Below are 450,653 nucleotides of genomic sequence, written 5' to 3'. Positions count from 1 at the left end.
GACCAGCAGGACCCGATCGCCGACGCGGCGCGTGCCATCCTGGACGGCCACATCGTGCTCTCGCGCGCGCTGGCCGAATCGGGCCACTACCCCGCCATCGACGTCGAGGCCTCGGCCTCGCGCGTGATGCACAACGTCGCCACGCCGCAGCACCTGGAGCTGGCGCGCAAGTTCCGCAACTACTACTCGCGCTACATGAAGAGCCGCGACCTGATCCAGCTGGGCGCCTACGCCGCCGGCAGCGACCCGGAGACCGACCGCGCCATCGTGCTCTACCCCGGCCTGCAGCGTTTCCTGATGCAGGACATGCGCGAGGCCGCGACCATGGAGCACAGCCTGCAGCAGCTGGCCGTGGCGCTGCAGGAAGACAAGCCCGCACGCGACGGCCGCGGTGCGCGCGGGCACGCCAACCACAACCTGTATGAAGGAACCCACGCATGAGCAACCTGCAGACCCTGCACAAGGTGGTGGACCTGGCCACCCGGCGCCGCGACGACGCGCTCACCGCGCTCGGCCAGGCCCAGCGTGAACTGCAGGCGGCGCAGGCCCAGATGAACCAGCTGCGCAACTACGCCGACGAGGCGCTGCAGCGCTGGGCGCAGCGCAGCACCACGGGCGGCGTGGACGCCAACCTGCTGCACCACCACCGCCTGTTCATGGAGAAGATCACCCACGCCATCGAGTTCCAGCAGGCGGTGCAGCGCGGCCGGGAAGAGGTGGTCGAACGCGCCCAGGCCCAGGTCTACGCCGCCGAGCGCGACGTCGCCGGCCTGCGCAAGTACGCCGAGCGCAAGCAGCAGGCGATCGAACACCGCGCCATGCGCCAGGAACAGAAAGCCACCGACGAGATGGCGCTGACCATCCACCTGCGACAGACCCTGTCGGCCGCCCACGGAGCCCGTTCATGAGCAGCACCGCCCCCTCTGCCTCGCACCACTCGTCCAACGGCCCGACCCAGGCGGCACAGGCCGCCGGTCGCCACGGCGCCCAGGGCACCCGCAAACCCGGCGGCCAGGAAACCGGCGCCGACCCGTTCGCCAACCTGCTGTTGCTGCTGAGCGCCAGCGACCCGCTGCCCGCAGACGGAGGCGTGGCCGCCGAGCTGGTGCAGGACACGGCCGAGACCCCTGCGGAGGAGTCCGGCGAAGCCCAGCTGGAAGCCATGATGGCCTGGGCCACCCTGCCCTCCGCTGGCGCACCCGCCGCCCCCGGCGCCCGCGGTCTGGCAGGCACCACCCCGGACGCCGGAGCCCCCGCGCAGGCAGCGACAGCCGACGGCGCGCCCGCAGACACGCTGCAGGGCATGCAGGTGCTGGACCAGCCCGAGGCACTGGACGAACAGACCCAGGCCCAGCTCTCGGCGGCCAACGCCGGCCCACCGGCCGCGGGCAACAGCGCCCTGGCGTCGAACGCCCGGCCCGGCGCCTGGCGCAGCACTGCGCAGATGGCGGGCACCAGCGCGCTCCAGCAATGGCACCACACGCAGGCCCAGTCGGCCCCCGCCGCCGAGCGCACCATGGTGCGGATCGACGCCGGGCCGGCGCTGCCGCTGCACAGCACGGTCGCGCTCGACCAGCGCTTTGCGCAGGCCGTCAGCGACGAAGCCTCGCTCGACACCCCGCTGGCGGCCACACCGCTGCACAGCGCGGTGCCCATGGCCGGCGGCGCCGACCACACCGGCCAGTCCGGCACCGGCGGCGAGGCGGGCGCCGAGGGCGGCGACCGCTCCGACACCCGCGACGAGCTGCGCAGCGACGCACGGGACGAGACCTACGACGAGGCGCTGGCGCAAGCCGATGCCGAGGCCGAAGAGCGGCTCGACAGCTTCGCCTCGCCGCACCTGCGCCAGGCCAGCCTGCGCATCGGCGAAGACGGCGAGAACGCCATCGACGTGCGGCTCTCGCTCACCGGCCAGGAACTGGACCTGAGCTTCCGGACCGACAGCGCCGAGGCGCGCGCCGAGCTGCGCCAGAGCGCCGAGGGCACGCTGGCCGACCTGCTGCAGCGCGGTGGCATCCAGCTGGGCGACGTGAGCGTCAGCGACCAGCGCGGCCAGCAAGGGCAGGACGGCCCGACCGCGCCACCCGTCCGCCCAGGCACGCCATCGGCCCGCGCCGACGCTGCGGCGGCCCCGGCCGGCAACGCCGTGCCGGCCACGCCACGGCCCCACAGCGACGGCAGCCGCCCGCTGGACCTGTTCGTCTGAGAACGCCAAGCCGGCCGTGCGGAGCCGGCGAATAGCGGGGTTTTCCGGCGCTATTCAGGGCTACGCCCGGGGGGGGTGGCTCCAATAATTCCTCCACAGCCCGCCGGTCTTTTCGGCGGGCACCGCCCCCCACGGGGCGCTCTTCCGGAGGATGTCCATGTCTGCTGTCGCCGCTGCTGCCGCCCCCGCCAATGGCGAGGCCCCAGCCAAACCCAAGAGCAGGAAGCTGCTGTTCATCATCATCGGCGTGGTGATGCTGGCGCTGATCGGCGCGGGCACGGCGCTCTTCCTGCTGAAGAAGGCGCAGAGCGAAGACGAGGAAGACGGCACCGAACTCACGGCCGAGGAGGAGCACGCCGCACCGCTGCGCGACCCCAAGACCCCGCCGACCTTCCTGCCGCTGGACAGCATGGTGGTCAACCTGGCCGACCCGGGCGGCAACCGCTTCGCCCAGCTGGGCATCACGCTGCAGCTGGCCGACGCCAAGACCGGCGAGGAGATGAAGACCTACATGCCCAGCATCCGCAACGGCATCCTGATCCTGGTCTCGCAGCGCACCGCCGAACAGATGCTGCGGACCGACGGCAAGCAGGCCCTGATCCAGGACATCATGGCCGAGATCTCCAACGTCATGGGCTACGACTACGAGCGCCCGGGCGCCGAACCCGCCGCCCAGGGCAAGAAGAAGAAAAAAGCCGCTCCCAACCCGCTTGAGGGCGTGCTCTTCTCCAGTTTCATCGTGCAGTGACCGGGGGGACCTGACGCCATGGCCGATTCGTTTCTTTCCCAGGAAGAAGTCGACGCCCTTCTGGAAGGGGTCACCGGCGAGAGCCAGAAGCTCGAGAAAGAGGACACGCCCACCGACGGCGTCCGCACCTACAACCTCTCCAGCCAGGAACGCATCGTCCGTGGGCGCATGCCCACGATGGAGATCGTCAACGAACGCTTCTCGCGCAACCTGCGCCTGGGGCTCTTCAACTTCATCCGGCGCAGCCCGGAGATCTCGGTCGGCGGTGTGCAGGTGCAGAAGTACAGCGCCTTCCTGCGCGAGCTGGCGGTGCCCACCAACTTCAACATCATGGCCGTGCGCCCGCTGCGCGGCAACGGCCTGGTGGTGTGCGAACCCAACCTGCTGTTCGGCGTGATCGACAGCCTCTACGGCGGCAACGGCAAGTTCCACACCCGCATCGAAGGGCGCGACTTCTCGCCCACCGAGCAGCGCGTCATCGACCGCCTGGTCGAGGTGGTGGCCGAGGAATACAAGAAGGCCTGGCGCGGCGTGTACCCGATCGAGCTGGCCTACCAGCGCTCGGAAATGCAGCCCCAGTTCGCCACCATCGCCACCCCCAGCGAGATCGTGGTGTCCACCAGCTTCACGCTGGAGATCGGCGACATCACCGGCTCGCTGCACATCTGCATTCCCTACGCCACGCTCGAACCCATCCGCGACGTGCTGTATTCCAGCGTGCAGGGCGACGCCATCGAGGTCGACCGCCGCTGGGTCAAGCTGCTGGGTCAGGAGATCCAGGCGGCCGAGGTCACGATGGTGGCCGAGCTGGCCCAGACCGACGCCACCGTCGAGCAGCTGCTGGCGATGCAGGTCGGCGACTTCATCGAGCTGGACCGCAACCCGGCCATCAAGGCCCACGTCGACGGTGTGCCGCTGTTCGAGTGCCAGTACGGCACGCACAAAGGCAAGTACGCGCTGCGCATCGACCGCAAGCTGAGCAGCAGCACCGACAAGACCTGGCAAGGAGATCCCTATGTCCACTGAGAGCCCCGACACCATGAACGATTCCGTCGCCGACGACTGGGCCCAGGCCCTCGAAGAACAGGCCGTGGCCAGCGCCGGCAGCGGCGCCCACGACAGCGCACCCGCGTTCGACGACCACCCCTCGACGCCTGCCACCAACGCGGGCAACGTCATGCAGGACATCCAGATGGTGCTGGACATCCCGGTGCAGCTGACGGTGGAACTGGGCCGGGTGAAGGTGCCGATCAAGTACATCCTGCAGCTGGCCCAGGGCTCCATCGTCGAGCTCGACGCGCTGGCCGGCGAACCCATGGACGTGCTGGTCAACGGCTACCTCATCGCCCAGGGCGAGGTGGTGGTGGTGAACGACAAGTTCGGCATCCGCCTGACCGACATCGTCACGCCGTCCGAGCGCATGCGCCGTCTCTCCAAGGGTTGAAGCTCGCCATGCTCCAGAACGCCGCCCCGGCCATCGTGCTGCTCATCGTCATGGTGGGCATCGCCTGGCTGCTGCAACGCTACCGCCGCCACCTGCCGGGCGCGGCGCACCGCGCCGGCCCGCATCTGCAGGTGCTGGGCGGCGTCGCGCTCGGCCCGCAGCAGCGCGTGGTCACGCTGCAGGTCGGCCAGGGCGAACAGGCGGTCTGCCTGGTGCTCGGCGTCTCGCCGGGCAGCGTCACCGCGCTGCACCAGATGCCGCTGCCGCCCGAGGCCAGCGAAGCGCCCGCCGCCCCGGGCCACACCCCCGCCCCCGCCGGTTTCGCCGCGCGGCTGGCCCTGTTCCGCAAGGACGGTGATGCGAACCGCTGAACACCCGCGCCGCGCCCGCCTGCTCGGCCTGGCGCTCCTGCTGCTGGCCGCCGCGCCCGCCTGGGCGCAGCAGACCGGCAACGCATCCCTGCCCATCGTGGTGGGCCAGGGCGCGGGCGGCACCAGCTACTCGGTGCCGATCCAGACCCTGCTGTTCTTCACCGCGCTGAGCTTCCTGCCCGCGGTGCTGCTGCTGATGACGGGCTTCACCCGCATCGTCATCGTGCTCTCGCTGCTGCGCCAGGCCCTGGGCACGCAGTCCGCCCCGCCCAACCAGGTGATCATCGGCCTCTCGCTGTTCCTCACCCTGTTCGTCATGGGGCCGACGCTGGACAAGGTCTACAACGAGGCCTACCAGCCCTACACCAGCAACCAGATCCCGTTCGACCAGGCGCTGGACCGCGCGCAGGGCCCGATGCGCGAGTTCATGCTCAAGCAGACCCGCCAGAGCGACTTCGAACTCTTCGCCCGCCTGGCCAAGCTGCCCGAAGACGTGAAGGCCGAAACCGCGCCATTCCGCGTCATCGTGCCGGCCTTCGTCACCAGCGAACTCAAGACCGCGTTCCAGATCGGCTTCATGATCTTCATCCCCTTCCTGGTGATCGACATGGTGGTCGCCAGCGTGCTGATGTCGCTGGGGATGATGATGCTCTCGCCGGTGCTGGTCGCCCTGCCCTTCAAGCTGATGCTGTTCGTGCTGGCCGACGGCTGGAACCTGCTTCTGGGCTCGCTCGCAGCCTCTTTCGCGACCTAGTCAAGGAAACCCCATGGACCCCCAAGCCGCCCTCACGATGGGCCAGAACGCCCTCTTCATGGTGCTCATGGTGGCCGCGCCCGTGCTGGCCGTGGTGCTCGGCGTGGGCCTGCTGGTGAGCCTGTTCCAGGCCATCACCCAGATCCACGAAGCCACCCTCTCCTTCGTGCCCAAGCTGATCGCGGCCATCGCCGTGTTCGCGATTGCCGGCCCGTGGATGATGACCACCCTGGTCGAGTTCATCCGCAACACCATCCTCGCGATCCCCAACCACGCGATCTGAACGCTCGCGCGACCGGCGCCATGTTCTCGTTCACTGAAGCCGACATCATGGCGCTGGTGGCGCCGGTGTTCTGGCCCTTCCTGCGCATCCTGGCGGTGTTCTCCAGCGCGCCCATCTTCTCGGCGCGCTCGGTGCCCATGCGCGCCCGCGTCGCACTGGCCATGCTGGTGGCCATCTGCGCCCAGGCGGCGCTGGCCGACCAGCCGGTGATCGGCCTGACCGACCCGCAGGCCATGGGCGTGGTGCTGCAGCAGGTGGTGATCGGCCTGGCCATCGGCCTGGCGGTGCGCATCGTGTTCGCGGCGGTGGAACTGGCGGGCGAAATCATCGGCCTGCAGATGGGCCTGAACTTCGCCGGCTTCTTCGACCCAACCACCAACCAGCAGACCAGCGCCGTCGGCCGCTTCTACGGCAACAGCACCATGCTGCTGTTCGTGGTGCTCAACGGCCACCTCATGGTGCTGCAGGCCGTGGTGGCCAGCTTCGAGACCTTTCCGATCGGCACCGGCGCGTTCGAGGCCATCGAGCGCATGCGCCTGCACGAACTCGGCTCGGTGGTGTTCCGCTACGGCCTGTGGATTGCGCTGCCCATGATCGGCATGCTGCTGTTCGTCAACATCGTGCTGGGTTTCATCTCGCGCGTGGCGCCGCAGATGAACGCCTTCGCCATCGGCTTCCCGCTCACCCTCACCACCGGCCTGCTGGGCATCGCCGTCACCCTGCCCATGCTCGAAGGCCCGGTGGTGGCGCTGATGAAGCTCGCCACCGGCATGTTCACCGGAAGCTGAGCCCGCGGCTCACTCCCAGCGCAGGTCGCGCAGCTTCCAGTCCGAACCATCCAGCGCCCACTGCAGCTGCACCGAGTAGGGCGAGGCGCGTTCGGGAATCAGTCCCTGCGCGCCGGTCACCAGCACCTGCGCCTCGGTGATGCCGATGCCCGACCCTGGCGGGTCGATGCGGCTGCTGCGCGTGACCGCGATCACCTTCACATTGGCATAGCGCAGGAACATCAGCGCCATGGTCTTGCGCGCCCACTCGGCGTCGTACTCGTCCTGCGCTCTGAACCGCGCATCCAGCATCGCCAGCACGGCTTTGCTGTCCTTGGCTTCGAGATGGTCCTGCAACTGCTGCACCGCGGCTTCCAGCGCGGTCTGCGGGTCGGGTTTGCTGCAGGCGGTGAACAGGCTGGCGGCGGTGGCGAGCAGTGTGAGGGAGGCGGTTCGGCGGTGCATGCACAGATTGTCAACGTGTCTGCACGACCCACACCGGAGAACGAGTTGTCGCGTGTGATTGAACGGGCCGGCGATGCGGATACCGTTAGTCGCCCAACCGGAGCTGGGTCAGATTTATCGTTGACTTAACGCTTCATCTACTTACACTGAATAAATAACCCGTTCGTATCAGTCCAGCTTTCCTGAGGGCACAGATGAACACGTCGAAAGTGGTGATTTTCTGCCCACCCAAATGGGCAACCCACTTCGGACTTTTGTTGCTCTCGTGACATGCGAGTAAGGCAATGAAGCGGAATATAACCTGGAGCTAGAAATATCCGGAAACTGTGAAAATTCACAAAATCCAGATTGCCAAAAACATTTGAATGAGCGTCAAAAAATGAAAAGTGCTGTCTTTCTCCTGTTTATGGTAGGCCTCCTATTTCCATCAGCTTCCTGGGCAGAAGACGAGGTGGACAAGGTACGAAACAGATGCCAGGGAGACAAATACCGAAGCATCGCATATGATTGCGATTGCATAACCTCCGCATTCAAAGATGCATTCAGTGACAACCCCTCCCACCCCCCATTGCAAGTGTATAGCCGTGTCATGATGAATGAGGCCGCCAGATGCTTGCAGCCGGAGAAAATCCATGCAAACTCGCTAGGCAATTGCGGAGGAGTCTATTCACAGCATCAGAAGTTTGACAACGGCAATTTGGGAAAGACAAAATTCTGTCACTGTGTGGCGGATGAAACTGTCAAATCACTGAAAGGGATGAATCATTTTAATGTCGCCAATCTGGTCAGACCCAATCTGTATGCATTTGACATCTGTGGCTTGAAAAAAGAATACGCAACCCCTACCGAAAGCTCATTACCCAAGAAACAACAAGCTGCAATAGAAACACTTCCTGCAGGGAGGAAAATCAGCACCACGGACGACACCATCTACCTCATCATTCTGAACAAGAATTTCGACCTTGATCAGCTCGACCCGGTACGCTTTGCCATGAGTGCAACTTATAAGCCACACCGCAACAATAGATACGTCACCCCAAAAGACTACGCGACGACAACCCTTCCCAAGGCACTCATAAAACGCGGCGCGGTGCCTCCAGGAAAAATCACCCTCCGCGCCATTGAAGAAGTACCGACCGTGGCGAATATCTACAATCAAGCGATCTTGGTAAAGGGCCCCGGGTTAAAGGCGGTGATGCATGAGATCAAACGGGTACGGACAGTGACTTCAGTCGATTATTACGTGTTTGCCGGAGAAGAAATCTATCTAGTGCCCGATATCGCCTCTCACCTACAGAAATAGGCATCAGTATTTGATGGGCAACTTTTTGGACCGAAGAGCAGCTGCTTGGGATTGCCTTCCCATTTGAAGGAGCAAGCGGTGTTTCTATTTCAAGACCACCCACGCAGACTTGATACGCCTGCTCACAACTCAGTGATCCGGAATTTTGGCCAATAACTCGGCCAGCAACGCTCTTACCTGCAGGGCATGTGCGTCAATTGCGCTCCGCGCCATAGGGCAACTCAGGAAGCGCAGTCTCTTTGTCGTCGGAACTCACCACCTCACACCAGACTGTTCCGAATCGCATACACCGTCAGCTCCGCGTTGTTCGACAGGTGCAGCTTCTCCAGCACCCGCGCGCGGTAGACGCTCACGGTCTTGGGGCTGAGCATCAGCTCTTCGGCGATCTCCGAGAGCTTCTTGCCCGAGGCGATCTTCTGCAGGGTCTGCAGCTCGCGCTCGGACAGGCTGGCGTGCAGCTCTTCGGTCTCGGGGGCGTTCAGGTTGTCCACCAGCATCTGCGCCACCTCGGGCGTGACGTACTTGCGGCCCTGGTTCACCGTGCGGATGGCGGCGATCATCTCGGCCGGCTCGCCCGCCTTGTTCAGGTAGCCGCGCGCGCCGGCCCGCAGGCAGCGGATGGCGTACTGGTCTTCCGGGTACATCGAGACCACCAGGGTCTTGACGGGTGAACCTTCCTCGCGCAGCGCAGCCAGCACCTCCAGCCCGCCGCGGCCGGGCATGTTGAGGTCGAGCACCAGCACGTCGCACTCGGTCTTGCGCATCTGCTCGCGCAGCTCGGGGTAGCTGCCGGCTTCGCCGACGACCTGGATGTCGACCGCTTCCGAGATGGTGTCGCGGATGCCGCGCCGGACGACCGCATGGTCGTCGCACAAGATGACCTTGATCATTGTTCTTCGTCCCTGTGGTGGTGGTTCCCGTCATCGTCATCGAGCGGCACCGAGAGGATCACGGAGGTGCCCCGCGATGAGCTGCTGATGTCCAGCCAGCCGCCGACCTTGGCGGCGCGTTCCTTGAGCCCGAGCAGGCCGAAGGACTTGGCCTTGCGCAGCGCCTCGGCGCTCAGGCCCTGCCCGTTGTCGCTGACTTCGAGGGTGAGCACGCCCTCGCGGTCGCTCAGGTCGATGTCCACCGCGCTGGCCCGGGCGTGTTTGGCCACGTTGGTCAGCGCCTCCTGCGCGGTGCGGTAGGCCACGAGCTGCACCGCGTGCGGCACATCGATGTGATCGGACGAACGGCGCACGGTGACACGCGTGCCGTTGCGTTTCTCGAAGCCGGTGGCCATCCACTGCACCGCCGCCACCAGCCCCTGGTCGAGGATGGGCGGGCGCAGGTTCATCATGATGCGCTGGCTGGCGCCCAGGGCATGCTGCAGCATCTCCAGCGCGGTGTCCATGTGCTGGCGCACCTCGGGGTCGAGCGCCGGGCGGCGGGCGATCCAGGCCAAGTCGAGCTTGACGGCGGCCAGCGAACCGCCGATGTCGTCGTGGATTTCGCGCGCGATGTCGGCGCGTTCCTGCTCGATGCTGGTCTGCAGGTGTTCGGCCAGTTCGGCCAGGCGGCGCTGGGAGTCGGCCAGTTCGGCGTCGGCCCGTGCCTTGGCACGGCGGGTTTCGGACACCTCGATGGCGCGCTGGATGACGTGGGCCACCCGGTTCATGCTGTCCTTGAGCAGGTAGTCGCTCACGCCGCGGTGCATGGCCTCGACCGCCGCGGCCTCGCCGATGGCGCCCGAGAGGATGACGAACGGCAGGTCCAGTCCGATCTCCCGCAGCCGGTCCCACGCGTCCAGCCCGGAGAACCCGGGCAGGTGGTAGTCGGCCAGCACGATGTCGTAGCGGTTCTCGCGCAGCTCGCGCTCGAAGTCGTCGAGGGTGTCGACCAGCAGGATGTCGTGGTTCAGCCCGCTTTTCTGCAGCGCGAACTTGACCAGGGCGTGGTCGACGCGGGAATCCTCCAGGTGGAGGATGCGGACCGGACGGGATGCGGTGGTATCGGGCATGCGGCTCGCAGTGGTCGAAATGGCGCTGAATTCGGGCCGTTTTCTGCCGATACAGCCTGTCACAGTTCCCGAAAATTGTACTGCCCCAACTCCCTGGAGCGGCCTCGAGAACAACCCTCAAGCCCGACCACAAGGACCCGCCGATGACGCCCCAGACCTTGCCATCCGTCAATCTGCCAGTGAACCTGGTCGCCGATCTCCAGGACTCCCTGCTCATGGCGATGACCGACCTCAAGCGTCTGGAGGGTCTGCTGGACCACGCCACCGACAACCTGATGGAGCGGTTTTCCACCGCCAACCACGCCCTGGCCCACCTGGACGGCAACGAGAACGACGACCTGCTGAGCATCCGCCGCAGCCTGCACCAGGCCGTGACCGAACTCCAGTTCCACGACATGGCCACGCAGCTGATCGTGCACACCGGCAAGGTGCTGCAGGGCTGCGCCTGGAAGCTGGCCGAGGAGGCCATGGAGCCGGAAGAGGACGAACTGCCGATCTGCGTGGACCCGACCCCCGATCGCCCCAGTCCGGTCACCCAGAACGAGATGGACGCCGGTTCCATCGACCTGTTCTAAAGACACGCACCTGTTTGCCGATATCCGAACGAACCACGGAGAACCCCCATGCAATCCATTCTTGCCGTCGACGACTCGGCCTCCATGCGAAAGATGGTGTCTTTCACCCTCACTGGCGCAGGCTTTCATGTCGTGGAGGCAGTCGATGGACAGGATGCGCTTGAAAAGGCGCAGTCCCACCACATCGATCTGGTGCTGACCGACCAGAACATGCCCCGTCTGGACGGTCTGGGCCTGACCAAGAAGCTGCGCGAGAGCGCCAAGTTCAAGGCCACACCGATCCTGATCCTGACCACCGAGTCCAGCGACCAGATGAAGCAGGCCGGCCGCGCCGCGGGCGCGACGGGCTGGCTGGTCAAACCCTTCGATCCGGGCCGCCTGATCGAGGTCATCCAGAAAGTGATCCGCTGAGGAGCGCCCCATGGCAGAAGCAACCCACGAAAACTCCTCCGCCGGTGGCAACATCGACCTGAGCCAGTTCTATCAGATCTTCTTCGAGGAAGCCGGCGAAAACCTGGACCAGATGGAGCAGATGCTGCTCGCGCTGGACCTGGAACACGCTGACGACGAGGAACTCAACGCCATCTTCCGCTGCGCGCACTCGATCAAGGGCGGCGCCGCCACCTTCGGTTTTGCCGACGTGGCCGAGCTGACCCACCAGATGGAGTCGCTGCTGGACAAGCTGCGCCGCCACGAGCTGCAGCCCACGCCGCCCATGGTGGACGTGCTGCTGGAATCGTCCGACGCGCTCAAGCTGCTGCTGGCCCGCCACCAGGGCCAGGGCGTGGAGCCGCCGCCCACGGGCGAGCTGGTGGCGCGCATCAGTGCGCTGGCCCATGGCACCGCGGTGGCCGCCCCGGCGCCGGTCGCCGCCGCTGCAGCCCCGGTGCAGGCACCGGCCCCTGCGCCCGCCGCGGCACTGGCCGAAGGCGAGCGCAAGCTGACCATCCGCATCGGCCCGCTGGACCAGCTGGCCCAGGCCGACGGCATCGGTGAGCTGTTCCGCGACATCGCCGGTCTGGGACGCATCGAATCGACGCGCGACGACGGCCAGTTCCGTTCGCTCGAGGTGTTCACCCGCTCCAGCGACAGCGACCTGCTGGACCTGTTCACCTTCCACGTGAGCAAGGAGCAGATCCAGATTTCCGAAGCCGGCGCGCCAACGGCCGGCGAAGGCAGGGACTTCGGCTTCTTCGACGACGCGCCGGGCACGCCTGCGGCCCCCGCAGCGGTCGCGCCGGCCGTGCCGGTGGCACAAGCCGCTCCGGCGGCCAAGCCTGCGCCGCGCGCCGAGGCCCGTCCGGCCGCCGCCGGTGGTCTGGAGTCGAGCACGCTGCGCGTGTCCGTGAGCAAGGTCGACCAGCTGATCAATCTGGTGGGCGAGCTCGTCATCACCCAGGCCATGCTGGCGCAGAAGAGCCGCGAGCTCGACAGCACCGCCAACCAGCAGTTGCTGGCCGGCCTGGTCGACCTGGACCGCAACACCCGCGACCTGCAGGAAGCGGTGATGTCGATCCGCATGATCCCGATGTCGGTGGTGTTCAACCGCTTCCCGCGCATGCTGCGCGACCTGGCCAGCAAGCTGGGCAAGAAGGTCGAGCTGATCACCCACGGTGAAGCCACCGAGCTGGACAAGGGCCTGATCGAGAAGATCACCGACCCGCTGACCCACCTGATCCGCAACAGCTGCGACCACGGCATCGAGATGCCGGAGGAGCGCCTGGCCCGGGGCAAGCCCGATCACGGCACCATCACGCTCTCGGCCTCGCACCAGGGCGGCAGCATCCTGATCGAGGTGCGCGACGACGGCAAGGGCCTCTCGCGCGAGAAGCTGCTCAGGAAGGCCCGCGAAAAGGGCATGGATGCGCCCGATACGATGACCGACACCGAGGTGTGGAACCTGATCATGGCGCCGGGCTTCTCCACCGCCGAGGTGGTGACCGACGTGTCCGGCCGCGGGGTCGGCATGGACGTGGTCAAGAAGAACATCCTCTCGCTGGGTGGCACGGTGGAGATCGACTCCGCCGAGGGCTACGGCATGAGCGTCAAGGTGCGCCTGCCGCTGACGCTGGCCATCATGGACGGCATGAGCGTGCGCGTCAGCGACGAGGTCTACATCCTGCCGCTGTCCTCGGTGATCGAGTCCTTCCAGATCAACCCCGGCGACATCAACACCGTGGCGCAGGGTGCGCAGCTGGTGAAGGTGCGCGAGGAGTACATGCCGGTGATTGAGCTGGAGAAGATCTTCAGCGTGCCGCGCTTCGAGTTCCACGGCGGCAGCCCGATCATGGTCGTGGTGGAGGCCGAGGGATCGCGCGTGGCCCTGATGGTGGACGAGCTGCTGGGGCAGCAGCAGGTGGTGATCAAGAACCTGGAGTCGAACTACCGCAAGGTTCCCAACGTCTCGGGCGCCACCATCCTGGGCGACGGCAAGGTCGCCCTGATCCTGGACACCTCGGGCCTGGTGCGCCGCTCGAGGCACTGATGAGCACCCCCGCCGCGCTCCGCACGCCCCCCTCCAGGGGGCAGCACCTGCAGCCCGGCAGAGCCGGTTCTGCGGTGCTTCCCGTCACGGCCCCACCCTTTGCATTGGACGAAGACGGTCCGCTGGCCCAGGGGCGCGAGTTCGTCTGGTCCGACGCCGACTTCTCGCGCATCAAGGCGCTGATCTACAAGAAGGCCGGCATCAGCCTGCACGACGGCAAGCACGCGATGGTGTACAGCCGCGTCTCGCGACGCCTGCGCGAGACCGGCCACACCAGCTTCAAGACCTACCTGGACGCGCTGGAACAGCACGACGGGCCGGAGTGGCAGGAGTTCATCAACGCCCTGACCACCAACCTGACCGCCTTTTTCCGTGAGCAGCACCACTTCGGCGTGCTGCAGGAATTGCTGGCGGCCAATCGCTCCCACAACTGGAAGATCTGGTGCTCGGCCGCGTCCACCGGCGAGGAGCCCTATTCGATCGCAATGACCGCGGCGGAGACGCTGGGCGCCTCGGGCAGCTTCCACATCGTCAACAGCGACATCGACACCAAGGTGCTGGCGACCGCGGCGCGCGGCGTCTACAAGACCGATGGTGTCAAGGGTCTGAGCCCCGAGCGCCTGCAGCGCCACTTCATGCGCGGCAAGGGTGCGAACGCCGGACTGATGCGCGTCAAGCCCGAACTCCAGAAGCACATGGAGTTCATGACCGTCAACCTGATCCACGATCTGCCGTTCCGCGAGCCCTTCGACATCGTGTTCTGCCGCAACGTGATGATCTATTTCGATGCGGCCACCCAGCGTCAGGTGCTCGAACGCATCCACCGGGTGATGAAGCCCGGCGGCATGCTGTTCGTCGGTCACGCCGAAAACTTCAGCGACGCGCGCAGCCTCTTCACGCTGCGGGGAAAGACCGTCTATGAAAGGCTTTGAAAGCCCCACTGCGGCGCTTCGCGCCTTCCCCCCGGGGGGATTTCAGGCCGCAGGCAGTTCGGGCCAGCGGCCAGTCCTTCCGCCAGCCGCCACACCGCCCAGGTCCACACTGGATGCGCTGAAGACCCGGGCGCCCAGGCCGGGCGAGGCCTCCTTCTTCTACCGCGACCACCACTTCAACATCGACACCGTCAAGGTGCTGCCGGGTGAGTACTACGTGACCACCGACGACATGATGGTCATGACGGTGCTGGGCTCGTGCATCGCCGCCTGCATCTGGGACCCCAAGGTCCGCGTGGGGGGCATGAACCACTTCATGCTGCCCGAAGGCGCGGGCGACACCTCGGGCCGCTACGGCTCGTTTGCGATGGAACTGCTGATCAACGAGATGATCAAGCTCGGCGCCCGGCGCGAGAGCATGCAGGCCAAGGTGTTCGGCGGCGGCCAGGTGATGCACAGCTTCACCACCATGAACGTGGGCGAGCGCAACACCGCCTTCGTGCTCGATTACCTGCAGACCGAACGCATCGCCGTGATCTCCAAGGACGTCCTGGACATCCATCCGCGCAAGGTCTGCTACTTCCCGGCGACGGGCAAGGCCATGGTCAAGCGCCTGGCCCACTCGCATCCGGAGACGCTGGAAACGCAGGAACGCAAGGGCAATGCTGCGGTGGTCGCCAAGACCAACGCCGGCGGCTCGGTGGACCTGTTCTGAACCGCAGAAAGAACAGCCATGGCCAAGATCAGAGTGGTGGTGGTCGACGACTCGGCGCTGGTGCGCAGCCTGCTCACCGAAATCATCAACCGGCAGCCCGACATGCAGTGCGTGGGTGCCGCGAGCGACCCGCTGGTGGCGCGCGAGATGATCCGCGAGCTCAACCCGGACGTCATCACGCTGGACGTCGAGATGCCGCGCATGGACGGTCTGGAATTCCTCTCGCGCCTGATGCGGCTGCGTCCGATGCCGGTGGTGATGGTGTCCACGCTGACCGAACAGGGTGCCGACATCACGCTGCGTGCGCTGGAGATGGGCGCGGTCGACTATGTGGCCAAGCCCCGCATCGGCATCACCAGCGGGCTCAACGAGCTGGCCGGTGACATCGTCGACAAGATTCGCATCGCCTCGGCCGCGCATGTCCGGCGCCTGGCCCCGGCGCCTTCCGCGACCGGCACCATCACCCAGGCCACCCCTGCCACGGCCGAGGCGCCGCGGGCGCCGCTGCCGCGCCTGTCGACCACCGAAAAGATCATCTGCATCGGCGCCTCCACCGGCGGCACCGAAGCCATCCGCGAGGTGCTGACGCCACTGCCGGCCGACTCGCCCGCGATCGTGATCACCCAGCACATGCCCCCTGGCTTCACCACCAGCTTCGCTGCCCGGCTGGACTCGCTGTGCAAGATCCGTGTCGCCGAAGCCCGCGACGGCCAGCGCATCCTGCCCGGCCACGCCTACATCGCACCCGGCGGGCGTCACCTGCGCATCGACCGCAGCGGCTCGAACTACGTGGCCGTGGTCGAGGACACCGAACCGGTCAACCGCCACCGCCCCTCGGTAGAGGTGCTGTTCAAGTCGGCCGCGCGCGTGCTCGGCCCCAACGCGCTGGGCATCATGCTCACCGGCATGGGGGCCGACGGCGCCCTGGCCATGCGCGAGATGAAGGACGCCGGCAGCTACAACTACGTGCAGGACGAAGCCAGCTGCGTGGTCTTCGGCATGCCCCGCATGGCCATCCAGGCCGGCGCCGCCCACGAGGTCCTGCCCCTCAAGCAGATCGCCCCGGCCCTGCTCAACCGCCTGGCCAGCAACCCCGCCCTGGTGCGGCACCGCATCTGAGCCCCTACCCACACACCCGCGCCGATCCGCGGAGTCCTTCCATGAAAAACCGCCGCCTCTTCACGGTCAGCGCCCTGCTCGGCGCGCTGACCCTCTCCAGCGCCGCCCTGGCACTGGACGCCCCCAAGGAACGCCCCATCCTCGTCATCAGCGGCAAGATCGCCGCGAAGAACGCCGGCGAGGTGGCGCGCTTCGACATGAAGATGATCGAGGCCCTGCCCCAGCACAGCTTCACCACCAGCACCCCCTGGTTCGACAGGCCGGTGAAGTTCACCGGCCCGCTGCTGGCCGACGTGCTGGCCGCCGTCAAGGCCAGCGGCAGCAACGTGAGCGCGGTGGCCATCAACGACTACAGGATCACCATTCCCGCGGCCGACGCCGCGAAGTTCCAGGTGATCGTCGCCCGCCTGATCGACGACAAGCCGATCCCGGTGCGCGAGAAGGGCCCGCTGTTTGTGGTGTATCCGTTCGACAGCAGCGCCGAGCTGCGCACCTCGACGTACTACGAGCGGTCCATCTGGCAACTCAAGGCCCTGGACATCCAATGACACTCGCGCTGCCAAATCTGGCCCGCTGGCAACGTCGGCAGTGGGCCCTGGCCATCTCGCTGCTGCTGGCCATCACCCTGACGCCACTGGGCTGGATCCAGTGGCGCCAGTACCGCATGCTCGACGATGTGTCGACCAACCAGGTCGACTCGATCATGTGGCAGGCCTACCAGCTCGAACGCGAGCTGGGCCGGCTCGAACACTCGATCATGGACGCCCTCCAGGCGCCCGGCACGGTCGATGGCAACCAGCTCCTTGAGCGTTACGAGGTCTACCTCAGCCGCATCGACCTGCTGACCAGGATACCGCGCCGCGACCTGCTCGAAGCCTCCTTCGAATACACCGCGACCATGGCCAGGGTCAAGGACTTCAACAAGATCGCCGACCCGCTGTTCGCCGATCCGCAGGCGCTGGCGGCCAGCCCCAGGAAGCTGGCCCTGCTGGACCGCGCCATTGAGGACCTCAAGCCGCTGATGGGCGAACTCACGCGCGAGGCCAACCGCGCCGTGGCCCGTTTCGTCGACGAACGCAACGCCCAGCTGCAACACCAAGGCATCCTGGTGATCGGCCTGGCCGCCGCTCAGATCGCGGTGATGCTGATCTTCGTCGGCCTGCTGGTGCAGCACATCCGCAGGCAGCAGCGCCAGTACGCCAGGCTGCAGAAGCTCAGTGACGAACTGGCCGAGGCCCGCGACCTGGCCGAGGCCGCCAACCACGGCAAGAGCATCTTCCTGGCCAACATGAGCCACGAGATCCGCACCCCATTCCAGGGCCTGCTGGGCATGCTCAACCTGCTGGACGACGCCTCGCTGACCAGCCAGCAGCGCGACTACCTGAGCACCGCGCGCGATTCTGCGATGCACCTGCTGGGTGTGCTCAACGACATCCTGGACGTCTCGACCATGGAGTCGGGCACGCTCAAGCTCTCGGTGGTGCCGATCCACCTGCCCAGCGTGGTGAACGAGGTCGATGGCCTGATGCAGGTGGCCGCCCGCGACAAGGGGCTGGAACTGAACATCTACGCTGCGGCCGACCTGCCCGGCTGGGTGGAGGCCGACGCCACGCGCCTGCGCCAGATCATGTTCAACCTGATCAACAACGCCATCAAGTTCACCAGCGAAGGCAGCGTGATCGCCGAGCTGACCCGTGCGCCCGCGGGCAAGACCGGTGTGGTGTTCACCGTGCGCGACACCGGCATGGGCATGGACGAGGAAACGGTCTCCCGGCTGTTCACCCGGTTCTACCAGGCCGACAACTCGCTGCGCCGCCGCATCGGCGGCACCGGGCTGGGACTGGAGATCTCGCGCAACCTGGCCCGCATGATGGGTGGCGACATCGAGGTCAGCAGCCAGCTGGACGTGGGCTCGGTATTCACCGTCCACCTGGACCTGCCGGAGACCAAGGCCCCGGTGGAGGAAGAGCCGATCTCGGTGATCGGCAGCATCCAGCGCAAGCTCAAGGTGCTGGTGGCCGAAGACCACCCGATCAACCTCAAGTACATGAGCATCCTGCTGGAGAAGATGGGCCACGAGGCCACCTTCTGCGAGAACGGGCAGGAGGCGCTGCAACTGCTTGCGCACGACCTCTTCGACGTGGTGCTGCTGGACTACCACATGCCGGTGCTGGACGGCCTGGCCACCACCGAGGCGATCCGCCGGCTCGACGGCCCGGTGTCGGAGATCAAGGTGATCCTGGTGACCGCCGATGTCGTCAACGACACGCGCAAACGGGCGCTGGAAGTCGGCGTGAACGAGTTCACCAGCAAGCCGCTGCAGGCCGAAGACCTCAAGCGGGCGCTGCGCCGCTGCGGCCTGCTGGACGACCCCGGCATGACGGTGGAAGAACTGGGCCCGACCGAGCTGCTAGCCTCCAGCCCCTTCCCGCTGTCTTCCTACGAAATGCCTGTGCGCCTGCCCGACCGGAGCCACGCAGCGGTGCGTCTGGTCGACACCGACTCCTACCGGGAGATCCAGGACATGATGCCGCAGGAGTCGCTGGAGGAACTGCTCAAGACCCTGTTCGAATCACCCGAGGGCACGGTGCATGTGCTGGGGCAGGCCCTGCGCGCCGGCGACCGCCAGGCCATCGGCTACAACGCCCACAAGCTCAAAGGTTCGGCCATGCTGATGGGCTTCCGCGCCCTGGTGAGGACATCGGCCCAGATCGAGCACATCACCACCCAGACCGACGACCCGGTACCGGCCGAACTGGGTCGGCAGCTGTTGCGCGAAGCCAACCTCACCCGTCAGGCCCTGCGCGACTTCGAGCCGGTGCAGGCGGCCTGAGCCCTGTTGCTGGGCTCAGACCCGGCGGCTGAGCAGGCTGCCGGTTTCCAGGGACTGCCAGGTGCTGGCGCCCTGCTCGGTGTAGGCCACCGGCGCCTGTTCCCGGCGCAGCGCGGCAGGAACGGCCTCGATGCCCGGCAGATCCACCTGGGCATCGTTGGCGACGGGTCGCTGGTTCGCGGCCCCGCTGTCCCGCGCCCCGCTGGCTGCGGCGGCATCGACCGCGTCCGCCGCCTGCTCTCGGCCCAGCACCACCTCGACCACGGCGGCGCTGGCCTTCCACACGGAGGCCAGCACCTCTTGCAACTGGGGCTTCTGCTCCGCCTGCTCACGGGCCTTTTGTTCTTCCTGGCGCTGCTCGGCACGCAGCCTGGCATCGGCCAGGTTGTCGGCGGGCGAGGTTCGTTCGCTGCCCTTGGGACCGTTGGGCAGGATGGGCGCCGGCTGGGCCGTGGACACACCAGCACCCGGCTCCTGGTCGCCGCGGACCGGTGACGGAACACCGCCGCGCGCACCTTGGCCACCGCGGCCCGAATCGGCCTGCGGATCGCGGGCGGACGGCTGCGCAGCCCCGACCGAGGCCACGGCAGGCACCGGCGCCACGGTCACGGGCGCCGCGGTCGGCCAGCTCACGGGCTGGCTGGTACTGATGTTCAGCATGGAAAACCCCCTTTTCAACGGGTCAGCGGCCATGACAATTCCGCTGGTCTTCCGGGTTTTCGACCACCTAAACCGGAACTTGAGGGGTTTTCACCCCCCAATTTCAGCTGGCGGCCAGTTCTTTTTCGTGCATCCAGGCGGCGTGCTTGGGCGCGCGCTTGGTCTGGGACCATTCATTGAGCATGTCCCACTTCACGTCGTCGAGCTTCTTCATCATCTCGGGCGTGGCGGTGTTGGCGGCCAGCTCCAGGCGGTGGCCGTTGGGGTCGAAGAAGTAGATCGACTTGAAGATGGTGTGGTCGGTCAGGCCCACCACCGGGATGCCGGCCGCTTCCAGCTTCGCCTTGGTGGCTTCGAGTTCGGCCACGGTGTCGACCTCCAGCGCGATGTGCTGGACCCAGTCGGGCGTGTTGGGGTCCTTGCCCATCTCGGGCGAGTTCGGCAGTTCGAAGAAGGCCAGGATGTTGCCGCCACCCGCGTCCATGAACAGGTGCATGTAGGGGTCTGGCGCGTGGGTGGACGGCACCTGGTCTTCGGCGATGGCCAGCACGAAGTTCATGCCCAGGTGCTTCTGGTACCACTCGACGGTTTCCTTGGCGTCCTTGCAGCGGTAGGCGACGTGGTGGATCTTGCGGATGTTCATGGGGTTCTCCTGTGGGTGTTCCGTTGTCGGGTGCGGGTTCAGACGCCTTCACGGGCGATGGCCAGGGCTTGTTTCAGGGCCGAGATGTCGCCGACCTGGTTCGCCAGCAACAGGATCAGCTTGGCATTCAGCATCTGGCTCTGTTCGTCGCTGAGGTCGCGGTGGGTCTCGATCAGGGCTTCGTAGAAGTCGTCGCCGGGCGTGAAGTCGCGGAAGTAGCGCTGGCCGGGTTCGGCGAGGTTGGGTTGCAGTTGCAGGCTCATGAATGTCTCCTCGGGGTTCAGGCGGCGACGGCTTCGGGCTGGGCGGCCGCGGCGGTCAGGCCCTGTCCGGTGGCGCGGGCCAGGGCGGCGCGCACGGCGGCCAGGTCGGAGCGGCGCCAGCGGGCGGTCACGTGCTGGTCGGGGCGGACCAGGTAGGTCGTGCCCGGGCGGGCGTCGTAGCGCTGGGCGAACAGGCCGTCGCGGTCCTGCAGCACGGTGAAACCGACGGCATTACCGCCATGCGGCGTCACCAGCACCGTCTCCACCGGCACCGGGCCGGCGGCCAGCGCCGTGGCCTGGGCGCGCAGCGACAGCTCCAGCTGGCCCGGGTCGTCCACGAAGGCCAGCAGCACGAAGCGGTTGCCCAGCTGGTCGAGCAGCCAGGCGTCGTAGCCGGCCACGCGCACCGGCGCGTCGTCCATCGGCGCGCCAGGGACCATGTTGCCCTCGAAGGTGTCGGCGTCGGGCGTGTTCAGCGCCGACTGCACCAGGAAGGCAGGCACCGACAGGCGGCCCGAGTTGACCAGCTTGCGGGCGAAGGGCTGCGTGCGCGCCAGTTCCAGTGCGGCGTTGCGGAACAGCTTGCTGACCGCGCTCTTGGGCGTGATGAAGTCGGTGGAGCGGGTGGAGTTGCGGATGTTCTCGTCGGCCGCGTAGGTGCGGTCGGCGTCGTAGCTGTCCAGCAGTGCCTCGGGCGCCTGCCCCTTCATCACCAGCGCCAGCTTCCACAACAGGTCGTCGGTGTCCTGGAAACCGGAGTTGGCGCCGCGCGCCCCGAAGGGCGAGACCTGGTGCGCCGCGTCGCCCACAAACAGCAGGCGGCCGTGGCGGAAGTTCTTCATGCGCCGGCACTGGAAGGTGTAGATGCTGGCCCACTCCAGTTCGAACTCGCGGTCGTCGCCCAGCATGGCCTTGACGCGCGGGATGATCTTCTCGGGCTTCTTCTCTTCCTCGGGGTCGGCGTCCCAGCCGAGCTGGAAGTCGATGCGCCAGACGTTGTCGCTCTGCTTGTGCAGCAGCACGCTCTGGTTGGGATGGAAGGGCGGGTCGAACCAGAACCAGCGCTCGGCCGGGAAGTCGGCCTTCATCACCACGTCGGCGATCAGGAAGCGGTCCTTGAAGACATGGCCCTCGATGTCCAGGCCCAGCTGGCGCCGCACGTTGGAGCGCGCGCCGTCGGCCACGATCAGCCAGTCGGCATCGATCTCGAAGTGGCCGTCGGGCGTCTCGACGCTGACGCGGGCGCCCTCGCTTCCGTTGTCACCCAGGGGCTGCACGCCCACCACCTTGTATTTCCAGCGCAGGTCGGCGCCAAGTTCGGTGGCGCGGTGCACCAGCGCTTCTTCGAGGTGGTACTGCTGCAGGTTGATCATGCCGGGGCGCTTGTGGCCGGCGTCGGGCACGAGGTTGAAGCGGTAGACCTCTTCCTCGCGCAGGAAGGTGCGACCGACGTTCCAGCTCACGCCCTTGTCGACGATAGCGTCACCCACGCCCAGGCGGTCGAGGATTTCGAGCGCGCGCTTGGCGTAGCAGACGGCGCGCGAGCCGAAGGAGACGCTGTCTTCTTCGTCGAACAGCAGCACGTCCAGGCCGTGCAGCCGGGCGTCGATGGCCGCGGCCAGGCCGACCGGGCCGGCGCCGATGACGATCAGGGGTTTGCGCTGCGGCGCGCCGGCCATGAGGTCGGCGGGGGCGCGGTACGGAAAGGTGGGGTAGGTGTAGGTGCCCATCGAGGTCTGTCTCCTGCGGGGTGTGCACCGGCGTGTTCTGGTCTGCCGGCCGGGTGGTTTGGTCCGGGGCGTACTGTAGCTCAGAATTTCATATTGGTAAATACGTTTCTCTAAACGTAATTTCAAAATTGCCTGCAGAAGCGGTTCTCAGGGCGTTTTTCGGCTGCACCTTCGCGGACCTGAAAGCGGTTGGGCACCCTGCGCCGCTCATGTCCCCCGACGGCCTTCGGCCGTCTCCTCCTTTACTTCGCTCTGCAGGGCACCCAACCGCTTTCAGGTGAAGCATTGCAGGCCCGCCAAAAGCGGCACACCCACAGTCGTGCGGGCGCCAACGGCGCGGGGTGACTGGCGCAGCGAAGTAAAGGAGGAGGGTTTTGCGCAGCAAAACCCGGGGGACATGAGCGGAGCCGGTCACCCCGCGCCGTTGGCGCAGAGAGGGGGAGTCAACAAAGCAACAACCCCACCAGCCGCCGGAGAAAAACAGGTCACGAGTCTTCTTCGGAAGGCGCGACCGGCTCCCGCACCACCGTCACCGGCACCGGCGAGTGGTCCACCAGGTGCTGCGTCACCGAACCCAGCAGGGCTGCCCGCAAGCCCCCGCCGGTGCCAGCGGTCATGATCACCGCCTGACAGCCATACCGCTCGATGATGTCGATCAAGGTGTTCGCCGGATCACCGCTGGCCACTTCCTTCTCGACCTTCTGCCCCGCCGCCTCCAGCAGCGCCACCGCCGGCCGCATCAGGTCCATCCCCGCGCCCTCGCTCACCTTTTCCAGCACCTCGGGATCGTGCGCCACCACCATCTCGTACAGCGTCGCGCTCTCCTGCACGTTCGCCACCACGAAGCGCGCCCGCAGCCCCGAATGCACCAGCCGCACCGCGTGGTGCACCGCCAGCAGCGCGTGGGAGGAACCGTCGACCGGGATCAGGATGTTCAGCATGGCGCTCGCCTCCAGCGAATGGCCCCGCCCCTTGCAGGACCTCCGGACCATGATGCCACGCGCGTGCCGCGATGACCATGCCGAGTCCCGTGGCAGCCACAGGGTTGCACCGTGTGCGGAAAGTCTCGCGCTTCCGCCGGCATCCGCAACAACCTGTCAGTGCTGACAGTGATTCATGCTGGCACACCGGGCAAGATGGCGACAGCAACCGCTCCCGAACCGTCAGACCACCGTCCACCACGCCATGCGCCCCCAGACCCGAGAGCTGTTCACCGAGTCCGCCTACGGCGCCCTGCCCCAGCCGGACCCGAGGCTGGCCGCCGCACAGGCCGCCCAGCCCGCCGTCGAACCGCCGACCTTCGTCGAAACCCTGGGCTTTCCCAAGGGCACGCCTGCGCTGCCCCTGGCCCTGGTGCTCGAAGACATCCGCGCCACCGCCCCCGGCACCCGCGTCAACCGCCTGCTGGCGCCCGGCACCCTCAGCCGCCTGTTCAGCCAGGAGGCCGCCGCGGCCTCCTACGCGCTCGCCATCCTGTCCATTGTCGAATCTCCCGACTTCGAGTCGATCCTGGCGCGCCTGCGCGCGTGCTGAGTTTCTGCACCTTGCCGCAGGTGCGGCTTAAGATCCCGGCATCCAACAGCCGCCGAGCCTCACGTGAACACGGACCCGCCGACCAACCTGACGCTGCAGGCCGAACCCGGCCACCTGATCCGCCGCGCGCACCAGCTCGCGGTGTCGACCTTTCACGACACCCACGGCCGGCAGGTCACGCCGGTGCAGTACGCCGTGCTGCGCGCGCTAAAGGCCGAGCCCGGCATCGACCAGGTGACCCTGGCCGACCGGGTGGCGCTGGACACATCCACCACCGCCGACATCGCCACCCGGCTCGATGCCAAGGGCTGGATCGTGCGCGAACTGCTGCCAAGGCGCCAGCGCGCGCTGCGCCTGACCGCCGACGGCGAGTCGGTGCTGGCCGACATGCTGCCGCGCGTGCACCCGATGTACTCGCGCCTGCTGGAGCCGCTGGAGCCCCACGAACGGGACGAGTTCCTGCGCCTGCTGCGCAAGTTCGTGCACCTCAACGAACAGTCGGCCTCCCCTTCCGATCAGGGTTAACCCGGATTTGCGGGGTCTTTTTTTCCTCGCGCCCTGTTCGTACAATGCACTTCATTCAGCATACTGAATGAAGAAACCACCCACGAAGGAGACCTGCATGTTCCCCGTCAACACCTGGTACGTGGCCTGCTCGGCCGACGAGATCGACGAAAAACCCCTGGGCCGCACCATCTGCAACCAGGCCATCGTGTTCTACCGGGCCCACGAGGGCAAGGTGGCCGCGGTGGAGGACTTCTGCCCGCACCGCGGCGCACCGCTGTCGCTGGGTTATGTGTGCGAAGGAAAACTGGTCTGCGGCTACCACGGGCTGGAGATGGGCTGCGACGGCAAGACGATCGCCATGCCGGGCCAGCGCGTCGGCGGCTTTCCGGCCATCCGCAGCTTCCCGGTGGAAGAGCGCTACGGCTTCGTCTGGGTCTGGCCGGGCGAGAAGGACAAGGCCGACCCGGCGCTGATCCCGCACATGGAATGGCACGACAACCCCGAGTGGGCCTACGGCGGCGGGCTCTACCACGTCAAGGCCGACTACCGGCTGATGATCGACAACCTGATGGACCTGACGCACGAGACCTACGTGCACGCCACCAGCATCGGCCAGCCGGAGATCGACGAGACGCCCTGCAAGACCACCGTCAACGGCGACGAGGTGGTGACCAGCCGCTTCATGAGCGACATCCCCGCGCCGCCGTTCTGGAAGGCCGCACTGCGCGCCAAGGGACTGGCCGACGACGTGCCGGTGGACCGCTGGCAGATCTGCCGCTTCACGCCGCCCAGCCACGTGATCATCGAGGTGGGTGTGGCCCACGCCGGCCACGGCGGCTACGACGCGCCGGCCGAACACAAGGTCTACAGCCAGGTGATCGACTTCATCACACCCGAGACCAACACCTCGATGCACTACTTCTGGGGCATGGCGCGCAAGTTCAACCCGGGCGACAAGGCGCTGACGGCTCAGATCCGCGAGGGCCAGAGCAAGATTTTCTCTGAGGACCTGGAGATGCTGGAGCGCCAGCAGCGCAACCTCAGCGCCTTCCCGGACCGTGCCCTGCTCAAGCTCAACATCGACACCGGCGGCGTGCAGTCGCGCAAGGTGATCGAGCGCGTGATCGCCGCAGAACGGGGTGCGGCATGACCGCCCTGCTGCGCGTGCGCGTGGCGGTCCGCCGGGACGAGGCGCTGGACATCTGCAGCCTCGACCTGGTGCCGGTGGACGGCAGCGCCCTGCCCGGCTTCAGCGCCGGTGCCCACATCGACGTGCACCTGCCCGGCGGCCTGGTGCGCCAGTACTCCCTGTGCAATCCGCCCGGCGAAACGCAACGCTACCGCATCGCCGTGCTGCGCGACGCCGCCTCGCGCGGCGGCTCGGCCACGGTGCACGACCAGCTGCAGGTGGGCACGGTGCTGGACATCGGCACGCCGCGCAACCTGTTCGAACTGGACCCCGCGGCGCCGCACCACCTGCTGCTGGCCGGTGGCATCGGCATCACGCCGCTGCTGGCCATGGCCGAGCAGCTGGCAGCACAAGGCGGCGGCTTCACGCTGCACCACGCCACGCGCTCGCGCGAGCGCACACCCTTCGTGGCGCAGCTGGCGAGCGCCCCCTACGCGGACCGAGTGCACCACCACTTCGACGACGGTCCGGCGATGCAGAAGCTGGACCTCGCCGCCACGCTGCGCAGCGCGCCGGCCGGCAGCCATCTCTACGTCTGCGGCCCCACCGGCTTCATGGAGGCGGTGCTGGCCGAAGGCCGCGCCCAGGGCTGGGACGAGGCCCGCCTGCACCGCGAGTACTTCGCGGCCGCGCCCACCGGCACGGCGGGCGACGGCGGCTTCGAGCTGGAGCTGGCGAGCAGCGGCCGCGTGATCCCGGTGGCGGCCGACCAGACCGCGCTGGCCGCGCTGCTGGCGGCCGGTCTGGACATTCCGATGTCCTGCGAGCAGGGCGTCTGCGGCACCTGCCTGACGGGGGTGAAAAGCGGCGTGCCGGACCACCGCGACCAGTACCTCACGCCCGAGGAGCGCGCGGCGAACAACCAGTTCCTGCCGTGCTGCTCGCGCGCCAGCAGCGCGCGTCTGGTGCTGGACCTCTGATCAGACCCGGCCGGGCCGCTCGTTGAGCACGCACCAGTAGAGCTCGATCTGCTCGGCCACTTCCATGAACTTGCTGAAGCTCACCGGCTTCTCGATGTACGAGTTCACGCCCAGGTCGTAGGCGGCGGTGAGGTCGCGGTCTTCGCGCGAGGAGGTGAGGATCACCACCGGGATGCGGCGGAAACGCTCGTGCGCCTTGAGCTGGCGCAGCACTTCCAGCCCGTTGACCTTGGGCAGGTTGATGTCCAGCAGGATCACCGCCGGCAGCTGTTCTCCCGCGTCCCAGCGCGCCATGAAAGCCAGCGCCTCCTCGCCGTCGCGCGCCACCTGCACATGGTTGGTGAGCCGCTTCTTCGTGAATGCCCGGAGCGTCAGGTCCAGGTCCATCGGGTTGTCCTCGACCAGCAGGATCGGGGGCGGCTGCAGGGCAGTGTTCATAGCGGGAACTCCAGATAGAAGGTGGCGCCGGCGCCCGGGGCACTCTCGGCCCACACACGTCCGCCCATGCGCTGCACGGCCTTGGCCACCAGCGCCAGACCGACGCCTGTGCCCGGAAACTCTTCCGCCCGGTGCAGGCGCTGGAAGATGCCGAACATGCGATCGTGGTATTTCATGTCAAAACCCACCCCGTTGTCGCGCACCCAGAGGACACGGCACCCGTTTTTCAGGCAGCTGCCGATCTCGACCACGGGCGGGCTGCTGTCCCGGCTGAACTTCAGCGCGTTGCCGATCAGGTTGCGCAGCACCACCGAAATGCCCTCGCGGTCCAGTGCCAGCGTGAAGTCCTCCAGCCCGGTCCGCACCTGTGCGCCCTGGCGCTCGATGTCGGCATGGAAACTCTCCAGGATCGATTCGACCAGCGGCCGGATCGCCACCGGCCCGGCGGCCATGTCGCGCCGCTCCATGCGCGAGTACTCCAGCAGGTCGGAAATCAATGCGCCCATCTGCTGCACTCCGTGGCGGATGCGGCGCACGAAGTGCCGGCCCTCTTCGTCGAGCCTGTCGCCGTACTCTTCCACCAGCAGCTGGCTGTAGCCGTCGATGCCGCGCAGCGGCGCCTTGAGGTCGTGCGACACGGTGTAGGAAAACGCCTCCAGCTCCTGGTTCGCCTGGCTCAGCTGCGCGGTGCGCTCGGCCACCCGCTGCTCCAGCGCCTGGTTGATGTGCCGCAGCTGCTCCTCGGCATGCACCGACTCGGTGATGTCCAGCAAGGTGCCGATGTACCGCGGTTGCAGCTTCTCGGCGCTCCGGTCGATGCGGCGCGCGGTCCGGCGCATCCAGCGCACAGGGCCGTGGGCGGGGTTGGTGCGGAACACGAAGTCCTTGGGCGGGCCACCGGCGCGGATGGTCCGCATGTCGTCCATCACCATGGGACGGTCGTCGGGGTGGATGCGGTCCAGGTACTGCGCATCCGTCGGCGGCCGAGCCGCCGGCTCCAGCCCCAGGTTGCGAAACAACTGGGCCGAGACATTGAGCCGCTGCGTTTCGGCGTCGCCGGCCCAGCTGCCCAGCAGCGACACCGTCTCTGCCTGCTCCAGCATGTCCTTGAGGTCGGTCACCACTTGCGAAGCCAGCACCCGCTCGGTGACGTCCATGGTGGTGCCGAACAGGCGCATCGGCTTCCCCTGACCGTCGCAGGACAGGCGCGCCCGTGTCTCCAGGTACCGGACCCCTGCCGGCGTCACCACGCGGTGGTCGACCACACGGGTGTCGCCGTCCTTGCCAGCGAGGTGCTCCCGCATGGTCTGCTGCATTCGCGGACGGTCGTCCGGGTGCATGCTGGCCATGAAGTTCTCCATCGAGGCCTGGTCGGCGTCCGGGTCAAAGCCAAGCAGCGGAAACAGGCCTCTCGACCAGGACACCTGACGCGACGGCAGGTCGATGCGCCAGTTGCCCATGCGCGAGAGTTCCTGCGCCTCGGCCAGCACCCGGCCCTGCTCGCGCAGCGCGGCCTCGGCCACCTTGCGCTCGGAGATGTCGCGCAGGATGGTCGACAGGTACATCAGCTGCCCGTCGGCTCCGTGGTGCGAGAGAATCATCTGCGACATCGGGATCTCGCGGCCATCCGCGCCGTACACCGCCGTCTCTCCCAGCCAGCGGCCCTGTGCGATCGCCACCGGTATGCCCTGCTCCTTCACGATCCGCACCGCCCATTCGGGGTGCACGCGACCGATCGCGTCTGCCAGCGGTGCGTCCTCAGGCAACCCGAGCACCTCGTAACCGGCGCGGTTGTAATAGAACACCTCCCCCCGAGGATTGGCCATGCTCACGATGTCCGGGGTCGCCTCCAGCACCGAGACCAGGCGGTCCCGGTCGCGCTGCGCCTCGACCAGGTCGGTCTCGTCGACCACCATGCCGACGCAGCGCACGAACTGCCCGTCCTCGGGTTCGAACTCGGCCCGCACATGCAGGTGGCGCACACCGCGCACCGGGTTCAGGACGCGGCAGCGCAGGTCGCTGGGCTCACCGGTGCTGGCACCGCGCCGGACGGCCTCCCGCACCAGCGCCCGGTCTTCCGGCACCACCAGGGCATCGGCTTCCTCCAGCGTCATTTCCGGATGTGCCGGATCGGTGCCATAGATCACCAGCGCCTGCGGCGACGCCACGAAGGTGCGCCTGCGCAGGTCCATGGTCCAGCTTCCCATGTTGCCGATGCGCTGTGCCTTGAGCATCTGGTCCTGCATCTGCTGCAGCGTCTGTTCGTACCGATGGCGTTCGGTCACGTCCTGGATGGTGGCGAACAGCTGCCGGACCTGTCCGCGCTCGTCACGGACCGCGCGCACGTCAATTTCGGCGTGCACCATGCGCCCGTCCTTGCGCACGAAGCGCTTGGACATGCGGTAGCCGCTGCGCTGCCCGGCGATCAGCTCGTCGAACAGCGCCACGTTGCGCTCCAGGTCGCCCGGCGGTGTCATCTCGGCCCAGTTCTTGCGCAGGAGCTCCTCGCGCGGGTAGCCGAGGATCTCGCACAGCTGGTCGTTGACCTGCAGCCAGCGCTTGTCGGTCGGCGACGAGATCGCCATGCCCAGGAAGGGCAGTTCGTAGAACATGCGCAGCAACTCGGCCTGCTCCCGCTGGGCCTGCTGGGCCTCCTTCTGTGCGCTGATGTCCAGCAGGATGCCGCTGATCCGCACCACCTGGCCGAGTTCGTTGCGCTCATAGCGGGTGTGGTCGTGCACCCAGGCGGTGGAACCATCGGCCCGGAGGATCCGGTATTCCTGGTGGTACTCGTCCGGCCCGTGCTCCAGGAAACGGTCCACCTCGGCCCCGACCCACCCGGCGTCGTCCGGGTGCAGCAGCGACACGAACGGCACGCGCCCCACCACCAGCGCGTGCGGGTCGTAGCCCCACTGGCGGATGTTGTCGTTGACATAGTGCACCGGCCAGCCAGGCGCCAGACGCCACTCGATCACCACCAGCGGCGAACGGTTGACCAGCTCGCTCAGGTGCAAGGCCACGGCCCGGTCGGTCTCCAGCTGGCCGGCCATGTGGTCGGTGGCGCGTCCGATCAGCGCAAGTTCATCCTCCCCGGTCAGCCCCGCGCGCGCCGAGAGGTCGCCTGCGCCCATGTGTTCCAGGGCCGTGACCAGCTTCTGGGCCCGCCGGAACCAGATCAGGTGCAGCAGCAGCGCCAGCAGGGTCGCCACACCCAGCGCGGCCAGCGCCTCGACGGCCAGTTCCCGCTGCGCCTGCTGCCGGCGCTGCGCCAGAGGGACGGAGATGTCCACCAGCACTCCCAGACGGTGTCCGTCCAGCAAAGTCACCCAGCCGGTCAGCAACGAGGTCTCCCGAACCACCGAGATGTCGATCCCGGTGCGCACCGGCCCGTTGAAAAGCGCCCGCAGACGCTCGCGCTCGTCGACCCGCGAGAGCACCTCGTCCAGCGTCCGCCCGATGTCGGCCCGCGACAGCGAGGCCAGCACCACGTTCTGCGGACTGACGAGATAGGCGTGCTCCATGCCATCGTGCAGGCCCAGCGCGCCCACGATCCGGCGCAGCATCAGCGGGTCGGACATGCCCATGCGCACGTCGAGACGGTTCTGGTCAATGCCCAGGCGGTCTCGCAGCCGCTGGGCTTCGATCACCTCCACTTCGGCTGTCATGCGCCCCATCTGGTGCTGGTACCGGATGCCGATCGCCAGCAGGGCCACCAGAAAGATCAGCAGGGGCACCAGCCGGCGGCCGGACATGCCCAGCAGACCATGGCGCAGCGCCGACATCACGGCTGTGCGCTTTCCAGGGCCTGCAGGCGGTCGGCCCAGCCCTCGTCCAGCAGCCGCGCCCAGTCTGGCGGTGTCCTGATCAGGCCCATCAGGCCCAGGGTGGTGGCCAGACTTTCCGACTGCCGCCCCAGTGCGCGCGGCCGGCCCGACATGAGCGCCTGGCCCTCCTGATCGGTATAGAACTTCAGCCCCTTCAGCGTGGTGAGGTAGTCGGCGGGCGTGAGGTCGACACCCACCGCCAGCAGCTCGGCACTCGCCTGCGGATCGCTCTCCAGGGCACTGAGCCCGCGGCGCCAGCCGAGCACGGCCGCCTCGACCTGCGGCTGGCGCCGCGACAGCGTCTCTGCCCGGACCACCAGCACGTCCACGATGTCGCCCGGCATCTGGCGGCTGTCGAACACCGGCCGCAGTCCTTCGGCCTGCAAGGTCCCGGCCAGGGGCTCGTACGTCACAGCCGCATCGACCAGCCCGTTGCGCAGCGCGGCCAGGTGCTGCGAGGCCTCCAGGTTGCGAACCTGCACCTCGTGCGGCTGCAGGCCACCGACCTGCAGCAGGCGCTGCAGCATCAGGGCGCCCACCGTGGTCCGCTCGACGGCAATCGAGCGGCCACGCAGCCCGGCCGGGCTGCGGATGTCCGGACGCGCCATCACCACATCGGCACCGGCCGAGGTCGACAGCAGGAGCACGATGCGCAGGTCGACGCCCTCGTCGGCCAGACGCAGGGTCTCGTCCAGGGTCAGTGCGGCGCCGTCGAGCAAGCCGTTGCGCAGGTAGCGCATGGTTTCAGAGCTGGAAGCGAGCTCCACCACCTTGACCTGCGTCGCGTCCATCAGGCCCCTGTCGCGCGCCAGCACCATCGGGTCGTAGCCGACCCAGGGGTTCAAGCCCAGTTTCAGTGGCGCCTGGGGCGGCGGCTGGCAGGCGGTCAGCGCCGCCGCACCCAAAGCCAGACAGGTCAGCAGGGCCCTGCGGCTCAGGGTCCTCCCGGTTTCGCTGTCTGCGCCTGTCTGTGGTTCCTGTGGCATGCAATGGGCCGCTGGCTTCTGGTGTGGAACATTCTGTCACCGAAGCTGACAGGCCGGAACCAAGCGTGGTCAACGAAACCCGCCGGTTCCCCAAGAAAGCCTCACTCCACCGTCACGCTCTTGGCGAGGTTGCGTGGCTTGTCGACGTCGGTGCCCCGGGCCAGCGCCGTGTGGTAGGCCAGCAGTTGCAGCGGCACCACATGCAGGATGGGTGAGAGCGCGCCGTAGTGTTCGGGCATGCGGATGACGTGGATGCCTTCCCCGCTGCCGATGCGGGTGTCGGCATCGGCCAGCACGTAGAGCACGCCGCCGCGGGCCCGCACCTCCTGCATGTTGCTCTTGAGTTTCTCCAGCAGCGCGTCGTTCGGCGCCACGGTGACCACCGGCATGGCGCTGGTCACCAGGGCCAGCGGGCCGTGCTTGAGCTCGCCGGCCGGGTAGGCCTCGGCGTGGATGTAGCTGATTTCCTTGAGCTTGAGCGCGCCTTCGAGCGCGATCGGGTAGTGCAGGCCCCGGCCCAGGAACAGCGCGTTGTCCATGCGCGCGAAGTCCTCGGCCCAGCTGATGACCTGGGGCTCGAGCGCCAGCACCGCCTGCAGGGCCACCGGCAGGTGGCGCATGGCCTTGAGGTGCGCCGCCTCCTGCTCGTCCGACAGGCGCCCGCGCACCTGGGCCAGCGCCAGCGTCAGCAGGAACAGGCCGGCCAGCTGGGTGGTGAAGGCTTTGGTCGAGGCCACGCCGATCTCCACCCCGGCGCGGGTGATGTAGGCCAGGCGGCACTCGCGCACCATGGCGCTGGTGGCGACGTTGCAGATGGTCAGCGTGTGCGCCATGCCTAGGCCCTGCGCATGGCGCAGCGCGGCCAGGGTGTCGGCGGTCTCGCCGCTCTGGCTGATGGTGACCACCAGCGTCTTCGGGTCGGGCACGCTGGTGCGGTAGCGGTACTCGCTGGCCACCTCCACCTGGGTGGGGATCTGCGCGATCTCCTCCAGCCAGTACTTGGCCGCGCAGCCGCTGTAGTAGCTGGTGCCGCAGGCCAGGATCAGCACGCGGTCGATCTGCTTGAAGATGCCGTAGGCGCCGTCGCCGAACAGTTCGGGCGTGATGCCGCTCACGCCTTCGAGCGTGTCGCCAATCGCGCGCGGCTGCTCGAAGATCTCCTTCTGCATGTAGTGGCGGTAGGGGCCAAGTTCGGCGGCGCCGCTGTGCGCCTGCACCGTCTTCACCGGGCGCTGAGCGGCGTCGAAGCTGCGCCCCTGGCCGTCGGTCACCCAGTAGCGGCCCAGCTGCAGGTCCACCAGGTCGCCCTCTTCCAGGTAGACGATCTGGTCGGTCACGCCGGCCAGGGCCATGGCGTCGCTGGCCAGGAAGTGCTCCTTGCCCCCGTCGCCCACCCCCAGGATCAGCGGCGACCCGGCGCGCGCGCCCACCACGCGGTGCGGCTCGTCCTTGTGGAACACCGCCAGCGCGTAGGCGCCGTGCAGTTGCGCCACCGCCGCCTGCAGCGCCGCGAACACGTCGCCTTCGTAGAGCGAATCGATCAGGTGCGCGATGACCTCGGTGTCGGTCTGGCTCTCGAACACATAGCCCTTGGCCTGCAGGGCGGCGCGCAACTCGTCGTGGTTTTCGATGATGCCGTTGTGCACCAGGGCGACGCGGCCGGCCGCACCGCTGACACTGGTGTGCGCCGGGCCGTGACTGAAATGGGGGTGGGCGTTGTGCACCGCCGGCGCGCCGTGCGTGGCCCAGCGCGTGTGCGCAATGCCGGTGCCGCTGGCGATGTGCTCGGCCTTCACCTGCTCGACCAGCTCGGCCACCCGGGCCGTGCTGCGCGCCCGGCGCAGCCCCTCGCTGTGCACCGCCACGCCACAGGAGTCGTAGCCGCGGTACTCCAGCCGCTGCAAGCCCTGGACCAGAACGGGCACCACATCACGCCCCGAAACCCCTGCCACGATGCCGCACATATTGGTTCACTCCATTGGTTGGTATGGGGGCATGGTAGGCACGGCAAAAAGAAATAGGCATTCACATATATGCCATCCAGTGTTTGATAATTTCTTTATTTGCTGTGCTTTTGTTTTTATTTCACAAACTACACATTTATGGAATCTGAATTCCTTGATGCCACCGATCTGAGGCTGCTGGAGCTGCTGCAGACCGACGCCAGCCGACACAACCAGGCCCTGGCCGCCCTGGCCCACGTGTCTCCGCCCACCAGCCTGCGGCGCATCAAGCGCCTGCGGGAAGCCGGCGTGATCGAACGCGAGGTGGCGCTGCTGCACCCCGACCGCCTGGCACCGCTGATCGGCCATGGACTGACCACGCTGGTGGAGGTGACACTGGAACGCCAGGGCGCAGAACACCTGGACGCCTTCGAGGCCCATGTGCTGCCCGACCCCGCCGTGCAGCAGTGCTACCGCGTCAGCCCGGGCCCCGATTTCATGCTGGTGGTGCACACCCGTGACATGCCCGCCTACCTCGCGCTGGCACAGCGGCTGTTCACCTCCAGCGCCAACGTGCGCAACGTCAAGGCCTTTTTCAGTGTGAAGCGCGCCAAGTTCGATCCCAGGATCCCGCTGTCCGGTGGCCTCCAGCCCGGCCCAGCCGATTAGTAACAAGGGGTTATTTGCGCCCAGACCGCGTAACACCCCACCTAGAATCCCTGCACCAAAAAGTTGCCATTTGCCAACAGTCAGGAGGTTGCATGTTTCCGTTGTGGACCGCGTTCTTGGTCGCCATCGCCCTGGTGGCGGGGGGTGTCTGGGTCTATCGCCGCTACTTCCGCAAGGTCTCCGGGCGCGAGGACCGCTACACCCCCGAGCGCATCCTGACGCCCGAACAGGTGGCCATGCTGGACTATCTGCGCGACACCTTCCCCGACCAGGTGGTGCTGCCCAATGTCCCGCTCCAGAACATGCTGTCTGTGCGGCGCTCGGCCGACATCCAGCGCGCCAAGGAACGGCTGAAGACCCAGAAGGTTGACTTTGTGGTCTGTGACGCCGACGGGCGTGCGGTGTTCGCCTTCGATGTCGAGCAATACCATCTCAGCGACGCCAAGGCCAAGGCCCACCAGGTCAAGATCAAGAACCGCATCCTCAAGACCGCCGGCGTGCGCTTCCTGTTCCTCAAGAACAGCATCCACCGCATGCCCACGCCCAACGACTTCCGCCGCCAGCTCGATCTGGCCGCCCTGCCCCGGCCCAAGGCCCAGGACGGCGAAAGCAACAACGGCGAAAGCGTCCGCCAGCAATTGGAGTCGAAATTCTCGGAGTTCGACACCCTGGTCTATCCCAGCACCGGCTTCAAGGAGTCCGAGGTGATGGGCCTGAGCGGCCTGATGGAGCTCGGGGAGGCCCGGACAGACCGCAAGTCTCAGCACGAGCGGCAGATCGAAGCGGTGCGCCGCCGCGCCTGATCCGGGCCGCCCGACCCGATCAACCCTTTTTCTTCGCGGGCCGCTGCCAGTTCGGAATCACCGCCTGGCGCCCGCGCGCCACGCTCAGCGCGCCCGGCGGCGTGTCGCGGGTGATGGTCGAGCCGCCCCCCACCGTCCCTCCAGCGCCGATCGTGACCGGTGCCACCAGCACGCAGTTGCTGCCCACATGCACGTCGGCTTCGATCACCGTGCGGTGCTTGTTGGCGCCGTCGTAGTTGGCAGTGATGCTGCCGGCGCCGTAGTTCACCCGTTCGCCCACGCTCGCATCGCCCAGGTAGGCCAGGTGATTGGCCTTGGCGCCGTCGGCCAGTGTGGAATTCTTGACCTCGACAAAGTTGCCGATGTGCACCTCGCGCCCGAGCTTGGCACCGGGCCGCAGGCGGGCAAACGGGCCGATCAGCGCACCCTCGCCGACCGACACACCGGCTTTCTCGCCCTCGATGTGGGTGAACGGGTGGATCACCGCGCCCGCACCGATCACCGCGTTGGCGATCACGCAGTTGGCACCGATGCGCACGCCCGCCGCCAGTTCCACCCGACCTTCAAACACGCAGTTGACGTCGATCTCCACGTCCTGTCCGCACACCAGCGTGCCGCGCACGTCCAGTCGCGCCGGGTCGGCCAGGCGCACGCCCTGCTCCATCAGCGCCTCGGCCACGCGCCGCTGGTGCGCGCGCTCCAGCTCGGCCAGCTGCGCCGGGCTGTTGACGCCCGCCACCTGCAGTGCGTCGGTGATGCGGTGCGCCTGCACGGCCACACCGTCGGCCACCGCGAACTTCACCACGTCGGTCAGGTAGTACTCGCCCTGGGCGTTCCGGTTGTCCAGGCGCGCCAGCCAGCCGCGCAGCAGCTGCGTGGGCACGGCCATGATGCCGCTGTAGATCTCGGTGATCGCGCGCTGCGCCTCGCTGGCGTCCTTGTGCTCGACGATCGCGGTCACCGAACCGTCGGTTGCGCGCTCGATGCGTCCGTAACCCGTGGGGTCGGGCATGTCGAGCGTCAGCAGCGCCAGCCGCTGCCCGCCGCTGAGGTTCAGCAGCGCCTGCAGGGTTTCGGGCCGGGTCAGCGGCACGTCGCCCGAGAGCACCAGGGTCACACCGTCGTCGGGCAGCACCGGCACCGCCTGCTGCACCGCATGACCGGTGCCCAGCTGCGGCTCCTGCCGCACAAACTGCAACTTCAGCGCTTCACCCGACTCCAATGCCGGAGCGACCAGGCCGGCTTCCACCTGTTCGGCGCCGTAACCGGTGATCACCACCACCGAACGCGCCGATACCCGGGCGGCCGTGTCGATCACATGCTGGGCCAGTGCACGACCGCCCAGACGATGCAACACTTTGGGCCTGCTGCTCTTCATGCGCGTGCCTTTGCCGGCCGCCATCACCACCACATCCACAGGGAACGACATGAACACCTTTCCTGAGGCCGACAAGGGCACCTCTTCGATGGCGCGGATTATCGCGCGCGCCCTGGTGCTGGGCCTGCTCTCGCTCGTGCTCGTGGGCTGCAGCGCGCTGCGCCTGGCCTACAACCAGGCGCCCAGCCTGGGCTACTGGTGGATCGACGGCTATGCCGACCTGAACGAGGCACAGACGGGCCAGCTGCGGCGCGACATCGATGCCTTCTTTGCCTGGCACCGCACCACGGAACTGCCGGGCTACATCCAGCGCCTGCAGCAGTGGCAGCAGATGGCCCAGACCGACAGCAGCGCCGACCTCGCCTGCGCTCAGTTTGATGCCCTGCGCGGCGCCTACCTGCGCATGGTCGACCGCAGCCTGGAGCCCATGGCCCGGCTGGCCCTCACCCTGACCCCTGCCCAGCTGCAGCATCTGCAGAAGAAGTACGACAAGAACAACCGGGAGTTCGAGCAGAAGTACATCCGCGTCAGCGACGAGGAGCGGCTGGACAACCTGATGGACCGTGCCCTGGACCGCTACGAACCCCTGTACGGCGACCTGAGCAATGCCCAGCTGGCCCTGCTGCGCGAGCGCATCCGCAGTTCGCCATTCGACGCCCAGCGGGTGAACACCGAGCGCCTGCGCCGCCAGACCGATTTGATCCGCACCCTGCGCGAACTGCAAACCGAGCGCGGCGCCACCGTGGCCACCGCCACCACTGCGCTGCGCCGCTGGCACGACCGCGTGATGCAGTCGCCCCTGCCCGGCTTCGCCGCCTACAGCGACCACCTGGTGCGCAATGCCTGCGAGCAGTTCGCCGCCGTGCACAACACCACCACGGCGGAACAGCGGCAGCACGCCGTGCGCGTGCTCAAGGACTACGAGCTCGACCTGCGTTCGCTCACCGCGCAGCACTGAAACTCAGGCCAGCAGCCAGACCACCGCCAGCGACATCAGGGTCACGGGCAGGCCGGTGACCACGTGCCGCTTCCAGTCCAGCACGATGCCCTCCCGGGCCGCGAGGTCGGCCACGATCAGATTGGCGATCGAACCCACCAGCAGCAGGTTGCCCGCAAAGGTGCTCACCAGCGCCAGCTGGGCGCCGGCATGCTGGGGGTCGGCCCCCAGGTGCGGCAGCAGCAGCATCACCGCCGGCACGTTGGACACCAGGTTGGACAGCACCGTGCCCAGCACCAGCAGGGTGCCCGGGTCGGTCAGGTGCACACCCTGGGTGGCCAGCCAGGCGACCGCCTCGGCCGCCAGTCCGGTCTGCTCGAACGCGTGGTTGACGATGAACAGTCCGATGAAGAGCAGCAGCAGCTGCCAGTCGACCGAGCCCATCACATCCGCGGAATGGAAACGGCGGCTGAGCAGCAGCACGGCCGCCCCCACCAGCGCGGCCACGTCGCGGTGCCAGCCGGTGGCCAGGAACACCACCATCAGCACCAGCGCCACGGTCAGCCCCTTGGCCGTCTGCCAGCGGTCGAACGGCGGTTCGTCTTCGGCCCGCCCCGTGCCGCTGGCCGGCCGAACCGCCGCCGCAGCCCCCACACGCGCCCCGGGACCGTAGGCCAGCCAGAGCCAGAGCAGCGCCAGGCTGATGCCCACGGGCAGCAGGGCCTGCCGCATGTAGCCGTCGAACGGCAGGCGCAGCACGGAACCGATCAGCATGTTCTGCGGGTTGCCGATCAGCGTGGCGGCCGACCCGATGTTGGCGGCGCAGGCCAGGCCGATCAGGAACGGCAGCGGGTTGAGGCCGCGCTGCAGGCACAGGCGCGCGACCACCGGCGTCATGGCCAGGCAGACGATGTCGTTGGAAAACACCGCCGACAGCCCGCCAGCGACCACGATCAGCGCGGCCAGCAGCCCGGCCCGCGACAGCGGCAGCCCGCCCACCCGACGCGTGACCTCGGTGTAGAAGCCGCCCAGCCGCATCTGGGCCGACACCACCATGAAGGCGAACAGCAGCACGATGGTCGGCAGGTCCACCGACCGGGCCGCGTCCTCCACCGCCATGCCGGAAATCGCGATCACGGCGATGGCGCCCAGCAGCGCCACGCCGGACCGGTCCAGTTTCAGGCGCGGCAGACCGCCGAGAAACATGCCCAGATAGACGGTGGCGAAGACCAGAACCACCCCCCATTCCGAGGGCGACGAGACAAAGGAAGACAGCGCAGGCGACATGAGGAGGCTACAGATCGATACACGATTGTCGGCCCTTGTGCGGTAGCTCCCGGACCCCGAATGGGATTACCATCGTTGGCCACCGATCCGGGAGCCACACATGACAACGTTCAGAAACCTGACCTTCTCGAAATTCCTGCTGGCGAGCTTCACGGCGCTGGCACTCACCGGCTGTCTGCCGGTGCCGATTTACGACGTCACCCCCAGCACCGCGCGGGCCGGTACCGAGCTGACCTTCGACGCGTCCGGATCGGTGGTGTCCAACATGCCCGAGGGCAATGTGGCCGTGGGCTGGTCGTGGAGCTTTGGCGACGGCAGCACCGCCAAGGGCGAAACCGTGACCCACACCTACGACAAGGCCGGCATCTACACCATCAAGCTCACCGTGACCGACAGCGCGGGCCGCGAGGCCTCCGTCGAGGACCAGCTGGAGGTGAAGGAGGCGCTGGTGATCGTGGATACGACCAGCGACGACGAGGACACCAGCTCGCCCCCCCCCATCACCAGCACAACGACGCAGTAGCCCTCTTGCGCCAGCCAACAAAAAAGCCGCTGTATTCACAGCGGCTTTTTTGTTGCCGGAGCGACCTCAGGCCTGCAGCGACTTCCACATCTCCATGTCGCGCTCGGCCGTCCAGATGCGCGGGTTCTTGATGCCGCTGGCCTCGTCGTAGGCGCGGCTGACGTCGAACGGCAGGCAGTGCTCGTAGATGAACACGTGGCCGAACACCGGGTCCATGCTCTTGCGGGTGTGGGCCATGGCGGCCTTGAGGTCCATCCTGGCGGCCACGGCTTCCTTGCCGGCCTGGAATAGGGTCGTGACCCAGCGCTTGGTGTAGTCCAGCGCCTTGTTCACGTTGGCGTTGCCCTTCATGGCCTCGCCGCGGCCGGGCACGATGAACTCGGCGTTCAGCGCGCGCAGCGCTTCGAGTGTGGCGGGCCACTCTTCCAGCTGGGCGTCGCCGGTGTAGACGCCGGCTTCGTACTCGACCAGGTCGCCGCTGAACAGCACCTTCTCTTCTTCCACCCAGGCGATGGTGTCGCCGCGCGTGTGGCCGTGGCCCGGGCTCCAGATCTGCACCACCACGCCACCCAGGTTGATCGACAGCTTGCCGGGCTTTTCGCCCTTGGTCGGGTCGCCGCCGCCGATCACCATGGTCGGCCAGGTCAGGCCCGGCACCGAGTCGGCACCGCGGAACAGGCGCGGGAAGCGCTCCATCTCGCTCTTCATGTCCTGTTCGCCACGCTCCTGGATCAGCTCCAGCGTGCCCTGACTGGCGATGATCTCGGTCGCACCTTCGGCGAAGTAGGCGCTGGCACCCAGCACGCGCACCGCGTGGTAGTGGGTCAGCAGCACGTACTTGATCGGCTTGTCGGAGACGGTGCGGATCTGCCGGATCAGGTCCTTGGCCATGGCCGGGGTGGCGGTGGCGTCGCTGACCATGATGAATTCGTCGCCGATGATGACGCCCGAGTTCGGATCGCCCTCGGCGGTGTAGGCCCAGCAGTGCGGGCTCAGCTGTTCGAACGTGGTCTTTTTGTCCTGCAGATCGGCCTGGGAGGCGAAGGCTTTGCTCATGGGGAGGTCTCCTGTGGGAATGGTCGACATCGGGCGCCGGAGCGCGAACCGAAGAATTTTACCTAATCGAAATTAATTACGGATGGGTAAATCATTAACCCCATGCATCCACAGGGTCAGCCACCCAGGCCCTGCTCCAGCACCGCCACCACCTCGTCGGCAAAGGCGGCGTAGCTCATGGGCCCGCCGGGACGCAGCCAGGTGAAGGTCCAGTTGATCATGCCGAACAGCATCATGGTCAGCGCGGTCTGGTTGGCCGGCGTCACGCGACCGGGGTAGGCGCGCTTGATGAAGCGGGTGAAGGCCGCCACCACGTCGCGCTGGCGGTTGAGGATCAGCTCGCGCTGGGTGTCGCCCAGGAACTTGGTGTCGGACACCAGGGCCACATGGCGCGTGGCCGAGCTTTCGTACTCCGCCAGAAAGGCCCGCACCAGCGCGTGCAGGGCCTCGCGCTCGCTGAGGTTCTGGCGCTGGGCATGGGCCTCGGCCTCGCCGATCAGCGCCAGCAGGCGCTGGGTGTAGCGGTCCAGCAGGTCGAACAGAATCGCTTCCTTGCTCTCGTAGTAGTGGTAGAGCCGCGCCTTGCTGGTGCCGCAGGCGGTGGCGATGTCGTTCATGCTCGCGGCCGGGAAGCTCTGGCGCGCGAAACACTGGGCAGCGACATCGAGGATTTCCTCGCGTTTGAGGTCGTGGGAGGCGGATTTCGGGCGGGCCATGTGGAGATTGTCCACCCCCGCGAGCTTGTCTACGATGCGCGCATGGCGACCAAACCCATCACCGACCCGTTTGCCCTGCACGCCTGCGAGCTGCTGTCCTGCCTCGGCCCAGTGAAGGCGACGCGCATGTTCGGGGGTTACGGCCTGGCGGTGGACGGCATGAACGTGGCCATCATTGCCTGGGACACCCTGTTCCTCAAGACCAACGCCGAGACCGCGCCGCGGTTTCTGGCCGAGGGCGCCCGGGCGTTCGAGTACGAGGCCCGGGGCAAGACCATGAGCCTGCACTACCACACGCCGCCCGAGGAAGCCCTCGAATCGCCGGCGCTGATGGCGCCCTGGGCGCGACTGGCGCTGCAGGCGGCGGTGGCGGCGCGCCAGCCGGCGCCCCGCCGGGCCAGGCGCCCGTGAGCGCCGTCCGAACGGTGTGCCGTCAGCGCATGCACTCCAGCGGCGACAGCACCCGCCCGCGACCGGCCACCAGGAACTCGCTGTAGCCGAGCAGGCCCCGGGCCACCCGAACCAGCGCCCAGGCCGCCTGGCCGAAGGCCGCAACCGCTTCATGCAGCGGCGCCCGCACCTCGCGACCAAAGCGGCTGTCCTGTGCCTGTGCGGCGCCCGACCAGTCGAAACAGACCGGCCCGTCCGACTCGCGCCGCGACAGCGGCTCCATCACCAGCCGGGCGCCGGCGGGCACCACCATCGACTCGCCGGCCATCAGGAAGCGGTCGCCCGAGTCCTGCGGCGACGGGGCGCCCGGCTCGCCCAGGGTCACCCACACCGGGCCGCGGTGGATGCGCAGCACGGAGATTTCCTGCGGGCGCAGGCTCATGGCATGGCCCGGGTGCAGGCGCCAGGCGCCGGCCGGACGGAACGAGGACACAGTGGAAGCAGCGGATGAGGACATGACGGACTCCAGTGACGACAGCATGGGCGTCATCTTCTGTGCTGCAGCGCCGCACGTCCAATGAAATGGGGCTAAGCTATTGATTCCCTCATCGCATCAATCCAGTCCACCCTGTCCGCCCATGTCTCAGGCCCTCACACCCAGCCATCCGCGCACCCGGCCGATCTCGGCCGGCCACCTGCGCGCCTTTGAGGCGGTGGCCCGCCACCTCAACTTCCGTGCCGCGGCCGAGGAGCTTTCCCTCACGCAGAGCGCGGTCAGCCGGCAGATCCAGTCGCTGGAGGACGAGGTCGGCTCGGCCCTGTTCCTGCGCCACACACGCTCGGTCGAACTCACCGGCGCCGGCACCATCCTGCTGCGCGCGGCGGGTTCGGCGCTGGAGCGGATTGATGCGGCGGTGAGGCAGATCCGGCAGAGCGCCGGGCGCCGCAGCGTGGCCATCACCACCTGGGCCTCGTTCGCCTCGATGTGGCTGATTCCGCGCCTGGAGGCCTTCCAGCGCGAGCACCCGGACATCGACATCCGCATCGACGCCACCGACGCCGCGGTCGACCTGGCCACCGCCGACGTCGACATGGCGCTGCGCTACGCCGTGCCCGAAACCATCCCTGCTGGCGCGATCCGGCTGTTCGGCGAACAGCTCACGCCCGTCGCCAGCCCCTGGCTGCTGCGCGAGCACCGCATCGCCACGCTGGACGACCTGGCCAAGGTCACGCTGATCGAGGCCGGCGACGCGCACCGCACGCGCCACCTCGAATACCTGACCTGGCAGCGCTGGCTGGACCACTACGCGCCGACGCCCACCGGCAACGCGCGGGCGCGCAGCAAGGCGCGCCTGAGCCCACAGCGCTGGCTGTACTTCAACTACGCCAGCCAGATCGTGCAGGCCGCCCTCACCGGCCAGGGCGTGGCCCTGGCGCGCATGCCCCTGGTGGCCGAGAGCCTGGCCAGCGGCGACCTGGTCGAGCCGCTGCCCAGCATGCGGCTGGACTCGCCCCTGGTGTATTGGCTGGTGCTGGCGCCGCGCAGCAAGACGCGCCCCGAGGTCAAGGCCTTCTGCGACTGGCTGCTGCGCGAGGCCGAGCGAACGCGCCAGGCGATTGGCGACCTGCCCGACCCCGACACGGTGGACCATATCGACTGACCCCCAGTGGCGCCCGCCGCAGCCCGCGGCTGGTGCACACTGCGCCGCTTTGCCTCTTCGCCCATGACCTCCGCCGCCCAGCACGCCCAAGGCAATCTCCGCAGCATCGTCAACATGATGCTGGCGGTGATGTTCTTTTCGCTCATGGACGCGGTGCTCAAGACCCTGTCGGCCCACTACCCGCCGCTGCAGATGGCCTGCCTGCGCGGCGCCACGTCCTTGCCGTTGGTGCTGGCCTGGATCCAGTGGCGCGGGGGCTGGCACCGTTTGCGCCGGCTGCGCTGGTCGCTGCACCTGCTGCGTGGCGGCCTGGGCATCGTCATGCTGTCCCTGTTCACTCTGGGCGTGAGAGAACTGCCGCTGTCGGCCACCTACACGCTGTTCTTCATCGCTCCGATGCTGATCACGGCCTTGTCGGTTCTGGTGCTCAAGGAGCGTGTGCCCAAGGCCCACTGGTGGGCCATTGCGGCGGGCTTCGGCGGCGTGCTGGTGGCGCTGCAGCCCAGTGGAGAGGACCTGCAAGCCGGGTTCATCACCATCGGTGGCGCCGCCATCCTGGGGGCGGCGCTGTGCTACGCGGTGGCGGCCGTCGCGGGCCGTCTGCTCAGCCGCACCGACAGCAGCGAGTCCATGATCCTGAGCGGGATGGCATTCGTGAGCCTGGGCGGCGGCCTGCTGGCCGCACCGGGCTGGGTACCTCTGTCCATGGAGCATGCGGGGCTGTTGCTGGCGCTGGCCATCACCGGCTTTCTGGGCCAGCTGACCATCAACGAAGCGTTCCGCCATGGCCAGGCCAGCGCGGTGGCGCCCTTCGAATACACCGCCCTGGCCTGGGGCGTGGCGCTGGACTGGCTGATCTGGCAGACCCTGCCCGAGGCCCACACCTGGTTCGGTGCCGCCATCATCATCGGCAGCGGGCTCTACCTCGTGCGGCGCGAGAAGCGCATCAGCGAGGTGCACGCCAACGCCGAGCACCCCTGAGCCGGGAGCTTCCGCGGGAACTCAGCCGAAACGTTCGCGGGTCCAGCCGCTGACCAGCGCCACGCCCTGCTGCATCTGCTCCGGCTGGCCCTGGAAGTAGTGGTTGGCACCGGCGATCACGTGCATCTGCTTGTCGGCGCCGCCGGCGGCCGCGAACATGAGCCCGATGTCGGGCTGCGGCACGGCGTCGTCGGCGCCGTGTTCGATCGCCAGCAGCGGCACCGTGACCCGCCGCGCACAGGCTTCGCCATCGGCGCGCGAGTCGTCGACGGACCACTGCGACAGCCAGGCGCGCAGCGTCGAGAAGCGCGCCATGCCCACCGGTCCGGTGTTCACCGTCTCGGGCACCCCGAGGTAACAACGCCCGACCGGACGCCCGTTGGGGTCGATGCTGCCATCGAGAAAGCGCGGGTCGGCCAGCGTGCGGTGGGTGACGAAGCCGCGTTCCAGCTCGGCGCCGCCGCGGCGCTTCAATTCCGCCAGCGTCTCTTTTACGCGCTGGGTGATGCGCCGGATGCGCGCCAGCTGGGCCGCGCGGTAGGCCACCAGCCAGTCGGCCGGGTATGGCGGCTTCACCGGCAGGTCGGGCGAATAGAGGTCCAGCGCCGGGTCGCGCCGGTCCGGGTCGGACTCATCCAGCACGGACGGGTCGATCCAGTCGCGCAGGCACTGCGCGCGCGAGCGGTGCGCCGCCTCCAGCACCACCGCGTCGGCAGGAATCAACCCGGCGCCCACCAGGTCGACCGGGTCGCCCGCGGGCGTGTGCGTGATGGTGGGCTGCTCGGCCTGCGACTGGTAGAACAGGGCCAGCGAGCCGCCGCCCGACCAGCCCATCAGCACCACGCGACGGAAGCCCAGCACCTCTTTCGCATGGCGCACGCAGGCGCCCATGTCCAGCAGCACCTTCTCCATGATCAGCGCGGTGTCGTTCTTCGCGTAGCGGCTGCCCATGCAGAGCACCGGATACCCGGCGGCCGCCAGTGCGGGCGGCAGCGGCAGCAGCTGCAGCGTCGAGCTGGGGTGCATCATCAGGAACACCACCTCGCGCGAGGCGCCGGGCGCGCTGATCAGCAGCCCTTCGAGGTTGACCGCGCCCTGGCTGCCCGAAAAGCCGTAGGTTTCGGTGAAGGCGCTGGTTTCGCGGTAGGCGATGTGCACCCACTGGTGCTGCAGGCCGCCCACGGCCGTCAGCCCTTGAGCGGCCACATCACGCCGGTGTCCGCCAGGATGGCGTCCAGCGGCACGTCGTGGGTCTCGGGCTCGAGGTCCTGCAGGTAGGCAAAGTCGTAGCCCAGGCCGACCGTGAAGGGCTTGGGCCGCAGCGAGGCCAGGGTGCGGTCGTAGAAGCCGCCGCCGTAGCCCAGCCGGTAGCCGCCCGGCCCGAACCCCACGCAGGGCACGAAGATCAGCGTCGGCTCGATGATCTCGGTGTCCTTGGGCTTGGGAATGCCGAAGGCGTCCTCTTCCATCGGGCAGCCGGGATACCAGCTGTAGAAGGTGAGCGTCTTGTCGACCTTGTTGACCACCGGCAGGCCGATGCGGCGGTGGCGCGCGGCGCTCTGCGCGTCTTCCTCCAGACCCGCCTCCTGCCAGCGGAACAGCGCCGGCAGCGGATCGAACTCGCCTTTGATCGGCCAGTAGGCCCCGATCACGGTGTCGGGCCGGTGGATCAGCCAGACCCGCATCACACGCTGCAGCAGGTCGTTGCGCCAGGCGCGGTCGGCCAGGTTCTGCCGCTTGTCGATCAGCTGCTTGCGCCAGACGGCTTTGGGGCCTTGCGAGGCCGGGTCTTTCGCGGGGCTGGAGGGGTTGTTGTCCATAATCGACGCATGAAACTGATGCGCGTGAAACAGGGGCTGCTGCCCATTATGGCCGCGCTGCTGATGCAGGGACCGGTCCTGGCACAGACCAGCGCGGACGCTGCCCTGCTGGAGATGCGCGACGCCTTCCGGCGCAATGCCACCCCCACCCTGACCGCCCTGCTGTGGCGGGTGCAAGGCCATGTGCTCGAACCGGTGGCGGTGTACTGGGAGGCCAGGGCGCGCCTGGAATCGGCGCCGGCCGCGGACATCCGGGCCGCCATGGACCGCATGGCCGGCAGCTACTGGGAAGACCGGCTGCGCAACGACTGGCTGCTGCAGCTGGGCAAACAACGCGACTGGGCCACCTTCGAGGCCGAGCTGCCGCGCTACCGCATGAACGATGACCGCCAGGTGCAGTGCTATGCGCTGATGCTGGACGCTGCGGCCCGCCGCAAGCCGTCGGAAGAGGCGGCACAGGAGGTTGCCCGCCTCTGGCATGCGCAGCGCGAGGCCGACGACGCCTGCGCCACCGCGGCCAAGGCCTTCCTGGACAGCGGCCACCTGCGCCCCGAGGCCGCCTGGCAGCGGGCGCGCCTGGCCATGGAGGCCGGCCGCACAGCCGCGGCGGTACAGGCGGTGAACCTGCTCAACCCGGACTGGGTGCCGACGGTGCACGCGATCGCCGCCGACCCCGCGCGATACCTCGACGAAAAATTCACCGCCATCCGGCCGCGCACCAAGGAGCTGGTGACGCTGGCCCTCATCCGGCTGGCCAGCCAGGATGTGACCGCCGCCGCGCGCGAGATGGACCTCACCCGCTGGAAGGCGCAGCTCACCACCGAGGAGCGCAGCTGGGTCTGGGGCGTGATCGGCAAGCGCATGGCGCAGTCGCTGCAGGGCGACGCGCTGGCGGCGTTTGCCAACGGCAGTGACCGTCACATGGCGCCCGACCACCTGGCCTGGAAGGCCCGCGCCGGGCTGCGCGCGGGCACCTGGGGCCATGTGCGGGACGCCATTGCCGCCATGGACGAGGCGCAGCGCCAGGAGCCGGTCTGGGTCTACTGGCGCGCCCGGGCGATGCAGGCCCTGCGCGAGCCCGATGCGCTGACGGCCCAGATCGTCGCCACCGGCCTCTACCGCTCGATCGCCTCGCACCAGGGCTTCTACGAGCTGCTCGCGCTGGAGGAGCTGGGCCACAGCGTGACCACGCCGCCACCGCCTGCACCGCCCACCTCGCAGGAAATGGCGGCCGCCCAGACCCACCCGGGGCTGCAGCGCGCGCTGGCGGCCGTCCGGCTGGGCCTGCGCAGCGAAGGCGTGCGCGAGTGGAACTACACCACCAACCTGCACACGCGCGGCGGCATGGGCGACCGCGAGCTGCTGGCCGCCGCCGCACTGGCCTGCCAGCACGAGCTCTGGGACCGCTGCATCAACACCAGCGAGCGCACGCGCGGCCTGCAGGACCAGGCCCAGCGCTTCCCGATGCCGTTCCGCGCGCAGGTGCTGCGGCGCACGGCCGAGATCGGGCTGGACCCGGCCTATGTCTACGGCCTGATCCGCCAGGAGAGCCGCTTCGTCACGGACGCGCGCTCGGGTGTCGGCGCCTCGGGCCTGATGCAGGTGATGCCGGCCACGGCCCGCTGGACCGCCCGCAAGATCGGCCTGACCGACTTCCAGTCGCACCAGATCACCGAACGCGACACCAACATCCTGATCGGCACCGCCTACCTCAAACTGGCGCTGGACGACCTGGACGGCTCGATGCCGCTGGCCGCGGCCGCCTACAACGCAGGGCCGGCCCGCGCCCGCACCTGGCGCCAGGGTCCCGTACTGGCCGGAGAGGTCTGGGCCGAGAACATCCCGTTTGAAGAAACCCGCGACTACGTGAAGAAGGTGATGGCCAACACCACGCACTACGCGAGCCTGATCACGGGGCAGCCGCAGTCGCTGCGCGCCCGGCTCGGGGTCGTCGGCCCCCCCGCCCGCCCGGACGGCTACAACCGGGAGCTGCCATGAAGCGGGTGCTGGTTCTGGGCGGCACCGGGTTCGTGGGGCGGCACCTGTGCGAGAAGCTGCAGCGCGCGGACTGGCAGATCACCGTGCCGACCCGCCGGGCGACCAACGCCGCGGCCGTGCAGCACCTGCCGCGGCTGACGGTGGTCGAGGCCTCGGTGCACGACGAGGCCACGCTGACCCGGCTGCTGGCGGGCCACGATGCGGTGGTCAATCTCGTGGCCATCCTGCACGGCAACGAGGCCGCCTTCGAGCGGGCGCATGTGCAGCTGCCCGCCACCATCGCCCGCGCCTGCCTGGCCAGCGGCGTGCGCCGGCTGGTGCATGTGAGCGCACTGGGTTCCCAGCTGGACGGGCCCTCGATGTACCAGCGCAGCAAGGCCCGCGGCGAAGAAGTGCTGCGGTCCGCCGGACTGGCGCTGACCATCCTGCGGCCCAGCGTGATCTTTGGTGATGGCGACCGTTTTCTGAACCTGTTCGCGCGCCTGCAGTCGGTGTTCCCCGTGATGCCGCTGGCCGGCGCCGGCACGCGCTTCCAGCCGATCTGGGTGGAGGACGTGGCCGACGCCGTGCTCGCCTGCCTGCGCGACACCGGCCTGCCCCGCAGCAGCATCGGCCAGACCTTCGAATGCGCCGGACCCGACGTGCTCACGCTCGGCGAACTGGTGCGGCTGGCGGGGCGGCTGGGCAGCCGCGAGCGCCCGGTGCTGCCGCTGCCCACCGCCATCGGGCGCCTGCAGGCCCTGGCGATGGAGTGTCTGCCGGGCGAGCCGCTGATGAGCCGCGACAACCTCGATTCGATGGCGGTCGACAACGTCGCCACCAGCCAGTGGCCCGGCCTGTCCTCGCTGGGCATCGTGCCGCGGTCGGTGCACACGGTGGCGCCGCTGTACCTCGGCCCGCAGGCTGGTCGCGGCCACCTGACCAGCTACCGGAAGCCCCGGTAGCCGTCGCGGCGCCTCAGTACCGTCGGCTGTACTGCAGGCCGAAGCCGTTCTGGCTCATGCCGATAGAGGTCGGGGCCGGCGCTGAACCGCTCACGGTGTTCTTGCGGCCGTGCCAGGCGGCGAAGGTCAGCTCGTCCTTGTCCGACAGGCTGTAGGTCGCCCCCAGAGTGATGTGCGACTTGATGACGCCCGGCGCCAGCGTGTTGAGGAACACATCGGGCGAAGTCACGGGGTTGGTGCCCTGGTTGTAGCCGGCGCGCAGCGTCCACTGCGGGTTCAGCTGCCACTGCACACCCAGCTTCACCACCTCCACATCCCTCCAGCCGAAGCCCGGGCCATTGCTGGCGCCGAAGCCGTTGCCGAAGTTCGCCAGACTGGCGTTGCCGATGGCCTTCACGCCGCTGTAGTTGATGCGCGAGTAGTCCAGCGCCACCTGCACCGCGGGACTGACCTGGAACGCCACACCCAGCGCGTAGTTCTCGGGAATGTCGAAGTCGCCGCGCTCGGCGAACAGGCGCTCGTACTTCTTGAACCGGCCCATGGCGATCTTGGGTGAGTAGGACGCGCCGATGGTGACCGCGTCGCCGAGTTTGCCCATGTAGCCCAGGCGCAGGCCGACGCCGGTGCTGTCGTCGGTGCCGGGGTTGTTGATGCCGAAGGCCTGCAGGCCCTGGGCCTTGAAGCGCTGGTACACCAGCAGCGGCGACACACCCAGTGCGTGACCGGGGGCCACTTCGTACGACACCGTGGGCGCCACGATCAGCTGCATCAGGTCCACGCCCAGCTTGCCGGTGCCGCAGGTGGTCGGGCTGCTGCACATGAAGTTGCTGTTGCCCGGGAACACCGCCGGGTATTCGGTGTTCATGCCGCCGTTGCCATAGACCGTCAGACCCGCCGACAACTTGCCCGAGAGCCGGGTGGTGAACCCCAGTTCCGGGATCAGGAAGCTGTCCTTGCCACTCTTGACCTCCATCGCCCCCATCGGGGTGCTCACGGTGGCGCTGCGCCTGGGCATGAACACCTCGGCCCCGAGGTCCCAGCGGTTGCCCGCATAGGACACCGAGGCCGGGTTGTTCACGCCGCCGAAGGCGTCGTGCGACTGGGCCACGGCGGTGCCGCCCATGCCCTTGGCCTTGAGGCCGAAACCATGGGGGAAGTAGCCGTTGGTGGCCTGGGCGGGTGGCAGGGCGGTGCCCAGCGCGAGCAGGGTGGCGCCTCGCAAGACGTGCATGCGAACGTTCATGGGTTGTCTCCGTTGTGGTCGTGGGGGGATGGGAACGCGGCGGGGCAGGCGCTCAGAACTCGCCCTTGGAGGCGCGTTCCATCATCTGCCAGATGGTCTCGCGCACCGCCCAGGCTTCTTCCTTGAGCGGCGAGGGCAGCTTGCGGCCCATCTTGACCATCATGTCCATGTTGAGCGTGTACAGCCACAGGCTGCCGTCCTCGTGCTCCACCACGCTGATGCGGCAGGGCAGGTAGGCCGCCATGTGCGGGCTGAAGTCCACCATCTTGCGGGCGGTGGCCGGGCTGCAGTAGGAGTACACGGTCAGCAGCTTCTCTTTCTTGCCCGAGCGGGCTTCGAGTTCCTTGGACAGCGGCAGCACGCCGACGTCGCGCATGTTGCGCTCCACCGCCACCAGCTTGAGGATTTCTTCGACGTCCTTGGCCGTCACCCCCGGTTTGACTTTGCGCTCCCAGGTGGTGGCGACGGCGATGTCCCCGTTGCCCTCGACCCAGCGGTCCCACATGCGGGAGGCCTCGCCACCGGCGCCGTCCTCGAGCTTGCCGATGGTCGAGACCGTGCCGCAGCCGGTGGTCAGAAGCGCGGTGGCCAGCAAGGCCGATGCAACAGAGATTCGTGTCCAGATGCGCATGGAAATGTCCTCGAAGGGCGAATGGATGAGAGGTGTGGACGGGGCGCCGACCTGACATTTGTCAAAGCCACCGACGAACCACACCGTATCCGTGCATTCGAATATCGCCATCGGCGATTACCCTAGGGGGTAGGGTAATCATGACGCCCTCCTCATGGCATCGCGCCGGTCAGCACCCGTGCCCGGGGTTTTTTGGCACACTCCCCCGGTCCCATCCAACAGAGACACACCATGGCCAGCACCCCCGTCAAAACCAAGCCGATGCCGTCCACCGACGCCGCAGCCGCCGCCTTCCGTTCGGAACACCAGCGCGACGTGGTCAACCGTCTCAAGCGCATTGAAGGCCAGGTGCGCGGGCTGATCGACATGGTCGAAAGCGGCCGCTCCTGCGAAGACGTGGCCCAGCAGATGTCGGCCGCACGCAAGGCCATGGACAAGGCCTTCTACCGCATGATGGCCTGCTCGGTGATGGAGGCCGTCGCGGTGTCGGACTCGGAAGAGCAGACGATCCGCGAGGTCGAGCGCTCAACCCGCATCCTCGAAAAATACGCCTGAACCGCACACCTGCAGGCGGCGAATCAATCGGCCGCCTCTTTGTCATCAATGGCCCGCGGCCAGAGCCCTACCATGCGGGCTCTCAACCGGAGGAACCCATGGCATTGCAGCTCTACATCGGCAACAAGAACTACTCGTCCTGGTCCATGCGCCCCTGGGTGCTGCTGACCGGAGCCGGCATTCCCTTTGAGGAAAAGATGGTGCGCTTCGACTCGTTCGATGCGCAATCGGCGTTCAAGTCGGTGGTCGCGGCCATCAACCCGGTGGGCAAGGTGCCGGTGCTGGTGGACGATGGTTTCGCGGTCTGGGACACGCTGGCCATCGCCGAGTACCTGGCCGAGCGTTTCCCCGACAAGCAGCTCTGGCCAGCCGATGCCAGGGCGCGCGCCCGGGCCCGCAGTGTCTGCGCCGAGATGCACAGCGGCTTCACCGCCCTGCGCAGCCACTGCTCGATGAACATCGAGGCCTCGCTGCCCGAGGTGGGGCGCATCCTCTGGCGCGACCAGGCCGGCGTGCGCGCCGACATCGCGCGGCTCGAAGCCATGTGGACCGGCCTGCTGGCCGAACACGGCGGGCCGATGCTGTTCGGCGAATTCGGCATCGCCGACGCCTACTTCGCCCCGGTCTGCTCGCGCATCCGCACCTACGCCCTGCCCGTCAGTCCGACGGTGGCGGCGTATGTGGACCGCGTGCACCAGCTGCCGGCGGTGCAGGCCTGGGTCCAGCAGGCCCTGGCCGAACACGACTTCATCGACTTCGACGAGCCCTACCGCAGCCGGCCCTGATGCCGGCCGCCGCGACCACAGGACGGACCCCATGCAGGTCGCCGTTCACATCGTCAACGCCTTCCCCGACGCCCTCGGCGGCGGCAACCCCGCCGGCGTGGTGCTGGATGCCGACGCGCTGACCCCGGCCCAGAAGCTGTCGATTGCCCGGCAGGTGGGCCTGTCCGAGACCGCGTTCGTCTCGGCGTCGCAGAAGGCCACCCTCCGGCTGGAGTTCTTCACGCCGGCGCGCCAGATCGCCCACTGCGGGCACGCGACCATCGCCACCTTCTCCCTCCTGAGGCAACAGGGTGTGCTCGGGAACGGCCGCTTCTCGAAGGAGACGGTGGACGGCCCCCGCGACATCCTGCTGGACGGCGACATGGCCTTCATGGAGCAGACCGCACCAGCCTACAGACGCATCGACCCCGCATCGGACCTGGGCGCCCGGATTGCGTCGTCCATTGGCCTTCCGCCAGGACGTCTGGCAGCCGAGGTGGACCCGCATGTGGTCAGCACGGGCAACGCCTTTCTGCTGATCGCCCTGCCGGACGCGCAGGCCCTGGCCGAGCTCCGCCCCCGACAGGACCTGGTGCACGCGATCAGCGAGGAGCTGGACCTGATCGGGGTCTACGCGTTCACCACGAAGACGCAGCGCCCCGGCCGCCATGCCGGCGCCCGCATGTTTGCGCCCCGGTTCGGCATTCCCGAGGAGCCGGGCACGGGCATGGCGGCGGGTCCGCTGGCCTGCCTGCTGCACGACGTGCTGGGTGTGCAGGACCGGGAGCTGCTCATTGAGCAGGGCTGGCTGATGCAGTCCCCGTCGCCGAGCCTGATCCGGGTGGTCCTGGAACGGGAAGACGGGCGCATCACCCGCCTGATGGCCGGTGGCACCGGCCACATCAGCCGGTCGATGGTGCTGGAGGCCTGACCGCACACGTGGCAGGGTGCAGGCCCCGGCCTACACTCGCCGGATGGACATCTACCTGGTGGGCGGCGCGGTGCGCGACGCCCTGCTCGCCCGTGACACCACCGCCGCCGCCCACGTGGACCGCGACTGGGTGGTCGTCGGGGCCACACCCGAGGCCATGGCCGACAGCGGCTTCCTGCCGGTGGGCAAGGACTTCCCGGTCTTCCTGCACCCGCAGACGCGCGAGGAGTACGCGCTGGCCCGCACCGAGCGCAAGACTGCGCCGGGCTACCACGGCTTCGCCTTCCACACCGACCCCGGCGTGACGCTGGAAGAGGACCTGGCGCGGCGCGACCTGACCATCAATGCCATGGCGGTGGCCCAGGCCGAGGCCCACGACCCGGCCCGCGCCACGCTGATCGACCCCTACGGCGGCCGGGACGACCTGCGTCACCGCGTGCTGCGCCACGTCACCGGGGCCTTCGCCGAAGACCCGGTGCGCATCCTGCGGCTGGCGCGCTTCGCCGCACGCTTCCCCGATTTCACGGTCGCTCCCGACACCCGGGCGCTGATGGTGCGCATGGTCGAACACGGCGAGGTCGACCACCTGGTGCCCGAGCGCGTGTGGCAGGAGCTCTCGCGCGGCCTGATGGAGCAGCGGCCCAGCCGCATGTTCGAGGTGCTGCGCAGCTGCGGTGCGCTGGCCCGGCTGCTGCCCGAGGTGGACCGGCTCTGGGGCGTGCCGCAGCGCGCGGAATACCACCCCGAGGTGGACACCGGTGTGCACCTGATGATGGTGCTGGACATGAGCGCGCGCCTGGGCGCCAGCCTGCCGGTGCGCTTCGCCTGCCTGTGCCACGACCTGGGCAAGGGCACCACGCCGGCCGACGTGCTGCCGCGGCACATCGGCCACGAAGAGCGCAGCGCACGCCTGCTCAAGGGGGTGTGCGAGCGCTGGCGCGTGCCGCGCGAATGCCGCGAGCTGGCCGACGTGGTGGCCCGGGAGCACGGCAACATCCACCGCAGCGAGGGCCTGGGCGCGGCGGCGCTGCTGCGGCTGCTGGAGCGCTGCGACGCGATCCGCCGCCCGGAGCGCTTCGACGAGGTGCTGCTGGCCTGCGAGTGCGACGCCCGGGGGCGCCTGGGCTTCGGGGAACAGGCCTATCCCCAGCGCGAACGGCTGCTTGGCGCGCTGCGCGCGGCGCAGACAGTCGACAGCGGGGTCATTGCGCGCCAGGTGATGCAGCAGATCGGGCGATCGCGCGAGAATGCCTCCGAACCGCCCGCGGCCGATGCCGGCCCGCGCATCGCCCAGGCCCTGCATGCCGCCCGCGCGGCCGCCGTGGCCCTGGCGCTGAAAGCGGAGAGCCCGACCTAGGAGACGGCCATGGCCCAGCACAACCCGTTCAACCCCACCCTGGCCGACGGCATCCGCCGCCACGGGTTCCGCAAGTGGTATGAACGGGAGCTGCTCTCCAGCCACGCCCACATGGCGCTGGCGCTGCTGGCCTCGGTGGCCCTGATCGCCAGTTTCGAGGCCTTCCAGGGCGGCAGCTGGAACGAGAAGCTGCTCAACACGGGCTTCGTGCTGGCCTGTGCGGTGATCGCGCTGTGGGCGCTGCGCCGCTACCTCTACCTGCTGATGCACGCCGAAGAAATGGCCAACCAGGCCAACTGCGGCCAGTGCAAGGCCTACGGCCTGCTGCTGGTGCCCGACGACGCCCGCAACGATGCGCGGCGGCTGGTGCCGGTGTGCTGCAAACGCTGCGGCTTCCGCTGGGACATGCAGGACGGCTGAGCCGCTCGCCGGATAATCGGATGCATGGCCCATTTGCTGATTGTTGAAGACGACGAACTGCTGCGCGACGGCCTGAGCGCCCAGCTCATGCAGGCCGGCCACCGCATCGACACCGCGGTCGATGGCGAACAGGCGCTCAGCCGCCTGGACACCGAGGCCTACGAAGGCGTGGTGCTCGACCTGGGCCTGCCCAGGGTCGACGGCCTGACCGTGCTGCGCCGCCTGCGCCAGCGCCTGCCCGCGCTGCCGGTGCTGATCCTGACGGCGCGCGACGGCATCGAGGACCGGGTCGAGGGCCTGAACGCCGGCGCCGACGACTACCTCACCAAGCCCTTCAACCGCGACGAGCTGCTGGCGCGCCTGCAGTCCATGCTGCGCCGCGCCAGCCTGCCGGCCTTCGGCCCCAGCCCGCAGGTGCCGGCCCCGCCGCCCGCGCCGGGCACACTGCGGCTGGACCCGGTGCTGCCGCGCGCCTGGCTGGGCAACGAGGTGATCGACCTGACCCAGCGCGAGTGGTCGCTGCTGGACCTGCTGGTGCGCCACAGTGGCCAGGTGGTGAGCCGCGAGGACGTGCTGGCCGCCTGGCAGTCCGACCCGGGCGAAGGCGGCGTCGCCTCCAACGCGCTGGAGGTCTACGTGCACCGCCTGCGCCGCAAGCTCGCCGGCTCGACGCTGAACATCCGCAACATCCGCGGCCTCGGGTACCTGCTGGAAAACACCGGCGCGCCATGACGGGCGCGACCACCACCCGGCTCTCGCTGCGGCGCCAGCTGCTGCTGTGGCTGCTGTTGCCGCAGCTGGTGCTCTGGGCCGGCGGTGGTCTGCTGGCCTACCGCATCGCACTGTCCTACGCCGAAAAGGCCATCGACCAGTCGCTGACCCAGTCGGTGCGGGCACTGGCGCGCCAGGTCAAGCCCATCGGCTCGGGCCTGCTGATCGACTTTCCGCGCGCGGCGCAGGACGTGCTGGAACAGGACCCCAAGGACCGCATCAGCTACATGGTGTCCTCGCCACCGGGCCAGTTCCTGCTGGGCAACCAGACCCTGCCGCAGCCGGAAGAGGGCATGGTGGGCACCGAAGGTCCCCTGCTCTACGCCGCCGAAATCGACGGCAAGCCGCTGCGCATCGTGGCGCTGGACGTGAACTACGGCGAGGTCAATGCGCCGCAGACCCTGCGCGTGCAGGTGGGCAAAAGCCTGGCGGTGCAGCAGCGCATCGCGCGCGAGCTGATCGCCGACATGCTGGCGCCCCTGCTGGCGGCTGGCGTGCTGCTGAGCCTGGCGGTGTACGGCGGCATCCAGCGCGGCCTGGCGCCGCTGACGCGGCTGACGGCCCAGCTGGAGAACCGCTCGGTCAACGCGCTCTCGCCCATCGGCATGACGCAGGCGCCCAACGAGGTGCATGCGCTGGTGCAAGCCATCAACGGCCTGCTGGACGAGGTGGCGCGCAACGTGAACCAGGAGAAGCGCTTCATCAACGACGCCGCGCACCAGCTGCGCACACCGCTGGCCGGGCTGATCAGCCAGGTCGAACTGGCGCAGCGCGAGAACAGCGACCCGGTGCTGGGCGCGCGACTGACCAAGGTGCTCACCGGCGCCGAGCGCAGCGCCCACCTGGTGCACCAGCTGCTCACCCTGGCCCGCACCGAAACCACGGCGCGGCGCGAGCCGCTGGACCTGGCGGCCCTGGCGCGCGATGTGGCGCGCGAATGGACGCCGCGCGCGGTGGCCGCCGGCGTCGACCTGGGCTTCGAAGGCGAGGAGCACCGCATGGTGCAGGGCGACGCGCTGCAGCTGCGCGAGGCCATGGCCAACCTGATCGACAACGCCCTGCGCTACACGCCGCGCGGCAGCGCGGTGACGCTCAAGGTCGAGGCCGATGGCGAGCGCACACGCCTGCTGGTGGAAGACAACGGGCCCGGCCTGTCCGAGGCCGACATGGCCCATGTGTTCCAGCGCTTCTGGCGCGCCAGCGAGCTGCCGGGCGGCTGCGGCCTGGGCCTGGCCATCGTCAGCGAGATCGCGCGCCGCCATGGTGGCGAGGCGACGGCGGAAAACATGCAGCCCCATGGGCTGCGGATCACGTTGAACTTGACGGCCTGAGGATCCGGCGCCGGGCCGTCCCAAGCCGGATCAGCCCCACGACCCGGTAATGACCTGATCCCTTCCCGGTCATGGGGCAGCGACCCGCGCAGCGGCGAAGCGTGGGGGTCTGTGCGTTCAGCCGACGAACAGCGAGGTCGAATCCATCGCCGTGATGCGCGCGCAGCTGGCCTTGTCGAACCAGTTGTTGTGGCGGCCGCTCACCGTCATGCCCACGTTGTCGCCCACCGCCACCCTGGTGTTGGCGGCTTCGCGCACCGTGATCAGCCCCACGGCCGTCTTCACCACGATGTAGGTGTCGGCGCCGGTCGGCTCCACCAGCACCACCTCGCCGCGCCAGCCGGCGTCGGCATTCAGGTGGATGTGCTCGGGCCGCTGGCCCAGCGTCGCCTCCGGGCCGTCCGGGCAGGGAATGTCCAGCGCGCCGCCGTCGAACACGAAGCGGCCACCTTCACCGGCGCGTTCGACGCGGCCGTTGATGAAGTTCATGGTGGGCGAGCCAATGAAGCCGCCGACGTAGGTGTTGGCCGGGCGGCGGTAGATCTCGTCGGGCGTGCCGATCTGCTGCAGGATGCCGTCCTTCATCACCGCGATGCGGCTGCCCAGGGTCATGGCCTCGATCTGGTCGTGCGTCACGTACACCGTGGTGATGCCGCTGTGCTGGTGCAGGCGCTTGATCTCGGCGCGCATTTCCACGCGCAGCTTGGCGTCCAGGTTGGACAGCGGCTCGTCGAACAGGAACAGCTGCGGGTCGCGCGCCAGGGCGCGGCCCATGGCCACGCGCTGGCGCTGGCCACCCGAGAGCTGGGCCGGCCGGCGGTCCAGCAGGTGCTGGATCTGCAGGATGCCCGCCACTTCCTGGATGCGCTTTTCGCGCTCGGCCTTGGGCACCTTGCGCATTTCCAGCGCGAAGCCGATGTTGTCGGCCACGCTCATGGTCGGGTAGAGCGCGTAGCTCTGGAACACCATGGCGATGTCGCGCTGCGCCGGCGGCATGCCGATCACGTTCTTGCCGCCGATGTGCAGCTCGCCTTCGGTGGGCTCTTCGAGGCCGGCAATGATGTTGAGCAGCGTGGACTTGCCGCAGCCCGAGGGGCCGACCAGGATGAGGAACTCGCCCGGTGCGACGTCGATGTCGATGCGCTTGAGCACCTCGACCGCCTTGTCGCCCTTGCCGAAAGCCTTGCGGATGCCCTTGATGTGGAGTGGAGAAGCCATGTGTTTCAACCTTTGACGGCGCCGGCCGTCAGACCCTTGACGAAGTACTGGCCCGCGAGGACGTAGACCAGCATGGTGGGCAGGCCGGCGATGATCGCCGCGGCCATGTCCACGTTGTAGTTCTTGACGCTGCTGGTGGTGTTGGCCATGTTGTTCAGGCCCACGGTCACCGGCTTGCTGTCGGCGCCGCTGAAGGCCACGCCGAACAGGAAGTCGTTCCAGATGTTGGTGAACTGCCAGATCAGCGTCACCATCATGATGGGCGTGGACATCGGCAGCACGATGCGCCAGAAGATGCGCCAGAAGCCCGCGCCGTCGATGCGCGCGGCGTTCACCAGTTCGCGCGGCACCGCCGTGTAGTAGTTGCGGAAGAACAGCGTGGTGCCGGCCATGCCGGCCAGGCAGTGCACCAGCACCAGCCCGCCGATCGAGCTGGACAGGCCCAGCCAGCCCAGCACCTGGCTCATGGGCAGCAGCACCACCTGGAAGGGCATGAACACGCCGAACAGCAGGAAGCCGAACAGCACCTCCGAGCCGCGGAACTTCCACATGGAGAGCACGTAGCCGTTGAGTGCGCCCCAGGCGGTGGAAATCAGCACCGCGGGCACCGCCATGAACACGGAGTTCATGAAGTAGGGCTTGAGGCCGCGGCAGTCCACGCCGGTGCAGGCGGTGTTCCAGGCCAGGTGCCAGGCGTCCAGGTTGAGCGAGGTCGGCAGGCTCAGCAGGTTGCCGGCGCGCAGCTGGTCGGCGTCCTTGAACGAGGTGACGATCATCACGTACAGCGGCGCCAGAAAGAACAGCGCCGCCGCCAGCAGCAGGCCGTAGGTGAACACCCGGCCGAAGGTCAGGGATTTAGCGGTCATGGGGCTTGCTCCGCAGTTCGCTGTAGAGGTAGGGCACCACGATGGCCGCCACAGTGGCCAGCATCATGGTGGCGCTGGCCGCGCCCAGGCCGATCTGGCCGCGCGTGAAGCTCATGGTGTACATGAAGGTGGCGGGCACGTCGGTCGCGTAACCGGGGCCGCCGGCCGTCAGGGCCATCACCAGGTCGAAGCTCTTGATCGACAGGTGCGACAGCACCAGGATGGTGGAGAACACCACCGGGCGCAGGATGGGCAGGATGATGCGCCAGTAGATCAGCGGCAGCGAGGCGCCGTCGATCTGCGCGGCCTTGATGATGCTGTCGTCGATGCCGCGCAGGCCGGCGAGGAACAGCGCCATCGCAAAGCCCGCCGACTGCCAGATGCCCGCGATCACCACGCAGTAGATGGCGTAGTCGGACTGCACCAGCCAGTCGAAGTTGAAGCTGGTCCAGCCCAGGTCGTGCATCAGCTTCTGCAGGCCGTCGCTGGGGTTGAGAATCCACTTCCAGGCCGTGCCGGTCACGATGAACGACAGCGCCATGGGGTAGAGGTAGATGGTGCGCAGCCAGCCTTCGGCGCGGATCTTCTGGTCCAGGAAGATCGCCAGCACCATGCCGACCAGCATCGAGCCGCCGACGTAGAGCACGCTGAAGATGCCCAGGTTCTTGAGCGCGACGTACCAGCGGTCCATGGTCCACAGCTGCGCGTACTGCTCCAGGCCCACGAAGTTCTCGTAGTTGGGCAGCATGCGCGAGCCGGTCATGGACAGCACGCCGTTCCAGATCATCAGCCCGTAGATGAAGGCAAAGCCGAGCACGAAGCCCGGTGCGATCACCAGCTTGGGCAGCAGGTTTTCAAATGATTTCATGGGAGGGGCTTCTGAGGGCCGGCCGCCAGGGCCAGCAGTTGTTTCTGTGCGTCATTCACCGACATCTGCGGGTTGTTCCAGAAATCCGAGACCAGCTTGCGCATCAGCGCCTGTTGTCCCGGGGCGAGTGCCATGCCGTGGGCCACCGAGGGCACCAGGGTGCCGGCCTTGGCGGTCTTGCCAAAGTCCTGGGCAGAGACTTTGGCGCATTCGTCGAATTTGTCCATGGCCACGTTCTGCCGCACCGGGATCGAGCCCTTGCGCAGGTTGAAGCGTTCCTGGAAGTCCTTGCCCATCAGCAGATAGGCCAGGTAACCCTGCGCCTTCTGCGCCTCCCAGGCCTTGAGCTGGAACATGGCGAAGGAATCGACGTTGTAGGTGAAGGCCTCGGCCGTGCCCGGCGCGGGGAAGCAGCGGAAGTCCTTGCCCGGCTGCTGGCCTGCGGCGAGGAACTCGCCCTTGGCCCAGTCGCCCATGAACTGGAAGCCGGCCCTGCCCTTGATGACCAGGTCGGTGGTGGCGTTCCAGTCGCGCCCTGGCGAGGCGGCATCGACATAGCCGCGCAGGCGCCGGAAGGTCTCCAGCGAGCGGCGCAGGGTGTCGCTGCCCAGGGCTTGCGCATCCAGCTTCACCAGGGCCGCGTCGTAGAACTTCGCACCGCCCACGCCCAGCACCACCGACTCGAAGGTGGTGAAGTCCTGCCAGTCCTGGCCACCGTGGGCCAGGGCGATCAGGCCGGCCGCGCGCACCTTGTCGGCGGCCTTGAAGAATTCGTCGAAATTGCGCGGCGCCTCGTTCACGCCCGCCTGGCGCAGCACCTCGGCGTTGGCCCAGAGCCAGTTCACCCGGTGCACATTGACCGGCACGGCCACGTAGCGGCCCTTGTGCTTCATCTGGTCGGCCACCACCTTCGGCAGCGCCTCGTCCCAGCGGTCGAAGGAGGCCATGGCGTCGAGGTTGGTCAGCGCGCCCAGCGCCGCCCATTCCTGGATCGCCGGCCCCTTGATGTTGGCCGCGGCCGGCGGGTTGCCCGCCAGCACACGCGCCTTGAGCACGTCCATCGCGTTCTGCCCGCCGCCGCCCACCACCGCGAAGTCTTTCCAGCTGTGGCCGCGCTGGGCCATCAGGCCCTTGAGCTCGGCGAGCGATTTGGCCTCGCCACCCGAGGTCCAGTAGTGCAGCACCTCGACCTCACCCGCCCGGACACCGGCGCCGGCGGCCAGCAGCAGCGATGCCAGCAGCGATGCACACGCGCGACGAAAGCCTGTGTAGTGACGCATGGTGAAGCTGAAAAAGGGGTGGCGGGCGCCCGGCGGGCAGCACCCGTCCCACCCACCCCGATGGCGGGGCGGGTGAAGGCCGGGCGTGGCTCCGGACGGGGCTTACTTGGTGGTCGCGGCCTTGGCGATGTTCTTCACACCGTCGGCGACCGAGATCTTGTCGTCGTTCCAGAACTGGCTGACGGCGTCCTTGATGGCGCCTTCGGCAGCCGGGCTGACCGCCATGCCGTGGGCGATCGAGGGCACCAGGCCACCGCTCTTGGCGGTGTCGACGAAGTCCTTGCTGGAGAGCTTGGCGCAGTCGTCGAACTTGTCCATCTTCATGCCCAGGCGGACCGGGATGGAGCCCTTGTTCAGGTTGAAGACTTCCTGGAACTCGGGGCCCATGATGGCAGCGGCCAGGTCGCCCTGGGCCTTCTGGGCCGCGGCGTCCTTGAGCTTGAACATCGCGAACGAGTCGACGTTGAAGGTGTAGGCGTTGCCCGTGCCCGGGGCGGCGGCGCAGATGTAGTCCTTGCCCGGCACCTTGCCGGCGGCGGTGAACTCGCCCTTGGCCCAGTCACCCATGAACTGGAAGGCGGCCTTCTCCTGGATCACCATGGCGGTGGCCAGGTTCCAGTCGCGGCCCGGGGCGGCGGGGTCGGTGTAGGACTTGATCTTGCGGAAGGTTTCCAGCGACTTGGTCATGGTCGGGCTGGTCAGGGCCTTCTGGTCCAGCTTGACCAGGGCGTCCTGGTAGAACTTGGCGCCACCGACGCCCAGCACCACCGATTCGAAGGTGGTGAAGTCCTGCCAGTTCTGGCCACCGTGGGCCACGGCGATCAGACCGGCCTTCTTGACCTTGTCGGCGGCGGCGAAGAACTCGTCCCAGGTCTTGGGCGCGCTGGCCACACCGGCCTTCTTCAGCACATTGGCGTTGGCCCACATCCAGTTGACGCGGTGCACGTTCACCGGTGCGGCGACGTAATTGCCCTTGTACTTCATCACGTCGGCGACCACGCCGGGCAGCAGGCTGTCCCACTTCTCGGCCTTGGCGACGGCGTCCAGGTTGGCCAGCACGCCTTCGTTCGCCCATTCCTGGATGCCCGGGCCCTTGATCTGGGCGGCGGCGGGCGGGTTGCCGGCCACGACGCGGCTCTTCAGGACGGTCATGGCGGCATCGCCACCGCCGCCGGCCACGGCGAAGTCCTTCCAGGTGTGGCCCTTGCCCTGCATGATCTTCTTGAGCTCGCCGACCGACTTGGCCTCGCCGCCCGAGGTCCACCAGTGCAGGACTTCCACCTCGCCGGCAATGGCGGCGGAGCCGGCCATCACGAAAGCGGCGGCGGCGGCGAGTTTCGACAGTTTCATCATCATGTCTCCAGTAAAGAAGGGACGCCGCACGCGACAGCGTGCACGGCGCGGAACCATCCAGAGCGACACCATGCCGCCGGATGTCTGTAATTTATCTTTAATTAAAGAAATATTACATCCGCAGAAACCCGAATCCCTGCCCCACCCCTGCGCTGGTGACAAAGTTTCAGCGGTGGCCGTCCAGCGCGCGGGCCGCGCCCAGTAGCGCGGGCGACTGGGCCGAGGTGATGACCCAGACCGGCATGCCCTGCAGCAGGCCGGTGAAGCGGCCTTTGTTGTCGAAACGCTCGCGGAACGGCGATGCATCGAACCAGGCGCCCAGGCGCGGCACGATGCCCCCGCCCACGTACACGCCGCCGCGCGCGCCCAGCGTCAGCGCCAGGTTGCCGGCCACCGAGCCGAGCATGGCGCAGAAGATGTTCAGAGTCTCCAGCGCCTGCGGGTGGCCGGCCTTGAGCGCGGCCTCGCTGACCGCGCTGGCGGAATCGAGCCCCTGCACCGTCACGCCGTCGGCCTCGCAGAGGATGGCGCAGGTGTCGACCAGCCCCTGGCCGCAGCACACGCGCTCGGCCGAGGCGTGGCCGTAGCGGCGGATCAGGCCGTCCATCACGGTGCGCTCGCGCGCGGTGGTCGCCGGCAGCGTGACGTGGCCGCCCTCGCCTTCGAGGGGCACCCAGCCGCCGTGGCCGTCGGGCAGCAGGCCGGAGACGCCCAGCCCGGTGCCGGCGCCGACCAGGCCCATGGCCACGCCGGGCACCGCTTCGCCGCCACCGACCTGGCGCAGCTCGGCCGCCGGCAGGTCCGGCAGGGCCAGGGCCAGGGCGGTGAAGTCGTTGAGCATGCGCAGCGTGCGCAGGCCGAACTCGGCCTTGACCGCGGACTGGGAGAAAGCCCAGTCGTGGTTGGTCATGCGGACCATGTCGCCGGTGATCGGGTTGGCAATCGCGATGGCCACCGCCGCGGGCGCGCCGCGGCCCAGCCCGTCGAGGTAGGCGTGCATGGCGGCCTGCAGCGTGGGGTAGTGCGCGCCGGGCAGCACCTGCACGTCGGTGATGGGCGCGCCGGGCGCGGCCTGCCAGGCGAAACGGGCGTTGGTGCCGCCGATGTCGGCCAGCAGCCGGGCGGTGTCGGATGGGGTCTGGGGCATGGCGTCGGTTCCGGAAAAGGTCCCGGAATTATGCCGGAGCTGTAACCAAATTACAGCCGCCCTGCCCCCTGCGGGGGCTTCAGCCCAGGTGCGAGCGGGTCCAGCGCACGATGTCGGCCGCGCCCATGGCGCCCGGCTGGCGCGCCACCTCGCGGCCGTTCACGAACAGCGCCAGCGTCGGAATGCTGCGGATGTTGAGCCGCGCGCCCAGCGCCTGCGCCTCTTCGGTGTTGACCTTGGCCAGGCGCACATGGGGCTCCAGCTGCTTCGCCGCGGCCTCGAACTGCGGCGCCATCATGCGGCAGGGGCCGCACCAGGGCGCCCAGAAATCCACCAGCACCGGCAGTCGCGAGCGCGCGATGTGCTTCTCGAACGCCGCCTCGTCCAGCGCGACCGGGTGGCCATCGAACAGTGGGCGGTGGCACTTGCCGCAATCGGGCGTGGCCGACAGATCGGCCGGCGCCACGCGGTTGGTGGTGTGGCAGTGCGGGCAGACGACGTGCAGGGATTCGGTGGCAACGGTCATGGGCGGGCTCCAAGGGTTTCGGGGCAGATGGGGACCGCCGGCACCACTTCAAGAGACACCCCACCGGGTATGCGACGGGCGCTCAGATCAGCTGGCCGATCAGGCTGGCGACGAAGCTCAGCAGGATGGTGGTGGTCAGCGGGACGAACCACTCGCGGCCGAAGGCCTTGAAGCGCAGGTCGCCCGGCAGCTTGCCGAAGCCCAGCTTGTGCAGCAGCGGCGTGAACCAGCTGATCAGCAGCAGGGCCAGGAAGATGACGATCATCCAGCGGATCACGGCGGCTCCTACAGGCGGTGGGTGCGGTCGCCGGTGGCAAAGCCCATCGGGTTCCAGCCTTCGGCGCTGGGCAACGGCGCCAGACCGATCACCTTGAACAGCTCGCCCATCTCGTGCTCGTTGACCAGCTTGGAGAGCATGGCGTTCTCGCGCGGACCGGCGTCCTTCGCCACCTCCAGCAGGCCGCAGTTGATCAGGAAGCGCCCCTGCGAGGTGTAGCCCAGCACCACCATGCCGGCGTCCTGCGCGGCCAGCGCGATGCCGGTGAAGTTCACGTGCGCGGTGATGTCCTTGAGGCCGAGGTCGCTCAGCGGGTCGTCGTCGCTGCGGTGGGCGCGGTGGCAGATCAGCGTGCCCATGTGGCGCTGCGGGTGGTAGTACTCGGCTTCGGGAAAGCCGTAGTCGATGAAGAAGGCCGCGCCGCGCACCAGGCGCTCGGCCAGCGTGCGGATGAAGGCCTCGGCCTGCGGGTGGATCTCGGTCAGGTAGTCGTGCGGGCCTTCGATGTCCAGCGGCGGCCGCAGCGCCGTCGGCCGGTCGGCCCAGGCCAGGCGGCCATCATGGGCCAGCGCCACACCGCGCTCGTGCCAGGTGCCCTCATCCTGCCCGCCCACGCGGCGCAGCAGCTGCACCGGCATCGCGTCCAGCACCTCGTTGCCGATCACCACGCCGTCGAACACCTCGGGCAGGCGGTCGGCCCAGACCACGCGGTCCGCATGCCGCGCCAGCGTGGCCTGCTGGCGCTCGCGCAGGCTGCCCGAGAGGTCGACGATGGTGTAGCGGCGCGGCGCCTGGCCCAGCGCCGTGAGCGCGTCCAGCACCTGCAGCGCGAGCGCGCCGGTGCCGGCGCCGAACTCCCAGACCTCGTCGGTTTGGGTGGACGCCAGCGCCTGCGCCACCTGGCGCGCCAGGGTGTGACCGAACAGCGGGGAGAGCTCGGGTGCGGTCACGAAGTCGCTGCCCTGGCCGGCCACGCCCTCGGGCATCTGGCCGAACTTCGGCGTGGCGTTGGCGTAGTAGCCCAGCCCCGGCTCGTACAGGGCGATGGCCATGAAGCGGTCGAAGGGCAGCCAGCCGCCGGCCTCGCGGATGGCCTCGGCCACGCGCTCAAGCAGGGCGCTCGTTACACTGCCGGGCTGGTTCACTGTGTCGGTGTTCACACGCCGATTGTCCAGGATCGACTGCCCACCATGTCCGGAACTGCCCCCCCGCCCCCGAACCCCGTCCGCACCGCGCTGGTCACAGGCGCCGGCAAGCGCCTGGGCCGCGAGATCGCCCTCACGCTGGCCCGCGCCGGCTGGAACATCGCGGTGCACTTCCGGCAATCCGCCGCCGACGCCGGGCATACCGCGCGCGACTGCGATGCGCTGACCGGCCGCCCAGGCAGCGCCGCCACCTTCGGCGCCGATCTCGCCGACGAGGCCGCGGTTCGCGCCCTGCTGCCGGCCGTGGTGGCGTACTTCGGCACGGTCGACGCCGTCGTCAACAGCGCCTCGCTGTTCGAGCACGACGACGCGGCCAGCTTCGGTTTTGCCACTATGGAAGCCCACCTGCGCAGCAACACCGGCGCGCCCATCCTGCTGGCCCAGGCGCTGCACGCGCACCTGGCCACGCGCGATGCGGAGGGCGCGGTGGTCAACCTGCTGGACCAGAAGCTCTGGAACCTCAACCCCGACTTCCTGAGCTACACCCTCTCCAAGGCGGCGCTCGAAGCGGCCACCGGCATGCTGGCGCTGGCGCTGGCGCCACGCGTGCGCGTGGTGGGCGTGGCGCCGGGCCTGACGCTCACCAGCCACCTGCTGAGCGATGAGAAATTCCAGACCCTGCACCGCCAGTCGCCGCTGGGCCGCTCGTCCACCCCGGAGGACGTGGCCGCCACCGTGGCCTTTGCGTTGGGCAACCGCTCGGTCACCGGCACCACGCTGCTGGTTGACGGCGGCCAGCACCTGATGCGCTTCGAGCGCGACTTTTCGATGATGTGAGGCGGATGCCCATGAACTCCACGAACCACGCCGGCACCCAGATCCTCACCCTCACCGGGCTGCGCTTCGACGCCAACCTGGGCATCCTGGAGCACGAGAAGACCAGCCCGCAGCCGATCCAGGTGGATGCCGAGCTCAACCAGGGCACCCAGCCTCTGCTGCCGCACGACGACGACATCAGCCACGTGCTGGACTACCGCAAGGTGCGCCAGATCATCATCGACGAGTGCACCGCCGAACACGTGAACCTGCTGGAGAGCCTGATCGGCAAGCTCACGCGGCGCCTGATGCAGCTGCCTGGCGTGATCGGCGTGCGGGTCAAGATCGCCAAGCTGGAGATCTTCGACGACTGCGAGGTCGCGATCCGCATGGAAAGCGGGCAGTGGTGAGGCGCACGCCGTCCCGGTTCTGAAAAAAGAAAGGGCCCCTCGCGGGGCCCTTTTGATGTACAGGCTGGTGCTTCAGGCCACCAGCGACGGCATCACTTGAAGTTGTACTGGACGCCGACGCCCAGGTACATCAGCTCTTTCCACGAACGCGCTTCGTCCGAGCTCTTCTTCAGGAACACATCGAAGTCGCTGCGCAGGGACAGGTTCTTGGTGAAGGCGTGGGTCAGGCCCAGGCCCAGGGTCGGGCGGGTCTGCGTGCCTTCGACGGCGTCGGTGTGCTTCACACGGGCCACGCCGGCCTTGCCGAACAGGCGGGTGGCTTCACCCAGGTCGGTGCCGACGGTGCCACGCAGGCCCAGGGCGCTGACCTTGGACTCCAGGCCGTTCTCGAAGTTGTGGCTGCTGCCGAACTGTGCAAAGGCTTCCGCACCCCAGAGCTTGTTGAACTGGTAGCCGGCGCCCAGTTGCAGGGCGGGCTTGGTGTCGTGGTCGTTGTGCTGGGCGATGCCGTCGATCGGGCCGTTGCCGATCAGGTCGCGCTGGGCGCCCAGGGTGCCGAAGACGTACGGGAAGGCCACGACTTCAGCGGCCTTGGGCACCGGCGCGGGCGCGACCGGAGCGGGCGCAGGCGCTGCCGCCACCGGGGCGGGTGTGGGGGCTGCGGCGGGCACCGGAGCGGGCGCGGCGGCCACCGGGGTGGGGCGCGGCAGCAGGTCGGAGAAGTGGTTGTCGCACTGGCGCATGGTCACGCGCACGATCTTGCCGCTGGCGTCCTTGTACGCGTTGACTTCCATGGTCGGGCTGAACGGGATCCACTTGCCCTGCAGCGCCTTGCTCACGCCGCCGCGGCCGCGGGCCGTGGCCACACCCTTGTCGCAGGCGCCTTTGGCGTATGTGGGGCTCAGGTCCTTGAGCAGCATCGGCGACACCGAGGCCTCACCGGCGCGCAGCTTGGGCTTCTGCTTGGTCTGGGGCTTGTAGAACTTGGCCGTGCCGCCCTGGATGGCGGCGTCGCAGGCCTCGGGCGTGGCGTAGCCGGTGTTGCCGTCGCGGTCGGTGGTCATGCCGGCGGTCTGGGCCATGGCGACGGAGGCGATGGAAACCAGCATGGACGCCAGGGCGACCCGATGAATAGCAAAGGACATAAAGGACTCCAAATAAAATTGATGTTTTTCCCAGGTTGTGCCGCAGCAGGGACACAACAGGATGGCGCGGCGCAACAAGGCCGCTCACACGGGGAGAAAGTGTAGCTTTCGACCTAAATCCGCCTGTAACAAGCCGCAATCTTGCGGGTTTTGACCACCGACTTGTGCATTGCAGCATACCGCAATGCGAACCTGTTGCGTTTGACGCACACCGCCCCGGCCCGAGGCCCGACCGATGACCCCAGAAAAACTCGCCTTCGAAAACAAGAAACTCGAAAAACGCCTGTGCCGCGAGGTCGGCCGCGCCATCGTGGACTACAACATGATCGAGGAAGGCGACCGCGTGATGGTCTGCCTTTCCGGCGGCAAGGACAGCTACGGCCTGCTCGACATCCTGATGAAGCTGCAGAAGCGCGCGCCGGTGAACTTCGAGCTGATCGCGGTCAACCTCGACCAGAAGCAGCCCGGTTTCCCCGACCACATCCTGCCCGAGTACCTGTCCAAGCTGGGCATCCAGTACCACATTGAAACCCAGGACACCTACTCCATCGTCAAGGAAAAGATCGAGCCGGGCAAAACCATGTGCAGCCTGTGCAGCCGGCTGCGCCGCGGCATCCTCTACCGCGTGGCGCGCGAGCTGGGCGCGACCAAGATCGCGCTGGGCCACCACCGCGACGACATGCTGCAGACCCTGTTCCTGAACATGTTCTTCGGCGGCAAGCTCAAGGGCATGCCGGCCAAGCTGGTCAGCGACAACGGCGAGTTCATGGTGATCCGCCCGTTGGCCTACGTGCCCGAGAAGGACCTGATCCGCTGGGCCGAACACCGGCAGTTCCCCATCATCCCCTGCACCCTCTGCGGCAGCCAGGAGAACCTGCAGCGCAAGCAGGTGGGCAACCTGCTGCGCGACTGGGACAAGCAGTTCCCCGGCCGGCTGGAGAACATGCTGCACGCGCTGCAGAACGTGGTGCCCAGCCACCTGATGGACCGCTCGCTCTACCCCTTCCAGACCCTGCAGACCACCGGTGCGCCGGTGGAGGACGGCGACCTGGCCTTCGACGAGGAGCCGCTGGTGGCACCCGCACCCGCCGCCGACGCGGACGCTGTGGAAGTGAACGTCCGGCCCCGTGCGACGGTCATACCGATTGCCGCCACCACCTGATATGGGTGCCTAGCCAGGCGTCCAACCCGCCGGAGGAACCATGACCCGCCTTGCCCTCGCCCTGCTGACCACCCTCGCCCTGGCCGGCTGCGCCGGCACCTACCGCGTGGACAACGCGGTGCAGAGCTACGCGCACTGGTCGGCCGACATCCCCACCGGCGCCCAGGCCCCGGCCGCCGTGCCCCAGGCGCCACAGACCTACCGCTTCGAGCGCCTGCCCTCGCAGCGGGAGGGAGGGTCCGCCGAAGACCAGAACCGGCTGGAAGCCTGGACCCGGACCGTGCTGGAAACACACGGCTGGACCGTCGCCGAGGCTCCCGCGGCCGCCCCCTGGCGGGTGCAGGTCACGGCCACCACCGTGCGAACGCCCGCAGCCCCTGGGACGACCCATGGCCCAGCTGGCGCTTCCGGGGGCAGGTCGTGGCCGGCAATGGCTATTTCTACTGGTCGCCAATGTTCGTCGTGCCGATGGACATGCCCTGGTACGAGCGCAAGGTGACCGTGGTGATCCGCGATGCAGCATCGGGCCGTGTGGTCTACGAAACCCAGGCCGGCCACGACGGCCGCTGGAACAGCACGCCCGCGCTCTGGCAGGCCATGCTGCAAGCGGCGCTGAACGGCTTCCCGGTACCGCCTTCCGGACCCCGGCAGGTCGACATCGACCTGCCGCGCTGAGCCCCGGCCGGCGCCTTCAGCGCGGCGGCGCCTCGATCAGCGCGCGCACGGCATCGGCCAGCGCATCCATGCTGTCCTGCTTGCCCAGCACGTCGGACACCCCCGCCGCGGCCGCGGCGCCGAGCAGCGCCTCGTTCACATGCCCCGAGACGATGGCGATGCGCAGCCCAGGTCGCAGCGCATGCACCGCCTGCGCCAGCTCCACGCCGCTCATGCCCGGCATGTTGTGGTCGGACACGCACAGGTCCACCGGCTCCCGGCTGCTGCGGAACCAGGCCAGGGCCTCCTCACCCGACAGGAAGGTGCTGACCCGGTAACCCTGCTTGCGCAGCAGCCGGCCGGCCAGGAACACCAGTGCCTCGTAGTCGTCCACGTAGACGATGTGCCGCCCCGGTGGCGCGGGAACGGCCGGTGGCGGTGCGGCGGGTGCAGGCGCCTCGGCGTCCGCGGCGCCGGAGGCCAGCGGCAGGAAGACGTCGAACCGGGTGCCTTCGCCCGGCGTGCTGTGCAGCGCGATCGCGCCCTGGTGCGCCTTGACGATGCCGTGCACCACCGACAGCCCCAGACCGGTGCCGCTGCCAGGCGCCTTGGTGGTGAAGAAAGGCTCGAACACGCGCTGCTGCGTCGCCTCGTCCATGCCCGGGCCGTTGTCGGCCACGCTCAGCAAGGCATAGGCACCGGGCGGCAGATGCCCCAGCCGCAGCGCCTGCGCCGCATCCAGCTCCACCTCGTCCAGCCCCACGGTGATGTCGCCCGGCCGCGACTCCAGCGCCTGCCAGGCGTTGGTGCACAGGTTCATCAGCACCTGCTGCACCTGCGTCGCGTCGGCCAGCACCGGCAGCGGCGACGAGGCCAGGCGGGTGCTCAGCCGCACGCCCGCGGGCAGCAGCGAGCGCATCAGCCGCAGCGCCTCGTCCACCAGCGGCTTCAGTGGCTGGCGCTGCAGCTCCTGCGTCTGGCGCCGGCTGAAGGCCAGGATCTGCTGCACCAGCTGGCGCGCGCGGATCGCCGCGCGGTGGATCTCGGCCAGGCTCTCCTGGGCGGCGTGGTCCGGCCCCACGTCTTCGCGCGCCAGGGCCAGGTTGCCCAGGATGGCGGCCAGCAAGTTGTTGAAGTCGTGCGCCACGCCGCCGGCCAGGGTGCCGATGGCCTCCATCTTTTGCGACTCGCGCAGCTGCGTCTCCAGCGCCCGCTGCTGCGCCTCGGCCTGCTTGAGTTCGGTGATGTCCGTGTGCGTGCCCACCATGCGCAGCGGCCGGCCGTCGGCGTCGCGTGCGATCACCATGCCGCGCGAGAGCACCCACTTCCAAGACCCATCCTTGCAGCGGATGCGGTGTTCGTTGCGGTAGAGGGCGGTGCGGCCGTCGAAGTGCGCCTGGCGGTCGGCCTGCATCTGGGCCACGTCGTCCGGGTGGGTCCGCCCGTCCAGCTCCTGCGCACGCGGCGCCAGCTCGTCGGCGGTGTAGCCGTACATGGCCTTGATGCGCGGCGACACGTATTCCTCGCCGGTCACCAGGTTCCAGTCCCACACGCCGTCCCCGGCGCTGTCCAGCGCCAGCTTCCAGAGCGCCTCGCTCTGCCGCAGCGCCAGCTCGGCCTGCATGCGCTCGCTGATGTCCTCGACCGTGCCTTCGTAATAGAGCAGCCGCCCCTGCGGGTCGTACACCCCGTGGGCGTTCTCGTTCACCCAGCGGCGTTGCCGGTCGCAGTGGCGCACCACCTCGGACACAAAGCCTCGCACGAAGCCGTCGCGCACCAGCTGCGCCTGGAACTCGGCCCGGCGGCCGGGCCGCACATACCAGTCGCTGCTCGCCCGGTTCACGTCGTCCAGCATGGTCTGCTCGTCGCTGTAGCCGTTGAGCTGCACCAGCGCCGGGTTGGCGCGCAGCATCACACCGTCCCTGGAGCTCCGGTAAGCACCGATCGGCAGGAACTGGAACAGCGACGAGAAGTCCGCCACGCGGGCGTCGTGGTGTTCGGGCATCGCCGTATTGTGTCGCGCCGTCCTGCCGGCCGGCCCATCGGCCATCCGGTGGCCAGACCGTCCGTCCGGCGCTACAGTGACCGTTTTTCCCCCGAGGGCCTTTCCTTGCACGTCACCCGCATCATCGCCGTGCGCCACGGCGAAACCGCCTGGAACCGCGACACCCGCATCCAGGGCCACACCGACATCGCCCTGTCGGACAAGGGCCGCTGGCAGGCCGAGCGCCTGGCCCTGGCCCTGCGCGACGAACCCATCGCCGCGTTCTACGCCAGCGACCTCTCGCGCGCCTTCGACACCGCCAGCACCACGGCCCGCGCCCACGGCAAGCCGGTGCAGGCCCACCGGGGCCTGCGCGAACGGGCCTTCGGCCGCTTCGAGGGCCTGACCTGGGCCGAGATCGAGGCCCACCACCCGGAGGACGCACTGTCCTGGCGCAAGCGCGTGCCCGACTTCGCGCCACCGGGCGGCGAGTCGCTGCTGCAACTGCGCGAACGCGTGGTCGCCGCCGTCGACGAGATCGCGGCGCGCCACCCCGGCGAGCAGCTGATGCTGGTGGTCCACGGTGGTGTGCTGGACATCCTCTACCGAGCGGCCACCCGGCTGGAACTGCAGGCGCCGCGCACCTGGGACCTGAGCAACACCGCGGTCAACCGCCTGCTCTGGACACCCGAAGGCCTGGGCCTGGTGGGCTGGGCCGACACCGGCCACCTGCAGGACGACGGGGCGCTGGACGAGACCACCGCCTGAGCCACCGACGCCTGCCATGACACCGAACCAGGTCATCGTGCTCGCCACGCCGGTGTTCCTGCTGCTGATCGCCATCGAGTTCTGGGTCGGGCGACGGCGCAGGCGCAACACCTACGCGCTGGCCGACACATTCAGCAGCATCGGCCTGGGCATGCTCAGCCGCATCGCCGACGTGTTCACGCTCGCGCTGCGCCTGGGCATCTACGTCTGGGTGCAGGACCACGCGGCCCTGTGGCGCAACGACGGTTTCTGGACCTCGCCCGCCGGCTGGCTGCTGGCCCTGGTGTTCTACGACTTCCTCTACTACTGGAACCACCGCCTGGGCCACGAGGTGGGCTTGCTCTGGGCCGCGCACGTGGTGCACCACCAGAGCCAGCACTACAACCTCTCGACGGCGCTGCGCCAGCCCGCCAGCTACGCGCTGCTGGGCTGGGTGTTCTACCTGCCGATGGCGCTGGCCGGCGTGCCGCCACTGGTGTTCGCCGTGGTCGGGCTGGTGGACCTGCTCTACCAGTTCTGGATTCACACCGAGCAGGTCGGATCGCTCGGCCGCTTTGACCGCTGGTTCGCCTCACCCTCGAACCACCGCGTGCACCACGCGGTCAACGACCGCTACCTGGACAAGAACTACGGCGGCATCCTGATGCTGTGGGACCACCTGTTCGGCAGCTTCGAACCCGAGGACCCGGAAGAACCCTGCGTCTACGGCACGCGCAAGCCGCTGCAGAGCTGGGACCCGGTCTGGGCCAACGCCGAGGTCTATGCGGGGCTGGCCCGCGACAGCGCGCGCACCGGCCGCTGGGGCGACCGGCTGCGCACCTGGATCAAGCCCCCCGGCTGGCGCGCGCCCGATGTGGCGGCGCGCTGGCCGACCCCGGCCTTCGACCTCGGCGCCGTGCAGCGCTTCGACCCGCCCGCCTCGCGCGGCGCGCAGGCGCTGGCGGCACTGGTGTTCGTGCTGCTGCTCGGCGGCGTCGCCTTCTTCCTCTGGACCGCCGACGCGCGCGCCCTGCCGGGCAACCTGGCCTGGACCGCCGCCCTGCTGGCCGGGCTCTGGGCGCAGGGCGCGCTGCTGCAGGGCCGCATAGGCCCGGGAATGGTGCTGATGGTGCTAAGCGCCGCGTTGGCCACGCTCGCCGCCGCGGAAGGCTGGACCGAACTGCACCGGGTGTTCAAGCCGCTGACCATGCTGGTCGTCATCGGTCTGGTGCTGCGCGCGGACGTCCGCCACAAGGGCTGGCTGCTGGCCGCGCTCGCAGGCTCGCTGGCCGGCGACGCCTTCCTGATGTTCGAGGGCTTCTTCATCGCCGGCCTGGCGTCGTTCCTGCTCGCGCACCTGGCCTACATCGCCCGCCTGCGGTCCGACGCGCCCTGGTTCGCTGACCGGCAGGCGCTGGGAGCGGTGGGCGCCGTGGGTCTGGTGATGTACGCGCTGCTCTGGAGCGGAGGGCCGTGGAGCGGTGGTCTGCCGCCGGGTCTGCGGGCGCCAGTGGCGGCCTATGTGCTGGTCATCGCACTGATGGTGTCGCAGGCGCTGGGGCGGGCCCGCGTGCACGCCGATCCGGCGGCCTGGCGCGTGGCCGCGGGCGCCCTGTGCTTCATGCTCAGCGACACCCTGCTGGCGACCGACCGCTTCCTTGTGCCGCTGCCGGCGCGCGACCTGCTGGTGCTCTCGACCTACTACGCGGCGCAGGGCCTGATGGTGGCCGGCCTGCTGCCAGCGGCGCCGCGTCAGGGCGCGTAGACGCGGGCTTCCAGCCCCAGGGCCCGCACCTTCGTCGCGGCCTGCTCGGCCTCCTCGCGCCGCTCGAAGGGCCCCACCCGCACGCGGGTGAGCGGCCCCCGCGCCGACTCGATCGGGTCGTGCAGCACCGGCAGGCCGGCTTCGACCAGCCGCGCCTTGGCGCGCTCGGCGTTGGCCTCTCTGGCGAACATCCCCACGTTGACGCCGAAACCGCGCGGCCGGGGCCGAAGCACCGGCTCGGGCGCCGCCGGGGTGGGTGCAGCCGCCACGGGTTCGACAGGGGCTTGAACCGGCAGCACGGCGGGCGTTGCCGGCGGTGCCTCGGTGGGCGATGCCACGGGGGGCGACGGCAGGAGCCGTGGCGCTAGCTGCGGCGGTGCGGGCGACTGAACCTGCGCCGCACCCACAGCCGCCGGGCGCCACTGCTGCCCGACCACCCCGGCCAGCAAGGCCACCACCACCAGGACCGCAGCCGCGGCCACCAGACCCGCCACGCGCCAGCCGTACTCGGAACGCTCCAGCCGCTCCACCGCCTCCTGGAAACTGTCGGCCTGCTCGACAGCGGCGGCCACGCGCTCGCGCAGCCCCCGGTGCAAACAGGCCATGCCCCAGAGCCCGGGCAGCGCGCACCACAGCACCAGGGCCGACGCCGTCAGCCCGATCCGGATGCCCGTGGGCACGCCCCCGGCGCGCGTCCACATCCAGCCCAGGGCCGCGGCGGCGACGAGCGTCAGCCCGACCTGCGCGAGCGCGGCGCCCCACAGCCGCCAGTACACCAGCCAGGCCAGCTGGCCCAGCGCCGCGCGCGTGCTCCAGTCCATGGCCGAGCGCCCACGCTCCTCGAAGCGCGCGATGACCGGGAGATAGGCGCTGGCGCCGGCCGGACCCAGCGCCGCGCGGTACAGCGACGCCGCGCTGGCGGGCAGCCCGGTCGGGTCGTCCTGCCCGGCGTCCACGTCAGCCGGCGTCCTGGAACAGCTGATCGCCCGAGGCCGGCGGCGCCACGCCCAGGTGCCGGTAAGCCGCCAGCGTGGCGGTGCGCCCGCGCGGCGTGCGCTGCAGGTAGCCCTGCTGGATCAGGTAGGGCTCGATCACGTCCTCGATGGTGTCGCGCTCTTCGCCGATGGACGCCGCGATGTTGTCCAGCCCCACCGGGCCGCCGTCGAAGCGGTGGATCACGGCTTCAAGCAGCTTGCGGTCCATCAGGTCGAAGCCCTGGGGATCGACGTCGAGCATGGTCAGCGCGCGGCCGGCGATGTCGGCCGTGATCCGACCGTCGCCCTTCACATCCGCGAAGTCGCGCACGCGGCGCAGCAGGCGGTTGGCGATGCGGGGCGTGCCGCGCGAGCGGCGCGCAATTTCAAACGAGCCGGCGGCGTCGATGGGTGCGTTCAGCAGGCCGGCGCTGCGCGTGACGATGCGCGAGAGCTCCTCGGCGGTGTAGAACTCCAGCCGCGCCACGATGCCGAAACGGTCGCGCAACGGGTTGGTCAGCATGCCCGCACGCGTGGTGGCGCCGACCAGGGTGAAGGGCTGCAGGTCCAGCTTGATGCTGCGCGCCGCCGGGCCCTCGCCGATCATGATGTCGATCTGGTAGTCCTCCAGCGCGGGGTAGAGGATCTCTTCAACGACGGGCGAGAGCCGGTGGATCTCGTCGATGAACAGCACGTCGTTGGGTTCGAGGTTGGTCAGCAGCGCCGCCAGGTCCTTGGGTTTTTCCAGCACCGGGCCGCTGGTCTGGCGCAGGTTCACGCCCAGCTCCTGCGCAATGATGTGGCTCAGCGTGGTCTTGCCGAGGCCGGGCGGGCCGAACAGCAGCACATGGTCCAGCGCCTCAGCGCGCTTCCTGGCGGCGCCGATGAAGATCTCCAGTTGCTCGCGCACCTTCATCTGGCCCACGTATTCGTCCAGCAGCTTGGGGCGCAGGGCGCGCTCGATCGCTTCTTCCTTGGGCGAAAAAGTGGTGGCGGAAACGACCCGCGGAGCGGGGGCGAAATCGTCGGTCTGGATGCTCACGGAGCCGACTATACAGGCCCGTTTCCGGGGCGTTGCTCAAGTCGGGAGCGCCGCCTGCCGATACCCGAAAGACCCCCGTTTTTCGCCGCCACCCGACCATGAACCGCACCGCCGCCCACCGCCCAGCGACCCCGACGCTGATCCGGACCGCCCTCGCTTCGGCACTGGTCATGGCAGCGGCCTGGTGCCTGACGGCACCGGGCACGGCCCGGGCCTCCGATGCTCCCAGCCACTCCGCGCCGCCGCCGGCTCCCATCGCGATGCCGGTGGGCACGGCCAAACCCGGCGCCCAGCCCCGGAACGCCGCGGCGACCCCGGCCGGCGCAACGGCCGCCGAGTCCCGCTCCGACCCGCAGGCGGTCGCCGCCAAGATCAAGGCGGTGCTGGACAAGCACCGCGGCACCGAGGTCGCACCGCCCGCCAACCACCAGACCGCCGACCGGGTGGCCAAGGCCATCCGCAACGGCCACGCCGCGCCCGAGGCCCACGGCAGCCCCGCGTCCAAGGGGCACGACCCGCACTGGTCCTACGAGGGCGCCTACGGCCCCGAGCACTGGGCCCGCGTGAAACCCGAGTTCAACGTCTGCGCCATCGGCAAGCGACAGTCGCCCGTGCATATCCAGGAGACCACGACGCTGCAGGGCCCGGCCGAGCCGCTGCAGTTCGACTACCGACCCACTGGCGGCAGCGTGGTGAACAACGGCCACACCATCCAGGTCGACCTGGAGCCGGGCAACACCCTGAGCGTGCGCGGCGCCACCTACGAGCTGCTGCAGTTCCACTTCCACCACCCGTCGGAAGAGCGGGTCAACCACCGCAGCTTCGCCATGGTCGCGCACCTGGTGCACAAGAACCACGAAGGCCAGCTGGCGGTGGTGGCGGTGCTGATCGACCCGGGCGCGGCCAACGGGCTGATCAACAAGGTGTGGACCCACATGCCGCTGGACAGCGGCGACCGGGTGCGCCTGCCCGCCGGGCTGATCGACCTGCGCGAACTGCTGCCCGCCGACCAGCGCTACTACCAGTTCATGGGCTCGCTCACCACGCCGCCCTGCACCGAGGGCGTGCTGTGGAATGTGCTCAAGACCCCGGTGACCGTGAGCCGGGAACAGCTCAAGCTGTTTTCACAGATCTTCCCGAACAACGCCCGCCCGGTGCAGGCGCTCAACGGGCGGATCGTGCGCGAGGGGATGTAGCCCCCACGCTCCGCCGCTGACGCGGGTCGCTGCCCCCCGAGGGGGCGCGAATTCAGCTTGGGGCGGCCCGGCGCTGAATCCCGTCGCCTCACGCTCCGCCGCTGTACGGGCCTTATTTCGCCAGCGACTTCAGCGCCAGCTTGATGCCCTCGCTCACGCCTACGCCGGCCGGCAGCGCCTTGAGCGCCGCTGCGGCGTCCTTCTCGTTGTAGCCCAGGGCCATCAGCGCCTGCTGGATGTCGCTGGCCGCATCGCCCACGGCGGCGGCTGCGCCCGGCAGCGGCAGGTCGGCGCCCAGCTTCCCCTTGAGTTCGAGCAGCAGGCGCTCGGCGGTCTTCTTGCCGATGCCCGGCACCTTGACGATGCGACCTGCCTCCTGCGCCGTCACCGCCTGTGCCAGCTCGGCGACGGACAGGCCCGAGAGCACCGAGAGTGCGGTGCGCGGACCGATACCGCTGATCTTGATGAGCTGGCGGAAGGCCTCGCGCTCGGCCGCGCTGCCGAAGCCGTAGAGGATCTGCGCGTCCTCGCGCACCACGAAGTGCGTCAGCAGCGACACCTTCTCGCCCGCCGCCGGCAGGTTGTAGAAGGTGCTCATGGGCACGTCGACCTCGTAACCGACCCCGTGGCAGTCGATCAGGATCTGGGGCGGATTCTTTTCCAGCAACGTGCCGGTCAGCTTGCCTATCATTGAGGGCCTTTCACCAATCAGCCCGGGATTATCTGTTTTGATCCTCCGCCACACCTTCTCGCCGCCCGACAACACCCGCATGGCCCACCTGTGCGGCCCGATGGACAGCCACATCCGCAGCATCGAGGCGGCGCTGCAGGTCAAGGTCGCGCACCGCTTCGAGCAGTTCCGCATCGAAGGCCCCAAGGCCAAGGCCAACCAGGCGCTGGAGGTGCTGCAGGCGCTGTACGAGATGGCGAAAAAGCCCATCCCCGAAGAAAAGGTGCAACTCATGCTGGCCGGCGACACGGCGCTGCCGCCCGGCGGCGACGAGGCCACCGCAATGCAGACGCGCCGCGGCGAGGTGCGCGGGCGCACGCCCAACCAGGCGCGCTACCTGGACAACATGGCCACGCACGACATCACCTTCGGCATCGGCCCGGCCGGCACCGGCAAGACCTACCTGGCGGTGGCCTGCGCGGTGGACGCGCTGGAGCGCAGCGCGGTACAGAAGATCGTGCTGACGCGCCCGGCCGTCGAGGCCGGCGAGAAGCTGGGCTTCCTGCCCGGCGACCTGGGCCAGAAGGTCGACCCCTACCTGCGCCCGCTGTACGACGCGCTGTACGACCTGATGGGCTTCGACAAGGTGCAGAAGGCCTTCGAGCGCCAGCAGATCGAGATCGCGCCGCTGGCCTTCATGCGCGGGCGCACGCTCAACCACGCGTTCGTGATCCTCGACGAAGCGCAGAACACGACCGTGGAACAGATGAAGATGTTCCTCACCCGCATCGGCTTCGGCAGCAAGGCCGTGGTCACCGGCGACGTGAGCCAGATCGACCTGCCGGTGACGCAGTTGTCCGGTCTGATCGATGCCGAGCGCGTGCTCAAGCGCGTGACCGGCATCGCCTTCAACCGCCTGACCAGCGCCGACGTGGTGCGGCACCCGCTGGTCGCCCGCATCGTCGACGCCTACGAGGCGCGCAGCCCCGGCGTGGCCGAGGCCCCGCGCGGCGGCCGCCGCAAATCCGCCTGACCCACCCGCCCGACGCCCCGACCATGGCCCTGCCTTCGCTTTCGCTTTCCCTGCAGTTCGGTGACCTGAAAGACGCCGCCCGCCACCGCGCCGCGCTGCCGCGCCACACCGTGATCCGCTGCATCCGCCACGCGCTGGAGGTCGACGCCGAGATCACCGTGCGCATCGTCGACGCCGACGAGGGCCAGGCGCTCAACCGCGAGTACCGCGGCAAGGACTACGCGACCAACGTGCTGACCTTCGACTACGCCACCGAGCCGGTGGTGATGGCCGACCTGGTGCTGTGCGCGCCGGTGGTGGCGCGCGAGGCGAAGGAACAGAAGAAGACCCTGGCCGCGCACTACGCGCACCTGCTGGTGCATGGCACCCTGCACGCGCAGGGCTGGGACCACGAGACCGGCGAGGAAGACGCCGAGGCGATGGAAGCGCGCGAGATTCAGATCCTCGCCGGGCTGGGCATCAAGAACCCGTACTGATCAGCGGACACACTGCCCCTCGATCTCCACCAGCAGATCGGCGCGGCACACATCGGCCAGCACATAGGTCACCGGCGCGGCGCCCAGGCGCTGCGCGACCACCTCGCGCACGGTGGCCAGGTCGGCCGTGTGGCGCACATAGGCCCGGTAGCCCAGGTCGCCCAGCGCGAACGGCCCGCTGCGGGACTTCAATGACGCCTGCGCCAGCACCGCTGCGATGTTGTCCAGGCTCTCCACGGTCTGCGCACGCACGTCGCCCGGGTGCACGGTCTCGTGCCCGACGATGCTGGCCGTGCCCGAGACGAACAGGATTTCCTGCCCCGGCGGGTGCACCAGCGCGGCGCGGGAGAAGGTCGGGCTGCGCGGGCCGTAGCGGTCCGGGTAGTGGAAGGCGCTGACCTGGCGCGGGTTTTCGACCGGCACGATGGGCGTCGGCCCGGCCAGGAAGGCCACCGTCAGCGGACCGGACGCCACGCCCAGCGCGCAGGCCGCCGGCACGCGCCCCACCACGCTGCGCGCCCCGGCTTCGAAGGCATCGCCGCGGCCGATGTTGAACTGGCGGTAGCGCTCCAGCCCGTCGGCTTCGCCGTTGATGTCGGCCATGTAGTTCCACAGCCGCCAGAGGTGGGGCAGGCCCTGGGCATCGAGCAGCTGGAAGATGCGTGCGTAGATGTCGAAGGCCGCCTGCTGCAGGGCGCTGCGGCCGGCCTCGGGGACCACGCCAGCCTCCTGCACATCAATCACCCCGAACAGCAGGTCGCCGCCGCGGCGCCACACCAACCCCTCATGCTCGCCGGTCAACACCGGCGCACCGTCCGGCAGCAGCCAGCACTCCCGCAGCGCCTCGCCACCGTCCAGCACCGGGGTCGGCAGGTGCTGCAGCGGCCAGGCCACCGCGGGCGGCGACGCGGCGCCGACGTGAAAGCCACCCAGCACCTGCCCGGTCGGCAACGAAGAAAAGGAACGGAGGCTCAGGAGCGACAGGCTCATGCGGTCAACAGCGAAAGAAACAGGAAGAACGCGCTCAGTGCATGCGCATCGGGATGGTGACCGGGCCGTCGTTGACCAGGTGCACCTGCATGTCGGCGCCGAAGCGCCCGGTGGCGACCTGCGGGTGCTGCGCCCGCGCCAGCCCGACGAAACGGTCGTACAGCGCCTCGCCCAGGGCCGGTGGCGCTGCGCCGGTGAAGCCCGGCCGGTTGCCGCCGCTGGTGTCGGCCGCCAGGGTGAACTGGCTGACGATCAGCAGGCCGCCGCCCTCGTCCTGCACGCTGCGGTTCATCTTGCCGGCCTCGTCGGCAAAGATGCGCAGCTTCAGGATCTTGGCCAGCAGTTTCTGCACCACGGCCTCGGTGTCCGCAGGCTCGGCACAGACCAGCACCAGCAGGCCGGCGCCGATCTGCCCGACCGTCTCGCCAGCGATGTCGACGCGGGCCTGGCTCACCCGTTGCAGCAGCGCGATCATTTCAGGTCCACCTCATCGTAGAAATGCGCCTCCACGTCCGAGGGCAGCAGCTGAATGCTGGCGCGCAGCCCCGGCACCGCGCTCATCAGCGCCTGTTCCACGCTGGTGCGCACCGCAGCCGCACGGCCCAGGGTCCAGGCCGCGGGCATGTGCATGTGCAGGTCCACGAAGCGCCGCTGGCCCGCCTTGCGGGTGCTGACGTGGTCGAAGCGGATGATCTGCGTGTCGCCGCGCGTGTGGGCAAAGCCGGCCAGGGTCTGTTCGATGGTGGCCAGCACCTCGGGCTCGACCGCCTCGTCCATCAGGCCCTGGGTCGAGCGCCAGATCAGGTGGAAGCCTTCCTTGAGGATGTTCAGCGCCACGCCGATGGCCACCACCGGGTCCAGCCACATCCAGCCCGTGAGCTGCACCAGCGCGATGCCCGCCACCACGCCGGCCGAGGTCCAGACGTCGGTCACCAGGTGTTTGCCGTCGGCCTCCAGCGCAATCGAGCGGTGCTCCTTCGCCGCGCGGAACATCACCCAGGCCAGCAGGCCGTTGAGCGCCGAACTGGCCACCGACAGCGCCAGCCCCCAGCCTACCTGCTCCAGCGGCTGCGGGTCGAGCAGGCGCTGACCGGCGGTCCAGACAATGCCCAGCGCCGCGACGATGATCAGGATGCCCTCGAAGCCCGAGGAGAAGTACTCGGCCTTGTGGTGGCCGTAGGGGTGGTCGTCGTCGGCCGGACGCGCGGCGATGGTGACCATGACCAGGCCGAACACCGCGCTGGCCAGGTTCACCAGCGACTCCATGGCGTCCGACAGCAGGCCGACCGAGTCGGTGACCCACCAGGCCAGGGTTTTGAGGGTGATGGTGATGATGGCCACCACCACCGACGCCATGAGCAGGCGGCGGGGTGTGAGCCAGGATGAAAGAGAGGCGCTCATGGTGCGATTGTCGCCCGGCGATCTGGTGAAACTCTGGCGCCTGAAGCGTGTAATTTTGTAACCACCCGGTATCCATTCGGTGCCAGAATGGCCCGGGAGCGACACAAGCATGAACCACCCCACCCCCGCTGACGACACGTTCTGGATCGGTCCCACCGACGCCTGGCTGCTGGCCGAGGGCAGGCACCTGCGACCCTGGCAGAAGCTGGGTGCCCACCCCACCATCCTGGGGGGGGGGAGCGGTGTGGCCTTCGCCGTCTGGGCACCGGCCGCTCGCTGGGTCGGGCTCAGCGGCGACTTCAACGGCTGGCAGCCGCAAGGCATGCGCCACCGGCCCGAGTGCGGTGTGTGGGAGCTGTTCGTGCCCGGCGCAGGTGTGGGGGCCTGGTACAAGTTCCAGGTCGAAGGGGCCGACGGCCGCACCGTGATGAAGACCGACCCCTATGCGCGCGAGACCGAGCTGCCGCCCGGCAACGCGGCCCGGGTCTGCGAGCCGCTGCGCAGCGCCCCCGCCCCCTCCGGCCCGCACCAGAGGCCGCCCGTGCCGATGGCGATCTACGAGGTGCACGCCGGCTCCTGGAAGCGCCCCGGCGGCCGGGACGTGATGCCCACCTGGGACGACCTGGCCCGACACCTCGTGCCCTACGCCACCAGCCTGGGCTTCACCCACCTGGAGCTGCTGCCGGTCAGCGAACACCCGTTCTACGCCTCCTGGGGCTACCAGCCCACCGGCCTGTACGCACCCACCGCGCGCTATGGCCGGCCCGACGGCTTCCGGCGCTTCGTCGACGCGGCCCACGCCGCCGGCCTGAAGATCATCCTGGACTGGGTGCCGGCGCACTTCCCGGCCGACGAACACGCGCTGGCCCGCTTCGACGGCACCGCGCTCTACGAACACGCCGACCCGCGCGAGGGCTTCCACCGCGACTGGAACACCCTGATCTACAACTTCGGCCGCCACGAGGTGAAGAACTTCCTGGTCGGCAATGCGCTGTACTGGATCGAGCAGTACGGCATCGACGGGCTGCGCGTGGACGCGGTCGCCTCCATGCTCTACCGCGACTACAGCCGTCCTGCGGGCGAGTGGGTACCCAACAAGGACGGCGGGCGCGAGAACTACGAGGCCATCGCCTTCCTGCGCGAGGTGCACGAGGTGCTGCAGCGCGAGGCACCGCAGGCCATGACCGTGGCCGAGGAGTCGACCGCCTTCCCGCAGGTCACCGGCGCGGTGCAGCACGGCGGCCTGGGCTTCGACCACAAGTGGAACATGGGCTGGATGCACGACACCCTGGCCTACATGTCGCAGGATCCGGTGCACCGGCGCTGGCACCACCACAAGATGAGCTTCGCGATGATGTACGCCTACAGCGAAGACTACGTGCTGCCGCTCTCTCACGACGAGGTGGTGCATGGCAAGGGCTCGCTGCTGGGCAAGATGAGCGGCGACCCCTGGCAGAAGCTGGCCAACCTGCGCGCGCTCTACGCCTGGATGTACGCGCACCCGGGCAAGAAGCTGCTGTTCATGGGCGCCGAGCTGGCCCAGCCCACCGAGTGGAACCACGACGCCGAGCTGCCCTGGCACCTGCTGGAGCAGCCGGCCCACGCCGGCGTGCAGAACCTGGTGCACGACCTCAACATGCTCTACCGCCAGGAGCCGGCGCTGCACGCGCGCGACACCGAACCCGACAGCTTCCGCTGGCTGGTGGTGGACGACGCCGACCAGTCGGTGCTGGCCTTCGTGCGCTTCGGGCGCGCGCTGGAGGACACCCTGGTCGCGGTGGCCAACTTCACACCCGTGGTGCGGCACGACTACCGCGTCGGCCTGCCGCACGACGGCGCCTGGACCGAGCGCCTGAACACGGATTCGAGCCACTACGGCGGCGGCAACGTCGGCAACCACGGGCGGGTGCAGGCGCAGCACCAGCCGCTGCATGGTCAGGGCTGGTCGGCGCCGCTGACCCTGCCTCCTTTGGGCGTCCTTTTTCTGCAACCCGAGAAGACATGACACATCCGGCCGCACCGGCGCTCGGCGCACACCTGGCCTGCGAACACGGCCAGGACGGTGTGCGCTTTGACGTCTGGGCGCCCGAGGCCACGGCGGTGGAAGTGCAGCTGTTTGGACCGGACCGCACGCCCACCGGTGTGCTGCCGCTGGACGCAGCGGGCGACGGCCTCTGGTCGCGCTTCGTGCCCTGCCTCGGCGCCGGCCAGGCCTACGGCCTGCGCGCGCACGGCCCCTGGAACCCCGAGACAGGACACCGCTTCAACCCGGCCCGCTTGCTGATGGACCCCTGGGCGCCCGGCTTCGTCGGCGACACCGCCCGGCTGGCCCTGCAGACCGGCCACGCGGTGGCCAACCCGCTGCAGCCGGTGGAGTCCTGGGCGCAGCACCGGCCCGAACCCGCGGACAACGCCACGGCCATGCCGCGCTGCCTGGTGGTCGACACCACGGCCGAGCTGGCGGCGGGTGCCGCGATCGCCCCCGGCCCTGGCACCGCGCCCGACCGCGTCGTGCTCTACGAGGCCCATGTGAAGGCGCTGACCCGGCTTCACCCCGAGATCCCGCCCGCGCAGCGCGGCACCTACGCCGGTCTCGCCCACCCCGCCATGCGGGACCACCTGCGCCGCCTGGGCGTGACCACGGTCTGCCTGCTGCCGGTGCACGCCTTCACCAGCGAGCGCCACCTGCTCGCGCGTGGCCTCACCAACCACTGGGGCTACAACACGCTCAACGCCTTCACACCGCACGCCGGCTACGCGGCCTGCACGGCGGGGCGCGACCCGGTGGACGCCGCCGAGGCGCAGGCGGTGCGCGACGAGTTCCGTGCCATGGTCGACGCCCTGCACCGCGACGGCATCGAGGTGGTGCTGGACGTGGTGTTCAACCACACGGCCGAAAGCGACCTCGACGGCCCGACGCTCTCGTGGCGCGGCCTGGGCCAGAACCACTGGTACGCCATGGGCGAGCGCGGCGTGCCGCACAACTTCAGCGGCACCGGCAACAGCCTTAACGTGAGCGAGCCGCGCGTGCTGCAGTGGGTGATGGACAGCCTGCGCTGGTGGGTCGTGGCCTACGGCGTCGACGGATTCCGCTTCGACCTGGCGGTCTCGCTCGGCCGCGACGCCTCGCAGGGTCATCGCTTCCAGCGGCATCACGCGCTGCTGGCCGCGATGCGGCAGGACCCGCTGCTGCGCGGCGTGCGCCTGATCGCCGAACCCTGGGACATCGGCCCCGACGGTCATCACACGGGCGGTTTCGCGGCCGGCTGGCTGGAGTGGAACGACGCCTTCCGCGACGGCGTGCGCGCCTTCTGGCTCGGCCACCCGGCCACGCGCGGCGAACTCGCCACCCGCGTCTGCGGCAGCAGCGACAAGTTCCGCCACAGCGCCCGCACGCCGCTGGCCAGCGTGAACCTGCTGACCGCCCACGACGGCTTCAACCTCGCCGACCTGACCGCCTACGCGCGCAAGCACAACCGGGCCAACGGCGAAGACAACCGCGACGGCCATGGCCACAACCTCTCGGCCAACGGCGGCACCGAAGGCCCCACCGACCAACCGGCCGTGCTGCGGCGGCGCGGTCGCTGGCGCCGCGCGCTGCTGGCCACGCTGTTCTGCGCCCAGGGCACACCGCAGCTGCTGGCCGGCGACGAGATCGGCCACAGCCAGCGCGGCAACAACAACGCCTACTGCCAGGACAACGCCCTGACCTGGCTGGATTGGCCGCACGCCGACCCGGCGCTCGCAGGCTTCGTGGCCGGCCTCACCGCCCTGCGCCGCGCCCACCCGGGCCTGCGGCAGGCGCGCTGGTTCGACGGCCGGCCGCCCTCGGATGGCGCCACACCCGACATCGCCTGGTTCGACACCGACGGCGCGCCGCTGAGCGCCCCCGCCTGGCGCAGCCAGGAGCACCGCACGCTGGCCGCCATCATCACGGTCGGCGAGGGCGGCCAACCCGCGCAGGAATCCCTGCTGGTGGTCTGGCACGCGGGCGAAGCCGCCGAGTTGCAGTTGCCACCAGGGCTCTGGGCGCTGCGGCTGGACAGCGCCCGGGCGCTGGTGGTCGCGGGTCCCGACGCCCCAGATGGCCCCAGTATCGAAGGCCGGCTGCTGCTGAGCGAGCCGACGGTGTGCGTGCTGGTCCGGGCCTTGCATGGCCCGTCGAACCCCACCGACCCCGTTTCATGAACGCCACCATCCACCCCCTGCTCGCGCGCCGCACCAGTGGCGTGCTGCTGCACATCACCAGCCTGCCCGGGCCCCACGGCTGCGGCGACCTTGGCCCCGCCGCGCGCCACTTCGTCGACTGGCTGTCCGCCGCCGGCCAGTCGCTGTGGCAGGTGCTGCCGCTCTCGCCCGCCGGCCCCGGCAACTCGCCCTACCAGAGCGTTTCGGCCTTCGCCGGCAACCCGCTGATGGTCGACCTCGACGACCTGGTGCGCCAGGGCTGGCTGCCCTGGACACCGCGCCAGGGCTTCGACCACCACCGCTGCGACTTCGAGCGCGTCGCCCCCTGGCGCATGGCTTGCCTGCGCAAGGCCTGGAACGGCTTCGCCGAGCGCGCCAGCGACGAGTGCCGCGCCGCCCTGGCCGACTTCTGCGCCGAACACGCGCACTGGCTGGACGACTACGCACTGTTCATGGTGCTGAACGAGCGCTACGGCGGCCCCTGGTCGCGCTGGCCCGCGCCGCTGGCCCGGCGTGAGGCCGCCGCGCTGGACGAGGTGCGCGCGCAGTCGGCCCACGCCCTGGGCTTCTGGCGCTTCGTGCAGTGGCGCTTCTGGGTCCAGTGGCAGGGCCTGCGCGACTATGCGCGCTCGCAAGGTGTGCACATGGTCGGCGACGCCCCGATCTTCGTCGCCCACCACAGCGCCGACGTCTGGGGCCACGCCGAGCAGTTCCTGCTGGACGAGCGGCTGGAGCCGCACGTGGTGGCCGGCGTGCCGCCCGATTACTTCAGCCCCACCGGCCAGCGCTGGGGCAACCCGCTCTACAACTGGGACACCATGGCGCACCACGGCTACCGCTGGTGGAAGGACCGGCTGGCGCACCAGTTCCGGCAGGTCGACATCGTGCGCCTGGACCATTTTCGCGGCTTCGAGTCGCACTGGGAAATTCCCGCCAGCGAACCGACCGCGGTGGCCGGCCAGTGGCAGCCGGGGCCGGGCCTGCGCTTCTTCGACGCCATCACCGACGAGCTCGGTCCGCTGCCCATCATCGCGGAGGACCTGGGCCTGATCACCCCCGAGGTCACTGCGCTGCGCGAGGCCTGCGGCTTCCCGGGCATGCGCATCCTGCAGTTCGCCTTCGGCAGCGGGCCGAAGAACCCCTACCTGCCGCACAACCTGGAGCGCCACGCCGTGGCCTACACCGGCACCCACGACAACGAGACCACCGTCGGCTGGTGGGCCAGCGCGCCGGCCGGCGAGCGCCACGCGGCGCTGGACTACCTGGGCCCCTGCATCGCCACCGAACCGCACTGGACCCTGGTGCGCGCGGCCTCGCAGTCGGTGGTCAACACCGTGGTGGTGCCGTTCCAGGACGTGCTCGGCCTGGACACCCGCCACCGCATGAACACCCCCGGCATGGCCACCGGCTGCTGGGAGTGGCGCTTCGAATGGAATCAGGTCAACCACGAGCCGGCCGAACGCCTGGCCGCGATGACCCGTGCCCATGGGCGATGGCAAGCACCCTGAACACCCCCTTCACCACAACAACCACCGGAGACACCCATGGACAAAACCTCTCCCCAGCAACTGGCGCGTCGCACCATCGGTCTGGTGCTCGCCGGCGGCCGCGGTTCGCGGCTGAAGGCGCTGACCGACCGGCGCACCAAGCCGGCCGTGTACTTCGGTGGCAAGTTCCGCATCATCGATTTCGCGCTCTCCAACTGCCTGAACTCCGGCGTGCGCCGCATCGGCGTGCTCACCCAGTACAAGTCGCACTCGCTGCTGCGCCACCTGCAGCGCGGCTGGAGCTTCCTGCGCAACGAGTTCAACGAGTTCATCGACCTGCTGCCCGCCCAGCAGCGCATCGACGAGGACAGCTGGTACCTGGGCACGGCCGACGCGGTCTACCAGAACCTGGACATCCTGCGCGCCCACAACCCCGAGTACATCCTGATCCTGGCCGGCGACCACATCTACAAGATGGACTACGCCGAACTCATCGCCGACCACGTGGCGCAGGGGAAGAAGTGCACCGTGGCCTGCATCGAGGTGCCGATCGCCGAGGCCAGCGCCTTCGGCGTGATGGCCATCGACGACCAGCGCCGCATCGTCGAGTTCGTCGAGAAGCCGGCGAACCCGCCCGCCATGCCCGGCAAGCCGGAGGTGTCGCTGGCCAGCATGGGCATCTACGTGTTCGACGCCCCGGCGCTGTTCGCCGCGCTGGAGAAGGACGCCGCCATCCCCGGCTCCAGCCGCGACTTCGGCAAGGACGTGATCCCCGCCATGGTGGCCGAGGGCCAGGCCGTGGCCCACCCCTTCGGCATGTCCTGCGTCAAGAGCTCGCCCGAGGCGCCCGCCTACTGGCGCGACGTCGGGACGGTGGAGGCCTACTGGGCCGCCAACCTGGACCTGACCAACACCATTCCCGAGCTGGACATGTACGACCGCGACTGGCCGATCTGGACCTACCAGGAGCAGCTGCCGCCGGCCAAGTTCGTGTTCAACGACGACGGCCGCCGCGGCATGGCGGTGGACTCGCTGGTCTCGGGCGGCTGCATCATCTCGGGCGGCTCGGTGAACCGCTCGGTGCTGTTCTCCAAGGTGCACATCCACTCCTACGCCGAGGTCGACGAGGCGGTGCTGCTGCCCGAGGTCGACGTCGGCCGCGGCTGCAAGCTGCGCAAGGTGGTGATCGACAACGGCTGCGTGATCCCGCCGGGCATGCAGATCGGCTACGACGCCGCCGAGGACGCGAAACGCTTCTACCGCTCGGAAGGCGGCGTGGTGCTGGTGACGCGCGCGATGCTTGAGGCCCTGAAGTGAGCCTGCGCGTCCTCTACGCCTGCTCCGAGGTCTTTCCGCTGCTCAAGACCGGCGGTCTGGCCGACGTGAGCGCGGGCCTGCCGCCAGCCCTGGCAGCGCAGGGCGCCGACGTGCGCCTGCTGCTGCCGGCCTTTCCGTCCATCGTGGCGGGTGTCGTGCCCGAGGGGCCGAGCCTGCTGGTGCCTGGCGGCGACACCGTGGGTCTGCCGCATGGCCTCGGCCCGCGGCCCGGCACCGTGAACGGCCCCACGCCCTGGCTGCGGCGCGGGCACATCGAGGCGTCGGGCCTGCCGGTGTGGCTGCTGCACGCGCCCGGCCTGTACGACCGGCCCGGCAACCCCTACCAGGACGCCAGTGGCAAGCCCTGGCCCGACGCGGCCGAACAGTTCGCCTGGCTGGGCTGGGCCGCCGCTCTGCTGGGCACCGGTCTGGACAGCGGCTGGGTGCCCGACGTGGTGCACGGCCACGACTGGCACACCGGCCTGGCCTTCGCCTACCTCCACCGGCTGGTGGCGGCTGGCCACCGCCGCCCGGCCGGCGTGTTCACCGTGCACAACCTGGCCTACCAGGGCGTGTTCGGCCCGCAGGTGCGCGAGCGCCTCGGCCTGCCCGACGAGCTGTTCCACCTGCACGGCCTGGAATTCCACGGCCAGGTCTCGTTCATGAAAGCCGGCCTGCAGTTCGCCGACGCCATCACCACCGTCAGCCCGACCTACGCGCGCGAGATCACCGGCGCCGAACAGGGCTGTGGCCTGGACGGCGTGCTGCGCGAGCGGCGCGACCGCCTGCACGGCATCCTCAACGGCGTCGACGATGCGGTCTGGGACCCGGCGAACGATGCCCTCGTGCAACCCGGCTTCAGCGCCGACGACCTGCGTGGCAAGGCGGCCGCCAAGGCGCGGCTGCAGCAGCGCCTTGGCCTGCAGGTCCTGCCCGACGCGCTGCTGTTCTGCGTCGTCAGCCGCCTGACCGAGCAGAAGGGCCTGCACCTGCTGCCCGGCGTGGTCGACGAGCTGGTGCGCCGCGGCGGCCAGCTGGCCGTGCTCGGAGCGGGCGACCCGCTGATCGAGCAGGCGCTGCAGCACGCGGCGCAGCGCCACCCGGGTGCGGTGGGTCTGCACATCGGCTACGACGAAGCGCTCGCCCACACCGTCATCGCTGGCAGCGACGTGATCCTCGTTCCCTCGCGCTTCGAACCCTGCGGCCTGACCCAGCTCTACGGCCTGCGCTACGGCACGCTGCCCCTGGTGCGCGCCGTCGGCGGCCTGGTCGACACCGTCACCGACAGCAGCCTGGAAAACATCGACGACGGCCGCGCCAGCGGCTTCGTCTTCCACGGGCTGACCGAGGCCGAGCTGCACGCGGCGCTGCGCCGCGCCTTCGCCCTGCGCCGACGCGAGGCCGACTGGCGCGCCGTCCAGCGCCACGCCATGTCGCTGCGCTTCGACTGGGCGCGCGCCGCCACCGACACCCTCAAGGTCTATGCCCAGGCACGAGCCGATGCCACTGGCACGGCATCTGCTTGATCCGACCACCCTCTGCCTTTGGACTGCACCGACATGACCAACACCCTCCCGACGACCGCCACCGGCACCGCCACCGCCCCGTTCGAGTACGAACAGCTGGAGAACAGCGTCGCGGCATTGCGCGTGTCCATCGCCAACCGGCTGGTCTACGCCGTCGGCAAGGACCTGCGCTCGGCCACCCGCCGCGACTGGCTGTTCGCCCTGTTCCACGCGGTGCGCGACCGCATGATGCACAAGTGGCGCGAGACCCTGGCGGTCTCGCAGGACAGCGACGCCAAGCGCGTCTACTACCTCTCGATGGAGTTCCTGACCGGCCGGGCGCTCACCAACGCCCTGCTCTCGGTCGGCATCTACGACGACGCCAGGGAGGCCTGCACCCAGCTGGGCGCCGACTTCGACGCCCTGATCGACCTGGAGACCGACGCCGGCCTGGGCAACGGCGGCCTGGGTCGTCTGGCCGCCTGTTTCCTCGACTCCATGGCCACGGTCGGCCTGCCCGGCATGGGCTACGGCATCCGCTACGACTTCGGCATGTTCGCGCAGAAGATCGTCGACGGCCGACAGGTCGAGGAACCGGACTACTGGATGGTCAACGGCAACCCCTGGGAATTCATGCGCCCCGAGTTCAGCTACGAGGTGCAGTTCGGCGGCCGTCTGGTGCAGGAGGGGGACCACGTGCGCTGGGTCGACACCGACGACGTGATCGCCACCGCCTACGACACCGGCGTGCCCGGCCACGAACTCACCAGCGTCTCCACGCTGCGCCTGTGGACCGCGCGCGCCACCAGCGGCATCAACCTCGACGCCTTCAACAAGGGCGACTACATGCGCGCGGTGGAGGCCAAGAACGAATCGGAGAACGTCTCGCGCGTGCTCTACCCCGACGACTCCACCGAGCACGGCAAGGAGCTGCGCCTGCGCCAGGAGTATTTCTTCGTCAGCGCCTCGCTGCAGGACATCCTGCGCCGCTACCTCAAGAGCCACGGCAGCTTCGAGCAGCTGGCCGACAAGGTCGCGATCCACCTCAACGACACCCACCCCGCGCTGGCAGTTCCCGAGCTGATGCGCCTGCTGGTGGACGAGTACCAGGTCGAGTGGGACGCCGCCTGGGCCCTGTGCCAGCGCATCTTCAGCTACACCAACCACACGCTGATGAGCGAGGCGCTGGAGACCTGGCCGGTGGACCTGATGGGCCGGCTGCTGCCGCGCCACCTGCGCATCATCTACGACCTCAACGCCCGCTTCCTGGCCGAGGTGCATGACCGCTTCCCGAACGAGAACGACCTGCTGCGCCGCGTCTCCCTGATCGACGAACACGGCCAGCGCCGCGTGCGCATGGCCTACCTCTCGGTGCTGGCCAGCCACAAGATCAACGGCGTCTCGGCCCTGCACAGCGACCTGATGGTCAAGACCATCTTCGCCGACTTCGCGCGCCTGTGGCCCGAGCGTTTCAACAACAAGACCAACGGCATCACGCCGCGGCGCTGGCTCTCGCAGGCCAACCGGCCGCTGTCGGCGCTGATCGACGCGCGCATCGGCACCACCTGGCGCCGCAACCTGGACGAGCTGGAACAGCTGCGGCCGCTGGCCGACGACGCGGAGTTCCAGAGCGCCTTCCGCCTGGCCAAGACGCAGAACAAGAAGCGGCTGGCCGAGCGCATCGCGCAGGAGACCGGCATCGTCGTCAGCACCGACAGCCTGTTCGACGTGCAGATCAAACGCATGCACGAGTACAAGCGCCAGCTGCTCAACCTGCTGCACGTGGTCACGCGCTACCAGCAGATCCTGGCCCACCCCAACCACAACTGGGTGCCGCGCACGGTGATCTTCGGTGGCAAGGCGGCCTCGGCCTACTACATGGCCAAGCTGGTGATCAAGCTGATCAACGACGTGGCGCGCGTGGTCAACCACGACAAGCGCGTGGGCGACAAGCTCAAGGTGGTGTTCATGCCGAACTACCGCGTCTCGCTGGCCGAGGTGATCATCCCCGCCGCCGACCTGTCGGAGCAGATCTCCACCGCCGGCACCGAGGCCTCGGGCACCGGCAACATGAAGTTCGCGCTCAACGGCGCACTGACCATCGGCACCTGGGACGGCGCCAACATCGAGATCGCCGAGAACGTGGGACTGGAGAACATCTTCATCTTCGGCCACCGCACCGAGCAGGTCGCGGCCCTGCGCGCCAGCGGCTACAACCCGCGCCGCTACTACGACCACAACTACGACCTGAAGACCACCATCGACCGCATCGCCGAAGGCGCCTTCAGCCCGGAAGAGCCCAACCGCTTCCACGACATCACGCGCACCCTGCTGGAGTCGGACTACTACCTGCTGCTGGCCGACTACGCCGACTACATCGCGACCCAGCAGAAAGTCGACGAGCTCTACCGCCGCCCGAACGAATGGGCGCGGCAGGCGATCCTCAACGTCGCCGGCATGGGCATGTTCTCGTCCGACCGCACGATCCGCGAGTACGCCGACGACATCTGGAAAGTCAAACCCCTCTTCCAGTGACGCGGGCGCAGCCCGCGTGACAGAATCCGCCGCATGCGGAACAGCGGCGGATCGTTGCGGTGGTGGTGGCTCGGCGGCGCGGTGCTTTCCGCTGCAGGCTCGGTCATGATCGCCCGCCAGTCCATCGACGAACAGCGCGCGCTGTTCGAGACCGACGCCCGCATCGTGCACCGCCTGCTGAGCCAGCAGGTGGTGCAGCACGATGCCATTCTCGACACCCTGGCCCTGCTGCAACCCGCGCCCGGCGCGCCCGTCAGCGCCGCGCCCGAACAGCGGCTGCCGTCCCTCTATCCCCACATCCTGTCGGTGCAGCGGCGCGAGCGCGGCGCGGCCTGGTCCGACCCCGATCTGGCCGCGGCGGAGCAGCGCTCGGCGCAGGACCGCCGGCCGGCGCTGGCCCGCCCGGACCTGGCCTCGGGCCGCTACCGCCTGGTGCTCGCCGCCCAGCCCACCGCCTACGCGCTGACCATCGACCTGCGCGGCATGGTGCCGTGGTCCGAATGGCCGATGACGCCCGAAACCAGTCCGGTGCGGGTCGTGCTGGAACACGAGGGCCAGCGCCACGAACTGCAGCCCGGCGATGCGGCCGCGCTGGCCAGCCCCGGCGGCTGGCGCTTCGAGTTCCACAAACACCTGGCCGCCGCCAGCCAGCCCTTCGACGTGGTGGCCGAGCGGCGGCTGGGCTGGTCACAACTGCCCTGGGGCCTGATGCTGGCGTGGACCACCCTCGTCGCGACGGCGCTGACGCTGGGCGCGCAGTGGCAGCGCCAGCGCACCGCGCGCCGGCGCGCCGAGGAACTGCTGCGCCTGGGCCAGGTGGCACGCCTGAACACCCTGGGCGAACTGGCGGCCGGCATGGCGCACGAGCTCAACCAGCCGCTGACCGCGGTGCTGGCCAACACCCAGGCCGCGCAGCGCCTGCTGGCCGAGGACCCGCCCGAGCTGGACACGGCGCGCCAGGCCATGGCGCAGGCGGCGGACCAGTCGCGCCGCGCGGCCGAGGTGGTGGGCCGCCTGCGGCGCACGGTGGAACGGCCCGGCACGCCAGACGGTGCGACGACCGCCGCCGTGCTGTCGCTGGATCTGGCCGAGGCGGCGCGGCGGGCGGTGCACCTGCTCGAACCCGAGTGCCTGCGGCGCGGTGTCGCGCCGCAGGTGCAGGCCGACGCACCGGTGCTGGTCACTGGCGACCCGGTGGCGGTCGACCAGATCGTGCACAACCTGCTGATGAACGCCCTGCAGGCCATGGACACGGAGCCCGCTGCGCAGCGCGCGCTGCAGCTGACGCTGCGCAGCGACGGAGACGCGGGCGAACTGGCCGTGGCCGACCGCGGACCGGGCATCGCCCCCGAGGCCTTGCCGCACCTGTTCGAGCCGTTTTTCTCCACCCGCGACGGTGGTCTGGGTCTCGGCCTGTCGCTGTGCGAGACCCTGGCCCAGGGCATGGGCGGCTCGCTCGCCGCCGCGAACCGCCCGGACGGCGGAGCCGTGTTCACCCTGCGCCTGCCCCTCAAGGACGCGCCATGACCAGCCTCTCGCCCACCATCCACCTGATCGACGACGACGCGGCCGTGCGCGAGAGCCTTGCCTTGCTGATCGGCACCGTGGGCCTGCGCGTGACGGCCTGGGCCGACCCGCAGGCCTTCCTCGACAGCTTCGACCGCGAGGCCATCGGCGCCATCGTGCTGGACGTGCGCATGCCCGGCATCAGCGGCCTGACGGTGCTCGACACCCTGGTGGTGCAGGGCGTGGACCAGCCGGTGATCATGCTCACCGGCCACGGCACGGTGGAGATGTGCCGCCGCGCGTTCAAGGCCGGCGCAGCCGAGTTCCTGGAGAAACCGGTCAACGACGAGCTGCTGATCGAGGCGCTGCAGGCCGCCGTGCGCCAGCACGTGCGCACCCGCGAACGCCACCAGGCCGACCGCGCGGCGCGCGAGCGCTACGCGCAGCTGTCCGAGCGCGAGCGCGAGGTGCTGGGCCTGATCGTCGCCGGTCTGACCAACAAGGAGATCGGCCGCGCGCTTGAACTCTCGCCGCGCACCGTCGAGACCCACCGCGCCAACCTGTTCGCCAAGCTGCAGGCCGAGTCGCTGGCACAGCTGATCCGCCACTACGCGGCGCTGGTGGACGAGGCCTCCGCCGGCTGAAGGCCCGGTCGTCGACGGCGCTCCGTAGTTTTACGGAGCCTGGCGCGTAGCCGTCCGAATGTCGCGGAAGGGCGCGAATTTCTACAGTTCTCCCACGGTTGATCCAACCGCATCCACCCAAAGGAGAACCCCATGAAAGCCATTGTTTCCGCATCCGCCGTCGCCCTGTCCCTGATCGCCGGTGCCGCCAGCGCACAGGCTGTGCGAACCGAAAAGAACATGTCGCTGGAGCTGGCCAACCAGATCGCCGCCGCCACCGTGGCCGCCTGCGCCGCGAACAACTACAACGTCACTGCCGCCGTGGTCGACCGTGCCGGCGTGCTGCGCGCGCTGCAGCGCGCCGACAACGCCGGCCCGCACACGGTGGATGCCGCGCAGGGCAAGGCCTACACCTCGGCTTCCGCCCGCAACACCACGGCCGCGATGCTGGAGAACGTGCAGAAGAACCCCGGCGCTGCCACGCTGGTCGACATCCCCGGCTTCCTGGTGCTGGGCGGCGGTGTGCCGGTCAAGGTCGGCAACGAAGTGATCGGCGCGGTGGGTGTGGGTGGCGCGCCCGGCGGCCATCTGGACGAACAGTGCGCGAACGCCGGCATCGCCAAGGTCGCGGACCTGCTGAAATGAAGACGCCGCTGCGGGCCATTGCCCTGGCCCTGTCGCTCGCACTGGGCAGCGTCGGCGCGCAGGCCCAGGTGGCACCGAGCGCGGCCGAGGCAGCGGCGTACACCGGTCTACACGCCGCGGCGCACAAGGGCGACGTGGCCAAGATCCAGCGTCAGGTGGCCTCGGGTGCGGCGCTGAACGCCACCGACGCCTACGGGCGCACACCGCTGCATGTGGCGGCGTTCGCCCGCCAGCGCGAGGCGATCCGCGCGCTGGCGAAAGCCGGCGCCGATCTGAACACGCTGGAGAACGACCGCTACGACGCCGTCACCATCGCGTCGGTTGCGGATGACGAAGCCACGCTGAAGGTGCTGCTGGAACTGGGGGCGAGCGCGAAGCAGGTGACCAGCCGCTACGACGGCACAGCCCTGATCGCGGCGGCGCACCTGGGGCATGACGGCGTGGTCCGGCAGCTGATCGCGGCCGGTGCGCCGCTGGACCATGTGAACAACCTGCACTGGACGGCGGTGATCGAGTCGATCGTGCTGGGCGACGGCGGAGCGCGGCACCAGGCGACGTTGAAGGCCCTGATCGACGCTGGCGCGAACCTGCAGCTCGCGGACCGCAGTGGTCAGACGCCACTGGTGCTGGCGAAGGCCCGTGGGTACTCAACCATGGTTTCTATGCTCGAGAAGGCTGGGGCGCGTTGAGCCCCTGGCTCTCCCGTATCGCTTCATGGGACGAGCGCCAGCGGTGGCCGGCTCCGCTCATGTCCCCCGGCTTGGGCTGCGCCCAAGCCTCCTCCTTTACTTCGCTGCGCCGGTCACCGCTGTCACTCGTTCCGCAAACGCGCGGGCGTACCCACGGCTGCACACCCACATCACCTCGGATCGGGGCGACAGTGCGTTCTGTGCAGTGAGGTAAAGGAGGAGGACCGGCGCAGCCGGTCCGGGGGACACGAACGGAATAGAGCGCGCTGGCGCCCCGATCCCGCGAGGTACTGGTTTACGTCAGCGTGACGCGAGCGAACTTCCGCTTGCCCACCTGCACCACGTACACACCTGCGCCCAGCTTCAGCCCCTTGTCGCTGACCACCGACGAGTCGATGCGCACACCGCCGCCATCGATCAGCCGGTTGCCTTCGCCATTCGACGCCACCAGCCCCGCGGCATTCAGCAACGCCGCCACGCCCATCGGAGCCCCTGACAGTGAGACCTCGGGAATCTGATCCGGCACCCCGCCCTTGCTGCGGTTGATGAAATCCTGCTCGGCCGCCTCGGCCGCCGCCGCGCTGTGGAAGCGCGCCGTGATCTCCTTGGCCAGCATCACCTTCGCATCCTTGGGGTTGCGCCCGCCTTCCACTTCCTTCTTCAGCGCCTCGATCTCGGCCATCGACTTGAACGACAGCAGCGTGTACCAGCGCCACATCAGCGTGTCCGAGATCGACAGCACCTTGGCGAACATGGTGTTGGGCTCTTCGGTGATGCCGATGTAGTTGTTCTTGGACTTGGACATCTTCTCGACACCGTCCAGGCCTTCGAGCAGCGGCATGGTCAGGATGCACTGCGGCTCCTGGCCGTACTCCTGCTGCAGGTGGCGGCCCATCAGCAGGTTGAACTTCTGGTCCGTGCCGCCCAGCTCCAGGTCGGCCTTGAGCGCCACCGAGTCGTAACCCTGCATCAGCGGGTACAGGAACTCGTGCACGCTGATCGGCGTGCCGGCGGTGAAGCGCTGGTGGAAGTCGTTGCGCTCCATCATGCGCGCCACCGTGTACTTGGCGGCCAGCTGGATCATGCCCATCGACCCCAGTGGTAGCGACCACTCACTGTTGTAACGGATCTCGGTTTTTGCGGGGTCCAGCACCAGGCTGGCCTGCTTGTAATAGGTCTCGGCGTTGGCCTTGATCTGCTCGGGCGTGAGCGGCGGGCGGGTGCTGTTGCGGCCGGAAGGGTCGCCGATCAGGCTGGTGAAGTCGCCGATCAGGAAGATGACCTGGTGGCCCAGGTCCTGCAGCTGGCGCATCTTGTTGAGCACCACCGTGTGACCGATGTGGATGTCCGGTGCCGTCGGGTCCAGTCCCAGCTTGATGCGCAGCGGCACGCCGGTCTGCTCCGATTTCGCCAGCTTTTTCACCCAGTCGTCCTGGGGAATCAGTTCGTCGCATCCCCTCAACGTCACCGCCAGCGCCTCGCGGACACCGTCCGTCGGCTGGAGGCCTCCGCCGACCGGCAAAGACACGCCTGAAACATCGGTATCGCTGTGATTCATAAGGGTTTTTTCAGATGCGGACACCCCTCTCGGGGCTACAATTGCAGGTTTGGCGAGCCCGGATTTTAGTGGGCCCGCGCCCTGGGTCTGCTCCATGGCAACCGAACAAGGGCAGGTTCTTCTGACGCCAGGCGGCTTCGTTCGCCGCTTTTTGCCGGACACCGATTTTGAAGCTCACGCACCACAACAACAGACTGCCCACCCTGGCGCGATCCACCAGCAATTCCTTGCTGTCCAGCCTTACAAGTCATCCCCGCCGCGTGATGGCGGGCATCGGTGTGCTGCTGCTGGGCACCGGCGTCACGGCGTTCGGCATTGCCCCGCTGGCTCCGGACGCGTCCCTTCTGCCCGTGCAGCAGGTGGTCGAAGAAATCCAGTCCCAACCGTTCGCCCCCCTCGAAGGCGCCTCGCTTGATGCCTGGTCGCTCTTTCGCAGCGACACCCTTCGGCGCGACGACACCCCTCAGAGCCTGCTGCAACGCCTCGGCGTGAGCGATGCTGCGGCGGCCGCCATGTTGCGCAGCGACAGCAACGCGCACCAACTGTTCTCTGGCCGGGCAGGCAAACTGGTCACGGTGGAAGCCAACAGCCGGCAGGAACTGATCCGTCTGACCGCGCGCTGGCTGCCGGACGACGGTCGCGTTTTCCAGCGCCTGGTAATCGAACGCCAGGGCGGCAGCTTCAGCTCCCGCGTTGAGAGTGGTGAGCTGAACGTCCAGTCGCGGCTGGCCAGCGGCGTGATCCGCAGCTCCCTCTTTGCAGCCACCGACGAGGCCGGTCTGCCGGACAGCGTGGCGGTGCAACTGGCGGAAATGTTCTCCGGCGACATCGACTTCCGCCGCGACCTGCGCGAGGGAGACCGCTTCTCCGTGGTGTACGAGAGCCTGGAAGCCGACGGTGAAGCACTTCGGGCCGGCCGCGTGCTGAGCGCCGAGTTCATCAACAACGGCCGCGAACACGAGGCCGTCTGGTTTGAAGAACCCGGACTACAGGGCGCCTATTACGGCTTTGACGGGCAAAGCTCGCGCAAGTCCTACCTGGCCTCGCCGCTGGAGTTCTCCCGCGTGAGCAGCGGCTACGGCATGCGCTTCCACCCGATCTCCGGCAAGCAGAAGGCCCACCTCGGCGTGGACTATGCCGCGCCCACGGGCACGCCGGTCCGCACCATCGCCGACGGCGTGGTGACCTTTGCCGGCTGGCAGCGTGGGTATGGCAACACCATCGAGGTGCGGCACCGCGACAACCAGACCACACTGTTTGGCCACCTCAGCCGCATCGACGTCCGGGCGGGCCAGAAAGTCGCGCAGGGCGAGTTCATCGGTGCCGTCGGCTCCACCGGGCTTTCCACGGGCCCGCACCTGCATTTCGAGTTCCGTGACAACGGCGTTCACCAGGATCCGCTGGCCATCGCCCGCCGTAGCGAGAACATCCCCGTGAGTCCGGCGGCCCGCGCCCGTTTCGACGCCGTGGCCCAGTCGATGCGCATGCAGCTTGATGCCGCGGCCACCGTTCAACAGGCCAGAGCCGAGTAAGTGTCGCGTCCGCCAACCAACAAAAAAGGGCGCCCTTGCAGTCCGTGTCAGAACACTAACAAGACGCTGAAGAGCTGTGCACAATGCCTCGCAACGTGAGTTGCGGGGCATTGCTCGTGCGGCTGAGCGTCGGACGCTCCACCAGCGGATAGATGTCCACCACCGGCGTGGGCACGGTGCTGGCGGGCACCAGCTGGGAAAAGATGCCGCCCGATACGGTGACTTCGCGAATCGGGGTCGGGCCGAGGGTGATGGCTGTGGCCAGCGGCTTTACACCATGGAAGCGCGCACCGACAGCCGGGGCCGTGCTGAACACCGTGGCTGCCGACGAGGCACTTGGCGCGGAGCGCTGCACCGGGGCGCCCAGGATGTCGAATGGCAGCGGCTTGTTGAGCTCGCAGGTGGCGAGGTTGATGGTGTATTCACCCGAGGAGTCGAACACCACGGCCGTGCTCAGCGTGACCTTGAGCGCGCGCACCTTCACCTCGGTGCCTGCCGGGTTCTTGAGCACGATGGACTCGCCAGCAGCCGGGAAGCTGGTGCCGGGCGCCACGTTGTACAGCTGCAGCAGAGACACACCGGCGTAGTGCGTGTCCTGCACACGGCACAGCAGGCGCGGACCCTTGACCATGGTGGACTCGACCAGCGCCACCGCGGCGGTGCGCTCATCGAACCAGCCATCGGTCTCGAACAGCGTCACGTCCACGGCCGGGTCTTCGGGTGGGTCCAGCACCACGAAGCCCGAGCCCAGCAGCATGTCCTGGTCGTCTGTGAGCACCTTGCCGAACACCTTGCGCAGGTGGAAGGCGCCGCCGGCCCGGTTGTCGTCGGACACGTCCGGTAAGATGTTGTTGGACACACCGTCCACCACAGGCGTGCCGGTGGCACCGCCACCGCCCTCGGGCACGTCGGCCATGACGGCCGACTTGAGGATTACCAGGTCGTCGGACTGAATGGGCATGGCGGCTTACTCGGCAGGCGTTTCGGGGGTGGTGTCGTCAGCGGGCGGCGCGGTGGGCGCGGGCTGACGCGCGGCAGCGAAGCCGGACAGCGTGGTGTTGTGGCCGGCGGTCACACCGCCCAGGGTGGCGCCGCTGCCGGCCGCAAAGCCATCGGCCTGCGCGCCGCGCACGGTGCTCAGCACGTAGCGGTTCTGGCTGTTGGTCTGCTCGATCTGCCACTTCTGGAAGCTCAGGCCCTTGCTGAACATGACGACGGGCACCACGCGGTCGAACAGCTGAATACCTTTGTTCCAGCCGCTGTTGCGCTCGGCCATCTCTTCGCGCCGCAGCGCGACTTCGTCGGCCTGGGCCTGCGCCTGCAAGATGGTTTGCGTTGTGCTGCCGGCCGGGGCAGCCTTGGCGGTGTTGGCCTGACCCATGATGTACCCCTTGACAAATTCACTGCCGGACTCGGAAGCGAACTTGAGCCGCGCCATCAACTCGGTGCGCTCCAGTTCCAGCTCGGCCTTGCGGACTTCCAGCATCAGGTCGATGGTGGTCTTGGTGACCACGGGCGCCGGATCAGGCTTGGCCGGCGCGGTGGTGCAGGCGGACAGCGCCAGGGCCATGACGACCAGCAGCGCGAGCTTGTGGAACAGGTGTTTCATTTCAGGGTCTCCAGTTGATTGAGGACGGGCGGGTGGGCAGCGATTTCGCGGTCGAGATCCGTGGTGCCCCATCGCGGCGGCGGGGCCGTGACGGGTGGCAGTCCGGGCGCAGGGACGACCGAAGGCGCGACGGGCCGCAGCGCAGCGCGCGGAGCCGATGGCCGCACCGGCACAGGGACCGGCTCGGGCTCGTCCTCCAGCAGCTCCTCTTCCGGCTGCTCGGCTTTGAGGGCGGCCACATCGGCCTGCAGCTGGTCGATGGCGGCGGCCTGGCGGCTCCAGCCCCAGGCGCCCAGGAAGCAGGCGGCCAGCAGGACCGCGCACAGCGCATAGAGAGGCCACGGGCGGGCGGTGCCGGCGATGGTGTTGGTGGTGTTCATGGCGGGTCAGAGGATCAGGAAGCGCAGGGTGATGGCGTACTGGTCGCCGTCTTCGGGGTCGCTGTAGGGGACGATGGGCTCGGCTTCGATCGCGTTGGCGGCCTGGTCAAAGATCACCGTCCACGACGTGCCGTTGCGCAGCAGGGTGAGCTGCAGCTCGGTCTGGGCGGCCCAGGCGTTCAGGGTGTTGAGCAGGCTGCGCAGCGCCCAGCCGTAGGTGGCATCTCCCTTGAGCGTCATGGGGCGGCCGGCCTGTTTGGACCACTGGTCCACCACCAGCGCGCCGGTGCCGGTGTACTGGGTGGTCTGCTCCACCTGGCGCCAGACGAACTCGTTGTCCCAGATCAGGTCGGGCGGCAGGGTGACGGCCAGGGGCGTGCCGCCCACGCCAGCGGTGGGGTGTGTGAGGGTGATGGCCATGTGGGTCAGCCGCGGGCAGAGAGGCCCGCGCGTTTGAGGGTGCGTACCAGGTTGGCTGCGCCCTGCTCGTCGGTGTTGACTTCCGAGGTGGTGCCGTCGGCGTTCTTCAGCTCCAGAGTGACCTTGCGGCCCACGGTCTGGGCGCCTTGCGCGCCAGATCCGCCGGTGAGCCGTGCGATGGCTTGCTCGAACTGCACGCGGGCAGCGGCGCGGCGACGGTCGTCGGCCAGCGCTTCGAGGCTTGAGTCGCCAGGGCCCAGTGTGTCGAACAGGGCCTGGTTGTTCTTGAGCACGCGCACCACGTTCTGCAGATCGCCCACGTCGCCCTCGCCCAGCGTGCCCTGCTGCAGCTTGGCCAGGAGGGAGAAATACAGGGTCTCGTCGCTGGCTGTCTGGCCCTTGAGGCGCTCCTCGCGGGTGGGCGGCACGATGCTGCCACCTTCCGGGCGCCCGTACTTGTTGTCGCCCAGCGGGCTGCCGTAGCGGTCGTCGGCCGCTGCCGAGGCCTGCTCGCGCATGGCCTGGGTGGCGTTGCGGGTTTCGGCAGCCAGGCGGCGCTGCTTGCCCGAGAGGTTGTCCAGCGAGCCGCCCAGGCCGTCTGCGGCGCTGCTGCCGTTGCGGAACTGCTCCAGCTGCCGGCGCATCAGCTCGGTGGCCTGGCCGGTGGCGTCGGCTTCGGCCAGGCGCGCACGGGCCAGCTTGATGGAGCTTTCCAGCTCGGCCTGCTTGACAAGGTCGACGTTCTTGCTGGCGGCCATCTCGGCCAGCTTGGCCTGGGCGACGGCGATGGAGCCTTCGGCCTCGGCGCGGCTGACGGCCACCTTGGCCTCGGCGATCTGGATCTCGATCTCGTACTGGCGGATACGAGCCTGACGCACCCCGTACTCGTTGCCCAGGAAGCGGGCCATGTCCTCGCTCTGCTGGGCCAGCTGCAACTGCACGCGCAGGTTGGCTTCGGCGGCCTGCGCGTCGCCAAGCTTGGCGATGCGCGCAGCCTCGAAGGCCTCCACCTGGTCGACGCTGCTGATGCGGATCTTGCCGCTGGCCACTTCGGCTGCCGTGCCGATCGACGCGATCGCGTCTGCGGCCTTGCCGGCAGCGGTCTCAACCGGGCCCGGGGCCTGCTCGGCGTCCTCCCACATCTGCTCGACCACTGCCTTGGTTTCGTTGATGCGGGCCTTGAAGCGCTCGGTGGCGGCTTCGATGGTGTCGTCGGTGAAGATCGCGGCGGCGCTTTCCTTGAGCAGCCGCAACACCTCGATGTTGCCCTGCACGAAGGCCACAGTGGCCACGCCGAGCTGGCGCGCGGCGGCGCTGTTCTCGCGCAGCATCTCGCCGATCTGGTAGCCCACCTCGAACCCCGTGAAGGCCACGGCAATCTGCAGCGTCTTGGGCAGGGCCGACATCTGCAGGGCCAGCAGGCTGGTGGCGGTGCGCGCGGCGGCGGCTTCGACGATGTAGGCGCGCAGCGCGCCCGCTGCCTGCACCGCGATGGCGGCGGCGAACACGGCGCCGGCACGGGTGGCGAGGCCTGCGATCTCGTCCAGGTTCTCGCCCACGGCGTTGATGGCCGCGGCGGCGGCCTGGCTGGCACCGGTGGCCTGGTCCACGTTGCCGATGTACGTGGTCCAGTTCGTGTTCAGGTTCTGCAGCGCCCGGCCGATGGTGGGCGGCAGCTTGCTGAACTCGTCGGCCACGGCCTGGGCCTGCCCCTGCAGCGCGGTGAGCACCACCTCGCTGGTGAGGCGCCCTTCCTGCGCCATCTTGCGCAGCTCGCCCGTGGTGACGCCCAGGCCATCGGCCAGCGCCTTGGCCAGGCGCGGCGCCTGCTCCATGACGCTGTTGAACTCCTCGCCGCGAAGCACCCCGCCCTGCAGGCCCTGGATGAGCTGGGTGATGGCAGCATCGGCCGCCTGGGCTGAGCCGCCAGAGACTTGGATGGCCTTGTTGATGGTCTCGGTGAGCTGCAGGGCCTGCTGCTGGCTGAGACCCACTTCCTTGCCCGCCCGGTAGACGCGTGTGAAAAGGTCGGCGGTGGTTTCCAGCGCGCTGCCGGTGTCGAGCGCGATCTGGCGCACGGCCTCGAACGCAGCCTCCAGCGCCGGGCCGTCGCCGGTGACGAGCGAGATCCGCGCGCGCAGGCTGTTGAACTGGTCAGCCACGGCGCCCACGTCGCGGGCCATGCTGGTGAGGAAGGTGCCACCGACCGCCGTGAGCGCGATGGTCTGGATCGAGCGCAGGGTGTCGCCGACGCCGCTGAGGCTGGCACGCACGGCCTGGGCGCTCTGGGTCTGCTTGAGGCCAGCGGCTGCGGCGGCGTTGCCAGCGGCGGTGTAGGCCGGGGCCAGCTTCGCCACCTCGTCGCGGGCCTGGGCGATGGCGGCGCGGGTGCTGCGCTCGCTGGCGGCCACCTGGTCGCTGGCCACGCCGTAGGTGCGCAGGGTGGCGCGGCTGTTGTCCAGCGCGCGGGTCTTGTCCTGCAGCTCGGTCTTGGCGCTGCGCACGGCGTCGCGCAGCTTCTCCATCTGGCCGGCCTGGGCGCGCGTGGGGGCGCCGCTGGCGGCCATGGCCTGGCCGAGCTGCTGGGCAGCGCTCTGGGCCTCGCGCAGGCGGTCGGCGGCGCTGCCGGCTTCGCTCTTGAGCTTGACGAAGTTGTCAATGGCGCCCTGCTTGGCGCCCAGCTCGCGCAAGGCCTGGGCGCTGGCCAGCGCCTGGATCTTGAGGTCGCCCTCCAGCGTGTCGGCCAGGCCTTCGAGCTGGCGCGCGAGGGCCGCGACATCTTGCTCGCCGGATACGGCGGCTTCGAGGTCGTAGCGGATGCGCTGGTTGGTGGTGGCCATGGGTGAGGGCTTGGGAGTGGGCGCGGGTCAGAGGGCTCTTTTCGTGGGGGCCTGCCTTCAACGTGGGTCAGGGCACCCCATGAAAAAAGCCCGCCGGGTGGCGGGCTTTCTGTCAGTAGAAGCCGGTGGGCATATCACTCTCCGCTGCGCTGCGGGAAGCGGATCTCGTAGCCCTCGGTCTGACCCGCGGGCGTGACGATCTCGCCGGTCAGCTCGATGGCGGTGAAGTCGGCCGACAGGAAGTCGAAGCCAGTGCCGGTGCCGAGCACGCACTCGTGCACGTCGGCCTCCACCACTTCGCCGTTGACCAGGTTCTGGCCGTCGAAGCGGGCCTGCGCGCGCACTTGGGTGACACGACCGCCCAGGATCTTCTTGCCGTCGACGGCGTTGTAGGTGCCAGTGACTTCGATGCCAGCCGCTTCGGCCGGGCTGCCTGCCACGTCCAGGAAGCGGATCTCGCCACGCTGCCAGTTGACTTCGTAGTGCTGGCCGCGGACGTAGGTGACTGTGCCCCCGGTGTTGGTGACCACGAAGCCGGCGTCGGACACGTTGCGCTTGCCCAGCGACTGCCACACGCCGTGAGTGCCCACGGTGAAGGCTTGGTCGGTCCAGGTGCCGGATGCCTGCGTCAGCGCCTGCACGAGGCCCTGGAACTGCATGGCGAAGGCGGCGACCGAGGAGGCCGACAGCGCGATGTTGATCTGGGTGGGCTGGGGGATGACGACCGAGGCGCGGGCCTGGCCGTAGTCCAGGTGCGAGCGGGACTGGCTGGTCTTCTTCTCGGACTGGGGGACGATCTCGAACTTGTCGGCATCGAGCGGAGCGCCGAAACCGGCGTAGGCCTGCGCGACCGTGTCCCAGAGATTCAGGGAGACGAGGCCGCCGGCCAGAATGGCGCGGGCAGTGGTTGCCATGATGGGGTTCCTTTTGAGTGGGGGTTCAGGTGGACTGGAGCTCGAAAGCCGGCTGGCGGTACGTCACCTCGTAGCCGCTGAGGACCAGCGCGCCCTCGACGGGCTGGAAGTCCTCGACGTAGGACGTGACGTCTGCTTCCTGTGCCATCACTTCCTTGACACCGGTGATGGCGTTCAGGGTGGGCATGAGGCTCTTGAGCAGCCCACCCACAACGGCATGCATGGCATCCGCGTCGCGGTCGCTCTGCAGGGTGTGGGCCATGCTGGCCACGACCAGGGTGAAGCGGCGCTGCTCGTCGTTGCCGACGCGCTTGAGCAGGCTGTCGCCGTTCCAGCGCACCGCCAGCACGTAGTCACCCCGCTTGAGGGTGACGGCGCTGGTGGGGTTGCGGCGAACGGGCACGGCCTGCAGCTCGGGTGCGGTCTCCAGCGCGGTGGCGACCGCGTCAAAGATGCGCCAGCGGGCGCTGTTCCCTTGATCGAAGGTGGGCATGGTGGTGGGCGGCTCAGGCCGGCACGAGGTAATTCTGGCTTTCGGCGCCGTCGTTGATGAGGCGCGGAGCGCGGAGCACCCGCCATGTCGCAGTGCCGTCGCTGACCTCGTCGCCCTCGGCCAGCGCGATGGCGGCCGTGGCGTACTGGATCAGGCGGACGGTGCCGACGGCGTAGCCCTGCAGCACTTCTTCGTCCTCCTGGCCCATGTGGGCGCGGAAGGTCTGCACCGGGGAGGAGCCGACGAGCGTGAACTCGACAGCGCCGTCATCGGCATCGAAGAAGACTTCGGACAGGTCGTCGTCACCGAACATGGTGGGTGCCTCGGCGGTCAGGTGGGCTCACCGGCCGGAGCCGGGGCGGGCGCGGGGGCAGGCGACTCGACCGGCGCAGGCGCGGGGGCCGGGGCCTTGTCGGCCCTGGCTTCCTTGTGCGGCTCGATCGCGCCCGCAGCCAGCAGCGGTGCGGCTTCCTTGGCGCTGAGTTCCAGCACCTCGCCCGCGAACACGCGCTTTTTGGCGTCGAGCTTGACGCGCATGGTGGCGATGAACTTGGGCATGGTCAGGCCACCGCGGTCTTGAAGATGAAACCGGCCGAGGCGCCGGCCAGCACCGCCTTGCGCGCGTCCGCCACCGGGTTGACCCAGCTGTTGGCGTTGCGGTCTTCGTAGCCCTCTTCCACCACCGGACGGTCCTGCAGCTGGTAGGTGTAGCCGTAGCTCGGGCTGCCCATCTCGGCCAGGCTGGCGGGGGTGGTGTAGGCCAGGATGGCGTCCTTGCCCCACACGTCCTGGAACTGCGTGCCGTCGTGGTACACCGCACCACCTTCCGCAATCTGTTCCAGCTCAAACAGCGCCAGCAGCTGTGCAATGCTGGCCGGCGGCCGATCGTTGGTGTTGCTGAGGCGCGCGAGGATCTTCGGGTGGTTGCGCAGAGCGGTCAGCACCTTGGGGCCGACGGTCAGCACGTTCGGGCGCTCACCGATCTGCTGGCGGATGGCTTCCTTGGCGTCCAGGATGTCGGCGATCGGGTCGCTGTCGACGTGGGACCACTGAGCGGTGCTGGTCAGGGTTTCCTTGTTGTTGGAGCCGTACAGCGCGTCATTGCGAGCCAGGTCGGCGGCTTGCTTCTCGCGCTCCAGCGCCATGACGTTCTGCACCTTGCGGACAGACATGGCCACCACATCGATGCCAGGCACCGCACCAGCTTCTTCCTGGATCTCCCAGGGGGTCAGCGCCTCCAGACGGTAGTCGACCAGGGAGTAGTTGCCGCTGGCGTAGCCGAACTGAACGCGCTTGGTGTTGGTGCCAGGGGCGCGCACGGTGCTGACCAGCTTGAAGTCGTCCGGACCGAAGCTGATGATATTGCCGGCGCGCTGCGTCACGTCGACCAGCGGAAACAGGATGTTGGCGATGGCAGCCTTCGGGCTGCGGTAGCCGCGGGCGATCTCGGTGAGGATCGGATCGACGGCGCGGGCCTGACCGGGGGTCATTTGGTTCATGTTGGGTACTCCGTTTCAGTGGATGGGGTGGGGTCAGGCGGCGGTGACGAGCACGCCGGACGAGGGCACCAGCAGCACTTCGACCAGCTGGTCGGGGGCGGTGGCGGCTTCCATGGAGCGAGCCACGGCGTGCTTGTCGCCGTCGCCGTCGTGGGCGATCAGCTTGCCGTCGGTGCCGACCATCAGAGGCACGTCCTTGGCGAAGGTGGCGCCGGCCTGCACGGTGGCGGTGCCCTGCACATCGACCGGGGTCGGGTCGCCGATGGCGGCGTCGCTGCGGGTGATGCCGAAGGCCAGGCCGCCGGCCGCGGGATAGGCGCCGGCCTGGTTGACGGCGCGCGCGTTGGTCAGCACACCGGTGGCGATGACGGTGAGCGTCAGCGTGGAGATGGAGGGATTCATGTCTTGGACTCCTGGGGGTGATGGGGTGGGTGGATCAGGCGAAGCCCAGCTTCTTCATCGCGGTGATGAAGTCGACCTTGTGCTCGGCGGCGAAGGCCTTCGCCTCGGCGGCCTGCTCGGCCTTGGTCTTGGGCTTGTCGCTCGGAGCGGCGCTGGTCTTGGCCGGTTCGGGGGCGTCGGTCTCGACGAAGGCTTTGCCGGCGGCTTCCTGGGCGGCGCGCTCGGCGGCCAGCACGGCCATGGCGGCTTCGGGGCCGGTGGTCTTGCCGTCGGCGGCCAGGCGCTCGATCAGGGCTTCGTGGCCCTTCATCGACTGGGCGCGCACAGCGGCGACGCGGTCCTGTTCGGCCTTGGCGCCGGCAGCGCGGGCGTCGGCCTGGATGGTGGCGAGCAGGTCGGGGTGCTGCTCCGCCAGGGTCTTGAGATCCATGGTGGTTTCCTTGGTGGTTGGGGTTGCGGGAGGGGTGAGCAGCACCGGCTCGGTGGGGGAAGTGCCATCGGCCCGCGCACCGGCGGGCTTTTTGGCGGGGGCGGACGCCGCCACCTGGGCCTTGCGGCGGGTGGCGAACTCTGCGGGGTTGGCGGCCATGCGTTCGGCCACCTGGTCGACGGTCATGAAGCCGTCGAGCAGGCCGGCGTCGACGGCCTGCTGGCCGATGAACACGCGGCCGTCGGCCATGTGTTCGAGCACGGCCTCGGCGGACACGCCACGGTGCTGGGCCACTGCGTCGACGAACACGCCATAGATGTGGTCGACCATCTGCTGCAGGTAGGCGGTGGCCTCCTCGTCCAGCGGCTTGGCGGTGGTGGCCATTCGCTTGTAGCGGCCGGCGGTGATCTCGGTGGTCTGCGCTCCGCTCGCGTTGGGCGTGTAGTTGTGGGTCATCACCACGCCGATGGAGCCCACCTGCACAGTGGTGCCGCTGCCGAACACGGCATTGGCCGCGCTGCCCAGCCAGTAGGCGCCCGAGGCCATGACGCCGTCGGTGACGGTGACGATGGGCTTGACGGCGGCCAGCTCGCGAATGGTGTCCGCCAGCTCGGGCACGCCCAGGGCGCTGCCGCCGCCGCTGTCGACCTGGAGGATCAGGCCGCGCACGCGCGGATCTGCAATCGCGCTTTCCACCTGCTTGGTGAGCAGCTGGGTGCTGGCGCCGCCGCTCACGCGCATGAACAGGTTGGCCTTGGGCGCGAGGACGCCTTCGACGCTGAGCACCGCCACCCCGCCCTCGCGGATGCGGTATTCCTGCTGTTCGCTGGCCAGGGGGCGGCCGAGGCGGGCTTCGATGGCGGGGATGTCGATCTTTTCGCCGCGCAGGTGCGTGTCGTAGATCGACTGGATTTCGAGCAGGCGCTCGGGCTGGATGGCCCAGGCGCTGCGCAGCAGGTCAAGCAGCGTCATCGTCGGTTTCCTCGGGTTCGGGTTGGGCGCCGCTGGCGGGTTGCGGCTGCGGCGCTGCTGCGCCGGCCTTGGGCACGGGTAGCAGGCCTTTTTTGGCCAGGCGCTGGTGCTCGGCCCACTTCTGGTCGAAGGTGGCGTTCCAGTCGGTGCCGCCCAGCTCCCACTCGGCGCGCTCGCGGGTCATGAGGCGGGCGTCGATGGCGGCGGTGTAGGCGGCCACCTCGTCCTTGGGGTTGATGGAGCCCATGCTGTCGCCTGGCCAGGCGGCGCGGGTGTAGGCCCAGCGCAGCAGCGGGTCCGAGAAAAAGCCGGGCGCCTTTACGCGGCCGATGTACACGGCTTCGGCCAGCCAGGTCTCGAAGATGGGCTGGCAGAAGCTGAGCGCGGCCCAGGCACGCTCGCTGCGGAAGTGCACCCAGGCGTCGAGCAGCGCGGCCTTGCTGGCGCTGTAGCTGGCATTGAACTGCTTGAGCAGCACTTCGCGCGGGATGCCCAGGCCCATGCCGATGAGGCCGATGAGGCCGTGAATGAACTCGACGGCGTTGACGTTGGGGCGCTTGGGATCTGCGAAGACGGCTCTCTCACCCTTGGCCAGGCCAGCGACGGCCGCGGGCCCGAGGGCAATCTCGTCGGCCGGTTGTGGGCCGGACCCGGTGGCAGTGCTGTTGCCGACACCAAATACGGGCGATGGATTGCCGTTCTCGGTCTCGATGATCAGCGTGAAGAAGCTGTTGATCACCGCGGCCTCGACTTCGGCGTCGGTGAAGCGCCCGATCTGCTTGATCAGGTCCACCACGGGCGCCAGGTACGGCACGCCGCGCGGCTGGCCGGGGCGGCGCTTTTTGTAGTGGTGCAGCAGGCGGATACGCCCGCTGGCTCCCTGGAAGTCGACCCACTCGCCAGCGTGCACATCGGTGCTCTTGGCGGTGTAGCCGGCGCCGGGGTGGCGGTCGAGGATGTGGGCGGCGATCGGCCGACCACCGGGGCCGAACTTGATGCCGCCGGCCACCTCGTCGCTGTCCATCACGCCCTTGGGGTTGCCCACGCGGTCGGCTTCGATAAGCTGGAAGCGCAGCGCGTATGGCCGCATGCGGGTGCGCTCGGCGTTGGGCAGCAGGGTGAAGATGTCGCCGCTTTCCTTCGTGCCGCGCACCGCTGTGCCCTGCGCCTGGTAGAAGGTTTCTTCGCCGGTCAGGTCGCAGGCCTGTGGGTCGTCGCCCCACATGCTGAACTCGGCCTGCACCTGCGCCTTCCACTCCTCGGCCTGGTCGGCCGACCAGCCGAACACCTGGCGCGCGGGCGAGGCGACGAAGGCCAGGCCGGTGCCGATGATGCGGTCCACGCTGGTGTTGATGGCGCCGGCGGCGATGGGGTTGGTGCGGGCCAGCTCGCGGCTTGCGGCGCGCTGGGTGCCGAGATGGGGCAGCGTGTCGCGCGCGGCGCTTCGGGCGAAGGGGTTCCACCAGCGGGAGCCGGCGCCGCTGCCGCTGGTGCCGCCGCCTGCGCCGGGTGAGCCAGCCGAGGCCATGGCTTCCAGGGCATTGACCTGGGCGCGGGCCTTGACGCGATCGGCCACGCGCTGAGGGTCGAAGGGCAGCAGGGCCTTGTCGATGAGGTTCATCATGGACGGCTGGCCTTAACCCGCGGGGCGCAGGTAGCGGATGCGGCGGGCGCCTCGGGTGGCCGGGTTGTCGGGGTGCTTGTCGATCTGCAGCTCCAGCGCCGAAATCTGCGTCTGCACGTCGACCAGGTCGGCGCGTCGGTTTCGGCGGGCGGCACCGCCCTGCCCCACGGCGTATTCCTGGCTCTTGAGGATGCGGGACTCGGCCGCGCGGTACTCAGCCAGGCGCGTCTGGAGTTCGGCAAGGGTGGGCATGTGGGTGGTCAGCGTGGGCGGCTGAGGATTGCCTGGGCGGCGCGGTTGAACTCGGTCGGGAAGGTCTGCACAGTGAAGCGCTCGGACACGCCGACGAAGTCCAGCCGCTGGCGGTACTTGGGCTGGGTCTTGGTGAAGATCAGCACGGGCTTGATGCCCTTGCCTTCGCGGCGGTAGACGCCGGGTTGCAGGCGGTTCGGGGTTTCGCGGTATTCGCCACCGACGAAGCGACCGGTCAAAGGGGTGACGGCGAAGTAAGGGGCCTTCTTCGCGTTCCTGCGGCTGCGCGCGCTGTTGGTCTTGCGCTGGTAGGGGTCGAAGGCGGTGCGGGTGGCGGTGAGGATGCGCTGCATCTCGCCCCGGCGCAGGTTGCCGAACTCGTCCAGCGGGGCGCCCTGCCCTGGCATGGCACGCCAGCCGGTGGGCAGCAGCCCGGCGTAGCGCATGGCGCGTTCGAAGCGCTTTTCGTTGCGGGCGCCACCGGCCACGCTGGGGAACAGGTAGTCCTCGGGCCGGGTGCCGTTGTTTGTGGCGTCGGTCTTGACCCAGACGCTGGCGGCCAGCTTGTCCTTGGTGGCCGGCTTCACGCGCAGGCTGTTCAGGGTGTAGCGGTTCGGCCGGTCGAACACACGCTGCATCTCGCCCGGCAGCACCGTCTTGGCCAGGGCCTGGGCGGTGCGCGTGAGCGCGGTCGAGGCGGCGTAAGGCATCACGCGCGCAGGCACATCCCGGAAGCTCTGGATCATGTCGGCGATCCGGCCGCTGCGGGCCGAGAGCTTGATGTCGAGCATTTGATGGGGTGGGTCTGGTGCGGTTCGCAGTGGCCATGAAGAAGGCCCCAGAACCTTGCGGTGCTGGGGCCTTCGGGGCGGGCTTGATGCCCTTCGCGGCGCTGCTGCGGTGTATGCGTTACATGGCGGTGCTTGGGTTGACGGACTTTTTAGACGTATCCAAAGTGATGCGAATTTTGGGGGTTTGTGTCACCTGTTGTCACCCGGTTTTTTGTCACCTCTGGAGGTGACAACTCACTTATTGACAACTGCAGAATCAAATGGCAGCAATCCGGTCTCAGATGCATTCGGCTCGCGACTCTTTGAACAAGTCGAATTGTTCATTTGCCATGTCCAAGAGTGCTCCCGTCAGCCTGTTTCCGGCATCCCCTTTCTCGACCATGAAGGTCACGTAGGCATCGATGGTGGTGTCCATGCTGCGCTTCAAGGCCTCTATTCCTGAGTCCAGGCAAGGCGGAACAATTAAGCTGTCGACCTCGCGCCGCAAGCTCTGCATGTTCGCCACCGGGGCAGAAAGTGCAATTCTGGATGTGACTCCTGCGACCCTTCGGGCATCTCCCCATCGCACGGCAATGTCGTCGACCTTGGATAGCGTGCTCGCCATCGCGTCCTTCTCTGCCTGAGCGACAGCAAGTCGACGCTCCAGCTCAGCCTGCTCCGCTTGCTGACGGATCGTCTCCTGGCGTAACCGCTCCGCCTCTACCCGCTCCGCTTCCTCTCGCTTCTTGCGTGCGGTGTACTCGCTGTACTGCCATGACCCGGCAACGATCACAAGCAACACCAACACAATCAGGTAGACGTTTCCATTGCTTCGAGACCGCATAACCCCTCCCCTGCTTGATTACTCGGAGGATTCTGCACGATGCGGCAGTGCCTCGCTAGCCGCCAGGTTGTCGGCCTCGATCTGCTTGGCTGCGATCAGCACGCGCTGGCTGAACGCGCGCAGCAGGCGGTAGAAGTGCTGGCGGCTGATGCCGAGCACGTAGGCCGATTGCTTGACGCTGCTGACCCGCTCACCGTAGTAGAGCCAGAACACCTTCGAGTCCAGCGCGTCCTCGGGCTGGCCCTTGATGGCCAGGTGCAGCGCGGCCATGCTGGTGCTGCACTTGGCGTTCGGCGGTTGCCGGCTGGGGCGGCTGGGGCCGCGCAGCTGGCCGAGGATGCTGCCGACGTTGCTGGGCGGCGCGTAGAACCGGCGGGTGCGGCACCAGGCGGACCACTGCTCGAACAGTTCGTCCATCTGGATGTCGCCTTCCTGCACGTCGACCACGTCGTCGTCAGGCTCGGGGGTGGCGGTGGCAGCGAAGCGCTGGGGTTTCTGGGTCATCGGTTGAGTCCTCGGTTGAGCATGCGGCGGCCCACGGCGGGCGCCTGCAGGGCGGCCATGGGCAGGGGTTGGGGTGCGGGTGGCGTTGCGGGCGCCGGCGGCGCGGCGGGTGGACACGTATCCACCGCCTCGGGTGCGGAGTCGGTCAGGATCTCGCCTGTCTCAGGGTCGGTCAGCTCGATGGGGCGCGGCGGCGGTGGCGGCGGCGCGAACAGGTCGAGGGTGGCGGGGATCAGCTTGGCGCGCAGGGCCCGCCAGTCGAGCTCGCTCCACTTGTGCAGGCCGAGCTTGTGGGCCATGGCCAGGTTGTAGACCGAGAGGTCGGTGGCTTCGTTGCGCACGCCATTCGGTTTGATCCACTTGCGCACGGCGCGGCCGTTGCGGTAGGTGACGACCATGCGCTCGGCCACGAGCTGGTCGAACCAGCCGGGGTCGATGTCCTTCGGGAAGTGCATGGCGCCGGGGCCGTCGGACAGCTTCATGCGGTCGAGCAGAAGGTAGTCCTTGGCCACGTCGGTACCGACCTCCCACAGCTCGACGCCACCCGGGGTCTTGGTGCCCTGCCACTCGATGTCGACCTTCCTGGGTGCGCTGCTGATGACGGGCCGATTGGGCCGGGTAGCACCGTGGATGGCGACGCAGTGCAGGCCCTTGCGGGCGCTGGTGTAGTTGTAGACGTCCTGCGTGTTGCTGCCGCCCGTGTCGACGCCGTAGGCGCTGATCATGATGGCGACGCCGCTGGCGTGCAGCAGCGGGGTGCGGCGGATCTCGTCGATGCGGTTCCAAGGGCTGCCGTGGCTGCCGGGCGGCAGGCTGGGGGCGCCGATCACCTTGTCATAGTCGACGACCCAGTGTTCCATGCCGGGTCCCCAGGCCTCGATCTGGTATTCGAGGCGATCACCCTGGGTGTCGACCGACATGGTGACCACCAGAGCGCGGTCTGGGATGACGCGCATCGGGTACGGCTCGGCGCGGGCGCTCAGCTGGTCGGCGGTGCTGGTGGCTTCGCTGTTGTCGTAGCTGAGGCCCAGGCGGGTGTTGTAGAACACCTTGATGGCTTCGTGGTCGCCGCGCAGCTGGCGGTCTTTGGCTCGGGCGTGCTGCCTGGCCAGCGACAGCCAGGTGATGGCGCCGATGGGCATGTAGAACGCCGACAGCGTGAAACTGATCGTTTCCCCGTCGCCCTGCGCGGTGGCCACCCAGCGGGCCTGACCGCCGGCGTCCACGTCCGGCAGCATGGTGGTCTTGTGGTGCTCGTCGATCTCGAAACCGCACTCTGGGCAGACGAACCAGGCTCGGTCCATGAATCCGGTGTCGGGATCGCGCGCGTAGTGGAAGTTCTCCAGCACCAGGGCGTGCAGGTGGCCGCAGTGCGGGCACGGCACGTGGTATTCCTCCTGGGTGCCCATGCTGTGCAGCTCGTCGATCTTCGACATGCCCTTCACGCTCGGCGAGGAGGTGTAGAAGAACTTGGCGTCGTTGGCGTACTGGGTGGCGCGGGCCTCGGCCAGCTCGACCGGGTCGCCTTCCTCGTCGACGTTTAGCTCCAGGCGGTCGATCTCGTCGACGTAGATGTAGGGCGCCGAGACCTCGGCCAGGTTGGCCGCCGAGCCGGCCGTGTTCATGTAGAGGGTGGCGTCGCCCAGGAAGTCCTTGGCCTGCACCGTATTGCGGCTGTCGCGGCTCTTGGCAGCGCTGACGCGCTCGCGCAGCTCGGGCACGTTGCGGATCATGGTCGACACCCGGGCGCTGAACCGCTTGACCAGGGTGTCGGTGGGCTCCAGCGCCAGGATGTTGCGCGGCCGGCGGTGGATCAGGGCTCCGATCCAGTTGAGCGCGGTCTGCGTCTTGAACATCTGCGAGGCCACGCGGGCCACGACGCGCTTGCACGGATGACCGGGTGAGAGCACCTGGTGGACACGGCGGGCCGGGTAGGAGCGGTCGAAGCTGAACGGGCCCGGGGCGGGCCCTGACTTCGGCAGGATCATGAACTCCTCGGCCCACTGGTCGACACGCAGCTCGGGGTCCGGGCGCGCGCCTTCCATGGCGGCCTGCAGCACAACCAGGTAGCCGTCGGCCATGTTGCTCAAGTCGGGATCTCCTCGGCCGGGTAGCCGTCAAGGTGCGGCAGGCGGCGCTGCATGTCGGCCTCCCAGTCGGCGAAGGCGCGGCGCTGCTCCTCATCGATGACGCGCTCGATCTCGCGGGCGTCGGCCAGGCCGATGCACCTGGGTGCAGCGCGCTGGCCAACCGCCATGGCGCGATCGCGCAGCGCGCGGAAGGCATCGAAAACGGCGCGGTCGACTTTCTTGCGCTCGACCAGCAGGCCCTCGGCCTGGGCGTTCTCACGGCGGATGCGGCGCAGCGTCTCGGCCTCGGTCTGAGCCCGGAAGTCGGTGTAAGCCGCTTTCGCCCCGCCCTGGTCGCCGGATTCGGGGCCGCTGGGCGTTTTTTCTGGGTCGGCGCCACCATCCCCCTGGCCACCGGCCGCCGGCGTCACGGCGCGCACGCTGTCGGCCCGCGCGCGGGTGTTCTTCGCCCACTGGATGTCCGCCACTTCTGGGTCGATCCAAGGGCGGCCCTTGTCGTCCAGGTTCGAGGTGATCCGTTCTTCCTTGATCGCCTTGGCCACGGCCGACGGCGCACAGCCGCGGTGCCGCGCGTACTCACGGATGCCCATGCGCTGGACCTTAGCCACGGTGAACGCCCCCCGCCAGGGCCACAGCGGCCGGTGAACGCAGCGAAAACGCCAGTGAACGGGCCGGGTGTTCGCCTGTCCGTTCACTTTTCCCACGGCCAGCCACTGGCGCGCGCGCGGGGGCCGAATTACCCCCGTGGATTTCTGCTGTGGGAGTACCTACTGGGGGGTGGGCGACCTCGAACGAAAACAGCAGCGCCACCACAGCCGCGGCTGGTAGCGCGGGGACCATCGAGGCGACCTGGTGCTGGTTGGTGGTCGTGCGGCTCATCTGTTCTTCTTCCTTTTCCTGAAAATGAAAGTGGAGTTACGCGGTTGCGCGCGCGCGTAACCGTGAAACCCGCAGCCCGCCTAGCGAGTTACGCGGTTGCGCGGTTACACCCACTCGCGCACCCACATGCACGCCCGCATGCGCACACGCCCGCACGCCTGCACGCATACACATGTGAGAGGCCCGCGTAACCGCGTAACCGCGTAACTCCCCGCGTCGTTGCTGGCTTTTCGAGTTACACCCCGGCGTAACCGCGTAACCTGAGATGCGCATCGGGCTCATTCATCACCCCCGTCTTCGGCTTTTTTCTCAGGGGAGCGGGGCTCCCCCTTCCACATGTAGGCATTCAGAGCCTTGTCGAAGGCCTCGACCGCCGACGTGGCCCACTCGCCCTGGGTGATGCCATTGGGTATGTCGGGCTCACAGACCAGGAACATGCGCTGCGCCTTCTTGGCCCCTTCGCTGTCGAGCTTCATCACCTTCACCCTGCACGGGTTGTCCGGGTTCAGGTGCTCGCTGAAACGGATCACAGTCGGCGTCCACTGCTCACGCTTGAACGGATACCGCTCACCCGTTCGGACGCACCATTTCAGGTAAGCCCGGTAAGCCTGCTCGACGCTGCAACTGTTGAATGGCAGATCGATCTCGCCCTCGGACCACTCGGCCAGGAACTGCTCAGGGCTCTTGCGGTTGATCGTGATCAGCGCCCGCTTGGCCTCGGTGTAGGGCGCCGGGGCGAACGGCTCGAAGTCGTCCAGCGGGTAGTTCATCAGGTAGTGCATGAACGCGGCAGGCCCGCCCTGCTCTCGCCACTTGCCCAGGCGCCGGTAGTAGTCCGGCTCCCTGGCCCTGGGCGTGTAGACCACCAGGTAGCGGCGGTCGCTGTTGTCCAGCGCCAGCGGCTGCAGCTCGTTGGACAGGAAGACGATGTTGATGTGGTTCGACTCCTCGCGCCTGGGCAGGTTCTTCGGATTGATCTGCACCGTGGGCGACGTGATCAGCGCCTTGAGCCGGTTCTTGTTGTGCACCAGCTCGGCCCGGCTGGACACCTCGTCACCCACCACGAACAGCTTGCACGAGCGCCAGTCGTTGAACTTGTCTTCCAGCTCGTCCTGGCCCACCAGCGCGCCGTACTTGCCATAGATAGACACCATCGTGTCGAACAGGAAGTTCTTACCCGCGCCCTCGTCGCCGTGCATGATCACCGACGTGCGCAGCTTCGCGCCCGGGTTCTGCAGCGGATACGCCAGCCAGCACAGCAGCCAGTGCATCACCTGGTCGCACTCGTCCGCGTTGTCGCTGGCCCGGCTGGTGAGGAAGCGGATCAGCTCCAGCATCGGCGCCACGTCACCCTCGACCGGCTCCATGGCCAGGCCGTCGAACAGGTTCACCGTGGTCTCAGGGTCAGCCTGCATGGTCGGGTCGAACACCACATCCTGCTGGCGCACCGTGCGCCGGCGCTCGCTGCCCTTCCACAGCCGCACCATGTCGCTGCCGTGTGCGTGGCCCATGTTGGCGATCTTCATGATCAGGCGCTCAGAGCCATCCCACACAGTGTCGGTGCCGTAGATCAGGACGAAGTTCTCCACCAGGTGGTTGAACTTGCCCCAGTCGATGGTCTTCTCGGGCTTGGCGGCCTTGCCTGCAGGCTTGCTGGGCGCAGATTCGTCGCCCGGGGACTCTCCCCTATCCCCCGATTTCAGCGCATGCGCTTTTTCTTGGGGAGGGGGGGCCGATGTGTGATCAGGCGACGATGCGCCCTCCTCAACCGCACGCCGAAGCGCAGCCGCTTCCTGCAGCGAAACCACCTTGCTCGACGAGAGAGAGTCATCCAGCGGCGCTGACGCGCCGTGGGCCGGTGGCGTCGACGACGATGCCGCACCAGCGGCATCGAGCGGCTGCGCCGCTGGGTCGCCGCTTGGTGTCGGCGTGTTGTTCTGGTCAACCATACATCCGTCCCATGTCCCTGATCAGCCCGCCCAGCTGGCGCCGAACCACGTGCAGGCCCTCGCGCTGGCGCAGGTCGTCAAAGTCCGTTTCCTTGTCGCCCCGATCGGGCACCGTGAACACCGGCCACACCAGGTCGCAGCCCGGCACGTCGCGCGCCACCTGCTTGGCCGTGGTGCGGCCCGGGTTGTTCAGGCGGCCCGTGCGGCGGTCGAAGGTCTTCCAGTCGTCGTCGGCGCAGATCAGCAGACGCTTGTTCGGGTACAGCGCGCGCACCAGCGGCACCACGTGCACCAGGTTGCCCGCGTCCCACGCCACAAACACCGGGAACACGAAGTCCACCCCCATGCGAATCGAGAGACCGGTGGCGTAGCCCTCACACACCAGCACCAGCGGCGTGTCGTCAGACACATCGCCCAGGCGCAGCGCACAGCCCGGTTTCTCGAAGCCCTTGAGGTACACCTTCGCGCCGTCAGGCTTGATGAACTGCAACGCGCGCAGCGCCTCGGCGCGGGGGAAGTCATACCGGATCAGCGGCAGCACCAGCGTGCCCTCGGGCAGGCGCACCACCGTGTCATCCTCGCCCGGCTGGTCCGCTGGCCAGCGCAGAGCCATCGGGCTCGCCACGAACCGGCAGGCCTCGCCCTGCAGGCCCTTGCGCTCCAGGTACGGCGAACGACCGTCCGGCACCGCCTTGCGCCAGATCTCCACGGCGCTCGCGCGGGCCAGCTCGATCTCCTCCCGCCGGCGCGACGCCTGGGCCTCGATCTGTGCCTGCCGTTGTGCGCGCTGGCGCTCGCGCTCAGCCTCGCTCAGCGGCGCCCAGTCGACCTCGACCTTCTGAAACGAACCCCCGTGGCGGTACGTGCCGAAGCCGCCCACCAGGTACACCTTGTTGTCCCGCGTGAACTCGTACAGCTTGTACCAGTCCTTGCCACCCTTGCCGCACGTCACCCGCTTGGCCAGGCGCTTGGGGAAGCCGGCGTCCTTCTTCTGCAGCTCAATGCCGAAGGCGGCCATCTGCCGCAGCACCTGGTCGTGGTTCTCCCAGGACGACATCAGGTCGCGTCCCTCAGCGGCGGGCGGTTGATGATCGCGTGCATCTGCTCCAGCCGGCCCGCCATGCTGGTGAGCGCCTGGGTGGCCTGCAGGAAGTCGCGCTGCAGCGCCGCCATCTCCTCCGCAGGCTCCATCGGCACCGGCCGCGCGTAGCCCAGGTCGCCCATCAGCCACTCAGCAGCCGCGTGGAAACCCGCCTGGCGCGCCTTGCGCATCAACAGCACCATCTGCTCGGGGGACAGCCGTGCAGGCCGGTCAGGGTTCAGGCAGTCCAGCAGCGCCCGCTGCGCCGCGTCAGGCGCCTTCTCAGGCCAGAGCATCGCGCCCACCTGCTTCGACCCGCCCAGGGCCTTCACCACCTCAATCAGCGCATCGTTGATCGACTCCATGACTACCCTTTCCGAACCGTTCCGAAAGATTCGGAAGCGTTCGCAATGACCGCGCGGGCCAAAAAAAAGAGACTGGAGGCATGAACAACACGCCCACCAGCCGCACCGATGAAAACCCCGCCGAGCGCGCACCAGGCTGTGGTCAGGGAGGAAAACCTACCCAATGCGCGCCCACCGCTGAAAGCGGCCACGAGGCGGGAAAACGGGGCGGGCTGGCCCTGCCCGATACGATGAGCGCTCTCACACAACCCACCACACCAGGAGGACCAACCCATGAACAAAGACGACCAGCTGCCCAGCACCTTCGCGGCCGACGCCGAGACGATCAACGCCCTGGTGGACGCCATGGGCGCGCTGGTGATGTGCATGGCCAAGCACATGCCGCCAGAAGTGAAGGCCGAACTCGCCAGCGACCTGGCGCGGCTGTCGGCAAACTCGACCGCCAGCGGGCGGCCCATCGTTGGGAGACTCATGAACGACCTCAGCCGAGCGGCGGCTCTATAACCGTCCGGCGGGCCTGCTGCCACTGCGACCAGAACGACATCAGCCGGTCCACCGACTCACAGGCCCATGCGCTGACACCCAGCGCCGAGAAAGAAGACACGCGCCGGCACTGCTCCAGTCGGCGATACGAGGTGCTACGCAGCATGGCCGGCCTCCTCGGTCGATTGCGGCTGGGCGGCTTCATAGGCGGCCAGCTCGGGCCAGATGCGCTGCCAGCTCACGGGCCACATCTGCTGCCGGGTCACCTTGAACCCAGCGGCCTGCTCAAGGGCGGCGCCGTGCTCCGAACCCATGCGACGGCGGCCATCGCGCCAGAAGCACACCGTCTGGGTGCTCACATTCAGGGCGCGAGCTACAGCCGCAGGCCCATCGGCCAGCTCAATCGCTCGGACCAACTCCGCGACAACAGGTTCGACAACATCGGTTTTCATGGCTTGCATTCTACACATGTAGATGCTTCCGAGTCTACAACTGTTGTTGCCCGCTTTTCAAGCCTGACCTAGCCTGCCGCCATGTCACTTGGATCACAGGTCGAAAAGTACCGTAACCAGGTCTTGAAGCTGAAGTTTTCTCAGCTCTCAGACCTCTCAGGCGTGGACGTCGGGACGATCAACGCCATGGAAAAGCGCGACAGCAACCGCGCAGACATCCGCGCCGCCATTGCCATCGCAGGAGCCCTCGGGCTCTCACTGGAGGAGCTGGCAGACGAGCAGGCCGATTACAGCGACAAGGTCAAGGCCCACATGGCCCGTGTGTGGGCAAAGGAGCCGGCGCGCCCGCCTCTCGTGGCCGCCGAAAGCGTCGTCATGCCCTGGAGCAGCAGCTACTGGCCCTTCGCATCCATTTCGCCTGAGCGCTTCCGATCCGTGCTGCACCCCGAAGACATCGAGCGCATAGAAACCTACGCCAGAGCCATCATCGACACCCGCGAAGCGGAGGCCTTAAAAAACGTCGGCTGATCGTTGGCCGCTGAAAACGGCGCAGGTGATCCCGTTCCGGCCGCGCAAGGCGGCGGACGCATAGACCCCCTCAGCGCCAGGGGGCGCCGCTCAGAGAATGGTTTCGCCGTTCAGCGTGAGTGACACGACCTGCTTGCGTGATCGGCTCACAGCGCACGACCCGCTGGCCGCCACCTCAAGCCCCAGGCCGTTGCGCATTCGCAGCATCTTGGTGCCTGCGCCCCACGAGAACAGTATCTCGTCACCGCTCTGGAGCCCCTGCACATAGGGAACATCCGCTTTCTCCGGGTCCTTCGACACCAGACGGAAAGCGCGGTCACACAGGTACATGGCGTCAGCGACGGAAAACGCGGCAGGAGCGCTGGGCTTCGTCCCCTTGCTGATGCATGAGCCGATAGCTCCGAGCACCAACAGACTCCCCACGACCTTCTGCCAAAGCGGTACGCCTGAACCGGGAACGCCCGAAATCACGGGCGCTTTCAGCTTCACTGGCGGCGGCGGCGCACCACAGCCAGGACACGCGGCTGCCCTGTCGCTGATCGACTTGCCGCACTCGGTGCACTTGATCAGTGCCATAGCTCCTCCCTGAGTGTTTCCCGCCCACCTGGGCGGCAAACAAAGCTTAAACCGTAACAAGCCGTTGCGCACAGGCTACAAACGTAGAAACGAGATGCAACCATCTACAGTTGTTGACATCTGTTTATCTACGTTTGTAGAATGCCTCCACGCCCACCCCGGGCGACTCATGGAGGCCAGATGGCAAAGCTCAAGACTCCCCCACCACCGGTCAGCAAGACCGTGCAGCGCCTGCTGGCGCAGATCCACGCCGAGGCTGAAGCCGCCACCCTCGCCGCTCTCAGCGCGAAGGACGGCATCGTGGCCTTGCAGGGCATTGATCGGCAGACCGCACGCGTCTACTGCCACCCGACACACCAGAGCGTCGTCATGTTCGCCGACGGCGGCGGCTACAAAACGCGGATGAGCCGGCAACACACGATGCCGGAATCCTGGCGCGACAGCGACTATATGAAGGACGCCTGGCGCCCAGGCCAGTGGAGCGTCGTTCTGTATCAGCGCGACGGTCAGGGTCGCGAATGGGAGTGCGCCCTGGGCGCCCACATCACTGACGACTTCGGCACCCTGGTTTGTGTGGAAGGCGGTGCCGTATGAGCGCGCGCACACACGGCTGCTGCGCCGACAAGGCCTGCACCGACAAGACCTGCATGGAACTGCCCGCCGGGAAGACCTGTGGCCACTGCCACCTCGAACTCATCTGCTGCGAAGCGTTCGGCAAAACGCCGGCAGACACCAATTGCAACTGGTTCCCGCGTCGCTTCAACGAGCGCAAGGCCGCAAGCAAGGAAGGCGGTTCCGCATGAGCCGCCTGCGCACCCCGCCCAGCCTCGCCCAGGCCGCCAGCAACTTCGTCCTGGGCCTGCTCGCCGTCGGCATCTTCTTCGGCGTGCTCTACCTGGCCGCTCTGAACGACAGCCGCGCCGGCATCCATGACGCACTGGACGCCCGCGCAGCACAAGAGACGCGCCTGCAGCGCGCGGCACGCGCCGTCTGCAACGACCACCCCGATCGCGCCGGCCGGCGCATCGAGCCCCGCTGGACGCCCGACGGCCAGCTGGAGTGCCAAGTCGTCATCGCCCAGGAGTCATTCCAATGAGCATCACCACCACCCCAACCGTACCTGCCAGCCGCACCAGCGAGGGCGCCGCCAGCATCGAGCGCCTTCACGACGCCTGGCGCACCGGCGCACTGCGCGTCACGCCAGCCACGCCGGCCCCTCGCCGTGCCTCCATGACGGCCGACCCGCTGCTGCTGGACAGCGGCATCCCCACGCTCACGCAGCGCCAGGCCGCCCGCCACCACCGCAGAGCGCCCCACCTGCACCTGGTGCACCGCGTGGACACCGAGACGGACATCCCCCAGGGCCTGGACGGCGTGGCCATCGGCTACACCGCCCTGCCGGAGGAGCGTTCCCACGCTACGGGCGACGCCGACCTCTACCAGGCCGAGCCCATCGCGCCGGTGGACCGCAGGCTGCGCGCCATCACCTGGCGCGTGCTCCTGGGGGTGTATGGCGTCAGCTCGCTGGTCTTGCTGGTGGTCAGCCTCTATCGCCTGTTCGGAGCCTGAGCCATGCACGCCGCCGGCCGTCTGTTCCTCAGCCGCACGCGCCCCATCGCCAAGCCCGCCGCCGACGGCACCTTCGGCCTGCAGCTGTTCGCGCTGGACCGCCTGGGCGCGCACCAGGTGGAGAGCTGGGTGGTGCTCTGGTACGGGCCCGAAGCCCAGGCCTTCTGGCAACAGCACCAGGCCCAGCTCGTGCCCGGCGCCGTCATCCACGTGCAGACCGAGCGCATGCGCGCCCACCAGGTGGCTCGGTGCGTGCCCGAGATCCACGCCGTGGCCAGCCGCATCGAACTGGAGCAGCACGCCCAGGGCTGCAGCGCGACCACCACCACTTCCCCCACCCACCCGGCCACCACGGCCCACGCCTGACCACGCCATGACCTCCCGATCCATGCAAGCCATCACCCTGTCCGCGCTGCGCCACCTGCGCATGCACGGCACCAGCACGCTCGCCCAGCTCAAGACCACGCTGCCCGGTCTGCAGAGCAAAACGATGCAGAACCTTGCCCAGCTGGGCTACGCGCTGCGCACCGAAGCCGGCTACCAGATCACCGGCAAGGGCAAGACCCGCCTGCAGCAAAACGACGCGCCCAGCACCCCCCCCACGCCGGCCGCCGAGGTGGATGTGTCCGGCGTGTCTGTGGCACAGACCGAGCAGCGCCTGCTGGACACGCTGCGGCGCGCCACCAGCCCCATCACGCTGCAAGAGATCGGCGCTCGCACCGGCCTGCCGCTGAACATCCTGCGCCCCAGCCTGACCACGCTGGTGCAGGCCGGCACCGTGGCCGGCAGCACCGGCAAGCCCTCGCGCTACCGCCTGCGCGAAGCCATGCAGCAGGCCGGCGCAGCCGTGGCCGCCCGCCGCCGCGTGCAGACGGTCAACGGCGCACTGGTGGGCGGCGACTACCGCGGCCAGGAGCTGCTGCGCAACCCCGGCATCGGCCCCGAGCGCTTCACCGCCTTCGAGCTGCCCAGCCGCGTGGGCGACCGGCTGTATTACCCCGATGGGCGGGTGCTGCCCATGCCGAACATGCGGGAGGTGGCATGAAAGCACTCAGACACTGGGTCTACATGCTGGCGGCCAACGCCGCCTTGTTCTTCGGCCTCTACCTGTGGAAGTTCAAGCACCTGGAGGGTGCCGGCAACGTCGTCACGGCCTGGCTGGTGTTCGTCGGCGTGGTGAGCCTGATCGCCGGCTTCGCTGGCGACAAGTCCTGGTTCAAGGACCCACGCTCAGCCACCTTCGACCTGGTCGCCCGAGCGCTGACCTTCGCCATCGCTGGCGTCCTCTTCTTCTTCGGCGACTTCACCCTCGGCGCTCTTTGCGTCGTCGGCAATTTGTGCGTGTCCGTTGCTCGCGAACGCGAGCCAAAACCAACCAGCAAGGCCTGACCACCATGACCACCGAAATCTCTGACCCCATCGCCACCACCGCCAACGACCCCGAGGTCGGCTCCGCCGTCCAGATCCGCCACGAGCTCGTCAACGACGACGGCGCACCGGACCCGGCCGCAGGCCTGCACGGCACCATCGCCGGCCGCGACCCGTTCGGCCACTTCATGATCAAGATCGGCAGCCGCAAGCCCGCCAGCTTCGCGCGCCATGCGTTCATCGTCACCGCGGCGCCCACCAGCCAGAAGGACCAGAACGCCCCCGCGTGGGAATACCCGCAGGACATGCACGTCCAGGCCCCCGGCATCAGCACCGAGACCGAGGCTGTCCGCCTCGTCACCGTCCCACCCCTGCAGGCCATCAACAGCCCCACCAACCCGCGCCGCCGCCGCGGCCTGGACGTGGACAGCCTGCGCGCCCTGGCCGACAGCATCCTCGCCCACGGCCTGGGCAACCCGATCCTGGTGCGCCCGCTGCCCGCCAGCCGCCTGGAGGAAACCGCCGGCATGGACCCGCGCCCGGCCTACGAGGTGATCGCCGGCGAGCGCCGCTGGCGCGCGGCCCAGCTGGCCGATCTGCCCACCATGCCCATGGTGGTGCGCCACATGGACGACCAGGCCGTGCTGGAAATGCAGCTGGTCGAGAACATCGAGCGCGAAGACCTCGACCCCATGGAGGAGGCCGAAGGCTTCCAGCTGCTGCGCGAAAAGCTCGGCTACACCGTCGAGCAGATCGCCGACAAGATGGGCAAGGGCCGCGGCCCCAGCTACGTGCGCAAACGCATGAAGCTGCTGGACCTGACGCCCGAGAGCCGCGAGGCGATGTACGACGGCACGCTCTCGCTGTCCACCGGCATCGTGGTGGCCAAGTACCCGCCCGAGCGCCAGGCCAAGGCCGTGCAGATCATCAAGGCCATGGAGACCAAGGGCGCAGACGGCAAGCCCGTGCCCGCGCCGTTCCGCACAGTGGTGCTGGAGCTGTACCGGAAGCTCAATACCATCATCAAGATCGCCGCCTTCGACACGGCCGACCCGGGCCTGGTGCTGACGGCCGGCCCCTGCAGCACCTGCCGCAAGCGCACCCGCGCCGACGAAGACCTGTTTGCCGAGGCCACCGACGCCGGCGAAGACAGCTGCCTCGACACCGCGTGCTGGGAGAGCAAAACAGCCGCCCATGTGCAGCGCATCCACGTCGACGCCAAGGCCCGCGGGCTGCAAGTGATCGACGGCGACGAGGCGGTGAAAGTGGTCCCCAGCCCCTACAGCAGCCACCGCCAGGGCTACGTGCCGCTTGAAGACTACGCCTACACCGAGGAAGGCCCCGACGGCAAGGAACGCGAAGTCACCTACGCCGACGCCCTGCGCGCCCAGGGCCGCAAGGCGCCCAAGCCGGTGGTTCTGATCAACCCGCACACCGCCAAGGCCGAGGAAGTGATCCCCGTCGCCGTGGCCGAGAAGCTGCTGCCCCAGCAGGTGCAGAAAGCGCGCGCAGACCGCGTGCAGCAGGCCAAGGTACAAGCCCAGCAGGAAGAAGACGCCACGCCACCCGAGTGGCGGGCCATGAAAGACCCCGCCGTGCGCCGCGCTGCCTTGCTGCGCGCGTTCGACGTGATCGCCAGCCGCGACCGCACGATCGACGACTTGCGCTTGATGGCACTGAACGCCTGGGAGTGCGAGCCGGAGCTGACCGAGCAGTGGCTGGGCTGGACTGACGAGATCGAGGGCACCGACATCGAAGACCTGGCCGACTTCCGCCGCCAGAAGCTGCTCGCCCTGGACGCCAGCCAGCTCGCCAGCGCCATCACCATGGCCTGCCTGGAATACGAGGTCACCTCGCACGTGGGCGGCTGGAAGTACCTGCCCAGCAACGACCGCGCCACGCAAGCTCTGCAGGCCTACGGCATCGACATCCTGGCCGTGCGCGACAAGGTTCAGGAAGACCTGCAGCGCCAGCAAGGCAACCCGGACGGCGAGGCCATCGGCGACGACCAGGACGACGCCGGCGACGAAGCTGGGGAAGCGGGTGACGAATGAACGCCCCCATGCTGATTCCCACCGTCGACGCCGCGCTCGTCGGCCAGATCCTGGTCATGGCCACGCTGCTGGAAAAAGCCCTCAACGTGGTGAAGAACGTCGAGGCCGAGGGCTGCGACGAGGGCGAGCAGCTGCAGCAACTCATTGCCGACGGCGAGGCCGCGATCGCGGCCGTGCTGCAGCAGCACGCCATGCCGCAGACCGTCGCTGTGTCGGCTGATCCACCGTATCACCAACCCATCTGACCATGGCTGAAAACCGAGTCACAAAAGACACCACGGGCGAGACCTTTCGCATCCGAACCGCTGGGCACGAATGGGCCACCATCGTGCTGTTCGGCTGGCAGGCCACCGGCAACGACGGTACCCCACGCGAGTGCGGTGAGATCCTGATCCACAGCGGCTTCGGCCAGTGGGCATACAGCTGGGGCCACCTGGGCGTGCCGTTCAAGCGCTTCCTGCTCAAGGCCGAGCGCGGATACGTCGCCACCAAATTCATGGGGGCTGATGCCTACAAGTTCGACGGCCGGCTGACGGTGCTTGAGCTTCGCAAGCGCCTATTGCGCTGGCGCCGGGAAGGTCAGCTCAACACGGAAGAAGCCCGCCAGCTGTGGGACTACATCGAGGAGCGCGAAGTCGAGCTGGAAAGCAGCACCCACGACTTCGTCGGCGTCATGCAGCAGGCCGAGACCGAACTGGTCGCTACGAAGGCCGTGCTCCGCTTCGTGCAGGAACCGTGGGAGCACCTGGCCACGTCGCTGGACATCCAGTTCGCCGGCTTCTGGCGTGAGGTGTGGCCGGTGTTCCTGGAACAGATCAAGGCTGAGGCCGAGGTGCCAGCATGATCCCAGCCCTCTCGATCCGACAGCCCTGGGCCTGGTTGATCGTCAACGGCCACAAGGACATCGAGAACCGCGACTGGTCGACACCGTTTCGTGGCCGGTTCCTGGTGCATGCCGGCCAGACGCTGACCCGTCCGCAGTACGAAGACGTAGTCACCCAGCTGCTGCTCGCCGGCATCCAGATCAGCCTGCCACCCTTCGAGGATCTGCGCGAGCAGTGCGGCGGCTTCGTCGGCTGGTCTCGCGTCGTCGACTGCGTGCGTGAGCACCCGTCCGGGTGGAAAGAGCCCGGCAGTTACGGCTTTGTCCTGGCCGACAGCATGCCCATCCCGTTCGTGCCCTACAAGGGGCGCCTGGGATGGTTCAACGCACCCTCGGACCTGATCAAACCATGAAGCGCAAGCCCACCCGCCACGCCGGCAACCCCGTCGAGAACGCCGTGCGCATCAGCTTGCTCAAACGCGAGATCAACGACCTCATCACCATGGCCGACATGCAGGCCAGCTGGGGCGACTCGCCCGCGCAGACGGTGGACCGCTGCGGCCGGGTGTTGTTCGTCGTGTCATTCGCCACCGGGCGCTGCAACGTGCCCGACGACCTGCCAGAGGTCCGAATTCTGCGGGCCATGTGCAACGTGGTGGAACAGCTTGCCCTGGACCACAGCACCCTCGACCAGCACCGCGCCACCCTTTCCAGCGGCCTGCAGGCCGTGCAGCGTCTGCTGCCGCGCCTGAACCTCTGGTCCATTGCCGAAGGCTCGCTGGTGCTCGACCACCTGCTGCTACAGGGCATTCGCCCGCAGGTCGAGGACATGCATCAACTTATCAAGGCACCAGCCGCCCTTCCCTTCGCAGCCTGACCTCCATGCCCAACGGACACTCCACTCAACGCCGAGCCCCCTGGACAGAGGCCGAGTTGCGCACCCTGCGCGCGCTGTACGCCGACACGCCCACGCGCTCGATCGCCACCGCACTGGGCCGCACCGAGGCCAGCGTGGGCATGAAGGCCGTGGCCATCGGCCTGCGCAAGAGCGCCGAGTTCATGGCCGGCGAATTCTCGGGCCGCCTCAAGCCCGGCAACGTGCCCCCCAACAAGGGCAAGCACTACCCAGCGCGTGGCCGGTCTGCTGAAACACAGTTCAAGCCGGGCCAGAAGCCGCACACCACTCTGCCAGTGGGCAGCTACCGCATCAACCGCGACGGCCATCTGCAGCGCAAGATCGGCGAGGAGCCAGGCTGCAACAGCAAGCGCTGGCGCTGCGTGGCAGAACTGGTCTGGTGCGAGGCCAACGGCCCGCTGCCGCCGAAACACATCGTAGTTTTTAAGCCCGGCTTAAAAACTGCCGTCCTCGAAGAAATCACGCTCGACCGCGTCGAGTGCATCAGCCTGGCCGAGAACGCCAGGCGCAACCACCCCCGCAACAAGTCCCCCGAGCTGGCCAAGATCGTCCAGCTCAAGGGCGCCATCACCCGCCAGGTCAACCGCATCAAGCGCGAGGCCGACGAAGCCAGGAGCACCCCAGCATGACCACCGAGATCACAACCCCCCACATCACCCAGCTGCGCCAGCACCTGTTCGGCGCCCTGCAGGATCTCCGAGCGATCGGGCGCGACGGAAAGCCGCTCGACCTCGACCAGGTCAAGGCCCGCGTCAGCATCGCCAGCGCCATCAAGGGCATGGCCGACACGCTGGTGGACACGGCCAAGGTGGAGGTGGAATACCTCAAGGCCACCGGGGCCCCCCGCAGCGACTTCCTGGAGCCGCCAGTGCCGCCGGCGCCGGCCCTTCCTACCCCGCACAACCCGTTTCCGGTGAGCGCGCGGCACACGCTGGGGGGAGACTGATGTGCACCCAGGCCAAGCCGAAACAGCCGCCCAACCCGCTAAGGGAAACACTGCAGCGCCTGCTCCACCACCTGGCCATGGCGCGCGCCACTGGCAACTGCGAAGCCGCGCGCATCACCCACATTCGGTCGGCAAGTTTCCTGGCCGAAACCGCCCTCTGGCAGCTCGACCACCACCCGGCCGCCGGCAACAGATCATGAGCAGTACGGTCCACCTCGAACTCATTGCCGCCGCCTTCGGCGTGCTGGGCACCGTGCTGCTGGCCCTGAACGGCCCGCGCGCTGGCTGGGGCTTCGTGGCCTACCTGGTCAGCAATGCCGGCTGGATCGCCTTTGCGTGGACACATGGCCACTGGGGCCTGCTGGCACAACAGGTAGCTTTCACTGCGAGCAGCCTGGTGGGAGTGTGGGTCTGGCTGGTGAAGCCACGGAGGGATGCCCCGTGATCACCCGCCCAGACCTCACCGACGAAGAAGTCGACGCGATCTGCGAGGGCCTCACGCAGAGCGCCGCCAAGTGCCGCTACCTGCGCAGCCTGGGCCTGCGCGTGGAGCGCCGGCCCAACGGCCGCCCCCTAGTCGCACGTGCTGAGTGGGAGCGCCGCCTGGTCACCAGCCAGGTGATCCCCACCAACGGCGCCGGCAACGCCCCAAAATGGAAAGTCGCGGCCTGACCACCAGCCGCACCAGGAGGACAACCGATGCCACGCACCCGAGACCGCCAGAGCGCGGAAGGCCTGCTGCCGCGCATGGAGGCGCGGCCATGGTCAGACGGGAAGACCATCACCTACCGCTACCACCCCATCGGCGGCAAGCCGATGAACCTGGGCACGGACAAGATCGCGGCGATGCGCAAGGTGCTCGACCTCAACGGCCAGAGCGACAGCTACGGCACGCTGCGCTGGGTGTGGGAGCAGTACCAGACGGCGCCGCGCTGGCTCAAGCTGGCCGAGGCCTCACGCACCGACTACACATCGGCCTGGAAGCAGATCGACGCGGTGCTGGGGCACCTGCAGATATCGGCCATCGACTCGCCCACCGTCGCGAGGTACGTGCACATCGAGCGCGCCAAGGCCCCGCGGCGGGCCGACATCGAGAAGTCCCTGCTCTCGCGCCTGTTCGGCCACGGCATCAAGCTGGGCGTGTGCACGGTGAACGCCACGATCGGCGTGGAGCCACACGGCAGCGAACCGCGCACCGAGGCGCCCAAGGCCGAGGTGCTGGCCAGGTTCCTGGAGTGGCTGCAGAAGCAGACGCCCCAGCGCCAGATCATCGGGATGATGGCCGAGTACGCCAGCCTGGCCGGAAACCGCCGCGTGGAGTTCCTGGACCTGTCGTGGCCACAGATCGACGAGGCGGCCAAGGTGGTGCGGACGAAGCGCGCGAAGCAGCGCGGGAAGAAGCGCGGCGAGGTAATCGAGCTGGTGACCATCACGCCGGCGCTGCAGGCGCTGATCGACCGGCTCAAGGTGGTGCGGGCCCAGCGCGGGGTGGATTGCCTGTACGTGTTCCCGTCGCGCGAAAACAACGCGTACACGGATCGGGGGTTCAAAACGCTGTGGCAGCGCTGCGTACTGCAGGCCATCAAGGACAAGGTCATGACCGCCGAGGACCGCTTCACCTTCCACGATCTGCGGGCGCATTACACGACGGTGCACAAGGAAGTGACCGGTGAACTGCCGAATCTGCACGTTACGACGGCGACGACGGCGCGGGTGTATGACCGGTCGAAGGTGGTGAGGCGGACGGCGCTGTGACCCCTCCTCCTATCGGGATGCTGTATTTCCATCCATAGCCAGAACTAAACTCTACACACCATGGCTGAGTCGTCAATTGAGTGGACCCAACACACCTGGAACCCGGTGACAGGCTGCACCAAGGTGTCTCCAGGGTGCAAGCACTGCTACGCCGAGACGATGGCCAGGCGGTTGCAGGCTATGGGTGCGAGCGGATACGAACAAGGGTTCAAGCTCACGCTGCACCCTGATCGCCTGCAGCAGCCCCTGCAGCGCAAATATCCGACGACCTACTTCGTGAACTCGATGTCGGATCTCTTCCACGAGGAAGTCCCGGATTCATTTATCGAGTCTGTCCTGGCCACGTGCAGCGCAGCCCATCAACACACGTTTCAAATTCTGACGAAACGCGCCGAACGGTTGCCGGTCTTTTTCCGGAAAAGGCATTGCCCGGCCAACGTGGTACTCGGCGTGTCCGTTGAGGACAAAAAGTACGGCCTGCCACGCATTGACTACCTTCGGAAGGTCAAAGCCAAGACGCGATTTCTGTCTATCGAGCCACTGCTGGAAGACCTTGGCCCGATCAACCTCGACGGCATTCATTGGGTAATCGTGGGCGGCGAGAGCGGCCCAGGCGCACGGCCCATGAGCCCAGCTTGGGCTCAGAATGTGCGGGATCAAGCCGCTGCTGCCGGCGTCCCGTTCTTCTTCAAACAGTGGGGGGCCTGGGGGCCTGACGGCGTGAGGCGCAACAAGAAGGTCAACGGCCGCCTACTGGATGGTCGGTTCTGGGACGAGACTCCAAAAATCACCTGATCTTGCTCAGGATGTCGGTGCTGACCCTCTTAGCCAGTGCCAAGGCCTGAGGGCTGTCATTCGCCACCGCGAAGTACAACGCAAACAGAGGCGCGTTGTTTGCACTACCAAGCTTCACGGGGTCGGCAACATAGGGGAAAAGGCCTCGAAGGCGTTCTGTAGTGAACTGGAGAATCGCCTGCCAGCCTCGCTCTCGTTCACGGGGCTGCTCTCCAAACAGGTCCCCTTGAGTCGGCGGGGAATAGATGGCGTCACGCCAGTCCGTTGTCCCGAGGAACGACGTGAGCTTGTTGGCTTTACCTTCGTCAATTCCGCTCTCTCGGACAGCGGCTTGCCTATACAGTCCGCTGAGACTGACCAGGAAGAACACGTCGAGTGCTTTGGTCTCAGCGATTTGTTTCAGCAAACCGTAGTCGCATTGGAGACCAAACGGATCAAGGAATAACACGCCCCGGAACTTTGACCAGTCTCGCCCCAACAGAACCATCGGCAGCAGATCCTGCGCAGTGCCTTTGGCGATCGAGACCTGAGCGCCCTTTGGGTGGGCTGCCTTGAGCTCCTCAAGCTCTCGGATGTGTTTCCGTTTTGGTTCGATGAATTTGTAGTCTCGAAAGCCTGGGGAGCAGTCCAAGGCGATGCGCGCCGATCCGTCAATTTCCTTCTCCCCACCGGCCGCAGACTTGATGCGACACCTCCCGGTTCCAGCAAAGGCGTCGATGTAGATCAGTCTGTACGGCTGCCTGGAGAGGGCCAGGCAGTAGAACTGAAGATAGTCCTTCAGCGCCGCAAGCTTGTCGCTGGTCCAGCCTCCACCAAACCGGTTTGCTGTCATTTCCATCCCCGTGAATTCCCACGGTGGGAATATAGCAGCGGCCAGAAACGACAAAGCCCGGCTGAAACCGGCCTAAGTGCTTGATCTATATGGGGTGGCTGATGGGACTCGAACCCACGACAACAGGAATCACAATCCTGGACTCTACCAACTGAGCTACAGCCACCGCAAGCCTGCCATTATAGCGTGAACCTTTACTGTTTTGGCTCTGGCACCAGGATCTTCACCTTGAACCGTTGCTTGAGCAGCTCGTAGTGCGCCTGCGCCTCGGCGGCGTTCCACCACTGGGCATATTGCTGCACTTCCTGGTTCTGGGCCGAGGGCGTGGCGCGCGGCAGCACCTTCTCCACCTTCACGATTGCATAGCCCTGCTCGCCCAGGTCCACTCCGGCCCAGGATGGCAACTGTTTGGGATCGGTGCTGAGCGCTGCCCTCAGGACCTGTCCGGACACACCTTGCGGATTGTCGCGAGAAACGACCACAGATGCTGGCAGCGCAGTTGTGTCGCTGCCCGACTTGAGTGCCTCCAGCTTGCGGGCACCCTCTTCCTTGGCCATCTGGGCGGACCGCTGGGCGATCAGGCGAGCGCGCACACTGTCGCGGACTTCGGCCAGCGGCAGCGTGCGGGCTGGCGCGTGGTTCACGACGCGCGCCGCCGTCAACTGGCCCGAGGCCGTTTCGATCGCCTCGGTGTTGCGCTTGTTCTGGACGGAGTCGGGCGCGAACAGGGCGGAGAGAAGGCGCTCGTTGGCCAGCACACCGGAGCCCGGTACCGGCTGGCGTGTCAGGCCCTTCGCGGTCTTGATCTCGAGCTTGAACTGGTCTGCCGCGGGCTTGAGGCTTTCCGCCTGCTCGTAGACCGTATTGCCGAAACCGTCCGCGCTCTCTGCGAAGCGCTTCTGCGCCTGCTGCTTCTTCAGATCGGCCTCGATCTGCGGACGCATTTCCTCGAACGTCTTCTGTTTGGGAGCCTTGATGTCGGTGAGCTGGATGATGTGGTAACCGAACTCGGTTTCCACCAGATCAGAAATCTCACCCTTCTTGAGCGAGAAGACCACGTCTTCGAACGGCTTGACCATCGCACCACGTCCGAAGAACTCCAGGTCGCCACCCTTGGCGGCAGACCCGGCGTCCTGCGAGTTGGCCTTGGCCACGGCGGCGAAGGTTTCGGGCGCCTTGCGCACCTGAGCCAGCAGGGCCTGCGCCTTGGCCTTGACCTTTTCGCGCTCCTCGGCGGGCGCGCCGGCCGCGGCATTGAGCAGGATGTGGCTGGCACGCCGCTCCTCGTCACCGGAGAGCTTGGCGACGTTCTCCTTGTAGTAGGCACGCAGGTCCTCTTCGTTGAGCGTCAGGCCCTTGGCGATCTCCGCGGCATCGAGCACGAGGTATTCGACGTCGATCTGTTCGGGCGCCTGGAACAGGGCCTGGTTGTCCTTGTAGAACTGCTCGATCTCGGCATCGGTCGGCGCCACTTTGGCCGCAAAGTCCTTGGCGGCCAGCGTCAGCACGCGCACTTCACGGCGTTCGAAAAATGCGTTGAGCGACACCTGGGCCACGGCCGATGGCGCGAACCCGGTGCCTTGCACACCACCGAGCACTTGGCGCATGGACAGGTCGGAGCGGATGCGGGCTTCGAAGCCCTCGGGCGTCAATCCCTGACGCGCCACCATCTGCGCATAGCGTTCGACATCCAGTGAGCCGTCGGGCTTGCGCAGCGCGGCGATGCCGGGGTCTTCCTGCAGCGCGCGCGCCAGGCGCTGGTCGCTGGTATAGAGGTGGTCCTTCTGCACGGCGGCGGCCAGCACGCGGTCGCGCACCAGCCGTTCCAGCGTCGCGTAGCGCGCGGCGTCGCTGTCGAGCAGTTTGGCATCGAGGTTGGGCATCTGCTCCCGCAGGCGCTGCGCCTCGTTGCGGTGCGCCTCGTCCCATTCGCTCTTGCGGATGTCGTGACCGTCCACCGTCGCCACGGCTTCACCGCGCTGGTTGAAGTCGGTGAAGCCCTGGACACCGAACAGCACGAAAGACGGAATGATCAGTATCAGCAGGAAGCCCATGAGGTACTTCTTGTGATTGCGGATGGAGTCGAACATGCCTGGAATCCTGCTACTTCAAACAAACGCCGACATCGGAATGTCGACAACAAAAAAGGCGAACCCGAGTTCGCCTTCTTGATGGTGGTGGGTGCTGACGGGGTCGAACCGCCGACCTACGCCTTGTAAGGGCGCCGCTCTACCGACTGAGCTAAGCACCCCACCGGGTACCTGGGTTTGCTCAGTTCAGAGCATCCTTGAGGGCCTTGCCCGGACGGAACTTCGGAACCTTGGCGGCCTTGATTTTAATCTCAGCGCCGGTGCGGGGATTGCGACCCTTGCGAGCGGGACGTTTGGTCACGGCGAACGAACCGAAACCCACCAGGGACACCGTGCCACCCTTCTTCAGGGTGGTGCGGATGGCGGTGATGGTGGAGTCCAGTGCACGGGTGGCCGCAGCCTTGGAGATGTCGGCGTGCTTGGCGATGTGCTCGACGAGTTCTGTTTTGTTCACAAATAGCCCCTCTATAAGAAATAAAAGTTCGTCTTATCAGGCGAGTGCGTGGTGGTTAAACACCGGCCGCCACTGCCTGCAGTTTCTGGTTGGGTCACAGGTCGCACCGGTGCGGGAAAGCCACCGCCCACGCGCGTCTTCATTAGACCCACGGGCCTGCTGCACTGTCAATACAGAGGCCATCGAAACCCCCGACGAACGCCAGAACCGCGAGATTCTATGCGGTTTGCATGGGCTCCCAGCGACACTCGCGCGACGAACACCATGCCGCGCGCCGCGTGCCGGATCACCCCGCCTGCACGCTGGCCGCGATCGCCTTGCCGAGATCGCTGGTGCTGGCCTGCCCCCCAAGGTCGCGGGTGCGCGGCGCATCGCTGCCGGGGGCCAGACAGGCTTCGATCGCCCGCATGATGGCGTCATGGGCCTCGCGATGCCCCAGGAAATCCAGCATCATCGCCCCGCACCAGATCTGCCCGATCGGGTTGGCAATGCCCTGCCCCGCGATGTCCGGCGCCGAACCATGAACGGGCTCGAACAGAGAGGGATGCTGGCGCGTGGGGTTGAGGTTGGCGCTCGGCGCGATGCCGATGGTGCCGGTGCAGGCCGGCCCCAGATCGGAGAGGATGTCGCCGAACAGGTTGCTGCCCACCACCACGTCGAAGAAGTCGGGTCGCTGCACGAAGTGCGCGGTGAGGATGTCGATGTGGAACTTGTCGACCTTCACATCCGGATACTCCTTGGCCATCGCTTCCACGCGCTCGTCCCAGTAGGGCATGGTGATGGCGATGCCGTTGGACTTGGTGGCACTGGCCAGGTGCTTCTTCGGGCGGGAGCGCGCAACCTCGAAGGCATAACGCAGCACGCGGTCCACACCGACGCGGGACATCACCGTCTCCTGCACCACGATCTCGCGCTCGGTGCCGGCGTACATGCGGCCACCGATGCTGCTGTACTCGCCCTCGGTGTTCTCGCGCACGATCACCATGTCGATCTCGCCCGGTTCGCGCGGGCTGCCATCGCGCCGCACCACCGGTGCCCGCACGCCGGGCATCAACCGGGCCGGCCGCACATTGACGTACTGGTCGAACTCGCGGCGGAACATCAGCAGCGACCCCCAGAGCGAAATGTGGTCGGGCACCTTGTCGGGCCAGCCCACCGCACCGAAGTAGATCGCATCGTGTCCGCCGATCTGCTCCTTCCAGTCGTCCGGCAGCATCTTGCCGTGGCGCTCGTAGTAGTCGCAGCTGGAGAAGTCGAAGTGGTCGAACTGCAGGCCGATGCCGAACTTCGTTGCCGCCGCTTCGAGGACGCGCAACCCCTCGGGCATGACTTCGGTACCGATGCCGTCTCCGGCGATGACAGCGATGCGATGGACTGATGACATGGAAAGCTCCTGTGGTGGCAATGTGGTGTCGAGCTTACGGCTGTTTATGACAATAATTCATTCATCCATTATTTCCATGAAAGAAAGAATTGGACCGTCCTGATCTGGAACTGGTGCTGGCCGTCCGACGCCACGGCAGCCTTGTCACCGCCGCTCGGGCGCTGAAGGTGGCGCCGTCCGTGGTGACCAAACGACTCGCGGCACTGGAGGCCCGGCTGGGCACACGGCTGTTCCAGCGCACCACCCGCCGCGTGAGCCCGACCGCCGACGGCGACACGCTGTGCGAACGCGCGCAGGAGCTGCTGCGCGCCTTTGAATCGGCCGAGGCGGAACTGCGCGAGCGCCAGGCCGAGCCGTCCGGGCCGGTCCGGCTGGCGGCCACCTTCGGCTTCGGCCGCACCTGGCTGGGGCCGGCACTGGCGTCGTTCCAGTCCCTCCATCCCAAGGTGAGCGTGCAGGTGCAGTTGACGGAACAACTGCCCGACCTCACGTTGGACGGGCTGGACGGGGCAATCTGGCTTTGGAGCGCGCCGGCACAGCGCGCGGGCGAGTGGGTTGCACGGCGGCTCGCCACCAACCAGCGTGTGCTGGTCGCCGCGCCAGCCTACCTGCGCCGGCGCGGAGAACCCCGTTCGCTGGACGAGCTGTCACAGCACGACTGCCTGGTGGTGCGCGAGAACGGTGGCAGCGCCGACCTGCGCTTCGACCACTGGCGCCTTCAGCGAATCGGCGAACGCCAGTGGGTCCATACGCCGGTGCGGGGTCCGCTGTCGAGCAACTCCGGCGAGCTGGTGCGCGACTGGTGCCTGGCGGGCCACGGCATCATGCTGCGCAGCCTGTGGGACGTGGCGCCGCTGCTGGAGCGCGGCGATCTGGTGCGGGTGCTGGACGAATGGAACATGCCCGACGCGGACGTTCACTGGATCGCACCCTACCGGGCGCAGGTGCCTCGCCGCATCCGGCTGCTGGTGGACTTCCTGGCCGAGCGCTTCCGGGACGAGCCCTGGCGCCAGCAGGCCGCCAGCCCGGTCAGCGCGAAGGACGCACCACCAGGCTCACGCCGAAGGCGGTGAGCGCGGTGCCGGCGATCGTCGTCGCCGTGATCGGTTCGGCGAACAGCACCCAGGCGATCAGCGCGGTGCAGGGTGGCACCAGGTACATCAGGCTGGTCACCGACGCCGCCGCACCTCGCTGGATCAGCATGTACAGCAGCGAACTGCCCCCCAGCGTCAGCCCGAGCACGGACCACGCCATGGCACCCACCAGTTCGGCGTTCCAGCGCATGGTTTCGGCCTCCAGCAGCGCCAGCGGCAGCGTCACCACCAGGGCCGCAGCGAGCTGGACCGTGTTCGCAGTGCGCACGTCACAAGGCTGGACGAAGCGCTTCTGATACAGCGTGCCGACGGTGATCGCGAACAGGGCCATCACCGCAAACGACAGGTTCAGCCAGTTGGCCGAATCGCCCGGGCCACCGGCGCCGAACTTGCGCGAGACCACCAGCACCAGACCGGCAAAACCCAGCAGCAGGCCCAGCCACTGGCGGCGCGACACATGGTGCCCGCCCACACTCGTGAGCCAGATCGCGGTGAGCACCGGCTGGATGCCGACGATCAGCGAGGACAGGCCGGAGCCCATGCCGGCCTTGACCGCGGCCCAGACGCCGCCCAGGTAGCCCGCATGCATGAGCACGCCGGTGACGGCCAGGTGGAGGGCCTGCCGGTGGTCGGACGGCCACTTCACCCCGGCCAGCACGATCCAGGGCAGGAAACAGAGGATGGACAGCGCATAGCGCACCGCCAGAAAGGACATCGGCGGTGCATGCGGCATGCCGTAGCGCGCGACGATGAAACCGGTGCTCCAGATCAGCACGAACACCCAGGGCATGGCCCTGAGCCACGCGTTGTCGCTGGTGCCCATCAGCGCGAGCGGGCGCGGATCTCGGGCAGCGCCTTCTGCAGGTAATACACCATGGACCACACGGTCAGCACCGCGGAAATCCAGATCAGCCAGGTGCCCCAGACATGGGTGTCGATCACGCCGAACAGCGTGCCGTGGAACAGCAGGAACGGGATCGCGATCATCTGCACCGAGGTCTTGACCTTGCCGATCATGTGCACCGCAACGCTCTTGGTGGCACCGATGATGGCCATCCACTCACGCAGCGACGAGATGGCGATTTCGCGGCCGATGATGATCAGCGCCACGAACACATCGGCCCGTTCCAGGTGCACCAGAACCAGCAGGCAGGCACAGACCAGGAACTTGTCGGCCACCGGATCGAGGAAGGCACCGAAGGCAGATGTCTGGTTGAGCTTGCGGGCCAGGTAACCGTCGGCCCAGTCGGTGGCGGCGAACACGATGAACATCACCGTGGCGATCAGGTTCTGCTGCGCCGGGCTCACACCTTCCAGGTAGAACACGCCGATGATCAGGGGAATGGCGACGATGCGCGCCCAGGTCAGCAGGGTGGGAAGGTTGAAGAACATGGACGAGATTATGGGGGTGGTTTTGTACACTGGCCCTCCATGTCGCCCCCTCCCCCTCTCCCCGCGGCGCCTCGGAGCTTGGGCACCTTCACCCTGCGGTTCACGCTCGTGGCGGCGTTCACCGGCATCACGCTGCTGGTCAGCCTGGTCATCGGGCTGGCCACCGCCACCCTGGTGGGCGACTTCATGCGCGACGAATTCCGCCTGCGCATGTCGGACCTGGTGGCCGTCGCTGCCACGCAGATCAATGTGCAGGCCCACCACCGCCTGCAGACACCGAAGGACCAGGACAGCCCGGACTACCGTGCCCTGCGCGACCACCTGCGGGAAATCAGGGACCACGGCACCCACATCCGCTTCATCTACACCACCCGCCTGCGACAGGACGGCCAGGTGGTCTTCGTGGTGGACGCCGAGGAGAAACCGGAAGATTTCAGCGCACTCGGCGACGTCTACGCCGACGTGAGCCCTGAACTGCGGGTCGCCCTGTCGGCGCCCCGGGGCACCGCCAAGGCCTTTGTCACGCAGCGCTTCTACACCGATGATTGGGGCACCTGGATGTCGGCCTACGCGCCGCTGTACCTGCCCGACGGTCGCCTTGACGCGGTGCTCGTGCTGGACATGTCGGCGGACCGCATCCTCCAGCAGGAGCGGCAATACCAGTACACCCTCTGGGGCGCCTGCGCCCTGCTCGCGCTGCTGATGATGCCGCTGGCCTACTGGATGGCCCACCGCATCCGACGCCCGCTGTCGCGGCTCGAGGGTGACATGCGCAAGGTGCGCCAGTTCGACCTGGAAAGCACGCCACCCATCCACTCACGGGTGATCGAGATCAACCGCATGGTGGAGCAACTGGAGAGCATGCGTTCGGGCCTGCGGTCGTTCCAGAAATACGTGCCGGCCGAGCTCGTGCGGCGGCTCGTCGCGCGGGGGGTGGATGCCGAGCTGGGCGGCACGCAGCAGGAGATGACCTTCTTCATGTCCGACGTCGAGGGCTTCACAACGCTCAGCGAGCGGCTTGCGCCGGACGAGCTGGTGCACCACCTCGGCGAGTACCTGACCGCGGTCTCCGGCCGCCTGCTGGGTGCCGGTGCCACCGTCGACCAGTACATCGGTGACGCGGTGCTGGCCTTCTGGAACGCGCCCGAACCCGCGGCCGACCATCCGCAACGCGCATGCGACGCGGCCCTGGCGGTGCAGGAGGCTGTTGCCCAGCTCAATCTCGCCTGGGAGGCGCAGGGCCGCCGCGTGGCGTTCAGGACGCGGATCGGGATCAACACCGGAGAGGCCATCGTCGGCAACATCGGCTCCAACGACCGCATGAGCTACACCGTGATCGGCGACGAGGTGAACCTGGTCAGCCGGCTGGAAGCGACCAACAAGTTCTATGGCACCTCGATCCTGTTGTCGGAACACACGCGGCAGCGGGTGCAGGCGCAGTTCGTGACCCGCTTGGTGGACCAGCTCGTGGCGTACGGCAAGAGCCGGCCGATCAGGGTGTACGAGCTGCTGGGTCGCCAGGGCGCGGTGGCGCCGGAGCTGCTGGCGGTAGTGGCCGATTACGAGACCGCGTTTGCCCACTACCAGCAGCGCGGCTTCGGCACGGCAATGGCCCTGCTGGAGCGCCACCCGGACGACCCGCCGTCGCGGGTGCTGCACAGCCGCTGCCGCCGCTACCTGGACCACCCGCCGCTGGCGGAATGGGACGGCAGCTTTCTCTTCACCAGCAAGTAGGCCAGCTCCGCCCCTCAGTGCAGCGCCCGGTAGATGGCGTCGGCCAGTTCGGCCGAAATGCCCTCGACGGTGCTCAGGTCCTCCACGCTGGCGGCCGCCACGCCGCGCACGCCGCCGAAGCGTTGCAGCAGGCGCGCCCGCTTCTTGGGTCCGACGCCCGGGATGTCCTCCAGCTTGCTGCCCCCGGTGCGCACCTTGGCGCGCTGCGCCCGCATGCCGGTGATCGCGAAGCGGTGCGCCTCGTCGCGGATCTGCGCCACCAGCATCAGCGCGGCCGAATCGTGGCCCAGGTAGACTTTCTCGCGCCCGTCGGCGAACACCAGCTCCTCCAGCCCGACCTTGCGGCCCTCGCCCTTCTCGACGCCGACGATCAGCGACAGGTCCAGCCCCAGTTGCTGGAACACCTCGCGCGCCATGCTGACCTGGCCCTTGCCGCCATCGACCAGCACCAGGTCGGGCATGCGCGGGCCCTTTGGCGCCTCGCCCGCCACCTCGGCCGCGGGTTCCGGCGTGTCCGCCGCAAGCGTCTGCGCTTCCACCGCCCCGGCCTGTGCATCAGGCGCCACACCCTGCTCGGCCCGCAGCGCCTCGGCGATCTTGCCGTAGCGCCGCAGCAGCACCTGGCGCATGGCCGCGAAGTCGTCGCCGGGCGTGATGCCGTCGATGTTGTAGCGGCGGTACTGGCTGTTCTGCATCTTGTGCGCCTCGAACACCACGCAAGACGCCTGGGTCGATTCACCCGCCGTGTGCGAGATGTCGAAGCACTCGATGCGCAACTCGTCCAGGTTGTCGTCGGGCAACCCCAGCGCCTCGGCCAACGCGCGCGTGCGCGCCTGCTGAGAGCCTTCTTCGGCCAGCAGGCGCGCCAGCGCGATCTCGGCGTTCTTCTGCGCCATGTCCAGCCAGGCGCGCCGGTGTTCGCGCGGCTGGTGCACCGTGTGCACCTTGGCCCCGTTCTGCTCGGCGAGGGCCTCCATCAGCGTCCGGCTCACGGGATGGCTGGTCACCAGGGTGTGCGGCAGCGCCGCCCCGAGGTAGTGCTGCGCGATGAAGGCCTCCAACACCCGCACGTGCACCCGTTCCATCGGGTCGGTGGCCGGCGATGACTCGGCTTCGGATTCCAGCGCCTCGTCGATCTGGGTCGCGTCCTCCACATGGGCCGGAAAGTACGGCCGGTCGCCGAGGTGCCGGCCACCGCGCACCATGGCCAGGTTCACGCAGGCCCGTCCGCCCAGCACCTTCACCGCCAGCACGTCGACGTCCTTGTCCGAGAGGTTGTCCATCGCCTGCTGCTGCAGCACGCGGGACAGTGCGCTCATCTGGTTGCGGATCTCGGCCGCCTGCTCGAACTCCAGCTTCTCGGCGTGGGCCATCATGCGCGCCTGCAGCGCGTCGAGCACCTCCTGGGTCTCACCGCGCAGGAAGCGCTCGGCGTCGGCCACGTCCCGCCCGTAGGCTTCGGTGTCGATCAGGTCCACGCAGGGGCCGGTGCAGCGCTTGATCTGGTAGAGCAGGCAGGGGCGTGTGCGGTTGGCGAACACCGTGTCCTCGCAGGTGCGCAGGCGGAACACCTTCTGCAGCAGGGTGATGGTTTCCTTGACCGCCCAGGCGCTGGGGTACGGGCCGTAGTAGCTGTGCCGCCGGTCGACCACGCCGCGGTAGTAGGCCATGCGCGGGAACGCGAGCATCGGCAGGGGTTTGGTCCCGGCGGTCCGGAAGGTCTCACGCGTGCCGGTGATCTTGAGGTAGGGGTAGCTCTTGTCGTCCCGGAACAGGATGTTGAACTTGGGGTTCAGCGTCTTGATCAGGTTGTTTTCCAGCAGCAGCGCCTCCGCCTCGGTGCGCACCACCGTGGTCTCCATGCGCACGATGCGGCTGACCATGTGGCCGATGCGGGTGCCGTCGTGGTTCTTCTGGAAGTAGCTGCTGACGCGCTTCTTCAGGTTGCGCGCCTTGCCCACATAGAGCAGCTGGTCCTGGGCATCGAAATACCGGTACACCCCCGGCAGGCCAGGCAGGGCCGCCACTTCGGCCAGCAGTTGTTCGGAGTGCGGTGCGTCGGGTGCGGGACTGGACATGGGGCCGTATTGTGAATCCGCCGCCATGGACAATCGGCGCATGCAATGGGACATCTTCTGCCGGGTCATCGACAACCTGGGCGACATCGGCGTGTGCTGGCGGTTGTGCGCGGGACTGGCGGCGCGCCAGCAGCGTGTGCGTCTGTGGATCGACGTGCCCGACGATCTGGACTGGATGGTGCCCGGCGCCCGGGAGGGTCACATCCCCGGGGTCGAAGTGATCCACTGGACGGAGCCGCTGAAGGTTGCCCACGCCGGCCCCGCCGCCGACGTCTGGATCGAGGCCTTCGGCTGCGATCCGGCGCAGGAATGCCTGGATGAGCTGGCCTTGCGCGTGCGACAGGGCGCTGCGGCGCCGGTCTGGCTGAACCTGGAATACATGAGCGCCGAGGCCTATGTCGAGCGCTGCCACCGCCTGCCCTCGCCCATCATGACCGGGCCGCTGCAGGGCCTGACCAAGTGGTTCTTCTACCCGGGCTTCACCCCCCGGACGGGGGGGCTGCTGCGCGAAACGGACCTGCCTGCGCGGCAGTCGGCCTTCGACGCGCCCGCCTGGCTGGCGTCGCAGTCGCTGCCGGTCGGCGGGCTCCCCAGGGCCAGCCTGTTCTGCTACGAGCCCCCTGCCCTGCGCGCCGTGCTCCAAGAGGCGGGTGCGCAGGCGCCCAGCGACTGGCTGGTCACCACCGGCCGCGCCGCCGACGCCGTGGCAGCCGAGCGCGGCCGGGGTCTGGACACCGGTCTGGCCCGGCTGCACACCGTGCCCCGCCTGACCCAGCACGACTACGACCACCTGCTCTGGTCCTGCGACCTGAATTTCGTGCGCGGCGAGGATTCGCTGGTGCGCGCGCTGTGGGCCGGCAAGCCCTTCGTCTGGCACATCTACCCGCAGCACGACAACGCCCACCACGCCAAGCTGGAGGCTTTCCTGGACTGGCTGGAGGCACCGCCCTCGCTGCGCGATTTCCACCGCGCCTGGAATGGCATCACGGCCCCCGGCACTGTCTGGCCGGGCTGGGACGTGGTGAACACCTGGCAGCCTTGCGCCCTGGCGGCGCGCCAGCGCCTGCAGGCCCAGCCCGATCTGATCGGCCAGCTGATCGGCTTCGTCACTGGAAAGCGTTAAAATTCAAGGCTTTGCTAGAAGCGTCGCCGCACAAGGAACCGCGGCCCAACTGTTGGAACCCCTATGAAAATCGCCCAAGAAATCCGCGCCGGCAACGTGATCATGCACGGCAAGGACCCCATGATCGTCCTGCGCACCGAGTACGCCCGCGGCGGCCGCGGCGCCGCCACCGTCCGCATGAAGCTCAAGGGCCTGCTGGGCAACATCGGCACCGAAGTCGTCTTCAAGGCCGACGACAAGATGGACCAGATCATCCTGGACAAGAAGGAGTGCACCTACTCCTACTTCGCCGACCCGATGTACGTCTGCATGGACACCGAGTACAACCAGTACGAAGTGGAAGCCGAGAACATGGGCGACGCCCTGAACTACCTGGAAGACGGCATGGCCGTTGAAGTGGTGTTCTACGAAGGCAAGGCCATCTCCGTCGAACTGCCCACCAGCATCGTGCGCGAAATCACCTGGACCGAGCCCGCCGTCAAGGGCGACACGTCCGGCAAGGTGCTCAAGCCCGCCAAGATCGCCACCGGCTTCGAAATCGCCGTGCCGCTGTTCGTGGAACAGGGCGACAAGATCGAAATCGACACCCGCACCGGCGAATACCGCAAGCGTGTCTGATCCGGTACCCGCTCCACAGAAAGGCTCCCGCAAGGGAGCCTTTTTTGTTGTTGCTACCCTTGCACCATGGACCTACTCTCCCGCATCGCCGACGTCATCATCCCGGTCTTCCTGATCGTGGCCATCGGCTACGGCTACGCGCGCCGCAAGGTGCCGGACCTGTCCACCTTCAACCGCATCGCGCTGGACGTGCTGGCGCCGGTGCTGGTGTATTCGGCTCTGGCGGCCAAGGACTTCCGCCTGGCCGATCATGTGCCGCTGCTGATCGGCGGCACGGTGCTGATCCTGGGCAGTGGCCTGCTGGCCTGGCCGCTGGCGCGCTGGTTCGGTGCACAGCCGCGCACCCTGGTGCCGGTGGTGATGTTCAACAACTGCGGCAACATGGGTCTGCCGCTGGCCCTGCTGGCCTTCGGCCCGGCGCACTTCGGTGCGGCGGTCGCGCTGTTTTCGGTCAGCAACCTGTTCCACTTCTCGCTCGGCGCGCGCATCACCAGCGCATCAGCCCGCACGCGCGACCTGCTGACCAGCCCGCTGATGGTCGCCACCGTGCTCGGGTTTGCCAGCGCGCTCACCGACCTCCGCCCTCCCGACGTGCTGCTGGGGGGGCTGAAGCTGCTGGGCGACGCGATGCTGCCCATGATGCTGTTCGCCCTGGGCGTGCGACTGACCTCGCTCACCCGTTCCGGTCTGGCACTGGGTCTGCTGGGTGCACTGGCCAGACCCCTGCTCGGCCTGGCCATCGGCATCCCTCTTGCTTGGGCCCTGGGACTGGAGGGTGCGGCGCGCGGACAGCTGCTGCTGTTTGCGGCCCTGCCCCCGGCCGTGATGCAGTTCATGCTGGCCGAGCGCTACCACCAGGAGCCCGACAAGGTCGCCGCCATGATCATGCTGGGCAACGCCCTGGCGGTGGTCTTCGTGCCGCTGGCCCTGGCCATCGGGCTCTGATCCGTACTTGTCTGTCACCGAGGATTTCGCATGGAAACCACCCAACACCTGAGCGAACAGCGCATCGCCGACGCCTGGGCCGACCTGCAGGCCCATTCCAACAACGGCAACGCCCTGCAGGCGGATGCCTACCGGCTGGCCTTTGCCGACCCCGAGTTCCTGCTGCGACGCGAGACCCGCGGCATCCGTTTCCAGCTGGAAATGCTCAAACCCGACCTCGCGCAGCAGCAACTGGGCATCGAGAACACCATCGTGGTCTTCGGCAGTGCGCGCTTCCGTGAGCCAGACGAGGCCAGGGCCAACCTGGAGAAGGCCATCCAGGGCGGTGACGCCGAGACCATACGCAGGGCCGAGGCGCTGCTGCGCAACGCCCACTACTACGAAGAGGCGCGGGAATTCGCCCGCATCGTGGCGCGCTACAGCCGCGGCTGCCCGCGGCACGACCAGCTGTTCATCTGCACCGGCGGCGGCCCGGGCATCATGGAAGCGGCCAACCGCGGGGCACACGACGAGGGCGCACTCAACGTCGGTCTGAACATCTCACTGCCGCACGAGCAGTCGGGCAACCGCTTCATTTCGCCCGAGCTGAGCTTCAAGTTCCACTACTTCGCGCTGCGCAAGATGCATTTCATGATGCGCGCGAAGGCGCTGGTTGCCTTTCCGGGCGGCTTCGGCACGCTCGACGAGTTGTTCGAAGTGATCACCCTGGTGCAGTGCAAGAAGGCCAAGCCGGTGCCCATCGTGCTGTTCGGCAGCCACTACTGGAAGCGCCTGCTGAACCTGGAGGTGCTGGTCGAGGAAGGCACGATATCGCCCGAGGACCTGAACCTGTTCAAGCTGGTCGACGACCCGCAGTCGGCCTGGGACCACATCGTGCGCTTCTACGACTTGAGGACCTAATACCCTCCGCCGAGGGCTTTGTACAAAGCCACCTGGTTCTGCTGCTGCGCCAGCCGGGTCTGTGCCAGCGCCTGCTGGGTGGCGAACAGCGAGCGCTGCGCGTCCAGCACATCGAGGTAGCTTGCCACGCCGTTGCGGTAGCGCAGTTCGGCCAGGCGGAAGCGATCTGTCTCTGCCTGAGCCTGGGCTTCCTGGGCCGCGAGCTGTTCGCCCAGTGTGGCGCGCCCGGCGAGCGCGTCGGCCACCTCGCGGAACGCGACCTGGATGGCCTTCTCGTACTGGGCCATGGCGATGTCGCGCGCAGCCTTGGCCGCGTCCAGGTTGGCCTGGTTGCGCCCCATGTCGAAGATCGGCAGCAGGGCCTGCGGCGCCAGCGTGAAGCCCCAGGACCCGTCCTTGAACAGGCCCGAGAGCTCGGTGCTGACGGTGCCGATACCAGCGGTCAGCGAGATGCGCGGGAAGAACGCGGCCCGCGCGGCGCCGATGTTGGCGTTGGCCGCGACCATCTGCTGTTCGGCCTGCCGGATGTCGGCGCGGCGGGTCAGCAGTTGCGACGGCAGGCCTTCGGGCACCGGCTGGAACGGTGCCACGTCGCCCGCGCCGGGCAGCAGGTTAGCCGGCACCTCCTGCCCCACCAGCAGGGTCAGGGCATTGAGGTCCAGCGCGATGGTCCTGCGCTGTTGGGCCAGCGTGGCGCGTGCCGCCGCAGTCAGGGACTCCGCCTGGCGCAGGTCCAGCGCGGACGCGGCACCGTTGTCAAAGCGCAGCTTGGTCAGCCGCAGCGAATCCTCTCGCGTGGCCAGGGTGCGCTGGGTCAGCGCCAGCAGCGCCTCGTCGGTCTGCAGGCTGAGCCAGCTGCTGGCCACCGAGGCGACCAGGCTGGTCTGCACCGCGCGCTGCGCTTCCTCGCTGGCGAGGAACTGGGCCAGCGCGGCGTCCTTGAGGCTGGCCACGCGGCCGAAGAAATCCAGCTCCCAGCTGGCCATGGCCAGACCCGCCGTGTAGTTGCTGCTGATGTCGCCGCTGGGGGTGGGCTGGCGGTTGCCGGCCACCGTGGCGTTGACGGTCGGCACCTGGTCGGCGCGGCGCACCTGGTACTGCGCACGCACCTGTTCGATGTTGAGTGTCGCCACGCGCAGGTCGAGGTTGTTCTTCAGGGCCAGCGCCACCAGCTCACGCAGGCGGGCGTCGGTGATGAAGCTCTCCCAGGCCTGCACCGGGCCGCTGGCCGTGACCGAGGCCGGCTGACCGGGGAAGGTGGCCGGCACGGGCGCTGCGGGGCGCTCCAGCGTCGGCGTCATCGAACAGCCGGCGATCAGGGCCGCTGCCGCCAGCGCGCCCAGGGAAATGAAACGGGTGTCAGACATGGTGTACCCCATGGTGTTGGGCCTCGGACTCGTGCAGACGCTGCTGGCGCTCGCTGTCCTTGAAGAACGTGCGGACCAGCACGAAGAAGATCGGAACGAAGACCACCGCGAGCACCGTGCCGGTCAGCATGCCGCCGATCACGCCGGTGCCGATGGCGCGCTGGCTGGCCGAGCCGGCCCCGCTGGCCAGGAACAGCGGCAGCACGCCTAGGGTGAAGGCCATCGAGGTCATCACGATCGGACGGAAGCGCATGTGCGCCGCCGCCAGCGCCGCCTGAATCACGTTGTGGCCCTGGGCCTGCATGTCCTTGGCGAACTCGATGATCAGGATCGCGTTCTTGGCCGACAGGCCAATGATGGTGATCAGACCCACCTGGAAGTAGACGTCGTTGGCGTAGCCGCGCAGCAGCGTCGCCAGCAGCACGCCGAGCACGCCCAGCGGCACCACCAGGATCACGGCCATCGGGATCGACCAGCTTTCGTACAGCGCGGCCAGGCAGAGGAACACGGCCAGGATGGCGAAGGCGTAGAGGATCATGGCCTGCGAGCCGGCGAGTTTTTCCTCGCGCGACTGGCCGGTCCATTCGAAGCCGAAGCCCTGCGGCAGCTTGGCCGCCAGCGCCTCCATCTCGGCCATGGCCTGGCCGGTGCTCACGCCCGGCGCGGCGCTGCCGCTGATGCGCATGGCCGGGTAGCCGTTGTAGCGCACGGTCTGCATCGGGCCGGTGATCCAGTGGGTGCTAGCAAAGGCCGACAGCGGCACCGCCTGCCCCTTGTTGTTGAGCACGTTGATGCGCAGCAGGTCTTCGGGCTGCATGCGGGCCGTGGCATCGGCCTGCACCACCACGCGCTGCAGGCGCCCGGCGTTGGGGAAGTCGTTGACGTAGCTGGAGCCCAGTGCGGTGCCGATGGCGGCGCTGATGCTGTCGAAGCCCACGCCCAGCGCGTTGGCGCGGTCGCGGTCGATGTCGATCTGCAGCTGCGGCGCGTCTTCCAGACCATCCGGCCGCACCTGGGTCAGCAGCTTGCTCTGCGAGGCCATGCCCAGCATCTGGTTGCGCGCGGCCACCAGCGCGTCGCGGCCCAGACCGGCGCGGTCCTGCAGGCGGAAGCTGAAGCCAGACGACGCACCCAGTTCAGGGATGGGGGGCGGGCTCAGCGGGAAGATGAAGGCATCCCGGATGCCCGACAGCGCACCGAAGGCCCGGCCGGCGATGGACTGCGCGTCGCTGCCCGGCGCCGTGCGATCAGCCCAGTCCTTGAGCGTCACGAAGGCGAGCGCCGCGTTCTGGCCCTGGCCCGAGAAGCTGAAGCCCAGCACGCTGACCATGCTCTGCACTTCCGGCTGCTGCAGCACGAATCCTTCGACCTGCTTCATCACGTCCAGCGTGCGCTCCTGCGTCGCACCCGGCGGCAGCTGCACGTTGACCAGCATCGTGCCCTGGTCTTCGTTGGGCAGGAAGGAGCCCGGCAGGCGCTGGTAGACCAGTGCCACGGCCGCCACGATGGCCACGTAGATCAGCATCGTGCGGCCCGCGCGCGGCAGCAGACGGGCCACACCGGCCTCGTAGCGCTTGGCGGTGCGAGAGAAGGTGCGGTTGAACCAGCCGAAGAAGCCCTTCTTCTCGTGGTGGTGCCCGGCCTCGACCGGTTTGAGCAGCGTGGCGCACAAGGCGGGCGTGAGCGACAGCGCCATGAAGGCCGAGAAGGCGATGGACACGCCCATCACCGCCGCAAACTGGCGGTAGATGTTGCCCACCGAGCCACTGAAGAAGGCCAGCGGCACGAACACCGAGATCAGCACCACGGTCACGCCGATGATGGCGCCCGAGATCTGGCCCATGGCCTTGCGCGTGGCCTCCAGCGGCGGCAGGCCCTCCTCGCTCATGATGCGCTCGACGTTCTCCACCACCACGATGGCGTCGTCCACCACGATGCCGATCACCAGCACCATGCCGAACATGGTCAGCACGTTGATCGAGAAGCCCATGGTCAGCAGCGCGGCGAAGGTTCCCAGCAGCGCCACCGGCACCACCACCGTGGGAATCAGCGTGTAGCGCCAGTTCTGCAGGAACAGCAGCATCACCAGGAACACCAGGGCCACGGCTTCGGCCAGGGTCTTGGCCACTTCCTGGATCGAGATCTTCACGAACTTGGAGCTGTCGTAGGGAATCGTCCAGCTCATGCCCTTGGGGAAGAACTTCTCCAGCTCGGTCATGCGGGCACGCACGGCTTCCGCGGTGGCCAGCGCGTTGCCGCTGGGCGCCAGCTGCACGCCGATGCCAGTGGACGGCTTGCCGTTCAGGCGCGCCGAGGTGGCGTAGCCCTGGGCGCCGAGCTCGATGCGGGCCACGTCCTTCAGGCGCACGGTGGCGCCGTCGCTGCTGGCGCGCAGCACGATGTTGCCGAACTGCTCGACGCTGGCGAGCTGGCCATTGACCACCACGGTGGCCGAGATGCTCTGCCCTGCCACGTTGGGCAGTGCGCCGATTTCACCGGCCGAGACCTGGGCGTTCTGCGCGCGGATCGCGTTGGTGACGTCGGCCGCGCTGAGGTTGAAGCCCAGCAGCTTGGCCGGGTCGATCCAGATGCGCATCGCACGCTCGGTGCCGAACAGCTGGGCCTGGCCGACACCGGGCAGGCGCTGGATTTCAGGCACGACGCTGCGCGAAGCGTAGTCGCCCAGGGCCACCGGGTCCAGGGCGGGGTCGTCGCTGGTCAGGATCGCGAACAGCAGGAAGTTGTTGCGCGACTTGTCGACGCGCACACCCTGCTGCGTCACGGCCGCCGGCAGGCGGGGCGTGGCGCGCGCGAGCCGGTTCTGCACATCCACCTGCGCCAGGTCGGCGTTGGTGCCGGGTTCGAAGCTCAGCGTGATGCTGCCGGTGCCGTTGGCCTGGGCCACGGCTTCCATGTAGATCAGGCCGGGCGAGCCGTTCATCTCCTGTTCGATGACGGACAGCACGCTGTCTTCCAGCGTCTTGGCCGACGCCCCCGGGTAGGTGGCGTTGATGATGATGGAAGGCGGCGCCACCGGCGGGTATTGCGCGATCGGCAGCTGGGTGATGGACACCGCGCCCGCCACCATGATGAAGAGCGCGATCACCCACGCGAAGATGGGGCGCTCGATGAAGAATTTCGCCATGTCGGGCGCTCCTTACTTGGCGGCTTCCGCAGCGGGTTTGGCCTCGGCAGCGGGCTTGGCATCCGGTGCAGGGGCGGCCGGGGCCGCTGGCTGGCTGCCAGGTGGCGTCCAGGGCACGGCCTTGACCGGGGTGCCCGGGGGCATCATCTGCAGCTTCTGGAAGCCGTCGACCATCACCTGTTCGCCTGCCTTCAGGCCATCGAGCACGACCCAGCGGCCGCCCTGCTGCCCGCCCACCTTGACCGGGCGTTGTTCGATCTTGCCGTCCGCGCCCACCACCGACACCGTGTCGCCCTGGGCCGTGCGCGTCACCGCCTGCTGCGGCAGCGTGATGGCGTTGCTCGCCACGGCCTGCTCCAGCCGCACGCGCACGTACAGCCCCGGCAGCAGCATGCCGCCCGGATTGGGCACCTCGGCGCGCAGCGTCATCTGGCCGGTGGTGGCGTCGACCGTCAGATCGGAGAACAGCAGCTTGCCCGGCTTGGCGTGTTCGCTGCCATCGTCGAGCACCACGCGGACCGCGGCAGCGCCGTCACCGGCGCCCTTGAGCTGGCCGGCCTCCATCGCGCGCTTCAGGCGCATGGCCTCGGTGGCCGACTGGGTGAAGTTGACATACAGCGGGTCGACCTGCTGGATCACGGCCAGCGCGGTCGCCTCGCCCTGCCCGACCAGCGCGCCCTCGGTCACCAGCGCCCGGCCGATGCGGCCCGAGATGGGTGCGGTCACGCTGGCATAGTTCAGATTGATGCCCGCGGTTTGCACAGCGGCCTTGGCGGCGGCCACATCCGCCTCGGCGGCCTTCTGGGCTGCCACCGCGTTGGTGTACTCCTGCTGGCTGATCGCGTTCTCGGCCACCAGCGGCTTGTAGCGCTCGGCCACCGCAGTGGTGCTGGCCAGGTTCGCCTGGGCACGGGCCAGGCTGGCCTGGGCACTCTGCAACGTGGCCTGGTAGGGCGCGGCGTCGATGCGGAACAGCGCCTGACCGGCCTTCACATCGCTGCCTTCCTTGAACAGGCGCTGCTGCAGGATGCCGGCCGCGCGGGCCCGCACCTGTGCCACGCGAGAGGCCTCCAGCCGGCCCGGCAGTTCGGTCTGCAGACCGACATCGCCCGGCTGAACGGTCACCACGCCCACTTCCGGCGCGGGCATGCCCCCACCCGGTGCGCCGCCACCGGCAGGCGGTGCATCGGCCTTGCCGCAGGCGGCCAGCGCCGCCACCAGGGGCAGCAGCAGGAAGGTCTGGCGCAGACGAGCGCCAGAGGATGTGCGCGCCGCGGGCGGCGTCGGGGAAACGGGGGATGAAGCGGGCATGAAGAACCTCATGGGCGACGGATGAAGACGGAACCTGGACGGACACGCCATCCTGCGCAAAGCGCATGCCAGCGTTACCGAAGGGGTCGCAGTATACATACATACACGAATGTATGTATATTCGCAGGGTTGTTTTTTATACCAACAGATCACCATGGTCCGACGCACCAAGGCCGACGCCGAAGCCACACGCACCGCCCTGCTCGACGCCGCCGAACAGCTGTTCCAGGCCAACGGGGTCTCACGCACCTCGCTGCAGGACATCGCGAGCGCGGCAGGCACCACGCGCGGAGCGATCTACTGGCACTTCAAGGACAAGGCCGATCTTTTCAACGCCATGATGGACCGGGTGACACTGCCTCTGGAACAGTCGACCTATGCCGCGCAGGCCGAGGAAACGCCGCTGCAGCAGATGCGCATGTCGGTGCTGACGGCCCTGCACAAGACCGCCACCGACGAACAGGCGCGCCGCGTGTTCGAAATCGCCACCCAGCAGGTCGAGTACAACGGCGAGATGCTGGCCGTTCGCGAACGCAAGCTGCGCTGGCGCGACGAGTACCTGCTCTATCTCACCCAGCAGTTCGAGGCCGCAGCCGCCGACGCGGGCATCCGCCTGTCCATCCCTACCCGCAGCGCGGCATTGGGCCTCAAGGCCATCCTCACCGGCGTGCTCGACAACTGGCTGCTCGACACCAGCGACTTCGACCTGGTCCAGGTTGGCGCCCAGGTGATGGACAGCTACCTGGCGGGGCTGGGCTTCAGCGCCCCGGGGGCGCCGAAGGCGGCAGCGCCTCGGGCTGCGGTGCGCGCGAAGGCAGCCGCAGATGCAGTGCCGCCTGCGCCAGCAGGTTCGCCGACACCGGCGCGGTCACGAAAACGAACAGCGTGATCAGCAACTCGGCAAGGCCGGGCCGCCCCTGCGCCCAGCCCAGCAGCAGCGAAGCCAGCAGCACCCCACCCACGCCCAGGGTGGACGACTTGGTGGGCGCGTGCAGTCGCATGTAGAAGTCGGGCAGGCGCACCATGCCGATGGCACCCACCAGCAGGAAGAAGGCCCCGACCACGATCAGGATCGCGGCCGCCCATTCGATCACCGGGTTCAGTTCCATCGTTTCACTCCACCACATCGCCGCGGCTGAGGTAGCGCGCCAGCGCCACCGTGCCGACAAAGCCCAGCAGCGCCACGATCAGCGCAGCCTCGAACAGCAGCGGGGTCTGCCAGCGCAGACCGAGCAGCACCACCAGCGCCACCAGACTCAGGTAGAGCGTGTCCAGCGCCAGCACGCGGTCGGCGATGGTCGGGCCACGCAGCAGGCGCCAGCCGCAGAGCAGCAGGGTCAGGGTGACGGCGCCAATGCCCAGGGTCAGCGCGATATCCAGCACGCTCATGTGGCGCCCTCCCCGCCCTGCCGGAAGATGGCCATCAGCGGCGCCTCATAGCGCGCCTTCATCTCGGCCACCATGCCGGGCGCGTCGTCGCAATTGAGCGCGTGCACCCAGATGCAGGGTGCCACCTCGTCCACCACGGCCGAGACCGTCCCTGGCGTCATGGTGATGATGCTGGCGAACAGCGCGTTGACCCGGTGGTGTTCGCAGGCCAGCGGCACGCGCAGCCAGGCCGGCTGCGGACGGCTCATGGGGCCGAGCACCAGCCGGGCCACGGTGATGTTGGACAGTACGATGTCCCACAGCACCACGAAGGTCAGACGGAACGCGGCTCCCCAGCGGATCGGGCTGCCCGCGTGCAGCAGGCCACGCAGCAACCGAGGGACGATCAGGCCGAGCAGCGCGGCCGAGAGCAGGTGCACCGGCTCCAGGCTGCGCGAGAGCGCCAGCCAGCTGGCCGCCAGCAGCAGGGACAGCACCGGGTGGTCGAACCAGCCACCGCGGCGGTCGAGGGTGTCGGATTTCATGGTTGCTTCTCCTGGGCGGGGGCGGCGCGCTGGCCGTCGTAGGGGCGCATGCTGGGCGGTGCGTCCGGCCCGAGCACGGCGCGCACGTAGTCGGCGTTGACCGAGAGCTGCGCCGCGGCGGCGTCGGTGTAGCGTTTGACCGGCGCGGCCAGCACGGCCAGCGCCACCGTCAACGCCATGAAAGCCCACACAGGGGCCTGCAGGTGGGCACTGCTGCCGGGAGCGCCCTGATCCACCGCGGGCTGCACATGCCAGAACACGATCACGCCGGCACGCGCCAGGCCGATGATGGTGAGGAAGCCCACCCCCAGCACCACACTCCAGACCCAGGCCTGCGCCACCAGACCGCTGCTGGCCTGCAACACCATGAGCTTGCCCAGGAAGCCCGGCAGCGGCGGCAGGCCCGCTGCCGAGGCGGCGCCGAACAGCAGCATCACGCCCAGCAGCACCGGCTCGCGCACCGCGTGCGCCGGCTGCAGCCGGTCCATGGTCTCGCCGCGCTGCGCCGCGATCAGCTCCACCAGCAGGAACAGGCCCGCCACCACGATGGTGCTGTGCAGCGTGTAGTACAGCGCGGCCGACAGCGTCGCCGGACTGAACAGCCCCACCGCGGCGAGGATGGTGCCCACCGAGGACACGGTGAGGTAGCCCACCAGCCGGCCCAGGCCATGCGCCGCCAGCGCGCCCAGCACACCCAGCGCACTGGTGGCCAGGGCCAGCGGCAGCAGCCAGTCGGCCACCGCCAGCGCGGCGCCACCGGCCTCAGCACCGAAAATCTGCCAGTGCACCCGCACGATGCTGTAGACGCCCACCTTGGTCATGATGGCGAACAGCGCCGCCACCGGCGCGCTGGCCGCGGCGTAGGTGCCGGGCAGCCAGAAGTACAGCGGCAGCATGGCGGCCTTGAGGCCAAACACCACCAGCAGCACCAGCGCGGCGGCCTGCGCGAACAGCAGGGTGTCGCCCTGCAGCAGCGCCAGGCGCCGGCCCACATCGGCCATGTTCAGCGTGCCGGTGGCGGCGTAGACCAGCGACAGGCCGATCAGAAACAGGCCCGAGGCCACCAGGTTGAGCACCACGTAGTGCACGCCCATGCGAAAGCGCTCGCGCCCCTGGCCGTGCACCAGCAGCACGTAGGACGCGATCAGCAGCACCTCGAAAAACACGAAGAGGTTGAACAGGTCGCCAGTGAGGAAAGCGCCGCACAGGCCCATGAGCTGGAACTGGAAGATGGCGTGGAAGTAGCGGCCACGCCCGTCCCAGCCACTGGCGGCATACCAGAGCACCGGCAGCGCGACCAGGTAGGTCAGCAGCACCATCAGCGCCGAGAGCCGGTCGACCACCATGACGATGCCGAACGGCGCCGGCCATTCGCCCAGGCGGTAGACCAGCAGCTCGCCGCCGGCCGCGTGCCGCACCAGCCCCACCGCCATGAACAGGCCGAGTGCCGTGGACAGCAGCGCGATGCGGCGGCGCCAGCGCAGCGGCGCGTCGTCGTGCGCCCCGCCCTGCCCGGCCATGCCGCCGGCATCGCCGATGAGTAGCAGCACCGCCGCCGTCAACATGGGCAGCACCACCGACAGCACCGGGGCGTGCTGCAGCCAGAAACCGAACAACGAACCCGTCATGCGCGCGGCCCTCCGCGCTCGTGGCCATCCACGTGGTCGTTGCCGCTTTCATGGCGGCTGCGCAGCGCCAGTTCCACCACGAAGCCGGTGGTCGCAAAGCCGATCACGATGGCGGTGAGCACCAGCGCCTGCGGCAGAGGGTCGGCCACCGGACCCTCGCCCACCAGCACCGGCGCGGCGTTGCTCCACAACCGGCCCATCAGGAAGATGAACACGTTGACCGCATACCCGAACAGCGACAGCCCCAGCACCACCGGGAAGCTGCGACCGCGCAGCATGAGGTAGATGCCGGTGGCGGTGACCATGCCCACGCCGGTGGCGAGAAGAAATTCCATGCTCATGCGGCACTCCTTGGGGTGGGGGTGGCGGTGGCGGGCAACTCGCGCGAGGCCTGACCCAGCACCGAGATCGTCAGCAGCGTGCTGCCCACCACAGTGAGGTAGACGCCCAGGTCAAAAATGGCAGCGGTGGCCAGCGGCAGTTCGCCCAGCATCGGCACATGCGGGTGGCCGTGGGCACTGGTCAGAAACGGACGGCCGAGCGCGAACGCGCCCACGCCGGTCAGACCGGCAATGCCCAGGCCGCTGCCGACCCAGCGCACGAAGCGGCGCCCGCCGCCCGCGCGCAGGAACTGCTCGGCCCGCGCCTGACCCAGCGACATGAACTGCAGCACCAGCGCCACGGCCGTGATCAGCCCGGCGATGAAACCACCACCGGGCAGGTTGTGGCCGCGCATGAAGATGTAGAGGCTGAACACCAGGGCCAGCGGCAGCACCACCGACGCGGCCACGCGCAGCAGCAACGGCTGTTGTGCGAAGGTCCAGGCGCGGCCCTCGGGGTCCATGCCCGGGCGGCGCGTGCGCAGGCCGTCCATGAGCGCCAGCACGCCGACGGCGGCGATGCCCAGCACGGTGATCTCGCCCATGGTGTCGTAGCCGCGGAAGTCCACCAGGATCACGTTGACCACGTTGGTGCCGCCGCCCTTGGGCAGCGACTCCTGCAGGAAATACCACGAGATGGATTCGTGGTCGCGCGTGAGCACCAGCCAGGTGATGACCGACATGGCCGCGCCGCCACCCAGCGCCAGCAGCGCGTGCAGGCCCTTGCGCAGCGCCGGGGTTTCTTTCGGGCTGGTCTGAGGCAGCAGAGCCAGGCCCATCAGCAGCAGCACGGTGGAGACGATGTCCACCGACAGCTGCGTCAGCGCCAGGTCGGGCGCCGAGAAGCCCAGGAAGGTGAGCGAGGCCGCCACACCGACCACACCCACCAGCACCACGGTCTGGAAGCGCTGGTGGTGCGTGCGCGCGATGGCGATGCAGGTCAGCAGCAGCAGCGCCCACATGGCCCAGGCCAGCGGCGTTGCCGGCATCTGGGGCCGGGTCCCGGTGCCGATGCCGCTGCCCAGAAACGGCAGCGCACCCAGCACCAGCGCGGTCAGCAGCAGCCAGCCCACGTAGCGTTGCAGCGAACCGGTTTCCAGCCGCGCCGTCAGCCGGCCCGAGAGGCCGAACAGGCGGTCGATCAGCCATTCGAAAATGCTGCGGCCCGTGGCCACACCGAACCAGTTTTCCGACGCGATGTGGTGCAGGCGTCGGCCCTTCGCAAGCCACAGGTACAAGCCCACGCCCACCGCCAGCGCAATGGCGCTCATCAGCAGCGGCAGGTTGAAGCCGTGCCAGATCGCCAGGTGGTACTCGGGCAGTGCCTGGCCCAACAGCGCGGTCGCGGCCACGTGCACCAGCGGCCCGAAGGTGAGCGCGGGCGCCAGGCCAACCGCGATGCAGATGATCACCAGCAGCATCGCAGGCAGCTTCATGCCCAGCGGGGGCTCGTGCGGGTGATCGTTCGGCACATCGCCCAACTCGCCGTTGAAGTAGGTGTCGTGCACGAAGCGCAGCGAGTAGGCCACGCTGAAGACGCCGGCGAGGGTCACCAGCGCGGGCACCAGCCAGGCATAGATGCCGCTGGTGCCGACCACGGCTTCGGTGAAGAACATTTCCTTGGACAGGAAACCGTTGGTCAGCGGCACGCCGGCCATGGACGCGGCCGCCACCATGGACAAGGTGGCCGTCCAGGGCATGAACTTCCACAGCCCACCGAGCTGGCGCATGTCGCGCGAATGGGTCTCGTGGTCCACGATGCCGGCGATCATGAACAGCGAGGCCTTGAACGCCGCGTGGTTGAGCACGTGGAACACGGCGGCCACGGCCGCCAGCGGCGAGCCCAGACCGATCAGGAACACGATCAGCCCCAGGTGGCTGACGGTGGAATACGCGAGCAAGCCCTTGAGGTCGTGTTTGAAGATCGCGATGAAGGCCGCGAACAACACCGTGGCCAGTCCGGCCGCGCTGACGATGGCCTCGAAATGCCCGGTGCCGGCGAGCACTGGGTGCATGCGCATCAGCAGGAACACGCCGGCCTTGACCATGGTGGCCGAGTGCAGGTAGGCCGAGACCGGTGTGGGCGCGGCCATGGCGTCGGGCAGCCAGAAATGAAACGGGAACTGCGCGCTCTTGGTGAAGGCGCCCAGCAGGATCAGCAGCAGCGCGGGCACAAAGCGCGGGTCGGCCTGGATGGTGGCGACCTGGGCCGCCAGGGCGCTGAGTTCGTATGTGCCCGCGATCTGGCCCAGCAGCACGAAACCGCCCAGCATGGCCAGGCCGCCGCCGCCCGTGACGGCCAGCGCCTGCCGCGCACCGGCGCGCGCGTCGGCACGGTGGCTCCAGAAGCCGATCAGCAGGAAGGACGAGATGCTGGTCAGCTCCCAGAACACCACCAGCAGCAGCAGGTTGTCCGACAGCACCACGCCCAGCATGGCGGCCATGAACAGCATCATGAAGCTGTAGAACTTGCCGGCCGAGTCCTCGGGCGCCAGGTAGTAAGCCGCGTACAGCACGATCAGCAGGCCGATGAACAGGATCAGCCCGGCGAACATGAGCGAAAGGCCATCGAGCCGGAAGCTCAGCTGCAGGCCGATCTCGGGCACCCAGGGCCAGGCGTTGATCACCGTCTGGCCGGCGAACACAGCCGGTGCCTGCGCCAGCAGCAGCGCGAGCGCCGACGCGGTGACCAGGCCGGCGGCCAGGGCGGTGAGAGGGCGGGACTTTGAACCGAGGCAGGCGGTGGCCACGGTCCCGAGCAGCAGAGGCAGCAAGACAATCAACAAGAGCACGGTGCTTCCTTCGGGTGAGCGGGCATTCTAGGGAGCACCACCCACCCCGCGAGTTCCCGGGGGCTTAACCGGAATCAGTCGAGCCGCTGCGGTGGGGGGGCGGACCCGCGCATGCGCCAGGCCAGCCGGGACCCGGTCCCCACCGCGAAGCCCACTGTCCAGAACACGCCGCTCACGCCCACCAGCACCCCGGCCGACCCGAACAGCAACGGCATCACCACGCTGGAACCGTTGATGGCCATGGAGCGCAGGCCCAGTGCCTCGCCGTGCCGGTGTTTCGGTGTGATCTGGTGCAGGGTGCTCATCACCATGGGCTGCACCGAGCCCAGGGCCAGTCCCAGCAGCACCGACAGCAGCCCCATCAGCCAGGCCGTGTGCACCAGCGGGTAGAGCGCGAACAGTGCGGCCGTGCTGACCATGGCGGTGCCGATCACCGTGCCTTCGTGCAGCCGCGAGGCCAGCCAGGGCATGATCAGCCGGATGGCCGTGGCCGCCAGCGCGAAGGAGCCAAGGATGGCGCCGATCACCGTGGCCGAGAGCCCGCGCTCGTGACCCAGCACCGGCACGAGGAAGGTGTGCACGTCCCAGCACGAGGCCAGCAACCAGTTCATCAGCATCAGGTTGCGGAACGGTTTGTCCCGCAGCAGATCCCAGGACGACTGCCGGCGCGGCGCTTCGCCCGTGTCGGGCGCGGGATGGTCGGGCACGCGCCGCACCCACCACCAGGCCAGCGAAGGCAACAAGGCCATCAGCAAGTAGGCGGCACGAAAGCCGCTGGCGTCGATCAGCAGGCCCGCCAGAAACGGTCCGAGGAAGTTTGAAATGGACGGCCCGACGGCGACCCAGCTGAACACCTGGCGCAGTTCGGTGGCGTCGCTCGCCATGTGGCCCACGTGGCGCTGCAGCGCGATCATGGCCAGGCAGACGGCGGCGCCGCTGGTGATCGCCGTCAGGCACAGCACACCAAACTGCGGCCATGCGACCGAGCACAGCCCCCCGGCCGTCGCCACCACGCTGGCCAGCACGAACGGGCGCTGCAGACCATGGCGCTCGGCGTACCGGCCAGCGGGCAAGGCCAGGACCACCTGGGCCAGCGCGAACAGGGCCAGCAGCACGCCGACCGCGACGGCGCTGTGACCTTCGCGCAGCGCCATCAGCGGCGCAGCCATGCGAAAACCGGTCATGCAGGCGTGCACGCAGATCTGCGCGCCGATCAGGCGGACCAGGGCGGTGCGGGTGCCGGGTCTCAAGCCGGATCGCCGTCGGCAGCATCCAGCGGCAGCAGCGACTGCGCGCGGTCCTGCGGCAGGGCCTCGACGGTCTTGAGGGCCCGGCCCATGGCGCGGCTGCGCACCTCGGCCGCGTCCAGCGTGTTGAGCACGGTCTGGGTCTGGTTCTTCACCTTGGCCAGCACGTCGCCGAACTTGCCGAACTCGGTCTTGACCGCACCCAGCACCTGCCAGACCTCGCTGCTGCGCTTTTCCAGCGCCAGCGTGCGAAAGCCCATCTGCAGCGCATTGAGCATGGCCATGAGCGTGGTCGGACCGGTCAGCGTGACGCGGTGATCGCGCTGCAGCGCCTCCATCAGGCCCGGGCGGCGCAGCACCTCGGCGTACAGGCCTTCGGTGGGCAGGAACAGGATGGCGAAATCGGTGGTGTGCGGCGGCTCCAGGTACTTCTCGGCCATGGACTTGGCTTCCAGCCGGATGCGCTGCTCCAGCCCGCGTGCGGCCAGTTCGGCGCCCTCGGCGTCGGCGCGCTGCTGCGCGTCCAGCAGGCGTTCGTAGTCCTCGTTCGGGAACTTGGCGTCGATCGGCAGCCAGCAGGGCGCACCGTCATCGCCCCGCCCCGGCAGGCGGATCGCAAAGTCCACCATGTTGCGGCTGCCCGGCCGCGTCGCCACCTGTGCCGCGTACTGCTCGGGGGAAAACACCTGCTCCAGCAGCGCCCCCAGCTGGGCCTCGCCGAACATCCCGCGGGTCTTCACATTGCTCAGCAAATGCTTGAGGTCGCCCACGCCCTGCGCCAGGGTCTGCATCTCGCCCAGGCCCTTGTGCACCTGCTCCAGCCGCTCGGCCACCTGCTTGAAGCTCTCGCCCAGGCGCTGCTCCAGCGTGGCGTGCAGCTTTTCGTCCACCGTGGCGCGCATCTCGTCGAGTTTGGCGGCGTTGCTGGTCTGCAGCTGGGCCAGCTGGGTTTCCAGCGTGGCGCGCACCTCGGCCAGGCGGCGCGCGTTGGCCTCGCTGAGGTCCTGCAGCTGGCGCGTCAGCGTGTCGCCCAGGGTGCCGCGCAGCTGCACCAGCTGCTGCGCGAAGGCGTCGATCTGCGCGTTCTGGGTGCGGGTGGTTTCGGCGCCCTGGCGCACCAGCGTGTCCTGGAAGGTGGCCAGGGTCTGCTGGATTTCCAGCCGGCCGGTGCGTGCGCTGTCGCCCACCTCGCGGCGCAGTTCACCCTCGACCCGGTCGATGCGCTGCTCGGTGGCCTGGCCCTGCTGCTGCAGCACGGCCAGCAGCTGCGCGCGCTGCGCCGCCTCCTCGGCGTTGGCCGGCGGCCGGCGCAACAGCAACCACAACAGACACAGGGCGTTGAGCACGCCCAGCGCCACCACGATCCAGATCAGCAATCCATCGGTCATCCGCGCATCGTACCGTCGCTCAGGCGAAGAACAGCCAGGTCATCAGTGCGAACAGCGGCACCAGGATGCCGAACGACCAGGCCATGTAGCCGAAGAAGCTGGGCATCTTCACGCCACGGTCCTCGGCGATGGCCTTGACCATCAGGTTGGGCGCGTTGCCGATGTAGCTGTTGGCGCCCATGAACACCGCGCCCGCCGAGATCGCCACCAGCGTCGGCGCCAGCGTGGTCATCAGCACCTGCGCATCGCCGCCGGCGGTGTTGAAGAACACCAGGTAGGTCGGTGCGTTGTCGAGGAAGGAACTCAGGATGCCCGTGGCCCAGAAGTACATGGCCGGGTTCGGCGAGCCGTCGGGGTTGGTCACCGCCCGCACGATGGCGCCGAAAGGCCCGTCCACGCCCGCCTTGAGCATGGCGATCACCGGGATGATGGTCAGGAAGATGCCGGCGAACAGCTTGGCCACCTCCTGCATCGGACCCCAGCTGAACTGGTTGTCGGCGTGCACGCTGCCGGGCGTGAGCTGCAGCGAGGCCACGGTGATCGCGATCAGTCCCAGGTCGCGCACGATGCCGGGCAGGCCGACCTCGGTGCCGGCGATGTCGAACACCACGTCGGACTTCCACAGGCCGCTCATCAGCACCAGGCCGACCACGCCGGCCAGCAGCAGGAAGTTGACGCCGCCGTCGAAGCCGAACTGGCGGTCATCGGGCGTAGGGTCGGCGGGACGGATCTCCTCCCGCTTGTGGTAGTACCACCAGTCCAGCGCGTAGAACAGCACCAGCAGGGTGCCGACGAGGAACAGCGTTTCCGGAAAGATGTGGGTCAGGGTCCAGCTGAACTCGACGCCCTTGAGGAAGCCGAGGAACAGCGGCGGATCGCCCAGCGGCGTGAGCGAACCACCGGCGTTGGAGACGATGAAAATGAAGAACACCACCACGTGCACCACATGCTTGCGGTTGTCGTTGGCACGGATCAGCGGACGGATCAGCAGCATCGACGCGCCCGTGGTGCCCATGAAGCTGGCCAGCACCGCACCGATGGCGAGGATGCCGGTGTTGAGCGCCGGGCTGCCACGCAGGTTGCCCTTGATGTAGATGCCGCCGGCCACGGTGAACAGCGCGGTCAGCAGGATGATGAAGGGGATGTACTCGGCCAGCAGCGCATGCACCACGCCCGCGCCTGCTGCGCCGGGGCCAAACACCAGGGCGAACGGCAGCAGGAACGCCAGCGCCCAGGCCGCCGAGACCTTGCCGAAATGGTGGTGCCAGAAGATGGGCGCCACCAGTGGAATGATGGCAATCGACAGCAGGATGCCCGCAAACGGCACACCCCACAGCACCGACAGCTGAGCGCCGTCCATATCGGCCGCCAGGGCCAGCGAAGGCAACAGTGACAGGACAGCAGCGCCCCAACGCGCGGTTCGGAATTTCATGGTGTTTGTCTCCTCGTAGCCCTCGATTATTTCCTGTGCGCCTGAAGAACGCCTGACACCCCCTCGATAGAATGCCCTGCTACCTCCCGACAACACCTTCCGGAGCCTTCAATGAGCGTCTACGACAAGCTGAACCAGCTCGCCATCACACTCCCCCCCGTGGCCATCCCTGCAGCCGCCTATGTGCCGTTCGTGCAGACCGGCAACCTGGTCTTTCTCAGCGGCCACATTGCCAAGAAGGACGGCAAGCCGTGGGTGGGTCAGCTGGGCCTGACCATGACCACCGAGGAAGGCAAGGCGGCCGCACGCGCCATCGCCGTCGACCTCATGGGCACCCTCGCCGCGGCCTGTCTGGCCGCCGGCAAGACGCTGGACGACGTCAAGCGCATCGTCAAGGTCATGAGTCTGGTCAACAGCACTGGCAGCTTCACCGAACAGCACCTGGTCACCAACGGCTGCAGCGAGCTGCTGGGCGAGGTCTTCGGCCCCCAGGTGGGCGCGCACGCACGCAGCGCGTTCGGCGTCGCCCAGATCCCTCTGGGTGCCTGTGTCGAGATCGAGCTGATCGCCGAGCTGGCGTAAAACACCGCACGCCGCGCCGCCTGCCCGGCGGCGCCGTGCTTACGCGGGATGCGGACTCAGTGCTTGTCCAGCACCAGGAGCCAGTGCCCGTACCAAAGCGTGTTGAAGCGGTCGCGCCGGCTCACCTGCATGCCGCTGCGCGCAGCCCAGGCTTCCACCTGGTCAGAGTCGACGTGCTCGACCCACTGGCGCGCCATCACGAGGTCGTGCATCTGGTTGGCGGCAGCCCGCCAGCGCGGCCGGACCACCATGTCCTTGACGATCAGACGCCCTCCCGCCGGCACCACCTCACACAGGGCGGCCACAAACGCCGCCTTGTGCTGGTCCGGCACATGGTGAAGCACATCGACGACCGTCACCACCTCGTGCCCCAGGTGCGGGATTCCCTGTTCGATGGAGCGGTGCTCGAAAGCGACGACCGAGGAAAGCTCGTGATCGTTGGCGACCTGATTGGCCACGGCCACGGCCGGCCCTGCCACATCGAACCCATGCCCCTGGCGAATCCGGCCAAGGCTGGCCAGCAGGTTCAGCAGCAGTCCGTTTCCGCACCCCACATCCAGCACCGCAGACTGGGGCGGAACTTCGTGGATCACCTCGTGCAAGGGACAGATGTGCGAGCGGTACTCCTGCATCAAACGCACCTTGGCGCTGGGCACGCCCGCATACAGAGGGGCGGCCATCCGCTGGATGGCTGTGGGGGTCAGGGTGTTCTGGATGGACATGGGTCGGATGCTCGCGCGGGTCACTGGGGAGACGGGCGGGTCGCGGTTGCTGCCCATCCCTGTCGCCAGGCGGCCAGTTGCAGAAGACCCAAGGCGGCCAGAATGGCCCACTGCCCGGCAAACGCCAGGTGATATCGCTCCTGGGAGACCACGACCATGTGGATGGCGGTGAAATACAGAATGCTCAGCGTGATCGGTGAGAACAGGGTCGACACGAAACCGGCTCTGCGCAGCGACGACCACAGGCCCACCACCACCAGCAGACAGATCAGCCCCCAAGTCGCCTGCGTGAGGCGCTTGAGCCGAGGCTCCCATGCCTCACCGAATGCTTCGCGGACACCTGGCGAGTTCCAGCCCACACCCACCGACTCGTTGGTGTAGAGGATCAGCAGCTTCTTGACCGCTCGTTCCGCAAAGGCCGTCGGGTCCTGAAGGATGTAGGCCTTGGCCTCCTGTCCGAGCACCTGCGCCCGCTCGTTTTCAGGCAGGTGGCTGTACTTCTTTGGCGTCACCATGTAGCGACCGTCGGTGCCCGGGGTATTGCCCATCCAGAGCGTGATACCGCCATTGCTGGAGATGAGCACGGTTTCCCCATAGAGCTGGTAGTTGCGCCAAGTCCAGGGCGCCACCACCACGGCCATGGCGAGGCCAGCCAGAACCACGGAACGGATCTGCTCAAGGAGCACACCCCGCCCTCCACGATTCATCAGCGCCAGTCCGCCGCCATACACCAGCGGCAGCAGAAGCGCCTGCGGACGGACGAGTGCGGCAAAGCCCAGCACCAGTCCGGCCAGCAGCGCCCTGGCGGTCCGTCCTGCCCACGGAGCGGTCCACAGGTCCAACGCGAGCAAAGTCAGGAACAGGAAGGGCAGCTCGCTCGCCAGAATGGTCGGGTACATGACCAGCGTCGGCCAGGCGGCCAGCACCAGCGCGCTCAGCACGGCCACGTTCTGCCCCCAGAAACGTGCGGCCAGTCTCGCCGTCACCCAGACGATGCCCAGGGACAGCGCAATGTTCATGGCAACGATGGGTTCATAGCGGATGCCAAACAGCGCAAACAGCGAGGCATGCAGGAACGTGGTGCCCGGCGGCCAGAACGACGTGGGGTGGTCAGGCTCCCAGCCGAAGGTGCCGTGCTGCACCAGGGTGCGGGCAAACGCGTCGTACGCCTCGCCATCCGAGTTGGGAATGACCGGCACCCACCAGGCCCAGATCAGGCGCAGCGACAACGCCAGAAAGGTCACAAGCCACAGAGACATCGTCCATTGCAGCTCTGCGGGCCCGGCATCGGTTGGACGGTTGTTCATGTTGAGGTGAAGCAAAGGAAGGTTCGATGAACCGAGGTGGGTCGGGCTCAGAGCTGCAACAGCGTGGCGCCCGTCAGAATCAAGGCCACCACGGCGCCGGTGGCCCAGGTTTCCGGATCGGTGGCGGCGAAGAAGATGGGGTCTTCGTCCATGTATCCGCGGGCCGTGACCACCCACAGGCGGGTGACCCACAGCAGCATCAGGGGCGCGATCAGCCACAGGATCTCGGGGGAGCGGTACAGCTGCGACACCTCGGTGCTGTGGATGTACAGGGCCAGCACCAGCACCGCCAGGTAGCCGCTGGCTGCGCCCAGGCTCTGCAGCACGACCACATCTTCCGTCGCATACTCCCTGCCACGCAGCTTTCCCTGGGTCACGCCGGAGGCGATCTCCTTCTTTCGCACTTCCACCAGCTCCGCCACCCGCTTGACCAGCGCCAGAGAGAGAAAGATGAACATCGAGAATGCGAGCAACCAGAAAGACAGGCTGATGCCGGTCGCCAGGGCGCCCGCGATGATCCGCAGGGTGTACAGGCCCGCGAGCACGATCACATCCAGGCTGGCCACCCGCTTGAGCCACAGGGAATACAGCAGGGTGGTCACCAGGTAGGTGCCCAGGGCCAGCTGGAAACCCACGGGGAGCAGCCACGCCAGCCCCAGGCCGGATGCCATCAGGACGACGACGGCGACCAGACCGGCACGCACATCCAGGGTTCCCGCGGCAAAGGGCCGGTTCTTCTTCTTTTGGTGGTACCGGTCGGCCTCCAGGTCCAGCAGGTCGTTGATGAGGTAGGTTGCCGATGCACAGGCACCAAAGCAGAGGAACGCGAGCGTCGCGGCCCCCAGCGCCTGCGTGTTCAGCACCTCGTGGGCAGTGATGATGGGCACCAGCAGCAACAGGTTCTTGAGCCATTGCTGCAGGCGGATGGCCCGCAGCCAGGTCCTCCATCGGCCTGAGGTGTTCGGAATGTCCCGGTGCGGGATGCCCATGCCGGCCACTTGACGCACGATCGAACGGGGGGCATTGACAGTGACCGCCGCACCTGATTTTTGCCAGACGGCCAGGTCCACCCTCCCGTTGGCGACGTATTCAAACCGGCCCGGACCGAACCGATCCTCCAGCACCGCCGCCTTGTTCGCACCGATCAGATTGACAGTCTCGGAGGTCGCCAGCACCAAATCAAACAAGGAAAGATGCTCAGCCACCTGACTGGCCAGTGACTCGTGACTACCCGTCACCAGCACCACAGGCCTTCCTTGCCGTCTGGCCTTGTCGATCAGATCGAGCACATCGGCGTGGTAAGGCAGCACCGTCACATCAAGCTGCCCCGCCTGCACGAGGCGGTGTTTCAGGTAGCTCCGACCCCGCAGCAACCAGAGGGGGAGGCAGAAGATCAGCAAGGGCTGCCGCTTCAGTGCGGCCAGCAGCGATTCGAACGTCAGATCCGTACGAATCAGCGTTCCATCCAGGTCGACACACAGGGGATGAGCGACCGACGTACCTGCCGGATTGAGCGTCATGGCGGGAGTATATTCGGCGATTCTTGATTCTTTTTGGTTATTCCACAGCAGGATGACTCCTCCGTGAACCGTTCAACGCTGCTGCTCATTGTGGCCAACGTGGCCATGACCTCCCTGGCGCAAATTGTGCTCAAGACCGGCATGAGTGCGCCCGAAGTGGCCCGTGCGCTGGCCGGAGGCATCCGTCTGCCGGCCCTGGTGACGGTGCTGTTCCATCCCTGGGTGGTTGTAGGGCTGGGCCTTTATGCGGGTGCGGCCCTGGTCTGGCTCCTGGTCCTGTCCAGGGTCGATGTGAGCCTGGCATACCCGTTTGTAGGCTTGGGGTTTGTGGTGACGATGGTGTTGGCCTGGGCCTTCCTGGGCGAAGCCGTCACCCCCATGCGCATGGCGGGCACCTTGCTGATCGCTGCCGGCATTGTGGTGCTGGCAAGAACCTGAGCCCCGACCCGCAGGCGCCATGAAAAAGAGGCTCACCAGGGAGCCTCTTTCTGCTTCATGACCGCGGCCCAAGGCCGTTCCGATCAGGGTCCGGTCAGACCTTGGCGGCCTTCTTGGCCAGATCGGTGGCCTGCTTGGAAGCGGCGGCGAAGTTGGCCTGGGCCTGGGTCGTGGCCTTCTTGATCGCGGCCTGGGTCTGTTCAACCGCCTTTTGGCCGTTGCTCAGGGCGCTCTGGAAAGCGGCCACAGCGGCTTCGGAACCGGCCGGTGCGTTCTTCACCAGCTGGTCCACCGAGGCGCCAACGGCCTTCTGGGCTTCGGCCAGGTTGGCTTCGAACTGCTTGACGAACTCGGCACTGCCTTCGGTGGCGATGCTCTGCACGTGCTGGAAGTAGGCGGCGGACTTCTCGGCCAAAGGCTGGAAGAAGCCGGTCTGCACGGTCACGAATTCCTGGGGGCTCTTGACGGCCAGAACGGCCTGGGCGTAGCCGAAGGACTCGCCCAGCGCGGCCTTGGAAGCGGCCAGGTTGAGTTCAACCAGCTTCTCCACGCCGGCGAAGGCCTTGGTGGTGGCGCCTTCAAGGGCTTCCAGGTTGGCTTTGTTGGCGGAGATGATCTGTTCTGCAGCGTTGTTCATGTCGGTTCCTTGAGATGAAGGGTTGAAACAGCCGCCGGGAAAACATTCATCGGGTTGACAAATGTTGCAGTGCAGCATGACGCAATTCTATGTGAAAACCTTGGACTGGCAAGCATTTTTGCTGCATTGCAGCAAAAATAGGGAGACATGCCAAAACCGGCGGCCAGCCGATGGCTGCGGGCCGTCAGAACCAGGTGGTGACGGCGTCCACGACGCCGTAGGCCTCGTCCACCACCGGCAGCCAGCGCCACTTGTCAAAGGTGGTGCAGGGGTGGGAGATGCCGCTGCCGACTGTCTCGCCCAGGCTGGGCCACTCGTCCGGGGGAGCGGAGGCGTCAAAGCGCAGGTAGGCGTGCTGGTCGTTGAGCGCGTCGATGCGCCAGTGGGCTGGCACCGCTTGCAGCGCACCGCCCTGCCCCAGGGCCTGAGGATGCGAGCGCCAAACCGGCACTGGCAGGTCGAGGTCGTAGGCCACGTCGCGCTTGCCCATCGACAGCAGCGCCAGGCCCGGCTCGGGCTGGCTCTGCACACAGGCCAGCACTTCCAGCGCGGGCTTCAAGGTCTCGCGCAGGTTCAGGCGCTCGCCCACGCAGCACAGGTAGCGCGTGTAGCGCTGGTGGTCGTGCGTCAGGTAACACCCCGAGCGCAACACGCCGCGCACCGGACGGCCCAGATCGGGCAGCAGCCGCTCGGCGACCAGGTCGAAGATGGCCGAGCCGCCGGCCGTGAGGATGATTTCCTCGTGCGCGAACCAGCCCTGAGCGATGGCTTCGCGCGCGATGGCGTCCACGCGGTCCATCAGGCCCTGCACCGTCGCCCGGTCTTTCACGTGGTCGCAATAGGCGGTCGTGCCCTCGTAGCACTCGATGCCCACGAGCTGCAGCACCGGGCTGGCGGCAATGCGTATGGCGGTCTGCCGCGCCTCTCCGGCCGTGCGGGTGCCGGTGCGTTGACCGGCGAGGCCCAGTTCCAGCAGCACCTCGAAGCGCCCCTGGAACGAACGGTATTGGGCCCAGGCCTCGATGGCGTCCACCTGCCCGACCGAGTCGACCAGGAACATCGAACGCAGGCCCGGGCGCTCGGCGTGCAGCAGCGCGAGCGCGTCCAGCTCGGCGCGCTGGATCACCTGGTTGGCAATCAGCAGCACCGGCACGCCGTGGCGCGCGCCGACGGCCGCCTGGAACACGGTGGCGAAGCTGATGCCCCAGGCCCCGGCGTCCAACTGCAGTTGCCACAGTTCGGGCGACATGCTGGTCTTGCCGTGTGGCGCGAGGTGCAGGCCGCGCTGCGCGCAGAAGTCGCGCATCCAGTGCAGGTTGTGCTGCAGGGCCGACTGTTTGAGCACGGCCTGCGGCAGCGCCAGATCGCCTCGCAACAGGTTCCAGCCTTGTGACGGGATCTGCGCCCGCGTGAGCGGTGCGCCGCCCGTGGGGAAGCCTTTGAGATGGTGGCCGAAGACGGCGTCAGACGTTGTCATGGGTAGTTCAGTCCAGTGGCCACTGCAGGGCCTTGGGCAGGTTCTTGGGTGGCAGGTCGGGTTCGACCACGGGCGTCGGGCCGGCCCTGGTCTCAACACGCCGCCACCACGGATCGGTGCGCGCCACATGGGCGGGTTCCACCGCCTGCCCCAGCTGAGGCATCAGCAGCGGGGTGCCGTTCTTCTCGGCCAGCGCATGCAACACCTCGGCCGGCTGGTCCCAGGCGTGCATGGCCAGGCTGAACGTGCCCCAGTGCACTGGCAGCAGCACGCCACCACCCAGCAGTTGGTGCGCCTTCATGGCGTTCTCGGGCCCCAGGTGGATGTCGCCCCAGGCCGGATGGAAGGCGCCGATCTCCAGCATCACCAGATCGAACGGCCCGAGGCGTTCGCGGACCTCGGTGTACGCATCGGTCAGACCGGTGTCGCCGCTGAAAAACACACCGTGCTTCTCCGACCGGATCACCAGCGACGACCAGAGCGTGGCGTTGCGGTCTTTCAGGCCGCGGCCCGAAAAGTGCTGCGAGGGCGTCGCGGTGACGGTGACTTCGCTGCCCGGCAGTCGGTGCGTTTCCCACCAGTCCAGTTCGGTGATGCGTTCGGCCGGTACGCCCCAGGCCTGAAGGTGCGCGCCCACGCCCAGCGAGGTGACGAAGGGCACGCCGCGCTTGTTGAGCTTACGCACCGTGGGGTAGTCCAGATGGTCGTAGTGGTCGTGAGAAACCAGGGCCGCGTCCACCTCCGGCAGTTCCTTGACCTTGAGCGGCACCGGCTGGAAGCGCCTGGGGCCGACCAGGGTGGACGGCGACGCGCGCGGCCCCCAGACCGGGTCGGTCAGCAGGCGCTTTCCGCCAATCTCGATCAGCACCGTCGAGTGGCCCAGCCAGGTGGCGCGCAGGCCGCTCTGCGGCCCCTGGCGCCAGCCCTCGCGCGGATCGGTCGCGGGCAGCGGCGCGGTCGGCACGCGACGTTCGCCACCCCAGAGAAAGTCCTTCAGACTGGGAAACGGAGCGTTCGGGTCGCGCAGCCCCGGCGCCACCGGGTAGACGTTGTGGAAACCCTGACCGCGCCACTGGGACGAGGCCTGCATGCGCTCCAACCGCAGGCCTTCGGCCCGTTTGCCCATCGACTTCATGGCCATCCTTTCCAAGAAACGCCATTCTGGCGACGGCGCGCCGCCCCGCGAAGTCCAGGGTGATTGCCCGTCAGGATTTTTTCTTGCGCTGCGCCGCACGCCGCACCTGGCGGCTCTGCCGGGCCAGGTCGCGCTCGGCCTGCTTCGCACGCTCGGCCTCGCGCCTGGCTTTCAGGCGCTTGCCCAGCATGCGCGCAAAAAAGAAGGTGAGCGCGAAGCTCGCCAGCATCAGGAACAGGCCGATACCGTCGGTGCTCATCATTCCACCCGGGTGATGCGGTTGGGCTTGAAGCCCAGGTCGGCCGCCTTGCCCTTGCGACCGCGCGCGGCCCGGGCGTTGTTGAGGCTGCGGATCTCCAGCGTCTCGTCGCGCTCCTTGCCACCGCGGCCGATGCCTTCGATCTTGATGCTGCGCGTGTAGGCGCAGGCGCCCGCCAACGTGTCCTTGTCTTCCAGGTCGATCAGCATCAGGCCGCGACCGCCCTTCTCCATCGACTTGAGTTCGCCGATCTCGAAGGTGAGGATGCGCCCGCCGGTCGACGCGCAGGCCACGTGCGTGGCAGCGGCCAGTGGCTGGCCGCCGGACGTGTTGGCCACGTGCGAGGGCGCGCAGATGGCTTCGCCCTCGCCCACGCTGATGAAGGCCTTGCCGGCCTTCTGGCGCGAGACCAGATTCTCGACCGTCGCCAGGAAACCGTAACCGCCCGTGCCACTGAGCAGCAGCGTGGCATTGGCCGGGCCAGCGAAGTAGTGCAGCGGCTGCGTGCCACTTTCCAGCTCGATCAGTGTGGTGATGGGCTGACCGTCGCCGCGCGCCCCAGGCAGGCTGGCCACCGGTACGCTGTAGACGCGGCCGTTGTTGCCGAACACGATCAGCGTGTCCACCGTGCGGCATTCAAACGTGCCGTACAGGCCGTCCCCGGCCTTGAAGGCGAAGCTGGCGGCCTCGTGGCCGTGGCCGGTGCGGGCGCGCACCCAGCCCTTGCTGGAGATGACCACCGTGACCGGCTCGTCCACCACCTTGATTTCGGCGACGGCCTTCTTCTCAGCCTGGATCAGCGTGCGGCGCGGGTCGGCGAAGGTCTTCGCGTCGGCTTCGATCTCCTTGACCATCAGGCGCTTCAAGCTCGCCGGGTTGGCCAGGATGTCTTCGAGCTTGCCCTGCTCCTCGCGCAGCTCCTTGAGTTCCTGCTCGATCTTGATCGCTTCGAGTTTGGCCAGCTGGCGCAGGCGGATTTCCAGGATGTCCTCGGCCTGGCGCTCGCTGAGCCGGAAGGCCTCGATCAGCGCGGCCTTGGGCTCATCGCTGTGGCGGATGATGCGGATCACCTCGTCGATGTTCAGCAGCACCAGCTGCCGGCCTTCGAGGATGTGGATGCGGTCCAGCACCTTGTTCAGGCGGTGCTGGCTGCGGCGCGTGATCGTGGTCTGGCGGAAGGCGATCCACTCTTCCAGCATCAGGCGCAGGCTTTTCTGCGTCGGCCGGCCGTCCAGGCCGATCATGGTCAGGTTGATCGGCGCCGAGGTCTCCAGGCTGGTGTGGGCCAGCAGCGCGGTGATGAGTTCCTGCTGTTCGATGCGGCTGCTCTTGGGCTCGAACACCAGGCGCACCGGCGCGTCCTTGCTCGACTCGTCGCGCACCGCGTCCAGCACCATCAGCATGCTGGCCTTGAGCTGGGTCTGGTCCTGCGTCAGCGCCTTCTTGCCGGCCTTGACCTTGGGGTTGGTGATTTCCTCGATCTCTTCCAGCACCTTCTGGCTGCTCACGCCGGGCGGCAGTTCGTTCACCACCAGCTGCCACTGGCCGCGCGCCAGGTCTTCGATCTTCCAGCGCGCGCGCACCTTCAGGCTGCCGCGGCCGGTGCGGTAGGCGTCGGCGATGTCGCCCGCCGGGCTGATGATCTGGCCGCCACCGGGGTAGTCCGGGCCGGGCAGGATGGTCAGCAGCTCCTCGTCGCTCAGCTTGGGGTTCTTGACCAGGGCCACGCAGGCGTCGGCCACCTCGCGCAGGTTGTGGCTGGGGATTTCGGTGGCCAGGCCCACGGCAATGCCGCTGGCGCCGTTGAGCAGGTTGAAGGGCAGGCGTGCGGGCAGTTGCTTCGGCTCTTCGAACGAGCCGTCGTAGGTGGGAATGAAGTCCACCGTGCCCTGGTCGATTTCGTCGAGCAGCAGGCCGGAAATCTTGGCCAGACGCGCTTCGGTGTAGCGCATGGCGGCGGCACCATCGCCGTCGCGGCTGCCGAAATTGCCCTGGCCGTCGATCAGCGGGTAGCGCTGGGAAAAGTCCTGCGCCATGCGCACCAGCGCGTCATACGCCGCGCTGTCACCGTGCGGGTGGTATTTGCCCAGCACGTCGCCCACCACGCGGGCGCTCTTGACCGGCTTGGCCGCCGTGTTGCCGGAAAAGCCCAGCCCCATGCGGTCCATGGCGTAGAGGATGCGCCGCTGCACCGGCTTCTGGCCGTCGGACACGTCGGGCAGGGCACGGCCCTTGACGACCGAGAGGGCGTACTCGAGGTAGGCACGTTGCGCGTAGGCGGCCAGGTTGTCGTCGCCGGGTTCGGCCACAGGTTCGGGAGTGATCAGGTCTTGGGTCATGGGGTCTCAAACTGGAAGAAAGGGTGCCATCAAGGGCACGCCTGTGCCGGCGGGGTCAACCGCGGCCAGGGGGCAGCGGCGGCGTGGGCGCGGCAGCGGGTATTGCCTCGGCCCTCGCCTCACTGACAGTCCGCGGTGGTTTGAGGCTGTGGTGCAGGTCGGTGACCTTGCGCACGTAGTTGATGGTCTCTGGGTAGTTGGGAATTCGGCGTCCGGCCTTGAGCACAGCGCCCTCGCCTGCGTTGTACGCGGCCACCGCCAACCGCACATCGCCGTTGAAGTAGTTGATCAGCCAGGCCAGGTAGCGCGCGCCGGTCTGGATGTTGGTGCGGGGGTCGGTCAGGCGCTCGCTCACACTCTGCCGCCCGGTGGCGCGGACACCGAAACGCTCCGCGGTGTCGGGAATCACCTGCATGAGGCCCACTGCGCCCTTGGGGCTGACAGCACCGGGATCGAAGCCCGACTCGGTGGCGATCACCGCCTGCAGGAGTTCGAACTCCAGCCCGTGCTGGCTCGCCGCCTCGCGGATCAGATGCCGCACCGCCTTGAATCGCGTCGACAGCTCCATGCGCGTCACGGCCGACGCCGAGGACCTGGTGGGGCGGCTGCCACCGCCCGTCCTGGCGTTGCCGGAGCCGGGGTAGAGCAGCTCATAGCGGGCGTGGAGCGGGCGGTCGGCATAGTGGGTGACGCCGTTCTTGTCGCGGTACGCCCAGACTTCGGCATGCGCAGTCCCCGCCAGCACCACCGCCAGCAGGACACCACCGAATATCAGGGCCAGACGGGGCATCACACATCCACCTCCACGGAGTCACCGTGGAGTTCCATCAGTTCACGGCGCGCGGCGGCCTCGCCTTTTCCCATCAGCCGAGTGATCAGGGCCTCGGTGGCGGCAAAGTCCATCGAACCCAGCGTCACCTGCAGCAGGCGGCGGGTGTCGGGGTTGAGCGTGGTGTCCCAGAGCTGCTCGGCGTTCATCTCGCCCAGGCCCTTGAAGCGGCTGATCTGGCACTTCTCGCGGTTCACGCCGTCCTTCTCGGCCTTGTCCAGGATGGCGTGCAGCTCGCCCTCGTCCAGCGCGTACTGCTTGGCCGCGGGCTTCTTGCCACGCGCCGGCACGTCCACACGGAACAGCGGCGGGCGCGCCACGTATACATGACCAGCCTCGATCAGCTTGGGGAAGTGGCGGAAGAACAGGGTGAGCAGCAGCACCTGGATGTGCGAACCGTCCACATCGGCGTCCGACAGGATGCAGACCTTGCCGTAGCGCAGGCCACTCAGGTCGGGCGTGTCGTTCGGCCCGTGCGGATCGACACCGATGGCAACCGAGATGTCGTGGATCTCGGTGTTGGCGAACAGGCGGTCGCGCTCGACCTCCCAGGTGTTGAGCACCTTGCCGCGCAGCGGGAGCACGGCCTGGCACTCCTTGTCGCGACCCATCTTGGCGCTGCCGCCGGCCGAGTCGCCCTCCACCAGGAAGAGTTCGTTGTGCGCGGTGTCGCGGCTCTCGCAATCGGTCAGCTTGCCGGGCAGCACAGCCACGCCCGAGCCCTTGCGCTTCTCGACCTTCTGGCCTGCCTTCTGGCGGCTCTGCGCGGCCTTGATCGCCAGCTCGGCCAGCTTCTTGCCATAGTCCACGTGCTGGTTGAGCCAGAGCTCCAGCGCCGGGCGCACGAAACCGCCGACCAGGCGAACGGCGTCGCGCGAGTTCAGACGCTCCTTCACCTGGCCCTGGAACTGCGGGTCCAGCACCTTGGCACTCAGCACATAACTGGCGCGCGCGAACACATCTTCGGGCAGCAGCTTGACGCCCTTGGGCAGCAGCGCATGCAGCTCGATGAAGCTCTTGACCGCCTGAAACAGACCGTCTCGCAGGCCGCTGTCGTGCGTGCCGCCGGCGCTGGTGGGAATCAGGTTGACGTAGCTCTCACGCACTGGCGCGCCGTCTTCGGTGAAGGCCACGGCCCAGGCCGCACCTTCGCCATCGGCGAAGCTGTCGTCCCTGGCGTCGGCGTAGCCCTCGCCCTCGAACAGCGGGATCACCGGGTCGGTGGTCAGGGTCTGCTGCAGGTAGTCGCGCAAACCGCCCTTGTATTGCCAGGTCTGCGTATCCCTGCTTTTCTCGTTCACCAGCGTGACCTGCACGCCGGGCATCAGCACCGCTTTGCTGCGCAGCAGGTGGGTCAGTTCGCCCAGCGGCAGCGCGGGCGAGTCGAAGTACCTGGCGTCGGGCCAGGCGCGCACCGTGGTGCCCTGCTTGCGGTCGCCCTCCCCCTTGGGCGTCACCACCAGCGGCTCGATCACGTCGCCGGCACCGAAGGCCAGTTTCGCCACCTGACCGTCGCGGAAGCAGGTGACTTCCAGACGGGTCGAGAGCGCGTTGGTCACGCTCACGCCCACCCCGTGCAGACCGCCGGAGAAGCTGTAAGCACCACCCTTGCCCTTGTCGAACTTGCCGCCGGCGTGCAGGCGGGTGAACACCAGCTCGACCACGGGTGCCTTTTCTTCGGGGTGCAGGCCGAAGGGAATGCCGCGGCCGTCGTCTTCCACGCTCACCGACCCGTCGGTGTGCAGCGTGACCTTGATCTTCTTGCCGAACCCAGCGAGCGCCTCGTCGGCCGCGTTGTCCAGCACCTCTTGAATGATGTGCAGCGGGTTGTCGGTGCGGGTGTACATGCCCGGCCGCTGCTTGACCGGCTCCAGTCCCTTGAGGACGCGGATGGAGCCTTCGGAGTACTCGTTCGATTGGGTTGCCATCGGGAAATTGTAAGGTGAGGCCCTTCAAAAGCCTGTATGCAAACACAGATACCGACCGCCGCCTGTCCAGCAATGCCAGGCGCTCATCAATCTGCGCGAGAAATTTCACCACCGCGCGTCCACCCTGCGACGCCTTCGGGAAAGCCGGATTCGCTACAGTGCCGGGATGTCTTCAGCTTCTCCCATCTCCGTATCACCAGCGCGCCTGTCGGCCGCACAGGTGCTGCTCTGCGGCGCCGCCATCGTCACCCTTTCCATGGGGGTGCGCCATGGTTTCGGTCTCTGGCTGCAGCCGATCACCCAGGACATGGGCTGGACCCGGGAAAATTTTTCCTTCGCGCTGGCCATCCAGAACCTGGCCTGGGGCCTGTTCGGCATCTTCGCCGGCATGGCGGCCGACCGCTTCGGCGCCTTCCGGGTTCTGGTCGGCGGAGCGGTGCTGTACGCGGCAGGCCTCGCAGGCATGGCGCTCTCGCCCACGCCGTTCGTGTTCATGCTGACCGCCGGCCTGCTGATCGGCGCGGCCCAGGCCGGCACCACCTATGCCGTGGTCTACGGTGTGATCGGTCGCCAGATCCCTGCGGAGCGCCGCTCCTGGGCCATGGGCGTGGCGGCGGCGGCCGGCTCCTTCGGCCAGTTCCTGATGGTGCCTGTGGAAGGCTGGCTGATCTCGGGCTTTGGCTGGCAGCAGGCGCTGCTCATCCTCGGGGCAGCGGTGCTGCTGATCATGCCGCTGGCACTGTTCCTGCGCGAGCCGGGTTTCAGGGGCGGGGCGGCACCAAAGCGCGAACAGACCATCGGGCAGGCCCTGCGCGAGGCCTTCGGCTACCGCAGCTTCCAACTGCTGATGGCGGGCTACTTCGTGTGCGGCTTCCAGGTGGTGTTCATCGGCGTGCACATGCCCAGCTACCTCAAGGACCACGGCCTCTCGCCGCAGGTGGCCAGCTACGCGCTGGCCATCATCGGCCTGTTCAACGTGATCGGCACCTACGCCGCCGGCGCGCTGGGACAGCGCCTGGCCAAACGCCACATCCTGGCCTTCATCTACCTGGCGCGCTCGGTCGCCATCGTGGTCTTCCTCTGGGCACCGCTCACGCCCACAAGCGTCTATGTCTTCTCCGCCGTGATGGGCGTGCTCTGGCTCTCGACGGTGCCACCGACCAACGCGATGCTGGCCCAGATTTTCGGCGTGGCCCACATGTCCATGCTGGGCGGCTTCGTGTTCTTCAGCCACCAGATCGGCAGTTTCATGGGCGTCTGGCTGGGCGGCGTGCTCTACGACCGGACCGGCAGCTACGACGTTGTCTGGTACATCTCGATCGCCCTGGGCGTGTTCGCGGCCCTGGTGAACTTGCCGGTCCGCGAGTCGGCCATCGAACGCGGCCCGCAGCGTGTGGGGGCCGCCGCGTGAGGCCGCTGGCCGTCAGGGCGCTGGTCTGGGCCGCCGTGGCCCTGGCCCTGCTGGGCACGCTGATGCTCTACCAGCGCCCGGACTTCCTGGTGAATCTGGCCGACCAGCTCTGGAGCTGTTTCTGATGCACGGCACGGAGTCGCCTTCCCCCTGGGTGCAACGCTGGTCGCACCTGGTGCCGGTCGGCGGCACCGTACTGGACGTGGCCTGCGGACAGGGACGGCACCTGCGCTGGTTCGCCGGCCGCGGTCATGCGGTGACTGGCGTGGACCGGGACCCCACCGCTGTGGCAGCAGCGGCCAGCGCCGGGCGGGTGGTGCAGGCCGACATCGAGAACGGCCCCTGGCCCTTCGAAGGACAACGCTTCGACGCCGTGGTGGTGACCAACTACCTCTGGCGCGCGCTGCTGCCCGTGATCGTGGACAGCGTGGGCGAGGGTGGCGCGCTGATCTACGAGACCTTTGCAACCGGTAACGAATCGGTCGGCAGACCGTCCCGGCCCGACTTCCTGCTGCAGCCCGGCGAGCTGCTGCAGGCCTGCGCCGGCCTGCACGTGGTCGCCTATGAAAACGGCTTCTGCGACCACCCGGAGCGCTTCGTGCAGCGCATCACCGCCCTGCGAAAACGTCCGTCAGACGCCTCCGTGCCGGCGCGCCACCTGCTCCCTGACTGAGCGACTGCGCTGGGTAGAATGCACGATTCGCGCGCGAGCCGCCGGATCGATTTCCTCAACGTGTCCGGCGCACAGGCCGGCGCCTCTGACTTGAGCCCGAGAACATGAAGACCATCACCGGCAGCATCGTTGCCCTCGTCACCCCGTTCCACCCCGACGGCAGCGTCGACTACCCCACCCTGCGCAAGCTGATCGACTGGCACATCGCCGAAGGCACCGACTGCATCGGCGTCGTCGGCACCACGGGCGAGTCGCCCACGGTGAGCGTCGAAGAGCACTGCGAGATCATCCGCGTCTCCGTCGAACAGGCCGCCAAGCGCGTGCCGATCATGGCCGGCTGCGGCGCCAACTCCACCGCCGAAGCCATCGAGCTGGCGAGATTTGCCCGTGGCGTCGGTGCCGACTGCCAGCTGCAGGTCGTGCCCTACTACAACAAACCGACGCAAGAAGGCCAGTACCAGCACTTCAAGGCGATTGCCGAAGCCACCGGCGACCTGCCCATCGTCCTGTACAACGTGCCCGGCCGTTCCGTCGCCGATATGAGCGTGGACACCGCACTGCGCCTGGCGGCGGTGCCCGGCATCGTCGGGATCAAGGAAGCCACCGGCAACATCGAGCGCGCCCAGTGGCTGATCCGCGAGGCGCCGGAAGGCTTTGCAATCTACTCGGGCGACGACCCGACGGCGGTCGCCCTGATGCTGTGTGGTGGCCAGGGCAATGTCAGCGTGACCGCCAACATCGCGCCCCGACTGATGCACGAAATGTGTATGGCCGCCATCGCCGGTGACGCCCGCAAGGCGATGGAGATCCAGCGCCGCCTGATGCCCGTGCACAAGAACCTCTTTGTCGAAGCCAATCCGATCCCCTTGAAGTGGGCGATGGAACGCATGGGCCTGTGTGGTGGCACCATGCGCCTGCCCCTCACGCCCATGAGCTCCCCGTTGGAACCGGTGGTCGAGGCGGCACTCAAAGAGAGCGGCCTGATCTGATCACGCCGCTGCCAGGTCCCACCAAGACGTCATCCAAGCTGCCCATGTCCATCACCTCACGCTCTCTGTCTTCGCGCATCCGCCCCACCGTGTCGCTCCGCTGGGGCGCCGTGGCCATGGCAGCCTTTCTCGCCACGGGCTGCTCCGTGCTCGAGGAAGACAAGATCGACTACCGCAGCGCCCGCCAGGTCAACTCCCTCGAAGTGCCGCCGGACCTGACCCAGCTCAGCCGCGAGTCGCGCTACCAGGTGCCTGGCGCCACCGTGACGGCCAGCGGCTACCAGACGGCCCAGCCAGTTGCGGGTTCCTCCGACACCGCCGCCAGCAAGATCGGCGATGTCCGCATCGAGCGCGCGGGCAGTCAGCGCTGGCTGGTGGTGGACCGCCCTGCCGACAAGGTGTGGGGCCCCGTCAAGGACTTCTGGCAGGAGAACGGCTTTGTGCTCACCCTGGACCAGGAAACCCTGGGGGTGATGGAGACCGACTGGGCCGAGAACCGCGCCAAGCTGCCGCAGGACGTCATCCGATCCACACTGGGCAAAGTGTTCGACAGCCTCTATTCAACGGGGGAGAAGGACAAGTTCCGCACCCGGCTGGAGCGCACCCCGTCGGGTGCCACAGAGATCTACATCAGCCACCGCGGCATGATTGAGGTCTACACCGATGCCCGCAAGGACCAGACCGTCTGGCAGCCGCGCGCGGCCGACCCCGAGCTGGAAACGGAGTTCATGCGCCGGCTGATGGTCAAGCTCGGCGTCACCGAGGCCCAGGCCAAAGCGGTTACCGCATCGGCACCGACGCCTTCTGCGGCCCGTGTGGTCACCGTCAACAACCAGCCCGCCGTGCAGCTGGAGGACGACTTTGATCGTGCCTGGCGCAGGGTCGGCCTGTCGCTGGACCGCACCGGTTTCACCGTCGAGGACCGCGATCGCAGCCAGGGCGTGTATTTCGTTCGCTACGTGCCCGCAGACGCCACCGCCGAGTCGGCCAAGCCCGGCTTTTTCAGCCGTCTTTTCAGCAGTTCGCCCGCCCAGGCCAAGCCGGTGCAATACCGGATTGCCGTGCGCAGCAGCGGCACCAATACCACGGTGTCCGTGCTGAATGCCCAGGGACAACCCGACACCACGGCCGATGGAAAGCGCATCGTCGAGTTGCTGGCCGCTGATCTGAAGTAAGGGCCACGCAGGCAAAAGAAATGCCGCCCGAGGGCGGCATTTCTTTTGGCCGGACGATTCGGACCTGGGCCCGAACCGGCTGGGCAATTACTGAGCAGGCTTGGCAGCAGCCTTGGCAGCTTCGGCGGCCTTGTCGGCAGCTTCCTTGGCGGCGTCAGCACCAGCCTTGGCAGCGTCGGCGGCGGCACCAGCGGCGTCCTTGGCGGCATCGGCAGCAGCGCCAGCGGCGTCGGCAGCAGCAGCGCCGGCAGCGGCACCAGCGGCGGCGCCAGCGTTGGCAGCAGCAGCGCCAGCATCCTTGGCGGCGTCGACAGCAGCGCCAGCGGCGTCCTTGGCAGCTTCAACGGCGGGGGCTGCAGCGGGAGCAGCAGCTTCTTCCTTCTTGCCACAAGCGGTCAGGGCGATGGCGGCGAGCAGGCTGGCCAGCAGAACGGTCTTTTTCATGGTGATTCCTCAGGATGTGGATGAAAACAAAAAAATGAATCAACCACAAAAAAACCCGAATCGATGATCCGGGCTTGGTTGACCCAGTCGCTTACCGCTATTAACGATTGCGATCTGGAACGAAATCATACGCCGGAACTGCAAATCCGTATTTACCCTTGTCAACTTTTTCTTTTGTTGACAGTTGGCGTTGCAAAAACACACGCCGTTGGGATTCTTGTCACAAACCGAGGACCGTCGCAGGAAACGAAGGGCAGCCCTGCTGCCAGCAGGCCTGCAACCGTTCATGGAGCAGCGTTCGGCGCTCGGGTCGGCGACTGGCGACCATCAGACAACGGCCGATGTCCAGCCGCTCCATGGTCCAGTCGGGTGACCAGATGGCACTGGGCAGTTCACCCCCCGCCACCGCGCGGCATGCGTGGGCTTCGACGATGTGCGACCAGGTCGTGCGCCACTGCACGAGCCTGGGGTGCAACTCGCGCAGCCGGTCAAAGTCCATGGCCATGAACTGGATCTTTCTGCCGCGACAGGCCCAGTCATTGAGGGCGTCAATGACGGACCTCTCGCCCAGAGGCCAGTCGGCGAAATCAGGATCACTGAGCACAATCTGGGTCCAGCCATCGCGGGCGGCGGTTTGCAATGCCAGCCGCACCAGATCCGCAAACTCGCGGCGCCCCTGAATACGCCCTTCCGGCAATGCTGGGAGATCGTCCGGTATCGGCTGTTGCGTCATCTCTCAGTCCTTTTCACCACCCGCCGTGGACTCCGCATGGAGCCAGCCGGCCTCGAACCAGTCCTTCAACAGGGCCTGAGCGTCGGCGCTGGCACGGCGCACCTGCGCCGCACCCAGGCGACGTTGATCTGCCAGGACGCGCATGAGGCGGGCGTCGGCTCCAGCGGCCCGAAAACTCTCTCCGTTGATGAACAGGTGCCTTGAGTCGTACATCATGCGGGTGCGCCGGTCCAGGCGCAACGCCGTCCCAGGCTGCCATGGGCCCACGGGCTCTTCGAACCACACACGGGGCTTGGGCTCGGTCATCACTTCGCCGAGGGCGCAGGCCAGCGAAGTGCGCTCGGCGAGCATGCGCTGCAGGGCATCGGCCGCAAAGGCCTCCAGCGAGGCCGGCATCGCGGCCGGGTGGTCGGTGGCCTCCTGCCCGGGGTCGCGGTACAGCGTGCTGTCCTCGAACTCGTCGGCCATGCGTTGGAGCAGTTCGCCGGCGAGCCCTCCGCGCTGGGGCACGCGGAATCCCGCCGAGTAGGTCATGCAGTCGTCGCCGACGGCAATGCCGTCGTGTGCCCAGCGCGGCGGCAGGTACAGCATGTCTCCGGGGTTGAGCAGGTGCTCCTGCTCGGGCTCGAAGTTGCTCAGTATCTTGAGCGGAACATCAGGCTCCAGCGACAGGTCCTTTTGCCGCCCGATGCGCCACAGACGCTGGCCGCTGGCCTGCAGCAGGAATACGTCGTAACTGTCGAAATGGGGCCCTACACCACCGCCATCGCTGGCCCAGGAAATCATCAGGTCGTCCAGGCGCGCGTCGGGCACAAAACGGAACCGGCCCAGCAGATCGTGCGCCGCGTCCAGGTGAAGGTCCACCCCCTGCACCAGCAGGGTCCAGCGCTTCTGTTTCAGGGGCGGAAAGGCCGTGCGGGCAAAGGGACCGTGCCGGAGCTGCCACCCGGCCGGCTTGTGCACGATCAGGCGGGACTCGACCGATTCCTGCGCGGCCAGCGCAAACAGCTCGGGGCGTGTGAGCAGGGGCTGGAAACCGGGGAAGGCATTGCGGATCAGCAAGGGCTTTTTCTGCCAGTAGCGCTGCATGAACCGGGCCGGCGACATGCCGCCCAGCATCTGCGCCGGCAGGTCCACAGAAGGAGCGCCTGCGATGGAATCGGTGTGTGGTGTCATGGGACAATTGTCGGATGAAAATCACCGAACAATGTGTGGTCGCGCTGACCTGGACACTCAAGGACACGCTGGGCGAAGAACTCGATGCACTGGACGAGCCCGTCGAGTTCCTGGTGGGTGGCAATGATCTGCTGGCCAGCCTGGAGAAGGCGCTCCAGGGCCACGAGGCCGGCGATTCGCTGGAACTGCAGCTGGAGCCGCACGACGCCTTCGGTGACTACGACGACCGGCTGCTGTTCCTGGAGCCGCGCCACCTGTTTCCCGAGCACCTGGAAGAAGGCATGGGCTTCGAGGGACTGCCGGAGGGTTGCAGCGCCGCTGCCCCCAAGGACCGTCTGTTCTTCGTCAGCGACATCTACCCGGACCACGTGGTCATGGACGGCAACCACCCGCTGGCGGGCATCGCGCTGCGCATCCGGCTGAAAGTGCACGAGGTGCGCGAGGCCGAGGTCAGCGAAATCGGCCGGGGCACGCTGGGCACCGGCTTTTTCCGGATGCAGGTGGACCCCTCAGGTCCCGGCGACGAACCACCTCAGGCGCCCACCCTGCACTGACGCAGCGCGCGGGCAGCGCCGGTCAGCCGCGCCCGGTCGATCCGTAACCGCCCGCGCCGCGTTCGCTGGCCTGGGCGAAATCACTCACCACATTGAAGCGGGCCTGCACCACGGGCACGATGACCATCTGCGCAATGCGCTCCATGGGTTCGATGGTGAAGGCCACATCGCTGCGATTCCAGGCGCTCACCATCAGCTGGCCCTGGTAGTCGCTGTCGATCAGACCGACCAGGTTGCCCAGCACGATGCCGTGCTTGTGGCCCAGACCCGACCGGGGCAGGATCATGGCGGCGTAGCCCGGGTCGGCGAGGTGGATCGCCAGCCCGGTCGGCACCAGTTGCCAGGCGTTGGGCGCCAGGGTCAGCGGCGCGTCCAGGCAGGCGCGCAGATCCAGGCCCGCGCTGCCAGCCGTCGCGTAGGAGGGAAGCTGGTCCGCCATGCGCGGATCCAGCACCTTGACATCGATCTGCATGTTTCGGGTTCCGCAGAAGGGGCTCACTGCCCCGTCTTCTCGCTCTTGAGTTCGTCTTCCAGCGCCTTGGCAGGATCGACCTCCTCTTCAGCGGGTTCGGCCGCATCGCCTTCGGCGGGCTGCTCGGCCCCCTCCATGCCCTGGGTCGGGTCCTGCTCCTCTTCCTGTTCGAGGCCCGGCATGTTGTTGAGCATGTCGGTCACAGTGGCGTCGTCCACCTTGGCGGCGGCCTCGATATTGCCGATCACCAGCTTCGGGTAGGCAATGACGACGGACACCATGATCACCTGCAGGATGATGAAGGCGATGGAGCCCTTGTAGATCTGCGCCGTGGTCACCGCAGGGATGCGCTGCTTGGTCACCTGGTCGGTGTAGTCGTTGCGGGCAGCCACCGAGCGCAGGTAGAACAGAGCGAAGCCGAAGGGTGGTGTGAGGAACGAGGTCTGCAGGTTCATCGCAAGGATGATGCCGAACCAGATCAGAGCCATCTCCGGCGGCGCGCCTTCAGGCAGCAGCTCCGGCAGCACCTTGGCCGCCACTGGCGCGAGCATCGGCACCACGATGAAGGCGATCTCGAAGAAGTCGATGAACATGCCCAGCACGAAGACCAGCAGGTTCACAATGATCAGGAAGCCCAGCGCACCGCCCGGCAGCTTGTCGAACAGGTGCTCGACCCAGATGTGACCGTCGGCTGCGTTGAAAGTAAAGCTGAACACGGTGGAGCCGATCAGGATCGACAGCACGAAGATGGCCAGCTTGGTCGTGTTCTCGCCGGCCTGCCTCATCAGGTCGAGGCTCAGGCGCTTGCGCGAGGCCGCCATGATCAGCGCGCCCAGGGCGCCCATGGCGCCGCCTTCGGTGGGCGTTGCAATGCCCAGGAAGATGGTGCCCAGCACCAGGAAGATCAGCACCAGCGGCGGGATCAGCACGAAGGTGACCTGCTCGGCCAGGCGGGACAGCAGGCCCATGCGGGTGATGCGGTTGACGATGGCCAGGGCCAGGGCCAGCAGCGACGCCACGGTGATCGACATGATGACCACCTCGTCCCCTGCTGCGTCCATCTCGCGGCCGATCATCGGGTTGATGATGGCGTTGTGGTTCTGGGCCCAGATGTACCCGGCCACGCCGCAGATCGCCAGCAGCAGCAACAGCGAACGGTGGCCGCTCGCGCCATTGGGTTCGCGGTAGATGCGCGCCTCCTGGGGCAGCGCCGGCACCCAGTCGGGCTTGAAGATGGCCACGGCCGCGATGAAGGCCAGATACAGGCCCACCAGCATCAGGCCGGGCAGCAGGCCACCGGCGTACATGTCGCCCACCGAACGGCCGAGCTGGTCGGCCAGCACGATCAGCACCAGCGACGGCGGAATCGCCTGCGCCAGCGTGCCCGAGGCGGTGATGGTGCCGGTGGCGATCGTCCGGTTGTAGCCGTAGCGCAGCATGATGGGCAGCGAGATCAGGCCCATTGAGATCACGGCCGCAGCGACCACGCCGGTGGTGGCGGCCAGCAGCGCGCCCACCAGGATCACGGCCACGGCCAGGCCACCGCGCACGGGGCCGAACACCTGGGCCACAGTCTCCAGCAGGTCCTCGGCCATCCGGCTTCGCTCCAGGATGATGCCCATGAAGGTGAAGAACGGAATGGCCAGCAGGGTGTCGTTCTGCATGATGCCGAACACCCGCAGCGGCAGGGCCTGGAACAGGTTGGACGGAAACAGCCCGACCTCCATGCCGATGAAACCGAAGAAGAGGCCAGTGGCGGCCAGAGAAAACGCCACCGGGAAGCCCATGAGCAGGAACACCAGCAAGCCGGTGAACATGATGGGCACGAAATTGGATGCAATGAATTCCATGATGGTTCTCTCGCCTCTTATTGCGCGGCCTTGAGGCGCTGCTGCTCTTCTTCCAGCAGTTGCTGGGCCAGGAGTTCTTCTTCGCTCGGACCTTCATGGGCCAGCACGTCCGGACCGTTGCCGGTCAGGAAGGCGATGCGCTTGATGAGCTCGCTCAGGCTCTGCAGCGCGAGCAGGGCAAAACCAGCCGGGATCAGTGCGTACACCGGCCAGCGGATCAGGCCTCCCGCGTTGGACGACATTTCACCGGATTCGTAGGCGTTCACGAACAGCGGCCAGCCCAGCGTGGCCATCATGTAGCACAGCGGAAACACGAAGACGATGATGCCGATCACGTCCACCCAGTTGCGGCCGCGCGCGCTGAACTTCGACGAGATGAAGTCGATGCGCACATGGGCATTGCGCAGAAAGGCGTAGCCACTGCCCAGCATGAACACCGCCGCGAACAGGTACCACTGGATTTCCAGGAAGGCGTTGGAGCTGGTGTCGAAGAGCTTGCGCACGATGGCGTTGCCGGCACTGATCATGGTGGTCGCCAGGATGAACCACATGGCGAGCTTGCCGATGCGCTCGGTCAGCGCGTCGATCAGGCGGGAGAGCGTGAGGAGGAATGACATGAAGGTCCCCTTGTGTTGAAGGGTGCAGGCGCGAGGGATTCAGAAAAATGTCAGGGTACCTTCCACGCAAAAAAACCCCGTGGGGACGGGGTTCTTTTGCGGAAGGCCGTGAAGCTTACAGCTTCTGGCGCTGCATGAAGTTGTCGAAGTTGGCTTCGGTGAAGCGGAACCAGACGTTGGCGTCCTTGCGGAAGGCCGAGTAGTCGGTGTAGATCTTCTTCCAGGCTGGGTTGGTGTCGTTCAGCTCGGTGTAGAGGGCCATCGATTGCTTGAAGGCCTCGTCCATGACGGCCTTGGGGAACGGCAGCACCTTGGCGCCGTTGGCCACCAGGCGCTTGATCGCCTGCGGATTGCGGGCGTCGTAGCGGGCCTGCATCTCGGTGTGGGCGTAGGCCGTTGCAGCTTCAACAATGGCCTGGTATTCCTTCGACAGGGCGTTGAAGGCGGCCTTGTTGATGTAGAAGTCGAGCTGGGCACCGCCTTCCCACCAGCCGGGGTAGTAGTAGTTCTTGGCAACCTTGAAGAAGCCCAGCTTCTCATCGTCGTACGGACCGACCCATTCGGTCGCGTCGATGGTGCCCTTTTCCAGCGCCTGGTAGATCTCGCCGCCAGGAATGTTCTGCGGCACACCACCCATGCGGGTCAGCACCTTGCCGGCAAAACCGCCAATGCGCATCTTCAGGCCCTTGATGTCGGCCACGGTCTTGACTTGCTTGCGGTACCAGCCGCCCATCTGGGAACCGGTGTTGCCACCGGGGAAGTTGATGATGTTGTACTTGTCGTAGAACTCGCGGAACAGCTTCATGCCGTTGCCGTCGAAGTACCAGGCGGTCAGCTGGCGGCTGTTCAGGCCGAAAGGAATGGCCGTGCCCAGAGCAAAGGTATCGTCCTTGCCGAAGTAGTAGTAAGGCGCGGTGTGACCGGCTTCGACGGTGCCTTGCTGCACACCGTCCACGATGCCGAACGCGGGCATCAGTTCACCGGCGGGGTGCACGGAGACGACGAACTTGCCGCCGGACATCGCATTGACTTTTTCCGCGAACACTTCGGCGGCACCGTAGATGGTGTCCAGCGCCTTGGGGAAGCTGGAGGCCAGGCGCCAGCGGATGGCGGCCTGTGCATGCACAGCGGGGGCTGCTCCTGCGGCCAGCACACCGGCGATGCCGGCGTGCTTGAGGATGGAACGACGATCCATGTTGTATGACTCCGTGGTTGGTATTTCATGCCCGCCCGGAAGGGTCGGGGACTTCTGCAGTCCGGGCCATTGTAGGAACGCACCCCCCCCCTTCCGTGGGGGTTTTCCCTCGAAATCAGAGCAAGATCGTGAACGCTTTCAGGCTTTTGCAAGCTTGCTGCACTCAAACCGTGCAGGCTTTCGAAACGCCTCAAACAGGCCGTGAAATTTCTTCAACGCGGTCGTTCAGGCGGCCGCCTTGAGACCACCGGAGCCACCCAGCACGTCGGCAAAACGTTGCCTGATGGACGACTCGATGCCGCTGGCATCCAGCCCCACGTTGGCCAGCAGCCTGGCGGGATCACCGTGCTCGATGAACTCGTCGGGCAACCCGAGCTGCAGCACGGGCATCGACAGACCCTCGGCCTGCAGGGCCTCCAGCACGGCACTGCCGGCGCCACCCATGACGCAGCCCTCTTCCACCGTGACGAGCGCCTGGTGGCTGTGCGCCATCTCGCGCAGCAGGTCCATGTCAAGCGGTTTGGCCCAGCGCATGTTGGCGACGCTGGCACCGAGCGCCTCGGCGGCCGCCAGCGCCGGATGCAGCAGGGTTCCAAAGGCCAGGATGGCCACGCCATGGCCACGCCGCCGCACCTCGCCCTTGCCGAACGGCAGCCCATCCAGACTGGCCGGCACCGCCGCGCCCACACCGGCACCGCGCGGATAGCGCACCGCCACCGGGTGGTCCTGGTGGTGGGCCGTCGACAGCAACTGGCGCGTTTCCGCCTCGTCCGACGGACAGGCGATCGACATGTTGGGGATGCAGCGCAGGTAGGCGATGTCGTAGGCACCGGCGTGGGTCGCGCCATCGGCACCCACCAGGCCCGCGCGGTCCAGTGCGAACACCATGGGCAGCCTCTGCAGCGCCACATCGTGAATCAGCTGGTCGTAGCCCCGCTGAAGGAAGGTGGAGTAGATCGCGACCACCGGCTTCATGCCTTCGCAAGCCAGCCCGGCGGCAAAGGTCACCGCGTGCTGTTCGGCGATGCCGACGTCGAAATAGCGGCCCGGGAACTTCTGGTGGAACTCCACCATGCCCGAGCCCTCGCGCATGGCTGGGGTGATGCCGACCAGCTTGGGGTCGGCGGCAGCCATGTCGCACAGCCACTGTCCGAACACCTGCGTGAACGTGGGTTTGGGGGGCGTGGCCGGCTTGACCAGGCCCACGGCGGGATCGAACTTGCCGGGGCCGTGGTAGGCCACGGGGTCCGCCTCGGCCAGCTTGTAGCCCTGCCCCTTCTTCGTGACCACGTGGAGGAACTGCGGCCCCGCACCGTTGTCCAGCAGGTGGCGCACGTTCTCCAGCGTGGGGATGAGCGAGTCGAGGTCGTGCCCGTCGATGGGACCGACGTAGTTGAAGCCGAACTTCTCGAACAGCGTGGCCGGCACCACCATGCCTTTGGCGTGCTCTTCCAGCCGCTTGGCCAGTTCGAACAGCGGCGGCGCGCCCTTGAGCACAGTCTTGCCGACGTTCTTGGCGGCGGCGTAGAACTGGCCGCTCATGAGCTGGGCCAGGTAGCGGTTGAGCGCGCCCACCGGGGGCGAGATCGACATGTCGTTGTCGTTGAGGATCACCAGCAGGCGGCCGTGTTCGACACCGGCGTTGTTCAGCGCCTCGAAGGCCATGCCCGCGGTCATGGCGCCGTCACCGATGATGGCCACCGCGTGGCGGCTCTCGCCTTTCATCTTGGCGGCCAGTGCCATGCCCAGCGCCGCCGAGATGCTGGTGGACGAGTGGGCGGTGCCAAAGGTGTCGTACTCGCTCTCGTCGCGGCGCGGAAAACCGCTGATGCCACCGAGCTGGCGCAGCGTGGACATGCGGTCGCGGCGGCCAGTCAGGATCTTGTGCGGGTAGGTCTGGTGGCCCACGTCCCAGACCAGCCGGTCTTCGGGCGTGTTGAAGACATAGTGCAGCGCCACCGTGAGCTCCACCGTGCCGAGGTTGGAGCTGAGGTGCCCGCCGGTTTTCGAGACGCTCTGCAGCACATGGTCGCGCAGTTCGTCGGCCAGGGGGCGCAGCTGCGTGCGGGACAGGCGCCGCAGGTCGGCCGGGGATTCGATGGTGGACAGCAGGTTGCTCATGGGGCAGGTATTTCGCTTGAGGGCGGCTTTCCGGGTTCAGGACGCGCGGCGGCCAACCCAGTCGGCCAGCGCATGCAGGGTGTCGGTGTGGGGCAAGGCACTGGCGGACAACGCCTGGTGCGCCTGGTCCAGCACCTCGTCGGCGTAGGCCTGGGCCGACTCCAGGCCCATGAGCGACACAAAGGTGGGCTTGTCGGCGGCGGCGTCCTTGCCCGCGGTCTTGCCCAGCGTCGCGGAGTCGGTGGTGACGTCCAGGATGTCGTCGACCACCTGGAAGGCCAGGCCGATGCAGGCGCCGTAGGTGGACAACTGCCGCAGCACGGCCGCGTCCAGAGCGGCGGTGGACGCGCCCATCATGACGCTGGCCTGCAGCAGCGCACCGGTCTTGAGACGGTGCATGCCCTCCAGGGCCTTCTGGTCCAGCGCCACGCCGACGCTGGCGAGGTCGACGGCTTGCCCCCCGGCCATGCCGGATGCACCGGCCGCCACGGCCAGCTGGCGGCACAGGCGGGCCGACAGCGCCGCAGGCACCGAACCGTCGTCGGGCACCAGCAACTCGAACGCCAGGGCCTGCAGGGCGTCGCCGGCCAGCAGCGCCTGCGCCTCGCCGTACTTCACATGCACTGTGGGCTTGCCCCGCCGCAACACATCGTTGTCCATGCAAGGCATGTCGTCGTGGACCAAGGAATACGCATGGATGAGCTCCACCGCACAGGCCGCCCGCATGGCCACTGCAGGGTCGCCCTGCACGGCCTCGCAAGCTGCCAGCGCCAGCAGCGGGCGCAGGCGCTTGCCGCCGTCCAGTACCGCATAGCGCATGACCAGCCCCAGACCCGCCGGCGCATCGGCCAGCACCCAGTTCGACAGGGCCTGCTCCACGTGCTCCTGCTGGCGCACCCGCCAGGCCACGAACGCGGTGTTGTCCGACAGGCCCGCGCTCATTGGCCGTCCCAGGGTTTGGGCTCGCCGTTTTCGAGCACCTTGATCTGCTGCTCCACCGCCTCCAGCCGGGTGCGGCAGTAGGCCAGCAGCTCGGCGCCGCGCTGGTAGCGACCCAGCAGCTGGTCCAGCGGCAACTGCCCCGCATCCAGCTGGGCGACCAGCTGCTCCAGCTCCTCCAGCGCGGCCTCGTAGCTGGCCGGGGTGGCAGACGCTTCGGCCGAGCGGCTTGATCGGGTGGACTTTGTGGGGGTCGGAGAGGTCATTCGCTGAAGTCGATTGCGGGTGGCAAACACCCGACGGACACCCTGCGGACGGCAGGGCCAGCGCGCGATTTTATCCCCCGGTCCGCTCAATCTCCAGCCACCGCAGGGGCCTGGAAGGGGCGGGGTACAATCCCGCCTCTTTTTTGTTCAACTGACGGGCCTCGCACGCCCGGAGGGACGCAGCACTTCACCCATCCCGCGCAGATCGTTCACTCGCTCGAGCGCTTCACCCTGCCCCTTCATAGGGGGAGTCTTTAGGTCAAGACCACCATGTCTGATTTGAGTCTTCAATTGCAGCAGGCCGCAAGCCAATTGCCGGTTTCCAGCTACTTCGACGAGGCATTGTTCCGCAGGGAACTTGAAACGATCTTTCAGCACGGGCCCCGCTACGTGGGGCACGTGAACGCGGTTCCCGAGCTGGGCGACTACTTCGCCCTGCCACAGGAGGGTGAAGGACGCGCGCTGGTTCGCACCGCCAACGGCGTCGAACTCGTCTCCAACATCTGCCGCCACCGACAGGCCGTGATGCTCAAGGGCCGCGGCAACCTGAACCAGAACGCCAAGGGTCACAGCGGTGGCCACATCGTCTGCCCCCTGCACCGCTGGACCTACAGCGGTGGCCAGTCGGCCAACAGCAAGCTGGGCAACCTGCTGGGCGCCCCGCATTTCTCGCACGACCCCTGCGCCGATCTCAAGCGCTATTCGCTGCGCGAATGGAACGGCCTGCTGTTCGAAGACAACGGCCGCGACATCGCCGCCGATCTGGCGAACATGGGTCCGGCGTCCACGCTGAGCTTCGAGGGCATGGTGCTGGGCCACGTCGAACTGCACACCTGCAACTACAACTGGAAGACCTTCATCGAGGTCTATCTGGAGGACTACCACGTCGTGCCCTTCCACCCCGGACTGGGCAACTTCGTCACCTGCGACGACCTGCAGTGGGAGTTCAAGCCCGAGTACTCGGTGCAGACCGTGGGCATCCAGAACCTGCTCAAGTCCGGCAGCGCCACGTACCAGAAGTGGCACGAGGTGCTGATGCAGTACCGCAACGGCGAGCTGCCCGCACAGGGCGCGGTGTGGCTGACCTACTACCCGCACATCATGGTGGAGTGGTACCCGCACGTGCTGACGGTCTCGACCCTGCACCCGCTGGGGGTCGACAAGACACTCAACATGGTGGAGTTCTACTACCCCGAGGAGATCGCCGCCTTCGAACCCGGTTTCATGGAGGCGCAGCGCGCCGCCTACATGGAGACCTGCATCGAGGACGACGAGATCGCCGAGCGCATGGACGCGGGCCGCAAGGCCCTGTACGAGCGCGGCGACAACGAGGTCGGCCCCTACCAGAGCCCGATGGAAGACGGCATGCAGCACTTCCACGAGTGGTACCGCGGCCGCCTCGGCGATGCGCTGAAAGGCTGAGACCCCATGCAGGCCCTCTGGATGCTGCTGGCGTCCCTGTTTTTCGCCAGCATGGGGGTCTGCATCAAGTTCGCATCCGCGCACTTCAACAGCTTCGAGATCGTCACCTACCGCGGTCTGGTGGGGGTGGTGTTTCTCTACGGGTTCACCCGGTTCAGCGGCGTCTCGCTGCGCACCACGGTGCCCATGATGCATGTCTGGCGCAGCGTGGTGGGCACCATCTCGCTGACCGCCTGGTTCTACGCCATTGCCATCCTCCCGCTGGCGACGGCGATGACGCTCAACTACATGAGCAGCGTCTGGATCGCCACCTTCCTGCTCGGCGGTGCCCTGCTGACCCAGGGCCGCAATGCGCCGGTCCGGCAATAGGCTCCCCTGTTCCTGACCGTGCTGGCGGGCTTCGGCGGCGTGGCGATGATGCTGCGCCCCACCCTGGCTCCCGACCAGATGCTGGGCGCACTGGTTGGCCTGATGTCCGGCATCTTCGCGGCTTTCGCCTACCTGCAGGTGTCGGCGCTGAGCCGGGCGGGTGAGCCCGAGAGCCGCACGGTGTTCTATTTCTCCATCGGGGCTGTGGTCGCCGGCCTGATCGGCATGCTGTTCGTCGGTGCCACGCCATGGAGCTGGCCTTCCGCGCTCTGGCTGCTGCCCATCGGGCTGCTGGCGCTGGGCGGCCAGCTGTGCATGACCCGTGCCTACGCCAGCGGTGCCACCATGGTCGTGGCCAACCTGCAGTATTCGGGCATCGTGTTCGCCGGCATCTTCGGACTGACCGTGTTCGGCGACCGGCTGCCCCTGATCGGCTGGGCCGGCATGGGCCTGATCATCGTCAGCGGCATCGCGGCCACCGTGCTGCGCGCGCGCGCCGTGCCCCACGCGCCGGCAGAAGAGCACTGAATCCGTGCGCGTCTGCATGCGGTGGGTGGGTCTTTAGGACTTTGGTGTGATCGTCAGCGGTCCCTCCGTACTTGAAAATCAGCCACATGTACACAACCCTCATTTCTGCCGCGCAGCTGCGGCAACTCCTGGACGACCGCCAGCCGGTGCTGATGACGGACTGCAGCTTCGACCTGATGAACCCCGCCGCCGGGCGCCAGCAGTTCGAAGCCGCCCACATCCCCGGCGCGGTGCATGTGGACCTAGACGAGCACCTGAGCGACAAGACCGGACCCGACCGCGCCAGTGGCGGAAGGCACCCCCTGCCGTCCCGTGAAACGTTTGCCAGGCGTCTGCAGGCGCTGGGTCTGAACCCGGGCCAGCAGGTGGTGGCGATGGACCGGCAGGGCGCGAACTACTGTGGCCGGCTCTGGTGGATGCTCAAGTGGTGCGGCCACGAGGCCGTGGCGGTGCTCGACGGCGGACTGGCCGCCTGGCAGGCGGCCGGCGGCGAGGTCGCCGAAGGTCCGTCGCAGCCGGCCGCCGCGGGCCGGTTCGAACTGCAGCCTCCCCGGGCCACGATGCAGGCGGCGCAGGATATCGCGCGCCGGCTCGGTCAGCCCGACCTCACGCTGGTCGACGCACGCGCCGCGGCCCGCTTCCGTGGCGAGGTCGAACCACTGGACCCGGTGGCAGGCCACATCCCGGGGGCGCTCAACCGGCCGTTCACCGAGAACATCGGCCCGGACGGCCGCTTCAAGCCGGCCACCGAATTGCGGGCCGAATTCGAGCGCCTGCTGGCAGGGCGCAACCCGGCCGCGGTGGTGCACCACTGTGGCAGTGGCGTGAGCGCCATCCCCAACCTGCTGGCCATGGAAATCGCCGGCTTCGGACGCACAGCCCTCTTTCCAGGCAGCTGGAGCGAATGGTGCAACACGCCAGGCCTGCCCTGTGCCCGGAGTCAAGTTCCCGGCTGACGGGACGATAGGTCAGACACGCGCCCATACGCCAACCGATGCCTGAAGCCCTGTCCCGCGTGTCCAGCCCGTCCTCCGAACCCTCTTCCAGTCCACTGCGGGCCATCGGTCTGCTGGTGGCCATTGCTGCCACCGTCCAGGCACCCCTGGTGTATCTGAGCACATCCAACCTGTCGGAGGTGATCGCGCCCGCGCTGATCGCGCTGTCGGCCTGGACGGTCCTGCTGTTGCTGAGCAAGGGATTCCAGCGACTCGTAGCACCGCTGCTGGTGACCGCGGTCCTGATCTCGACGGTGATCGCCATCGTGGCTTTCGGCTCGGTGCGCACCGCCGCGGGCTTCCTGTTCGTGGCAGTGGTGGCCGGTGCCGGCATCTTCCTGCCCCGGCGCGCGCTGTTCGTCACCGTGACCCTGAGCGTGGTGGTCCTGGGCGTCCTCACCTGGATGGAGTGGAGTGGCTGGTTCAAACCGGCCAACTTCAAGGTCGGGTTCACGGTGTGGCTGACCCAGTCCATGACCATGGTCGTGGTGGCGATCATGGTCTACCACAGCCGCAGCCGGGCCCAGCAGGCGCTGGATCTTCAGCGCCGCGAGCTGGAGCGGCGCATCCGCAGCGAGCAGGAACGGGACCAGAGCCTGGAGCGGTTCACCCGGATCTTCCGCAACAGCCCCAGCCCGATGATTGCGCAGTCGGCCCGCAGCGGCCTGATCCTGGACGTCAACCCGGCCTTCGAGCGCTGCTACGGACACACCCGCGAGGACGTGCTCGGCTGCACCGACGCCATGCTCTGGGCCGAACCGGAGCAGCGCGCCCTCTACCTGGAACAACTGTTCGCCCTGCGCCGCGCAGACCAGGTCCATGTCCAGGGACTGCGGGCCGACGGCAGCCGCTTCGAGGCGCTGATCAGCAGCGAGATGGGTGACGATCCGCAGGACCGGCTGATCATCACCACGGTCACCGACATCACCGAGCAGAACGCCACCATCGAACGCCTGCGGCGCTCGGAGGAGCGCTTTGCCAAGGCCTTCAACTTCAGTCCGATGAACCTCGCGATCACGCGCCTGTCCGACGGCCGGATCCTGGAGGTGAACCGGGCAGGACTCATCTCCGACAGCATCGGTGTGAACGCCCTGCGCGGCAAGACCACGCTGGAAACCGGCGCCTGGCTCACACCAGCCCACCGGCAGGCCTACGTCGACAAACTCAAGCACGACGGGCGGGTGCTGGCCTACGAGAGCCAGATGCGCGGCAGGGACGGCAAGCCGGTCGACGTGAGGCTGTGGGCGGTGCTGATCGACATCGAGGGCGAAGAGTGCATTCTGTCGTCCACAGTGAACGTGTCGGAAGAGAAGCGGCGCGAGGCCTTGCTGCTGAGCGTGGCGCAGGGCATGACGGGCGAAACGGGCGCGGCCTTTTTCACCGCGCTGGCCCGCCACGCAGCCCCCGCCCTGAAGGCCGACGTGGTGATGGTCAGCGAGCTGATGCCCGACCAGGAGGTGCAGACACTGGCGATGTCCATGGACGGAGCCCTGGTGCCCAACATCGCCTATGCCCCCGAGGGCACCCCCTGCGGCGAGGCCCTTTCGCGCAGCGATCTCTGCGTCTACGAGCAAGGCCTCGCCCACACCTACCCATCGCTGTCGTCGATGACCGGGGTGCAGGCCAGCGCCTACATCGGCCAGAGCCTGCGCGACCAGGACGGCACCGCCATTGGCTTGCTCTCGGCCATGTGGCGCCAGCCCATCACACTCACCGCCGAGATGCGCGCGCTGATGTCGATCTTTGCGAGCCGGGCCACGGCCGAACTGATGCGGCTGCGGCGCGAGCGCGAAATCCAGCAGCTCAACGCGACGCTGGAGCAACGGGTGCAGTCGCGCACCGCCGAGTTGCAGAAGCTCAACGCGGAGCTCGACTCGTTCGCCTACTCGGTGTCGCACGACCTGAAGTCGCCATTGCGTGCGATCGACGGCTTCACGAGCCTGCTGAGCGAACAGCTGCAGGGACGGCTGACCGCCGACGAGGAGCAGCTGCTGCAGCGCGTGCTGGCGTCGACCCACCGCATGAGCACCCTGATCGCCGACATGCTGGCACTGGCCCGCGTGAGCCAGGGCAAGATGGTGCTGAGCCCGACCAACCTGAGCGAGATCGCCGAACAGGTGATGCGCGCAGAACAGGCCAGGCACCCGGGCCGACCTCTCGCGTGGCGCATCGAGCCGGGTCTGGTCAGCGTCTGCGACGCCCGGCTGGCGCGCATCGCGCTGGAGAACCTGCTGGGCAACGCCATCAAGTACACCCGGGACCAGCCACAGCCGCTGATCGAGATGGGGCGCTGCAAGGACGGTGGCCCGGGCCGCGCGAGCTTTTTCGTGCGGGACAACGGCGTAGGCTTCAATATGGCCTATGCCGACAAGCTGTTCAAGCCATTCCAGCGCCTGCACGGACCGAGCGAGTTCGAAGGCACGGGCATCGGCCTGGCCACGGTGCGCCGCATCGTGGACCGGCACGGTGGCCAGATCCAGGGTGTCGGCAAGCCCGGGGAAGGCGCCGAGTTCCGCTTCTCCCTGACACCCGCGCCAACATCCCGATGAACGCGCCAGCCCCCCTCCCCGCCGCTGAGGCGACCGGCCAGCCGCCCAGTCTGCAGCGCTACCAGGATCGATCCCTGCTGGCATTGCTGCTGTGCATCGGTATCGCCGGTCCGCTGGTGGCGTTCGGCGTCCATCTGAGGGACGGCCTGGTGGCGCTGACCTGGGTGGCCCTCGCTTTCTCGCTCACCGACTACCTGCTGCTGGTCCTGTACGCCACGCGCCTGCGCCCGCTGGTGGCGCCGCTGCTGGTGTACACGCTGATCTTCACGTCGGGTGCGGCCATCGTGGCCCATGGCACGGTGCGCAGCATGGCCGCGCTGGTCATGATCGCGGCGGTGGTCGCTGCGGGTGTTTTTCTCTCACGCAGGAACATGCTGGTCAGCGGCGCGCTGGGCATCGCCATCCTCGGGGTGCTCAACATCGCCGAGAACCTGCAGCTGATGCCGACGCCCGAGACGCGCACCGGCTGGACCGTGTGGATTGTGCAGACCACCATCCTCATCAGCCTGATGATCACGGTCAACCTGGGCCGGCGGCGCATGCTGGACGCGTACCGCAGCCAGAACCTGGCACTGGAGCACAGCCGCGAGGTCGAGCGCCTGCTGCGCCAGAGCCAGGATCGCTTCCAGGCCCTGTTCCGCAGCACGCCGGCCGCCTGCCTGGTGCAGTCGCTGGACACGCTGGACGTGCTCGACGCCAACCAGGCCTTCCAGTCGCTGTTCGGATACACGAACGAGGAGCTGGTGGGTCATCCTCCACCCAGGGTGTGGGCCCGCGACGAGGAACAGACCGAGTTCCGCCGGCTCATCGACACCCAGGGGCGGGTCGGTGGCCTCCGGGGACTGGCCCAGCGCAAGGACGGGGGCGCGTTCCCGGCCATGGTGCATGCCGAGGTCACGCAGAGCGCCACCGAACGGCTGCTGATCGCGGTGGTGTTCGACCTGTCGGCCGATGTGGCCTCGCGCCGCGAACTGGAGATCTCGCGCGAGCGCTTCTCGAAGGCGTTCAACTTCAGCCCGCTGGGCATGACCATCACCCGCCTGAGCGACGGCCGCTTCGTCGAGGTCAACCCCGCCAACGAGCGGGTGCTGGGATGGACACAGGCGGAATTCGAAGGCAAGACGTCGATGGAGGTGGGAGTCTGGGTTTCCGAGACCGACCGCAACCACTATGTGGCCACCCTTCGGCGCGACGGCCGGCTGCAGGGATACGAGACCCGGATGCGGACCAAGGCGGGTGCCATCGTGCCCGTGAGGGTGTGGGCGGAGATCATCGAGATCGACAACGAGCCCTGCGCCCTTTCCTTCACCATGAACGTGGACGAAGAGAAACGGCACGAGGCCATGCTGCTGAATGTGGCCGAGGGCGTCTCGGGCGACACGGGCGAGGCCTTCTTCCGCTCGCTCGTCGAGCATCTGGCCGACGCCATCGGCGCCGACGGCGTCGTGGTGGGCGAGGTGGATCCTCTGAAGCAGATGAACACCCTGGCCCTGGTGTGGGACGGCCGGTTGCTCCCCAACAGCACCCATTCGCTGCACAAGACGCTCTGCGAACAGGCCCTGCTGCAACCCGCACTGCTGCGCTTCGAGAGTCCCCGCCCTGCCCACCTGAACCTGGTGCCGCCGTTTTCGGAGGCCCCGCTCCAGTCCGTGCTGGGCCTGCCGCTGCGCGATGGGGACGGCTCGGCGGTGGGGCTGCTCATCGCCGTCTGGCGCCAGCGGCCGCCACCGAACGCCCATCTGGACGCCCTGCTGACCATCTTTGCCAGCCGCTGCAACGCCGAGCTGCAACGGCTGCGCCGCGACCGCGAGATCCACAAGCTGCACGACACGCTGGAGCACCGCGTGGCGGCGCGCACCGCCCAGCTGCAGTACCTCAACCGCGAGCTGGACTCTTTCGCCTACTCCGTTTCGCACGACCTGAAATCGCCGCTGCGCTCCATCGACGGCTTCAGCCACCTGCTGCGCGAGCAGATGGCCGGGCGCATGACCGCAGAGGACATCGACCTGTTCGAGCGCATCGAGGCTTCGGTCCATCGCATGAACAGCCTGATCACCGATCTGCTGGCGCTGGCGCGCGTGAGCCAGGGCACCCTGCAGCGCATGAACACCAACCTCAGCGAGCTGGCGCACGACGTGATCCGCCAGGAGCGCCACCGCGATCCGACGCGAGAGGTCGAGGTGGCGATCGAAGAAGGGCTGTATGCCGACTGCGACCCGCGCATGGCGCAGATCGTGCTGGAGAACCTGCTGGGCAACGCCTGGAAATACACCCGCCAGACCGCCAACGCCCGCATCAGCTTCAACCGCGCCGAGCCAACGGCTCCGGGTGGTGCGCCGGTGTTCTGCATCCGCGACAACGGAGCGGGCTTCGACATGGCGCGGGCCGAACGCCTGTTCAAGGCCTTCAACCGTCTGCACACCGCCAGCGAGTTCGAGGGCTCCGGCATCGGGCTGGCCACGGTGCGGCGCATCCTGGAGCGCCACGGCGGTCACATACGGGGCGAAGGCGCCGTGGACCAGGGTGCCCGCTTCGAATTCTGTTTCGGCAGCGAGGCGACCAGCTGAAGCCGCTGTCTGCGACTCAGTGGGAATGCGCCATCCCGCTGACCAGGGTCACCAGGCCGATGCCCGCCAGCAGCCAGGCGATCTGGGCGACCGTCGCGCGAAGGCCGAGCCGCTTCTGCAACTGGGGAATCAGGTCGGCCAGCGCCACATAGACGAAGCTGCTGGAGGCCGCGACCAGGAAGTACGGCAGCCAGTCTTCGAGCTGGCCCAGCAGCAGGTAGCCCACCAACCCGCCCAGGGCCGTCACCGTGCCCGCCAGCGACACCTTCACCAGGGCCGCGCGGCGCGTGCCCGAGGTCTGCTGCAGAACGACCAGATCGCCCATGTGGTGGGGCACCTCGTGGGCCAGCACCGCCAGCGCGGTCACCGCACCCAGCCGCAGGTCGGCCACAAACGCCGAAGCGATCAGGATGCCGTCGCCGAACGCATGCACGCTGTCGCCGGCCAGCACCGTCCAGCCGCCGGAACGGGCGCCATGCCCGTGGTCGTGGTTGTGACCGTGCGCATGGTCATGACCGTGGGCGTGCGCATGCCCGTGTCCATGGTGCTCCCCGCCGTGGTGGTGTTCATGGCCGTGGTGCCACAGCTCGGCCTTGTCCAGCAGGAAGAAGAACACCAGACCACCCAGCAGCAGGGAGAAGAGTTCGTGCGCGCCCGCCTGGCTCTCGAACGCCTCGGGCAGCAGGTGCATGAAGGCGGTGGCCAGCAGCGCCCCGGCAGCCAGGCTCAGCATGTGCTGCGTGAACCGCGCCAGCACCCCCATGCCCAGCGCCGCGGCCAGCCACACGCTGCCCACCCCCGCCGCCACGGTGCCCAACAGGATCGCAATCAGGGTCATGAAATGTCGTCAACCAAAAGAAAGGGCCGCACAGGCGGCCCGGGGGTGGGGTCTGCAGGGCAGCGTCAGGCGACGCCGTGCTGCTGGAACCAGGCCTGTGCCCGCTTCCAGCCGTCTTCGGCCGGCTCCTTGCGGAAGCTCGGCCGGTAGTCGGCGTGGAATGCGTGCGGCGCGTCCGGGTACACCACAAAGCTCGACACCTTGGCCGCCGCATTGCCGGCCGCCAAAGCGGCTTTCATCTTATCAACCGTGTCAAGCGGAATGCCGGTGTCGGCCGCGCCGTAAAGACCCAGCACCGGACCGTGCAGGCCGGCCGCCACATCCACCGGGTGCTTCGGATTGAGGTCGCTGGTCTGACCGACCAGCCGGCCGTACCAGGCCACACCGGCCTTCACCGCCGGGTTGTGCGCCGCATACAGCCAGACCTGGCGCCCGCCCCAGCAGAAGCCGGTCACGCCCAGCTTCTTGGCATCGCCGCCGTTGGCCGCGGCCCACTTCACCGTGGCGTCCAGATCGGCCATCACCTGGGCATCCGGCACCTTGGAGATCACCTCGGCGATCAGCTTGGCCATCTCGCCATAGCTCTGCGCATCGCCCTGGCGCACGAACAGCTCGGGTGCGATGGCCAGGTAGCCTGCCTTGGCAAACCGGCGCGCGGTGTCGGCGATGTACTCGTGCACGCCAAAGATCTCCGACAACACCAGCACCACCGGCAGCCCGGTCTTGCCGGCCGGCGCCGCGCGGTAGGCGGGCATCTTGAAGCCGTTGACATCGATCATCACCTCGCCCGCGGTCAGCCCGTCGGTGGACGTCTTGATCGCCGTCTGCGCCATGACCGGCAGCACCGAGGCGGCGTAGCCCACGCCCAGGGCGGCCTTGAGTGCGGTGCGGCGGGTGGCATGGCAGTGCGACGCCTTCGCGTCGAGCAGGGCCTGGCTGTCGGTGATCAGGTCGGTGTTGAGCATCGGTGTCTCCTTGTGGGTGGTTGAAAAGGGGATGCGGCGCGCACGGGTCGGGCACACAATGGCGCGCATCGGAGGACAGCGCCATGACCCTGACCGGACCCATTCTGCAGTTTCTCGGATGCCAGGGTGGCGTCTGGGGTTTGAGCCTGATGATCGTCTGCGACGCCACCGATCCGCAGCCGGCGCTGCGCCTGAATGTGCCGGCCGAGCTGGTCAACGGCGCCAGCGGACCGGTGCCCGGCCTGGACGCCACCGCCTGGCGCTTCGACATCGCGGTGCGCCAGACGGCGATGCCCCAGCGCATCGGCTACCGGCTGGCCGGCCGCAGCCACAGCTTCCAGGTGCCGGCCCTGGGCGCCACGCCAAGCATGGCCTACGTCTCATGCAACGGCTTTTCCGACGCGCGCACCCGCAAAACCATGAAAGACGCCAACGCCCTCTGGGCCCGCATGGGCCGCCTGCACGAACAGCAGGAGCGCGTCGACGGCATTCCGGTCAGGCCGCTGGAGCTGCTGCTCATGGGCGGCGACCAGATCTACAGCGACGACATCTGGGCCACCGTGCCCGAGCTGCGGGCATGGACCGAGGTCGAGTGGTTCACCCGCACCCACATGCCCTTGAGCGACAGCCTGCGCGCCGCGCTGCAGACCCGTTTCGCCGGGTTCTACCTGGAACGCTGGAACCAGCCCGAGACTGCCGCGCTGCTGGCCTCGGTGCCCAGCGTGATGATGTGGGACGACCACGACATCATCGACGGCTGGGGCTCACACCCGTGCGAGTTGCACGGCAGCCCCGTGTTCCAGGGCCTGTTCGAGGTCGCCCGCTCTGCGTTCGAACTGTTCCAGCGCCAGATGCTGGGCGCACCGCCGCCCGCCACCCTGAACGCCCAGACCGCGCACAACAGCGCCTACCGCTTCGGCAGCACCGGCCTGCTGGTGCTCGACCTGCGCAGCGAGCGCCGGCCGCGCAGCGAAACCACCGACGCCGCCGGACGCAGGACCGTGCTCGCCGACCAGGTGATGAGCCCGGCCAGCTGGAGCGCCGTCTACGCCTGGCTCGACGCCCAGCTGGCCGCCGGCGACCTGCGGCACCTGCTGGTGATGAGCAGCATCCCGGTGATGCACCCCAGCTTCGAGCAGCTGGAGACGATGCTCGGCGCCCTGCCGGCCATCGAGGAACTGGAGGACGACCTGCGCGACCACTGGACCAGCCACCCCCACCAGGCCGAGCGCCTGCGCCTGGTGCGCCGCCTGCTGGACGCCAGTGCGCGCGGCCTGCGGGTGACCGTGCTCTCAGGCGACGTGCACGTGGCCGCCATCGGCGTGATCGAATCGGACCGCAGCGACCTTTCGCCCGAGGCGCGCAGCCTGACCCAGCTCACCAGCAGCGGCGTGACCCACCCGCCGCCAGCCGGCGTGGCGCGCTACTTCCTCGAAGAGGCCTGCAAGCAGATCGAGACCCTGGAGCCGGGGCTCACCGGCCAGATGGTGGAGTTCCCGACCGCCCGGCGCCGGCTGATCGGCTGCCGCAACTTCATGACCCTGCAGGCCGACGCGCCGGGCGGCGCGGACCGGCTGTGGGCGAACTGGTGGGCAGAAGGCGTCGACCACCCGTACACCAAGGTGGTGCTGCCGGAGGGCTGAGGCAGCGGGCGCTCAGTGCGCCTGTTCCCAGTTCGGCCCCACGCCCACCTCGGCCAGCAGCGGCACCTTGAGCTGCGCCACGCCCGCCATCAGGCGCGGGATCTCGGTGCGCAGCCAGTCCACCTCGGCCTCGGGCACCTCGAACACCAGTTCGTCGTGCACCTGCATGATCATTTTCGTGCCCTTGCCCTGGTCGTCCAGCGCCTTCTGAACCGCCACCATGGCCAGCTTGATCAGGTCGGCGGCCGTGCCCTGCATGGGCGCGTTGATGGCCTGGCGCTCCAGCGCGGCCAGCTTGGCGCCCTTGGCGTTCTTGATGTCGGGCAGCACCAGCTTGCGGCCGAACGCGGTTTCCACGTAGCCCTGCTCCTTGGCGAGCGCGCGGGTGTCGTCCATGTACTGCTTGACGCCGGCGAAGCGCGCGAAGTAGCGGTCGATGTAGGTCTTGGCGGCGGCGTTCTCGATGCCCAGCGACTTGGCCAGGCCGAAGGTGCCCATGCCGTAGATCAGGCCGAAGTTGATGGTCTTGGCGTAGCGGCGCTGCTCGCTGCTGACCTCCTCGGGCTTGATGCCGAACACCTCGGCCGCGGTGGCGCGGTGCACGTCGTGCCCCTCGTGGAAGGCGCGCAGCAGAGCCGCATCGTCGCTCAGGTGGGCCATGATGCGCAGCTCGATCTGCGAGTAGTCGGCGCTGGCGATCACATGGCCCGGCGCGGCCACGAAGGCCTCGCGCACCTTGCGGCCTTCGGCGGTGCGGATGGGGATATTCTGCAGGTTGGGGTCGTTGCTGGACAGGCGCCCGGTCACCGCCACGGCCTGCGCGTAGTGGGTGTGCACGCGGCCGGTGCGCGGCAGCGCCAGCTGGGCCAGCTTGTCGGTGTAGGTGCCCTTGAGCTTGATGAGGCTGCGGTGTTCCAGGATCTTGGCCGGCAGCGGGTAGTCCTCGGCCAGTTTTTCCAGCACCTCTTCGTCGGTGCTGCGCGCGCCGGTGGCGGTCTTCTTGATGACCGGCAGGCCCAGCTTGTCGAAGAAGATTTCGCCCAGCTGCTTGGGGCTGCTGAGGTTGAAGGGCTGGCCGGCGATCTCGTAGGCCTCCTGCTCCAGCGCGAAGATGCGCTGCCCCAGTTCGTGGCTCTGCCGAGCCAGCGTGGGCGCGTCGATCAACACACCGTTGCGCTCGATGCGGTAAAGCGTCTCGCTGCTGGCGATTTCCAGTTCGTAGATGAACTTGAGCTTGGGGTCGCTCTTGATCTGCGGCCACAGCACGCGGTGCACGTCCAGGGTCTGGTCGCTGTCTTCGCAGGAGTACTCGGCCGCCTTGGCCAGGTCCACCTGCGCAAAGGGAATCTGGTGCGCGCCCTTGCCACACAAGTCTTCGTAGCTGATGCCGCTGCGGCCCAGGTGGCGCTCGGCCAGGCTGCTCAACCCATGCGGTTTGTGCACTTCCAGCACATAGCTCTGCAGCATGGTGTCGTGCACATAGCCTTGAACCTCGATGCCGTGGTTGGCGAAGACGTGGCGGTCGTACTTGATGTGCTGTCCGAGCTTGTGTTGGGCCGGGTTCTCCAGCCAGGGCTTGAGCCGGGCCAGCACCTCGTCCAGTGGCAGCTGTCCGGGCGAGTCCGGCCCTTCGTGCTTGAGCGGGATGTAGGCGGCTTCGCCCGGCGTCACGCTGAAGCTGATGCCCACGATCTGCGCGACCATTTCATCCAGCGAGGTGGTCTCGGTGTCGATGGCGGTCAGCTCGGCGGCCTCCAGCTTGTTCAGCCAGGCGTCGAAGGCCTCCCAGGTGAGGATGGTGTCGTAGGCGAGGTTCGACGCCCTCGGAATGTCGGACGCCGGATCGCTGAACAGGTCGTTGGTGGAGCCGGGCACAGGGGCGGACGCAGCCGCGGGCACAGCCGCCTCGCCGCCCCCCAGCGCCTTGGCCAGGCCCTTGAAGCCATAGGTCTCGTAGAACGCGCGCAGCGGCTCCTTCTGCGGTTCGCCCATGCGCACCGCATCCAGCGCCGGCAGGCCGGGCACCCAGCCGTTGAGGTCGCAGTCGGTTTTGATAGTCAGCAGCTGGCGGCCGGTGGGCAGCCAGTCCAGCGCCTGGCGGAGGTTCTCGCCCACGGCGCCTTTCACTTGGTCCGCCTGCGCGATCAGGTTGTCGATGGAGCCGTACTCCTGCAGCAGCTTCACGGCCGTCTTGGGGCCGACCTTGTTCACCCCGGGCACGTTGTCGATGGAGTCGCCCACCAGCATCTGGTAGTCCAGCATCAGGCGCGCGGGCACTCCAAACTCCGCCTCCACCCCGGCCAGGTCGCGCACCTTGCCGCTCATGGTGTCGATGATGGTGATGTGCTCGTTCACCAGCTGCGCCAGGTCCTTGTCGCCGCTGCTGATCAGCACCTCGATGCCCTGACTGGCCGCCGCGACCGCCAGGGTGCCGATCACGTCGTCGGCCTCGACGCCCGGCACGTCCAGCACCGGCCAACCCGAGAGGCGCACCACCTCGTGGATCGGTGCGATCTGGCTGCGCAGGTCGTCGGGCATGGGGCTGCGGTGCTGCTTGTACTCGGGGTAGAGCGCGTCGCGGAAGGTCGGGCCCGAGGCGTCGAACACGCAGGCGGCCCAGGTGGACGGGTGGTCCTTGAGCAGCTTCTGCATCATGTTGATCATGATGCGGATGGCGCCCGTCTTCTGCACCGTGCCGTCGGGCAGGGTGGTACTCATGGCGTCGCCGCCAGCGAAGAAGGCGCGGTAGAGGTAGCTGGAGCCGTCGACCAGCAGCAGGCGCGGGGTGGATTGTTCGGACATGGGGGCGATTGTCGGGGATGCCAGGGTGCGGCGCAGGCGCTCCATGCCTACAATGCGGCATGCGCGCCCCAACCCTGCTCCGATCCCTCCTGCTGGCCCTCGCCATTGCCGCGTCCCTGCCCGTGCTGGCACAGACCGGCACCCCGGCGCCCACCCCGGTCGAACAGCCCCGGCTGCCGGCGGGCGAGGCCAAGGTGATCGAACGCATCACGCACGAAGACGCTGGCTCCCGCATCGACGAGGTGCGCATCGGCGGCCAGACCCGCAGCATCGACGTGCAGCCCAAGAACGGCGCCCCGGCCTATGAAATTGCCCCCCAGAGTGGCGCGGATCTGCCCACCGAAGGCCAGGGCAGCAGCGGCCGCAGCCGCTGGCGCCTTCTGAGCTTCTGACCCTTTCCCGTTTCCATGGCCGTTTACACCGAAGTCCCGCAGGACGAAGCCGCTGCGCTGCTGCGCGAACTCCAACTGGGTGAGCTCACCGCCTTGCGCGGCATCCAGGGAGGCATTGAAAACACCAACTACTTCGCCACCACGGTGCTGGACGGCGCCGAGACCGAGCACGTGCTCACGGTGTTCGAGCGCCTGGGCTTCGAACAGCTGCCGTACTACCTGCGCCTGATGAAGCATCTGGCCCAAAAGGGCATCCCGGTGCCCGAGCCTGCTGCCAACACCAAAGGCGAGATCCTGCACCGGCTGCAGGGCAAGCCCGCGGCCGTGGTCAACAAGCTGGCCGGGCACAGCGAACTGCGGCCCTCTGTGGTGCACTGCGAGGCCGTGGGCGCCATGCTCGCACGCATGCACCTGGCCGGCCAGGACTTCGCCATGCAACAGCCCAACCTGCGCGGCCTGGCCTGGTGGAACGAAACCGTGCCGGTGGTGCTGCCGCACCTGAGCGACAACCAGGCCACCCTGATCCGCAGCGAACTGGCCTACCAGAACCACGTGGCCGCGCAGCCCGCCTTCAAGGCGCTGCCCCATGGCCCGGTGCACGCCGACCTGTTCCGCGACAACGTGATGTTCGACGGCGACCGCCTCTGCGGCTTCTTCGACTTCTACTTCGCCGGCAACGACAGCTGGCTGTTCGACCTGGCTGTCACCCTCAACGACTGGTGCATCTTCCACGGCGACGAAGCGGCAGACGGCCTGCACGACGAGCGCCGCGCGCACGCCATGCTGGCGGCCTACCAGTCGGTGCGGCCGTTGACCGCCGCCGAACGCCAGCTGCTGCCCGCCATGCTGCGCGCCGGCGCGCTGCGCTTCTGGCTCTCGAGGCTGTGGGACTGGCACCTGCCGCGCGAGGCGGCCATGCTCAAGCCGCACGACCCGGGCCATTTCGAGCGTGTGCTGCGCGAGCGCGTGCGCCAGGCCCGCGACCTGGCGGACTCGCTGCGCGACGCCGGCGGCGTGCCCGCCTGAGGGCCGTGCCATGAAGCTGCGCACCGTGCCCGCATCCACCGGCCTGCAATGGGTCCGGCTGGGCGTGAAGACCTTTCTGCGGCAACCCCTGGCCATGTCGGGCCTGTTCTTCATGTTCATGGCGGTGGTGTCGGTGCTGGCTCTGGTGCCGTTTCTTGGCACCGCCCTGGCCACCCTGCTGACCCCGGCGGTCAACCTGGGCCTGATGTCGGCCTCGCGCGAGGCCGAGGCCGGGCGGTTCCCGATGCCCAAGCAGCTGGTCACCGCCTTCCGTGGCGGCCCCGCCAAAACCCGGGGCATGCTCACCCTGGGCGGTCTGTATGGCCTGGGGCTGCTGGTGATCCTGCTGCTGGTGGGCCTGCTGGAAGGCAACCCCGAGGGCGCCGCCACCATGACCGCCGAGGAGGCCATGCGCAGCATGGTCACCAGCCCCGCGCTGTGGTTCGGGCTGGTCGCCATGATGCCGCTGCAGATGCTGTTCTGGCACGCGCCCGCCCTGCTCTTCTGGCACGGCGTGCCACCGGTCAAGAGCCTGTTCTTCAGCCTGATGGCCTGCTGGGCCAACAAGGGCGCGCTGCTGGTGTTCCTGCTGGGCTGGACCGGGCTGTTCGTGGCCTTCAGCGTGTCCCTCAGCCTGCTCAGCGCCCTGCTCGGTGGCGCGCAGGCCGCAGGCCTGATCGTCTACCCGGCGGTGCTCTTCATGGCCTCGATGTTCTTCACATCGATCTGGTTCACGTTCCGCGACAGCTTCGACGACAGCGAGCCCGCAGGGGTGGTGGCGACGGACGACTTCGCGCCCCACTGAGCGGCCTCCAGGCCCCGGCGACCGTTGCGGTGCAACTCCATCGCCCGCAGGAACAGCGCTTCAACCTGCAAGGTGATCTGCGGCCAGTCCAGCGGCTCCACCGAGGCGCGGGCCTGCCCGGCGGCCCGGGCCACCCGTCCCGGCTCCCGCGCCAGCGCTACCGCCATCTGCACAAAAGCCTGCGGGTCGCCGGCCGGCACCGTCCAGCCGTTGTGGTCGGTCTGCACCCATTCGGCCGCGGCAGCGCAGGCACAGGCCAGCACCGGCAGCCCGCTGGCCAGGGCCTCCAGGGTCACGTTGCCAAAGGTCTCGGTGAGGCTGGGAAACAGCAGCAGGTCGGCCGAGGCGTAGCTGCGCGCCAGCTCGGCCTGGGTCTGCGAGCCCATGAACCGCGCCTGCGGGCAGCGCCGCTCCAGCGCATCGCGCATCGGCCCGTCGCCCACGAACACCAGGCGCACACCCTCGTGCACCGCCTGCATGGCCTCGAAGGCCTCCAGCACCAGGTCGAGGTTCTTCTCGGGCGCCAGCCGCCCGACCACCAGCAGCACCAGGTCGCCGGGGCCGGCGCCCCAGTGCGCCCGCAGCGTGTTGTCGTGAAGGCCGGGGTCGAACAGCCGGGTGTCGACGCCGCGCGCCACCACCTGCAGCCGCTCGAAGCCCTGTGACAGCAGCTCGGCGCACAGGGCGCGGGTGGGCACCATGGTGCACAGGGTCTGGTTGTGGAACTTGCGCAGGTAGGCCTCGATCGGCCGGCGCAGCCAGCCCAGGCCGTAGTGCTGGCTGTAGCTGTGGAAGTTGGTGCGGAAGTCCGACGTGACCGGGATGCGCAGCTGGCGCGCCGCCTTCAGCGCCGACCAGCCCAGCGGCCCCTCGGTGGCGATGTGGACCAGGTCGGGGCGCTGCAGCGACCACGAGGCCATCAGCGCCTTGCGGCCCGGCAGCCCGAGCTTGAGCTGGGGGTAGCGCGGGATCGGCATGCCGCGCATCAGCTTTTCTTCGAACCCGATGTCCCGCGCGCCGAGGTCGCCGCTGGCCTGCCGGGGTCGCACCAGCTGCACCTGGTGGTTGCGTTCGCACAGGCCCTGCACCAGCCGCGACAGCGTCAGGGCCACACCGTTGACTTCTGGTGGCCAGGTTTCCGTGACCACCGCCAGGCGCAGAGAGGGGTGCGCCGCGGGGAAGTCCTGCAGCACAATGTCTTGGGCGTCGGGTGTCTTCATGCGCCAATGGTCCGCATGGGGTGCAACAGATTTGTGACAGCGCGCCCGCCGATGTGACCGAGGCAAGACCAAACTGTGAAGCCCCGGTGTTGTCACCGCGATTTCACGCAATCGCGACACGATGCGCGCACCCCAAACCCTTGCAGGAGCCCGCATGACCGCGTTTTTCGACGCCCTGAAGACCCAGCGCTGGGACGACCACCGCTACTACCACCACAACCGCATCAACCAGACGCTGCACTTCATCAGCGCGGTCAGCTTCGTGGTGGCCTACGGGTGGCTGTTCATCGATCCGGTGGTCTCGGCGCTGATCGGCTGGCTGGTGTCGATGACGACGCGGCAGTCCGGCCACTTCTTCTTCGAACCCCTGGGCTACGACCATGTGAACCAGGTCACCAACGAATACAAGGAGGAGATCAAGGTGGGCTACAACCTGCGCCGCAAGGTGGTGCTGATCGCCATCTGGGCCGCGGTGCCGCTGGCGCTGCTGGCCAGCCCCGACCTGATGGGCCTGATCGAGCCGCACACCGACTGGACGGGCTACGTGCGCGACGTCGGTGCCGCCTGGCTGGCGCTCGGCGTGGCCGGGCTGCTGTTCCGCACCGTGCAACTGTTCTTCCTCCGCGACGTGCAGACCGGCCTGGTGTGGATGACCAAGATCCTCACCGACCCGTTCCACGACATCAAGCTCTACCACCGGGCCCCGCTGCAGCTGCTGCGCGGCGAGCTGTACGACCCCGCGCACGGCCGCGCCTGACGCCGTTCAAGGGCGTGCGGTCCTCCTCGTCATGCGCCCGGTCGGCGCCCCAGGGCGGTGGCGATCACCTCGCGCAGGATGCCGCGGCGGATGCCCCGGTTGCTCTGCCCCGCCACCGGTGCCCACCAGCCCTGCTCGCGCATGTCGCGCCCGGCGCGCACGAACTTTTCCAGCACGGCGTCGAAGTCGGCGTCGCTGACGTTCAGGCTGAAGATCAGCCGGCCCGTGCCCACCCAGCTCAGCGCCACACCGTGCCAGCGCAGCAGGTACTGCAGCATCCAGTTGTAGCGCGAGGGCTCGGTGTAGTTGATGGTCCAGATGCTGTGCAGGTTGGTCGCGCGCATGGGCAGGCCCTCGCGTTCCATGGTCTCGTTGAAGCGCCGGGCCCGTGCGTTCCAGCGCTCGTCCTGCCCTTCGTACACCGCCTGCACCTCGGGCGTCTGCAGACGCTCCAGGAACACCGACATGCCGCCCATCACCCACGGGTGCGCGTTGAAGGTGCCGCGCGCCAGGCAGAGGTCGGCCGGCCGGTCGGCGCGGAAGCGCTGCATCAGCCCGTGGCGCCCGCAAACCACGCCCACCGGGTAGCCACCGGCGAGCGTCTTGCCGTAGGTGACCATGTCGGCCTTCACGCCGAAGTACTCCTGCGCGCCGCCCGGTGCGAGCCGGAAGCCGAGAAACACCTCGTCGAAGATCAGCACGATGCCGCGCTCGGTGCAGACCTCGCGCAGGCGCTGCAGCCAGGCGGTGTAGGCGGCGCGGTCGAAGTGGGCCTGCCGGCCGCTGTCCACCAGGGCCGAATCGGCCGGCGGCACGCGGTTGGGGTGCAGCGCCTGCAGCGGATTGACCAGCACGCAGGCGATGTCGCGGCGGGTGCGCAGCACCTGCAGGCTGCGTTCGCTCATGTCGGCCAGGGTGTAGGTCTCGCGCGGCGGCAGCGGGTTGCCGGGGCCCGGCTGCACGTCCTCCCACCAGCCGTGGTAGGCGCCGGGAAAGCGCACCAGGTGGCGCTTGCGGGTGTGGAAGCGCGCCAGCCGCACCGCCTGCATCACCGCCTCGGTGCCGGACATGTGGAACGAGACCTCGTCCATGCCCGAGATCTCGCGCAGGCGCTGGATGTTGCCCGCCACGCAGGGATGGTAGGCGCCGAGCACCAGCCCCAGGTCCTGCATGCGGGCCGCGCCTTCGGCCATGCAGGCCTTGTAGAAGTCCACGCCGAACACGTTGACGCCGTAGGAGCCGGTGAGGTCGTGGAAGCGGAAACCATCCAGATCGGTCAGCGTCACGCCGTCGGCCGACTGCACGAAAGCGCCGACCTTGAGCCGCTCGCTCACGATGGGGCTGAACTGGAAGGGCACGCGGTAGCGGCCGGTGAACTGCAGGTCGGCCAGGCCTTCGCGGGCCTGCGCCGTCATCGCCAGCGTCTTCGGGTGGCGGCTGGCCAGACCGGCGGCGAGCGCCTCGAAGGCCGCGCGGCGCCGGGCCACCACCTCCGGCGCTGCGCCGTCGCAGGCGAAGAACTCGGTCTCTTCGTAGGCGTAACCCGGCAGCCAGCGCGCCAGCCGCTTAGCCATGCGCGAGTGCCCGGCCAGCGAGCGGTGCTTGGCGCGCGAGAGGTCGATCCGGCGCTTGATCATCGGCGCCGCGAGGGCGAGCGCGCCCGCCGGCAGGGCAATTTCCAACAAGGACATGGGTTCGGGCTCCAGAGGGGGTGTCGGCCCTGTTTCTATTTAAAGCGCGTGTCATCTCCATGAATCCCGTTGCCACCCTGCGCCGCATCGCGCAGCAAGAAGACCTCAACTTCCTGCTGACCAACCGCGTGCCCCGCATCGCCCTCACCCACGCCATCGGCTGGTGGAGCCGCATCCGCCACCCCTGGGTGCGCGACCTCTCGCTGGCGGTCTGGAAGGCCTTCAGCGACCTGGACCTGAGCGACGCGAAACAGCAGCGCTTCGCCAGCCTGCACGACTGCTTCATCCGCGAGCTGCGCCCCGGCGCCAGACCAGTGGACCCACGCCCCGGCGTCATCACCAGCCCCAGCGACGGCATCGTCGGCGCCTGCGGCCGCATCGAGGCCGTGGACGGCGAGCCCCAGGTGTTCCAGGCCAAGGGCTTTCCGTACAAGCTGGCCGAGCTGCTGGGCGACTCGGCCCACACCGCCGCGCTGTGTCGCGAACTGCAGGGCGGCAGCTATGTGACCCTGCGGCTCACGTCCAGCATGTACCACCGCTTCCACGCACCCTGCGACGCGCGGCTCGAACACGTCACCTACATCAGCGGGGACACCTGGAACGTGAACCCGATCGCGCTGCAGCGCGTGGAGCGCCTGTTCTGCCGCAACGAGCGCGCGGTGCTGCACCTGCGCCAGCCCGATGGCGCGCGCCTGCTGCTGGTGCCGGTGGCGGCGATCCTGGTGGCGAGCATGCGCCTGCACGCGCTGGACGTGCCGCTGAACCTGCGCTACCGCGGCCCCAACGAGCTGCCCTGCGACGCGCCCTGCACCAAGGGCCAGGAGCTGGGCTGGTTCGAGCACGGTTCGACCATCCTGGTGTTTGCACCGCCAGGGCACGTGCTGGCGCCGGGGCTGGCCACCGGGCAGACGCTGCGCATGGGGCAGCCGTTGCTGGTGCGCGAGGACAGGCGGCGTTCAAGCTGACGTCAGCTTTCTTTCACAAAACCGTCATCAAAAGCCGCTGGCCGGCCGGTAAGCTCGGTTGAACGGTTGTCTGACACCACGTCCGCACCGAACCACCAACGTTGGAAGAAAGGCCTCATGTGAAAGCCCTGAAGAAAGCCCGCAAGCTGATCGAAAACGCGCCCGAGTCCAGTGAAGCGCGCATCCTGTCGGCCCTGGTCGTCGCCCTTGAGTCGGAGGCGGCCTACCCGGTCAACGACCTCTACAAGCTCAACTTCGACAACTTCGAACTCGCGCTGGACCTGCTCAAGGAATGGCGCCTGGACCGCTACTACATGAGCAAGGTGCGCCTGCTGGACCTGTCGGTGCAGCTCGGCGACATGGAGAAGGCCGCAGCCGCCCCGGCCGCCCGGGAGGCGACGGCCAAGGCGGACTGAACCGGCCCGGGCTAGCGCCACCAGGGCGGCAACGCCCCGCGCTGGCGCAACTGCACGCGCCAGCGCTGCAAGGCCAGGAACTCCACCAGCCCACCCGCCAGACCACACACCACCACCCCCGCCTGCACGCACCGGCACAACAGGGTCGGACGCGCGGGGCGGCGGGAAGGATCGCTGAAGCTGGCGGTCATGTTCTCTTCATTGCACAGGTCGGGCCCCCACGGTAGGGCCGGTCTGTGACAACCCTGTGTCAACCCCCATGAGCACCGCCCACCCGCTGCCCGAGTTGCAGACGCTCGAACGGCTGATCGAGCTGGGCGGCCAGCACCTGCAGGCGCGGCCGGTGCGCCATGTCGCCATTCCCGGCGGACCCCGCTTTCCGGTCTGGGCCATCACCCTGGGCAACCCCGATCCGTGCTGCCCGGGCGTCGGTTACTTCGGCGGCGTGCACGGGCTGGAGCGCATCGGCGCGGAAGTGGTGATCGCCTTCCTGCAGAACATCGTCACCCGGCTGGGCTGGGACCGTTCGCTGCACCGCCTGCTGGAGGAGGTGCGGCTGGTGTTCATGCCCGTCGTGAACCCCGGCGGCATGTGGGCCGCGACCCGCGCCAACCCGCGCGGTGTGGATCTGATGCGCAACTCCCCGGTGGAGGCGCGCGAGAAGGTGCCCTGGCTGATGGGCGGCCAGCGGCTGAGCGCCGGCCTGCCCTGGTACCGCGGCCGCCTGGGCGACCCGCTGGAGACCGAGAGCGCCGCGCTGTGCGAGGTGGTGCAGGTCGAGCTGCTGGCGCGCCCGTTTTCGCTGGCACTGGACTGCCATTCGGGCTTCGGCATCAGCGACCGGCTGTGGTTCCCCTTCGCCCACACGCGCAAGCCCATCCCCCACCTGGCCGAGGTGCGGGCGCTCAGGACCATCTTCGAGCAGGCGCACCACCACCATCCCTACATCATCGAACCGCAGAGCGCCCAGTACCTGACCCACGGCGACCTCTGGGACCACCTCTACCTGCAGGCCTGCACCGACCCGGCGCGCACCTTCCTGCCGCTGACGCTGGAGATGGGCTCGTGGCTGTGGGTCAAGAAGAACCCGCGCCAGCTGTTCTCGCGCAAGGGCATCTTCAACCCGCTCATCGGCCACCGGCAGCAGCGCGTGCTGCGACGGCATCTGGCGCTGCTGGACTTCCTGGCGCGCGCCGCCGGCAGCCATGCGCAGTGGACACCCGCGCCGCACGAGCGCGCCGATGGCCACGCCCAGGCGCTGGCCGACTGGTTCTGAAAGGATGGCAGCCATGAGCAACTGGGTGTTCCTGCGCGGACTGACCCGCGAATCGGCGCACTGGGGAGATTTCCCGCAGCGCTTCGCAGCTGCTCTGCCCGGCGCCCGCGTGCACCTGATCGATCTGGCCGGCAACGGCCTGCGCTGCCACGAGCGCAGCCCGGCCGCGGTGGCCGCCATGGTGGCCGACGCCCGGGCGCAACTGCACAGCCTGGGCCTCACCGGCCCGGTGCACCTGCTGGCCCTGTCGCTGGGTGGGATGGTGGCCACAGAGTGGCTGCACAGCGCGCCCCAGGACATCGCGTCGGCGGTGCTGGTCAACACCAGCATGCGGCCCTTCAGCCCGCTGCACCACCGGCTGCGGCCGCACAACCTGCCGACGCTGTTGCGGCTGGTGGTCGGCCGCCCGTCGTCGGACACCGCCGAGCGGCTGATCTGGCGCATGACCAGCGCGCGCCCCGATGTGGACGACGCGGTGCTGGCCTCCTGGGTCGCTGCGCGGCGGCAGCGCCCGGTGCAGGCGGCCAATGCGCTGCGGCAGCTGCTGGCGGCGGCCCGCTTCCGGGCCCCCGCCCAGGCGCCGCAGCGGCCAGTGCTGGTGCTGACCAGCCGAGGAGACCGGCTGGTCAGCACCAGTTGCTCGGAAGCGCTCGCGCGGGCCTGGGGCAGCCCGCTGGCGCGGCACCCCGGCGCGGGGCACGACCTGCCGCTGGACGACCCTGGGTGGGTGATCGAACAGGTGCGCGACTGGGTGGAGCGGCGGTCGTCACGGCCATGACACACGAGGCGCATAGGCTGCGGCGCTTTGTGTCCATCCCTTCCATCGCCACCATGTCCTTGTTCCGCCTGACCGCGCCGGCCTTTGCATCCGCGCTCACCTTCGTCGCCGCATTCGCCACCACCACACCCGCCCTCGCCGTCCCGCCCACGGGCCGCTTCGCCATGGTCCACCACCTGCCGGTGGACGGCGTGGCCGAGATCATCACCGCCACACCCGACGGCCGGACCCTGCTCTACACCAGCGCCGACGCCGGTGCCCTGGGCCTGGTGGACATCCGCGACCCGGCCCGCCCGGCCCACCTGCCGCGCGTGGACGTGCGCCTGGGCGGCGTGGGTGAGCCCACCTCGGTGGCGGTCAGCCCCGACGGTCGCTACGCCGTGGTGGCCATGCGCATGGACGACGACGTGGCCAACGCGCGCCGCGGCTTCCTGCGCATCTACGACGTGCGCGACCCGCAAGCGGTCCGGCATGTGAAAGACATCACCGTGGGCGTCGGCCCCGACTCGCTGGCCCTGGCCGGCAGCGGCAAGACCCTGCGTGCCATCGTTGCCATCGAGGACGAAGAGACCGACGCCAAGGGCGACGCCACGCTGGACGGCAAGCGCCCCGGCCGCATCGACGTGGTGGGCCTGCAGGACCTGTACGTGGCCACCTCCAGCGGCCTGCAGAGCATCGAGCTGGTGGAAGCGCTGAAGTCCCTGCCCGGCGCGATCTACCCGCAAGACCCGCAGCCGGAGTTCGTGTCCATCTCGCCCGACGGCCGCACCGCCGCCGTGACCCTGCAGGAGAACAATGCCGTGGCGCTGATCGACCTGCGCCACCCGCGTCAGGCACGCCTGCTGCGCGTGCTCTCCGCCGGCACCGTGGTGCGCACCGGCAATGCCGACCTGCAGCGCGACAAGGAAATCGGCTTCAAGGACAGCTTCAGCGGCCGGCGCGAACCCGACGCCGTCACCTGGGTGTCGAACGATGTGTTCGCACTCGCCAACGAGGGCGACGGCAAGAAGGGCTCGGACGGTAGCCTGCCTGGCGGCCGCGGCTTCACACTCATGAACACCCGCGGCGCCGTGGTGTACGAGACGGGCGAACGCACCGAGCTGCACGCGGTGGCGCACGGTCACTACCCAGACAACCGCTCGGCTTCCAAGGGCGTGGAGATCGAGGGCATCACCAGCGCCCGCTTCGGCGGTCGGCCCCACCTGTTGGTCGGCTCGGAGCGCGGCTCCTTCCTGGAGGTGTACGAGGTCAGCAACCCGACGCAGCCGCATTTCGTCCAGCTGCTGCCCACCGGCATGTCTCCCGAAGGCATCACCACCATCACCCGCCGTGCAGATGGCCAGCAGCTCGCGGTCACGGCCAACGAAGGCGATGGGTCGATCAACCTCTACCGCTTCCATGCCCTGGGCGCACCTGCAGGCGAACCGCAGATCGTCGCTCGCGACGCAGGCTTGCCATGGGGCGCTCTATCGGGCCTCACCACCGATGGCAACCACCTTTACGCCGTGCCCGACAACGCGTTTGCGCAATCGCGCATCTGGCGTCTGAACATGACCGAGGCAGCACAGGGCCGGGTGGTGATCGACCAGGTGACGCCACTGACCGAAAAGGGCCAGCCACTGAAGCTCGACCCCGAGGGCATCGCGCGCGTGCCCGACGGTTTCTGGATCGCCTCCGAAGGTGCCACGGTCGACGGCAACGAGCTGGTCAAGGTGGACGCCGCCGGCGCAGTGCAACAGCGGATCAAACTGCCCGCCAGCATCCAGGCCAAGTTCGCCAGCGCCAAGACCAGCACCGGTTACGAGGGTGTGGCCGCCAGCGCCGATGGTCAGACGCTCTACATGGCCATTCAGCGTGGATTCGACCTGTCCAAGCCCCAAGCGGCCATCCTCAAGCTGCACCTGCCCACAATGACCTGGACCACCGCGCTCTACCCTCTGGAACAGCACAGCAAGGACGCCAAGACCTACTGGATGGGTCTGTCGGAAATCCAGCTGACCAGCGACGGCCGTCTGCTGCTGCTCGAACGCGACAAGGGTGGTGGCGAAGGACGGTCCATCAACGCCGAGGTCAAGCGGGTCTACAGCGTCAACGCGGCCGACGTGGTCGAGGGTGCGGTGCTGAAGAAGGTCCTGGTGAAGGACCTGCGCAAGGACTTCCACTGGATGCATGAGAAGGCCGAAGGCATGGTGGACTTCAAGGGCGCGCTCTGGGTTGTGAATGACAACGACGGCGCTGGCTGGACACGTCTCCTCAACACTGGCAAGCCTTGATGAAAGCACCATGACAGCGTTGATTGCTCCGTGTTTTGTAGCAACGGAGACACACTGTCACGAAACTTTTATGCCCGCCGGTTGCAATGGCGCCACCTGAATGTCTTTTGCATCAGGTGGGCATCCGCCCCACACGTTCCAACGAATCCATCAAGGAAACATCATGAAGAAGAGCCTGATCGCTCTGGCCGTGCTGGCCGCTTCCGGCGCCGCCATGGCCCAATCCTCCGTCACCGTGTACGGCCGCGTCGACCTGTCGGTTGGCAGCCTCAAGGAACTCGACAAGGGCAGCCAGACCAAGCTGTTCAATGGCGGCGACGGCGGCCTGACGACCTCGCGCCTGGGCTTCCGTGGATCCGAAGACCTCGGTGGTGGCCTCAAGGCCAACTTCAAGATCGAACACCGCTTCAACGCCGACGAAGGCACCTCGCAGGACCCGTTCTGGAAGGGCGAGTCGACCGTGAGCCTGGCCGGTGGCTTCGGTGAAGTCAAGCTGGGTCGCAGCTCCACCATCTATGACGAAGTGCGCGGCGTGGCCCTCAGCTCCAGCGTGTTCGACTCTGCCTTCACGCCCGCCTCGAACGGCGTCTGGGGCTCTGGCGGCGATTACAGCAGCCGCTTCAACAACAAGATCACCTACCAGCTGCCGAAGCTGGGCGGTGTGTACGGCGGTATCGAATACGCCCTGGACGAAGACGCCACGGTAGATGCCAACATGCTGGGCGCCAAGATCGGCTACAAGGCCGGCCCGCTGGACGTGGCTCTGGGCCTGCAGCAGGAAAAGGGCAAGGACAACGACTACATGCTGATCGCCGCCGCCTACGATCTGGGCGCCGTCAGCCTCTCGGGTGGCTACAACACCCGCCGCGGCAACGACGAGAAGGGCGACGACAATGAACTGACCGTGGGCCTGAACGTGCCCATGGGCAATGTCAACCTGTCCTTCGGCTTCGCCACCAGCAAGACCGAAATCGGCGGTTCCACCGCCGCCAAATCGTCCGGCTTCGGCGTCGGCGCCACCTACGCCCTGTCCAAGCGCACCAAGGTGTACGGCGGCTTCCGCTCGCACAACGTGAAGAACGGCGCCGGCTCCAAGACCGCCGACACCCGCCTGTTCGCCGTGGGCCTGCGCCACGACTTCTGAGGACCCTTTCCGGGGAAGTTGCGCAGGGGGAACTTCCGAATCCGCAATCAGAGTCTGCGCAACGTTTTGATGCCACCGGCGCTCACGCGCCGGTGGCTTTTTTCATTCCTCGACCGGGGTGAGCTTGGCCACGCTGAGCGCCAGCCACTTGACGCCATGGCGGCTGAAGCTGACCTGGGCACGGGCATCGGCGCCCGCGCCTTCGAGCGCCAGCACCTTGCCCTCCCCGAACTTGTTGTGAAACACCTTCTGGCCGGTGCGGATGTCGACGCCGCGGTCGGGCTCGCTGGCCTTGGGCGGAGGCGTACCGCTGCCGGTGGACAGGAAGCCCGGCGACCAGGCCGGGTTGGCGGCGGCCGATCCAGCGGAGGCGTACTGCCCGCGCCGACCGCCCTGCCAGCCGCCCACCGACGGCGCCGCGGCGGCCCAGGCGGCTTGCGGCGGTGTGAGCCACTTGAGGCAGGTCTCGGGCAGTTCGTCGAAGAAGCGGCTCTTCATGTTGTAGCGGGTCTGGCCATGCAGCATGCGCGTCTGCGAGTGGCTCAGGTACAGGCGCTTGCGCGCCCGCGTGATGGCCACGTACATCAGGCGGCGCTCTTCCTCCAGCCCGTCGCGGTCGCTCATCGAGTTCTCGTGCGGGAACAGGCCCTCTTCCAGGCCCGTGATGAACACGCAGTCGAACTCCAGGCCCTTGGCGGCGTGCACCGTCATCAGCTGCACCGCGTCCTGCCCGGCCTGGGCCTGGTTGTCGCCGGACTCCAGCGCAGCGTGGGTGAGGAAGGCGGCCAGCGGGCTGAGCGTCTCGCCGGTTTCCGCATCGGGGGCCAGCGATTCGTTCAGCACCGGCGCATCCGGGTCCAGGCCCTGGCTCACCGGGCTTTGGGACAACGAAGACCCGTGCTCGTCCACCGGCAAAGCCACCGCGTCGCGGCCAAAGCCTTCCTGCATCACGAAGCTTTCGGCAGCGTTGACCAGTTCCTCCAGGTTCTCCACCCGGTCCTCGCCCTCGCGCTCGTTGCGGAAGTGTTCGATCAGGCCGCTCTTGTCGAGCACCAGCTCGATGATCTCCTTGAGGGTCATGGCCTCCGTCTTCTCGCGCATCACATCCAGCAGCGCGACGAAGTTGGCAATGGCGGTGCCGGCGCGCCCGGTCACGCCGCTCACCGCGTCGTGCAGCGAGCAGCCGCTGGCGCGCGCCACGTCCTGCAGCTGCTCGACGCTGCGCGCGCCGATGCCGCGCGGCGGGAAGTTCACCACCCGCAGGAAGCTGGTGTCGTCGTGCGGGTTCTCCAGCAGCCGCAGATAGGCCAGCGCGTGCTTGATCTCGGCGCGCTCGAAGAAGCGCAGGCCGCCGTACACCCGGTAGGGAATGGCCGCATTGAACAGTGCGGTCTCGACCACGCGGCTCTGCGCGTTGCTGCGGTAGAGCACGGCCATTTCGCTGCGCGGTGTGCCCTCGCGTTCGAGCTGCTTCATTTCGTCCACCATCCACTGCGCTTCGGCGAAATCGCTCACCGATTCGTAGACGCGCACCGGCTCACCGGCGCCTGCGTCGGTGCGCAGGTTTTTGCCCAGGCGGCGGCTGTTGTGGCTGATCAGCTCGTTGGCGGTATTGAGGATGTTGCTGGCGCTGCGGTAGTTCTGTTCCAGCTTGATCTGGTGCTTCACCTGGAACTCGCGCACGAAATCGGCCATGTTGCCCACGCGCGCGCCGCGGAAGGCGTAGATGCTCTGGTCGTCGTCGCCCACGGCAAACACCGCGTTGCCCGAGGGCGGCAGGCCCTCGGTGTGCGGTGAGGAGAACATCTTGATCCAGGCGTACTGAAGCCGGTTGGTGTCCTGGAACTCGTCGATCAGGATGTGCTTGAAACGCCGCTGGTAGTGCACCCGGATCGGGTCGTTGTCGCGCAGCACCTCGTAGCTGCGCAGCATCAGCTCGCCGAAATCGACCACGCCCTCGCGCTGGCACTGCTCTTCGTAGAGCTGGTAGATCTCGACCTTGCGCCGCGTCTCGTCGTCGCGCACCACCACGTCGCGCGGGCGCATGCCGTCCTCCTTGCAGCCGCTGATGAACCACTGCAGCTGCTTCGGGGGAAAGCGTTCGTCGTCCACGTTGTGCTGCTTGCACAGGCGCTTGATGGCCGAGAGCTGGTCCTGCGTGTCCAGGATCTGGAAGGTCTGCGGCAGACCGGCCGCCTGGTGGTGCGCACGCAGGAAGCGGTTGCACAGGCCGTGGAAGGTGCCGATCCACATGCCGCGCACATTCACCGGCAGCATGGCGGTCAGGCGGGTCATCATTTCCTTGGCCGCCTTGTTGGTGAAGGTCACTGCCATGATGCCGCCCGGCCCCGCCTGACCGCTCTGCAGCAGCCAGGCGATGCGGGTGGTGAGCACCCGGGTCTTGCCCGAGCCGGCACCGGCCAGGATGAGGGCGTGTTCGGGCGGCAGGGTGACGGCCGCGGCCTGCTCGGGGTTCAGGCCCGCGACCAGCGGGGTGGGATCTTCAAACAGCATCCGGGGATTGTAGGAAGCGGCCCGCCATACAGCCCTTCGTATAGCCCCCATATTCCCAACCATCCCCCCGCGACCGGCGGCATCGGCCTAGAATCAATCACCGGGCCCAAGCAATTGCGCCCGGTTTCTTTTTTCCGGCTCCGGAAACAAGGCACCGGCCAGTTCCAAGCGCCTTTTCACCAACCCACCCCACCAAGGGGTGACTGAAAGGCCCACATGGAAATCTTCGACTACGACAACATCCTGCTGCTGCCGCGCAAATGCCGCGTGGAAAGCCGCAGCGAATGCGACCCCTCCATCGAGTTCGGCGGCCGGCGCTTCAAGCTGCCGGTGGTGCCTGCCAACATGAAGACGGTGCTGGACGAGTCCATCAGCGAATGGCTGGCCGCCAACGGCTACTTCTACGTGATGCACCGCTTCGACCTAGACAACGTGGCCTATGCGAAGCGCATGCGCGAGAAGGGCCTGTTCGTCTCGATCAGCTCGGGTGTGAAGGCGCCGGACTACGAGGTGATCGACCGCCTGGCCGCCGACGGCGTGGGCGCCGACTACATCACCATCGACATCGCGCACGGCCACGCCGAAAGCGTGCGCCTGATGATCGAGCACATCAAGAAAAAACTGCCGAACGCCTTCGTGATCGCCGGCAACGTGGCCACACCCGAAGCCGTGATCGACCTGGAGAACTGGGGCGCGGACGCGACCAAAGTGGGCGTGGGCCCGGGCAAGGTCTGCATCACCAAGCTCAAGACCGGCTTCGGCACCGGCGGCTGGCAGCTCTCGGCGCTCAAGTGGTGCGCGCGCGTGGCGACCAAACCCATCATCGCGGACGGCGGCATCCGCCACCACGGTGACATCGCCAAGAGCGTGCGCTTTGGCGCCACCATGGTGATGATCGGCTCGCTGTTCGCCGGCCACGAGGAGTCACCCGGCCAGACGGTCGAGGTCGACGGCAAGCTCTACAAGGAGTACTACGGCTCGGCCAGCGACTTCAACAAAGGCGAATACAAACACGTCGAAGGCAAGCGCATCCTCGAACCCATCAAGGGCCGGCTGGCCGACACGCTGCGCGAGATGCAGGAAGACGTGCAGAGCTCGATCAGCTACGCCGGTGGCACGCAGCTGAGCGACCTGAAGAAGGTGAACTACGTGATCCTCGGCGGCGAGAACGCCGGCGAGCACCTGTTCATGTGAGGTCCAGCAGCTGGCGCGCCAGGTGGTTCAGCCGGTGGCGCGGCTGCACCAGCGCGTCCAGCACGCTGAAGTGGTTCAGCCCCGGCAGCAGCTCGCAGATCGGCACCACGGCCTCGCCCCAGGTCTCTCGGATCAGACGGGCCTGGCGCTGGAACTCGGCGCTCTCGTCGCCGCCGGCCACGCTCAGCAGCACCCCCCGCTCCTCCTCGGTGTCGGGCTGCGCCTTGGGCAGCCAGGCCGGGCTCGCCATGCGCACCTGTTCGGGCGTCAGGCGCAGCGAGTCCTTGAGGAAGGGTGTGTGGCGCAGCGGCTCCAGGTCGAACACGCCGGAGATCGACAGCGCGTTGTAGACCAGGTCCTCGGGCAGATCGGGCGCAAAGCGCGACCATTCGCAGGCCAGCAGCATCGCCGCCAGGTGCCCGCCCGCCGAGTGGCCGACGACGGAAATGCGGCGCGGGTCGCCGCCGTGCACCGCGATGTGGCGGTAGGTCCAGGCCAGGGCCTGCACCATCTGCATCGTGATGTCTGGAATCGTGACCGCCGGGCACAGCGCGTAGTTCGGAATCACCACGCAGGCGCCCTGCTTCACGAAGGCCGGAGCCAGGAAGCTGTGGTCCGACTTGTCCAGGCTGCGCCAGTAGCCGCCGTGAATGAACACCAGCACTGGCGCCAGCGGGTCGCTGTCGCGGCGCTGAGCGGGGAACAGGTCCAGCGTCTCACCCGGTCCGTGCCCGTAGGCCAGGTCGGGCAGGCAGACCAGATGTTCGCGCGCTGCCTTCGAATCACGCGCCCAGCGCTCGAAGTACTGCGCATGGTCGGGTACCAGGGCGCGGTTGTTGTACTGGGCATCGAGCCAGGCCGGGTCGGGTGGGAGGGGCGTGTTCATGGCTGGAAATTGTGTCACGGGGGAAGCGTCAGGCCATTGACAGCCTGCTGGCGATCGAATTGACGTATTCTGTATACAGAGTACAGAATACACACCATGACTGCCCAGCTCCTGCAACTCGAAACCGCGCCCGACCTGGTCGACCAGGTCTACCGCGCCCTGCTGGACGCCATCAGCGCGGGCGCGCTGGCGCCCGGGCAACGGATCACGCAGGAAGAGCTGGCCGAGCGCCTGGCGGTGTCGCGCCAGCCGGTGATGCAGGCGCTGCGCCTGCTCAAGCGCGACGGTTTCGTGCAAGACGCGCCGCTGGCGGGCAACGCCGGCCGCTGCCGCGGCCTGCAGGTGGCGCCGCTGGACCCGGCCTGGATCGCGCAGGTGTATGAGGTGCGCGGCGCGCTGGACACCCTGGCCGCCCGGCTGGCCGCCGAGCGCCGTGCGCACCTCGATCCGGCGCTGATCGAACAAGGCCGCCAGGCCGTGGAAGCCGGCGACATCAAGGCCATGATCGACGCCGATCTGGCCTTTCACCGCGCGCTCTACCAGGCCTCGGCCAACCCGCTGATCGAACAGAGTGCCCTGCTGCACTGGCACCACATCCGCCGCGCCATGGGCGAGGCCCTGCAGCACGATGGCCTGCGCGACCCGGTCTGGGACGAACACACCGCCATCGCACAGGCCGTGGCGCAGGGCGATGCGGAGCATGCCGAAGCCCTGATGCGCGAGCACAGCCATCAGGCCAGCCTGTACCTGGGTGCCCAGGCAGCCCCCGCTGCCAGCGCGCCCAGCCCCGACAACTCCGTGGTTCGTTGAACCACTTCAAGCGGTTTCCGGGACACTCCCGGAAACCGCTTTTTTTTATTCCCCCGGACTCATGACCTCCGCATCCGCCACCGCGCCCCTGTCCATTGCCGTGCTGGGCATCGGCATGATGGGCTTCCCCATGGCCCGCCGCCTGTGCGAAGCCGGCCACCGCATCAGCGCCTGGAACCGCTCGCGCGCCAAGGCCGAGCGCCTGCTGCCTTTCGGCGCCCAGGTGTTCGACCGCCCGGCCGACGCCGTGGCCCAGGCCGACATCGTGGTCTGCCTGCTCGAAGACGGCCGCGTGGTCGAAGAGGTGCTGTTCGGCCTGGGCACGACCGATGGCCTGCGCCCCGGCAGCCTGGTGATCGACATGTCGTCCATCCAGCCGCGCCAGGCACGCGACCACGCCGCGCGCCTGGCCGCGTTGGGCGTTCACCACCTGGACGCCCCGGTCTCGGGCGGCACGGTGGGTGCCGAGGCTGGCACGCTGGCCATCATGGCGGGCGGCAAGCCGGCCGATTTCGAGCGCGCCCTGCCCGTCTTTGCCTCGCTCGGCCGCGCCACCCATGTGGGCCCGCACGGCTCGGGACAACTGGCCAAGCTGGCGAACCAGATGATCGTCGGGATCACCATCGGTGCCGTGGCCGAGGCTCTGCTGCTGTGCGAGAAGGGTGGCGCCGACATGGGCAAGGTGAAGCAGGCCATCAGCGGTGGCTTTGCCGACAGCCGCATCCTGCAGGTGCACGGCCAGCGCATGGTCGAGCGCGACTTCGCCAAGCGAGCCGCCGTCACGGTGCAGCTCAAGGACATGCGCAATGCGCTCACCACCGCCAGCGAAGTCGGGTTCGATGCACCGATCACCGGCCTGTTCGAGCAGTTGTTCGCCCAGGCCGCCGAGCACGGCCTGGCCGATCTGGACCACTCGGCCCTGTTCATGGAGCTGGCCAGCCGCAACGGGATGAACTGAATCAGGAGGGGAAATCCCCCCCTTATCTCCCGGTCCGCAGGCGCTGGCCTGCCGAGAATCTCCAGGGTATGCACCGCAATCCCAAGGAGCCCCTGGCGTGAACCCGTCCACCCTGATCGGCATGGTGGCCAGCGTGGCGCTGATGGCCGTCATCCTGCTGTTCGGCTCCGACAAGCCGGGCAACTTCATCGACGCTCCGAGCCTCGCCATCGTGCTCGGCGGCACGCTGGCGGCCACCTTCCTGAGCTACCCGCTGCGCGAGGTGCTGCGCGTGTTCCACCTGGTCTCGCAGGTGATGCGCGAGGAAAAGCTCAACACCAAACAGGACATCGAGGAGCTGGTGGGCCTGTCCAAGCTCTGGGTGCAGGGCGACCTGCAGGCGGTGGAGAAGGCGCTGACCCACGTGACCAACCCCTTCCTGCGCACCGGCGTGCAGCTGGTGATCGACCGTACGCCCGAGGAAGAGATCATCGACCTGCTGCAGTGGCGCATCGCCCACCTGCGCCAGCGCGAGGCGGCGGAGGCGCAGCTGTTCCGCGTCATGGCCAGCTACGCGCCGGCCTTCGGCATGCTGGGCACGCTGCTGGGCCTGATCAACCTGATGGACCTGGTCGGCAGCGGTGACATGGGCGCCATCGGCTCGCAACTGGCCATCGCCCTGGTCACCACCTTCTACGGCGTGCTGCTGGCCAACCTCGTGTTCAAGCCCATCGCGGTGAAGCTGGAACGCCGCACCGAGCAACGCCTGGTGCTGATGAACATGGTGCTTGAAGGCATCTCGATGATGTGTGTGGGTCGCAGCCCCTCGCTGATGCGCGAGACGCTCAAGGCCTTCGTCGCCCAGTACGACGACGAAATCGATGACCGTCGGCGCCCCCCCCGCCCGGCCACCCGCTGAACCATGGCCGTCGTTTCACAGACAGGCCCTTCCCCTGCCCGCCAGCCCCGCGTATCGACTGCGGTCGGCCGCTACCGGCGCTGGCACGTCGATTCCCGCGTGGAGGTGGAGGAAGAAGGCTGGCTCATCACCTACCTGGACGTGATCACGCTGATCCTGGTGCTGATGGTGGTGCTGCTCGCCTTCGCGGGCCCGGGCAAAGGCAAGGACAGCCAGCAGGCCAAGGCAGACAGTGCGCCCACACAGGCCATCGGACCGGTGCCAGGAGCCCCCTACCCCAGCGGCAGCATCGTGCCGCCCGCGGTGCCACCGACCTCGCCCGAGCCACCGGCAGCGCCAGCCGCCCCTCCCCTGCCCAAGACGCTCAACGGCCTGCCGCTGGACCAGCTGGGTGCGGACGTGGAAATCATCATGACGGACGACGCGGTGCGCTTCCGGATCAGCAGCGAGATCCTGTTCGAGTCTGGCGCGGCCCACCTGGCCGCAGAAGGCCAGCCCGTGCTGGACCGGTTGATCCCCCTGCTCAACAGCGATCCGAACCTCCGCCTGGTGGTCGAAGGCCACACCGACAGTGTCCCGATCCAGACCGAGCGCTTCCCCTCCAACTGGGAGCTGTCCACAGGACGCGCCGCCGCTGTGGCGCGCTACCTTATCGAACGGGGCGTGGCACCGCAGCGTGTGCAAGCCAGCGGCTTCGCCGACACGCGCCCGCTGGGCTCGCGCGACAACCCGGTCGACCGGGTGCACAACCGGCGCGTGGAGCTGACGATGGAACGGACACCGCCTTCCTCCGGCCAGGCACGCTGAAGCCGTCTCGGTTTGATAAAATTTTGACGATTCGTGGGGACGTAGCTCAGCTGGGAGAGCGTCGCGTTCGCAATGCGAAGGTCGGGAGTTCGATCCTCCTCGTCTCCACCATTACCAAATAAAAATCAATGGGTTACAGCAGAAAGCAAGATTTGTCCCACAAAAAGACCCACATAAAGTGAAGCCACCTATTCTTTGATCGGTGGCTTTTCAACTTCTGGTTACTTAGTTCGAGCATAGAGCCACTCAGCCAATCCAGCGCGAGTCCCCCTAGAGCAGTGGTATCGGATCTGGTGCCGTGTGGCCCGGGCGCAAGGCAAGATGCTCGAAGACGGCTGGCTGTTCCCAGACTTGAACCCGGTCGAACCGCTGACCACTCGGCAGCTCAACCGCGCCATTCACATGGCGGCCGATGCCGCGAACATCGACAAGCGCGTGTCCATGCACACCCTGCGCCACAGCTTTGCCACCCACTTGCTGGAGCAGAAGGTGGACATCCGCGTGATCCAGGTCCTGCTCGGGCACAAGAAGCTGGAGACGACGGCCATGTACGCGCAAGTGGCCACCGACATCCTGCGCGAGGTGGTCAGTCCGCTGGAGCAACTGAGCACCGCGTAGGCCCACTATGGGCACCGCTGCCCTGGAGGTAGCGGACATCTTTCGCACCCACGGGCCGGCCTGGCGGCAAGCCCAGCGCTCCCACCTGAGCCTGGGTCAGCTCAAGGTCATGACAGCCATTGAACAGTGCCGCAGCGCGGCGCTGGGAGGACATGTGCTGCGCTGTCAGGACTGCCAGCGCCTGCAGGTCGCCTACAACTCCTGCCGCAACCGGCACTGCCCCAAGTGCCAGGCCAGTGCTGCACAGCGGTGGTTGGATGCGCGCCAGGCCGATCTGCTGCCCGTGGACTACTTTCATGTGGTCTTCACGCTGCCCGCGCCTATCAGCGAGATCGCGTACTGGAACAAGGCCGTCGTCTACGGCCTGCTGTTCGAGGTGGCGGCCCAGACGCTGCGCACCATCGCCGCTGATCTCCGGCACCTGGGTGCGCAGATCGGCGCCACCCTGGTGTTGCACACCTGGGGTTCGGCGCTCACCCACCATCCGCACGTCCACGGCATCGTGCCCGGCGGTGGGCTCTCACTCGACGGCCAGCGTTGGGTGGCTTGCCGACCGGGTTTCTTCCTGCCGGTGCGCGTGCTCTCGCGTCTGTTCAGGCGGCTCTTCCTGGAAGCAATGGAACAGGAGCACCGCGCGGGCACGCTGAAGTTCTTCTCGGAGCTCACCGCGCTGGCGGACCCGAGGGCCTTTGCGCGATGGCTCGCGCCGCTGCGACGGTGTGAATGGGTGGTCTATGCCAAGAAGCCGTTTGCGGGTCCACAGGCTGTGCTGACCTCTCTCGCGCTACACGCACCGGGTCGCGATCTCCAACTCGCGCCTGGTGGCGCACGACGAGCATGGGGTGACGTTTCGCTGGAAGGACTACCGCAACAAGGGCCGAGGTCAAAGCAAAACACGCCACAAGACGATGACGCTCTCGCCCGAGGAGTTCATGCGCCGCTTCCTGCTGCACGTGCTGCCTAGCGGGTTCCACCGGATCCGGCACTACGGTCTGCTGGCCAACAACCATCGGCGGGAGTGCATCGAGCAGGCGCGCCAGCTGCTTGTGCCTGAGGCGCCAGTCAGACAGATCGAGAAGACCGGGTGTGCCGGTGCTGAGCCGGTCCGACCGACCTTCGTGTGCGTTCACTGCGGAGCGATGATGCTCATCGTTGAGACGTTCGCACGGGGGCAGCCCATTCGCATACCGCACCAGCGAAGGCCACCATGACCGCGTTGGCATGTGCAAGCTTGCTGGTGTCTGGAGCGGGCTCACCACGGCTCGCAGGGAACAGCTGCGCCCGAATCGGAAATCCACCGTGTTGGACCCGCAAGAACTGCTGCAGTTGTTCCTCTGAAACCGCGCGGCACTCAGCATTGACGACATCACTCCGGGATCAGGCGGCGCAAATACCGCTCCCCGCAACACTGCACTCCGTCAAATCACCATAGCTGCCAACTGGTACGCCCAGATTGGTACTCCCCGCGGTTTCCTCCCTAGAGGCTTGTACGACGCCCACCCTTGGTGGTATGCGTGAGTTGTCGGCGCGCCTGCACGGGAGGGCGTCCTACAACCCTTAACTGGACCGGTCGTTAGGCAGGGGCCAAAGGTGCAAAGCTCGGGAATGGCCGCTCACATCGCGGACGAACTGGTGCGCTCGACCCTGAACAGTTACCGACCTAGTCCGGTGAGACCAAACCCCTAGCTGGCCAAGCGCCTGTGCGGATGCATTCAGGGCAAACACCTACTTTGGCAGAAGATTTTCATCCACCCTTGCAGCGCTCCAACGTGAAGCTGCCCAATCCGATGGAGGTTTGCTGGCCAACATGTAGAAAGCTCGCGATACGGAGCAACTCCCAGACGTCCTCGGTCAGTTCGCCTTCGTAGAGAACCCATCCAGAAAATCCGTGACTTGGATACCTCTTCTCCCCGACAACACGCCGCTGAATGGACCAGGAGCTGTCAATGCGCCGACTGCCTCCAGCAGTGGAACGGCATTCCTCAAGCTTTGAACGCCAATCTACCGCCACCGTAGCCCAGGACTCCCCTCCCCAAGCCTCGCCCGCGCGCCACAGTCGCTGCTCCACCAGGTTCAGCACATCAGCCCAATCGGGCACACGTCTGACAAGACGGCCTTTGCTTGTCCAGAACCAGCGGCTCAGCGTTCTAAGAACCCATTGAGTGGCGACCGGGGCCTTTACATCGTCATTCCAAAATGGCAGACCGCTGAGCACTTGAGGAGATCGGCACCAGCCGCGCATTTCTTCAGCCTTCAACGGAATGGCAATCGGCTGCCATAACTGGCCATCGAAAACGGACAGGCCGGTCACACCGCCCGTCACCAACTGTCTCCCAACGCCATAGGACAAAGCGGTCTGCAATGCCAGGAAGCAAAGCACCGAGTCACGCCAGGCATCGCCCAGGAACTTCAGCATCACCCGCGCTCCTCGATCCGTCTCTCGGCTGCTGACCATGAAACCAGGACAGTCGATGTTTCCACCGGCTTGTTGTTGACTCAGCGGAGCGAGAAGGCGTTCGGCCTGCGCAGGTGGCGCGTGAATGAGTAATTGATCCTTGATGGCAGCACGCCAAACCTCTGGAGCTGCGACTCCTGAGATTCGACCTTTCGAAAACGACACATCAAGTGCCACATGAAGGCAAGCTGGAAACTCTGCGGGTGAATTCATCCGGGATGTAGCGAAGGTGGGGCAGTCAGCCTGACGTCACATCTTGCAACAAAGAAGTGCGAAAGGCTATAGTGAAGTTGCGTGAGCCATTCGGCTCGTTGGTACAGCGCGATCTATTCCTCTGAAAGGTAATTGATGCCTCTAGCCGATGCCTGTGACGTACCAACCGCCGACCCACTTGCTCTGGACGATCTGCGAAAGATTGCTTCAGGCGCTCAAGAGACGGCCTGGCACAGCGTAACGCTGTCGCTGGAGACCATTACCCCGATCTATGGTGGTGGCAGCGAAGCCGGGCAAGCCGATCTCTTGCTGCCGTTTCGCCCTCGCGCCATTCGAAACAGTCTGCGCCACTGGTGGTGGCTGCTAAACCGGCAACGCCACCGGGACGACAGTGAAGGGCTGTATCGGGACATGGCCGCTATCTGGGGAGCTGCTGCTGACGGAAATGAAAACCCTGGTGCAAGGGTACGCGTCAGAGTTCTGTGCGAGCCTCTCACAGAACAACAATACATGCCCTATGTTCCTTTTCGAATCAATCATCAGAGGGCGAAGCTGACACCGGATGACGACCCCAGTTTTTTTGCGCTATGGGTCGCCAAGCCTAAAGAAACCGAAGTACCCGAGGCGGTTCTTTCTAAGTTCAATGGTGCGAGAGGTCAGCGATGGAGCGCCCAGGACAGAGATTACAGCCGGCGACTGGCGAGCGTCCCTGGGCTTTTCACGGATGCCGATTTACCCGTGCATCAGATCGTGCTCCCGGGTGTGCGCTGGTCTCTCCACATACATATGGCGCGCGAGGGCCTTGGCAATGCACAAAAGGCGCAAGTTAGGGACGCCATCAACGCGTGGCTGAAACTCGGGGGTGTGGGCGCCAGAACATCGAGAGGGATGGGCAGATCAAGGCTCATCGAAAAACCGGAAACCATGCTGCCTGCATTCTTGAAGCTCTCAGATGTTTGGGATGAAGAAGTGCCTTGGTTCACAGAAGCGTTCGGAAGCAACCACGCGCTACGTGATTTCGAGTCTGCAGGCAATGCCTTGCAGGCTTGGACTGATTCGCTCAGAACCTACCGCACCTACCGCCAGGCACGGCAGAAAAACGAACGTGGCCAGCGCATGAAACAGAGCTATGGTCACCTGGCGAATGCAGTTCGAAAGGCAACTAACCGAAGAGGGCACCCCATTCCACGGGATCTGGATAAAGGTGGTGCATTCTCCGAGTACACGCCTACGCCGGAGCTACTCTTTGGCGCTCCAATCGTCTACCGATTCAAAGGACATGGTGAGCCCCATGAAGGGGAAGTTGCGTTCCAAAAGCAAGAAACAGCACTTGAGCGCTATGCAAGTCCACTGCTGGTGACAGTCGTCAGACATAACAATGGGTTGTTCGTCCCTGCCGCACTGTGTTTCAAGGACCACTGGCACGACGTACTAGACAAATGGGTTGCCATCCCCAGGGCCGCTCCCCTCCCGCCAGGCAGGTGGTGGCCCGACATCTCCACGCCCGACGGACAAGCTACAGCCACCCGTCTCATGGGGTCAAGCACTCGCAACGAGGCACGCCCACGGGAAGACCCACTTAGGTCTGCGCTATTGGGTGCTGTAGGCAACCAAGATGCGCCCATCCGGGGAGATCCGATTCGCGCATTCATCAACTTCTTTAATAAGTACAAGCACGAGCGCGTATGAATCATCTCCTTCAAGTCAACCTTGGTCCGGTGCAAGGATTCATTGCCAATGCTCGGCGGACCCGAGACCTGTGGTTTGGGTCTTACATCCTCTCCGAAATCAGCAAAGCAGTGGCGCTGAGCCTACATCGGGCCGGAGCCTCCCTCATATTCCCCTACGCTCCGAATGACCCTGAGGCCGCTCTGCAAGCTGATGCGTTCCTGGTGGCCAATATCGTTTTTGCTGAGTTGGAGTCGGCCAGTCTTGCCGATGCCCGCGCGGTGGTCGGCCGCGCGGAGCAGGCTGCACGCGCCCGGTGGCATACCCTTTGCAATCAGGCGCTCCAGCAAATGGAAAAGGCCTTGGGAAAAGAGGGTGCCGAACATTTTTTCGACAGTCGCATCTGGGCCGCACAACTGGGTGATGTAGTTGAAATCTACAGCGCCATCGCCCCCCAGGGAGGCGACGGGTACGCACTTGCCAACCAGCGCTTGCGTGAACTCATGGCCAACCGCAAGAACTCTCGCTGCTTTTCGGCGTACGCAGACACCTACCTCAAAGCAAAGTCGTCGCTCGATGGTGCGCTTTCCACGGTTTTGCGCGAGTCGGCTTCGACTCGCCACCGCCAGCGCCTGGGTATCGAGCCAGCGGAACAGCTGGACACAAGCGCCATGGTCAAACGGGTTATCGGCCGAGAGCGCGGATTCGTTCCATCTGCTCGCGTGGCCGTTCAGGAATGGGTCGAGCGGCTGTACGCGAACGAGGCCCTTGCAGCGAAAGCACGGGAACTCCATGAGCGTCTCCGTCGGCTCGCGGCCGAAGACCAAGGGACCGAACTCAAAGGCAAGTATGCCGAATACCCCTGGATTCAGGCTTTGCCCTTTGACGCCCAACTGCTATACCGCCATCGGATTGCTGCAGGCCGGGCCCGCATGGACGAAGCCCGGGAGGCGGATCCAGAAACCGATGCTCAGCTGGAGGCGCTGGACCAGCTGCTGGCGAGCATCTACAAGCAACTCGGACCGCCCAACCCCTACTACGGTTTGCTGCTGGCAGACGGCGACAAGATGGGCCAGCTCATCGACAAGGCCAACGAAGGCGCGATCAACTCGGAAGGACACCGTGCGATCAGTCAGGCATTGACGGCGTTCGCGCAGTCTGTCCCCGAGATCATGGCCCAGTGCAGCGGTGCTTGCATCTACTCCGGTGGTGACGATGTACTCGGCCTGGTGCCATTGCACATGGCCTTGGAAACGGCCAATCGATTGCAAGAGACATTCAAAAGTGCGCTCGACGACACCGCCGCCCGCTGCGGGATCCCCGAGTCAGAGCGCCCCACACTCAGTGTCGGCATTGCCATTGCCCACTTTCTTGAGCCTCTGGGCGATGTGCGCCAACTCGCCGGCAGGGCGGAAAAAGCAGCAAAGGGCGCTAACCTGCCGCCGGAACAGCAACGCAATGCCTTTTGCCTTGTCGCTAAACCACGCTCCGGAGCTGAACTTCGAGCGCGCATCCGCTGGGACGATGAGCCATCGATCGGACGGCTGAAGACCTGGACGCGCTGGCTGGGTCGTGAGCAAAAACTGCCACGGGGTCTGCCGCACGAGCTTCATGAAGCCTTTGTCGCATGTCAGTCTGCGATTCCGCCAGAGGATGACTTTGCGACCTTCAAAGCCTATTGGCGCGCCCAGCTGAGCCTCATCCTGAATAAGAAGCAGGCTCTGGGCGAGGATTTGTCTGAGGAAGTCAAAGCATACCTGCTGACCACGTTGGCTGGCGAGGGGCTCACCGCACAAAACGCCAGCGACTTCGCGCCGCTGCCGCACCTGTTGATGGCACGGTGGCTATCAGGTCAGAGTCCAGGCGAAGACGAATGAGCCAGCATGCCCCTAACATGAGCACCACAAAGTACCTCCTGCACCCTCGTTCACCGCTGGTCTTCGGTACTGGGAAGCCACTTGACTTTGGCCTTGGTGGCGACAGCCTCGCCTTTCCTTTTCCGGCGACTGTGGCTGGCGCTCTGCGCGCTGCCTTGAGCGCAATGCGAGGGCAGGCGCCAGATCCCTACTCACGACTTGATGCCAGCAACTCCTTGGCCCAGCTCAGTCTGGCCTGCTTTGATTGGCTTGAGCCTGACGCTGCGCCAGCGCTGCTGTTGCCTCGCCCGGCTGACGCCGCCTATCTCGGCGGCTACATCATGCCCTTGGTGCCACAGGCAGATCCCGAGGGCTGCTGGACCGATCTGGAGCCAGGACTGAAACTGCTGGGACTCCAAGGCCCAGATGATGCGCGCGAGGGCAAACCCGATCCAGCGCCAGCGTGGTGGTCTTCGAGACAATTCAGCCAGTGGTTGCAAAGAGCCGAGCCGGTTCCACAGGGCGTGGATGCTGAATTCCTCGACACCCTTGAAGATACCCGTGTCCACGTCGTCATCGACCAGCACGGTAAGGGGTCTGTCACGGGAGGTCTGTTCCGAAGCACTGGGCGCGACTTTGGCCCGCAAATCAGGCAGGCCAACCTGGGTCAGGGTCTGGCATTGGCCATTTCCGTTGACCTGGGCGCTGCGTCAACCCCCGCTGGCCAAGAGCTGCACGGCTGCATACGTCGCCTGGGCGGAGAAGGTCGCTTTGTCCGCTTTGAGCAACGGCAGCACCCAAGCCTGCCTTGGGAAGACCCGGCCCAGCCGAATGGGCTGGATCGTGCAACTCGCGTTCGTTTTGTCCTCACCACTCCTGCGGTATTCCCCGAAGGAGGGTGGCGACCCGAAGGTCTGGCCTATGACTCCGCCACTCAGTCCATCAGGGGCGCAATTGATACGCCGACTGGCACGGTGCGGGTCACCCTGGTGGCGGCCGCCATCAGCCGGGCACAAAGCTACTCCGGCTGGCAACTCGACGAGCAAGGATTTGCTGGGCCCGGTCGTCCCTGGCGAGTGGTCCCTGCGGGGAGCGTGTTCTGGTTCGACCTTGCCAGTGGCGATGCGCCCAGGCTCTGGGGGCAAAGCCTGTGCAAAGACACCGACCTCATGCCATGGCGGGCGAACGGATGGGGCCGTGGCTTCGTCGGCCTGGCATGAAAAGGCTTCTGCACCCTGAACAACCCAACAAAAGCAAACACGTATGAGCAGCGCACTGTTTTACATACACGCCTTGACGCCGATACACATGGGTACTGGGGCCGCGGTCGGGGCCATTGACCTCCCCCATTCGCGCGAGGCCGCCACTCGGTTGCCCAACATCCCGGGAAGTGGAATCAAGGGCGTCTGGCGAGACCAGTGCCGAGGCAGCGCTTCGCACAAGAGCCTGCTTGAGTTGCTTTTCGGCGCCAGTCGGGACGCCGAGGCTCAGAGCCGCGACCAGGGCTCGCTGCTGCTCTCGGACGCCTTGCTGCTCGCCATGCCCGTGGCCTCCTATGTGGGCGACTTTGCGTGGGTCACGTCGCCACTCAGCCTCGCTCGCCTGGCACGGGAACGTCGCTTCATGGGACTCTCCTGCCCAGACCCGGTGGGCCGGCTCACTGCAGGCGAAGCACAAGTTACGCAAGGCTGTGCGCTCGTTCACGAAAAGCACCTCTACCTTCACGAACTCAAACTGACCGCTAAAACAACCTCGCAGGCCCAGGCATGGGCATCCCTTCTGGCCACAGAGGTGTTTCCTGAAGACGAAGTGTTCAAGACGGCGTTCATTGATCGGCTGGTCATCGCCAGCGACAGCGATCTGGTTCTCCTCAGCCACACCGCTGCCCAGGTTCCCATGCGCAACGCCTTGGACGACAACAAGAACGTCCTGCCTGGTGCACTCTGGTCTGAAGAGAACATGCCCGCCGAAACCTTATTCTGGGGTACCGCGGCGGCTGACACCATCACCACTCGCGACAAAAAGCACCCCGCTGCAGACTGCCTGAAGCACTTCACGGAGCTGGTGCAGGGCACCCCGAAATTGCAGGTCGGTGGCAAGGCCAGCGTCGGTCGCGGCGTCTGCCGCTTTGTGATGCGTGGTGGCCAGGCCATGGAGACCGCATGACGGGCAGCCACCTTCAACTCGACCGCTTGGCCTTTCAGTGCCTGCTGAAGTTGGGGCAACCTAGCAGCTGCGATCGACTCCGAAACGCATGCCTTTCCCTGGGCCATCACCTGCGGGCGCATGGGCTGGTGGCCACCGTTCACTTCGGGCTGAACGGCACCGACGCTGAACAGAAGCAGATCACGTCGGCACTGCTGCAGTGCCTGGACAGGATCTGCCCCATAGGCGACCCAGCCACCCATGACATGGCGCAGCGGCTTCAGGCCGAGCCCCAAGCCACCTATCTGTTGCACGCTCGGCTGGCGCTTGCGCTGGCGGATCACATGGCCAGCATGGCCCGCGCGCTCTGGCCTGTGGATGATCGGTCAAATACCCCGCCCAATGCTGAACGCCCATCAAAGGAAAGTTCATGAGCGCTTTTCGTCATGGCCTTATGGGCATTCACGATGCCTGCAGAAACCACGCCTATCTTCTGCAACTGAGGTACCCCGGCACCCATGCCAACTCTGAACGCAGCGCCAGACACTTCAGTAAAGTTTGCGAAACAGAGGTTCCGGCAGATGGAATCTATGCGTCTGCGTACAAGCGCTGGCATGCCATCTGGCAGCGAGCAGCTGAGAGCGGACATGCAACTCTGCGAACGTTTCGTTTCGAACATCGGCTGCTAGTCAACCTGGCGCAGCCCAGTCTCTGGGAGAGTAGCGTCAGCCTGCAGGCACTTTACGGCGTGCCAAGCATCCCAGGTTCGGCACTGAAAGGCCTGGCGCGCCACTTCGCGAAATCGCAGCTCGGCATACCCGCAGCCCAGATCGATGCCATCTTCGGCAACACGGACTCGGGTCGCAAAGTGCAGTTCATGGACGCCTGGTGGGTTCCGGGCAGCGCGCCAGGTCGGCAAAAGAACCGCCCGCTGGTGAGGGAACAGGTCACACCCCACCACTTCGACTTCATGCAAAGCAGCGGCAAGATGCCCGCTACCCCTTTTGATAACCCGGTGCCGAGCCCGCAGATCGCTACTCATGGGCAGTTCCTCTTTCTGGCTCAAGGCCCAAAGCTGTGGTCCGAATACGCGCTCAACATCCTGCAAGTCGCCCTTGAGGTAGAGGGTATAGGCGCCCGTACGCCCGAATACGGCTGCATCGCGCGCGACCAAAATGCAACCAAGGAGAAGCGATGATCCACCGATTGCTGACTGTCATCACCGGGCAACCTTTGGTCAACTACATCGCCATTGCCGAACTACAGCCAGACGTGGTGCACTGCATCTACACACCCGGGCATGGAGGGATGGAGAAAAGGCTTCAAGCCTTGATAGCAGCAGCCGCCCGCAACCTCCCCGACGTGAGATTTGAACTGCATCCCGTGGATGACCCTTACGACTCGGCTGCGGTCTGGCAGATCGCGTATGAACTTCTGGTTGGGACTGACGACAGTCATTGGTACCTCAACCGGACAGCCGGAACAGAGCAAATGCGTGCGCCACTGGCGGCAGCGTTTGAGAAGGCCGGGCTGTCCGACCAGACATTCTTCGTGGAGACAGAAAAAGGTCAGATCACATTTGCCAGGCATGCATGGCGGAGGGAGAGCCAACCATTCGAACAAGGCATCACCGTCAAGGACTACTTTCTGCTCCATGGGCAAGTCATTGAGTCCGGAGAGCCAGTGAATGCCACTGAGGCGCAGCTCTTCAACGACATCAACCGACTGCAGTTCGACGACGTCATTGCGAGCTGCAAATGGATCCAGAATGGACGGCAGCTCGCCGAATACGATGTCGCCGCCGTCGTCAACTATCGTCTGTACGTGTTCGAGCGGAAGAAGCTTCAGGCGGCCAATCGGTACACGCAGCAGACGAGAGATGAGCAGGACATCACTGTGCGCCACGACATAGAGAAGCTTGCCTATACAAGGGCGATCTTTGGTGGGCCCTTTGGCAAGGTGTACTGGCTACTCAGCGGCGGCTACGAACCTAGGGCATCCATGGTGGACCGCATGCATGCACTGTCTATCCATTTCATCCAGGGCAATGAACTGACCCAGCTTGCTCGCTCTCCCGAGACCTTCGGGCTTCCAGCCCGTCGGGAAAAGTAGGGAAGCAGCAGCCCGCACGGACCAGCTGTCCCGCAGCAACTGGGCCCATCAGACTCTCGACTCATGGACTTCCCGATCAATGCCGCAGATCTGCTGCAGGCCTGGGAGGGCATGCTCGGGCGGATAGAGAAGCAGGAGACCAATCGGGATGTTCTTCGGCAGTGGCAAGACAACCCTCAAGCGGTCTGTGGAGAGCTGAGCGCCCAGCTGAAGTCCGGAGCCTATCGACAAGCCCCTTTGCAACCAATGGGGCTTCCCAGAAAAGGCGGAGGAGTTCGAGTCCTGCTCGTGCCGCAGCTGGCCGATCGCGTCGTGCAGGCCGCGCTAGCACGAAAGCTGTCGACCCACCTCGATCCGCGCTTTCATCCATCGAGCTTTGCCTATCGACCCGGGCGAGGGGCGCAGCAAGCTTGCGCGCTTCTTCGCACCCATTTGAGTCACACCTCAGACCGATTCGTGCTGCACGCAGACATTGCGAATTGCTTTGACGACATCGACCATGATGCCTTGATCAAGCAGCTTGCCTTGCTGGGTTTGTGGAAGAACCAGACAGCGTGGCTGTTGCGCCAGTTCTTACGCAGCCTCCTGCAGGCATCACCCTCGCTCGGACTGCAAGGAATCTCTTGCCTCTACCGTGGGCTGCCGCAGGGCTCACCATTGAGCCCTCTGCTCTCTAACGTCGTGCTGGATACCCTCGACCGGGCACTTGCCAATCAGAAAGTGTCATTTGTCCGGTACGCGGACGATTTCATCGTGGTCGCGGAAACAAGAGCAAAGCTGCAGTCTGCCAGTGATGCGGCCACACATGCGCTGACCCGACTCGGTCTTGCATTGAACCCCAAAAAGACAGGCTTTCTGGACACTCGAGAAAGCTTCACCTTCCTGGGACAACGTTTCCAGCTCGCCGATAAGTCCCCCCTGGAATCACCTGCCACCACCACAGCGCCCACTTCCCAGATGCCAACCAGCCTTGGACAGAGCGTGGCGGGACACAAAGAAAGAAACGCATTTCTTGATGATGAAGAAACAGAGTCCAACGATCCGCTTCTGCGCACGCTCTACCTTCTGGAACCAAACACCACTCTGGATCGCGATGCTCACCAACTCCTGGTCCTCGCGCCTGGCCAGGATCCGCTCAAGATACCCGGCGAGCGACTTCACCAGGTGATGAGCTTCGGCGCCACTCACATCACCAGCGGCGCCATCAGCTTGTGTCTGGAGATGGGCATTCCCGTGATGCTGCTGGCTGGACGCGGTCGCCATTTCGGCGTCATCGATCCACTGAAGATTGACAACCTGAACACCCAGCGGGCTCAGTTCCGCGTGCTTGATCAACCCGAGCAATCTATCTGTTTCGCGAAAGGAATGATCGAGGGGAAACTGGCCAATCAGCTGGCCTTGCTGCGCAGATGGCATCGCCATCGACCCCCCTCCGACCCTGATGCAATCCGAGAGCTATATGACGGCCAGCACATGGCAAGACGCAACGCTTTGCGGGCAACCAGCGCAGGCAGCTTGCGTGGCATTGAAGGCGCAGCTGCAAGCACCTACTGGCGCGCAATTCGCGCACTGCTTGCGCCAGAGTGGAAATTCGATGGTCGTCGCAGGCAACCCCCGCCCGACCCCGTGAACTCGCTGCTTTCGTATGGCTACACCCTGCTCTACTACAACCTGCTGACGCTGGTTTCTTCTCGCGGCCTCAACCCCTACGCTGGCTTTTACCACGCGCCGCGCAGCGGACATCATGCGCTGGTATCGGACCTGATGGAAGAGTTCCGCGGCCCAGTGGTAGATGCTCTGGTGATGGACATGGTGCAGAACGGCCGAATCAAACCAGACGAATTCACCTGGCCAGAAGATCGTGGTGAGGCCTGCCTCATGAGTGTGAGCGCGCGCAGGCGCTTTATTCATGCACTCGAAAAAAAGCTCAATACGCCGCAACGGCATGCTGCACACGGTCTCTGGATGGACTGGCGCCGCATCATGGACGGGCAGATCCTCCATCTTGTGCAGGTACTTCATGGAAGCTCAAGCAGGTACCAGCCCTACATCATCAAGGCCTGAGATCATGACGAAACCCGACACACGTCACCCTGCCAACAACCGGCACTGGGTCGTGGCTTACGACATCAGCAACGCCAGCCGCCGAAGACGCGTGGCAAGGCTGTTGCTGGGGCAAACCCAGCGCATTCAACGCAGCGTCTACACAACATGCTGTACTCAGCACGAAGCGGTCTCAATGCTCCAGGCGGTTGATAAGCTGCTGCAGCAAGGCGATCGTGTTGTTGCCTGGCCGATCGTCAAGCAAAACGCCCTGCAGCCTCACTGGAAAGACCGGGAAAAAGCCAGCCGGTTACCCGCCTACTGGATTGCCTAGATTTGGAGATGATCCATGCCCGCTGACAGCAGTACGCCTACCCGACCACCCCATCCGGGACGGTATTGGATCAGTTACGACGTCGCCGACAACCACCGCCGTTTTCTGTTACACCAAGCACTCACCGGCTGGGGCACACGGATCCAGTTCAGCGTGTTCGAATGCAGCCTACTTCCGCGAGAGCTTCGCACCATGCAACGGCAAATCGACTGCATCATCGACCCCGAACAGGATCATGTGGTTGTCCTGCAGTGCGCCAAGCCTGGCTGGCCGCGGCATCACCTGCTGGCCCAACCTCATGACCTTAGCCGTGACTACTGGTTGGCATGATCTGACAGTCTGCTGTGTGGATTGAAAGATGAAGCCCTGCAGTCTCGGCCAAACTCAGCATGTGCTTGACCACAAAGAAGATTCTTCGGATATTGACAGACTTATGCACATGGTACTGAGATGACCTGGCAGTCAGCAGTTTTTTCGCCCGTAGCCCGCGCCAGCGATCACTCTAAAATACTGCGGTGTCGCGACACCCTCGGCCTTCGGGCCTTGCGACCTGACCGCAAAGAAGCAGACGTCACCATCACGTGTCGCGACACCCTCGGCCTTCGGGCCTTGCGACGCAAAGAAGCTGGTTTCCTCTGGACCAATCGTGTCGCGACACCCTCGGCCTTCGGGCCTTGCGACCTAAAAGAAAGTTGTCAAAAAACTAAAAGTGTCGCGACACCCTCGGCCTTCGGGCCTTGCGACGCCAGCTTGGCGCCGACGCAGATGTGTGCGTGTCGCGACACCCTCGGCCTTCGGGCCTTGCGACGATTGCCGGCAATTCGGATCACGCTCGAGCAGTGTCGCGACACCCTCGGCCTTCGGGCCTTGCGACTGAAGTCGAACTTGATGATCCAGCGGATCGGTGTCGCAACACCCTCGGCCTTCGGGCCTTGCGACTACATCTCCCCGTCGGTCACCAAATGAGAATAAGTGTCGCGACACCCTCGGCCTTCGGGCCTTGCGACTAGTGTGTGAAGGCGTATCCATATGCCCGAGTGTCGCGACACCCTCGGCCTTCGGGCCTTGCGACCTTTGGCGCTGGCTGAGGTAGCCCGCTGTGTGTCGCGACACCCTCGGCCTTCGGGCCTTGCGACGAGTTGTTTGCATTCATGGTGAGCTCCGTGTCGCGACACCCTCGGCCTTCGGGCCATGGATCAGTGTTCATAAGGCGCAGTTGGGAATTCAGGTGATGGTTCAACTGGCGCGACGACAGTTAGCACCGGAAAACTCGCTTGCTGCGGTCGTGCCCGATGAAGCCGTTAAGCAGTTCAAGTACCAGGTGGAGTGTGGTCGGCTGAGGATCAGCGCAGTCAGTCGACCTCCGACAGTGGCTATTCCTGTGCCGCAGCAGCATCCGTTTGAACAAGGGGATGTATGGGCCGCGCCACCAAGGTTTTTCAGCTGTACATGCTTTGAATACTTGGCGATCGGGGTAGCGCCTTACCGACAGACCGCCACTGTCCGCGACCATCCCGCGCGCTCCGGTTTTCCGGCGCTTCGCCGGACCCACATTCGCGCGCCATTGCCGATACAGACAGACACATACCCCGCCTGGTCTAAGGATCCGTCCGCCCGGTTCATGAGGTCGCCGCGGACCGCCACCGTGCTGGTGATGGCTGCCGCGCGAGGAGACGAAAACAGGACCGCACGGTCGATTTCAATCCGAAACACCGGGAAAAGGAATTCCCGGGCAGCGATGGTGAAGAAGTGGAGTTCTCGCTGCGCTGAGCCTTCGTCGATCCACACGCTCAGCCGATACATGGTGTCCTCAGGGGTAGCGCTGCCCAGCCTGAGGTGATTGACCAGATCGACCGTGCAGCGCTGGAACGACGCTCCAACGCACTCTGTCGCACTCCCGGTTGAGGACGTGACAACCAGCCGGTTCAATGGCTGGTCCACCATGATCACCATGCGTGGGTCTTGCTGCGTGGGCCACTGCAGGACGCTGACCCGAATGGGCTTGGCCACAGAATCGACAAGGGGCTCGGGCTGCTTTGAAACAATTAAGGGCTCGGTCACCGGTGGAAAGGCCGGCGGCAGCCTGGCCGGAAAGGAATGTGGCCGTGAAATCGAAACGGTGCAGCCCGCTAGTGTCATCAGGGAGAGTACACACAACGTCCACCTCATCGCGATAGCTCCTGCAGTTGTCGTTCGCTCATCGCGAGCTCTTGCTCATTTCCCTGCGAAACGATGACCACATGAAAAGCGTCACCCTTGGCACCCACCACGTACACGGGCGATCCGGCAGCAAAGCTCACACCCTCCACGACCAGCGGCTGCACCAAGGCCCGCTGCTGCCCCAGCGCTACGGCTACCGCAATTTCACTCTCGGGGGTGGGCGACTCGAGTTCTTCATTGGCCACGGCGGGCGGTGTCTCCGCGCCTGCAACCGGTTCCGCAGGAAACGCGCCAGCAGGAGCCTGTGGCGAGGCAGCGCGCCGGGTTTCAGGGACCCGGGATTTCACACCGTCACCCAGCCATGCCCAGGCGGCGACAATCAAAGCCATAACGGCGACCAGTTTCCAGACCGGCGAAGATTCCTTGCCCTGATCAACAGGAACGGGCGCAAGAACGACGGGGCGCACCGGCATAGGGCCCCCGCCATTCTTGAGGTAATCATCCGCATTCCGGACCTTCATGGATCACTCCTGTCAAACCGGGCTGCGCCGGCGAGATACACCTGCGGGTCGGGCAGAACCCGCTCCCTGGACCGCCCAGAACACGCAGGGTAAAGCATTTCGAAAGCGTTGAGGCTGCCGACCAAGCGGTCAGCGCAGTGGGGGCAGCTTGCACTTCGTGTCGCATGAACATGACCCATGGGCACCCGCACGGTTGCCTGAAGAGAGAGGTCTTGTCCCGCGATAGCCGGATGCTGAACGGTGTACCGGCGATCGTATTCAGCCACGTTGCTCAGATAGTGCGCCCCCGGACGATAGCCAGTCAGCAGGTTCTGTACCTCAAGCCCCACAGCGGCGACACAGGCCAGGTTCAGCGCGTACACAGCAGCGCCCTGCTCATGTGGCGCATCGGACAGGTAGCCTTTTTCCTTAGCCAGACGCGTTGTCAAAGGATCCAGAAATTCCTCTTCGGCGCGGCGCGAATCAAACAGGGCCAGGCGAGAGCAGTCTCCACAAGCAGTGACGCCAGGCACAATGATCCCCACGCGCCAGACCGGATTCACTTCGTCTTGCGATGAGCCCTTGATAATTTGGGCACCACAGTCCAGCAGTGGCGATGCCAGGCGCACGCTGAGGCGGGAAAGAAAAGCCCGGGCGGCCGTGTTGTCAACAGCGCCAACGATCAAGTCGCAACGCGACAGTGCTTCGATCGCCTCAGGGGAATAGATGGTGTCTGGTACCGCGCTGATGCTCACATCGTCAAAGAAGCCCATGAGCTGCTCGCGCAGAACCTCCACTTTCAGGCGCCCCACATCTCGGGTCCGGCCCGATTGGAAGCGGGTCAGGTTCGACGCCTCCAGCCTGTCGCTATCAATCAGCGTGATGTCTTTTACCCCCTGGCGAACCAGCAATTCAGCCACCACCGAACCGATGCCACCAGTGCCGGCCACAGCCACTCGAACGCCAGCCAGCGTGGCTCGCGAATAGGTGCCGAAACAGGCTTCCTGCGCTCCCACTTCTTGGCGGCATATGGCGTCTGCTAGGGAACTGGCACTTGAGGTGGGGCGTAGAACCTCCAGTCGCTCGCCCACGATCACCAGGCGGGCAACGGGGAGGAACCGGCCCGAGGCTCGATCGAGACTGCGGGCATCGAATGAAGACTGATCCACCACCATGGAAAAGCTGCTGACAGCCACATCTGATTGCCCGAAAGCCTGTTTGGCCAGGGGCAGCTTGTCCTGCTCGTGAGCGAGACGCTCCTGATCATCCCGATCATCGGTCGTCGAATACCAGACGTTGTCGGTACTGAAGGGATGGGAATGGATGTTCATGATCACCGTCCAGGGGCCTTGGCCGAAGACTTCGTACACCTCGCGGGTGACGTACTCCCCAGCCAGTGTCACGTTCCCGCAGGAGCGGCTCTTGTAGGCCGCATCGGGGGGGAGAACTGCATGCGTGAGGACCACAGTTTCGCCGTGCTGAAAGCCGAACGCATAGGCCACCCGCTCGCTGCCATCGCTGAGCAGGTAGGACCGGACACCTGACCAGAGGTTTTCGAGCATCTTGAGCGTGACAACTCCCGGAGATGTCGCCGAAGACTCCACTCGGGTGGCGCGATGAAGAAGGTTGAGGTCCATGGACAACATCACAGTGATCGCTTGTTTTCTGCGTCGAAGACGGCGAACAGCGACATCAGGGAATCGACGCCGCCGGTGGTGTATTTGTAATCCCAGCTCCAGCCATCACCCGAGGCGGTCTTTTTTCTCAGGCACAACCACGACCATCCTTGATTGACGAGATCATGGGTTCGGCTGTAGGGCGGAGGGCCATCTTGGAAAAGGACGTAGCTCCGCGCAAGTTGAGGCGTGGCTGGTGACTGCCTGGGCACATGAAGTCCCGGCGGCGGCTTGAAGGGGAAGCCGTCCAGCGGCAGGAGCACCGGGATCTGACCGGTGGCGTAGCCCGCAGGCAAGGGGTGATTCACTAGGACGATGTAATCCTCATCCCAGTGAACGTCCACTTCCAACTCCATGTTGTACAGACGCTCGTAGTACTCCGAGAGTTGCTCGAGGTCTTGCAGAACCAGCCGCTGATCGTGATGGCCAATCATGTCAGTGACTCCCCTGAGCGGCCTTGACCACGTCTCTGGCTGCGTAGACGACCTGGTCCCCCTCCTTGAGACTCACAACCTTCGCGTCTGCCACCGGGTACTTGCCATTGACGATGGGGACCAGACTGCTACCTGCCTGAGGAACAGCATTCATCACCTCGCCCAGCGAGGCGCCCGACCTGAACATGTATTGCTCTCCGTTGACGACGACTTTCATTGCGCTCTCCTTGGTAAGTTTTGGGAAGTGAAGTCAATGATTGCGACATCTGTAGCGAAAGGACGGATAGCAGATCTGCGTTGCCATCTGATCAGAATCAACACAAGCCCGCTCGAGGGCGGCAGAACAGTGTCTTTGCCCGATCGCAAACGTTGTTGGCTGCGGGTGGCAGACGTCGAGCATGAGTGTGACGATGAAGGGGGGCATCTATTGCGCGATGGCAGATCTGCGACGCTTTAGGGACACCGCAGACCTTGATGTAATCGAGTTCGAGCAGACGATGCGGACAACGGGATTGACAGCTACATCAACAGGAACGGAGGGAAGCATGAAAAACACGACTCTGCAAAAACTGGCCGCGATCACGATGGTCGCAGTGACCTTGGGCGCCTCTCAGGCTCACGCGGGCGTGTTCTTTCTGGCTGCCAAAAGCGCTGCCGCGAAGAGGGTGGCGAAGCCGGTTGCTTTGGCTCCGAAAGCCCCCGTCACCCACGCTCCCGGTAAGCCTCACGACGTCATCATCCAGCGCTCACGGTATCCACAGGCTGCGAGCCATATCGATGATGCCCAGCGCCAGGGGCAGCCTTCTGTTGTGCACATTGACCGGGCGGGAGCCTCTGCAAGACGTCGGGCCTCGACGGGATCTGTGAGGCTGAGCAGAAAGCCCGGACAACATGCGGAGCGGGACGAGTACCCACCGGCCTTCGTAAGAGAGGGCGGTGGAAACGCGAATGTGAGATTTATCGACCGCCGAGACAACAGAGGAGCGGGGGCTTCGATGGGTACTCAGACCCGCAAGCTTCCTGATGGGTCAAAGATCCGGATCATCGTTTCCGAATAGGAGCCTGAAAAATGAACGCACTGGTGATGTTTCTGCCGCAGGAAATGCTTGTACTGCTGATCGCTGCAGGTGGCCTCGCGCTCATCGTCGGTGCTCAGAAGCTCGGCACCGGGCTGCTGGTAACAGCGCTCGCCCTGGCGGTACTCCCGGCCTTTCTCGCACCCTTGTTTGCGAATGCGCCGGGGTCGTTGCTGACGATCGTCCTGGTGGGGATGCTGATCGCGATGCTGCTTTCTGGCCTTCGCTGGCTATCGAACGGACTCATCGGGAAACGGGCCACCGACAGCATGGTGGGAAACCTGGCCTCTGACTTGGTCAAGGCGGTCGTCGTCGGGTCATTCAGGCTAATGGGAAAGGGCTTCGTCCTGTTGGGTCGACTCATGGCAGCTCTTTGGCGAGCCTGACATCCGTTGCTTCAACCGAAAAGTCAATCCACACAACACCGACACCAGCACAGGCACCAACCTAAGAAAACCCCAATGAACTCGCCTCATCTGAAGCCTCGCCTCCTCCTTGTCGAAGACGACGAAGGTCGTATCGACAGGTTCTCGCGCTGGGTCGAAGGTTCCGGATTTGTGCTGGTCACGGTGCGATCTGGGGGGCAGGCATTGGGGATGCTCTCCAAGGGATCTACCGAGGCGATTGCGGGCATCCTTCTTGACCACGACCTGTCGGACTCGCCGTTTACACAGATGGATCACATGCTGTCCACCTCAGACATCATGCCGCTCATCCAGCGCGGCGTGAGGCGGACAACCCCAATCCTGATTCACAGTCACAACGCAAACAAGCCTGTGTGGATGCAAAAGGCGCTGGAATCCTCCGGCTTCACCGTCACGCGCATCCGTTTCGCTTTGCTCGCAGATGACCCATCCAAGTTTCAGGACTGGCTCGCCGACGTCCGCGACAACTGGGACTTCGAATCCGACTGATCACTCCTTTCACCAACACATCTGCACTCCGCGCACGCCCCAAGTTAGCCTGGTCGGTTCACCGGAATCAACTTCAAAGCGTTCACTTCACCACACCCAGACATGCAACTGTGAGCCGACGTCCATGCCACAACTCTTCTTGCTCGGCCTCGTCGGCTTCTTCGTTTACTTTTTGATCGTGCACATCTTGGTGCCGCTGTTTGTCTACGTTTTTCTGGTCGCCACAATCGCAGTGGGCGTCTCCTGTGCTGCGGCTCTGATGGCGGTTGGTTTAGGTACCTTTCTGGCGTCGAGCATCCAGGGGTCAAGGCCGACCCCCGAGACCCATTTCGCCATGCTTCAAGGAGACGGTTGGCTGAGCATCGACTTGCGAATCCCCAATCAGCCCTCGGGCAGCCTGACAAAGACGTCATTCAAATTCATCACGCTGATCTCGCTGGCCGTCGCGTTGATTGTGCTGAACCAGATGTACGAACTCGGAGAGGTCCTCACCTTTGGTCCGAAGGCTGTGCCTGTGGAGGTGACCTACGCCCTGCTGGCGATCAGTTCCTCCATCGCACTGCTTCTGTCCACGGGAAAGCTGATGAAGGCAGCTGGCTGGCGGGCCCCTACAGCCCAGACATTCCTTCTCGATGGCTGGGCCCAGATTCTCCAGGCAGGCAACCGTGCACGCGTGATCTTTGACAGCCTGGGCGCTCCCGATTGCTTTGATGTTGGCAGGCAGGTGCAGACCTACGTGGCCAACCACCAGGAGGAGGTTCTCGCCAACCCTCAGGTCGTTGCGGACTTCCTCAACAGCCAGTTGCACGAAGTCACGACCCGAGCAGAACTCGCTGAACAGGCCTTTCCACGTTGGGAAGAGGTCGACCAGTTGCTGTCGGAAACAGCCAGGCGATTGATTGGTCTGAACAGCCGCGCCTGCATCAAGGAGCTGGATCGGGTTATTGAGATCCATCGGCTCGCTGCTGGTCTGCTGCTCCAGGGCGACGGTCCGGGATTCTTCCGGACTATGGACGAGATTGCCGAGGATGCGCTGGCGCTGCAGGCGATTGCAAAAGCGGAGAAGGCCACAGCACACAATCAAACCAAGCCTGCTGAAGACCCACTGCGGTCGGCGTACACCTTGTTGGGCATCGCCTATGGCAGCTCACGGGCTCAAGTGGAGCCCGTGGTGCGCCGGCTCCTTCAGACGTACCACCCAGACAAGGGCATTGTGACGGACGACGTTCGCTTCAAGGAAATCATGTCCGCCTGGGAACTCATCAAGAAGCACGTCAACTGATCAGAACGGAGGATCCATCATGAAAGAGCAGACACCCTTTGATCCAAGTGCTGGCGCTGATCTGTCCAGTCTGCGTGAGCGGATTCCTCGTCGGGCGGAACTGGCCACGCAGTCTGTTTTAGGGCTTCCTACCTCCTTCACCGAGTCGTCGAGTGTCGAGCACGATGCGTTGTGCGCTGTACTGGATTCGTCGGACAGCATGGATGAGGATATGAAGCTGAAAAATGCTGCTGCTGGATTGATCGATACGGCGACTCAGGTTTCCGTGAGCAGCATGAAATAAGGCTTGGTCACATATAGGCTTGTGATGCGCGAACCCTGTGCCATGCTTGTGTTCCTGCGGTTGGATCTCCTATCCGCATCCGCCGTTGAGCACCTGGTGGAACGGCTGGCCTCGAAGGCCGAAAGTGAGACGATGAACCGCGTTGCGCACCGCCGCGTTTTGCTTCTGCAGGCGCTGCGCGGGAGCCAGCTCATGCTGTTTGGGCAGCGCCATGCGGTCGTGGCTGCACAGGCAGGAGCCGCAGCCCAGCGGCAAGAAGCGGCGCTGCGGGCTCTGAACGTGCTGCGCTGGCTGTGCTTGCAGGATTGACACAGCGGTGCCACCGCCGTGCCGGCGTGGCCGACAGCCGACTTGCAGCACGCCGGCTGCCGCACGACAGGCGACGGCAGCTTGCAACACACGCTGCGCACTGAGGCAGAATTCACTCTTAATCACGAGCTTGGAGAGCGGCATGCCCCGGACCCTGCTGTGTACCACCGGCACTTCCATCGCCCAGGGCTGCGGAGCTTTGCGCGAGTTGCAGGCCCGCCCGACCAGCTGGGATGACGATGTACCCCTCTTGGCGCAGCAGATCCAGCAGCGGCTGGACGCGCTGGACCTGGCCAGCGAGGGCGGGCGCATCCGCGCCAGCGCCGAACTCAATGCTCTGCATCGGCTAGGTCTGCGCGTTGACGATGAAGTCGTGCTGTTTGCCACCGACACCGCCGACGGACGCTGCTGCGCCCAGGCTTTGCGCGCAGCACTCACCAGCCGGCACATCGGGCTGGCTGCCGGTGCGGTGCAGGTCGAGCGCGTGCCGGGTCTGCAGGTGTTCGATGCCGACCACCTGCGGCGCGAGGGCTTGACCCACCTCACCCGCCGCATGATCGCCTACCTGGACGATCCGCAGCGGCGGCACGGTGGCGGCTGCGTGCTGTGCCCCAACGGCGGCTTCAAGGGCGTTGTGCCCTTCGTCACGCTCGCCGGCATGATTTTTCGTGCGCCGGTGGTCTATGTATTCGAGTTCTCGGATGCGCTCATCACCCTGCCGCCCTTGCCGCTGGGCCTGGCCACCGATCTGTTCGAGCGCGCATTGCCGGCCCTGCGCTGGGCGCGCGCGCAGGGTGTATTCGGCTTGCAGCCTTTCTTCCAACGCATCGCCGGCTTCCAGGAGGACGAGCGTGAGCTGTTCAACGGCTTTCTGGAAGTCGAAGCCGATGGCGCCCTGGCCACGCTCTCGCCCCTGGCCGATGTGCTGACCCAGCGCGAAGGTGACGAGCAGTCCGAGGTGCGGGTTTCGCCCTTGGCCGCCGAATTGATCACCAAGCTGGACGGCCCTGCGCTCAGGGAGTTTCACGATCATCTGCGCAAGGTCGCCAGTCCGCTGTGGCGCAGCCAGCATGGCGACACCAAGGTGAACAGCGACCTAGAGTTCTACCCCCGCGGCCACAATCCCTGGCGCCTTGCAGGCTTCGTTCAGGACGGTCTGTTCAACCTGTGCTGGTTCGCGTGGCAGAAAGGCGACTACCTTCGCAGCATTCCGATGCCGGAACGCCAGCGTGCGGCCTTTGCATCTGCCGAGTTCCGGCCCTACATGGTGCCCCAGCCCCGCAGCGCTAAAGCGGATCAGCCGCCAGCCGATGCCGATGCCGATCTAAGCTGGCTGGACCTGCGCTACCAGCGCGATGCACTGCGAGCCGAACTGGAGGCGGCCCGAAATCAACTCGAGGCCGAGCGCGCCAGGGCGTTGCGGGCCCGCCAGCGGGAGCACCAGGAACACTCGGTGGCTATTGCGAGACTCCAGCGCGAACTCGATGCCGTGCTGCAGCAGCAGGGCGATCCGTTGGACCTGGTGGTGCCATCGACGCCGCAGCCCGAGCCCTACGTCCTTGCCATGCGCACTCTCTGCGAGGAGTGGCGGCACAGGCCCTTTGTAGCGCGACTGGCTGAAGAGCAGCACAGCCAGGGCTGCTGGATTTTCGAGACCGCCGACGAGGACGGGCCGCAGGGTGTGGATATCCTCGTATTGCGTCGCCACCTGCCCCAGGCGGACACGACCGTGCTGCACACCTTGGTGGTACGCGGTCACGATGGGCGTCACCTGCAGGCCATGCCGACGGCTGCGGACGACTCGCGCAGCGGCGCCGACCAACCATCTCCCGTCCTCAACTCCCCCAACCCTGCACCGGAGGAACGGGCATGACCGAACAGCGTGAGTCTTTGTCGGCGCAACCCCGCTTCTACTTCGCCGATCTCGTAGGCCGGCGCGTGCTGGTGACGCCGTGGATGATGCTGGCCAATGAGGATGGCCTGCAAGAGCTCTCTGACGCGCACCGACAGATGCCGCACTACGCGGCTATGCATGGACGATGCCCGAGCCGTCTACCGTCAGACTGGCCCGCGAAGCATCGTGTTGCTCTATGACATCGACACCAGCCGGCCTGCTGCAGTGACCATGGTTGGCAACCTGTGGTTGCAGGGGTCCTTGAGCTTCCCGCCTGAAGATGCTGCCGGGCAGAAGCTGCCTTGAGTCTCTCCGGGCTGAGCGATGCGGCTAGCGGCTGAACGGTCTCATCGGGCTCTGTGCCCGGCAGTATTCTCCACTGCCGGCCTGCTACACCGCCGAAAACCACCCATACTCGGGCGCGCGGGCACAGATGCTGTCTTCCATCAGCCATCTTGACCATTGGCAAACCGGATCCAAAGCGTGCACTGCTGGAGCGCATTGCATCGAAGCCAAACAACAGCCAAGTTGTACACAACGCACAGATCGGTCGAGCCATTTCAGCTTCGACCTCGCTGATTTTGGCGTCCAACGCCAGGCGAGCAGCGGCTGAGGCGGAGGAGTCTCGATCGGTCCGTATGTTGATGTAGCCATGGACGAGGCTATCGTGTGTCCTCCCTCTCAGCGCTGACAGCGTGCTGCGATTGCCAAGTTCGAGTAGGGCTCAGTGTCTTCGCTCAATCAGAAAACCCATGGTGTAGCAGGCAGGGCTTACGGGTAAACGGTCACCGATGGAGTAGGTTCGCGCCGTGCATCTCGATGGCATTTGTCGGAACCCGAAGGCGGTATGTGTAAGCCTTGTGCACGCCACCCTTTTCATTTGACGCGACCTCTACCCCGAACGACTTGTCTACTCCCGGGCCAATGAGCTCTCTCAGTGCCTTATTCAGCTTGTCAAGTTCGTTTCGGAACTGGACTTCCGTCAGCCGGGGGAGATCCAGCTCCTTGCGATCAGCTCGAGCTCCTTCATTCGTGATCGCACGGTAGACCGGCATCAACGTATCCATGTACTTGAAGCGCCAATTCTGCGAACTCATTTGCGCGCCTGTCTCAGGATCCGGTGAAATTGAAGCGAACATCCAAAGGAGAGAGAACACCTTTGCCGGAAAGCGTATCGATGCACCTTCCATCACACTCACGCTGCAGTCCAGCGCAGCGCCAGCTTCCTTCGACGGGGTGAGCGTCAGCGACAGGTGCGGGTTCTCCAAGGCGTCGATGAGTTTGACCGTGTTGCTGAAAGAGTGCCGTTCAGTCAGCAGAAATGGCGGTACGCGACCTCGTAGTCGAATGAACGGCACAGGAGCGAGGTCAATAACGGCGTCTGTGGTGCTGTGCGGCCGGTTGTCGCGATCATGGATGACGGCAGGTATCTTTGGTGGAAAGAAGAACGAAGGCATGTTTTCAAAAGGAGCGCTCACCATCACATGGGAAACGCTGTCACCGCGGCGCCCCAGCAAAGAGGCGCAATAGCCCAGGTAATACGTCATCGTTTTTCGTCCACCAGCAATCGAGAAATGCAGCCGGTTGCCTGGCTCGGCTGTCAGCCCGCGCACAACGTCCAGAATCGTGTCGGCTGCCGCTTCGTTGTCCGCGGTCGTCCGCAGATCACCAACCGGCTTGAGTCCCTGGCCGATCACGTGGATCGTTGAGTCGTCACAACGGGGCGCACTGCTCTTTTTGCCCGGCCCATATTGTTCCCAGAGTGCCCACAACTGCCCTGTACCCGGCCACAGCAAATCAAGGCGAGCACGCTCAGCACCTTCCTGACTGGTGATCAGATGGATCTCGGCCGGCCAGGGTCGGCCCTGAAGAACGACGAGTGCATACAACGTCTCTGTCACCACCTGGGGTGTCAGACCCGTCACACAAACGAGGATGTCCTTGATCCCCTCACACGAATCCAGTTTCTGCATCGCTTTGCTCTCTAGGTACTCAACAAATGGAGAAGTTGGTTTGTGTTCCCCGCTTGCAGTGACTCGCATGGCGTCAAGCCTTCAGGCAGGCGCTTGGTCGGTTGGAAAATAGTCGCCGACTGACCGACTTCCTGTTTGAAAATTTTCCGATTCATAGGGCAGTCGATATTCAAAAGCATCGATACCGTTACAGCGGTGGCTTCGTGGCCAATGGCACTTTCGAAGCGTCGAACACTCACCGCTTTTTGCGCCTGTGAAGGGCTGATGGTGCGCAGCAGGTATTGACCATCTGAGGTCAGTATCGATGAACTGAGGAATATTACTGGGCCTGCCGGCTGCTCGTATAACAGTGCTTCGTCCACGGGCGCTAAGCACACTGACGACCGCGATGAAGGGACGAAGTTTAGATCTTGGGCTTGCATGCTAAGGATTTCAGCATACGCGAAGCCGTGAATAGGTGATCGCAGATATGCCTTTCCAGTAGGTAGCGACCCGGCTTCAAGATGGAGATAGACATGGAGTTGACCCAGTTCGGTGGACGGATACTGGTTTGATTCTCAAAAACTCCTTGAACACAAAGAATGATGTGTCCACGGAAACGGGTCAACTCCAACAAGGCTGCTTGCTTGACCTGACGTCTCCGGGATTTTCTCTGCCGTTCAAGGCATGTGTCACGCAGTTCCTGCGTATGCGTCCGGCCAACCCATCTTGCGCATGAGAGGATCGAATGGTCAACGCACGCCAGCGGTGTGCGTGCTGCCATAGACTTGCGGCGAGGCGCCCTGTCAGGCGGTCAAGATGCGCACAGACGATGAATTCCAAGCAGACGATTCTGGACCGTGAGTTGTTCACGCAAGCCCTTCGCCACATGGGCGAGGAAGACCTGCTCTACCTCAACCGGATGGTGGTTGAACGCTTGAACCTGCTGGCACAGGCCAGGAGCACGGTGGAACTGGCGCAATTCGCCGAAGGCGACCGGGTTCAGTTCACGGCCAGCGATGGCAGCGTCAAGCGCGGCATCGTGCTGCGCCTGAACAAGAAGACCGCCAGCGTGCGCACCGACGAGGGCCAGAGCTGGAAGGTCTCCCCAGGGCTGCTGCGCAAGATAGCCACCCGATGAACAGGGCCCCTGGCGTCGATGGCCAGGATCAGTCCGCCGGCTGCCAGCGGTGCGGCAACAGCTCGTCGATCCGGCTGGCCCTGTGCGTGGGCAGTCGCGTGAGCACGTCCTTGAGGTAGGCATACGGGTCGTGCCCGTTCATGCGCGCCGACTGGATCAGGCCCATGACGGCGGCGGCCCGCTGGCCCGCGCGCAGGCTGCCGGCGAACAACCAGTTGTTTCTTCCGATGGCAATCGGCCGGATCTGGTTCTCGATCCAGTTGTTGTCCGCCGGCAGTTGCGGGTCATCAATGAATCGTGTGAGCGCCACCCAGCGCTTGAGGCTGTAGTCCAGCGCCTTGGCCGTGGCCGAGTTGCCCGCCACCTGCTGGCGCTGCAGCACCATCCACTGGTGCAAGGCATCCAGTATCGGCCGGCTGTGCTGCTGGCGAGTCTGTAGCCGCTGGGGTGCCGGTGTGCCCTGGACGGCCCGTTCGATCTCGTAGACCCGCGCGAACTGCTGCAGGGCGAACTCGGCGATCTGGCTCTTGTTGGACGCATGCAGGTCGAAGAACTTGCGCCGGGCGTGCGCCAGGCAACCGGCTTCTGTCACGCCCTGGCCGAAGCTGGCCTTGTAGCCGGCGTAGTCGTCACAGATCAGGCTGCCGCGCCAGTCGCCCAGGAAGGCGCGGGCGTGTTCGCCGGCACGGGACTCGCAGAAGTCGTAGACCACTGCTTTCATGTCTTCAAACGCACCCGGTGCGTAAGCCCACAGGTAGGCCCGGTGTGTCTTGCCGTTGCCCGGTTTGAGCATGGCCACCGGCGTTTCATCGCCGTGCAGCACCCGGTGCGCTGCTCGGCGCTGTGGCGCTCGGACTTGGCCGCGAACTTCAGCCGCTTGAGCAACGCGCACTCGTAGGCGAGCTTCTCGTTCAGAGCGCGCTGATGACGCAGTTCGGCCAGCAGACGCTGGCTGACTTCACGCAGTTGTTCTGCGTCCAGTTCACCCAGGGCCTGTTCGTCGATCACCATGGAGCGAAGTGTGCCCGTGCGTGCCGGGCAAGACCATTGGCGCATCTCCCGATTGCCAGTGGCCGCCCCTCACATCGAAGATTCAGACCACGGTGATCGCGCCTTGCTAGCCCATGCGCTGCCAGGGCAGGCCCAGCACCAGCGCATTGAGCTGGGCATGTTCAAGTGCCACGTTCGGACTGCCCGGCGGCGCCCAGACGAACTTGCCCTGGTGCAGCCGGCGTGCGGCCAGCCACAGCCCCACGCCGTCGTGCACCAGGATCTTCAAGCGATTGGCACGCTGGTTGGCAAAGAGGTAAGCGTGGTGTGGGCAGGCGGCGCCGAAGGTGGCGATCACCCGCGCCAGGGCGGTGTCGGTGCCCGCACGCATGTCCAACGGGGCCGTGGCCAGCCAGGCAGCATCGATTCGGATCACCGCAGCAGCTCGCGCAGCATCTGGGCGCACGCGCCGCAGCCGACACCGGCCATTGCATCGTGACGGTCGCTCCAGAGCGCTGGATCTCCACCCGGATGACATCCCGGCTGGGGCTGGCCTGCGTGGGCGCGGGAGTGACCGGAGGGACGACCGGCTCCAGAGTCACGGTGGGCGCCAATGGCAATGCCACGAAGGCTGGCGTTCTCAGCGCATCCTGCTCACGATTCAGGCGCTGCTCGCGCAACCAGCGGTGCACCATGTTCGGATGCAGGCCATGACTCAAGGCAACACCGGACACCGACGCTCCACGTTCCCGGGTCTGCTTCAGAACCAGCGCCTTGAAGTCGGCGCTGTACTCGCGCCGCAGCCGGCGCTCTCCATCGATCAATCGTTCCATCGTCTCCACGATCTCCTTCGTGGGGACGATCCTCGATTACCGCCCTCGATTCAAGATGGGATGGCCGGACGCATACGTTCCTGCTGCGGCAACGCATATCTGCCAAACCTGCACTCGGAGACCAGACCGATTTAATCGGAATCTACATAGGCAAACGCACCCACCACTGAGCAGAAAACACCATGACAGATCGATCCAGCCCCGCTCCTTCAATCATCCGGGCACTGCATAGCCGTCCCGTTGCACTGCTCAACGCAGCGGTCATGACGGCGGATGGCATGTACGCGCTGCGAGAGATCCCTCTGGGCGAGGCTCGGCTGCTCGTCCGCACCCATGGATTCGTCAGTGCGATTGGTCACGAGGCCACCGCGAACGTAGTCTCGCGCCTGCTGCAAATCGACTGCCCGATGAATCGCCACTTTTTCAAGCAGGACGCAGGTCAGATCGCCCTGGTGTTCAGGCTGAAACAACGACTGCCCGAGGGCTTCATCGTCAGAAGCGAGGAGGAGCTCGAAGCCCTGGGCTACTCATTCGCAAGACTCAAACGCATGTGCTGAATTGAGCTGTTTTCTGGGAGTTCTGCCGTGATGTTTGCCTGCCCCGCCACCGACGATTTCTTTCGCTCGCGCATCGAGCACATGAAAACCACACAGCAACGATGTAAATCTGTTGGGAAAACGAGAATTCATTGTTTCGCCCACTCTCTGAACGCAGCGCACGTTGCCGACCGCCCTACGATAACCAGCAGCGACTTCGCGCGACTCATGCCTACGTAAAGCAGCTCTTGTCGCTGTGACATGTCGATGGTGTCGAGCCCCCACAAGATCACGATCGGCGATTCGAGACCCTTGAACCGTTGGATTGTGTCGATCAGAACCGTGGACTTGCCTCGAACCCCCTCCTCAAGCCAAGTTGCCGGCTTCGGCAACGGAAGCCTTCTCAGGGCAGCGTAGTACTCGGCCTTGTGCAAGGCATCGGCCACGAGTACCGTGATGTCACCGGGCGCGACACCCTCCCTCGCAACAAGGTCGACGATGCGGGCATTGATCTTGGCCGCCTGTGGGTCTCGACTTGGCGACTCGTCAAACTGAACGTCATCACCCTGGATGTCAGGCGGACTCACTGGAACGCCCTTGTAGTGCTTGTAGGCGGCTTCGTGAATCGGAGCGGTGTTGCGGCAATTCGTGGTCAACGAGAACGGCTCGTCGCGGATAGGGAAAGTCCCTGCGCGGGCATACAGGTTCTGGTTGTCATCGTAGAACACGTACAGCGGGCTGCTGTCATAGTCTGTCAATAGCAACTCCAGCGGAACCCAGAACTCCTCGCGGAAGTCCTGGCCCTCGTCACAGACGATGGCGTCGTACCGATCCGGGAGAATTTCGAGGGAGTATCCGAGCGCGTTGGGTAGTTGCACCTCGTAGAGATCCTTGCCCGGATAGGTGACCTTGGCTTCGGAAACCAGGTCCCGCCCAGATGCACGATTGGCTCTCTCAACCTGCCGGTGGCACAGTTGATGGAAGCTCATCACATCAAGATTCGGGGTGCCCGCGCAAAGACTTGAGAGGTGGTCCGCGAGCTGCCGGTTGTAGCAAGTCAGCAGCGTTCGGAACCCCTCGGATGCAAGGCGACGTGCCTTTTCAAGCGCCAAGACCGTCTTGCCTGTGCCTGCGCCACCGCTCACGGCGACTCTGCGGTGAGAGCGCAAGAAATCGAGCACGCGAATCTGGTCCTTGGTGAGAACCAGCCGACGCGCCTCCTGGTCGGCCAACTGCGACGAGATCAGCGGCGCGACCACGAAAGATCGCGCAAACACCTCGCGAAGTACATCGACGCCGCGTCTGCCCATGGGAGTGAATCCAGATGCATCGTTCCCCCAATAGGCAAAGACCGAATCGATCCACGCCTTCGGATCTTGGAGATCCTTCGCACAGCCGACCAGGGCTGACGGCATATCGGGCCGGCTCAGGGCATTCGCATCCCCCACATCAGGGAAGAACACCGCGTGACCTCTGAGGACGTTGGCGAGCGAGAGATCCCGCCAACGCTGGTGCTCGTTCAGCTTGGATCGAATCGAATACTTGGCCTTCAGAGCCTGGTTGACGGGGTTGTTGATCGCGTGCTTCTGATGATGGCGATCGACGGAAAACCAGTCCCCGCTGCTGGCGTCGAACCCGACGCCCCCACCCTTGACTTCGATACACACGTACCCGAGATCCGGGTGACAAACGACGAAGTCGGTTTCGCCATCCTTGGCCTGCTCTTCCTCGCGGCGCAAGATCCAACCGACCTGGAAGAAGACGACAAAGTCGCGGGGAAGACCGTCCCTCAACGCCCTGTAGACCTTTGCCTCCGCCTGGGATGGCAAGTCCGCCAGCTGAGCCTCCGTCAGTTCAGGAATGACTGTAGTCATCGTCTTCCTCAACCACTGTCATCGTCTGCAGATTCAACGTGACCGTGCGTCGTCCGCTGGTCACAAACTCGATGGACATGACGCGCGTCGAGCCTCGCAGCTCCATCGACTCGATCCGACCGAAACCGAAGTGCTGGTGCTTGACTCTGGCGCCGGCGATGAATGCGAGCGCGGGGTCAGCACGCTCATCGGCGACAGCATCGCGCCAGTTGCCATCGAACATAAACGACGTCACCTGCGTGGCGGGGCTGCGAATCGGATGGACGCGTATGTGCTCAGGATCGGAAACAAACTCAACCACGTACAGCCAGTAGCGATCGCCGTAGTCTTGGGCGTTGCTGAACTGCAGCCTGGACAAACCCACGCCCGTCTGGTTCCACTCGCCGTTGACACCCTTCACCTCGATGAACCGGTCTTCGCCTGTCAGCGGGTTACGGCTGATGATGTCGTACCCAGGGTGGGTTTGGGCCATCTGTTCCGCGACTCGCCCCCGAGCCTTTTCATAGGCGCAGGCGGCGGCGCGGGCCACCACCTCAACAGCCAGGTTGTGCTCGGATGGGCCTTCCTGCTCATCGGCATCGGCCGATTCCTCTTGCTTCTTCCGAACATAGGAGAGAAGTCGTCGATCCCACTGCTCCTTGTGCTTTGGACGTGACTTCTTGGCCCGCTTGTCGCCAGTCGACGAACCTGTGCTGTGGCCATGCCCAGTAGCCCGGTCACCATCTGGCGCATCCTTTTCTTGTGCGCCCTTAGACGCAGATCCAGGTTGCGCTTGATCGGGCGGCGGCACATCCTTGGGCGGAGCTTTCGGCTCGCCTGAAGGCCGGCCCGCACCAGGCCGATCCGGCGTGCGTTCTCCACCTTTGGGCGCATCGGTCGGCACGGTATCCGGCTTGCTCTCTGGCTGATAGCCGGGGTCGGTCGTGCTCCCCATGTCGTCCAAGCTCGACGAGGTCAAGTCATCTGGCTGTCCGCTTGCGCTTTCGGCATCCAGGTACGGGATACCTGCATCGGTCAGTTCTCGATGAGCCTCATCAACAGGCATGCTCATCAGCGGTCGAACGCTGAGGGTCAATTTCGAGATCTCGCTTCCAGACTCTTCCGGCATCAACTGGTGGAAGATGGCATTCAGGACGTGGGGCCAGCTGCGATCCCCTACCGGTCGCGCCAAGATCAGCTGGCGTTTGTCGATGTCATAGAACGCATGCGCTGCCGAGGGTGGAGCCGAAGCCCAATCCCCGCCAACGTGCACGGACGCTTGGATGCGCACGAGCTCGTAGCTGATGGCGGTCAGCTCTGAAAGCGCCTTCCGCACCTTTTGTTTGACTGGCGTCGGTTTGTCGTGGAGCAATCGCGCAAGGACATCGATCCGCTCCATCAGCTTGTCGGCAAGCTGCGGTTCCTCGATCTTCTGTCCATCAACGAACTCAAGCGCGACCTCAGCGCTCTCACTGAGCCGCCTGACCCCGACCTTCTCAATGAACGGCCACAGCTCGGGGGCAGGTTTGCACAGCGCCCGGTCAAGCTCCCCATTAAAGAAACCTGCGTGCCACTCGCTGTCCTGAAGAAGCACCTCGTCAGGATGAGTGGGCTGTCCCATGAGGTTCAATATCGTTGGTGCCTCTTGCAACCTTCGAATGTCCGGGGCGCCAATCTCCTCACGCTCGTCTGCTGCCGACACGCCCATCAAGCAGGCGTCGTACACCGATCGATCTGCCCCTGCGACGGGCTTCGACTGCTCGAAGTACTCGCCGACGATGTCCAGCAAGATGTCGACGTAGTCTCGGCCCTCGGGCGCGTTCTTCACTCCGATTGCGGTGAACAGCGGCTTGAACGCCTCAAGATTGCCTGGAATGGTGAAGGCGTAGCGCCCGAGCTGTTGGGGCGACCAGTAAAGCTGATTCGGGCGGACGAAGTTCTTCTGGCTCGGAACGTAAATGCACCGCTCCCCTGCGAGCGAGGGGATTATCGAATCTCCATCTTGTGCCCTCTCATTGAGCACCAAGTACGTCAAATCGGTCGGTTGGACACCCCTTTCGATGAAGTGTCTCAGGTGGTTCACTACCAACCTTGTTTCCGGGTTGATGGTGATGCCCAGTTCCTCAAGCAACTCTCGCCTGAGGCGATCCTGCCGCCCAGGAAAATCTAGGATGCGCGCCTGCGATCGAAACGCCGCCGCACGGTATGGCGCATACAGCGCACTCGCCGAGTACCAACCCTCGGCATCGTCTTCAGCTGGGAAGCACGCGGCTTCACGGAGACCGCGGATCGCATCGCGGAAAGACGGCTTGTCCTTCCACTCCTCATAGTGATCACACAGGACATAGAAGGCCTCACCGCTGGCGCGCTTTGCATCTTCCGTCGGCAGGTACTTCTCTGCGATGAAGAGGATCCGCTCCATCAGGTGCGGCGCAAGTGGTGACCGGCGTATTCCGAGGCTGTCGATGAAGGTGTGGACCGACCGGGCGTTGGGCACCCGACTGGCATCGAGCCAAAGGTGTGTCGCATCGCCAAGCACCTTCACCAAGTCATCGGTACGCCTGTAGGCGTTGGTGGGGCGCGACCAGCGTCCGTCCTGCGTAGGCACAATCGGCAGTGCACCCAACAGCCGGCGGATGTTCTCGTCGTTCACGAGCGCCGGGTGGCTGGCGAGTTCAGTGATGAGGCGGGTGTACTTCTGCGCGTCCAGGGGTCCGTCATCGTTGAAGAACCTCGGCAGGACGTTTTGTACGAATGCCTCGATCGTCTGCGTCTGAACGCCAATCGCCAGCCTTGGCAGCAGCGAAGCGACGCGTCCAGCCTCCAGCGCTGCAGGCGCCACAAATGACTGGCTGATCGTGACCGCGTACAGATCTTCCGTGACGACGAATGGGATGGCCAGCAACTTCTGAATGCCTGGATTCGTGGCCGCCGTCTGGTTCGCGGCATCCGGCAGCAGATCGTTGACCATGCTCCACAGTGGGCGGTAGAAGCTCTCCAATCTGTCCGCTTCGACTTGTACCTCGCCGGGGACCTGCTGCGCCATCGCTTGCTCAAGCAGGGTCACCAAACGGTCGAACGTGAGGATTGGCGCGCCGAGCTGGTTTATCGCAGTCTGGAATGGCCGCAGATCTTCTGCGACCAACCTTCCGCCGATCTCCAGCAACGTCTTTGCCTGATGGCTTGTCAGCGGGCCTCGCGGCAAGAAGACTCCATTGGGACGCTGAACGCTACCGTCCTGGGCCAGGGCAATTTTTGCCTGGGCTCCCGTGACCTTCAATCGTTCCCAAAAGCGCTTGAAGCAAGTCGGGTGGTTCGATGGCTTCGACAGTTCAAACGCCCGCGCCAGGATCTGCCAGAGTTGGACGTCTCCGAGCATCGTCCGCAGGCCCTCGGGGTCTCTGGCGAGTTCGGCAGCAGCGGCATCGATGAGCATCTCGTTCCAAGCCTGCTCATGTTGGTGCCCAGCAAAAATGACTGCCTTACGATCGGACTCTGGAAAGAAGTCCGCATTGATGTGCATCGGCAGTCCGGTCGACTGCTCGGTGGGCAAGAACGCGTAAAGTACTCCCTCGGCCAAGGGCTCCGGATCGATCCGCAACCCGATGCTGATCTTGGTGCCGCGACCGAGCAACTCAAGGCGGGGATGTGAGGCATACAGCCGCGCAGCAGCCTCCGCAACATCAGCCCGCAAGATGTGCCATTGCTCGACCTCGCCACTCGGCCGGAAACTGACAATCAGGTCAGACCCATCACCACGATCCAGGTCACAGGCCAACAGCAGTTCGCCGTTTCTCCGAACTTCTGCCGTCCGGACATGCCGGAGGAACAACAAGCTTTTGCGAAGGACCTTCTGAAAATCCTCGGCGAGCTGGTCGATGTGAGCAGCGCTGACGTGCGACACGCCAAGCGCAAGTCGGGCACGAGTGTTGGGGTCGCTCGCCCATGGCAGAAAAAACGTGGTGCCCTCTGATTGCTCGAAGGCGTCGATGTACCACTTGCCAAGTTCCGGAAGCAGTGTGAGTTTGATTCCAGAGGACCGTACCTCAGGGTGATCCGTGACCTGATAGGTCGAAACGAAGCCAATGCCAAAGCGTCCAATGTTTTCGCCACGGGACAGCTTGCCTCCGCTGCCTACATCAGCGATTCGATGGAAATCGCAGCTGTAGTTGCTACTGACAGCGAATCCACATGGACCTTCTAGATCACCGCAGTAGGTGAACTTGCCACTGTTGTAGACGAGCAGACCTTCGTCGGTGACATCAAAGACTATGGCATCTGCTTTTGCATCGTCGGCGTTCTGGATGAGCTCCAGAGCCATGACGTCATACCCCTGGAGGCCAGCCAGATGACTTCGGATGTTTCCAAGCAGGTTCGCGGTGTACGAGCCGCTTCTGCGGGGGTTGACTTGCTGATCCATTCTTGTTTCGCCCTTATCCCTAATTTCAGACTTTTAACTTTCCCGGCTGCGCCTGCACCTATCGCCAATGCACTTCACAAAGGTCAATCCAAAAAGCACTGTTCCGAACTGGAATGAAGCATATCAGGACGACTTCCATAAACAATGGAAGGCAGCCTTCAGACTTGATCAGAATTCTCAGAGCTCGATATATCCGAATCTGCGCTGGACAATGGCAGAACACCTCGAATCAGAAAACCCCTGAGCAGATTTGCAGCCTTAATTTTTATTTTGAACATGGGCAGGGGCCTGTTCTCGACGCGTTCGAAATATTCCTTCGCCAGCTGTACGTCAATCGTTTCCCTCAGATCGTCAAATCGACCGTACTCGTTGAGGTTGACCTCGGTGACATGTGATTCCATCAGTGCAGCAAGCTTCGTGGGATCTATGCCCAGCGTTGCCACGATGGCAGCGAAGTCCTTGCTCTTCGCTCGGGCCTTGTAGTCAACCAGGTAGTCACGAAACGTTCGATCAGGATCGATCTGCACATCGCCACGCTGGATGTCATGCAAGAAGATCTCGGCGAACCTCTGATCCTCTTGCGAAAGCGACGTGAATGACCGATGCAGTTCGGCCAGGGTCGCTTCCCTGGAAGCCCCGTCGCCACTTTCCAACTCCTTGAGGTACTTGGCAAACCGCGAGTTCATGTAATCCGCGTCGATCTTGCCGGTGTCGATCTCGGTGATGTGGCTATCGATGTCAAACGGGACGCTCTCGCCAGCACCGCCACCGCCTGCCCCCAGTTCCTTGTAGCGCTGCAGCAGGGTCAGGTACTGCAGCTCCGTGATGGCAACTGCAATCGACTGCTTGGGCTCGGTATCGAACTCGTAGACCGACTTGTCCCAAGTGAAGCCCTGGATCTTCGCGGCCTCCAAGATAGCGCTGAACCGGTTGAACTGTTTGGCAAAGGCCGCACGCGACGCCAAGTCGTCAGGCAGTTTGGCAAAGTCAGCGATGCCCGCCGCGCTGAAGATAGCGCTGATCTCGGTGAAGCAGTCGTTCAAGCGCTCCAGGTTCCTAGGTAACTGGTCGGCAAACAAGCCAATTGGCTTGTCACCGGAGTACAGCTTCACTGCCGCGTCCACGTTGCGCTTCATCGTGTGCGACTTGCGGTAGTAGCGGATGGTGCCAAACGGCTTGTCTGGCCCGAACAGCCGGTTGGTGCGTGAGAACGCCTGGATGATGTTCTCGTAATCCAGCAGCTTGTCGCAGTACAGCGTGTTGACCCATTTCGAGTCGAAGCCGGTCAGCATCTGGTTCACGACGATCAGCAGATCCAGCCGCTTCTCGGGTTCGGCTTCAACCCTGAGGTAGGGCGCCTTGTGGGCCAGGCGAGCAGCCAGGTCCTTCTTGAAGTTCGCGTGGGTGCCCATGTCGAACTTCTGCCCAAAGGTGGCGTTGTAGTCCTTGATGATCTCTTCCAGCCCTTCTGCCTTGAAGGCTGGATCAGTGCTGCTGGTGTCGTCATCGCTAATGTGCGGATCGAACAGCGCGGTGATCTTCAGCGTGGGGCACTGCGCCTTCATGAGGCGGTAGTAAACGATTGCCTCGGTGATGCTGCTGGTGGCAAAGATGGCGTGGAACTTCCCGGCCTGGCTCAGCACCTCCCAGTTGTCGGCAATGTCCTTCAGCACGGCGTGGCGGTGCTCGTCGCGCTCGTACTGGGCGTTCGGCAAGTAGTCCTCAATGCCGCGCTGGTACTCGCCAGCCGCATCGCGGTGGCCCGCCATCGGCACTTCTTTCATGTACCGGTTGAAGACCTTCTTCTTCGCTTCGTCCGCCAGCGCCTCTGCCACGGTCGCCGTCTTGGCTCTTTCCAGCGCCACCGCTTTCCGCAAGTCGCTGTCGCGGTAGGTCAGAACCTGGTAGGGGTCGAAGCCCAGCACGTTTTTGTCGCGGATACCGTCGGCGATGCTGTAGCGGTGCAGTTCGTCGCCAAAGACATCCGTCGTGGTGTTGTCCTTGCGAACATTCTCTTTGTGGATGGGTGTGCCGCTGAAGCCGAAGAGCACCGCGCCTGAAAAACTAGCCTTGATCGCAGTCAGCATGTCGCCGAAGGTGGAGCGGTGGCACTCGTCCACGATGAACACGATGCGCTTACCGCGCATAGCCTCCAGGTCATGTGCTTTCAAGCCATCGGCATCGTCCGTGATCCGGCTCATCTTCTGGATGGACGTGACGATCAGGGTATCGGCGGGCGCAGTGCTCTTCAGCGTTTTAACCAGCACGCCGGTGTTCTCGGTGGCCTGCACCTCGTTGCTGTCACCGGCGAAGTCCCGGTACGCCTTCAGCGTCTGCGTGCCCAACTCCACCCGATCCAGCAAGAACACCACCTTGTCGGCGTCTTTGGAGTTGGCAATGAGCTGGGCCGACTTGAAGCTCGTCATGGTCTTGCCCGAGCCTGTGGTGTGCCAGATATAGCCACCCAGGCGGTTCGGGTTCTTCCAGTCGGTCTTGGCTACCTTGTCGGAAATGGCATGCGCGGCGTAGTACTGGTAGCTGCGCATCACCTTCAGCACACCGTCGGCCTCGTCGGCCACGGTGTAGAAGCCGATCAGCTGGTGTGCCATCGGGATGGACAACAGGCTGGAGGTGAAGCTTTTCCAGTCATTGATGGGCTCATTGTTGAAGTCCGCCCAGTGGAAGGCGTAGTCCTTGTTGAACTTGCCGTCCGGCCCAGGATTGGCGAAGTACAGCGCCTCTCCTGGCTCCATGGCCACAAAGATCTGAACCAGCGAGCACAACCCGCTGAACACGCCCTCCCGCGCGTACTTCTGAATCTGGTTGTAGGCCTGACTGACCGGCACACCGCTCTTCTTCAGCTCGATGTGGATCACTGGCATGCCGTTGATCAGCAGCAGCAGGTCACCCCGCCGGTCATGCTGCAGCTCAGAGGCTCGGGCGTAGCGTGGCTGCTGCGCAATCTGATAGCGGCTTTGCCCGGCGGCAATCTCGTGCCGGTCGTAGACCTTCAGGCTCACCTCTTTGCCAAAGTGGAGCGTGTCGGCCGGGTTGTCCCGTGTGATGGCCACCGTCTTGCCGTTGATGAAGCCATTCAGCTTCAGCGGCGTGCGCAGGGCGACGATCTGCTCCATCACCTGCTGCATCTCGCTGTCAGTCAGCGGCACCTCGTTCAACCGGTCCTTGCTTCGGTTGTTCTCGAAGAGGATCTGTTTCCAGTTCGCGAGCAGGTCTGCCTCGCTGGGGCACTTGATAACATCCAGCTCACCCCACCCGCGCTGGCGCAGCTCGTGGATGACAGCGGCTTCGAATTCGGATTCTTTGGCGAAGTTGGTCATGAGTGAATGGCACAACTCTCAAACGAACATTTCTTCTAGGCAGGCAGCTTTTATTTGATTTAGCTTTTGCATTTGGGTGGCGTGTCCATTGATCAGCCTATCAAGGTGATGGAAGTACGCACCGACTTTTGTTTGTTCGGCTTCGTCGGTTGGGAACCGAATGACTAGCCGACCGATTGCTGTTTTTGATATTGAGAGAACCTTTGTGCCCTGCATGATGGGGAGTAACTGCGTATGAAATGCCTCCGAGTTCATGTAGTACCCAAGAAAATAGGGGGCGAACGGCATTTTTGGTCGAAGCGCAATCGTATGGAGGCCCGCAACGACGACTTGACTGCCTATATTGCTGATCTCCGTGGACTTGCCCACTGCCTCGTCTTCGGCAGCATCGGCCATAATAATGTCTCCATCCTTGAGCCTTGATGAAGCGAGCTTTTCTACAATGGCGTTACTGGCGATCAGCGGGATGCCGTCGCTCTGCGCATCCAAGACTTCACCGAATTTGACGAGAATGTCGCCATAGTGAATGTTTTTCGCGGCGCCCGAGTTGTAGGTTAGGTCGGCTCTAGACAGGCTGTTATTTGCAACGTTTTGCATCGCATCCTCGATACAGACTTCCTCCCAGCCTCCGGAGAAGCCTTCGAACCTCAAGTCAGGGGCACTCTTGTTCGGATAAGGAAACATCCTTTGACGCATCGATTTCTTTAGTGCCAGCAATTTGTCATGCTTGAGCTGATGTAGGGAAATCGAGGAATCAAGATGAGAGAAATAGGCGGCGATTTTTTCCTGTTCAGGAACGGTGGGCATATCGACGCCGACGCGAATGAATGAATCCCAATACAAGCGCTTTCTGAAGTCGGTGACCCCATAAGACAACTTGTTCATTTGGGCCACAATTTGAGGGCGCCTCAAGCCGCAGTCCATGAATAACGGATAGACGGTGTCGTCCGGGGTTGCTGTGAGATAGGCTGGGCTGACCATTCCCTCAGTCTTTGCCACGCCAAGGGCGCCCTGCCACGCACGCATCATGTTCAATACGAGATCCCCCGATTGAACATGCTTGTACAGCGACTTGTCTTCGCTTCGGCGCACCTTCTTCCCGAGGGTCTCGGTGCTCAGTTCTCCATTCGAGATCCCGCTATGAATGGAGACTGACAAGATCGGCAGAGAGTCATTGCCGCGTTCGTTTCGTTCCTTGTACATCTGCCCCAGCTTCTTCGGCTCCCACGGCGCATCAAACCCCTTGAAACGAATCCTCGGTACGCTGCCTTCTGTCTGATCGGTCATCTCAGCCCCCTACCAGCAAAGTCTTCAGTTCCTCAATGCCTTTGAGGTCGAATTCGCCGCCATCCAGTTCTCCCAGCATGCTCACCAGAGCTTTCTCGGCTTGCTGGATGTCCCGGGCGTTGTCGGCATAGGTGATCCGGTACTTCTCAACCAAAGCTTGCAGCTTGGCGATGAGGTTGGATGTCACCAGGCCAGGAAGGCGATGTAGGTCGTCCACCAGTGGTGTGAGCCACTTGCTTTCTAGCAAGGGGTAGACCTGTGCGTCGCTCAGTGCCTCAATGGTGGCCTTGGTCTTCAGGTGCAGCGCTGCGGCGTCCTTCTTGATGGCCGCTTTCAGTGACTTCTCTTTGGCCAGCGCTTTGGCTGCCTGGATGATCTTGGCTTCATAGGACTCCGCGTCGAAGGTGCCTGGTGCTTGGGCCTCGGCCGCCAACTCTTTGGCTTCCTTGGCCACGGCCGCTGCTACGAACTTGTCGCCGGCTTCGTTGAACGTGTCTTTAGATTTGTCTTCTTCATTGAAGCTATCGAGCAGTTCGACCAGCTGAGCGACAACTTCGGCCAGTTCAGACTCCTTCTTGCGAAGTGCATCCAGCTCCTTCTTGTGGTGTGCCAACTGCACCAGGTCAAAGGGCAAGATTCGGCCCTTCCAGCCCTCCTGCACTTCCACGTCCTTGCCGTCCTTCTTCTTGACGACGAAGTTCGGGTCAACCACGCGCGTGGCGCCAAAGCCCTCGGTCTGAAGTATTTCCAGATCCACCGCGATGGGCTGCCAGTGGTCATCGAGGATTTGATAGGCCTGGTACTTGTCGATGAGCGGCACTGTGCCGACCTTGGCTAAGCGGGCGAACAGTTCGTCGCAGATCAGCGCTTCCTGGCGAGGGACCTGCAGCGAGAGCATCTTGCCGATCAGCTCGCTGTGCAGCCAGGGCTTGAAGCCGTCGAACGCACGGGTGAAGGCCTCGTTGAACTTCGTCACCTCAGGGTGCTGGCGCAGGGCCTCAGCCAAGTCATCCACCTTCGGCTGGGCGTACGGGGTGCCATCCAAGGTGAACAGGGCTGCGCGCAGGTTGGGGAAGGCCCTCCAGAAATCGGCCAGCGCATCCAGTTCGCTCAGCGGAATGCCGCCGAACATGGAGGCGTACAGATCCCAGCTCTCGGGTGGCTCGGACGAGTCCACGTATCGTGGAATGTTGAGGTTGTAGTCGTTGGTCTCGCCTTGCAGCTCGGTCTTGGGCACCAATCGGCTGAAGCGGGGCACGGTGGCGCGGGCGATCACCACATCGGTGATCTTCTTGATGTCACAAGCGCGTAGCTTGTTGTTCTTGCCATCTTTGGCGAAGCCCTTCGAGGCGTCCACGAACAGCACATCGCTGTGCTCGCGCTTTTGCCTGAGCACGAGGATGACGGTTGGGATGCCGGTGCCGAAGAAGATGTTGGACGGCAAGCCAATGATGGTTTCGAGGTGGTCGTTCTCGATCAGCTGCTTGCGGATGACGCCTTCTTCACCACCCCGGAACAGAACGCCGTGCGGCAACACGATGGCCATGATGCCGCCCGGCTTCAAGTGGTACAGGTCGTGCAGCAAGAAGGCGTAGTCGGCCTTGGACTTGGGGGCCACGCCGAAGCGGGCGTAGCGCGGGTCAGCCTCTTTGTGCTGCGGGTCCCACTTCTGTGAGTAGGGCGGGTTGGACACCACCGCGTCCAGGTACAGCGGGTTGTAGCTATTGACCGGGTCTTGCTCGTCGAAGTACGGCCAGTCGTCTTCCAGCGTGTCGGCGTTGCGCGTGACGATGTTGCCCGGGAGGATGCCGCGCATGACCAGGTTCATGCGCGTGAGGTTGTAGGTGTTTTCCTTCAGTTCTTGGGCGTAGTACTTGATGCTGTCTTTGTCGCCCATCTGCTTGGCGATGGCCTGGCCGATGTTGAGCAGCAGTGAGCCCGAGCCGCTGGTGGAGTCGTAGATCTGGATAGTCTCGCGGTCCTTCAGATGGTGCGCGATGACTTCAGACATCAGCACGGACACCTCGTGCGGGGTGTAGAACTCGCCCGCCTTTTTGCCCGCATTGGCGGCAAACATGCCAATCAGATACTCGTAGATGAAGCCGAGCACGTCGTAGCCCTGCTTGCCATCCATGGGGATGTCTTTGATCAGCTGGAGAAGCTCGCTGATGGCCTTGGTCTGTTTTGCTGCGGTGTCGCCGAGCTTGCTCAGGCCGGTTTCCAGCGTCTTGAAGATGCCCTCGAACAGCCGCTTGTGGTTCGGGTGGATCAGGCGGCTGAAGGCCGACAGGGCTTCGCGCACATCGGCAACGTCGAAGTCACTGGTTTGGTCCAGCCAAGTCGAGAACAGGTACTTGTGGGAGATGAAGTAGCCAAGGTTTGACTTGAAGTGGTCGACCGTTTCTGCGTCTTCCTCAGTCACTGCACTGAAGTCGTCGTCCGTAAAGCCCTCGGCGGCAGCGAAGGCAACCAGCTTGTCGGAGAGGTACTTGTAGAAGATGAAGCCAAGGATGTAGTCCTTGTATTCGTTGGCCTCGATCTTCGAGCGCATCTGGTTGGCGGATTCCCAAATCTTTGCGGCGAGCTGCTGTTTGTTCACGATGGGTCAATGCCTAGTGGCAAATAATGGCGAGGTTTATGAAAGCGTATGTGAACCGCCCCGGGGAATGGGGGCTGGTTGGTTTAAGTCAGGCCGGTGTTGCGGCCTGATTGGCGAGTTGCCGGTAGTAGTTTGCCTCAGCCTCGGCGGGCGGGATGTAGCCGATAGGTTCGAGCAGCCGGTGGTGGTTGAAACAAGAGACCCACAGCTGGTTAGGATGGTCTGCTCTGAACACACGGTTGACCTGGTCCAACGGGCATGGCGCACGAGCGTCGCTGACCGTGCAGCGTGCAATGGCTATGCCTTCGCGGTTGAGCTGTTTCCAGACCTTGTCGGCGCCATAGACCTGCATGTTGGCGTGCCACACGCGCTGGATGTGCGGCATCAGGGCATCGTCACGTTGTGCTCTGGCGCAGCGTCGCTCGGGGTTGCGCTGTTCGCAGGCGTGGCGCCAATAGCCTGACGGGGCGACCTGCAACACCTTGCAGATCGACTCGACCACGTAGGCTTGACGATGCTGGTAGATGAAGCCCTTTATGACTTCAGACGGCGGTCGAGCTCCGCCTGGGCAAAAGCAAGCGAACGCGCAGTTACATCAAAAAAACCCAGGCCAGCTTTAGGATCTCGTTGGCCTTGCGTAGCTCCTTGTTCTCTCGTTCGAGTTCCTTCGGACGCTGCAGCTCGGAAGTGGTGACGCCCTCGCGCTCGCCACTATCGACATCATGGCGTTTGACCCAGGTGCGCAGGGTTTGCGGCACGCAACCGATCTTAGGCGCGATTGAATCAATGGCTGCCCACAACGAGGGGTACCCGCCCCGGTGCTCAAGGACCATGCGAACAGCTCGTTCGCGCACTTCGGGTTTAAACCGGTTCGACTTCTTGCTCATGGCTCTATCCTCTCAGGGGAAAAGAGCCTCCTCAAACCCGGGGCGGTTCCATCAACCCAACTGAAACTCTTCAATTTACTCGCGATCATCACCATCCATTACACGCCTTAGCGCCTCATCCTCCAATCGATTAATAAAATCCACCAGATCACAGTAGATTTTTTCATCTTCAGCTTCCATCAATAAATCTTGACAAACACGGCAATTATCTTTGAAACACTCGACCCGATGATTCATGCATTACTCCTACAGCAAGACGACATAAAACCACATCTTAAGCACACCTGCAAATCACGAGCTCAAACTCAAATCATCACGAATCATCCAAAGAAGTCCATCGATGTCCACCGAAGAACTTTAACGCTCAAAATCATTCTGAAATTTTTTACAATTCGTTGCACCATCACAACAACAGGCACTCTTCAAGACGTCCAAAACCACAGAGTCTTGGGCCTTACGTGAGACAACGACCAGTGGTTCAAATGAGCTGGGCGTTCTCGGATTCGGGCTGACGGAGGCGCTGGGCTTCAGAGACCTACAGGCCGCCGAACTTGGCGCACCACTTGGAAAAGGGCGTCACTGAAGCCGCCGTTGCGACACAGCTCCATGATCGGCATGCCGGCCTCGGCCTGCTTGAGGAAGCCGATGATCTGCTCCAACCAGGACGGGAGTGCAGCAGTTGCGGTTCTACATGTTCATTCGCGTTCTTACGCTCTGGGCCACACTACTGTCATATGTGCACCCAGCGGTCTCCCCGCCCACTCATGAAAGATCGCTGGTAAGCCGCTCCGGAAGCTCGGGCTTTGGCAGTGTTTCATTATTCGGCTTTTTTTCAACGGCCTTCCAAAGGATCTCTTTTGACAACACTTGCAGAACTTAGACCAACCAAGCTCCACTTCATCATGGATCTCGTTGCCGAAGCAGGCATTGACGTATCAGACTGGTCCAATTTCAGGGGAGGTCCATCTAAGGCACGCGTGAATCCGAAGTATTGCTACGAGTGGGCCTTCGACGACGGGGAGAAAATTGTGATCACACTATGGCACGATGAGCTCATTCGTGAAAATGGCGCCATCGAACGGCGATTCAATCTAAACGCGCACGTGAAAACCGAGCAGAACGGAAACCGAAAAGCGCGGCGGACACGACTACGAGCAGCTCTGACTCACGCACTTAACGCTAAGCTGCCCGTCAGAGTTATCGTCGTAGATGGAACGCGCGGTGCGCTAGGCAAGGACACCGCCAAGGTGAAGGCTCGCCTTCTAGATCCAGCGCCATGGGCCGTGGTTCATATTCGGGGAGACGGTGAGATTCTGTTGCGCCGTGGTATGGCGGCAGCGCCGTCCGTCGATCAGTTCTCCATCAGCGAGCTTGGGAGCGACGAGCCCAATCGACGAGCGGTGTCAGGTTCAGTCATCGCCCGCGACGGAGCCGTGCGCAGGGCCGTGCTTGATCGCTCATTGGGGCTCTGCGAATATTGCAAGGCTCCCGGCTTCAGGACATCCGGTGGTCAAATTTACCTTGAGACGCACCATGTCGTGCCGCTATCTGAAGGCGGGTCTGACAGACCAACAAATGTCATTGCTCTTTGTCCGAATGACCATCGCAAGGCGCACCATAGCTCGAAAAAGGATGAGATTCGTATGAAACTTCTTAAGATCTTGGAGTCAATCTAGATCAGCTTGATAATCAAACCGGCACCCGTCCACGAAAGTGGGTCAACTCTAGTCCCGGAGTTTGCTGTAGTCATCTGTCGGACATTGAGTAACCACCGAAGATCCTATTTCCTTCCAGGGTAGCTGAGCAGGCCCAATGCTATGAGTGATTCACATATATCTGTGAACCCTCAAAAATTATCCATACCAGCATTGGAGCCAATCATGCCAACCCGTATCCCCGTCCAAATCGAACATCACTATTTCCCGAGCATCAACCAAGCTCGCATCCACTACCGCGACATCTTGCATAGGTACCAACCAGGGCAGCAGGTCAATGAAGATGACAGAGAACAAGTCGTGAATCTCATGATGGAAAGTTCTTTCCCATACCCGCCAACAACTGCACCAATCATCTGCGTCGTCAAAAGTCGATATGGGAGAACTTGCTTTGCGAGCATTGGGAAAGACAAATTACCGCACAGCGTTTCCATCATGCACTCACTGAAGCAATGCGCACATACCACCACTCAGCAGTCCACCGACCAGAGTATTGATATCCGCCTTGGTCAATCATCGCGCAATGTGAAATCCTAGCCATCGGCCCACTTCCAACACATCCCCTGTACGAGCCTTCAAGATCCCACTGTTTGATTCAAATAATTCTCAGCCACATATCACCTTAATGAGTCAGAGGTCATCTGCCGTCCTCAGTCCCTACACAGCCCCTCCAGCAATCCCACTCTCTCGGGTGATACACGGGGATTAACCAGTGGAGACACTCACGCTCGTGACTTCTCTGCTATGCTAAAAGCTGTACATATACCAATTTAAATATCTCTATCTGAAAACACATCACACTATCAAAAGGGGGGGGAGCTTTATCGAAACAGTCAAACAAACAGACACTAACCCTTCATTTTGTCCGTGAACGACAAGCCATATGACCACGGCCAGTCAGCGCCGGCCTCATGGCTCGTGAAGCAGGGACCACAGGGGAGCCATCTTATGCATCTGCCGAACTCATACCTTCCATGACTTAGAAGTCAACAGAAAATTCAAAACAGAACTATGAAAAAAATTCTTCCGCTTGCATTTCTCGCAATAATTTCCGGCTGCTCCGACAGCAACATTGATCTGGTCAAAAAATCCACCAATCCCTATTGGGAGGACTACACCGTCTCCCAACTACTGGACAACAGAGAGCAGTGTGAAAAAATAGAATGGAAGTCTTTCAGCGACAAAAATGAACGGGATCTCGTTGAATACAACTGCAAACTCAATCCCGCAACAGATCTTGTGAAGAATCACATCACCAAATCCAGACCAAACGACGAGAACGCAGAAGAACTACTTCAAAAGAAAAATTTTTCAGAAAATGATTTACTAGAAACGGCAAACAGAACCATTGCAAGAACAAAAGAGCGTATACAAAATTACCCCGAAGATACAGAAAAAGGCCTTCAATTCATTCAAAGAATTCAAACAGAATTGGAAGATAGCTTAAAAAGACTCAACGAAGATTACGAAACATTAGTTCGAAAACATAAACTAGAGCAAGCCTTCTCCGACCTCACAGCCGATAGATTTGAAGGAGTTTTCGAATCCCATCAATGGGTCATAAGAAATAAAAACCCATCATTTCAAGGGTCATTTTTGACTTTCAAAATAAAAGACGAGGGAGAATATAGCCTTTCATATGACCCCAAAGTTGCTTACAAGACTGCCATTGAAGATTCTGACAAGGCGAACTCCGCTCTTGAGTGGGCCACAATGATGAATTGGCCACAAATTTACAGAAATCGTCTTCAAGAGTACATAAAGCAGCAACCTTAAAACTGCCACCAAGGCCCCGCAAGGGGCCTTTTCTTTTTCTGCATCCCATTTTCCCGACCACCCCCTCCAAAAGGAGTTCATCACCATGCACGACATCCCTTCCCCACTGGATCACCTCGCGGCTTTTGTTTTGGTCTTTGGTCTGGGTGCGCTCTCAGCCTGCTTGTGGAATGCCAGCCTTTGTATGCTGAAGGCGGCACCCGATACTTCCGCACCAGGTCACCCCAGCACACCACCTGAACCACGTGCAGCAAGCGCAGATGAGCATCAGGACACGTAACCCGCCCATCACCTATGCGCACGTTTGTACAACCGTCCATGCTCCCGGACACTTCTTGCCCTGTATGCCACTCGTCTGACACAGCCCCCCGGTACATCGCCCGACGCGTCGGCGGTGCACTGGGGGCGATGGCCGGCGCAGCATCAGGAGCGATCTCAGGCGGCCTTGGCGGCGCGTTCGCTTCGGAGGCTGACAACAGCAATGGCTGGCAGGTGGTGCAAACCGTGGCAGGCGCGCTGATTGGCGCCCTGGTCAGCGGTACCTCTGGCTGCCACATCGGTGCATTACTGGGTCAGGCATTGGATGACACCGTGTTGCATCGCTGGTCCTGCCATGCCTGCGGTTTCAGCTTCGGTATTCACGGCGGCAGCCGCTCGCGCCAAGGCCATCCTGATCCTCAATATGGCAGGTGGCCGGGCATGGACGATGAACCCTCGGTTTCTGCCGACATGTAGGCACTTCACCACCCTGATCATTGCGATCCGTTCTCGACACCACTCTCAACCCACCACAGGCCTCTTCGGAGGTCTTTTTCGTTTCTGGGCCATAGCTGCCCTGCTTTCTCTTTACCCCCTGCCCTTCAGAAAGGAATCTTCCTCATGGCTCACCAAATTCACTCCATGGCCTACACCGGCGAGGCACCCTGGCACGAACTGGGCAACCAGTTGCCACCCAAGCAGTCCATCGACGTCTGGACGGAGAAAGCCGGCATGAACTGGTCCATCTGCCAGACCCCCGTGCGCTACATGGCGCAAGAGGCCGGCACACTGGGCTCAATCATGTCTTTCGACGAGCAGAAGGTGCTCTACCGCAGCGATACCAAGACGGCCCTGTCCGTGGTCAGCGACCGGTATCAAGTGGTCCAGCCCAAAGAAGTGCTTGAGTTCTACCGCGATCTCACGGAAGTCTCCGGCTTCGAACTGGAGACGGCCGGCGTTCTCAAGGGCGGACGCAAGTTCTGGGCACTGGCTCGCACGGGCAAAGAAACCGCTCTCAAAGGCAACGACCTGGTCAAAGGCTATCTGCTGCTGGCCACTTCGTGCGACGGCACGCTGGCGACCACCGCCACCCCCACCACCGTGCGCGTGGTGTGCCACAACACCTTGTCGGTGGCGCTCAACGGCGCAGCCCAGGCGATCAAGGTGCCTCACAGCACTAGCTTTGACCCGCAGGCGGTCAAGCGCCAGTTGGGCGTGGCCGTGACGCAATGGGACAGCTTCATGTACCGCATGAAGACGCTCTCGGAGCGCAAGGTCAAGACGCACGAGTCGATGAACTTCTTCCTCAAATTGCTGTGCCAGCCCGAGCTGCAAGCCGGCCCGAACGCTCGCCTGATCAATGAGAGGGCACTCAAGAAGGTGCAGGCACTGTACGACGGCCACGGTCGTGGTGCGGAACTCGCAGCAGCCCAAGGAACGGCCTGGGGTCTCTTGTGTGCGGTCACGGAGTACGTGGACCACGAACGCCGGGCTCGCAATGCCGAGTACAGGCTGGACAGTGCCTGGTTCGGTCAGGGCGCGGTCATCAAGCAACGGGCGCTGGATCAGGCGCTGCAACTGGTCAGCTGAGCAAGTTCACACCTCAAACGCATCCCACCTGGGCGTCATAGGCCCCATCCGATTCCGGTCGGATGGGGCTTTCTTCTTGCGCTCTTCCTTTTTTCGATCTTCCTTGTTTCACATCTTCATCCCTATGGAGCTTCCCCATGTCCGTGACCAAGCCCACATCCTCATCCCCTCCTCCTCGTTCAAAACCCGCCCTGCGCCTGGTCAAGACCCACGAGATGCCCCGCGAAGAATGGCTGCAGGTGCGCCAGCAAGGCATTGGCAGTTCCGATGCCGCCGCAGCCGTAGGCCTTCATCCCTACAAGTCTCCCCTGGCCCTGTGGCTGGAGAAGACCGGGCGTGTTGCAAAGATCTCTGTGAATCCTGACGCGACCGCCTTGGACGACAGCAGTCCGCTGTACTGGGGCACCCTGCTCGAACCCATCGTGGCTGCCCACTACACCAAGCGCACCGGTCACCGGGTACGCCGGGTCAACGCGGTCCTTCAGCATCCAGACTGTCCCTGGATGCTGGCCAACATCGACCGGGAAGTGATCGGAGCACCGGACGTGCAGATCCTCGAATGCAAGACCGCCGGGATTCAGGGTTCGCGCCTGTGGCAGGACGGGGTGCCGGAGTACGTCCAGCTGCAGGTGCTGCACCAACTGGCGGTCACCGGCAAGGAGGCGGCCGATGTTGCGGTGTTGCTCGGTGGTCAGAGCTTTGAGGTGCACCGCATCCGTCGGGATGCGGCCATGATCGATCACTTGATGGCACTGGAAGCGGTGTTCTGGCGTCATGTGCAGGAGGACCGGCCACCACCGGCGGACGGCTCGGACTCTTCGGCCAGGGCACTGCTCTCCATGTTTCCGCGAGACAGTGGACTGACCCTGGATCTGCGGGACGACCTGGTCATGAACGCCTTGTTCTCCGACTACCTGGACACCCGGTCTCAGCTGGAGAAGTTCGAAGCGCTGGAGAGTCAACTCAAGCAGAGCCTGCAGCAGCGCATGGGGGATCACACCCGCATGCAGTTCGAGCAAGGCTCGGTGAGCTGGAAGCAGGCCAAGGACGCCAGCATCTTGAATGCCGAAGCGCTGACCCGGGACCATCCGGAGATCGCCCGGCAGTATCAGAAAGTCAAGGCTGGAGGACGGCGGTTTCTGGTGCAGACGCCCAGGACGGACTCCGACGGACCGATGCCACCGGCCCAGTGACCTCGTGACAAGGATCAGAAGAAGCTGCTGGTGCCCGGATCACCGACGCTCCACACCATTGGGGATCAAAACCTCATTCATCACGACAGTCCACCTTCCCACCTCACAACCTACACCCACACCCACACCCCATGCTCCCCCGGTCCTTTGCGAGAAGGCCGGGGGTTCTTTTTTGTACAAGGAGATTTTTCATGCTCAAGGGTCTTGCCCTCACGCCCCCGGTCATCGGACGCATCGCCATCGGCAAAGTGGTTGAACGCCACGGCAAGCGTCTGCCCGAGAAAGACGACGAGTTCACCATCACCAGCCAGATCCAGAACAAGGAGGGCTGGATTGCCCATCCCCTGAACGACGCCCTGCGCAAGGAAGGCCAGAAGCTGCGCAGCATTCCCGTCCGGTTGCTCTTTGACGATCCGGACCTGAACTTCCGGGCCAACTACTCCCTGTTCGACCGACAGTCGGGAAGGCCCATCTGTGTGGGCGATGGCGAAAGCTGCAGGCGAGTCACATCTGCGGGGATGCAGGCTCTGCCCTGCCCTTCGCCGATGGCGTGCTCCATTGGGGCTGCCGGCAACTGCAAGCCCTATGGACGGCTGCATGTGCGCATTCGGCAAGAGAGCGCGAATGATGGAGAGAAGGAACGCCACCCCGAGGACGAACTGGGCAGCTTCATCTTCCGGACCACGGGGTTCAACAGCATCCGCACGCTGGCAACGCGGCTTCGGTACTTTCAAGCGGTGTCGGGTGATCGCCTGGCCTGCATGGATCTGGAGCTGAGGCTGCGAGGCAAGAGCACGACGCAGTCACACCGCACGCCGATCTACTACGTTGACATCACCACGCCAGCAGGCTGCTGCCTGGAAGCTGCTGTGAACGAAGCCCGGCAGCGGAGGGAGCAGCAGACTCAGGCTGGGATCAATCAAGGATTGCTTGATGAGGCAGCTCGCAGCGGCTATGCACAAGGCGAATTCGAAGAGTCGGAAGAAGAAGCCGTTGGCGTGGTAGAGGAGTTTTTCTCTGACCCTGATGAACAAGCAGATCCCCAACGGAATAGGAAGGATCACCTCATCATGGATTCCAACCAGGAATCACTGGCCTCAAAACTTCGGCGGAAGACGTCTTAACGATCAGACGCTGGACCTGCTTAGCCACCCTCCCCTGGAGCTGCACACAGCGGCACCAGGGGAAATGGGTGGCTTCTTTTTTTCGCCATGACACGCAGCAACTGAAATGAAAGCAACCCGCTACGAGCCGCTCATAGAACATTGAGAGAAATACCCTCAAGCAGTCCAGCCAGAGCAAAAAAACAGGACAAATGCAAGCCAGCAAACAGTCCGCACAGTGGAATGAGCTATCCAAAAGTAATTTCAATCCTCCCATGCATAGCCTGCAGGGGTTCGCCATAACCCACCAAAGCATCTTCGGAGAAAATGAAAAATCACTGCTCACTTGCAGTAAAAAATCACTTCTTATCACACATAGTATGCGTCACAAGTCTACACATGCCCGAACACAAGAAATACGAAAGAATCAGGCATCAATTAAACAAAACATCCTTTGAAAGCAAGAAAACTTATTTCCTCTGAATATTGCATTGTATGAAATAGGCAATAATAAATAAATAAATTACACAGAGACAGCACACCCCATGACTTCGGAAAATAATATTCCATTCATGAATGCCATGGTATCAATCACACCTCACATCAAAACAACAACCCAGAGGACATTCATGTCAAACAAAAAAGATTACATACAAATTTACTCCAACCTAGAAGAAGATCATCACATCGAGCTTTCCACAAAAAATCACAGGAACAGCATCACGATTCATGACTGCGATCTTCCAGCATCAGCACTATCCAATGCAGAAACTCTAGTAGACGACATCAACTCATCAAGCGATCTGGCATTTGATGAAGAACAACTCATAAACAATCAACTGAAGATCGAGAACAAGAAACTGGAAAACCACTACCACGTCATCAATCGATGCTTTCACGCATATTCGAAGAAATACGTCTACAGCCCAAAGGTTTCTGTGTTCTATGAGGCATGCAAGATGCTCAATCTCGATCCTGAATGGATGAGCTTTGACAGACCGTTGGATATATGCCTAGCAGATGGAAAGACAACGTATGCCCAGCTCTTCAACAATTTCATCAAGATGATCCGTCATCTGTGTAGAACAGGAAGCTTCAGAAAAAAACTACAACGACACGAGCGCAACGTTCTGAGAAGAAAAGCAAAGGCGATGGCTTGGGAAAAAATGCTCTTTGACTGGAAATCAAGGCACCTGATTCTGTCTTTGACACTCAGCTACAAAGAGACATTCAGATCAAAGATCACGCTCGAAGACGTTCAACACCACATCAAACGATTGCTGAACAACAGGAAGAACAACACCCTTTTGAACGGAATCAAAGGATATGTGTGGAAGATCGAGGAAGGTGAAAATACGGGTCTACACGTTCATATTCTGATCGCTTACAGCACGATCACGAGTCACGACATTCCCATCGCAGACAAGATCGGGGAATATTGGGAAGCCGTGATCACCGACGGAATGGGTCAATACTGGAACAGCAACAGGTCAAAGATCAAACAGGAACTGCTGGGATATGGAAGTGGCGTCGGTCAAATCAACCACCACGACACTGAAAAGCGCGAAGCCTTGAGAAAGAACCTCGCATACCTGATGAAATCGAGCCAGTATCTGAAGCAGAAAAGCTGCGCGAAGGCCCGAGTGGTGGCGATGAGTCGAATGCCAGAGAAATCCAGTGCAGGCAGGCCTCGCACTCTTACAGAGTCAACACAGAACAGTCAGAAGCGAACCACCTATATTGACATCAATCCTGATTCGATCATTCCCGGCGGAGATTGAAGCTAAAAAGCAGATGCAGGTTGAGCATCCTATGGAGCACCAAGAGCTCAAAAATGGCGCAACAATCCATGCCACCCCGAGGAAAAATGGGAAGAAAAAAACCCTCAGACCGTCCTCTGGATGCAAGGTCCAGAGGCAGTTGAGGGCGTCAAGGCATGCGATTCATGCGATTAATCGCATGAATCGCATCCAGTTTTTGGTATAGGCCCCATGAAATTAGGGCCAGGCCTCGATGAGCTACGACAAGATGCTCATCGCATTCATTGGAATTGGTACATCATTGGGGGTTGCTGCACCACAGACTGCACCTGATTGACGTACCTGAAGATGAAAACCTTGCGTTTTTCATCGCAGTGAAGCCAAACCTTGCCCGCAGAAATCAGTGCATTAAGGGCTGGTTCAAAGCGATCTCTCCCCCTCACGGGTCCACTCCTGAGGACGTCATTCTTTGGCACCATCACCATCCCCGAACTCCAATACGCACGATACAGATATGCATCGAGCACATGGCTGTCCTTGATCCACGCTGGCGGCGGTGGAGGCGGAACGAACATCTTTGTGAACTCGTTCGCATAGTATTCAACAAGAACACGTGCCCGTTCAACCGTATCCGCAGTGATCTTCCCAGGCTGGGCACTGATGACGTGAAAAAGCGCAGCGATGCGAGCGATCTGCTCAGCCGCCTTGGACAGGAAATCTCTGATCGCGTATCCGGCGTTATGCGGCTGAATCAGAACTTCGTAGTTGTTGCCAATATCCAGCCAGCGCTGAGCGGCATCTGCATCGAACTCCAAGAGGACCTCATCTGAGCGCGACTCTTCCCGAGCATCACCCTGAAGCAAGATTTCTCTGATCCTGTCATGGAATGCATCGAGCCGATGCCTGGTTGGCACACTTGCGTCTCGCCACCTGTACCCTTGCTTCGACTGAGGTACGCACGGCAAGCATCGCGAAAGAAGTCCCGATCCTCGTATCGAGGTATTGGCACGCTTGGTCAGATACTCGGTCCACACATCAGGCTGCACCATGATTGACATCGTTACACGAGGATCTTGAGCATTGAGCCGCACACCGTTGGCGCGTTCCAGTTGCAGGGCAGAGCCACTCCAGGCGGCATTCATGACACCGACCTTTTCCTGGAAGCTGTCCTTCAGAAGGATTTTTCCCTCGTCGCAGATGATCCCCAGTGATCGGCCTGAGCCGTTCAAGGCTTCGAGCACAGCCCGCTCGGAAATATCCTGGCTTACCAGCGAACGGCACTTTGTAATCACGGGTTCTGTCTCGTAATGTCGCTGCAAGCGTTCCACGACTTCTGCGTCACCGGCATCGTTGGTCAACAACAACCGCTTCTGGTTCACCCAAACCTCCATCTGGGCTCGATGGTGCTTGCGCTGTACATCGTGCTGCGCACGCGCAGATGCATCATGTTCGCGAATCGCCTTCATCGCGAGTTCATAAGCCGGGGTCTTCCCTTCACCAGCAGCTGCCACAATCAGCTGGTAAAGGCCGCAAGGCCGCGCGCTTTGTGTGGAGGGCAACACGATCTTGATACCGCGCTGGATCGCGACCGACATGGCCGTAAGCACTGCGGCACCGGCCAGACCAGGAGAGACCTTCGCCACGTTCACGATATCTTCGACGGCACCACGGGTAATGTCGGGCAACGCGCTGCTGGGGTAGGCATTGATGAGGTTCATGCTATTCATGCTGTCACCTCCCCGTTAATCTCCGTCGACGGTTGCCCATGCTTCTCCATCAGCGCCTTGAACTTCACAGGACTGAGCTTGAGTCCATGCTTGGCAAGCACGGCCAGGAGCACTTTCCTGGTTACGTTGCGCTCAAGGGCAGAACGAATCTCCGGGAGCATTCGAACGAATGCTCCCTCGGTCTGTGATGCCCGCCCTGGTTTGGTTTCACGCAGCTCGGCAGTCAGCGCGTCGCAGTCGATGGGCTGTTGCGAATCGGTGCTCATGCTGCACCTCCTTGCGCCTTCTCCTCAAGCCATTTTTCGAGATCCGAGAGACACCATCGCGTAGCACGGCCCAGTTTCACCGGTGCAGGAAAACGCCCTTGAGAGAGCCACGAATACAGCGTCGATCGACCGACCCCAAGCATCGCGGAAACCCGCGCAACGGAGAGGTACTCGGGCAGCCTGTCAGGGGAACCTGAGCGCGGAAAATGATCGCCCACAGAGGGGTTTGTGTTGAACTTTGACACGATCTACGTCCTTAAGTTAATGAAAACAAGGAGAGATCGGCACGCATCCTACCGATGAACTCCGCCAGCCAGAGCAACGTACTCTGAGCCTGAAAAAGCCGAACTACTGTTCAGATATCAGGGCGGAGGTCGTTTAAGAACGACAAGGCCTTGGAGACGACCTTTTTGCCATCGAATAATGGCAACAACGCACCCGGCTACGGCACTGAAGCGCCGTGCGAGTTATATTGATGCGAACACCGAGCGACTGCTGGTGAGGTGCCAACGGGCATAACGTAATACGAACCCCAAACACATCCGGTGCGGGGCTTTCACTGCTAATTGACGGCAAGATGTTGCTTACCTAAGCTCGTGAAGCGAAGCCCACAAGCTTGCTGAGATGCGCAGCGACGAGAAAACTCTTGTCACCTCAGACTTGGGATTCATTATAGCCAGCCTGATACACCCGCGTATTTTTTTTCAACACAGCACCAGCACCAGTACCAGTACCAGTACCGATCAGATGCTCAGGCAGTAGGCCGCGAAAGCGCTATCACTTCGACACCCCTGCGCATCGCGTCTACGTGGTTGGCCCAGGTACCATCATGGCGCGACTTTGCTCCAGGGAAGTGGCATAGATGTAGGCGGCATGGCCTGCTGCCGGTTTCATCTTCAAAAAATGCACACGGTCGTCACGTGACGACCTCTGACTCCACTCGAAGTCTGTCCAGATAGTCCGCCCACCGCTGCATCAGTTCGCGTCGTTTTTCCAGAGCATCTGAACGTCTGTAGGCAGCCTCAACCTGGTTGGGGATGGCATGCGCCAAAGCCTGCTCGATGAGGTCGCGCGGGAAGTGAGTACGGTCGCCCGCCCAGTCCCTGAAGGTTGACCGGAACCCGTGAGGCACTGCATCGACCTTCATCCGTCGCATGATCGCAATCAAGCTCATGTCTGACAGAGGCATTTCCCTAGATCCCGGGAACAAATACTCAACGCCCTTGATCTTGGGCATGCCTTTCAATAGCTTGATTGCTGCATCTGACAGAGGAACGCGATGCTCCCTGCCGGCCTTCATCCGAGATGCCGGAACGGTCCATATACGGGCTTGCATATCGATCTCTTGCCATGTAGCGCCGCGCACCTCTCCGCTTCGCGCCGCAGTCAAAATCAGATACTCCAGTGCCTTCGGCGCTATTCCATCTCGCGCCCTCAGTTCAACCATGAACTGCGGTGCAGCGTCAATCGACAAGGCCTTGTAGTGCTCAACCTTGGCGACCTTCGAAGGATTGGGAAGCAGCTTGTCGAGATGTCCACGCCACCTGGCCGGGTTCTCGCCCGAGCGGTACTTTCGGGCTGCCGCCCAGTCAAGCACAGCTTCAATACGGCCACGCACCCGAGTGGCCGTCTCGGTTTTCACACGCCAGATGGGCTCAAGGCATGCCAAGACATGTGGTGTATCGACGAGGGCAACTGGAAGTCCAGCAATGTGGGGGTATACGTATCCCTCCAGAGACTGATCCCATTGCCAGCGATGTTTCGCATTCTTCCACTCGGCTGATTTGTCGCGCAAAAAGTCCAGTGCACAGTCCTTGAAAGTCCGGTTCGCCGCTGAGGCTGCGGCGCGAGTAGCTCTCGCAGGCGTCAACGTCTCACCGGATCGGACAGCTGAAATCGATTTGCGAGCCTTCTCACGAGCTTCAGCGAGTGAGACTTCAGGGTATGACCCAAGCCCCAGATCACGGCGCTTGTCACCCACAGTAGTGCGTAAAACCCAACCTCGATGACCAGTCTCGGTAACGCGAAGCAGCAAGCCAGGCACGCCCCCCACGGGGTGCCGTCCAGCTGCCTTGATTGCAGCTACCGCACGATCAGAAAGCTGCTTCGCGATTCTTGGCATCGGTCTTCATCCAACAGTATCTGTCCCACATTCTGCCCACAAAAAACTTCGGCTATCCCTAGACCATGATGACCTAAAATGGACAAAATCGGAAAATTTATCCATATAAATCATCATTGTTTTTGACGACACTGGACATCAGCGGACTATAGTACGGTGGACCTCGTCTCCACCATTATTCAGCGCCCAACCGTTCTCGGTTGGGCGTTTTCATTTGTGGAATCCCCACACCACGCGGGGTTCCCGCTCGTTCTGCGTGTGCCACCAGCCGGTCGCCCGACCGCCACCACGCGCCCGGTTCGCCCCTGTTCCGCCCTATCTTCTCTCGAAACCTGCGCCAACTTCTTCGCCGTGGCACACGCAGACGGCGTTGTTCGTCAACGACTTGTGCGCGTGCCGATGGGAATGGTTGGTTCGCGGGTTTGCACGAGCAAAGCACAACGGCAAACCCGCGAGACCAGCCTCCACGTCAGCCCTTGGGCGGGAACGGGTCGTTGCCGTAGCTGTTGCGCTCACGGATCTGTCCGTCCCGCCCCTGGATGAGCATCTCGCTCTGCTGATTGATGGCGATGTCCCGCGCACGGTCAATCGCCTGCTGCTGCGTGTCATGGATGGAGGTGAGGCGGTCGTTGCCTTCACCCCGCACACCCCACTGATCACCGCCGTTGATGGGTACGACCCATTGGTTCTTTCCGCTCATTTCAGTTACTCCAAAAATTGAAAAGGTCAGGCTCTTGAAGTCCGCGCGAGCCTCGGCGCATCGGGTGGTGTGATCACGTCATGGCGACCTCCTGTCCCGCTGCCGCACACGGCATCGCATACAGCCCCGCGCGTTGCTGCGTGACCACGAGCGCACCGTAGGCCGCGTGCTGCGCAGCAGGCTCCGGCTTGCCCTTGTCCTTCGTCTTGATCTTGAACAGGTCGCTCGGCTTGGCGCTGTCCAACCCTGCGCGCTGCATGATTCGCTCCGCCGTCGCGGTTTCGCCCTTGAACGACCACAACGCGCCAAGTACCTTCGACTGACCATCGGTGAACTGGATCGGCGTGGCCTGAACATCCGGCAGCGTCGCCCACTTGAAATCTGCCGAGAACGGCCCGTTCACCGGCGTGGCCGGATCGGCGACTGCTGGCGTCGCGGACGGCGACGTGGCGATGAACGAAATCGCACCGCCGTAGAGCATGAAGCGTTCTTCCAGCACCAGCCACTCGATGCCCGCGCCGAAGGGCGAACCACGCGTCGTGCTCGGCCTCGGCGTGATTACCCGGATGTCGCGGCCCGCCACGCGCACGCGATCCAGCAGCGCGGGTTCGTGGAGCACACGCGTCAGATCGCGGGCCAGCAGGACGGGCGACCGCCGGGCATCGCCCAAGCGCCACACACCACCGCCCAGATCATCGATGCCGTCGCGGCTCTCGATGTCGAGCGCGAGGCGCATCTTCGTGCGCAGCCATTCCTCGTCCAAGGCCAGTGCCGCGCCGTCGTTCACCTCGACGGCCACCGGCCCGCAGTCTGGGCAGCGGCACATCCGTCCGCCACGACCGTCGCCCCACACCTGCGCCCGATGCTGCTGGCAGTGCGGGCACAGCACGAAGGACTGATCCATCATCGTCGGCTTGACCGCCTTGCCGAGGATGGCCAACGCCACCGTTTCGCGCGGCGACAACGTGACGCGCAGCACGGGCGTGCCGCCCGCGAACAGGCGGCAGATCAAGGCCCAAGCGTCGTGCGCCGCCATCAGGTCAGCCCTCGATCACCGGCGTCGAGCCGACCGCGTCCGTTTCCGGCGGCATCTCGTGGGCGCTCAAGGTCTGGCCCTTCTGCAAGATGCCCACTGCGACCAGATAGCCTTCCAACTGCGCCTGCATCTTGGCGTCGAATTTGTGCAGGTTCAGCCGCCCCTTGCTGGTCACCTCGATGGTGACGACCTTCGCGCGCGTGCGGCCCGGCTCAGGCGGGTAGTAGAGATTGACCTGCGCCGCCGTCACCGTCCAGTTGCCTTCCAGCGGGCCGTTCAACTTCTCCTTCAGCAATTCATGCACGGAGCGTTGGTGGCTGGATTGCATCGCCGTGCATTCGAGTTTCAGCGCGCCGTCCGGGCTGAGGAAGGTCAGCGCCTTCAACTGCACCATCGAGAAGCCGTCCTCGAACGCCTCCGGCACGTCGAAGCCGGTGCGCAGCATCGACAAGTCCAGCGTCGGCGACTTGATGCGGCTCGCGCTCGCCTTGACGCCCAGCACATGCTCGGCGAAGGCCTCGACCAGCATCTGCTGGTACTTCTGGCCGCCGCGCACCAGCGTGCGGACGACGCCCGTGGTCTTGGCGTACTCCAGCACCATGTGGATGTTGGGATTGCCGACGCGGCGCTTGAGGGTCGCGCCCTCGAACTCCAGCCGCAGCATGGCCATGTCCTTGACGTGGACGGTCAGCAGGAACACGCCGGGACTGCGCTCGACCAAGTGCGCCACGCTGCTGTCGCCGCACTGCATCTCGCGCTTGTAGAACGCCGAGATCGCGTTGCGCAGACCGGCCAGATGGTGGTCGGAACCGTTCGGCTGGCGCTTCAGGCCCAGATCGTATTGCTGGGTCTGCGGCCCGTGGTGCTCCCAAAAGCTGAAGTCGTAGGCGCGCTCGAACAGCGTCGGGTGGGTGACGTAGAGCCAGAACGAGCGGTGGACGTCGCTGCGGCACAGGGTCAGCCCTGCCAGCGCGGCGGCATCGGAGACCACGGCCTCGAACATCGCCTGCTTGCCCGCTGGATCGCCCAACTGGACGCTGGCCATGAGGTTGGCGGTCATCTGGTCGCGGGCGTCGGTGTCCGGCCAGACCTTGACAGCCTCCACCAAGAACTGGGTGGTCTCCGGCGTGTCGTCCCATGCGAACCCGTCCGGCACGGGCAGGCCATGTGCAGTCAGGAAGTCGCGCAGCGTGGCATCCACCGGCAGCTCGAGCATCACGTCGACAAAGGTTTTCTTCATCTTGTTCGTCCTTTCTGGATCGGCGTCGAAGGTCTGCGACCGGGGTTGGGCTGCTTGGGCCAGCGACAGGGTTCTGAACACGCACCTCGCATAAGTAAAGCCGCGAGATACAGATGCAATTCTACGAGCGCACTCCCTCTTGTCAATCAATGGGGTACTCGTGGTGCTTAGTGGTATCTTTTGGCTATACTTGAGGGCTTGTCGAAAACCACCCTGACAGGAGCAATTCGATGGCTTCTGCATTTGGAGCACGCCTGCGGCGCTTGCGCGAGGCGAAGAAACTGACCCTGCAGCAGGTCGCCGACGCGGTCGGCTGCACCAAGGCCTACATCTGGGAACTGGAAATGAAGGACGGGCAGCGCCCGTCTGCCGAACGGATTCAGGCCATCGCCAAGGTGCTGGGCGTGACGATGGAGGACGTGATGGGCGAGCCCATTGCGCAGGTTCCCCAAGCCAGCCCCGAGGACGTGTCATTCTTCCGCGAGTACGCGGGGATGACGGACGAAGAAAAGGATCGCTACCGGCAGGCGCTCAAGATCATGTTCCCCGACAAGGGTGAAAGCGGGGGCTGAGGATTGAACGCAGCGCAGGCCCTCACTGGTTCCATTGCCGCCAACACCGTCCAGAAGTGGTTGCGGGCGTGGCACAGCGAAGGCGTGCCCGATGCCGTCGATCTGGAGATCGTCAGGCAGATGCTGCCGTCTACTCCCTACGGCGCGGGCGTTCGGGAGATCAAAGCCCCGATGGTGCTCGACATCGACAGCTGCGAAGGCATGTTGGTGCGCAACCCGAAGGACACCGCCGAGTGGGGCATCTTCTACAACGGCAAGGCCAGCCCTGAGCGCCGACGCTTCACCATCGCCCACGAGCTGGGTCATTTCATTCTCCATCGCGGTCAGCGGCAAAGCTTCAACTGCGACAAGGAAAGCGTCTATTCCGGCATCGACACCATCCGCGTCATCGAGCGCGAGGCCGACGACTTCGCCAGCAACCTGCTGATGCCCTGTGATCTGCTGCGCGAGTGGATCTCGAACCAGCGCATCGACCTGCACGTCCTCAGCGCCATGGCCAAACGATTCCAGGTTTCGTTCGAGGCGCTGTGCATCCGCTTCATCAAATTCACCCCGCAGCGCGCGATCCTCGTCTATTGGGACAACGGCTACGCGAAGTACGAATGGCGCAGCAGCAGCGCCGTCAAGACGCGGGCGCGCATCAGACGCAATGGCGATCCGGCAGAACCGTTGCCGGGGACGCTGGCCGCGGATGCCAGCATCGATCAGGAGTGGGATGGCACCGAAATGTCTGCCGCGATCTGGTGCCCGGAGGAAGCGCAGCACATGAAGCTGCGCGAGTTCAAGCACAGCTACGGCGCGCGTGATCGCATCCTCACGCTGCTCCTGCTCGAAAGCGCCGAGCCGCGCTCATGGGATCGGTCGTGGAAGGACGAGGACAGCTTCGACAGCTTTGATCAGTTCATCTCCTCGGGTCAGCACGCCGTTCGGTGAGCAGGAGGAAATTGGGAGGAAATATGTCGTATTCAGGTATCTCAATCCGTGAAGCTCTCGACAAGATCAACGCACCGAATGGAGGGTGGTATCTCCCTCAAGTTCAGCGTCAATATGTGTGGGGGGCCCGCCATGAGTCGGAAACCTACATCTGCTTGCTACTTGACTCGCTGCTGAAGCGCTACCCGATTGGCGGCATTGTTCTGTGGGAAACGGCTCAAAAGGTTCCTTATCGTCGTTTCATTGGCGATTACACGTCAGGCCAGTATGCAAAACAGGTAGATGAGGGGCTTTGGGGCGCAGCTAAGTCTCTCGTGTACGACGGTCAGCAGCGCCTGCAAACGCTCTACTCGGTGCTACGCAACAGGTTCAATGACCTCGTTCTCCACTTTGATTTGCTATTCGATCAAAAGAATGCGGAAGCAGACGAAACGGGTTTTCACTTTCGTTATTCCGGAAGTGCTGCGGAGCCTCGTTACCTCCGGATGACAGAGTTGTCTATCTTGCCGTGCAATGACGATGAGAAAATTGCTCTTGAAGATCGAGTGTTGCCAGCTGCGGCTGGAAATCGAGATGTCGAGCGCCTGATTCGAAGGAATCTAAACGCTCTGTGGGACATCTTTGTAGAGACCGAGCACAAATCCATTGCCTACTTTTCAGTAAGGGCGGACACGCCAAAGGAGGTGAACGAGGTTTTTCGACGTTTGAACACTGGGGGCGTCGCACTGACCCAACTGGAACTTGTGCTTGGCAAGATCAAGGCGGTCCATTCTGACTATGAAGAAAAGCTTTGGACGCTTGCTGAGACCATTGAGCGGAAGAGCGGCATCAAGTTCTCGTCGACGGCGGTGCTGCAGTTCTTCCACTTGCTAATCAAGAACACGATTCGCATCGACGAGGACCGTCTTGAAAGTGCAGATATCCGCGCTTTTCAGAACGCCTTGCAAAATGACACTGAACCCTTGGTTGAGGTCTTTTCGGGCTACCTAAGAGGGCTCTTGAGCATCAATCATGCATCTATTGTCCCACGCTGGCTGGCCGTATTGCCTCTTGCCGCCTACCTGACTGTGCGCAAGCGCAAGGGGCATGAATGGCGCATCCGGGCCCTGTCAGCGCCGGAACTACAACAAATCCATCAATACTTCCTCCTTTCGCAATTTTGCGACTGGAATACTCAAACGATGGTCAATGCCTTTGCTCGTGAGGCTATCGCGTCGGCCGAAGGTGGTCAGTGGTTTCCTCTTGCAAAAATTCGACAAATCGCCGTCGAGAAAAACCGAACCGGAGATCTGCACGAGTACCAGTTGCTCAGTCAGCCTTGGCTGGCGACAAAGGTATCGATGCCTCACCGCAGCTACGTCTTTCACGAAAACAAGCCGCAGGTCGACCACATATTTCCGGTCAATCTTGACGGGGCGGACGAGGCCTATCAGCAGGCTGTAGATGTTCTATGGAACTTTCAGCCAATGCCTGCCGAGGTCAATAACTACAAACGAGCTCGTCATCCAAGGGAGTTCTTTCAAAGTGATGACGGCAGTAAATACTGGGCATCTTACGACCTTATTCCATTGGCCGACCCCAGATCCTGGACTCAGTCCGACGCCAGTCAGTGGAATGACCATCTGACGTTTATCGCATTTAGGAAGCAGAGGATGCTTGACGAGTTGGCGAGGCTTTATGGATTGAGTCTCACGAAGCCTGTGGTAGCGCAGACGGCAGGAGCGGTCGCTGCTTAACAGTTCATCTCGCCCCATGACCTTTAGCCCGTGCATCTCCGCTAAATCACGTTACGCGAAGTGTCCTCGGTTTCTAGCATGAGCAGCGTTTTCTATCGAAACGTCAGCCATGCCAGAACGCCAACCCATCTCCATTTCTCCGCCGTCTGACCGGCCTCGACACGCGCAGCAGGAAATCGCCGACCTGCTGGCCGCTGCACTCCTGCGCCTGCGCGCGCGTCCGTCGCGCGACACCATCGAAACCAGCGAGTGCGTTCGCCTTGGCTTCCCCGGCCAACAGCGCGTGAATGCGAACCCCGATCACAACAAAGGAGTTCGCCCATGACGGCACACGCAAAACCATCCACTACCTCGGTCGCCGCACGTGTCGCGACGCTTCCCCATCTTTCGATGGACGACCTCTGGGCGCTCTGGGATGACCATTTTGATGAGCGCCCCGGCCATCACCATCGCACTTGGTTGGAGAGCCGACTGGCCTACAGGATTCAGGAACGTGCCTTCGGTGGCCTGAGACCCTCGCTGCGCAAGAAGCTCGAGGAAGTCGGCGAAACCGGCATCCTGCCCAAGCAACTGCGCAGCGACAGCCAGCGCCTGCTGCCCGGCACCATCCTCACGCGCATCTACGACGACGTCGAGCATCGCGTGCTGGTGCGCGGTTCGAACGATTTCGAATACCAAGGGCAACGCTTCAAGAGCCTGTCCGCGATTGCGGGCCACATCACGGGCAGCCACTGGTCGGGCCCTGTGTTCTTCGGCCTCAAGTCGCCGGCATCGAAGAAGGTGATGGCATGAGGTCGCCGCGCGCCAATCCGCTGCCCTCGGGCAGCCAAAGCATCACGCCGAAGAAGCGCTGCGCCGTCTACACCCGCAAATCCACCGACGAAGGGCTGGATCAGGAATACAACAGTCTCGAAGCCCAGCGCGACGCAGGCCTCGCCTTCATCGCTAGTCAACGGATTGAGGGCTGGATCGCCGTCGGCGACGGCTACGACGATGGCGGCTACTCCGGCGGCAACATGGATCGTCCCGCCTTGCGCCGCCTGATGGTTGACATCGAAGCCGGGAAGATCGACACCGTGGTCGTCTACAAGATCGACCGCCTCACACGCAGCCTGCCAGATTTCGCCAAGCTGGTGGAGGTGTTCGACCGCAACGGCGTGTCCTTCGTCTCGGTCACACAGCAGTTCAACACCACGACCTCGATGGGACGGCTGACGCTCAACATCCTGCTGTCCTTCGCACAGTTCGAGCGCGAAGTCACCGGCGAGCGCATCCGCGACAAGATCGCCGCCAGCAAGGCCAAGGGCATGTGGATGGGCGGCGTGCCGCCCCTGGGCTATGACGTGGTCGAGCGCAAGCTCGTCGTCAACGAACGCGAGGCGGCATTGGTGCGCGACATATTCAGGCGCTACGGCGAGCATGGCTCGGCGGCGCGGCTCGTGCGCGAACTGGTCATCGAAGGCCACACCACCAAGGCGTGGGTGACGCAGACCGGGCGCGAACGCTCGGGCCGCACCATCGACCAGCAGTACCTCTTCACGTTGCTGCGCAACCGCATCTACCTCGGCGAAATTTCTCACAACGAGCAGTGGTATCCGGGTCAGCACGAGGCCATCGTCGCCCCGGCCCTATGGGACGCTGTATATGCCTTCATCGAACGACGCAAGCAAGCGCCGCGCGAGCACGCAGCCAAGCATCCGGCACTGCTGGCGGGTCTGCTGTTCGCGCCCGACGGGCAACGCATGCTGCACTCCTTCGTCAAGAAGAAGAACGGACGGCAGTACCGCTACTACGTCCCGTACCTGCACAAGCGGCGAAACGCGGGCGCGAGCCTGTCGCCCGGTACGCCGGACGTGGGTCATCTGCCCGCCGCCGAAATCGAGAACGCGGTGCTGGCGCAAATCCACGCGGCACTCTCGGCTCCCCAGATGCTGATCGCGGTCTGGCGAGCCTGCCAGCAGCACCCCGCAGGTAGCACGCTCGACGAAGCGCAGGTGGTGGTGGCGATGCAGCGCATCGGCGACGTGTGGGCGCAGTTATTCCCCGCCGAGCAGCAACGCATCACACGACTGCTGATCGAGCGGGTGCAGTTGCACGGGCATGGACTGGATATCGTCTGGCGCGAGGACGGTTGGATCGGATTCCGTGCCGACATCAGCGCGCATCCGCTGGTCGAGGAAGCCCGTGAGCACCCTGAGGAGGCACTGGCATGACCACCTCTGTGAACCCGCGCAAACGCACAGTCCACATCGAGGTCGGAGTCGATGCCCGCAGCTATGTCAGCGATGGGCAGCGCGTCACGCTGGTGCCGCTGACCATCAAGCGCCGCCAGAACCGCAAGTTGCTGATTCCGCCCACGCCCGACGCCGCCGCTGCGACGGGCGGCTTCGATGTGCCGATGATCAAGACGCTCGGCAAGGCGTTCTACTGGAAGCAGCTGATCGACGACGGCACCTATCCGACAACCTCGGATCTTGCACGAGCGCTGAAACTGGAACCGGGCTGGGCGGCCGAGGTGCAGCGGATGACCATGCTGGCCCCGGACATCGTCGAGGCAATTTTCGAAGGTCGCCAGCCCCGGCAGCTGAACCTACACACGCTGCGTGGCCGCGAAGACCTGCTGCCGCGCGACTGGGGCGAGCAGCGTCGGCTGCTCGGCTTCCCCGACGCCTGACCCTTTCATCCCCGACTTCCCCGATGACGGCGAGCCATGTGCTCGCCGTCTGCTTTTGGGCGGGATCTGGCGGATTGGCGAACCCGAAGTTTCCGCGTGGTTCGCCATTGCGTCCCTTAAAGGTTCGCCACCCGAAGTTTGGAATGACACCTGTTCCCCAACAACGTCACAGGAGCATTCCATGCAGACACCAACCAGCAGCATTCCCCGGTCGCCCCAGCAGGCGATCAAAACCATGTCACCCGGTGATCGCCGGGTGCTCAACGAAAACGAGCTCGCGCAACGTTGGGGCGTCAGCCCCAAGACCTTGCAGCGCTGGCGCAGCGAAGGTCGCGGCCCGCGCTACATGAAGCTGTCCAAGCGCGTCGGCTACCCCGTGGACGCGGTCATCCAGTTCGAGCGCGAAGCGCTGCACGACTCGACGTCCGAGCGCGCGGCGGGCTGAGGAGCGATGCCATGAACGACATCACCATCTTCCCCGCTGACATCGCAGAGCTGTCTGTCAGCCAACTGGCTGCATTGCCGCCCGCGCAGAAGCACGAGATCGACCAAAACCTCGATGCCGCCATCGACTGGCTGAAGAAGGCCCGCGCCAAGTTCGATGCGGCGCTGGATCAGTGCTACGGCGAGCAGGCCCGTACCGCGCTGCGTGAATCCGGCCGTGACTTCGGCACCGCCCACATCAGCGATGGCCCGTTGCACCTGAAGTTCGAGCTGCCCAAGAAGGTCAGCTGGGATCAGAAGCGACTGACCGAAATCGCCGAACGCATCGTCGCCTCAGGCGAGAAGGTCGAGGGTTACCTCGACATCAAGTTGTCCGTCTCCGAATCCCGCTTCACGAACTGGCCGCCTGCCTTGCAACAGCAGTTCGCCGCCGCTCGCACTGTGGATTCCGGCAAGCCGTCTTTCACTCTTTCCATTGATTCGGAGTAATGACCATGAGCACCAACCTCATCGCTTCGCTGCGTCAACAGCTGCCGTCCATCTACGGTGAACACCTTCCCGACGAAATCCGGTATCGCCGCGCGGACGGCCAGGACGTCGTCGTCCCGCTCGATGCCGCCACGGTCGACGAACTGGCCTTCGCCATCCAGACGGCCAACGCGGAATCGCTGGCGCTCGGCCGCCGCCGTACCGCGCTGGAAGAACTCCACACGGAGGTGCGCAAGCGCGCCGCGCGTGGGGCCGACCGCATCGCCGACGTGTCGTGGGAGGGTTGATCATGAGCGCGATCATTCCCTTCCAGTTCGAAGCGCACGCCGTGCGCGTCCAGGTCGATGATCAGGGGCAGCCGTGGTTCAACGCCACCGATGTCTGCGATGCCCTGGAAATGGGCAATCCGTCTCAGGCGATCAAGACGCACGTCGATGCCGAGGATCTCCAGAAACTGGAGACCCTTACGGCGGGTGGCCGTCAGCGCCAGAACCACGTCAATGAATCGGGCCTCTACGCCCTGATCCTCGGCAGCACTAAGGACGCCGCCAAGCGTTTCAAGCGCTGGGTGACCAGCGAGGTGCTGCCAGCGATCCGCAAGACCGGCGGCTACACCGTGCCCGGCGCGCTGGCGACCTTGCCCGCGCCGACCCACGACCGGGTTTCCGCGATCCTGCTGATCGGTGAGGCCGTGGCGAAGGTGCCGGGCGTGAAACCGGGCATCGCGGCGGCGGCGACGCTGACCTGCATTCAGGAGAACACCGGCATCACCACCGAGGTGCTGCGTCGCGCGCTGCCATCGGCCAACGAACCGATCTGCGCCTTGAACGCCACGCAGCTCGGCAAGCTGCTCAACCGCTCGGCGAAGGCCACGAACCAGATGCTGGCGGCCGGCGGCTTTCAGTTCCGCAACGAGCGCGACGAATGGGAGCTGACCGAGGCCGGTGAGGGGTGGGCCGAGGCTATGCCGTACTCGCGCAACGGCCACAGCGGCTACCAGATCCTCTGGAATCCTGCCGTCGCCGAGCAGTTGAAGGAGGCCGCGTGATGAGCCTCCCCATCATCTCCGCGAAGCAGCGCATGGCCGAGCGCAAGGGCGTGAAACTGCTGATGCTCGGCAAGTCCGGCATCGGCAAGACCACCCGGCTCAAAGACCTCGATCCGAAGACCACGCTGTTCATCGACATCGAGGCAGGCGATCTGGCCGTGGCCGACTGGCCGGGCGACACCATCCGACCGGCGTCTTGGCCCGAGAGCCGCGACTTCTTCGTGTTCCTCGCGGGCCCGGACAAGTCGCTGCCGCCGGAGTCTGCCTTCTCGCAGGCGCACTACGACCACGTCATCGAGAAGTTCGGCGACGCGACGCAGCTCGACCGCTACCAGACGTTCTTCCTCGACTCGATCACGCAGTTGTCGCGCCAATGCTTCGCGTGGTGCAAGACGCAGCCCGGTGCAACCAGCGACCGCTCCGGCAAGCCTGACCTGCGCGGCGCCTACGGCCTGCTGGGCCAGGAAATGGTGAGTGCCTTGACCCACCTGCAGCACGCACGCGGCAAGAACGTGGTGTTCGTGGCCATCCTCGACGAACGCCTCGATGACTACAACCGCAAGGTGTTCGTGCCGCAGATCGAAGGCAGCAAGACCAGCCTGGAACTGCCCGGCATCGTCGATGAGGTCGTGACGCTGGCCGAGATCAAGGCCGAGGACGGCAGCGCCTACCGCGCCTTCGTCACCCACACCGTCAATCCCTACGGCTTCCCGGCCAAAGACCGCAGCGGTCGTCTCGACCTGCTGGAGCCGCCGCATCTCGACGCGCTGATCGCCAAGTGCGCGGGCGCATCCGCTACGCCCGCCAGCGCCGCCACCCCCACACACATCGAATCTCAGGAGTAATCGCAATGACCGCATGGAATGACTTCAACGATGCCGACGCCCAGCAATCCGGCTTCGATCTGATCCCCAAGGGCACCACTGTCCCGGTGCGCATGACCATCAAGCCCGGTGGCTACGACGATCCCGAACAAGGCTGGGGCGGCGGCTACGCCACCGAGTCCTTCGAGACCGGTTCCATCTATCTCGCCGCCGAATTCGTGGTCACCGCTGGCGACCATGCCAAACGCAAGATGTGGTCGAACATCGGCCTGCACTCCAAGAAGGGGCCGACCTGGGGCCAGATGGGGCGCAGCTTCATCCGTGCCGCGCTGAACAGCGCACGCAACGTCCACCCGCAGGACAACAGCCCGCAGGCCGCCGCCGCGCGCCGCATCCAGGGCTTCCACGAACTGGATGGCCTGGAGTTCCTGGCCCGCGTCGACATCGAGAAGGACGGCAAGGGCCAGGATCGCAACGTAGTCAAGGTGGCGGTCGAACCCGATCACCCCGACTACGCCAAGTTGATGGGCGTGCCGCCCAAGGCGTCGGGCGGTGGCACGTCCGGCGCTCCGGCGCAGGCAGCCCCCGCGTATCAGACACCGGCTCCGCAACGCGCACCCGTGACCGGCAAGCCGTCTTGGGCTCAGTGAGGGGGCGATGAAATGCTGGGTCTGCAAACGACAGGCCCGGGGATTCGGCCACACCGACAACCGACACGGTGTCGGCAATCCCCGGCGCTACCCCATCGACTGGGTGTTCTGCTCGCAACGCTGTCAAAACGCGTTTCATGCGCTGTACGGCAATTGGCTGCGAGCCAAGGAAGGTCGCACCGATATCAAGGGGGTCGCCATGATCGATCCGTCTGATGTCGAGCTGGCCGCGATGCGCCAGTGCCTCAAGGCTTTCGGCGAGACAGCGGGCGAGATCGGCTTCACTAAGCCGCTGGGCGACTACTCCGAAGCGGAAGCGCTGCGGGTGATCGATGCCATCGTCACCTGCTGGTCGGACGCGATGGTCGCGCACCACGAGGCCACCAAGTACCCGCCGGTGCGAGGCATGACGCCTGCGCCCGATCCGTTGGCACCCGACGCCGCCAATCCGTTCGCGGATCTGGAGGACGACCTGCCTTGGGAAGAACTGAAGGGGAAGAAGCCATGATCGACTTCAACTCCTCATTGAGCATCTCGGGCCAGGTCACCGCCTTGGTGGACGCCGGGATACAGCAGGCCCGCGCCCGCCAGTCCGAGCGCCAGTACCTTGGTGCCTCGCGTCTGGGCGTGGCCTGCGAGCGCGCGCTGCAGTTCGAGTACGCCAAGGCTCCCATCGACCACGGGCGCGACACCCCGGGGCGGATGTTGCGCATCTTCGAACGTGGCCACGTCATGGAAGACTGCATGGTGGCGTGGCTGCGCGACGCGGGTTTCGACCTGCGCGCCCGCAAGTCAGACGGTGAGCAGTTCGGTTTCTCGGTGGCCGACGGTCGCCTGCAAGGCCACGTCGACGGCGTCATCGTCGCGGGCCCCGTGGGCTTCGCCTATCCCGCGCTCTGGGAATGCAAATGTTTGGGCAACAAGTCCTGGAGTGAGCTGGAGAAAAAGGGGCTGGCCATCTCCAAGCCCATCTACGCCGCGCAAGTGGCGATCTACCAAGCCTATCTCGAACTGCACGAGCACCCGGCGATCTTCACGGCCCTCAACGCCGACACGATGGAGATCTACACCGAGGCCGTGCCCTTTGATGCAGCCCTGGCCCAGCGCATGTCGGATCGGGCGGTGAAGGTCATCACGGCCACCGAGGCGGGAGATCTCCTGCCTCGTGCCTTCAATGACCCGACCCACTTCGAGTGCCGGATGTGCGCGTGGCAAGACCGCTGCTGGAGAACAAAAGCATGAACACCACGACTTTGAATCATGTGCTCGGCGAGCAACTGATCGACGTACGCCAGGCTGCACTGATGTTCAACCTGCCCTCGTACTGGCTCTCGCAAGCGAAGGAACGAAAGCAGCGTCGCATTCCCCATTACCGCGTCGGCAAGCTCGTGCGGTTCAAGCCTGCAGAGCTGGAAGCGTGGATCGTCGGGCAGCAAGCGTCTGGCGAGGAGTCTGCGGATGCTTGATTTCAACGACACGCAAAAGCCCGCTCCTCGTGACCTCGATGCCGAACGCGACGCAATCCGCGAGGCATTGCTCTCGCGGCTGGAATCGGTACTGGCAACGCTGTTCCCTGCAGGCAAGAAGCGCGGTGGCAAATTCCTGATCGGCGACGTGCTCGGTAGTCCGGGCGACAGCCTGGAAGTCGTGCTCACCGGTGACAAGACCGGCCTGTGGACGGATCGCGCCACTGGCGACGGCGGCGACATTTTTTCCCTGATCGCGGCCCACCTCGGCATCGATGCGCACACCGACTTCCCACGCGTGCTCGATACCGCGACCGAACTGGTCGGGCGTGCTCCGGCGACTCTGGCGCGCAGGGGCAAGAAGGATGCTCCCGTCGATGACCTCGGCCCCGCCACCGCGAAGTGGGACTATCTCGACGCCCAAGGCCATCTCATCGCCGTCGTCTACCGCTACGACCCGCCCGGACAGAAGAAACAGTTCCGGCCCTGGGATGCGAAGCGGCGCAAGATGGCACCGCCCGACCCGCGTCCGCTCTACAACCAGCCAGGGATGACCAGTGCCGCGCAGGTGGTGCTGGTCGAAGGCGAGAAATGCGCGCAGGCGCTGATCGAGGCGGGCATCGTGGCCACCACGGCGATGCACGGCGCGAACGCCCCGGTCGACAAGACCGACTGGTCGCCGCTTTTGGCCAAGGCCGTGTTGATCTGGCCCGACCGCGACAAACCGGGCTGGGAGTACGCCACGCAAGCGGCACAGGCCATCCTGTCGGCGGGGGCCAAATCCTGCCACGTCCTCTATCCGCCCGAAGAGGCCGCCGAGGGCTGGGATGTGGCCGACGCCATTGCCGAGGGCTTCGATGTCGCCACCTTTCTCACCCACGGCCCACGCTTGCAGATGCACGACGTGGCCGATGACGTCGATCCGGTGGTCAGCAGCGACGAATCCGTCTGGGGTACGGAGGACGCGCTGGCGCTGTCCTTCACCCGCCGCTACCACCGCGACTGGCGTTACGTGGCTGGCTGGGGCAAGTGGCTGGTGTGGGACGGGCAACGCTGGCGCACCGAGGACACGTTGGCCGCCACGGACTTGATCCGCAGCGTCTGTCGCCAGACCGCCGTGCGCGCCGACAACCCCAAGGTCGCGGCGAAGCTTGCCAGCGCCAGCACGGTCGGGGGCGTGGAACGGCTGGCGCGTGCTGACCGCAGGCACGCGGCCACCACCGACGAATGGGATGCTGATCCGTGGCTGCTCAACACGCCGGGCGGCGTGGTCGATCTCAAGACAGGCCGGATGCGCCCGCACGAGCGCGCCGACCGGATGACCAAGATCACCACAGCAACGCCCAGCGGCGACTGCCCGACGTGGAAGCAGTTCATCGACGAAGTCACGGGTGGCGACAAGGAACTGCAGTCCTACCTGCAACGGATGGTCGGCTACGCGCTGACCGGATCGACGCAGGAGCACGCGCTGTTCTTTCTGTACGGCACGGGCGCGAACGGCAAGTCGGTGTTCGTCAACACGCTGGCCACCATCCTGGGCGACTACGCGACCAATGCGCCGATGGACACCTTCATGGAGACGCGCACCGACCGGCACCCGACCGATATGGCGGGGCTGCGCGGCGCACGCTTCGTGGCGGCCATCGAAACCGAACAGGGCAAGCGCTGGGCCGAATCCAAGCTCAAGAACCTGACCGGTGGCGACAAGATCTCTGCGCGCTTCATGCGCCAGGACTTCTTCGAGTTCTTCCCGCAGTTCAAGTTGTTCGTGGCGGGCAACCACAGGCCCGCCATTCGCAACATCGACGAGGCGATGAAACGCAGGCTGCACCTGATCCCTTTCACGATCACCGTGCCGCCCGAGCGCCGTGACAAGAACCTGCAGCAGAAGCTCCTGGCCGAACGTGACGGCATCTTGGCGTGGGCCGTGCAGGGTTGCCTCGACTGGCAACGCCACGGACGACTCTCCCCGCCGCAGCGGGTGGTGGACGCCACCGAGGAGTATTTCGAAGCCGAGGATGCGTTGGGCCGCTGGCTCGATGAGCGTTGCGTGCGCGAGGCCAACGCCAAGTCGCTGACGGCAGAACTGTTCAACGACTGGAAGCCGTGGGCAGAGGCAGCGGGCGAGTTCACCGGTTCGCAGAAGCGCTTTGCCGATCTGCTGCTCAACCGGGGCTTGGATAAATGGCGCAACGGCATGGGCTTGCGCGGGTTTCAGGGCATTGGCCTCAAGTACCCGCCAGCACCCACCTACACCCCTTACGCCGATGACTGACACAACCGCGTCTGACGGATCGGACGGACTACGTCGTAACTCCTACACGTGCGCGTGCGCGCGCCTTATGGAAGGTTTCGATACGACCCGTCCGATCCGTCAGACCAGCGAAAAACAAGGACTGACACCATGACCACCACCATCCTCGCCCTCGATCTGGGCACCATGACCGGCTGGGCACTGCGCGGCAGCGACGGCCACATCACCAGCGGTTCCGAGAGCTTCCGGCCGCAGCGCTTCGAAGGCGGCGGAATGCGCTTCCTGCGATTCAAACGCTGGCTCACCGAGATCAAGCAATCCTGCGACGAGATCGACTGCCTGCACTTCGAGGAAGTCCGTCGCCACGTCTCCACGGATGCTGCCCACGCCTACGGCGGTTTCCTTGCCACGCTCACCGCGTGGTGCGAGCACCACCAGATCCCGTACCAGGGCGTGCCGGTCGGCACGATCAAGAAGCACGCGACCGGCAAAGGCAATGCCAGCAAGGACGAGATGGTGGCGTCTGCCCGTGCCCGTGGTCATGCCCCGGCCGACGACAACGAGGCCGACGCGCTGGCCCTGCTGCATTGGGCCATCGAGCAGCACGCACTGGAACGGGAGGCGTGAGATGAAGATTTCGACTCCCACCTATCGCTGCCCCTTGGGTCGCCTCCAGCCCGAGACCACAGATCTCGACGCGATGAAGCAACGCGGCTGGCGCGATCAGCACATCCTCGTGGTCAACGCTGCCGACGAACGCTTGGACTTCATCGAGCGCGAGTTCGTGCGGCGCATCGGCGAGCGCCTCTACGGACAGGGAGGCGCACGTCATGGCTGATCCCCGCACTTGGACAATCGACGACGTGGCCGCACGCTTCGAGGAGGCGGCCAGCACCGGACGACGCCTGCCGCCCGTGCGTGTGCAAGGCTACTTCAACACCTGGCCCATCATCGTGCGCAAGGAGTGGGAAACGTTCGCTGCCGACGAGCACGTCTACCGACCTTTCCCACCCGACCCCGACGCTATCGACCGGATGCTGGAAACGATGAAGTGGGTGCAGTGGCTGGAGGTCGACCAGCGCCATCTGGTGTGGATGCGCGCCAAGCGCTACGGCTGGCGCGACATCACGATCCGTTTTGCCTGCGACCGAACGACGGCGTGGCGGCGCTGGCACCGCGCCTTGCAGACCGTCGCCGACCAACTCAATGGTGTCGTCACGGCGTAGGGTTTTGGCGTGAATTGGCGCGCGTGGCTTGCAGTGTGAGCATGTCAGCGGCGATGCGCGGTTTTTGACCCTGCAACAAATCACCCCGGTCGAGCGTAGTATTCGAGCTATCTTCTGGATAGCGGTGACGGTTCGGCGAGTGGCCCGAGGCGAAAGGGGTCCTTCCTGCCGAAAATCCCATGCGGGGGGCGCGAGCGCGACGCTTTTTTAGCGTCAGGGCGCGGGCAAGGTTACCAGTCGGCCAGGTTACCGGCCCCGGTTACCACCCCCAAGGCGCAGTTACCACCCCACCAGAATCTTCATTCACTCAACCCGCCCGGTGGCAACGCTCGGCGGGTTTTGCTTTTGGGACTTCCACTTTGAATACGCTCAACGTCGAGTACCGCAAGGTCGAGGCGCTGATTCCCTACGCCCGCAATCCGCGCACGCACGCCGAGAGCCAGATCGCCAAGATCGCGGCCAGCATCGTCGAGTACGGCTGGACGAACCCGATCCTGGTCGACGGCGACAACGGCATCATCGCCGGGCACGGGCGTTTGGCCGCTGCGCGCAAGCTCGGCCTGGATCAGGTGCCGGTGATCGAACTGGCCCACCTGACCGTCGCGCAGAAGCGGGCACTGGTGATTGCCGACAACCGGATGGCCCTTGATGCGGGCTGGGACGAAGAAATGCTGGCGCTCGAACTCGCTGAACTGTCCGAATCGGGATACGAACTTGCCTTGACTGGCTTCGACGGCAGCGAACTCGAGCGCCTGCTCTCCACTTGCCTTGAGGACGAAGCAGCCGCCGCCAAAGCAGAAAACCCAGAAAGCAGCGCAGACGACGACACCGATGACGTGCCGGATGCTCCAGTGGTGCCGGTGTCCCGGCCCGGCGATGTCTGGGCGATTGGACCGCACCGCCTGATCTGTGGCGACGCCACCGACCGGGACGTGGTCGCTGCGCTAATGCAGGGTGAAGTCTCTCGCCTGTGCTTCACATCGCCGCCCTATGGCAACCAGCGCGACTACACCTCGGGGGGCATCTCCGATTGGGATGGTTTGATGCGCGGCGTTTTCACGCACCTGCCGATGGCAGGCGACGGCCAAGTGCTGGTCAACCTCGGGCTGATCCACCGCGACAACGAGGTGATCCCGTATTGGGACGGTTGGATCGGTTGGATGCGCCAGCAGGGGTGGCGGCGCTTTGCCTGGTACGTCTGGGATCAAGGGCCAGGGATGCCGGGCGACTGGGCAGGCCGCTTCGCGCCGAGCTTCGAGTTCGTCTTCCACTTCAACCGGGAGGGCCGTAAGCCGAACAAGATCGTCCCCTGCAAGCACGCGGGGCAGGAGTCGCACCTGCGCGCCGATGGCTCGTCCACGGCGATGCGCGGCAAGGATGGCGAGGTGGGCGGCTGGACGCACAAGGGGCTGCCCACGCAAGACACCCGCATCCCCGACTCAGTGATCCGGGTGATGCGCCACAAGGGCAAGATCGGCCAGGACATCGACCACCCGGCAGTGTTCCCGGTGGCGCTGCCGGAGTTCGTAATCGAGGCTTACACGGACGCGGGCGACATCGTGTTCGAACCCTTCGGCGGCAGCTGCACGACGATGCTGGCCGCCGAGCGCACCGGTCGGATCTGTTGCAGCGTGGAGATCGCGCCGGAGTACGTGGACGTGGCCATCAAGCGGTTCCAGCAGAACCACCCCGGCATACCGGTCACCTTGATCGCCACCGGTCAGTCCTTCGAGCAGGTCGCCGTTGAGCGCGCCACCACCCCGGATGCCGAGGTGGTGGCATGAACTGGCTGGCCGACAAGATCGAACAGTGGCCGACCGCCAAGTTGCTGCCCTACGCCCGCAACGCGCGCACCCATTCCGAGGAGCAGGTGGCGCAGATCGCCGCCAGCATCGCGGAGTTCGGATTTACCAATCCGATCCTGGCGGGCAGCGACGGCATCATCGTCGCTGGCCACGGTCGTCTCGCCGCCGCCCAGAAGCTGGGGCTGGAACGGGTGCCGGTGGTCGTGCTCGATCACCTGACGCCGACCCAGCGCCGGGCCCTGGTCATTGCCGACAACCGCATCGCAGAGAACGCAGGCTGGGACGACGCGATGCTGAGGATCGAACTGGAAGCCTTGCAACTCGAAGGCTTCGATCTGGATATCACCGGCTTTGACGCAGACGCACTGGCCGAACTGATCGCGGGCGACGAGCCGGACAACGAGGGTCAGACAGCTGAGGATGCGGTGCCAGAGGTCAGCGAGACACCCATCTCGCGTCCGGGCGACGTCTGGATCATGGGCCAGCACCGACTGCTGTGCGGCGACTCGACCTTGGCCGAGAGCTACGAGCGGTTGATGCAGGGCGACCTGGCGGACATGGTCTTCACCGACCCGCCGTACAACGTGAACTACGCCAACAGCGCCAAGGACAAGATGCGCGGCAAGGATCGCGCGATCCTGAACGACAACCTGGGGGATGGCTTCTACGACTTCCTGCTGGAAGCGCTGACGCCCACGGTGGCGCATTGCCGGGGCGGGATTTACGTGGCGATGTCCTCCAGCGAACTGGATGTGCTGCAGGCCGCCTTCCGCGCCGCCGGTGGCAAATGGTCGACCTTCATCATCTGGGCCAAGAACACCTTCACGCTGGGCCGTGCCGACTACCAGCGCCAGTACGAACCGATCCTGTACGGATGGCCTGAGGGCGCACAGCGGCACTGGTGCGGCGACCGCGATCAGGGCGATGTGTGGGCCATCAAGAAGCCGCAGAAGAACGACCTGCACCCGACGATGAAGCCGGTGGAACTGGTCGAACGGGCAATTCGCAATTCCAGCCGTCCCGGCAACGTGGTGCTCGACCCCTTCGGCGGCTCCGGCACGACACTGATCGCCGCAGAAAAATCCGGACGTGTGGCGCGGCTGATCGAACTCGATCCGAAGTACGTGGACGTGATCGTGCGCCGGTGGGAGGACTTCACCGGGAAGCAGGCCACCCGCGAGGCGGATGGCGCGGTGCTCGATCAGGCGGCGAGCGACTCCTCGACGATCTCGCAGTGAATCACGAAGCCTGTCAGGTAAGGCAGACCGCGCGGGATGCCGTAGTCCTTGCTGGTCTGGCGACCAATCGTCCAGCCCATCCACGTCTGCGTGGCAGAGTCGATGGCGTCCTTGAGGGCCTTGCCGGCGTAGAGTCCGTTCTGCACGTCGTCGGCAAAGTGGCGGCCAAAGCGGCTGTCGAGGAAGGCCCTTGCCGATTCGAGGGGCTGGCTGGTGGCGTCAGCAATCGCGGCCAAGGCCAGCGGCCAGGCGGCTGCAGCGTGCTCGTTCATCGTGCCCCAGAAGCCCCAGGCTTCGTTCTGGGTGGCGGGAATGGGTGTCGTGTTCATTTCGATGTCCCTCAAAACGTGCGTCCGTTGTAGTACATGCCCATCTTGTTGCAGTAGAGGGTGGTGTACCCCGGGCGGCAGTGTTTGCGGGCGTCTGCGAATTTTTTGTAGTAGGCCATTTCGTTCTCGTGCGGTGCGTTGTTGATGGTTGTAGTAACGCGCTTCTCGAACAAGAAGCCAAGCTGTTCTTGGCCTTTGTTTCCATCATTCGACGTAGTAGAGATCGGCCTGTGCCAAGTCCTCGGTGTAGCCCGCCTTGTGCAGCACGACCACCTTGCCACCCCGCCAGCCCTGGACGATGCCGGTGCGGCGCACCTGCGTGGTGCGCGTGCTGTGGTGGCCGGTGCTGATGGTGCGGTTGATGTAGTAAGCGACGTGGTCGCCTTTTTGCAGGGTGCGGCGGATGGGTGTGATGGCGTTCATGGTGTTCTCCGGGGTGATCGTTGCGACACCCGTATGAACGCGCTGAGGGCGAGAGAAGCCAAGCTCTTTCTGCTTGGCTCCCTCGTCGTTCCAATCACGCCACGCGATACACGCGCTCGCCGCCCTGCGCCTTGTCCGAGGTGATGGCCAGGCCGAGTTTTTTCTTGAAGGCTCCGGCGAAGGTGCCGCGCACCGTGTGCGCCTGCCAGCCGGTGGCCATGCAGATCTGGCCGATGGTTGCGCCCTCGGGGCGTTGCAGCATCCGGATCACTTCGGCCTGCTTGCTGTTCTCCCGGCGACGCGGCGTGGATTCCTTGACCCACTGGGCCTCACACGCGGCCACGTCGGCCTCCAATTCGGGATCGGCGACCAAGGTTGCGGTGGTGGTTTCCAACGCGCCCTGTGGCGCTGTGGTGGGCCCGGGGCGTGCCATGCCCAGGGCGTCGTAGCCCTCGGCGGCGACGCGCCAGCCTTCGCGATCGGGCGTGATCAGGGCGCGGTTGAACATCCCGGCGAGCACCTTCTTGCGCGCGCCGCCGTTGATGTGGTCAGGGAACCATTCGATCTGGCCGTCGCTGGTGTTGATCGCTTTGGCGAGGATGGCGTGCTGGGCTGGGGTAAGTTGGGTGATGAGGGAGGTGGTCATTTGCTGCTCCTTGGCAAGTGGTGGATGGCGATGTGATGAACGCGCTGTTTGGCGGTGAAGCCAAGCGTTTTTTGCTTGGCTTCGTGGCTTGGCGATCAGTCCTTGGCGATTTCGGCTTCCGTGGCCTTCGGGCTCGCAGCACCCAGTTCGACGCCTGCCTTGAAGGCGGCTTCCAGCGCGTCCCGGATGCACCACACAGCCGTGTCGTGGAAATCCAGGCTGTCCGCGTGGCGGGTTTGCAGGGTGTCGATGCCGAGGTGCTTCTGGGCGATCAGGGTGAGGATGGTGTCGATCTGGTTCATGGCGAGCTCCTTTTGGATGTGGTTGGCGTGACGTAATGAACGCGCTGTTCGGGAGTGAAGCCAAGCGTTTTTTGATGGTTTTTTTCGCGTGGCTTCGTGCCTGCTTTCAGGCCTTGCGCAAGGTGGCGATGCCTGCCCGCGCAAGATCGAGCGCAGCGCAGCGGAAGGCGTTTTCTGCTGCCCAGGGCGCGATGCGCACGTCGTCGAGTAGCTGATCCATGACTTGCTTGCTCTTAGCCCGCATCGCGGCACACGCGGCTTCCAGGTCATCGTGGCTGGCGGCAGCGGTTTCCTCGCGGCAGGTGCGCACCAGGATGGTGAGTGCGGCATCGGCGAGTTTCTTGGCCATGGTGTCGAGGTTGGCGGTGTCCATCGTTCGTCCTTTCGAGGGGTGGTTGGCGTGACGTGATGAACGCGCTGTTCCCGATCAAAGCCAAGCTCAATCTGCGCAAACGACGAACAAATGATTGAAGAAAGTGACGATGGGACTCTCGATTCGCGCCTACGCGCGCCACCGTGGCGTGTCGCACGTGGCCGTGAAAAAGGCCATCGACACCGGACGGATCACGCAACTGGCCGACGGCACGATTGATCCGGATGCCGCCGACGCACAGTGGGCACAAAACACGCTGCAACCGCGCAAGGCCGTCGTGCAGGAGGTTGTGCTGGAGGTGGAGCAGGCGGTAGCCAGTGCGGTCAGCACAACCAAGGAGCGTCCGCAACGCACAGTCGCCACGCCGCAACGTGAAACGCCAGAGGCGTCTGCGCCGCCCTTGTCGGCAGGCGGAACGTCGCTGTTGCAGGCGCGCACCGTGAACGAGGTGCTCAAGGCCAAGCTCAACAACCTGGAGCTGGCGCACCGCAAGAAGGAACTGGTGGATCGGGCGCAGGCCGTGGCACACGTTTTCAAGCTCGCGCGCATTGAGCGCGATGCATGGTTGAACTGGCCTGCGCGCGTCTCCGGGCAGATGGCGTCCACGCTCGGCATCGACGCGCATCAGATGCACGTGGCGCTCGAATCTGCTGTGCGCGAGCACTTGATTGAGTTGGGCGAGTTGCGTCCCAGAGTTGATTGACTGGGGATTGATGACGATGGACTACGAAGGTGCCCAGGAAATCGAACGGGCGTGGCGCGATGGGCTCACTCCCGACCCGCTGCTCACGGTATCGGAATGGTCAGATCGCCACCGGATGCTCTCCAGCAAGGCGTCTGCCGAGCCGGGGCGCTGGCGCACCAGCCGCACGCCGTACCTCAAGGCGATCATGGATTGCCTGTCGCCGACTTCTCCGGTGGAGCGGGTGGTGTTCATGAAGGCGGCGCAGCTCGGTGCTACCGAGATGGGGTCGAACTGGATCGGCTACGTCATCCACCACGCGCCGGGGCCGATGATGGCTGTCTGGCCGACGGTGGAGATGGCCAAGCGCAATTCCAAGCAGCGGATTGACCCGCTGATCGAGGAGTCGTCGGCTTTGGCCGAACTGATCGCCCCGGCACGCTCGCGCGACTCAGGCAACACCATTTTGGCTAAGGAGTTCCGGGGCGGCGTGCTGGTGATGACCGGGGCGAACAGCGCGGTGGGGCTGCGCTCGATGCCGGTGCGGTATCTGTTCCTCGACGAGGTCGACGGCTATCCGTTGGACGTCGAGGGTGAAGGGGATGCGATCTCGCTGGCCGAGGCGCGCACGCGCACCTTTTCCAGGCGCAAGATCTTCATCGTGTCGACGCCGACGATCTCGGGGGCCTCGGCCATCGAGCGCGAGTACGAGGCCTCCGACCAGCGTCGCTTCTTCGTTCCGTGCCCGCATTGCAACCACCCGCAGTGGTTGCGCTTCGAGCAACTGCGCTGGGACAAGGGGCAACCGGAAACCGCTGCCTACATCTGCGAGGCCTGCGACACCGCGATTTCCGAGCATCACAAGACGTGGATGTTGGAGCACGGCGAATGGCGCTCGATGGCACAGGGCAAGACGGCTGGCTTTCACCTGTCGTCGCTGTACAGCCCCGTGGGCTGGCGATCCTGGCGTGACATCGCTGCCGCGTGGGAAGCCGCCGTCAACAAGGAGTCGGGATCGGCCGCCGCGATCAAGACTTTCAAGAACACCGAGCTGGGCGAGACCTGGGTCGAGGAAGGCGAAGCGCCCGACTGGCAACGGCTGGTCGAGCGCCGTGAGGATTACCGCATTGGCAGTGTGCCACTGGGCGGCCTGCTGCTGGTGGGTGCGGCCGACGTCCAGAAGGATCGCATCGAGGCCTCGATCTGGGCCTTTGGGCACGGCAAGGAGTCCTGGCTCATCGAGCACCGAGTCCTGATGGGCGATACCGCACGGGACGCGGTGTGGAAGGCGCTGGCCGCGATGCTGGCTGAGAACTGGACGCACGCCTCGGGGGTGGCGATGCCATTGGCGCGCTTCGCGTTGGACACCGGCTTTGCCACACAGGAGGCTTACGCCTTCGTGCGAGCCTGCCACGATCCGCGCGTCATGGCGGTCAAGGGCGTGCCGCGCGGTGCCGCGCTGATCGGCACACCGACGGCCATCGATGTGTCGCAGGGCGGCAAGAAGCTGCGCCGAGGCATCAAGGTGTTCACGGTGGCGGTTGGGATCGCCAAGCTGGAGTTCTACAACAACCTGCGCAAGAGCGCGGATGTGGGCGAGGACGGCTCGACCCCGGTGTTTCCAGCCGGGTTCGTCCATTTGCCAAAGATCGACGCCGAGTTCATCCAGCAGCTCTGCGCCGAGCAACTGATCACCCGCCGCGACCGCAACGGCTTCCCGGTGCGCGAGTGGCAAAAGATGCGCGAGCGCAATGAAGCGCTCGACTGCTACGTCTATGCCCGTGCGGCCGCATCCAGCGCGGGACTTGATCGCTTCGAGGAACGCCACTGGCGCGAACTGGAGCGGCAACTGGGGGTAGCACCCCCACCGGATGAGCCACCGCCCATCCACGACATCGAATTGAACGAGGCCACCCAACGCGGTGGCCTCGCTGCTTCTGGCACCCGCAATTCCGGTCGGCGCGTCATCCGAAGCCGTTGGCTTCGCTGACGGCGGCGGCTTCAAACCAAGGAGAACACATGAGTCTTGCCACCCGCATCGAGAGCCTGGTCATCCGCGTCGCCCAAGAGTTCAACGACGTCCGGGCGACGGCGGGAAACCTAGCCAGCCTTTCCACCACCGACAAGTCGAGTCTGGTCGCGGCGATCAACGAGCTGAAGGCGGCGGTGCTGTCCGCAACCGCCATCGACGACAACCAGATCGCCACCTCCACCACCTACTCGTCGAACAAGATCGTGTCGCTGCTCGACGCGCTCAAGGCCGACATCCTCGGTGGAGCAGACGCCGCCTACGACACCCTGGTGGAGATCCAGCAGTTGCTGCAGAACGGCACTACGGGCCTGGACGCTCTCCTCGCTGCCGTCAATCTGCGGGTGCGGTACGACGCGGCGCAAACCCTGACCGTTGCCGAACAACTGCAGGCGCGCACCAACATTGGTGCGGTTGCGGCCGCCGATGTCGGGAACACCGACACCGACTTCGTCGCGATCTTCGACGGGGTGCTGGCCTGATGAGCCTCGCCTCCAGCATCGCCGCCTTGGCGGCGCGCATCGGCTTCGAGGTCAAGTCCAAGATCGACGCCACACATCCCGGCCTTGCCCGGGTGTGGGTCAGCTTCGGCTACGTCAATGGCCAGGTCGTGATCGCCAGCGCGCGCAATGTGGCCAGCGTCGTGCGCACGGCGGCGGGCCGATACCGCGTGCATTTCGCAACGGCGATGCCGGATGCGAACTACTGCTGGACGGCGCTCGCGCGCAGCAGCACCAACAGCGGCCAGCAGCGTGTAGCCGTTGTACGCGCCAGCGCCGACCTGAAAACGGCCCAGTACGTCGATATCTCTTGCGCGACGACAGCAACGTCGTTTGACGACTCCTCCGAAATCAACCTCGTGGTGTACCGCTGATGGCCTACACAGAAATCCAACTCCAGGCCTTGGAGAGCGCGCTCGCCAAGGGCGAACGGCGCGTGACCTTTGCCGACAAGACGGTCGAGTACCGCTCGGTCGACGAATTGATGGCCGCCATCCGCGAAGTCAGGCGGGGCCTGCTTCAGCAGGCGGCTGAGACCGGGCTGCTGCCCGGTGCGCCACGCCAGATCCGCGTTACCACGCGCAAGGGGTTCTGAAATGGCGTGGTTCTCCCAAACGGTGCGCCGGTTGTTCGGTGCCTCGCCAGTACACGAAGCCGCAGGTCGTGGCCGTCGCTCGCTGGCTTGGATGCCCGGCAACCCGGGCGCGGTCGCGGCGATGTTGACAACCAACGCCGAGTTGCGCGGCAAGAGCCGTGACCTCGTCCGCCGCAATGCTTGGGCGCAGGCCGGTATCGAAGCCTTCGTGGCCAACGCGGTCGGCACCGGCATCAAGCCGCAGAGCCTGTCTGGCGACGAACGGTTCAAGGCCGAGGTGCAAGCACTGTGGCGCGATTGGGTTGAGGAAGCAGACGCGGCGGGACAGACCGACTTCTATGGCCTGCAGGCCCTGGCGTGTCGGGCGATGCTCGAAGGTGGCGAATGCCTGATCCGAATGCGGCCACGCCGTCCGGAGGATGGCCTGTCGGTGCCCCTGCAACTCCAGTTGCTGGAGCCCGAGCACCTGCCCATCAACCTGAACACCGATCTGCCGTCCGGCAACGTCGTGCGCTCCGGCATCGAGTTCGACAACCTTGGGCGGCGCGTTGCCTACCACCTGTACCGCTCGCACCCGGAGGACGGGCCGTACTTGTCACCGATTGCCCCGATGTCGGGCCAGGGCGGGATGGACACGGTGCGCATCGACGCCAAGGAGATCATTCACCTGTTCCGCGTGCTGCGCCCGGGGCAGATCCGGGGCGAGCCTTGGTTGTCGCGGGCCCTGGTCAAGCTCAACGAGCTCGACCAGTACGACGACGCCGAGCTGGTGCGCAAGAAGACCGCCGCGATGTTCGCGGGTTTCGTCACGCGCGCCAACCCTGAGGACAACCTGATGGGCGAAGGTGCAGCGGACGCCGACGGGATTGCGCTTGCCGGACTGGAGCCGGGCACGCTGCAGATCCTGGAGCCGGGCGAGGACATCAAGTTCTCCGATCCGGCTGATGTTGGCGGTTCGTACTCCGAATTCCTGCGCACCCAGTTCCGCGCGGTCGCCGCCGCCATTGGTATCACCTACGAGCAGTTGACCGGCGATCTGACCGGCGTGAACTACTCGTCTATCCGTGCCGGGCTGCTGGAGTTCCGGCGTCGCTGCGAGATGGTGCAGCACGGCGTGCTGGTGCATCAGATGTGCCGCCCGGTCTGGGCGGCCTGGATGAAGCAGGCGGTGCTCGCCGGGGCCCTGGATGCCCCGGGCTTTGCGCGTGGTGGGCCAGCCCGTCGCCGCCAGTACCTCGGGGTGAAGTGGATTCCCCAGGGCTGGCAGTGGGTTGACCCGGAGAAGGAATTCAAAGCGATGTTGCTGGCTATCCGCGCCGGCCTGATGAGCCGCTCGGAAGCCATCTCGGCCAACGGCTACGACGCCGAAGACGTCGACCGTGAGATCGCCGCCGACAACCAGCGCGCCGACGACCTCGGCCTGATCTTCGACTCAGATCCTCGCTACACGTCCAAGGACGGTGGCAGTGCCGAACCCAACCGCAACGCCAGCGTGCCTGACGCCACCGGCAGCCAAACGTCTTCCTGACCGGCCGCCAGACCGCCTTCCACAAGGATTCCCATGACCGTGCTACCCCATCTGGCTGCGCGCCTGTTCGGCGTGCCGCTGGCGATTCATCGGCCGAAACTCGACATCATCCTCTCCGTGCTCGGTGCGCGCATCGGCCTCGCCGACCTCGCCGCGCCCGTGGGTTACACGCCTGCGGCCCGCGCGCCTGGGCCTCCGAGCGGCAAGGTTGCCGTCATCCCGATCCACGGCACGCTGGTGCGCCGAACCTCGGGCCTCGAAGCCGAATCGGGTCTCGCCAGCTACACCGGTATCGCCGCGCAACTGGACGCCGCGCTCACCAGCCCCGAGGTCGCTGCGATCCTGCTCGACATCGACTCGCCGGGTGGCGAGTCGGGCGGCGTGTTCGATCTGGCCGACCGTATCCGCGTGGCGTCGCAAGTGAAGCCCGTCTGGGCCGTGGCCAACGACATGGCGTTCTCGGCGGCCTATGCGCTGGCGTCCGCCGCCACCCGCGTGTTCGTCGCGCGCACCGGCGGTGTCGGCTCGATTGGCGTCATCGCCATGCACATCGATCAATCCGTCAAGGACGCCAAGGACGGTGTTCGTTACACCGCCGTGTTCGCGGGCGAGCGCAAGAACGACCTCAACCCGCACGAGCCGCTCTCCGACGCCGCGCACGCGGTTCTCAAGGCCGAGGTGGATCGCGTCTACGAGCTGTTCGTCGAGACGGTCGCGCGCCATCGCGGCCTCGATGCGAACGCCGTGCGCGCCACGGAAGCGGGTCTGTTCTTCGGCCCGGATGCCGTTGCCACCGGTCTTGCCGATGCCGTCGGCAGCCTCGACGACGCGCTCACGCAACTCACGCAGTCGCTTTCCCCACTCCCGACTCAGGTGGCTACGGCCAGCCAAGCGGGCTTTCTTCGCAACCACCAGATGGAGTCTTTCATGAATGATCGAACCGACCCCGCTGCTTCTGATCGGCCTCTTGCTGATCCTGCTGGCAGTCATCCTCAACCGTCCGCCACCGCCACCGCGCTGAGCGTGGCCGACGCCGTCGAAATCGCCCAGACCTGCACGCTGGCCGGGCGAACCGACCTGATTGCGGGCTTCCTCGAAGCACAGTCCTCGCCCTCCCAGGTGCGCAGCCAACTGCTTGCGGCGCAGGCCGAAGCCAGTCCCGAAATCACCAGCCGCATCGCCCCCGACGCCGCGCGCCCTGTGGCCAGCAATCCGCTGATCGACGCCGCCAAGCAGATCGCAGCGCAATCCACCAAGAAGGAGATCTGAGATGCCCTCTCTCGCCGAACCTCTGAACCTGGGCGACCTGCTCAAGTACGAAGCCCCCAACCTTTACTCGCGCGACCGCGTCACGGTCGCTTCGGCCCAGAACCTGCCGCTGGGCACGGTGGTCGGCATCGTCACCGCAACGGCCAAGTTCAAACAGCTCGATCCGTCCGCAGAAGACGGCACGCAGGTCGCTGCTGGCGTGCTGCTGCAGGCCTGCGACGCCACCTTGATCGACCGTGACGACGGTCTCGTCGTCGCGCGCCACGCCATCGTCGCCCACCACGCGCTCGCGTGGCCCGACGCCATCACCACCGCCGAAAAACTCACCGCCATTGCGCAGCTTAAGGCGCTGGGCGTGCTCGTTCGCCAAGGAGCCTGACCATGAACAACCCCTTCAGCAATCCCGCCTTCTCGATGACGGCGCTGACCGCCGCCATCAACATCCTGCCCAACCGCTACGGGCGTCTGGAAGAACTGAACCTGATGCCGTCCAAGCCGGTACGGCAGCGCCAGATCGTCGTCGAGGAAATGAACGGCGTGCTCAACTTGCTGCCTACGCTGCCACCGGGTTCACCCGGCACGGTTGGCGTGCGTGGAAAACGCAAGCTGCGCTCCTTCGTGGTGCCGCACATCCCGCACGACGACGTGGTGCTGCCGGAGGAAGTCCAAGGCATCCGTGCCTTCGGCTCGGAAACCGAAACCGAGACGGTGGCAGGCGTGATCGCGCGCCATCTGGAGACGATGCGCAACAAGCATGCGATCACGCTGGAGCACCTGCGCATGGGTGCGCTCAAGGGCGTGATCCTCGACGCGGACGGCTCGGTTCTCTACGACCTGTTCGATGCCTTCGATATCACCCAGCAGGCGGTGGCCTTCGAGCTGGGCACGGCGGGCACCAATGTGAAAGCCAAGTGCACCACGGTGCTGGCAACCATCGAGGAGAATCTCAAAGGCGAGTTCATGAATGGTGTCCATTGCCTGTGCTCGCCGGAGTTCTTCGCCGCGCTCACCGGCCACGCCAAGGTCGAGAAGGCCTTCGAGAACTGGCAGAACGGGGCAATCCTCATCAACGACGTGCGTCGCGGCTTCACCTACGGCGGTATCACCTTCGAGGAGTACCGGGGTCAGGCCACCGATGCCAGCGGAACCGCACGCCGTTTCATCGCCGCTGGCGAGGCTCATGCCTTCCCGCTGGGCACCATCGACACCTTCGGCACCTACTTCGCACCGGCGGATTTCAACGAAACCGTCAACACGGTCGGCCAGCCGCTGTACGCCAAGCAGGAGCCGCGCAAGTTCGACCGGGGCACCGATCTGCACACGCAGTCCAACCCGCTGCCGATGTGCCATCGTCCGGGTGTGCTGGTGAAGTTGACGGTGGCGTGATGAGTCTCGTCGAGCAGATCTACGAATCGGCCGCCAATGCCGGGCTCTTGAAGGACTGCCTCTGGCGTCCTTCGGACGGCACGACAGCGCAGCTCCACCCGGTTGGCTTCGCCGCTCCGGATGACACCATGTTCGATGGGCTGGCCTCGACCACCGACCACCAGATGTCGTATCCGGCCTCGGTGTTCGTGGGTCTGGCCCCGCGCGACACGGTGGAGATCGGCGGAGTGATCTATCAGGTGCGCGACATCCGAGCCGTGGGCGATGGCTCGGAGATGCGCGCCAAGCTCACAAGGCTCTGACCCGTGTCCGGCAACTCGATCCGCGAACAGATTCTGCTCGCGGTGATGGCGGCTGTCCGCACGCCGGTGGAATCGCTCGGGGCCACGCTGCACCGCTCGCCCACGGTGGCCATCAGCCGGGAGCGATGCCCGGCGCTGGTGGTGTTCCCCGAGTCCGAATCCATCACCGAGCGCGCCAACGACCGCGTCACGCGCGAACTGATCGTGCGCCTCGTCGCGCTGGCCCGCGCGGTGCCGCCCGCGATTCCGGAGACAGAAGCCGACCGGCTGCTCACTGCTGCCCACGCCGCGCTGCTGGCCGACCGGAACCTGGGTGGCTTGAGCCTTGGCATCCGCGAGCAGGAATGCGAATGGGACGTCGAGGACGCCGACGCGGTGGCCGCCGCTATTCCCGCGCGCTACGCGATCACCTACCGGACGCTCGACACCGATCTTTCAACCAACGGATGACTCCCATGACATCACTCGTTTTGATCCGCCCGCACACCCACGCGGGCAAGCCGCTCCAGCCGGGCGAACGGCTTGACGTGGAAGGCGGCACCGCCGACTGGCTCATCGCCAACGGCATCGCCCGCCACGACCGCCAGCCCGCGCCCGTGCCGCAGCCGGAAGGCGACAGCGCTCCCATCGAAGTCAAACCCACTCCCACCCAACGCAAGGAATCCAAATCATGAGCACTTACGCCAGTTTTCAGGGCCGCGTCTTCCTCGGCAAGCGCGACGAGTCCGGCCAGCCCATCGAAGTGCGCTCGCCCGGCAACGTCGCCGAGCTCAAGCTCTCGCTCAAGACCGACGTGCTGGAGCACTACGAGAGCCAGACCGGTCAGCGCTCGCTCGACCACCGGATGGTCAAGCAGAAGTCGGCCACCGTGAACCTCACCATCGAGGAGTTCACCAAGGAAAACCTCGCCCTAGCGCTGTACGGCAACCACGTCACCGGCAGCACAGGCACTGTGACCTTTGAGCCCATCGGCGGCGCGGCTCCGGTGGTCGGCGACCGTTACTTCTTCGCCCATCCCAAGGTCTCGGCGCTGGTGGTGACCGACTCGGCAGGCACGCCCGCGACGCTGACGGCGGGGACGCACTACACCGCCGACACCGACTTCGGTGCCCTCCAGTTTCTGGATACCACCGGCTTCACCGCGCCGTTCAGGGCCGCTTACAGCTACGGCGTCGCTACCGAGATCGGCATCTTCACGCAGGCACTGCCCGAGCGTTACCTGCGGCTCGAAGGCATCAACACCGCGCAGGGCAACGCCAAGGTGCTGGTGGAGCTGTACCGCGTGGCCTTCGACCCGCTGAAGGAAATCTCCTTCATCTCGGACGAGTACAACAAATTCGAGCTGGAAGGCTCGCTCCTGGCCGACACCACCAAGCCCTACGACGCGGTGCTCGGCCAGTTTGGCCGCATCGTGCAACTGTGATGGGGACTGCCATGAGCGATCTGGAAACCCTCATCCCGCAGGCGGTGGAGCTGGTCATCGATGGCGAGCCGCTGACGATCAAGCCACTCAAGGTCGGTCAGATGCCCGCCTTCCTGCGCGCTATCACCCCGGTGATGCAGCAGATCGGCGGCGATGGCATCGACTGGCTGGCACTGTTCGGCGAGCGCGGCGACGACCTGCTGACCGCAGTGTCCATCGCCGTCGGCAAACCGCGCGCGTGGGTCGACGCGCTCGATGCCGACCAGGCCATCCTGCTGGCGGCCAAGGTGATCGAGGTCAACGCCGATTTTTTTACCCGGACGGTGATGCCTCGGCTCGACGGGCTGATCGCGCGGACGGGCGCGACGGCAGCAATGGCCACGGGTGGTTCGACACCGTCCAGCACCTGATAGCCAACGGCCACCGGTTGCCGGACATCCTCGACTACACCCTGGCGCAGGTGCGCGGCTTCGCTGCCGCCACCGCGCGGGTGGACGCCGCACGCGATGCGCGGCTGCTCTCGCTGATCGCCATCGGCGCGCGCGGCGATTCGCGTCACCTCGACCAGACCCTCGACAGGCTCCAAGACCATGCGCATCTCGGTTCGCATCGATAGCAAGGCCGCGCAGGCGCAGTTGCGCCGCTGGGGCGGCGAGTTCCGCGAGAAGGTGCAGAAGGCGGTCGCGCGCGGCATCGCCAGTGAGGCCACCGAACTCAAAGAGGACGTGCGCAGCCACGTCGCAGGCCAGATGGCGGTGGTCAAGAAATCCTTCGTCAAGGGTTTCACCGCCAAGGTGCTCGACAAGGATCGGAGTCGGCTGCCCGCGCTCTACGTCGGCTCGCGCATCCCGTGGTCGGGCATCCACGAGCGTGGCGGCGTCATTGGTGGCCGGATGCTGATCCCGCTGCACGGGCGCGTGGGCCGCAAACGCTTCAAGGCGCAGATCGCCGAGCTGATGCGCGGTGGCAATGCCTATTTCATCAAGAACGCCAAGGGGAACATCGTGCTGATGGCCGAGAACATCAAGGAACACGACCGGCCACTGTCGGGCTTCAAGCGCCGCTACCGCAAGGCCGAGGGCGTCAAGCGCCTCAAGCGCGGCGCGGACGTGCCCATTGCCGTGCTGGTGCCGCGCGTGCAGCTCAAGAAGCGTCTGAACGTCGAACGCATCGTCGCAGGGCGCATCCCGCGCCTCTCCGCCCGCATCGAGAAGCAGTTGCGGCTGGTGGACTGAAGATGGCGAACCGAATTTCCATCCTCGTTGCGCTCGAAGGGGCCGATGAGGGGCTCAAACGCGCCATCACCTCTGCCGAGCGCAGCCTCGGCGAGTTTGGCTCGAACGCCAAGACCGCTGGCGACAAGGCCGCCGCTGGGATGGCCGAGGTCAAGGCCGGGATGAACGCCTTCGGCGATCAGGTCGCCAAGGCCAAGACGCAGTTGTTGACCTTCCTCACCCTCAACTGGGCGGCGGGCAAGGTGCAGGAGATCGTCCAGATCGCCGACGCCTGGAACATGATGTCCGCGCGCCTGAAGCTCGCCACCGCAGGCCAGCGCGAATACACGGTCGCGCAGAAGGAGTTGTTCGCCATCGCGCAGCGCATCGGCGTGCCGATCCAGGAAACCGCCACGCTCTACGGCAAGCTCCAGCAGGCCGTGCGGATGCTGGGTGGCGAGCAGCAGGATGCCCTCTCGCTCACCGAAAGCATCTCGCAAGCACTACGCATCTCGGGCGCATCGGCCACAGAGGCGCAGTCCTCCCTGCTGCAGTTCGGGCAGGCGCTGGCCTCGGGCGTGCTGCGCGGCGAGGAATTCAACTCCGTCGTCGAGAACAGCCCGCGTCTGGCCAAGGCGCTCGCCGATGGTCTGAACGTGCCCATCGGACGGCTGAGGAAGCTCGCCGAAGAAGGGCGGCTCACCGCCGACGTGGTGGTCAACGCGCTGATGAGTCAGAAGGACAAGCTGGCCGCCGAGTACGCGCAGTTGCCGGTGACCGTCAGTCAGGCCTTCACGCGCCTGTCGAACGCCTTCGGCCAGTGGATCAGCAAACTTGACGAATCGACCGGCTTCACCAAGAAGCTCGCCGAGGCGCTGACGTGGCTGTCGGAGAACCTGGACACGGTGATGAAGTGGCTGGGTCGGATCGCCGAGGTCGGCCTCGCGGTGCTGGTCTACCGCCTGATCCCTGCGCTGATCATCGCGTGGCAGACGGCGGGGGCGGCAGCGGTGACAGCCGCCAGCACCACGGCGGCGGCGTGGGCAACGGCCAACCTGTCGTTGTCGAACGCCATCGCCACGGTCGGCAAGCTGCGCGTGGCCTTCGGCGTGCTCGGCGCGGCCATCATTGGCTGGGAGATTGGGACGTGGCTGTCAGAGAAGTTCGAGATCGTCCGCAAGGCGGGTATCTTCATGGTCGAGGTGCTGATGAAGGGCATCGAGCACCTGCGCTTCCAGTGGGAGGTGTTCGCCGCCATCTTCACATCCGACACCATCGCCGAAGCCACCAAGCGCCACGAGCAGCGGCTCGCGGAGATGAATCGCATCTTCGCCGAGATGTACGCGGACGCCACCGAAGGCGCGAACGCCGCCAAGGGCGCGATGAACACCGCCGCGACCGCTGCCGAGGAGATCGCCAAGCGGCTCGAAGCCGTGCGCCAGGGCACGCAGGAAGCGGTCGGACGCGGCATCGAAGCGGTGCACGCCGCGCTGGAGAAGCTCAAGTCCCGGCTGGGCGAGGTCGAACAGGCCGTCGGCAAGGCCCAAGGCGTGGTCAACGATGCCACCGCCAAGATGGCCGAAGCCTACAAGGGGCTGACGTCCATCGTCGAGGCCAGCCTCGCCCAGCAGGTGCAGGCGGTGAAGAACCGCTACGACCAGGAGAAGGCGGAACTGGATCGCACCCAGCAATCCGAAACCGCCAGGATCACCAAGTCTACGCAGCTGCTCGCCGAGGCACTGACGCAGCAGGCGACCCTGCGCCGTCAGGCCACGACCGAGACGCTCGGCCTGATCGATCAGGAAACGCAGGCGCGCAAGGACGCCGCCGCCCGGCAAGGCCAGACCGAGGACGAGCGCCGGGCCAACGTGCAGCGTGTCGAGAACGACATCCTCGCCACCAAGCGCCAGACCCTGGCGCAGGCGCTCTCCGAGTACCGCCAGCACATCGACGCCCTCAACGCCGAAGCCAACCGGCATCTGGCGGAAGTGCAGCGCATCGAGGAAGCCAAGCGCCAGTTGTCGATGTCCACGGAGGAGCGCATCCGCGACATCCGCCGCCAGGGCATGACGGAGTATGAGGCGACTGAGGATCGCAAGCGCCAGATCGCGGAGATGCAGGAGCAGGCGCGCCGGGCGCTGGCCAACGGTGAATTGGAGCTTGCCCGCCAGCTTGCGCAGAAGGCGATGGACATGGCCGCGCAGGTGCCCACGCAGAAGGAGCAGTACATCCGCGCCACCGCCGTGTCGGTGGTCGAACGCAGCTTCACATACAACACCGACCAGGACTACAAGGCGGCGGTCGTCACCGTCGCCATCAGCGACGCGCTGCGCTTTGATTTCACGGGCTCGCCGGCCAGCAGAACCTTCACGCGGGCAACCAATAGCACCAAGACGCGCGACACGGTGGTGGCCGACGCGGGCACCTACGTCGGCGTCGTGCCGCTGACGCAGGCTGCCAATATGGGCGACTTCACCATCAAGGGCGCGTCCATCTACACGCAGCTCGTGCCCAGCGCCCAGACCGAGACGCCGATCTCGGGCGTGCCCCCCTACGCCGCAGCAGGTTTGCCGGTACCGGGCGCTGCACCCGTGAGCTACACGGCCAGCCATGCCTGGAACACCAGCATCAAATTCAACCTGCCCGGCGGCTGCCTGCCGGGGTCGCTGTCCATCGTCACCGATGGCATCACGATCTTCGACGATGCGGGCCTGCTCAAGACCGCCAGCGGCCTGCTTGGCACCATCGACTACGCCAACGGCATCCTGAGCCTGAACTACGGCTCGATGTCGGGCAGCAAGGCCATCACCTACACGCCCGCCGCGCAGTTGCAGCGCGCACCGCAAAGCTCTGAGATCGCGGTCACGCCCGAGTCGCGCAGCCAGTCTTACGTCGGCACGGTGAACCCGGTGCCACAGCCCGGCACGTTCTCGGTCAGCTACATGGCGCAGGGGCGCTGGTACGTGCTGTCGGATGGCGGCAATGGCTCCCTCAAAGGGCTGGATGCCAGCTACGGCGCGGGCACTTTCAACAAGAACACCGGCGCGTTCGTCGTCACGCTGGGCGCACTGCCCGACGTGGGCTCGTCGCTGATCCTGACGTGGAACGTGCCGACCCAGGAAACGCAGCAGCCAACTGCCGCCCTGAAGGCTTCGCAGGCCCTGCAGCTTGCCCCACCCGAAGGAAAGAGTGTTCAGCCGGGGACGCTCACCATCACCTGGCCACACGAGAGCGGCTCGGGCACGCGCACGGCGTCCGCCACCACGTCTGGCGAGCTCAGTGGTGCTGCCACCGGTAGTCTGAACGTCGCGCAGAACCTCTTGAGCTTCGCGCCAAATGTCCTGCCGCCCGTCGGCGCGCTGCTGACCGTGGACTACGTTGCGGGCCCCAAGCAGGAAGACAGCTTCGCGCACCCCTCGCGCGATGGCCAGGGCAAGGTGCCGGTGACTGCAACCCTGGGCTCCATCGAGCCGGGTTCATTGGAGATCGAGTGGAACACCCTGACGGACACCGCCGTGCTCGGGGTCTACACGCTGCAGCAGATTCAGGCGATGGGGCTGGGCCTGTGGAACGGGGTCGATCCCACGCAATACGCCCGCGACGATGGTGCGGGCAATGTGCTGCGCGCAGGCCAAGTCATCGGTAGCGTCAACTACGCCACCGGGGCGGTGCAGTTTCAGCCGGATGTGACGATCAAGATTCCAAGCCCGGTGTATACCGAACAGCGCCTTGGTTGGGCCTCGGGCGTGGGCCAAATGTTTCGCCTCAACTACGGCGGCATCAGCTATGTGGATGCGCCGTCCATGTACCCCAACGACGAGTCCGGCCGCGTCTTGCTGCGCTACAACAGCGCGGGCTCGACCAGCAACCACAGCGAAACCTTTGCGTTCAGTCCATCGTTTCGGCTGGTGCCGGGCGTCAATGCACAGGTCGTGACGGGCTCCGTGGTGCTCCACAACGGCGGGTTTCATGGGCCCTGGGGGGACAACGGTCAGGGCACGTTGCGTGAATTCACACCCAGCGGCTGGGTTCAGCGCGGCACGATCAACTATCTGTCGGGTGAAGTGACTCTCACTTCATGGGTGGCTGGTGCGTCCAACACCTGGGCGCGTGCCAGCTGCGTGACCACGGTGGGCGAGAACATCTCCAGCGAGTACGTGTTTCGCACGGGTGCTGCGCCACTTCGCCCAGGATCGCTCTCCATTCAGTTCGCCCGCGCGGTGGGTGGAACCCAGACCGTGACGGCAGGCATCGACGGCACGATCACCGCGTCTGGCGTCATCGGCAGCGTCGATTACGACACTGGCCTTGTGCGAGTGCGGTTTGGCACCGTGGTCACGGCGGCGGGCAACGAGAGCGAGCCGTGGTTCGACGCCGAGAACGTGCGGCCAGACGGCAAGATCTTCCGGCCAGAGCCGGTCGCGGCTTCCAGCCTGCGCTACAGCGCCGTGGCCTACAGCTATCTGCCCCTGGATGCGGCGTTGCTGGGCATCGACCCGGTACGCCTGCCCAGCGACGGGCGTGTGCCGATCTTCCGTCCAGGAGGCTTCGCCGTCGTCGGCCACACCGGTCGCATCACCGCCTCGGTCAGCAACGGCCAGACCATAGATTGCGCGCGGGTGCGTCTGTCGCGCGTGCGCGTGGTCGGCCACGACGGCGTGGTGATCCACAGCGGCTACACCACCGATCTGGAAGCGGGAACCGTCACCTTCACCAATGTCGCGGGCTACAGCCAGCCCGTGACCGTGGAGCACCGCATCGAGGACATGGCCGTGGTGCGCGACGTGCAGATCAGCGGCGAAATCAGCTTCACGCGGCCTTTGACGCACCAGTACCCGCTGGCCAGTGTGGGCGATCCGCTGTCCGGCAGCTTCGTGTCCAGCGCGCTGGTGGCCGGAGACCTGTTCGCCCGCGTGAACCTCGTGTTCGACCAGAGCAGCTGGAACGGCAGCTGGTCGGACGACCTCGTGGGCAGCGCCGCCACCGCGACCTTCAACCACACGCAATACCCGATCACCGTGAGCAATCGCGGCGCGCTCACCGAGCGCTGGGTGGTGCGCATGACCAACAGCACCTCGTTCGAGGTGATCGGCGAGAACGTCGGCGTGATCGCCACCGGCAACACCAGCGCCGACTGCGCGCCCAACAACCCGGCCACCGGGGTGCCGTACTTCCGCCTGCCCGCGTTGGGCTGGGGCAACGGCTGGGCCACGGGGAACGTGCTGCGCTTCAACACCATCGGCAGCCAGTTCCCGGTCTGGGTGGTGCGCACCGTCCAGCAGGGGCCGGAATCCGTGCCCGACGACCACTTCACGCTGCTCATTCGCGGCGACGTGGATACGCCTTGATCCAGAGGAACCATCGCAATGACCGGCCTCACCGTCAAATACTTCAACAGCGGCATGACAGGTGCGCCGCAGATCGCCAACAACTGGGGCGATCTGGTGACGATGCTCGACGCTTGCCTCGTCAACGGCTTCGCGCTCAAGGCCATCGACACGCTGACCTGCGCCGATGGCATTGTCACTGCCAGCATCAGCGCGGGCCATGCCTACCGGCCCGAGCAGGTGGTCGAGATCGCCGGGGCCGACCAGCCGGAATACAACGGCGAGGTGAGGGTGATCGCCACGACTGCGACCACCTTCACCTACGCGGTTACCGGCACGCCTGCATCGCCCGCGACCAGCGCGACCAGTCTCTCGGCCAAGGTCGCGCCGCTGGGCTGGGAAAAGGCGTTCGCGGGTACGAACAAAGCAGCCTACCGCAGTCAGAACCCTGCTTCGCCGCAGAACCTGCTGCTGATCGACGACGACCTCAAGACGCCCGGCTACACGACGACCTGGGCCAAGTGGGCCAACGTCGGTATCGTCGAAGGGCTGTCGGACATCGACACCATCGTCGGTGCGCAGGCCCCGTTCGATCCGAACAACCCGACGCAGAACTGGAAACAGGTCGCGGCCAATCAGTGGGGTTGGTACAAGTGGTACCACGCTCGGAGCAACCAGTACGAGAGCAACGGCGACGGCGGCGCGGGTGGTCGCAATTGGGTGCTCATTGGCGACGACCGGCTGTTCTTCCTGTTCGTCACCAATGCCGCCGGATACAACTGGTACGGGCGCAACGCTTACTGCTTCGGCGACCTCATCAGTTTCAAACCTGGTGACGAATACGCCACGGTGCTGTGTGCCGACGACAACTACTCGGGCATGAGCAACTACTGGAGCTATCCCGGCCAGTTCAGCGGCTACGGGCTCACGCAGTCGCTGGAGTTCACGGGCAAGACGCTGCTGCGCAACCACACCCAGCTTGGCAACCCGGTGCGTTTCGGCCTCACCTCGCTGAACACCAACAACTCCAGCCAAGTCTGCGGGCGCGGGCCGATGCCGTTTCCGAACGGGCCAGACTTCAGCCTGTGGCTGTTGCCCACCTACGTGCGCGAGGAGTCGGGCCACATGCGCGGCCTGATGCCCGGCATGCACTGGATGCCGCAGGATCGGCCCTACAGCGACCAGACCATCGTCGACAACGTGGTGGGCCAGGCGGGCAAGAAGTTCCTGCTGGTCAGGACGCAGTACAGCTCGGAAACCGAGGGCGCGCAGATCGCCTTCGACATCACCGGGCCCTGGAGGTAAGCCGTGGCGTGGTGGGACAGCGTGGCGTCCTTGACGCCGGTCGCGGCGTGGGACGCGCTGCATTTTTCAGATGGGCAACTGCAGGATCAGGTCGGCGGCAATGCCGTCACCGTGCAGGGCGGCGTGGTCACGCCATTCCCCCTGCACGGGCTGTATGGGCAGGACAAGCCGTGGCCGCTGGCGACACCGTTGTCCTTGTCCGGTGAGTTCGTGCTCGCGGGCTTCGTGATGCACGTCAGCCGGGGACTGGTGTTCTACAAGACCCTCGGCGACAGCAGCAACTACTTCCTGGATCAGGAATCTAACGGTGCGATCTACCAGTACGCCAATGGCACGGGCGGCCAGGTGGGCAGCGGGCCAGCCTGGGGTACGCCCAAGTTCATGGCGCTGGTGGTCAGCCCGTCCAGCGCCCGCGTCTATCTGAACAACGACTGGGCGGGGGCGGCCTTCGCACGCGCGTGGGTGGCGGACACCGTAGGCGGCATCGGCTACTACGCCGACGGCAACGAATACAACATCGGCGGTAGCGAGCGCTTCTACGCCGCCGGTTTGTGGTCGGGTGCCGCCAGTCTTGCCGATCTGCGCGCGCTGGAGGCAGCGTGCCGCACCGCGCTCGCAGGCCCGCCAGTCGGCGTTCATGTCGCTGCCTTCGCCCGCTGGCACAGCCCGAACTCCGATCAGTGGAATCAGCCGGGCAGCCATCCGCGCCAGTTTCGCGGCCTACCCGGCGCACGCAGGAACATCTACTTCGGGGGTGATGGCCAGATCAGCGGCACCGTCAAGGAAAAGGGTTCACCCGACCAGCCGCTGCTGCGGCAGGTGCTGCTCTATAGCGAGAACACGCACACGCTGGTGGCCGACACCTGGTCGGACGCCGCTGGCAACTACTGCTTCGAGCGGCTCGACCGCGCGCAGACCTACACCGTGATCAGCACCGACTACCAGCAGATGTACCGCGCCGTCATCGCCGACAGGCTCCGGCCGGAGGCCATGCCATGACCGTCGCCATCACGCAGGAACACAACGAGGCGCGGCTGGCGGGCACGCTGTCCTTCCTGGACGCAGGCAGCAATACGGCGCGGCTGCGCATCTATGGCGGAACGCGGCCGCCCAATCCGTCCGCGACGCCCACGAGCGCGATGCTGGTCGAGATCGCGCTCACCAAGCCCGCAGGCACGGTGGCAGGCGGACTGCTGACGCTCACGCAGCAGGAAGACGGCCTCATCATGGTCACGGGCATCGCTACCTGGGCGCGGCTGGTCAACGGCGACGAGGTGACGGCGCTCGACCTCGATTGCAGCGGCACCGATGGCGACGGCGACGTGAAGCTGGCCAGCGCCAACCTCTATCTGGGCGGCGACGCCCGGATGGTGTCGGCGATCCTCGGCTGAATGCGAGGGATGAACGATGCCGACGAACTCCGGGCAGAACGTCGATCTGGCGTTCGACCGGCCTGCCGCACAGGATGCTGAACTGATTTTCGGCGCGGACTATGTGCCACCGCGCAACGACATGGCGGTGCAGGCCACACTGCCGCCGCCAGTCGCCAGCATCCACTTCATGCCGCCTGCGCGACTGGAGGTGCTGGCCGCGCTGCCGGGCCTCACGGTCAGCACGCTGATCCTGCGGCCCAGCGTTCCGCTGCACGTCGGCACCGCCAGCCTGCCGGGCGTGGTGTTTACCGGCGAGCTGCACTACACCTCGCGCACCCAGCGCCCCACGGTGGGCCAGACGGCCAGCGCGTGGCAACAGGCCACGCAAACGGAAGACGGCGCGACGTGGGGCCGACAGGACGCCACGGCTGCGCCCGCAGGCTGGGGCGCGCGCTGGCAGCGCGGCAACGTGTCGGCGCACGGCGTCGCGCATCGGCTACCGCCGGTGTTGCTGGCCTTGCCGATGCAGCGCCGCGCGGGCCAGCAGCAGGCCACGCGGCTGCACGGTGCAACTGGGTTCGGCCATCAGGACGCGACCGCCACCGCGCAGATCCGGACTGGCTTGTTCCAGAACGCCACCGGGCTGCGCGACGCCACTCGGTTTGCGCATCAGGACGGTGATCGCACCAAGCGCGCAAGTCGGCTTGCTCGTTGGCAGCACGCTCGGCTGCTGACCCAGCACCAGGGCACGGACTTCCAGAGCGCGATCCCGTGGCCCGTGGGCTGGCGAGGGAGGTATCAGGACGCGATGCGCCCGCCACCGGGCATCAGCGTCTGGATCGTGCCGGAGCCGCCCGAGCCGTCGCGCTGCTACACGCCGAGCGGCCATCTACTGTTCGTTGCACTGGCCCCGGCCAGCGCCCACCTGCTGTTCTTCTGCGAAAACCACAGCGCCCCGTCCGATGGCGAGCCGGTGGTCGTTCCCATTCGGAGGGTGTACTTCGTGATCAACAACGTGACCCTGCACCGGCTGCCCGATGGAATGCCGGTGCCGGTGTTCAACCTGTCACTGTCGCTCGACGCCGCGTCCTGGACGTGGGGGTTCGACGCGCAACTGCCCGCCACGGCGGAAGCCCTGGTCGCGCCCGGCAACGCCTCCGGCCCGGTTGAACTCGTGGCCAGCGTCAACGGCACGCAGTTCCGCGTGTTGGCCGAAAGCATCAGCCGCGAGCGCAGCTTCGGTGACGCCAGCATCCGCGTCTCGGGTCGTGGGCGCAACGCCGTGCTGGCCGCGCCCTATGCGCCGGTGATGAACTTCCAGCAGCCGCAGGCCCGCACTGCCCGACAGCTGATGGACGACGTGCTCACGCTCAACGGTATCCCGCTGGGTTGGGACATCGATTGGGGCCTCACGGACTGGAACGTCCCGGCCGGAGTGTTCACCCAGCAGGCAACATGGATAGAGGCACTGAGCACCATCGCCGGTGCCGCTGGCGGCTACCTGATACCGCATCCCTCCGAGCAGAGCATCCGCGTCCGGCACCGCTATCCGGTCGCACCGTGGGAGTGGGCCAGCGTCACACCGGATTTCGTGCTGCCGGTGGACGCCGTCGCCCGCGAGTCGCTGCGCTGGATCGAGAAGCCTGCGTACAACCGGGTGTTCGTCTCGGGCCAGGACGTGGGCGTGCTCGGCCAAGTCACGCGCGCAGGAACAGCCGGTGACGTTCTGGCCCCGATGGTGGTCGATGCGCTGATCACCGATGTGGTGGCTGCGCGCCAGCGTGGCATCGCGCTGCTGGCCGACACCGGGCCGCAGATCGAAGTCAGCCTGCGCCTGCCGGTGCTGGCTGAGACGGGGATCATCGAGCCGGGGGCCTTCGTCGAGTACCAGGACGGCAGCGTCACCCGGCTGGGCATCGTGCGCTCCACGCAGGTCGAGGTCGGGATGCCCGAAGTCTGGCAGACGCTGGGGGTGCAGAGCCATGCATAACCTGTACGACCAGTTCCGCCAACTCATCCCCGATCCTCCGCTGCAGGCGGGCACGGTGGTCAGCGTTGGCAACGGCGTGGCGACCGTGGCCTTGCCCGGTGGCGGCCTGATCCGCGCGCGCGGCAGTGCCGTCGTCGGTCAGCAGGTGTTCGTCCGCGACGACGCCATCGAGGGCATCGCGCCCAGCCTGACGCTGGAAGTCATCGAAATCTGAATCCCACACATCCTTCTGTTCAACCCCGAACCCGCCTTGGTGCCCTGTGCATCAGGCGGGTTTCGTATTTCTGGAGACCCCCTAATGACCGAAGAAAACCAACCCGCTGCCTTCGTGGAAAACATGCTGCTCTTGCGCCGCGAGGACTTTGACGAACTGCTCGAACGCGCCGCCGAACGCGGGGCCGAGCGTTGCCTCGCGCATCTCGGCCTGGAGAACGGCAGTGCGGCGAAGGACATCCACGAGCTGCGCGACCTGCTGGAAGCGTGGCGCGATGCGCGCCGCACCGCATGGCAGACCACCATCAAGGTGCTGACCACGGGCCTATTGGCGGCGTTGCTGGTCGGTGCCGCCATCAAGCTCAAGCTGCTGGGCGGTGCGCCATGAGTGCCCGGCCCCAACTGTGCCTGTTGGACGACTGGCGGCAAGTCGCGCGTCGGGCATGGAGCTTTCGCTTCTCTCTCGTCGCGGCCGTCTTCACGGTGGCGGAAGTGGTGGTTCCACTGTTCGGCGACGTGCTGCCGCGTGGGGTGTTCGTGCTGCTGGCCTTCAGCGCCAGCATCGGCGCGGCCATCGCACGGCTCGTCGCCCAGCCGGAGATGTACCGATGATCCGGCCACCGCAACGCAGAACCGTGGCCGCGCTGACGCTGTCCGCCGCCGCGCTGGTCGGCATCGTGCTGCACGAGGGATACACCGACCGCGCGGTGATCCCGGTCAAGGGTGATGTGCCGACCATCGGCTTCGGCACGACTTCGGGCGTGAAGATCGGTGACACCATCACGCCGCCGAAGGCGCTGGCCCGGGCGCTCACCGACATGCAGCAGTTCGAGGGCGCATTGAAGCAATGCGTCACCGTGCCCCTGGCCCAGCACGAGTACGACGCGCTGGTGAGCTTCTCCTACAACGTCGGCAGCAGCGCGTTCTGCAAGTCCACGCTGGTCAAAAAGCTCAACGCCGAGGACTACGCCGGAGCCTGCGCCGAGCTACTGCGCTGGCGCTTCTTCCAGGGCAAGGACTGTGCACTGCCTGCCAATGCCCGGCTCTGCGGCGGGCTGGCCATACGTCGGCAAGCCGAGTACCGCCAATGTCTCGGGGAAGGTGCCCCATGACGCTGATCCCTTGGCCTTATCGCCCACTGGCCTTGGCTGCGCTGGCGGTTGCGCTGATCGGATTCGGCTGGGTGAAGGGCGCGAGCCGCGTTCAAGCGCAGTGGGATGCCGCCGTCCAGCAACAAACCCTGCAGACCGCTGCCACTCGCCAACGTCAGGCGCAAACCACCGTCAAGGTCGTCACCGAGTACGTCGACCGCGTCCGCGTCGTCCGCGAAAAGGGCGACACCATCATCAAGGAAGTTCTCGTCTATGTGCCCGTTGAAGCCGATGCTGCTTGCACTATCAACCGTGGCTTTGTGCGCCTGCACGACGCTGCCGCCGCCGGTGAGCTGCTCAAGCCCGCCGGAGATGCTGATGCGCCCGCCGCAGGCCTTGCGCTCTCTGCCGTCGCCGGAACCGTCGCAGGCAACTACCAGTCCTGCCACGAAAACGCCGAGCAACTGAGGGCGTTGCAGGCGTGGGTCAGGGAGATGGCTGCCCCCGCGAGGTGAGAAATCCGTGGGGCAGACCATTGAGCCTGAACTGCGGCGCTGAGTCTATGGCAGCGGGAAGGTGTTGCTCGGCCTCGTGGCGCGGCGCGAGGCTGAGACGCCCCTGATCCTGCAAGCCACGGCTGGCTGATGGCCCATATCTAGGCACAACAAGCATATTCATGATAAAATATGCTTTAGATGAATTATCAGAATAGGCAAGATCGTGGCTTTCGAGAGCGTTGAAGAACTCATCCGGGCGGCGCGCAATGGGCGCAGTCAGAAGGAATTCGCCGATCTGCTGGAGGTCGATCAGTCGATGGTGAGCAAGTACGAACGGGGCAAGGCCAGTCCGCCGATCAGCGTCATCAACCGCTGTATGCGTCTGGTGCATACCGCCCAGGGCGAGGCGGCGCCGTCGGCGGAACAGCTCGCCGACCGCGTGCGCGAATCCTTGGCCGATCCGAAATTGGGTCAAGTGCGCTCGGCGCTATCCCGCTTGGTGGACGCCTTCGCGTCCGAAAACGCGCAGGCCCGTTCGTCGGGCGCTGCGCCGCAATGACATAGGAGGCCGTATGGCAACGCAATCAACCATCGAATGGACGGAGCAGACGTGGAATCCCACCACCGGCTGCACCAAGGTCTCTCCGGGTTGTAAGAACTGCTATGCCGAAGTGATGGCGCGGCGGCTGCACGCGATGGGCGCGCCCGGTTACGAGAACGAGTTCAAGCTCACCGTGCATGAGAACCGACTAGAGCAGCCACTGCTGCGCAAGAAGCCCACCACGTACTTCGTGAACAGCATGAGCGACCTGTTCCACGAGGCTGTTTCGGACAAGTTCCTCGACCGCGTGTTCTCGATCATCGAGACCACGCCGCACCACACCTACCAAATCCTCACCAAGCGCGCCGAGCGCCTGCCGGAGTATTTCGCGCGCCGGGCTTGCCCGCAGAACGTGTGGCTGGGCGTATCGGTGGAGGACAAGAAGTACGGCGTGCCGCGCATCGACCATCTGCGCAAGGTGGACGCGCACATCCGTTTCCTCTCGGTGGAGCCGCTGCTGGAGGACTTGGGCCGCATCAACCTGAGCGACATCCACTGGGTCATCGTCGGCGGTGAATCAGGCCACAAGGCGCGCCCGATGCGCGAGGAGTGGGTGGCCAACGTGCAGGTGCAGGCCGAGGCCGCTGGCGCGGCGTTCTTCTTCAAGCAGTGGGGCGGTTGGGGCGCGGACGGCGTCAAGCGCCACAAGAAGGCGAACGGTCGCGTCTTCCGTGGCCGCACATGGGACGACTACCCGCAGCAGGCTGCGGAAACGCAGCTATAACGTGTCCAGAATGTCTTTGGCGATCTTCATCGCCAACCCGTACGCCTTCGGTGTTGGATTGGAAGCCGCGAAGTAGAGCGCGAAAAGTGGCGCGCCGCTCGGGTTCTTTGAATCGCCTCCCTGATACAGCACCTTGGGTTCGGTGACAGCGGGAAACAGCCCCTTCAATCGCTTGGACACGAACTCCAGCATCTGCCGGTGATCGGTTTCGCGCACATCGCCATTGCTGCCACCGAACAGATCGGTCTGCCGATTCTGAGCGTAAAATACTTGACGCCATTCATCGGTGCCGAGCACGCGCGTCAATGATGCTTCCTTGTCGGCATCCAGCGCGTCGGCATTCTTGGCGGCTTGTCGGTACAGCCCGGCATACGGGAATAGGTACCAGACATCTATTGCGCCAGTCTTGGAAATCGCTTCCAGCGTCGACCACTCAACGTGCATTCCGAACGGATCAAGAAACAGCACGGCCCGTTCACTGTTCCACTGATGCTGGCTGCACAGCGTTTTCAACGCTGTGTTGGCATCGCTTTGGATCACTTCGATGGTCTTACCCGGAAATTCCGCACCAAGCGCATTCAGGGCAGCCAGCTTCTTCGGGCGCAATTCGATGAAGCAGAACTTGTGGAACGATGGGTTGGCCGTCAATGCCCTGCGCGCGGAACCATCGATGCTCTTCTTCTCGCCGTCCACCTTGATGTCGCAACGGCCCGTACCAGCGAAAGCATCGATGTAGAGCCGAGTAAAGCTCTGCTTGCTGAGGGCCGTGTTGAAAGCCACGAGGTACTTCTCCAGCGCCTCCAGCTTGATGCGCGTCCAGACACCCCCAAAAGAATGCTGATCCTCTGAACTCCTTTCGAGATCGTCGTCAAGCAGGCCATCGTCCCCATCGATCAGTTTTCCCATCGTGTCTCCCCCGCATCGGTTTATTGCGCCTGCTGGATCGCCCGACGCAGCGATGCAGAGACATCCCACACATGGGACTGGCCGCCTATGTACTTGGAAACCTTGATGTGATTATTGCTTTCCAGCAGGTTCAGCACGAAGTCGACGAAGGCGCGGGGCTTGCCGACTCGCGTTGCCAGTTCTTCATTCTGGCGGACATCCTCGTTGACCAGCAGCGCGGCAATCCGGCCAACCACATCCTGATAGCCATCGACATACGCCTGCGCGAACTCCTGAAAGCCGTAGTCCGTCAGAACGACATGCGACAGCGGCGCGCCGAGAACGCGCCCGATCTTGATGTAGTCGTGCTGTTCGAGAATGTCCAGCGAGTCGAGCAGTTCCTGTTGCGGCACATCTTGAAGCGCGGGTTCGGCGCGCAGCCGATCCCAATCCACAAGACCTGCGTCCTCGTCGATCTGCACTCTCGCAATGACGCGCAAGGCCAAGTCATCAACCCGCGTCAGGCCGGAGATCAAGGGTGCAGACCCGGAGAACCGGGCGGGCGGCTGGCCGATGGTCGGCTTGTCGTCCACGTCGAAGATGGCCGACAGGATGCGCTGCAAGCTCTGGTCGTAGTCGGCGAGGTCATCGACCTTCTGCCATAGGGTGGATCGCAGGCTTTCGGGTACTTCGCAATCGTCGATGACGACAGGGATCAGCCGCGTTCCACGGCTGATCCTGTTGACCACCGAAGTGTTCAACTCCTCCCGAACCCAAGGTTTCTGAACGCTGACCTTGGACAAGACGACGATGACGGCACGGGCCTCCTTCAGCCCTTCCTCGAATATCTTGTCCACCAAGCTGTCGCCGGGCTTCATCTCCCACTGATCGAGCCACGCATCGACACCGTTCTCGCGCAAGCGTCGTGCGAACTCGATGACGAAGCGATCCTTGTCCTCGCTGGCGTGGCTGACAAACACCTTGGGTGCGCTCATTCGCCCGCCTCGAATTCCGCGCTCTTGAATTTCAGCACATTGCAGTTCTCCTTCACCGCGCGCTGAAGGCCATCGTCGAAGCCGGTCGGGGATTCCGCTTGAATCTCAATGGCGATTCGCACCTTCACGCCGGGACGCAGGGTGAACTGTTGCACCACCTCGTCCACCACATCGGCGAACTGCCGCTTGGCCTGAATCGGGTCAAGATCGATGCTGGCGTAGAACTGCTTCTTGGCGCTCGCCGCGCTGCCGGTCGCAGCGCCTCCCTTGCCGGAATCCTCGGCGTGCGGGGGGATGCGACCGTCACCCGTCACCACGACCGTCGTCGCAACGCCACCCGAATCGGCTGCTTTGGCACGGGATGCCTCCTCTGCCGCGCGCAAGGCTTCCACGTAGGCCGCAGCGGTGAGCGGCTCGATCAACAGCAGCGACGAATCCATGATCAGCGACGTGCGCTTGCCGTAGCTGAACCCCACATAGCGCACCTTGTCGCCATCCGGCTCCTTGCCCTGCGCGAAGCCGAAGAACTCGCGGCTGTCCGCGCCTGCGCCCATCGTGGTCTGGAACACCGCATCGTCCTTCAGGCGCGGCAGGTAGAGCTGCTGGCAACTCTGCTGCCACACGTTGAGGGCGCTGGTGTCCTTGGCGTCGTCCTTCCAGAACCAGTCCTTCAGCACCTTGGCAAGATGGATCGGTGCCCATTCGCTGATGAGCAGTTCGTTCTCCTTGAGCACGCGCTCGATTTCCTGCGACCAGTTCTGTGCGCCGGGGTTGAGCGGGAAGTGCTCCCACGTCATGTCCGACAGCCCCTTGCCGGGTCGCGCTTCCTGCATCGGCGCGAGCAGCCATTTGTAGGTCTCGCGGATCATGCGTCGCACCGTTTCCTCGGCCTGTTCCAAGCTCGCCTGTGCCTGCTTGGCCATCAGGTTGTCGAGCACGATGCGGTTGTCTTTGTAGTCGCCGACGATGCTGCGCCACGCCAGGTGCGAGCGAACGTGATCCTTCAGGCGGCTCACGCTGTCGTAGTCCGCCGCCACGAAGATCAGGCGGTTCTGCTTGAAGCGGGGCTGGTCGCCACGCTTCTTGAGAATCTCGGTTGCCCGATCAATGGCGATACTCTGGCCGCTCTTGCTGAAGGCCGCGTCCGGCGGCAACACCACCAGCCGCAGCGCCCAGTCGTCGGGCACGTCGCCGCTGCCGGTGAATACGTGGATGTTTCCGAACACGCCGCTGGCAAAACTCTTCTGCAAACGGTCGCGGATGGCGGGAAAAACGTCCTCTCTGTCTTGAAAACGACGCTTGCGCTCCTCCATTTCGCGCCGCAGGTTCGGGCGCGTGTCCAGCCAGAAGCGGTTGTTAGCGGCGTTCAGGTAGTGCAGCCGGTCGCCCAGGCGCCGCAGCGCGTCCTTGAACAGGTTGGGCTGCTGGCTGGGCTGGGCCACACCCAGGATCACCCGCTCCAGCTCCACGCCGCGCACGCCTGAACTCGATGTGCTGGGTGCACTGCCCAAAAAGATGGCACGCGCTGTGCGGCGGCAGGCTTGCACGCTGCCAAAGCGCGTGTCCTTGTTCTCGATCTCCCAGGTCTCCGACCGCTCACCGTCCACATCGCGCTCGATCACCGGGTCCCACCCGGCCGGCAGGTACTGAATCAGCTCATTGCGCGTGTCGCCATCCATCAGCGGAAAGCTGCCCGGCATGATCAACGCATCGTTGTTGCCGTCTTTCCACAGGCGGTGGATCACCTTCGCCATCAACTTCAGCACGCCGCGCGTGCGTTGGAAGTTGTCCAACGTGGACCAGTCTTCATACAGGCGGTCGAACACCTCGGGGTGGATCGGGTAGGCGTGTTTCAACCGTTCCAGATACTTGCTGTCCTGCGTCTCGGCGGGCAAGTCGTCGCGGTTGGCGATGTAGTAGTCCGCAAACGCGCGGCAGACCGACTCCATCGCCAGCTTGTCGTTGATGTTGCTGAACAGGCGGCGGCGCACGATCTCGAACGCTTCCTCGGTGGCCACCGGCTTCCACAGCGCCTGAATGCGCCCAAAGTAGTGCGAAAGCGAAGCCAGCGCCTTTTCACCACGCTGGCTGCCTGCCTCCTTGACGGACTCCGGCAGCGAGGCGAGCAGCACCGCCGTCGGCACCGCCTTCAAGGCCTCCGTCAGCGCCTGCACGAAACTCAGGTTGGAATCGAAGGTGCCACCCGTCAGCGCCTTGCCTTCCTCGAATTGCCGCACATAGGCCACCAGCTCGTCGATCAGGATGACGCAGGGCGCGTAGCGGCCCAGCAGATCGGCCAGCACATCTTTGCCCGGCGAGGTGCCCGAAGCATCGGCCTCCGCCACCAGCGCGTAGCCCTCGGCCCCACCCAGTTGCCATGCCAGATCACCCCACAACGTGCGGATGCTCTGCCCATCCTTGACGACCGGCTGGTTGGGCGAGGACTTGATGCCGTCCAGCACGGCGATGCGCGCCTTGGGCAGATCCGTCACGCCTGCCGCATCAAGGATGGCGGGCACGCCCTGCAAGTCGCTGGCCGGTGCCTCGCCCTTGGCGAGGTGATAGACCGCCAGCATGGTGTGCGTCTTGCCACCGCCGAAGGCGGTTTGCAGCTGGATCACCGGATCGCCACCGTTGCCCGCAAGGCGCTTGACCACCGAATCCAGCAGCAACCGCATGCCCTCGGTGATGAAGGTGCGCTGGAAGAACAGCGCCGGGTTCTGGTACTCCGCGTTGGCCGTGCCCGCATGCACGCGCGACAGGTCAGCGGCGAATTCGGCCTGCTGGAACTTGCCTTCCCGCACATCCAGGTGCGGTTCCGCGATTTCGCGCCAGGGTTTAATAGTCATGACCTTATTTCCCCCCGACATGGAGTTTTCCCGCAACGTAACTGGTCGCTCGCACACCTCCGCCAAAAACAAGAGGGGCATCATTTGTTTCGGGCATCACTTCAGCTGCACCACCGATAGCCACGGCCAACTGTGGGTACACAGTCAACAGCTCATCAGGCATGTCTTCCATCCAATAGGGTTTTGGGTCGATGGACTGGCGCATGATTCGATGGCCCTTCACTTCAATTGGGCCCTTGCCCAAAGCCTGCATCATTGGCAGCGGAGAGCTACCACCAGTCACTACAACGTGCAGACGCACGCCATCCATTGCCAACCAGCGCAACCAGGATTCGTCCACGGCACCGAGAGCCTTCTTGAACCCATCCTCCACGGCTTGACCAAATCGGATGACCTTTCCGTCGGCAAGAAAATCTTCGAGACGAATCCTGCCGACAGTGTCATCCGACAGTGTGTATTCCAACTCTCCGGTCTTGAAAAGAACTTCCTTGAGGCTGCGAATCCGCCTTGAGAGGTCGGCAAGAATCAACTTCCCCGAGTTATCGCTGGGGTCAATCGATTCCTTCTGGGCAATGAATCCGCGCAGAAGGCCGTCCACCTTGTCGCCTGCTTGCATCAAGCCTTGAATGGACATCGAATTCTGGAACACGCGAGGTTCGTCCGCATCGGATTTTCTTGTCGAGATAAAGAGCCCAAAATCCGTGGTGCCAGCGCCAACATCCACCACCATGAAAGCATCGCGCAGGTTTTCACTGTCCGCAATCGCACCGGCGGCAACGGCCACGGGTTCTGGCACGCCTTCGTCAATCAGATAGTCGGGGCGTTGATCGAGCTTCTTGATTTGCTCGACCGCCGCCTTGAGCTCTGCGACACGGATGCCGCCCGTCCAGCGGCCACTGAAGGTGTCAGCAAGCACCTGCGCTTCTGCCAGCATCCTGCGCATCAGTTGGTTGCCCCACTGCGCTTTGCTATCTGGCCAGCATGGGCGAGCGTAACGGCGCTTCACATACCGTGACTCCCCAACGTGAGGCATCAACGCAAGCTCGGCCATATCTGTGAAGTAAGCCAAGTAAATGCGCAACAAGTCGCCCTGGGTCAGCTTGACGCCGGACGGGTTCATGGCTTTGGTCAGAACATTGCCTTCTCCATCCAGAGAGCCTTCTTGCTGAAGGCTGATCCAGCCTTTGATCGAGTCCAAGCGTTCCCTGCCAGAACTTTCCAGTCCTTGACTCATCTCGATGGCTTCGAACCCAAAATATGCCTTTCCGTCGTCGGCAATAAATACTGAAGACGGCAGAGCGTAGCCTTCCCGGCCCGCTGCAACCCCCAGCGCCAAGTCCAACTGCTGGTCAGGGAACACGGAGGCGAAGGCCTTGGACATGGCTGTACCAAAGTCCAGGCACATCAAGACATCGGGCGGGGTTTGTTGCTCGCGCTGAACGGACGCAAGCACAAGGTCGATGCGGGCAGGCTCGGAGGGCGTGCCAAGTGATTCCGCTACGACCGGTGCTGGTGCAGATGGCAAATGCACAGGCTCTGTAGCCACAGCAGGCGCATCACCACCGCCTAATGCCTGTACGGCAAGCCGTAGCGCTTGCCGCTCGTGTGAAGAAGCTGCGCCAATGGCGTGATCACGCTCAATGCGCTCCAACAGGCTGGCCAGCAAAATGGCTGCGGTTTTCTTGTCCATTGCGTCCCCTCGGTTACTCAACAATTCCCTTGGCAATCACATCACCCACGCTGCCATCAGGCCGCTTGCGCACGATGGCAGGTTGTTTGACCAGCATGCGCTGCCTGGGTGTGCCGCCCACGACGGTGAAAAACTTGGGCGACATCTCGATCTCCTCGCCCGGAACTCCGTACAAATCCAGGGCACGCAGGCTTGCGGCCTGCTCAACCTGCACCGCCAACGCTTGTACGCGATCCATCAGTTCCCGTGCTGCGGGCGCCATCGTGGGTTCGTAAATTTCCAGATTGGCCAACAGTGGCTCATTCAAGTTGTCGCGCACGGCCCTGGCTCGCCGGGCCGCCTGCAAGGCTAGGCCGATGCTTTCATCCGCATTGCTGGCAGCGGCCTCAATGGCAGACTCACTGGCTTGGCGAGCGACGCGCATGCGCCCTCGCTCCAGCCAGTCACGCACGTCTTCAGGCAACTCCGGGTGCTTGGCGGCCAGATCGCGTGCCAATGCGCGCGCACGTTCTGAATGACTGCACAGAACGTCCAACTGGCCCAGCAATGCCTGATCGCATTGACCTTGGCGGCCCAGCAGAATCAATGCCTCCGAAACATCTGTGATCAAGCGCTCCAGCGGGTTGTTCAACTCTTTGGGCCACGACGTGCTGCCGATCAGTCTGCGGCAATAGCCCACCACGCTGTACATCTCGGGATCGGCCACCACCGAAATGCGTGTGCGAACAATGTCATGCACCGTCAGCAAAGCTTCGCGCACCAAGTCGATCTGCACTTTCTCCGTCTGCGGCTTTCCCAGGTCCGACAAAGGCAGCGCCAGCATTTCGTAAAGTGCTTTCCCCGGCTCGTCTCCAGCATCCAGTTCCACTTCCAGAAGGGTGTTGCGCAGTGCCGCTAGCGTGCGTGCCAGCCGCTTTGCTGCCGTTTCACCGGGGTCTTCCGTGCTGGGCCGCAGGGCCTGGAATGCGTTTGCCAATTCCCGCAAAGCGGTTGCGAGATCAGGGGATCGCGCCAGCAGCGCCGCCATCATCTCCGTACGTGCCTTCTCCCCGGTTTCTTCCTCTGCAATCGCCTTGGCCAGATAAGCGGGCAGCCAGGCTGCGGACATGAGCGCGCAGGCCCGCGCCAGATTCAGACGGTCATCGGCATCCGTCAGCAACTGCATTGCAGGCAGTTCCTGCGCAAACGCCGGGCGCAGCTGCTGTGCAATCTCCGGCGCCCAGCGTTTGACCACCTGCCCCAGGCGTATGCACTCCGCGATGGCCAGCAGCCGATGCTCTGGCGCAGTGTCCGATGCAAAAACCAGCGCCAGCAGATGGGCGCGCCCCTGCGCCACGGCCGGGTCGTCCGCCTGCTTGGGCAACACCTTGGCCGTGATCAACGCGGTCAAAGCGGCCCGCCGCTCTGCCGCAGCCGTAGCCGCGCTGGAAAAAGCCGACAAAGATTCGGCGGTGCTTGGTGCGTCAGCGGTCATGACAAGCCCTCCACTCACAGATCAAAGCTGCCTTGCGAGCCCAGCACCCCCGCCTCGCCCGCCGCCTGCTCGATGGCGCTCCAGGCCGTCACCAATTCGTTGTAGGCGCGCGCTTCCTCGGCCCAGCCCTTGCGCTCGCACAGGGTGTAGAGGCGGTAGGCCAGCGCGCGGATGGGTTCGGCCTGGGCGGGCATGCGGGCCAGCAGGGCGCCGGCGGCGGATTCGCCGTCCTGGTTCAGCGCGCGGATCAACTGGTGCAGCGCCTCCCACACGGGCATGCGGGCGTCGCTCTCGGGCTGCCAGTCGCGCGGCATCTCGGCCCACTTGAGCAGGCGCAGCTCGCCCTTGCTCGACGCCACCACGCCGCTGGTTTGCAGGCCGCCCACGCTGGTGCCCTTGGCGCGGGCCAGCACGTCGGCGTCGCCGTATTTGCCGGTGGCCCAGCCCTGCTGCTCGAACCAGTGCAGGCAAAACTGCGTGTCGTGGTCGAAGTCGTCTTCGGCAAGGAAGCGGTTGATGAGTTGCAGCGCGCTGCGCACGCTCATGGCCGTGCCGTCGGCCTCCAGCACGGCGGCGTGCTGGCTGAAGATGGCCATGCCGGGGCCGATGATGGCTTGTGACAAGTCCACCGGCGCGACGGGCGAATTGACGCCGCCGCGCGTCATTTCATCCAGCGCCTCGGGCAGCGTGGCGTTGAGTTCGCGGATGAACTCGCGGCGCGAGACGGTGGGAGCATCCAGGGGGCGCTGGCGGCAGACGAGGACGATGCTGGAGGCCAGGGCATTGGTGCCGGCGCCGATCATGCGGCTACTCATTTCCGTACGCATCGGCCAGGTGCCGGTCAGCGCGAAACCGGCCTTGAGCACGGCATCCAGAAAAGTCTCCCATCCGGTGCTGGACGTGCCCGCTTCGCCCTTGGTTTCGGACTGTTTGAAGGCGTAGTAGATGGTGACCGGAAAGGCCGGGTGCGCCTGTTGCGCCAGATTGCGCAGCGCCTCTGTCATGCCATTGAGGAAGAAGCGCTCGGCCTGCTCCTTGCCACCGTGGCGGTAGGGGGTGGCGACTAGTTCCTCCGCCTTGGGGACGGCCACAGTGGCGAACAGACCCGGATAGATGGGCCTCAACGAACGGCGCAGCCAGACGTAGAAAAAGTCGGAGAGGTCGGCATAGCCGATGTTGTCGTAGTACGGTGGGTCAGTGGAGACGAGTTTGTTGGTGCTAATGGTTTGAGTTTGGGCATCAGCTTGAAACGCATATCCTTCGCTTATCTCGCCAGCCGAACTCTTACCAAAGCTCTTGAAAATATTCTCTATCGATGCGTCAACAGACCCCGTACTTGTGCAAAGTGGGTTGACCTCTGAATAGTCCCAAACCATCGGAATCGCGTGACGCCCAAAAAGCTGCTGTGGAACCTGGGCTTTCGACTCCCAACGGGACAACGAATTGCCCCAGTCCGCTCCGCGACTAATCGCAAACGCCAAATACACCCCCACCGCCTGCGCATACGCCGTCGCGCCGGTGCCGCCTGCATCGAGGCCGCGGCCGTCGTCGGGCAGACCGGCGGCCAGGGCGTCGGCCTGGACCTTGGTGATGGCTTCGCCCACCAGATCGGAGAAGGTGGTCAGCGCCACCAGTTGGCGCGGGGTGAAGAGGTCGCCCCACTCCTTCATGCCATAGGGCACGCAGGTGCCGCCGGTCAGACGTGCGGGCACGTCGCCGGATGGCTTCCACGCGGGCTGCGCCTGTCGCGCGACGGCTTCATGCTCGGGCGTCGGCGCGAGATAGACGCGGCCCCGCACGCCCTCGGCGACGATGGCCATCAGCTTGGCGCCCATGCGCCCGGCCTGCCCCTCGGCCTTGATGTAGTCGCCGCTGATGGGTGTGTCCGAGAGCACGCAGCGGAAGTTGGCGCCACGACCGGGAGCCTTGGTGCCTTCCTTGGCCGCTTCCGGCGGCACCCCCACCTTCACCGTGAAGCGGTAGCGGTCGCCCTCGACCACGGGCTGCACATAGCTTTCCTTGCCCGCCTTGCTGCTGAGGACGAAGGTGGAGGCCAGCGGTACATCCACATGGCTGAAGGCCGGGTTGGGGCTTTTGACGGTGCGCGCCCACAGCCAGGCGATGACGGTGAGCGGCTGGCCGAGCAGGGGCGCGAGGTCGGGCCGCGCGTCTGGAGAATTTGAGTCAAATTGGCCTGTAGCGCCCGCCCCACCTGCGCTACCAGCTACCATTTCAGGAGTTACGGTAATGCTGGGGTAAAGCTGGCCGATGCGCTGGCGGGCCTGCTCGCGCATCCAGGCGCCGTAGCGGCGCACGTCTTCGGCCAGGCCGCGGGCGCCGCTCCAGTCCTCGCTCAACTTGCCCTGCTTGTCGCCCGGCACGCGCGGCCCCACCGGGGCGTGGCCCGCAAAGCGCGGCGGGATTTCGATCATGGCCTTGTTGATGGTGACGGCCACGGGGTTGAGGTCGGATGCGTGGCTTTCCAGGCCCAGACGCTGCGCCTCCAGCGGCAGCGCGCCGCCGCCCGCGAACGGGTCGTGAAAGGCGGGCAGCTGGTCGGGGTTGAACAGTTCGGCGGCCTGCGGGTGGGCCTTGTTCAGTTCGCAGACCTCGCGCCATGAGCGGCGGATCTCGGCGCGGGCGCGCTCCAGCACTTCCTCGTTGTTGGTGTTCTCCCACTGCACCAGGTCTTCGATGATCTTGAACAGGCGCTCGCGCTCGGCCTGTGCCTTTTCTTTGTTGACGCCGTAGCGAAAGCCGCCGCCCTGCTGGTAGCCGGGGTCGTTGACCATCTGCGCAAAGATGACCGCCCGCGCCGCCGCCAGCGGACGGCGTGCCCACCACAGGTGGATGCTTTGCGGTTTCCCTACTTTGACGAGCTTTTCATAAGTTGCGGCGGCGTTGATGGCATCGAGCGGCAGGGCGACTTCGATGAGTTTTTTGGGGGTTTTGATGTTCATTGTTTGACTCATTTGTCTTTTACCTGGCCCCATTGGCCTTCGCAGTGGCCACAACCATTGGCAAAACTGAATTCCATATCGCCGGTGTTGTTTTCGTTGCACCACTGGCACTGCTCAATGCCATCGAAGATGTCGAAGCAGTTCGTGCAGAAGTAGTGATCGCCTCGCCTGACCACAGTGTGATAACCATCGCAGTTGCCGCAGTTGGCAGGCTCCCAGCGGTCGTCACCGTCCTTGATGCCGATGTGTACTGCATCGTGATCCGTCAGAGCATCAGCCAGATGCTCTGGCTCGATGGCTTCCCCGCAGTGCTCACACGTCGCGTAGCCCTCGGTCGCAATGACGACGGATTCGCCGCAGTGCGGGCAATCGAGTTCGACCTGCGTTTCGGTGTGATCGCACACCAGACAGCGCAGCGACGCGATCTGGTCGTCAAGGGCGTCGGGGATGGCCGCCCCGAAGCCGCAGGCGCTGCATGTTTTAGGCGCATTGCCTGCCTTGCGTGCGGCGTCCAGATCGGGCTTGAGAGCCTTGAACTTGGCGGTCAAGTATTTCCGATGCCCCTTCATCGCGCGATCCGCGCGGGTGATCTCGCTGCCGAAGTCGTGGAAGTAGCCGTTCCACCGGCTCAACAGGCGGTGCAGATGAAACCACGAGCGGCAATGCTCGGCGACGATCTGCGCCTTGGCCTTGTCATCGCTGTCCAGCCCGTTGTGGAAGAAGTGAACCATCTTGTTGCGATGGTTCGCCAGCGCCCGGAAGCTGTTGTAGGCGTCGTCGCCGATGTCCTCGCCCGCGACATCTCGAATCCGCGCCCTGGCATCTTCCAGCGTGACCGAGCTGAAGTCCCCGGCCATGAACTTGGCGAGGTTGGCCTGATCGGGCTTGGAGACGATCAGCGACCAATGCTCCTTCATCAGCCGCGCCTTGAGCAGCATCTCGACTGCCGCGCAGAAGTGGATGACGGAATACTTGGGGGATTTGTCGAACTCCGAAATGCCGCGTTCCAAGAAATCGAAGGCGTTGCGGGTCAGCGAGTCGAAGATGTCGTGGTGGGTCATGACATCCTCCTATCGCCAATGCGCAGGGCGTTGGAGGACGAAGCCGTCTGCGCGCTGTACTTGAGCCGGAAGCTGGCTGCGGCGGTAAGCGGTTTCGTTGATGATGAAACTGCCGCTGGCGGCCTGTGTGAGCTGGTGCGAACGGCGGTTGGGCGGCAAGGCGACGATGATGTTCTTGCCGGGAAACTTGGCGCGAGCGACGCTGACCGGTGTGGTGAGGTCGCTGTCGGCAGAAATCAGCAACGCCGTGTCGAAGCGGTCGTCATAGGCATCGGCCAGCAGTTGCATGGCGATGTTGACGTCGGTCATCTTTTCCTCGTAGTCCATCCACTGCGCGCCGCACTGGCGGCACTGCTTGGGCTTTTCGAGGTAGTGGCCGAAGTGCGACTGGAGCTTGGGCAAGGTGTCCAGCGCTTCGAGGTAGGCGGTCTGGCGCTGCATGTCGGAGACGTTGCGCCCGTTGGCCCGGATGCGCGAGGTGAAGTAGTGGACGCCTTCCAACGTCTGGCCGGGCCTGAGCAGCGTGGTCGCCAAGGCACACAAGTCCAGCCAGTAATACTTCTTCCAGCCCTTGCTGCGCAGGCCGAAGTAGAGGTTGAATCCATCCACGTAGGCGACAACCCGGCTCATCGGCGTTGCTCCCGACAGGCCGAGTTCACCTTGACAGAGGTACCGGTTGCGTGTAAGATCCGCGCCATAAACCCCACCGGAGATCGCATCTCCGGCCCAACGCCTCCCTCGTGGAGGCGTTTTCCTTTGTGCCCCGCCAAGGCGAGCAGCCTTGGCCCGACGCCTCCCGCGCGGAGGCGTTTCTCTTGGGGCGTCCGGAAGGCCATCACAGCGAAGCCCCCGGCCCGATGGCCTTGGCCAGCAACTGGCCCAGATCGAGGTTGATGCTGGTTGTGGCCCAGTCCGGCTCCTGCGTGAAGGGCTGGCGGACGTAGAACGGGCCTTCGTGCCTGTCCCCGTCCACCAGCACGATGGCGAGGATGAACTTGTCTGCCTGGTTCAGGCCGTAGAGGATTTCGTTGCGGGTCACCGTGATGGTGGACTGGCCCTTGGCACGGCCCTTCACCTCGATGTGGCGCGAGGTGGTCAGGCGGCCATCCACGGGCTTGGGCTGGCTGGTCACGTCCCAGCCGCACTTCTGCGCCGAGACGTCGATGACGTCATGGCCCAGCGCGCGTTCGGCCTCCATGACCGCGCGCATGGCCATCTGTTCGACACGGGCACGGGCAGCGGCGTCCGCCGACCAGCCGCCTTGTTCGGCGGGGACGCCCTTGCGCTGCATCAGCAGCCCTGCCGGGATGACGAGCGCGCCGCCGAGCACGACCGGCGTGGCCGAGACCACATGGCGCATGGCCAGCAGTTCCTTCTCGCGCGACTGGCGGCGTGCCGTCAGGTCATCAATGGTGCGGCGGACGTTCTCCAGCGTCAGGCGCACATCCTTGCCTGCGGCTAGATCGTCTTGCAGCTTGATGTAGCGGTCTGACCAGAAGTTGATCTCCTTGACCAGCCGTTCGTGGACGGCGGCCAAGGTCTTGTCCACGGACTTCTCGCGCCGCGAGCGCACTTCGTCGAAGTGTTCGGGCACGAGGTGGCTGCCCGCATGAGCAAGCGCGGCGTGCTCCAGATCTTGGGCGATCCACGGTGCGGCCAGCACGTCTTGGATCAACGCCATGTCGGAAGCGTCGAGCGGCTCCAAGTCCAGATGGGGTGCCCAGCCCGCGTTGATGGTGGTGCCTGCGGCATCGATCTCGACGAACTGCATGCGCCGCGAGGCGACGCGGCTGGGGTCTTGGCCTTCCAAGACGCGGTGGTCGATGATGAACATCACCTTGGGCGTGACGCCTAAATCGCTCGGATCGACCAGCACCGCGCCTTGCTTCAACTTGTTGCGGTGCTGCTCCAGCACGATGTCGGTGACCGATTGCATCAAGGGGTGGCCCGGATGCAGCAGGCTGGCCATCGGCGCGCCCACGCGGTCGGTGAGGCGGACGTATTGCTTCTCGAAGCAGACGCGCTCATAGCGGCGCAGCACCGGGTCGGCGTTGCGGCGATCCCGCCCCGTGATCTGGCGGTCGCGCTCGCGGATGATGGCGGGGACGTTAGTGATCTCGAAGCGGCCCGGCTCGCGGGGCCGCAGCTCGCCACCCAAGGCCGCGAAGGCTTGGTTGAAGAAGGCACGGATGAAGAAGGGCTGGAGCTTGCGGGCTTCGGCCTTTTCCATTTCCTCCTTGACGGCGAATAGGCGCTTCTCGTCCATCACCTCTTCGCACAGGGCATTGCGCTTGATGATGTTTTCGAGGTGATCGGTATCGAGCGCGCCTTCGATCTTCTTGAGCAGGCGGGCGCGTACCTCGGGGTCGGCTCCGTAGCGGATGGCCTCGATCAGCAAGTCCTTGAGGCTCTTTTCCTCGAACACCTCGCCGAGGATGTCGAACACGCGCCCGCCCAGCGCCGCGCGTTCCACTTCGAGCTTCTCGAACAGGCGCTGGAAGACGTCGCCCTCGCGGGTTTCGGCGGCGACCATGTTCCAGAGGTGGCAAACCTCGGTCTGGCCGATGCGGTGGATGCGACCGAAGCGTTGCTCCAGCCGGTTGGGGTTCCACGGCAGGTCGTAGTTGACCATCAGGTTGGCGTTTTGCAGGTTCACGCCTTCGCCCGCCGCATCGGTGGCGATGAGCACCCGCGCGGTCGGGTCGTTGCGGAACAGCTCCTGCACCTTGCGCCGTTCCTCGCGCTTGACGCCGCCGTGGATCATCACCACGGCTTCCTCACTGCCGATAAGGCCGCGAATCTTGACCGCAAGGTAGTTCAGCGTGTCACGGTGCTCGGTGAAGATGATGAGCTTGCGCTGACGTCCGGCGTCGTCGTGCATCTCCGGCGTGTCTTGTAGCAGGCGGGAGAGTTCGTCCCACTTGCGGTCTTGGCCGGAATGGACAACCTGCCGGGCCTGCTCTTCCAGCCCTTCGAGGATGATGATTTCGGCTTCGAGTTCGGGGATGGTTTGGGAAGCCGTGGCCTGATCGACCAACCGTTCTTCCAGCGCTTCATAGTCCTCGGATGGAAGGTCATCGGCGGAGTCCCAGATGTCCTCGGGCAGGCCGTTGCTGCCATTCAATGTCTCTGCCAGCGCCTGACCACGCTGGCGCAATTTTTCGTCCTCGACGCGGCGCTTGAGCTTGTTGCGGCGTCGCTTGAGCGACTGGTAGATGGCCTCGGGGCTGGAGGCAAGCCGCCGTTGCAACGCGGTCAGGGCAAAACCGACCGTGCCTTTGCGGCCACCATCAGCCAGTTGGTCAGCGCGGGCGAACTCGGTCTTCACGTAGTCCGTGACCGCTGCGTACAAGGCAGCCTCCGGGTCGGAGAGCTTGTAGTTGACGGTATAGGCGCGCCGTTCGGGAAACAGGCGCGTGCCGTCGAAACGCAGCATGTCCTCCTTGACCATGCGGCGCATCAGGTCTGCCACGTCGACCTTGTGTGCGCCATCGCGGAACTTGCCGTAGAAACGGTCTGCATCCAGCAGCGACATGAAGAGCTGGAAGTCCTCTTCCTTGCCGTTGTGGGGCGTGGCCGTCATCAGCAGAAAGTGGCGGGTGATGGCTCCCAGCGTCTCGCCAAGCAGGAAGCGCTTGGTCTTGTTGACCTTGTTGCCGAAGTAGCTGGCCGAGAGCTTGTGGGCTTCGTCCACGACGACCAAGTCCCACTGCGTGAGCATGAGCTTTTCTTGCAGGTCTTCGGATCGCGCCAGTTGATCGACGCGGGCGATCAGCAGGTCGAAGTCGTCGAAGGGGTTGCCGCTGCGGGATTGCTCGACCTGCTCACGCGAGAACAGCGTGAACGAGAGGCCGAACTTCTCGAACATTTCGTCCTGCCACTGTTCCACCAGCGAGCCGGGCGCGACGATGAGCACGCGCTTGGCGTCGGCGCGCATCAACAGCTCGCGGATGAACAGCCCGGCCATGATGGTCTTGCCCGCGCCGGGGTCGTCGGCCAGCACGTAGCGCAGCGGTTGGCGCGGCAGCATGGACTCATAGACCGCCGTGATCTGGTGCGGCAACGGCTCCACGTTCGAGGTGTGGACGGCCATCATCGGATCGAACAGGTGGGCCAGATTGATGCGGTAGGCCTCGGCGGCGAGCTTGAAGGCGTCGCCCGGCGCATCGAAGGCCCACGGGCGGCCCGACTCGGCCAGCGACAGGTTCGCTTCGTCGGTGCGGAACAGCATCCGCTCGCGCAGCGTGCCGTCGGCGGTCTTGTAGTAAACGGTCAGGGCGTTGTCGCCGACAGGCTCGGTCGTGACGATGCGCACCACCTGTCCGGGCTCCAAGCCCGAGATGGCTGCGTTCTTCTGGATCTGTTCGAGCTTCAACACGGCGCGCCCCTTCGTCTTCGTTCCGGCTGTCGCTCAGGGCTTGCGCCGGTTGTAGGGCGACTGGTTGGTGGGCTTGAGGGAAACATCCGTTTCGCTCGCCTTGGCGCGCACGGCATCTTCCGTGCGGCCCATCTTGAGGCCGATGACGCGCGTGGGCGTGTTCTGCTTGGCGAGCTGCTTAAGCTGCGAAACGTCGGCAGGCGACCACTGCTTGCCGTGATTGGACAGGGTCTTAGCCATGATGGAACTCCTTTCGGGCGTAAGCGTGCTTGGGGGCGGGGTTGAAGCAGAGCGCCATGTTCATCACCATTCCTTGCTGGTTGCGTCGTAGCCCGGCGCGAGAACGAGGTTGGTGACGCCATAGAGCGCCTGCCGGTTGCGCAGCCACAGGTGGTGTTCGCCGCCCTTGAGGCTGTGGTCGTCGGTGCAGTCCACGTTCCAACGGCGCAGCAGGTAGCCCGCCATTGCCGCGCGGGTGCGCACCTTGAGCACGCCGCCTTCCATGCCGTACTCGGCTTCGATGGTGTCGGGGTGCTGCACATTGGCCGGATGCGGCACAAGCTCCAGCTCGGTGATGCGGTTCCACTGGATGTCCTGAGCGGCGGTTTCGTGGTCGGCGACCTCGCCCGGCAGAATGCTGGCGTCGTCGAAGCGGCCCAGCACGAAGTCGCGGAACTCGCCGCTACGGCGGTCGAAGGCCCGCAGGTGCCAGCGCAGGCCGCTGTCAGCCAAGGCGAAGGGCACGATCTCGCGGGTGGTGAGGCCGCTGGACAGGGCGCGGTAGGAAATCTTGACGGCTGCGCCCCGGTGGATGGCGCGTGTCAGAGTCGAAAGCAATTCCAGATCGACCCGGCCCGGCAAGCTGGTGCCTTCGGTGGCGATGACACCCCGAAAGCGCGCAGGCTCGGCATCGCCGTAGCTTTGGGACAGCCATGTGAAGACCCGCTCGACCGGGAAGTCGAACAAGGGCCGGAACCACGCGGCTCGCACGTAGACCTTGCCCTTGGTGTCGTACTCCATGTTGCCCGGGGCCAGTTCCTTGTACTGGGCAATGTCCCGCGTAGCCGCCGCCGCTTGGATATCGAAGCGCGCAACCAAATCCTGACGGCGGATTTCGCCCATGAAGCGCAGGCGCAGCTCGACGAACGCGAGCCGGTCGCGTTGCGCTTGAGACATTCCTGAGAGGCGGTCGCTGGACATGGTGGCGTGGGAGTTTTCCTATGTTTTGGCGGAGCATACACGCATCAAAACAGTTCGTCAAACAGAATGAAAATAATTCTGCATCAGTCGTAAAATGTTGATGACTTTCTGGCGATGCGGCGTATGGCTCCGATCTGGAACGAGGGTCGCCGGTCACTCGCCTCTCCAGAGAGAGGGCGGCGAAATGAGCGAAACCAGCGAAATGAGAAGCCCGACAAGCACTTGCGGGCGATCCGGCGCGGCGAAAAGAGCGAAATGAGCTTCTGGTCTACGCAGGCCGATACACCCGCGTCGGCGTGCCCGGCGCGTCGGTGGGGCGCTCGACCCACTGCACACTGATTTTCGGCGGCGTGAGTGCCAGCAGGTGCCCCAGACTGGCGTCGAGCCGCGCCTTGGTCACCTTGCCGCGAAAGCATTCGGCACTGATTTGGCTGCGTGTGGCCTGACCGCGTTCGCGCAGAAAGGCCAGCACCCGACTCGACAGTTCCAGCACCTGCGCGAGCTGGGCGTCCTCGGCGGCGCTGACGAACACGAAACGGGCGGACGCCGTGGCGTGCCGAATCCACGCCATCGCCGCGTCGATGTGCTGGGCATCGATGCGGGTTTGCAGGTCGGTCAACGCCATCAGCATGGCCAACCGCAGCAGCATTGGGGCGCGGCGTTCCAGCAGCGCGCCGATGACGCCGTCGCCGAGGTCGTCGTTCAGGTCACCCCGGTAGAGTTGGGCGTAACGCCACTGCGCTTGCGGCAACAGTTCCATCCGCAGGTGGTCGCGCTCGTCGTGTCGGTCGGCGCGGACGAAGGCCAGCACCTCGCGCGTCCGTGCCGCCAACTGCTCGACCACGGCCTGCGGCGTTTCCTTCGGGAACGGCAGCATCCTCGTGCGTTCGGCCCAGATCATCAAGAAGCGGTTGGCGAAGCCATTGGTCAGTTCGCGGGCGCTCATCAGGCTGGTCAGCTCGCCCGGCGAGATCGCCCCGCTCAGGCAGACGTGCGGATCGCTGGCGTAGAGCCGGTTCGACTTGGTGGCGGGCTTGAGATCGACGCCATCCCAACAGTCGCGCAGCGCCGCCGACAGCGTGTTGCCATCGCGCCGCCCCTGATGCAGCACGTTGGCGAACTCCGATTCGACCACCCACAGGCGCTTGTCCTCGATGGCGGGCACGTCCTGCCGACCTTGCCGGTAGCCGTCGTGGATCAGCGCCGCCAGCCCTTCGCGCGTGGACAGGCCGCCGCGATGAATCTGCGGCGCGAAGGCTTCGTCCACCGCCCGCAGCGCCTGATCGATGCGCAGCACCAGCGACACCGCGTCGCCCTTGCGGCCACGGCCCGAACGCCCGATGTGCAGGCAGAACAGGCGCGCGTGATGTCGGGTGTTGCCGATGGGCAGGTACACACCGCGCCCGACCGCGCAGGACAGGTAGGCCATGAAATTAGCGGCGATGGCGACGGCGTTGGTCTCCGTGCTTTCGCTGCCCGCGCGGGCGACGTCGCCGATCAGGCCGTAGAGGCAGGCCGGATCAGCGTCCGGGGCATTGCGGTGAGCGGCCACGGCTGCGCCATCGTTGTCATCGGTGGCGTCAGGCGGTGACGCGGCGTGAGATGCCGGGGTGACATCGACGATCCGAGGCATTCGTCATTTGCCGTCCAGCGCCACGGTCTGAACGATATTCTCGAATTCGGCCAACACGTCCGGCTGGCGTTGTGACAGGAAGCGGAACACGGCTTTGTTGCCGATCAGTTTGCCGAGGTAGCCGCGCGCCAGCGTCAGGAGCAGCACGTCCTGACCGTAGGACTTCTCGACCAGCTTCAATTGGTTTTGGATGTTTCCCATTTCGCGCTCCATCTTTACCATCTGTTCCGCCGTGACGCCGGAGAGCTTCCGGGGTCGCTTTTCGCTGACCAGCAGATGTGGCGGCGTAGCCGCCAGCAAGGCTTCGGCGTAAGCGACGGTCATGTTGTTGGCGGTCAGCATCAGTTCCACGCACTCGACCTGCCGCGTGGGCTTCATCTTGCGCAGCACCGAGCCGAGGTTGGCCGAAAAATGCTGATCCTTGAGCATCTCGACCGCCTCCGGGCAGATGCCTTCAAGCAGGCCGACCTTCTTGTGGATCTGGCTGATGTCCACGTTCAGCGCCTTCGCCAGCCGATCTTGCGTCACGCCACGCTCGACCGCGCGCCGGAGCATGTGGTGCTCCTGAATGGATGTGATGCGGTTGATCCGGTTGTTGTAGGTGTAGCTTTCATCGTCGGTGGCGATCAGACACGGCGCGTCGGTGTAGCCGAGCTGCTGCAAGGCCAGCAAACGCATATGCCCGTCGAGCAGAATGTGCTGACCGGTTTTCTTGTCGGCCTTGCCCACGCTCAGAGGTTCGATCAGCCCGACAGCTTCCATCGAGGCCACGATCTGCTTGAACTTGCGTGAGGCCTGCAAACCCTCTGGCGGCCTGCGCGACGGCAGAATCCGGTCCAGCGCCAGAGTGATCGGCTCCGGGATGAACCCCAGCGGTGGTTTGCTCATGCCGCGTGGCCTCCGCCCCAGACGCGTTCCGCCAGCTGCTTGGGCAAGGTGTCCAGCCCTTCGGCACGCAGCAGGTTGGAAAAATGCTCGTCGGCCAGCAACTGGCGCAGCGCTTCGATCACGAACAACATGCGCTGCTGCGTGAACTCAGCCTTTTTGATGGTCAGTTTCTGCCGCTCGACCTCGTTCTGGTAGTTGCGCACCAGACTGGAGGTGGTGACGGCTGCTCCCTTGCGCGCGGGCCGGTGCTTCAGCGTCTTTCCGAGAGTGCTGCGCCGCTGAAGCACGCGCCGCACCTGCATCAACTGCCCGCCGCGCAACTGGCCGCTTTCGTAGGCATCCTGCAAGGCGGTCTGGACGGATTCCTCGTCGCTGGCCCCCGCGATGGTGATGGCGACGTTGAGCGGAACCCGTCCGGATTCGACGGCAGCCAGCAGCCGTTCCTCACCTTTCTCGAAGAGCAGCAGGATGCCCTTGATGTAGTCGAGGCTCAGGCCGGTCTTCTGCGCGATCACGCGCTTGTCGTAGCCCTGTTCGCTCAACTGCTGGATGCTCATCAGCAGTTCCAGCGCGCTGTATTTCCTGCGGGCGATGTTCTCGGTCAGGCTCATGATGAAGGCGTCCTCATCGTTGACCGCAACGACCAGCGCCGGGATTTCCTTCTCGCCAAGCGACTTGAAAGCCTTGAGCCTGCCTTCGCCGCAGATCAGCAAGTAGCGTTTGCCGTCCTCCAGGTCGTCACGCTGCGTGACCGTGACGGGCTTTTTCAGGCCAAGGCTTTTGATGTTGCCGACGATCTCCTCGAACACACGGCCATTGCGGTCGCGTGGGTTGAGCACGGCGATCTGATCGACCGGGATCATTTGCAGGTCGGTGGCGTGGTGCTTCTTCGTCATGCGACTCTCCTCAAGCGGCTGCGCTCGGCCATGCTGTAGAGATAGTCCAGGCTGTCGAAGCGGTAGCTCTCGAATTCGAGGCCGTTGTGATCGGCCAGATGGATGCCCGACTGGCCGAAGTCCAGACGTGGCAGCAGGTAGTAGTCCAGCGGTGCCTGGTTCGTTTCGTCGAGCCGGACGGCGACGGTGATGTCCGGCGTCAGGCTGGTGTCGAAGCGCACTTTCCACCGCCTGCGTCCGTTGTCCTGCAACTGGCAGCGCGAGAGCACGAGCGAAACGGTGAATTCGCGGTTGACAGTAAGCAGGTCGCTCGCCGGATCGCGCACGACCGCGCCGCCGACCTCAGCGATCATCCGCTCGGTCTCGCCGACGATCTCCGGGTGCAGGCGGCGCAGAAACTGGTTGACCTCCAGATACTGGTAGTCCCGATCCGGCGTGAAGCCCACCGTCTGGTAGGCGCGGATGAGACTGCCAAATCGGTGCGCGTAGGCCGCTGCCGAAGGCATCCCCTCGGCCTCGTCGATGATCAGTCCCGAGAGGTAACCATGCTGCTGGAACAGCCGCCGCAGCTTCTCGATCAATTCCTCGTTGCTGAAGCGGTATGCCCGTGCGCGCAGGATGCCCTGCGCCGTGTAAAACAGATCGGGCGACACGATGCCCTCGAACGCGCCTTCCTTCTTGATCCACATCTCCGGCTGGTTCACGACCCGCACCTTCTTGAGTTTGAAGGAGCGCCGGTTGTAGACGTTGTTGCCGATGTATTTTTCGTTCGACAGGACTTCCCGGACGGTGGCGCGCGTCCAGTCGCGCCCGAGGTCGGTCTGGATGCCCTTGGCGTTGAGCCGTTCGGCGATCTCCGATTCGAACAGCGCGTCCTCGACGAACCAGTGATAGATCTGGCTCACGACGGCGACTTCGGCATCCGGGCCAGGCTGCAAGATCACGCGGTCGGTTTGCAGGCTCTTGTGCTCGCCGCGCGAAAGCTCGCCCTTCACCGAACCGGACTGGTCGATCAGCACGCGGCGCAGGCCGTAGCCCGCTGGCCCGCCTTGCCGGAAGCCCAACTCGATCAGACGGCACTGGCCCGCGAACACCTTCGCCGACAGCTCGCGGCTGTATTCGCCCGCCATCGCGCGCTTGACGCCCTTGACGATGGTGGACACCGGCGAGCCGTCGTTCTCGAACTGCTCGGCGCAGTAGGCGACCTGAATCCCGGCGCGGCGGCAGATGTACTCGTAGTACGCACTTTCATCCGCGTCCTGAAACCGACCCCAGCGGCTGACGTCATAGACGAGGATGATCTGGAAGTCAGCTTTGCCCGCCTGCACGTCGGCGATCAGTTGCTGGAGCGCCTGCCTGCCGTCGATGCGCAGCCCACTCTTTCCCTCGTCGGCGTAGGTACGGACGATCTCGATGTTGCGCCGGGCGGCGTACTCGCGGATTTTGTCGCCCTGGTTCTCCGTCGAGTATTGCTGGTGCTCGGTGGACATGCGCACGTACTGCGCGGCCCGGAACACCGGCCCCGATCCTGTCGGGCTTGGAGGCGATTCGTTCGATTGCATAGACCCGGCCACTTCGATGGTTGACGTTTCGGGTCTGCCGCTCCCTTCATTGGCTGCGCTGCCGCTCCGTGAAGATCACTAGAACGGTCGCGCAGACGGTTGGAATCGTTGCCATGCAGGATGTTCGAGAACCCGTTTGGAGGCGAAGTTACGGGGAGATCGCCGAGGCGTCGATCACGTCCTCTCTTGACACGTCCATCTTGCGCGGACACGTCACGGCCACCGGCGTGATCTCGACGACCCACGAAGCGCCGCTTTCCCTCGAAAACGCCGGATGCCGCGTGATGCGATAGAGGCCCGGTGGCAAGTCGCAGACGTCCATCTTTGCAAGATCGACGTCTGCCCCCTGATTCCGCGCACTGGCGTCGCGCAGCCGCTGCTGCTCACGGTTGCGCTGCGCGTAGTCAGGACGGTCGGCGCGGTAGTCGCGCCAGTAGTCCGGATTGCGCTGCGACCACGCCTGCTGCGCGGCGCGCTGGTTGTCCCGGTAGTCGGGATCGGACTGGAGCTTGGCCCGCTGCCACTGGCGCTTGCGGGCGCGCTGGCAGTCGGGCGAGGAGCAGAAGGTCTGGTTGGGAACTTGCGGGCGTGGCTCGAAGAGGTTGCCGCAGCAGGCACAGGGTCGTGTCATCACTGGAGGTCTCCATGCAAATTTGCATGAAAACCGAGGCCGCTCTTGGTGAGAGACAAACGCTTCGCGTTTACGACGGGCAGTTATTCCTCACTGGCTGTACATCCTGCTGCAAACTATCTGCAATCCGACGCACAGATGCCCATTGCCCCTCATGACCGCCCCTTCGTTGCCGACCATCAAAGCCTTGTTTGCGCGCTCGAAAAATCAGTGTGCTTTTCCAGAATGCACAGCCCCCATCGCGGAAGACAGTGGAACTGTGACCGGGGAGGTTTGCCATATTCGAGCCTTGAACGTCGGTGGCCCCCGATACGATCCGAGCCAAACACCGCAGGAACGCAATGCAGCGGCGAACCTGGTTTTGATGTGTGGCAGGCATCACAAGATCATCGATACCGAAACGGGAACATTTACTGCTGCTCGGTTGCAGTCCATCAAGCGTGCCCATGAAGAACAGGGTGTCGCGGAAATCTCCCCGGCCGCTGCGCGAATTGCCCAACAACTTCAGGCCAGCTGCGGAGACGTGACCATCGTCGGGAATCTTGGCAATGTGGCCATCCAGAGCCCGGGAGCGATCCAGGCGCACACCGTCACCATCAAGAACACCAAAACCAAAGGCCCATCGATTCAACCGCCCGCGGGGTCAATCGGCGCAGCGCAGGCAAAGGTCGCTTATTGCCAACATCTGATTGATCGCTACCAGGAGTATCAGAAGGCGGACAAGACCGGGAAGAGCGACTACAAATACATGGCCATCCACCAAGCGCTCGCGCGAAAGTTCGGTACCTCGTGGAAATTGCTTGGGGAAGAACGCTTCGACGACGTCGTTGCCCTCTTGCAGCAGCGGATCGATGCGACGATTCTGGGCAAGCTGAACCGGGCAAAGGGGAGGCCGAATTACAGCGCGTTCGAGGATTGGCGCAGCTGACATCGCTATTCGAATGGTTCACCGGCGCGATGGAGCTGTGCCGCGAATGGCGCAACCCTCTGCTGCACACCTGGGACATGAGGTCGCCACGGTTCGTGGGTGCGCACCAGTGGCGCGAGTTCCTATTCATCGGTTGTCATTGACATTTACCGATATTATGGAACAATATACCGGATCATGGAAACGACCACCGACAAGCTGCTGGAACTGGTGCGCACGCAGGGACTGGTACGCCCAAACGCGCTGGCCCCGCTGGGCATCCCACGGGTGGCCCTGACGCGGGCGGTGCGGCGCGGGCAACTGGAGCGCATCGGGCGCGGGCTGTACGGCCTCACGGAACGACCCGTGTCGGCACACGGCACACTGGCCGAGGTCGCCCGGCGCGTGCCCAAGGGTGTCGTGTGCCTGCTGTCGGCGCTGCGGTTTCATGGCCTGACGACGCAGGCTCCGTTCGAGGTCTGGCTCGCCATCGACAACAAGGCCGCCACGCCGAAACTGGACTACCCCCCGCTGCGCCTCGTGCGCTTCTCCGGCGAGGCGCTGACCGAAGGCGTCGAGGAGCACGTCGTGGACGGCGTTACCGTCTGCGTCACTGGCGTCGCCAAGACGGTGACCGATTGCTTCAAGTATCGCAACAAGATCGGCCTCGACGTGGCGCTGGAGGCGCTTCGTGAGGCATGGAATGCCAAGCGTATGACCAGCGACCAGATCTGGCACTACGCCAAGATCGACCGCGTCGCCAACGTGATGCGCCCCTATCTGGAAAGCCTTGCATGAACCAACGCAACATCGCCGCGTCGGTTCGCACCCGGCAGATCAACAAGGACTGTGCCGAAAAGCTGGACTTCAACCTGCTGATCACGCGCTTGTGCGCTGGAGCGGATGCACCACGGCAGTTACCCTCGGACGGGGCTGTGTTGAGCAGGTTGAAATCTCAGAAATTCGGCCTGATGCAAGATCTGCTCCCCGGCAAGATGCCGGTGAAAATGGAAGAACCCGAACCCGTGGAAACCCTCGCATGACCACCGTCGCCATCCCCGCTTGGAATCCGCAGGGCTTGCTGCCGCCCATCGACGTGCTGAATCCGACCAGTGTCGAGCGTTCGCCGTATCGCGTGGTGCTGACGGATGTGATGGTGCGCTTCGCCACCTCGCCGCAGCGTCGGCAAATCCTGCGCGGCTGGCTGGGCTATCGCGCAGCCTTGCACGGCATGGGACTGACCGATGGCTTCCAATGGCTCGACGGCAGCTTTCTGGAGCAGGTGGAAACGCTGGAAAACCGTCCACCGCAGGACATGGATGTGGTCACGTTCCTGAATCCACCTGCTGGTTTTGCGCCAACACAACAGCAAATTGCCACGCTGGACAATCAGGCGGCGAAGCAGGCTTTCCGCGTGGACAGCTACTTCGTTGACCTTAACTTGCCTGCCAATGAACTGGTCGAACGCAGCGCCTACTGGTACAGCATGTGGTCGCACCGCCGCAATCAGGTTTGGAAAGGGTATCTTGAAGTTGACCTGAACCCGGCACACGACCAGCAGGCCACCGACTATTTGAATCAGCAAGACGCTTTGGGGGCGCAGCCATGAACACAGACCAACGCAATTTCCTGCTGGCCGAGCGCGAAACCGTTAAGCGGATGTTGGCAAAAACGCCTGCCACGGCAATCCTGACCCGAATGAGCGACGAAGCGCGGCTGCGTAATATCGAAGCCGAACTGGCAGCTTTGCCTGCGGACGGGCGCAGTCCTGCTCGTGCCCGCCTGACCTTCAACGGCCTGCCGGTGATCGGCAGCCACGGCATCTTTGCCGACTTCGGCATGAAGGCCGTAAGCAGCTTCACCGACGCGGTGGCGACCGTGGCGGCATCCCTGTCCGCGCCTTTGGCGGCGATGGGCCCGATTCCCAACCGCGACCAGAACCAGTTGCTGATCACCAACACCGCTGTCGGCTCGTTTGGTTTCGAATTGGAGGAATACCGCGCGCAGGAACTGCTGGATGACGAAAGCGCCGTCGCCGTCGCGTTGGATCGCACCCAGAGCCTGTTGCAAGCCACACTGGGGCAGGACGACGAACTGGCCGACATCGCCTCGGAAACAGACCCTCGCGCGTTGGACAAGGTGCGTGGTTTCCTGCGCGTGCTGGCCGACAACGAAGCCATCTGCACCCTGCAATACGGCGACAAGGCCATGCGCTTCGCCGACCCCGGACAGGTGCGGCGCAGTCTGGATCGTCTGGCCGCCGACAACCTGCGCGAAAGTCAGGAAACGCTAGAGGGCGAATTCGTCGGCGTGCTGCCGGTGGCGCGCAGCTTCGAGTTCAAGCTGTCAGGCAGCGACGAAATCGTGCGCGGCAAAATTTCGCCCAAAGTGGGCGACGTGGGAATGCTCAATGATCATCTGCATCAGCGTGTTCGCGTTGAGGCTATGCGAACGCAGGTTGGCAATGGCCGCCCGCGCTTCCTCCTGACACATATTCCGCAATGGGCTGCGGGTGCTGCGCCTGCAAGCAGTTGAAGGTGAATTAACGCGAGAGCGCAGGCGCTGTCAACAGGCAGTGACGCCAAGTCCTCGGCACGACATTCGTGCTGATTTAGCACAATGGGCGCATCAGCGGGTCACGCATATGTCCCTGCTCTTTACGCAGAAACCCACTCCTATGGGGACGTTTCGGCATGGTTGAAGATAACGGGTTCACGGTTCCGGTAGAATCCACCACCACACCATCACCAAGATCGGCCCACGGCCGATGTCCTGCCTCACATCCGCCAGCGCCCCAGACCTTCTGTGGCCTTCGACTGGCCGCCACGTGGTGCCACGCGTTCCGCAAAAACACACCTCGCCAATCAGTGAAAACCCGAAGGCTGATAAAATAATATGCATACACACCATATGTGTGCTTTTTTGTTGCCCATCCAAAGGAAGTCCTGTCCATGAACACCGAACTGAAACTGGCCGTGTTGGCCGCCGCTGTTGCGCTGGCCGCCTGTGGCAAGAAAGAAGAGGCCGCTGCCCCAGCCGCTGAAGCCACCGCACCCGCTGCGGGCGAGCTGGTGGTCCGGATCGGCCACGTGGGCGCCACCAGTGGCGCGGTGGCCCATCTGGGCAAGGACAACGAAAATGGCGCCCGCCTGGCCATCGAAGAACTCAACGCCGCGGGCGTGAAGATCGGCAACCAGACCGCCCGCTTCGAGCTGCTGGCCGAAGACGACGCCGCCGATCCCAAGCAGGCCACCGCGGCCGCGCAGAAGCTGGTCGACACCAACGTCAACGGCGTGGTCGGTCACCTGACCTCCGGCGCCACGCTGCCGGCCTCGCTCATCTATCACGAGGCCGGCATTCCGCAGATCACCCCCTCGTCCACCAACCCCAAGTTCACCCGCCAGGGCTTCCCCGGTGCGTTCCGTCTGGTGGCCGACGACACCCAGCAAGGCGGTGCCATGGGTCGCTACACGGTGCAGGGCCTGAAAGCCAAGACCGTGGCCGTCATCGATGACCGCACCGCCTATGGCCAGGGCCTGGCCGACGAGTTCGAGAAGGCCGCCAAGGCCGCCGGCGCCGAGGTGGTGGGCCGCGAATACACCAACGACAAGGCCACCGACTTCAACGCCATCCTCACCTCGCTCAAGGACAAGAAGCCGGACGTCATCTTCTTCGGTGGCATGGACGCCGTGGGCGGCCCGATGCTGCGCCAGATGAAGACGCTGGGCTACACCTCCAAGCTGGTGGGCGGCGACGGCCTGTGCACCGCCGAGATGATCACCCTCTCGGCCGAGGCCCTGGGCGACGGTCAGGTGTACTGCGTGGAGGCCGGTGGCGTGGACGGGGATGAAGTCGCAGCCAACGACAAGTTCCGCGCCGACTTCAAGGCCAAGTACGGTGTGGACGTGCAGGCCTACGCCGGCTACGCCTACGACGGCGTGAAGCTGCTGGCCAGCGCCATGCAGGCCGCCGGTTCGGCCGACCCGAAGCAGTACCTACCCGCGCTCAAGGCCATCCAGTACCAGGGCGCGTCCGGCAAGGTGGTGTTCGACGACAAGGGCGACCGCCAGAACGCCGCACTCACCCTCTACACCTTCAAGGCAGGCCAGCGCGAGAAGCTCGCCGTGATCCGCTGACCGTCCCCCGCGGGTGGCCGGGCAACGGCCCGGGCACCCGCACACCACCCTGATCAGGGTTTTCCCTTTATCGCCAAGTCCTATAGAGGACTAGAGTTCATACCCATGAACTCTTCCCTCCGACTGGTGACATCCCCGGAACCCGGCGTCAGCCGCTACGCCACGCTGGCACAGGCGCTGCGGGCCCGCGTGGTGGCGGGCGAGTGGTCGCCCGGCTCCGCCCTGCCCGCCGAAAGCCAGCTGGCCAAAGAACACGGCGTGGCCCTGGGCACCATGCGCCGCGCGCTGGAACTGCTGGTGGAACAGGGCTTCATCGAGCGCATCCACGGCCGCGGCACCTTCGTCCGCCAGGGGCTGGCCGGGGCGTCCATGCTGCGCTTCTTCCGTTTCGACAGCGGCACCGGCGAGGTGCCCGTCTCCCGCATCCTGCAGCGCAGCCGGGTCAGCGCCCCGGCGGCCGTCTCGCGCGCGCTGGGCATCGGCGCCGGCGAGCCGGTGCTGCGCGTGCACCGCCTGCGCCTGATGGCCGAGCAGCCGCGCCTGTTCGAGGAACTCTGGCTGCCGCTGGACCTGTTCGCGCCGCTGGCCGACGACGACCTGGCGTCCTGGGACGACCTGCTCTATCCCATGTTCGCGCGCAAGCTGCAGGTGCACATCCACCGCGCGCTGGACGACATCGGCTTCGGCCAGCTCAGTGCTGCGCAGGCCCGCCACCTGGGCCTGCCCGCCGGCCACCCCTGCGCGCAGGTGCAGCGCTCGGCCTACGACCTCTCGGGCCGCTGTGTGGAGCTGCGCATCACGCGCGGCGACGCGCACGCCTTCCACTACACCGTCAACATCACCTGAAGGAGACACCATGGTCCACCCGAACCCGCCCGCTCAAGGCTGGATGCCCTCGCGCCGCCACGTCATCGCATCGGCCGGCGCAGCGCTCGCCGCCCCCTGGATCGGCGCACACGCGCAAGGCAAGGTCGCCGGCGGCAAGCCGATCACCCTGGTCGTGTCCTACCCGCCCGGTGGCGGCGCCGACCTCATGGCCCGCACCATTGCACCCAAGCTGGAGGCCGCGCTGGGCCAGACCGTGGTGGTGGAGAACAAGGCCGGTGCCAGCGGCCAGCTGGCGGCGAGTCACGTGGCCCGCGCCGCGGCCGACGGCAGCGTGCTGCTGCTCGACGCCTCGTCCTTCGCGGTGAACCCCTCGCTGTTTCCCAGGCTTCCCTATGACACGGCCACCGCCTTCACGCCGCTGGCCGTGCTGGCCACCTTCCCCAACGTGCTGGTGTGCACGCCGAGCTTCGAGGCGAAAGACGTGAAGGACGTGATCCGCCTGGCCAAGGCCAAGCCGCTGAACTACGCCTCCTCCGGCAACGGTTCGGCCCAGCACCTGGCCGGTGCCCTGTTCGAGCAGCGCGCGGGCGTGGACCTGACCCACGTGGCTTACCGCGGCGGCGGCCCGGCCATGAACGACGTGATGGGCGGCCAGGTGCCGCTGTTCTTCGCCAACGTGGCCTCGTCGCTCGGCCACATCAAGGCCGGCAAGCTGCGCCCGCTGGCCGTCACCAGCCGGCTGCGCGCCCGCTCGCTGCCCGATGTGCCGACCATGGCCGAGGCCGGCGTCAGCGGCTACGAGGTGCTGGAGTGGAACCCCATCCTGGCGCCCGCCGGTCTGCCGGCCGATGCCAGGGCCACCCTGGTGGCCGGCATCCGCAAGGCGCTGGACGACGCCGAGGTGCTGGGCCGCATCCGCCAGCTGGGCGGCGACGTGTTCGCCGACGCCAGCCAGCAGAGCGCCGGCCAGTTCATCGCGGCCCAGCAGGCGCTGTGGGCCAAGGTGATCAAGGACCGCAACATCACCACCGGATGAGCGCACACACGAACCACATCCCAACGGGCTGGGACGGCCATGTGCACGTGTTCGACCCCGCGCACCCGGCGCAGGCCGGCCACTACCGGCCGGTGCTGCGCGACCTGCCGGAGATCGAACAGGCCGCAGCCCCGCTGGGCGTGGGCCACTTGGTACTGGTGCAGCCCAGTGTCTACGGCACCGACAACACCCTGATCCTGCGCGCGCTGGCCCGCGAACCGGGCCGCCACCGCGGCGTGGCCGTGGTGGACACCAGCGTGACCGACGCCGAGCTCGACGCCATGCACGCGCTCGGCGTGCGCGGCGTGCGCTTCAACCTGGTCTCGCCGGTGGGCAACGGGCCCGAGGCCTTCCGCGCGCTCGCCCCGCGGCTGAGGGCGCGCGGCTGGCACGTGCAGTGGTACGCGCGGCACGACCAGCTCGACACCATCGCCGAGCTGCACGCGGGCAGCGGCCTCACCGCCGTGCTCGACCATCTGGCCGGCCTGCACGCCGGCGTCGCTGAAGACGACCCCGCGTGGATGGCACTGCAGCAACTGGCCGACCAGGGCGCCTGGGTCAAGCTCTCGGGCTGGTACCGGCTGCAGGCCAGTGCACCCTACGACGCACTGCATGACCACATCCGCCGCGTGGCGCAAACCCTGGGCGAGCGCCTGGTCTGGGGGTCCGACTGGCCGCACACCGCGTTCGCCCCCGACGCCCTGCCGCCCTACGACAGCGTCTGGCACCCCGTGGTGCAGGCGCTGGGCGAGGCCCGCGCCGCCAGCGTGCGCGCGGCCGGCGCCTTGCTCTACGCCTGATCCGCAGCGAGACTCGCGCCATGCGCATCCTGCTCGCCGAAGACGAAACCGAACTGGGCACCTGGCTGGTCAAGGCCCTGGGCCAGAACGACTTCCAGGTCGACTGGGTGAACGACGGCCGCCTGGTGCGCCGCAGCCTCAAGGCCACGAAGTACGACGCGCTCATCCTCGACCTGGGCCTGCCCGGCCTGGGCGGGCACGATGTGCTGACCGACCTGCGCGAGGCCGACGAGCGCCTGCCGGTGCTCATCCTCACCGCGCGCGATTCGCTGATGGAGCGGGTCAACTGCCTGCACGGGGGCGCCGACGACTTCCTGGCCAAACCCTTCGACGTGGCGGAGCTGGAGGCGCGGCTGGTCGCGCTGATCCGCCGTTCGCGCGGGCAGGAGCACCCGCGCTTTGCCTGCGGGCCGCTGAGCTACGACAGCGTGGCCAAACAGTTCCGCCTGCAGCACGAGGTGCTCAGCCTCACGCCGCGTGAACACGCGGTGCTGCGCGCCCTCATCCAGCACCCGGGCGAGCCGCTGTCCAAGCGCGAGCTGCTGGAGCGCGTGTTCTCCGACGAGCAGGACGTGGCCCCCGAGGCCATCGAGGTGCTGATCCACCGCCTGCGCAAGCGGCTGGAGGCGTCGCCAGTGCGCATCGCCACCCTGCGCGGGCTGGGCTACCAGCTCGAAAGCACACCGTGACAGCGCTGGGGTGGGCCCGCGCCAGCGTGCGCCGCTTTCTGCTGGTGCTGCTGCTGCCGGGCCTGGGCGCGGTGATCGCGGGCGAGCTGTGGCTGGGCTGGCGCACCGCCAGCGACGCGGCCGACGCGGCCTACGACCGCTCGCTGCTGGGCGCGGTCAAGTCCATCGATTCGAGCATCTCCACCGCCAGCGGCGGCATCGGCGTGGAGCTGCCCTACCGCATGCTCGAATTCTTCGAGCTGACCGCGCAGGGCCAGGTGTTCTACCGCGTGGCCACCGAGGACGGCCTGGTCGAGATCGGCAGCGCGGATCTGCCCGCGCCGCCCCGACCGCTGAAAACCGGCCAGCCGCAGTTCCACGAGGGCGAGTACCTGGGAACGGCGGTGCGCGTGGGCAGCTACGCGCGCGAGCTGAACCCGCCGCTGGCCGGGCACGCGGGGCCGCAGCGCGTGGTGATCCAGGTGGCCGAAACGCTGGAAGCCCGCAACGACTTCCGGCGTGCGCTGGTGCTGCAATCGCTGGCGCGCGACGTGTTGCTGATGCTGGCCGCCACCGGCCTGCTGGCGCTGGCCATCGCCTGGGCCATGCGCCCGCTGGACCGGCTGCGGCAGGAGGTGGACGCGCGTGACCCGCAGGACCTGACCCCGGTGGACGACACCGGCGCGCCCGCCGAGGTGCGGCCGCTGGTGCAGGCCATCAACCACCACATCGAGCGCCACCGCGAGCAGACCGAGGCGCGCCGCCGCTTCATCGACGACGCCTCGCACCAGCTGCGCACGCCGCTGACCACGCTGGCCACCCAGGTGGCCTACGCCCAGCGCGAGGCCGACCCGGCCGCGCAGCGCGAGGTGCTGGAGACCATCCGCGAGCAGCTGGACGAAACCATCCGCCAGACCAACCAGATGCTCTCGCTGGCGCGCGCCGACAGCGCGCCGCCGCAGCGCCAGCCCTTCGACGCCGTGGCCCTGGCCGAGGCTCTGGTGCGCCAGTGGTGGGGTCCGGCGCGCGACCAGGGGGTCGATCTGGGCCTGGACGCGCCCGATGGCCCGCTGCCCCTGCAGGGCGAGCCCGACCTGCTGCGCGAAGCCCTGTCCAACCTGCTGCACAACGCCATCCGCCACGGCGGCGCGGGCTGCCACGTCACGCTGCTGGTGCGCGCCGAAGCGGGCGGCGCGGTGCAGCTGGCGGTGGAGGACGATGGCCCGGGTCTGCCGCCCGACGAGCTGGCCCGCGCCGGCGAACGTTTCTTCCGCGGCCGCGGCGGCGCCCTGCCCGGCTCCGGCCTGGGCCTGGCCATCGTGCGCACCGTGGCCCAGCGCCATGGCGGGCAGATGCGGGCGGGCGGGGGGCCCGAAGGCCGCGGGCTGGCCGTCAAGCTCACGCTGCCCGCAGCGCGGGCGTCCGATACCACCTCGGGTTAACCCGGGGTTTTGGGCCGGTTTTCTGAAAGCACGTTGAAAGTGCCCGGTTTCTACAGTGCCCTCACCGCAGCGCCTGTGCTGCGTGGCTTCCACCCCATCGAGGAGACACCTTCATGAACGTCGCATTCAAGCTCGTCGCCACCGCCGTCGCGGCCTCTGCCCTGACCGCCTTCGCCAACCCGCTGGACAAGACCGAGTGCATCGCCCCGGCCAAGCCGGGCGGCGGCTTCGACCTGACCTGCAAGCTGGTGCAGAGCGCGCTGCAGGAAGGCAAGTTCATCGCCGACCCGATGCGCGTGACCTACATGCCCGGTGGTATCGGCGCCGTGGCCTACAACACCGTCATCGCGCAAAAGCCGGACGCAGCCAACGCCATCGTCGCCTTCTCCGGCGGCTCGCTGCTGAACCTGGCCCAGGGCAAGTTCGGCCGCTACACCGAGAACGACGTGCGCTGGCTCGCCGCCATCGGTACCGACTACGGCGCAGTGGTGGTGGCCGAGAACTCGCCTTACAAGACCCTGAAGGACGTGATGGCCGCCATGAAGGCCGACCCGACCAAGGTGGTGCTGGGCGCGGGCGGCACCGTGGGCAGCCAGGACTGGATGAAGGCCGCACTCACCGCGCGCGCCGGTGGCGTGAACCCCAAGACCATGCGCTACGTGGCTTTCGAGGGCGGCGGCGAGGCGCTGACCGCGCTGCAGGGCGGCCACATCCACGTCTTCACCGGCGACGCGGCCGAGGCCCAGCAGCAGATCAAGGCCGGCGCCAAGGTGCGCATCCTGGCGGTGATGAACGACAAGCGCCTGCCCGGCGACATGGCCAACATTCCCACCGCCACCGAACAGGGCTACGACGTGGACTGGCCGATCGTGCGCGGCTTTTTACCTGGGTCCCAAGGTCAGCGACGCCGACTACAAGGTCTGGGCCGACACCTTCACCAAGCTGATGGCCACGCCCGCCTACGACAAGCTGCGCAACGAGCGCGGCCTGTTCCCCATGGCCCTGACCGGCGCGCCGCTGGACGCCTACGTCAAGAAGCAGGTGGCCGGCTACCGCAAGCTGGCCGAAGAGTTCGGCCTGAACGTCGTCCCCGCCAAATGACGCTCGCGGGGCCTGCCAAGGCCCCGCCCCTTTCCCCACGGAGTCCCCCATGAGTGACCGCGTCCTCGGCGCGGTGTGTGTTCTCGCGTCCGCCGCCATGGCCTGGGCCGCGCAAGACTACGCCGCCGCCATCTCTTACGAACCCGTCGGCCCGCGCGCGTTTCCGCTGCTGCTGGCCAGTGGCCTGGGTCTCTCGGGCCTGTGGCTGGTGCTCAAACCCAGTGCCGGCGCCGAGGCCTTTCACGGCGTGCCCTGGAAACCCACCGCCCTGTGCGCTGCGGCGGTGCTGGTGTACGCCCTGCTGTTCCAGTGGCTGGGCTTTCCGCTGGCCACCGCGCTGATGGCCGTGCCCGTGGGGATGGCGTTTGGCGGCAGCTGGAAACGGTCGCTCACCGGCGGTGCTGCGCTGGGGCTGGTGCTCTACCTGTTGTTCGACAAGCTGCTGGACGTGGTGCTGCCCGCCGGCCCGCTGGCCACCCTGCTCGGAGGAAGCTGACATGGAGATCCTGCAACACTTGGTGGCGGGCTTCGGCGTCGCGCTCAGCCCCACCAACCTGCTGATCGCCGCGGTCGGTTGCTTCATCGGCACCATCGTCGGCCTGCTGCCCGGCCTGGGCCCCATCAACGGCGTGGCCATCCTCATGCCGCTGGCCTTTGCCATGAAGCTGCCGGCCGAGACCTCGCTGATCCTGCTGGCCGCGGTCTACATCGGCTGCGAATACGGGGGCCGCATCTCGTCCATCCTGCTCAACGTGCCGGGCGACGCGGGCGCCATCATGACCGCGCTGGATGGCTACCCCATGGCGCGCCAGGGCCTGGGCGGCGTGGCGCTGTCCATCTCCGCCTGGAGCTCCTTCGTGGGCTCGCTGATCGCCACGCTGGGCATCGTGCTGTTCGCACCGCTGCTGGCCAGCTGGGCGCTGTCCTTCGGGCCGGCCGAGTACTTCGCGCTCATGTGCTTCGCCTTCGCCTGCATCGCGGGCCTGATGGGCGACGCGCCGGTCAAGGCCGGGCTGGCGGCCATCATCGGCCTGTCCATGTCCTGCGTCGGGCTGGATTCGAACTCCGGCGTCTACCGCTTCACCGGCGGCGACATCCACCTCTCCGACGGCATCCAGTTCGTGGTGGTCGTCATCGGCGTGTTCTCCATCAGCGAGCTGCTGCTGATGCTGCAGGAGCACCACAGCAGCACCGGCCTGGTCACGCAGACCGGCCGCATGCTCTTCAACCTCAAAGAGCTGGCCCACACCTGGTGGGGCACCGTGCGCTCCAGCGTGGTGGGCTTCGTGGTCGGCGTGCTGCCGGGGGCCGGCGCAACAATTGCCAGCGCCATGACCTACTCGATGGAAAAGCGCCTGACCGACATAGACGGCACGTTCGGCAAGGGTGACATCCGCGGCGTGGCCGCGCCCGAGGCGGCCAACAACTCGGCCGCCACTGGCTCCTTCGTGCCCATGCTCACGCTGGGCGTGCCCGGCTCGGGCACCACGGCGGTGATGGTGGGCGCGCTCTCGCTCTACAACATCACGCCCGGTCCGGCGCTGTTCACCCAGCAGCCCGACCTGGTGTGGGGCCTGATCGCCTCGCTGTTCCTGGCCAACGTCATCCTGCTGGTGATGAACATCCCGCTGGTGGGCGTGTTCACCAAGGTGCTGAGCGTGCCCAACTGGCTGCTGGTGCCCGGCATCGTGGCCGTCAGCAGCGTGGGTGTGTACGCGGTGCACGCCACCACCTTCGACCTGGTGCTGATGACCGCGCTCGGCTTTGCTGCCTACGGGCTGCGCAAGCAGGGTGTGCCCATGGCGCCGCTGATCCTGGGCTTCGTGCTGGGCGACATGATGGAACAGAACCTGCGCCGCGCCCTGTCCATCAGCAACGGCGACGCGGGCATCCTGGTGGGCAGCCCGATCACCATCGGCCTGTGGACCGCGGCGGTGCTGATGCTGGTGGTGCCGGCGGGCATGCGGATGCTGTCCAGGCGCCGCCAAGAGGAAGCTGTCGCAGCCTGATCCGCGCGCGGCGTGCACGCCTCATGCTGCGGCCAGGCCCTGTCGCATCAGCAGGGCGGTGGCGGCGGGACGTTCGTGCATGAGCCAGTGTCCCGCGCCGCCCACCACCCGCTGCCTGCGCAGGGCGCCCTGCGGTGCCACGCCATCGGCCTTGTCGCGCGGCACAGCGGTAACATCGTGCTCGCCCCAGATGGTCAGCACTTCCCCCGGGTAGCGGCTCAGCGCCGGCGCGAGCGCCGCCGAGCGGGAGAACGGCTTGCTGCGAAACCGGGTGTTCAGGCAGCCGCGCCACTGGATCTCCAGGGCCAGCGCGTCCACGGCGGTCTCGCTGTGGAGCATCTGCGCGAGCAGGTTGTGCCGCATGCGGCTCGCCCAGCCCACGGGGTCGGCATCGGGGTCCAGGTCCCGCCACGGCAAGGGCGTCACGGTCTGCCGGCGGGGGCCGCCGTGTCCGGCCGGACCGATCAGCACCAGGCGCTGCACATGGTCACACTGTGCGGCCAGCTGGGCACTGACCAGGCCGCCGAAAGAAAACCCGCCCAGCAGGATCGGGGTGCGCGCACCCAACAAAGCATCCAGCCCCTGGCGCAACTGGGCGACGAGCTCGTCGAGCCCCTGCGTGGGCGTCAATGTCGAGTCGCCGTAGCCCGGCATGTCGGGCATCCACAGAGTGAAGCTGGCGGAAAGCGCAGGTATCACGCGGGCCCAATGGAGCCAGCTGCCATGGCCCCCGTGCAGCAGCACCAGAGGCGGGCCACTGCCCACCCTGCGCCAGACCAGATGCTGCCCGAGCACCGGCTGCGCAATGCGCTCGCAGGCCGATTCCAGCGCCTCGATCTGCTCGCGGGCGGCGGCCCGGCCCGACACACACCCCGTCACGCTCAGTCCGCCTTGATGGACTGGACCTGGATCACCTGCTTCCACTTGGCGATGTCGGCGCGGTAGAGCGCGTCGGCCACGGCCGGCGGGTCCAGCGTCAGTGTCAGCCCCTCGGCCCGGATGCGCTTGCGGAACTCTTCGCTGTCGGCCGCGCGCTGGATCGACTGGTACAGCTGCTGCACCAGCGGCGCCGGTGTGCCACCGGCCACGAAGATGCCGTACCAGACCGGCGCGGCGTACCCGGTGAGCCCCGATTCGGCAAAGGTGGGCACATCGGGCAGCAGGGCCGTGCGCGTCGCGCTGGTGACGGCGAGCGCGCGCAGCTTGCCGTTGGCCAGGTAGGGCGCGACGCTGGGCAAGGTGCCGAAGGCCAGGTCGATCTGCCCGCCCATGAGGTCGGTCATGGCCGGGGTGGCGCCGCGGTAGGGCACATGGACCATGAACACCATGGCCGTGGTCTTGAGCAGCTCGGCGGCCAGGTGGGTGGAGGTGCCGTTGCCGGCCGAACCGTAGGTGAAGCTCCCGGGCCGGGCGCGCACCTGCGCCAGAAGGTCGGAGGCCGAGCGGATCGGGCTGTCGGGCCGCACCACCGCCACATTGGGTGCATGGCCGAGCGTGGTCACCGCGCTCAGCCCGGTCTCGGCGGGGTACGGCAGCCTAGAGTTCAGACCCGGCACGATGGCGACGGCGCTGGTGTTGAGCAGCAAGGTCAGGCCGTCGGGCGCGCTCTTGGACACGAAGTCGTTGCCCACCACGGTGCCGGCCCCTGCCTTGTTGTCCACGACGACCGTCTGCCCCCACATCTTCGACAGGCTGTCGGCCAGGGCCCGGGCCATGTTGTCGGTACCGCCGCCGGTGGGAAACGGCACCACCAGGCGCACCGGTCTGGCCGGGAAGCTGGGCGTCGTTTGTGCCAGCGCGGGCACGGATGCGCAGGCCAGGCCGGCGGCCAGGATCAGTTCGCGGCGCCGAAAGGAAGCGGGTTGTGAGAGTAGGTTCATTGGGGGTTTCGGCATTCGGGTTGTGGGGGCCGCCCGCTCAGGCGATCACGCCCTGGGCGCGCAGGGCATCAATGTCGGCAGGCGGGTAACCCAGGGCCGTGAGCAGCTCCTGGTTCTGCGCGCCCACGGCTTGTGGCGGTGAGGTGACCTGCACCGGGCTGCGCGAGAGCTGAAAGCCGGACACCGGCACGGTCAGCCCCGCCAGCGCACCAGCCTCGTCGGCGAACCGGTGCAGCACCTTGCGGCCTTGCACGTGTTCGTCCGCCAGCATGGCCTCCATGCGCTGCACCCGCGACACCGGTACGCGGTGTTCCCGCAGCAGCGTCTCCCAGTGGCTCACCGATCCGGTGGCGATGATCCGGGTCAGTGCCTCGGCCTCTTCGGCATAGCCGTTGATCCGGTCCCGGTTGTTGTCTTTGACCAGATCGGCGCGGCCCAGTGCTTCCCACAGCCGCCGCTGCTGCCGCAGGTTGGACGCGGACACCATCAGGGGGCCATCGCTGGCCGGGTAACAACCGATGGTGGCAAACGGGTAGCGGTTGCCCTTCTGCTCCGGGTGCGCGCCGTTCCACAGGTAGCCGGTCAGGTGCGAGCTGGCGAGGATCATGGCCACGTCCGACATCGCCACCTCGACGAACTGGCCCAGGCCGTCGTCCTGGCTGCGCTGCAGCAGCGCCGCCAGGATGGCCATGGCGGCGGTGGTGCCCGTGGCGTAGTCGACCACGGGGGCGCCGCATTTCACGGGCGGGGTGCCCGGCTCGCCGGTCATGGCCATCATCCCGGCGTAGGCCTGCACCACGCCGTCGTAGGCGGTCAGCTCGCGCTTGGGGCCGGAGCTGCCGAAAGCCGAGATGGAGCAGTAGACCAGCCGCGGGTTGATGGCCGACAGGTCCGCATAGCCCAGGCCCAATGCCTCGAAGGCGCCGGGGCGGTAGTTCTCGATCAGCACGTCGGCGGTCATCACCAGTTGCCGCAGCACCTGGCGCCCCGCCTCGGTCTTGAGGTTGAGCGCCAGGGCCTTCTTGTTCGACGCCTGCGACAGGAAGGCCGTGCCCATGCCGGCGTCGTTGAGCGCGGCGTCCGAGCCCTGGTAACGTGCCTGGTCGGGTTCCTCGGGCGACTCGATCTTGATGACCTCGGCGCCCATCACCGCCAGCTGGTAGCCCGCGAACGGGCCGGCCAGCACATGGGTCAGGTCGAGCACCCGGACACCGTGGAGAACGGGCTTCATGGCAGCCGCCTCACTTGGCGAGCACATCGGCCTTGACAATCTTGGACCAGCGCACGATTTCGGCGCGCACGAAGGCGTCGAACTCGGCCGGCGTGCCGGTCTGCACGACCATGCCCTCGTTCACCACCTTGGACCTGAAGATCTCGCTCGCGGCGGCCTTGCGCGTCGCGGCGTTGAGCTTGTCGATCACGGCCGCGGGCGTGCCAGCCGGCGCGTAGAAGCCATACCAGCCTTCGGTGGCGTAGCCGGGCACGCCAGCCTCGGCCACGGTCGGCACACCGGGATAGGCCGTGGAGCGCTCGGCCGAGGTGATGGCCAGTGCCCGCAGCTTGCCGCTGTCGATGAAGCCGCCGACCGAGCCGGAGGTGGCAAAGATCATGTCGGTCTGACCGCCCAGCAGGTCGGTGAGCGCGGGGCCCGAACCCTTGTAGGCCACGTGCTTGATCTGGACCTTGGCCATGTCGGCGAACAGCGCACCGGCCAGGTGGGACGAGGTGCCGTTGCCGGGCGAGGCGTAGGTCAGCTTGTCCGGATCGGCTTTCGCGGCGGCGACGATGTCCTTGACCGACTTGAACGGGCTGTCGGCGCGCACCACCAGCACGTTGGGCGAGCGCACGATCATGGACACGGGCGTGAAGTCCTTCTCGGTCGAGTAGGGCATCTTCGCCATCAGGCTGGGGTTGACCGCGTGCGCGATCGACGAGACCACCAGCGTGTAGCCATCGGGTGCACTCTTGGCCACCAGGTCGGTTCCGATAATGGTGCTGGCGCCCGGCTTGTTGTCCACCACGACGGGTTGCCCCAGCTCCTTGGCCATCTCCACCGCCAGCGTGCGGGCGATCAGGTCGGTGCCACCGGCGGGAGCAAAGGGCACCACCAGCTTGATGGGTTTGTCGGGGAAGGCGTGGGCACTGGACAGGCCCACGACCAGTGCGACGGTCAAGCCTGTCGCGGCCTTGGCAAAGGCCTTGAAGCCCTGGGTGAAGGAAGGTTGCATGAATGTCTCCGGTGTTGTGCACAGCGATGTCTGTCAAGCCCCACCGGGTCGGCCACAGACGAACCGGGGAAGCTGGGAAGACTCTAGGCGCCCAGGCGATTCAGCACATCATTCCAATTCCACTGAATGGAAATGAATGGCCGCTCAGATCAGGGTTTCCACTGCCTCTGGGCGACCTCACTTCTGTGCCGTGCAGTGCCCGCATCTCGTGGATCGAGTCCGACGCCACGGCCCCTCACCAGCGACCGGCCGGCGCACCGCCAGGCAGGCGGTGGCAACACCTGGCCCCCTGTCACCCTCCACCCAGCTCCCGCCAGCCGCTCACCAGCAAGGCCAGCGGTGCCAGGGCGGCAAACCCCAGCACGATGCGGTGAAACACCGCACCGGCCCGGTGCGATTCGAGGAAGTGCCGGATCAGCAGCAGCCCCTTGCCCCAGGCGATGAGTGCCACCGCGGCCGTCATCCAGGCGCGGCTGGCACCTGTGTGCGCCTCATGCGCGGCCAGCACGCTCAGGCAGGTCAACACCACCATCAGCAGCCAGGCAATGAACGGGGCTCTCAGTTTCATCCGGGCACCTCAGGCGAAGGCGTAGAACAGCGCAAAAATCATCAGCCACACCAGGTCGGTGGCGTGCCAGTAGGTGGCCAGCGACTCCAAGCCGCGCACATCACCACCCGAGTACGCGCCGGCACGCGCACGCGCCAGACACCAGACCATGCCGCCCAAGCCCCAGCAGGCGTGCACGAAGTGGTTGATGGTCAGGTAGTAATACACAACGACGAAGATGCCGCTGCCCGCGTCGATGCCGTGGGCCTGGTTCCACTGCCATTCCAGCAGCTTGAGGACCGGATAGCACAGCCCGATGACCAGGGCGGCCAGCTGCCACTGCAGGGCGCGCCGCACGTCGTGGTGGCGATGGGCATCGAGCGCCTGGGTCAGCGCATAGCCGCTGGTGACCATGACCAGGGTGACGCAGACACCGCCCAGAGTCCACAGGCGCGCGGCCCCTTCCTGAAACGCCTGCGGGTTGAACCAGCGCGAGACGAAGTACACGCTGAAAAACACCGCGAACTCCAGGTACTCCAGGCACACCGCGACCCACATGCCTTTGAAGCCGGGCACCGTGGGCTTCTCTGCGGCAGCGGCAACCTCATCCGAGTCCAGCACGGTGGGGGCCGGGGCGACTTGATTCATGTGGTGCATCACCTCGGTGGTGTTCAATCCCCGGCCGCAGCGATCTGCTCTCTGGCCATGCTGCCCAGCCGCTTCAGGGCGGCCCTGACCGGCGGGCCGACCGGGTGCCCGACGTTCAGGCGCAGGTGCCGCGTGAAGCGCCGGTCGGCCGAGAACAGCACCCCGGGCGCCGTGCTGATGGACTGCGCCATGGCCTGGTGGTGCAGGGCCAGGGCGTCCACGCCCGGCGGCAGTTCCAGCCACACGAAGTAGCCACCCTGCGGCTCGGTCATGCGGGTGCCCTTCGGAAAAAAGCGCTCGATCAGCGCCCGGGCCGCCGTGTGCTGGGTTTTGAGGGCTTCGCGCAGATGGCGCAGGTGGCGCTCGAAACCGCCCTGCACCAGGTATTCGGCCACGGCCAGTTGCGGCGGTATGGGCGAGGCCAGCGAGGTCATCATCTTCAGGCGCTCGACGTGCCTGGCGTAACGCCCGGCGGCGGCCCAGCCGACCCTGTAACCCGGTGCCAGCGATTTGGAGAACGACGAGCAGTGCAGCACCAGACCTTCCTGGTCGAAGGCCTTGGCGGGCAGGGGCCGGCGCGCGCCGAAGTGCAGCTCGGCGTACACGTCGTCCTCGATGAGGGGCACCCCGTGGCGCGCCAGCAGCTGCACCAGGGCCTGTTTTTTGGCGTTGGACATCAGCGCACCCAGCGGGTTCTGGAAGGTCGGCATGAACCAGCAGGCGGCCACCTTCTGGCGCTGGAGCAGGGTTTCGAGCGCGTCCAGCCGCACACCCTCGGCCGGGTCGGTCTCGACCTCCACCGCCTTCAGGTGCAGGCGCTCCAGTGCCTGCAGCGCCGCGTAGAAGGTGGGCGACTCGACCACCACCACATCCCCCGGCTGCGTCACCGCCTGCAGGCACAGGTTGAGCGCTTCCATGGCACCGTTGGTCACGATGAGTTCGTCGGGCAGCAGGGACACGCCGTTGAGCGCGTAGCGCCGCCCGACCTGGGCCCGCAGGGTTTCGTCGCCCGCGGTCAGCGCGCCCGAAATCTGCGCCGGCCGCAGGCGACGCATGGCCCGCGCCCCGCCCCGGGCCAAAGCCTCGAACGGGAACAGCTCGGGCGCCGGGAAGGCCGAGCCCAGCGGCACCACGTCCACATCGCGCGTGGAACCCAGCAACTCGAACACCAGTTCGCTGATCGCCACCGGGGTGATCCGCCCGCTGGGTTGGGCCGCTTCCGGCGGCTGGCCGGTGAGCGGTCGCCGTGCGCGCACGAAGTAGCCGGACCGCAACCGCGCCTCGACCAGCCCGTCGGATTCCAGCTGTGCATAGGCCTGGAAGATGGTGGAAGGACTGATGCCCCGCTGGCGGCGCAGCTCGCGCACCGAGGGCAGGCGGTCGCCCGGGCGCAGCACCCCCGCACGGATGCTGCCCGCCAGTTCATCGGCGAGTTGCTGGTAACGCGTCAAGGTGCCGGACGACATGTCTTCGAGGACCTCCAGGGGAAGGCTCGATGGTAGGGCGGTCGAAGGCACGCGGCTCATCTGCCGCAGTGTCCGACCTTTTCCTGAAGAAGGGTCGTATCAGAAGCAGGCATATCCATGGGGAGCAGCGCACAGCTGATACGGTCGGTTTTCAATCCATCTGAATCCTGCGCATCAGAGCCCCCGGCGGCACCATGGACGCATGTCTGCACACACCGCCCTCCTCCGCGTTCAACCGCGCGCGGCCCTGCCTTGTGCCCTGGTGCGACTGGCCGACATGGCCGCCAGCGGGTGCCTCGGCGTGGGCGTGCCCAGACACCTGGGTGGACAGGGCGGCCAACTGGAAGACCTGTTCCGCGACCCGGGCGCCCGCCACTGGCTGCAGGGCCTGCATCCCGCGGACCGGCTGGTATTCCTGTCCCAGCGCCTGGTGGTCGAGGCCCTGGTCAGGACCGACAACATCGGCCAGAGGGAACTGCACCTGCCCGACCTGCTCGGCGGCGCGACAGCAGGCGCTTCGGCGCTGGAGTCGCCACCCCTGGAGGCCAGGACCATGGGACTGGGCTGGCAGTTTCATGGGCTGCTGCGCGGGGTGCCCAACCTGCAATGGGATGGTTTCTCGTTGTTGCTGCCAGTGCAGACCGCAGGCCAGATCGAAGGCATGCTGCTCGTCCGCTCCGAGGAGAACGGACTCACCGTGCACCCTGGCGAGAACCCGGACCTGTGGTCGTCGGCCGCCTGCGGCGACGTGCAGTTCCAGCAGAGTTTTCTGCGCGCCGACGAATGGCTGGGCGACCAGCCGCTGTGGTCATCGCTGGTCCAGACCCATCAGATGCTGCGCGCCGGCTTGCACCACCTTCCACACCCGTAAACACCCACGAGGCACCCCATGCCCAAAGTCATCCCGATCCAGCCCGTCGAAGCCTGGACACCCGTTGACAAGATCCACGCCCGCGCCACCCAGGGCCTCTTCAACCGCTGGCGCTGGACCTTCGTGTGGTTGACGCAGGCCTTCTTCTACGGCGTGCCATGGCTGACCTGGAACGCGCGGCAGGCCGTGCTGTTCGACCTCGAAGCCAAGCGCTTCTACCTGTTCGGCGCCGTGCTCTTTCCGCAGGACCTCATCTACCTCGCGGCCCTGCTGGTCATCAGCGCCCTGCTGCTGTTCTTTGCCACCGCGGTGGTCGGGCGGGTCTGGTGTGGCTTCGCCTGTCCCCAGACCGTCTACACGTCCCTCTTCATGTGGATCGAACACCGGTTTGAAGGCAGCCCGCAGAACCGCAAGCGCCTGGACCAGGCGGGCTGGGGCCCGGAGAAGCTGCTGCGCCGGGGCGGCAAGCACCTGGCCTGGGCGGCGTTTGGCCTGTGGACGGGCTTCACCTTCGTGGGTTATTTCACCGCCATCCGGCCGCTGGCGGCCGACATCCTGTCACTGTCCGTGGGGCCCTGGACCAGTTTCTGGGTCCTGTTCTACGGCCTGTTCACCTACCTCAACGCCGGCCTGGTGCGCGAGAAGGTCTGTCTGCACATGTGCCCCTACGGACGCTTCCAGGGCTCGCTGATGGACGAGCGCACCCTCAACGTGGCCTACGACCACCGGCGGGGTGAACCCCGGCGCGGCCGTGTCGACAACGACCATCGGAGCGTGAACCAGGGTCACTGCATCGACTGCACCCTGTGCGTGCAGGTCTGTCCCACGGGCATCGACATCCGCAACGGCCTGCAGGCCGCGTGCATCGGCTGCGGCCTGTGCATCGACGCCTGCGACGACGTGATGGACAAGGTGCACGCCCCCAAGGGCCTGATCCGCATGGCCTCCCTGCACGAACTGGGTGGTGCCGCCAGCAGCCGGCGCCCCTTCCTGCGGCGCGTGTGGCGCACCCGGGTCTGGGTCTACGGCGGTCTTCTGACCCTGGTGATCGCCGCCACCGTCGCAGCATTCGCCACCCGGCCGGAAGTCCGCATGAACGTCATCCGCGACCGCTCGGTCATGGCGCGCCAGGTGGAACAGGGGGCGGTGGAGAACGTCTACACGCTGCAGCTGATGAACGCGTCGGACCACACCCGCAGGGTGGTGGTGGCCGTGGAGCCGTCTCACCTGGTGAGCCTTCACCAACCCATCACCGCAGAGCTGGGGCCGGCAGAGGCCACCACCATCACGGCCACCGTCCGCATGCCCAGCGTCGAGGCGGCGCAACACGCCGGCGAGGTGGTGCCCATCCGCTTCGTGGTGGCTTCGCCCGAACGGGCAGGCCAGGCAGAAGTGGACGAGCCATCCACCTTCCTGGTCCCACGGTAACCCACGAAACAAAATGGGTCAGGTCACACCCGCTCCAGCACCACCGCAATGCCCTGCCCCACCCCGATGCACATGGTGCACAGCGCATAGCGGCCACCGCTGCGGTGCAGCTGGTTGACGGCGGTGGTGGCCAGGCGGGCGCCACTCGCGCCCAGGGGATGGCCCAGGGCGATGGCGCCACCGTTGGGGTTGACGCGCGCGTCGTCGTCGGCCAGGCCGAGGTCGCGCAGCACGGCCAGGCCCTGGGCGGCAAAGGCCTCGTTGAGTTCGATCACGTCCATCTGCGCCAGCGATAGCCCGGTGAGCGCCAGCACCTTGCGCGTGGCGGGTGCCGGGCCCATGCCCATGATGCGCGGCGGCACACCGGCGGTGGCCATGCCCACCACCCGGGCGCGCGGCGTAAGGCCATGTCGCGCAGCGGCGGCTTCGCTGGCCAGCAGCAACGCGGCGGCGCCGTCGTTCACGCCCGAGGCATTGCCGGCGGTCACGCTGCCCTCAGGCCGCACCACACCTTTGAGTTTGGCCAGCGCCTCCAGCGTGGTGGCGCGCGGGTGTTCGTCGCGGTTCACCACCAGGGCATCGCCCTTCTTCTGCGGCACATGCACCGGCACGATCTCGGCGTCGAACACGCCCGCCTCTTGCGCCGCCAGGGCCTTGGTCTGCGAGGCCACGGCCATGCGGTCCTGGTCGGCGCGCGAGATGTTGAACTCGGTCGCCACGTTCTCCGCCGTCTCGGGCATGCTGTCCACGCCGTACTGCGCCTTCATCAGCTTGTTGACGAAGCGCCAGCCGATGGTGGTGTCTTCCACGCTGTTGGCGCGCGAGAAGGCGCTGGTGGCCTTGGGCATCACGAACGGCGCGCGGCTCATGCTCTCCACACCGCCCGCGATCATCAGCTCGGCCTCGCCGCTCCTGATGGCGCGCGCCGCCGTGCCCAGCGCGTCCAGGCCCGAGCCGCACAGGCGGTTGACCGTGGAGCCCGGTGTCGAGACCGGCAGGCCGGCCAGCAGCGCGCTCATGCGCGCCACATTGCGGTTGTCTTCGCCGGCCTGGTTGGCGCAGCCGTAGACCACGTCGGCCACCGCTTCCCAGTCCATTTGCGCATGGCGCTCCATCAGGGCCCGCAGCGGGACCGCGCCGAGGTCGTCGGCGCGCACGCCGGAGAGAGCACCGCCGTAGCGGCCAAAGGGGGTGCGCACGGCGTCGCAGATGAAGGCGTGGGTCATGTTGTCTCCGTTCAGGGAAGTTGGGCGCTCTGGTGCAGTTGCCAGATGCGGGCGAGCAGCGCGCGCGCCGGGGTCTCGCCGATCACCGGCGTGGCCAGCTCCATCAGCTTGCCTTCGAGGTCGGCGTCGGAAAGCGGCAGTTCCGGGTCGCCCTTGCGGTCGGGCTGCAGCAACGTGAGCTGGCGGCCATCGCGCAGGGTGATGGTCACGTGCGCACCGCGCCGGGCCGGGAAGGCGGCGTCCACGGCGAGGTCCAGCGCCTTGTGAATGCGCTGCATCAGCGCCCGCGTGGCCGGGTCGTTCAGCCGGTCCGGCTCGAAGGCCGAAAGGCGCACGCTGCCGTGCACCAGCGCGGTGGCCACCATGTAATGCAGGCTGAAGCGGGCCTGGTCGGCGTTCTGCGGGTCCACATGGGGAGCGATGTCCAGCGTGGGCTGGTAGACACCGAGCGACACGCGCTCGATGTCGGCATGGGTAAAGCCGTGTCGCTGCTGCAAGGCCAGGGCACCGTCGATGGCGGCGAAGGTGTGGCCGCAACCGATGTGGTTCTTGAAGGTCAGGCGGGTGATGTGGAAGTCGCTGCCCAGCGTGGCGCCCACGGCGGACCAGTCGGGGCCTTCGCTCATGGCCTGGCCCAGCCCGGATTCGCCTTCCAGCACGTCGAGCGAGCTGCGCAGGCCGCCCGCGGCGAGTTGTGCGGCCAGCACGCCGGCCTCGGCCGCACGCCCGGCGTGCAGCGGTTTGGCCATGGCTTCCAGGCGGAAGGCCTGCTGCAGGCCCGCGGTCATGGTGGCGGCGATGGCCAGCGCGTGGGCGAAGGCCGCCTCGTCCAGCTGCAGCAGACTCGCCGCGGCGGCGGCAGCGCCAAAGCTGCCCATGGTGCCGGTGTTGTGCCAGTACCGGTAGTGCGGGCGCCCCATCACCACGCCGATGCGGGTGGAGATTTCGTAGCCCAGCACCACGGCGCGCAGGAACGCGGGACCGCCCGCCGCTGTGGATTGCGCCACGGCCAGCGCGGCGGCAATGGTGGCCGCGCCGGGGTGGTACATCGCGTCGCGGAAGCTGTCGTCCACCTCGGCCGCGTGGGCGGCCGTGCCCTGGATCAGGGCCGCCGCGCGCGGGGTGGCGTTTCGGCCCTGCACCAGCCGGGCTGCGCCCCGGTCCAGGTCGTCGGCCAGGGTCTGCATCAGCACCTGCACCGCGGGTGTGTCCAGGCCGGGGTAGATCGAGGCGTACCAGTCGATCACCGCACGCTGGGCGTGATGCGCCACCTCGGCCGACAAGGGCATCCGGGCAAAGCCCGTGGCAAAGCCCGTGGCAAAGCGTGCGAAGGTTTCAACGGCGTGCATGGTCAGTCCTCCGGTGTGAGCAGGTGGCGCAGGTCGCCGGCCACAAAGCCCGGCCCGCTGAGCCCGGCCAGCCAACGCATGTCGTCCTGCAGCGCGTCGGCACCGCGCTCGCGTGCCCAGAACACGGCGCCGCCTTCCCAGCGCGGGAAACCATAGCCGTTGACCAGCACCACGTCCACGTCGGTCGCACGCTCGGCCACGCCTTCGGCCAGCAGCAGCGCGGCCTCGTTGACGATGGCCAGCAGCGCGCGGCACACGATCTCGTCGTCGCCGAGCTCGCGGGGCTGCAGACCCTTGTCCGCGCGGGCCTGCGCGATGAGTGCGTGCACGGCCTCATCCACCTGCGGGCCCTTGCCGCCTTCGGGGTAGCGGTAGTAGCCCGCACCGGTCTTGCGGCCCAGGCGCCCGGCTTCGCAGAGGCGGTCGGGGATGTGCACATAGCGTGCACGCGGGTCGCGCGTGGCGGCCTGGGCCTGGCGCATGCGCCAAGCGATGTCCAGACCCGACAGGTCGGCCACCGCGAATGGCCCCATGGCAAAACCGAAGGCCTGCAGCGCGGCGTCCACCTGCTCGGGCCAGGCGCCCTCCTCGATCATGAACTCGCACTGGCGGCGGTAGGCCGCGTACAGGCGGTTGCCGATGAAACCGAAGGCGTTGCCGGTCAGCACCGGCCGCTTCTTCAGCCGTTTGCCCAGCGCGAGGCCGGTGGCCAGCGCGTCGGGCGCAGAGGCCTGGCCGCGCACCACTTCCATCAGCTTCATGACGTGGGCCGGGCTGAAGAAATGCAGGCCGATCACGTCCTGAGGCCTTGACGTGGCCGCGGCGATGGCGTCCAGATCGAGGTACGAGGTATTGGACGCCAGCACCGCGCCCGGTCGCGCCACCGCGTCGATGCGCCGGAACACCTGCTGCTTCACCCCGAGGTCTTCGAACACGGCTTCGATGACCAGATCGGCACTGGCCAGTTCGGCCCAGTCCAGGCTGGTCTGCAGGCGGGCTTCCACTGCGGCGGCTGCGCCTGCACCCAGCTTGCCTGCCTGCACCCGGCCGGCATAGTGCGCCTGGATGCGCGCAGCCCCGCGCTCCAGCGCCGCGGCGTCCTGCTCCAGCAGCAGCACGCGGTAGCCGGCGTCGAGTGCGGCGATGGCGATGCCCGACCCCATGGTGCCGGCGCCGATCACCGCCACGCGCTCGACCTTGCGCGGTGTGGCCTCGCCCAGCGACGGGTGTTTGGCACTGTCGCGTTCGGCAAAGAACTGGTGGCGCAGGGCACGGGCCTCGCGCGAGACACGCAGCCGCTGGAACACCGCACGCTCGTCGGCCAGCCCGTCGTCGAAGCCGACCTGGGCCGTCGCTGTGATGGCGTCGATGGCCGCCTGCACCGCAGGCCGGCGCTTGCCCGCCTTGAACGCAGCGGTCGTGGCCGCAGCCACTTCCGCGCTCGCGGCCGGCGACACCCCCCGTTCGCGCACCAGCCGCTTCTCTCCCCTGAGCTGCCGGGCGTGCGCGACCGCGGTTGCGCGCAGGTCCTCGGTGGCGATCTGGTCCACCAGACCAGCCTCCAGCGCGGCCGCAGCGGGCACGCGTTCGCCCGAGCAGATCATCCGGATCGCGCGGGGAATGCCCACGATGCGCGGCAGCCGCTGCGTGCCACCGGCGCCGGGGATGATGCCCAGCGTCACCTCGGGCAGACCGACCACCGTGCCCGGCGCGGCAACGCGTGCGTCGCAGCCGAGTGCCAACTCGAAGCCCCCGCCCAGCGCGGCGCCATGCAACGCAGCGACCACAGGCTTGCCACAGGTCTCGATGGCCGCAATCACGGCCGGCAGCTGCGGCTCGGTCAGCGGCTGGCCGAACTCGCGCAGGTCGGAACCCGCGATGAAGGTGCTGCCCGCGCCGATGAGCACCGCACCTTCCAGCGTGTCGTCGTTGCGCAGGGTCTCGATGGCGGTCATCAGCCCCTGCCGCACGGCAGCCGAGCCGGCGTTGATGGGTGGGTTGTCAATCACGATGACAGCGATCTCGCCGTCCCGTTCCAGGTGCACGCGTGGCGTCATGCGGGTTCCTCAGGCCAGCACGACCACGCCGTCGGCGGCGCTCACGCCCAGGCCTTGTGCGCGCACGAACACCGGGTTGATCTCGGCCTCCACCAGGCGGTCGCCCAGTTGTGCCGCCATGCGGGAGAACGCCACGATGGCGTCCACCAGCGCCTCCACGTCTGCCTTGGGCCGACCCCGGAAGCCATCGAGCAGCGGCCAGGTCTTGAGGTCCTTTGCCATCGACAAGGCATCGGCGCGGCTCAGCGCCTTGAGACCCTGCGCGTCCTGCGTCAGCAGGCGCATGGTTGTGTCCTTGAACAGCTCGGCCGTCACGCCGCCCATGCCCAGCAGCACGGCCGTGCCCAGTGCATCGCGGTGCATGCCCAGGATCAGCTCGGTGCCGCCGCCCACCATCTCCTGCACGAGGAAGCGGTCCGGGCGCACGCCCGCCTTGGCCTGCACGTCCGCGGTCATGCTGACCAGGCGTTCACCCACGGTCTCGGGCGTGAGGCCGATGGCCACGCCCCCCACATCGCTCTTGTGCGTGATCTGCGACGAGAGGATCTTGAGCACCACGCGGCCACCCAGCTCGCGCGCCGCGGCCGCGGCTTCGGCCGGCGTGGTGACGATGCGCTCGGCCGCACAGGGCACCTGGAAGCGCGCGAACAGCTGCTTGGCCTGGGCCTCGTCCAGCGAGCCCGAAGGCAGATCGCCCGTGTCGACGACACCCACCGTGTCCTTCTCTTCGACCGGTGCCACAAAGCTGCCGACCCTGAACATGGCGGCCAGCGCGGCGGTGCAGCTTTCGGCCGCCGCAAAGGCGGGCACGCCGTGGCGCGTGAGCAGGGCCCCCACGTCGGGCGCGTGCGGGCTCACATAGGCCATCACCGGTTTGTCCGAATCGGGCAGGCAGTCGCGGATGGCGTTGGCCATCAGCTCGGGCATGGCCAGGCTGGACGAGCCGACGATGATCACCAGTGCGTCGTAGCTCGGGCTGGCCAGCAGGGCGCGGATCGCGCCGCGCAGCAGGTCGGGCCGCAGCCCGGCCAGGGTCACGTCGATCGGGTTGCGGTCCAGCACGGCTTCGCTGCCGGTCTGCAGCGCGCGCAGGGCCTCGGCCGTGGCCGCGTCGGGTGCCGGGGTCTCGAAGCCCGCCACGCCCAGGTCGTCGGACACCAGCGTGCCGGCGCCGCCGGTGCTGGTGAGGATGGCCACGCGCTGCCCGCGCATGTGGCGGCCCGTGGCCAGGGCCACGGGGATGTCCAGCAGGTCGTTGAAGGTCCGCGCGCGGATCACGCCCACCTGCCGGAACAGCGCGTCGTACATGCGGTCGGCGCCCGCCATGGCGCCGGTGTGCGACACGGCGGCCTGGGCGCCCGCCTCCGAACGGCCGATCTTGAACGCCACCACCGGCTTGCCCTTGCCCGCTGCCTTCAGGCAGGCGGCACGGAACCTGGCCGGATCGCGCACGGTTTCGACGTACAGCGCAATCACCTGGGTGGCCGGGTCGTCGGCCAGGTGGTCGATGAAATCGGCCAGCTCCAGGTCCACCTCGTTGCTGGTGGAGATCAGCTTGGACAGGCCGATGCCCCGGGCCGCCGCCCGCGACAGCAGCGAGCCCAGGATGCCGCCACTCTGCGACACCACGCCGATGCCACCCACCGGGAACTCATCCATCTCCAGCGCGCCGGTGGCCGAGAGCACGATGCTGTCGGTGAGGTTCACCAGCCCGATGGTGTTGGGGCCCAGGATGCGCATGGACCCGGCCGCCTCCACCAACTGCTTCTGGCGGCGCGCGCCGTCTTCACCTGTCTCGGTGTAGCCGCTGGCCAGCACGATGGCGGCCGCGCAACCGCGCGCCGAGAGCTCTTTCACCGCGAGGTGGGCACGTTCGGCACCGAGCAGCACGATGGCGACATCGGGCGTCTCTGGCAACGAAGCGATGTCGGGGTAACACGGCAGGTCGCCAATGCGGTCGGCCTTGGGGTTCACCGGCAGGATGCGGCCGGCAAAGCCGTGCTTCTGCAGATAGGCCACCGGGCGGCCGGCGGTTTTGGTCGGGTCGGCCGAGGCGCCGATGATGGCAACGCTGCGCGGCTGCAGCAGGCGGGAGATCGCGTCCATGGTCTTCACTCCTTGCCGGCGGCCTTGGCCAGAAACGCTTCCACCGAAGCGCGGTGCTCGCTGCTGGTGTAGCAGATGCCCTGCGCCTGGCTGCCCTGGGCGAACACGTCGTGCGAGCTCAGCTCGAAGCTCTGGTTGAGGATGGTCTTGGTCAGCGCGATGGCCGTGCCGGAGGCCTGGCTCAGCTCGGCGGCCCAGGCCTGCGCGTCGGCCAGCAGGGTGTCGGTGCCGGTCTTGCGGTCCACGATGCCCAGCGCCAGCGCCTCGTCCACCAAGACCCGCCGGCCGGTGAAGATGAGTTCCTTGGCCCTGGCCAGGCCCACACGGCGCGGCAGGAAGTACATGCCGCCGCCGTCCGGGATGATGCCGCGCAGCACATAGGACCAGGCGAAGCTCGCCCACTCGCTGGCGATGATGAAGTCGCAGGCCAGCGCGGTGTCGGCCCCCAGGCCCGAGGCCGCGCCGTTCACGGCCGCAATCACCGGCTTGGGGCAGGTGTGCAGCAGGGCCTGCGTGTGGTGCACGCGCTGCTGGCGGTGCCAGCCGTTGAACCCCACCTCGCCGGCCGGGGCGTTCATGCGCTTTTGCATGCCCGCAATGTCGCCCCCGGCGCAGAAGCCCTTGCCGGCACCGGTGAGCACCAGGGCGCGGATCGCCTTGTCGGCGGTCACCGACTCCAGTGCGTGGATGAATTCCGAGCGCATGCCGTCGCTCATGGCGTTGCGCTTGTCGGGGCGGTTGAGGGTGAGCGTGGCAATGCCTTCGCTCACGGTCAGTTCGATCAGTGAGTAGTCCATGTCGGGCATCCGCGGCTCAGTCGGCCTTGATGTTGTTTTCCTTGACGATCTTTCTCCAGCGCGCCTCTTCGGTCTTCACATAGCGGTCGAACTCCGCGGGATCGGACGCGTTGACGACCAGGCCTTCGTGCTCCACCTTCTTCACGAACTCGGGGCTTTGCGCGGCCTTCTTGATGGCGGCATTGAGCTTGGCGATCACGGGGGCCGGCGTGCCGGCGGGGACGAAGAAGCCGTACCAGCTCTCCACCGAGTAGCCCGGCACCGTGGCGGCCACGGTGGGCACCCCCTTGAAGGCGGGCGATGGCTCGGGCGTGGTCACCGCCAGGGCGCGCAGCTTGCCCTGTTCCACCATGCTGGACACCGCGGCGGCGGTGCCGAAGAACAGGTCCACCTGGCCACCGAGCAGGTCGTTCATGGCCGGGCCCGCACCGCGGTAGGGGATGTGCAGCAGGTCGGCCTTGGTGAGGTTGACGAACATTTCACCGGCCAGGTGGGCCGAGGTGCCGTTGCCCTGGGAAGCGTAGGTCAGCTTCTTGCCCGACTTCACCGCGTCCAGCACGTCCTTCACCGACTTGTACGGGCTTTCCGTGCGCACCACCAGCACGTTCGGGCCCCGGCCAACCAGGCTCACCGGCGCGAACGCGGTGTCGTTGTTGTAGGGCAGCTTGGAGAGCAGGCTGGGGTTCACGGCGTGCGCCATGGTGGCGATCACCAGGGTGTAGCCGTCCGGTGCGCTCTTGGCCACCAGGTCGGTGCCGATCACCGTGCCGGCACCGGGCTTGTTTTCGACGATCACCGTCTGGCCCAGCGCCTGCGACATGCCCAGGCCGAGGGTGCGGGCGATCAGGTCGGTGCCACCGCCGGGGGCGAAGGGCACGACGATGCGCACCGGCTTGTCCGCCGGGTACTCGGCATGGGCCGCACCGGCGAACGCCGCCAGACTCAGGCACAGGCCGCTGGCGACGCTTCGCAGGGAAATGGGAAAGAACTTCATGGGGTGTCTCCTGGGTGGAAAGGGGTCGGGAGCTGCCTCTGGTTCGGCGCCGCATCGACCGGTTGGGCGAGTCCTGAGCTTATGGGTGCATGGCCTCTTTGAGACCCTCTCAATTCCAATCAGTGGAATTTAGAATGACCTTGTGAACGAGTGAAATGCTGCCCAGACACCTGGGCAAACCCTCGAAAGGCACGCCATGAACCCGCTCGAAGAACACCCCGGCCGATCGGCCGCGAACCGCTCCCTGCTGCGCGGCGCCGACATCCTGCGCGCCTTCCGGCCGGGGTCGGACCTGCTGGGCAACAGCGAGATCGCGGAGCGCACCGGCCTGTCCAACTCCACGGTGAGCCGCCTCACCCAGACCCTGGTCGCGGCCGGCCTGCTGCAGCAGGACCGCGCCCGCCGCGCCTACCGGCTGGCGCCGCTGGTGCTCAGCCTCGGGCATGCGATGCGATCGGGCTCGCAGGTGCTGGCCATCGCCGCCCCGCGCATGCGCGCCCTGGCCGAGCGCGAACGCATCAACGTCGGCCTGGCCTACCCCGACCGGGACGAGATGGTCTACCTGGAGTCGATCCGCTACAACCGCCGCGTTGCTTTGCGCAATGTCGTGTCCGGCCAGCGCGTGCCCATGGAACTCACCTCACTGGGCCGGGCGTACCTGGCCACGGTGCCCGACGAACGCTACGCGCTGCTCGAACCCATCTTCAGGAAGCGCAATGGCCGGCACTGGCCCGAGATCAGACGGGCCATCGAAACGTCGACGGACCACATGAAGTCCAAGGGCTACTGCTGGGCCAGCTGGCAACCTGAGGTCCTGGCGCTGGCCACCGCGTTCCCTTCTTCCGAAGGCATCTGCGTCATCAACGTCAGCATGTCCACGCAGGAACAACCCGAGCGCTGGATCAGGACCCTCGCCCCCCATTTGCTGCGCCTGAAAGAGGACATCTGCCTGGAGCTGTCGAAGCTTCCCGAACCTTGAGGGTCTTCGGCGCTGCCTCCCGCCCACCAGACCGCCCGCAGTCGACCCCTGTCCCGTTGGGCAGGGCCCCGTGCGCCGCCGCGCGGCGCCTCGCTCGCTGGACCGGTGCACCGGGGCGCCCTGCGCCGCTCATGTCCCCCGACGGCCTGCGGCCGTCTCCTCCTTTACTTCGCTCTGCAGGACACCCCGGCGCGCCGGTCCGGGGGTTGGCGCGCGTGGCGGCGGTCATTCACCTTTCGGATTGACCTGTTTCGGCCAGGAGCAGGCATTGGGAGATGACTGCTCCTGGGCGGTTCAATGCTCCGGCGTGCGGCCCAGTGCAAATCCGATCAGCCGCCGGCGCGCAACTCCCGCACGCCGCGGCCCAGCTTGCGTCGCAACAAGGCGCGCAGGGTCACGCCGTCGGAGTAGCCGATCTGCGCGGCGATCTGGTCGACGCTGTCGGTGCTGGTGCGCAGCAGATGAACAGCACGCTCGACGCGCAGATCCTGGAAATACGACAGTGGTGACCTACCCAACACGCCCTGCAGGCGTCGCGCCAAGGTGCGCTCGCTGGTCCCTGTTGCGACGGCCGCTTGTGCAAGAGAGAACCCGTGCGCGAGCCGCTGGCGGGCCCAGCTTTCGAAGCGCTCGACTACCGGGTCGGCGTGGGCAAGGTGATCGGGGATCACGAACTCCGCTTGCGAGCCGCGTGCCTCGACCAGCAGGTAACGCGCCGCCAGCGCCGCCAGCGTCGGGCTGCAGCTGCGCACGATGCTCAACGCCAGATCAAGGTGGGCCAAGGCGGCACCGGCCGTGGTGAAGCCGGCCGAGTTCACGAGCATGCGGGAATCATCGAGCAGCACGCGCGGATAGCGCTGCCGGAACATCGGCGCCAGCCACCATGAGGTCGTGGCGCGTTGACCGTCGAGCAGCGCGCTCTCCGCCAGCAAGAAGGTGCCGGTGCAGGCGGCACCGACCGCCGCTCCGGCGCCGGACCACTGCTGCAACGCGACGACCGCGTCGGCCACGTCCGCACATGCCAGCCGCGCCGCGAGCGTGTCCGGCATCTTGGCGCCAAGCGCGGGCATGAGCACGACGTCGGGGTTCTGCACACCGTGCACGGGCACCACGGGCACTGTCAGACCTTGCGCCGTGCGCACGCGGCGCTGCACGCCGACCAGCGTGACCTCGATAGGCGCTGGCGGCTGTTCGAGCGAGCCCGCCAGTGCGTTGGCCGTGCTGAGTGTGTCGGTCAGGGCCGCCAAGCCCAGGTCGAACACGCCATCCAAGACAAGCAGGTGAATTCGCATGGCAGAAATGATATCAATATTGTCTTTCCTGCCCCTCGTGGAAATTGCCGACACCGCTTAAGCTGCGGGCTCCCTGAAACACCCACCCGTAAAGACCAAGGATCACGCCATGACCAAGTTCGCCCTGTTCGTCCGTCTCGAAGCCAAACCCGGCCAGGAGGCCGCGGTTGCCGAATTCCTGGCCGGCGCGCTGCCGCTCGCCAACGCGGAGTCGGGCACCACCGCCTGGTTCGCCTTGAAGTTCGGCCCCTCGACCTTCGGCGTGTTTGACGCCTTTGCCGACGAGGCCGGGCGCGAGGCTCACCTGCAAGGCGCCATCGCCGCCGCATTGATGGCCAACGCCGCTGCGCTGCTGAGCACGCCGCCAGTCATCGAGAAAATCGATCTGCTGGCGGCGAAGTTGCCGGGCTGATAAGTCGCACCCATCACCGCACGCACCGCCGCACCGACACAGGCTTCGTCCTGACTCGACTGCGCAGCAGCCCAAGCGGAAACCCACATTCTCCCGGCTGACCGGGCGATGCCGGCTGGCCCCGGCAAGTTCCCGGTGATGCTGGTGGTGCAGGAGATCTTCGGCGTGCACGAGCACATCAAGGACATGTGCCGCCGCTACGCCAAGATGGGTGACTTCGCCATCGCGCCCGAGATGTTCGCCCGCCAGGGCGATGTGTCGAGGATGACCGACATCCCGGCCATCCTGTCGCAGGCGGTGTCCAAGGTGCCCGACGCCCAGGTCTGCGCCGACCTCGACGCCACCCTTGGCTTTGCACGCGCCAGCGGCCACGCCGACGCCAAGCGCACCGGCCTAGTGGGCTACTCCCGGGGCGGCCGCACGGCCTGGGTCTACGCCCGCCACAACGGCAACCTGAACGCCGCCGTGGCGTACGACGGCCTGCTCGAAGGCCTGAAGACGCCCGAGCTGCGCCCGCAGGACCCGATCGACTTCGCCGACGAGATCAGGGTGCCGGTGCTGGGCCTGTAATCCGGCATCGACGCCTTCGTCAAGCAGGAGACCATCGCCAAGATGCGCGGCCTGATCAACCAGGGCGGCAGCGGCTCGGAGATCGTGGTGTTCCCAAACGTCGACCACGGCTTCAACGCCGATTACCGGCCCACCTACGACAAGGCTGCCGCCACCTACGCGCAAAAGCTGGCGGGCGACTGGTTCAAGAAGTACCGCGTCTGACGCCAGGATGCACAGCCCCGCCGCCGGCAGTGCATCAACCCGCGCACACGGCAAGTAAAGATCGTGGCAGTGCCGCTGCGGCTTGCACCGACTTGCCTGGAGGGGCGTTCAGCCGGCAGCTTCAAGGTGGCGAGATCAGGACAGCGAATGTCCCCTCAGGGTCGAAACGAGACCCTGACCCGCCATACCGAGAAGGCTCGACAAGCACGCGATCCCCGATGGGCGCTCCGACGCGAATCCAGGTCTGAGCTGGGATGGAGGGCGAAGCGAAGTAAAGGAGGAGGACCGGGCAAAGCCCGGTCCGGGGGGACATGAGCGCAGCCCTCCGCCCCAGCCCAGACCCGCCACAGAAGCAGCCAAAGAAAAAGCCTCGCCACGCCAAAGCGCAACGAGGCCATCCAGACAGTCGAAAAAGATTACTTGGCCGTCGGCATCACGAACTCGGCACCCTTGCCAATGCTCTCGGGCCAGCGCTGCATGATCGACTTCTGCTTGGTGTAGAAGCGCACGCCCTCTTCGCCATAGGCGTGCATGTCGCCAAACAGGCTCTTCTTCCAGCCACCAAAGCCCTGCCACGCCATCGGCACCGGGATCGGCACGTTGATGCCCACCATGCCCACCTGGATGCGGCGCGCGAATTCGCGCGCCACGTTGCCGTCGCGGGTGAAGCAGCTCGTGCCGTTGCCGAACTCGTGGTCGTTGATGAGCTGCACGGCTTCGCCGAAGTCGGCCACGCGCACGCAGCTGAGCACCGGGCCGAAGATCTCTTCCTTGTAGATCTTCATGTCGGTCGTCACGTGGTCGAACAGCGTGCCGCCCATCCAGAAGCCGCCCTCGCAGCCCTCACCGGCCAGCTTCGCATCGAAGCCGCGGCCATCGACCAGCAGCTGCGCGCCTTCGGCAGCGCCGGCGTCGATGTAGCCGCTGATGCGGGCATGCGCGGCGGCGGTGACGATGGGGCCCATCTCGGCGGCCAGGTTGGTGCCGTTGAGCACCTTCAGCGTCTTCGTGCGCTCGATCAGCTTGGGCATGATCTTCTCGGCCACGTCGCCCACCAGAACCGCCACGCTGATGGCCATGCAGCGCTCGCCGGCCGAGCCGTAGGCCGCGCCGACCAGGGCGTCCACCGCCTGGTCCAGGTCGGCGTCGGGCATCACCACCATGTGGTTCTTCGCGCCGCCCAGGGCCTGCACGCGCTTGCCGTGGTGGGCGCCGGTTTCGTAGATGTAGTTGGCGATGGGGGTGGAGCCGACGAAGCTGATGGCCTTCACGTCCGGGTGCACCAGCAGCGCGTCCACGGCCTCCTTGTCACCGTGCACGACGTTGAACACACCATCGGGCAGACCGGCCTGCTTGAGCAGGTCGGCGATCAACAGCGACGGGGTCGGATCGGTCGGGCTGGGCTTGAGCACGAAGGTGTTGCCAGCGGCAATCGCCACCGGGAACATCCACATGGGCACCATGACCGGGAAGTTGAACGGCGTGATGCCGGCCACCACGCCCAGGGGCTGGCGGATGGTCCAGTTGTCCATGCCGGTGGAGACCTGGTCGGTGAAGTCGCCCTTGAGCAGCTGCGGGATGCCACAGGCGAACTCGATGATGTCGATGCCGCGGGCCACTTCGCCCTGCGCGTCGGTGAAGACCTTGCCGTGTTCGGCGGTGATGGCGTGGGCCAGCTCGTCCTTGTGCTGGTTGACCAGCTCCAGGAACTTGAACATCACGCGGGCGCGGCGGATCGGCGGCGTGTCGGACCAGGCGGGGAACGCGGCCTGCGCGGCGGCCACCGCGGCATCCACGTCCGCGGCGTTGGCCAGCGGCACCTGGCCGGTGACGGCGCCGGTGGCGGGGTTGGTCACGGTCTGGCTGCGCGTGGCGCTGCCGGCGAAGCGGGCGCCCGCGACGTAGTGCGGAATGTCGGTGACGGCGGGGTGGCGTGCGTTCATGAATGTGTCTCCGGTGGATGAATGCCCGCAGTCTAGGAACCGGACCTCGTCGATACAAGACCGAAACCTTGAATTGATTGTTCACATTGGTGAACAATCGGGCCATGAACGAACAGAAGATCCATGAGCTGTGGGGCCACGTGCACTGGCTCACCGTGCTGGACCAGCAGGGCAGCTACACGGCCGCTGCCGCGCGGCTGGGTGTGAGCAAGGCGGCCATGAGCCAGCGCATCGCCGAGCTGGAGCGGCTGGCGGGCGTGGCCCTGGTGCAGCGCACGACGCGCAGCGTGCGCCTGACCGAGGCCGGCCAGCGCCTGGCCGACCAGGCACGCCCGGCTTTCGAGCAGATCGCGCAGAGCGTGGCCCAGGTGCGCGACCTGGCCGGCGCGCCGCGGGGTCTGGTGCGGCTGACGGCGCCGGTGGCGCTGGCGCGGCAACAGCTGGTGCCGCGGCTGGTCGAGTTCCTGCGCCAGCACCCGGAGGTCCGCATCGAGCTGAACCTGTCGGACCGGCTGTCCTCGCTGGCCACCGAGGGCTTCGACCTCGCGATCCGCCACACCGCCCACCCGCCCGACACCCACGTCGCCTGGACGCTCTGCGCCACGCGCTCGGTTCTGGTGGCCAGCCGCACCTACCTTCGCCGCCACGGCACGCCCCGGCACCCCTCGGACCTGGTGGAGCACAACTGCCTGCACTACCCGCGTTCGCAGGACAACCCGGCCTGGACGCTGGAGCCGCGCGATGCTCGCCTGGGCGAGCGCGTGACGGTGCAGGTGCGCGGCTCGCTGGCCGCCAACAACAGCGAGGCGCTGCGCGACGCGGCCCTGGACGGGCTGGGCATCGCGCTGCTGCCGGACTTCAGCGCGCAGGCGGCCCTGAAAGCCGGCAAGCTGGTGGAGGTGCTGCCCGGCTGGACGCCGGTGGGCTCGTTCGCCGACCGGCTCTACGCGATCCGCCCATATTCGGCCCACGTGCCGCTGGCGGTGTCGGCGCTGGTGAACTTCCTGCGCGAGGCGCTGGCGGACGGGTTCGGCGATCTGGAGAGCGCTCCCCAAAACACCGGACATACATCACGACACAAAACCTAGGGTTTACCCTATACTGCAGTGCAGCAAATCCGCTGTTGTCATCAGGAGCGTGTCATGAGCACTGCAACCTTTTCCCATTCCGCCCACTTTCTGAGCACCGTCCGCGAAATGTTCGCCGGCTGGTTCGACTCGCGCACGGCCAAGACGGCCCGCCCCCTGACCCGCTTCGAAGAAGCCGAGCAGCTGCGCGCCATGGCCGACGACGTGGCCAAGAGCGATCCGGCGTTCGCGCAAGACCTTTACGCGGCAGCCGATCGCCATGAACTGGCCTGACACCTCGACGGAGTGCGTGTCTGCACTCCAGGGGTATCGCGGAACCGGCTTTGCCGGGCCGCAGATGCCGTTCCCCCCTCCCCGCCCCGCAGGCGCGCCAGAGAGGGGGAAGCCGCGTCAGCGGCGCAGGGGGGAGAGCACGCTCCCTACGTCAACAGCCATTCGTGCGCCGGGTCGTTCTTGAAGCCCCAGAAGCGGTTCGGCCCTGCCATCACGTTGGGGTAGTCGAGGGCGGGCAGCGCGTGGTGTTCTATGCCAGCCGCACCATGTCGCACGGCCACGAGACCACCACCGGAGTCATCAGCACCGCCGGCACGCGGCAGGTGGGCATGGGCACGCACCTCAGCCGTGTGCAATAACGCGTTGCGGGCGGTGAGCGCCTAGCACCGCTGAGGCTCACCGAGGCCACGCGCATCGGCCAGGCGATCACGCAGTCGCTGCGGACCGGTCTGCCGGTGACGTGCTGAAGCGCCACGCCACCACCAGTGCCATGGACTGGCCTGGCGCCACCTCGGTCCAGCCGGGCTGGCCGGGCAAATGCGCGGCGTCGATGGGGTGGCTGATCGGCTCGAAGCAGAACACCGGCGGTTCGGCCGGCGCGTAGAGCAGGCAGTCCGGGCGCGCCTGCGAACCGTCGGGCAGCGTCAGCGTGCTGTGCATGCGCAGCGCCAGGTCGCGCTCGGGCCATTCGATCAGCGCCTCGCCGTCCCAGCCACCGAACCCGTTGTCGATCACGAGGCGGTCCACCAGCGCGCCCTGGCCCAGGTTCCAGCCTTCGGGGAAGTCGGTGGTGTAGCCGGTCGGGATCTTGTCGGGCCGGGCCAGCCACACGCCATCGACGCGGGCGCTCAGGCGGCACGCGGGCGTGCGCGTGAACCAGGGGTGCTGGGCCAGGCCGAAGGGCAGCGGATGTTCGCCCCGGTTGGTCACGCTCAGCGACTGCACCATGCCCCCGTCGACCAGGGTGAACGACTGGCTGGCCTCGTAGTGGTACGGGCTGCCGCCGTAGCCCGCGCTGCGCAGCTGCATCTGCACACCGTCGTCTTCGCTGGAACGGGTCAGCTGCCAGGGCTGCAGCCAGCCGTCGCCGTGGATCGGGTACGGGTCGTCGGGCGTGTTGGGGGCCAGCGCATGGAAGCGCCCGGCGTGCTCGAAGCCGCCGCCGCTGATGCGGTTGGACCAGGGCAGCAGCGGGTAGCTGGCCAGCGCCTGCATGCGCGGGGTGCGGCCGTCCCACGCCCGCCAGAGGTCGACCGGCTCACCATCGCGCACCCACTGCCAGGCCACAACACCGCCGCCGGCACCGGGCATCACCGCCAGCCGCTGCGCGTGCTGCTCGATCCAGTGCACACCGCCAAAACTCTGTTCGCCCATGGTCTGCTCCTGTGGTGGGTGTGTTGAAGATCAGCCGGCGAAGGGCGACGCGGGAAGGCCCGCCACACCCGGCCGCACGGCAAACAGGCCACCGGCCAGCGGCTCGCGGGCCAGCGCCGCCTCGTCCAGGCTGAAGCGCGCGGAGGTGATGAACAGGGTCGAGAGGTCCGGCCCGCCGAAGGTACACGAGGTCACCTGGCTCACCGGCAGGCGCACCCGGGCCAGTTCCTGGGCGGTGTCGGGGTCGTGGCAGGTGACGCAGCCGCCGCCCCAGTGGCAGATCCACACCCGCCCCAGCGCATCGGTGGTCATGCCATCGGGCACGCCGTCCTCCGGCGCGAACTGCAGCCAGAGGCGGCGCCCGCCGATCTCGCCGGTGTCGGGATCGCTGTCGTAGGCCAGCACCTGGCCGTTGACGGTGTCGTTGAACAGCATGGTCCGGCCCTGGGCGATCCAGGTCGGGCCATTTGTGACGGCGAAGCCTTCGTCCATGCGCGCCCAGGCGCCGTCGGCCCCGACGCGGTAGAGCGAGCCGGTGGGCAGCGCGCAACCGAAGTCCATGCTGCCCATCCACCAGCGCCCTGCGGCGTCGCAGCGGGCGTCGTTGAAGCGGTTGTCGCTGCGTTCGGGTTCGGGCTTGCACAGGTAGCGCGGCGGCTGGCCCGGCTGGTCGGGGTTCCAGAACGCCGGCCCCCGGCGCAACGCGATCGCCAGGCCCTCGCCGGTGCGGCGCTCGGCCAGCGCGGACACCTCCTCGTCAAAGGTCCAGCTCTGCCGCGCGCCGGTGGCGGGATCGAGCCGGTGGATGTGGCGCGAGAGGATGTCGACCCAGAACAGGCACCGCCGGGTCACCGACCAGAGCCCGCCCTCGCCCAGCACCGCCGCCGCCGGCCAGAGGCAGCGCACCTCGTCGGTCACCTGGAAGGGCTCGCGGTGGGCGGGTACGGAAGGCAGGCGCGGCATGGTGTCTCCAGGGGGCGGGGCTTGACGTTCGGCGCATTATGCGTTCAGATTGATAACTGTTTGATTGCAATTTTGATTTTTCAGATATCTATTTATATATGTCACCCACCAGCAACCCCGACGTCCCCGCCGCCCACCCGCAGGCCGCCCGCTACCCCAGCCTGCAGGACCGCCGGGTGTTCGTCACCGGCGGCGCCACCGGCATCGGTGCGGCGGTCGTGGCGGCCCTGGCCCGCCAGGGCGCCCAGGTCGCCTTTGTCGATGTGGCGGCGTCCGCCGCCGAAGCGCTCTCGCAGCAACTGGCCGACGAGGGGCACGCCCACCCCTGGTGGCGCGCGGTCGACGTCAAGGACATCGCAGCGCTGCAGGCCGCCATTGCGGACGCGGCGGCCGCCCTGGGCGACTTCGGCGTGCTGGTCAACAACGTGGCCAGCGACGACCGCCACCGCCTGGAAGACCTCACGCCCGCCTACTTCGACGAGCGCATGGCCATCAACCAGCGCCCCGCCCTGTTCGCGGTGCAGTCGGTGGTGCCCGGCATGCGCCGCCTGGGCGGCGGCTCGGTGATCAACTTCGGCTCCATCGGCTGGCAGACCAAGAACCCGGACTACCCCTGCTACGCCATCGCCAAGTCGTCGGTGAACGGGCTCACCCGCGGGCTGGCCGCCTCGCTGGGCAAGGACCACATCCGCGTCAACACCATCACGCCGGGCTGGGTGATGACCGAGCGGCAGGTGCGGCTGTGGCTGGACGCCGCGGGCGAGCAGGAGATCGCGCGCAACCAGTGCCTGCCCGACCAGCTGCGGCCGGACCACGTGGCCAGCATGGTGCTGTTCCTGGCGGCCGACGATTCGGCGATGTGTACCGCACAGGAGTTCGTCGTCGACGGCGGCTGGACCTGAAGCGATGCCCCCTTCCAGGGGCACCGAGGAACCGGCTCCGCCGGGCCTCAGGTGCCGTCCCCCTCCCGCCGAAGGCGAGAGAGGGGGAAGACGCGAAGCGGCGCAGGGGGTGCATCAGGCTGACAGCCTGATGCCATATTGCGTCAGGCACGTCTGCTTGAGCGCCTTCATCATCACCTTGGCGCCGGGCGAGAGCAGGCGGTCGGTGCGGGTGATGAGGCCGAAGGCGTCCATGTGGCAGGGCATGTCCATGGGCAGCACGCTCAGCAGCCCGTGCGAGGCGTAGTAGTTCGCCACCTCGCTCGCCACCACGCCCACCATGTCGCTCTGCTGCAGCATGCGCGTCATGAACAGCAGGGCCGAGGTCTCGATGGTGTTGATCGGCGGGCTCAGCCCCTCCTGCTGGAACATCAGGTCGAAGCGGTGGCGCAGCACGCTGCCGGCCGGCGGCACGATCCAGCCCGCGCCGTGCACGTCGCGCAGGCCCAGGTTGCTCACCCCCATCAGCGGATGCCCCGGGCGCGTCACGGCAGACACCAGCTCCCCGGTCAGCGGCTCGTAGGCCAGGTTGCCCTTGTCGTGTTCGGCGAACAGGCGCCCCACCACGATGTCCAGCTTGCCCTGCTCCAGATGGTCCAGCAGCACCGGGCTGGTCTCGATCTCCAGCGAAATCCGCAGATTGGGATGCTCCTGCTTGACCAGGGCCACCGCCGGCGGCAGCAGGCTCAGGCCGGGCGAGGTGATGGCGCCGATGCCGACCTGGCCGAAGTGGCCGGTCTTCAGCGCCAACAGCTCATCGTGCGCCTGGTTCAGGCTGGCCAGCGCCATGCGTGCGTGGCGGATCATGGTCTCGCCGTACCAGGTCGGGCTCATGCCCCGGGGCAGGCGCTCGAACAGCGGCACGCCCAGCACCTCCTCCAGGTCCTTGAGCAGCTTGGACGCCGCCGGCTGGGTCATGCTCAGCACCTGGGCCGCGCGGTGGATGTTGCCCTCCTCGGCCAGGGCCACCAGCAGCAGCAGCTGGCGCGTCTTGAGCCGGGCGCGGATGAACCAGTGGTTGTAGTTGCTCATCAGGGGTTTTCGAGAATGCCAAGAAAGATATCAATTTTGTCTGAAAAACGATTGGATTGATATTAAAAACGCTTCTAGACTGCCGGCCAACGTCACCACTGGGCATCAGCAAGCACATGAAACTCGGCGAGATCCGGCACCAGCCGCGGCACCTGATCAATGGCCGCTGGGTCAGCGGTGCCACCACCGGCATCAGCGTCAACCCCTCGGACACGCGGGAGGTGGTGGCCGAGTTCGCCCGCGCCGACCGCAACCAGACCGAACTGGCGATCGCCGCCGCGGCCGACGCCCTGCCGCAGTGGAGCCTGAGCACCCCGCAGCGCCGCGCCGACGCGCTGGACCTGGCCGGCAGCGAGCTGCTGGCGCGCAAGGACGAGCTGGGCGAGCTGCTGGCGCGCGAGGAAGGCAAGACCTTGCCCGAGGCCATCGCCGAGGTCGCGCGGGCCGGCAACATCTTCAAGTTCTTCGCCGGCGAGGCGCTGCGCATCGGCGGCGAGACCCTGGCCTCGGTGCGACCCGGGGTGCAGGTCGACATCACCCGCGAGCCGGTCGGCGTGGTCGCGGTGATCGCGCCCTGGAACTTTCCCTTCGCCATCCCCGCCTGGAAGATCGCGCCGGCCTTGGCCTACGGCAACACCGTGGTGTTCAAGCCGGCCGAGCTGGTGCCCACCTGCGGCTGGGCGCTGGCCGAAATCCTCAGCCGCTGCGGCCTGCCCGCCGGCACCTTCAACCTCATCATGGGCAGCGGCCGCGAGGTCGGCCAGACCCTGGTGGAGCACCCGCGGGTCAACGCCATCAGCTTCACGGGCTCGGTGTCCACCGGGCGCCGCATCCTCACCGCCACCGCCGCGCGGCAGGCCAAGGTGCAGCTGGAGATGGGCGGCAAGAACCCGCTGGTGGTGCTGGCCGACGCCGACCTGGACCAGGCGGTGGACTGCGCGCTGCAGGGCTCGTACTTCTCCACCGGCCAGCGCTGCACCGCGTCCAGCCGCCTGATCGTGGAGGCGCCGGTGCATGACGCCTTCGTCGCCCGGCTGACCCAGCGCCTGGCCGCGCTGAAGGTGGGCCACGCCCTCACCCGCGGCACCGAGATGGGCCCGGTGGTCGACGGCGCCCAGCTGGAGCAGAACCTGTCCTACATGGCCATCGGCGCGGACGAAGGCGCCGAGCACGTCTTTGGCGGCGAGCGCCTGGAGCGCGAGACCCCCGGCCACTACATGAGCCCTGCGCTGTGGCTGGCCGAACCCGGGCACCGCATCGCCCGCGAAGAGATCTTCGGTCCCATCGCCTGCGTGCTGCGGGCCGACGACTACGGGCACGCGCTCGAACTGGCGAACGACACGCCGTTCGGTCTGTGTGCCGGCCTCTGCACCACCTCGCTCAAGCACGCGACGCACTTCCGTCGCCACGCGCAGGTGGGCATGACCATGGTGAACCTGCCGACCGCCGGCGTGGATTTCCATGTTCCGTTCGGCGGACGCAAGGACTCCAGCCACGGATCCCGGGAACAAGGCCGCTACGCGGCGGAGTTCTATACCACCGTCAAGACCAGTTACATGCTGGCCTGACCTTTAGCTTCAACCAACCAGAGACAGGAGACAGACAACATGAAACAACTGCAACGCCGCACCCTGGTGACCGCGCTGGCCGCCGCCCCCGTGGCCCTGATGCTGCCGGGTGGTGCCTTCGCGCAGAAGCCCATCGTGCTGGGCTTCAGCCAGATCGGGGCCGAGTCGGAGTGGCGCACCGCCAACTCCGAGTCGATCAAGTCCTCGGCCAAGGAGGCCGGCATCGAGCTGAAGTTCGCCGACGCCCAGCAGAAGCAGGAGAACCAGATCAAGGCCATCCGCTCCTTCATCGCCCAGAAGGTCGACGTGATCGCCTTCTCGCCGGTGGTGGAAAGCGGCTGGGGCGCAGTGCTGCGCGAGGCCAAGGCCGCCAAGATCCCGGTGATCCTGACCGACCGCGCCGTCAACGAAAAGGACGAGTCGCTGTGGGTGAGCTTCATGGGTTCGGACTTCGTGGAAGAAGGCCGCAAGGCCGGTCGCTGGCTGGTCGAGAAGATGAAGGACCAGAAGGGCGAGGTCAACATCGTCGAGCTGCAGGGCACCGTGGGTTCGGCGCCGGCCATCGACCGCAAGAAGGGCTTCGAGGAAATCATCAAGGCCGATCCGAAGTTCAAGATCATCCGCAGCCAGACCGGCGACTTCACCCGCGCCAAGGGCAAGGAAGTGATGGAAGCCTTCCTGAAGGCCGAGGGCAAGAAGATCAACGTGCTCTACGCGCACAACGACGACATGGCCATCGGCGCGATCCAGGCCATCGAGGAAGCCGGCATGAAGCCCGCCAAGGACATCGTGATCATCTCGATCGATGCGGTGAAGGGCGCCTTCGAGGCCATGATCGCCGGCAAGCTCAACGTCAGCGTCGAATGCAGCCCGCTGCTCGGCCCACAGCTGATGCAGGCCGTCAAGGACCTCAAGGCCGGCAAGACGCTGCCGCGCCGCATCGTGACCGAAGAAGGCATCTTCCCCATGGAGACCGCCGCCGCCGAGTTCCCCAAGCGCAAGTACTGACCTGATTCCCGCCGCACCCGCGGCACCCACAACAACCAAACCGCCGCGCGGACGACCGCGCGGCACCACCCCCGAGGAGACCCACTTGAACATCCCCAACCGCCGCCACGTGCTTTGCGCCGTCGCGCTGGCCGCCGCGGCCTTCACCACCGGCGCCTTCGCGCAGGACAAAGGCACCATCGGCATCTCCATGCCCACCAAGTCGTCCGCGCGCTGGATTGCCGACGGCGACAACATGGTCAAGGTCCTCAAGGACCGCGGCTACAAGACCGACCTGCAGTACGCCGAGGACGACATCCCGAACCAGCTGGCGCAGATCGAGAACATGATCACCAAGGGCGTGAAGGTGCTGGTGATCGCCTCCATCGACGGCACCACGCTGTCCAAGGCGCTGCAGAACGCGGCCGACAAGGGCGTCAAGGTCATCGCCTACGACCGCCTGATCAAGGGCAGCAAGAACGTCGACTACTACGCCACCTTCGACAACTTCCAGGTCGGCGTGCAGCAGGCCACCTCCATCGTCGACAAGCTCGGCCTCAAGCAGGGCAAGGGCCCGTTCAACATCGAGCTGTTCGGCGGCTCGCCCGACGACAACAACGCCTTCTTCTTCTACGACGGCGCCATGAGCGTGCTCAAACCCTACATCGACAGCGGCAAGCTGGTGGTGCGCAGCAAGCAAATGGGCATGGACAAGGTCGGCACGCTGCGCTGGGACGGCGCCGTGGCCCAGGCCCGCATGGACAACCTGCTCTCGGCCTTCTACGGCAAGGACAAGGTGCACGCGGTGCTGAGCCCGTACGACGGCCTGTCCATCGGCATCCTGTCCTCGCTCAAGGGCGTGGGCTACTGCACGGCGCAACAGCCCTGCCCCGTCGTCAGCGGCCAGGACGCCGAGATCCCCTCGGTCAAGTCCATCCTGAAGGGCGAGCAGTACTCGACCATCTTCAAGGACACGCGCGAGCTGGCCAAGGTCACGGCCAACATGGTGGACGCGACGCTCACGGGCAAGCAGCCCGAGATCAACGACACCAAGACCTACAACAACGGCGTGAAGGTGGTGCCCAGCTACCTGCTCAAGCCGGTGCCGGTCGACGCGAGCAACTGGAAGAAGGTGCTGGTGGACAGCGGCTACTACAAGGAATCGCAGCTCAAGTGAGTGGTCTGCTGCCGGGAGCCTGACCGACAGGGCTCCCGGCCCCCTGTGTACCGAGGAATCTGCCTTGCAAACCCTTCTGGAAATGCGGTCCATCCGCAAGACCTTCCCCGGCGTGGTCGCGCTCAACCAGGTCAATCTGCGCGTGCGCGCCGGCGAAATCCATGCCCTGGTGGGCGAAAACGGCGCCGGCAAGTCCACGCTCATGAAAGTGCTCTCGGGCGTCTACCCCTCGGGCAGCTACACCGGCCAGATCCTGTTCGACGGCCAGGAGCGCCACTTCGGAGGCATCCACGACAGCGAGCAGCTGGGCATCATCATCATTCACCAGGAGCTGGCCCTGGTGCCGCTGCTGTCGATCACCGAGAACGTGTTCCTGGGCAACGAGATCGCGCACCGTGGCGTGATCGACTGGATGGCCGCGCACCGCCAGACGCAGGAGCTGCTGCGCAAGGTGGGCCTGAGAGAGTCGCCCTCGACCCGCATCACCGATCTGGGCGTGGGCAAGCAGCAGCTGGTGGAGATCGCCAAGGCGCTGTCCAAGCAGGTCAGGCTGCTGATCCTGGACGAGCCCACCGCCAGCCTGAACGAAAACGACAGCCAGGCCCTGCTGGACCTGCTGCTCGAACTCAAGGCCCAGGGCATCACCTGCATCCTGATTTCCCACAAGCTCAACGAGATCGCCCGCGTGGCCGACTCGGTGACCATCCTGCGCGATGGCAGCACGGTGGAGACCATCGACTGCCAGGGCGCGCCCGTCAGCGAAGACCGCGTGATCCGCGGCATGGTGGGCCGCGAGATGGCCGACCGCTACCCGCGCCGCACGCCCGACATCGGCGAGACCGTGTTCGAGGTGTGCGACTGGCGCGTGCACCACCCGCAGCACGCCGACCGCGAAGTCATCAAGGGCGTGAACCTGCAGGTGCGGCGCGGCGAGATCGTCGGCATCGCCGGCCTCATGGGCGCCGGCCGCACCGAGTTCGCCATGAGCGTGTTCGGCCGCGCCTGGGGCCAGCGCATCAGCGGCGAGGTGCGGCTGCACGGCCAGCCCATCGACGTGAGCACCGTCGGCAAGGCGGTCGCGCACGGCCTGGCCTACGTGACCGAAGACCGCAAGGGCAACGGCCTGGTGCTGGCCGAGGACATCCAGTTCAACACATCGCTCGCCCGCCTGGAGGCCGTCTCGCGCGCCGGCGTCATCGACGATGGCCGCGAGTACAGCGTGGCCCAGGGCTACCGCGAGAAGCTGCGCATCCGCTGCTCGGGCGTGGGCCAGAAGACGGTCAACCTCTCCGGCGGCAACCAGCAGAAGGTGGTGCTGAGCAAATGGCTCTTCACCGAACCCGAGGTGCTCATCCTCGACGAGCCCACGCGCGGCATCGACGTGGGCGCCAAGTACGAGATCTACACCCTCATCGCCCAGCTGGCGGCCGAGGGCAAGTGCGTGATCGTGATCTCTTCCGAAATGCCCGAGCTGCTGGGCCTGTCCGACCGCATCTACGTGATGAACGAAGGCCGCTTCGTCGCCGAGATGCCGGTCGCCGAGGCCTCCCAGGAAAAGATCATGCGCGCCATCGTGACCAGCCACTGAACCCCATGGAACAACAACACTCCCCCGCGGCCCTTGCGGCGCCGTCCGACAGCCGCCCCGTGCTGGACTTCCTCAAGCACAACTTCCGCGAGTACGGCATGCTGATCTCGCTGGTCGCGATCATGGCCTTCTTCCAGGTCATGACCGACGGCACGCTGATGCAGCCGCTGAACCTGACCAACCTGGTGCTGCAGAACAGCTACATCGTCATCATGGCGCTGGGCATGTTGCTGGTCATCGTGGCCGGCCACATCGACCTCTCGGTGGGCTCGGTCTGCGGCTTCATCGGGGCGCTGGCCGCCGTGCTGATGGTCAGCTACGAGTGGCACTTCGTGCCCGCCTCGCTGGTGTGCCTGCTGGTCGGTGGCGTGATCGGCGGTGCGCAGGGCTGGTTCGTGGCCTTCTTCCGCATCCCCTCCTTCATCGTCACCCTGGCCGGCATGCTGGTGTTCAAGGGCCTGGCGCTGGCGCTGCTGCAGGGCCAGTCCATCGGACCCTTCCCCGAGGAGTTCCAGATGCTCAGCTCCGGCTTCATCCCGGACCTGTTCAGCGGCGAAAGCCTGCGCCTGACCTCGCTGCTGATCGGCGTCGCCGCCGCCGCGCTGCTGGCCCTGTCCAGCCTGCGCGCGCGCAACAACCAACTCAAGCACGGCATCGAGACCGAGCCCTTCGGCCTGTTCGCGCTCAAACTGGCCGTGTTCGCCGGTCTGCTGGTGTTCTTCAGCTACATGCTGGCCTCGTACAAGGGCCTGCCCAATGTGCTGGTGGTGATGGCGCTGCTGATCGTGGCCTTCGACTTCCTCACGGCGCGCACCATCGTGGGCCGCCGCATCTACGCCCTGGGGGGCAACGAAAAGGCGGCCAAGCTCTCGGGCATCAAGACCGAGCGGCTGACGTTCGCCACCTTCGTCACCATGGGCGTGCTGGCCGCGCTGGCCGGCCTGGTGTTCGCCGCGCGCCTGAACACCGCCACACCCAAGGCCGGCCTGGGTTTCGAGCTGGACGTGATCGCGGCCTGCTTCATCGGCGGTGCCTCGGCCTCGGGCGGCGTGGGCAAGGTGATGGGCGCGGTGATCGGCGCGTTCATCATGGGCGTGATGAACAACGGCATGTCCATCATGGGCATCGGCATCGACTACCAGCAGGTCATCAAGGGTCTGGTGCTGCTGGCCGCCGTGTTTGTCGACGTCTACAACAAGAACAAGTCATGAGCAGCGCCACCACTTCTCCTGTGCTGCAGCTCTCGGGCGTGGGCATGCGCTTCGGGCGCGTCCACGTGCTGCAGGACGCCCAGCTGCGCCTGTTCCCCGGCGAGGTCCATGCGCTGATGGGCCAGAACGGTGCCGGCAAGTCGACCCTGATCAAGGTGCTGACCGGCGTGGTCACACCCGTGGCCGGCCAGATGCGCCTGGGCAACGACACGGGCTGGCCCGCGTCGCCGCTGCACGCGCAGCAGCAGGGCATCAGCACGGTCTACCAGGAGGTCAACCTCTGCCCCAACCTCACGGTGGCCGAGAACATCTTCGCCGGCCGCTACCCGCGCCACCCGGCGTGGCAGGGCCGACGCATCGACTGGGCCGCCACGCGCGAAGGTGCCCGCCGCCTGCTGGCGCGCGTGGGGCTGGACATCGACGTCACGCGGCGCCTCTCGGACTACCCGGTGGCCATCCAGCAGCTGGTGGCGATTGCGCGCGCCCTGGGCATCGACGCCCGCGTGCTGATCCTGGACGAACCCACCTCCAGCCTGGACGACGACGAGGTCAAGGGCCTGTTCCAGGTGCTGCGGCGCCTGCGCGAGGAAGGCCTGGCCATCCTGTTCGTCACCCACTTCCTGGACCAGGTCTACGCCATCTCCGACCGCATCACCGTGCTGCGCAACGGCCGCTGGATCGGCGAATGGACAACCCGCGAACTGCCGGCACAGGCCTTGATCGAGGCCATGGTGGGCCGCGAAATGGGCCCGGCCACGGCGCCCGCCGCCGCCAGCGAAGCATCGGCCAGCGACACCCCGGCCCTGCTGCAGACCGAGGGTCTGGCGCGGGCCGGCAGCATCCAGCCCACCGACCTGGCGATCCGCCCCGGCGAGGTGCTGGGCATCGCCGGCCTGCTGGGCGCGGGCCGCACCGAGCTGGCACGCCTGCTGTTCGGCCTGGACAGCCCCGACGCGGGGATGCTGCGCATCGACGGCGAGGTGGTGCGCTTTTCCAACCCGGTCGACGCCATCGCGCGCGGCCTGGCCATGTGCCCCGAAGAGCGCAAGACCGAGGGCATCTTTGCCGACCTCTCGGTGCGCGAAAACATCGCCATCGCCCTGCAGGCCATGCGCGGCCTGCGCCGCCCGCTGCCGCTGGCTGAGCAGCGCGAGATGGCCGATCGCTACATCGCCCTGCTGGGCATCCGCACGCCCGGCCCCGAGACGCCGGTGGGCCAGCTCTCGGGCGGCAACCAGCAGAAGGTGGTGATCGCCCGCTGGCTGGCCACCGCGCCGCGCCTGCTCATCCTGGACGAGCCCACACGCGGCATCGACGTGGCGGCCAAGCAGGAAATCATGGACCAGATCCTGCGCCTGGCCGCGCAGGGCATGGCGGTGGTCTTCATCTCGTCCGAGATGAGCGAGGTGGTCCGGGTGTCGCAGCGCATCCTGGTCCTGCGCGACCGCCGCCCCATCGGCGAGCTGCCTGCGGGCAGCAGCGAAGACGCCGTGTACGAACTGATTGCCGACGAACATGTCTGAAACCCCCTCTCGTGTAAATGCCCTGCTGGGCCACCGCCTCACCTGGCCGCTGGTCACGCTGGCCCTGCTGCTGCTGGTCAACGTGGTCGCCAACGAGCGCTTCCTTCACATCGAGTGGCGCGACGACCACCTCTACGGCAGCCTGATCGACATCCTCAACCGCGCGGCGCCGCTGATCCTGGTCTCGCTGGGCATGACCCTGGTGATCGCGATGCGCGGCATCGACATCTCGGTCGGCGCCGTGGTCGCGATCTCGGCCGCCGTGGCCGCCTGGATGATCGGCGGCTCGGTCGACGGCGCCACCACGCGGCTGCCGCTGGGTGTGGCCGTCACCGGTGCGCTGGCCGTGGCCATGCTGTGCGGACTGTGGAACGGCGCGCTGGTGGCCGGCATCGGCATGCAGCCCATCATCGCCACGCTGATCCTGATGGTGGCGGGCCGCGGCATCGCCCAGCTCATCACCGACGGCCAGATCATCACCATCTACTACCAGCCTTTCTTCTTCATCGGGGGTGGTTACCTGCTGGGCCTGCCCTTCTCGCTCTACGTCTGGCTCGGGGTGCTGGCCCTGCTGGGCGGGCTGCTCTACAAGACGCCGCTGGGCGTGTTCGTGCAGGCGGTGGGCGTCAACCCGGCGGCGGCGCGCGTGGCGGGCATCCGGGCGCGGCAGCTGACCCTGGCCGCCTATGTGTTCTGCGGCTTCTGCGCCGGCGAGGCGGGCCTGCTGATCAGCTCCAACGTCAAGAGCGCCGACGGCAACAACGCCGGTCAGCTGATGGAGCTGGACGCCATCCTGGCCGTCACCCTGGGCGGCACCTCGCTGGCCGGTGGCCGCTTCAGCCTGCTGGGCACGCTGATCGGCGCCCTCATCATCCAGACCCTCACCTACGCGATCTACTCGCTGGGCGTTCCGCCCGAGATCAACCTGGTGGTCAAGGCCGCGGTGGTGTTCGTGGTGATGCTGCTGCAGTCGCCCGAGTTCCGCGCCCAGGTGTGGGCGCTGGCCCGCCGCCCCTCGCTGCCTGGAGGTGCCGCATGAGCGCCACGCCGAGCACCCTGGGCCGCCTGGACCTGCGCTTCCTGCCGCTGGCCGCGACGGTGGGCCTGTTCCTGCTGATGGGGCTGGCCGGTTCGCTGAGCTACACCGGCTTTTTCTCGGCGCAGGTTTTCCTGAACCTGCTGATCGACAACGCCTTCCTGCTCATCGTCGCGGTGGGCATGACCTTCGTCATCCTCAGCGGCGGCATCGACCTCTCGGTGGGTTCGGTGGTCGCGCTCTCGACCATGGTTCTGGCCACCCTGATCGAGCACCACGGCTGGTCGCCGCTGCCGGCCATCGGCGTGGTGCTGGTGATGGGCGTGTCCTTCGGCGCCTTCATGGGCTTCCTGATCGAGCGCTTCCGGTTGCAGCCCTTCATCGTCACGCTGGCGGGCATGTTCCTGGCGCGCGGCCTGTGCTACCTGATCAGCATCGACTCGATCAGCATCGGCAACGAGGCCTACTCGAACCTGGCCTACTGGCGGCTGGAACTGGCCGAGGGCGCCTCGATCAGCCTGGGTGCGCTGATCGCCATCGCCTGCCTGGCGCTGGCCCTGTTCGCGGCCCACAGCAGCACCTTCGGCCGCACGGTCTACGCCATCGGCGGCAGCGAACACTCGGCCATCCTGATGGGCCTGCCGGTGCGGCGCACCCTGGTCGGCGTCTACGCGGTCTCGGGCCTGTGCGCGGCGCTGGGCGGCGTGGTCTTCACCTTCTACACGCTCTCGGGCTACGGCCTGCACGCCGTCGGCATGGAGCTGGACGCCATCGCCGCCGTGGTCATCGGCGGCACGCTGCTGACCGGCGGCGTGGGCTATGTCTTCGGCACGCTGTTCGGTGTGCTTACCCTGGGCCTGATCCAGACCCTCATCACCTTCGACGGCACGCTCAGCTCCTGGTGGACGCGCATCGTCGTCGGCCTGCTGCTGTTCCTGTTCTGCCTGCTGCAGCGCCTCATGGTGCGTCGCCCCGGCACGGCCTCCCATTAACACCTCCACCCACCGCACACCACCATGTCCGACACACCCCGCAAGCTGCGCTCCACCGAATGGTTCGGCAGCGCCGACAAGAACGGCTTCATGTACCGCAGCTGGATGAAGAACCAGGGCATCCCCGACCATGCGTTCGACGGCCGCCCCATCATCGGCATCTGCAACACCTGGTCCGAACTGACGCCCTGCAACGCGCACTTCCGCAAGCTGGCCGAACACGTCAAGAAGGGCGTGCTCGAAGCGGGCGGCTACCCGGTCGAGTTCCCGGTGTTCTCCAACGGCGAGTCCAACCTGCGCCCCACCGCCATGCTCACGCGCAACCTGGCGTCGATGGACGTGGAGGAAGCGATTCGCGGCAACCCCATCGACGCGGTGGTGCTGCTGGTGGGCTGCGACAAGACCACACCCGCGCTGCTGATGGGCGCGGCCAGCTGCGACGTGCCGGCCATCGTGGTCACCGGCGGGCCCATGCTGAATGGCAAGCTCGAAGGCAAGAACATCGGCTCGGGCACGGCCGTGTGGCAGCTGCACGAATCGCTCAAGGCCGGCGAGATCAACATGCACCAGTTCCTCGCGGCCGAGGGCGGCATGTCGCGCTCGGCCGGCACCTGCAACACCATGGGCACGGCGTCGACCATGGCCTGCATGGCCGAGGCGCTGGGAACCTCGCTGCCGCACAACGCGGCCATCCCCGCCGTGGACGCGCGCCGCTACGTGCTGGCCCACATGTCGGGCCGGCGCATCGTGGAGATGGCGCACGAAGACCTGCGCCTGTCCAAGATCCTCACGCGCGAGGCCTTCGAGAACGCGATCCGCACCAACGCCGCCATCGGCGGCTCGACCAACGCGGTGATCCACCTCAAGGCGATCGCCGGGCGCATCGGCGTGGAGCTGGAGCTGGACGACTGGACGCGCCTCGGCAAGGGCACGCCCACCGTGGTCGACCTGCAGCCCTCGGGCCGCTTCCTGATGGAGGAGTTCTACTACGCCGGTGGCCTGCCTGCCGTGCTGCGCCGCCTCGGTGAAAACAACCTGCTGCCCCACCCGAACGCGCTCACCGTCAACGGCAAGAGCCTGTGGGAGAACGTGGCCGACGCGCCGCAGTACAACGACGAGGTGATCCGCCCGCTGGACAACCCGCTGGTGCCCGACGGCGGCATCTGCGTGCTGCGCGGCAACCTGGCGCCGCGCGGGGCGGTGCTCAAGCCCTCGGCCGCCTCGCCACACCTGCTGCAGCACCGCGGCCGCGCCGTGGTGTTCGAGAACCTGGAGCACTACAAGGAACGCATCGTCGACGAAGACCTGGACATCGACGAGACCTGCGTGATGGTGCTCAAGAACTGCGGCCCCAGGGGCTACCCCGGCATGGCCGAGGTGGGCAACATGGGCCTGCCGCCCAAGCTGCTGCGCCGGGGCATCAAGGACATGGTGCGCATCTCCGACGCGCGCATGAGCGGCACCGCCTACGGCACCGTGGTGCTGCACGTGGCACCCGAGGCCGCCGCCGGTGGCCCGCTGGCCGCCGTGCGCGACGGCGACTTCATCGAGCTCGACTGCACCACCGGCCGCCTGCACCTGGACATCAGCGACGAGGAACTGGCCGCCCGCCTGGCCCAGGTCACGCCGCCGGAACACGCGATGAAGGGCGGCTACCAGCGCCTCTACGTCAACCACGTGCTGCAAGCCGACCAGGGCTGCGACTTCGAATTCCTCGTCGGCTGCCGCGGTTCCGCGGTGCCCCGCCATTCGCATTGAGAGAGACCATGACCGCTTCCGCCCGCACGCCGCGCTACCGCGGCATCTTCCCGGTGGTGCCCACCACCTTCACCGAATCCGGCGAACTCGACCTGCCGAGCCAGAAGCGCTGCCTCGATTTCATGATCGACGCCGGCGTCGACGGCCTGTGCATCCTGGCCAATTTCTCCGAGCAGTTCTCGCTTTCGGACGACGAGCGCGAAGTCCTCACGCGCACCTGCCTGGAACACGTGGCCGGCCGCGTGCCGGTGATCGTGACCACCACCCACTACGGCACCAGCGTCTGCGCGGCCCGCAGCCGCCGCGCGCAGGACATGGGCGCGGCCATGGTGATGATCATGCCGCCCTACCACGGCGCCACCTTCCGCGTGCCCGAGGCGCAGATCTTCGAGTTCTACGACCGCGTGTCCGACGCCATCGGCATCCCGATCATGGTGCAGGACGCGCCGGCCAGCGGCACGGTGCTCTCGGCGCCGTTCCTCGCGCGCATGGCCGAGCAGATCGAACACCTGGCCTATTTCAAGATCGAGGTGCCCGGCTCGGCCAGCAAGCTGCGCGAGCTGATCCGCCTGGGCGGCGACGCCATCGAAGGGCCGTGGGACGGCGAAGAGGCCATCACCCTGCTGGCCGATCTGGACGCGGGCGCCACCGGCGCCATGACCGGCGGCGCCTTTCCCGACGGTATCCGCCCGATCATCGAGGCGCACCGCAGCGGCGACACGGACCAGGCCTTCGCGCTCTACCAGCGCTGGCTGCCGCTGATCAACCACGAGAACCGCCAGGGCGGCATCCTGACCGCCAAAGCGCTGATGAAGGAAGGCGGCGTGATCGCCTGCGAGGCCGGGCGCCACCCCTTCCCCGCCATGCACCCCGAGGTGCGGCGCGGACTGATCGACATCGCGCGCCGCCTCAACCCCATGGTCCTGAACTGGGCACGCTGACATGCACACCGCGCTGGCCAGCCGTCCTGTGGTGTTCGCCCTCGACTGGGGCACCAGCTCGCTGCGCGCCTACGCCCTGGGCCCAGGCGGCCAGGTGCTGGCCACCCGCCGCAGCGAACACGGTGTGATGAACCTGCCGGCCGGTGCCGGCATCGCCACGCCCGCGGAGGCCTTCGAGGCGGCGCTGCAGGGGTTGTGCGGCGACTGGCTGGCGGCCCATGCGGACACCCCGCTGATCGCCTGCGGCATGGTGGGCAGTGCCCAGGGCTGGCGCGAGGCGCGCTACCAAACCCTGCCGGCCCGCGCCAGCGAACTGGCCACGGCCATGACCGTCATCGCACGCCCGGGCGGCGAACCCCTGCACGTGGTGCCGGGCCTGCTGCAGGCCGGCGAACTGCCCAATGTGATGCGCGGTGAAGAGACCCAGATCGCCGGCGTGCTCCAGAGCCTGGCCGACGAGGGCCGCGCGCCGCAGCGCCTGCTGGTCGGACTGCCGGGCACCCACACCAAGTGGGCCTGGGTCGAGGACGGCGCCGTCGTGCGATTTGAAACATTCATGACCGGCGAGGTCTACGCCGCGCTGTCGCAGCACACCATCCTGGGCCGCACCATGGTGGCGGGCTCCCCGCACGACGAGCCCGCCTTCGCGCGCGGCCTGCGCGTGGCGCGCTCGCCGCTGGGTGCGCTGGGCGTGCTCTCCACCGTGTTCAGCGTGCGCACCCTGGGCCTCACCGGCCAGCTGACCGGCAGCGCCCAGCCCGACTACCTCTCGGGCCTGCTGATCGGGCACGAGGTGGCGGCGCTGGCACCCGCGCTGCAGGACCGCACCCCGGTGGTGCTGTGCGGCGAGCCGCTGCTGTGCGTGCGCTACGCCACCGCGCTGGAAGCACAGGGCCATCCGGCACCCGAAATCCGCTCCGGCGTCACACCGCTGGGCCTGTGGCGCATCGCGCAGGCCGCCGGTCTGGCCGTCCCCACCCCTGTCCGCCGTTCCGCATGACCCCCTCTTCCCTGTTCCGCCAGACCCTCTCCACCCACGGATTGATCGCCATCCTGCGCGGCCTGCGGCCCGAGGAAGCGCGCGACATCGGCCTGGCCCTGCACGGCGCCGGCATCCGCCTGATCGAAGTGCCGCTGAACTCGCCCGATCCGCTGCAAAGCATCCGCATCCTGCGCGAGGCCCTGCCGGGCAACACCCTGGTGGGCGCCGGCACGGTGCTGCAGCCCGAAGCCTGCGCGCAGATCGCCGCGGCCGGTGGCCAGCTGGTGGTGATGCCGCACAGCGACCCAGCCGTCATTCGTGCGGCCAAGGCCCTGGACCTGGCCTGCGCACCCGGCGTGGCCACGCCCACCGAAGCCTTCGCCGCGCTGGCCGCAGGCGCCGACGTGCTCAAGATGTTCCCGGCCGAGACCCTCGGCCCCACGGGCCTGAAGGCCTGGCGTGCGGTGCTCACGCCACCGGTGGCCATCGTGCCGGTGGGCGGCATCACACCGGACGCGATCCAACCCTACCTCGCGGCCGGCGCCTCCGGCTTCGGTCTGGGCAGCGCGCTCTACCGGGCCGGCGACGACGCCGCCACCGTGGCGCAGCGGGCCACCGCCTTCGTCCGCGCCTGGCAGCAGGCCAACGCCGCCGTCTGATTCATCGCCCCTCATGAAAATCACCCGCCTCACCACCTTCATCGTCCCGCCGCGCTGGTGCTTCCTCAAGATCGAGACCGACGAGGGCATCGTCGGCTGGGGCGAGCCGGTGCTCGAAGGCCGCGCCCACACTGTCGCCGCCATGGTCGACGAGCTCTCGGATTACCTCATCGGCAAAGACCCGTGCCAGATCGAAGACCACTGGACCGTGATGTACCGCGCCGGCTTCTACCGCGGCGGCGGCATCCACATGAGCGCACTGGCCGGCATCGACCAGGCGCTGTGGGACATCAAGGGCAAGGCCCTGGGCGTGAGCGTCTCCGACCTGCTGGGCGGCCAGGTGCGTGATCGCATCCGCGTCTACAGCTGGATCGGTGGCGACCGCCCGGCCGACACCGCCGCCGCCGCGCAGGCGGCCGTGGCGCGCGGCTTCACCGCCGTCAAGATGAACGGTACCGAGGAGCTGCAGTTCATCGACAGCCACGACAAGGTGGAGCGCTGCCTGGCCAACGTCGCCGCGGTGCGCGAGGCCGTGGGGCCGAACGTGGGCATCGGCGTGGACTTCCACGGCCGGGTTCACAAACCCATGGCCAAGGTGCTGCTGCGCGAGCTGGCGCCGTACAAGCTGATGTTCGTGGAGGAACCCGTCCTCAGCGAGCACCACGAGGCGCTCAAGGAGCTGGCCCATGTGGCCACCATGCCCATCGCGCTGGGCGAGCGGCTGTACTCGCGCTGGGACTTCAAGCGCATCCTGTCCGAAGGCTATGTGGACATTGTCCAGCCCGACCCTTCACATGCCGGCGGCATCACCGAAACCCGCAAGATCGCGGCCATGGCCGAGGCCTACGACGTGGCGCTGGCGCTGCACTGCCCGCTGGGGCCCATCGCGCTGGCGGCCAACCTGCAGATCGACGCGGGCTGCTACAACGCCTTCATCCAGGAGCAGAGCCTGGGCATCCACTACAACCAGGCCAACGACCTGCTGGACTACGTGAACAACCGCGAGGTGTTCGCCTACGAGGACGGCATGGTGAAGATTCCCACCGGCCCGGGCCTGGGGATCGAGGTCAACGAGGCCTATGTGCGCGAACGCGCGGCCGAGGGCCACCGCTGGCGCAACCCGGTCTGGCGCCACAAGGACGGCAGCTTCGCGGAGTGGTGAGACCGCGGCGCTGACAGGCGTTCAGGGCGCCAGCAGCTGGATGCGCCGCTGGATGCGCGCCGCCTCGTCCGCAGCGCCCGCGGTCTGGGCCTGTCGCAGCTGCACGCTCAGCCAGGCCAGCACCGGCCGGCGCCAGCCGCGCTGCGAAGCGGTTTCCACCGCGTCCGCCACCACCGCCGGTGACGCGGCCCCGCGCTGCAGCAGCACACCGGCCGCGATCAGGCGCGACAGCGGGTCCTCAATGTCGCCCAGGCTGGCCGGCGCGGTACCCACCAGACCGCGGTGCGCGGGCGGCAGCAGCGCCGCATCGGCCGCCGTCGCCTGGCCGGCCAGGTAGCGCGCATAGGCCTGCTCGGCCGGCGCCGCGTCGGGTGCCAGCGCCTCGTAACCCGCGCAGGGCTCGAACACCAGCGCCGCCACACGGGTGGCACAGCGCGTCAGCTCCAGCCGCGCCAGCAGCGCCGGTTGCGCGGTGCGCGCCACCTCGCCGCGCGCGCGCAGGAACTCCACCTCTTCCACCTTGGTGTTGCCGCTGAGCCAGGCCTCGGCCGCGCGCTCGGCGCTGCTCTTGGCGTTCATCTGCCAGTCGGGCGGCGGCGGCGTGCTGCTGCAGGCCACCAGGAGCGAGGCACAGCAGAGCCAGAGGGCGCTTCGAAGTGTCATGTTCATTTGAGCTGGATTTCGGCGTCGCGCTTGAGCGGCCACAGGCGGTTGACCTCGTTGATCAGCGACTCCACCTTGCGCAGGCTGGCGTCGACCTCGGCGCGCAGCAGGTGCAGGTCGGTGGTGGCCTCACGGGTGTTGGCGGTGATGGCTTGCGCGTCGACCAGCAGCTGGTCCACCTTCTGAAGGCTGGTGCGGGCGTCCGCCAGCAGGCCGTCGAGCTGCTTCACCGTGCCGCGCGCGTCCTGCACCAGGCCACCCTGCGCGGTGCCGCCGGGGCCGGCACCCTGGCCGAACACCTGCTTGTCGGCGTTGGCCACCAGGCTGTCGAGCCGGCCGGTGAGCTGGTCCACCCGCGCCAGCAGCGTGTTGGCCCGGTCGATGGCCTCGACCACCTTCTTCGCGTCCGCCTCGTTGCCGAACAGCGCGCCCATCGCCCCCTGCGGCCCGTTGAGCTTCGCCGCCGTGCCCTGCAGATGCACCAGGCTCTGCGGCAGCGGCGCGTCGGCGTTCGTCAGGGCATTGAGGTTGCCAATCAACTCCTTGATGGACGCCACAATGCCCGGGATTTCGGCCGCCGCGTCGCCGCTGAGCACCTGGCGCACCGCGCCGTCTTCCAGCGGTGGATCGGTCAGCACGCCGCTGAAGGCCTTGATCTTGGTGCCACCCACCAGCGCCTTTTCCATGGTGAAGATGCTGGAGCTGCGCAGCCACTTCGCGTCCTTCACCGGCACGTCCACCAGGATCTGCACATTGCCGTCCTCGGCCAGTTCGATGCGCCCGACGCGGCCGATGGGAAAACCGGCGAAGGTGAGGTTCATGCCCACCGACACGCCCTCCGAGTCGGGCGCCACCAGCACCAGCCGCTGGGTGCGCTCAAAGGCGCCGCGCGCGTAGGCCACGTACAGCGCCGAGCCCACCACCAGCAACAGCAGGAAAGCGAGCAGCAGCGCCGCCTTGAACTCCAGGTTCTTCACCGGAGGCGGCGTGGGCTCCGGCGGCGGGACATGGTCGGCAGGGTTCATCGTTGAACGGTCCATGGATCAGTAGTAGTTGCCCAGCAGCGAGGTCACCTCCACCAGCAGCAGCACCGACAGCAGGCGCGCGAATTCGGAGATATCGCTCAGGCGGCCGAAACCGCCGGCCTCGTCGCGCCGAGCGCTGGCGGCCAGCGGCACGATGGCTACCGACAGGCTGAAGAACAGGGTCTTGAGGCTGAAGATGAGCACCACGGCCGGCTTGAACACCTGCCCGACCGCGAGTGTGTAGGCAGGCAGCGCCCAGTGCGAGAAGCCGTAGACATTGAAATAGGTGAGCACCAGGGCGATCACGCAGCTCACCGCCGCCAGCAGCAGCACCGAGAAGATGCCCCCCAGCGCGCGCGGCAGCAGCTCGGTGCGCAGCAGGGTCTGCTGCTCGTGCTGCACGCCGCTGCGGTGCTGTTGCGACAGCCGCCTGCGGATGCGCTGGGCCTCGGGCATGGTGTGGCGCAGCGCCACGAACATCGCGGCGTACAGCGGAATGATCTCCAGCACCAGGGTGCGCACCAGCACCTCCAGCGCGTACTGCGACAGCCCATAGCTGTAGGCGGTCGCGACCACGATACGGATCAGCACCAGGCTCAGCAGCGCCGACAGCGTGAGGAAGCCGGGCATCAGCGGTGTGGAGGCGCGGTAGATCTGCTGCAGCACCGCGCTGCGCTGCGCGCCCTGCGCGTAGCTCGACGGCGCCAGGGCCAGCACCATCACCTGCGCGCCCAGCAGCAGCACATGCCACCACGAAGCCCAGGAGGCCCGGACACGACGGCCCCAGCCGCCGAGCGAGCGGTCGAGGGCAGTGGAAACGAGCGGTGGACCGGACATTCGGGCGATGATAAAACGGGCCGCTGTAACTGGAGACAACAGGAGATTTCGCCCATGACCGCCAAGCCCCTGCCCCCGCTCGCTCCCGCCATCCGCCGCCAGACCATCGCCGACGCGCTGCACCGCACCGCCCGGCGCCTGCCGGCCAAGACCGCGATCACCTGCGGCGCCACCAGCTGGACCTACGCCGAATTCGACGCCCTGGTCACGCGGCTGGCGGCAGGTCTGCACCGGATCGGCGTGGGCGAAGGCGACAAGGTGGCGGTGCTGGCGCGCAACTCGCACGGCTTCGCGGCGCTGCGCTTCGCGCTGGCCCGCCGCGGCGCGGTGCTGGTGCCGATCAACTTCATGCTCAAGGCCGAAGAGGTGGCCTACATCCTGCGCCACGCCGGCGCCCGCACCCTGGCCGCCGACAGCGGCCTGGCCGGCCTGGCGCGCGAAGCCTCGGCGCTGGAGACGCAGGTGCAGCAGTTCATCTGGCTGCCCAGCGAAGACCCCACCGAGCCGGCGCCGGGCATGCACCGCTTCGACGAGCTGACCGCCTGCACCGACCCGCTGCCGGCCGTGGGCACCAAGAGCCACGACCTGGCGCAGATCGTCTACACCAGCGGCACCGAGTCCATGCCCAAAGGAGCCATGCTCACGCACGACGCGGTGCTCTGGCAGTACGTCAGCTGCGTCATCAACGCCGAGGTGGCCGAAGCCGACCGCACGCTGCACGCCCTGCCCCTGTACCACTGCGCGCAGCTGGACGTGTTCTTCGGCCCCGCCATCTACATCGGCAGCCGCAACGTCATCACCGGCAAGCCCACGCCCGACCACCTGCTGGCGCTGCTGGAACAGCACCAGATCACCAGCTTCTTCGCACCGCCCACGGTCTGGATCGCGCTGCTGCGCTCACCGCTGTTCGACGCAGACAAGCTCAGGCACCTGGCCAAGGGCTACTACGGCGCGTCGATCATGCCGGTGGAAGTCTTGAAGGAACTGGCGGCGCGGCTGCCGAATGTTCGCCTGTGGAACCTCTACGGCCAGACCGAGATTGCGCCGCTGGCGACCATGCTGGCGCCCGAGGACCAGCTGCGCAAACCGGGCTCGTGCGGCAAGGCGGTGATCAACGTCGAGACCCGCGTGGTGAACGACGACATGCAGGACGTGGCCGTGGGCGAAGTCGGCGAGATCGTGCACCGCTCGCCGCACCTGATGCTCGGCTACTTCAACGACCCCGAAAAGACCGCTGCCAGCTTCAGCGGCGACTGGTTCCACAGCGGTGACCTGGCCACCATCGACGCCGAGGGCTACATCACCGTCGTCGACCGCAAGAAGGACATGATCAAGACCGGCGGCGAAAACGTCGCCAGCCGCGAGGTGGAAGAAATGATCTACCGCCTGCCCGCCGTCAGCGAGGTGGCGGTGATCGGCCTGCCCGACCCGAAATGGGTGGAAGCGGTCACCGCCGTGATCGTGGTCAAGGCCGGACAGTCATTGACCGAGGATGAGGTGATGGCGCATTGCAGCGAACACATGGCGCATTTCAAATGCCCCAAGCGCGTGGTGTTCGCTGAGGCGCTGCCGAAGAATCCGAGCGGCAAACTGTTGAAGCGGGAATTGCGGCGGGCCTACACCAGCTGATCAATGCCCCCAATGGACGCCAACTGCAGCACTCGCGACCGCAGCCTTGTCATCGGACCGGTGATGCACAGGACCGTGTGAGTCGATCACCCATGTAGGCCGGTCAGCACCCCGCGCAGAAACGAGGTCAGCGCGGCATCAGTCCGCAGCTCCTCCAGCAGACGCACCGCCTGCCGCAGGTCCCGCTCGGCCCCCAGGCGGGTCTGGACTTCGATGGCAGCCCGGGTGAGCCCCTTGGTGCGCCGGGCGGGCAGCAGGTCGCGCAGTATCTCGGCCGCGTAGCGCACCCGTTTGGCCTGGATGCGGACGCGGTGGTCTTTTTCCAGGTCCGCAGGCGCCCGCCGGCTGGCTTTCAGTGCAGCGTCCAGGCGGCGGCGCAGCTTGCGGATGCGCTTGCGCGCCCAGGGGGTGTCGTATGCACCCGCTGCGGTCTGCGCTGTGGCCAACTGGAAGAGCCCCTGCGCCAGTGCCAGGAGGGTCTGGCCGGTTCCCGGCGCGGCCAGGGCATCCCGCAGCCGCCTGCGCTGCGCCCGGCGCGCCTCGTCGATGCGTTCGAGTGCGACATCGGCGATGCGCTGGCGCTGAGCATCTTCGTCAACAAAGGCGGGCAACCAGCGCCCCAGGGTGTCGACGCGCAGCACGTCCAGGTCGCGCATCCGGCCCAATTCGGCCAGCAGGGGCCGCAGGCCGTCGGCATCGGGCCGGCCGGGCAGCCAGGGCGCGAACAGCCGGACCGCGCTGCGCCAGCGCCGCCAGCCGACGCGCGCCTGGTGCACCACCTCGGGGTCGTCCGACACCAGCGTGCACGCAAGGTTGCGGCTGAAGTGGTCGAAGCAGGCCGCCAGCGCCTGCACAACCGCCTGCTGCGGCCCGGTGCCCGGCGCCAGGTGCACCGCCTGGGCCGGCGAGGCTTCGCGCGGCTGGTCCTGCGCCAGCCGGTAGCCGCGCTCGGCCTTGCTCTGGTCGAAGGGCAGCACGGCCACCTCGGACGCGACCTGCCGGGCCAGATGGAACAGGGCGTCGGACGGCCCCTGCAACAGTTCGAACTCCAGTTCCAGGATCGGCTCCGACCGGCCGCAGGCGGCGATCTCGCCGATGTCCAGCGCGACCTCGATGGTTGCGCCCTGGTAGCGGTGCAGGGTCCAGACGGTGCGGCGGCAGCGGGTCTCGAAGCACGGGGTCAACTGGCCGAACAGGCGGCCGTCGGGGTCCAGATCGGCCCAGGGCGTCTCACGCAGCGCCTCCGGATCGAGCCGGCCGGAAGGCTGGCGGCGCTCCCACTCGCCACGGCGGCTCAGACCACCCTGGGAAACGCCCGCGGACTTGAAGGTCTGCACCCATTCGCCACGCACCGTCGCCGCGCTGGCGTTGGCGCGCCAAGGTATGTCCGAGATGCAGCGCAGGCGCAGCGCGTGGCGTTGCTGGCGCAGTTGCTGGTCCGGCGTGTCGAAGTAGACGTTCCACAGCCAGTGCGTGGCCTGCCGGCGGCGCGCCAGTGCACCGAGCCGGCGCAGCCGCTCTTCGATGGTCGAGGGCTGTGCCCCCGGGAGCAGCAGCTTGAGTTCGGTTTCGGCGTGGGACATGCGGCGGCTTCCTGGAGAAAGGGAGAAAGCGTTGAGCAGCTTACGCCGACAAGGCCCAGGCCACAGCCTCCCGCACCACCGGGTCGGGGTGCGCGGTGTGCGCGGCCAGCGCCGCGCGGGTGACCGGCTCGTCGGCCTGCCGCAGCGCATTGCCCATCGCCACCGCGATGTTCCGCAGCCAGCGCGCGTGGCCGATGCGGCGGATCGGGCTGCCTTCGGTGCGGCGCAGGAACTCTTCTTCGCTCCAGCCGAACAGCTCGACAAGGGTTGCGCCGGTCAGGCCCTCGCGCGGGTCGAAGTCGGGCAGCGGGCTGCGCTGCGCGAACTTGTTCCAGGGACAGACGAGCTGGCAGTCGTCGCAGCCGTAGATGCGGTTGCCGATCAGCGGGCGCAGGCTCTCGGGAATCGGGCCGTCGTGTTCGATGGTGAGGTAAGAGATGCAACGCCGCGCGTCGAGACGGTACGGCGCGACGATGGCCTGCGTGGGGCAGACGGCCATGCAGGCGCTGCAGGAGCCGCAGTGGTCGCTGACCGCTGCGGTGGGCGGAAGCGCCAGGTCGACGTAGATCTCGCCGAGAAAGGCCATCGAGCCGCCCTCGCGGCTGAGGATCAGCGTGTGCTTGCCGCGCCAGCCCTGGCCGCTGCGGCGGGCAAGCTCGGCTTCGAGCACGGGCGCGGAGTCGGTGAACACACGGTGACCGAGCGGGCCGACGGCGGCTTCGATGCGCTCGGCCAGTTGCTGCAGGCGGCTGCGCAGCACCTTGTGGTAATCGCGCCCCCGGGCATAGACCGAGACGATGGCCTCGCCCGGGCGCTGCGGGCGGGCCAGTTCCTGTTCGGTCCAGTCCTCGGGCGTGTACCGTGGCAGGTAGTCCATGCGCGCGGTGATCACGCTCACGGTGCCGGGCACCAGCTCGGCCGGGCGCGCGCGCTTCATGCCGTGGCGCGCCATGTAGTCCATACCACCGTGAAATCCGGCCGACAACCAGGCCGAAAGGCCCGGTTCGGCGTCTGAAAGGTCGATACCGGCCACCCCGATTTGGGAGAATCCAAGTTCCCGGCCCCAGGCCTGTACCTGAGTGATCAGTTGAGCAGCATCGAATCCGGATCGCATCGTCCGCCCATTGTAGGAACGCCCTCCCCCGACGGCACGCGCTGGGAAGGCCGCTGGGTGGACGAAGCGGGCACCGCCGGCTTCGCGCAGCGGCTGGCCGCCAGCCCGGCGATCACCAACGCCACCCTCACCCTGGCCGGCGACCTCGGCGCCGGCAAGACCACCTTCGTGCGCCACCTGCTGCGGGCGCTGGGCGTGCAGGGCCGCATCAAGAGCCCAACCTATGCGGTGGTCGAGCCGCACCGCGCCGAGACCGGGCCGCACGGTTCCCTGTCGGCCTGGCACTTTGATTTCTACCGCTTCGGCGACCCTCGCGAGTGGGAAGACGCGGGTTTCCGGGAACTGTTTGCGAGCCCCGGCCTCAAGCTGGTGGAATGGCCCGAGCGCGCCGCCGGCCTCATGGGCGCGGTGGACGCGGCACTGACCATCGGGCCGGAGGAGGCGCCCGACGACGACACCGATTTCGCCGATGGCCCGCGCCTGGTGACGATGCAGGCCTTCACCGACACCGGCCGGCACCTGCTGGCTGCCCTGAACACATGACCCGACCGACGCCCCACCCCGACCGCCGCCGCCTGCTGCAGGCCGGCGCGCTGGTGCTGCTGATCGGCGCACCGCACCTGGCGCACGCGGGGCGCGTGGTGGCGGTGCGCATCTGGCCGGCGCAGGACTACACGCGCGTGACCATCGAGTCCGACGGCGAGCTCAAGGCGCAGAAGACCACGGTGGACCAGGCCCACCGCCTGGTGGTCGAGATCGAAGGCATCGACCTGATCGAGGGCATGCGCGAACTGGTCGGCAAGCTGCAAAGCGACGACCCGAACATCGCGGCGATCCGCGTGGCGCCGGTCAGCGCCAACGTCGCGCGCCTGACGGTGGAACTGAAGAAACCGATCAAGCCCCAGGTGTTCAACCTCGAACCGGTCGCGGCCTACGGCCACCGGCTGGTGCTCGACCTCTACCCGGTGCAGACGGTCGACCCCTTCGAGGAACTGATCCGCCAGCACACGGCCGCAGTCGACGAATCGGCCCGGCGCGCCGCCGACCTGCTGGGGGCCGAACTGCGGGACATGCCAGACCTGCCGGCAGGCGACCCGCTGGCCGACCTCATTGCCCGCCACGACAAACCGGAACCGCCCAAGGCACCCGGCGCCACAGCCGGCAAACCCGCCCCAGCCGGTGACCCGAAGGCCACACCCGGTAAAAAGACCGAGCGTCTGATCATCGTGGCGCTCGACCCGGGCCACGGCGGCGAAGACCCGGGCGCCATCGGCCCTGGCGGCACGCAGGAGAAAGACGTGGTGCTGCAGGTGGCCTACCGCCTGCGCGAGCGCATCAACGCGACCACGGTCAACGGCAACCCGATGCGCGCCTACATGACACGCGACGCCGATTTCTTCGTGCCCCTGGGCACGCGGGTGAAGAAGGCGCAGCGGGTGCGCGCCGACCTGTTCATCAGCATCCATGCCGACGCCTTCATGACGCCACGCCCGCAGGGCGCAAGCATCTTTGCGCTGAGCACCAAGGGCGCCAGCAGCGCGGCCGCGCGCTGGATGGCGAACAAGGAAAATGCCGCCGACCTGGTGGGCGGCATCAACGTCAAGTCCAAGGACGCGACCGTAGCCCGCACGCTGCTGGACATGAGCACCACGGCGCAGATCAAGGACAGCCTCAAGCTCGGCGGCGCGATGCTGGCCGAGGTGGGCCGCGTGGGCAAGCTGCACAAGCCGCGGGTGGAACAGGCCGGGTTTGCGGTGCTCAAGGCGCCGGACATTCCCAGCGTGCTGGTCGAGACGGCCTTCATCAGCAACCCCGACGAAGAGGCCCGCTTGCGCAGCGAGGCCTACCAGAACCAGCTGGCCGACGCCCTGCTCAAGGGCATTGTCAAGTACTTCGCGGCGAATCCGCCGCTGGCGCGCAAGCAGCAGGCCTGATCAGGCCTGCCCGGCCGCGGCCCGGGCCTTCTCGGCCTTCGCCGCACGCCAGCCGCCGAAGATGGCGATCAGACCCGGCACGAAGATCAGCGCCCAGATGATTTTGGAGAGGTTGGCCTGCACCCAGGGCAGGTTGCCGAAGAAGTAGCCCGCAGCGGTCAGGCCGATCACCCAGATCACCGCACCAATCACGTTGTAGGCGGTGAACTTGCTGCGCGTCATCTCGGCCACCCCGGCCACGAACGGAGCGAAGGTGCGGATGAAGGGCATGAAGCGCGCCAGGATGATGGTCACGCCGCCGTAGCGCTCGTAGAAGTTGTGCGCCTGGTTGAAGGCGTTCTTGTTGAAGAAGCGCGAGCTCTCCCACTGAAACACCTTGGGGCCGAAATAGCGCCCGATGCTGTAGTTGGTCTGGTCGCCCAGGATGGCGGCGGCCAGCATCAGCCCGGCCGCGATGCTCCAGTCCATCAGCCCGGCGCCGCAGAGCGCCCCGACGATGAACAGCAGCGAATCGCCCGGCAGGAAGGGCATGACCACCAGGCCGGTCTCGACGAAGATGATGAGGAACAGCAGGGCATAGACCCAGGCGCCGTAGGCTTGTACGAAGGCTTGCAGGTGCTTGTCCACGTGCAGGATGAAGTCGATCAGGTAGAGGGCGAAATCCATAGCCCGCGATTATCCCCGGGCGCTGCCCCGCGCCTAGAATGCCCCGGTGAACGCCCCCCTGCCCGCCCACCGCCGCCCGATCCGAGAACTGCCCGACGAGCTGATCAGCCAGATTGCGGCTGGCGAGGTGGTCGAACGCCCCGCCTCGGTGGTGCGCGAGCTGGTGGACAACGCGCTGGACGCCGGGGCCACCCAGATCACCGTGCGGCTGCAGGCCGGCGGCGTGCGCCTCATCAGCGTGGAAGACGACGGCACCGGCATCCTGCGCGAGGAACTGCCCACCGCGCTCAAGCGACACGCCACCAGCAAGATCGCCAGCCTGAACGACCTGGAAGCCGTGGACACCATGGGTTTCCGCGGCGAGGCGCTCGCCGCCATCTGCTCGATTGCCGAGGTCTCGGTGCTGACCCGCACCGAAGAAGGCTCGGCCCACGGCTGGCTGCTCGACGGCCGCAGTGGCGAACTGCAGCCCACCGCCCGCGCGCGCGGCACCACGGTGGAGGTGCGCGAGCTGTTCTTCGCCACGCCGGCGCGGCGCAAATTCCTCAAGTCCGAGAGCACCGAGCTGGCCCACTGCCTCGAAGCCGTGCGCCGCCACGCGCTGGCGCGGCCCGAAGTCGGTTTTGCCATCTGGCACGACGGCAAGCTGGTGGCCCAGTGGCGCGCGGTGGCGCCCGACCTGGCCGGCGGCGAGCACCTGCTGGACGCGCTGCGCCGCCGCCTGGCCGACGTGCTGGGCGAAGAATTCATTGACAACGCCGTGGCGGTGAACTGGCCGGCCAGCGACGTGCCCGGCGAAGCCGCCACCGCCGGAGGCCAGCAGCGCCTGCGCGTCTGGGGCTTTGCCGGTGTGCCCGACGCCGCCCGCTCGCGCGCCGACTGGCAGTTCGCCTACGTCAACGGCCGCTTTGTGCGCGACAAGGTCATCACCCACGCCGCGCGCAGCGCGTATGAAGACGTGCTGCACGGCCACCGCCAGCCGGTCTACGCGCTCTACGTGAGCATCGACCCGACACGGGTGGACGTGAACGTGCACCCGACCAAGATCGAGGTGCGCTTCCGCGACAGCCGCGAGGTGCACCAGGCGGTGCGCCACGCCGTGGAAGGTGCGCTGGCCGCGCCGCGGTCGGCGCAGACGCTGCCCATCACCACTGCGCCATCCGCCATGGCACCGAGCGAAGCGCCCGCATCCTCCTTCCTCAGCCCGGTGCCGCGCCAGCAGCCCCTGCCGTGGCGCCCCGAGGCGCCGCAGGTCGGCCAGCGCGTGAGCGACCTTGAAGCGCTCTGGCGCCCGTCGGAGCGGATTGCGGCGCCGCTGGACGCGCCCGACATCCGCCGCGCCGAACCGGTGTTCGCACCTACCCCGGCCACGCAGGAAGCGCCCGCCCCCCTGCCCGATGGCGAATGGCCGCTGGGCCGCGCGGTGGCCCAGTTGCACGGCGTCTACATCCTGGCCGAAAACGCCCAGGGCCTGGTCGTGGTGGACATGCACGCCGCCCACGAACGCATCGTCTACGAACGCCTCAAGCAGCAGCTCGACGCGCACCAGATCGCCAGCCAGCCGCTGCTGATCCCGGCCACGTTTGCCGCCACGCCCGACGAGGTCGCCACCGCCGAGACCGCGGCCGAGGTGCTGACCCAGCTGGGGCTGGAGATCGTGCCCTTCTCGCCCAGGACCCTGGCGGTGCGCGCCGTGCCCACCACCCTGGCCGCGGGCGACCCGGTGGAGCTGGCCCGCAGCGTGCTGGCCGAGCTGAGCCAGCACGACGCCAGCACCGTGGTGCAACGTGCCCGCAACGAGCTGCTGGCCACCATGGCCTGCCACGGCGCGGTGCGCGCCAACCGCCGCCTGACGCTGGACGAGATGAACGCCCTGCTGCGCCAGATGGAAGTGACCGAGCGCAGCGACCAGTGCAACCACGGCCGCCCGACCTGGCGCCAGCTGGGCATGAAAGACCTGGACGCGCTGTTCCTGCGCGGCCGCTGACACACCGCACCAAACGCAAGCACAGCCGAGGGAAAGCCCTTGGTTGCGCGGCTTTCGCTCGCACCATTAGCGGGCCTCACGCCACATTCATGTGCCTTTTGGATCATGAAATGCGGGTTTTGCATACTCTCATGCACTTTTCTGGAGCATCACACGCATGAAATACGCCTCGGTCCACGACTTTCTTTCCCACGTTGAAGCCCGCAACCCGGGTCAGCCCGAGTTCCTGCAGGCGGTCACCGAGGTGATGGAAAGCCTCTGGCCCTTCATCGCCGCCCACCCCAAGTACGCCGAGCAAGGACTGCTCGACCGCCTGGTCGAGCCCGAGCGCGTGGTCATGTTCCGCGTGTCCTGGGTCGACGACCATGGCCAGGTGCAGGTCAACCGCGGCTACCGCATCCAGCACAGCATGGCGATCGGCCCCTACAAGGGCGGCATCCGCTTCCACCCCTCGGTGACGCTGTCGGTGCTCAAGTTCCTGGCCTTCGAGCAGACCTTCAAGAACGCCCTGACCACCCTGCCCATGGGTGGCGGCAAGGGTGGCTCGGACTTCGACCCCAAGGGCAAGAGCCCGGCCGAAGTCATGCGCTTCTGCCAGGCCTTCGTGATGGAGCTGTTCCGCCATGTGGGCCCGGACACCGACGTGCCGGCCGGTGACATCGGCGTGGGCGGCCGCGAGGTCGGCTACATGGCCGGCATGTACAAAAAACTGGCCAACAGCGCCGCCAGCGTGTTCACCGGCAAGGGCCTGTCCTTCGGCGGCTCACTGGTCCGCCCCGAGGCCACCGGCTACGGCACGGTGTATTTCGCGGAAGAGATGCTCAAGACCCGCGGCAAGTCCTTCCAGGGCATGCGCGTCTCGGTGTCCGGCTCGGGCAACGTGGCGCAGTACGCCGTCGAGAAGGCCATGGCCCTGGGCGCCAAGGTGGTCACCGTCTCCGACTCCAGCGGCACCATCGTCGACGAGGCCGGCTTCTCGCCCGAGAAGCTGGCCATCCTGATGGACGTGAAAAACCACCACTACGGCCGAGTGAGCGACTACGCCGAACGCACCGGGGTGAAGTTCGAGGCCGGCAAGCGCCCCTGGCACGTGCCGGTGGACGTGGCCCTGCCATGCGCCACGCAGAACGAGCTGGACGAGGCCGATGCACGCACCCTGATCGCCAATGGTGTGCTCTGCGTGGCCGAAGGCGCCAACATGCCCTCCACCATCGAGGCCGCCAAGGCATTCGAAGCGGCCGGCGTGCTGTACGCACCGGGCAAGGCATCGAACGCCGGCGGCGTGGCCACCTCGGGCCTGGAGATGAGCCAGAACGCCATGCGCCTGTCGTGGACGCGCGAAGAGGTGGACGCCCGCCTGCTGCAGATCATGCAGGGCATCCACGCCGCCTGTGTCAAGCACGGCCAGCGCACCGATGGCAGCGTGAGCTACATCGACGGCGCCAACATCGCCGGCTTCGTCAAGGTGGCCGACGCCATGCTGGCGCAGGGCGTGGTCTGACGCATCAGGTGGTGTAGTCGCCGCTCGCCTCGGGCTGGAACAGGATGGCTGTCACCCGGGCCGAGCGGGGCTCGCCCTGCGGCGTGTGCCAGTGCGCGCGCCCACCGACGCGCAGCCCCAGCAGGCTGGCGCCCACCGGAGACAGCACCGAGATGAAACCTTGGGCCGGCTCGGCGTCTTCGGGATAACACAGGGTGAGCCTGCGCGGCGCCGTTTCGCCCGCTTCGAGGATTTCGATCTGCGAATACATGGTCACCACGTCGGCAGGCACCTCGGGTGAGGGCACCTGTTCGGCCAGATCGAGCGCGTCGGGCAGACCGGCGGGCATGCGGTGGGCGCCCAGCTTGTGCAGGCGGACGAGATCAAGTTCGGTGACGATGCGGTCGCCACGGGAAAAAAGGGACATGTCGGCTCCAGAAAAGGCCCGTCCCGGCCGAGCAAGCGGGGAACGGCTATGCGCTCTGGTCGAGGGGCCCGGCGATCGCGCGTGGCGCGGATGAGTGGGAGAGGAAGGGGATCGCCGGGCTCAGGAATGTGCGGCCGTCGCGCCACCACCTAAGGTGTGGACGGGCACGCGCACACCCGGTTCCGTCGCAAGAGGCGACAGAACGCGACACGAGGTCGTCGGGTGGTGGATGCGCAGCATGAGCGGCAATGTAGGCAGGACGGGCGCCCGTGTCAACCGGTGAGTGCCCGGCGGCGACCGGCCGGCGCGCCGGCAGTGAACTTTCCACCGGCCCGGAGGATCGTGTAAGCCCATGAAACGCCTGATCGCCCTCGTCCTGCTCTCCGCCGCCGTGCTGGCCGGTTGCGCCACCCTCGACGAACGCCAGCGCGGCTGGATCTTCCAGCCCTCGGACCGCAGCTGGTGGCGAGGCGAAGAGGCGGCACAGGGCATGCAGGACGTGTGGATCGAATTCCAGTCCCGGGAAACCGGCCGGCCGGTGAAACTGCACGGGCTGTGGAGCGCGCACGAACGCTTCGGGAGCGACCCCAAGGCCCCCGTGCTGCTCTACCTGCACGGCGCCCGCTTCAACGTGGTCGGCTCGGCCTTCCGCGCGCGGCGCATGCAGGAACTGGGCTTCTCGGTGCTGGCGGTGGACTACCGCGGTTTTGGCAAGAGCACCAATACCCTGCCCTCCGAAACCATGGCCTACGAGGACGCTCGTGCCGCCTGGGACTGGCTCGCCCGGCAGTACCCCGACCAGCCGCGCTACATCTTCGGCCATTCGCTGGGCGGCGCCATCGCCATCGACCTGGCGGCCCAGGTGCAGGACGAGGCCGGTACCCTGGTCGAAGGCACCTTCACCTCGATTCCCGACGTGGTCGCCTCCTACAAGTGGGGCTGGCTGCCGGTCGGCCCGCTGATCACCCAGCGCTTCGAGACCGTGGAACGGGTCAAGAAGATCGGCTCGCCACTGCTGGTGGTACATGGCAGCGAGGACCGCACCATCGCGCCGGAACTGGGCCGCAAGCTGTACGAGGCCGCCACCGGCCCCAAGCGCTTCGAGCTGGTGGAGGGCGGGTCGCACCACAACACCAACGCGGTGGGGCAGCCGCAGTACCGCGTGGCCCTGGCCGAGCTGTTCGGAATGCGTTGACCCCCCGCGCCGCTTTCGGCGTCGCCCCGGTTGAACATGAGGGCATCTGCTAACCTCGATCGGATGTCCGCTTCCCGTTCCGCCATGTCGCCCGGCCTGATCGTGCTGGTGCTCTCGCTGCTGCTGGGCCTGCAGCCGGTCACCACCGACCTCTACCTGCCCGCCCTGCCCTCGATCACCCAGGGCTTCGGCGCCAGCATGCCGCAGGCGCAGCTGACGCTCACCGCCCTGCTGTTGGCCTTCGGCCTCTCCCAGCTGGTCTGGGGACCGCTGTCCGACCGCTTCGGCCGCCGCCCGGTCCTGTTGGTCGGAACCGCCCTGTATGTGCTGGCCGCGGTGGGCAGCACGTTTTCAGCGTCGATGGAGCAGCTCATCGTCTGGCGCATCCTGCAGGGCATGGCCATGGGTGCGGGCGTGATGTGTGCGCGCGCCGTGGTGCGCGACCTGTATGCGCCTGTGGATGGCGCTCGGGTGATGTCCAAGGGTCTCACCGGCCTGGGCGTGATCGCCTGCGCAAGCGCGCCGATCGGCGGTCTGCTGGCCGACCTCGCCGGCTGGCGGGTGGCCCTGTTGGCGCTGGCCGTGTTCGGTGCCGGCACGCTGGCACTGCTGGTCTGGCGCTTCGAAGAGACCCTGGCGCAGAAGAACCCGCGCGCGCTGGAGCCGCTGACCTTGCTGCGCACCTGGGCCGGCATCCTGCGCCACCCAACCTTCTGGGCCTTCACCCTGCTCTCGGCCACCTCCTACGGCGGCCTGTTCACCTTCCTGGCCGCCTCGTCGTTTGTGTTCATTGGCGTGCTGGGCCTGAGCAAGACCGCCTACGGCCTGCTGATGCTGGTGATGTCGCTGTCCTACATCGTGGGCACATTCATCTGCCGCCGCCTGCTGCAGAGCCTGGGCGTGCGGCTCACGGTCGCCATCGCCGGCGGCTGCACCCTGCTGGCCGGCAGCACCATGGGGCTGCTGGCGCTGGCGGGCATCCAGCACCCGGCCGCCATCCTCGGCCCCTTCGTCCTGTTCATGCTCGGCCATGGTGTGCACCAGCCCTGCGGCCAGAGCGGCGCCGTCGGCCCGTTCCCGCAGGCGGCCGGCGCGGCCTCGGCCATGAGCGGCTGCCTGATGATGCTGACCGCCTTCTTCATGGGCGGCTGGCTCGGCAAAAGCCTGGCCGAAAACCCGGGCAGCGTGCGGCCGCTGACCGATGGCCTGTGGTTCTGGAGCGTGCTGATCGCGCTGACCGCCTGGACCCTGGTGCAGCGCCATGGCGAGGTGAAAACGCCGCCGGTGCGCGTCACCACCGGAGCAAGCGATGCCCGCTGAGCCCGTGCGCTGCATTGCGCTCGCCGGTCCCACCGCCAGCGGGAAAAGCGCCACCGCGCTCGCCATCGCCCAGCGCTGGCCGGTCGAAATCATCAGCGTCGATTCGGCACTGGTCTACCGGGGCATGGACATCGGCACCGCCAAGCCCTCGCGCGAGGAACAGGCGCAGGTGCCGCACCACCTGATCGACATCACCGACCCACTGAACGCCTACAGCGCGGCCGACTTCGTGCGCGACGCGCAGCGGCTGATCCAAGAAATCCGGTCTCGCGGCCGCACGCCGCTGCTCGTGGGCGGCACCATGCTGTATTTCAAGGCCCTGATGCAGGGCCTGGACGACATGCCGCCCGCCGACGCCGACGTGCGCACGCGCATCGAAGCGGCCGCCGCCGCACACGGTTGGCCAGCGATGCACACCGAACTGGCGAAAATCGACCCGGCCACCGCCGCCCGGCTTGCGCCCAACGATGCCCAACGCATCCAGCGCGCGCTTGAAGTGTTTGAGGTGTCGGGCCGTCCGATTTCGTCGTTCCAGACCGGCGACCGCCGGACGGCGGACAACCCGGTTCCGGAAGGCGCCTTCCTCAGCCTGGAACCCGCCGACCGCGGGTGGCTGCACGGGCGCATCGCCCAGCGCTTCGACGCCATGCTGGCCGACGGCTTCGTGGACGAGGTGCGGCGCCTGCGCGCGCGCGGCGACCTGCACCCGGACCTGCCCTCGATGCGCTGCGTCGGCTACCGCCAGGCCTGGGAGGCGCTGGACGCCGCTGCCGACGCGCCGCTGAATGCTGCCCAGCAAGCCGAACTGCGCGACCGCGGCATCTTCGCCACGCGCCAGCTCGCCAAGCGCCAGATCACCTGGCTGCGCTCGATGCCGCAGCGGCGCGTGATCGCCTGCGATGCGCCCGATGCGCTGGCGCAGGTGCTGGCGGAGGTCGCGCCCCTGATGGAAGGCCGGTCATGAGTCTGGTGATCCAGGATTTGGGCAAACGCTACGGCGACACACCCGTGTTCTCCAACGTCTCCCTCACCGTCGCCCCCTGTGAGTTCGTCGCCATCGTCGGCGAGTCGGGCGTGGGCAAGTCCAGCCTGCTCAACTGCATGGCGGCGCTGGACGACTGGCAGGACGGGTCGATCTCCCTCGACGGCACCGACCTCGGGCGGCTCAACGAGACCCAGAGGGCCCACTGGCGTCGCGAGGCGCTGGGATTCGTGTTCCAGGCCTTCCATGTGCTGCCGCACCTGGACGTGGCGCAGAACGTCGGTCTGCCGCTGCTGCTGCTCAAACGCCCCGATCCGGCGCAGGTGGCGCAGGTGCTGGAGGCGGTCGGGCTGGCGGGCCTGGGCGAACGGCTGCCGGCCCAGCTCTCGGGCGGTCAGCTGCAACGCGTGGCGATTGCGCGTGCGCTCGTACACAAGCCCCGCCTGATCCTGGCCGACGAGCCCACCGGCAACCTCGACCCGTCCACCGCGGCGCAGGTGATGGACCTGCTGCAGGCGCAGACGCGGGAGAACGGCGCCTCGCTGATCCTGGTCACCCATTCAGAACACGCCGCGGCGCGCGCGGACCGCACACTGCACCTGACCGCGCAGGGCCTGGCGCCCGGCGTCTAGACCTTCAGGAACAGATCCCGATCCGGCGCAAAGCTCGCGTGCAGCGGCAGCAGCGCCCCGCCGAGCGCACGCGCGTCGGAGCCGATGGTGCCGAGTTCGAGCCGGGGCATCGCGAGCAGACCTTCGGGGTTGTAGGCCTTGAGCGCCTCACCGGTGCGTTGCCAGAGTTCGCGCAGCAGGTCGGGCACCACCACGCCATCGATCACCACCGCCTCCACGTCGAGGAAGGCCGTGCCCGCCACCACGCAGTGCGCCAGCGCCAGCGCCGCACGATCGATCCACTCGCGGGTGTAAGGCAGCCAGTGGCCGGCCAGGGCGCGCGCATCGTAGGCGGCCATCGGGTCCAGCCCGTGTTCGCGGAAGCGCTGTTCCAGGTCCCACAGCGAGGCCTGGCTGATCAGCTGCGGCGGCAGTTCGCGCGGGTTCGCCGACGCGGCCACCTGCAGCGGCAGCGAGGCCACCGCGCCCGCGTTGCCGTTCACCCCGCGGTGCAGGTGCGAATCGATCACCAGCCCGCCACCGACGAAGGTGTCCATGAAGAGATACAGGAAACTGTGCAGGTCGCGCCCGCGCCCCTGCAGAAGCTCGGCCACGCAGGCGGCCGAGGTGTCCTTGGCAAAGCTGACCGGCAGCTCGGTCATGGCCTGCACCTCGGCGGCGAGGTCGAGGTGGGTCCAGGCGTCGGACTGGGCCTCGGTCAGGCCCAGCATGCGGTGCCAGCCGCCCAGCTGGAACGGCGCCGCCACGCCCACGCCGACCACCCGGCTGCGCAGACCGCCCAGGTCGTCGAGCAGGCGGTTGAGGTTCTTCTCGATTTCCGGCAGCAGCGACGCCGCGTCCGGGAACGGATAGGCAATCGACAGGCGCTGGCGCACCCGGCCGAGAAAGTCGACCAGCAGCCAGTCGGCGCTGCGCCGGCCGATCTTGATGCCCACGGCAAACGCGCCGTCGGGGTTCAGGCCCAGCGGCACCGAGGGCTGGCCGACCCGGCCACGCACCGGCGCTTCGCGCACCAGCAGCTGGTCTTCGTCCAGACGGGCGGTGATCAGGCCGATGGTCTGTGCCGTCAGCCCGGTCAGCCGCGCCAGCTCTGCCTTGGGCATGCTGCCGTGCACCCGCAGCGCCTGCAGCACGACGCGGTCGTTGAACTGGCGCATGCCAATCTGGTTCGAGCCGCGCTGGCGCAGGCGCGGGGCGTCGCCCGCGTCGGCGCCACCGTCCGGCGCCGGCGGATCGATCGGCTCTTGGGGGTGCTTGTCTTCGCTCACAGCCGGCGAGTGTGACACGCCTCAGGGCCGCAGGGCCTGTCCCAGCACACCCTTGCGCAGCAGGAAGTTGCCCCAGGGCTCCAGCTCGCCGGTGACGACGATGGCGTAGGCCTTCTTCACACGCTCGTAGAACTCGTAGCGCTCCACCGCCTGCACGCGTTCGGGCGGCAGACCGGCCGATGCCAGCAGGGCCACAGCCTCGCGTTGCAGGGCCGACCGGTAGCCTTCCGGCGTGTCGCTCACCTGCATGTAGGCCACGGGATGGGTCACATCCTCGGCCAGGGGAAACACGCTCACCACCGCCTCCAATGTTCGAATCATGCCGACGCCCGGCAGGCGCAGCACCGGCTTGCCGGCGCCCAGGCTCATGGCGGTGAAGTTGGCATCCGCCAGCACCACCGCGTCGTCGTGCCCCATCTCGGCCAGCAGCTTGAGCAGCTCCGGGCTGAGCAGGGGATCAATTCCTTTGAGCATGGTGCGTCCTCAGGCCAGACATTCCGCGGGCAGCGTCGCGGGATCGCGCGCGCCCGTCATCACCGCCACCGTGTCGCTCATGCTGATCGTCTTGGGGTTGACCACGCAGGCGCGCTTGCCCAGACGGGCGATGTGGATGCGGTCGGCGATCTCGAACACGTGCGGCATGTTGTGGCTGATCAGGATCACGGGCAGGCCCTTGTCGCGCACGCGGCGGATCAGCTCCAGCACCATGTTGCCTTCCTTCACGCCCAGCGCGGCGGTCGGTTCGTCCAGGATGACCACGTGCTGCGCGAAGGCCGCGGCGCGGGCCACCGCCACGCACTGGCGCTGACCGCCCGAGAGCGTCTCCACCGCCTGTGTCATGGAACGGATGCCCACCTTGAGATCGGCCATACGCTGCACGGCAATTTCCAGCATCTTCTTCTTGTCCAGCATGCGCAGGGTGTTGCCCAGAAAACCTTCGCGGCGCATCTCGCGGCCCAGGAATAGGTTCTCGGTGATAGTCATGGCGGGGGCCACGGCCAAGTCCTGGTAGCAGCACTCGATGCCGGCGCGGCGCGCGTCGATCGGGGTGTTGAAGTGGATCTTCTGACCGTCCAGGTAGATCTCGCCCTCGTCGGGAATGGTGGCGCCCGAGAGCGCCTTGATCAGGCTGGACTTGCCGGCGCCGTTGTCGCCGATCACCGCCAGGATTTCACCGGCGCGCAGCTCGAAGTCCGCACCGTCGAGCGCGGTGACCTGGCCGTAGCGCTTGACCAGGCCCTTGGCCTGCATCACGAGTTTGTGGGAAGTGCTCATTACCGGGCTCCTTTGCGGGAGAGTTGGTCCACAGTCACGGCGATGATCACCAGGATGCCGGTGATCAGCACCTGGTACACCGACGAGACGCCCATCAGCGTCAATCCGTTGCGCAGCACGCCGACCACGATGGCCCCGACCAGCGAGCCGAGGATCATGCCGCGGCCGCCGAACAGGCTGGTGCCGCCCAGCACCACGGCGGTGATGGCGTCCAGGTTCTCGGTCTGTCCGGCGTTCGGGTCGCCCACCTCGGTGCGGGCCACCAGCAGCAGCGAAGCGATGCCGTAGAACACGCCAGCCAGCACGTACACCCACAGCAGCACGCGGTCGGTCGGGATGCCGACCAGGCGCGTGGCCTCGGGGCTGTTGCCCACGGCGTAGACATGGCGGCCCGAGGCGGTCTCGCGCAGCCAGAACCAGGCGCCCAGGTACAGCAACACCATCACCACGGTGCCGTAGGCGACCGGCGCGCCGGCGATGTCGAAGGTGCCGCCCAGCGCGGTCATGAAGGGCGGCAGGTCGGAAACGGTCTGCGCACCGGAATACAGCTGGGTGATCGCGAAGGCGATGTTCATCGTGCCCAGGGTCACGATGAAGGGCGGCAGCTTGATGCGCGTGACCAGCAGGCCGTTGATGAGGCCGAAAGCAGCCGTCACGCCGATGCCACAGAGGATGGCCAGCGGCGCGGGCACGCCCAGCTCGACCGCGAACTTGGTCATCACGATGCTGCCCAGGGCCATCACCATGCCGCACGAGAGGTCGATGCCGGCGGTCAGGATGACCAGGGTCTGGCCGATGGCGATCACGCCCACCACCATGACCTGCTGGAGGATCAGCGCGAAGTTCGCGCCGGTGAAGAAGTTGTCGGTCGTCATGCCGAAGATGGCACAGGCGATCGCGAGGGCAATGAAAGGCCCCATCTGGCTGATGGGAGGCAGCCGGTCCTTGAAAGAGCTCATGACGAGATCTCCGGTAGAGAGCAAACAGAGAAAAGAAAAGGGCGCCCTTGCTTCGCCGGGACTCCTGGTTCCCGGTTCAAAGGGGCGCCCCCGGCGCCTTGGTGGCGAAGATGAAGACCCGGCGCCGGGCCGCCCCAAGCCGGGTCAGCCCCCCTGGGGGGCAGCGACCCGCGAAGCGGCGGAGCGTGGGGGCTCAGATCACTTCTTGTCGCCCCAGCACAGCTCGGTACCGACCTTCACGTCCTTGCTGTCCACGCCGGCCACAGCCTTGGCGGCGATCAGGGTCACGCCGGTGTCGACGTAGCCCGTGGCCTTCTTGCCACCCTTGGCGTACTCGACGCCGGCGGCCACGCCCATGGCGGCCATCTTCAGCGGGTACTGCTGCGAGGTGGCGGCGATCACGCCCTTGCCAACATCGGCCACGCCGGCGCAGCCGCCGTCGACGGACACGATGATCACGTCCTTCTCCTTGCCGGCCTTCTTCAGCGCGTTGTAGGCGCCGGCGGCGGCGGGTTCGTTGATGGTGTAGACCACGTTGATGGCCGGGTCCTTCTGCAGGCAGTTCTCCATCGCGGTCTGGCCCTTGGCCTGGTTGCCGTCGGTGTCGGCGGCGCACACGGTTTCCGGCGTGGACGACAGTTCGTTGGACTTGGCATCGTTCGCCTTCAGGCCGAAACCGGTCATGAAGCCGTTGTGGCGCTGGGCACCCACGGGGTGGCCGGGGAACAGGTCGAGCATGGCGATCTTGGCGGGCTTGCCACCCAGCGCGGCCTTGGCGTACTGGCCGATCAGGATGCCGGCCTTGTAGTTGTCGGTGGCGAACAGGGCGTCGGCGCCGTCAAACGGGCTGTCCAGCGCGATCACCTGCACGCCCTTGGCCTGGGCCTTCTTGACAGCGGGAATGATGGCGTCGCCGCTGGCCGTGATCAGAATGGTCTTGGCACCGGCGGTGACCATGTTCTCGATGGCGGTGATCTGGGCGGCGGTGTCGCCATCCTTCTTGCCGGCGGCGGTCATCAGCTTGGCACCCAGCTTCTTGGCTTCCGCCTGCGCACCTTCCTTCATCTTCACGAAGAAGGGGTTGGTTTCGGTCTTGGTGATCAGGCCGATCACGGGCTCGGCGGCGAAGGTGGAACCAGCGGCCAGGGCCAGGGCGGTGAAGGCGAAAGCGACTTTTTTCACAGATGTCTCCTGAGGAGGATGGATGGGATCAGACGTTGTTGAACCAGGTTTTCTCAGCCGCCGGACCTTCGGGTTAGCCCGAGTCCGGCTGCGGAGTGACTGAACTATAGTTGCTGGACGTTAAATAAATCAATTGGATTTAGTTATGGTTTTCCCTACTTCCGACCAAATGCAGCCCAACACCCCGATCACCGTCGCCACCGCCGGCGAGGCCCTGATGGACATGATCCAGGAGGCCGACGACCGGCTGCGCCCTTGCGACGGTGGCGCGGTCTACAACCTCACCCGCGCGCTCGGCCTGCAGGGCGTGGGCACGCTCTACCTGAACCCGCTCTCGCAGGACCGCTTCGGCCGCGGCCTGGCCCACGCCATCGCGCGGGCCCGCGTGACGCTGGCCCACCCCGAGCCGGCGCACGAGCCCACCTCGCTGGCCGTCGTCAGCCTGGACGAGGCCGGCAAGGCCAGCTACAGCTTCTACCGCGAGGGCGTGGCCGACCGCCGCGTCGACGCCGCCACCATGAACGCGCAGTGCGCGGCGCAGCCGGCGCTGAAGATGGTGGTCACCGGCTGCCTGGCCCTGGTGGCCGACGACACGCACAAGTACCTGCCCTGGCTGCAGGCGCAGCGCGCCGCGGGCAAGCTGGTCGTGGTGGACGCCAACCTGCGCCCCGCCATCGTGCCGGACATGGCGGCCTACCAGGCCAGCGTGATGGCGGCGCTGGGCGAGGCCGACATCGTCAAGGTCAGCGACGACGACCTGGGCATCCTCGGCTTCACGAACCCGGACCCGCTGGTCGCCGCGCGCGAACTGCTCGCCAAGACACCGGCCCGCTGGCTGGCTCTGACCCTGGGCGCCAGGGGCGCGGTCATCCTGTCGCGCGACGGCGGCGCCTGGCAGGCGGCCGAATCACAGCCCGTGCAGGTGGCCGACACCGTGGGCGCGGGCGACAGCTTCCTGGCGGGCCTGCTGGTCGCGCTGCTGGACCGCCCCGCCATGCGCGCCGCCAAGACCGCCGCCGAACTGACCCTGGACGCCGCCGACGTGGAAGACCTGCTGGCAAATGCGATTGCCTGCGCCAGCCTGTGCGTGATGGAAACCGGCTGCGTGCCGCCGACGCGGGAACAGGTCTTGCAGCGCCTGGCCCAGGGCCGACCACACTTCAAGGTCCTGGCCTGACCGGCTCGCGGCCATGCGCGCAGCCCTTGCAGGGGTTGCTGCAAAAAAGAACCCTGCATGTAACTTAATTACCATAAACTCCACCCATCAAAGGTAACCCGGTAAAGCCATGGCCACTTCCCCGTCCCCCTCCTCCGCCCCGCTGGACCTCGTCATCTTCGGTGGCGTGGGCGACCTCTCGGTGCGCAAGCTGCTGCCCGCGCTGTACATGGCGCACCTGCACAACAACCTGCCGGCCGCCACCCGCATCCACGCCCTGGGCCGCCAGACCTGGGACCGCGCCGGCTTCCTCGCCTTCATCGGCGAGAAGGTGCCCGGCTTCATCGAGGCCAAACACTTCGACGACGGCGTCTGGGCCGGCTTCCTCGACCGTCTGCAGTTCACCAGCGTCGACGCCACCAGGGCCGAGGACTTCGCCTCGCTGGCCGCGGCCATGCAGCCGGGGTCCGACCGCGTGTACTACCTGGCCACCGCGCCGTCCCTGTTCGTGGGCATCTGCGCCCACCTGCACGGCGCCGGCCTGATCGACGAGCGCGCACGCGTGGTGCTGGAAAAGCCCCTGGGCCACGACCTGGCCTCGGCGCGCCAGATCAACGACGACGTGGGCCGCTACTTCCAGGAACAGCAGATCTTCCGCATCGACCACTACCTGGGCAAGGAAACGGTGCAGAACCTGATGGTGCTGCGCTTTGGCAACAGCATCTTCGAACCGCTCTGGCGCAGCCCCTACATCAAGAGCGTGCAGATCACCGTGGCCGAGAGCGTGGGCGTGGGCAGCCGCGCCGGTTTTTACGACGGCACCGGCGCCATGCGCGACATGATCCAGAACCACCTGCTGCAGCTGCTGTGCATCGTGGCCATGGAGCCGCCGGTCTCGCTCGACCCCGACGCGGTGCGCGACGAGAAGCTCAAGGTGCTGCGCTCGCTGCGCCCGATGACCGTGGCCGATGTGGCCAAGGACACGGTGCGCGGCCAGTACACCGCCGGCGCCTCCAACGGCGAGGCCGCGGTGGGCTACCTGCAGGAAGCCAACATCCCCGAAGGCAGCACCACCGAAACCTTCGTCGCGCTCAAGGCCCACATCAACAACTGGCGCTGGGCCAACGTCCCGATCTTCCTGCGCACCGGCAAGCGCATGGCCGCACGCCAGTCGGAGATCGTGATCGAGTTCGCCGACCTGCCCTTCACCATCTTCAGCGACTCGGCCCACCGGTCGGTCAACCGCCTGATGATCCGCCTGCAGCCGGAGGAACACATCCAGCTGCAGATGATGGCCAAGGAGCCCGGCAGCGGCATGAAGCTGCGCCCGGTGAGCCTGAACCTGGACCTCGAATCGGCCTTCACCGAGCGCCGCGCCGAGGCCTACGAACGCCTGCTGATCGACGTCACCAAAGGCCGCCTGACGCACTTCATGCGCCGCGACGAACTGGAAGCCGCCTGGGCCTGGGTCGAACCCATCATCGACGGCTGGCAGCAGCTGGGCGAGAAACCCAAGGCCTACACCGCCGGCAGCTGGGGCCCGGCCGCCTCGTCGGCGCTGATGGCGCGCGAGGGTTCGGCCTGGGTGGAGGAGGCCTGATGGCCGTGACCGAACACCCTGGCGCGACGCCGGCCGCCATCGCGGCCCACATCGCCGACGCGCTGCGCACCGCCATCGCCGCGCGCGGCCAGGCCAGCCTCGCGGTCTCGGGCGGCAAGTCGCCGATCCCCATGTTCGAAGCCCTGCGCGAGCAGGACCTGGACTGGTCCAAGGTGAGCATCGTGCTGGTGGACGAGCGCATCGTTCCGCGCGACCACGAGGCCAGCAACACCGCCCTGGTCGCCCGCCACCTGTTGCAGGGGAAGGCCGCCGCGGCCCGTTTCCTGCCGTTCTTCCGCGAACTGGCGCCGCAGTTCAACGCCGCGGTGCTGGACGCCCTGGTCGAGGACGCGACCGCGCGCATCGCCCCCCTGCCCTGGCCGCTGGACCTGGCCGTGCTCGGCATGGGCGAGGACGCACACACCGCCTCGCTGTTCCCCGGCGCGCCCGGCTACGCCCGCGCCATTGCCACCGACGAGCGCCTGGCCTGGGTGGTGCCCGAACAGGCGCCGATTCCCGCGCCGCACGCCCGCCTCACGTTCACGCTGCACGCCCTGCTGGCATCGCGGGAACTGTTGCTCTCCATCGCCGGCGCGTCCAAGCTCGCCGTCTACGACCGCGCCTCTCAAAAGGCCGACGAAGCCCTGCCCGTCTCGCTGATCCTGAACCAAACACAGGCGCCCGTGAGCGTCTGGAAGGGATGACCACCATGAACGCCCCCCTGCACACCACCCTCGCCCGCGTCACGCAACGCATCACCGACCGCTCGTCCGACCTGCGCGGCCAGTACCTGCACACGGTCGAGACCTCGGCCAAGGCCGGCACCCAGCGCGCCGGCATGGGCTGCGCCAACATGGCCCACACCACGGCCGCCCTGCCGGTCAGCGACAAGCTCAAGATCCACGCCGAGAAGGCGCCGCACCTGGGTGTGGTCACCGCCTACAACGACATGCTCTCGGCCCACCAGCCGTATGAGCACTACCCCGAGCTGCTGCGCGCGCACGCCCGCTCGCTCGGCTTCTCGGCCCAGGTGGCCGGCGGCGTGCCCGCCATGTGCGACGGCGTCACGCAGGGCGCGGCCGGCATGGAGCTCTCGCTGTTCTCGCGCGACGTGATCGCGCTCTCCACCGCCGTCGCGCTCTCGCACAACGTGTTCGATGCCGCGCTGATGCTCGGCGTCTGCGACAAGATCGTGCCCGGCCTGTTCATGGGTGCGCTGCAGTTCGGCCACCTGTCCACCGTGTTCGTGCCCGCCGGCCCGATGACCAGCGGCCTTTCGAACGACGCCAAGGCCAAGGTGCGCCAGCAGTACGCGCAGGGTCTGGTCGGCCGTGACGCGCTGCTGGAGAGCGAGGCCGCCGCCTACCACTCGCCCGGCACCTGCACCTTCTACGGCACCGCCAACAGCAACCAGATGCTGATGGAAATCATGGGCCTGCACCTGCCGGGTTCGTCCTTCGTCAACCCGGGCACCGGGCTGCGCGAAGCGCTGACCAAGGCCGCCATGGACCGCGCCTTCGCCAACACCGGCCGCACCGGCGCGCCGCGCATCCGCCTGGCGGACATCGTGACCGAAAAGACCATCGTCAACGGCATCGTCGGCCTGCTGGCCACGGGCGGTTCGACCAACCACACCATCCACCTGATCGCGATGGCGCGCGCCGCCGGCATCCTGATCGACTGGGACGATTTCGCCGAGCTGTCGGGCGTCATCCCGCTGCTGGCCCGCGTCTACCCCAACGGCAAGGCCGACGTGAACCACTTCCACGCCGCGGGCGGCATGGGCTTCCTGATGCAGGAGCTGCTGGCCCACGGCCTGCTGCACTGCGACGTGAAGACGGTCATGGGCGAAGGCCTGGCCGCGTACACGCAAGAACCCTGGCTGAACGATGGCACGCTGGCCTGGCGCCCGGTGCCCTCGGCCAGCGCCGACACCGCCGTGCTGCGCCCGGTCAGCGAGCCCTTCAGCGCCGACGGCGGCCTGCGCCTGCTGCAGGGCAACCTGGGCCGCAGCGTGGTCAAGGTCTCGGCCGTGGCACCCGAACACCGCGTGGTGCGCGCCCCCGCCGTGGTGGTAAGCGACCAGCAGGACCTGCTGGCCCTGTTCAACGCCGGCAAGCTGGAGAAGGACCTGATCGCCGTGGTGCGCTACCAGGGCCCGCGTGCCAACGGCATGCCCGAGCTGCACAAACTCACCCCCCCGCTGGCCGTGCTGCAGGACAAGGGCTTCAAGGTCGCCCTCGTCACCGACGGCCGCATGAGCGGCGCGTCCGGCAAGGTACCGGCCGCCATCCACCTGAGCCCCGAGGCGCTGGCCGATGGCCCCATCGCGCGGGTGCAGGACGGCGACATGATCACGCTCGACTGCGAGCGCGGCGTGCTGGAGGTCGAGGTCGATGCCGCCACCTTCGCCGCGCGCCCGGTGAACCACCCCGACCTGGGCCACAACGGCCACGGCACCGGCCGCGAACTTTTCGGCCTGTTCCGCCAACACGCTTCCACCCCCGAGAACGGCGCTTCGCCGCTGTTCGGCTGAACTTGGACACACCATGACCAACTGCTTCACCCGCCCCGCCTTCACCTCCCGCGTCGTCCCCGTCATCGTGCTGCAGGACCCGGCGCACGCCGTGCCGCTGGCACACGCCCTGCTCGAAGGCGGTATCGACGTGATGGAGATCACCCTGCGCTCCGACGCCGCGCTGAAGTCCATCGAAGCGGTCGCCAAAGCGGTGCCGCAAATGCACACCGGCGCCGGCACCGTGACCCGCGTGGCCGAAGTGCAGCAGGTGATCGACGCGGGCGCGAGCTTTGCGCTCTCGCCCGGTGCCACCGACGCCCTGGTCAGCGCCGTCAAGGCCGCCAGCCTGCCCTTCATCCCCGGCGTGATGACGCCCGGCGAGGTCATGCACCGCCGCGAACAGGGCTTCACGCTGATGAAGCTCTTCCCCGCGCAGCAGGCCGGCGGCCTGGGCATGCTCAAGGCGCTGGGCGCGCCGATCCCCGACGTGCAGTTCTGCCCCACCGGCGGCGTCAGCCCCGAGAACCTCCAGGACTTCCTCAAGCTGCCCAACGTGGCCATGGCCGGCGGCAGCTGGCTGACCCCGGCCGACGCACTGGCCACCGGCGACTGGGCGCGCATCACGAAGCTGGCGCGCGAGGCGAGCGCGCTCGCGGCGCAGGTATAAACAGGCGCATCTGAAGGGAAGAGGAACCACCACCATGACCAGCCCCACCACCCTGCCCGCCTGGCAGACGCTCACCCAGTTCGCTGCCCTGCCGCAACCGCACCTGCGCGAGCGCCTGGCCCAGCCCGGTCGCGAGGCCATGCAGGCCGCCGCCGACGGCACCGGCATCCGGCTCGACTTCACCCGCCAGGCCTTCGACGGCGCCATCTGGTCGGCCCTGCTGCAGCTGGCCCGCGAAGCCCAGGTCGAAGCCCAGCGCGACGCCATGTTCCGCGGCGACCCCATCAACACCAGCGAGCAGCGCGCGGTGCTGCACGTGGCGCTGCGCGGCACGCCCGGCGCCACCGGCGACGCCGCGCCGTGGGGCAACGAGATCCAGCAGCTGGTGCAGAACGAACTCGACCGCGTCTGCGCCTTTGCCGACCGCGTGCGCGCCGGCGAGGTCAAGAGCAGCACCGGCGCCGCCTTCACCGACGTGGTGAACATCGGCATCGGCGGCTCGGACCTCGGCCCGCGCATGGCGGCCGATGCACTTGCCCCGCTGTGCAGCGACGGCAAGAGCGGTCTGCGGGTGCACTTCGTCAGCAACCCCGACGCCTGGGCGCTGCACAGCACGCTGCGCGGGCTGGACCCGAAGACCACCATGGTCATCGTGGCCAGCAAGACCTTCACCACGCAGGAAACCATGACCAACGCCGCCAGCGCCCGCCGCTGGCTGGAAGACGGCGGCATCAGCGGCGCCGCGCAAAGCGCGCACCTGGTCGCCATCACCGCCGCGCCGCAGAAGTCCGGCGCCGCCGGCTACCCGGCCGAGCACACCTTCACCTTCTGGGACTGGGTCGGTGGCCGTTACTCCGTCTGGTCCGCGCTGGGCATGCCGCTGGCCATGGCCATCGGCTCCAAAGCATTCCGCGAGTTCCTGGCCGGCGGCCAGGCCATGGACGCGCACTTCCGCTCGGCCCCGCTGGAGCAGAACCTGCCCGTCATCCTGGCCATGAGCGGCGTGTGGAACCGCAACTTCCTGAACTGCCCGACCCAGCTGCTGAGCTGCTACCCCAGCCGCCTGGTGCGCTTTGCGCCTTTCGTGCAGCAGATGGACATGGAAAGCAACGGCAAGCGCACCCGCAAGGACGGCCAGCCCGCCGACACCGGCACCGGCCCCATCCTCTGGGGTGGCCTGGGCATCGACGGGCAGCACGCCTACTTCCAGCTGCTGCACCAGGGCACGCACCGCGTGCCGGTGGAGTTCGTCGGCGTCGAGACCGAAGACACACCGCTACCGCTGGCCGCCGAACACCACCGCGTGGTCAACCTCAACCTGCGCGCGCAGTCGCAGGCCCTGGCCGTGGGCCGCAACGCCGCCGACACGCTCAAGGCCCTGATGGCCGAGGGCCAGACCCTGGAGCAGGCCGAACCCTTCGTGACCCAGCGCAGCTTTGCCGGCGACGTGCCCAACAGCGTGCTCTGGATCGACCAGCTCACCCCGCACCGCCTGGGCGCACTGATCGCGCTGTACGAACACAAGGTGTTCGTACAGGCCGCCGTCTGGGGCATCAACGCCTACGACCAGTGGGGCGTGGAGCTGGGCAAGACGATGGCCAAGGCCATGGAAAAGCAGTAAATGCGCATCGCCCTCGTCGCCCACGACCGCAAGAAGGACGACATGGTGGCCCTGGCCTCCGAGTTCGCGCCGCTGCTGCGGCAACACACCCTCATGGCCACCGGCACCACCGGGGGCCGGCTGCAGAACGAGGTGGGCCTGACAGTAGAACGCCTGCTCAGCGGGCCGCTGGGCGGCGATTTGCAGATCGGGGCGCGGCTGTCGGTTGGCGAGGTCGACGCGGTGATCTTCCTGCGCGACCCGATGACGGCCCAGCCGCACGAGCCGGACATCAACGCCCTGGTGCGGGCGTGCGACGTGCACAACGTGCCGTGTGCGACGAATGTAGCGACGGCGCGGGTGCTGCTGGTCGGCATGTTGCGCTGACAAGCGGCCGGTACGACACACGTACCTTTGAAACGCGCGCAACGCTCATTTTTGGCGAAGACAGCCTCCTCCGAGAGCTTCAGTACAAACGCATCTCCAGCCGCTTCGGCATCCACCAGCGCCGGCCGCTCAAGGAACATCACCGGCTCGCCGACATGCATCCGGATCAAGGCGCACGACGATCCGGCACTGCGGCCGAGAACTCGCCGAGCAACGTGTGCAGTTCGTCTCGGTGCAGGCTCGCCACCCTGGCCAGCAGTCGCTCGCCCTTTGGCAGCAGGTGTATCTCGACCACACGGCCATCCTCCCGACCGGGGCGGCGCGTCAGCCAACCCAGGGCCGCACAGCGATCCACCAGTGCCACGACGCCATGGTGCTGGGCCTGCAAGCGCTCGGCGAGTTCCCCGATCGTGGCCCACGACCGGCCCGGGAAGCCGGCCACGTGCAGCAACAACTGGTACTGCAGCGCCGTGAGCCCATGCGTGCGGCAGGTGAGCTCGCTGGCGCGCAGGAACTGACGAAGCCGGTGCCGGAAGTCCGACAGGCGCTCGAAGTCGCTCTTGTCCAGCGCTCTCGACGAGCTGGCCGGCGGTGTCTTGGGTGGTCTTGAAGGCATGCGCTTTTGTATCATGTCGTGATATTATTAAAAGAATAGTCAAGCGATTTTCACAGTCGGCGCGATGAATCTCTACACCCTGGCGGCCCTGCCGCTTTCCGCAGAGCGCGGCTGGCCCGAACTGCTGCGCACCCGCCCCGCCGGGTGGCGCCTGTTCCTGCAGATCGTGCTGCCCGTCGCGTTGCTGCCACCTGTGGTCCTCTATCTGGCCGGCACGGTCGGCCCTTCCGACATCAGGGATGGCAGCCATCCCTGGGGTGAACTGTCGCTGCTGGTCCTGCTGGCGGAGTTCGCCTCGGTGGCGGTGGCCGGCCAGCTGTTCCGTCACATCGCAGGCGCGTACGCAATGGTTCTCGGGCCGCACGAGGCGCGCCTGCTCGCCGCGCTGGCGCCGCTGCCGCTGTGGGGTTCTGCGGCGGGCTTTGCGCTGCCCGGCATGGCAGCGCCTGCGGCGGTGTTGCTGACCGGTCTCGGGTTGAGCTGCGGCATCGCGTACCACGGGCTCGTGGCCATGTGCCGCCCCCGCGAGGCCTTCGTGGCTGCGGCCGTCGTGCAGGTCGCGGCCGGCGCGGGGCTCGCCGCCTGGGGGTGTCTGGCCGTCGCGCTGACCATGCTGAGCTGACCCACGTCGAATCGATGCAAAAGGCCCTGCACCAGCCCTGCCCTCACGGCTTCGTCAGCCTGACCGGCGTGCGCCGCTGCCTCAGCCGCATCAAGTGCGCGGCGCTCCAGGGCGATGGCTCCGATCAGCGCACCCGTCACACGCCGCCGTTCCCCCGCCAGGCACAACGCATAGCCAGGAGGCGACGCCCATGTCGATGACGATCTCCGGCCATGCAGCGGCCTCAGGATTCGAGGCGCCGCTGGAGGTGCTTTCGGGCTGCCATCGCCGCGTCGAGCGGCAGTGCGCCACGTTGCGGCGACTGGTGGCGCATCTGCTCGACCGCGATCCGGACGAAGACGCACGTGCTGCCGCAGCAGCGGTGATGTGCTGCTTCGACACCGCAACCAGGGACCACCACGCCGACGAGGAGATGGACCTGTTCCCGGCCCTGATCGAGTCGATGGCCGGCTCGGATGCGATCTGCATCCGCGAGCTGATCGATTCGCTGACGCTCGAACATCGAGCGCTGGATTTCCGGTGGCAGCGCCTGCGTGAGGTGCTGCACGCCATCGCGGCGGGCGACTCGGTGAGTTTGGACCCCACGGACGTCGAGCCGTTCATCTGCATGTACGAGCGGCACATCGCGCGTGAGGAGGCCGAACTGCTTCCGATGGCCTCGCGGCTCCTCGGGGAGGAAGCGCTGACCGAGATCGGCAAGGCGATGCGCCAGCGGCGCGACGGGCCTCATGTTGGGCGTGCTCCGGATGGGTCGAGTGAGCTGGCCACAGGTCTTCATTGCCTTGTCGTTCGAGGACCGATAACATAGATGCATAACAAATGCATCTTAAACACGATGCACCGACCTCCCCACCTTCTCCCGACCCCAGGATCCCGCGATGTCGCAACCCCATCTTCACCTGTCACCGTCAGCCATCTCCCCCTTCGACGCCCGAGGCGTCGCCAAGCGCTTTCGCCATGAACCGGCGCGTTGATGATCCGCAAGCCGCGATCCCGGCCTGGGAGCCTTTGTCACCCGAGGTGCTTGCCGACCAGCTGGGCACCTACGACCGCCAGCGCATCGCCTGTGCGCTGGCCCGGTCGCCCCGCGGCGTCACGCTGTTCCGGCATGCCGACGTCGTCGCGGCGGCACACGACCCGCAGACCTTCTCGTCGGCCGTGTCGGCGCGGCGCGCAGTCCCGAACGGCATGGATCCGCCCGAACACGCCCCCTGGCGGGCACTGGTCGACAGCTTCTTCGCCCCTGCGCAGATCGCCGCGCTGGAGCCCCGCGTGCGCGCGATTGCCGATGCCCTCGTGGCAGCGCTGCCGCGCGGCACCGTGGTCGACGCGGTCGCCGAGATCGGCCGACCGTTCGCCGTTCGGGCGCAGACGGCCTGGCTGGGGTGGCAGGGAATCGAGGACGAACTGCTTGCCTGGATGGCCGAGAACCACGCCGCCACGCGCAGCGGCGACACCGCGCGCAGCGCCGCCGTTGCCGCGGCGTTCGACGAGATCATCCGCAGGCAACTGCGCAGGCGCCGCACGCCGGACCAGGCCACCTCCGACGATCCGACCACCGCACTGCTGACCGCAACGCTCGACGGGCAGCCCTTGAGCGAAGCGGACATCGTCTCCATCCTGCGCAACTGGACGGCGGGTGATCTCGCGTCGATGGCGGCGGCCCTGGGTGTCGTCGTCTGGTTCCTCGCCACCCACCAGGACGTGCAGCAGGCGTTGCGGGACCGCCCCCAGGACCTTGCGCTGGCGATCGACGAGATGCTGCGCATCGACGACCCCTTCCTCGTCAACCGGCGCGTGACGACGCGTGCCGTGCGCATCGGGGAACATGAACTCGCCGCCGGCGACCGCGTGTACCTCAACTGGACCTCGGCCAACCGGGACGAGGCCGTCTTCGGCGATCCCGGCGCCTACCGGCCCGAGCAGAACGCGCCACACAACCTCGTCTATGGCACCGGCATCCACGCGTGCCCAGGGCGACCGCTGGCGACGATGGAACTGGTCGTCGCCGTGGAGGCACTGTTGAAGGCCACGGCGCTCATCGATCCCGCGCCCGGTGCCTCGCCCGAGCGCGAGACCTATCCCCTGGGCGGCTGGCGCCGGGTGCCGGTCCGGCTGCGCTGAAGCGCACGTCATCGCGCGTCGCCGGGGCCACCTGACCATGACGGACACCAGCCACCCGGTCGCTGCGCCCTCGACGACCGGTCTGGCCGGCCTGTCGCCCGCTTACTGGAGTTTCCGGGCTGCTGGGCCGGGCGCGGCGCGGGCAGGGCAATGAACCGGCGAACGGCACCGACACAGCGACCGTCCACTGAGACCTCGGTCCGTCCGCGTTTCGATGAGCGAATGACTCACGTCGTGAACGGCTATCTGGCAGAAAAGGGGCGCAACCGGCCAGCCGCCCTACCCCGAACCCCTCATATTCTCCCGTGCCCGCCCCTCGAAGCGTTCCCGAAACCGCTCGGTGCCGTAGATCGCCGGCCGCGCCAGAAACCCCGCCAGCACCTCCCTGCGCTTGCGCCGGTACAGCCAGCCCGGCACCCAGCGGTACTCGGCGCGCACCTGCGCGTCGTACTCGGCAAACCGCGCCGGGTCGGCGCCCAGGATCGCGAGGTCGATGTCGACCAGCAGCCGCGCGTCGTCGCCCACGGGCTCGGCATCGTGGCAGGTGGCCATGATCAGCGCGCGCACCCGCTGCTGCACCTCGTGGCTTGCACCGGCCTGTGCGAGCGCTTCGCAAGCCCAGTCGGCGCTGCGGGCTTCGTTGCCCTTTCCCTGCGGGTCGTAGACCGCGTCGTGGAACCAGAGGGCCAGCTCGACCTCGCCGGGGTGTTGCGCCAGGTCCAGCGCCGGTTCCAGCAGGGCCAGGCATTCGTGCAGGTGCTGCTGCGAGTGGTAGTGGCGCTGCGGCTCGGCCCAGGCACCCAGCAGACGCGGCATCAGGCCCTCGGGCGCGCTCAGGCCCAGGACCGCCCAGGCGCGTTGCCAGGAGCGTACGGGCAGGTGTTCGTCGATCAGCGACACGCGCCATGCACCCAGGGCGGTGGAGGCCAGGTCCAGCGTGTGGGTGTGCCGCCCTTGTGCATCGGCCAGCGCGAGCCGCAGGTGGTGGCGGTCGTCGCGGCGCGCCACCACGCTCGTGGGCGGATGAGCGCCGTCCAGGGCGCGCAGCAGCGGCGCTGACGCCGCGTGCGCGGGAACACCGAATTCAACCGACAGCACGTTGCCAAACCCGGCGGCCCTTTGCAGTTGACCCCGCTGCACCTCCGGCCAATTGGCGGGGTTCTGGTGTCCTGGGGAGACGAACACCATCGGCAACGCCGGGTCGTCGCTGGCGCAGGCCACCGCAATGCCCATGCCCTCGGGCAGGTAGGGCGGGCGGTAGTCCCAGGTCGGAACGCCCGCGCCCGCCAGGCCGCCACGCACCGCGATGCCGAACGGGCAGACGCGCTCCTGTTTCCAGCGGCTGCGCTCCCACAGGCGCGTGCGGGCGATGGGCCCGCTGCGGGCCTCGGCTTCGCTGGTGAGCCAGAGCAGTTCGAGGTAGAGGTTGTCGAAGGCGAAACAGGCGTTGGCTGTGCCCTGCCCGGGGTGCGCACGGCGGTAGGTCTCGGTCAGGCCGAGATGCCGGAGGGCCTCGATCTCGGGGCCGCCGGGCTCGATGAACAGGAAGAGGTGGTCAACAGCCAGCGTCATCGCGGGCACTTCACAGCAGCGCCTTCGCCGCCTTGATGCGCAGCTCCATGGCCACCGACGGGTCGTTCATCACGTCCAGCAGGAACTGGCGCGGGTCGTCGTGGCGGCGGATCGTGCTGGCCGCCGCCGGGGTCACGACCGTGGGCACAGGCGGCTGCACCGCCGGCAGGAACGGCGAAGGCTCGGGTGTCAGCCGGGCCAGGGCGATCTGGAACTCGGCGCGGGTGACGGACTTCAGGCGCGAGAGCAGATCGGCCTGGGCCTCGTCGCCCGGCGGAATGTCGAGCGAGGGGTCGTCGCCGAACACGGCGGCCAGATCGGGTGCGACAAAGGCCGACCAGCGGCCGGTCTCCGCCTGCAGCTGCGGCACACGCGCCGGTTCGACCTGCAGTCCGGGGTCGGACGACGGCCAGCAGCGCCGGCGCGCGGGTGCCACTTCGCCCAGGTAGCGGTCGCACAGGCCGTCGAGGAAGGCGGCCGCCGTGTGGATCGGCACCGGGTCGGCGAGCGAAAACCAGAGTTCAAAGGCGTCCACGCCGTTGACCGCGATGGCGGGTGCGGGCAGGTCCAGGTCGGCCTGCACGCCGCGCCAGACAGCCGACAGCGGCGCCCAGTCGGCCGGGCCGCAAACGGCCAGCACCAGGTGGCGCAGCCGGCCTTCGGCAGTGGCATCGGGGTCGGAGGCGAAGAGTCGCTGGTGTTCGGTGTCGAGTCGGTTCATGCGGGCAATGGTAGCCGCGGGCATAATTCACTCCGACGTTCTCAGGGCGGGGTGAAACTCCCCACCGGCGGTGTCCGAGGCTTCGGCCGAGGGAGCCCGCGAGCGCCTGCTGGCTCATGCCGGCAGGGTCAGCAGACATGGAAGGCGATGCCCGCGCAAAGCCGAAGCCATGGCCGACGGTCACAGTCCGGATGAAAGAGACACGCAACCCAGTCCAGCCACGCGCTCGTGCAGCGCCGTGGCTGCCTTGGCTTTGTCGCGCCCTGCGAGCGGTGTTTTTTCAACCCGTTCAACCCCGACGACCAAAGCCATGTCCGAATTCCAGCTCGCCCCCATCCCCGAACTCGTGGCCGACATCGCGGCCGGCCGCATGGTCGTGCTCGTCGACGACGAGAACCGCGAAAACGAAGGCGATGTGATCATCGCCGCCGACAAGATCACGCCCGAGGCCATCAACTTCATGGCCCGCTTTTGCCGCGGCCTGATCTGCCTGACCCTGACCGCCGAGCGCTGCGACTTCCTGCAGCTGCCGCCCATGGCCTCGCGCAACGGCACCAAGCACAGCACCGCCTTCACCGTCTCCATCGAGGCCGCCACCGGCGTCGACACCGGCATCTCGGCCGCCGACCGCGCGCGCACCATCCAGGTCGCCGTGGCGAAGGAAAGCGCTCCCAGCGATCTGGTGCAGCCGGGCCATGTGTTCCCGTTGCGCGCTGCGGCGGGTGGCGTGCTGATGCGCGCCGGGCACACCGAGGCGGGCTGCGACCTCGCTGCGCTCGCAGGCCTGCAGCCGGCGGCCGTGATCTGCGAGATCATGAAGGACGACGGCACCATGGCCCGTCTGCCCGACCTGGTGGAGTTCGCCAAGCAGCACGGCATCAAGCTCGGCTCGATTGCCGACCTGATCCGCTACCGCAGCCAGAACGAGCGCCTGGTCCGCCAGGTGGCGGTGCGCCCGGTGGCCACGCCCTACGGCGAGTTCGACCTGCACACCTACCAGGACGAGTTCGGCGGCGCCCACCTGGCGCTGACTTACGGCCAGTGGACCGCCGACGAGCAGGTGATGGTGCGCGTGCACGAGCCGCTGTCGCTGATGGACTGGCTCGACACCGCCAGCAGCCCGCACTCCTGGCCGCTGCAGGCCGCGCTGGGCGCGATCAAGGCCGAGGGCAGGGGCGTGGCCCTGCTGCTCAACCCCACGGAGTCGTCGGAAGACCTGATCGCCGCGGCCAGCCAGCCGCGCGCCGCCAAGCAGCGCAGCGAGCCCGGCAACGACGCCGACCTGCGCACCTATGGTCTGGGGGCGCAGATCCTGCGCGACCTGGGCATCTCGCGCATGAAGGTGCTGGGCAACCCGCGCCGCTTCCCGAGCATGGGCGCCTACGGCCTGGTGGCCGAAGCCTTCGTGTCCCCTGCCTGATCAGCCCGTGGCCGTTTTCCGCGCGCGGTGGTAGCTGCCATTGCCGCGCTGGAACAGCACGTCGTCGGCCAGCAGGTCGCCGGGCTGCAGTTCGCGGGCGTTCTTGGCGCGCTGGTACAGCGGCGCGAAGTCGACGCGGGTGAAGTCCAGCAGCTCGTCGAGATCGCGGATCACGAAGTAGCTTTCCTGGAAATCGTCGATGCGGTAGTGCGTTCGCATCACGCGCTCCAGATCAAAACGCACGCGGTTGGGCGAGGGGCTGTCGAGGCAGAACACCGATTCGGTGAACGACGAGGCGATGCCGGCGCCGTAGATGCGCAGGCCATCGCGCTGCTGCAGCAGGCCGAACTCGATGGTGTACCAGTAGACCCGCGCCAGCTGCGGCAGGCAGCCCAGCTGCTGCGCGCGCAGGCCGCCCTGGCCATAGGCCTGGATGAAGTCGGCGATGGCCGGGTTCATGAGCATGGGCACATGACCGAACACGTCGTGGAACACGTCGGGCTCTTCGAGGTAGTCCAGCTCGTGCGGCTTGCGGATGAAGTGGCCCGCCGGAAAACGGCGGTTGGCCAGGTGCTCGAAGAACACGTCGTCGGGCACCAGGCCCGGCACCGCCACCACCTGCCAGCCGGTGCGCTGCATGAGCACCTCCGACAGGCGGCGGAAGTCGGGGATCTGGTCCGCACCGATGGGCAGGTCCTTCATGCCCTGCACGAATTCGTCGCAGGCGCGGCCCGGCAGCAGTTTGGTCTGGCGCTCGAACAGGGTCTTCCAGGTCGCGTGTTCGGCGGCGCTGTAGTTGGCCCAGCCCTGGTCGATGGTCCAGTCGGCGTTGGCGGGGCGGCCGGCCTCGCCGGCGGCCAGGCCGTGTTTGGCGGCAACGGGTTCGGCCAGCATCTCAGCCTCCGTTGCGCTGGAACGGCGCGTAGGCCCCGTCGGCGGCCTTGGCCCAGGTGATGTCGCGCTCGGACAGGCCATCGGCGTCGTGCGTGGTGAGCGTGATGTCGACGCGGTTGTAGACGTTGAACCACTCGGGGTGGTGGTCCAGCCGCTCCGACACCGCCGCCATCTGTGCCATGAAGCCGAAGGCCTCGGCGAAGTTGGCGAAGCGGAAGCTGCGCGAGATCGCGCCGCGCTCGGGGTGGTGGGTCCAGCCGGGCAGGCCGGCAAGGTGGTGCTTCAGGGACTCGGCGTCCAGCGGTGTCATGGTGTCTCCTTGTGATGGGGCTCTGCGGGGCCCATGGGCTGTGCAGTTTGCGCCGTCTGTCGGACAATTTGCTCTCGTTTGCGCCCACGATCACCCGCTTTCACGAGAGACCCTTTCATGAACGAAGACATCGCCAAGGATTCCTTGCACGCCGCCACCCTCGACCGTCTGGACCGGCGCATCCTGGCCGCGCTGCAGGCCAACGGCCGCATCAGCAACCAGGAACTGGCCGGCCTGGTGCACCTGTCACCGGCGCAGTGCAACCGGCGCCACCGCCGGCTGGAGGCCATGGGCGTGATCCGCCGCTACGAAGCGCGTCTGGACGCCGACCGCCTGGGCCTGGGCGTGACCGCCTTCGTGCACATCTCGATGGAGCGCGGACAGCACAAGGAGGTGCTGAAGTTCCAGCGCACCGTCGGCAAGATGCCGCAGGTGCTGGAGTGCTACGCGGTGACCGGCGACTTCGACTACGTCTGCAAGGTGGTCGCACACGATCTCAAGGGCCTGTCCGACTTCCTGCTCGGCACGCTGGCGCAGCAGCCCGGCGTCAGCGGCGTGCGCTCGAGCATCTGCCTGAACGAGCTCAAGTGCACGGGCGCGCTGCCGCTGGAGTGAGCCCAGGCGGCGCCCGAGCCAGGCGCCGGCCAGCAGCACCATCGCGGCCCGTCGCCGGACCCTGCCGGTGTCGTCACGCATGGGTGGCCTGCTCGCGGCTGCCCATCACGTTGTACCAGTCGATCCTGCGGGTGGCGACCATGACCGCGGCCAGCACGCCGAACAGCAGCAGCGAGCCCATCATCAGCGCGTTGTCCTCCGACTGCAGGATGCCGTAGAGCACGCCGTAGAGCGCCACCAGCAGGCCGCTGATGCCCAGCGCCGGGCGCCAGCCGCCCAGCACGTGGCGCAGGTAGTGGGTCAGCAGCGCGATGCAGCCGGCGCTGGCGGCCAGGTAGGCGACGAAGAAACCCAGCTGTTCCGACAGCGAGAGCAGCAGCAGGAAGAACAGCACCAGGGCCGCGCCGATCATCAGGTACTGCATGGGGTGGATGCGCCAGCGCTTGACCATCTCCAGCACGAAGAAGGCGGCGAAGGTGAGCACGATGAACATCAGGCCGTACTTGGTGGCGCGCTCGGTCAGGCGGTAGACGTCGACCGGGTTGCCCAGCGAGACCGAGAAGCTGTCCAGCGCCACGCGCTCCTTGCCCTGCGACAGGAACTGCTGCTGCGCCTGGGTGGAGAGCGCGGGCACGCTCCATTGCGCCTCGAAGCCGTCGGCGTTCACCGTGCGCTGGCGCGGCAGGAAGTCGCCGCCGAAGGTGGGGTGCGGCCAGGCCGAGACCAGGCTGAGTTTGTTGTCATCCGCCAGCGGCACGAAGCCGATCTGCCCCGTGCCGGCCAGGTCCATGCCCAGGGTGAAGTCCAGCGCGGCGCCGGGCTGCAGCAGGTCGGCCCCAAGAGCGGCGGCCAGGGGCAGCGGCAGGTCCGCATCGGCCGGCGCTGCGCTGATGGTCAGGGTCTGGCCTGCGAGCTTCAGTTCGGGCTGGCCTTGCAGGCCGCGCAGGTCGCTCACGCCGAAGTTCAGCCAGGGCCGGC

439 protein-coding genes, 3 tRNA genes, 12 pseudogenes, 1 CRISPR repeat array, 1 riboswitch and 1 other annotated feature (2 of these 457 running past the window's edge) are annotated in these 450,653 nt (G+C 66.4%); of the genes and pseudogenes, 254 read left to right on the top strand and 200 right to left on the bottom strand.

Features of this window, described 5'->3' with window-relative positions; all coding sequences use genetic code 11:
• From fliI to fliR, 10 genes are all read left to right on the top strand, one after another.
• Positions 1-441, top strand: the 3' end of a protein-coding gene (gene fliI, locus DD542_RS05185; RefSeq protein ID WP_241559770.1) for a flagellar protein export ATPase FliI. 996 nt of this gene lie to the left of the window's left edge; 441 of the gene's 1,437 nt are visible here — the last part of the coding sequence; its start codon lies off the left edge, out of view; its stop codon occupies positions 439-441.
• The gene (gene fliJ / locus DD542_RS05180) at positions 438-908 is read left to right on the top strand and encodes a flagellar export protein FliJ (protein WP_079366696.1); all 471 of its coding nucleotides are present in this window, start codon (positions 438-440) and stop codon (positions 906-908) included. Before fliI ends, fliJ begins: the two co-directional genes overlap by 4 nt.
• Positions 905-2,206: a flagellar hook-length control protein FliK gene (locus DD542_RS05175; RefSeq protein ID WP_127804284.1), complete on the top strand. Its 1,302-nt coding sequence runs from the start codon at positions 905-907 to the stop codon at positions 2,204-2,206. The genes fliJ and DD542_RS05175 overlap by 4 nt, the downstream gene beginning before the upstream one ends.
• Positions 2,207-2,363: 157 nt before the next feature.
• Positions 2,364-2,954: a flagellar basal body-associated FliL family protein gene (locus tag DD542_RS05170; RefSeq protein WP_127804282.1), complete on the top strand. Its 591-nt coding sequence runs from the start codon at positions 2,364-2,366 to the stop codon at positions 2,952-2,954.
• 18 nt (positions 2,955-2,972) lie between these two features.
• Positions 2,973-3,980, top strand: coding sequence for a flagellar motor switch protein FliM (gene fliM, locus DD542_RS05165; protein ID WP_066154888.1), 1,008 nt, complete (start codon positions 2,973-2,975; stop codon positions 3,978-3,980).
• Positions 3,970-4,398, top strand: coding sequence for a flagellar motor switch protein FliN (fliN, locus tag DD542_RS05160; protein ID WP_127804280.1), 429 nt, complete (start codon positions 3,970-3,972; stop codon positions 4,396-4,398). The genes fliM and fliN overlap by 11 nt, the downstream gene beginning before the upstream one ends.
• An 8-nt stretch (positions 4,399-4,406) precedes the next feature.
• A complete protein-coding gene (locus tag DD542_RS05155; RefSeq protein WP_079366692.1) occupies positions 4,407-4,769 on the top strand; it encodes a flagellar biosynthetic protein FliO in 363 nt (120 codons plus the stop codon).
• Complete coding sequence (fliP, locus tag DD542_RS05150; protein WP_066154895.1) at positions 4,756-5,523, top strand: flagellar type III secretion system pore protein FliP; 768 nt, start codon at positions 4,756-4,758, stop codon at positions 5,521-5,523. Before DD542_RS05155 ends, fliP begins: the two co-directional genes overlap by 14 nt.
• A gap of 13 nt (positions 5,524-5,536) precedes the next feature.
• On the top strand, positions 5,537-5,806 hold the full coding sequence (gene fliQ, locus DD542_RS05145; RefSeq protein WP_066154898.1) for a flagellar biosynthesis protein FliQ: 270 nt from the start codon (positions 5,537-5,539) through the stop codon (positions 5,804-5,806).
• 20 nt (positions 5,807-5,826) lie between these two features.
• Positions 5,827-6,594, top strand: a complete 768-nt coding sequence (fliR, locus tag DD542_RS05140) for a flagellar biosynthetic protein FliR (RefSeq protein WP_127804278.1) — start codon at positions 5,827-5,829, stop codon at positions 6,592-6,594.
• Positions 6,595-6,603: 9 nt separating this feature from the next.
• On the opposite strand, the gene DD542_RS05135 is transcribed toward fliR, so the two are convergent.
• Complete coding sequence (locus DD542_RS05135) at positions 6,604-7,038, bottom strand: hypothetical protein (RefSeq protein ID WP_127804276.1); 435 nt, start codon at positions 7,036-7,038, stop codon at positions 6,604-6,606.
• 589 nt (positions 7,039-7,627) lie between these two features.
• On the opposite strand from DD542_RS05135, the gene DD542_RS05130 reads away from it, so the two are divergent.
• Complete coding sequence (locus tag DD542_RS05130; protein ID WP_127804274.1) at positions 7,628-8,341, top strand: hypothetical protein; 714 nt, start codon at positions 7,628-7,630, stop codon at positions 8,339-8,341.
• Between the two features lie 260 nt (positions 8,342-8,601).
• On the opposite strand, the gene DD542_RS05125 is transcribed toward DD542_RS05130, so the two are convergent.
• Positions 8,602-9,231: a response regulator transcription factor gene (locus tag DD542_RS05125; protein WP_066154911.1), complete on the bottom strand. Its 630-nt coding sequence runs from the start codon at positions 9,229-9,231 to the stop codon at positions 8,602-8,604.
• Positions 9,228-10,343, bottom strand: a complete 1,116-nt coding sequence (locus DD542_RS05120; RefSeq protein ID WP_066154915.1) for a response regulator — start codon at positions 10,341-10,343, stop codon at positions 9,228-9,230. The genes DD542_RS05125 and DD542_RS05120 overlap by 4 nt, the downstream gene beginning before the upstream one ends.
• A 143-nt stretch (positions 10,344-10,486) precedes the next feature.
• Here DD542_RS05120 and DD542_RS05115 point away from each other — a divergent pair, with 143 nt between their 5' ends.
• From DD542_RS05115 to DD542_RS05080, 8 genes are read left to right on the top strand one after another with little or no spacing between them, the layout of a single operon-like run.
• The gene (locus DD542_RS05115) at positions 10,487-10,918 is read left to right on the top strand and encodes a hypothetical protein (protein ID WP_066154918.1); all 432 of its coding nucleotides are present in this window, start codon (positions 10,487-10,489) and stop codon (positions 10,916-10,918) included.
• 48 nt (positions 10,919-10,966) lie between these two features.
• The gene (locus DD542_RS05110) at positions 10,967-11,329 is read left to right on the top strand and encodes a response regulator (RefSeq protein WP_066154921.1); all 363 of its coding nucleotides are present in this window, start codon (positions 10,967-10,969) and stop codon (positions 11,327-11,329) included.
• 10 nt (positions 11,330-11,339) lie between these two features.
• Positions 11,340-13,403: a chemotaxis protein CheW gene (locus tag DD542_RS05105; RefSeq protein WP_127804272.1), complete on the top strand. Its 2,064-nt coding sequence runs from the start codon at positions 11,340-11,342 to the stop codon at positions 13,401-13,403.
• Entirely contained in the window at positions 13,403-14,335 is a 933-nt protein-coding gene (locus DD542_RS05100) for a CheR family methyltransferase (RefSeq protein ID WP_127804270.1), read from the top strand. Before DD542_RS05105 ends, DD542_RS05100 begins: the two co-directional genes overlap by 1 nt.
• Positions 14,322-15,050, top strand: coding sequence for a chemoreceptor glutamine deamidase CheD (gene cheD / locus DD542_RS05095; protein ID WP_127804268.1), 729 nt, complete (start codon positions 14,322-14,324; stop codon positions 15,048-15,050). The genes DD542_RS05100 and cheD overlap by 14 nt, the downstream gene beginning before the upstream one ends.
• A gap of 18 nt (positions 15,051-15,068) precedes the next feature.
• On the top strand, positions 15,069-16,169 hold the full coding sequence (locus DD542_RS05090) for a chemotaxis response regulator protein-glutamate methylesterase (RefSeq protein ID WP_127804266.1): 1,101 nt from the start codon (positions 15,069-15,071) through the stop codon (positions 16,167-16,169).
• Between the two features lie 41 nt (positions 16,170-16,210).
• Positions 16,211-16,717 (top strand): hypothetical protein, encoded by a 507-nt coding sequence (locus tag DD542_RS23885; RefSeq protein ID WP_241559684.1) that lies wholly within the window; start codon positions 16,211-16,213, stop codon positions 16,715-16,717.
• Positions 16,714-19,002, top strand: a complete 2,289-nt coding sequence (locus DD542_RS05080; RefSeq protein WP_127804264.1) for an ATP-binding protein — start codon at positions 16,714-16,716, stop codon at positions 19,000-19,002. The genes DD542_RS23885 and DD542_RS05080 overlap by 4 nt, the downstream gene beginning before the upstream one ends.
• A 15-nt stretch (positions 19,003-19,017) precedes the next feature.
• Here the strand turns inward: DD542_RS05080 and DD542_RS05075 are convergent, their stop codons facing one another.
• The 5 genes from DD542_RS05075 to DD542_RS05055 form a co-directional block, all read right to left on the bottom strand.
• On the bottom strand, positions 19,018-19,662 hold the full coding sequence (locus tag DD542_RS05075) for a hypothetical protein (protein ID WP_127804262.1): 645 nt from the start codon (positions 19,660-19,662) through the stop codon (positions 19,018-19,020).
• Between the two features lie 103 nt (positions 19,663-19,765).
• A complete protein-coding gene (locus DD542_RS05070) occupies positions 19,766-20,305 on the bottom strand; it encodes a VOC family protein (RefSeq protein WP_079366681.1) in 540 nt (179 codons plus the stop codon).
• Between the two features lie 38 nt (positions 20,306-20,343).
• Positions 20,344-20,568: a DUF2783 domain-containing protein gene (locus tag DD542_RS05065; protein WP_066154945.1), complete on the bottom strand. Its 225-nt coding sequence runs from the start codon at positions 20,566-20,568 to the stop codon at positions 20,344-20,346.
• A 17-nt stretch (positions 20,569-20,585) separates the two neighbouring features.
• Positions 20,586-22,298, bottom strand: coding sequence for an FAD-dependent oxidoreductase (locus DD542_RS05060; protein ID WP_127804260.1), 1,713 nt, complete (start codon positions 22,296-22,298; stop codon positions 20,586-20,588).
• A gap of 485 nt (positions 22,299-22,783) precedes the next feature.
• On the bottom strand, positions 22,784-23,239 hold the full coding sequence (locus DD542_RS05055; protein ID WP_127804258.1) for a universal stress protein: 456 nt from the start codon (positions 23,237-23,239) through the stop codon (positions 22,784-22,786).
• Between the two features lie 244 nt (positions 23,240-23,483).
• Between DD542_RS05055 and DD542_RS05050 the strand changes: the two genes are divergently transcribed.
• The 4 genes from DD542_RS05050 (at position 23,484) to DD542_RS05035 (ending at position 26,447) form a co-directional block, all read left to right on the top strand.
• Complete coding sequence (locus tag DD542_RS05050) at positions 23,484-23,831, top strand: hypothetical protein (protein WP_127804256.1); 348 nt, start codon at positions 23,484-23,486, stop codon at positions 23,829-23,831.
• A gap of 63 nt (positions 23,832-23,894) precedes the next feature.
• Positions 23,895-24,356: a MarR family transcriptional regulator gene (locus DD542_RS05045; RefSeq protein WP_127804254.1), complete on the top strand. Its 462-nt coding sequence runs from the start codon at positions 23,895-23,897 to the stop codon at positions 24,354-24,356.
• A gap of 97 nt (positions 24,357-24,453) precedes the next feature.
• Positions 24,454-25,488, top strand: coding sequence for an aromatic ring-hydroxylating dioxygenase subunit alpha (locus tag DD542_RS05040; RefSeq protein ID WP_127804252.1), 1,035 nt, complete (start codon positions 24,454-24,456; stop codon positions 25,486-25,488).
• Positions 25,485-26,447, top strand: a complete 963-nt coding sequence (locus DD542_RS05035; protein WP_127804250.1) for a PDR/VanB family oxidoreductase — start codon at positions 25,485-25,487, stop codon at positions 26,445-26,447. Before DD542_RS05040 ends, DD542_RS05035 begins: the two co-directional genes overlap by 4 nt.
• Here DD542_RS05035 and DD542_RS05030 read toward each other — a convergent pair whose 3' ends face one another.
• The 4 genes from DD542_RS05030 to glmS form a co-directional block, all read right to left on the bottom strand.
• Positions 26,448-26,885: a response regulator gene (locus DD542_RS05030; RefSeq protein ID WP_066261250.1), complete on the bottom strand. Its 438-nt coding sequence runs from the start codon at positions 26,883-26,885 to the stop codon at positions 26,448-26,450.
• Complete coding sequence (locus DD542_RS05025) at positions 26,882-30,667, bottom strand: PAS domain-containing protein (RefSeq protein ID WP_127804248.1); 3,786 nt, start codon at positions 30,665-30,667, stop codon at positions 26,882-26,884. The genes DD542_RS05030 and DD542_RS05025 overlap by 4 nt, the downstream gene beginning before the upstream one ends.
• A complete protein-coding gene (locus DD542_RS05020) occupies positions 30,667-31,695 on the bottom strand; it encodes an ABC transporter substrate-binding protein (protein ID WP_079366674.1) in 1,029 nt (342 codons plus the stop codon). Before DD542_RS05020 ends, DD542_RS05025 begins: the two co-directional genes overlap by 1 nt.
• A 101-nt stretch (positions 31,696-31,796) precedes the next feature.
• Positions 31,797-33,659: a glutamine--fructose-6-phosphate transaminase (isomerizing) gene (gene glmS / locus DD542_RS05015; protein ID WP_127804246.1), complete on the bottom strand. Its 1,863-nt coding sequence runs from the start codon at positions 33,657-33,659 to the stop codon at positions 31,797-31,799.
• A 138-nt stretch (positions 33,660-33,797) separates the two neighbouring features.
• Between glmS and DD542_RS05010 the strand changes: the two genes are divergently transcribed.
• Together DD542_RS05010 and DD542_RS05005 are read left to right on the top strand one after the other, a co-directional pair.
• Positions 33,798-34,307, top strand: coding sequence for an Lrp/AsnC family transcriptional regulator (locus tag DD542_RS05010; RefSeq protein ID WP_127804244.1), 510 nt, complete (start codon positions 33,798-33,800; stop codon positions 34,305-34,307).
• 92 nt (positions 34,308-34,399) lie between these two features.
• Positions 34,400-35,110, top strand: a complete 711-nt coding sequence (locus DD542_RS05005; protein ID WP_066154980.1) for a DUF2726 domain-containing protein — start codon at positions 34,400-34,402, stop codon at positions 35,108-35,110.
• A 19-nt stretch (positions 35,111-35,129) separates the two neighbouring features.
• Here the strand turns inward: DD542_RS05005 and glmU are convergent, their stop codons facing one another.
• Positions 35,130-36,539 (bottom strand): bifunctional UDP-N-acetylglucosamine diphosphorylase/glucosamine-1-phosphate N-acetyltransferase GlmU, encoded by a 1,410-nt coding sequence (glmU, locus tag DD542_RS05000; RefSeq protein ID WP_127804242.1) that lies wholly within the window; start codon positions 36,537-36,539, stop codon positions 35,130-35,132.
• On the opposite strand from glmU, the gene DD542_RS04995 reads away from it, so the two are divergent.
• Complete coding sequence (locus DD542_RS04995) at positions 36,538-37,446, top strand: DUF6279 family lipoprotein (protein ID WP_127804240.1); 909 nt, start codon at positions 36,538-36,540, stop codon at positions 37,444-37,446. The two genes, glmU and DD542_RS04995, sit on opposite strands and share 2 nt — an antisense overlap.
• Before the next feature lie 3 nt (positions 37,447-37,449).
• Here the strand turns inward: DD542_RS04995 and DD542_RS04990 are convergent, their stop codons facing one another.
• Entirely contained in the window at positions 37,450-38,712 is a 1,263-nt protein-coding gene (locus DD542_RS04990) for an SLC13 family permease (protein WP_127804238.1), read from the bottom strand.
• 100 nt (positions 38,713-38,812) lie between these two features.
• On the opposite strand from DD542_RS04990, the gene DD542_RS04985 reads away from it, so the two are divergent.
• Positions 38,813-39,235, top strand: a complete 423-nt coding sequence (locus DD542_RS04985) for a PKD domain-containing protein (protein WP_079366668.1) — start codon at positions 38,813-38,815, stop codon at positions 39,233-39,235.
• A 66-nt stretch (positions 39,236-39,301) separates the two neighbouring features.
• Here DD542_RS04985 and DD542_RS04980 read toward each other — a convergent pair whose 3' ends face one another.
• Together DD542_RS04980 and DD542_RS04975 are read right to left on the bottom strand one after the other, a co-directional pair.
• On the bottom strand, positions 39,302-40,291 hold the full coding sequence (locus DD542_RS04980; protein WP_127804236.1) for an MBL fold metallo-hydrolase: 990 nt from the start codon (positions 40,289-40,291) through the stop codon (positions 39,302-39,304).
• Between the two features lie 116 nt (positions 40,292-40,407).
• The gene (locus tag DD542_RS04975; protein WP_127804234.1) at positions 40,408-41,007 is read right to left on the bottom strand and encodes a TetR/AcrR family transcriptional regulator; all 600 of its coding nucleotides are present in this window, start codon (positions 41,005-41,007) and stop codon (positions 40,408-40,410) included.
• Between the two features lie 42 nt (positions 41,008-41,049).
• On the opposite strand from DD542_RS04975, the gene DD542_RS04970 reads away from it, so the two are divergent.
• Entirely contained in the window at positions 41,050-41,418 is a 369-nt protein-coding gene (locus DD542_RS04970; protein WP_127804232.1) for a TfoX/Sxy family protein, read from the top strand.
• Between the two features lie 22 nt (positions 41,419-41,440).
• On the opposite strand, the gene DD542_RS04965 is transcribed toward DD542_RS04970, so the two are convergent.
• Positions 41,441-41,914 carry a DUF2917 domain-containing protein gene (locus tag DD542_RS04965; protein ID WP_164868348.1) on the bottom strand — a complete coding sequence of 158 codons (474 nt, stop codon included), beginning with the start codon at positions 41,912-41,914 and terminating at the stop codon, positions 41,441-41,443.
• Positions 41,915-42,035: 121 nt separating this feature from the next.
• Between DD542_RS04965 and DD542_RS04960 the strand changes: the two genes are divergently transcribed.
• Together DD542_RS04960 and DD542_RS04955 are read left to right on the top strand one after the other, a co-directional pair.
• On the top strand, positions 42,036-43,058 hold the full coding sequence (locus tag DD542_RS04960; RefSeq protein WP_066155008.1) for a LysR substrate-binding domain-containing protein: 1,023 nt from the start codon (positions 42,036-42,038) through the stop codon (positions 43,056-43,058).
• 63 nt (positions 43,059-43,121) lie between these two features.
• On the top strand, positions 43,122-44,039 hold the full coding sequence (locus DD542_RS04955) for a DMT family transporter (protein WP_127804228.1): 918 nt from the start codon (positions 43,122-43,124) through the stop codon (positions 44,037-44,039).
• A gap of 21 nt (positions 44,040-44,060) precedes the next feature.
• Here the strand turns inward: DD542_RS04955 and DD542_RS04950 are convergent, their stop codons facing one another.
• On the bottom strand, positions 44,061-45,245 hold the full coding sequence (locus DD542_RS04950; RefSeq protein ID WP_206610773.1) for an alpha/beta hydrolase: 1,185 nt from the start codon (positions 45,243-45,245) through the stop codon (positions 44,061-44,063).
• Positions 45,227-45,859 (bottom strand): 5-formyltetrahydrofolate cyclo-ligase, encoded by a 633-nt coding sequence (locus DD542_RS04945; protein ID WP_127804226.1) that lies wholly within the window; start codon positions 45,857-45,859, stop codon positions 45,227-45,229. The genes DD542_RS04950 and DD542_RS04945 overlap by 19 nt, the downstream gene beginning before the upstream one ends.
• A gap of 9 nt (positions 45,860-45,868) precedes the next feature.
• Here DD542_RS04945 and DD542_RS04940 point away from each other — a divergent pair, with 9 nt between their 5' ends.
• Both DD542_RS04940 and DD542_RS04935 read left to right on the top strand, forming a co-directional pair.
• On the top strand, positions 45,869-47,857 hold the full coding sequence (locus tag DD542_RS04940) for a lytic transglycosylase domain-containing protein (protein WP_241559683.1): 1,989 nt from the start codon (positions 45,869-45,871) through the stop codon (positions 47,855-47,857).
• On the top strand, positions 47,854-48,801 hold the full coding sequence (locus DD542_RS04935; protein ID WP_127804224.1) for a complex I NDUFA9 subunit family protein: 948 nt from the start codon (positions 47,854-47,856) through the stop codon (positions 48,799-48,801). Before DD542_RS04940 ends, DD542_RS04935 begins: the two co-directional genes overlap by 4 nt.
• Positions 48,802-48,814: 13 nt before the next feature.
• Here the strand turns inward: DD542_RS04935 and DD542_RS04930 are convergent, their stop codons facing one another.
• Positions 48,815-50,044: an outer membrane protein transport protein gene (locus DD542_RS04930; RefSeq protein ID WP_206610772.1), complete on the bottom strand. Its 1,230-nt coding sequence runs from the start codon at positions 50,042-50,044 to the stop codon at positions 48,815-48,817.
• A 52-nt stretch (positions 50,045-50,096) separates the two neighbouring features.
• Positions 50,097-50,675, bottom strand: coding sequence for a DUF302 domain-containing protein (locus DD542_RS04925; RefSeq protein WP_206610771.1), 579 nt, complete (start codon positions 50,673-50,675; stop codon positions 50,097-50,099).
• Positions 50,676-50,906: 231 nt separating this feature from the next.
• Between DD542_RS04925 and DD542_RS04920 the strand changes: the two genes are divergently transcribed.
• From DD542_RS04920 to DD542_RS04890, 7 genes are all read left to right on the top strand, one after another.
• A complete protein-coding gene (locus DD542_RS04920; protein ID WP_066155024.1) occupies positions 50,907-51,230 on the top strand; it encodes a metal-sensitive transcriptional regulator in 324 nt (107 codons plus the stop codon).
• A 98-nt stretch (positions 51,231-51,328) separates the two neighbouring features.
• Positions 51,329-52,015, top strand: a complete 687-nt coding sequence (locus DD542_RS04915; protein WP_127804222.1) for a glutathione S-transferase family protein — start codon at positions 51,329-51,331, stop codon at positions 52,013-52,015.
• Positions 52,016-52,046: 31 nt separating this feature from the next.
• Positions 52,047-52,925 (top strand): PhzF family phenazine biosynthesis protein, encoded by an 879-nt coding sequence (locus tag DD542_RS04910; protein WP_127804216.1) that lies wholly within the window; start codon positions 52,047-52,049, stop codon positions 52,923-52,925.
• A gap of 43 nt (positions 52,926-52,968) precedes the next feature.
• On the top strand, positions 52,969-54,282 hold the full coding sequence (locus DD542_RS04905; RefSeq protein ID WP_127804214.1) for a multifunctional CCA addition/repair protein: 1,314 nt from the start codon (positions 52,969-52,971) through the stop codon (positions 54,280-54,282).
• A gap of 9 nt (positions 54,283-54,291) precedes the next feature.
• Positions 54,292-54,702 (top strand): hypothetical protein, encoded by a 411-nt coding sequence (locus DD542_RS04900; RefSeq protein WP_066155037.1) that lies wholly within the window; start codon positions 54,292-54,294, stop codon positions 54,700-54,702.
• 24 nt (positions 54,703-54,726) lie between these two features.
• Complete coding sequence (locus DD542_RS04895) at positions 54,727-55,434, top strand: response regulator transcription factor (RefSeq protein WP_066155040.1); 708 nt, start codon at positions 54,727-54,729, stop codon at positions 55,432-55,434.
• Positions 55,431-56,804 carry a sensor histidine kinase gene (locus DD542_RS04890; protein ID WP_127804212.1) on the top strand — a complete coding sequence of 458 codons (1,374 nt, stop codon included), beginning with the start codon at positions 55,431-55,433 and terminating at the stop codon, positions 56,802-56,804. The genes DD542_RS04895 and DD542_RS04890 overlap by 4 nt, the downstream gene beginning before the upstream one ends.
• A gap of 117 nt (positions 56,805-56,921) precedes the next feature.
• Here DD542_RS04890 and DD542_RS04885 read toward each other — a convergent pair whose 3' ends face one another.
• The 9 genes from DD542_RS04885 to DD542_RS04845 form a co-directional block, all read right to left on the bottom strand.
• Entirely contained in the window at positions 56,922-58,022 is a 1,101-nt protein-coding gene (locus DD542_RS04885; RefSeq protein ID WP_127804210.1) for an ABC transporter ATP-binding protein, read from the bottom strand.
• A gap of 5 nt (positions 58,023-58,027) precedes the next feature.
• Complete coding sequence (locus DD542_RS04880; RefSeq protein ID WP_127804208.1) at positions 58,028-58,888, bottom strand: carbohydrate ABC transporter permease; 861 nt, start codon at positions 58,886-58,888, stop codon at positions 58,028-58,030.
• Entirely contained in the window at positions 58,878-59,756 is an 879-nt protein-coding gene (locus tag DD542_RS04875) for a sugar ABC transporter permease (protein ID WP_127804206.1), read from the bottom strand. Before DD542_RS04875 ends, DD542_RS04880 begins: the two co-directional genes overlap by 11 nt.
• A complete protein-coding gene (locus tag DD542_RS04870; protein ID WP_066155056.1) occupies positions 59,753-61,036 on the bottom strand; it encodes an ABC transporter substrate-binding protein in 1,284 nt (427 codons plus the stop codon). The genes DD542_RS04875 and DD542_RS04870 overlap by 4 nt, the downstream gene beginning before the upstream one ends.
• Positions 61,037-61,138: 102 nt before the next feature.
• Positions 61,139-62,389 (bottom strand): ABC transporter substrate-binding protein, encoded by a 1,251-nt coding sequence (locus DD542_RS04865; RefSeq protein ID WP_127807283.1) that lies wholly within the window; start codon positions 62,387-62,389, stop codon positions 61,139-61,141.
• 166 nt (positions 62,390-62,555) lie between these two features.
• Positions 62,556-63,536 (bottom strand): glucokinase, encoded by a 981-nt coding sequence (gene glk, locus DD542_RS04860; RefSeq protein WP_127804204.1) that lies wholly within the window; start codon positions 63,534-63,536, stop codon positions 62,556-62,558.
• 79 nt (positions 63,537-63,615) lie between these two features.
• Positions 63,616-64,062 (bottom strand): thioredoxin TrxC, encoded by a 447-nt coding sequence (trxC, locus tag DD542_RS04855; protein ID WP_127804202.1) that lies wholly within the window; start codon positions 64,060-64,062, stop codon positions 63,616-63,618.
• An 82-nt stretch (positions 64,063-64,144) separates the two neighbouring features.
• A complete protein-coding gene (locus DD542_RS04850) occupies positions 64,145-64,339 on the bottom strand; it encodes a DUF2905 domain-containing protein (RefSeq protein ID WP_127804200.1) in 195 nt (64 codons plus the stop codon).
• Between the two features lie 8 nt (positions 64,340-64,347).
• Entirely contained in the window at positions 64,348-65,499 is a 1,152-nt protein-coding gene (locus DD542_RS04845) for an SAM-dependent methyltransferase (RefSeq protein WP_241559681.1), read from the bottom strand.
• Between the two features lie 30 nt (positions 65,500-65,529).
• Here DD542_RS04845 and DD542_RS04840 point away from each other — a divergent pair, with 30 nt between their 5' ends.
• Together DD542_RS04840 and DD542_RS04835 are read left to right on the top strand one after the other, a co-directional pair.
• A complete protein-coding gene (locus DD542_RS04840; RefSeq protein WP_127804198.1) occupies positions 65,530-66,321 on the top strand; it encodes an SDR family oxidoreductase in 792 nt (263 codons plus the stop codon).
• 11 nt (positions 66,322-66,332) lie between these two features.
• Positions 66,333-66,710, top strand: a complete 378-nt coding sequence (locus tag DD542_RS04835; protein ID WP_066155421.1) for a dihydroneopterin aldolase — start codon at positions 66,333-66,335, stop codon at positions 66,708-66,710.
• 92 nt (positions 66,711-66,802) lie between these two features.
• Here the strand turns inward: DD542_RS04835 and DD542_RS04830 are convergent, their stop codons facing one another.
• Complete coding sequence (locus DD542_RS04830; protein WP_127804196.1) at positions 66,803-67,855, bottom strand: porin family protein; 1,053 nt, start codon at positions 67,853-67,855, stop codon at positions 66,803-66,805.
• A 235-nt stretch (positions 67,856-68,090) separates the two neighbouring features.
• Between DD542_RS04830 and ttcA the strand changes: the two genes are divergently transcribed.
• From ttcA to DD542_RS04815, 3 genes are read left to right on the top strand one after another with little or no spacing between them, the layout of a single operon-like run.
• Positions 68,091-69,017 carry a tRNA 2-thiocytidine(32) synthetase TtcA gene (gene ttcA / locus DD542_RS04825; RefSeq protein WP_066155092.1) on the top strand — a complete coding sequence of 309 codons (927 nt, stop codon included), beginning with the start codon at positions 68,091-68,093 and terminating at the stop codon, positions 69,015-69,017.
• A 40-nt stretch (positions 69,018-69,057) separates the two neighbouring features.
• Positions 69,058-69,516, top strand: a complete 459-nt coding sequence (locus tag DD542_RS04820) for a hypothetical protein (protein WP_127804195.1) — start codon at positions 69,058-69,060, stop codon at positions 69,514-69,516.
• The gene (locus DD542_RS04815; RefSeq protein WP_164868347.1) at positions 69,486-69,692 is read left to right on the top strand and encodes a hypothetical protein; all 207 of its coding nucleotides are present in this window, start codon (positions 69,486-69,488) and stop codon (positions 69,690-69,692) included. Before DD542_RS04820 ends, DD542_RS04815 begins: the two co-directional genes overlap by 31 nt.
• 16 nt (positions 69,693-69,708) lie before the next feature.
• Here DD542_RS04815 and DD542_RS04810 read toward each other — a convergent pair whose 3' ends face one another.
• Complete coding sequence (locus tag DD542_RS04810; RefSeq protein WP_164868346.1) at positions 69,709-71,676, bottom strand: PAS domain-containing protein; 1,968 nt, start codon at positions 71,674-71,676, stop codon at positions 69,709-69,711.
• A gap of 105 nt (positions 71,677-71,781) precedes the next feature.
• On the opposite strand from DD542_RS04810, the gene DD542_RS04805 reads away from it, so the two are divergent.
• Positions 71,782-72,423, top strand: a complete 642-nt coding sequence (locus DD542_RS04805; RefSeq protein ID WP_127804189.1) for a histidine phosphatase family protein — start codon at positions 71,782-71,784, stop codon at positions 72,421-72,423.
• Between the two features lie 16 nt (positions 72,424-72,439).
• On the top strand, positions 72,440-74,167 hold the full coding sequence (locus tag DD542_RS04800; protein WP_127804187.1) for a lysoplasmalogenase family protein: 1,728 nt from the start codon (positions 72,440-72,442) through the stop codon (positions 74,165-74,167).
• Here DD542_RS04800 and DD542_RS04795 read toward each other — a convergent pair.
• Together DD542_RS04795 and ruvB are read right to left on the bottom strand one after the other, a co-directional pair.
• The gene (locus DD542_RS04795) at positions 74,155-75,123 is read right to left on the bottom strand and encodes an SPOR domain-containing protein (protein ID WP_127804185.1); all 969 of its coding nucleotides are present in this window, start codon (positions 75,121-75,123) and stop codon (positions 74,155-74,157) included. The two genes, DD542_RS04800 and DD542_RS04795, sit on opposite strands and share 13 nt — an antisense overlap.
• 1 nt (position 75,124) lies before the next feature.
• Positions 75,125-76,183 carry a Holliday junction branch migration DNA helicase RuvB gene (gene ruvB / locus DD542_RS04790; RefSeq protein ID WP_127804183.1) on the bottom strand — a complete coding sequence of 353 codons (1,059 nt, stop codon included), beginning with the start codon at positions 76,181-76,183 and terminating at the stop codon, positions 75,125-75,127.
• A gap of 98 nt (positions 76,184-76,281) precedes the next feature.
• On the opposite strand from ruvB, the gene DD542_RS04785 reads away from it, so the two are divergent.
• Positions 76,282-77,379, top strand: coding sequence for a carbonic anhydrase family protein (locus tag DD542_RS04785; RefSeq protein WP_079366644.1), 1,098 nt, complete (start codon positions 76,282-76,284; stop codon positions 77,377-77,379).
• Between the two features lie 112 nt (positions 77,380-77,491).
• On the opposite strand, the gene ruvA is transcribed toward DD542_RS04785, so the two are convergent.
• Positions 77,492-78,070 (bottom strand): Holliday junction branch migration protein RuvA, encoded by a 579-nt coding sequence (gene ruvA / locus DD542_RS04780; protein ID WP_066155117.1) that lies wholly within the window; start codon positions 78,068-78,070, stop codon positions 77,492-77,494.
• Positions 78,071-78,107: 37 nt separating this feature from the next.
• Here ruvA and DD542_RS04775 point away from each other — a divergent pair, with 37 nt between their 5' ends.
• Together DD542_RS04775 and ybeY are read left to right on the top strand one after the other, a co-directional pair.
• Positions 78,108-79,082, top strand: coding sequence for a PhoH family protein (locus tag DD542_RS04775; RefSeq protein WP_066155120.1), 975 nt, complete (start codon positions 78,108-78,110; stop codon positions 79,080-79,082).
• A 23-nt stretch (positions 79,083-79,105) separates the two neighbouring features.
• The gene (ybeY, locus tag DD542_RS04770; RefSeq protein ID WP_066155126.1) at positions 79,106-79,558 is read left to right on the top strand and encodes an rRNA maturation RNase YbeY; all 453 of its coding nucleotides are present in this window, start codon (positions 79,106-79,108) and stop codon (positions 79,556-79,558) included.
• Here ybeY and DD542_RS04765 read toward each other — a convergent pair whose 3' ends face one another.
• The 3 genes from DD542_RS04765 to DD542_RS04755 are packed head-to-tail and all read right to left on the bottom strand — an operon-like array spanning position 79,559 to position 81,949.
• Positions 79,559-80,548 (bottom strand): hypothetical protein, encoded by a 990-nt coding sequence (locus DD542_RS04765; RefSeq protein ID WP_127804181.1) that lies wholly within the window; start codon positions 80,546-80,548, stop codon positions 79,559-79,561. It lies immediately after the preceding gene.
• A gap of 34 nt (positions 80,549-80,582) precedes the next feature.
• Positions 80,583-81,023 carry a D-aminoacyl-tRNA deacylase gene (gene dtd / locus DD542_RS04760; protein ID WP_127804179.1) on the bottom strand — a complete coding sequence of 147 codons (441 nt, stop codon included), beginning with the start codon at positions 81,021-81,023 and terminating at the stop codon, positions 80,583-80,585.
• A complete protein-coding gene (locus tag DD542_RS04755) occupies positions 81,020-81,949 on the bottom strand; it encodes a cation diffusion facilitator family transporter (protein ID WP_127804177.1) in 930 nt (309 codons plus the stop codon). Before DD542_RS04755 ends, dtd begins: the two co-directional genes overlap by 4 nt.
• 109 nt (positions 81,950-82,058) lie before the next feature.
• Between DD542_RS04755 and glgB the strand changes: the two genes are divergently transcribed.
• From glgB to DD542_RS04705, 10 genes are all read left to right on the top strand, one after another.
• Positions 82,059-83,954 (top strand): 1,4-alpha-glucan branching protein GlgB, encoded by a 1,896-nt coding sequence (gene glgB / locus DD542_RS04750; protein WP_127804175.1) that lies wholly within the window; start codon positions 82,059-82,061, stop codon positions 83,952-83,954.
• The gene (glgX, locus tag DD542_RS04745) at positions 83,951-86,137 is read left to right on the top strand and encodes a glycogen debranching protein GlgX (protein ID WP_127804173.1); all 2,187 of its coding nucleotides are present in this window, start codon (positions 83,951-83,953) and stop codon (positions 86,135-86,137) included. Before glgB ends, glgX begins: the two co-directional genes overlap by 4 nt.
• Positions 86,134-87,645, top strand: a complete 1,512-nt coding sequence (gene malQ / locus DD542_RS04740; protein WP_241559680.1) for a 4-alpha-glucanotransferase — start codon at positions 86,134-86,136, stop codon at positions 87,643-87,645. Before glgX ends, malQ begins: the two co-directional genes overlap by 4 nt.
• A 36-nt stretch (positions 87,646-87,681) precedes the next feature.
• Complete coding sequence (gene glgC / locus DD542_RS04735; RefSeq protein WP_127804171.1) at positions 87,682-88,941, top strand: glucose-1-phosphate adenylyltransferase; 1,260 nt, start codon at positions 87,682-87,684, stop codon at positions 88,939-88,941.
• A 2-nt stretch (positions 88,942-88,943) separates the two neighbouring features.
• Complete coding sequence (glgA, locus tag DD542_RS04730; RefSeq protein WP_127807280.1) at positions 88,944-90,467, top strand: glycogen synthase GlgA; 1,524 nt, start codon at positions 88,944-88,946, stop codon at positions 90,465-90,467.
• Between the two features lie 33 nt (positions 90,468-90,500).
• A complete protein-coding gene (locus tag DD542_RS04725; protein WP_127804169.1) occupies positions 90,501-92,981 on the top strand; it encodes a glycogen/starch/alpha-glucan phosphorylase in 2,481 nt (826 codons plus the stop codon).
• Positions 92,982-93,014: 33 nt separating this feature from the next.
• On the top strand, positions 93,015-94,508 hold the full coding sequence (locus tag DD542_RS04720; RefSeq protein ID WP_127804167.1) for an ATP-binding protein: 1,494 nt from the start codon (positions 93,015-93,017) through the stop codon (positions 94,506-94,508).
• Entirely contained in the window at positions 94,505-95,131 is a 627-nt protein-coding gene (locus tag DD542_RS04715; RefSeq protein WP_127804165.1) for a response regulator, read from the top strand. Before DD542_RS04720 ends, DD542_RS04715 begins: the two co-directional genes overlap by 4 nt.
• Positions 95,132-95,263: 132 nt before the next feature.
• A complete protein-coding gene (locus DD542_RS04710; protein WP_127804163.1) occupies positions 95,264-95,755 on the top strand; it encodes a heme-binding protein in 492 nt (163 codons plus the stop codon).
• On the top strand, positions 95,752-96,444 hold the full coding sequence (locus DD542_RS04705) for an ankyrin repeat domain-containing protein (RefSeq protein ID WP_127804161.1): 693 nt from the start codon (positions 95,752-95,754) through the stop codon (positions 96,442-96,444). The genes DD542_RS04710 and DD542_RS04705 overlap by 4 nt, the downstream gene beginning before the upstream one ends.
• Positions 96,445-96,739: 295 nt before the next feature.
• On the opposite strand, the gene tyrS is transcribed toward DD542_RS04705, so the two are convergent.
• Positions 96,740-98,002: a tyrosine--tRNA ligase gene (gene tyrS / locus DD542_RS04700; protein ID WP_127804159.1), complete on the bottom strand. Its 1,263-nt coding sequence runs from the start codon at positions 98,000-98,002 to the stop codon at positions 96,740-96,742.
• Between the two features lie 263 nt (positions 98,003-98,265).
• Between tyrS and DD542_RS04695 the strand changes: the two genes are divergently transcribed.
• Complete coding sequence (locus DD542_RS04695; RefSeq protein WP_127807279.1) at positions 98,266-99,534, top strand: M23 family metallopeptidase; 1,269 nt, start codon at positions 98,266-98,268, stop codon at positions 99,532-99,534.
• 55 nt (positions 99,535-99,589) lie between these two features.
• Here the strand turns inward: DD542_RS04695 and DD542_RS04690 are convergent, their stop codons facing one another.
• The 22 genes from DD542_RS04690 to DD542_RS04585 all read right to left on the bottom strand — a co-directional run bounded on the left by DD542_RS04690 (position 99,590) and on the right by DD542_RS04585 (position 119,851).
• Positions 99,590-100,495: a hypothetical protein gene (locus DD542_RS04690; RefSeq protein ID WP_127804158.1), complete on the bottom strand. Its 906-nt coding sequence runs from the start codon at positions 100,493-100,495 to the stop codon at positions 99,590-99,592.
• 6 nt (positions 100,496-100,501) lie between these two features.
• Complete coding sequence (locus tag DD542_RS04685; RefSeq protein ID WP_127804156.1) at positions 100,502-101,143, bottom strand: hypothetical protein; 642 nt, start codon at positions 101,141-101,143, stop codon at positions 100,502-100,504.
• Positions 101,140-101,523, bottom strand: coding sequence for a hypothetical protein (locus tag DD542_RS04680; RefSeq protein ID WP_127804154.1), 384 nt, complete (start codon positions 101,521-101,523; stop codon positions 101,140-101,142). The genes DD542_RS04685 and DD542_RS04680 overlap by 4 nt, the downstream gene beginning before the upstream one ends.
• 6 nt (positions 101,524-101,529) lie before the next feature.
• Positions 101,530-101,943, bottom strand: a complete 414-nt coding sequence (locus DD542_RS04675; RefSeq protein WP_127804152.1) for a hypothetical protein — start codon at positions 101,941-101,943, stop codon at positions 101,530-101,532.
• A 5-nt stretch (positions 101,944-101,948) separates the two neighbouring features.
• Entirely contained in the window at positions 101,949-104,783 is a 2,835-nt protein-coding gene (locus DD542_RS04670; RefSeq protein ID WP_127804150.1) for a tape measure protein, read from the bottom strand.
• A 134-nt stretch (positions 104,784-104,917) separates the two neighbouring features.
• Complete coding sequence (locus DD542_RS04665; RefSeq protein WP_127804148.1) at positions 104,918-105,697, bottom strand: hypothetical protein; 780 nt, start codon at positions 105,695-105,697, stop codon at positions 104,918-104,920.
• 25 nt (positions 105,698-105,722) lie between these two features.
• Positions 105,723-106,190, bottom strand: coding sequence for a hypothetical protein (locus DD542_RS04660; protein ID WP_127804146.1), 468 nt, complete (start codon positions 106,188-106,190; stop codon positions 105,723-105,725).
• Between the two features lie 13 nt (positions 106,191-106,203).
• Entirely contained in the window at positions 106,204-106,503 is a 300-nt protein-coding gene (locus DD542_RS04655) for a hypothetical protein (RefSeq protein ID WP_164868345.1), read from the bottom strand.
• A 17-nt stretch (positions 106,504-106,520) separates the two neighbouring features.
• Entirely contained in the window at positions 106,521-106,748 is a 228-nt protein-coding gene (locus tag DD542_RS23880) for a hypothetical protein (protein WP_164868344.1), read from the bottom strand.
• Positions 106,749-106,750: 2 nt separating this feature from the next.
• A complete protein-coding gene (locus DD542_RS04645) occupies positions 106,751-107,689 on the bottom strand; it encodes a major capsid protein (RefSeq protein ID WP_127804140.1) in 939 nt (312 codons plus the stop codon).
• A gap of 33 nt (positions 107,690-107,722) precedes the next feature.
• A complete protein-coding gene (locus DD542_RS04640) occupies positions 107,723-108,091 on the bottom strand; it encodes a capsid cement protein (RefSeq protein ID WP_127804138.1) in 369 nt (122 codons plus the stop codon).
• Positions 108,092-108,125: 34 nt separating this feature from the next.
• Positions 108,126-109,493: a S49 family peptidase gene (locus DD542_RS24180; RefSeq protein ID WP_127804136.1), complete on the bottom strand. Its 1,368-nt coding sequence runs from the start codon at positions 109,491-109,493 to the stop codon at positions 108,126-108,128.
• On the bottom strand, positions 109,480-111,117 hold the full coding sequence (locus DD542_RS04630) for a phage portal protein (RefSeq protein ID WP_127804134.1): 1,638 nt from the start codon (positions 111,115-111,117) through the stop codon (positions 109,480-109,482). Before DD542_RS04630 ends, DD542_RS24180 begins: the two co-directional genes overlap by 14 nt.
• 12 nt (positions 111,118-111,129) lie before the next feature.
• Positions 111,130-111,369 carry a hypothetical protein gene (locus tag DD542_RS04625; protein ID WP_127804132.1) on the bottom strand — a complete coding sequence of 80 codons (240 nt, stop codon included), beginning with the start codon at positions 111,367-111,369 and terminating at the stop codon, positions 111,130-111,132.
• Between the two features lie 8 nt (positions 111,370-111,377).
• Positions 111,378-112,160, bottom strand: a complete 783-nt coding sequence (locus DD542_RS04620) for a hypothetical protein (protein ID WP_127804130.1) — start codon at positions 112,158-112,160, stop codon at positions 111,378-111,380.
• A 277-nt stretch (positions 112,161-112,437) separates the two neighbouring features.
• Positions 112,438-112,941, bottom strand: a complete 504-nt coding sequence (locus tag DD542_RS04615) for a hypothetical protein (RefSeq protein WP_127804128.1) — start codon at positions 112,939-112,941, stop codon at positions 112,438-112,440.
• Positions 112,942-113,001: 60 nt separating this feature from the next.
• Positions 113,002-113,487: a helix-turn-helix domain-containing protein gene (locus tag DD542_RS04610; protein WP_127804126.1), complete on the bottom strand. Its 486-nt coding sequence runs from the start codon at positions 113,485-113,487 to the stop codon at positions 113,002-113,004.
• A complete protein-coding gene (locus DD542_RS04605) occupies positions 113,484-115,568 on the bottom strand; it encodes a terminase gpA endonuclease subunit (RefSeq protein WP_241559769.1) in 2,085 nt (694 codons plus the stop codon). The genes DD542_RS04610 and DD542_RS04605 overlap by 4 nt, the downstream gene beginning before the upstream one ends.
• Positions 115,569-115,573: 5 nt before the next feature.
• Positions 115,574-116,185, bottom strand: coding sequence for a hypothetical protein (locus DD542_RS23685; RefSeq protein WP_206610770.1), 612 nt, complete (start codon positions 116,183-116,185; stop codon positions 115,574-115,576).
• 549 nt (positions 116,186-116,734) lie between these two features.
• Positions 116,735-118,405, bottom strand: coding sequence for a primase-helicase family protein (locus DD542_RS04595; protein WP_206610769.1), 1,671 nt, complete (start codon positions 118,403-118,405; stop codon positions 116,735-116,737).
• On the bottom strand, positions 118,398-119,462 hold the full coding sequence (locus tag DD542_RS04590; protein WP_127804122.1) for a toprim domain-containing protein: 1,065 nt from the start codon (positions 119,460-119,462) through the stop codon (positions 118,398-118,400). Before DD542_RS04590 ends, DD542_RS04595 begins: the two co-directional genes overlap by 8 nt.
• On the bottom strand, positions 119,462-119,851 hold the full coding sequence (locus DD542_RS04585) for a hypothetical protein (protein ID WP_127804120.1): 390 nt from the start codon (positions 119,849-119,851) through the stop codon (positions 119,462-119,464). Before DD542_RS04585 ends, DD542_RS04590 begins: the two co-directional genes overlap by 1 nt.
• 273 nt (positions 119,852-120,124) lie before the next feature.
• Between DD542_RS04585 and DD542_RS04580 the strand changes: the two genes are divergently transcribed.
• Positions 120,125-120,355 carry a hypothetical protein gene (locus DD542_RS04580; RefSeq protein ID WP_127804118.1) on the top strand — a complete coding sequence of 77 codons (231 nt, stop codon included), beginning with the start codon at positions 120,125-120,127 and terminating at the stop codon, positions 120,353-120,355.
• Here DD542_RS04580 and DD542_RS23530 read toward each other — a convergent pair.
• Both DD542_RS23530 and DD542_RS04575 read right to left on the bottom strand, forming a co-directional pair.
• Positions 120,333-120,500: a hypothetical protein gene (locus tag DD542_RS23530; protein ID WP_164868343.1), complete on the bottom strand. Its 168-nt coding sequence runs from the start codon at positions 120,498-120,500 to the stop codon at positions 120,333-120,335. The genes DD542_RS04580 and DD542_RS23530 overlap by 23 nt on opposite strands.
• Positions 120,490-120,786, bottom strand: a complete 297-nt coding sequence (locus DD542_RS04575) for a YdaS family helix-turn-helix protein (RefSeq protein WP_206610768.1) — start codon at positions 120,784-120,786, stop codon at positions 120,490-120,492. Before DD542_RS04575 ends, DD542_RS23530 begins: the two co-directional genes overlap by 11 nt.
• Positions 120,787-120,867: 81 nt before the next feature.
• Here DD542_RS04575 and DD542_RS04570 point away from each other — a divergent pair, with 81 nt between their 5' ends.
• Positions 120,868-121,314 carry a helix-turn-helix domain-containing protein gene (locus tag DD542_RS04570; protein ID WP_127804114.1) on the top strand — a complete coding sequence of 149 codons (447 nt, stop codon included), beginning with the start codon at positions 120,868-120,870 and terminating at the stop codon, positions 121,312-121,314.
• A gap of 90 nt (positions 121,315-121,404) precedes the next feature.
• Here the strand turns inward: DD542_RS04570 and DD542_RS04565 are convergent, their stop codons facing one another.
• Entirely contained in the window at positions 121,405-121,890 is a 486-nt protein-coding gene (locus tag DD542_RS04565; RefSeq protein WP_127804112.1) for a zinc-ribbon domain-containing protein, read from the bottom strand.
• A 180-nt stretch (positions 121,891-122,070) separates the two neighbouring features.
• On the opposite strand from DD542_RS04565, the gene DD542_RS04560 reads away from it, so the two are divergent.
• The 19 genes from DD542_RS04560 to DD542_RS04475 are packed head-to-tail and all read left to right on the top strand — an operon-like array spanning position 122,071 to position 132,116.
• Positions 122,071-122,484: a hypothetical protein gene (locus DD542_RS04560; protein WP_127804111.1), complete on the top strand. Its 414-nt coding sequence runs from the start codon at positions 122,071-122,073 to the stop codon at positions 122,482-122,484.
• Entirely contained in the window at positions 122,481-122,693 is a 213-nt protein-coding gene (locus DD542_RS04555) for a hypothetical protein (RefSeq protein ID WP_127804109.1), read from the top strand. The genes DD542_RS04560 and DD542_RS04555 overlap by 4 nt, the downstream gene beginning before the upstream one ends.
• Positions 122,690-122,986: a hypothetical protein gene (locus DD542_RS04550; protein WP_127804107.1), complete on the top strand. Its 297-nt coding sequence runs from the start codon at positions 122,690-122,692 to the stop codon at positions 122,984-122,986. The genes DD542_RS04555 and DD542_RS04550 overlap by 4 nt, the downstream gene beginning before the upstream one ends.
• Entirely contained in the window at positions 122,983-123,459 is a 477-nt protein-coding gene (locus tag DD542_RS04545; protein ID WP_127804106.1) for a hypothetical protein, read from the top strand. Before DD542_RS04550 ends, DD542_RS04545 begins: the two co-directional genes overlap by 4 nt.
• 3 nt (positions 123,460-123,462) lie before the next feature.
• Positions 123,463-123,825 carry a hypothetical protein gene (locus DD542_RS04540; RefSeq protein WP_127804104.1) on the top strand — a complete coding sequence of 121 codons (363 nt, stop codon included), beginning with the start codon at positions 123,463-123,465 and terminating at the stop codon, positions 123,823-123,825.
• Positions 123,826-123,832: 7 nt separating this feature from the next.
• On the top strand, positions 123,833-124,504 hold the full coding sequence (locus DD542_RS23865; protein ID WP_127804102.1) for a helix-turn-helix domain-containing protein: 672 nt from the start codon (positions 123,833-123,835) through the stop codon (positions 124,502-124,504).
• On the top strand, positions 124,501-124,848 hold the full coding sequence (locus tag DD542_RS23525; RefSeq protein WP_164868342.1) for a hypothetical protein: 348 nt from the start codon (positions 124,501-124,503) through the stop codon (positions 124,846-124,848). Before DD542_RS23865 ends, DD542_RS23525 begins: the two co-directional genes overlap by 4 nt.
• A gap of 5 nt (positions 124,849-124,853) precedes the next feature.
• Positions 124,854-126,881 (top strand): ParB/RepB/Spo0J family partition protein, encoded by a 2,028-nt coding sequence (locus DD542_RS04530; protein ID WP_164868341.1) that lies wholly within the window; start codon positions 124,854-124,856, stop codon positions 126,879-126,881.
• An 8-nt stretch (positions 126,882-126,889) separates the two neighbouring features.
• On the top strand, positions 126,890-127,126 hold the full coding sequence (locus DD542_RS04525) for a hypothetical protein (RefSeq protein WP_127804098.1): 237 nt from the start codon (positions 126,890-126,892) through the stop codon (positions 127,124-127,126).
• A gap of 2 nt (positions 127,127-127,128) precedes the next feature.
• Positions 127,129-127,725 (top strand): hypothetical protein, encoded by a 597-nt coding sequence (locus DD542_RS04520; RefSeq protein ID WP_127804096.1) that lies wholly within the window; start codon positions 127,129-127,131, stop codon positions 127,723-127,725.
• Positions 127,722-128,117 (top strand): ASCH domain-containing protein, encoded by a 396-nt coding sequence (locus DD542_RS04515; protein ID WP_241559678.1) that lies wholly within the window; start codon positions 127,722-127,724, stop codon positions 128,115-128,117. Before DD542_RS04520 ends, DD542_RS04515 begins: the two co-directional genes overlap by 4 nt.
• Positions 128,114-128,581, top strand: a complete 468-nt coding sequence (locus tag DD542_RS04510; protein WP_127804094.1) for a hypothetical protein — start codon at positions 128,114-128,116, stop codon at positions 128,579-128,581. The genes DD542_RS04515 and DD542_RS04510 overlap by 4 nt, the downstream gene beginning before the upstream one ends.
• Before the next feature lie 5 nt (positions 128,582-128,586).
• Positions 128,587-129,249: an HNH endonuclease gene (locus tag DD542_RS04505; protein WP_127804092.1), complete on the top strand. Its 663-nt coding sequence runs from the start codon at positions 128,587-128,589 to the stop codon at positions 129,247-129,249.
• The gene (locus DD542_RS04500; protein WP_206610767.1) at positions 129,246-129,566 is read left to right on the top strand and encodes a hypothetical protein; all 321 of its coding nucleotides are present in this window, start codon (positions 129,246-129,248) and stop codon (positions 129,564-129,566) included. The genes DD542_RS04505 and DD542_RS04500 overlap by 4 nt, the downstream gene beginning before the upstream one ends.
• Positions 129,566-129,766 (top strand): hypothetical protein, encoded by a 201-nt coding sequence (locus DD542_RS04495; protein ID WP_127804090.1) that lies wholly within the window; start codon positions 129,566-129,568, stop codon positions 129,764-129,766. Before DD542_RS04500 ends, DD542_RS04495 begins: the two co-directional genes overlap by 1 nt.
• A complete protein-coding gene (locus tag DD542_RS04490; RefSeq protein ID WP_127804088.1) occupies positions 129,763-130,011 on the top strand; it encodes a nicotinamide mononucleotide transporter in 249 nt (82 codons plus the stop codon). Before DD542_RS04495 ends, DD542_RS04490 begins: the two co-directional genes overlap by 4 nt.
• Positions 130,008-130,238 carry a DUF4224 domain-containing protein gene (locus DD542_RS04485; RefSeq protein WP_164868340.1) on the top strand — a complete coding sequence of 77 codons (231 nt, stop codon included), beginning with the start codon at positions 130,008-130,010 and terminating at the stop codon, positions 130,236-130,238. The genes DD542_RS04490 and DD542_RS04485 overlap by 4 nt, the downstream gene beginning before the upstream one ends.
• A 27-nt stretch (positions 130,239-130,265) precedes the next feature.
• Positions 130,266-131,321, top strand: a complete 1,056-nt coding sequence (locus DD542_RS04480) for a tyrosine-type recombinase/integrase (protein ID WP_127804084.1) — start codon at positions 130,266-130,268, stop codon at positions 131,319-131,321.
• A 60-nt stretch (positions 131,322-131,381) separates the two neighbouring features.
• On the top strand, positions 131,382-132,116 hold the full coding sequence (locus DD542_RS04475) for a phage Gp37/Gp68 family protein (protein WP_127804082.1): 735 nt from the start codon (positions 131,382-131,384) through the stop codon (positions 132,114-132,116).
• Here the strand turns inward: DD542_RS04475 and tcmP are convergent.
• The 6 genes from tcmP to DD542_RS04445 all read right to left on the bottom strand — a co-directional run bounded on the left by tcmP (position 132,109) and on the right by DD542_RS04445 (position 136,876).
• Complete coding sequence (gene tcmP / locus DD542_RS04470) at positions 132,109-132,948, bottom strand: three-Cys-motif partner protein TcmP (RefSeq protein ID WP_164868339.1); 840 nt, start codon at positions 132,946-132,948, stop codon at positions 132,109-132,111. The genes DD542_RS04475 and tcmP overlap by 8 nt on opposite strands.
• A gap of 90 nt (positions 132,949-133,038) precedes the next feature.
• Positions 133,039-133,114: transfer RNA gene (locus DD542_RS04465), tRNA-His, on the bottom strand.
• Between the two features lie 28 nt (positions 133,115-133,142).
• Complete coding sequence (locus DD542_RS04460; RefSeq protein ID WP_079366077.1) at positions 133,143-135,038, bottom strand: SurA N-terminal domain-containing protein; 1,896 nt, start codon at positions 135,036-135,038, stop codon at positions 133,143-133,145.
• Positions 135,039-135,123: 85 nt separating this feature from the next.
• Positions 135,124-135,199: transfer RNA gene (locus tag DD542_RS04455), tRNA-Val, on the bottom strand.
• Between the two features lie 20 nt (positions 135,200-135,219).
• Positions 135,220-135,492, bottom strand: a complete 273-nt coding sequence (locus tag DD542_RS04450; RefSeq protein WP_066158910.1) for an HU family DNA-binding protein — start codon at positions 135,490-135,492, stop codon at positions 135,220-135,222.
• Positions 135,493-135,778: 286 nt separating this feature from the next.
• A complete protein-coding gene (locus tag DD542_RS04445) occupies positions 135,779-136,876 on the bottom strand; it encodes a tartrate dehydrogenase (protein WP_127804078.1) in 1,098 nt (365 codons plus the stop codon).
• Positions 136,877-136,965: 89 nt separating this feature from the next.
• Here DD542_RS04445 and DD542_RS04440 point away from each other — a divergent pair, with 89 nt between their 5' ends.
• Positions 136,966-137,949: a LysR substrate-binding domain-containing protein gene (locus tag DD542_RS04440; protein ID WP_127804076.1), complete on the top strand. Its 984-nt coding sequence runs from the start codon at positions 136,966-136,968 to the stop codon at positions 137,947-137,949.
• Here DD542_RS04440 and DD542_RS04435 read toward each other — a convergent pair.
• Both DD542_RS04435 and pgsA read right to left on the bottom strand, forming a co-directional pair.
• Positions 137,906-138,793, bottom strand: coding sequence for a DMT family transporter (locus DD542_RS04435; protein ID WP_127804074.1), 888 nt, complete (start codon positions 138,791-138,793; stop codon positions 137,906-137,908). The two genes, DD542_RS04440 and DD542_RS04435, sit on opposite strands and share 44 nt — an antisense overlap.
• A complete protein-coding gene (gene pgsA / locus DD542_RS04430; protein WP_066158922.1) occupies positions 138,793-139,362 on the bottom strand; it encodes a CDP-diacylglycerol--glycerol-3-phosphate 3-phosphatidyltransferase in 570 nt (189 codons plus the stop codon). Before pgsA ends, DD542_RS04435 begins: the two co-directional genes overlap by 1 nt.
• A gap of 78 nt (positions 139,363-139,440) precedes the next feature.
• On the opposite strand from pgsA, the gene DD542_RS04425 reads away from it, so the two are divergent.
• Positions 139,441-141,096, top strand: coding sequence for an adenylate/guanylate cyclase domain-containing protein (locus DD542_RS04425; RefSeq protein WP_164868338.1), 1,656 nt, complete (start codon positions 139,441-139,443; stop codon positions 141,094-141,096).
• Positions 141,097-141,110: 14 nt separating this feature from the next.
• Here the strand turns inward: DD542_RS04425 and uvrC are convergent, their stop codons facing one another.
• On the bottom strand, positions 141,111-143,174 hold the full coding sequence (gene uvrC / locus DD542_RS04420) for an excinuclease ABC subunit UvrC (protein WP_127804070.1): 2,064 nt from the start codon (positions 143,172-143,174) through the stop codon (positions 141,111-141,113).
• 40 nt (positions 143,175-143,214) lie between these two features.
• On the opposite strand from uvrC, the gene earP reads away from it, so the two are divergent.
• The 4 genes from earP (at position 143,215) to DD542_RS04400 (ending at position 146,760) form a co-directional block, all read left to right on the top strand.
• Positions 143,215-144,297: an elongation factor P maturation arginine rhamnosyltransferase EarP gene (earP, locus tag DD542_RS04415; protein ID WP_127804068.1), complete on the top strand. Its 1,083-nt coding sequence runs from the start codon at positions 143,215-143,217 to the stop codon at positions 144,295-144,297.
• A 63-nt stretch (positions 144,298-144,360) separates the two neighbouring features.
• On the top strand, positions 144,361-144,915 hold the full coding sequence (efp, locus tag DD542_RS04410; protein WP_079366071.1) for an elongation factor P: 555 nt from the start codon (positions 144,361-144,363) through the stop codon (positions 144,913-144,915).
• A gap of 66 nt (positions 144,916-144,981) precedes the next feature.
• Positions 144,982-145,860, top strand: coding sequence for an AEC family transporter (locus DD542_RS04405; RefSeq protein ID WP_127804066.1), 879 nt, complete (start codon positions 144,982-144,984; stop codon positions 145,858-145,860).
• Positions 145,861-145,890: 30 nt separating this feature from the next.
• Complete coding sequence (locus DD542_RS04400) at positions 145,891-146,760, top strand: TIGR00730 family Rossman fold protein (protein ID WP_127804064.1); 870 nt, start codon at positions 145,891-145,893, stop codon at positions 146,758-146,760.
• Here DD542_RS04400 and DD542_RS04395 read toward each other — a convergent pair.
• The 3 genes from DD542_RS04395 to DD542_RS04385 are packed head-to-tail and all read right to left on the bottom strand — an operon-like array spanning position 146,757 to position 152,583.
• Positions 146,757-148,127: an efflux transporter outer membrane subunit gene (locus tag DD542_RS04395; RefSeq protein WP_127804062.1), complete on the bottom strand. Its 1,371-nt coding sequence runs from the start codon at positions 148,125-148,127 to the stop codon at positions 146,757-146,759. The two genes, DD542_RS04400 and DD542_RS04395, sit on opposite strands and share 4 nt — an antisense overlap.
• Complete coding sequence (locus tag DD542_RS04390) at positions 148,120-151,272, bottom strand: efflux RND transporter permease subunit (RefSeq protein ID WP_127804060.1); 3,153 nt, start codon at positions 151,270-151,272, stop codon at positions 148,120-148,122. The genes DD542_RS04395 and DD542_RS04390 overlap by 8 nt, the downstream gene beginning before the upstream one ends.
• Positions 151,273-151,284: 12 nt before the next feature.
• Entirely contained in the window at positions 151,285-152,583 is a 1,299-nt protein-coding gene (locus tag DD542_RS04385) for an efflux RND transporter periplasmic adaptor subunit (protein ID WP_127804058.1), read from the bottom strand.
• Between the two features lie 109 nt (positions 152,584-152,692).
• On the opposite strand from DD542_RS04385, the pseudogene DD542_RS04380 reads away from it, so the two are divergent.
• Positions 152,693-153,325 (top strand): annotated as a pseudogene (locus tag DD542_RS04380) (TetR family transcriptional regulator); the annotation flags it as partial.
• A gap of 16 nt (positions 153,326-153,341) precedes the next feature.
• On the opposite strand, the gene DD542_RS04375 reads toward DD542_RS04380, so the two are convergent.
• The 9 genes from DD542_RS04375 to DD542_RS04335 form a co-directional block, all read right to left on the bottom strand.
• Positions 153,342-153,686, bottom strand: a complete 345-nt coding sequence (locus DD542_RS04375) for a Na+/H+ antiporter subunit G (protein WP_347232075.1) — start codon at positions 153,684-153,686, stop codon at positions 153,342-153,344.
• A 10-nt stretch (positions 153,687-153,696) separates the two neighbouring features.
• The gene (locus DD542_RS04370; protein ID WP_079366065.1) at positions 153,697-153,972 is read right to left on the bottom strand and encodes a K+/H+ antiporter subunit F; all 276 of its coding nucleotides are present in this window, start codon (positions 153,970-153,972) and stop codon (positions 153,697-153,699) included.
• Complete coding sequence (locus DD542_RS04365; RefSeq protein ID WP_127804054.1) at positions 153,969-154,496, bottom strand: Na+/H+ antiporter subunit E; 528 nt, start codon at positions 154,494-154,496, stop codon at positions 153,969-153,971. The genes DD542_RS04370 and DD542_RS04365 overlap by 4 nt, the downstream gene beginning before the upstream one ends.
• Positions 154,493-156,124 carry a monovalent cation/H+ antiporter subunit D gene (locus tag DD542_RS04360; RefSeq protein ID WP_066158950.1) on the bottom strand — a complete coding sequence of 544 codons (1,632 nt, stop codon included), beginning with the start codon at positions 156,122-156,124 and terminating at the stop codon, positions 154,493-154,495. Before DD542_RS04360 ends, DD542_RS04365 begins: the two co-directional genes overlap by 4 nt.
• Positions 156,121-156,465 (bottom strand): Na+/H+ antiporter subunit C, encoded by a 345-nt coding sequence (locus tag DD542_RS04355; RefSeq protein ID WP_066158952.1) that lies wholly within the window; start codon positions 156,463-156,465, stop codon positions 156,121-156,123. The genes DD542_RS04360 and DD542_RS04355 overlap by 4 nt, the downstream gene beginning before the upstream one ends.
• Positions 156,462-159,296, bottom strand: coding sequence for a monovalent cation/H+ antiporter subunit A (locus DD542_RS04350; RefSeq protein WP_066158955.1), 2,835 nt, complete (start codon positions 159,294-159,296; stop codon positions 156,462-156,464). The genes DD542_RS04355 and DD542_RS04350 overlap by 4 nt, the downstream gene beginning before the upstream one ends.
• Before the next feature lie 74 nt (positions 159,297-159,370).
• Positions 159,371-160,546: an MFS transporter gene (locus tag DD542_RS04345; protein WP_255284241.1), complete on the bottom strand. Its 1,176-nt coding sequence runs from the start codon at positions 160,544-160,546 to the stop codon at positions 159,371-159,373.
• Positions 160,543-161,931, bottom strand: a complete 1,389-nt coding sequence (gene rmuC / locus DD542_RS04340) for a DNA recombination protein RmuC (RefSeq protein WP_127804052.1) — start codon at positions 161,929-161,931, stop codon at positions 160,543-160,545. The genes DD542_RS04345 and rmuC overlap by 4 nt, the downstream gene beginning before the upstream one ends.
• A gap of 19 nt (positions 161,932-161,950) precedes the next feature.
• On the bottom strand, positions 161,951-163,363 hold the full coding sequence (locus DD542_RS04335; protein WP_066158961.1) for a sodium:proton antiporter: 1,413 nt from the start codon (positions 163,361-163,363) through the stop codon (positions 161,951-161,953).
• Between the two features lie 111 nt (positions 163,364-163,474).
• Here DD542_RS04335 and DD542_RS04330 point away from each other — a divergent pair, with 111 nt between their 5' ends.
• Positions 163,475-163,945 carry a RidA family protein gene (locus DD542_RS04330; protein WP_066158964.1) on the top strand — a complete coding sequence of 157 codons (471 nt, stop codon included), beginning with the start codon at positions 163,475-163,477 and terminating at the stop codon, positions 163,943-163,945.
• 56 nt (positions 163,946-164,001) lie between these two features.
• Here DD542_RS04330 and DD542_RS04325 read toward each other — a convergent pair whose 3' ends face one another.
• The 3 genes from DD542_RS04325 to DD542_RS04315 are packed head-to-tail and all read right to left on the bottom strand — an operon-like array spanning position 164,002 to position 167,494.
• A complete protein-coding gene (locus DD542_RS04325) occupies positions 164,002-164,667 on the bottom strand; it encodes a class I SAM-dependent methyltransferase (RefSeq protein ID WP_164868337.1) in 666 nt (221 codons plus the stop codon).
• Between the two features lie 20 nt (positions 164,668-164,687).
• Positions 164,688-165,989 (bottom strand): glycosyltransferase family 39 protein, encoded by a 1,302-nt coding sequence (locus DD542_RS04320; protein ID WP_084397487.1) that lies wholly within the window; start codon positions 165,987-165,989, stop codon positions 164,688-164,690.
• A 32-nt stretch (positions 165,990-166,021) separates the two neighbouring features.
• The gene (locus DD542_RS04315) at positions 166,022-167,494 is read right to left on the bottom strand and encodes a UbiA family prenyltransferase (RefSeq protein ID WP_127804048.1); all 1,473 of its coding nucleotides are present in this window, start codon (positions 167,492-167,494) and stop codon (positions 166,022-166,024) included.
• A 63-nt stretch (positions 167,495-167,557) separates the two neighbouring features.
• Between DD542_RS04315 and DD542_RS04310 the strand changes: the two genes are divergently transcribed.
• A complete protein-coding gene (locus DD542_RS04310; protein WP_241559677.1) occupies positions 167,558-167,932 on the top strand; it encodes an EamA family transporter in 375 nt (124 codons plus the stop codon).
• Between the two features lie 94 nt (positions 167,933-168,026).
• Here the strand turns inward: DD542_RS04310 and DD542_RS04305 are convergent, their stop codons facing one another.
• From DD542_RS04305 to DD542_RS04275, 7 genes are all read right to left on the bottom strand, one after another.
• Positions 168,027-168,569: a phasin family protein gene (locus DD542_RS04305; protein ID WP_066158973.1), complete on the bottom strand. Its 543-nt coding sequence runs from the start codon at positions 168,567-168,569 to the stop codon at positions 168,027-168,029.
• A gap of 184 nt (positions 168,570-168,753) precedes the next feature.
• Entirely contained in the window at positions 168,754-170,046 is a 1,293-nt protein-coding gene (locus DD542_RS04300; RefSeq protein WP_127804045.1) for an amino acid deaminase, read from the bottom strand.
• Between the two features lie 7 nt (positions 170,047-170,053).
• Positions 170,054-171,181 (bottom strand): MBL fold metallo-hydrolase, encoded by a 1,128-nt coding sequence (locus DD542_RS04295; RefSeq protein ID WP_206610765.1) that lies wholly within the window; start codon positions 171,179-171,181, stop codon positions 170,054-170,056.
• 70 nt (positions 171,182-171,251) lie between these two features.
• The gene (locus DD542_RS04290) at positions 171,252-171,440 is read right to left on the bottom strand and encodes a hypothetical protein (protein ID WP_066158979.1); all 189 of its coding nucleotides are present in this window, start codon (positions 171,438-171,440) and stop codon (positions 171,252-171,254) included.
• The gene (parC, locus tag DD542_RS04285; protein WP_066158982.1) at positions 171,440-173,779 is read right to left on the bottom strand and encodes a DNA topoisomerase IV subunit A; all 2,340 of its coding nucleotides are present in this window, start codon (positions 173,777-173,779) and stop codon (positions 171,440-171,442) included. The genes DD542_RS04290 and parC overlap by 1 nt, the downstream gene beginning before the upstream one ends.
• Positions 173,780-173,834: 55 nt before the next feature.
• On the bottom strand, positions 173,835-174,569 hold the full coding sequence (locus DD542_RS04280; RefSeq protein ID WP_127804043.1) for a transglycosylase SLT domain-containing protein: 735 nt from the start codon (positions 174,567-174,569) through the stop codon (positions 173,835-173,837).
• Positions 174,569-176,536, bottom strand: a complete 1,968-nt coding sequence (locus tag DD542_RS04275; protein WP_066158988.1) for a DNA topoisomerase IV subunit B — start codon at positions 176,534-176,536, stop codon at positions 174,569-174,571. The genes DD542_RS04280 and DD542_RS04275 overlap by 1 nt, the downstream gene beginning before the upstream one ends.
• Positions 176,537-176,702: 166 nt before the next feature.
• Here DD542_RS04275 and DD542_RS04270 point away from each other — a divergent pair, with 166 nt between their 5' ends.
• The 5 genes from DD542_RS04270 (at position 176,703) to bamC (ending at position 180,784) form a co-directional block, all read left to right on the top strand.
• Positions 176,703-177,947, top strand: a complete 1,245-nt coding sequence (locus tag DD542_RS04270; protein ID WP_079366051.1) for an MFS transporter — start codon at positions 176,703-176,705, stop codon at positions 177,945-177,947.
• On the top strand, positions 177,944-178,072 hold the full coding sequence (locus DD542_RS24175; RefSeq protein WP_256861488.1) for a hypothetical protein: 129 nt from the start codon (positions 177,944-177,946) through the stop codon (positions 178,070-178,072). The genes DD542_RS04270 and DD542_RS24175 overlap by 4 nt, the downstream gene beginning before the upstream one ends.
• A complete protein-coding gene (locus DD542_RS04265; RefSeq protein ID WP_127804041.1) occupies positions 178,072-178,620 on the top strand; it encodes a class I SAM-dependent methyltransferase in 549 nt (182 codons plus the stop codon). The genes DD542_RS24175 and DD542_RS04265 overlap by 1 nt, the downstream gene beginning before the upstream one ends.
• Before the next feature lie 104 nt (positions 178,621-178,724).
• On the top strand, positions 178,725-179,609 hold the full coding sequence (dapA, locus tag DD542_RS04260; protein ID WP_127804039.1) for a 4-hydroxy-tetrahydrodipicolinate synthase: 885 nt from the start codon (positions 178,725-178,727) through the stop codon (positions 179,607-179,609).
• A 44-nt stretch (positions 179,610-179,653) separates the two neighbouring features.
• A complete protein-coding gene (gene bamC / locus DD542_RS04255) occupies positions 179,654-180,784 on the top strand; it encodes an outer membrane protein assembly factor BamC (protein ID WP_127804037.1) in 1,131 nt (376 codons plus the stop codon).
• Between the two features lie 87 nt (positions 180,785-180,871).
• Here bamC and DD542_RS04250 read toward each other — a convergent pair whose 3' ends face one another.
• The 3 genes from DD542_RS04250 to DD542_RS04240 all read right to left on the bottom strand — a co-directional run bounded on the left by DD542_RS04250 (position 180,872) and on the right by DD542_RS04240 (position 183,137).
• Positions 180,872-181,228, bottom strand: a complete 357-nt coding sequence (locus tag DD542_RS04250; RefSeq protein WP_066159009.1) for a hypothetical protein — start codon at positions 181,226-181,228, stop codon at positions 180,872-180,874.
• 220 nt (positions 181,229-181,448) lie between these two features.
• Positions 181,449-181,961: a hypothetical protein gene (locus DD542_RS04245; protein ID WP_127804035.1), complete on the bottom strand. Its 513-nt coding sequence runs from the start codon at positions 181,959-181,961 to the stop codon at positions 181,449-181,451.
• 3 nt (positions 181,962-181,964) lie between these two features.
• Positions 181,965-183,137, bottom strand: coding sequence for a cupin domain-containing protein (locus DD542_RS04240; RefSeq protein ID WP_127804033.1), 1,173 nt, complete (start codon positions 183,135-183,137; stop codon positions 181,965-181,967).
• 14 nt (positions 183,138-183,151) lie between these two features.
• Between DD542_RS04240 and DD542_RS04235 the strand changes: the two genes are divergently transcribed.
• The gene (locus DD542_RS04235; RefSeq protein ID WP_079366048.1) at positions 183,152-183,691 is read left to right on the top strand and encodes an FKBP-type peptidyl-prolyl cis-trans isomerase; all 540 of its coding nucleotides are present in this window, start codon (positions 183,152-183,154) and stop codon (positions 183,689-183,691) included.
• A gap of 22 nt (positions 183,692-183,713) precedes the next feature.
• On the opposite strand, the gene dut is transcribed toward DD542_RS04235, so the two are convergent.
• The 7 genes from dut to DD542_RS04200 form a co-directional block, all read right to left on the bottom strand.
• Complete coding sequence (gene dut, locus DD542_RS04230) at positions 183,714-184,163, bottom strand: dUTP diphosphatase (RefSeq protein ID WP_127804031.1); 450 nt, start codon at positions 184,161-184,163, stop codon at positions 183,714-183,716.
• 23 nt (positions 184,164-184,186) lie between these two features.
• Complete coding sequence (locus DD542_RS04225) at positions 184,187-186,013, bottom strand: TRAP transporter large permease subunit (RefSeq protein WP_127804029.1); 1,827 nt, start codon at positions 186,011-186,013, stop codon at positions 184,187-184,189.
• A gap of 17 nt (positions 186,014-186,030) precedes the next feature.
• Entirely contained in the window at positions 186,031-186,630 is a 600-nt protein-coding gene (locus DD542_RS04220) for a TRAP transporter small permease subunit (RefSeq protein WP_066159027.1), read from the bottom strand.
• Between the two features lie 115 nt (positions 186,631-186,745).
• On the bottom strand, positions 186,746-187,825 hold the full coding sequence (locus tag DD542_RS04215; RefSeq protein WP_127804027.1) for a TRAP transporter substrate-binding protein: 1,080 nt from the start codon (positions 187,823-187,825) through the stop codon (positions 186,746-186,748).
• A gap of 225 nt (positions 187,826-188,050) precedes the next feature.
• Positions 188,051-189,946 (bottom strand): 1-deoxy-D-xylulose-5-phosphate synthase, encoded by a 1,896-nt coding sequence (gene dxs, locus DD542_RS04210; RefSeq protein WP_127804025.1) that lies wholly within the window; start codon positions 189,944-189,946, stop codon positions 188,051-188,053.
• A 36-nt stretch (positions 189,947-189,982) separates the two neighbouring features.
• Positions 189,983-190,888 (bottom strand): polyprenyl synthetase family protein, encoded by a 906-nt coding sequence (locus DD542_RS04205; protein WP_066159035.1) that lies wholly within the window; start codon positions 190,886-190,888, stop codon positions 189,983-189,985.
• Positions 190,885-191,151: an exodeoxyribonuclease VII small subunit gene (locus DD542_RS04200; protein WP_066159037.1), complete on the bottom strand. Its 267-nt coding sequence runs from the start codon at positions 191,149-191,151 to the stop codon at positions 190,885-190,887. Before DD542_RS04200 ends, DD542_RS04205 begins: the two co-directional genes overlap by 4 nt.
• Positions 191,152-191,421: 270 nt before the next feature.
• On the opposite strand from DD542_RS04200, the gene DD542_RS04195 reads away from it, so the two are divergent.
• From DD542_RS04195 to DD542_RS04175, 5 genes and pseudogenes are all read left to right on the top strand, one after another.
• Positions 191,422-192,573, top strand: coding sequence for an aromatic ring-hydroxylating dioxygenase subunit alpha (locus tag DD542_RS04195; protein WP_066159040.1), 1,152 nt, complete (start codon positions 191,422-191,424; stop codon positions 192,571-192,573).
• Positions 192,574-192,579: 6 nt separating this feature from the next.
• Positions 192,580-193,470, top strand: a pseudogene (locus tag DD542_RS04190) (DMT family transporter).
• An 86-nt stretch (positions 193,471-193,556) separates the two neighbouring features.
• Entirely contained in the window at positions 193,557-194,426 is an 870-nt protein-coding gene (locus DD542_RS04185) for a sulfurtransferase (RefSeq protein WP_127804023.1), read from the top strand.
• A 38-nt stretch (positions 194,427-194,464) separates the two neighbouring features.
• A complete protein-coding gene (locus DD542_RS04180) occupies positions 194,465-197,014 on the top strand; it encodes a PAS domain S-box protein (RefSeq protein ID WP_127804020.1) in 2,550 nt (849 codons plus the stop codon).
• Positions 197,011-199,581 carry a PAS domain S-box protein gene (locus DD542_RS04175; RefSeq protein WP_127804018.1) on the top strand — a complete coding sequence of 857 codons (2,571 nt, stop codon included), beginning with the start codon at positions 197,011-197,013 and terminating at the stop codon, positions 199,579-199,581. The genes DD542_RS04180 and DD542_RS04175 overlap by 4 nt, the downstream gene beginning before the upstream one ends.
• A 16-nt stretch (positions 199,582-199,597) precedes the next feature.
• On the opposite strand, the gene DD542_RS04170 is transcribed toward DD542_RS04175, so the two are convergent.
• Both DD542_RS04170 and DD542_RS04165 read right to left on the bottom strand, forming a co-directional pair.
• Positions 199,598-200,419, bottom strand: coding sequence for a ZIP family metal transporter (locus tag DD542_RS04170; RefSeq protein ID WP_127804016.1), 822 nt, complete (start codon positions 200,417-200,419; stop codon positions 199,598-199,600).
• Between the two features lie 65 nt (positions 200,420-200,484).
• On the bottom strand, positions 200,485-201,384 hold the full coding sequence (locus tag DD542_RS04165; protein WP_127804014.1) for a dienelactone hydrolase family protein: 900 nt from the start codon (positions 201,382-201,384) through the stop codon (positions 200,485-200,487).
• A gap of 83 nt (positions 201,385-201,467) precedes the next feature.
• On the opposite strand from DD542_RS04165, the gene DD542_RS04160 reads away from it, so the two are divergent.
• Positions 201,468-203,027 (top strand): alkaline phosphatase D family protein, encoded by a 1,560-nt coding sequence (locus DD542_RS04160; RefSeq protein ID WP_127804012.1) that lies wholly within the window; start codon positions 201,468-201,470, stop codon positions 203,025-203,027.
• Positions 203,028-203,039: 12 nt separating this feature from the next.
• Here DD542_RS04160 and polA read toward each other — a convergent pair whose 3' ends face one another.
• Positions 203,040-205,829 carry a DNA polymerase I gene (gene polA / locus DD542_RS04155; RefSeq protein ID WP_127804010.1) on the bottom strand — a complete coding sequence of 930 codons (2,790 nt, stop codon included), beginning with the start codon at positions 205,827-205,829 and terminating at the stop codon, positions 203,040-203,042.
• Positions 205,830-205,888: 59 nt separating this feature from the next.
• Here polA and DD542_RS04150 point away from each other — a divergent pair, with 59 nt between their 5' ends.
• The 3 genes and pseudogenes from DD542_RS04150 to DD542_RS24170 all read left to right on the top strand — a co-directional run.
• Complete coding sequence (locus tag DD542_RS04150; protein ID WP_127804008.1) at positions 205,889-206,221, top strand: hypothetical protein; 333 nt, start codon at positions 205,889-205,891, stop codon at positions 206,219-206,221.
• A 15-nt stretch (positions 206,222-206,236) separates the two neighbouring features.
• Positions 206,237-207,247, top strand: coding sequence for a homoserine kinase (locus DD542_RS04145; RefSeq protein WP_127804006.1), 1,011 nt, complete (start codon positions 206,237-206,239; stop codon positions 207,245-207,247).
• Positions 207,248-207,257: 10 nt separating this feature from the next.
• Positions 207,258-207,941: pseudogene (locus tag DD542_RS24170) on the top strand (BPSS1780 family membrane protein); the annotation flags it as partial.
• On the opposite strand, the gene DD542_RS04135 reads toward DD542_RS24170, so the two are convergent.
• The gene (locus DD542_RS04135; RefSeq protein ID WP_127804004.1) at positions 207,929-209,272 is read right to left on the bottom strand and encodes a glycosyltransferase family 1 protein; all 1,344 of its coding nucleotides are present in this window, start codon (positions 209,270-209,272) and stop codon (positions 207,929-207,931) included. The pseudogene DD542_RS24170 and the gene DD542_RS04135 overlap by 13 nt on opposite strands.
• A 154-nt stretch (positions 209,273-209,426) precedes the next feature.
• On the opposite strand from DD542_RS04135, the gene DD542_RS04130 reads away from it, so the two are divergent.
• Positions 209,427-210,029 (top strand): hypothetical protein, encoded by a 603-nt coding sequence (locus DD542_RS04130; protein WP_127804002.1) that lies wholly within the window; start codon positions 209,427-209,429, stop codon positions 210,027-210,029.
• Between the two features lie 29 nt (positions 210,030-210,058).
• Here DD542_RS04130 and DD542_RS04125 read toward each other — a convergent pair whose 3' ends face one another.
• Positions 210,059-211,720 carry an aminotransferase class III-fold pyridoxal phosphate-dependent enzyme gene (locus DD542_RS04125; protein WP_127804000.1) on the bottom strand — a complete coding sequence of 554 codons (1,662 nt, stop codon included), beginning with the start codon at positions 211,718-211,720 and terminating at the stop codon, positions 210,059-210,061.
• Between the two features lie 59 nt (positions 211,721-211,779).
• Here DD542_RS04125 and asd point away from each other — a divergent pair, with 59 nt between their 5' ends.
• Together asd and DD542_RS04115 are read left to right on the top strand one after the other, a co-directional pair.
• Positions 211,780-212,685: an archaetidylserine decarboxylase gene (gene asd / locus DD542_RS04120; RefSeq protein ID WP_127803998.1), complete on the top strand. Its 906-nt coding sequence runs from the start codon at positions 211,780-211,782 to the stop codon at positions 212,683-212,685.
• Positions 212,686-212,804: 119 nt separating this feature from the next.
• Positions 212,805-213,101, top strand: coding sequence for a hypothetical protein (locus DD542_RS04115; protein WP_066159077.1), 297 nt, complete (start codon positions 212,805-212,807; stop codon positions 213,099-213,101).
• An 11-nt stretch (positions 213,102-213,112) separates the two neighbouring features.
• On the opposite strand, the gene DD542_RS04110 is transcribed toward DD542_RS04115, so the two are convergent.
• Entirely contained in the window at positions 213,113-213,292 is a 180-nt protein-coding gene (locus tag DD542_RS04110; protein WP_066159080.1) for a hypothetical protein, read from the bottom strand.
• Positions 213,293-213,360: 68 nt separating this feature from the next.
• On the opposite strand from DD542_RS04110, the gene DD542_RS04105 reads away from it, so the two are divergent.
• The 4 genes from DD542_RS04105 to DD542_RS04090 all read left to right on the top strand — a co-directional run bounded on the left by DD542_RS04105 (position 213,361) and on the right by DD542_RS04090 (position 218,572).
• A complete protein-coding gene (locus tag DD542_RS04105) occupies positions 213,361-214,377 on the top strand; it encodes a M14 family zinc carboxypeptidase (protein ID WP_127803996.1) in 1,017 nt (338 codons plus the stop codon).
• Positions 214,378-214,390: 13 nt separating this feature from the next.
• Positions 214,391-215,155, top strand: coding sequence for an alpha/beta hydrolase (locus tag DD542_RS04100; RefSeq protein WP_127803994.1), 765 nt, complete (start codon positions 214,391-214,393; stop codon positions 215,153-215,155).
• 53 nt (positions 215,156-215,208) lie between these two features.
• Complete coding sequence (locus tag DD542_RS04095) at positions 215,209-217,428, top strand: esterase-like activity of phytase family protein (RefSeq protein WP_127803992.1); 2,220 nt, start codon at positions 215,209-215,211, stop codon at positions 217,426-217,428.
• A 163-nt stretch (positions 217,429-217,591) separates the two neighbouring features.
• Positions 217,592-218,572: a porin gene (locus tag DD542_RS04090; protein WP_164868336.1), complete on the top strand. Its 981-nt coding sequence runs from the start codon at positions 217,592-217,594 to the stop codon at positions 218,570-218,572.
• 102 nt (positions 218,573-218,674) lie between these two features.
• Here DD542_RS04090 and DD542_RS04085 read toward each other — a convergent pair whose 3' ends face one another.
• On the bottom strand, positions 218,675-221,086 hold the full coding sequence (locus DD542_RS04085; RefSeq protein ID WP_127803988.1) for a UvrD-helicase domain-containing protein: 2,412 nt from the start codon (positions 221,084-221,086) through the stop codon (positions 218,675-218,677).
• Between the two features lie 216 nt (positions 221,087-221,302).
• Here DD542_RS04085 and DD542_RS04080 point away from each other — a divergent pair, with 216 nt between their 5' ends.
• Complete coding sequence (locus DD542_RS04080; RefSeq protein WP_066159096.1) at positions 221,303-222,280, top strand: GMP reductase; 978 nt, start codon at positions 221,303-221,305, stop codon at positions 222,278-222,280.
• On the opposite strand, the gene DD542_RS04075 is transcribed toward DD542_RS04080, so the two are convergent.
• Positions 222,273-223,166: an alpha/beta hydrolase gene (locus DD542_RS04075; protein ID WP_127803986.1), complete on the bottom strand. Its 894-nt coding sequence runs from the start codon at positions 223,164-223,166 to the stop codon at positions 222,273-222,275. The two genes, DD542_RS04080 and DD542_RS04075, sit on opposite strands and share 8 nt — an antisense overlap.
• A gap of 96 nt (positions 223,167-223,262) precedes the next feature.
• Between DD542_RS04075 and DD542_RS04070 the strand changes: the two genes are divergently transcribed.
• The 7 genes and pseudogenes from DD542_RS04070 to DD542_RS04040 all read left to right on the top strand — a co-directional run bounded on the left by DD542_RS04070 (position 223,263) and on the right by DD542_RS04040 (position 228,468).
• A complete protein-coding gene (locus tag DD542_RS04070) occupies positions 223,263-223,976 on the top strand; it encodes a GntR family transcriptional regulator (protein ID WP_079366023.1) in 714 nt (237 codons plus the stop codon).
• A 61-nt stretch (positions 223,977-224,037) separates the two neighbouring features.
• Positions 224,038-224,934 carry an NAD(P)-dependent oxidoreductase gene (locus tag DD542_RS04065; protein ID WP_127803985.1) on the top strand — a complete coding sequence of 299 codons (897 nt, stop codon included), beginning with the start codon at positions 224,038-224,040 and terminating at the stop codon, positions 224,932-224,934.
• A 97-nt stretch (positions 224,935-225,031) separates the two neighbouring features.
• Positions 225,032-225,832 (top strand): MotA/TolQ/ExbB proton channel family protein, encoded by an 801-nt coding sequence (locus DD542_RS04060; protein ID WP_127803983.1) that lies wholly within the window; start codon positions 225,032-225,034, stop codon positions 225,830-225,832.
• A 3-nt stretch (positions 225,833-225,835) separates the two neighbouring features.
• Positions 225,836-226,639: a flagellar motor protein MotB gene (locus tag DD542_RS04055; protein ID WP_127803981.1), complete on the top strand. Its 804-nt coding sequence runs from the start codon at positions 225,836-225,838 to the stop codon at positions 226,637-226,639.
• Positions 226,640-226,674: 35 nt separating this feature from the next.
• Positions 226,675-226,750: transfer RNA gene (locus tag DD542_RS04050), tRNA-Ala, on the top strand.
• Positions 226,751-226,897: 147 nt separating this feature from the next.
• A pseudogene (locus tag DD542_RS04045) lies at positions 226,898-227,257 on the top strand (tyrosine-type recombinase/integrase); the annotation flags it as partial.
• 7 nt (positions 227,258-227,264) lie between these two features.
• A pseudogene (locus DD542_RS04040) lies at positions 227,265-228,468 on the top strand (IS91 family transposase).
• Between the two features lie 533 nt (positions 228,469-229,001).
• On the opposite strand, the gene cas6 reads toward DD542_RS04040, so the two are convergent.
• The gene (gene cas6, locus DD542_RS04035; RefSeq protein WP_164868335.1) at positions 229,002-229,673 is read right to left on the bottom strand and encodes a CRISPR system precrRNA processing endoribonuclease RAMP protein Cas6; all 672 of its coding nucleotides are present in this window, start codon (positions 229,671-229,673) and stop codon (positions 229,002-229,004) included.
• Positions 229,674-230,060: 387 nt separating this feature from the next.
• Between cas6 and DD542_RS04030 the strand changes: the two genes are divergently transcribed.
• The 10 genes from DD542_RS04030 to cas2 (DD542_RS03985) all read left to right on the top strand — a co-directional run bounded on the left by DD542_RS04030 (position 230,061) and on the right by cas2 (DD542_RS03985) (position 240,413).
• Positions 230,061-231,614 (top strand): RAMP superfamily CRISPR-associated protein, encoded by a 1,554-nt coding sequence (locus DD542_RS04030; RefSeq protein ID WP_127803977.1) that lies wholly within the window; start codon positions 230,061-230,063, stop codon positions 231,612-231,614.
• Positions 231,611-233,470, top strand: coding sequence for a type III-B CRISPR-associated protein Cas10/Cmr2 (gene cas10 / locus DD542_RS04025; RefSeq protein ID WP_127803975.1), 1,860 nt, complete (start codon positions 231,611-231,613; stop codon positions 233,468-233,470). The genes DD542_RS04030 and cas10 overlap by 4 nt, the downstream gene beginning before the upstream one ends.
• A complete protein-coding gene (locus DD542_RS04020) occupies positions 233,467-234,669 on the top strand; it encodes a type III-B CRISPR module-associated Cmr3 family protein (protein ID WP_127803973.1) in 1,203 nt (400 codons plus the stop codon). The genes cas10 and DD542_RS04020 overlap by 4 nt, the downstream gene beginning before the upstream one ends.
• 43 nt (positions 234,670-234,712) lie before the next feature.
• Positions 234,713-235,615 (top strand): type III-B CRISPR module RAMP protein Cmr4, encoded by a 903-nt coding sequence (cmr4, locus tag DD542_RS04015; RefSeq protein WP_127803971.1) that lies wholly within the window; start codon positions 234,713-234,715, stop codon positions 235,613-235,615.
• Positions 235,612-236,028, top strand: a complete 417-nt coding sequence (locus DD542_RS04010; protein ID WP_127803969.1) for a type III-B CRISPR module-associated protein Cmr5 — start codon at positions 235,612-235,614, stop codon at positions 236,026-236,028. The genes cmr4 and DD542_RS04010 overlap by 4 nt, the downstream gene beginning before the upstream one ends.
• The gene (locus tag DD542_RS04005; RefSeq protein WP_127803967.1) at positions 236,025-236,792 is read left to right on the top strand and encodes an RAMP superfamily CRISPR-associated protein; all 768 of its coding nucleotides are present in this window, start codon (positions 236,025-236,027) and stop codon (positions 236,790-236,792) included. The genes DD542_RS04010 and DD542_RS04005 overlap by 4 nt, the downstream gene beginning before the upstream one ends.
• Positions 236,789-237,706 (top strand): hypothetical protein, encoded by a 918-nt coding sequence (locus tag DD542_RS04000; RefSeq protein ID WP_127803965.1) that lies wholly within the window; start codon positions 236,789-236,791, stop codon positions 237,704-237,706. The genes DD542_RS04005 and DD542_RS04000 overlap by 4 nt, the downstream gene beginning before the upstream one ends.
• 63 nt (positions 237,707-237,769) lie before the next feature.
• Positions 237,770-239,770, top strand: a complete 2,001-nt coding sequence (gene cas1, locus DD542_RS03995) for a CRISPR-associated endonuclease Cas1 (protein WP_127803963.1) — start codon at positions 237,770-237,772, stop codon at positions 239,768-239,770.
• 4 nt (positions 239,771-239,774) lie between these two features.
• Positions 239,775-240,083 (top strand): CRISPR-associated endonuclease Cas2, encoded by a 309-nt coding sequence (cas2, locus tag DD542_RS03990; RefSeq protein WP_164868334.1) that lies wholly within the window; start codon positions 239,775-239,777, stop codon positions 240,081-240,083.
• A gap of 15 nt (positions 240,084-240,098) precedes the next feature.
• Positions 240,099-240,413, top strand: a complete 315-nt coding sequence (gene cas2, locus DD542_RS03985) for a CRISPR-associated endonuclease Cas2 (RefSeq protein ID WP_127803959.1) — start codon at positions 240,099-240,101, stop codon at positions 240,411-240,413.
• A gap of 185 nt (positions 240,414-240,598) precedes the next feature.
• A CRISPR array of direct repeats spans positions 240,599-241,281; the repeat unit is 35 nt; unit sequence GTGTCGCGACACCCTCGGCCTTCGGGCCTTGCGAC.
• Positions 241,282-241,565: 284 nt separating this feature from the next.
• On the opposite strand, the gene DD542_RS03980 is transcribed toward cas2 (DD542_RS03985), so the two are convergent.
• From DD542_RS03980 to DD542_RS03960, 5 genes are all read right to left on the bottom strand, one after another.
• Entirely contained in the window at positions 241,566-242,036 is a 471-nt protein-coding gene (locus tag DD542_RS03980; protein ID WP_127803957.1) for a hypothetical protein, read from the bottom strand.
• Positions 242,037-242,248: 212 nt separating this feature from the next.
• Entirely contained in the window at positions 242,249-242,764 is a 516-nt protein-coding gene (locus DD542_RS03975; RefSeq protein WP_127803955.1) for a hypothetical protein, read from the bottom strand.
• Positions 242,761-244,380, bottom strand: coding sequence for a ThiF family adenylyltransferase (locus tag DD542_RS03970; protein ID WP_164868333.1), 1,620 nt, complete (start codon positions 244,378-244,380; stop codon positions 242,761-242,763). The genes DD542_RS03975 and DD542_RS03970 overlap by 4 nt, the downstream gene beginning before the upstream one ends.
• 8 nt (positions 244,381-244,388) lie before the next feature.
• On the bottom strand, positions 244,389-244,853 hold the full coding sequence (locus DD542_RS03965) for a hypothetical protein (RefSeq protein WP_127803951.1): 465 nt from the start codon (positions 244,851-244,853) through the stop codon (positions 244,389-244,391).
• Position 244,854: 1 nt separating this feature from the next.
• The gene (locus DD542_RS03960; RefSeq protein WP_127803949.1) at positions 244,855-245,070 is read right to left on the bottom strand and encodes a hypothetical protein; all 216 of its coding nucleotides are present in this window, start codon (positions 245,068-245,070) and stop codon (positions 244,855-244,857) included.
• A 181-nt stretch (positions 245,071-245,251) separates the two neighbouring features.
• On the opposite strand from DD542_RS03960, the gene DD542_RS03955 reads away from it, so the two are divergent.
• The 8 genes from DD542_RS03955 (at position 245,252) to DD542_RS03920 (ending at position 250,811) form a co-directional block, all read left to right on the top strand.
• Positions 245,252-245,911: a NucA/NucB deoxyribonuclease domain-containing protein gene (locus DD542_RS03955; RefSeq protein WP_127803947.1), complete on the top strand. Its 660-nt coding sequence runs from the start codon at positions 245,252-245,254 to the stop codon at positions 245,909-245,911.
• A gap of 11 nt (positions 245,912-245,922) precedes the next feature.
• A complete protein-coding gene (locus DD542_RS03950; RefSeq protein ID WP_127803945.1) occupies positions 245,923-246,315 on the top strand; it encodes a hypothetical protein in 393 nt (130 codons plus the stop codon).
• A 75-nt stretch (positions 246,316-246,390) separates the two neighbouring features.
• Entirely contained in the window at positions 246,391-246,843 is a 453-nt protein-coding gene (locus DD542_RS03945) for a response regulator (protein ID WP_127803943.1), read from the top strand.
• A 124-nt stretch (positions 246,844-246,967) separates the two neighbouring features.
• The gene (locus tag DD542_RS03940) at positions 246,968-248,125 is read left to right on the top strand and encodes a J domain-containing protein (RefSeq protein ID WP_127803941.1); all 1,158 of its coding nucleotides are present in this window, start codon (positions 246,968-246,970) and stop codon (positions 248,123-248,125) included.
• A 19-nt stretch (positions 248,126-248,144) separates the two neighbouring features.
• Complete coding sequence (locus tag DD542_RS03935) at positions 248,145-248,408, top strand: hypothetical protein (protein ID WP_127803939.1); 264 nt, start codon at positions 248,145-248,147, stop codon at positions 248,406-248,408.
• A 42-nt stretch (positions 248,409-248,450) separates the two neighbouring features.
• Positions 248,451-248,717: a hypothetical protein gene (locus DD542_RS03930; RefSeq protein WP_127803937.1), complete on the top strand. Its 267-nt coding sequence runs from the start codon at positions 248,451-248,453 to the stop codon at positions 248,715-248,717.
• A gap of 142 nt (positions 248,718-248,859) precedes the next feature.
• Positions 248,860-250,590: a putative CRISPR-associated protein gene (locus DD542_RS03925; protein ID WP_127803935.1), complete on the top strand. Its 1,731-nt coding sequence runs from the start codon at positions 248,860-248,862 to the stop codon at positions 250,588-250,590.
• Positions 250,587-250,811 (top strand): hypothetical protein, encoded by a 225-nt coding sequence (locus DD542_RS03920; RefSeq protein WP_127803933.1) that lies wholly within the window; start codon positions 250,587-250,589, stop codon positions 250,809-250,811. The genes DD542_RS03925 and DD542_RS03920 overlap by 4 nt, the downstream gene beginning before the upstream one ends.
• Positions 250,812-251,396: 585 nt before the next feature.
• Here DD542_RS03920 and csm6 read toward each other — a convergent pair.
• Entirely contained in the window at positions 251,397-252,584 is a 1,188-nt protein-coding gene (csm6, locus tag DD542_RS03915) for a CRISPR-associated ring nuclease Csm6 (protein WP_164868332.1), read from the bottom strand.
• Between the two features lie 11 nt (positions 252,585-252,595).
• Complete coding sequence (locus DD542_RS03910; RefSeq protein ID WP_164868331.1) at positions 252,596-252,946, bottom strand: DUF1874 domain-containing protein; 351 nt, start codon at positions 252,944-252,946, stop codon at positions 252,596-252,598.
• A 449-nt stretch (positions 252,947-253,395) separates the two neighbouring features.
• Between DD542_RS03910 and DD542_RS03905 the strand changes: the two genes are divergently transcribed.
• Positions 253,396-253,704 carry a hypothetical protein gene (locus DD542_RS03905; RefSeq protein ID WP_127803928.1) on the top strand — a complete coding sequence of 103 codons (309 nt, stop codon included), beginning with the start codon at positions 253,396-253,398 and terminating at the stop codon, positions 253,702-253,704.
• Between the two features lie 28 nt (positions 253,705-253,732).
• On the opposite strand, the pseudogene DD542_RS03900 reads toward DD542_RS03905, so the two are convergent.
• From DD542_RS03900 to tnpB, 3 genes and pseudogenes are all read right to left on the bottom strand, one after another.
• Positions 253,733-254,527 (bottom strand): annotated as a pseudogene (locus DD542_RS03900) (IS66 family transposase); the annotation flags it as partial.
• Positions 254,422-254,715 (bottom strand): hypothetical protein, encoded by a 294-nt coding sequence (locus DD542_RS23675; protein WP_206610764.1) that lies wholly within the window; start codon positions 254,713-254,715, stop codon positions 254,422-254,424. The gene DD542_RS23675 and the pseudogene DD542_RS03900, both read right to left, overlap by 106 nt.
• A 106-nt stretch (positions 254,716-254,821) precedes the next feature.
• Entirely contained in the window at positions 254,822-255,130 is a 309-nt protein-coding gene (gene tnpB / locus DD542_RS03895; RefSeq protein WP_164868330.1) for an IS66 family insertion sequence element accessory protein TnpB, read from the bottom strand.
• 579 nt (positions 255,131-255,709) lie between these two features.
• Between tnpB and DD542_RS03885 the strand changes: the two genes are divergently transcribed.
• A complete protein-coding gene (locus DD542_RS03885) occupies positions 255,710-256,084 on the top strand; it encodes a DUF1874 domain-containing protein (RefSeq protein ID WP_127803924.1) in 375 nt (124 codons plus the stop codon).
• Positions 256,085-256,212: 128 nt separating this feature from the next.
• On the opposite strand, the gene DD542_RS03880 is transcribed toward DD542_RS03885, so the two are convergent.
• The 8 genes and pseudogenes from DD542_RS03880 to DD542_RS03850 all read right to left on the bottom strand — a co-directional run bounded on the left by DD542_RS03880 (position 256,213) and on the right by DD542_RS03850 (position 271,106).
• Complete coding sequence (locus DD542_RS03880; RefSeq protein WP_127803922.1) at positions 256,213-257,937, bottom strand: ATP-binding domain-containing protein; 1,725 nt, start codon at positions 257,935-257,937, stop codon at positions 256,213-256,215.
• A complete protein-coding gene (locus DD542_RS03875) occupies positions 257,918-262,237 on the bottom strand; it encodes a DUF3883 domain-containing protein (RefSeq protein WP_241559676.1) in 4,320 nt (1,439 codons plus the stop codon). Before DD542_RS03875 ends, DD542_RS03880 begins: the two co-directional genes overlap by 20 nt.
• A 257-nt stretch (positions 262,238-262,494) precedes the next feature.
• A complete protein-coding gene (locus DD542_RS03870; RefSeq protein ID WP_127803918.1) occupies positions 262,495-265,674 on the bottom strand; it encodes an HsdR family type I site-specific deoxyribonuclease in 3,180 nt (1,059 codons plus the stop codon).
• Positions 265,675-265,692: 18 nt separating this feature from the next.
• Entirely contained in the window at positions 265,693-266,961 is a 1,269-nt protein-coding gene (locus DD542_RS03865; RefSeq protein ID WP_127803916.1) for a restriction endonuclease subunit S, read from the bottom strand.
• Between the two features lies 1 nt (position 266,962).
• Positions 266,963-269,560: a type I restriction-modification system subunit M gene (locus tag DD542_RS03860; protein WP_127803914.1), complete on the bottom strand. Its 2,598-nt coding sequence runs from the start codon at positions 269,558-269,560 to the stop codon at positions 266,963-266,965.
• Between the two features lie 88 nt (positions 269,561-269,648).
• Positions 269,649-270,447, bottom strand: a pseudogene (locus tag DD542_RS03855) (IS3 family transposase).
• Positions 270,024-270,141 (bottom strand) — a sequence feature (AL1L pseudoknot). It overlaps the preceding pseudogene by 118 nt.
• Before the next feature lie 75 nt (positions 270,448-270,522).
• Entirely contained in the window at positions 270,523-270,684 is a 162-nt protein-coding gene (locus DD542_RS23520) for a hypothetical protein (protein WP_164868329.1), read from the bottom strand.
• Between the two features lie 290 nt (positions 270,685-270,974).
• Positions 270,975-271,106, bottom strand: a complete 132-nt coding sequence (locus DD542_RS03850; protein WP_241559842.1) for a transposase — start codon at positions 271,104-271,106, stop codon at positions 270,975-270,977.
• 243 nt (positions 271,107-271,349) lie between these two features.
• Here DD542_RS03850 and DD542_RS03845 point away from each other — a divergent pair, with 243 nt between their 5' ends.
• From DD542_RS03845 to DD542_RS03810, 8 genes are all read left to right on the top strand, one after another.
• Positions 271,350-272,123 carry an HNH endonuclease signature motif containing protein gene (locus DD542_RS03845; protein ID WP_127803912.1) on the top strand — a complete coding sequence of 258 codons (774 nt, stop codon included), beginning with the start codon at positions 271,350-271,352 and terminating at the stop codon, positions 272,121-272,123.
• Between the two features lie 204 nt (positions 272,124-272,327).
• Positions 272,328-272,699, top strand: a complete 372-nt coding sequence (locus tag DD542_RS03840) for a hypothetical protein (RefSeq protein WP_127803910.1) — start codon at positions 272,328-272,330, stop codon at positions 272,697-272,699.
• Positions 272,700-273,173: 474 nt separating this feature from the next.
• Positions 273,174-273,938: a hypothetical protein gene (locus DD542_RS03835; RefSeq protein WP_127803908.1), complete on the top strand. Its 765-nt coding sequence runs from the start codon at positions 273,174-273,176 to the stop codon at positions 273,936-273,938.
• Positions 273,939-274,346: 408 nt separating this feature from the next.
• Positions 274,347-274,673 carry a hypothetical protein gene (locus DD542_RS03830; RefSeq protein ID WP_127803906.1) on the top strand — a complete coding sequence of 109 codons (327 nt, stop codon included), beginning with the start codon at positions 274,347-274,349 and terminating at the stop codon, positions 274,671-274,673.
• 144 nt (positions 274,674-274,817) lie between these two features.
• The gene (locus tag DD542_RS03825; protein ID WP_127803904.1) at positions 274,818-275,786 is read left to right on the top strand and encodes a DUF932 domain-containing protein; all 969 of its coding nucleotides are present in this window, start codon (positions 274,818-274,820) and stop codon (positions 275,784-275,786) included.
• Between the two features lie 137 nt (positions 275,787-275,923).
• Positions 275,924-276,979, top strand: a complete 1,056-nt coding sequence (locus tag DD542_RS03820) for a lambda-exonuclease family protein (protein ID WP_127803902.1) — start codon at positions 275,924-275,926, stop codon at positions 276,977-276,979.
• Positions 276,980-277,170: 191 nt separating this feature from the next.
• Entirely contained in the window at positions 277,171-278,103 is a 933-nt protein-coding gene (locus DD542_RS03815) for a hydrolase or metal-binding protein (protein ID WP_127803900.1), read from the top strand.
• Positions 278,104-278,654: 551 nt separating this feature from the next.
• Positions 278,655-279,863 (top strand): inovirus-type Gp2 protein, encoded by a 1,209-nt coding sequence (locus DD542_RS03810; protein ID WP_164868328.1) that lies wholly within the window; start codon positions 278,655-278,657, stop codon positions 279,861-279,863.
• A 260-nt stretch (positions 279,864-280,123) separates the two neighbouring features.
• Here the strand turns inward: DD542_RS03810 and DD542_RS03805 are convergent, their stop codons facing one another.
• From DD542_RS03805 to DD542_RS03775, 8 genes and pseudogenes are all read right to left on the bottom strand, one after another.
• Positions 280,124-281,560, bottom strand: a complete 1,437-nt coding sequence (locus DD542_RS03805) for a YfjI family protein (RefSeq protein WP_164868327.1) — start codon at positions 281,558-281,560, stop codon at positions 280,124-280,126.
• A gap of 5 nt (positions 281,561-281,565) precedes the next feature.
• A complete protein-coding gene (locus DD542_RS03800; RefSeq protein WP_127803894.1) occupies positions 281,566-281,835 on the bottom strand; it encodes a hypothetical protein in 270 nt (89 codons plus the stop codon).
• Positions 281,832-282,053 carry a helix-turn-helix domain-containing protein gene (locus DD542_RS03795; protein WP_277750669.1) on the bottom strand — a complete coding sequence of 74 codons (222 nt, stop codon included), beginning with the start codon at positions 282,051-282,053 and terminating at the stop codon, positions 281,832-281,834. The genes DD542_RS03800 and DD542_RS03795 overlap by 4 nt, the downstream gene beginning before the upstream one ends.
• Before the next feature lie 698 nt (positions 282,054-282,751).
• Positions 282,752-283,477, bottom strand: coding sequence for a site-specific integrase (locus DD542_RS24275; RefSeq protein WP_347232074.1), 726 nt, complete (start codon positions 283,475-283,477; stop codon positions 282,752-282,754).
• A 240-nt stretch (positions 283,478-283,717) separates the two neighbouring features.
• Positions 283,718-283,957: pseudogene (locus DD542_RS24270) on the bottom strand (Arm DNA-binding domain-containing protein); the annotation flags it as partial.
• Positions 283,958-284,426: 469 nt separating this feature from the next.
• A complete protein-coding gene (locus DD542_RS03785) occupies positions 284,427-284,657 on the bottom strand; it encodes a DUF2188 domain-containing protein (RefSeq protein ID WP_127803890.1) in 231 nt (76 codons plus the stop codon).
• Between the two features lie 73 nt (positions 284,658-284,730).
• A complete protein-coding gene (locus tag DD542_RS03780) occupies positions 284,731-285,693 on the bottom strand; it encodes a hypothetical protein (RefSeq protein ID WP_127803888.1) in 963 nt (320 codons plus the stop codon).
• 4 nt (positions 285,694-285,697) lie between these two features.
• The gene (locus tag DD542_RS03775) at positions 285,698-286,933 is read right to left on the bottom strand and encodes a hypothetical protein (RefSeq protein WP_127803886.1); all 1,236 of its coding nucleotides are present in this window, start codon (positions 286,931-286,933) and stop codon (positions 285,698-285,700) included.
• Positions 286,934-287,163: 230 nt separating this feature from the next.
• On the opposite strand from DD542_RS03775, the gene DD542_RS03770 reads away from it, so the two are divergent.
• The 22 genes from DD542_RS03770 (at position 287,164) to DD542_RS03665 (ending at position 304,292) form a co-directional block, all read left to right on the top strand.
• Positions 287,164-287,505, top strand: a complete 342-nt coding sequence (locus tag DD542_RS03770; RefSeq protein WP_127803884.1) for a helix-turn-helix transcriptional regulator — start codon at positions 287,164-287,166, stop codon at positions 287,503-287,505.
• Between the two features lie 3 nt (positions 287,506-287,508).
• Complete coding sequence (locus DD542_RS03765) at positions 287,509-288,438, top strand: ImmA/IrrE family metallo-endopeptidase (protein WP_241559674.1); 930 nt, start codon at positions 287,509-287,511, stop codon at positions 288,436-288,438.
• Between the two features lie 23 nt (positions 288,439-288,461).
• Complete coding sequence (locus tag DD542_RS03760) at positions 288,462-290,174, top strand: DUF262 domain-containing protein (protein ID WP_015914481.1); 1,713 nt, start codon at positions 288,462-288,464, stop codon at positions 290,172-290,174.
• A gap of 109 nt (positions 290,175-290,283) precedes the next feature.
• The gene (locus DD542_RS03755) at positions 290,284-290,499 is read left to right on the top strand and encodes a hypothetical protein (protein ID WP_094766854.1); all 216 of its coding nucleotides are present in this window, start codon (positions 290,284-290,286) and stop codon (positions 290,497-290,499) included.
• Entirely contained in the window at positions 290,496-290,966 is a 471-nt protein-coding gene (locus DD542_RS03750; RefSeq protein ID WP_127803882.1) for a DUF2924 domain-containing protein, read from the top strand. Before DD542_RS03755 ends, DD542_RS03750 begins: the two co-directional genes overlap by 4 nt.
• Complete coding sequence (locus DD542_RS03745; RefSeq protein WP_015914479.1) at positions 290,963-292,387, top strand: recombinase family protein; 1,425 nt, start codon at positions 290,963-290,965, stop codon at positions 292,385-292,387. Before DD542_RS03750 ends, DD542_RS03745 begins: the two co-directional genes overlap by 4 nt.
• Positions 292,384-292,848 carry a hypothetical protein gene (locus tag DD542_RS03740; RefSeq protein ID WP_015914478.1) on the top strand — a complete coding sequence of 155 codons (465 nt, stop codon included), beginning with the start codon at positions 292,384-292,386 and terminating at the stop codon, positions 292,846-292,848. The genes DD542_RS03745 and DD542_RS03740 overlap by 4 nt, the downstream gene beginning before the upstream one ends.
• Before the next feature lie 181 nt (positions 292,849-293,029).
• On the top strand, positions 293,030-293,293 hold the full coding sequence (locus tag DD542_RS03735; RefSeq protein WP_015914477.1) for a helix-turn-helix domain-containing protein: 264 nt from the start codon (positions 293,030-293,032) through the stop codon (positions 293,291-293,293).
• 11 nt (positions 293,294-293,304) lie between these two features.
• Positions 293,305-293,781, top strand: a complete 477-nt coding sequence (locus DD542_RS03730; RefSeq protein WP_015914476.1) for a hypothetical protein — start codon at positions 293,305-293,307, stop codon at positions 293,779-293,781.
• A gap of 5 nt (positions 293,782-293,786) precedes the next feature.
• A complete protein-coding gene (locus DD542_RS03725) occupies positions 293,787-294,068 on the top strand; it encodes a hypothetical protein (RefSeq protein ID WP_015914475.1) in 282 nt (93 codons plus the stop codon).
• Between the two features lie 2 nt (positions 294,069-294,070).
• On the top strand, positions 294,071-294,829 hold the full coding sequence (locus tag DD542_RS03720; RefSeq protein ID WP_015914474.1) for a Bro-N domain-containing protein: 759 nt from the start codon (positions 294,071-294,073) through the stop codon (positions 294,827-294,829).
• Entirely contained in the window at positions 294,829-295,674 is an 846-nt protein-coding gene (locus DD542_RS03715) for an ATP-binding protein (protein ID WP_015914473.1), read from the top strand. Before DD542_RS03720 ends, DD542_RS03715 begins: the two co-directional genes overlap by 1 nt.
• Positions 295,675-295,679: 5 nt before the next feature.
• A complete protein-coding gene (locus tag DD542_RS03710) occupies positions 295,680-296,303 on the top strand; it encodes a hypothetical protein (protein ID WP_015914472.1) in 624 nt (207 codons plus the stop codon).
• A gap of 7 nt (positions 296,304-296,310) precedes the next feature.
• Entirely contained in the window at positions 296,311-296,811 is a 501-nt protein-coding gene (locus DD542_RS03705; protein ID WP_015914471.1) for a DUF6511 domain-containing protein, read from the top strand.
• On the top strand, positions 296,808-297,545 hold the full coding sequence (locus DD542_RS03700; RefSeq protein ID WP_015914470.1) for an isoleucyl-tRNA synthetase: 738 nt from the start codon (positions 296,808-296,810) through the stop codon (positions 297,543-297,545). The genes DD542_RS03705 and DD542_RS03700 overlap by 4 nt, the downstream gene beginning before the upstream one ends.
• Positions 297,542-297,769: a helix-turn-helix domain-containing protein gene (locus tag DD542_RS03695; protein WP_015914469.1), complete on the top strand. Its 228-nt coding sequence runs from the start codon at positions 297,542-297,544 to the stop codon at positions 297,767-297,769. The genes DD542_RS03700 and DD542_RS03695 overlap by 4 nt, the downstream gene beginning before the upstream one ends.
• Positions 297,762-300,044: a phage/plasmid primase, P4 family gene (locus tag DD542_RS03690; protein WP_015914468.1), complete on the top strand. Its 2,283-nt coding sequence runs from the start codon at positions 297,762-297,764 to the stop codon at positions 300,042-300,044. Before DD542_RS03695 ends, DD542_RS03690 begins: the two co-directional genes overlap by 8 nt.
• Positions 300,045-300,173: 129 nt before the next feature.
• A complete protein-coding gene (locus DD542_RS03685) occupies positions 300,174-300,650 on the top strand; it encodes a hypothetical protein (protein ID WP_015914467.1) in 477 nt (158 codons plus the stop codon).
• Position 300,651: 1 nt separating this feature from the next.
• Positions 300,652-300,861, top strand: coding sequence for a hypothetical protein (locus DD542_RS03680; RefSeq protein ID WP_015914466.1), 210 nt, complete (start codon positions 300,652-300,654; stop codon positions 300,859-300,861).
• Positions 300,854-301,249 (top strand): DUF6362 family protein, encoded by a 396-nt coding sequence (locus DD542_RS03675; protein ID WP_015914465.1) that lies wholly within the window; start codon positions 300,854-300,856, stop codon positions 301,247-301,249. The genes DD542_RS03680 and DD542_RS03675 overlap by 8 nt, the downstream gene beginning before the upstream one ends.
• A 359-nt stretch (positions 301,250-301,608) precedes the next feature.
• The gene (locus tag DD542_RS03670) at positions 301,609-303,033 is read left to right on the top strand and encodes a site-specific DNA-methyltransferase (RefSeq protein ID WP_127803880.1); all 1,425 of its coding nucleotides are present in this window, start codon (positions 301,609-301,611) and stop codon (positions 303,031-303,033) included.
• Entirely contained in the window at positions 303,030-304,292 is a 1,263-nt protein-coding gene (locus DD542_RS03665; RefSeq protein ID WP_127803878.1) for a site-specific DNA-methyltransferase, read from the top strand. The genes DD542_RS03670 and DD542_RS03665 overlap by 4 nt, the downstream gene beginning before the upstream one ends.
• Here DD542_RS03665 and DD542_RS03660 read toward each other — a convergent pair.
• The 5 genes from DD542_RS03660 to DD542_RS03640 all read right to left on the bottom strand — a co-directional run bounded on the left by DD542_RS03660 (position 304,256) and on the right by DD542_RS03640 (position 306,365).
• Positions 304,256-304,621 (bottom strand): hypothetical protein, encoded by a 366-nt coding sequence (locus DD542_RS03660; RefSeq protein ID WP_127803876.1) that lies wholly within the window; start codon positions 304,619-304,621, stop codon positions 304,256-304,258. The two genes, DD542_RS03665 and DD542_RS03660, sit on opposite strands and share 37 nt — an antisense overlap.
• 204 nt (positions 304,622-304,825) lie before the next feature.
• Complete coding sequence (locus DD542_RS03655) at positions 304,826-305,044, bottom strand: hypothetical protein (protein ID WP_127803874.1); 219 nt, start codon at positions 305,042-305,044, stop codon at positions 304,826-304,828.
• A gap of 94 nt (positions 305,045-305,138) precedes the next feature.
• On the bottom strand, positions 305,139-305,690 hold the full coding sequence (locus tag DD542_RS03650) for a DUF3489 domain-containing protein (protein ID WP_127803872.1): 552 nt from the start codon (positions 305,688-305,690) through the stop codon (positions 305,139-305,141).
• A 95-nt stretch (positions 305,691-305,785) separates the two neighbouring features.
• On the bottom strand, positions 305,786-305,992 hold the full coding sequence (locus tag DD542_RS03645; protein WP_127803870.1) for a hypothetical protein: 207 nt from the start codon (positions 305,990-305,992) through the stop codon (positions 305,786-305,788).
• A 106-nt stretch (positions 305,993-306,098) separates the two neighbouring features.
• Entirely contained in the window at positions 306,099-306,365 is a 267-nt protein-coding gene (locus DD542_RS03640) for a hypothetical protein (RefSeq protein ID WP_127803867.1), read from the bottom strand.
• A gap of 109 nt (positions 306,366-306,474) precedes the next feature.
• On the opposite strand from DD542_RS03640, the gene DD542_RS03635 reads away from it, so the two are divergent.
• From DD542_RS03635 to DD542_RS03500, 28 genes are all read left to right on the top strand, one after another.
• The gene (locus DD542_RS03635; protein WP_127807273.1) at positions 306,475-307,068 is read left to right on the top strand and encodes an elements of external origin; all 594 of its coding nucleotides are present in this window, start codon (positions 306,475-306,477) and stop codon (positions 307,066-307,068) included.
• 10 nt (positions 307,069-307,078) lie between these two features.
• On the top strand, positions 307,079-309,037 hold the full coding sequence (locus DD542_RS03630; RefSeq protein ID WP_127803865.1) for a phage terminase large subunit family protein: 1,959 nt from the start codon (positions 307,079-307,081) through the stop codon (positions 309,035-309,037).
• A 29-nt stretch (positions 309,038-309,066) separates the two neighbouring features.
• Positions 309,067-309,558, top strand: coding sequence for a hypothetical protein (locus DD542_RS03625; protein WP_127803863.1), 492 nt, complete (start codon positions 309,067-309,069; stop codon positions 309,556-309,558).
• Positions 309,558-309,950, top strand: a complete 393-nt coding sequence (locus DD542_RS03620) for a hypothetical protein (RefSeq protein ID WP_127803861.1) — start codon at positions 309,558-309,560, stop codon at positions 309,948-309,950. The genes DD542_RS03625 and DD542_RS03620 overlap by 1 nt, the downstream gene beginning before the upstream one ends.
• A complete protein-coding gene (locus tag DD542_RS03615; protein WP_127803859.1) occupies positions 309,950-310,171 on the top strand; it encodes a hypothetical protein in 222 nt (73 codons plus the stop codon). The genes DD542_RS03620 and DD542_RS03615 overlap by 1 nt, the downstream gene beginning before the upstream one ends.
• A 1-nt stretch (position 310,172) precedes the next feature.
• Entirely contained in the window at positions 310,173-311,699 is a 1,527-nt protein-coding gene (locus DD542_RS03610) for a phage portal protein (RefSeq protein WP_127803857.1), read from the top strand.
• 33 nt (positions 311,700-311,732) lie between these two features.
• Positions 311,733-312,968: a S49 family peptidase gene (locus tag DD542_RS03605; protein WP_127803855.1), complete on the top strand. Its 1,236-nt coding sequence runs from the start codon at positions 311,733-311,735 to the stop codon at positions 312,966-312,968.
• A 1-nt stretch (position 312,969) separates the two neighbouring features.
• Entirely contained in the window at positions 312,970-313,347 is a 378-nt protein-coding gene (locus tag DD542_RS03600; protein ID WP_127803853.1) for a head decoration protein, read from the top strand.
• Positions 313,348-313,349: 2 nt separating this feature from the next.
• Positions 313,350-314,354: a major capsid protein gene (locus tag DD542_RS03595; protein ID WP_024541998.1), complete on the top strand. Its 1,005-nt coding sequence runs from the start codon at positions 313,350-313,352 to the stop codon at positions 314,352-314,354.
• Positions 314,354-314,656, top strand: coding sequence for a hypothetical protein (locus tag DD542_RS03590; RefSeq protein WP_024541999.1), 303 nt, complete (start codon positions 314,354-314,356; stop codon positions 314,654-314,656). Before DD542_RS03595 ends, DD542_RS03590 begins: the two co-directional genes overlap by 1 nt.
• Positions 314,657-314,659: 3 nt before the next feature.
• Positions 314,660-315,106, top strand: coding sequence for a hypothetical protein (locus tag DD542_RS03585; protein ID WP_024542000.1), 447 nt, complete (start codon positions 314,660-314,662; stop codon positions 315,104-315,106).
• Positions 315,107-315,111: 5 nt separating this feature from the next.
• The gene (locus DD542_RS03580; RefSeq protein ID WP_024542001.1) at positions 315,112-315,330 is read left to right on the top strand and encodes a hypothetical protein; all 219 of its coding nucleotides are present in this window, start codon (positions 315,112-315,114) and stop codon (positions 315,328-315,330) included.
• Positions 315,327-316,079 carry a hypothetical protein gene (locus tag DD542_RS03575; RefSeq protein ID WP_024542002.1) on the top strand — a complete coding sequence of 251 codons (753 nt, stop codon included), beginning with the start codon at positions 315,327-315,329 and terminating at the stop codon, positions 316,077-316,079. The genes DD542_RS03580 and DD542_RS03575 overlap by 4 nt, the downstream gene beginning before the upstream one ends.
• 11 nt (positions 316,080-316,090) lie before the next feature.
• Positions 316,091-316,489 (top strand): hypothetical protein, encoded by a 399-nt coding sequence (locus tag DD542_RS03570; protein WP_024542003.1) that lies wholly within the window; start codon positions 316,091-316,093, stop codon positions 316,487-316,489.
• Positions 316,486-316,695 carry a hypothetical protein gene (locus tag DD542_RS03565; RefSeq protein ID WP_127807272.1) on the top strand — a complete coding sequence of 70 codons (210 nt, stop codon included), beginning with the start codon at positions 316,486-316,488 and terminating at the stop codon, positions 316,693-316,695. The genes DD542_RS03570 and DD542_RS03565 overlap by 4 nt, the downstream gene beginning before the upstream one ends.
• Positions 316,670-317,314 (top strand): DUF6441 family protein, encoded by a 645-nt coding sequence (locus tag DD542_RS03560; protein WP_024542005.1) that lies wholly within the window; start codon positions 316,670-316,672, stop codon positions 317,312-317,314. The genes DD542_RS03565 and DD542_RS03560 overlap by 26 nt, the downstream gene beginning before the upstream one ends.
• A gap of 2 nt (positions 317,315-317,316) precedes the next feature.
• Positions 317,317-322,641, top strand: a complete 5,325-nt coding sequence (locus DD542_RS23860) for a tape measure protein (protein WP_127803851.1) — start codon at positions 317,317-317,319, stop codon at positions 322,639-322,641.
• A gap of 18 nt (positions 322,642-322,659) precedes the next feature.
• The gene (locus DD542_RS03550; protein ID WP_127803849.1) at positions 322,660-323,925 is read left to right on the top strand and encodes a hypothetical protein; all 1,266 of its coding nucleotides are present in this window, start codon (positions 322,660-322,662) and stop codon (positions 323,923-323,925) included.
• Positions 323,926-323,928: 3 nt separating this feature from the next.
• On the top strand, positions 323,929-324,924 hold the full coding sequence (locus DD542_RS03545) for a hypothetical protein (RefSeq protein ID WP_127803847.1): 996 nt from the start codon (positions 323,929-323,931) through the stop codon (positions 324,922-324,924).
• Positions 324,921-325,316, top strand: coding sequence for a hypothetical protein (locus tag DD542_RS03540; RefSeq protein ID WP_127803845.1), 396 nt, complete (start codon positions 324,921-324,923; stop codon positions 325,314-325,316). The genes DD542_RS03545 and DD542_RS03540 overlap by 4 nt, the downstream gene beginning before the upstream one ends.
• A 16-nt stretch (positions 325,317-325,332) precedes the next feature.
• Positions 325,333-327,288 carry a hypothetical protein gene (locus DD542_RS03535; RefSeq protein WP_127803843.1) on the top strand — a complete coding sequence of 652 codons (1,956 nt, stop codon included), beginning with the start codon at positions 325,333-325,335 and terminating at the stop codon, positions 327,286-327,288.
• Positions 327,281-327,502 (top strand): hypothetical protein, encoded by a 222-nt coding sequence (locus DD542_RS03530; protein ID WP_127803840.1) that lies wholly within the window; start codon positions 327,281-327,283, stop codon positions 327,500-327,502. The genes DD542_RS03535 and DD542_RS03530 overlap by 8 nt, the downstream gene beginning before the upstream one ends.
• An 84-nt stretch (positions 327,503-327,586) precedes the next feature.
• The gene (locus DD542_RS03525; RefSeq protein WP_127803838.1) at positions 327,587-327,889 is read left to right on the top strand and encodes a DUF6127 family protein; all 303 of its coding nucleotides are present in this window, start codon (positions 327,587-327,589) and stop codon (positions 327,887-327,889) included.
• Positions 327,886-328,113, top strand: a complete 228-nt coding sequence (locus tag DD542_RS03520) for a hypothetical protein (RefSeq protein ID WP_127803836.1) — start codon at positions 327,886-327,888, stop codon at positions 328,111-328,113. The genes DD542_RS03525 and DD542_RS03520 overlap by 4 nt, the downstream gene beginning before the upstream one ends.
• Positions 328,110-328,613, top strand: coding sequence for a lysozyme (locus DD542_RS03515; protein WP_042427085.1), 504 nt, complete (start codon positions 328,110-328,112; stop codon positions 328,611-328,613). The genes DD542_RS03520 and DD542_RS03515 overlap by 4 nt, the downstream gene beginning before the upstream one ends.
• The gene (locus DD542_RS03510) at positions 328,610-329,107 is read left to right on the top strand and encodes a hypothetical protein (protein ID WP_042427088.1); all 498 of its coding nucleotides are present in this window, start codon (positions 328,610-328,612) and stop codon (positions 329,105-329,107) included. Before DD542_RS03515 ends, DD542_RS03510 begins: the two co-directional genes overlap by 4 nt.
• 205 nt (positions 329,108-329,312) lie before the next feature.
• Positions 329,313-329,648 carry a helix-turn-helix transcriptional regulator gene (locus DD542_RS03505; protein WP_042427091.1) on the top strand — a complete coding sequence of 112 codons (336 nt, stop codon included), beginning with the start codon at positions 329,313-329,315 and terminating at the stop codon, positions 329,646-329,648.
• A 13-nt stretch (positions 329,649-329,661) separates the two neighbouring features.
• The gene (locus DD542_RS03500; RefSeq protein WP_042427096.1) at positions 329,662-330,414 is read left to right on the top strand and encodes a phage Gp37/Gp68 family protein; all 753 of its coding nucleotides are present in this window, start codon (positions 329,662-329,664) and stop codon (positions 330,412-330,414) included.
• On the opposite strand, the gene DD542_RS03495 is transcribed toward DD542_RS03500, so the two are convergent.
• From DD542_RS03495 to DD542_RS03420, 16 genes are all read right to left on the bottom strand, one after another.
• A complete protein-coding gene (locus tag DD542_RS03495) occupies positions 330,409-331,320 on the bottom strand; it encodes a three-Cys-motif partner protein TcmP (RefSeq protein WP_052382551.1) in 912 nt (303 codons plus the stop codon). The genes DD542_RS03500 and DD542_RS03495 overlap by 6 nt on opposite strands.
• A 20-nt stretch (positions 331,321-331,340) precedes the next feature.
• Positions 331,341-332,294 carry a toll/interleukin-1 receptor domain-containing protein gene (locus DD542_RS03490; protein ID WP_127803834.1) on the bottom strand — a complete coding sequence of 318 codons (954 nt, stop codon included), beginning with the start codon at positions 332,292-332,294 and terminating at the stop codon, positions 331,341-331,343.
• Positions 332,291-335,143: a DUF499 domain-containing protein gene (locus DD542_RS03485; protein WP_127807271.1), complete on the bottom strand. Its 2,853-nt coding sequence runs from the start codon at positions 335,141-335,143 to the stop codon at positions 332,291-332,293. The genes DD542_RS03490 and DD542_RS03485 overlap by 4 nt, the downstream gene beginning before the upstream one ends.
• 4 nt (positions 335,144-335,147) lie before the next feature.
• A complete protein-coding gene (locus tag DD542_RS03480) occupies positions 335,148-336,833 on the bottom strand; it encodes a hypothetical protein (protein ID WP_164868326.1) in 1,686 nt (561 codons plus the stop codon).
• 13 nt (positions 336,834-336,846) lie between these two features.
• Positions 336,847-338,307, bottom strand: a complete 1,461-nt coding sequence (locus DD542_RS03475; protein ID WP_127803832.1) for a hypothetical protein — start codon at positions 338,305-338,307, stop codon at positions 336,847-336,849.
• Positions 338,308-338,321: 14 nt separating this feature from the next.
• Positions 338,322-341,267, bottom strand: coding sequence for a DUF1156 domain-containing protein (locus DD542_RS03470; protein WP_127803830.1), 2,946 nt, complete (start codon positions 341,265-341,267; stop codon positions 338,322-338,324).
• Positions 341,268-341,275: 8 nt separating this feature from the next.
• On the bottom strand, positions 341,276-342,328 hold the full coding sequence (locus DD542_RS03465; RefSeq protein ID WP_127803828.1) for a hypothetical protein: 1,053 nt from the start codon (positions 342,326-342,328) through the stop codon (positions 341,276-341,278).
• A 9-nt stretch (positions 342,329-342,337) separates the two neighbouring features.
• Positions 342,338-342,958, bottom strand: a complete 621-nt coding sequence (locus tag DD542_RS03460) for an NYN domain-containing protein (RefSeq protein ID WP_127803826.1) — start codon at positions 342,956-342,958, stop codon at positions 342,338-342,340.
• Between the two features lie 205 nt (positions 342,959-343,163).
• Complete coding sequence (locus tag DD542_RS03455; protein WP_127803824.1) at positions 343,164-346,706, bottom strand: helicase-related protein; 3,543 nt, start codon at positions 346,704-346,706, stop codon at positions 343,164-343,166.
• 33 nt (positions 346,707-346,739) lie between these two features.
• On the bottom strand, positions 346,740-346,946 hold the full coding sequence (locus tag DD542_RS03450; RefSeq protein WP_042427125.1) for a hypothetical protein: 207 nt from the start codon (positions 346,944-346,946) through the stop codon (positions 346,740-346,742).
• Positions 346,947-347,009: 63 nt separating this feature from the next.
• On the bottom strand, positions 347,010-347,906 hold the full coding sequence (locus DD542_RS03445; protein ID WP_042427128.1) for a WYL domain-containing protein: 897 nt from the start codon (positions 347,904-347,906) through the stop codon (positions 347,010-347,012).
• A gap of 268 nt (positions 347,907-348,174) precedes the next feature.
• A complete protein-coding gene (locus tag DD542_RS03440) occupies positions 348,175-349,539 on the bottom strand; it encodes a DUF3987 domain-containing protein (protein WP_241559672.1) in 1,365 nt (454 codons plus the stop codon).
• 3 nt (positions 349,540-349,542) lie between these two features.
• Positions 349,543-350,427, bottom strand: coding sequence for a plasmid partitioning protein RepB C-terminal domain-containing protein (locus tag DD542_RS03435; protein ID WP_127803822.1), 885 nt, complete (start codon positions 350,425-350,427; stop codon positions 349,543-349,545).
• Positions 350,424-351,323 carry a plasmid partitioning protein RepB C-terminal domain-containing protein gene (locus DD542_RS03430; protein ID WP_127803820.1) on the bottom strand — a complete coding sequence of 300 codons (900 nt, stop codon included), beginning with the start codon at positions 351,321-351,323 and terminating at the stop codon, positions 350,424-350,426. Before DD542_RS03430 ends, DD542_RS03435 begins: the two co-directional genes overlap by 4 nt.
• Positions 351,320-352,885 (bottom strand): recombinase family protein, encoded by a 1,566-nt coding sequence (locus tag DD542_RS03425; RefSeq protein ID WP_206610763.1) that lies wholly within the window; start codon positions 352,883-352,885, stop codon positions 351,320-351,322. The genes DD542_RS03430 and DD542_RS03425 overlap by 4 nt, the downstream gene beginning before the upstream one ends.
• A 148-nt stretch (positions 352,886-353,033) precedes the next feature.
• Positions 353,034-353,516, bottom strand: a complete 483-nt coding sequence (locus DD542_RS03420) for a hypothetical protein (RefSeq protein WP_127803818.1) — start codon at positions 353,514-353,516, stop codon at positions 353,034-353,036.
• Positions 353,517-353,670: 154 nt separating this feature from the next.
• On the opposite strand from DD542_RS03420, the gene DD542_RS03415 reads away from it, so the two are divergent.
• The 14 genes and pseudogenes from DD542_RS03415 to DD542_RS03350 all read left to right on the top strand — a co-directional run bounded on the left by DD542_RS03415 (position 353,671) and on the right by DD542_RS03350 (position 366,443).
• Entirely contained in the window at positions 353,671-354,444 is a 774-nt protein-coding gene (locus DD542_RS03415; RefSeq protein WP_042427144.1) for an HNH endonuclease signature motif containing protein, read from the top strand.
• A 177-nt stretch (positions 354,445-354,621) separates the two neighbouring features.
• Positions 354,622-355,221: an AbiEi antitoxin N-terminal domain-containing protein gene (locus DD542_RS03410; RefSeq protein WP_127803816.1), complete on the top strand. Its 600-nt coding sequence runs from the start codon at positions 354,622-354,624 to the stop codon at positions 355,219-355,221.
• Positions 355,218-355,466 (top strand): hypothetical protein, encoded by a 249-nt coding sequence (locus tag DD542_RS23660; protein ID WP_206610762.1) that lies wholly within the window; start codon positions 355,218-355,220, stop codon positions 355,464-355,466. The genes DD542_RS03410 and DD542_RS23660 overlap by 4 nt, the downstream gene beginning before the upstream one ends.
• The gene (locus tag DD542_RS03400; RefSeq protein ID WP_042427152.1) at positions 355,463-356,032 is read left to right on the top strand and encodes a hypothetical protein; all 570 of its coding nucleotides are present in this window, start codon (positions 355,463-355,465) and stop codon (positions 356,030-356,032) included. The genes DD542_RS23660 and DD542_RS03400 overlap by 4 nt, the downstream gene beginning before the upstream one ends.
• Complete coding sequence (locus DD542_RS03395; RefSeq protein ID WP_127803814.1) at positions 356,029-356,958, top strand: hypothetical protein; 930 nt, start codon at positions 356,029-356,031, stop codon at positions 356,956-356,958. The genes DD542_RS03400 and DD542_RS03395 overlap by 4 nt, the downstream gene beginning before the upstream one ends.
• A 416-nt stretch (positions 356,959-357,374) precedes the next feature.
• Entirely contained in the window at positions 357,375-358,559 is a 1,185-nt protein-coding gene (locus DD542_RS03390) for a branched-chain amino acid ABC transporter substrate-binding protein (RefSeq protein ID WP_066159119.1), read from the top strand.
• 105 nt (positions 358,560-358,664) lie between these two features.
• Entirely contained in the window at positions 358,665-359,405 is a 741-nt protein-coding gene (locus DD542_RS03385; RefSeq protein WP_066159122.1) for a GntR family transcriptional regulator, read from the top strand.
• 10 nt (positions 359,406-359,415) lie between these two features.
• Positions 359,416-360,423 carry a tripartite tricarboxylate transporter substrate binding protein gene (locus DD542_RS03380; RefSeq protein ID WP_127803812.1) on the top strand — a complete coding sequence of 336 codons (1,008 nt, stop codon included), beginning with the start codon at positions 359,416-359,418 and terminating at the stop codon, positions 360,421-360,423.
• Positions 360,420-361,223, top strand: coding sequence for an amidohydrolase family protein (locus tag DD542_RS03375; protein WP_127803810.1), 804 nt, complete (start codon positions 360,420-360,422; stop codon positions 361,221-361,223). The genes DD542_RS03380 and DD542_RS03375 overlap by 4 nt, the downstream gene beginning before the upstream one ends.
• Positions 361,224-361,243: 20 nt before the next feature.
• Complete coding sequence (locus DD542_RS03370; protein WP_127803809.1) at positions 361,244-361,912, top strand: response regulator; 669 nt, start codon at positions 361,244-361,246, stop codon at positions 361,910-361,912.
• Complete coding sequence (locus DD542_RS03365; RefSeq protein ID WP_127803807.1) at positions 361,909-363,333, top strand: sensor histidine kinase; 1,425 nt, start codon at positions 361,909-361,911, stop codon at positions 363,331-363,333. The genes DD542_RS03370 and DD542_RS03365 overlap by 4 nt, the downstream gene beginning before the upstream one ends.
• A gap of 113 nt (positions 363,334-363,446) precedes the next feature.
• Positions 363,447-364,434: pseudogene (locus DD542_RS03360) on the top strand (tripartite tricarboxylate transporter substrate binding protein).
• Positions 364,435-364,483: 49 nt separating this feature from the next.
• The gene (locus tag DD542_RS03355) at positions 364,484-364,930 is read left to right on the top strand and encodes a tripartite tricarboxylate transporter TctB family protein (protein ID WP_127803805.1); all 447 of its coding nucleotides are present in this window, start codon (positions 364,484-364,486) and stop codon (positions 364,928-364,930) included.
• Position 364,931: 1 nt separating this feature from the next.
• Positions 364,932-366,443, top strand: coding sequence for a tripartite tricarboxylate transporter permease (locus DD542_RS03350; protein ID WP_127803803.1), 1,512 nt, complete (start codon positions 364,932-364,934; stop codon positions 366,441-366,443).
• 21 nt (positions 366,444-366,464) lie between these two features.
• On the opposite strand, the gene DD542_RS03345 is transcribed toward DD542_RS03350, so the two are convergent.
• From DD542_RS03345 to DD542_RS03315, 7 genes are all read right to left on the bottom strand, one after another.
• Positions 366,465-367,322 carry an alpha/beta fold hydrolase gene (locus DD542_RS03345; protein ID WP_241559670.1) on the bottom strand — a complete coding sequence of 286 codons (858 nt, stop codon included), beginning with the start codon at positions 367,320-367,322 and terminating at the stop codon, positions 366,465-366,467.
• A 2-nt stretch (positions 367,323-367,324) separates the two neighbouring features.
• Positions 367,325-368,323, bottom strand: coding sequence for a tripartite tricarboxylate transporter substrate binding protein (locus tag DD542_RS03340; RefSeq protein ID WP_127803801.1), 999 nt, complete (start codon positions 368,321-368,323; stop codon positions 367,325-367,327).
• 37 nt (positions 368,324-368,360) lie between these two features.
• Entirely contained in the window at positions 368,361-369,554 is a 1,194-nt protein-coding gene (locus DD542_RS03335) for a CoA transferase (protein ID WP_127803799.1), read from the bottom strand.
• Between the two features lie 10 nt (positions 369,555-369,564).
• Complete coding sequence (locus tag DD542_RS03330; RefSeq protein ID WP_127803797.1) at positions 369,565-370,551, bottom strand: tripartite tricarboxylate transporter substrate binding protein; 987 nt, start codon at positions 370,549-370,551, stop codon at positions 369,565-369,567.
• A gap of 292 nt (positions 370,552-370,843) precedes the next feature.
• Positions 370,844-371,119 (bottom strand): hypothetical protein, encoded by a 276-nt coding sequence (locus DD542_RS03325; protein WP_079366008.1) that lies wholly within the window; start codon positions 371,117-371,119, stop codon positions 370,844-370,846.
• A gap of 9 nt (positions 371,120-371,128) precedes the next feature.
• The gene (locus DD542_RS03320) at positions 371,129-371,746 is read right to left on the bottom strand and encodes a cytochrome c oxidase subunit 3 (protein WP_127803795.1); all 618 of its coding nucleotides are present in this window, start codon (positions 371,744-371,746) and stop codon (positions 371,129-371,131) included.
• A 23-nt stretch (positions 371,747-371,769) separates the two neighbouring features.
• Entirely contained in the window at positions 371,770-373,212 is a 1,443-nt protein-coding gene (locus tag DD542_RS03315) for a PLP-dependent aminotransferase family protein (protein WP_241559768.1), read from the bottom strand.
• A gap of 202 nt (positions 373,213-373,414) precedes the next feature.
• Here DD542_RS03315 and DD542_RS03310 point away from each other — a divergent pair, with 202 nt between their 5' ends.
• Together DD542_RS03310 and ccoG are read left to right on the top strand one after the other, a co-directional pair.
• A complete protein-coding gene (locus tag DD542_RS03310; protein ID WP_127803793.1) occupies positions 373,415-374,083 on the top strand; it encodes a hypothetical protein in 669 nt (222 codons plus the stop codon).
• An 18-nt stretch (positions 374,084-374,101) separates the two neighbouring features.
• Positions 374,102-375,511, top strand: a complete 1,410-nt coding sequence (gene ccoG, locus DD542_RS03305) for a cytochrome c oxidase accessory protein CcoG (RefSeq protein ID WP_127803791.1) — start codon at positions 374,102-374,104, stop codon at positions 375,509-375,511.
• A 23-nt stretch (positions 375,512-375,534) separates the two neighbouring features.
• Here ccoG and pcaF read toward each other — a convergent pair whose 3' ends face one another.
• The 6 genes from pcaF to DD542_RS03275 are packed head-to-tail and all read right to left on the bottom strand — an operon-like array spanning position 375,535 to position 384,040.
• A complete protein-coding gene (pcaF, locus tag DD542_RS03300) occupies positions 375,535-376,737 on the bottom strand; it encodes a 3-oxoadipyl-CoA thiolase (protein ID WP_127803789.1) in 1,203 nt (400 codons plus the stop codon).
• Between the two features lie 11 nt (positions 376,738-376,748).
• On the bottom strand, positions 376,749-378,086 hold the full coding sequence (locus DD542_RS03295) for an MmgE/PrpD family protein (protein ID WP_127803787.1): 1,338 nt from the start codon (positions 378,084-378,086) through the stop codon (positions 376,749-376,751).
• 2 nt (positions 378,087-378,088) lie between these two features.
• Positions 378,089-380,143 (bottom strand): 3-hydroxyacyl-CoA dehydrogenase NAD-binding domain-containing protein, encoded by a 2,055-nt coding sequence (locus DD542_RS03290; RefSeq protein ID WP_127803785.1) that lies wholly within the window; start codon positions 380,141-380,143, stop codon positions 378,089-378,091.
• 9 nt (positions 380,144-380,152) lie between these two features.
• Entirely contained in the window at positions 380,153-382,249 is a 2,097-nt protein-coding gene (locus DD542_RS03285) for an acetate--CoA ligase family protein (protein ID WP_127803783.1), read from the bottom strand.
• A gap of 5 nt (positions 382,250-382,254) precedes the next feature.
• Entirely contained in the window at positions 382,255-383,046 is a 792-nt protein-coding gene (locus DD542_RS03280; protein ID WP_127803781.1) for an enoyl-CoA hydratase/isomerase family protein, read from the bottom strand.
• A 16-nt stretch (positions 383,047-383,062) separates the two neighbouring features.
• The gene (locus tag DD542_RS03275) at positions 383,063-384,040 is read right to left on the bottom strand and encodes a tripartite tricarboxylate transporter substrate binding protein (protein ID WP_127803779.1); all 978 of its coding nucleotides are present in this window, start codon (positions 384,038-384,040) and stop codon (positions 383,063-383,065) included.
• A 196-nt stretch (positions 384,041-384,236) separates the two neighbouring features.
• On the opposite strand from DD542_RS03275, the gene DD542_RS03270 reads away from it, so the two are divergent.
• A complete protein-coding gene (locus DD542_RS03270; RefSeq protein WP_127803777.1) occupies positions 384,237-385,019 on the top strand; it encodes an IclR family transcriptional regulator in 783 nt (260 codons plus the stop codon).
• A gap of 329 nt (positions 385,020-385,348) precedes the next feature.
• Here the strand turns inward: DD542_RS03270 and DD542_RS03265 are convergent, their stop codons facing one another.
• On the bottom strand, positions 385,349-386,311 hold the full coding sequence (locus tag DD542_RS03265; RefSeq protein WP_079365999.1) for a helix-turn-helix domain-containing protein: 963 nt from the start codon (positions 386,309-386,311) through the stop codon (positions 385,349-385,351).
• A 109-nt stretch (positions 386,312-386,420) separates the two neighbouring features.
• Here DD542_RS03265 and DD542_RS03260 point away from each other — a divergent pair, with 109 nt between their 5' ends.
• Both DD542_RS03260 and DD542_RS03255 read left to right on the top strand, forming a co-directional pair.
• Entirely contained in the window at positions 386,421-386,723 is a 303-nt protein-coding gene (locus DD542_RS03260) for an antibiotic biosynthesis monooxygenase (protein WP_079365998.1), read from the top strand.
• A 108-nt stretch (positions 386,724-386,831) separates the two neighbouring features.
• A pseudogene (locus tag DD542_RS03255) lies at positions 386,832-387,497 on the top strand (dienelactone hydrolase family protein).
• A gap of 416 nt (positions 387,498-387,913) precedes the next feature.
• Here the strand turns inward: DD542_RS03255 and DD542_RS03250 are convergent.
• Complete coding sequence (locus tag DD542_RS03250; protein WP_127803775.1) at positions 387,914-389,440, bottom strand: CoA-acylating methylmalonate-semialdehyde dehydrogenase; 1,527 nt, start codon at positions 389,438-389,440, stop codon at positions 387,914-387,916.
• Between the two features lie 104 nt (positions 389,441-389,544).
• On the opposite strand from DD542_RS03250, the gene DD542_RS03245 reads away from it, so the two are divergent.
• Positions 389,545-390,528: a LysR family transcriptional regulator gene (locus DD542_RS03245; protein WP_127803773.1), complete on the top strand. Its 984-nt coding sequence runs from the start codon at positions 389,545-389,547 to the stop codon at positions 390,526-390,528.
• A gap of 54 nt (positions 390,529-390,582) precedes the next feature.
• A complete protein-coding gene (locus tag DD542_RS03240; RefSeq protein WP_127803771.1) occupies positions 390,583-390,801 on the top strand; it encodes a hypothetical protein in 219 nt (72 codons plus the stop codon).
• A 146-nt stretch (positions 390,802-390,947) separates the two neighbouring features.
• Here the strand turns inward: DD542_RS03240 and DD542_RS03235 are convergent.
• The 3 genes and pseudogenes from DD542_RS03235 to DD542_RS03225 form a co-directional block, all read right to left on the bottom strand.
• A pseudogene (locus DD542_RS03235) lies at positions 390,948-391,031 on the bottom strand (5-deoxy-glucuronate isomerase); the annotation flags it as partial.
• Between the two features lie 196 nt (positions 391,032-391,227).
• A complete protein-coding gene (locus tag DD542_RS03230) occupies positions 391,228-392,175 on the bottom strand; it encodes an aldose 1-epimerase (protein ID WP_127803769.1) in 948 nt (315 codons plus the stop codon).
• Between the two features lie 30 nt (positions 392,176-392,205).
• The gene (locus tag DD542_RS03225; RefSeq protein WP_127803767.1) at positions 392,206-393,138 is read right to left on the bottom strand and encodes an SMP-30/gluconolactonase/LRE family protein; all 933 of its coding nucleotides are present in this window, start codon (positions 393,136-393,138) and stop codon (positions 392,206-392,208) included.
• Positions 393,139-393,236: 98 nt separating this feature from the next.
• On the opposite strand from DD542_RS03225, the gene DD542_RS03220 reads away from it, so the two are divergent.
• Entirely contained in the window at positions 393,237-394,040 is an 804-nt protein-coding gene (locus DD542_RS03220) for an SDR family oxidoreductase (protein WP_127803765.1), read from the top strand.
• Between the two features lie 114 nt (positions 394,041-394,154).
• Here the strand turns inward: DD542_RS03220 and DD542_RS03215 are convergent, their stop codons facing one another.
• Positions 394,155-395,111, bottom strand: a complete 957-nt coding sequence (locus tag DD542_RS03215; protein ID WP_127803762.1) for a LysR substrate-binding domain-containing protein — start codon at positions 395,109-395,111, stop codon at positions 394,155-394,157.
• A 116-nt stretch (positions 395,112-395,227) separates the two neighbouring features.
• On the opposite strand from DD542_RS03215, the gene DD542_RS03210 reads away from it, so the two are divergent.
• The 13 genes from DD542_RS03210 (at position 395,228) to dgoD (ending at position 410,695) form a co-directional block, all read left to right on the top strand.
• The gene (locus DD542_RS03210; RefSeq protein WP_127803760.1) at positions 395,228-396,679 is read left to right on the top strand and encodes an aldehyde dehydrogenase family protein; all 1,452 of its coding nucleotides are present in this window, start codon (positions 395,228-395,230) and stop codon (positions 396,677-396,679) included.
• Positions 396,680-396,718: 39 nt separating this feature from the next.
• On the top strand, positions 396,719-397,687 hold the full coding sequence (locus DD542_RS03205) for an ABC transporter substrate-binding protein (protein WP_066150787.1): 969 nt from the start codon (positions 396,719-396,721) through the stop codon (positions 397,685-397,687).
• A 109-nt stretch (positions 397,688-397,796) separates the two neighbouring features.
• Positions 397,797-398,843, top strand: coding sequence for a multiple monosaccharide ABC transporter substrate-binding protein (chvE, locus tag DD542_RS03200; protein ID WP_241559767.1), 1,047 nt, complete (start codon positions 397,797-397,799; stop codon positions 398,841-398,843).
• Positions 398,844-398,925: 82 nt separating this feature from the next.
• A complete protein-coding gene (mmsA, locus tag DD542_RS03195; protein ID WP_127807265.1) occupies positions 398,926-400,431 on the top strand; it encodes a multiple monosaccharide ABC transporter ATP-binding protein in 1,506 nt (501 codons plus the stop codon).
• 5 nt (positions 400,432-400,436) lie between these two features.
• Entirely contained in the window at positions 400,437-401,642 is a 1,206-nt protein-coding gene (gene mmsB / locus DD542_RS03190; RefSeq protein WP_127803755.1) for a multiple monosaccharide ABC transporter permease, read from the top strand.
• Positions 401,639-403,165: a sugar ABC transporter ATP-binding protein gene (locus DD542_RS03185; protein ID WP_127803753.1), complete on the top strand. Its 1,527-nt coding sequence runs from the start codon at positions 401,639-401,641 to the stop codon at positions 403,163-403,165. The genes mmsB and DD542_RS03185 overlap by 4 nt, the downstream gene beginning before the upstream one ends.
• The gene (locus tag DD542_RS03180; protein WP_127803751.1) at positions 403,158-404,204 is read left to right on the top strand and encodes an ABC transporter permease; all 1,047 of its coding nucleotides are present in this window, start codon (positions 403,158-403,160) and stop codon (positions 404,202-404,204) included. The genes DD542_RS03185 and DD542_RS03180 overlap by 8 nt, the downstream gene beginning before the upstream one ends.
• A complete protein-coding gene (gene yjfF, locus DD542_RS03175; protein WP_127803749.1) occupies positions 404,201-405,193 on the top strand; it encodes a galactofuranose ABC transporter, permease protein YjfF in 993 nt (330 codons plus the stop codon). The genes DD542_RS03180 and yjfF overlap by 4 nt, the downstream gene beginning before the upstream one ends.
• A gap of 24 nt (positions 405,194-405,217) precedes the next feature.
• Complete coding sequence (locus DD542_RS03170) at positions 405,218-406,951, top strand: IlvD/Edd family dehydratase (protein WP_127803747.1); 1,734 nt, start codon at positions 405,218-405,220, stop codon at positions 406,949-406,951.
• An 8-nt stretch (positions 406,952-406,959) separates the two neighbouring features.
• Positions 406,960-407,892 carry a dihydrodipicolinate synthase family protein gene (locus DD542_RS03165; protein ID WP_127803744.1) on the top strand — a complete coding sequence of 311 codons (933 nt, stop codon included), beginning with the start codon at positions 406,960-406,962 and terminating at the stop codon, positions 407,890-407,892.
• Position 407,893: 1 nt separating this feature from the next.
• The gene (locus tag DD542_RS03160; RefSeq protein WP_127803742.1) at positions 407,894-408,892 is read left to right on the top strand and encodes a 2-dehydro-3-deoxygalactonokinase; all 999 of its coding nucleotides are present in this window, start codon (positions 407,894-407,896) and stop codon (positions 408,890-408,892) included.
• Complete coding sequence (locus DD542_RS03155; RefSeq protein WP_127803740.1) at positions 408,889-409,533, top strand: 2-dehydro-3-deoxy-6-phosphogalactonate aldolase; 645 nt, start codon at positions 408,889-408,891, stop codon at positions 409,531-409,533. The genes DD542_RS03160 and DD542_RS03155 overlap by 4 nt, the downstream gene beginning before the upstream one ends.
• Before the next feature lie 13 nt (positions 409,534-409,546).
• Complete coding sequence (dgoD, locus tag DD542_RS03150) at positions 409,547-410,695, top strand: galactonate dehydratase (protein WP_127803738.1); 1,149 nt, start codon at positions 409,547-409,549, stop codon at positions 410,693-410,695.
• A gap of 21 nt (positions 410,696-410,716) precedes the next feature.
• On the opposite strand, the gene DD542_RS03145 is transcribed toward dgoD, so the two are convergent.
• Genes DD542_RS03145 through DD542_RS03135 form a run of 3 tightly spaced genes read right to left on the bottom strand, consistent with a single transcriptional unit; the run spans position 410,717 to position 413,220 of the window.
• Entirely contained in the window at positions 410,717-411,358 is a 642-nt protein-coding gene (locus DD542_RS03145) for a hypothetical protein (protein WP_127803736.1), read from the bottom strand.
• A 2-nt stretch (positions 411,359-411,360) separates the two neighbouring features.
• Entirely contained in the window at positions 411,361-412,383 is a 1,023-nt protein-coding gene (locus DD542_RS03140) for an MlaD family protein (RefSeq protein WP_241559669.1), read from the bottom strand.
• 18 nt (positions 412,384-412,401) lie between these two features.
• Positions 412,402-413,220: an ABC transporter permease gene (locus tag DD542_RS03135; protein ID WP_079365976.1), complete on the bottom strand. Its 819-nt coding sequence runs from the start codon at positions 413,218-413,220 to the stop codon at positions 412,402-412,404.
• Between the two features lie 54 nt (positions 413,221-413,274).
• On the opposite strand from DD542_RS03135, the gene DD542_RS03130 reads away from it, so the two are divergent.
• The gene (locus DD542_RS03130) at positions 413,275-414,849 is read left to right on the top strand and encodes an acyl-CoA synthetase (RefSeq protein ID WP_127803731.1); all 1,575 of its coding nucleotides are present in this window, start codon (positions 413,275-413,277) and stop codon (positions 414,847-414,849) included.
• A gap of 86 nt (positions 414,850-414,935) precedes the next feature.
• On the opposite strand, the gene DD542_RS03125 is transcribed toward DD542_RS03130, so the two are convergent.
• Together DD542_RS03125 and queG are read right to left on the bottom strand one after the other, a co-directional pair.
• On the bottom strand, positions 414,936-416,432 hold the full coding sequence (locus DD542_RS03125) for a CYTH and CHAD domain-containing protein (RefSeq protein WP_127803729.1): 1,497 nt from the start codon (positions 416,430-416,432) through the stop codon (positions 414,936-414,938).
• Positions 416,433-416,472: 40 nt separating this feature from the next.
• On the bottom strand, positions 416,473-417,546 hold the full coding sequence (queG, locus tag DD542_RS03120; RefSeq protein ID WP_127803727.1) for a tRNA epoxyqueuosine(34) reductase QueG: 1,074 nt from the start codon (positions 417,544-417,546) through the stop codon (positions 416,473-416,475).
• Positions 417,547-417,603: 57 nt separating this feature from the next.
• On the opposite strand from queG, the gene tsaE reads away from it, so the two are divergent.
• Both tsaE and DD542_RS03110 read left to right on the top strand, forming a co-directional pair.
• The gene (tsaE, locus tag DD542_RS03115; protein WP_241559766.1) at positions 417,604-418,089 is read left to right on the top strand and encodes a tRNA (adenosine(37)-N6)-threonylcarbamoyltransferase complex ATPase subunit type 1 TsaE; all 486 of its coding nucleotides are present in this window, start codon (positions 417,604-417,606) and stop codon (positions 418,087-418,089) included.
• Entirely contained in the window at positions 418,086-419,480 is a 1,395-nt protein-coding gene (locus DD542_RS03110) for an N-acetylmuramoyl-L-alanine amidase (protein ID WP_127803725.1), read from the top strand. The genes tsaE and DD542_RS03110 overlap by 4 nt, the downstream gene beginning before the upstream one ends.
• Here the strand turns inward: DD542_RS03110 and DD542_RS03105 are convergent, their stop codons facing one another.
• Positions 419,481-420,146 (bottom strand): DedA family protein, encoded by a 666-nt coding sequence (locus DD542_RS03105; protein ID WP_127803723.1) that lies wholly within the window; start codon positions 420,144-420,146, stop codon positions 419,481-419,483.
• A gap of 46 nt (positions 420,147-420,192) precedes the next feature.
• Between DD542_RS03105 and mutL the strand changes: the two genes are divergently transcribed.
• Together mutL and gdhA are read left to right on the top strand one after the other, a co-directional pair.
• Complete coding sequence (mutL, locus tag DD542_RS03100) at positions 420,193-422,133, top strand: DNA mismatch repair endonuclease MutL (RefSeq protein WP_127803721.1); 1,941 nt, start codon at positions 420,193-420,195, stop codon at positions 422,131-422,133.
• Positions 422,134-422,290: 157 nt separating this feature from the next.
• Positions 422,291-423,634 (top strand): NADP-specific glutamate dehydrogenase, encoded by a 1,344-nt coding sequence (gdhA, locus tag DD542_RS03095; protein WP_127803719.1) that lies wholly within the window; start codon positions 422,291-422,293, stop codon positions 423,632-423,634.
• A gap of 4 nt (positions 423,635-423,638) precedes the next feature.
• Here the strand turns inward: gdhA and DD542_RS03090 are convergent, their stop codons facing one another.
• Positions 423,639-424,040 carry a GreA/GreB family elongation factor gene (locus DD542_RS03090; RefSeq protein ID WP_127803717.1) on the bottom strand — a complete coding sequence of 134 codons (402 nt, stop codon included), beginning with the start codon at positions 424,038-424,040 and terminating at the stop codon, positions 423,639-423,641.
• A gap of 352 nt (positions 424,041-424,392) precedes the next feature.
• On the opposite strand from DD542_RS03090, the gene DD542_RS03085 reads away from it, so the two are divergent.
• From DD542_RS03085 to DD542_RS03070, 4 genes are all read left to right on the top strand, one after another.
• Positions 424,393-425,235, top strand: coding sequence for an alpha/beta fold hydrolase (locus tag DD542_RS03085; RefSeq protein ID WP_127803715.1), 843 nt, complete (start codon positions 424,393-424,395; stop codon positions 425,233-425,235).
• 63 nt (positions 425,236-425,298) lie between these two features.
• Entirely contained in the window at positions 425,299-426,555 is a 1,257-nt protein-coding gene (locus DD542_RS03080; protein WP_206610759.1) for a Bcr/CflA family efflux MFS transporter, read from the top strand.
• Entirely contained in the window at positions 426,545-427,519 is a 975-nt protein-coding gene (gene miaA, locus DD542_RS03075; RefSeq protein WP_127803713.1) for a tRNA (adenosine(37)-N6)-dimethylallyltransferase MiaA, read from the top strand. Before DD542_RS03080 ends, miaA begins: the two co-directional genes overlap by 11 nt.
• On the top strand, positions 427,516-428,169 hold the full coding sequence (locus DD542_RS03070; RefSeq protein WP_127803711.1) for an ABC transporter ATP-binding protein: 654 nt from the start codon (positions 427,516-427,518) through the stop codon (positions 428,167-428,169). Before miaA ends, DD542_RS03070 begins: the two co-directional genes overlap by 4 nt.
• Here the strand turns inward: DD542_RS03070 and DD542_RS03065 are convergent.
• The 5 genes from DD542_RS03065 to DD542_RS03045 form a co-directional block, all read right to left on the bottom strand.
• On the bottom strand, positions 428,166-429,326 hold the full coding sequence (locus DD542_RS03065; RefSeq protein WP_084396994.1) for an ROK family transcriptional regulator: 1,161 nt from the start codon (positions 429,324-429,326) through the stop codon (positions 428,166-428,168). The genes DD542_RS03070 and DD542_RS03065 overlap by 4 nt on opposite strands.
• 132 nt (positions 429,327-429,458) lie before the next feature.
• Positions 429,459-429,911 (bottom strand): RbsD/FucU domain-containing protein, encoded by a 453-nt coding sequence (locus DD542_RS03060; RefSeq protein ID WP_127803709.1) that lies wholly within the window; start codon positions 429,909-429,911, stop codon positions 429,459-429,461.
• 9 nt (positions 429,912-429,920) lie between these two features.
• Entirely contained in the window at positions 429,921-430,712 is a 792-nt protein-coding gene (locus DD542_RS03055) for an ATP-binding cassette domain-containing protein (RefSeq protein WP_079365965.1), read from the bottom strand.
• Positions 430,712-431,671, bottom strand: coding sequence for an ABC transporter permease (locus DD542_RS03050; RefSeq protein WP_127803707.1), 960 nt, complete (start codon positions 431,669-431,671; stop codon positions 430,712-430,714). The genes DD542_RS03055 and DD542_RS03050 overlap by 1 nt, the downstream gene beginning before the upstream one ends.
• Before the next feature lie 198 nt (positions 431,672-431,869).
• Complete coding sequence (locus tag DD542_RS03045; RefSeq protein ID WP_127803705.1) at positions 431,870-432,853, bottom strand: sugar ABC transporter substrate-binding protein; 984 nt, start codon at positions 432,851-432,853, stop codon at positions 431,870-431,872.
• Between the two features lie 169 nt (positions 432,854-433,022).
• On the opposite strand from DD542_RS03045, the gene DD542_RS03040 reads away from it, so the two are divergent.
• The 7 genes from DD542_RS03040 (at position 433,023) to DD542_RS23650 (ending at position 440,781) form a co-directional block, all read left to right on the top strand.
• Positions 433,023-434,030 carry a PfkB family carbohydrate kinase gene (locus DD542_RS03040; RefSeq protein ID WP_241559668.1) on the top strand — a complete coding sequence of 336 codons (1,008 nt, stop codon included), beginning with the start codon at positions 433,023-433,025 and terminating at the stop codon, positions 434,028-434,030.
• Between the two features lie 109 nt (positions 434,031-434,139).
• Positions 434,140-435,609: a glucose-6-phosphate dehydrogenase gene (zwf, locus tag DD542_RS03035; protein WP_127803701.1), complete on the top strand. Its 1,470-nt coding sequence runs from the start codon at positions 434,140-434,142 to the stop codon at positions 435,607-435,609.
• Entirely contained in the window at positions 435,609-436,313 is a 705-nt protein-coding gene (gene pgl / locus DD542_RS03030) for a 6-phosphogluconolactonase (protein WP_127803699.1), read from the top strand. Before zwf ends, pgl begins: the two co-directional genes overlap by 1 nt.
• Positions 436,314-436,318: 5 nt before the next feature.
• Positions 436,319-438,145: a phosphogluconate dehydratase gene (gene edd, locus DD542_RS03025; RefSeq protein ID WP_127803697.1), complete on the top strand. Its 1,827-nt coding sequence runs from the start codon at positions 436,319-436,321 to the stop codon at positions 438,143-438,145.
• Positions 438,146-438,158: 13 nt separating this feature from the next.
• Positions 438,159-438,794: a bifunctional 4-hydroxy-2-oxoglutarate aldolase/2-dehydro-3-deoxy-phosphogluconate aldolase gene (gene eda, locus DD542_RS03020; RefSeq protein WP_127803695.1), complete on the top strand. Its 636-nt coding sequence runs from the start codon at positions 438,159-438,161 to the stop codon at positions 438,792-438,794.
• 34 nt (positions 438,795-438,828) lie between these two features.
• Positions 438,829-440,415, top strand: a complete 1,587-nt coding sequence (gene pgi / locus DD542_RS03015) for a glucose-6-phosphate isomerase (protein WP_206610758.1) — start codon at positions 438,829-438,831, stop codon at positions 440,413-440,415.
• On the top strand, positions 440,416-440,781 hold the full coding sequence (locus tag DD542_RS23650; protein WP_206610757.1) for a methylglyoxal synthase: 366 nt from the start codon (positions 440,416-440,418) through the stop codon (positions 440,779-440,781).
• A 166-nt stretch (positions 440,782-440,947) separates the two neighbouring features.
• Here the strand turns inward: DD542_RS23650 and DD542_RS03010 are convergent, their stop codons facing one another.
• Positions 440,948-441,397, bottom strand: a complete 450-nt coding sequence (locus DD542_RS03010) for a MarR family winged helix-turn-helix transcriptional regulator (RefSeq protein ID WP_127803693.1) — start codon at positions 441,395-441,397, stop codon at positions 440,948-440,950.
• Between the two features lie 64 nt (positions 441,398-441,461).
• Between DD542_RS03010 and DD542_RS03005 the strand changes: the two genes are divergently transcribed.
• From DD542_RS03005 to DD542_RS24265, 3 genes are all read left to right on the top strand, one after another.
• Entirely contained in the window at positions 441,462-442,019 is a 558-nt protein-coding gene (locus tag DD542_RS03005; protein WP_066150677.1) for a hypothetical protein, read from the top strand.
• 190 nt (positions 442,020-442,209) lie between these two features.
• Complete coding sequence (locus DD542_RS03000; protein WP_347232064.1) at positions 442,210-442,827, top strand: hemerythrin domain-containing protein; 618 nt, start codon at positions 442,210-442,212, stop codon at positions 442,825-442,827.
• A gap of 149 nt (positions 442,828-442,976) precedes the next feature.
• Positions 442,977-444,143: a cytochrome P450 gene (locus DD542_RS24265; RefSeq protein WP_084396963.1), complete on the top strand. Its 1,167-nt coding sequence runs from the start codon at positions 442,977-442,979 to the stop codon at positions 444,141-444,143.
• Between the two features lie 279 nt (positions 444,144-444,422).
• Here DD542_RS24265 and DD542_RS23850 read toward each other — a convergent pair whose 3' ends face one another.
• From DD542_RS23850 to DD542_RS24165, 4 genes and pseudogenes are all read right to left on the bottom strand, one after another.
• Positions 444,423-445,034 (bottom strand): N-methyl-D-aspartate receptor NMDAR2C subunit, encoded by a 612-nt coding sequence (locus tag DD542_RS23850; RefSeq protein WP_241559764.1) that lies wholly within the window; start codon positions 445,032-445,034, stop codon positions 444,423-444,425.
• Between the two features lie 450 nt (positions 445,035-445,484).
• A pseudogene (locus DD542_RS23845) lies at positions 445,485-445,715 on the bottom strand (VOC family protein); the annotation flags it as partial.
• 10 nt (positions 445,716-445,725) lie between these two features.
• Positions 445,726-446,436 (bottom strand): hypothetical protein, encoded by a 711-nt coding sequence (locus tag DD542_RS02985; protein WP_127803689.1) that lies wholly within the window; start codon positions 446,434-446,436, stop codon positions 445,726-445,728.
• 33 nt (positions 446,437-446,469) lie between these two features.
• Positions 446,470-446,644: riboswitch (FMN riboswitch) on the top strand.
• Positions 446,617-446,748, bottom strand: a complete 132-nt coding sequence (locus tag DD542_RS24165) for a hypothetical protein (protein ID WP_277750664.1) — start codon at positions 446,746-446,748, stop codon at positions 446,617-446,619. It overlaps the preceding riboswitch by 28 nt.
• Here DD542_RS24165 and ribBA point away from each other — a divergent pair.
• The gene (ribBA, locus tag DD542_RS02980; RefSeq protein ID WP_127803687.1) at positions 446,747-447,856 is read left to right on the top strand and encodes a bifunctional 3,4-dihydroxy-2-butanone-4-phosphate synthase/GTP cyclohydrolase II; all 1,110 of its coding nucleotides are present in this window, start codon (positions 446,747-446,749) and stop codon (positions 447,854-447,856) included. The two genes, DD542_RS24165 and ribBA, sit on opposite strands and share 2 nt — an antisense overlap.
• On the opposite strand, the gene phhA is transcribed toward ribBA, so the two are convergent.
• Together phhA and DD542_RS02970 are read right to left on the bottom strand one after the other, a co-directional pair.
• Entirely contained in the window at positions 447,857-448,750 is an 894-nt protein-coding gene (gene phhA, locus DD542_RS02975; RefSeq protein ID WP_127803684.1) for a phenylalanine 4-monooxygenase, read from the bottom strand.
• A gap of 1 nt (position 448,751) precedes the next feature.
• The gene (locus tag DD542_RS02970) at positions 448,752-449,060 is read right to left on the bottom strand and encodes a 4a-hydroxytetrahydrobiopterin dehydratase (RefSeq protein ID WP_079365956.1); all 309 of its coding nucleotides are present in this window, start codon (positions 449,058-449,060) and stop codon (positions 448,752-448,754) included.
• 117 nt (positions 449,061-449,177) lie between these two features.
• Between DD542_RS02970 and DD542_RS02965 the strand changes: the two genes are divergently transcribed.
• The gene (locus DD542_RS02965) at positions 449,178-449,675 is read left to right on the top strand and encodes an Lrp/AsnC family transcriptional regulator (RefSeq protein WP_066150668.1); all 498 of its coding nucleotides are present in this window, start codon (positions 449,178-449,180) and stop codon (positions 449,673-449,675) included.
• 73 nt (positions 449,676-449,748) lie between these two features.
• On the opposite strand, the gene creD is transcribed toward DD542_RS02965, so the two are convergent.
• On the bottom strand, positions 449,749-450,653 hold the 3' portion of the coding sequence (gene creD / locus DD542_RS02960; RefSeq protein ID WP_164868325.1) for a cell envelope integrity protein CreD. The gene runs 439 nt beyond the window's last position; only the last 905 of its 1,344 coding nucleotides appear in the window; its start codon lies off the right edge, out of view; the stop codon is at positions 449,749-449,751.

Source organism: Hydrogenophaga sp. NH-16, from assembly GCF_004006415.1.
GTDB lineage: Bacteria > Pseudomonadota > Gammaproteobacteria > Burkholderiales > Burkholderiaceae_C > Hydrogenophaga > Hydrogenophaga pseudoflava.
This window is presented reverse-complemented; position numbering and strand designations above follow the sequence as displayed.

Coding starts and splice junctions, on each gene's coding strand:
- DD542_RS03010 (WP_127803693.1), bottom strand. CDS start 441,397: ATGCCTTCAAGACCACCCAAGACACCGCCGGCCAGCTCGTCGAGAGCG.
- DD542_RS04975 (WP_127804234.1), bottom strand. CDS start 41,007: ATGGCCCGCCCGAAATCCGCCTCCCACGACCTCAAACGCGAGGAAATC.
- DD542_RS03185 (WP_127803753.1), top strand. CDS start 401,639: ATGAGCAGCGCCACCACTTCTCCTGTGCTGCAGCTCTCGGGCGTGGGC.
- DD542_RS04475 (WP_127804082.1), top strand. CDS start 131,382: ATGGCTGAGTCGTCAATTGAGTGGACCCAACACACCTGGAACCCGGTG.
- trxC (WP_127804202.1), bottom strand. CDS start 64,062: ATGACCGTTGCCACCGAATCCCTGCACGTCGTCTGCCCGCACTGCCAC.
- ccoG (WP_127803791.1), top strand. CDS start 374,102: ATGCCCAAAGTCATCCCGATCCAGCCCGTCGAAGCCTGGACACCCGTT.
- DD542_RS03440 (WP_241559672.1), bottom strand. CDS start 349,539: ATGCCTCGGATCGTCGATGTCACCCCGGCATCTCACGCCGCGTCACCG.
- glmU (WP_127804242.1), bottom strand. CDS start 36,539: ATGTCGTTCCCTGTGGATGTGGTGGTGATGGCGGCCGGCAAAGGCACG.
- DD542_RS04725 (WP_127804169.1), top strand. CDS start 90,501: ATGACCAACACCCTCCCGACGACCGCCACCGGCACCGCCACCGCCCCG.
- gdhA (WP_127803719.1), top strand. CDS start 422,291: ATGAAATACGCCTCGGTCCACGACTTTCTTTCCCACGTTGAAGCCCGC.
- DD542_RS03285 (WP_127803783.1), bottom strand. CDS start 382,249: ATGGACGCGATCTCCCGCCTGCTGCAGCCGCGCAGCGTTGCCATCATC.
- DD542_RS03265 (WP_079365999.1), bottom strand. CDS start 386,311: ATGCGAATTCACCTGCTTGTCTTGGATGGCGTGTTCGACCTGGGCTTG.
- DD542_RS05070 (WP_079366681.1), bottom strand. CDS start 20,305: ATGAACATCCGCAAGATCCACCACGTCGCCTACCGCTGCAAGGACGCC.
- DD542_RS03065 (WP_084396994.1), bottom strand. CDS start 429,326: ATGCGCCAGTTCAACGACCGCGTCGTGCTGCAGGCGCTGCGGGTGCAC.
- DD542_RS03640 (WP_127803867.1), bottom strand. CDS start 306,365: ATGGACACCGCCAACCTCGACACCATGGCCAAGAAACTCGCCGATGCC.
- DD542_RS04925 (WP_206610771.1), bottom strand. CDS start 50,675: ATGCGCATCTGGACACGAATCTCTGTTGCATCGGCCTTGCTGGCCACC.
- DD542_RS03960 (WP_127803949.1), bottom strand. CDS start 245,070: ATGAAAGTCGTCGTCAACGGAGAGCAATACATGTTCAGGTCGGGCGCC.
- DD542_RS04290 (WP_066158979.1), bottom strand. CDS start 171,440: ATGAGCACCGACGGTATCGGCCTGTTCCTGATGCTGGCGAGCTTCGCG.
- pcaF (WP_127803789.1), bottom strand. CDS start 376,737: ATGACCCACGCCTTCATCTGCGACGCCGTGCGCACCCCCTTTGGCCGC.
- DD542_RS04010 (WP_127803969.1), top strand. CDS start 235,612: ATGACGGGCAGCCACCTTCAACTCGACCGCTTGGCCTTTCAGTGCCTG.
- fliR (WP_127804278.1), top strand. CDS start 5,827: ATGTTCTCGTTCACTGAAGCCGACATCATGGCGCTGGTGGCGCCGGTG.
- DD542_RS03410 (WP_127803816.1), top strand. CDS start 354,622: ATGGAAACGACCACCGACAAGCTGCTGGAACTGGTGCGCACGCAGGGA.
- fliN (WP_127804280.1), top strand. CDS start 3,970: ATGTCCACTGAGAGCCCCGACACCATGAACGATTCCGTCGCCGACGAC.
- cmr4 (WP_127803971.1), top strand. CDS start 234,713: ATGAGCAGCGCACTGTTTTACATACACGCCTTGACGCCGATACACATG.
- DD542_RS05030 (WP_066261250.1), bottom strand. CDS start 26,885: ATGAACACTGCCCTGCAGCCGCCCCCGATCCTGCTGGTCGAGGACAAC.
- DD542_RS05035 (WP_127804250.1), top strand. CDS start 25,485: ATGACCGCCCTGCTGCGCGTGCGCGTGGCGGTCCGCCGGGACGAGGCG.
- DD542_RS05025 (WP_127804248.1), bottom strand. CDS start 30,667: ATGTCGGCGCTGCGCCATGGTCTGCTGGGCATGTCCGGCCGCCGGCTG.
- DD542_RS04915 (WP_127804222.1), top strand. CDS start 51,329: ATGGCATTGCAGCTCTACATCGGCAACAAGAACTACTCGTCCTGGTCC.
- DD542_RS03745 (WP_015914479.1), top strand. CDS start 290,963: ATGAGGTCGCCGCGCGCCAATCCGCTGCCCTCGGGCAGCCAAAGCATC.
- DD542_RS03500 (WP_042427096.1), top strand. CDS start 329,662: ATGGCAACGCAATCAACCATCGAATGGACGGAGCAGACGTGGAATCCC.
- DD542_RS03355 (WP_127803805.1), top strand. CDS start 364,484: ATGAGTGACCGCGTCCTCGGCGCGGTGTGTGTTCTCGCGTCCGCCGCC.
- DD542_RS03650 (WP_127803872.1), bottom strand. CDS start 305,690: ATGACCACCTCCCTCATCACCCAACTTACCCCAGCCCAGCACGCCATC.
- DD542_RS03625 (WP_127803863.1), top strand. CDS start 309,067: ATGAGTCTTGCCACCCGCATCGAGAGCCTGGTCATCCGCGTCGCCCAA.
- DD542_RS04875 (WP_127804206.1), bottom strand. CDS start 59,756: ATGAAATCATTTGAAAACCTGCTGCCCAAGCTGGTGATCGCACCGGGC.
- DD542_RS04205 (WP_066159035.1), bottom strand. CDS start 190,888: ATGAGCGCGGGCCTGTCGGACAACACCGCGTTCGTGGCCTGGCGGGTG.
- DD542_RS03210 (WP_127803760.1), top strand. CDS start 395,228: ATGAAACTCGGCGAGATCCGGCACCAGCCGCGGCACCTGATCAATGGC.
- DD542_RS03400 (WP_042427152.1), top strand. CDS start 355,463: ATGACCACCGTCGCCATCCCCGCTTGGAATCCGCAGGGCTTGCTGCCG.
- DD542_RS03490 (WP_127803834.1), bottom strand. CDS start 332,294: ATGAGCGCACCCAAGGTGTTTGTCAGCCACGCCAGCGAGGACAAGGAT.
- DD542_RS03060 (WP_127803709.1), bottom strand. CDS start 429,911: ATGCTCAAAGGAATTGATCCCCTGCTCAGCCCGGAGCTGCTCAAGCTG.
- DD542_RS05040 (WP_127804252.1), top strand. CDS start 24,454: ATGTTCCCCGTCAACACCTGGTACGTGGCCTGCTCGGCCGACGAGATC.
- DD542_RS04945 (WP_127804226.1), bottom strand. CDS start 45,859: ATGGACAACAACCCCTCCAGCCCCGCGAAAGACCCGGCCTCGCAAGGC.
- DD542_RS03980 (WP_127803957.1), bottom strand. CDS start 242,036: ATGGTGATCATGGTGGACCAGCCATTGAACCGGCTGGTTGTCACGTCC.
- DD542_RS04220 (WP_066159027.1), bottom strand. CDS start 186,630: ATGTCATTCCTCCTCACGCTCTCCCGCCTGATCGACGCGCTGACCGAG.
- DD542_RS05005 (WP_066154980.1), top strand. CDS start 34,400: ATGTTTCCGTTGTGGACCGCGTTCTTGGTCGCCATCGCCCTGGTGGCG.
- DD542_RS03600 (WP_127803853.1), top strand. CDS start 312,970: ATGCCCTCTCTCGCCGAACCTCTGAACCTGGGCGACCTGCTCAAGTAC.
- DD542_RS03635 (WP_127807273.1), top strand. CDS start 306,475: ATGGGACTCTCGATTCGCGCCTACGCGCGCCACCGTGGCGTGTCGCAC.
- dtd (WP_127804179.1), bottom strand. CDS start 81,023: ATGATCGCGCTGCTGCAACGGGTGAGCCAGGCCCGCGTCGACATCGCT.
- DD542_RS04610 (WP_127804126.1), bottom strand. CDS start 113,487: ATGACCCAGAAACCCCAGCGCTTCGCTGCCACCGCCACCCCCGAGCCT.
- DD542_RS03135 (WP_079365976.1), bottom strand. CDS start 413,220: ATGTCCGGTCCACCGCTCGTTTCCACTGCCCTCGACCGCTCGCTCGGC.
- DD542_RS04065 (WP_127803985.1), top strand. CDS start 224,038: ATGACCTCCGCATCCGCCACCGCGCCCCTGTCCATTGCCGTGCTGGGC.
- DD542_RS03620 (WP_127803861.1), top strand. CDS start 309,558: ATGAGCCTCGCCTCCAGCATCGCCGCCTTGGCGGCGCGCATCGGCTTC.
- dxs (WP_127804025.1), bottom strand. CDS start 189,946: ATGAGCAACCTGCTGTCCACCATCGAATCCCCGGCCGACCTGCGGCGC.
- DD542_RS04880 (WP_127804208.1), bottom strand. CDS start 58,888: ATGACCGCTAAATCCCTGACCTTCGGCCGGGTGTTCACCTACGGCCTG.
- DD542_RS03165 (WP_127803744.1), top strand. CDS start 406,960: ATGACCGCTTCCGCCCGCACGCCGCGCTACCGCGGCATCTTCCCGGTG.
- DD542_RS04820 (WP_127804195.1), top strand. CDS start 69,058: ATGACCCGCCTTGCCCTCGCCCTGCTGACCACCCTCGCCCTGGCCGGC.
- DD542_RS23525 (WP_164868342.1), top strand. CDS start 124,501: ATGAAAGCACTCAGACACTGGGTCTACATGCTGGCGGCCAACGCCGCC.
- DD542_RS03310 (WP_127803793.1), top strand. CDS start 373,415: ATGTCTGCACACACCGCCCTCCTCCGCGTTCAACCGCGCGCGGCCCTG.
- DD542_RS03330 (WP_127803797.1), bottom strand. CDS start 370,551: ATGCAACCTTCCTTCACCCAGGGCTTCAAGGCCTTTGCCAAGGCCGCG.
- DD542_RS04075 (WP_127803986.1), bottom strand. CDS start 223,166: ATGAACACGCCCCTCCCACCCGACCCGGCCTGGCTCGATGCCCAGTAC.
- DD542_RS04500 (WP_206610767.1), top strand. CDS start 129,246: ATGACCACCGAGATCACAACCCCCCACATCACCCAGCTGCGCCAGCAC.
- DD542_RS03435 (WP_127803822.1), bottom strand. CDS start 350,427: ATGAGCAAACCACCGCTGGGGTTCATCCCGGAGCCGATCACTCTGGCG.
- glmS (WP_127804246.1), bottom strand. CDS start 33,659: ATGTGCGGCATCGTGGCAGGGGTTTCGGGGCGTGATGTGGTGCCCGTT.
- DD542_RS04520 (WP_127804096.1), top strand. CDS start 127,129: ATGGCTGAAAACCGAGTCACAAAAGACACCACGGGCGAGACCTTTCGC.
- DD542_RS04270 (WP_079366051.1), top strand. CDS start 176,703: ATGTCTTCAGCTTCTCCCATCTCCGTATCACCAGCGCGCCTGTCGGCC.
- DD542_RS03820 (WP_127803902.1), top strand. CDS start 275,924: ATGTCCGTGACCAAGCCCACATCCTCATCCCCTCCTCCTCGTTCAAAA.
- yjfF (WP_127803749.1), top strand. CDS start 404,201: ATGAGCGCCACGCCGAGCACCCTGGGCCGCCTGGACCTGCGCTTCCTG.
- DD542_RS04835 (WP_066155421.1), top strand. CDS start 66,333: ATGAACTCCACGAACCACGCCGGCACCCAGATCCTCACCCTCACCGGG.
- DD542_RS03240 (WP_127803771.1), top strand. CDS start 390,583: ATGAGCACTGCAACCTTTTCCCATTCCGCCCACTTTCTGAGCACCGTC.
- DD542_RS03630 (WP_127803865.1), top strand. CDS start 307,079: ATGACGATGGACTACGAAGGTGCCCAGGAAATCGAACGGGCGTGGCGC.
- rmuC (WP_127804052.1), bottom strand. CDS start 161,931: ATGACCGATGGATTGCTGATCTGGATCGTGGTGGCGCTGGGCGTGCTC.
- DD542_RS04295 (WP_206610765.1), bottom strand. CDS start 171,181: ATGAAGTCGATGGGCAAACGGGCCGAAGGCCTGCGGTTGGAGCGCATG.
- DD542_RS03710 (WP_015914472.1), top strand. CDS start 295,680: ATGACCGCATGGAATGACTTCAACGATGCCGACGCCCAGCAATCCGGC.
- DD542_RS04265 (WP_127804041.1), top strand. CDS start 178,072: ATGCACGGCACGGAGTCGCCTTCCCCCTGGGTGCAACGCTGGTCGCAC.
- DD542_RS04625 (WP_127804132.1), bottom strand. CDS start 111,369: ATGCCCACCCTTGCCGAACTCCAGACGCGCCTGGCTGAGTACCGCGCG.
- DD542_RS04930 (WP_206610772.1), bottom strand. CDS start 50,044: ATGAACGTTCGCATGCACGTCTTGCGAGGCGCCACCCTGCTCGCGCTG.
- DD542_RS03715 (WP_015914473.1), top strand. CDS start 294,829: ATGAGCCTCCCCATCATCTCCGCGAAGCAGCGCATGGCCGAGCGCAAG.
- dapA (WP_127804039.1), top strand. CDS start 178,725: ATGAAGACCATCACCGGCAGCATCGTTGCCCTCGTCACCCCGTTCCAC.
- DD542_RS03975 (WP_127803955.1), bottom strand. CDS start 242,764: ATGAAGGTCCGGAATGCGGATGATTACCTCAAGAATGGCGGGGGCCCT.
- DD542_RS04385 (WP_127804058.1), bottom strand. CDS start 152,583: ATGCCCGCTTCATCCCCCGTTTCCCCGACGCCGCCCGCGGCGCGCACA.
- DD542_RS03810 (WP_164868328.1), top strand. CDS start 278,655: ATGAATGCCATGGTATCAATCACACCTCACATCAAAACAACAACCCAG.
- DD542_RS04675 (WP_127804152.1), bottom strand. CDS start 101,943: ATGGCCATCACCCTCACACACCCCACCGCTGGCGTGGGCGGCACGCCC.
- DD542_RS03870 (WP_127803918.1), bottom strand. CDS start 265,674: ATGACCAACTTCGCCAAAGAATCCGAATTCGAAGCCGCTGTCATCCAC.
- DD542_RS04895 (WP_066155040.1), top strand. CDS start 54,727: ATGGCCCATTTGCTGATTGTTGAAGACGACGAACTGCTGCGCGACGGC.
- DD542_RS03145 (WP_127803736.1), bottom strand. CDS start 411,358: ATGACACTTCGAAGCGCCCTCTGGCTCTGCTGTGCCTCGCTCCTGGTG.
- DD542_RS03785 (WP_127803890.1), bottom strand. CDS start 284,657: ATGAGCGGAAAGAACCAATGGGTCGTACCCATCAACGGCGGTGATCAG.
- DD542_RS03885 (WP_127803924.1), top strand. CDS start 255,710: ATGACAGATCGATCCAGCCCCGCTCCTTCAATCATCCGGGCACTGCAT.
- cas2 (WP_164868334.1), top strand. CDS start 239,775: ATGACGAAACCCGACACACGTCACCCTGCCAACAACCGGCACTGGGTC.
- DD542_RS04545 (WP_127804106.1), top strand. CDS start 122,983: ATGAGCATCACCACCACCCCAACCGTACCTGCCAGCCGCACCAGCGAG.
- DD542_RS03685 (WP_015914467.1), top strand. CDS start 300,174: ATGACCACCACCATCCTCGCCCTCGATCTGGGCACCATGACCGGCTGG.
- DD542_RS04705 (WP_127804161.1), top strand. CDS start 95,752: ATGAAGACGCCGCTGCGGGCCATTGCCCTGGCCCTGTCGCTCGCACTG.
- DD542_RS03905 (WP_127803928.1), top strand. CDS start 253,396: ATGAATTCCAAGCAGACGATTCTGGACCGTGAGTTGTTCACGCAAGCC.
- DD542_RS04105 (WP_127803996.1), top strand. CDS start 213,361: ATGAGCACCGCCCACCCGCTGCCCGAGTTGCAGACGCTCGAACGGCTG.
- DD542_RS23650 (WP_206610757.1), top strand. CDS start 440,416: ATGCGCATCGCCCTCGTCGCCCACGACCGCAAGAAGGACGACATGGTG.
- DD542_RS04900 (WP_066155037.1), top strand. CDS start 54,292: ATGGCCCAGCACAACCCGTTCAACCCCACCCTGGCCGACGGCATCCGC.
- DD542_RS04495 (WP_127804090.1), top strand. CDS start 129,566: ATGTGCACCCAGGCCAAGCCGAAACAGCCGCCCAACCCGCTAAGGGAA.
- DD542_RS03245 (WP_127803773.1), top strand. CDS start 389,545: ATGAACGAACAGAAGATCCATGAGCTGTGGGGCCACGTGCACTGGCTC.
- DD542_RS05125 (WP_066154911.1), bottom strand. CDS start 9,231: ATGATCAAGGTCATCTTGTGCGACGACCATGCGGTCGTCCGGCGCGGC.
- DD542_RS03295 (WP_127803787.1), bottom strand. CDS start 378,086: ATGCACGCCGTTGAAACCTTCGCACGCTTTGCCACGGGCTTTGCCACG.
- DD542_RS04330 (WP_066158964.1), top strand. CDS start 163,475: ATGAGCGTCTACGACAAGCTGAACCAGCTCGCCATCACACTCCCCCCC.
- DD542_RS04490 (WP_127804088.1), top strand. CDS start 129,763: ATGAGCAGTACGGTCCACCTCGAACTCATTGCCGCCGCCTTCGGCGTG.
- DD542_RS04970 (WP_127804232.1), top strand. CDS start 41,050: ATGGCGACCAAACCCATCACCGACCCGTTTGCCCTGCACGCCTGCGAG.
- DD542_RS03570 (WP_024542003.1), top strand. CDS start 316,091: ATGAGCGATCTGGAAACCCTCATCCCGCAGGCGGTGGAGCTGGTCATC.
- DD542_RS04815 (WP_164868347.1), top strand. CDS start 69,486: ATGGACATGCCCTGGTACGAGCGCAAGGTGACCGTGGTGATCCGCGAT.
- DD542_RS02965 (WP_066150668.1), top strand. CDS start 449,178: ATGAACGAAGACATCGCCAAGGATTCCTTGCACGCCGCCACCCTCGAC.
- ttcA (WP_066155092.1), top strand. CDS start 68,091: ATGACCCCAGAAAAACTCGCCTTCGAAAACAAGAAACTCGAAAAACGC.
- DD542_RS04445 (WP_127804078.1), bottom strand. CDS start 136,876: ATGTCATCAGTCCATCGCATCGCTGTCATCGCCGGAGACGGCATCGGT.
- DD542_RS03560 (WP_024542005.1), top strand. CDS start 316,670: ATGCGCATCTCGGTTCGCATCGATAGCAAGGCCGCGCAGGCGCAGTTG.
- DD542_RS23530 (WP_164868343.1), bottom strand. CDS start 120,500: ATGCTGCGTAGCACCTCGTATCGCCGACTGGAGCAGTGCCGGCGCGTG.
- zwf (WP_127803701.1), top strand. CDS start 434,140: ATGGCCACTTCCCCGTCCCCCTCCTCCGCCCCGCTGGACCTCGTCATC.
- DD542_RS04595 (WP_206610769.1), bottom strand. CDS start 118,405: ATGGTTGACCAGAACAACACGCCGACACCAAGCGGCGACCCAGCGGCG.
- miaA (WP_127803713.1), top strand. CDS start 426,545: ATGCCCGCTGAGCCCGTGCGCTGCATTGCGCTCGCCGGTCCCACCGCC.
- DD542_RS03225 (WP_127803767.1), bottom strand. CDS start 393,138: ATGCCGCGCCTGCCTTCCGTACCCGCCCACCGCGAGCCCTTCCAGGTG.
- DD542_RS03315 (WP_241559768.1), bottom strand. CDS start 373,212: ATGTCGTCCGGCACCTTGACGCGTTACCAGCAACTCGCCGATGAACTG.
- DD542_RS05170 (WP_127804282.1), top strand. CDS start 2,364: ATGTCTGCTGTCGCCGCTGCTGCCGCCCCCGCCAATGGCGAGGCCCCA.
- DD542_RS23860 (WP_127803851.1), top strand. CDS start 317,317: ATGGCGAACCGAATTTCCATCCTCGTTGCGCTCGAAGGGGCCGATGAG.
- DD542_RS04530 (WP_164868341.1), top strand. CDS start 124,854: ATGACCACCGAAATCTCTGACCCCATCGCCACCACCGCCAACGACCCC.
- DD542_RS03840 (WP_127803910.1), top strand. CDS start 272,328: ATGCCAACCCGTATCCCCGTCCAAATCGAACATCACTATTTCCCGAGC.
- DD542_RS03395 (WP_127803814.1), top strand. CDS start 356,029: ATGAACACAGACCAACGCAATTTCCTGCTGGCCGAGCGCGAAACCGTT.
- DD542_RS04110 (WP_066159080.1), bottom strand. CDS start 213,292: ATGACCGCCAGCTTCAGCGATCCTTCCCGCCGCCCCGCGCGTCCGACC.
- DD542_RS03750 (WP_127803882.1), top strand. CDS start 290,496: ATGACGGCACACGCAAAACCATCCACTACCTCGGTCGCCGCACGTGTC.
- DD542_RS04830 (WP_127804196.1), bottom strand. CDS start 67,855: ATGTCCTTTGCTATTCATCGGGTCGCCCTGGCGTCCATGCTGGTTTCC.
- DD542_RS05060 (WP_127804260.1), bottom strand. CDS start 22,298: ATGGGCACCTACACCTACCCCACCTTTCCGTACCGCGCCCCCGCCGAC.
- DD542_RS04435 (WP_127804074.1), bottom strand. CDS start 138,793: ATGGGCACCAGCGACAACGCGTGGCTCAGGGCCATGCCCTGGGTGTTC.
- DD542_RS04515 (WP_241559678.1), top strand. CDS start 127,722: ATGATCCCAGCCCTCTCGATCCGACAGCCCTGGGCCTGGTTGATCGTC.
- DD542_RS04275 (WP_066158988.1), bottom strand. CDS start 176,536: ATGGCAACCCAATCGAACGAGTACTCCGAAGGCTCCATCCGCGTCCTC.
- DD542_RS03000 (WP_347232064.1), top strand. CDS start 442,210: ATGTCGATGACGATCTCCGGCCATGCAGCGGCCTCAGGATTCGAGGCG.
- DD542_RS04400 (WP_127804064.1), top strand. CDS start 145,891: ATGGAAACCACCCAACACCTGAGCGAACAGCGCATCGCCGACGCCTGG.
- DD542_RS05110 (WP_066154921.1), top strand. CDS start 10,967: ATGCAATCCATTCTTGCCGTCGACGACTCGGCCTCCATGCGAAAGATG.
- DD542_RS04460 (WP_079366077.1), bottom strand. CDS start 135,038: ATGTTCGACTCCATCCGCAATCACAAGAAGTACCTCATGGGCTTCCTG.
- phhA (WP_127803684.1), bottom strand. CDS start 448,750: ATGCTGGCCGAACCCGTTGCCGCCAAACACGGCCTGGCCGCCGGCGAG.
- DD542_RS03085 (WP_127803715.1), top strand. CDS start 424,393: ATGAAACGCCTGATCGCCCTCGTCCTGCTCTCCGCCGCCGTGCTGGCC.
- DD542_RS04870 (WP_066155056.1), bottom strand. CDS start 61,036: ATGCGTCACTACACAGGCTTTCGTCGCGCGTGTGCATCGCTGCTGGCA.
- DD542_RS04995 (WP_127804240.1), top strand. CDS start 36,538: ATGAACACCTTTCCTGAGGCCGACAAGGGCACCTCTTCGATGGCGCGG.
- DD542_RS04250 (WP_066159009.1), bottom strand. CDS start 181,228: ATGAAAAAGACCGTTCTGCTGGCCAGCCTGCTCGCCGCCATCGCCCTG.
- DD542_RS04020 (WP_127803973.1), top strand. CDS start 233,467: ATGAGCCAGCATGCCCCTAACATGAGCACCACAAAGTACCTCCTGCAC.
- DD542_RS04715 (WP_127804165.1), top strand. CDS start 94,505: ATGACCAGCCTCTCGCCCACCATCCACCTGATCGACGACGACGCGGCC.
- asd (WP_127803998.1), top strand. CDS start 211,780: ATGAATCCCGTTGCCACCCTGCGCCGCATCGCGCAGCAAGAAGACCTC.
- DD542_RS03735 (WP_015914477.1), top strand. CDS start 293,030: ATGCAGACACCAACCAGCAGCATTCCCCGGTCGCCCCAGCAGGCGATC.
- ruvA (WP_066155117.1), bottom strand. CDS start 78,070: ATGATAGGCAAGCTGACCGGCACGTTGCTGGAAAAGAATCCGCCCCAG.
- DD542_RS03865 (WP_127803916.1), bottom strand. CDS start 266,961: ATGACCGATCAGACAGAAGGCAGCGTACCGAGGATTCGTTTCAAGGGG.
- ybeY (WP_066155126.1), top strand. CDS start 79,106: ATGGCCCTGCCTTCGCTTTCGCTTTCCCTGCAGTTCGGTGACCTGAAA.
- cheD (WP_127804268.1), top strand. CDS start 14,322: ATGAAAGGCTTTGAAAGCCCCACTGCGGCGCTTCGCGCCTTCCCCCCG.
- DD542_RS03460 (WP_127803826.1), bottom strand. CDS start 342,958: ATGAGCCGGGTTGTCGCCTACGTGGATGGATTCAACCTCTACTTCGGC.
- DD542_RS03700 (WP_015914470.1), top strand. CDS start 296,808: ATGATCGACTTCAACTCCTCATTGAGCATCTCGGGCCAGGTCACCGCC.
- DD542_RS05010 (WP_127804244.1), top strand. CDS start 33,798: ATGGAATCTGAATTCCTTGATGCCACCGATCTGAGGCTGCTGGAGCTG.
- DD542_RS04965 (WP_164868348.1), bottom strand. CDS start 41,914: ATGTCCTCATCCGCTGCTTCCACTGTGTCCTCGTTCCGTCCGGCCGGC.
- DD542_RS03485 (WP_127807271.1), bottom strand. CDS start 335,143: ATGACTATTAAACCCTGGCGCGAAATCGCGGAACCGCACCTGGATGTG.
- DD542_RS04710 (WP_127804163.1), top strand. CDS start 95,264: ATGAAAGCCATTGTTTCCGCATCCGCCGTCGCCCTGTCCCTGATCGCC.
- DD542_RS04800 (WP_127804187.1), top strand. CDS start 72,440: ATGACACCGAACCAGGTCATCGTGCTCGCCACGCCGGTGTTCCTGCTG.
- DD542_RS03830 (WP_127803906.1), top strand. CDS start 274,347: ATGGCCGGCGCAGCATCAGGAGCGATCTCAGGCGGCCTTGGCGGCGCG.
- uvrC (WP_127804070.1), bottom strand. CDS start 143,174: ATGTCCAGTCCCGCACCCGACGCACCGCACTCCGAACAACTGCTGGCC.
- DD542_RS04960 (WP_066155008.1), top strand. CDS start 42,036: ATGTCTCAGGCCCTCACACCCAGCCATCCGCGCACCCGGCCGATCTCG.
- DD542_RS04755 (WP_127804177.1), bottom strand. CDS start 81,949: ATGAGCGCCTCTCTTTCATCCTGGCTCACACCCCGCCGCCTGCTCATG.
- DD542_RS04690 (WP_127804158.1), bottom strand. CDS start 100,495: ATGCCCATTCAGTCCGACGACCTGGTAATCCTCAAGTCGGCCGTCATG.
- DD542_RS03465 (WP_127803828.1), bottom strand. CDS start 342,328: ATGACCCACCACGACATCTTCGACTCGCTGACCCGCAACGCCTTCGAT.
- DD542_RS04175 (WP_127804018.1), top strand. CDS start 197,011: ATGAACGCGCCAGCCCCCCTCCCCGCCGCTGAGGCGACCGGCCAGCCG.
- DD542_RS04590 (WP_127804122.1), bottom strand. CDS start 119,462: ATGTCGTCCTGGGAGAACCACGACCAGGTGCTGCGGCAGATGGCCGCC.
- DD542_RS04765 (WP_127804181.1), bottom strand. CDS start 80,548: ATGAGCCTGTCGCTCCTGAGCCTCCGTTCCTTTTCTTCGTTGCCGACC.
- DD542_RS03470 (WP_127803830.1), bottom strand. CDS start 341,267: ATGAACATCAAAACCCCCAAAAAACTCATCGAAGTCGCCCTGCCGCTC.
- earP (WP_127804068.1), top strand. CDS start 143,215: ATGCAATGGGACATCTTCTGCCGGGTCATCGACAACCTGGGCGACATC.
- DD542_RS04005 (WP_127803967.1), top strand. CDS start 236,025: ATGAGCGCTTTTCGTCATGGCCTTATGGGCATTCACGATGCCTGCAGA.
- DD542_RS03775 (WP_127803886.1), bottom strand. CDS start 286,933: ATGAAGAAAACCTTTGTCGACGTGATGCTCGAGCTGCCGGTGGATGCC.
- DD542_RS03105 (WP_127803723.1), bottom strand. CDS start 420,146: ATGGATTTCGCCCTCTACCTGATCGACTTCATCCTGCACGTGGACAAG.
- DD542_RS04985 (WP_079366668.1), top strand. CDS start 38,813: ATGACAACGTTCAGAAACCTGACCTTCTCGAAATTCCTGCTGGCGAGC.
- DD542_RS04620 (WP_127804130.1), bottom strand. CDS start 112,160: ATGCTCGACATCAAGCTCTCGGCCCGCAGCGGCCGGATCGCCGACATG.
- DD542_RS03080 (WP_206610759.1), top strand. CDS start 425,299: ATGTCCGCTTCCCGTTCCGCCATGTCGCCCGGCCTGATCGTGCTGGTG.
- DD542_RS03645 (WP_127803870.1), bottom strand. CDS start 305,992: ATGAACCAGATCGACACCATCCTCACCCTGATCGCCCAGAAGCACCTC.
- DD542_RS04505 (WP_127804092.1), top strand. CDS start 128,587: ATGCCCAACGGACACTCCACTCAACGCCGAGCCCCCTGGACAGAGGCC.
- DD542_RS03090 (WP_127803717.1), bottom strand. CDS start 424,040: ATGTCCCTTTTTTCCCGTGGCGACCGCATCGTCACCGAACTTGATCTC.
- DD542_RS04665 (WP_127804148.1), bottom strand. CDS start 105,697: ATGGCAACCACTGCCCGCGCCATTCTGGCCGGCGGCCTCGTCTCCCTG.
- fliQ (WP_066154898.1), top strand. CDS start 5,537: ATGGACCCCCAAGCCGCCCTCACGATGGGCCAGAACGCCCTCTTCATG.
- DD542_RS05135 (WP_127804276.1), bottom strand. CDS start 7,038: ATGCACCGCCGAACCGCCTCCCTCACACTGCTCGCCACCGCCGCCAGC.
- DD542_RS03220 (WP_127803765.1), top strand. CDS start 393,237: ATGTCACCCACCAGCAACCCCGACGTCCCCGCCGCCCACCCGCAGGCC.
- DD542_RS04055 (WP_127803981.1), top strand. CDS start 225,836: ATGGCCGTCGTTTCACAGACAGGCCCTTCCCCTGCCCGCCAGCCCCGC.
- DD542_RS05020 (WP_079366674.1), bottom strand. CDS start 31,695: ATGCCACAGGAACCACAGACAGGCGCAGACAGCGAAACCGGGAGGACC.
- cas1 (WP_127803963.1), top strand. CDS start 237,770: ATGGACTTCCCGATCAATGCCGCAGATCTGCTGCAGGCCTGGGAGGGC.
- DD542_RS04680 (WP_127804154.1), bottom strand. CDS start 101,523: ATGAACACCACCAACACCATCGCCGGCACCGCCCGCCCGTGGCCTCTC.
- DD542_RS03690 (WP_015914468.1), top strand. CDS start 297,762: ATGCTTGATTTCAACGACACGCAAAAGCCCGCTCCTCGTGACCTCGAT.
- DD542_RS04130 (WP_127804002.1), top strand. CDS start 209,427: ATGACCGCGTTTTTCGACGCCCTGAAGACCCAGCGCTGGGACGACCAC.
- DD542_RS03930 (WP_127803937.1), top strand. CDS start 248,451: ATGCTTGTGTTCCTGCGGTTGGATCTCCTATCCGCATCCGCCGTTGAG.
- DD542_RS04200 (WP_066159037.1), bottom strand. CDS start 191,151: ATGACCTCTCCGACCCCCACAAAGTCCACCCGATCAAGCCGCTCGGCC.
- DD542_RS04165 (WP_127804014.1), bottom strand. CDS start 201,384: ATGCTCAACACCGACCTGATCACCGACAGCCAGGCCCTGCTCGACGCG.
- DD542_RS04550 (WP_127804107.1), top strand. CDS start 122,690: ATGAGCCGCCTGCGCACCCCGCCCAGCCTCGCCCAGGCCGCCAGCAAC.
- DD542_RS05120 (WP_066154915.1), bottom strand. CDS start 10,343: ATGCCCGATACCACCGCATCCCGTCCGGTCCGCATCCTCCACCTGGAG.
- DD542_RS04225 (WP_127804029.1), bottom strand. CDS start 186,013: ATGGAATTCATTGCATCCAATTTCGTGCCCATCATGTTCACCGGCTTG.
- efp (WP_079366071.1), top strand. CDS start 144,361: ATGAAAATCGCCCAAGAAATCCGCGCCGGCAACGTGATCATGCACGGC.
- DD542_RS05155 (WP_079366692.1), top strand. CDS start 4,407: ATGCTCCAGAACGCCGCCCCGGCCATCGTGCTGCTCATCGTCATGGTG.
- DD542_RS04630 (WP_127804134.1), bottom strand. CDS start 111,117: ATGATGAACCTCATCGACAAGGCCCTGCTGCCCTTCGACCCTCAGCGC.
- DD542_RS03270 (WP_127803777.1), top strand. CDS start 384,237: ATGAACCCGCTCGAAGAACACCCCGGCCGATCGGCCGCGAACCGCTCC.
- polA (WP_127804010.1), bottom strand. CDS start 205,829: ATGTCCGAACAATCCACCCCGCGCCTGCTGCTGGTCGACGGCTCCAGC.
- DD542_RS03340 (WP_127803801.1), bottom strand. CDS start 368,323: ATGAACCTACTCTCACAACCCGCTTCCTTTCGGCGCCGCGAACTGATC.
- fliP (WP_066154895.1), top strand. CDS start 4,756: ATGCGAACCGCTGAACACCCGCGCCGCGCCCGCCTGCTCGGCCTGGCG.
- DD542_RS04605 (WP_241559769.1), bottom strand. CDS start 115,568: ATGGCCGACGGCTACCTGGTTGTGCTGCAGGCCGCCATGGAAGGCGCG.
- DD542_RS03480 (WP_164868326.1), bottom strand. CDS start 336,833: ATGGACAAGAAAACCGCAGCCATTTTGCTGGCCAGCCTGTTGGAGCGC.
- cas6 (WP_164868335.1), bottom strand. CDS start 229,673: ATGCTGAAGTTCCTGGGCGATGCCTGGCGTGACTCGGTGCTTTGCTTC.
- DD542_RS04685 (WP_127804156.1), bottom strand. CDS start 101,143: ATGAAACACCTGTTCCACAAGCTCGCGCTGCTGGTCGTCATGGCCCTG.
- DD542_RS03535 (WP_127803843.1), top strand. CDS start 325,333: ATGCCGACGAACTCCGGGCAGAACGTCGATCTGGCGTTCGACCGGCCT.
- DD542_RS04235 (WP_079366048.1), top strand. CDS start 183,152: ATGAAAATCACCGAACAATGTGTGGTCGCGCTGACCTGGACACTCAAG.
- DD542_RS05175 (WP_127804284.1), top strand. CDS start 905: ATGAGCAGCACCGCCCCCTCTGCCTCGCACCACTCGTCCAACGGCCCG.
- DD542_RS04540 (WP_127804104.1), top strand. CDS start 123,463: ATGCACGCCGCCGGCCGTCTGTTCCTCAGCCGCACGCGCCCCATCGCC.
- DD542_RS04180 (WP_127804020.1), top strand. CDS start 194,465: ATGCCTGAAGCCCTGTCCCGCGTGTCCAGCCCGTCCTCCGAACCCTCT.
- DD542_RS04655 (WP_164868345.1), bottom strand. CDS start 106,503: ATGTTCGGTGACGACGACCTGTCCGAAGTCTTCTTCGATGCCGATGAC.
- DD542_RS03835 (WP_127803908.1), top strand. CDS start 273,174: ATGAAAAAAATTCTTCCGCTTGCATTTCTCGCAATAATTTCCGGCTGC.
- DD542_RS03540 (WP_127803845.1), top strand. CDS start 324,921: ATGACCGTCGCCATCACGCAGGAACACAACGAGGCGCGGCTGGCGGGC.
- DD542_RS03370 (WP_127803809.1), top strand. CDS start 361,244: ATGCGCATCCTGCTCGCCGAAGACGAAACCGAACTGGGCACCTGGCTG.
- DD542_RS04135 (WP_127804004.1), bottom strand. CDS start 209,272: ATGAAGACACCCGACGCCCAAGACATTGTGCTGCAGGACTTCCCCGCG.
- DD542_RS03725 (WP_015914475.1), top strand. CDS start 293,787: ATGAGCACCAACCTCATCGCTTCGCTGCGTCAACAGCTGCCGTCCATC.
- DD542_RS04185 (WP_127804023.1), top strand. CDS start 193,557: ATGTACACAACCCTCATTTCTGCCGCGCAGCTGCGGCAACTCCTGGAC.
- DD542_RS03825 (WP_127803904.1), top strand. CDS start 274,818: ATGGCTCACCAAATTCACTCCATGGCCTACACCGGCGAGGCACCCTGG.
- DD542_RS03720 (WP_015914474.1), top strand. CDS start 294,071: ATGAGCGCGATCATTCCCTTCCAGTTCGAAGCGCACGCCGTGCGCGTC.
- DD542_RS03205 (WP_066150787.1), top strand. CDS start 396,719: ATGAAACAACTGCAACGCCGCACCCTGGTGACCGCGCTGGCCGCCGCC.
- DD542_RS04785 (WP_079366644.1), top strand. CDS start 76,282: ATGAACCGCACCGCCGCCCACCGCCCAGCGACCCCGACGCTGATCCGG.
- DD542_RS03250 (WP_127803775.1), bottom strand. CDS start 389,440: ATGAACGCACGCCACCCCGCCGTCACCGACATTCCGCACTACGTCGCG.
- DD542_RS04365 (WP_127804054.1), bottom strand. CDS start 154,496: ATGAAATCCGACACCCTCGACCGCCGCGGTGGCTGGTTCGACCACCCG.
- DD542_RS23865 (WP_127804102.1), top strand. CDS start 123,833: ATGACCTCCCGATCCATGCAAGCCATCACCCTGTCCGCGCTGCGCCAC.
- DD542_RS03590 (WP_024541999.1), top strand. CDS start 314,354: ATGAGTCTCGTCGAGCAGATCTACGAATCGGCCGCCAATGCCGGGCTC.
- DD542_RS04660 (WP_127804146.1), bottom strand. CDS start 106,190: ATGCCCACCTTCGATCAAGGGAACAGCGCCCGCTGGCGCATCTTTGAC.
- DD542_RS03615 (WP_127803859.1), top strand. CDS start 309,950: ATGGCCTACACAGAAATCCAACTCCAGGCCTTGGAGAGCGCGCTCGCC.
- DD542_RS05090 (WP_127804266.1), top strand. CDS start 15,069: ATGGCCAAGATCAGAGTGGTGGTGGTCGACGACTCGGCGCTGGTGCGC.
- DD542_RS03525 (WP_127803838.1), top strand. CDS start 327,587: ATGACCGAAGAAAACCAACCCGCTGCCTTCGTGGAAAACATGCTGCTC.
- queG (WP_127803727.1), bottom strand. CDS start 417,546: ATGCGATCCGGATTCGATGCTGCTCAACTGATCACTCAGGTACAGGCC.
- fliJ (WP_079366696.1), top strand. CDS start 438: ATGAGCAACCTGCAGACCCTGCACAAGGTGGTGGACCTGGCCACCCGG.
- DD542_RS04990 (WP_127804238.1), bottom strand. CDS start 38,712: ATGTCGCCTGCGCTGTCTTCCTTTGTCTCGTCGCCCTCGGAATGGGGG.
- DD542_RS03445 (WP_042427128.1), bottom strand. CDS start 347,906: ATGTCCAGCGACCGCCTCTCAGGAATGTCTCAAGCGCAACGCGACCGG.
- dgoD (WP_127803738.1), top strand. CDS start 409,547: ATGAAAATCACCCGCCTCACCACCTTCATCGTCCCGCCGCGCTGGTGC.
- DD542_RS04150 (WP_127804008.1), top strand. CDS start 205,889: ATGCGCGCCCCAACCCTGCTCCGATCCCTCCTGCTGGCCCTCGCCATT.
- DD542_RS03180 (WP_127803751.1), top strand. CDS start 403,158: ATGTCTGAAACCCCCTCTCGTGTAAATGCCCTGCTGGGCCACCGCCTC.
- mmsB (WP_127803755.1), top strand. CDS start 400,437: ATGGAACAACAACACTCCCCCGCGGCCCTTGCGGCGCCGTCCGACAGC.
- DD542_RS04300 (WP_127804045.1), bottom strand. CDS start 170,046: ATGACAACGTCTGACGCCGTCTTCGGCCACCATCTCAAAGGCTTCCCC.
- edd (WP_127803697.1), top strand. CDS start 436,319: ATGAACGCCCCCCTGCACACCACCCTCGCCCGCGTCACGCAACGCATC.
- DD542_RS23675 (WP_206610764.1), bottom strand. CDS start 254,715: ATGGTGATCGACGAACAGGCCCTGGGTGAACTGGACGCAGAACAACTG.
- pgsA (WP_066158922.1), bottom strand. CDS start 139,362: ATGTTCTTCAACCTTCCCACCCTGCTGACCTGGGCGCGCATCGTCGCC.
- DD542_RS03920 (WP_127803933.1), top strand. CDS start 250,587: ATGACCGAACAGCGTGAGTCTTTGTCGGCGCAACCCCGCTTCTACTTC.
- DD542_RS03805 (WP_164868327.1), bottom strand. CDS start 281,560: ATGAACCTCATCAATGCCTACCCCAGCAGCGCGTTGCCCGACATTACC.
- DD542_RS03325 (WP_079366008.1), bottom strand. CDS start 371,119: ATGAAACTGAGAGCCCCGTTCATTGCCTGGCTGCTGATGGTGGTGTTG.
- DD542_RS04145 (WP_127804006.1), top strand. CDS start 206,237: ATGGCCGTTTACACCGAAGTCCCGCAGGACGAAGCCGCTGCGCTGCTG.
- DD542_RS03770 (WP_127803884.1), top strand. CDS start 287,164: ATGGCTTCTGCATTTGGAGCACGCCTGCGGCGCTTGCGCGAGGCGAAG.
- DD542_RS04575 (WP_206610768.1), bottom strand. CDS start 120,786: ATGAAAACCGATGTTGTCGAACCTGTTGTCGCGGAGTTGGTCCGAGCG.
- DD542_RS05055 (WP_127804258.1), bottom strand. CDS start 23,239: ATGCTGAACATCCTGATCCCGGTCGACGGTTCCTCCCACGCGCTGCTG.
- DD542_RS03580 (WP_024542001.1), top strand. CDS start 315,112: ATGACATCACTCGTTTTGATCCGCCCGCACACCCACGCGGGCAAGCCG.
- DD542_RS04325 (WP_164868337.1), bottom strand. CDS start 164,667: ATGTCCATCCAGAACACCCTGACCCCCACAGCCATCCAGCGGATGGCC.
- DD542_RS04125 (WP_127804000.1), bottom strand. CDS start 211,720: ATGTCCTTGTTGGAAATTGCCCTGCCGGCGGGCGCGCTCGCCCTCGCG.
- DD542_RS04525 (WP_127804098.1), top strand. CDS start 126,890: ATGCTGATTCCCACCGTCGACGCCGCGCTCGTCGGCCAGATCCTGGTC.
- DD542_RS04390 (WP_127804060.1), bottom strand. CDS start 151,272: ATGGCGAAATTCTTCATCGAGCGCCCCATCTTCGCGTGGGTGATCGCG.
- DD542_RS02985 (WP_127803689.1), bottom strand. CDS start 446,436: ATGAACCGACTCGACACCGAACACCAGCGACTCTTCGCCTCCGACCCC.
- DD542_RS04355 (WP_066158952.1), bottom strand. CDS start 156,465: ATGAGCATGGAATTTCTTCTCGCCACCGGCGTGGGCATGGTCACCGCC.
- DD542_RS03740 (WP_015914478.1), top strand. CDS start 292,384: ATGACCACCTCTGTGAACCCGCGCAAACGCACAGTCCACATCGAGGTC.
- DD542_RS03140 (WP_241559669.1), bottom strand. CDS start 412,383: ATGAACCCTGCCGACCATGTCCCGCCGCCGGAGCCCACGCCGCCTCCG.
- DD542_RS03335 (WP_127803799.1), bottom strand. CDS start 369,554: ATGAAGCCCGTTCTCCACGGTGTCCGGGTGCTCGACCTGACCCATGTG.
- DD542_RS04195 (WP_066159040.1), top strand. CDS start 191,422: ATGTCTGATTTGAGTCTTCAATTGCAGCAGGCCGCAAGCCAATTGCCG.
- DD542_RS04570 (WP_127804114.1), top strand. CDS start 120,868: ATGTCACTTGGATCACAGGTCGAAAAGTACCGTAACCAGGTCTTGAAG.
- DD542_RS04280 (WP_127804043.1), bottom strand. CDS start 174,569: ATGCCCCGTCTGGCCCTGATATTCGGTGGTGTCCTGCTGGCGGTGGTG.
- DD542_RS03055 (WP_079365965.1), bottom strand. CDS start 430,712: ATGAGCACTTCCCACAAACTCGTGATGCAGGCCAAGGGCCTGGTCAAG.
- mmsA (WP_127807265.1), top strand. CDS start 398,926: ATGCGGTCCATCCGCAAGACCTTCCCCGGCGTGGTCGCGCTCAACCAG.
- DD542_RS04640 (WP_127804138.1), bottom strand. CDS start 108,091: ATGAATCCCTCCATCTCCACGCTGACGCTCACCGTCATCGCCACCGGT.
- DD542_RS04090 (WP_164868336.1), top strand. CDS start 217,592: ATGAAGAAGAGCCTGATCGCTCTGGCCGTGCTGGCCGCTTCCGGCGCC.
- DD542_RS04920 (WP_066155024.1), top strand. CDS start 50,907: ATGGCCAGCACCCCCGTCAAAACCAAGCCGATGCCGTCCACCGACGCC.
- DD542_RS03955 (WP_127803947.1), top strand. CDS start 245,252: ATGAGTGTGACGATGAAGGGGGGCATCTATTGCGCGATGGCAGATCTG.
- DD542_RS03005 (WP_066150677.1), top strand. CDS start 441,462: ATGAATCTCTACACCCTGGCGGCCCTGCCGCTTTCCGCAGAGCGCGGC.
- DD542_RS04095 (WP_127803992.1), top strand. CDS start 215,209: ATGTCCTTGTTCCGCCTGACCGCGCCGGCCTTTGCATCCGCGCTCACC.
- DD542_RS03275 (WP_127803779.1), bottom strand. CDS start 384,040: ATGAAGTTCTTTCCCATTTCCCTGCGAAGCGTCGCCAGCGGCCTGTGC.
- DD542_RS03260 (WP_079365998.1), top strand. CDS start 386,421: ATGACCAAGTTCGCCCTGTTCGTCCGTCTCGAAGCCAAACCCGGCCAG.
- DD542_RS04980 (WP_127804236.1), bottom strand. CDS start 40,291: ATGAGCAAAGCCTTCGCCTCCCAGGCCGATCTGCAGGACAAAAAGACC.
- DD542_RS03530 (WP_127803840.1), top strand. CDS start 327,281: ATGCATAACCTGTACGACCAGTTCCGCCAACTCATCCCCGATCCTCCG.
- DD542_RS03495 (WP_052382551.1), bottom strand. CDS start 331,320: ATGGGAAAACTGATCGATGGGGACGATGGCCTGCTTGACGACGATCTC.
- DD542_RS03450 (WP_042427125.1), bottom strand. CDS start 346,946: ATGGCTAAGACCCTGTCCAATCACGGCAAGCAGTGGTCGCCTGCCGAC.
- DD542_RS03730 (WP_015914476.1), top strand. CDS start 293,305: ATGAACGACATCACCATCTTCCCCGCTGACATCGCAGAGCTGTCTGTC.
- DD542_RS03780 (WP_127803888.1), bottom strand. CDS start 285,693: ATGGCGGCGCACGACGCTTGGGCCTTGATCTGCCGCCTGTTCGCGGGC.
- DD542_RS05075 (WP_127804262.1), bottom strand. CDS start 19,662: ATGCTGAACATCAGTACCAGCCAGCCCGTGAGCTGGCCGACCGCGGCG.
- DD542_RS03875 (WP_241559676.1), bottom strand. CDS start 262,237: ATGGCTCTGGAGCTCATCCAGAACGCCGACGATGCAAAAGCAGATGCC.
- DD542_RS04070 (WP_079366023.1), top strand. CDS start 223,263: ATGACTGCCCAGCTCCTGCAACTCGAAACCGCGCCCGACCTGGTCGAC.
- DD542_RS05065 (WP_066154945.1), bottom strand. CDS start 20,568: ATGAGCCTGCAACTGCAACCCAACCTCGCCGAACCCGGCCAGCGCTAC.
- DD542_RS03125 (WP_127803729.1), bottom strand. CDS start 416,432: ATGTCCCACGCCGAAACCGAACTCAAGCTGCTGCTCCCGGGGGCACAG.
- DD542_RS04955 (WP_127804228.1), top strand. CDS start 43,122: ATGACCTCCGCCGCCCAGCACGCCCAAGGCAATCTCCGCAGCATCGTC.
- DD542_RS03160 (WP_127803742.1), top strand. CDS start 407,894: ATGCACACCGCGCTGGCCAGCCGTCCTGTGGTGTTCGCCCTCGACTGG.
- DD542_RS24165 (WP_277750664.1), bottom strand. CDS start 446,748: ATGGCTTTGGTCGTCGGGGTTGAACGGGTTGAAAAAACACCGCTCGCA.
- DD542_RS03815 (WP_127803900.1), top strand. CDS start 277,171: ATGCTCAAGGGTCTTGCCCTCACGCCCCCGGTCATCGGACGCATCGCC.
- DD542_RS05115 (WP_066154918.1), top strand. CDS start 10,487: ATGACGCCCCAGACCTTGCCATCCGTCAATCTGCCAGTGAACCTGGTC.
- DD542_RS03425 (WP_206610763.1), bottom strand. CDS start 352,885: ATGCAATCGAACGAATCGCCTCCAAGCCCGACAGGATCGGGGCCGGTG.
- DD542_RS03230 (WP_127803769.1), bottom strand. CDS start 392,175: ATGGGCGAACAGAGTTTTGGCGGTGTGCACTGGATCGAGCAGCACGCG.
- pgi (WP_206610758.1), top strand. CDS start 438,829: ATGACCAGCCCCACCACCCTGCCCGCCTGGCAGACGCTCACCCAGTTC.
- DD542_RS03390 (WP_066159119.1), top strand. CDS start 357,375: ATGAACACCGAACTGAAACTGGCCGTGTTGGCCGCCGCTGTTGCGCTG.
- DD542_RS04245 (WP_127804035.1), bottom strand. CDS start 181,961: ATGACGCAACAGCCGATACCGGACGATCTCCCAGCATTGCCGGAAGGG.
- DD542_RS03215 (WP_127803762.1), bottom strand. CDS start 395,111: ATGAGCAACTACAACCACTGGTTCATCCGCGCCCGGCTCAAGACGCGC.
- DD542_RS04695 (WP_127807279.1), top strand. CDS start 98,266: ATGGCGGGCATCGGTGTGCTGCTGCTGGGCACCGGCGTCACGGCGTTC.
- DD542_RS04395 (WP_127804062.1), bottom strand. CDS start 148,127: ATGTCTGACACCCGTTTCATTTCCCTGGGCGCGCTGGCGGCAGCGGCC.
- DD542_RS02970 (WP_079365956.1), bottom strand. CDS start 449,060: ATGACACCGCTGGACGCCGAGTCCCTGAAGCACCACCTTGCCGGCCTG.
- fliM (WP_066154888.1), top strand. CDS start 2,973: ATGGCCGATTCGTTTCTTTCCCAGGAAGAAGTCGACGCCCTTCTGGAA.
- DD542_RS04940 (WP_241559683.1), top strand. CDS start 45,869: ATGAAACTGATGCGCGTGAAACAGGGGCTGCTGCCCATTATGGCCGCG.
- DD542_RS03155 (WP_127803740.1), top strand. CDS start 408,889: ATGACCCCCTCTTCCCTGTTCCGCCAGACCCTCTCCACCCACGGATTG.
- DD542_RS03610 (WP_127803857.1), top strand. CDS start 310,173: ATGGCGTGGTTCTCCCAAACGGTGCGCCGGTTGTTCGGTGCCTCGCCA.
- DD542_RS03050 (WP_127803707.1), bottom strand. CDS start 431,671: ATGAGCTCTTTCAAGGACCGGCTGCCTCCCATCAGCCAGATGGGGCCT.
- glgX (WP_127804173.1), top strand. CDS start 83,951: ATGACACATCCGGCCGCACCGGCGCTCGGCGCACACCTGGCCTGCGAA.
- DD542_RS05100 (WP_127804270.1), top strand. CDS start 13,403: ATGAGCACCCCCGCCGCGCTCCGCACGCCCCCCTCCAGGGGGCAGCAC.
- DD542_RS04510 (WP_127804094.1), top strand. CDS start 128,114: ATGAAGCGCAAGCCCACCCGCCACGCCGGCAACCCCGTCGAGAACGCC.
- DD542_RS04565 (WP_127804112.1), bottom strand. CDS start 121,890: ATGGCACTGATCAAGTGCACCGAGTGCGGCAAGTCGATCAGCGACAGG.
- DD542_RS03755 (WP_094766854.1), top strand. CDS start 290,284: ATGCCAGAACGCCAACCCATCTCCATTTCTCCGCCGTCTGACCGGCCT.
- DD542_RS03375 (WP_127803810.1), top strand. CDS start 360,420: ATGAGCGCACACACGAACCACATCCCAACGGGCTGGGACGGCCATGTG.
- DD542_RS03510 (WP_042427088.1), top strand. CDS start 328,610: ATGACGCTGATCCCTTGGCCTTATCGCCCACTGGCCTTGGCTGCGCTG.
- glgB (WP_127804175.1), top strand. CDS start 82,059: ATGAACCACCCCACCCCCGCTGACGACACGTTCTGGATCGGTCCCACC.
- DD542_RS04905 (WP_127804214.1), top strand. CDS start 52,969: ATGGACATCTACCTGGTGGGCGGCGCGGTGCGCGACGCCCTGCTCGCC.
- DD542_RS03845 (WP_127803912.1), top strand. CDS start 271,350: ATGGATCTCGTTGCCGAAGCAGGCATTGACGTATCAGACTGGTCCAAT.
- DD542_RS04890 (WP_127804212.1), top strand. CDS start 55,431: ATGACGGGCGCGACCACCACCCGGCTCTCGCTGCGGCGCCAGCTGCTG.
- DD542_RS03070 (WP_127803711.1), top strand. CDS start 427,516: ATGAGTCTGGTGATCCAGGATTTGGGCAAACGCTACGGCGACACACCC.
- DD542_RS04305 (WP_066158973.1), bottom strand. CDS start 168,569: ATGAACAACGCTGCAGAACAGATCATCTCCGCCAACAAAGCCAACCTG.
- pgl (WP_127803699.1), top strand. CDS start 435,609: ATGGCCGTGACCGAACACCCTGGCGCGACGCCGGCCGCCATCGCGGCC.
- DD542_RS04865 (WP_127807283.1), bottom strand. CDS start 62,389: ATGATGAAACTGTCGAAACTCGCCGCCGCCGCCGCTTTCGTGATGGCC.
- malQ (WP_241559680.1), top strand. CDS start 86,134: ATGAACGCCACCATCCACCCCCTGCTCGCGCGCCGCACCAGTGGCGTG.
- DD542_RS03170 (WP_127803747.1), top strand. CDS start 405,218: ATGTCCGACACACCCCGCAAGCTGCGCTCCACCGAATGGTTCGGCAGC.
- cas10 (WP_127803975.1), top strand. CDS start 231,611: ATGAATCATCTCCTTCAAGTCAACCTTGGTCCGGTGCAAGGATTCATT.
- DD542_RS23880 (WP_164868344.1), bottom strand. CDS start 106,748: ATGCCCAAGTTCATCGCCACCATGCGCGTCAAGCTCGACGCCAAAAAG.
- DD542_RS04160 (WP_127804012.1), top strand. CDS start 201,468: ATGACCCTGACCGGACCCATTCTGCAGTTTCTCGGATGCCAGGGTGGC.
- DD542_RS03550 (WP_127803849.1), top strand. CDS start 322,660: ATGACCGGCCTCACCGTCAAATACTTCAACAGCGGCATGACAGGTGCG.
- DD542_RS03655 (WP_127803874.1), bottom strand. CDS start 305,044: ATGAACGCCATCACACCCATCCGCCGCACCCTGCAAAAAGGCGACCAC.
- DD542_RS04910 (WP_127804216.1), top strand. CDS start 52,047: ATGCAGGTCGCCGTTCACATCGTCAACGCCTTCCCCGACGCCCTCGGC.
- DD542_RS05130 (WP_127804274.1), top strand. CDS start 7,628: ATGATGAATGAGGCCGCCAGATGCTTGCAGCCGGAGAAAATCCATGCA.
- DD542_RS04100 (WP_127803994.1), top strand. CDS start 214,391: ATGAGCAACTGGGTGTTCCTGCGCGGACTGACCCGCGAATCGGCGCAC.
- DD542_RS05105 (WP_127804272.1), top strand. CDS start 11,340: ATGGCAGAAGCAACCCACGAAAACTCCTCCGCCGGTGGCAACATCGAC.
- glgC (WP_127804171.1), top strand. CDS start 87,682: ATGGACAAAACCTCTCCCCAGCAACTGGCGCGTCGCACCATCGGTCTG.
- DD542_RS04840 (WP_127804198.1), top strand. CDS start 65,530: ATGTCCGGAACTGCCCCCCCGCCCCCGAACCCCGTCCGCACCGCGCTG.
- DD542_RS03515 (WP_042427085.1), top strand. CDS start 328,110: ATGATCCGGCCACCGCAACGCAGAACCGTGGCCGCGCTGACGCTGTCC.
- DD542_RS04370 (WP_079366065.1), bottom strand. CDS start 153,972: ATGAGCGTGCTGGATATCGCGCTGACCCTGGGCATTGGCGCCGTCACC.
- DD542_RS04000 (WP_127803965.1), top strand. CDS start 236,789: ATGATCCACCGATTGCTGACTGTCATCACCGGGCAACCTTTGGTCAAC.
- DD542_RS03290 (WP_127803785.1), bottom strand. CDS start 380,143: ATGACGCCACGCGTGCACCTGGAACGGGACGGCGAGATCGCTGTCATC.
- DD542_RS04360 (WP_066158950.1), bottom strand. CDS start 156,124: ATGACGGGTTCGTTGTTCGGTTTCTGGCTGCAGCACGCCCCGGTGCTG.
- eda (WP_127803695.1), top strand. CDS start 438,159: ATGACCAACTGCTTCACCCGCCCCGCCTTCACCTCCCGCGTCGTCCCC.
- DD542_RS03110 (WP_127803725.1), top strand. CDS start 418,086: ATGACCCGACCGACGCCCCACCCCGACCGCCGCCGCCTGCTGCAGGCC.
- DD542_RS04080 (WP_066159096.1), top strand. CDS start 221,303: ATGGAAATCTTCGACTACGACAACATCCTGCTGCTGCCGCGCAAATGC.
- DD542_RS04335 (WP_066158961.1), bottom strand. CDS start 163,363: ATGAAATTCCGAACCGCGCGTTGGGGCGCTGCTGTCCTGTCACTGTTG.
- DD542_RS03520 (WP_127803836.1), top strand. CDS start 327,886: ATGAGTGCCCGGCCCCAACTGTGCCTGTTGGACGACTGGCGGCAAGTC.
- DD542_RS03040 (WP_241559668.1), top strand. CDS start 433,023: ATGCAGCCCAACACCCCGATCACCGTCGCCACCGCCGGCGAGGCCCTG.
- DD542_RS03320 (WP_127803795.1), bottom strand. CDS start 371,746: ATGAATCAAGTCGCCCCGGCCCCCACCGTGCTGGACTCGGATGAGGTT.
- DD542_RS03415 (WP_042427144.1), top strand. CDS start 353,671: ATGACCGCCCCTTCGTTGCCGACCATCAAAGCCTTGTTTGCGCGCTCG.
- DD542_RS03280 (WP_127803781.1), bottom strand. CDS start 383,046: ATGGACTACTCACTGATCGAACTGACCGTGAGCGAAGGCATTGCCACG.
- DD542_RS03595 (WP_024541998.1), top strand. CDS start 313,350: ATGAACAACCCCTTCAGCAATCCCGCCTTCTCGATGACGGCGCTGACC.
- DD542_RS03705 (WP_015914471.1), top strand. CDS start 296,311: ATGAAATGCTGGGTCTGCAAACGACAGGCCCGGGGATTCGGCCACACC.
- DD542_RS03880 (WP_127803922.1), bottom strand. CDS start 257,937: ATGACTACAGTCATTCCTGAACTGACGGAGGCTCAGCTGGCGGACTTG.
- glk (WP_127804204.1), bottom strand. CDS start 63,536: ATGCCCCAGACCCCATCCGACACCGCCCGGCTGCTGGCCGACATCGGC.
- DD542_RS03940 (WP_127803941.1), top strand. CDS start 246,968: ATGCCACAACTCTTCTTGCTCGGCCTCGTCGGCTTCTTCGTTTACTTT.
- DD542_RS03950 (WP_127803945.1), top strand. CDS start 245,923: ATGAACGCACTGGTGATGTTTCTGCCGCAGGAAATGCTTGTACTGCTG.
- DD542_RS03420 (WP_127803818.1), bottom strand. CDS start 353,516: ATGACACGACCCTGTGCCTGCTGCGGCAACCTCTTCGAGCCACGCCCG.
- DD542_RS04585 (WP_127804120.1), bottom strand. CDS start 119,851: ATGGAGTCGATCAACGATGCGCTGATTGAGGTGGTGAAGGCCCTGGGC.
- DD542_RS04085 (WP_127803988.1), bottom strand. CDS start 221,086: ATGCTGTTTGAAGATCCCACCCCGCTGGTCGCGGGCCTGAACCCCGAG.
- DD542_RS04885 (WP_127804210.1), bottom strand. CDS start 58,022: ATGGCTTCTCCACTCCACATCAAGGGCATCCGCAAGGCTTTCGGCAAG.
- DD542_RS04315 (WP_127804048.1), bottom strand. CDS start 167,494: ATGACGCTCAATCCGGCAGGTACGTCGGTCGCTCATCCCCTGTGTGTC.
- DD542_RS03430 (WP_127803820.1), bottom strand. CDS start 351,323: ATGACGAAGAAGCACCACGCCACCGACCTGCAAATGATCCCGGTCGAT.
- DD542_RS03605 (WP_127803855.1), top strand. CDS start 311,733: ATGACCGTGCTACCCCATCTGGCTGCGCGCCTGTTCGGCGTGCCGCTG.
- DD542_RS04935 (WP_127804224.1), top strand. CDS start 47,854: ATGAAGCGGGTGCTGGTTCTGGGCGGCACCGGGTTCGTGGGGCGGCAC.
- DD542_RS04030 (WP_127803977.1), top strand. CDS start 230,061: ATGCCTCTAGCCGATGCCTGTGACGTACCAACCGCCGACCCACTTGCT.
- DD542_RS03130 (WP_127803731.1), top strand. CDS start 413,275: ATGACCGCCAAGCCCCTGCCCCCGCTCGCTCCCGCCATCCGCCGCCAG.
- DD542_RS03800 (WP_127803894.1), bottom strand. CDS start 281,835: ATGAGCACCGATTCGCAACAGCCCATCGACTGCGACGCGCTGACTGCC.
- DD542_RS03965 (WP_127803951.1), bottom strand. CDS start 244,853: ATGATTGGCCATCACGATCAGCGGCTGGTTCTGCAAGACCTCGAGCAA.
- DD542_RS04560 (WP_127804111.1), top strand. CDS start 122,071: ATGGCAAAGCTCAAGACTCCCCCACCACCGGTCAGCAAGACCGTGCAG.
- DD542_RS03660 (WP_127803876.1), bottom strand. CDS start 304,621: ATGAACACGACACCCATTCCCGCCACCCAGAACGAAGCCTGGGGCTTC.
- DD542_RS03970 (WP_164868333.1), bottom strand. CDS start 244,380: ATGGACCTCAACCTTCTTCATCGCGCCACCCGAGTGGAGTCTTCGGCG.
- tcmP (WP_164868339.1), bottom strand. CDS start 132,948: ATGACAGCAAACCGGTTTGGTGGAGGCTGGACCAGCGACAAGCTTGCG.
- DD542_RS03760 (WP_015914481.1), top strand. CDS start 288,462: ATGTCGTATTCAGGTATCTCAATCCGTGAAGCTCTCGACAAGATCAAC.
- csm6 (WP_164868332.1), bottom strand. CDS start 252,584: ATGCAGAAACTGGATTCGTGTGAGGGGATCAAGGACATCCTCGTTTGT.
- tyrS (WP_127804159.1), bottom strand. CDS start 98,002: ATGAATCACAGCGATACCGATGTTTCAGGCGTGTCTTTGCCGGTCGGC.
- DD542_RS04170 (WP_127804016.1), bottom strand. CDS start 200,419: ATGACCCTGATTGCGATCCTGTTGGGCACCGTGGCGGCGGGGGTGGGC.
- dut (WP_127804031.1), bottom strand. CDS start 184,163: ATGCAGATCGATGTCAAGGTGCTGGATCCGCGCATGGCGGACCAGCTT.
- DD542_RS04215 (WP_127804027.1), bottom strand. CDS start 187,825: ATGGATCGTCGTTCCATCCTCAAGCACGCCGGCATCGCCGGTGTGCTG.
- DD542_RS04480 (WP_127804084.1), top strand. CDS start 130,266: ATGCCACGCACCCGAGACCGCCAGAGCGCGGAAGGCCTGCTGCCGCGC.
- DD542_RS04555 (WP_127804109.1), top strand. CDS start 122,481: ATGAGCGCGCGCACACACGGCTGCTGCGCCGACAAGGCCTGCACCGAC.
- DD542_RS03935 (WP_127803939.1), top strand. CDS start 248,145: ATGAAAGAGCAGACACCCTTTGATCCAAGTGCTGGCGCTGATCTGTCC.
- parC (WP_066158982.1), bottom strand. CDS start 173,779: ATGACCCAAGACCTGATCACTCCCGAACCTGTGGCCGAACCCGGCGAC.
- DD542_RS04720 (WP_127804167.1), top strand. CDS start 93,015: ATGCGGAACAGCGGCGGATCGTTGCGGTGGTGGTGGCTCGGCGGCGCG.
- DD542_RS23885 (WP_241559684.1), top strand. CDS start 16,211: ATGAAAAACCGCCGCCTCTTCACGGTCAGCGCCCTGCTCGGCGCGCTG.
- DD542_RS04810 (WP_164868346.1), bottom strand. CDS start 71,676: ATGCCCGAACACCACGACGCCCGCGTGGCGGACTTCTCGTCGCTGTTC.
- DD542_RS04240 (WP_127804033.1), bottom strand. CDS start 183,137: ATGACACCACACACCGATTCCATCGCAGGCGCTCCTTCTGTGGACCTG.
- DD542_RS23660 (WP_206610762.1), top strand. CDS start 355,218: ATGAACCAACGCAACATCGCCGCGTCGGTTCGCACCCGGCAGATCAAC.
- cas2 (WP_127803959.1), top strand. CDS start 240,099: ATGCCCGCTGACAGCAGTACGCCTACCCGACCACCCCATCCGGGACGG.
- DD542_RS04405 (WP_127804066.1), top strand. CDS start 144,982: ATGGACCTACTCTCCCGCATCGCCGACGTCATCATCCCGGTCTTCCTG.
- DD542_RS04645 (WP_127804140.1), bottom strand. CDS start 107,689: ATGAACCAAATGACCCCCGGTCAGGCCCGCGCCGTCGATCCGATCCTC.
- DD542_RS03380 (WP_127803812.1), top strand. CDS start 359,416: ATGGTCCACCCGAACCCGCCCGCTCAAGGCTGGATGCCCTCGCGCCGC.
- DD542_RS03680 (WP_015914466.1), top strand. CDS start 300,652: ATGAAGATTTCGACTCCCACCTATCGCTGCCCCTTGGGTCGCCTCCAG.
- bamC (WP_127804037.1), top strand. CDS start 179,654: ATGTCCATCACCTCACGCTCTCTGTCTTCGCGCATCCGCCCCACCGTG.
- DD542_RS03385 (WP_066159122.1), top strand. CDS start 358,665: ATGAACTCTTCCCTCCGACTGGTGACATCCCCGGAACCCGGCGTCAGC.
- DD542_RS03475 (WP_127803832.1), bottom strand. CDS start 338,307: ATGACCGCTGACGCACCAAGCACCGCCGAATCTTTGTCGGCTTTTTCC.
- ribBA (WP_127803687.1), top strand. CDS start 446,747: ATGTCCGAATTCCAGCTCGCCCCCATCCCCGAACTCGTGGCCGACATC.
- DD542_RS04670 (WP_127804150.1), bottom strand. CDS start 104,783: ATGGCCACCACCAACCAGCGCATCCGCTACGACCTCGAAGCCGCCGTA.
- DD542_RS24180 (WP_127804136.1), bottom strand. CDS start 109,493: ATGACGCTGCTTGACCTGCTGCGCAGCGCCTGGGCCATCCAGCCCGAG.
- DD542_RS05050 (WP_127804256.1), top strand. CDS start 23,484: ATGCGCCCCCAGACCCGAGAGCTGTTCACCGAGTCCGCCTACGGCGCC.
- DD542_RS24265 (WP_084396963.1), top strand. CDS start 442,977: ATGAACCGGCGCGTTGATGATCCGCAAGCCGCGATCCCGGCCTGGGAG.
- DD542_RS03350 (WP_127803803.1), top strand. CDS start 364,932: ATGGAGATCCTGCAACACTTGGTGGCGGGCTTCGGCGTCGCGCTCAGC.
- DD542_RS03695 (WP_015914469.1), top strand. CDS start 297,542: ATGAACACCACGACTTTGAATCATGTGCTCGGCGAGCAACTGATCGAC.
- DD542_RS03925 (WP_127803935.1), top strand. CDS start 248,860: ATGCCCCGGACCCTGCTGTGTACCACCGGCACTTCCATCGCCCAGGGC.
- DD542_RS03665 (WP_127803878.1), top strand. CDS start 303,030: ATGAACTGGCTGGCCGACAAGATCGAACAGTGGCCGACCGCCAAGTTG.
- DD542_RS04580 (WP_127804118.1), top strand. CDS start 120,125: ATGAACAAAGACGACCAGCTGCCCAGCACCTTCGCGGCCGACGCCGAG.
- DD542_RS23520 (WP_164868329.1), bottom strand. CDS start 270,684: ATGAATCATCGGGTCGAGTGTTTCAAAGATAATTGCCGTGTTTGTCAA.
- DD542_RS03575 (WP_024542002.1), top strand. CDS start 315,327: ATGAGCACTTACGCCAGTTTTCAGGGCCGCGTCTTCCTCGGCAAGCGC.
- DD542_RS03675 (WP_015914465.1), top strand. CDS start 300,854: ATGGCTGATCCCCGCACTTGGACAATCGACGACGTGGCCGCACGCTTC.
- DD542_RS03945 (WP_127803943.1), top strand. CDS start 246,391: ATGAACTCGCCTCATCTGAAGCCTCGCCTCCTCCTTGTCGAAGACGAC.
- DD542_RS05080 (WP_127804264.1), top strand. CDS start 16,714: ATGACACTCGCGCTGCCAAATCTGGCCCGCTGGCAACGTCGGCAGTGG.